A 449,713-nucleotide genomic window follows, 5' to 3' on the forward strand; every position below is an offset into this window, starting at 1 on the left:
CACACGGCGGGTGCTAACGTCCGTCGTGAAAAGGGAAACAACCCAGACCCACAGCTAAGGTCCCAAATTTTGTGCTAAGTGGAAAACCATGTGGAAAGGCACAGACAGCCAGGAGGTTGGCTTAGAAGCAGCCACCCTTTAAAGAAAGCGTAATAGCTCACTGGTCGAGTCGGTCTGCGGGGAAGATTTAACGGGGCTAAGCACAGAACCGAAGCTTGGGGTGCATAACTTTGTTATGCGCGGTAGAGGAGCGTTCCGTAAGCCGTTGAAGGTGGATTGAGAAGTCTGCTGGAGGTATCGGAAGTGCGAATGCTGACATGAGTAACGATAATGCGGGTGAAAAACCCGCACGCCGAAAGCCCAAGGTTTCCTTGCGCAACGTTAATCGGCGCAGGGTGAGTCGGCCCCTAAGGCGAGGACGAAAGTCGTAGTCGATGGGAAGCAGGTTAATATTCCTGCACCTCGCGTAAGTGCGATGGAGGGACGGAGAAGGTTAGGTGTACCAGGCGTTGGTTGTCCTGGGGAAAGGCGGTAGGTTTGGATCTTTGGCAAATCCGGGATCCTTTAAGACCGAGCACCGAGACGAGCCTTTATGGCAAAGTCACTGATACCACGCTTCCAGGAAAAGCTCCTAAGCTTCAGCTTACGCAGACCGTACCGTAAACCGACACAGGTGGGTAGGATGAGAATTCTCAGGCGCTTGAGAGAACTCGGGTGAAGGAACTAGGCAACATGGCACCGTAACTTCGGGAGAAGGTGCACCCTTTTTGGTGGCTCATGCGAGCTATAGCTGAAGAGGGTCGCAGTAACCAGGCCGCTGCGACTGTTTATCAAAAACACAGCACTCTGCAAACACGAAAGTGGACGTATAGGGTGTGACGCCTGCCCGGTGCTGGAAGGTTAATTGATGGGGTCAGCCGCAAGGCGAAGCTCTTGATCGAAGCCCCAGTAAACGGCGGCCGTAACTATAACGGTCCTAAGGTAGCGAAATTCCTTGTCGGGTAAGTTCCGACCTGCACGAATGGCGTAACGACAGCGGCGCTGTCTCCACCCGAGACTCAGTGAAATTGAAATCGCTGTGAAGATGCAGCGTTCCCGTGGCAAGACGGAAAGACCCCGTGAACCTTTACTATAGCTTTACACTGAACGTTGAGTTCGTCTGTGTAGGATAGGTGGGAGGCTATGAAACCATGGCGCTAGCTGTGGTGGAGCCATCCTTGAAATACCACCCTGTCGTGCTTGACGTTCTAACCTGGGCCCATTATCTGGGTCGGGGACCGTGTATGGTGGGTAGTTTGACTGGGGCGGTCTCCTCCTAAAGAGTAACGGAGGAGCTCGAAGGTACGCTCAGCGCGGTCGGACATCGCGCACTGTGTGCAAAGGCATAAGCGTGCTTGACTGCAAGATCGACGGATCAAGCAGGTAGGAAACTAGGACTTAGTGATCCGGTGGTTCTGTATGGAAGGGCCATCGCTCAACGGATAAAAGGTACTCCGGGGATAACAGGCTGATACCGCCCAAGAGTTCATATCGACGGCGGTGTTTGGCACCTCGATGTCGGCTCATCACATCCTGGGGCTGTAGTCGGTCCCAAGGGTATGGCTGTTCGCCATTTAAAGTGGTACGCGAGCTGGGTTCAGAACGTCGTGAGACAGTTCGGTCCCTATCTGCCATGGGCGTTGGAGATTTGAGAGGGGCTGCTCCTAGTACGAGAGGACCGGAGTGGACGAACCTCTGGTGTTCCGGTTGTCACGCCAGTGGCATTGCCGGGTAGCTATGTTCGGAAGCGATAACCGCTGAAAGCATCTAAGCGGGAAGCGCGCCTCAAGATGAGATCTCCCGGGGCACAAGCCCCCTGAAGGAACCATGTAGACTACGTGGTTGATAGGTCAGGTGTGTAAGTACAGCAATGTATTGAGCTAACTGATACTAATGATCCGTGCGGCTTGACCATATAACCTCAAGTTGCCTTGGCTTTACGACAGCGTCGTAAGAGCATCCAAGTGCACGCTACGTCACAAGAACTATGCGAGGCTGGCGCCTTGTCCCCCGGGACGAGTGCGACTCTCCAAAAGCCTCCCTGGTGAAATTAGCGCTGTGGAACCACCCGATCCCATCCCGAACTCGGAAGTGAAACGCAGCTGCGCCGATGGTAGTGTGGCTCAAGCCATGCGAGAGTAGGTCATCGCCAGGGTTTATACCCAAAACCCCCGCTGCTGACGCAGCGGGGTTTTTCTTATTAAGTGAAGGCATTGCTTTTCTGGATACCTTCCGCCCAAGGGCAAGATCGCGAAGCTGGCGCTGCAAGCGCTGCTGCAACCGTCTCCCTGGTGAAATTAGCGCTGTGGAACCACCCGATCCCATCCCGAACTCGGAAGTGAAACGCAGCTGCGCCGATGGTAGTGTGGCTCAAGCCATGCGAGAGTAGGTCATCGCCAGGGTTTACACCCCAAACCCCGCTGCTCGCGCAGCGGGGTTTTTCTTTGGGCGCAGTAATACAGGTAGTGCCAGCCGCTGGCCTGCAACCCGATGGCGTTACATCGCCCGGTAGATCCACGCCATGCGTGGATGCCGTCCACGAGGAAGCATTGCGCCAACCAAGGTTGGCCGCTACCAATCGATTGCCGGCCAGCGGCCGGCACTACCGGCAGATCCACACCAGTCATGGATCTGCCGCCGACGGTACGCAAAAGAAAAGCGGCGCCCCGTGGGGCGCCGCTCTGCTCTCAAGTGCTCAGTCGAGCATGGCCCGACTTTACTTGGCCGAAGCCTTGTCCTTCATCATCGCGTCGCGGGCCGCCTTGAACGGGTTGCCTGCATACCAGTTCGGCCAACGATCACCACCGGCCAGTTCCTTGCCCACGCCGTACATCAGCTGCAGGTCTTCAACGGTGCCGTCCAGTTTCCAGGTGGCCGCGTCGAACTCGTCCTTCGGGCCATGGTAGCGGTTGGCGCCGTAGTCCGCCGCGGCCTTGCGGCCCGCTTCCACGCCACCCTCGCGCAGGTCCTCGCCGCCATCGGCGTACAGGGCCGGCACACCGGCCTTGGCGAAGTTGAAGTGATCCGAGCGGAAGTAGAAGCCGCTTTGCACCGAGGTCTCACCGTGCAGCGTACGGTCCTGGGCGGCGGCCAACGGCTTGAGGATGTCCTCCAGCTCCGAGCTGCCGAAGCCGGTGACGGTCACGTCCTTGGCACGGCCGGCCACCGACATCGCATCGATGTTGATCACACCGGCGATCTTGTCCAGCGGGAAGGTCGGATGGGCGACGTAGTACTTCGAACCCAGCAGGCCGGATTCTTCCAGGGTCACCGCCAGGAACACCACCGAACGCTCCGGCTTCGGGTCCTGGTGCGCCATGGCTTCGGCCACTTCGAGAATGCCGGCCACGCCGGTCGCGTTGTCGACCGCGCCGTTGTAGATGTTGTCGCCGGTTTCACCCTCATGCTTGCCCAGGTGGTCCCAGTGCGCCATGTACAGCACGGCTTCGTCGGCACGCTTGCTGCCCGGCAGCACGCCGACCACATTGCGGGACTGCTTCTGTGCGATCTGGCTTTTCAGGTCGACCGCTGCGGTGGCCTTCAGCGGTACCGGCTTGAAGCCGCGCTTGCTGGCATCCTTGTAGGCCTGCGCCAGGTCCAGTCCGGCACCGGCAAACAGGGCCTTGGCCGCCTCGGCGCTCAGCCAGCCCTGCACTGGAATGCGGGCTTCCGGGTCATCCTTGGCCGGTAGGTCGTATTGCGGGCCCGCCCAGGAGTTCTTCACCACGTCCCAGCCGTAGGATGCGCCGGCCGTGTCGTGCACGATCAGTGCAGCAGCGGCGCCCTTGCGCGCGGCCTCCTCGAACTTGTAGGTCCAGCGCCCGTAGTAGGTCATGCGCTTGCCGTCGAACAGCTTCTCGTCGTCGACATGGAAGCCCGGGTCGTTGACGAACATGACGACCGTCTTGCCCTTCCAGTCCTGGCCGGCGTAATCGTTCCACTTCTGCTCCGGTGCATCGACGCCGTAGCCGACGAACACCAGGTCGCTGGCATCGACCTTCACCTCGGCCTGGCCGGTACGGGTACCCACCACCATGTCGGTGCCGAACTTCAGCTCGGTGGTCTTGCCGCCCTGGGTGATCTTCAGCACGGTCGATTCGTCGGCCGTGGTCTCGGTCATCGGCACATCCTGGAACCAGCTGTCGCCGTTGCCGGGCTGCAGGCCGATGCGCTGCATCTGGTCGCGGATGTAGTTGACCGTCAGCTCTTCACCCTTGCTGCCCGGGGCGCGGCCTTCGAACTCATCCGAGGCCAGCGTCTTGACCATCTCGGCGAAGTCGCCGGCATTGATCTCCGGGGAGAACGAATGGGCGGCCGGCTTCGCCGCAGCGGTGTCGGTGGCCGGCGCGGCGGCGGGCGTGTTTTCGCCTTTGCAGGCACTGAGCGCGGCCGCGGCGGCCAGGCACAGGAGGAGTTTGCGGGGCATCGTCGATTCCTGGAGAACAAAGGGCGGCCGCGCCTGATGCGCGACCGGTAACAGTGAGTATCACCGAACCGGCAGGTCCGGCGGGTTCAGTCCGCCGGGGCGGTTTCGGTGTCGAACGGAATTGGCTCGGCGCCGGTCACCGGGCCGATGCGAGCGGAGCGATGCACGTACAGCACCACTTCGCGCTCGAACTGCAGGGGGCCGTTGACCACCGCATTCGGGCCGATGATCACGCGCGGCTTGCGGCTGGCGGTCAGCGAGACACTGAAGTTCGGCTTGCGCACATGCACACCGCCGTTGACCTGCGAACCGATACCGACGGTGATGTCACCATTGACGGTCTCCACGTCCTTGCCGACGCGGCTCTCGACCAGGCCGATGCCGCCGTTGACGGTCTCGACGCCGCCTTCGATCTGGCTGCCGCGATCAGTGAAGATGCTGCCGTTGACGGTGCTGACGCCGCCACTGGCGATCACTTCACGACCCAGGCGCACACCGCCGTTGACCGTTTCGATCTTGCCGGTGCGCGCGCGGTCGGCGACCTTCACCCCGCCGTTGACGGTGTCGATGCTGCCGGTCTCGACGCCTTCGCCGACGCGGATACCGCCGTTGACGGTGTCGAGCTTGCCGTAGCGTTGACCGGGTTCGGCGCTGATGCTGCCGTTGACCTTGCTGATGTTCTCCTGCGCACAGACCGGCCCGGTGGCCAGCAGTACGCCCAACAGCAGCGGAATGGAAAGAGTTTTCATGGCGACCTCGATGGATGTGCGGCTGGCAGGCCGCGTGCGGAGATGTCACCATTCCCCGGTAGCCCCCGCAACTGCCTGAAGTCACTGGAAAGCCCTTGCGCGACAACGCCTTCCCATCACGCCGACATCACATCGCCGCTGTCCGCGGCGGTCGCTGCCTGCTGCTGGGGCTGGCGTTGGCGCTGGCCCTGCCGCTGCCCAGCGGTGCGCAGACCACCCGCGAGACCGAGCGCAAGCTGCAGAAACTGCGAACCGAACTGAAGGGCGTGGCGCAGGAGCGACGGCAGATCGAGGGCCAGCGCGGGCAGGCATCGCAACAACTGCGCGAGGCCGACGAGAAGGTAGCCCGCACAGGCCGTGCCCTTGCGCAGACGGAAGCCGCGCTGCGCGAGCAGGGCCGCGCCCTTGCCGAAGCCGAGCAGCGCCGCAGCACGCTGCAGGGCAACCTGGCCCAGCAGCACCGCGAACTGGCCGGGCTGTTGCGTGCGGCGTATCAGCTGGGCAACCACGCACCGCTGAAGCTGCTGCTGTCGCAAGACACGGTGGCCGATGCCAACCGCGCCCTGGCCTACCATCGCTACCTGCAGCGCGAGCGTGCGCAGCGGATCACCACGCTGACCGCCGACCTGAAGGAACTGGAAGCACTGCAGGCGCAGATCGCCGAGCGCAAGCAGAAGCTGCAGGGGACGCAGCAGGACCAGAAACAGCAGGCAGCCGCCCTGGAAGCGGACCGCCGCGATCGCGCAAAGACCGTAGCCTCGCTGGAAGAGCGCTTCAAGGACCAGCGTGAGAAGGAACAGGCACTGGGCCAGGACGCCAAGGCACTGGAAACGCTGCTGGCCAACCTGCGTGCCGCTGCCGCGCGGGCCGAAGCCGAGCGGCGCGCCGCTGCACGCCGGGCCGCCGCCGAGAAAGCCGCTGCCGAGCGCGCCGCACGCCAGGCCGCCGCGCAGGGCCGTCCACCGCCGCCCACCAAGGTTCCACCTGCGGTGGCGTCGGCACCGGCGCCGAAGGTCGGCGGCCTGGGGTGGCCGTTGTCCGGCAACCTGCTGGCCCGCTATGGCGGCAAGCTGCCCGATGGGCGCACCAGCAGCGGTGTGCTGATCGGCGCGCCAGCCGGCAGCACGGTCACGGCCGTGGCCGATGGCACCGTGGTGTTCTCCGACTGGATGACCGGCTACGGCATGATCCTGATCGTCGACCACGGCAACGGCTACATGAGCCTTTACGCGCATAACGACACCCTGCTGAAGGATGCTGGCGCGCGGGTCAGCCGCGGCGATGCGGTGGCCAAGGTCGGCAATTCCGGCGGCCAGGGCGTCACCGCGCTGTACTTCGAGCTGCGCCGTGGCGGGCAGCCGGTCAACCCGGACAGCTGGCTGCAGCGGCGCTGAATCCTGGCCCGCCGGATGCGGGCCGGATTCAACGGGAATTTAGCTGTGCTTCGCGCATAATCGGTGCATGTGCCTTGGGCACCATGCCACCGTCGACAGGAGTGATCCATGCGCGCAGCCCGTACCGCCACCCTCTTGCTGGCCCTGTTGCCAGCGCTGACCTGGGCGCAGCAGACCGCGCCCGCCCCCAGCCCGGAAACCAGCGGGCAGGCAGCGAACAGCGAGGAGGCGGTGACTTCGAAGGTGCCGCTGGAGGAAATCCGCCGTTTCGTGGCCGTGTACAACGCGGTGCGCGCCGCCTATGTCGACCCGGTCGATGACAAGAAGCTGATGCAGTCAGCCGTGCGTGGCCTGCTGATCGACCTTGATCCGCACAGCACCTACTTCAACAAGGAAGACGCGCAGGCCTTCGACGAGCAGGCCAACGGTGCCTACGAGGGCATCGGCGTGGAGCTGCAGCAGCAGCCGGACAATGCCAGCATGAAGGTGATCGCGCCGATCGACGACACGCCGGCAGCCAAGGCCGGCATCCTTGCCGGCGATTTGATCATCGCCATCGACGGCAAGCCGATCAGCGCGATCGATGCCAGCGAACCGCTGCGTGGCCCGGCCGGCAGCAAGGTGGTGCTGACCATCGTGCGTGATGGCAAGCCGAAGCCGTTCGATGTCAGCCTGACCCGCCAGACCATCCGTGTGACCAGCGTGCGCAGCCGCCTGCTCGAGCCGGGCTATGGCTATATCCGCCTGAGCACCTTCCAGGCCGATACCGGCTCGGACTTCCAGAAGCATGTGCAGCAGCTGCAGAAGCAGTCCGGTGGCCAGCTCAAGGGCCTGGTGCTGGATCTGCGCAGCAACCCGGGTGGCCTGCTGACGGCCGCCGTGCAGGTCGCCGACGATCTGCTCGACAAGGGCAACATCGTCAGCACCCGTGGCCGCATCAGCATCAGCGATGCCCGATTCGACGCGACCCCGGGCGACCTGCTGAAGGGCGCACCGGTGGTGGTGCTGGCCGATGCCGGTTCGGCCAGCGCCTCGGAAGTGCTGGCTGGCGCGCTGCGCGACAACAAGCGCGCCCGCGTGGTGGGCAGCCGCACCTTCGGCAAGGGCTCGGTGCAGACCGTGCTGCCGCTGGACAACGGCGATTCGGTGAAGCTGACCACCGCGCGCTATTACACGCCCAGCGGCAAGTCGATCCAGGCCACCGGCATCGTGCCGGATGTTGAGTTGAAGCCCGCCGCTACGTCGGCGGAGGATGCCCTGCCGGCCAGCCTGAGCGATTACAGCGAAGCCACCCTGCCAGGCCATCTGCGCGGCGACGACGAAGGCACCGAGGGCTACCACGCCGGTGCGGTGCTGCCGGGCGACGGCCCGATCAACGACGCGCTGGCCGAGCTGAAGAACCCCGGTTCGGTGGCTGCACGGTTGAAGGCCGAGGCCGAGAAGGCGGATGCCGCCAAGACCGCGAAGGCCGCTGCGGCGAAGCCGGAAGCGAAGGTCGAACCTAAGCCGGAAGCAAAGCCGGAAGCAAAGCCCGCACCGGCCCCGGCCAAGCCCTGACGGTAGCGCCGGGCCGTGCCCGGCGGACGCCCCGTTCATCCGGAAGGCGGCGCAGCCGAGGTGTCGCCCGATAGAATCGGTCCATGGATGATTCGAACCTCGCGACCACGATCAGCCAACTGCTTGGTCGCGATCCGCTGCCGATTGACCGTGCCACTGGCTTGCTGGAATCCTTGGCGAGTCGCCATGGAATTGATCCGTGCCTCGTCTATTGGTGGACCGGCAAAGCGTCGGCTGATCAGACGATCCTATACGACGGCAGCGATGAAGGCCTTTCCTGCTTGGCGAAACTGCTGGCGGAAGTGAACGGCGAAATCTGCTTGGTAGCGTCAGATGAGCGCGCATTGCCGTGGCCGATCTGGACTCTGCAGGCAAGTGAACTGATTCCTTTGCTCGGCGAGTTGCCGTTCTTTGAGTACTTCGTGGTGCTGGATGACGGCGCTACGCTGCTGTTCGATACCCACCACAACACGTTGGTGGTCAGTCGCGAGTGACGCATTCAGCATCATCGCGGACGGAGCAGATCCATATCGATGAAGGAGTCGAGCACGCTCGACGCTACGAACCGGCCGGTGAGCGTGGAGCCGGCCAGCGGCCGGCACTACCCGGCGTCAGAAGCCGTGGCGCTTGCGCAGTCGGCGGGCGATGGCCGCCCGCACGTAGACCCCGTACACGACGCCGAACACGAAGCCACCGATGTGCGCCCACCAGGCCACCATGCCGAAGCTTGGGCCGATGTAGGCGAACACCACTTGCAGCGCCGCCCAGACGCCGATCAGCAGGTAGGCCGGGGCACGCACGAACTCCAGGAACAGGCCGAGCGGGATCACCACGCCCAGCCGCGCGCCCGGGAACAGGGCCAGATACGCACCGATCAGGGCCGACACCGCGCCACTGGCGCCGATGATGATCTGGTCCGGGCTGCCCATGGTGTAGATCGCCACCAGGTTCGACACTGCGCCGCCGACCAGGAACAGCAGCAGCAGCCGCCACGGCCCCAGCACCCGCTCGGCGGGCAGGCCGAAGATCAACAGGAACACCAGGTTGCCCAGCAGGTGCGACCAGTCCGCGTGCAGGAACAGGGCGGTGAACAGGCGCAGCACGCTGCCGTCCTGCAGCGTCGCCCACCAGTCCAGCGGGCGGGTCAGGCCGGTGGACAGGGCGCCCCAGTCCAGCCAGAGGCTGCCGCGGGCATCGTCCGGACGCGAGATCGACCACAGGAACGCCAGCCACAATGACGCGAACAGCACGGGCGTGGCCCAGCGCAGGGCCGCCTTCTTGCGGGACGGGAGCGAGACGAACATGCCAATAGCCTAGCGTGCGGCCACTTTCAGTGGGGACGGTCCTGTTCAGCTTTTGAGACGAAAAAACCGCCTGCGCTGTTATTGTTTCATTAACAGCTCTGGGTAATACTCGCATACGGCGTCGTATGTCGGGAGGGGAATCCGGCGCGCTCCGATGGGTCCCAGGACCCGGCGGGCGCAGGCGCACTCAGAGCACCATCACCGCTTACCGGAGAGAGAACTACGATGCAAACCGCTTCCACCATTGCCCGACTGACCCTGCTGGCCGTCGGCGTTGCCGGTGCGCTGGCCGCCGCCGATGCCAATGCTGCCGCCTTCCAGCTTAAGGAAAACAGCGCCAAGGGCCTGGGCCGCGCGTTCGCCGGCTCCACCTCGACCGAAGGTGACGCCTCGGTCATCGCCACCAACCCGGCCTCCATGCGCCTGCTCGACGGCACCCTGGTTCAGGGCGACATCAGCGCCATCAGCTTCGGCGCCAAGTTCCGCGGCCAGGGCCAGTACGGCAACGGCGCGCCGATTTCCGGTGGCAACGGCGGCGACGCCGGCATGATCGCCCCGGTTCCGGCCGCGTACTTCCACGTGCCGTTCGGCGAGAACGACAACATGCACTTCGGTGCTTCGCTGACCGTGCCGTTCGGCTTCAAGACCGAATACGACCGCGACTGGGTCGGCCGCTACAACGGCGTCAAGACCGAGCTGCAGGCCATCGACCTGGGCGTGGCGTTCTCCTACGACGTCAACCCGTACCTGTCGTTCGGTGCTTCGGTGTTCGCCGAGCGCCTGAACGTCGACCTGACCAGCGCTGTCGATACCGGCACCGCGATCAACGCCACGGCCCAGCGCACCGCTGCGGCGCGTGTGCTGGCTGCAGGCGGCACCGCAGCCCAGGCTGCGGCGGCGTCGCAGGCCGCTGCACGCCAGGCCGCCCAGCTCGGCTTCTCGCCGGGCACCGCCGATGGCTACCTGCGCATCAAGGGCGACGAAGTGTCGGTCGGCTACACCCTGGGCATGACGGTCACCCCGGTGGAAGGCACCAACATCGCCTTCAGCTACCGCTCGAAGGTCGAGCACAAGATCACCGACGGCAAGGCCGACTTCACCATCCCGCAGAACGCTGCCGCCTTCCTGGCCACTGCCGCCCCGGGTACCTTCATCGACAGCAACGGCCGCGCCACCATCACCCTGCCGGCCAGCGCCACCGTGGGCTTCACCCACCGCGTGAACGACCAGTGGCAGATCATGGCCGAGGTGACGCGCACGGCGTGGAGCAAGTTCGACCAGGTCACCGTCGACTATGACTCCAACCAGCCGGACAGCGTGCTGCCGTTCCACTACCGCGACACCACCTTCGCGTCGATCGGTACCGATTTCCGCGTGAACGACAAGCTGACCCTGCGTGGCGGCCTGGCCTACGACCAGACCCCGACCACCGACGCCCACCGTGACGTGCGCGTGCCGGACACCACCCGCAAGTGGCTGTCGCTGGGCCTGACCTACGCCGCTTCGGACAAGATGGAATACAGCGTGGGTTACACCCACCTGTTCACCAAGGATCCGAACATCACCTCGACCTCGGCCACTGCCAACACCGTGACCGGCAAGTACAAGGTGAGCGGCGACGTGCTGGCGGCGTCGATGCAGTACAAGTTCTGATTCGGGCGATTGCCTGAAGCAGGACACGGAGGGCCCCGCGCAGGCGGGGCCTTTTTTTTATGCATGGATGACGCTTCCGGCTCGTGACTTTATTGGGAGTGCCTGCCACCTTGCCGGGATTTACGCAGTGCAGGCGAATACAAAATGGTTGATCGTCGCTACCAGAAGCGGATGATCCGATACTGGGCTCGGGAAGAGGCCAAGGCGAACGCGACTCTGGATCGCGTGTTGGAGTCGGAATGGTTCGACTACTGGCACACGCATCTTGACTGGATGGGGCGCGGCAATCGCCATATCAGTGATCGCATCGCCGTTGCCGCAGGGCTCCTACGGCTGCTTGAACGGGTTGCGTCGAGCGGGCGGGAGCATGTGCAGTGTTGGGTGACGCTGGCGCCGGATACCGGTCAGAGTGCGTTGTTCCTGCATTCGCCGAATCCTCAGGGAACGCCATGGCCGCATCCGTTCGATGGCGTGATCTGGGACATCGTTCCGCCTGACTGGCTTGCGCCGTTGCTCTCTTCAACCGGCCTGCAGCCAGGACGCTGGGGAAGCGGAGAAAGCCAGCGATTGCTGGTGCGCGTGCGGCCTTGATTTCCATCCACGCATGGCGAGGATCTACCGGGTTGTCTACGCAGCGCGTGGATCCACGACAATAGCGCCATGAACCTGTCCGACCCGAACTTCCAGCTGGAGCTGGCCGCCAACATCGCCGTCGCCGGCTCGATCCTGCTGGCCGGCCGCAACAACGTGCACACCTGGTGGCTGGGCATCGTCGGCTGTGCATTGTTTGCTGCCGTGTTCGAACGCTCGCACCTGTACGCGGACATGGTGCTGCAGTTCTTCTTCATCGCGATCAGCGTGCTGGGCTGGTGGCAGTGGCTGCGCGGCGATCATGGTGCGCCGTTGCCGATTACTTCATTGCGGCCGCGTGCCTGGGCCTGGCTGGCGCCGCTGGCGGTAGTGGCCACCTTCGGCTACGGCTGGATGCTGACCCGACTGACCAATGCCTATGCGCCGTACATCGATTCGGCGGTACTGGTGCTGAGCGTGATCGCGCAGATCCTGATGATGCGGCGCAAGCTGGAGTCGTGGTGGGTCTGGCTGCTGGTAAACACCGTTGCAGTGCCGCTGTACTACAGCCGTGGCCTGCACCTGACCTCGATCCTGTACATCGGTTTCTGGGTCAATGCACTTGTTGCTCTCGGGCACTGGCGCAATCTGATGCGGGCCGAGGCCACGACGGCACCTGAATTCCTGTAGAGCCGAGCCCACGCTCGGCTGCGCCGGAAAAGCCGAGCATGGGCCCGGCGCTACAGGAAGCAAAACACAAGAAACCCCGCATTCGCGGGGTTTCTTGTTTACCGCACCAAGCAGGCGATCAGTCGCCCAGGGTCAGCAGCGAGGCGTTGCCGCCGGCGGCGGTGGTGTTCACCGTCACCGTCTTTTCGGTGGCAAAGCGCAGCAGGTAGTGCGGGCCGCCGGCCTTCGGGCCGGTGCCGGACAGGCCCTGGCCGCCGAACGGCTGCACGCCGACCACTGCACCGATCTGGTTGCGGTTGACGTACACGTTGCCGACGTGGACGCCGTTGCTGATGCGGTCAACGGTTTCGTCGATGCGCGAATGCACGCCCAGGGTCAGGCCGTAGCCGGTAGCGTTGATCTGGTCGATCACCGCGTCGAGCTGGTCGCCCTTCCAGCGGATCACGTGCAGGACCGGCCCGAACACTTCCTTCTGCAGCTGGCCCAGATCCTTCAGTTCGTATGCGCGCGGCGCGAAGAAGGTGCCGTGCGCCGTTTCGGCGGACAGCTCGGCGGCGGCGATCAGGCGCGCTTCGCGGTCCATGCGCTCAGCGTGGTCCTGCAGGATCTTCAGCGCATCGGCGTCGATCACCGGGCCGACGTCGGTGGACAGCAGGCCGGGGTTGCCGACCTTCAGTTCCTTCATCGCGCCGGCCAGCATGGTCATCACCTTGTCGGCGATGTCGTCCTGCACGAACAGCACGCGCGCGGCCGAGCAGCGCTGGCCGGCGGAGGTGAAGGCCGAACCGATCGCGTCCTTGACCAGCTGTTCCGGCAGTGCCGAGGAGTCGGCGATGAAGGCGTTCTGGCCACCGGTCTCGGCGATCAGCACGCCGATGGCGGCGTCACGCGCGGCCATCGCACGGTTGATCGCACGGGCGGTCTCGGTGGAGCCGGTGAAGGCCACGCCGGCCACGCGCGGGTCGGCGGTCAGCGCTGCACCCACGGTGGCGCCGTCGCCCGGCAGGAACTGCACCACCTCGGCCGGCACGCCGGCATCGTGCAGCAGCTTCACCGCGTAGTAGCCGATCAGGTTGGTCTGCTCGGCCGGCTTGGCGATGACGCTGTTGCCGGCGGCCAGTGCGGCGGCGACCTGGCCCAGGAAGATCGCCAGCGGGAAGTTCCACGGGCTGATGCAGACGAACACGCCGCGGCCGTGCAGCTGCAGCTCGTTGGATTCACCGGTCGGGCTGGGCAGCTTCTCGGCGTGGCTGAACTGCTCGCGCGCCTGCTTGGCGTAGTAGCGCAGGAAATCCACGGCTTCGCGCACTTCGGCGATGCTGTCGGGCAGGCTCTTGCCGGCTTCCTTCACGCACAGCGCCATGAACTCCGGCATGCGCGCTTCCAGCTGGTCAGCGGCGTGTTCGAGGATGGCGGCGCGGCTGGCGGCCGGGGTGCGGTTCCAGGCCGGTTGTGCGGCCACGGCGTTGGCCAGGGCCTTCTGCACGGTGGCGGCATCGGCGGCCAGCCACTGGCCGACCACTTCGCGGGTGTCGGCCGGGTTGGTCACCGGCAGCGCGGCGCCGGCCGGGTTGGCACCCGGTACCAGCGGCGAGGCCTGCCACGGCTTCACGGCGGCGTTGAGCTGCTCGGCCAGGGCGCGCAGTTCGTTGTCGTTGGCGAGGTTGGCGCCCATGGAGTTCTTCCTGTCGTGGTTCTGGCTGCGCAGCAGGTCAACCGGCAGCGGGATCTTGGGATGCGGAATCGATTCGAACGAGGCGACCATCTCGACCGGATCGCGGATCAGGTCGGCGATCGGCACGCGCTCGTCGGTGATGCGGTTGACGAAGCTGGAGTTGGCACCGTTTTCCAGCAGGCGGCGCACCAGGTACGGCAGCAGGTCTTCGTGCGAACCGACCGGGGCGTACACGCGGCAGGGCAGGTTCAAGCGGTCGGCCGGCACCACTTCGGCGTACAGGTCGTCGCCCATGCCGTGCAGCTTCTGGTGCTCGTACACGCCGCCGTTGGCGATGCTGCGCACGGCCGCGATGGTGTGCGCGTTGTGCGTGGCGAACATCGGGTAGATCGCGTCCGCATGGGTGAACAGCCGCTTGGCGCAGGCCAGGTAGGACACATCGGTGTTCTGCTTGCGGGTGAACACCGGGTAGCCCGGGTAGCCTTCGATCTGCGCGCGCTTGATCTCGGCATCCCAGTAGGCGCCCTTGACCAGGCGCACCTGCAGGCGGCGACCGGCACGGCGTGCCATGTCGGCCAGGTGGTCGATCGTGTACGGCGTGCGCTTCTGGTAGGCCTGCACGACCACGCCGAAGCCATCCCAGCCAGCCAGCGAGGCGTCGGAGAACACCTGCTCGATGATGTCCAGCGACAGTTCCAGGCGGTCGGACTCTTCGGCGTCGACGGTGCAGCCGATGCCGTAGCTCTTGGCCAGCTGTGCCAGTTCCAGCACGCCCGGCACCAGGTCCTTCAGCACGCGCTCGCGCTTGGCGTGCTCGTAGCGCGGGTACAGCGCCGACAGCTTGATCGAGATGCCCGGCGCGTTGTTGACGTCGCCGTCCGGACGGCCACCGCGGGCCTTGTGATCGCCGCCGATGGCGTGGATCGCACGACGGTAGTCTTCCAGGTAGCGCAGCGCGTCCTTCATGGTCAGCGCGCCTTCGCCGAGCATGTCGAACGAGTAGCGGTAGCTGGCGTTGTCGCTCTTGTGCGAGCGCGCCAGCGCTTCGCTGATGGTGCGGCCCATGACGAACTGGTGGCCCATGATCTTCATCGCCTGGCGCACGGCCAGGCGCACCACCGGCTCACCGACGCGGCCGACCAGGCGCTTGAATGCGCTGGGCGCATCGGCGCGCGTGGCGTCGTTCATCTGCACCAGCTTGCCGGTCAGCATCAGGCCCCAGGTGGAGGCATTGACCAGCACCGAGTCGCTGCCGCCCAGGTGCTTTTCCCAGTCGGCATCGGCCAGCTTGTCGCGGATCAGCTTGTCGGCGGTGTCCTGGTCCGGAATACGCAGCAGCGCTTCGGCCACGCACATCAGCAGCACGCCTTCCTCGCTGCCCAGGTCGTACTGGCGCATGAAGGCTTCGATCGCGCCCTGGTCCTTGGCACGCACGCGCACGCGGCCGACCAGGTCGGCGGCCAGCGCCTGCACCCTGGCCTGTTCCTCGGCGGGCAGGCGCGCCTGCGCCAGCAGCTCGCGGACGTGGCTGGCCTCGTCCTTCAACCAGGCATCGGTGATGGCCTGGCGGAACGGGTTGGGGGCCGCCGGCAGTTCCGGCGACAGCAGCGCGCCCGGACGCGGGGCGTCGTGGGCGGCAGGGGAGGAGGAAGGTGCGTTCATGCCGGTCCGGCCAGTGGAAAACTTGGCGATTTTAATCATTTTTGCGGCCTTCGGAAGTGCCACGCAGACACCTTCATGAAGGGCTGATAGCCACTAACGGTGGTGGATTCGGCGTGTTCAGCAAACCCGGCGATATTTGTGCTGAATTCGTCATCCGTGCCGCCGACCGCATGCTGTGTTGCAGCATCGGAAAAAGTGTGAATGCACCCTTGCTACCGGCGAGAGGGCGGGGCTACCATCGAGACGTTTCCCGCGGCAGGAACGCGGTTGCGACATGATCGAGGTGCTTCCAGCTCCGGATGGGTCAGGTACGCAGCTGCGGCTGCGTCCCCCACGGGCGCTCGATGCCCGGCAGTTCGTCCTGTTGTTCACCGTGTTGTCGGGTGCGATGTGGCTGGTGTCCGCCCTCGGGTGGTGGGCCGGCAATGCATTCGCCCCCCTGTTCGCGCTGCTGTACAGCCTGGTGCTGGCGGCGGCGCTGCGTGCCTTGTGGCGCAGCGGTGAACGGCAGGAGGAGATCCGGGTAGTGCCGGCGTACGTGGAGGTCATTCCCGTACCCGGTGGATCGCCGGTGTTCCGGGCCCACCCGCATTGGGTGCGCCTGCTCACCGACGATGAGAGGGTCCGGCTGGCATCCAGCGGCCGGCAGGTGGAGGTGGGGAGTTTCCTCGCGCCGGCCGAACGTCAGACGCTCGCAGAGACACTTGAAAGCTTGCTCGCCGCCAGCGATGGCGGCAACCGACGACGCTAAGGGTCTAGGCAATGAAGCAAAGCAGCAGGTGGGGCACGAAGTGCGTGAACGCGGTTGCCGCAGTGCTGGCGACCGGGGGACTGATGCCGGCGTTGGCCTGGGCCCAGGCGGCCGATCCCAAGCCGTGGCAGCTGAACATGGGCAAGGGGGTGACCCAGACCTCGCGCCTGGCCTGGGAATCGAACAACCTTTCGTTGATCATCTGCACGGTGATCGGCGTCATCGTGTTCGGCGCGATGGCCTACGCCATCTTCAAGTTCCGCAAATCCAAGGGCGCGGTCGCCGCCACCTTCAGCCATAACACCAAGGCCGAGATCATCTGGACGGTGATCCCGGTGATCATCCTGATCGTGATGGCGTGGCCGGCCACGGCCAACCTGATCAAGATGTACGACACCCGCGATGCCGAGATGACGGTCAAGGTCACCGGCTACCAGTGGATGTGGAAGTACGAATACCTCGGGGAGAACGTCACCTTCACCAGTCGCCTGGACCGGGAATCCGACCGCGTGCGGCAAAGTGGCATCGTGCCGACCCGCGAAAGTCATCCGCACTACCTGCTGGACGTCGACAACCGGCTGGTGTTGCCGGTCGATACCAAGGTCCGCTTCGTCATCACTTCCGATGATGTGATCCACGCCTGGTGGGTGCCGGCGCTGGGCTGGAAGCAGGACGCGATCCCCGGTTTCATCAATGAAGCCTGGACCAGCATCGAGCAGCCCGGGGTGTATCGCGGCCAGTGCGCCGAGCTGTGCGGCAAGGACCACGGCTTCATGCCGATCGTGGTCGAGGCGGTGTCCAAGGAGGACTTCAAGCAGTGGCTGGCGCAGCGCAAGCCTGCACCGCCGGCCGAGCCCGCCCCCCCTGCGGCACCTGCAGAACCAGCTGCCCCTGCGGGCGAAGCACCGGCGGCACCTGCTGCTGCCGAAGCCGGCAATGCACCTGCGGTTGCGGCCAGCGGCGCGTGATGTAAAGCCCGCGGCCGCTCGCGGCCGTGGTGACAACCGATTCTGAGAGGTGTTTTGCAATGGCGCACTCGGCAGTTGGGCACGACGATCACCATCACCACCAGAGTTTCTTCGAGCGTTGGTTCTTCTCGACCAACCACAAGGACATCGGCACGCTGTACCTGGGTTTCAGCTTCATCATGTTCATCATCGGCGCGGCGATGAGCGTGGTAATCCGCGCCGAGCTGGCGCAGCCGGGCCTGCAGTTCGTCAAGCCCGAGTTCTTCAACCAGATGACGACCGTGCATGCGCTGGTGATGATCTTCGGCGGCGTGATGCCGGCGTTTGTCGGGCTTGCCAACTGGATGATCCCGCTGCAGATCGGTGCGCCGGACATGGCGCTGCCGCGCATGAACAACTGGTCGTTCTGGCTGCTGCCGGTGGCCTTCAGCCTGCTGCTGCTGACGCTGTTCCTGCCCGGTGGTGCACCGGCCGGTGGCTGGACGCTGTATCCGCCGCTGTCGCTGCAGGGCGGATACAACGTGGCCTTCAGCGTGTTCGCCATCCACGTGGCCGGCATCAGTTCGATCATGGGTGCGATCAACATCATCGCCACCGTGCTCAACATGCGCGCGCCGGGCATCGACCTGCTGAAGATGCCGATCTTCTGCTGGGCGTGGCTGATCACCGCCTTCCTGCTGATCGCGGTGATGCCGGTGCTGGCCGGTGCGGTGACCATGCTGCTGACCGACAAGTTCTTCGGCACCAGCTTCTTCAATGCCGCCGGTGGCGGTGACCCGGTGATGTACCAGCACATCTTCTGGTTCTTCGGCCATCCCGAGGTCTACATCATGATTCTGCCCGCCTTCGGCGTGGTCAGCGAGATCATCCCGACCTTCAGCCGCAAGCCGCTGTTCGGCTACCAGGCGATGGTGTACGCCACCGCCGCGATCGCGTTCCTGTCGTTCATCGTCTGGGCCCACCACATGTTCACCGTGGGCATGCCGCTGGGCGGCGAGATCTACTTCATGTTCGCCACCATGCTGATCTCGATCCCGACCGGGGTGAAGGTGTTCAACTGGGTCAGCACCATGTGGCGGGGCTCGCTGACGTTCGAGGCGCCGATGCTGTGGTCGGTGGCCTTCGTCATCCTGTTCACCATCGGTGGCTTCTCCGGCCTGATGCTGGCCATCGTGGCGGCCGACTTCCAGTACCACGACACCTACTTCGTGGTCGCCCACTTCCACTACGTGCTGGTGACCGGCGCGGTGTTCGCGCTGATTGCAGCGGTGTACTACTGGTGGCCGAAGTGGACGGGGCGGATGTACAGCGAGAAGTGGGCCAAGGTGCACTTCTGGTGGTCGATCGTGTTCGTCAACCTGCTGTTCTTCCCGCAGCACTTCCTCGGCCTGGCCGGCATGCCGCGCCGCATTCCGGACTACAGCGTAGCGTTTGCCGACTGGAACCTGATCAGCTCGATCGGTGCGTTCGGCATGTTCGTCACGCCGTTCATGATGGCCGCGATCCTGCTGTCCTCGCTGCGCAATGGTGAGAAGGCCGAGGCCCGTAGCTGGGAAGGCGCGCGCGGGCTGGAGTGGACGCTGCCGTCGCCGGCACCGGCGCATACCTTCACCACGCCGCCGACCATCCGCCCGGGCGATCTGGCGCATGACGACATCACGCATTGAGGTGGGGCATGCATAACGAGAGCCCACTGCAGACCTGTAGAGCCGAGCCATGCTCGGCTGACGGCGTGCTGGCCAACGGTAGAGTCGACTGTCAGTCGACTCGCGAAGTGCAGCCGGCTAGCAGTCGGCTCTACCAGAACCAAAGCCAGAGCGAAGCCCAACACCACGGCATCGAACAGCAACGCCAGCGTGCCCGGCGCACGGCGATGTGGGTCGGCGCCATCGCGGTGCTGGTCTACGTCGGCTTCATCCTCAGCGGGGTGATCGGCCGATGAGCGAGGCACCGGCCAGCACGCGGTCACCCAGTGCCGGGCTGCCGCGCCTGATCGGCGTGGCAGTGGCGGTGTTCCTGCTGACCTTCTCGCTGGTGCCGCTGTACCGCATTGCCTGCGAGAAGGTATTCGGCGTGCGCCTGGAACGCGGCCCGGGTGGTGAAGCCAGTACGGGTGCTGCAGCTGGCAAGCGCACCGTGCGGGTGGAGTTCGATGGCGGCGTCAATTCGCGCCTGCCGTGGTCGTTCCATCCCGAGCAGCTGACCATGGATGTGGTGCCCGGCGAACTCAACGAGGCGCTGTACTTCGCCCGCAACGACAGCCAGCAGGCGGTGGTCGGCAGTGCGGTGCCTTCGGTGGCGCCGGCGCGTGCCTCGGGCTTCTTCAGCAAGACCGAATGTTTCTGTTTCACCGCGCAGACGCTGCAGGCCGGCGAGAAGCGCGACATGCCGGTGCGTTTCATCGTCGATCCGGACCTGCCGCCGGAGATCAAGACGATCACCTTGTCCTACACCTTCTACCGCAACGACGCGCTGTCCGATCGGCTGGCCCCGGCCGCCACCTCGGACGGCGCGCACGCCGCACCCTGACCCGGATACCGACATGGCCCAGACACCGACCGACGCCAACGTGTACTTCGTCCCGGCCCAGAGCAAATGGCCCTTCGTGGGCTCCATCGCGATGATGGTGACCATGGTGGGCGTGGCCAGCTGGCTCAACGATGCCAGCTGGGGGCGCTGGACGTTCTACATCGGCATCGCGATGCTGGTGTTGACCCTGTTCTGGTGGTTCAGCGACGTGGTGCGCGAATCGCAGGCCGGCAGCTACAACCACCAGGTCGATGGCTCGTTCCGGATGGGGATGATCTGGTTCATCTTCTCCGAGGTGATGTTCTTCGGCGCCTTCTTCGGCGCGCTGTTCTACACCCGCAACCTGGGCCTGTCGTGGCTCAGTGGCGAAGGCCGCGGGGTGATGACCAACGAGCTGCTCTGGCAGGGCTACTCCGCCGGATGGCCGACCAATGGCCCGGCGGCGATCGGTGGTGCCTTCCAGACCATCCCGGCGTGGGGCCTGCCGCTGATCAATACGCTGATCCTGCTCACCTCAGGCGTGACCCTGACCATCGCCCATCACGCGTTGAAGGCCGGCAACCGCCGCCAGCTGCTGATCTGGCTGGGCCTGACCGTGGTGCTCGGCCTCGGTTTCCTGACCCTGCAGGCGGAAGAGTACATCCACGCCTACAAGGAGCTGAACCTGACGCTGGGCTCGGGCATCTACGGTTCGACGTTCTTCATGCTGACCGGCTTCCACGGTGCGCACGTGCTGCTGGGCACGATCATGTTGATCGTGATGTGGCTGCGTTCGGCCAAGGGACACTTCACCCGCGACAACCATTTCGGTTTTGAAGCGGCTGCGTGGTACTGGCACTTCGTCGACGTGGTGTGGCTGATGCTGTTCCTGTTCGTCTACGTGCTTTGACCACGCACGCATCGGTGGCCTCAGCCGCCGACGCCGTGCGGCTTGATCCAGCCCATGTAGATGCTCACGATCACCAGCAGGATCAACGCGACCGACACCGCGATGCGGCGTGTCAGTGCGTTGACCGTGCGCTTGGTCTGGCCGCGGTCGACCAGCAGGTAATACAGGCCGGCGCCCAGATTCCAGACGATGACGATCAGAAACGCGATTACCAGCAGGGTCTTCAGCGAATCACTCATGCGCGGCTCGAGGGCAGGGTGGATGTGCCTATCTGACCGCGTTTGCGCGGACTTGTCATGATGCGCCAGCACACGCGCGTGCTCGGATGGCTGCTGGCCGTGCTGGCCATGGCCGGTTTCACCGCATTGGGGCTGTGGCAGCTGCAGCGCATGCATGCCAAACAGGCAATGTTGGATGCACAGGGTCCAGCCGTGGCTCAGACGCTGTCGCTGGCCCAGGCGCTGGCAGCGCCCGGTGCGTTGCACGGCGTGGCCGACCACGGTCGCTTCCTTCCCGGCGTGGTGCTGCTGGACAACCAGATCCGGCATGGCCGCGCCGGCGTGAAGATCTATCGCCCGTTCCGCAGTGACGAGGGCAGCGTGCTGCTGGTCGATCTGGGCTGGCGCGCGCTGCCGCCGGATCGCACGCTTCCTGAGGTGCCGTCGCCGCCTTCGCCGGTGGCCGTGCGCGGGTTGCTGGCGCCACCGCCTTCGGCGGGGCTGGTACTGGGTCCGCCGTTCTCCGCCACCGGTGAGGCGGGGCGCTGGCTGGCCAGCCGCTTGCCGGCCGAGGGCCTCGCCGCAGCGCTGGGCCTGCCAGCACTGCCCGAGCGGGTCCTGCGACTGGACCCGGCGCTGCCCTTCGGCGACGAGCGTGACATGGACCTGCTGCCAAATACGCTGCCACCGCAGCGACACCTGGGCTACGCCGTGCAGTGGTTCGGCCTGGCCCTGACCGTGCTGGTGGTGGCGCTGGTGCTGGAGCGGCGCAGGAGACGGCCCATCGCCGGGTAGTGTCGGCCGCTGGCCGGCACGCACTCGGATTCCTGGATGCCGGCCAGCGGCCGGCACTACCGGCATCGTTTACCCAACCATGAGAAAATGCCCCACATGAACACTGCTACGTCCCCGCAGGCGCGCGGCTCCGGCCGCCGGACCCTGGTGCTGCTGTTTGCCGTGTTCTTCGGGGCGATGGCGCTGGCCGCGGTATTGCGCTTCTCCGGCTGGCAGCCCACCGGCCACCGCAATGCGGGACAGCTGCTGAAGCCGCCGGTCGATCTGCGCCAGCAGACGCCGACCCTGGCCAGTGGCCAGCCCTATCCTTGGAACCCCGAGGCCCGCACCTGGCGCCTGCTGGTGGCACCGGCCGGTGCCTGCGACGCGCAGTGCGTCACTTTGTCGCAGGGACTGGGCAAGGTGTGGCAGCTGTTCGGCCATAACGCCGATAATGTCGAGATCCTGTGGCTGGGTACGCCACCGGCGTCGATCGCCTCGCTGCCCGCGCTGCGGCCGCTGGCTCCGTCGCCAGCCCTGCGCGCGGCGTTGCCGGGCGTCGATGATCCGGCGGGACTGCCGGTCTACGTGATCGATCCGAACGGCTTCGTGATCATGCGCCATGCCCCGGGTTCCGACCTGGGTGGCCTGCGCAAGGACATGGCCACGTTGCTGAAACTGAAGTGAGTCCCGTTTGATGAGCCTTTCCGCGCGTCCGGCGCTGCACCGCAATTTCCACCGCCTGGCGTGGTTCGCCATGATCATGACCGCGAGCACGATCATGTTCGGCGCGTTCGTACGCCTGTCCGATGCCGGCCTGAGCTGTCCGGACTGGCCGACCTGCTATGGCCAGGCCACCTGGCCGCAGCACGTGGAAGAGACCATCGGCCACCCGGCGGCGGAGATTCGCCCGCTTGAGACCCACAAGGCCTGGCGTGAGCAGGTGCACCGCTTCCTGGCCGGCGCGCTGGGCATCGAGATCCTGACCCTGGCCCTGCTGGCCACGCGCAAGCGCCGCTTTGGAACCACGGCAGTGGTGACCGCCTGCGTGCTGGTGGCCGCTGGCATACCGCTGTACATGATGGGCTGGCATGGCACCGCCAGCGCATTGGCTCTGGTCGGCGAGGCGATCCTGCTGATCGCCGCGCTGCGCTGGAGCAACATCGACCTGGCACGCGCTGCACTGCTGACCCTGGCGGTGGTGATCTTCCAGGCCCTGCTGGGCATGTGGACGGTGACCCTGCTGCTCAAGCCCATCGTGGTGATGGGGCACCTGCTGGGCGGCATGCTGATGTTCGCGCTGCTGGCTTGGATGGCGTGGCGTGCCACGCACATGCCGATCACCCTGGCCGAGGCGCCGAAGCTGAAGTGGCTGCTGCGCATCGGCCTGGCCGTGCTGGTCACCCAGATCGCCCTGGGCGGCTGGGTCAGCGCCAACTACGCGGCGCTGGCCTGCGGCGGTGGCAGCGCCTCGCTGGACAACTTCCCGCGCTGCGCCAACCAGTGGTGGCCGCAGCACAACTTCGTCGAAGGCTTCACGCTGTGGCGTGGCATCGGCGTGGATTACGAAGGCGGCGTGCTCGATGGCGCCTCGCGTATCGCCATCCAGATGGCCCATCGCCTGTTCGCCGTGGTGGTGGCCGTCTACCTGCTGTGGCTGGGCGTGCGCCTGTTCCGTTTGCCGAGCATGCGCGGCTGGGCCAGCGCGCTGATCGCGCTGCTGGTGCTGCAGGTCACCCTCGGCATCCTCAATGTGAAGCTGGCGCTGCCACTGGAAGTGGCCGTGGCCCACAACGGCGTGGCCGTTGCCCTGTTGTTCGTGCTGGTCAGCCTGCTGGCCCGCCTGCGCGCCCCGGACTGATTCCATGTTTTCCAACTACCGCCAGTACTGGGACCTGACCAAGCCCAAGGTCGTCGCCCTCATTGTCTTCACTGCCCTGGTCGGCATGGTCCTGGCTGTCCCGGGCGTGCCCAGCTGGGAGCAGGTGCGCGCCGGCCTGCTCGGCTTCCTCGGCATCTGGCTGGCCGCTTCGGCGGCCGCTGCGATCAACCAGTTGCTGGATGCGCACATCGATGCGCAGATGGCACGCACGTCGTGGCGCCCGCTGGTGGTCGGCAAGGTCAAGCCATGGCAGGTGCTGGTGTTCGCCGGCGTGCTGATCGTGCTGTCGATGACCATCCTGGTGCTGTGGGTGAACCTGATCACTGCAGTGCTGACCTTCGCCTCGCTGATCGGCTACGCGGTGATCTACACCGTGTACCTGAAGCGCGCGACCTCGCAGAACATCGTCATCGGTGGCCTGGCCGGCGCGATGCCGCCGATGCTGGGCTGGGCTGCGGTGACCGGCATGCAGGGCTCGTCGGACTGGGCGTACTCGTCGCTGCTGGTGCTGATCATCTTCATCTGGACGCCGCCGCATTTCTGGGCGCTGGCGATCTTCCGCCGCGAGGACTATGCCAAGGCGGAGATCCCGATGCTGCCGGTGACCCACGGCGTGGCGCACACCCGCAAGCAGATCATGGTGTATTCGGTGGTGCTGGCGCTGGTCTGCCTGCTGCCGTACCTGGTGGGCATGAGTGGTGCGTTCTACCTTGGCGGCGCGATCGTGCTCAATGCCGTGTTCCTCTGGTACGCCTGGCGCATGCTCGACCCACCGGATGAGCTGTTCTCGATGAAGATGTTCTATTACTCCATCGTGTACCTGATGGCGCTGTTCGCCTTCCTGCTGGTCGACCACTGGATCCTGCCCTGGTTGTGAAGCACCACCTGTAGAGACGAGCCCATGCTCGGCTGAGGGGGGATTGGAAGAGCAGCCGAGCGTGGGCTCGGCTCTGCACTTGATGTCTTCCAGCGGCGTCGCCATTGCTGTTCCTGACCCCAAGGAAAGGAGCGAGCAGGGATGCATACGATCTTCCGTTGGACCACCGCGCTGATTCTGGCGCTGGGCATGGCCGTGACCGCGCATGCCGACGACACCGCCGCGCAGATCCGCCAGCACGCCGGTGATCACCGCCTGCTGGTGCTGGGCGAATTCCATGGAACCCGCGAGACGCCGCTGCTGGTGCGGCAGCTGGTGGATGACTACAGCCGCGCCGGGCCGGTCCTGCTGGCGCTGGAACTGCCACGCGGGGAAACCTCCACGCTGCGCGACTACCTGGCTTCCGATGGCGGGGAGAAGGCACGCCAGCATCTGCGCGGGCGTGCGTTCTGGACCGTGCGCGATGACCAGCATGATGGCCGTCGCAGCCGCGACATGCTGGCAATGATCGAAAGCCTACGCGTGCTGAAGTCGCAGGGACGTGTGATCGACGTGGTTGGCTATGACGTCAACGCCAGCAAAGGCGGCAACCAGGTACGCGATGACCTCATGGCAGCCGAGTTGCGGCGGCTCAATCGAGGCCTACCGGCCAGTGCGCGCATGCTGGTGCTGACTGGCAATGTCCACGCCATGCTGCGGCGGCCGGAAGGTATGCCGCCGGAAATGCAGAGGCGGCCGATGGCCTCCCAGCTGCGGGACCTGGATATCTACAGCGTGCGGTTGGGTGCGCAACGTGGTCAGACGTGGGGATGCGCGGGCGGTTGCATGGCGCGGCCACTTCGAGAGCAGGTTGCCACGGGGCCGCGGGTCGCTGCAGGGGCGGAACGGCCGTACGACCTGTGGGTATGGATGCCGGAACTGAGCGTCGGGACGCTGGTGGATCCGTAGCGTCAGGCAAGCCATCCACGCATGGCGTGGATCTACTCCGGATCACAGGTGTCAGCCGAGCGTGGGCTCGGCTCTACAGTAGATCCACGCCATGCGTGGATGTTCTCCCCTCGGGTCAGGGCTTGCGTCGCGCGTAGCGCTGCGCGATCACGCCGCAGACGATCAGCTGGATCTGGTGGTAGATCATCACCGGCAGCACGATGGCGCCGAGGCTGCCGCCGGCGAACAGCACCTTGGCGATCGGCACGCCCGTGGCCAGGCTCTTCTTCGAGCCGCAGAACACGATGGCGATCTCGTCCTCGCGGTTGAAACGCAGGCGGCGGGCGATGAAGGTGATCAGCGGCATGGCGATGCCCAGCAGCACGGCGGCCACGACCGCCACGGCCAGCAGCGACAGCAGCGGCGTTTTGCTCCACAGGCCTTCAGTCACCGCTTCACCGAACGCTGAATACACCACCAGCAGGATCGTGCCCTGGTCGGTGTAACGCAGCAGCGCGCGCTGCTTTTCCACCCAACCGGCAATCCACGGCCGCAGCAGGTGGCCGGCCACGAACGGCACCAGCAGCTGCAGCATGATGCCGGCGATCGCATGCAGCGGGTCGTGCACGCCACCGGAGGTGCCCGCCAGCGCGGTCAGCAGCAGCGGCGTCAGGAATACGCCGAGGATGCTCGACAACGAAGCACTGCACACCGCTGCGGGCACATTGCCATGCGCCATCGAGGTGAACGCGATGGACGACTGCACGGTGGAGGGCAGGGTGCACAGGAACAGCACGCCCAGGTACAGCTCCGGGGTCAGCAGCCAGCCCGATAGCGGCTTGAACATCAGCCCCAGCAGCGGGAACAGGAGGAAGGTGCAGGCCAGGATGGTCAGGTGCAGCCGCCAGTGCAGCATGCCGCCAATGATCGACTCGCGCGGCAGGCGCGCGCCGTGCAGGAAGAACAGCGCGGCGATGGCGACGGTGGTGACGTCATCAAGGACGATGGCGGCGGCGCCCTTCATCGGCAGCAGCGAGGCCAGGCCAACCGTGCACAGCAGGGCGAGGGTGAAGTTGTCCGGTCGCAGGCGCGACCACCAGCGGGTCATGGTGGGCAGAGTCCTTGGTGCGGAGAGTTCAGGGCGAGGTGACCGGCGTGGCCAGGCGTTGGCGGGTGGCGGCTTCCAGCGAGGTCAGGCCAGCACGCTGGCCCAGCTGAAGGGCCTGTTCGGGGCTGGCATGTTCGTAGCGTGCGTTGACCAGGCCGAGCACGGCGCCGGCGCGGTTGCCGGACGCACAGTGCAGCAGCACCGGCCCCTGGCTCTGCCGCAGGGCCTGGTGCACGGCGCGCACGTTGGCGGCATCGAGCCCCTCGGCACCGGCCACCGGAATGCGCACGTAGCGCAGGCCCAATGATTCGGCAACGCGGGTTTCGTCGAAACCCCGGTCCTCGCCGGGCTGGCGCAGGTCGATCACGGTGCGCACGCCCTGCGCGGCAAGTTCGCGCAGTTGTGCGGCGGAGGGCTGGCCGCCGGCATACAGGCCCGGGCGGACTTCATTGAGCGGGCCATCTGCGGCCAGGGCCGCCAGTGGCAGGCAGAGCGACAACAACAGCAGGCAGGTCAGGCGCAGCAGCATGGTCCTCTCCGTGAAAACGTTCTGCCGCTACAGGCGCAGCCCGGCGCGGGCCTTCAGCAGCTCGCGCAGTTCGTATTTGTCAGTATCGTCCAGGCCCTGCTGGCGCTGCTTTGCCAACAACTCCTCCAGACGTTGCACCAGCAGCTGTTTCTCCAGCTGTGCCACCGCGTCGTGCAGTTCCTGGGTCCAGCTGGCCTCGGTGCCGGGCAGCGTCTGAGCGGCCAGCGTATGCAGCGACGCCTGTTCCTCGCGGCCGTCGAAGTGTTCCAGCAGGGCGCCGGTGCTGATGTCCGGGCGCTGTTCGACCAGCCCCAGCAGTTCCAGCAGCAGCTCCACGCCCGGCAGTCGCAGGCCCTGGAAGTGATGCTTTCCGCCCAGGGTCAGCGCCAGCGACGGCTGCTGCAGCAGCACGGCGATCGCGCCGCGCACCAGGCTGCGCTTGGCCACCGGCTGGATCGTCCGCTGTGGCTGGCGTTGCGGCATCGGCGCGCGCGTGGCCTGGGCAGTGCCACCGAGGCCGGTCAGCTGCGCCAGCTGCTGCTTCATCAGGTCGCCGAAGGCACCGTCGGGAATCTGCGCCAGCATCGGCTTTGCGCGTTCGGCCAGGCGCGCCTTGCCGTCCAGCGTGCCCAGGTTGATCTCGCGGGTCAGTTCATCGAAGAAGAACTGCGACAGCGGCGTGGCCTGCTTCAGGCGCTCGTTGAAGGCCTCGGCGCCTTCCTTGCGCACGATGCTGTCCGGGTCCTCGCCATCGGGCAGGAACAGGAAGAACGCCTGGCGGCCATCCTTCATGCGCGGCAGCACCGACTCCAGGGCCTTCCAGCCGGCGCGGCGGCCGGCGGCATCGCCGTCGAAGCAGAAGAACACGTCCGGCGCGTTGCGGAACAGCAGCTCGGCATGGTCCGGCGTGGTCGCCGTGCCCAGCGTCGCCACCGCCTGGGTGACCCCGAACTGGAACAGCGAGACCACGTCCATGTAGCCTTCGACCACGATCAACCGCTCGATCTTCTGGTTGGCCTGGCGCACCTGCCACAGGCCGTACAGCTCGCGGCCCTTGTGGAACAGCGCGGTTTCGGGCGAGTTGAGGTACTTGGGGCCGTCGTCCTTCTCGAACACGCGGCCACCGAAGGCGATCACCCGGCCACGGCGGTCGAAGATCGGGAACATCACCCGGTCGCGGAACTTGTCGTAGACGTGGCCGCGGTCGTTCTTCGAGAAAAGGCCGGCGCGGTCGAGCAGCTTCATGCGCCGCTCGTCCTTGCCGAGCGCGTCGCGCAGGCCGCTGTAGCCGTCCGGCGCGTAGCCGATCTGGAAGCGCGCGCGGTTCTCTTCGTCCACGCCACGGCCATCGAGGTAACTGCGTGCCTTGTCGCTGCTTTCCAGGTTCTTCTGGAAGAACCGGGCGGCGGCATCCAGTGCCGAATACAGCTCGCGGCTGTCGTCCTGCTGCTGCGGGCTGCGCGGATTCTCGTTGCGCGGCACTTCCATGCCGGCGCGCTTGGCCAGCTCATCCACCGCGTCGAGGAACTCGAGGCGGTCGTAGTTCATCAGGAAGCTGATCGCGGTGCCGTGCGCGCCGCAGCCGAAGCAGTGATAGAACTGCTTGGTGGGCGAAACCGTGAACGAGGCCGAGCGCTCGTCATGGAACGGGCAGCGTGCGGCGTATTCCTTGCCTTGGCGCTTCAACGGCACGCGGCTGCCCACCACCTCGACGATGTCGGTGCGGGCCAGCAGGTCGTCGATGAAAGCGTCGGGGATACGGGCCATGGGCAACAGGGCAGGGCGCGGTACAGGACCACGCGACGGAACCGGGGGCGGTCGGCCTAGTTTACCCCCTGTCGGGCACCTGGCTGGCGGTGGCCGGATCGATGCCGGCGGCGGCCAGGTGATGGCGCGCGCGCAGGCGCTCATCGATCACCGCAGTCATCAGCGCGCCAACGAAGAAGACCACGGTCGCGTAATAGATCCAGACCAGCGAGATCACCAGCGCGCCCATCGAGCCGTAGGCACTGCCGGGGGCCACGGTGGCGATGTAGACGCCGATGCCGTAGCGGCCCAGTGCGAACAGTGCCGAGGTGATGACGCCGCCGATGAAGGCCTGGCGCCACGCCACGCGGCGGTCGGGCAGGTAGTGGTACATGAAGGCGAACCCCACCGCGTACAGCAGCAGGCTGGTGACGTACCCCAGCGCGGGGAGGATCGAGGGCAATTGCGCGAAGGCCACCTGCAGTACCGTGGTGGCAGTCATCGACAGGATCAGCAGGAAGCCCAGGGCCAGCACCACGCCGAACGAGAACACACGCTTGCGCAGCCAGGCCTTGAGGCCCTCCAGGCGCTCGCCACTGGTGCGGAAGATAAGGTTGAGCGCGTTCTGCAGCTGCGCGAACACGGCCGTGGCGCCGACGAACAGCAGCAGCGTGCTCCACAGCCCCGCCAACGAGCCGACGTCGGGCTGGTTGTCGGCGTTCTTCAGGACGGTTTCGGCCACCGTAGCGGCGCTGCTGCCAGCCACCGAGCTGATCTGGTCGATCAGCGCCTGCTGTGCCGGCGGGTACAGCGAAGCGGTCAACCACAGCAGCAGCACCAGCAGCGGGGCCATCGACAGCAGGGCGTAGAAGGAAACGGAGGCGGCCTGGGTCAGCACGTCGACGTCGATGAAGCGCTTGGCCACCGCCATCGGAAAGCTGTCCTGCAGGCGCTTGAGGTACTTGTGCAGGGACACGGGAACGTTGGGCTCGGGTTCAACCATGGGTGTGGTTGTAGCAGGCGACCGACGAAGGTGCGGTGAAGCGGGTGCATCAATGGGGTCAGAGCCCTTTCGCGTTGCGAAAGGGATCCGACTCCGTGTACCGGATTACGCCAGCTGCTGCTTGACCAGCTTGGACACCAGGCCCATGTCGGCCTGGCCAGCGAGCTTGGGCTTCAGTGCGCCCATCAGCTTGCCCATGTCGGCCGGGCCGGAGGCGCCGGTCTCGGCGATGGCGGCCTGGATGGCGGCCACGATCTCGGCTTCGCCCATCTTGGCCGGCAGATAGGCTTCGATGACCACGATCTCGGCGCGCTCGATCTCGGCCAGGTCTTCGCGGTTGGCCGCTTCGTACTGGCTGACCGAGTCCTTGCGCTGCTTGACCATCTTGTCGAGCACGGCGATCACGGCGGTGTCATCCAGCTCGATGCGCTCGTCCACTTCGCGCTGCTTGATGGCGGCATTGATCAGGCGGATCACGCCCAGCTTGTGCTTCTCGCCCGCCTTCATGGCGGCCTTCATGTCTTCGGTGAGCTGCTGCTTCATGCTCATGAGGAACCTCGTGGTGGTAGGTGGGGCGGGGCGGATGCCCGAACCCGGAAACGCAAAAAGCCGGCGACGCTCGCGCGTGCCGGCTTCGGCTCCATCGCGACGGGCAGGCCCGCCGCAATGAAGATGCGTCCGATCAGTACAGGCGCTGACGCTTGGTGACGTCGCGCGACGAGCGGCGCAGCTGACGCTTCACAGCAGCGGCGGCCTTGCGCTTGCGCTCCTGGGTCGGCTTTTCGTAGAACTCGCGCTTGCGGGTTTCGGCCAGCACACCGGCCTTTTCGCAAGTGCGCTTGAAGCGGCGAAGAGCAAACTCGAAGGGCTCGTTCTCGCGGACTTTGACGCTGGGCATGGAATCTCCGGGACACAGTAGAACCGGGTCACGCCCGGCGAGCCGCACATTATAGCGGCGAATCGACAAACTGCAAGCGGCCAACCCTGAATACGGGCCGGCGGTTCGAAAGCAGTGAGATCTGCACGTCCCCCGAGGGGGCGGCAGGGGCGTCATAATAGCAGGCATGCGAGTCCTTGGCATCGAATCTTCCTGTGATGAGACCGGCGTGGCGGTGTATGACACCGACCTGGCCGGCAGCGCGGCCCTGCGCGCCCATGCGGTCTACAGCCAGATAGCCCTGCACGCCGAATACGGTGGCGTGGTGCCCGAACTGGCCAGCCGCGACCACGTCCGCAAGCTGCTGCCACTGGTACGCCAGACCCTGGCCGACGCCGGTCTGGGTGTAGGCGATATCGATGGCGTCGCCTATACGGCCGGTCCCGGTCTGGTCGGCGCGTTGCTGGTCGGCGCCGGCGTGGCCCGATCGCTGGCCTGGGCGCTGGAGGTACCGGCCGTCGGCGTACACCATATGGAAGGCCACCTGCTGGCTCCGCTGATGGAAGACGACCCGCCGGAAGCGCCGTTCGTGGCGCTGCTGGTGTCCGGTGGCCATACCCAGCTGGTGGCGGTGGACGCGATCGGCCAGTACCGCCTGCTGGGCGAAACCCTGGACGATGCGGCTGGCGAGGCCTTCGACAAGACCGCCAAGCTGATGGGCCTGCCGTACCCGGGCGGCCCGCAGCTGGCCAGGCTGGCCGAGCAGGGCACGCCGGGCGCGTACCGCTTCGCGCGGCCGATGACCGACCGCCCGGGGCTGGATTTCAGCTTCTCCGGCCTGAAGACCCAGGTCCTGATGGCCTGGCGCGACAGCGACCAGAGCGAGCAGACCCGCGCCAACATTGCCCGGGGCTTTGAGGACGCGGTGGTCGAGACCCTGTCAATCAAGTGCGAGCGCGCGCTGGAAGCGGCCGGGACCAACGTGATCGTGGTTGCCGGCGGTGTAGGTGCCAACAAGCGCCTGCGCGCCCGCCTGCAGCAGATGGCCGAGCGCCTCGGCGGCCGCGCCTGCTTCCCGCGGCCTGCACTGTGCACCGACAACGGCGCGATGATCGCCTTCGCTGGCGCACTGCGGCTGCAGGCTGGCCAGCACAGCCCGCCGAAGGTGGATGTGACCCCGCGCTGGGACATGGCGACCCTGCCGGCGGTCTGAGCCGGTAGCGCCGGGCCACGCCCGGCGGACGCTTTACGGACGCCCGGCCAACGGCGACGCCGCCCATACCGTCGTCGCCCGCTCATGGCGCTGCAGCCACCCCAGGGTGTGCGGGCAGCGCGCATGGATCAGCCGCCCGATCGCGGCCAGATCGGCGCCGATGTCGCGCTCGAGGATGGGCTCGTGATGGGCGATGCGGTTGCGCAGGTGGCGGATGCGTCCGATATCCGCATGGATGGCTTTCCTGACGGCACTGGGATGAGCAGAGGGAGCATGCTGCAGAACCCTGCTGAGTGCGGGTATCCAAAGCGTGGAGTCGAAGCGACAGGTGAAGAGCTGCTGCCAGAACACCATCGGCAGGTTGGCGACGATCCCAGGTGTATCGGTTACGCGGCTGGCAAGTTGTTCCAGTACCGTGCGCGGAGAAGTACTGGATGAGGTTGGCAGCCTCCGTCGGAAGGCACCATTCCAGGGCCAACGCGGGCCATGCTGCCTGGCGAGCACAGCTGCAGCGGCGTTACGGGTGACCACTTCGCACAGATGGACCGGCATCATCAGTGCACTGCACATCCGCATGTTCCACAGGTACAGGGATTCGGCTGTGACGTCGGGGCTGCAGGTCGATGCGATTCTCTCGTAAGTAGACAGACGCTCCGCTGACAACGCGCGCCGCAGTACATCGTATGGAGCCATCGTCATGTGCGGTGGTGAAGGAGGGATCGATGTTCGCGAGAGTGGGCGGCGGCGACCATCAGGGAACGTCGTTGTCCGCGCGGCTGATTTTCTGCGTTTTGCCTCGGACGAATACCTGACCTGCCCTGTCGGAATTGGCCTTGACCGGCGATCTGGTCCTTGCCTACTCTGCGTGCCTGCGCCACCGGGACTCGCGGCTGGATTCCAGCTCCCCCCGGGGACAAACGGTAGTACCAAAGGGCCCTGCTAGTGGGGCCCTTTGTTTTTTCCGGCGCCGTCTCCCTGTCGGCCGCTCACCGCCCGTTCCGGGCAGGGTCACCGCCGTGCCGTTACCATGGCCGCCTGTATTGGCGCTGGTAACCGCAATGGACAAGGTTTTCATCGAGGGGCTGACGATCGACGCCCTGATCGGTATCTACGATTGGGAGCGACGGATCCGCCAGGACCTGGTGTTCGACCTGGAAATGGGCTTCGACAACCGTCGCCCTGCGGCCACCGACGACATCGCCCACACCCTGAACTACAAGGCGGTGAGCAAGCGCCTGGAGCAGTTCGTGCGCGAGTCGGAGTTCGGCCTGGTCGAGACGCTGGCCGAGCGCTGCGCGCAGATCGTGCTGGACGAATTCGACGTGAAGTGGCTGCGCCTGAAGCTGAGCAAGCCGGGCGCGGTGCGCGGCGCGCGCGCGGTGGGCGTGATCATCGAACGCTCGCGGGACTGATCCGGTAAATCCGGCCGCCGGCCGGCAACCCCGGTAGTGCCGGCCGCTGGCCGGCAACCTTGGCAACAACGAAACAGACAGGAGACAACTGATGGTGGACGCGGTGGTGGCGGTACAGTGGCTGGAACGGCTGCAGAACACACTGGAACCCTATCCCGGCGCCTACCTGGCGTTGATGATCTCGGCGCTGCTGATCGCCGCCGGCCTGGCCAACTGGGTGACCAAGCGTATCCTGCTGCGTGGCCTGCGGCGCCTGTTGCAGCGCCTGCCAGGTGCCGAGTCCGGCCGTGGCAGCCATTTGATGCGGGTGATCTCGCGCCTGTCCAACGTGGTGCCCAGCCAGGTGATCGCCTCGGGCATCACCCTCATCCCCGACCTGCCGCCCAGCCTGGTCAACGTCATCATCAAGCTGTGCATCGTGTGGGCCGTACTGACGGTGTCGATGGCGTTCTCGCATGCGCTGGACGCGGCCAACAGCCTGTACGAGCGCAAGCCCGATGCGCGCAACAAGCCGATCAAGGGCTACCTGCAGGTGGTCAAGATCGTGGTGTTCGTGGCCGCCGGCCTGTCCATCGTCGCCACCCTGCTTGGGGTGAAGCTGGGCCCGCTGGTGACCGGCCTGGGCGCGGCCACGGCGGTGCTGATGCTGATCTTCCAGGACACCATCCTGTCGCTGGTGGCCAGCGTGCAGATCAGTGGCGATGGCCGCGTGCGCATCGGCGACTGGATCGAGATGCCCAGCCAGAACGCCGACGGTGACGTCATCGACATCGCCCTGCACACCATCACCGTGCAGAACTTCGACAAGACCATCACCACCATCCCGACCAAGAAGCTGGTGACCGAGTCGTTCAAGAACTGGCGCGGCATGCAGGAGGCCGGTGGCCGCCGGATCAAGCGCGCGCTGTACCTGGACCAGCACAGCGTCGGCTTCCTCGACGACGGCGACCTGGCCTTCCTCGGCGAATTCGCGCTGCTGCGTGACTACCTGCGTGAAAAGGAGCAGGAACTGGGGCAGTGGAACGGGCGCCTGCGCGAGCAGGGCGTGGCCGAGGTCAACAGCCGCCGGGTGACCAACCTGGGTACCTTCCGTGCCTATGTGGAGCGCTACCTGCGCAGTCACCCGGGCATCCATACCGACATGACCCTGCTGGTGCGGCAGCTGCAGCCCACCACCGAAGGCCTGCCGCTGGAGCTGTACTGCTTCACCCGCAGCACCGCCTGGAGCGAGTACGAGGCCGTGCAGTCGGACATCTTCGACCACCTGCTGGCGATTCTGCCGGCGTTCGGCTTGCGGGTGTTCCAGGCCTCCAGCGATGCCATGTTGATGGCCGGGCAGCGCCAGATGGCCGGCTCGGAGTAAGCTGCGGTGCTCCCGGTGGGACCATACGGGCCCCGCTGTTGGCTGAAACTGAACGAAGAAACCTCTCGCCAAATGGCTCGGGATCGCTAGAATGCCGGGCTTGTAAACGTTTTCATCAAGGACTGCCGGTGGCCTCCGATCGCATCGAATCCCTCATTGCCCAGATGACCGTCGAGGAAAAGGTCGGCCAGCTGGGTGTCTTCGCGGACATGGTCCGCCCGTTCGCCCCGGACGTGAACCCGGAAGCCAACGTGCGCAATGCCGACCAGGTGCTGCAGCAGGTGCGCGAGGGCAAGGTCGGCTCGCTGTTCAATGGCGTGGGCGCCGAGCTGGGCCGCCGCATCCAGCAGGTCGCCACCGAGGAGAGCCGCCTGGGCATCCCGGTGATCCTGGCCGCCGACGTCATCCACGGCATGCGTACCGTGTTCCCGATTCCGTTGGGCGAGGCCGCCAGCTTCGAGCCGGACCTGGCCGAGCGCACCGCGCGCGCCACCGCCATCGAAGCCACCGCTGCCGGCCTGCACTGGACCTATGCCCCGGCCGTGGACATCGCCCGCGACCAGCGCTGGGGCCGGGGTGCCGAAGGTGCCGGTGAGGACGTGGTGCTGGGTTGTGCATTCGCCGCCGCCCGCGTGCGTGGCTTCCAGGGCAGCGACCTGCGCGCCGCCGATTCGCTGCTGGCCACGCCGAAGCACTTCGCCGCCTACGGCGCGGTGATGGCCGGCATGGAATACAACATGGTGGACATCTCGCCGCAGACCCTGCGCGATGTGCACCTGCCGCCGTTCAAGGCCGCCTTCGAGGCCGGCGCGATCACCGTGATGTCCTCGTTCAATGACATCAACGGCGTGCCGGCCAGTGCCAACGCTGAACTGCTGACCGACATCCTGCGCGGCGAATGGAAGTTCCCGGGCGTGGTGATCTCCGACTACACCGCCGACATGGAGCTGGTCGCCCACGGCTATGCCGCCGACGACCGCGATGCCACCGCCAAGGCGTTCACCGCCGGCCTGGACCTGAGCATGCAGAGCGGCTTCTACGCCGAGCACCTGCCGGGCCTGGTCGAGAGCGGCGAAGTGCCGATGGCGGTGCTGGATGAAGGCGTGCGCCGCATCCTGTGGCTGAAGGAAACCATCGGCCTGTTCGACGACCCGTACCGTTCGCTGGACCCGGCGCGCGAAGCGGATACCTCGCATATCGCTGCGCATGATGAACTGTCGCGCGATGCCGCGCGCCGTTCGATCGTGCTGCTGAACAACCGCGACAACGTGCTGCCGCTGCAGAAGACCGGGCAGAAGATCGCGCTGATCGGCCCGTTCGTGCAGGACCGCGAAAACATCGAAGGCTGCTGGACGCTGTTCGGCGACAAGCAGCGTTACGTCGACCTGGAAACCGGCGTGCGTGCCGCCATCGGCGACGAAGCGCTGCTGGAAATCGTGCCGGGCTGCGAACTGGAAGCGGCCATTCCGGGCGGTACCGAAGCGGCGGTGGCTGCCGCGCTGCGCGCCGATGTGGTGGTGCTGGCGCTGGGCGAACCGCAGCGTTACAGCGGTGAAGCGCAATCGCGCGTGGAGATCACCCTGCCGCCGGCACAGCAGGCACTGGCCGAGGCCGTGGCGATGACCGGCAAGCCGCTGGTGGTGCTGCTGCGCAATGGCCGCGCGCTGGCGCTGCAGGGCGCGGTGCGCAATGCGCAGGCCGTGGCGGTGACCTGGTACCTGGGTACGCAGACCGGCCATGCCGTGGCCGATGTGCTGTTCGGTGACTACAGCCCGTCCGGCCGCCTGCCGGTCAGCTTCCCGCAGGTGTCCGGCCAGCAGCCGTACTTCTACAACCACCCGCGCACCGGCCGTCCGGAGCTGCCGACCATGTCGGAGTTCAAGGCCCGCTGGCGCGAGATTCCGAACGAGCCGCTGTACCCGTTCGGCCACGGCATCGGCTACACCACCTTCGCCTACGGCGTGCCGCAGCTGAGTGCTGTGCAGCTTGGCTGGGACGACACCCTGACCATCACCACCACGCTGACCAACAGCGGTGATGTGGCCGGGGAGGAAGTGGTGCAGTTGTACATCCACGACCGCGTGGCCAGCCGTGTACGTCCGGTGCGTGAGCTGAAGGACTTCCGCAAGGTGGCGCTGCAGCCGGGGGAGTCCGCCGACGTGGTGTTCACCCTGACCCGCGAGCAGTTGGCGTTCACCGGCCGCGATGGCGTGCTGCGTGCCGAGCCGGGCCAGTTCGACCTGTGGGTCTGCGCCTCGTCGGCCGCCGGCGAAGCCGTGCAGTTCGAACTGCTGAAGGCCTGATCAGAAAAAGGGGACGGAGGGGATTAAGTCGTTTGTGCCACTAACGACTTAATCCCCTCCGTCCCCTTTTTGTTGCCGTCACTGTGGCGGCGCTACCATCGGGCTTCCTGTTTCGATGGAGTGCGCGTATGCGCCGGATGGCCTACCTGATTCCCGCTCTGCTGCTGGCGGCCTGTTCGCAGCCTGAGCCGCCGGCGCAGCCTGCGGCGGATGCGCCGCCGCCGATGGAAGCGAACGCGGCAGCGACGCCTGCCGCTGAACCGGCGGCGCCGGCTGCCGAACCTGCCGCCGCCGCACCGGCCGCACCGGCCGCACCGGCCGCGGAGGCGCCCGCCGAGGACGCGCGTGCGCGCATCGAATCGCTGCTCGGCGATGCCGCGCAGTTCGAGAAGGTCTTCAACGCGTTCAAGACCGCCGTGGTCGGCGGTGATCGTGCTGCGGTGGTCGAGCAAGTGCGCTTCCCGTTGAACATCAGCGACGGAAAGAAGATCACTGGCCCCGGTGAGTTCCAGCGGAACTACGAGAAGATCATCACCCCGGCGGTGGTCAAGGCAGTGTCCGGGCAGGACTTCGGCAAGGTCTTCGTCAACCAGCAGGGCGTGATGATTGGCGATGGACAGGTGTGGTTGAACGGAACGTGCCTGGACAAGGCCTGCACGCAGACCGAGGTGAAGGTCATCACCATCCAGTGAACGCAGACGGCCCCGCACGCGGGGCCGTTGCGGAGAAACGTGCCGGCCAGCGGCCGGCGGCACCTCATGCCTTCGGCGTGAGCTTCAGCAGGCGCGCCTTGCTGCCGTCTTCCAGCAGCCACAGGGCGCCATCCGGGCCCTGTTCCACTTCGCGGATGCGCTCGCCCATGTTGAAGCGTTCGGCTTCGCGCGCGCTGTCGCCATCAAAGGCCACGCGCACCAGCGAGGTAGACGACAGGCCGCCGATGAAGCCGCTGCCCTTCCACTGCGGGAACAGGCTGCCGCTGTAGATCACGAAGCCGGCCGGCGAGATCACCGGCGTCCAGGTCACCTTCGGCGCGGCGAATTCCGGGCGGGTGTCGTGGTCGGGAATCGGGCGGCCGTCGTAATGGTCACCGTTGGAAACGATCGGGTAGCCGTAGTTGGCGCCACGCACGATCAGGTTCAACTCGTCGCCACCGGCGGGTCCCATCTCATGCGCCCACAGCTTGCCGTTGGCGTCGAAGGCCATGCCCAGGATGTTGCGATGGCCCAGCGACCACACCTGTGCGGCAACCCCGCCCTGTGAGGCGAACGGGTTGTCGGCGGGCAGGCTGCCATCGTCGTTGAGGCGGATGATCTTGCCGAGGTTGCCGCCCATGTCCTGGGCCGGATCGAACTTCTGGCGCTCGCTGGAACTGATCCACAGCTTCCCGTCCGGGCCGAACGCGAGGCGATGCCCGTAGTGGCCCTCGCCGCTGACCTTGGGGCTCTGCCGCCAGATCACTTTCAGGTTCTTCAGCTGGCCACCCCCGTCGGCATCCAGTGCCAGCGTGGCCCGGGCCACCGCGGCACCGCGGGTGTCGAGCGTGCCTTCCTCGGCGTAGCTGACGTAAACAACATGATTCTGGGCGAAGTCCGGGTGCAGGATGATGTCGCCGAAGCCACCCTGGCCACCATAGGCGACCTTGGGAACGCCGGTGATTTCGTGCTTCTGCCCGTTGGCCGGGTCCAGGTGCTGCAGCGTGCCGCGCTTTTCGGTGACCAGCAGGCTGCCGTCGGGCAGGAAGGTCATCGCCCAGGGCTGGTCGAAGCGGCTGACTTCGGTGGCGGTGAACGGCCGCTGGTCGGTGGCGGTGGCTGCAGGCGCTGTGGCCTGGGCGGTACCCGAAGCCGGATCGGCGGCGTTGCAGGCGGAGGTGGCGAGGATCGGCACGAGGCCGAGGGCGAGCAGCAGGGGCGTACGGGTCATGGGTATCTCCAGGGCGGGGATGCGGATGGCCGGGCTGCCCCTTGTATACCACCGCAGCCGTTACCGTCGTGGCCCGAAGGTCCTGCGCCCCCCTGTGCGGCAGCGGCGGGATCGTCTAGGGTGGGCACGCCCGGGCAAAGCATGCCCGTCTGCCTGCCAAGGACCTGCAATGAATACTGCCATGCCTCACAAGCCCTCCACCGCCTTCATCGCCGCCTCGTGGGTGGCCCTGCTGCTGGGTGCGGCGGCGTACCTGATCGGCCTGTTCAATGCCACGATGGCGCTCAACGAGAAGGGCTACTACCTGACCCTGCTGCTGTTCGGCCTGTTCGCGGCGGTGTCGCTGCAGAAGAGCGTGCGCGACCGCGTCGAAGGCATTCCGGTCAGCGGCCTGTATTACGCGCTGTGCTGGTTCGCGTTGTTGTCGGCGCTGATGCTGCTGCTGGTCGGCCTGTGGAACGCCACGCTGGCACCCAGCGAGAAGGGCTTCTACGGCATGGCGTATGCGTTGTCGTTGTTCGGTGCGGTGGCTGTGCAGAAGAACACCCGCGACCTGATCGCCGCCGGTGGTGGCGAGAGCAAGCGCAGCGCGATCGTGCCGCCGCTGCCGGAACAGGAATGATTCGGTAGCGCCGAACCCAGGCTCGGCTCAGCCGAGCATGGCTCGACCTAAACGTGGGGCGAGAGCCGAGCGTAGGCTCGGCTCTACAGCAGCCTGGTGCTATCGCTTCAAGCGCGGATCCGCCAGCTGCGCTTCGTCCCAGCCACGGCGCACGGCGTTGCGTGCCTGCGCCCAGTCCAGGCGACTGCGGCCACGTTCGCTGGCCCAGCGCGATTCCAGTTCGCGCTCCACTTCCTCGTAGGCGCGGATCATGTCCTGGGCGCGCGCGGCATGGCCGATCCGGTAGGCCGGCTCGTAGTCCTCGAAGAACAGTTGGTCGTCGTAGTACGGCTCGGCGGTGTAGCGCTCGCGCCAATAGTCGCTGACCGCGTCGCGCGGCGTGCTGTCGTCCGGTACGCGGCCGGGAATCTGGTACTCGGTCAGGAAAAGGCTCCGTTGTGGACGAAGCCTGATCGTGCCTGCGTGGCGGTTAACGGTCCGGTCCGACAGCGTGATCGCCAGATCAATCCGCCGGGCATGGCCCGGCGCTCCGTTCACCCGGCGTCCGCATCCTTGCGCGGCAGCGTGTAGATCACCGCGCCAATGACGAACGCGACCAGTGCAGCGGCGATGTTCTGCCAGCTGGCACTGGCGAACAGGGCCAGGCACAGCAGCAGCGCCAGTATCGGAATCAGCGGGCCACCGGGCAGCTTCAACGCGCCTGGGCGATCCGCGTAGCGCTTGGCCAGCACCAGGACGGCGGCAGCGGTGCCGATGTAGGCGAACAGGCGCGTGGTCATCGACAGCAGGGCGAGCTGCACGAACGAACCGGACAGCGCCAGTCCGAGCGCGATCAGGCCCTGGCACATGATCGATGCGGCCGGCGTATGGAAGCGCGGATGCACCTGCGCCAGGATCTTCGGGCCGTAACCATCGCGGGCCAGTGCGAACAGGAATCGCGGGCCCATCATCATCGTGTTGCTGTTGGTACCCAGGATGGAGATGGTCGCGCCGATGGTGAGGATCAGCGCCAGGGCCTCGCCGCCGAAACCGGCTGCGGCGTCGGCCAGCGGCGTGGCCGAGCTGGCCAGGCCGGCCAGCGTACCCTGCGCCACCACCTGCACCGCGCCATAGATGACGGTGACAGTGATGATCATGGTGATCAGCGCGAACGGAATATCGCGGCGTGGATTGCGGTACTCGCCGGCCGCGGCCGGGATGTTCTCGAAGCCGGCGTAGGCGTACAGCAGCAGCAGGGCGGCCTCGCCCATCCGTTGCAGGTCATGCGGGTCCGGGCGCTGGCCGGAGAAGGCCAGCTGTGGATCGATATAGAACGCGCCGATGGCCACGAACAGCAGCAGCGGCAGCATCTTGCCGATCACCAGCACCACGCCGGTGCGCGCGGCCGAGCGCACGCCGATGATGTTGACGCCGGTCAGGAAGCCCAGCGACACCACGATCACCGCGATGCGACCCATGCCGGCGCCGGCCCACGGCCAGAAGCGCGCGACCGCATCGGCCAGCGCGTTGCTCAATGCGGCCGCCGAGCTGATGCGGGTCAGCCAGATCATCCAGCCGATCTCGAACCCTGCGAAGCGGCCGAAGGCCTCGCGTGCGTAGAGGTAGCTGCCACCGGGTTCATCGAAGTAGCTGGCGGCCTGCGCGTAGCACAGCACCAGCAGCGCGACGACGATGCCAGCGGCGACCACGCCCCACAGGCTGAAGGGGCCGAGCAGGGCAACGGTGGCGGCCGGCAGCAGGTAGATACCGCTACCGATCACATCGTTGATCGACAGGCCGACGATCTGCCAGCGGCTGACCGCGCGCTGCAGCTGTGGTTCGTCCGGCGCGCTCAACGGGCGTCTCCGCTCAGCGCGGGCAGCTGCCACTGCACCTGCAGTCGCTGGTACTCGGTGCGCGGCAGCAGCACGAAGCGCGGCGTATCCTGCGGCCGCAGCCAGTCCAGCAGCGCCTGCATGCGCGCTTGTGGCATGGCGGTACAGCCGGCGGTGGCCTCCCCGGGCGTGCGCCACAGATGGGCGAAGATGCAGCTGCCCTTGCCGGGCTGGTTGTCCGGGTTGTGGGCGATGACGAAGCCCTCCCGGTAGCGCACGTCGCCCTTGTTGTGCAGATCCAGCCGCATCGGCTCGGTGGAGCCCTTGATCGCTGCACTGCCGACTTTCTTCTCATCGACGATGCGGTTGTAGAACGGCGAACCGGGCACGTCCATGCAGTAGCTGCTGTCCAGCATCGGCTGGTAAGGCATTGCGGTGCCGGGGCGTGTGACGGCATAGCCGAACGCACTGCCGAGCGCGAATATGCCGGCCGGGCTGCGACCGTCTCCTTCCTGCTTCTGCGGGCCATCGGCCTGTGCCGGATGCAGGCCCAGGCCCCAGGCGCTGCCGGTACGGCCGAGCGCCACCGGGAACGCCTGTCCGTGCGTGTGCCAGCCCTTGCCATCGCGCACATAGGCCTGCAGCTGCCCTTGGGTACTGTCCCAGCCATCGCTGGTGACCACGATCAGCTGGCGCGCGCCATCCAGCGGCGCCGCGTGAACGGACACCGTCGCAGCAAGCAGCAGCGCAGCGGTAGCGAGGCGAACCAGCGATTTCATCAACAGGTGCTCCGGTCAGGAATCCAGCAGGTGGTCGATCCGCTCCAGGTTCACCGCCAGCTGCTGCTGGCGGTCCGGATTGGTGTGGCAGAGCAGCACGAACAGGAAATCGAGCAGGGCGTGCATGGCGCTACGGTACAGCAGCTGCGCGACCTGCGGCGTGCGGTCGTGCGCGCAGACCGCCAGTGCCGCATCAGCATGCGCGCGCAGCGGGTTGGCAGTGTGGCGGGTAATGGAAATCACCTTGCCACCCATGTCCTGGAACTGCCGCGACAGCTGCGAAAGCTGCGGCAGGTTGCCGAATTCGGAGAACACCAGCAGCACATCGCCGGGGCGTGCGGCCGACAGGTTGGCCAGCATCAGGATCGGGTCGGTGTGCGGCACGACCAGCAGGCCGAGCAGCGACAGCCGCATGGCGAACTCGCGGGCGAACAGGCCGTCGTCACCCAGGCCATGGACGAACAGCTTGGGTGCGCCGTCGAGCAGCTGCACGATGCGCTCGATCTCCTCGCGTGGATTGGCCTGGCGTGTTTCCTCCTCGGCCTGCGCCTTGCTGCGGCGCAGGGCCTCGCCCAGGCGCAGGTAGTCATCGCCGCTGTCGGGTTCGCTGGGCACCTGTTGTGGATCGGCACCGGCGCGGGCCACGTCCTGGCCGATCGAGTACTTCAGGTCCGGGTAGCCCTTGAAGCCGAGCTTCTGGCTGAACTTCACCACGCTGGACTGGCTGATGCCCAGCGCACTGGCCAGCTGCTGCGATGAGTAGTCGCGCAGCAGGTGGGCGTTGTCGAGGATGAAGTCGGCGATGCGGCGCTCGATGGCAGACATCTGCCCGCGCTCGGTGCGGATCTTCAGCAGGGGCGGCATGCGGGGCGTCCGGGCATGTGTAGGCGCGTTGCGGTTGGCAGCGTAGAGCAGATTATGTGGTGGGTCGGGCGGGTGGGGTTTGCGGGGGGCGCCGTGAATCCGTCCATGGAGGCCTTGCCGCGCTTGCTCGTTTGCGCTGTCCTGCGCAAACGGCAAGACCGGGGTTGGGCGTCCTGCCCAACCCGCCCGAGGCATGCCTCGGGCCCATGGCGCGGACACCCCCGCAAGCCCCACCCGCCCGACCCCGGACAGATCGCGCGCGTGCCAGCCGCGAGGGGGATATAGGGTAGGGCAAGAGCAAGAGCACCCACGAATGGCGTGGACCCACGGCATGCAGTTGTTGCCTTTGACGTTGAGTCCGCCTTCAAGCGAGCCGAGCACCGCAGGTCCGGCGAGGGCGAAGAGGCGCGGGTGTCTGAGCGTAGCGAGTTCCCGCGCCGTCCCTCGACGGGCCGAGGAGCGCAGGGAACCGGTGCGTAGCACCGGCTCGCGGTCGGCGGAGTGTTTCTTTGGGTTACTTTTCTTTTCGCGAAAAGAAAAGTAACGCCCGACCCAACGTCAGTGGCACGCCAGGCCAACCGCAAGGCAGAAATCACCCCAGCATCTCCAGCCCACGCACTTCGGTGATACCCAGCCCCGGCACGTCGCTGATGCTGATCTCCGATTCGTTGAAATGCACGCCGCCGCTGACCGGATCGAACTGGCCCAGCGAGGGACCGTCGAGGTCGACCTTGGTGATCACATCGCTCTTGGCCACGGCCAGGTGCACGGCCGCGGCCACGCTGATGCTCGATTCGATCATGCAGCCGATCATGCACGGCACGCCGTAGATGCCGGCGATGTCGGCGATGCGGATCGCGTTGGACAGGCCGCCGGTCTTCATCAGCTTGATGTTGATGATGTCGGCCGCGCGCTGCTGGATCAGGTCCATCACCTGGCTCGGGCTGAACACGCTTTCGTCGGCCATCACCGGCGTGTTGACGCGGTCGGTGACGTACTTCAGGCCGCTGATGTCGGCGGCCTTCACCGGCTGCTCCAGCAGCTCCAGTACCACGCCGGCGTCCTCCAGCGTGCGCATCGCATGCACCGCCTGCTTGGCGGTCCAGCCCTGGTTGGCATCCAGGCGCAGCAGGGCGCGGCCTTCCACGGCGGCATGGATTGCCTTGACCCGTTCGATGTCCAGTCCGATGTCCTTGCCGACCTTGATCTTCAACGACTCGAAGCCGCGTTCGATCGCCGACAACGAATCGGCCACCATCTTGTCGATGTAGTCCACGCTGATGGTGATGTCAGTGGTGATCACCGGGTCGCCGCCACCGAGCATCTGGTACAGCGGGGCACCGTGCAGCTGCGCCCACAGGTCGTACAGCGCGATCTCCACCGCGGCCTTGGCGCTGGTGTTGCGCTCCATCGCGGTCTGCACCAGCGTGCACAGGTGGTTGAGGTTGACCACGTCCTGGCCGATCAGGCGTGGGGCGATGAAGTGGCGGATCGCTTCGATGATCGAGCCGTGGGTATCACCGGTGATCACCGCTGTAGCCGGTGCCTCGCCGTAACCGGTGTGACCGGTGTCGGTGCGGATCAGCACCACCACGTCTTCCACGGTCTCCACCGTGCGCAGCGCGGTCTTGAACGGTGTCTTCAACGGCACGCGCAGCATGCCCAGTTCGATGGCGGTGATCTTCATTCAGGAGTCTTGGCCCGCAGGCGCTGGATGTTGGTGATGCGGTCGATGTAGCGGACGGTGTCGCTGGCCATCATCGGCTCCAGCGGCGTGACCGAAACACCATTGAGATGGGCCTGCACGCGTTTGCCGTCGGTACCGAACCAGCTGCCGCCCGCCGTATCGTGGATGACCCAGGTGCGGCCGTCGACGTGGCCGATGGCCATCATCACATGACCGGGAATGTAGACCAGGTCGCCCACCTTCAGGCTGGCGACGGCACGGTCGCGCACCGCCTTGCCGTCCTTGCCGGTGAACGGCAGGCGGTCCAGCGCCGGACTGACCGCCTGCGCGCTGGTATTGCGCGGCAGCAGCACGCCAAAGCTGCGGTAGATCTCGGAGACGAAACCGCTGCAGTCGCGGGTGTCGTAGTCGTGGCCCCAGCCGTAGCGTTCGCCGAGGAACTTGAAGCCCTGCTGCAGCAACAGGCGCGGGGTCAGCGGCAGGTAATCGGCGGCGGTGTCCTGCGAGCGCGGCAGCAGCGCCGGCACCAGCTTCAATCGGCCATCGGCCTCGCGTACCGGCAACTGCACCACCCACGAGGCGTGGGCCTGCTGGCCGTTCACCGGCTCTGACGCGGGCCAGTCGGCCAGCACCGGCAGGCGCACGCCCATGTCCAGCTGCAGGCGCGAGACGCGCGGCTCCTCCGGGGTATGGGCGGTCTGCGCGGTGGCGCCGGTGACGATCCGGTACGGTCCCTTCGCGCCGTAGCCGAGCACCGTGGCCTTGTCGCCGCTGGCGATGGCGTCGGCTTCGATCCACGCGCTGTAGCGCTCGCTGTGCACGAACAGCCAACGGCCATCGGTACTGCGATGGACCACGGCCACCTTGTCGCCGGGGAACAGTGCCGATTCCTGGAAGCGGTCGATGTCGGTGTCACCGACGGTGCTGAAGACGCGCTCGCGGGTGGGGAAGGTGCGCAGCGCGGCACGCTTCACCACCAGCCCATACTGCGGTGCCACCTGTGTGGGAATCGCATCGAGGCCGAGGTTGGCTTCGATAGTGCTGCGCAGCGCGGGTGCGATCGCCTGGCCCTTGTCGTTATAGAGGGCGCGGGTGGGCCAGCTCGACAGCGCGGTGATGCTGGCGCGAACCGTCGCCGCATCAAGCTGGGCGGGCAGTGTGGCGATGTCCTGGATGTGGCTGTCCTGCGCCCGCATGCGCGCGTTCTGTGCTTCGATCTGCGCGCGATCCAGAATCGGCGCGTCGGCGTTGTCCAAGCGCGCGGCCCAGTACTGCGGGGTCAGATAGGCCTCGTGCAGGCCGATCACATAGGGCAGCGGCGCACCCGGGTCGGGCGGTGGGGCCGCCTGTGCAAAGGCCGGGGCGGCCAGCAGGCACAGGGCCAGGGTCAAGCGGCGCGGCCAATGCCGGTGCCGTTCGCGGAAAGCCAGGCTCATGCGGTGCACACCCTCCTCGAATGCCTGTTGGAATATTTATTCCTTTTGGCCCCGAAAGCAAGAATAAATTATTGACCAACATCCCGGCCCGTGTTACACAGCCGTTACCACCCGCGCTGGGGAAGTGTCGCTGTGGATCCTGCCGTTCGCAAACCGCGTCTGACTGCCGCCGCCGGCCTGGGTGCCGTGTTGCTGCTGTGGGTGTCGGCCACGCACGCAGCAGGCGAGCGCAGCAGCCAGCAGCAGGAGCGTCAGGCGCAGGTGATCGACCTGATCGACAGCGGCCGTTTCCGCGACGCCGACGCGCTGCTGGCCACTACACCCGCCGCCACTGACGAAGCGTTCCAGCGCGAGCGCATGCGCCGCATTCGCCTGGATTTCGCCCTCGACGAAAACGCCGCCAAGGACGCCGTACGGCGCGGCATTCCCGATCTGACCGACGAGGAATTTGCGCGCTGGGACCAACTCGGCCTGATCGAGCATCTCGATATCGATGGCGAGCGTTGGTACTTCAAGCGCGCACCCTCGAACCTGTTCCTGCTCAGCGACGAAGCACGCGCGCGTCGCCGCGCGGATGAACCGATGCCGCCTCCGGGCCCCAACGAAGTGCTCAATGCCCACCACGCAGGCGTGGTTGCTGCGGCCGAACAGAGTGGCCAGGCGTCGGTTCTGCCGCAGCGCTATGAATTCACCCAGTCGCTCACGGTGAAAGCCGATGTGGTGCCCGCCGGTGAAACGATCCGCGCGTGGATTCCGTACCCGCGCGAGATCCCCGGCCAGCAGGAGCAGGTGCAATGGCTGGGCAGCACCCCGGGCAAGGCGCGCGTGGCTCCGGCCCATACCCAGCAACGCACCGCCTACCTCGAAGCCAAAGCGGTTGCCGGGCGGCCAACCCGCTTCGAGATCCGCTACGCGGTCACGACCTTCGCCCGGCATACCGCGATCAACCCGGCCGTAGTGCAACCGACCCCGGCCGATCCGGCCCTGAAGCCCTACCTGGCCGAGCAGCTGCCGCATGTGCGCTTCACCCCGGCGCTGAAGCTGTTCTCCGACCAGGTGCTGCAGGGCGAGACGCGCCCGTATGAAGTGGTGCGCAAGCTGTTTGCCGCGGTCGACCGCATTCCGTGGGCCGGTGCGCGCGAATATTCCACGCTCAGCAACATCAGCGACTACGCACTGCGTGCCGGCCATGCCGACTGCGGGCAGCAGACCCTGCTGCTGATCGCGCTGCTGCGCCTGAACGGTATTCCTGCACGCTGGCAGTCGGGCATGGTGTTCTCCGGCGACGGCAGCGGCTACAACAACCTGCATGATTGGGGGCAGGTCTACCTGGCGCCGTATGGCTGGCTGCCGATGGACGTGACCACCGGCGCACTGGCCAGTGATGTGCCGGCCCTCCGTGACTTCTACCTGGGTGGCCTCGATGGCTACCGCATCGCCTTCAACGACGATTTCGGCCAGCCCTTCGTGCCGGCCAAGCAGCACTTCCGCTCGGAAACGGTCGACTCGCAGCGCGGCGAGGCCGAGTGGGCAGGCGGCAACCTGTACTTCGACCAATGGAGCTACGACTTCCAGTGGCGGGTACTGCCAGCCAGGCAACGCTAGCGCGACACATCGCATTCCACACCATTCAATTCTTGCAGGAGAGAGCAGGGGATGAAGGCTTACAGCATCAAGCGGGCGGCGTTGTGCGTCGCCCTTGGGGCGTGTCTGGGTGTAGTGCTGCCCGGCATCGCGATGGCACAGAACGTGAGCGGCGCAGTTGCCGGCCGTGCAACCGCTGGTGACCAGGTGACCGTGGTCAGCAACAGTACGGGTCTGACTCGTACCGTTACCGTCGGCGCCGACGGCAGCTACCGCCTCGGCCAGCTGCCGGTAGGTGACTACCAGCTGCAGCTCAGCCGCGATGGCCAGAAGCTGGGCGATCAGGTTGCTGTCAGTGTGGCGGTAGGTGGTACCACCACGGTCAACCTGGCCAGTGGCGGCGGCGTCACCAATCTTGATGCCCTGCAGGTGGTCGGCACCCGAGTGGTCAACCGCGTGGACGTCTACTCCACCGAGACATCGTTCAACATCAACCGTCAGGAAATCTCGCGGTTGCCGGTGGCGCAGGACCTGTCTGCGGTCGCGCTGATGGCGCCGGGCGTGGTCGGCGGCAACTCGTCATTCGGCGGCCTGTCGTTCGCCGGTTCATCGGTGGCCGAGAATGCGGTCTTCATCAACGGCCTGAATGTCACCGACATGTACACCCGTCGCGGCTTCAGCACCGCGCCGTTCGCTTTCTTCAAGGAATTCCAGGTCAAGACGGGTGGCTACTCGGTCGAGTTCGGCCGCTCCACCGGTGGCGTGATCAATGCCGTGACCCGTTCGGGCAGCAACGAATTCGAGGGCGGCGTCGAAGTCACCGCCGAGCCCAGTGCGTGGCGCGCCAGTGGCGGCGACCACTTCCATCGTGATGGAACCCCGCATTCGTATGGCAGCCGCGACAACAACTCGTTCCTGAAGACGAACGTCTGGGGCTCGGGGCCGATCGTCAAGGACAAGCTGTTCCTGTTCGCGATGTACGAAGACCGCAACGACAAGGGACACAACACCTCGTCCGACGGCAGCACTTGGTTCAAGAATGATTCCGGCAACGGCTTCTGGGGCACCAAGCTGGACTGGAACATCAACGACAACCACAGCCTGGCGCTGCTGGCGTTCTCCGACGAGGGAGACGTCACTAATGCCTCCTATGGCTACAACTGGAACGCAGACGAGCTCGGTGCATGGGGCGGTGATTCGGTCACCGAGACGGGGGGACGCAACTGGTCGGCAACGTATACCGGCCACTTCGGGCAGAACTTCACCGCGCGCGCCATGGTCGGCCAGAACAACCAGCGTGCCTTCACCAATTCATCGCTGGATCAGGCCTGCAGCCCGGTGTTCACCGACAGTACCTACGGCCCGCGCCTGAGTAAGCTGCAGGGCCTGCGCGCAGGCTGCCACCCCACGGGCACGGCAGTGGCCGAGCGTGACGATACCCGTGACGTGGCGCGACTGGACTTCGAATGGCAGCTGGGTGACCACCTGCTGCGCTTCGGTGTCGACCGTGAGCTGATGACCACAAAGCAGTCCACCCGCTACCCCGGCCCGACCGAACTGAGCTACACCGCCTACGTGGCGCGCCCCGGCGATGAAGTCTGGGACGGTGCCAATGCCTACGTACCGGCTGGCGTTACCGAAATGCTGCGTGCGCGAAACCGCAAATCGGGCGGCACGTTCGAGACTGAAGCCAATGCCTTCTACGTGGAGGACATCTGGAACATCACGCCGAACCTGATGCTCAACCTCGGCGTGCGCTGGGACCGTTTCGAAAACCGCACCGCCGCCGGCAAGGCGTTCATCAAGATGGATGACCTGATCGCACCCCGCGTCGGCTTCTCGTGGGACATGCGTGGTGATGGCAGCACCAAGCTGTTCGGCAACGCCGGCCGCTACTACCTTCCGGTTACCAACAACATCAACGTGAACTTCGCCGGTGGCCTCACTGACGAATACAGCTACTACGTGCTCAACGGCTGGGAGCGGAAGACCTCGCCGACAGGCTCACCGTACATGGCACCGATCGTCGGCCAGCAGATCGGCCCGACCGACACCCGCATGAACACCGGCGGTGCCGACCTGCGCCAGAGTGTGGATCGCGACCTCAAGGCGGTCTACCAGGACGAGTACATCCTGGGCTTCCAGAACATGATCAACCAGGCATGGTCGTGGGGCGTCAACGCCACCTATCGACGGATGACCCGTGCGCTGGACGACATCCGTATCAATTACACCCCGTGCGGCCCGACCCCGAGCACGCTGTGGCCGATCGCCAACCCGGGCGAGAGCCTGACGATCTGGGGTGATAAGAGCATCGGCTGCGCCAACGAGGGCTGGATCACCATCGATACCGCCAACAGCGGTTATCGCAAGGGTGGCAGCGGTGAGGTGATCGGTTACTCCAAGCCCAAGCGCACCTACAAGGCACTGGAGTTCCAGATCGACCGTGCATGGGACGAGAAGTGGATGTTCAACGCGTCCTACCTGTGGTCGAAAAGCGAGGGCAATTTCGAAGGCCCTGTGAATTCCGATACCAACTACGGCGACACGGGCATGGTTCAGTTCTGGGACCATCCGGCCACCAACGAGCGCTATGGCGTGCTGTTCAACGACTTCCGCCACCAGTTCAAGCTGCGTGCCGCTTACGCGCTGAACAAGCAATGGTCGTTCGGAACTACGCTGCAGGTGCAGTCCGGTGGTCCCATCACGGCCTACGGCGTGATGTGGCCAAACGATTCCATCGCCGGTGGTAGTACCTCCAGCGAAGGTAGCGGTGGTGGCACCGGCTGGCTGTGCGTGGCCAGCTGTTCCGGTCCGTACAACCAGCGGCAGTTCGAGTACAGCCCACGCGGTGCGTTCGGTCGCCTGCCGTGGACCTGGAATATGGGCGCCAATGTGACCTGGCGTTTGCCGGTGGAGGGCATCGACCTCAGTGCACGGCTGTCGGTGTACAACCTGTTCAACAACCAGAAGACCATCAACGTGCACCAGCGCTATGAAGCGCAGCCCGGCCAGTACCGCGAGGCGACGTTCGCCACCGGGACGCGCTGGCAGGCCCCGCGCTACACCCAGCTGGTGGTGACCTGGAACTTCTGAGGCCACGATCCGCGCCGTCCACCGTGACGGCGCGGCAATGGAGGGGCTGCGCGCATGTACCACCTGCTGATCGCCGCGGCGGCACTGGCCGCACCGTCCGCTTCGGCGACCGACATCGCCTCCCTCGATGCCGACGTCGCCGCCGTGGTCCAGCACGAGCACCTGCCCGGGCTGGCCATGGCGGTGGTCGAGCAGGGGCGTGTGGTGTACCAGCATGCCGAGGGCGCGCGCGGCGACGGCGGCCGCATCGACCAGGACACGCTGTTCAAGATCGCCTCCAACAGCAAGGCGATGACCGCCGCGCTGCTGGCGCGGCTGGTGCAGCAGGGCAAGCTGCGCTGGGAGGATCCGGTGCGGCGGCATCTACCGGGCTTCCGCATGCACGATGCGTGGGTGGGCGAGCAGATGCAGGTGCGCGACCTGCTGATCCACAACAGCGGTCTCGGCCTGGGCGCCGGTGACCTGATGCTGTGGCCGGAGCCGAACGCGTTCACCCGTGCCGACATCATCGCGGGGCTGGCGCACCTGAAGCCGGTCAGCAGTTTCCGCAGCCGCTACGCCTACGACAACCTGATGTACGTGGTGGCCGGCGAACTGGCCGCTGCGACGGGTGGCAAACCGTATGACCAGTTGATGCGCGAGCAGGTGTTCGAGCCGCTGGGCATGACCCGCTGCCAAGTGGGGACGTGGTCGGTGAAGCGGGTCGGCAACGTGGCGCAGCCACATGCCTGGCGTGGCGACCACAATACGGTGGTGAACGCCGATGGTGCGATCAGCCCGGACCTGCCGTCGATGGCCGCCGGCGGCATCCGTTGTTCGCTGCGGGACATGACGCGCTGGATGCAGGTGCTGCTCGATCCCGCCCTGGCACCTGGCTGGTTGGATGCTGAGCAGCGCCGTACGCTGTGGACCCTGCACATGCCGATGCCGCTGGGTGAACGCCAGCGGCGTTGGGACAACGCGCATTTCTACGGCTACGGCTATGGCTGGCGGGTGTCGGACATGGATGGGCAGTGGAAGGTGGCGCACACCGGCACACTGTCGGGCATGTACTCGTCGCTGGCGCTGCTGCCTGAGCGCAAGGTGGGTGTGGTAATGCTGATCAACGGTGAAGGCGAGGATGCGCGCATCGCATTGATGCAGACCGCACTGAAGCGCTTCACCGCCCCCGATGAGGCGCGTCCGGCGCTGGCGTACCTGGCCGAACTGAAGGCTGACCAGGCCATGCGAGCGGCAGGCGGCCATCAGCGGCCGGCGACGTCGGAGGCACGGCCGACATCGGACGCCGATCTGCCGCGTTGGCAGGGCCGCTACACCGATCCGTGGCTGGGGCCGGCCTCGCTGTGCCCGGGCAAGGACGGCCTGCGCTTCAGCGTGGACAAGTCGCCCCGGCTGGAAGGGGCTGTGCTGCAGCTGCAGGGGCGCTGGCTGCTGCGCTGGGATACGCTGGGCGAAGACGCGCAGGCGTGGCTGCAGCCGGGTGAAGGCCTGGCACCGACACTGGACCTGCGCGCCATCGATCCGGACATCGACTTCAGCTATGACTTCCAGGACCTGCATTTCACTCGTACTGGCGATTGCCCTGACAGCGACCACCAGCGCCGCTGAGCCACCGCGCGTTTCACCGGCCACCGACGCGGCCAGCGCCGGGCTGGTGGAGATCCGTACGTTGTCGCCGCGCATCGACCTGGACATCCGCTATGCGGGCGCCAACAACTTCACCGGCGCGCGCGTGCCCGGCTACGAGGCGCCTTCGTGCTACCTGCTGGCGCCGGTGGCGAAGGCGCTGGCCGAGGTGGAACAGGACCTGCGCGCCGATGGCTTCGGCCTGCGCCTCTACGACTGCTACCGGCCGGTGCGTTCGGTGCAGGCCTTCATGGCCTGGGTGAACGATCCGCGCGAGCTCTCGCGCAAGGCACAGCAGTATCCGGACCTGGACAAGCCGCGCCTGCTGGCCGATGGCTACATCGCCGAACGCTCCGGCCACAGCCGCGGTGCCACGGTGGATCTGGGCCTGCTGGATTGCCGAAGCGGTGCATGTGCGCCGTTGGACATGGGCACTGACTTCGACTTCTTCGGGACACGTGCGCATACGCAGACGAGCGGGCTGAGTGAGACGCAGCAGGCGAACCGGCGGCAACTGGTGCAGGCAATGGCACGGCGTGGTTTCGTGAACTATCCGCAGGAGTGGTGGCACTACACGTTCCAGCCGGAACCGGATCCCGGCTCCGCGTACGACGTCCCGGTACGGTAGGGGTATCGGCAGGGCTGCGCCCTGCACCCGCGGTAGTGCCGGCCGCTGGCCGGCAACATCAGACGCAACAGCAACAGCGTGCGTTCCGTGGGTTGGCTGGGCGGTGCCGGAGTGCGGGGACGCCGTAAATCCGTCCATGGAGGCTTGGCAGCCGCATCCATGCGGCTGACACCCCGCATTCCGGCACCGCCCCGCCTCTGACAGTTTCCCGCGTGGTCCGTTGTAGAGCCGAGCCCATGCTCGGCTGCTCTTTGTTCAATCGTCGAATTATTCGATCTCGATGGAGACTCATCCACGCATGGCGTGGATCTACTGTGGCTGCCGATTGGGTCCGAAGCAGATCCCTTACACTGGCCGCCATCCCACCGTTGCCCATCCGATGAACCTTCCCCTGCACTTCGGCCTGCTCGGCACCCTCGAAGCCGGCGCCATCGCCATGCTGGTCGGGCTGCTGGTGTACTTCCTGTGGTCGCAGCTGTGCCGCCTGCTGCGGTGGTCGATGGGGCACGCGATCGGCTGGTCCTGCGTCATCGCCGTGATCATCGCCGCCGGCATCGATGCGTGGAAGCTGTTCTACATGGGCATCGTGCGGCTGGAATCGCCGCTGTACGCGCGCATCTTCCTGGCCACCATCCACGATCCGAACGAACTTGGCAGCCGTGTGGTGCTGGAAACCGCCGGTGCGCTCGCCGGTGTTGCTCTTGCATGGGTATTGTTCAGTTCGCGGTCATCGGAAAAAACCGTCGACTGACGCAGGTTTTTCGTTGCCTGCCGGTTAAATGCAGAGGCGCTGAATGCGCATCTTATGAGCCACTCACTTCACCCTAACCACCGCGCTAAAGCATGCGTGGAGGCGAGTGGTTAATCGCATGTGTGCGGGCCGGTCGTGGCGCAAAATCGATTCAGAAACGCGGTGGCAGGGTAGGTGCCGTGCGGAATCAACACGCCGCGCAACACCACCCAATTGGCAGGAGACACCCCTGATGACTATTCGCAACCGCAAGCCCCTGATCGCCCTGATCGTCGCCGCTGGCAGCGTGCTGGCCATCCCGGCGATGGCCCAGTCGGCCAAGCAGCAGGCCGCGCATGCACAGAACGAGGCCGCTCAGGCCCAGCAGGCGGCTGCACAGGCCGGCCAGGCCGCCGACCAGGCGACCAATGCGGCCGCAGCGGCATCGGCACAGGCCAATGGCGGTGGTCAGACCTGGGCCAGCATCGATACCGATGGCAACGGCACCATCAGCAAGACCGAGGCGCAGGTGAACGCCGGCCTTGCCCAGGTGTTCGACCAGGCCGATACCAACAAGGACGGCGAGCTGAGCGCCGATGAGTACAAGGCCTACGTGGCCGCCCAGCAGGCCGGCGCCGGTGGCGCAGCGCAGGGTGCACAGGGCAGGTAAGTCCTGCGTCGGGGCGTATGGGAACCCGGGCGGCTTCGGCCGCCCGGGTTTTTTTCGTCACCATGGCCCCTGTATCCTTGCGCGATGAACACCCCCACGCCTGCGCCGTCGCGCGCCATCGGCCTGGTCGGTTTTGACGGTGACGATACGCTGTGGAAGAGCGAGGACTACTACCGCAAGGCCGAGCAGGATTACCTTGACCTGCTGTCGCGCTATGTCGACGTGCATGACACCCAGACCGCCCGCCACCTGCTGGAAGTGCAGCAGCGCCACCTGGGCACCTTCGGCTACGGCGTCAAGAGCATGACCCTGTCGATGATCGAAGCGGCCATCGACATCACCGGCCAGCGCATCGAGGCCAAGGACATCCAGCGCATCCTGGAGATCGGCCACGACACCCTGCGCCACCCGGTCGAGCTGATCGATGGTGTACGCGAAGCGGTGGCGGCCATCGCCGAGCACTACCCGGTGGTGCTGATCACCAAGGGTGACCTGTTCCACCAGGAAGCGAAGATCAAGGTCGCCAACCTGGCCGAGCTCTTCCCGCGCATCGAGATCGTTTCCGAGAAGGACCCGGAGACCTACGCCCGCGTGCTGGCCGAATTCGACCTGCCGATGCAGCGCTTCGTGATGGTCGGCAACTCGCTGCGCTCGGACATCGAGCCGGTGGTGACCCTGGGTGGCTGGGGCGTGCATACCCCGTACGCAGTGACCTGGGCGCACGAGACCCAGCATGGCGTGGCCGACGACGAGCCGCGCATGGTCACCGCCGATACCGCCCACGACTGGCCGGCCGCACTGGCGGCGATCGAGGCAAAGGCCGCTGCGGCCTGACAGGGCCCGTCGGCTGCGGCAGAATCGGGGCATGAACCACCGACTGCGCGCGCTGATGTTGTTCCTGTTGCTGGCGCCGGCCACCGTGCTGGCCCAGCAGACCGCCGAGCGCTCAAGCGCCTACGACGTGGACACCGGCGACAGCTGGGTCGATGCCCAGCTGCAGGACATCAACCATTACGCCGAACGCTACCCCGACGCCTTCCTCGACGAAGTGTCGCGCTATGCCGACGTGCCGCGCGGCTACATCAGCGCGCTGTTCACCACCCACGGCTGGCAGGCCGGAGACATCTATTTCGCCTGCTTCTGGGCCAAGGCCAGTGGCCAGACCTGCCGCGACAGCGTGCGTGCCTTCAGCCAGGACCCGGAGGGCGGCTGGGAGGCGGTGGTCAAGCGCATGCCCACCAAGCCGGACAATCTGCACTACCGGGCTGTGCGCCATGCCATCGTGGCCAGCTACCAGCACTGGGACCGGCCGATCACGCTGGATGCCACCCTGAAGCGCCAGCTCAAGCGGTAGTGCCGGCCGCTGGCCGGCACCTGCACCATTCCAGGCATCCGGGGTTGCCGGCCAGCGGCCGGCACTACCCGGTCATGTTGCTCTGCGTATCGCCGCCGCCGGGCGCTCCGGCGACAATACGGGTCCGAGCTGTTCCCCGTTCCCGTAATCGAGTGACTGATGAGCGCCTCTTTCGTTTCGCCTGATGTGATCCGCCGCCTGTTCGCGCAGGCCATGTCCCGCATGTACCGCACCGAAGTGCCGCTGTACGGCACGCTGGTGGAACTGGTGGAGCGGATCAACGCGCAGGTGCTTGCCCAGGACCCGGCGCTGGCCGCGCAGCTGCAGCGCAACGACGAGCGTGCGCGGCTGGATGAAGAGCGTCATGGCGCGATCCGCGTCGGTACCGTGCAGGAACTGGCGACGCTGCGCCGGCTGTTCGCGGTGATGGGCATGTACCCGGTCGGCTACTACGACCTGTCGGTGGCCGGCGTGCCGGTGCACTCCACCGCGTTCCGCCCGCTGACCGGCGCGGCGCTGGCGCAGAATCCGTTCCGCGTGTTCACCTCGCTGCTGCGCCTGGAGCTGATCGAAGACGAAGCCCTGCGTGCCGAGTCGGCGAAGATCCTGGCGCGCCGCCGCATCTTCACCGACGGCGCGCTGGCACTGATCGACCAGGCCGAGCGCGACGGTGGCCTGTCGCAGGCCGATGCCGAGCGCTTCGTCGATGAAGCACTGGAAACCTTCCGCTGGCATGGTGACGCCACGGTCGACCTGCCGACCTACCGCGCGCTGCACAACGCGCACCGGCTGGTGGCCGACGTGGTCAGTTTCCGCGGCCCACACATCAACCACCTGACCCCGCGCACGCTGGACATCGACGCTGCACAGGCGGCAATGATCGAGCACGGCATGGCGGCCAAGGCCGTGATCGAAGGCCCGCCGCGCCGTGCCTGCCCGATCCTGCTGCGCCAGACCAGCTTCAAGGCGCTGGAAGAAGCCGTGCATTTCCCGGATGCCGAAGGTGGCGATGCCGGCACCCATACCGCGCGCTTCGGCGAGATCGAACAACGCGGCCTGGCGCTGACCCCGAAGGGCCGCGCGCTGTACGACCAGCTGTTGTCGCAGGCCCGCGACGCCGGTGGTGAAGGCAGCACCGGCGGCGACTACGGCCAGCGCCTGCAGGCGGTGTTCGCCAGCTTCCCGGATGACCATGACACCCTGCGCCAGGAAGGCCTGGGGTATTACCGCTACCAGCTGACCGACGCTGGCCGCGCCGCGCCGGAGCGCGTGGCCGATCTGCCCGCTGAAGTGCTGGTGGCCGCCGGCCTGGCCACGGCTGACCCGATCGTCTACGAGGATTTCCTGCCGGTCAGTGCCGCGGGCATCTTCCAGTCGAACCTGGGCGGCGAAGAACAGCGCGCCTATGCCGCGCATGCCAACCGCGAAGCCTTCGAGCAGGCCTTGGGCGTGGCGGTGAACGACGAGTTCGAGATCTACGAGCGGCTGCAGGCCGAATCGCTGGCGGCGCTGCGCGGGTAAACCGCTTGCCGTGGAGCCGAGCGTGGGCTCGGCTCTACAGGGATTCTGCGGAGCGGCCCCTTTGTAGAGCCGGCCGCTGGCCGGCTGTTGGGGAAGCCGGCCAGCGGCCGGCTCTACCCGAGGTCCGTAGCGGGCCTCAGCCCTTCATCGTGCCGGTATCCAGCCAGCGCTGGTGCCACGACAACGCTTCCGGCAGCAGGTGCGGGGTGTGCTTGCCGTAGCTCTCACGGCTGGCACGGTCGAAGTAATCCTGCAGCTGCGGGCGGAAGTCCGGGTGCGCGCAGCTGTCGATCAGCACCTGCGCGCGCTTGCGCGGGGTCAGGCCGCGCAGATCGGCCAGGCCCTGTTCGGTGACGATCACCGACACGTCGTGCTCGGTGTGGTCGACATGGCTGGCCATCGGCACGATCGCCGAGATGGTGCCGTTCTTGGCGGTGGACGGGCTCAGGAACGCCGACAGGAAACCGTTGCGGGCAAAGTCACCGGAACCGCCGATGCCGTTCATGATCCGCGTGCCCATCACGTGCGTCGAATTGACGTTGCCGTAGATGTCCACCTCGATCATGCCGTTCATGCCGATGCAGCCCAGGCGGCGCACCAGTTCCGGGTGGTTGGAGATTTCCTGCGTGCGCATGATGATGCGCTCGCGGTAGAAATCGATGTTCTCCTTGAACGTCTCATTCGCCTGCGGGCTCAGCGCGAAGCCGGTGCACGAGGCGTAGCTCAGCACGCCGTCGCGCAGCAGGTCGAGCATGCCGTCCTGGATCACTTCGGTGAACGCGGCCAGGTCGCGGAAACCGCTCTTTGCCAGGCCAGCCAGCACGGCGTTGGGGATGTTGCCCACGCCCGACTGCAACGGCAGCAGGTTCGGCGGCAGGCGGCCCTTCTTCACCTCGTGCTTGAGGAACTCGATCAGGTGCGAGGCGATCTGTTCGCTGGTCGCATCGATCGGGCTGAACGGGCTGTTGCGGTCCGGGCCGTTGGTACGCACCACGGCCACGATCTTGTCCGGGTCGCAGCGCAGCGCGGTATCGCCGATGCGGTCGTTGGCGTTCACCAGCGGAATCGGCTTGCGGTGCGGCGGCAGGGCGGTGCCGTAGTAGATGTCATGCATGCCGTCGACGCCGGCCGGCTGCCATTCGTTGACCTCGACGATCACCTTCCTGGCCAGGTCCAGCCAGGTCTTGTTGTTGCCGACCGAGGTGGAGGGCACCAGCGAACCATCTTCGCGGATGGCCGAGACTTCGATGACAGCGGTATCGATCTCGCCATAGAAGCCGAACCACACGTGCTGGGCGACGTGGCTGAGGTGGATGTCGATGTAATCCAGCTTGCCCTCGTTGATGCGGTTGCGCGCATCCGGGTCGCTCTGGAACGGCATGCGCATGGCGATGCCATCGGCCTTGGCCAGCGCGCCATCGAGTTCCGGCGCGGTCGAGGCGCCGGTCATCAGCTTGATCTGGAAGGGATTGCCCTGGGCATGCACCGCTTCGATGCGGCGGGCCAGTTCGACGGGAACGGCCTTGGGATACCCGGAGCCGGTAAAGCCGCTCATGGCCACGGTTTCACCGGGCTGGATCAGCGCGGCTGCGGCCTCGGCGGAGACCACGCGGTCACGGAGACGCGCGTTGGCGATGCGATCAACAGACATGACGACAGTGTTTCTGGGGGGAATCCCGATTATCGGCCATCCTCATCCGTACGGGGGGTTCTACCTTCGTGGAATGGCTTTTCCCCCAGGGGCTCACCCATACCCACCGGTTCTGTTTTGCAGTGCAGCGTGCAAAGTGCTTTCGCAGCCCGCACGATGGCCCTGCATCCCGACGTGGGGGAGGGAGCAGAGCCCGCTGGCAGTTCGCTGCAAGCGGGCTTTTTTATTGCCTGTGGCCCAGTGTGAATACGCGGCTCCCCTTCAGGGTCGGATCCTTTTGCCAAGGGCAAAAGGCTCTGACCCCACCAGCGGCATCAAGCGGCGGCATCTCGGGGGCAGAGCCCTTCGCCGTTGGCAAAGGGATCCGACCCCGCGAGAATCAGGGCATGACCCTCGCCCCCGCTGACCTGCCCGCCCCACTGCAGCCCCTTGTCGACCGCGCCCTGGCGCGCCTGGCCCAGGTCCTGCCCGAGCCCGTTCCTGCTGAACTGCTGCCGCTGCTGACCCGACTGGCGGTGGCCAGCGACTTCGCGCTGGACACCCTGGTGCGGCAACCGGCGCTGCTGGCGCAGCTGGCTACCCCCGGCTGCCCGCCGATCCCGCCACCGGTGCTCGATCCGCTGCAGCCCAGCGACTGGCCGGCGCAGATCCGGCGCTGGCGTACTGCCATGTCGACGCGGCTGATCTGGCGCGACCTGACCGGCCTGGACGACGTGGCACAGACCCTGGCCGGCGCCACCACCCTGGCCGAGGACTGCCTGCGGCTGGCGCTGGACGCGCTGCAGCAGGAATTCGCCCAGCGCCACGGTGTGGTCCGCGATGGCGAAGGCGCCGCGCAGCAGCTGGTGGTGTTCGGCCTCGGCAAGCTTGGCGGCGGCGAGCTCAACTTCAGTTCCGATATCGACCTGGTCTACGCCTATCCGCACGGCGGCGAATCCGACGGCCCGCGCGCGCTGGCCGCCGAAGAGTATTTCGCCCGCCTTGGCCAGCGCCTGGCCAAGCTGCTGGACGAAACCACCGTCGATGGCTTCAGCCACCGCGTCGACCTGCGCCTGCGCCCGTTCGGCAGCGCCGGCCGCGTCGCACTGTCGTTCGCGGCGATGGACCAGTACTTCCAGCGCGAAGGCCGCGACTGGGAGCGCTATGCGTGGCTGAAGGCGCGCGCGGTCGCCGGTGATATCGAGGCCGGCGAAGCGTGGCTGCAGACCCTGCGCCCGTTCGTGTACCGCCGCTACCTGGATTTCACTGCGCTCGATGGCCTGCGCGAGATGAAGGCGGCGATCACCGCCGAAGTCGCGCGCCGCGAGCTGCACGAAGACATCAAGCGCGGCGCCGGTGGCATCCGCGAGATCGAGTTCCTGTGCCAGGCGCTGCAGCTGATCCGCGGTGGCCGCGAGCCTGCGCTGCGCGAGCGCCGCCTGCTGGTGGCGCTGGACGCGCTGGTGGCTGCGGGGCAGATCGCGCCCGGGGACGGCAGTGCGCTGCGCGAGGCCTACCTGTTCCTGCGCCGCCTGGAGAACCGCCTGCAGATGCTGCGCGATGCGCAGACCCACGTGCTGCCCAGCGATGCACTGGACCGGCAGCGCATCGCCGTCGGCCTCGGCTACCCGGACTGGGACGTGCTGCGCGCGGCGCTGGCCGAACAGCAGCAGCGGGTCAGTACCGAATTCGCCGCGCTGCTGGCACCGCGCAAGGGCCAGGCCGCGCCCGACGCGCTGGCCAATTACTGGCGTAGCCTGCCCGAGGCCAGCAACGCGCCGTTGCTGGCCGAAGCCGGTTTCCTCGATGCCAATGGCGCCGACCAGTCATTGCGTGACTTCGCGCAGGGCACCGGCGTGAAGTCATTATCCGATGCGGCGCGTGCGCGGCTGGATCGCGTACTGCCCGCGTTGCTGCATGCGGCTACGCGTTCGCCGCAACCCGACGCTGCGCTCAAGCGTGTGCTCGGCCTGTTGCAGGCCGTGCTGCGCCGGACCAGCTATCTCGCGCTGCTGGACGAACAACCGAGCGCGTTGGCGCGTCTGGTCGATGTGCTGGCGCGCAGCGCGCTGCTGGCCGAGCGGCTGGCCGCGTACCCGCTGCTGCTGGACGAACTGCTGGACGTGCGCGTGTCCGGGCCGATGCCCGATGCGGCCGGCATGCTGGCCGAGTGCCAGCAGGTGCTGGCGGTGGAAGATCCCGAATCCGCACTGCGCTGGCTCAACGAGACGCGGCTGGCGCTCAGCTTCCGCATGGCGATGGCCACGCTGGATGGCCGCCAGGGTGCGGTGGACAGCACGCGGCAACTGGCCGAGCTGGCGCAGGCGGTGGTCACCACCGTGCTGGCGATGGCCGAGGCGGACATGCGCGCCGCGCACGGCGGGATTCCCGGTGGACGTTTCGCGATCATCGGCTACGGCAGCCTCGGCGGGCTTGAGCTGGGCTTCGGTTCCGACCTGGACCTGGTGTTCCTGCACGACAATCCGGCCGGCGTGGAGGCCAGCGATGGCGCACGTCCGCTGGAACCGGGGCGCTGGTATGCGCGGCTGGCACAGAAGGTGATGGCGCTGCTTGGTGCGGTCACCGCCGCCGGGCGCCTGTACGACATCGACGTGCGCCTGCGCCCGGACGGTGGCAAGGGTTCGCTGGTGTCTTCGTTGGCCAGCTACACCGAATACCAGCGCGAACGCGCATGGACCTGGGAACACCAGGCCCTGGTGCGCGCACGCGGCGTGGCCGGTGATGCCAGCCTGCTGGCCGATTTCGAACAGGTGCGTGCACAGACACTGGGTCGTGAGCGCGATCCGGCCACGCTGTATGCCGATGTGCTGAAGATGCGCGGCCGCATGCGCACTGAACTGGACCGCAGCGATGCCGCGCGGCTGGACCTGAAACAGGGTGCCGGTGGCGTGGTGGACCTGGAGTTCCTGCTGCAGACCGGCGTGCTGGCGCGTAGTGCGCAGCATGCGGCGTTGCTGCAGCCACGCGACACGCCGTCGCTGATCGATGCGTTGGCGGTTGCCGGTTTCCTTCCGGAAGACACTGCGCAAGCACTGCATGGCGCGCATGCCACGCTGCTGGATGTTGGCCTGGCCTGCACGCTGGACCGGCGCCCGCGACTGGCACCGACCACGCCCGCGATTGAAGACGCGTGTGCGGCGATTACGGCGGCGTGCAGAGCGGCGGAGCTGCCGTTCGGGTGAGTGGGTGCACCCATTAGAGCAATTGCCCGGGGATGATCCGCTGTTGGTAGGTGCCGACCGTTGGTCGGCACAATCTGTCAGCGGTGATGAACTCTGATGGAGCGTGCCGACCAACGGTCGGCACCTACCGTGCTCATGTGCCATCCAAGGTTGGCACCTACCAGAGCATGTGCGTTCAGCTGGTGGCGCGCAGCGGCGCCATCTTCCACAGCAGCGCGCGGAACGGGGCCAGCAGGCAGACGCCGATCGCCAGCTTCACTGCCAGGTCGCCGGCGGCCCAGCTCACCCACGGCAGGGTGGAACCGGCAAACGCGATCGACCAGAAAATGGTGGTATCCACCGTCGCACTGCAGGTCGTGGCCACCATCGGCGCGCGCCACCAGCTGCCACGGCGCAGGCGGTCGAACACGGTGATGTCCAGCAACTGCGCCACGATGAAGGCCGAGCACGAGGCAACGGCGATGCGCGGCGTGGCCACCCAGATCGACAGCAGCACCGCCACCGCGAAGCCGATCCACGCTACGCGGCGCGCCGGGCCCGGGCCGAAGCGGCGGTTGATCAGATTGCTGACCAGGAACGCGACCGGATAGCTGAAGGCGCCCCAGGTCAGCCAGTCATTGATCGGGTACTGCACCAGCACGTTGGACAGCAGCACCACCGCGCCCATCGCCAATACCGCCAGCACCAGGGCGCGGGCGGTCAGCGGGGCAAACACAGGGGCAGGACGCACGGACATGGCGAGCCAGGGGGACAAAGGGGATCGCCCATTATCCGCCCGGCCCGCGGCAAAGCCAAAACCGCTTGTTCAGCTTTACAACGCTTCGCTCATCACATCGCCCGCGGCGTAGGCGGTGGGGACGTAAGCCAGCGCTTGGCCCTGTGCGCTCTTCACGGTCCAGCCGGCACCGGCCTCGGTGGGGTCGAAATGCACCTGCTGGCCGACCACGAAGGCCGCCGTCTGGTCTTCATGCACGCGCGCCGGCCAGCGCAGGGTGGCGGTCTGATCGGCCTTGCCGGGTACCTGCAGCTGCACCTGGCGCTCGCCCGCCGCCGTGGTCTCCACCTTCTTCACGTCCATCGGTGGCAGCGGCACCGCCTTGGTGCGGGCAGCCCTGGCATTGCGTTCGCTGGCCTTGAACGGCGCCTTGGACAGTTCGGACAGGCCCGCCGACGCAGCGAGCGGCACCGAGACCACGATCAGCGAGGTGATCAGCACGCTGGCTTCGCTGCTGTTCAACTGCGGCGCGGCGCCGGCATGGACGGTGGGCACCAGCAGCGCGGAGAGCAGCAGGGCAGAAGCGGGAACGCGCAGGCAACGGAACATGGAGACCTCCTGGTCAGCGTGGGGACGGCGGCTCAGCGCCGGGTATCGAAGATATCGCGCGGGCCGGTGGCCTCGGGCAGGTATTCCAGCGGGCGGCCCTGGTTGTCCTTCAGCTGCCAGCCCTGGTCGGCGCCGGTTGGCTCGAAGTTCACGGTCTGGCCCACGGTGAACTGCACGGCCGGGTCGCCGACGCCGCGCGGATACTGCATCGATGCGGTGTTCTGCGGATCGTTGGCATCACGCAGCAGCACTTCGCGGCGGCCATCGACGGTGGTGGCGATTGCGCTCACCTCCATCTGCGGCAGCTTGATCTGCTGCGGGCGGGCCAGCGGCTGGCCGGCATCGGCCGCATCCTGGGCTTCCTTCGCTGCTGCGGCGCGGGCCGAGGCCACCATCTGCGTGGACATTTCCAGGCTCGGTCCCTGCGGGCCCGGGTCATGGATGATCACGATGCGGCGTTCGGCGTGGGCGGCCGTCGACCACGCCAGGCCGGTGACGATCACCATCGACAACACAGAGGTAAGCAGCGGACGCATGTCGTTCTCCTTGCGGGATTCAGGGCGTGGCGGCGGTGGCACCGGCCACCGGCACATGGGGGATCACCAGTTCCTGCTGCAGCTGGCTGCGCTGGTGCAGGAAGTCGAACACCGATTCCACCGTCACCACCGAATAGTTGCCGGAGATGCGTTCGCCGGCTGGATGGTCGGTGGTGGTGGCGTTGGCTACGAACAGGCGCGCACCCACGCGCTTGCCGAGGCCGATATGCAGCACGCTGGGCTGGTACTTCTGCTGGCGCAGCCACTGCTGTGCCTGTTCGCGCTTGACGATGGCCGGCGCGCCTTCGGTCTGCGCCATCGCCGCCGCCAGCACTTCCAGCACCCACTGGTTGGAGTTCTGGTAGTCGGTGGCGAACGGGTAGGCGACCACGTTGTACCTTGTTTCGTGCAGCGCCTTGGGCTGGATCGAGGGCGGCACCAGCATCGCGCGCAGCGCCGCACGCAAGGGGGCCGACGGCACGCCGATGCGCAGGTCGGTATGGCCGCCGCTCTCGCCGACGAAGTTGCCGAGGCCCTCGTGGTACAGCTGCGAGCTGTCGGTCTTGCAGCGGTTGAGCAGGTGCATCGCGCGCCAGCGGCCGTCGTCCTCGCGCAGCAGGAAGGCCAGGTGGCTGTGGCGCAGGCCGTAGCGGCGCAGGTCCTGGCCACCGCGCGCGGCCACCACCACGTCCACATCGGGCAGCGCGTCCAGGCGTTCGGCGGTGGTCCAGGCCACGTCCAGCATCGCCGCCTGCGACGCCACGCTCGGGTAGCGCTCGCGGCAGGCGGTGCTGTCGGCCCAGGCCGGTGCGGTCGCCAGCAGGCTGGCGATCAGCAGCGCGGCGCGGCGCAGGCGGGAAAAACGATCCATGTCGGTACCTTCAACGGCGGGCAGGCCCGCGCGCCGATCATACGCTGCTCAGCGCAGCGGGCGATCCACGCCCTTGCGCTGGAGTTCCCTGTCGCAGGCATCGCTGATCGGGGCGATCGGCAGCGGCGGGCGCTCGCCCGTCTTCGGATCGCGCAGCGCCGGCTGTTCGCGGTACGCATCCAGCTGCTGCTGGCATTGATAGGAGATCGGGTCCAGCTCGGTGGGCGCGGTCGAACACGCGGCGAGCAGGGCCAGGGGCAGCAGGAGCAGGGTACGCATGAAGGCATTCGGTCCGATGGGGGACACCGGACTCTAACGATATGGGCGGATTGAAATGTTCAGAAATCGCTGCGCATCCCGGTAGTGCCGGCCGCTGGCCGGCATCGGCAGGGTGTTCGGTAATGCGTGCAGCATTGCCGGCCAGCGGCCGGCACTACCCCAGGGCCAGGCGCTGCTTTACTTCCGCCGCCACGCGCGCGGTTTCGCGCAATGGCTCGATGCGGTCGTACTGCCAGTCCAGCCAGTGCGGCTGCAAGCGCCCGCGTTCGCGCAGCTGCTGCTGGAACCGGGCCAGCCGGCCCTGCGCGGTATCGGCCAGCGCCACCATCACCGGCATGCGCGTGGCGCAGGCTTCAGAGAGCAGGTTCACCGAATCGGGCGAGACCACCACCCGGTTGGCCCAGCCGAGCAGGCCGCCATAGGGATTGGTACCGTCGCCACCGTCGCCCCAGATCACGTGCGGCAGGTCGGCGAATTTCGCGCGCAGGATCTCGGCCAGGGCCGGCGGCGTGCGTCGCGAGGTGGTGGCCAGCAGGCTGCCGCCTTCGCTGCGGATCTGCTCGGCCAGCGCCTGGAACACACCGACCATCGCCGTCTCGTCCCACGGCGCCAGCGGCGTCGGCCCGCCCACCAGCAGTGCCGTGCGCGGACCGGGCAGGGTGCTGAAGCCGGCGAACGCGGCGCGACCCCAGGCCAGCCAGTCGTCGTCCACCGGGTTGAGGCTGCCGAGCAGGGTCAGCACATTGCTGCCGCGCAGGGCGTCGTGTTCGGGCACCACCACCACGTCCCAATGGCGGGCGCCGATGCGCGGGTCGAGGATCTGCACCACCTGGCTGCCGCGTGCACGCAGCACGCGCAGGGCACCGGCCGCCTGGCGACCACAGCCGATCGCCAGTGCCGGCGCCTCGGCCGCCAGCGTCGCCAAGGCCTCGCCGTAGCCATTCACATCGCCGGGCAGGCGCCGCGGCGACAGCCAGCGCCAGGGTGCGCGCGGTTGCAGGAGCAGCGGTCGGTGGGTGCCCTGGCGCAGTGCCGAGGCCAGCGCGACCGCCTGGCGGACATTGCCCGCACGGCCGTCAGTGACCGTCCATGGCGCGCTCGATCGTTTCACCATTGGCATTAATTCGTTTCAGCCCTGCTGGGTGTTGCAACAGTCGCGACACTCTACACTGCGGCTCGTCGTTTCGCCCCGCGCCGCCCGCGGGCACTGACTTCCTTTCGCCGCCCTGGAGATCCACCGATGTCCCACGCGCTCGACGCCGCCGCCCTTGACCAGCTGTTCCGTACGGCCCGCACCCAGAACGCCTTCCTCGACAAGCCGGTCCCCGAGAGCCTGCTGAAGGAACTGTACGACCTGGTGAAGTGGGGCCCCACCGCGGCCAACACCACGCCGGCGCGATTCGTCTTCGTCACCTCGAAGGAGGCCAAGGACAAGCTGGCCCCGGCGCTGTCCGAAGGCAACCTGGCCAAGACCATGGCTGCGCCGGTCACCGTCATCATCGGTTTCGACCTGGACTTCCACGAGAAGCTGCCGTACCTGTTCCCGCACACCGATGCCAAGGCCTGGTTCGATGGCCCGCAGGAAGGCCGCCACGAAGCCGCCATCCGCAACGGCAGCCTGCAGGGCGCCTACCTGATCCTGGCTGCGCGCGCGCTGGGCCTGGATGCCGGCCCGATGTCCGGTTTCGACCCGGCCAAGGTCGACGAAGCCTTCTTCGCCGGCACCTCCATCAAGTCGAATTTCCTGGTCAACCTGGGTTACGGTGACCCGGCGGGCCTGTTCCCGCGCCTGCCGCGCCTGTCGTTCGACGAAGCGGCGCGCATCGCGTAAGTCGCTGTATCGGTTTCGGGCCCGCCGTCCCGCGGCGGGCTCTTGCTGCACCGTGTACCCACCCTACGATCCGGAGAGTTCCTCAGATGAGCGCCACCCGTAAACTGCTGCTGCCGCTGGCCCTGACCCTGGCCATCGCCGCCTGCTCCAAGCCGGCCGACACCGCTGCCCCGGCTGCCGATGCCGCCGCCCCGGCCACCACCGAGCAGGCTGCCACCCCGGCGGCTGATGCCGCCGCTGCTGCGCCGGCTGCCGAAGCGATCAAGATCGCCTCGGGCACCTACAAGCTGGACCCGAGCCACACCGACGTGCTGGCGCAGTGGAGCCACTTCGGCTTCTCCAACCCCAGCGCGCACTTCGGCAACGTCGAAGGCACCCTGGTGTACAACGCCGAAGACGTGACCAAGTCCACCGTGGAAGTGAAGCTGCCGCTGAGCGGCCTGAACAGCTTCACCGCCAAGTTCGACGAGCACCTGAAGAGCGCCGACTTCTTCGACGCCGCCAAGTTCGCCGATGCCACCTTCAAGAGCACCAAGGTGGAAGCGGCCGGCACCAACAAGCTGACCGTCACCGGCGACCTGACCATCAAGGGCATCACCAAGCCGGTCACCCTGGACGTCACCGTCAACGGCGGCGGCGAGCACCCGATGGCCAAGGTTCCGGCGGCTGGCTTCGATGCCACCACCACCCTGAAGCGCAGCGATTTCGGCGTCGGCGCCTACGCCCCGAACGTCAGCGATGAAGTGAAGATCCGCATCACCACCGAAGCCACCGGCGAAAAGCCGGCGGCTTGATGCACCCAGCTCACTCGTCGTGAGAAGGCAGAAGGCCCGCTGAAAAGCGGGCCTTCTTTTTGGGTTCTGCATGCGAGGCACCCGATGCCGACGGGGTTGCCGGCCAGCGGCCGGCACTACCCGGCAGGTGCCAACCTGCATCTGGTGGGTGCGGACCGTTGGTCCGCACGATCCTTCAGCGCAGCGCGCCCAACCACACGCCACACGCTTCGCTCGGGCTCTGCTTGGCCTTCACCACCAGCCCGCTTACGCGCACGAAGGTCTGCGCGGCCTGTGCCACGACCTGGCGTGCGATCAGCGCCGCCTGCTTGGTGGCCGCCTGCTGCTTGCGCAGCTGCACGATGTTGATCGAAGGCCGACCCACCGGCGCGTACTTCTGGTCGCGGCGCAGCACGTCGGCCACCTGCGCCACTTCGAATTCGGCCTGCACGTAGCGGTGCTGTGCTTCCACCAGCTCGCGCAGCGGCGCGCGCAGTGCAGCGGTATCGGCGAAGGCGGCCAGGGCCGCGTCGCAGGCAGCGTCATCAGCGAAGCGGGTACGCAGCGCGTCCACGCTGGCCAGGGTCAGTTTGGCCATGTGGGCCTCGTTGCTGCAGGAAAGGAGCGCGATTGTCGCATTGCCAGCTCGGTAGTGCCGGCCGCTGGCCGGCAATTGCATGGGAGTGTGCGGACCAACGGTCCGCACCCACCAGTCGATGGCGGTCCGCACCCACCGACGGCGGCGCAGCCGAGCGTGGGCTCGGTTCTACAATGGCTGCTGTATCACCCACGGAAGGAAGACCCATGCAGGACGCGCAGTACTGGTTGAACGAATTCTGGTCGGGCCTGAGCGTGCTCGATCTGGTGGGCGGCAGCGTGCTCGGTACGCTGCTCGGCCTGGTGCTGGGCATCGCCGGCTGGCGCTGGCTGCATCGCCGTGGTTGGTTGCAGCGGCGCAAGCGCTGGCATCACTGGCTGCTGGCCAGCTACGTGGTGCTGCTGCCGCTGGCCACTGCCTTCTTCGGCCTGCAGCTGGGCTTAACCGCCGGTGCGCACCGCGCGCTGTTCAAGCAGCTCGATCATTTCCAGCCGCACCTGCAGACCCTGGTGGAAGGCTGGAGCGAAGGCTTCACCGATTCGCTGGACGACCCACGCATGCGCGAGGCATTGCGCAGCCAGGGCACGGTGGGCGACGTCGCCGACACCATCGCCTCGGCCTACCTCAGCGAGCATCCGCTGCCCGGCCTGGACCGTCTTGGCAACGGCCCGTTGGCACGTGGTACCGGCTGGGTGATCGGCAGGGTGCGTGAGGGCCTGCTGCGCAGCATGGTGGAAGACACGCTGGTGGACAGGGCCGGTACCCTCGGCCTGGAACCCAAGGTGGTGCGCGAGGCGCTGACCATGCACGTCGATGAGCTGCTGCACACCCGTGGCGTGCTGCGGCTGGTGAAGGCGCAGATCAACGGCATGATGCCGGGCGTGTACTTCGGGCTGCTGTTGCCGTTGTTGATCATCGCGCTGCTGGTGGCGCTGGAGATCTGGGCCGCGCAGCGGTTCGGGTGGACGCCGCAGAGGGTAGTGCCGGCCGTTGGCCGGCAATTGCAGGTTCCTGCCGAAGGTTCATGAGGTTGCCGGTGCATGGGGTCAGATCCCTTTTCCACAGGAAAAGGGATCTGACCCCGAGCCGGTCAATCGCCGTCGGTTTCGTCCGGGTGGGCCTTCCAGTAGCCGGTGGAACGAATCCAATCGCGCGGCACGCCCAGGTGGCCTTCGATGAACTTGCGCATCATCCGCGCGCGGCGCGATTCGGTGGCGATCCAGTAGAAGACATCGCCGTCCGGGGCCTCGAAGTCGGTCAGCATGTCTTCCAGCAGCGTACTGCTGGCCGCCGGGAAGCCGTTGCGCTCCAGCCAGTGGATGCGCACGTTCTCGTACTGCGGCAGGTCCTGGCGCTCGGCCTCGTCGCGCACTTCGATGAAGGCCTGCACCTCGGCGCCGTCCGGCAGCACGTCCAGCCAACGGGCGATGGCCGGCAGTGCGGTCTCGTCGCCGATCAGCACGTAGGCGTCGTAGGTGTCGGCCACCACGAACGAGCCGCGCGGACCGCCGATCACCAGCACGTCGCCCGGCTGTGCGCGTTCGGCCCACGGCCCGGCCACGCCCTGGTCGTGCAGCACGAAGTCGATGGCCAGCTCGCCGGTCTCGTGGTCCCACCAGCGCGGGGTGTAGTCGCGCGAGGGCGAAGGCACCTTGCCTTCCGGGTAGCTGCGGCCTTCGGCGGTCAGCACCGGCAGCACCATCTCGCCCGCAGCGTTGGGGAAGAACAGCTTGATATGGTCGTCGGCGCCGGGCGAATCGAAGCCGGCCAGGTCGTCGCCACCCAGCACGATGCGGCGCATGTGCGGGGTGACCTCTTCAGTGCGCAGCACGGTCAGTTCACGGAAGCGCACATCCAGGCGCAGGCGCGTGTTGTTGTGTTCGGTCATGGGGGTTACCTGTAAAGGTGTCGCGCGGGGGCGCGCGGCGTAGGGGAGACCTGGCTGGCGTCAGTCTGGCTGGGTCGTTGAAATCGGTGGTTGCTCGCTACCGGCCGTACCGTTGAGCAGGGCCGAGGCCCGCGTCAGCAGTGCCGCCACTTCATCCGCCTCACCCTCGGCCCAGCGGCCGTGGTGGTGCACCAGCGCCCGCTTGAACTCGCGCAGGGCCGCGGCCAGCGGCGGCGGCAGCGAGGCCTTGGTGATCTCGCGGGCACGGTCGAAGGCACGCCGCTGCGCCAGGCGCACCTGGGTGCGCTGCACCTTCAGCTCGAACTCGCCGGCGGCGGTGATGCGGAAGATCCGCTTGCCATCCACTTCCTCGGCTTCGATCCAGCCGGCCTGCTCGAAGCTGGCCAGCAGCGGGTACATGGTGCCGGCGCTGGGCGTGTAGGCCTGCATGAACTGGTTGCTGATCAGCTGCATCAGCTCGTAGCCATGGCGCGGCTGCTCGCCGATCAGGGCCAGCACCAGCAGGCGCAGGTCGCCGCGGCTGAGGACGCGCGGCTGGCCGTTGCGGCGCGGCACCGCCGAATCGGTGGAACGGGTTCTGGGAGAGGAGGCACGGCTCATTTCGATATATCGGTAAACGAGTGTGCAAACGATATATCGATATGTCGAAAGCGACAACATCTGATCCGGCCACAAGCAGGTGCAATTTGGGCCACGGACCTTCGTGCGCACAGCAAAAGGGGCGCCCCCTGCGAGGCGCCCCGGCGATGCTGTGGAAGGGAGCAGGGCCATCGGACCCATCACTCGCGACCCACCCTGGGCCCGCGACTGGCAGCGATCCAGAGGCAGGTGCGACATGTTGTCGCCGGTTCAGAACCGCTGCCCGGCACCCACCTACGGCGGTGCCGGAGTTGCCCTACAACCGTCATCGGCAGCGGTAACACTGCGTCCTGCACATGGGCGCAGCGGCCCGCAAGCGACAGCCCGCGCCGCCGCCAAGGCCCGCCGCAGGGCCATCAGCGGGCCCGGCAAGCCCCTTGCGGACACTGGCCGGTTGCATCCATACGCCAGCGTAGCCAAGTGACGAAAGCCCTTGGTGCGCTACACTTTGCGGTCTAGAAATCTATACAACAGTCGCGCGCGTGCGTGCGGTTATGGGAGCGCTAATGAACTGGTTGAACGAGGTGCTGAACAACGACCCGAATCCTGTGGAAACCCAGGAGTGGATCGAGTCGTTGAAGGCCGTTATTGATGTCGAGGGCTCCGAGCGCGCGCATCAGCTGCTGGAAGGCATGGTGGAACTGACCCGTCGTTCGGGCGCCTACCTGCCGTTCTCTCCCACCACCGAATACGTCAATACCATCGAACCGCAGTTCGAGGCCAAGAGCCCGGGCAACGCCGAGCTGGAATGGCGCATCCGTTCGATCATCCGCTGGAACGCGATGGCCACCGTGGTGCGCGCCAACCGCAAGCCGGGTGACCTGGGCGGCCACATCGCCTCGTTCGCCTCCGGCGCCACCCTGTACGACGTGGGCTTCAACCACTTCTGGCGCGCCCCCAGCGAGAACCACCCGGGCGACCTGCTGTTCATCCAGGGCCACAGCGCCCCGGGCATCTACGCGCGTTCCTTCCTGGAAGGCCGCATCAGCGAAGAGCAGCTGGACAAGTTCCGCATGGAAGTGGACGGCGGTGGCCTGTCCTCGTACCCGCACCCGTGGCTGATGCCGGACTATTGGCAGACCCCGACCGTGTCGATGGGCCTGGGCCCGCTGGCCGCCATCTACCAGGCGCAGTTCATGCGCTACCTGGAAAACCGTGGCCTGATCGAGAAGTCCGACCGCAAGGTGTGGTGCTTCATCGGCGACGGCGAGAGCGACGAGCCGGAAACCCTGGGTGCCATCGCCCTGGCCGGCCGTGAAGGCCTGGACAACCTGATCTTCGTGGTGAACTGCAACCTGCAGCGCCTGGATGGCCCGGTGCGCGGCAACGGCAAGATCATCCAGGAACTGGAAGGCGTGTTCCGTGGCGGCGGCTGGAACGTGATCAAGCTGCTGTGGGGCGGTTACTGGGATGCCCTGCTGGCCAAGGACACCAACGGCGTCCTGAAGAAGCTGATGATGGAAACCGTCGACGGCGAATACCAGAACTGCAAGGCCTTCGGCGGCGCGTATACGCGCGAGCATTTCTTCGGCAAGTACCCGGAAACCGCTGCGATGGTCGCCGGCCTTTCCGACGACGACATCTGGCGCCTGAACCGTGGTGGCCACGACCCGCACAAGGTGTACGCCGCCTACCACCAGGCCGTGAACACCAAGGGCATGCCGACCGTCATCCTGGCCAAGACCGTGAAGGGTTACGGCATGGGCAGCGCCGGTGAAGCACTGAACCCGACCCACCAGACCAAGAAGCTGGACGACGAAGCGGTGCGCCACTTCCGCGACCGCTTCAACATTCCGGTGACCGACGCGCAGCTGGCCGACGGCCAGGTGCCGTTCTACCACCCGGGCCCGGATTCGCCGGAAGTGCAGTACCTGCAGGAACGCCGTGCCGCGCTGGGCGGTTACCTGCCGCAGCGCCGCCGCAAGGCCGACAAGACCTTCGTGGCGCCGAAGCTGGAAGCCTACGAGCGCCTGCTGAAGAGCAGCGGCGAGCGCAGCTACTCCACCACCATGGCGTTCGTGCAGAGCCTGAACATCACCCTGCGTGACAAGGAACTGGGCCCGCACATCGTGCCGATCGTGGCCGACGAAGCCCGTACCTTCGGCATGGAAGGCCTGTTCCGCCAGATCGGCATCTACGCGCCGTTCGGCCAGAAGTACAAGCCGGTCGACGCCGACCAGCTGATGTTCTACCGCGAAGACCAGAGCGGCCAGGTGCTGCAGCAGGGCATCAGCGAGCCGGGTGCGATCAGCTCGTGGATGGCCGCCGGTACCAGCTACTCGGTCAGCAACGTGCCGATGCTGCCGTTCTACATCTACTACTCGATGTTCGGCTTCCAGCGCGTGGGCGACATCGCCTGGCAGGCGGCGGACATGCGTACCCGCGGCTTCCTGCTGGGCGGCACCGCCGGCCGCACCACGCTGAACGGTGAAGGCCTGCAGCACGAAGATGGCTTCAGCCATCTGGTGGCCGGTGGCATTCCGAACGTGCGCAGCTACGACCCGACCTTCGGCTTCGAAGTGACGGTGATCCTGCAGCACGGCACCAAGCGCATGATGGAAGATCAGGTGGACGAGTATTACTACGTCACCCTGATGAACGAGAACTACACCCACCCGGAAATGCCGGAAGGCGCGGCCGAAGGCATCGTCAAGGGCATGTACCTGCTGACCGACGCCGGCAAGCCGAAGAAGGGCGAGCTGCGCGTGCAGCTGCTGGGTTCGGGCACCATCCTGCGCGAAGCCATTGCTGCGGCCGAGCTGCTGGACAAGGACTTCGGCGTGACCGCCGATATCTGGAGCTGCCCGAGCTTCAACGAACTGCGTCGCGATGGTTTCGACGTGGAGCGTGCCAACCGCCTGCATCCGGAAGGTGAGCAGCGCAAGGCCTACGTGACCGAGCTGCTGGAAGGCCGCCAGGGCCCGGCGATTGCCGCCACCGACTACGTGCGTGCGTATGCGGATCAGATCCGTGCGTTCGTGCCGATGTCGTACACCGTGCTGGGTACCGATGGCTTCGGCCGTTCGGATACGCGTGCGAACCTGCGCCGGTTCTTTGAGGTTGACCGGTACTACATCGCGCATGCCGCGATTGCGGCGCTGGCGAAGGAAGGGAAGATGACCGCGAAGGATGTGGCCCGGGCGATCAAGCAGTACAAGATTGATCCGGAGAAGGCTAATCCTGTTGGGGTTTGATTTCTCTTAAGGGATTTGAAAAGGGCAGCTTAGGCTGCCCTTTTTTCTGACAGGATGATGGGGGTGAAAATGGAATTCTTGGAGCTTTCTGATCTCTATCTTGCGTATAAGAAGGCAAAATCAGATGCTTTCTTTGAGGCGATTCATTTTGACGCACTTGCCTTTTCTCGATATGAGGCTGATCTACATAAGAACCTGACGCGCCTACTCAAGAGGCTAAAATCAGGATCGTGGTGGGCCGACAAGTCTCGAGTAGGCGGCTATCTCTTCGCCCCAAAGGGAATTCTGCAACCTAAATCTTGGAAGAGCCAATCAGCGCATTTTTCGAGTCTTGATCCTTGTGAGGAGTGGCGCCAGAAGGCATTAACTACAGGGGATAACGCCGAGGCCGATTTCCGTCTGGTAATGTCTGCCTCAGTTGAATTTCAGGTGGTCAGTGCGCTCTGGATCCTCAAGGCTGGGCATGTTTTCGAAGAAAGTCTGAATAAAGATCTAAGCTATGGAAATAGACTTAGGCGTAGGCTTTCTTGGAGGGATGCTGTCGGAGAGGGAGGGCTGAACACAGACTCGCTGGGTCTGTTCACTCCGTACTTTAGTGCCTATAAAGCGTGGCGAGAAAATGGGCTAAAGGCAATCCGAGGAGCGGTCGAGAAGGGTAAGTCGGTGATCGCAGCTACGATGGATGCGAAGCGGTTCTATCACAGGATATCGCCAGAGTTTCTACTTCGTGATGACTACTTGCGAGCCGTCGACGTCTCTCTGAATGATGATCAGTTAAAATTCACAAGGCTTTTTATTGACAGCCTGAATGGATGGTATGAGCAGACCCCTGATTATTATTCAAGGAAAGCTGGTGCGCTTCCAGTAGGACTATCGGCGTCGAAGGTTATTGCGAACGTAGCTCTTTCAGAGTTCGATCAGCGGCTAAGTTCTGCAATAGCTCCTGAGTACTACGGTAGATATGTGGATGACATATTCATCGTGGTTGAAAAGCCGGAGGGGGTCTCGTCATCGAGCGAATTCTTCACCTGGATTGCGGAGAAATTTGGTGATGGGCTGATTTTTGACTGTAAGAGTTCGACCACTCGATTCGAGCCTAGCTACCTCAGTGACAGCCAGATAGAATTCTCGCAAGAAAAGCAAAAGGTTTTTGATGTTTCGGGGAAGTACGGTCTGGATCTGATTGGTCAGATTGAACAGCAGATACGTCAGCGATCAAGCGAGTATAGATTGCTTCCGTTGATTCCTGAGACAACAGAAGGGATGCTGTCTAGAGCGCTTCTGACTTCATCTGATGCCAGTCTTGAGGCGGATGCGCTAAGAAAAGCAGAGGCAGTTTCTGTGCGGCGACTGGGCTTTGCAATGTTACTTAGTGACGTTGAAGCATACGCCAGGGATCTAAATTCCGGAAGCTGGAAGCGCACTAGGACCACATTCTACGAAATGGTGGAACGGTACGTTATAACTCCAAGCGGAATATTTGATTATTTTAGCTATATCGTTCGTGTTTTTGGCGTGGCTGTTAGTTGTCGCGATTTTGAACAAGCGAATAGTTTGCTGGGAAAGTTCGGTTTCGTAATTGATCTCATCAGGCATACTGTTAATTTTAGCGATGAAAAGCTAAATGGAATGCTGAGGCTGTATGCTAGGAACATTTTCCAGGTCTCCTTGCAATCGTCAACTGTTAGGGGGTTTAAGTTTTCCCCTTCTTATCTGAAGTTGATGAGGCGCATTAAGAAGATAAGCGAAATTCAAACGCCATCAATATCTTTGACTCCGCTCAAGGATGCATCAAGAAGGTTGCTGTTTTCCGACATGGGGCGTAGGCCCTACAAGGAAATGTGGATAAATGAGCCTGGCCTTAAAGCCCCCCGATCTCCGCGCGCACCTTCGGACCTCTCCGTACAAAGAGCGTTGCGTCTCGGAGGGTTGAGGCGCTTCACGGAAGTCGCGGATCGTGATTACAGAAAGATATATTGGCCAGGAGTTGCCTTTGCTACGAGACCATTGACGGTTTACGAGATGACAGCTGTGGCTCCCGATCTACTATCTTCACCAACGCTGCTGCGGAGCTCCATTTTTGCTTTGAGAGGTGCGAGGGCGAAAGAGAACGGCGCTCCATCACTATCTCTGGTAGACGGTCGAGAAAGTCAGATAATTCTGAACGTCCCTTCATTGTTGGGGAAAGGCAAGATCCGTGTTGCGATAGTTAGTTACCTGACTAGAAACGAAGATTGGATATCGGCTCTAGGTGGGCAGCCCAATAGAAGCGTTGAACGCTACAAAAGATTCAATGGAATAATTAACCAAATACTTCTAAATGATAAGCGCGTTGACTACGTCGTCTTCCCTGAGTCTTCTGTTCCACGGCGCTGGGCCTTTAGCGCTTCCTCGAAATTGGCGCGGTCCGGGGTGTCCTTCATGGCAGGGCTCGAGAATGAGGCCCGTAGCGGTCCCTACTATAATGACGCGCTTATAACGCTGCATACCCGATGGCCAGGGTATGACTCACACGTAATGTACATCCAGCCTAAGATGCTTCCCGCGCACGAGGAGCGACGCGCATTAGCTGCGGCGAAAAGGTCATTGAGGCAGGCTGATGTCATAAAGGCTCGCCCAATTTATCGTCACGGCGACCATTTCTTTGGAGTTTTGATCTGCAGTGATTTTACAAATATCGATAATAGAAGGTCATTCCAAGGGCATGTGGATACAATTTTTGCTCTTGAATGGAATAAGGATATAAATTCATTCTCATCTCTGGTTGAGGCCGCTGCACAGGATCTTCATGCCTACGTTGTTCAGGTTAATAGTCGGCAATATGGTGACAGCAGAGTTCGCGCACCCGCTAGCGAGAGCTACTTAAGAGATGTGGTTCAAGTCAGGGGCGGAGATGAGGATTACTTTGTGATCGCGCCACTGGATGTTAAGGGGATCAGGGAATTTCACAGCTCGAAGGGTAAGAAGAAGAGCTCTTGGAAGCCACTACCTATTGGCTTCGAGGTCTCAAAGGAGCGGAAGTCTTCGGTGACTAGGAGGCACGCTAGGAAGTAGTCGAGAAGTGCGCAATAATATATGTGGAAATACCAAGTTGATTCCTTGTTTTTCATCTCATTATTCGTGATTAATCTATGTTGGCGAATGGGTGAAAAGCTAGTTGAAGGAGTGGGCGTAGTGGTGAGCGAAAGATTTGGCCCAGGCTTAGTTCGGCAAGGCCTCTCTCAGGCCGGCATAAAGGCCTGTGTTCACCGGTTACTTTGTAAAATGTGATCGCTGTACTGGACGTCCATTGTGTGTCGGCGTCGGTTGAGTTTTTAAGTATGCGAGCCTTGATGCATACAAAAAACAACATCACGGTGGAACTCGAGGAAGCGATGCTGCCGGTGTGAGAAGGCGCCGCGTCGAACCGATTCGTCTAGGTTTAGGCCCAGGCAAGCTTGTACATGGGAGGGGAGGCGATTCGAAACGAGTAAGAGACCGCTCGCCGAAAAGCTAATCCAACCCCGATCAAACAGCAGGTCCGCATGCGGAGCCAGCAGAAGACCATTCTCTCCATCAACACGCTCATCATGAGTGCTATTTGCCCATGGCTTGATGTGGCTCGCACGGAGAAATCTAAGGTCCTCAATGCCGGTCAGTCGGCAACCCTTTTCAACGCCGATCAGGCGCTCGCGAAACAGGCGTTGCTTCGTCCGCACTTCGGTTTCGCGTCTTGTAGTGGTCGTGCCGACGTCATCGATCTCAGCTTGATCCGTCTCACTTGCCGCGAGGCCCAGCGAAGCTTCCAGTGATCTCAAGCGGAACACGATCGCAGATCTAGGCTGCCCTTCTCGATCTGGCGTGCCAGGTTGAACGTAGGAGGACAGGCACATGAACCTACCAAGGTACCGGTAGGGTCGCCCCTTGCCCATCATCTGAAACACTACGAGCGTCTTGCCATCCTTGGCGTGCTCACCAATCGCTCGGTTGCCCGCCACATACTTCATGTCTCCGACTTGACCCTCGCCGAAGTAATGAAAGACTTCGTCGTCGTCCCAAAAGTCATGGTAGCCGTGAGACGCGCCGGCCTCGCCAGTGAACGCGATGACTAGCGGATGCTCCTTTGGTGTCGAAATGCCGCCCTGCTGTTGCCCGCCCAATACACCGTGGATCTGCTTTTGACGGTTGTAGAGCGCGCCCACCTCGAATGGGAGTTCCATCCTAGATCCCTGTCCCAGAAGCTAAGTGCCCAGGATTCTAGCCAGAACCACGTTGCTTGTGTCATTGGTTGACGCATTCGGCAGTCGGGGCAGGGTGCAAATGGGGGCTATTTGGACGAGAGTGGAGGGCAGCTGTTCTCAGGTGGGCTCAAGTTCCCCCTGCGTCTCTCTGGTGAGCCCCAACCATCCTTCCAGCGCTCTAGCTCTATTTCATCGCTTGCGACCGCAGGCATGGTGACTATCAGAAGACTCGGCCCAGAGTTGTCCACAAACAGCACGGCATCGCCGCGTACGCTGATATTAAAGAAGCGTCTACTGGAATCATGTTTTCCGATGGTGACGCCTTGGCAAGCCAACGCTTCGGCAAAGTTCTCGGCGTCGGCCTGGAACAAGGCAAACTCCGAGTCGGTGAGTCTTGGGTAGTTCTCAAAACTCATTGCGGTGGCCGGCGCGTACGTCCCTGCAATGATCAATCCCAATAGCGCTGCCGTTGTCAGGGCAAGCAAAGTCCGGCTCGGCATAGTGAGGCCAGTGTTGGAGGCTAAATGCTCAGACAGCGGAGAATGCTTCGGACCTTGCATATGATTCGGCGCGTTGCATTCGTTGTACGTAGCGAAGCGCGGTTACTCCCGCACGTGCAACCGCTCAGCCACCTGCGCAGTCAACGCCACACACGCCATCTTCAACCCTTCCATCACCCGGTCCCCCAAGTATTCCTCGGGCGCACCGTTCTGCCGAGTCCGCTCCGCAGCCAGCATCAGCTCCGCCACCACGCGCAGTCCAGCCAGCGCGCAATCCGCATCCGCCAACTGAAGACACCGCCCAGGTAGTTGATGCCGCTCCGGCCAAGGCTGGCCGTCCGCCGCCGCACCAGTGCCGATACGGCGCAGCGTGGCGACGAAGGCGTTTGGATCGACGGACGGTTCGCGCTCGGGTTCGGCGTTGTCCGGATCGTACTGCGCGTGCAGGGAACGGAAGTCCGATGTGTTCATGGCAATGCTCCGTACAGGACAGATAGCAGCGCCACCAATAAAGGTGGCGGACGGTGCGGGCTCGAAAACCGGTAAATGCCAGACCGGCGGGCCCGAAGGCCCCCACGCACCGCCCGCCATGGAACGCGAACGGATTGCCAGCCGACGCCACATAAAAGGTGACGTCGGCTGGCAAGCGCATACAGCTGGCATAAACACGGGTTTTCGAGTCCCGCGCCACCCTTTTCCGGTGGCACGCCAAGGTGTACTCGCATGATTGCGAGATGCCAAGAAACCGTAGGCCGCAGAGGCCGCAAATGCTGACGCTTACGGCATTGTTGCATGGCGCACGCGTGGCGGAACCCTTGCGGTGCGGTGGTTTCGGCCGGTGTTAAGTTACCGCCCGAATGCGCATTGAAAAGCACGGTTTGCAGAGGGTCGGGGTCTCAAAAGCGACAATCCGCCCGCATGGCTGAGGTCCGAAGTTGGCCAATTGCGACACGGCTTAACTTTGCAGCGCCACGCCCGGCCGTGGCCACAGCGCATCGTCGCGCTCCAGGTCGTAGTCGCTGCCGAACGCCAGCGCCGCCTCGCGTGGTGGAAGGTCTGCATAGCAGCCCAGCAGGTACTCATCCATGCCGGCATCGCGATGGTCGATGGCGAACAGGCAGAGTAGCTCCCTGTCGAAGGCCTCCAGCCATGTGGCATCGATCTTAGTCATGGTCATCCTCCCGAAGCAGGTGAGGATGACCTGGGGAGGTCTCAGAGGCTGCGATCTTTGGCCTCGAGAGAGGCCGCCTCAATCTCGACGGTCAGCCCATGCGCATTGCGTGGCTCTGCTGTTCCTGCGTACGTGCATCCAGCGCCTGCTGCTCATTCTGGCGGGCGAGCTCGCGCTGATCGCCCACCACAGCCAGTTGCTGCACCGATTCAGCCACCGGCGTTTGTGCAGCCACGGCAGTGGGCATTCCTGCACGCAGGTGGGCGGGGTCAGATAGGTCGCCTTGTACAACAAAGATCGTGTGACCCGCCGGCAGATTGGCCGTGGCGTTGCTCAGCACCACATGGTCCACCTGTTCCAGACCCTGCTCGCGTGCCTTCACTGTCAGGCTGGCGGCGAGGTTCTCACTGGTCGCGTCGAAGGGGCGGCCGTGCTTCTCGTCCAGTGCAGCGACGCCCTGGCGAATCTGCTGATGGAGCGCGTAGTCCGGGCTGCCTGGCTCTATCGCCGCGATGCGGCGTCCTTCCGTAAAGAGAGGCTCGGGCTCCTGCGTAGACACCACGCGCGGGCTCTTGGCGATCTCTCTGTAGGGATCTTCAGGATGAAACTGCTTCGCCTTGGCCTCGCGTTCCAAGCGAACCTCGCGGGTCTCGTTCAACGCGGAGATCTCGGCGGGATCGGTCTCTTTGGTTGTTCTATCGAGTGGGGGAACGCCCACTGTGCGGTTCCAGCTGCCGTCCTTGGGGTCGTAGCTGTGATAGTCGAACCTGGTACCAATCACGTTCGGATCGACGGCGTCGCGCTGGAGGAGGGCCGCGCCCTCGAACTTGCTCAGCTCAACGAAGTAGAAATGCCCAGCGGGCTGCGGCATATCCAGGTGCACGCTGACGGCCGTCTTGCCGGCACGGAATGCGCCGGCAGCGCTGTTGTCCAGCATGTTCTGCCAGACCTTTTCGGCTGCCTGCTCGCCGCGTTTGTGCTCCGTGGACACCAGCAGCAAGCGTGGCGTCCAGCAGTTCACATTGAGGTCGTTCTTTTCGAACGAAACATCGTGGGATTTGAGCGTGCTGGTGTAGGGCAGGTTGAGTGCCAGATCAGGCCTGCCGGCCTCCATCCAACTTTTGCGCTCCGCCAGGTCGTTCCTGATCAGATCCTGGCCGAAGGTTTCTTGCCTGCGTTCGGTGAACGCTACGTTCTTCTCGTTGCCGAACAGCGTGGCCTGCTGCTCGGCAACGGCGGTTGCGAAGCTGTTGGCCACCCGTCCGGGGAGGCTGTCGTTGCGCACAACACCCAACGCCAGCAGGCCGTAGCCATCATTGTTGGGAAGCTGCGCGAGATAGTTCCAATACAGCTCGCGGTTTCCCTCCTTCGCGTAGGAGGACAGGACACGAATGTCCTTATCGGTAAGTCCGCTCATGATTCATCCTTGAGATGCGGTTTACGGCTGAACGCGATAGCGGCTCAGAAGATCACGAACGCTGGTTTCCAGTCGCTGCCAGTCGCTCAGCATGACGCGTGCATAGTTCATCTCGATCGCGATGCTGTCGCCCACGTCCACGATGGAATGGCGGCACATTGCGATCTGGCCTTCGCCAGCGCGTTCAAGTGTCTTGCCCTGAATCGTGAGCCCGTCAGGAATGCGATCTGCCGGGTCGCAGCTGATGAACGTTGTCAGTTGCCCCTCCGCCGAGCGGGCCACATACCAGTCTGGTTCCATCCCTGGGTTGTGCACGTAAGGCCTGCCCAGCGCAGCCTCCGAATCCTTTGCATAGGCTGCCATCAACGATGGGTCGATCGCATACGGCGTCAGACCCCAGCGTTCGGGTTGTGCAACGCGCAGCGCGAGGTTCTCTACCGGGTCCCTCCGCTCCAGTGATCCCGGCGCGCTGGTGGCTTCACTACTGGACCGACGCGCCAGATAGTTCTGGATGGGAACGCGATCGATGTATCTAAGCTCGACCAGCACCTGCCGCCGGCTGTCCTGCGTGCTGCGCACCGGGCGATCACCGGGGGGCGCTGCATCGAAATCCGGCCAGAACACCGTGAGCATGACGCCTCCATCGGCCAGGGGGCCCGTCTGGTTGTAGTAGAGGTTGGCCGGGAACATGAAGCGGTGCGGGCCAAGCCGAGCCTCTACCGGCTGCGTCGTGTAGGTCTGTCCGCCCACCGTACGTGGGCTGGTTGCGGTTTCGGACATGGGGGTTCCGTTCGGGTCCTTTTCCTTGGATGGGGCCTTCGCGCAGGCGGTGGTGCTGAGCACGGCCACCAGGGCGAAGTAGGCAAGCCGGCAAGCCGGTGCTCTGCTCATGGGCGATTCCCTTGCATGACCGGAACGACTATAGATCGGTGGAATGGCAAGCTCCAGTCGTTGCCGGGACCTTGCTCACGCCCGGGTCCAGTACTGCACGCTGGCTCACATATTCAGCAAATCGCGATCGGCGTCCTCAATTCCTCCACCTGCCCCCTATCCCACCTATGCCATCATCCGCCCAGGACCGCAGCATCCATCAAGGCTGAACAGGCATGGAGCAGGCAACACGCTACACCGTAACCGTTTATCTGGCCGCGCCCGGCACCCCGCTGAAAAGTGGGGGCATCTCGCCGCGCGGCCATATGTACCTGCAGGTGGCCGCGGGCGACGAGGCCCACAGTTACGGCTTCGCGCCGCCGCGCCAGGCGCCGGGCGAAACCCCCACCGGCGTGCAGTACGCGCAGGTGCGCCACGATGATGCCGACGAGCATCTGGACCCGTACTACAGCCGCACCCTGGAAATCACCGAGGAGCACTACGGCTGCCTGCGTGATTTCGCCGAGGAACCGGCCGAGTTCGAATTCGATGTGGATCGCCCGGCCACCATCAATCGCTGCAGCGATTTCGTCTGGGCGGCCCTGCACTACGCCGGCCTGCATCCGCTGCCGGCGCCGCTGGATGGGGGCAGCAACCTGGGCGAGTTCGCGGTGCTGTTCAACCTGCCTGAGATCCAGTGCATCGCCGCGCCGTTCCCGGGCAGCGACCTGAATGACGAAACCCATCATGCGATGCCCGAGCGCGAGGCCGAGCATCATCGCCAGAGCGACCGCGCCAGCGATGAGCCGCCGCCGACGCCGATTGAAGTGGCCGGCACGCTGCTGGACCCTTCGCATCCGGACCATCGCCTGTTCTCGCAGCTGATCCAGAAGGTAGCTGAACTGGATGCCGCGCATGGCCGCCCGTTCGATGCGGCCAGCCAGCGCATCAGCGCCAGCCTGCTGGTGCTGGCCAAGCAGAACAACCTCTCGCGCGTGGACCACGTGCTGCTCAGTCGGCCGACCCAAAACAGCCATGCCGCCGAGAGCATCTTCATCGTGCAGGGGGACCGCAACGACCCGGGGCACCGTCGCGCCAGCATTGCCACCGAAGTGGCTGCCAAGACCGATGTGGCCGATTCGCTGCGGTTGAAGGAGCAATGACGCGGCCACTGCGGCGGGGGCTGGTGGTACTGGCGGTGCTGGGCGCGCTGGCGGCATGCCGTGCGTCACCAGCGCCTGAGGTTGCGCCGTCCCTGCTGACGCGCGCACAGGCCGAGGCCCGCACGGTTGTGCCGCTCACGCGGGCCGTGCAGTTGCAGAAGGCCGGTCGGATTGCCGAGGTCACGTTTGATTTGCCGGCGCCCCAGAAGCCGGCCATTCCGATCCTGAACATCGGGTTGCGGCTGCAGGATACCGATGCGCGACGGCTGCTGGATGCTTCGGAGAAGATCACTCACGGACGGCTGCCAACGCGGCTGCGCCTGGAGCGTATTGATGGCGGTGCACCTGGTCCTGTGCAGCTCTGGCAGCGTACTCGCGATGGACGCGATTCTCAGAAAATCGGGGAGGATGGCGTGGTAACAGACCTGACGACGGGGAGCGTGGACATCAACAGCTTGGCCGAGGCCGGGTTGTACTCTGAAGAGGTGCTCTATCGCACGTTGCAGTTGGCGCAGGTCGGAGGCATTGCACCCGGGCGCTACGTTCTGCGGGTGGACCTTGTGGAGGATCGGCCCCGGTTGGAAGGCCTGAAAGCAGAACTGATCGTTGGCTACCAATCACTAGGAAAGTAGACATGCACAAGGACGATGCCGAACGCTACAGCGTAACCATTCATCTGGCGGCCCCCGGCACGCCGCGCTACGGCCGTGATGCTGAGGGAAACAGGTTTCTGCTGGAGCCATCGTTCGCGGGGCACATGTTCCTGTCGCTGCGCCGTTCGGGTGAACCCTTCCCGGAGAGCATGGGTTTCACCCACGCAGGCACCAAGGACGAGCCGAACAGGGGCAAAGTCGATGACATGGATGTGTTGGTCTACGACAAGCCCCGCTTCGAGCGCACGATCGAGATCAGCAAGGAGCAGTACGACCGCATCCTCGAGTTCTCGGCAGACCCGAAGAAGCACGGCTTCGACATGGAGTACGACTTCTTCTCCAACGCCTGCACCGATTTCGCTTGGGGTGCCCTGAACCACGCTGGGCTGCGCCCGGTCGGGCTGGCCGGGGAGATCACCAACTACGAGGGCGCTACCAGGGTCCTGGACAACATCCGCGCGGTCAACGCCATTCCGCAGCAGGTGAAGGGCAGCGAGCTGGACAAGGTGCAGTGGAACCCGATGCCGAAGCAGACCTTCCGCGAGCGGATGTTCACCGAGAACGGCGAGCAGTGGCGCGGCAACAGTACGCTCGCGGCAAGCGGCACGCCCGCAGACCCGGCGCACGACGATCATGCCCGCCTCAACCAGATCCACCAGCAGGTGGCCGACCTCGGCGCTTTCGGGGCGCGCAACGGCAATGTCAGTGCCAGCCTGCTCGCGCTATCGAAGGAGCAGCAGTTCTCGCGCGTGGACGAGGTGGTGCTGGGCGAGCAGCGCGGTGATACCGCACCGCAGCTGTTCATCGTGCAGGGGGACCGCAGTGACCCGGCACACCATCGCGCCAGCATGCCGGCGGAGGTGGCTGCGCAGGCACCGGTGGAGGCCTCGTTCGATCGGGTCGCGCAGTTGCAGCAGAATCAGCGGCAGGGAGACGCGCAGCGCCTGCAGGAGGAGCAGCAGCTTCAGCAGAGCCACGGCCCACGGATGGGATAGCGGCGGGCGCAGCATCGAGGTCGAGCGTTGGCCATGCCCGCGCCGGCGCACGCCACGCCCCCCACCTGCTACCATTCCCCCCGCAACCCCAGCCAGCCCACCCCGCGCAGACAGATGCGGGGCGGGCCGTCGCAGTACGGCCCAGCGAGCCAGGACACCTTCCCGTGCCCATTCAAGGACGCTCGCATGTTCCGTACTCCTCTCTTCCGCTCGGCCGCGCTGGCCGTTGCCGTTTCGCTCAGCCTCGGCGTGCCCTCCGCGTTCGCCGACAACGCACCCGCCGCCAGTGCCACCGCCGCTGTACAGCGCCAGGCCGTGGCCAAGGGCCTGTACGAGCTGGCCTACAGCCTGAAGCAGAACGCCGTGTTCGTGGCCTCCTCTGGCGGTTTCGGCGATGACGCCGGCCCGGCCCAGGTGCTGCGCCTGAACCCGGCCACGCTGGCGGTGGAAACCCGCATCCCGCTGGAGCGCAAAGCCTTCGGCGTGGTGCTGGATGACGCCCACAACCGCCTGTACGTGGGCAACACCGTGGACCTGTCGGTGACCGTGGTCGACACCGCGCAGAACAAGGCCGTCGGCACCATCCAGCTGATGGAGAAGAAGACCGGCAAGGACGGCAAGGCCGCCTACACCCATGACCTGCGCGAGCTGGTGGTCGACAGCGCGGCCAACCGCCTGTACGTGACCGGCCACAGCAGCCAGCCGGAGGTGAGCAGCGTGCTGTTCGTGATCGATACGAACACGCTGAAGGTGATCAACACCATCGACGGCCTGGGCAATGCCAAGGCGCCGGGCCTGGCACTGGATGCGGCCAACAAGCGCGTCTACACCAGCAACCTGCTGGCCGACTTGGTGGTGGTGGGTACCGATTCGAACAAGGTGGTGGCGCAGCACAGGATCGCCGCCGAGCAGCCGATGAACATCGCGCTGGATCCGGCCGGCAAGCGCCTGTTCGTGACCGACCAGGGCTCGGAATTCCTGCGTGGTTACCAGGCCAAGAGCAGCGGCCTGGTCAGCAAGCATCCGGGCCAGCGCGTGCTGGTGCTCGACCGCAGCACCGGCAAGGAACTGGCCAGCATCCCGACCGATGCCGGCCCGCTGGGTATCCTGCTGGATGCACCGCGCAAGCGCCTGTACGTGACCAACCGCGAGGCGGGCACGGTGACGGCCTACAACAGTGACAGCTACCAGAAGGTGGCGACCTACACGGTGCCGACCCACCCGAACAGCCTGGCGCTGGATGCGAAGAACAACGTGTTGTTCGTGAGCATCAAGAACGGCGAGAAGGATGACAAGGGCGCTGACGAGAGCGTGGCGCGGATCCAGCTGTAACAGCGGTGCACAGGCTGTAAACGCAGGGGCAGGGCGCAACGCGCTGCCCCTATTTCATGTCGCAGCGTTTACCCCAGCCGCGGCGCGGGGTTCTGCATTTCCTGCGCCTGCGCCTCAACCTGCTGCTGCACATCCAACCCCAACTTCTGCATCGACTGCTCCACTGGCGTCTGCGCCGCTACCGCGGTCGGCATCATCGCGCGCAGGTGCGCCGGATTGGCCGGGTCGCCCTGCACCACGAAGATGTTGTGCCCGGCCGGGTGCTGGGCCGTGGCGTTGCTGACCAGCACGTGGTCGACCTGCTGCAGGCCCTGTTCGCGGGCGAGCACGGTCAGGCTGGCGGTCAGGCGTTCGCTGGTCTGGTCGAACGCACGGCCATGCTGCGCGTCCAGTGCGGCCACGCCCTGGCGGACCTGCTGGTTGAGGCCGTAGTCGGGGTGGTTGGGGGTGATTTCTGCCATGGCGATCGAACGGTAGCGGTGGGTCGGGGTGAACCCCGCCAGTATAGATCCGGCCGGTGAAGGGCGCCGGAAAGGTCAGTCCGCCGGCCGATGGTCATAGCTGATCACCCGTTCGGCCAGCCAGTGCCCGTCCACGCGGCGCCAGACCTGGATGAAGCGGGCCTGGCCGGTCCAGCGTTCCACGCCGTCCTTGCCGCGCTCGTAAAAGCGGTGGTCGCCGATTTCCAGGGCCCGCTCATCGTGCAGCGGAAACACCTGCAGCGAAGATTCCACGAGCTCGCGGCGCAGCTGCCAGCCACCCTCGCGCGCGCTGCTGCACAGGTTGGCCACGCTGTGGCGGAAGTCCTCGCGGCTGCTGGCCGACTTGCCGTCCTTGTCATGGAAGAACTCCATGTCGTCGGTCGTCATCGCCGCGGCCTTGTCGGCATCGCAGGCCTCGAAGGCCGCAGCGAAGAGCTGGGTATCGGCCTGGCGGATCTGCACGCGCAGGGTGTCGGCGGGCGCTGGCATGGCAACGAGCCCGGCGGCCAGCAAGGGTAGGGTGAGCGGCAGCATGGTGAGGCTCCAGGGAGGGTTCACGCGGGCTCGCATGGCGTTTGGGCCACTGCAGCCGGCTTCCGACGAAACGGCCCTGCCACGGAATGAATGCCCATATTGGCGGCCCGGTTCCAGCTTTGAGGCCGTTGCCTGTGCAGGGGATGTCATGAGCGGCCGGGATTCCCTCACAGCCGCCACAGGTGACGGCCACTAGCCTGCACTCCTTCCCTTCCACAGGAGCGCCCATGCCTGCTTCCATCCGCCTGCACGTTGAAGACACGGGTGGCGATGGCCGCCCGGTCATCCTGATCCACGGCTGGCCGCTGTCCGCCGATGCCTGGAAGACGCAGGTGGCGATCCTGCGCGACGCCCAGTATCGGGTGATCAGCTACGACCGGCGTGGCTTTGGCCGCTCTGACAAGCCGGCCGAAGGTTATGACTACGACACGCTGGCGGCGGACCTGGCGGGGTTGATCGAGGAACGTGACCTGCGCGACGCCACCCTGGTCGGTTTCTCGATGGGTGGCGGCGAGGTGGCGCGCTACGTGGCCAACCATGGCCAGGATCGCCTGCACAGTGTGGTGTTCGCGGCCGCTGTGCCGCCGTTCCTGCTGCGCAGCGACGACAATCCGCAGGGGCCACTGACCCAGGCCAAGGCCGATGAAATGCGCAGCGGATTGGAGAAGGACCGCGAAGCGTTCTTCGATGGCTTCACCCGCGACTTCTTCAGCGCCAACGGCCAGTTGATGGTCACCGAGGAGACGCGCCAGGCGGCGATCGCGCTGTGCCATCAATCCGACCAGGCGGCGGCGCTGGGCTGCATGAAGGCGTTCGCCACGACCGATTTCCGGGATGACCTGAAGAAGATCACGGTGCCGACCTTGATCCTGCACGGCGACAGTGACGCCATCGTGCCGTTCGAGGGCTCTGGGCAGCGTACCCACAAGGCCATCAAGGGCAGCGAAGTGGTGATCCTGGAAGGCGCGCCACATGGCTGCAACACCAGCCACGCCGACCGCTTCAATCTGGCCCTGCTGAACTTCCTGAAGCGCTAAGCTGCGGCCATGCGCCAGACCAGAACACCCCCGTGGAAGAAGCCCAACCCCAAGGGCCAGACGTCGCAACCGCTGTCGGATGCGCAGAAGGCCGCGGCGCGGCAGCGGGCGGAGGAGAACGGGCGGCGCTATCCGAACCTGGTGGACAACATGTGGGCGGCGAAGCTGCCGCGTGGGTCGTGATTCACAGGTTGGGTGTGGGCTTGATGTAGAGCCGAGCCGATGCTCGGCTGGCGCGCGCAGCGCGTGCCTTCCGGGGAAGGGGCAAAGGGCCGCCGAGCATGGTCTCGGCGCTACGGGCCGGGCAGTGGCCGCCAGCCCGACTCCCGCCATGGCGCTACGTCGCGCCTCTGCACGTTGATCGCCTCGACCGGCAATCCTGCCTGTCGCGCCAGTTCGGCACGCAGTACGTCGCTGTCCACCGGCAGCGCGATGGCCACCTGCAGCTGGTCGCCCTGCTGACGGATCTGGGTGGGCACCACCGCATGGGCTTCATGCTCGCCGCCGGTGCGAGCAATCGGATAGCGCATCGCCACGGGCCTTCCCAGGTGTGCCAGTACAGGGCGCCATGCCTGCAGCACGACAGGCTGTGCTGCTGCGGGAACCCGCACCTCGATGATCGTTCCCGGGTAGCCAATGACATTGCCCACCAACACCTGGAAGCGCGCGCCATCGGGGATGGCGACCACAGTGGCGGCCAGCACGCCTATCGACAGGACAGCTGCGGCGAAGCGCCAACTGCGCGGCGCGGCGGCGGCGCGGGTCGCCGTGCGCAGCCCCGGCTTGCGCCGCAGCTTGCGCGCGTAGATGCGCCGATCCTTCCTGCGCGGGCTGCTGCTGTGCGCCGGCAGGTTCAACGGGACGCGTGGCAGCCGGGCGACGCGCGCGTCGATCAGGCGCGCGAGCAGGTACCACGCGAGCACGAATGCCAGCAGGGGCAGCAGCGTTCGTACGATCAGGTACAGCATCACCATCGGGAACACCAACGAAAATTCGCATTCAAACAACTGTGCCATCGTAACGGCGCTGCGTAGTGTGTGTCGCATCCGCCAGCCGACACGTGCGAACTGCTTGGTTAGGATGGCTCTTTGCTGTCATGGATGAACCGATGAGCGCTGCCACCTCCCGAATCCGCCGCATCTGTGGGCAGGGGCCGATCCTGCTGATGCTGCAGCTGGTCGCGTTGCTGTCCGTTGCACTGGCTTCCGGATTCTTCCATTGCCGCGTCGACCTGCTGCTGGAGCCGATCACCGCGGCGTGCGGTGGCCCGGATGAGCAGGCGCGGTTGCAGATGGCCGAACAGGTGATGGCGCGCGCCGGTGCATTGGACGACTGGCAGCCATTGAGCTGGATTCCATTGGCGGGCATCGTGCTGGCGCTGCTGGGTGCGATGGCGGTGTGCGCGAGCCGCGCGCTGTGGCTGCGCGATGGGCTGCGCACGGCGAACGTGGCGCTGCTGCTGCTGCATGGCGGCGCACTGTGCTTGGCCGGGTGGACGCTGCACCTGTACGAGAACGCATGGAACAGCGTGGCGCGCTTGTCACCCACGGCATGCCTGATGGACCTGGGGGCGGAGGGCGATACCCCGCTGGTGCAGGCGCAGTCCGTGGTGTTCCACATCCTGACGCGTGAGAACGCAACGCTGATGCGCAATCCGGACGACCTGGCGCTGGTGCTGGTGGCGTTGTTGATGGCGACGATGGTGGGCGGCATCTCCCTGTGGCGGGCGATCGTGCGGGCCCGGGTGGCACGATCGGCAGTGGCCTGACGGGCCTCCGCGGCTGACCGGATCCGAGACATGCAGGGCACACGCTCGGCGGCGCGCGGCAATCGCGCTACAGTCGACGCCTCGCCACTCCAGGGAAGACCCGATGCGCTTGTTGCTGCGTGCGTTGCCGTTGTTGCTGTGTTCGCTGGCCGTACACGCCGCCGAGGTGGACCGTCGTATCGCGGTGACCATCGATGATCTGCCATGGGCACGGCTGGACCAGATCGTGCCGCCGGATCTGCAGGCGTGGCACGAAGCGTTGATGGCCCAGCTGCGCGAGGCCGGCGTGCCGGTGGTGGGCTTCGTCAATGAGAACAAGCTTGAGGTGAATGGACAGGTGCAGCCGGCGCGGGTGCAGATGCTGCGCGACTGGCGCGATGCGGGTTATGTGCTGGGCAACCACACGTACTCGCACATGGATCTGAATGCGAAGGGCGTGGCGGCGTTCCAGCAGGATTTCCTGCGCGGCGAAACGGTGCTGCGGCCGCTGCTGGCCGAGAAGGGGCAGGCGCCACAGTGGATGCGCCACCCCTACCTGCGCGCCGGGCGCACCGCAGATGAGCGCGTGCAGATGGAGGCGTTCTTCAAGCAGCATGGCTATCGCGTGGCACCGGTGACGGTGGACAACGGGGAATGGGTGTGGGCGTTCGCCTATGCCAACGTGATGAACGAGCAGGCGGATTCGCCGGCGCGTGACGCGACGCTGGCGCAGCTGCGCAAGGGCTACGTGCCGTACATGCTGAACAAGCTGGATTACTACGAGAAGCAGTCGCAGGCGCTGCTGGGGTACGCGCTGCCGCAGGTGTGGCTGATGCACGCCAACGAGCTCAATGCGGCCACCTTTGCCGAACTGGTGGCGGCCACGAAGCGCCGCGGCTATCGCTTCATTTCACTGGACGAAGCGATGCGTGACCCGGCGTATGCGCGGGGTGCGGAAGGCTACAACGGCCGCTATGGCCCGAGCTGGCTGCATCGCTGGGCGATGGCGGAGAACAAGCCGAAGGACTTCTACGCCGGCGAACCGGAGGTGCCGGCGTGGGTGATGAAGCTGGCCAAGGTTGATTCGGAGTGAGGCTCAGCGCTTGACGGCCAGCACGCCGTCGAGCGCCAGTTCCGCCTTGAAACCAGCCTTTTCCAGGCGTTTGGCCACTTCACGCGGCACGTCGCGGCCGCTGGTCAGCTTGTTCGGCGCGCCGGTGTAATGGAACAGGCGACCGCCCTTGCGGATGACGCGGGCGAGGTGGTCGTAGAACACCTGCGAGTACAGCTCGCCGGCGATGCCGAAGCGCGGTGGGTCGTGCAGGATTGCGTCGACACTGTTGCTGGCCACCCGTTCGATCTGCTGCGAGACGTCACCGTGGCTGAACTGCAGGCGACCACCGGCGGCAGCCGAGTCTGGATCCGGCGACCACGGGTTGAGCGTGCGCAGCCACATCACATCGGCGTTCTTCTCGAATGAACGGATCTGGCCGACACCGGCCTCCAGCGCGCAGGCGGCGAAGTAGCCCAGGCCACCGCAGGTATCGAGGATGACCTTGCCGGGCGGGGCGACCAGCTCCACCTTGCGGCGTGCATCCTCGAACGGCGACAGCTTCGAGGTCGGCAGCATCTTGATGCCGTCGATCTCGAAGGTCGGTGCGCCCCATTCGGTGGGCACCAGCTTGATCAGCGAGCCGCTGTAGCGCGAGATCGGCGCGAATTCCTCGCCATCCCAGTAGTACAGCGTGCGGTCCTTCAGCTTGCCCGGCCAAGGGTAGGGCTGGCCCCGGAAGTGGAAGCCGTCCGCATCCAGCGCCACGCTGTCCTGGCTGCGGCCGAGGTCAAGCGATCCCTGCCAGTCGGCGGCGCCCTTGTCATGGGCACGGCGCAGGGTATCGGCGCTGTCGCGGGTCAGCAGGGGGCCGGTGTAATGGGGCACGGCGGGTACCGGGGCGGTTCGGGGGAGGGCATGGTACCGCAGCTGTTGTAGAGCCAAGCCGATGTCAAAGCAGGTCCACGCCATGCGTGGATGCAGGCAGGGAGGCGTCGGGCGTGGGCCCGACGCTAGCGCTGGTGCAGCTGTAACCGTGTGTGGTCCCTTCCCCCGCGATCATGCCGACGCCACGCGACGGCTGCATGCCCTGCCGCGCGCACGATCGACGATGGGCCTCCTGGGTTTGCGGTGGCTGCCGATCGAAGTCGTAGCGCATGCGGCCGTCCTCCTGCAGCAGCCAATGCACGGTAACGCGCTCATGGCGACCATCACCGAGATCCCAGTCCAGGGTGCGCATGATCAGAGTCTGGCCATCGGGCAGCTGCCGGACTTCGTCATAGGCCCCCTGAGACTGTATTGCACCGGCCATCAGCAGGAGGGGCAGCATGTTCCAATATCCAAGACTGAATGTCATTTCGTCAGTCCTTTGCCAGTGAGTAGATGGCGTTGATGCATGGACGAGAAATGCCCTGCCTTTGGGCATGGGCATCTCCCTCTAGGAGCTATTGAGCGAAGATCGTCCCTCTATTGGTGGCACATTGCTTGGGGATGCAGGTCTCCATCATGGTGTTTGCAAACTTGGACTGCGAAAAATAGCAATTGACGCCAAACTGGGTTCTGCCTCTGAACGGCCCAGCGTAGTGGTCGATTTCCTGTGCAATACAGCGTCCATTGTCCACGCTGAGGGTTGAACGTCTCATGCCGCCAATAGAGCTCTCCCAACTCCCGCTCCCAATGGGAAAGATATTCTGACCAACGGGTACCCGACCACTTGGTGCAGTCGCCGTTGCCCAATCAATACTTTTCACAGGGTCGGCAGGGGCGCGGGATCATCGCTGTAGCAAGACCAGCCGGTGGAGGGACCCGACAACGTCATGGTCCCGCTTGAGGGTGTCATTTCCACCGACTCGCAATAGGCTTGGTGATAGAGCTGCGTGGCTCTACTCTGGTCTTCATAGCGATAGCTAAGTCTCCCAAAATCATCTTGTTTCAGGCGCTGTGTCACGTCCAGGATGCCGCCATTGAAGTCTGGCCAGCTGCTTGTCCTATCTACGCTGACACTTCCGTCTGGATTCGCGACTACGACATCTATGCTTAGGCGCTCGCTAGCGCCAATGGCGGTCGCGGGCAGAAAGGCCGCTATCAAAAAGGCGAATTGCTTCAACTTCATGTCTCAGCTCCTCTTTTGGGATGGAGAGCTGATGCTGAACTGAGTTCTGGTCGCCCGACGAGATACCTATCCAGTTATCGTTGTTTTGAAAATTTTCTTATGTTTCATACTGTTAACCACGAAAGAAGCTGTCGCAAACGTCTGCTCAAATGCACTTCACCGCATACACCGGCCCAGCACCGATCAGCATCAACGCCATGTAGTCACTATCGCTGGCCTTGCCCTTCAACGTCGCGTCCTTGTTGAAGTGGAAGATGCCGAAGCCGCCGGCCATGCGGATAAGCGCACTGTCGATCTGGTCGGCGTCGTCGCGGAAGTAGCGGCTGATCTCGCTGGACGTGGCCTTGTGCAGGGCATTGGGTTCGCGCTGCCACTGCTCGCCACGGCTGAAGGAAACGAAGTACTGGCCACCTTCCTTGTCGATGCGGAAGTCGGCGGGTTTGCGCGCGCTGGTGGCGAAGCAGCCCTGCAGCGGGTCGGTGGAAAACGGAAGCCCGGCGTCACCGCTGCAGGCGGCGGTCAGCAGCAGGAGGGCACCGGGCAGCAGCAGGCGGAGCGTGCGCATGGGATGTCCCTACAGGGCAGGTGCGGCTAGTGTAGGCGGCATGCGGGCGTGGCCCGTACAGAAATTCGGCAAGGACACAGGGGTTTTCGGATGGCGCAGGGCAAGGCACCGTGGTGCGGCGTGGCCAGTTGGCTGGGTATTGCAGTGGGGTGGGGGGCAGGCACCGTGGCGGCACAGGCAGCGGTCGCTGCGGGTGGCAATGGCATGGCCGCAGGGCTGGGCGTGGGCGTGCTGGGTGCGGCGCTGGTGGGCGGCGGCCTGGCCGTAGCCTCGCGCGTGCGCGGTGAGCGCTGGCCGTGGATCGGCATCGGCGGTGCAGTGCTGAGTGCGCTGCCGCTGCTGATGTACCTGCTGCGGATGATGCTGAAGCTGTAGCGGTAGTGCCGGCCGCTGGCCGGCACCTGCAGGTTGCGTGCGGTGCTCATGGGGTGCCGGCCAGCGGCCGGCACTACCGGACGCGGGTCATGCGCTGCGATGGATCTCCACCGTCACGTGCACCAGCTCTTCATGGATCGCCAGCGCGTTGCGCACGGTATCGGCATCCAGCGTGGCGTCACTGGTGACCACGCTGGCGCTGACCGCGTACTTGCCGCGACCCACCTGCCAGACGTGCAGGTCGGCCAGGCGCGCCGGCCACGGGCCCTGTTCGATCACCTCGCGTACTTCGGCCACCACCGGCGCGTCCATCTGCGCGTCGAGCAGGATGCGGCCGCTGTCGCGCAGCAGGCCGATCGCCCACACCGTGACCAGCACGGCGCCGACCAGGCCCATCACCGGGTCCAGCCAGGTCAGGCCCAGCAGCTTGCCGCCGAGCAGGGCGATGATGGCCAGCACCGAGGTGGCGGCGTCGGCCAGCACGTGCACATACGCCGAGCGCAGGTTGAGGTCGTGACCGTGCGCATGGGTGTGATCGTGGTTGTGGCCGTGGTGATGGCCATGGTCATGCCCGTGGTGGTGATGCACGTGGCCCGGGCTGTCGTGCAGCCACCAGGCGCACAGCAGGTTCACGCCCAGCCCGACCGCAGCAATGGCGATGGCTTCGTTGTAGTGGATCGGTGCCGGTACCCACAGCCGCTCCAGCGATTGCACCGCCATCAGCGCGGCGACGCCAAGCAGGGCGATGGCGCTGGTATAGCCGGCCAGGATCTCGATCTTCCAGGTACCGAAGGCGAAGCGCGGGTCGTGCGCGTAGCGGCGCGCGCAGCGGTAGGCGAACACTGCCAGGCCCAGCGCGAGTGCGTGCGAACTCATGTGCCAGCCGTCGGCGAGCACGGCCATGGAGTTGAACCACCAGCCGCCGATAATTTCCACCAGCATCATGCTGACGGTGAGCCACAGAGCGCGGCGGGTATTGCGCTCGGCCAGCGGGTTGCCGTCGTCGAAGCGGTGTTCGTGGCGACGGGCGGCGGCGAGGGCGTCCAGATGCATGGGAAGACCAGAGGGTGGAAGGATACCCCCATAGGGTATACGATCCATCCATGGCCCATGTACACAAGAATCGAAAGCAGCTGTTGACCCGGGTACGCCGTATCGGCGGCCAGGTGGCAGCGTTGGAGCAGGCGCTGGACAAGCCCGAGGGTGAAGCAGGTGACTGTGCGGACGTGCTGGTGCAGGTTGCTGCGGTGCGCGGCGCCGCCCACAGCCTGCTGATGGAGCTGCTGCACGAGCACCTGCAGGAACATGTGGTCGGCGCCGACGACCCGCAGCAGCGGGCGGCCGAGGCCGAAGTGCTGGTCGAACTGCTGCGCCGCTACGGTAAATAGCAAGGGTAGTGCCGGCCGCTGGCCGGCACCTGCAGGTTGCGTGCGGCGTTCATGGGGTTGCCGGCCAGCGGCCGGCACTACCCGTGCCGGTGCCGCGCGTTCCAGATGTGCGTGGCAGCCAGCAGCAGGCTGCCGGTGACGGTCATCGGTGTTTCCCAGTCGTGCGAGGGCAACGCCAGCGCGCCGGCCAGCAGCAGGCCGAGCCCGGCGCCGGCGGTGGCCCAGGCCAGCACCGGCAACGGATGGCGGCGCTCGGCCCGCCATAGTGCATACCCGGTCAGCGGCAGGGCGATGGCCACGAACAGCAGGTGGACCCATTCCGCTTCGGCCCAGCTGCCGAACAGCGGCAGCGCGGCGGCAAGCAGGGGCAGCGCCAGGCAGTGCAGCAGGCACAGGCTGGACAGGGCAACCGCGCCGGCATCAAGCAGGGCGGCAGACGGCGACTTCATCGGGGGAGGTTCCTTGCGCAGCAATTGTTATACAGTAACATTTCCGTTCCGCAGCCAACCCGCTCCGACATGAACACTGTTTCCCGCGCCGACCGTCGCCTTCCGGTCACCGTGCTGTCCGGCTTCCTCGGAGCCGGCAAGACCACCCTGCTCAACCAGATCCTGCGCAATCGCCAGGGCCTGCGCGTGGCGGTCATCGTCAACGACATGAGCGAGGTCAACATCGATGCGCAGCTGGTGCGCGAGGGCGGCGCCGAGCTGCGCCGAACCGAAGAGACGCTGGTGGAATTCAGCAATGGCTGCATCTGCTGCACCCTGCGCGATGACCTGCTGCAGGAAGTGCGGCGCCTGGCCGACGCCGGTCGCTATGACTACCTGTTGATCGAGTCGACCGGCATCGGTGAGCCGATGCCGGTGGCGGCCACGTTCGCGGTGCGCGACGAGAAGGGCTTCAGCCTGAGTGACATCGCGCGCCTGGACACAATGGTGACGGTGGTGGATGGCGGCGCATTCCTTGCCGACTTCGGCTCGACGTTGCGCCTGGCCGAGCGCGACCAGCAGGCCGGGCCGGATGACGACCGCGGCGTGGTCGACCTGCTGTGCGAGCAGGTCGAGTTCGCCGATGTGATCGTGGTCAGCAAGGTCGACCAGGTGGATGACGACGTGCTGCAGGACACGCTGGCCGTGCTGCGCGGCCTGAACCGCGACGCGAAGCTGCTGCTGTCCCGCTTCGGTGATGTTCCCCTGGCGGAGCTGCTGGACACCGGCCGCTTCGACTACGAGCGTGCGCAACGTGCGCCGGGTTGGGTGAAGGAACTGCGTGGCGAACACACGCCCGAAACCGAGGAGTACGGCATCGCCAGCTTCGTCTATCGCTCGCGGCGACCGTTCCATCCCGCGCGTTTCGCCCGCGCGCTGCAGTCGGGGATGCCCGGTGTGATCCGCAGCAAGGGCTGGTTCTGGCTGGCCAATCGCATGGACTGGGTGGGTGAGCTGAATACCGTGGGTGCCGCGACGCGGACGCAGGCGGCGGGGTTCTGGTACGCCGCGCGTGATCGCGTGCGGGCTGGGCTGGAGGACACCGCGCCATTGCTGCCGCCCACGCCACTGCCATACAGCGACCTGGGCTGGGCGCGGCAGCAGGCCGACTGCTGGAGCGCACCGTTGCCGGGTCTGGAAGACTTCCCGGATGCGGCCGCGCATTCGGCGATGCAGCGGCTGTGGCACCCGCTGTGGGGCGACCGCCGCCAGGAGCTGGTGGTGATTGGCGTGCACATGGATGAGCGCGCGGTGCGTGCGGAGCTGGACGCGTGCCTGCTCAACGATCAGGAACTGCGTGCGGGGCCGCTGCTGTGGCAACAGCTGCCGCAGGCATTCCCGGTGTGGAAGCGGTGACGGTGCACTGAGGATCCATGGGTTGCCGGCCAACGGCCGGCACTACCCGTGGTCGATAGGCCACGCGTGGATGGATGCATGGCGGAGTCGAGCATGGCTCGACTCTACAGTGCGATCCGTTGCGGACAATCCTGTAGAGCCGAGCCGACGCTCGGCTGCTGCAGCAGGTCCACGCTTGGCGTGGATCTACAAGGCATCGCGCCACTGCCAGCCATCGGCGCCTACCTGTAACACCCGCGTCGGTTGCAACGCCTGCAGCAGGTGCCGGTCGTGGCTGACCATCATCAGGGCACCCGGCCATGCCGCCAGCAGTTCTTCCAGTGCCTGCAGTGCGCTCAGGTCCAGTGCGTTGCCGGGCTCGTCCAGCAGCAACAGCTGCGGTGCGGGGTCGGCATACAGCACGCTGGCCAGGGCGCCCTTCACCCGTTCGCCATCGCTGAGGCTATGGGCTGCCCGCTGGATGCGCTGCGCGTCCAGCCCGAGCAGGGCCAGCCGTGTGCGCAGTTCACCCGCATCCGCCACCGGGTTGGCGGCCTGCACGGTGTCGAGAATGCTGCGTTCGCCGGACAATCCCAGCAGCTGCTGGTCGAGCAGCGCCAGTGGTGCATGGCGCTGCACGATGCCGCTGCGTGCAGGCAGCTGGCCGGCCAGCACGCGCAGGAGCGTGGACTTGCCACTGCCATTGTCACCGACCACGGCGATGCGCTGGCCGCGGCGGATCTCCAATTGCAACGGTGCACTGCAACCCTGCGGCAGCACCAGCGACTCCGCCTGCAGCAGACGTGCGTTGCCGCGTTCACCGTCACCGGCGAACAGCGCCAGCTCCGGCGCGGCGTGAACTGCCGAAGCCGCTGCGCGCAGCTGGTCGGCGCTGGCCTGAAGACGATCGGCCTGTACCTGTTGCGCGCGCCCGTGGCTGGCCTCGGCACGCTGTTTCTGCCGGCCAAGCAGGATCGGTGCCTGGTTGGCCTGCTTCGCATCGCGATTGCCACGTGCCTGGCGCTGCTGCTGGCGTTCGTGCTGCTCGCGCGCGCTGCGCTGTTGCTGCCGGTGCTGGGCGCGGGCGTGGTCGAGCTGTGCGGCGGCCGCTTCGCGTTCGGCGGCCCGCGCGTCGGCGTAGTGCTGCCACGGCCCGCCATAGCGATGCAGCCCGCGCGCGTCGAGCTCGACGATCTGCTGCATCTGCGCCAGCAGCTCGCGATCATGGCTGATCACCAGCAGGCCGCCGCGCCACTGCTGCAACCGTTCGTACAACTGTTGGCGATGGCGGCCATCGAGGTGGTTGCTGGGTTCGTCCAGGATCAGCCAATCGGCGCCGCTGGCCCAGGCGCCGGACAGCGCCACCTGCATGGCCTGGCCGCCACTGAGACGCGCGGCGGGTTGGGCGGGATCGAGATCGTCGGGCAGGCGGAGCGCCTGCCATTGCTGCTGCAGGCGCTCGCGCAGATCCCAATGGTCGCCGACGCAGGCGAAGTCGGCCTCATCCACGCTGCCGGCTTCGATGCGTTGCAGCGCGGCCAGTTCCGCGCCGACGCCGGCCAGTTCACCGACCGTGCCGGCGGGGGGATAGCCGGGCGTCGGCAACAGGAACACGCGGCCGCTGCTGCGCACCTGCCCGTTCTCTGGCCGCACCCGACCCGCGAGCAGGCGTGCGAGCACGCTCTTGCCGGTGCCATTGGCACCGACCAGGCCGGTGGCGACCGGATCGAAGGAAAACGACAGATCGGAAAACAGCGGGCGGCCGTCGGCCAGCCGATACGACACGCGATCGAGCGTGAGGGAATGTGTGGTCATGCGACCTCCATGGATGCCGGTTCTCCCCTGCGCGCAGGGGCGGGAAGAGTCAGGCCGTCTGTTGGGAAGACGGCGGCATCAATGGCGCATTGGTCGCGAGCCTCTGGGAGGAATGAGCGGCCAGTATAGCGGGGTTGGCTGAATGGTTTGATGGCTCTGCACTACAAGAGCATCCACGCATGGCGTGGATCTACTGTGGGCCGGGCATGGGTGGATTTCTCGCGGCTACGGCACGGTGTCCAGGCGGGCGCCGACGAAGTCGATGAACACCCGCAGCTTCGGCAATACGTGTCGGCCCGACGGCCACAGCAGGTGGAAGGTGCCGCAGGAGTGCACATGATCCTCCAGTACGGTGACCAGGCGGCCGTCGGCCAGCGCATCGCGTACCGAGTGCACCGGCACGAAGGCCAGGCCGGTATCGCGCAGCGCCAGCGCCACCCGCGCCTCGATGGTGTTGGCCACCATGTGCACCGGCAGCTCCTGCGGTGTTTCGTGGTCGGGCCAGTGGATCGGCCACGGCTCCAGCTTGCCGGTGCTGGGGAAGCGGTAGTGCAGCAACGTGTGCTGCAGCAGGTCGGCCGGCGTGCGTGGAACGCCGCGACGCTGCAGGTAGCCCGGCGAGGCGACGACACGCCGCGGGAATACCCCCAGCCGGCGTGCGTTCATCCGCGAGTCGCTGGGTTCGCCAACGCGCAGCACCGCATCGAAACCTTCCTCAATGACATCGACCAGCCGGTCGCTGAAATCCAGGTCGAGGCGGATGTCCGGATACGCGGCCATGAATTCGGCCATCAACGGCAGGGTGAGGTCGCCTACCAGTGGCAGGCTGATCCGCAGCGTGCCGCTCGGCGCAGCGTGCGGTTGCGCCAGTTCGGTGCGCGCGGCGTCGCGTTCGTCGAGGATGCGCCGGCAGCGCGCCAGGAACAGCTGGCCCTCGGCGGTGAGGGTGATGCTGCGCGTGCTGCGGTGGAACAGGCGCACGCCCAGTGCGTGCTCCAGCCGCGCAACGCACTTGCCGGCGGCCGATGCGGAGATGCCCTGCAGGCGCCCGGTCTCGACGAAGCTGCGGGTGTCGGCGGCGTGGACGAAGGTCTGCAGGTTGGCGAGGTTGTCCAGGACTGACATGGGCGTACCGGCAATGAAAACGGCAGGGTAGGGGCGGGTGATCGCGGCACGCGGCGCGGCCATCGCAACACTGTGGTGCGGGGCCTCGGGCAGCCCTTGCGGCGTTGCAGTTCCGGGCATGATGCCGATTGCGGACTGCACGGTCCATGATGCCCGGAGCGGCAACCGGCTTTTTGCAGCGCCGCGCGCTGCCTAACGTGGCGGGCCTCTCCCCACGGATCACCATGATGAATGCCGCTCTTTCCCTTGAACCTGCACCGACGCTGCCTTCGGTGCAGCGGCTGCTGCAGCAGGTCCATCCGTTGCGCCTGGTTGGTGCGGTGGTGCTGGTGCGCGAGCACGGCGTGCTGCGCCATGCCAGCGCGAGCGGGCTGGCCGATCGCGAGTCGGCCAGGCCGATGCAGCGCGATCAGCTGTTCCGGCTGGCATCGGTCAGCAAGCCGTTGCTGGCCACGGTGATCCTGCGCCTGGTGGCTGAAGGCGTGCTCGACCTCGACGCGCCGGTGCAGCGCTGGCTGCCGGACTTCCGCCCGGCGCTGGCCGATGGCAGCACGCCGCCGATCAGCCTGCGCCAGCTGCTCAGCCACAGCAGCGGACTGGGCTATCGCTTCCTGGAGGCGGATGCGGAGGGACCCTACGCGCGCGCTGGCGTCAGCGATGGCATGGACGCCAACCCGTTGACCCTGGCCGAGAACGTGCGCCGCATCGCGCAGGTGCCACTGCTGTTCGCACCGGGCAGCCAGTGGTTTTACTCGTTGGGCGTGGACGTGGCCGGTGCGGTGGCCGAAGCCGCGACCGGTGAAACGCTGCAGGCGCTGTTCCAGCGTCTGCTGGCTGCCCCGTTGCGCCTGCGCGACACCGCGTTCGTTACGCGCGATGCAGAGCGGCTGGCCACGCCGTATGTGAGCGACACGCCGCAACCGCATCGCCTGCAGGAAGGCGAGGTGGTCGCACCTTTCGAGGGAACGCTGGGCATCGAGTTCAGTCCCGCGCGTGCCACCGACGCCAGTCGGTTCGCTTCGGCCGGCGCCGGCCTGGTCGGTACCGCCGATGAGGTGATGGCGGTGCTGGAGGCTTTGCGCGACGTGCAACGCTCTGGCCTGTTGCCGCCCGCGCTGGCGGCAGAGATGGCCAGCCCGCAGGTGGGCGAGCAGGGGCCGCCGGAACCGGCCGGCTGGGGCTTCGGGCTGGGCTTTGCGGTACTGCGCGATGCCGCCGCCAGCGGCACACCACAGCGCGAAGGCAGCTGGCGCTGGGGCGGTGCCTACGGGCACAGCTGGTTTGTCGACCCGTCGCGTGGGCTGAGCGTGGTGGCGCTGACCAACACCCTGTACGAAGGGATGGATGGCGTTTTTGTCGATGCACTGCGCGACGCGGTCTATGCCGACCTGGAGACTACGCGATGAGCGGCCATGCCATCGATGCCGCCAGTCCGGCCGGCGAGGCCACGCGCCTGCCGTGGGCGGGCCTGCTTGCCTTGGCCGGTGGCGGCTTCATCACCCTGTTGACCGAGACCCTGCCGGCGGGTGTGCTGCGGCCGATGGGCGAAAGCCTGGGCGTGAGTGATGCGGCGGTCGGCCAGCTGGTGAGCGTGTATGCGCTGGGTTCGGTGATGGCCGCACTGCCGATGACCGCGCTGACCCAGCGCCTGCCACGGCGTCCGCTGCTGCTGGCGGCCATCGCCGGCTTCGTGGTGGTCAATACGCTGACCGCGTTGAGCAGCAGTTACGCGCTGATCCTGGCTGCGCGCTTCCTGGCCGGTGTGAGCGGTGGATTGCTGTGGTCGCTGGTGGCTGGCTACGCCGCACGCATGGTGGTGCCGTCGCTGCAGGGACGGGCCATCGCAGTGGCGATGGTCGGTTCGCCGCTGGCGCTGTCGCTGGGGGTGCCGGCCGGAACGCTGCTTGGCCAGCAGATCGGCTGGCGCTGGGCGTTCGCGTTGATGAGCGTGCTGGGTCTGCTGCTGCTGGCCTACGCGCGCTGGGCGTTGCCTGCGCTGCCGGCCGCTGGGGCCGGGCAACGCACTTCGCTGGCGACCGTGTGGCGCCTGCCCGGTGTACGCAGTGCACTGCTGGTGATGGCGCTGTACGTGCTGGCGCACAACGTGCTGTACACCTACATCGAGCCGCTGGCCGTCGACGCGGGTGCCGGTGCGTGGCTGGACCGGCTGCTGCTTGCTTTCGGCATGGCGGCGATTGCTGGCATCGCGATGGCCGGCTGGGGCGTGGATCGCTACCTGCATGCGCTGGTGTGGGCGGCGGTGATCGGCTTCATCGTGCCGGTGCTGGCCTTGCTGGTGTGGCCTGGCGTGGCGAGCGCACTGCTGCTGGCGACGATCCTGTGGGGCGTGGCGTTCGGCGCCGTGCCGACCCTGTTCCAGACCGCCTTGGCACGGCGCGCCGGGGCCGCTGCGGACCTGGCGCAATCGATGCTGGTGACCGGCTGGAACCTGGCCATTGCGGCCGGCGGCGTGGCAGGCGGCGTGCTGCTGCAGGCCAGCGGCCCACGCCAGCTGGGATGGCTGCCGTTGCTGTTGCTGGCGGTGACCGCCGCGTGGTTGCTGGCACGGCCGAGGGCGTGGGCGTAGCTATTGATCAGTGATGACGCGGTGCCGGCGAGCGGCCGGCACTACCGTGGGCCTTGCTTTTGCCTTGCTAATCCAGCGGTACCTGCTCGATCGGCACGCTGCGCGGGTTCTGCATGTGTTCGCGTGCAGCGCCGTACTGCTGTTGCCGCTTCTGATGGAAGGCGACGAACTCATCGCGCGGCAACGGCCGCGAGAACAGCCAGCCCTGTCCGAATTCCACATGCCGGCTGTGCAGGTAGGCCAGCTGCGCTTCGGTTTCCACGCCCTCGGCCACCACCCACAGGCCCAGCTCCTTGGCCATGTCGATGATGTGCGGCGTGACCGGGCTGGTGGCGCTTTCGGTACCGATCGCATCGATGAATGATTTGTCGATCTTCAGCGCATCCAGTGGCAGCTGCTGCAGGTATTGCAGGCTGGAGAAGCCAACCCCGAAATCATCGATGGCCACGCTGTGGCCGGCGCGGCGGGCGGCGGCGAGCATGGTGCGCGCGCGGTCCAGATCGAGGAAGCCACGTTCGGTGGCCTCCATCCAGATCTGCTGCGGCAGGATGCCGCTGCCGGCCATGTGCCGGGAGATCATCTTCAGGGCGCGACCGCTGCTGATGTCTTCGGCGGCGAGGTTGATCGCGATGTGCGCGCTGCGGTCGGCGACCAGCAGCTCGCGCATGTCGCGCACCACGTTCTCGATCACCAGGTCGGTGACGTCGGCGATCATGCCGGCCTCTTCGGCCAGTGGAATGAACAGGTCAGGGCGCACCTGGGTGCCATCCGGGCGTTGCCAGCGCACCAGCGCCTCGGCGCCGACGCAGATGCCGGTGTCCAGTTCGATGATCGGCTGGTAATGCAGGTACAGCTCGCGGCGACGGATGGCGGTGGCCAGTTCGCCGCGCAGGGAAAGGCGGCGCCGCGACAGCCAGATCACCAGGCCGGCCCCGGCGGCGGCCAGCAGCAGGCCCGCCGGCACGTACAGCCAGGCCTGTTGGCGGAAGGCCGCGGCAAGCGCGGTGCGCGGCGTAGTGGCGACGGCCAGCCATTCCTCGTTGCGCGCGGTAGCGAACAGCGTGGTGTGGTCCAGGCCTTCGCCCGGGTCGCGCAGCAGTGCCTGCAGCAGGTCCGGATCCAGGCCGGGCTGTTTGGCCAGCAGGCGTCCATCGGGGCTGGCCAGTGCCAGCCGCACATTCGGGTCGGCGATGACATCGACGAAGCGGCGTGGGTCCACCAGAGCGTCGTAGGACCCATACAGGATCGCCAGCACCTGGCGTCGCCCGCTGATTTCCGGGCGCACGTCCACTGCGATGCCGGCGCCGTCGCTGGTGACGTGGTCCGGCCTGGGCTGATCCACATCCGACAGGAACGGCCCCCAGGAGGTGCAGCGCAGCTTGCCTCCTTCGAAGTAGCCCATCTGGTCAATCGATGGGGTGGTCATTACCAGGGTCTGCATGCGCCGGATGTGCTCGGGGCTGCAGGACACGTAGGCACCGGCTTCGGCGGATTTCAGCGCCGCCAGCGCCTCCTGGTAGGACAGGTCGGAGCGGCGCAGGGTGCGATCGGCGATGTCGCGCAGGCGCTGCTGTTCGACGCTGACCGCGCGGTCCCAGGTGGCGTAGGCCATGACCGCGATCGGCACCGCAGCGGCCAGCAGGGCCAGTGCGGTACCGCCGATGATGACGCGCAGGCGGCTCATGGCCGGGGCTCCAGCAGGGCGGGCGGGGCAGGGCGCATGGTCGGGCCGGTCCTTGGGCAGGTGCGGCTATCTGAGCATGGCACCGGGCCGGGCGGAATGGGATCAATACGGTATTCGGTCACATTGTGGTGAAAGCGGCCTGCTTTGACGCAATGGGGCCGTCTGGCGCTGGCGCTCGGCGCCGCGGAGGACTACCGTCGAACGCTTCGCCCGCCCCTTCCCGCGCCCATGACCGAGCCCGCCACGCCCCCCGAGCACCTGCGCCGCAGCCTGTCCAACCGCCACCTGCAACTGATCGCCATCGGCGGTGCCATCGGCACCGGCCTGTTCATGGGCTCGGGCAAGACCATCAGCCTGGCCGGCCCGTCCATCGTCTTCGTCTACCTGATCATCGGCGCGATGCTGTTCTTCGTGATGCGTGCGATGGGCGAGCTGCTGCTGTCCAACCTGCAGTACAAATCCTTCATCGACTTCTCCACCGACCTGCTCGGCCCGTGGGCCGGGTTCTTCTGTGGATGGACCTACTGGTTCTGCTGGATCGTCACCGCGATTGCCGACGTGATCGCGATTGCCGCCTACGCACAGTTCTGGTTCCCCGGGCTTGAGGCCTGGAAACCGGCGCTGGCCTGCGTGATGCTGCTGCTGGCGTTGAACCTGGTGACGGTGAAGCTGTTCGGTGAAATGGAATTCTGGTTCGCGCTGATCAAGATCGTGGCGATCTGTGCGCTGATCATCACCGGCGCCGGGCTGGTGGCGTGGGGCTTCACCTCACCCAGCGGCCACACCGCGTCGCTGTCGAACCTGTGGAATGACGGTGGCATGTTCCCGATGGGCCTGGTCGGCTTCTTCGCCGGGTTCCAGATTGCGGTGTTCGCCTTCGTCGGCATCGAGCTGGTCGGCACCACCGCCGCCGAAACCGCCGATCCCGAGCGCAACCTGCCCAAGGCAATCAACTCGATCCCGGTGCGCATCATCATCTTCTATGTGCTGGCGCTGATCGCGATCATGGCGGTCACCCCGTGGCGCCAGGTGGTGCCGGACAAGAGCCCGTTCGTGCAGCTGTTCGTGCTGGCCGGCATTCCCGCCGCCGCCAGCCTGATCAATTTCGTGGTGCTGACCTCGGCCACGTCCTCGGCCAACAGTGGCATCTTCTCCACCAGCCGCATGCTGTACGGCCTGGCCGAAGAGGGGCACGCCCCGCGCGGGCTGTCGAAGTTGTCACGCGCTGCCGTGCCCGCCCGAGGCCTGCTGTTCTCGTGCCTGTGCCTGCTGGGCGGCACGCTGCTGATCTACCTGATTCCGAACCTGGTGACCGCCTTCACCCTGGTGACGACGCTGGCCACGGTGCTGTTCATCTTCGTCTGGTCGCTGATCCTGGTGGCCTACATGGCCTATCGCCGCCGCTACCCGGAGCGCCACGCTGCCTCGATCTTCAAGATGCCCGGCGGCGTTGCCATGTGCTGGGCCTGCCTGGTGTTCTTCGCCGCCGTGCTGGTGCTGCTGAGCCTGCAGGGCGACACCCGCCAGGCGCTGATCGCCAGCCCAGTGTGGTTCGTGCTGCTGGGCGCGGGGTATTGGGTGCGCCGGAGGGCCGCGAAGTGATCCAACGTCTCCGTTCCATCGATTGATCCATCGTCTCCAGAGAGTTTCATCCACGCATGGCGTGGATCTACTGTCAGCCGCAGGAAATCGGCCGCTGCCGTTGCCGTTGAGGTTGCTGGCCAGCGGCCGGCACTACCGCGGGTGCAGGGCGTAGCCCTGCCGTCCCCCATTCACCCAACATTCGCGGGCGCGGCCGGATCATCCGGCCGCCATGTCCCATCGACCTCTCCTGCTTGCACTGGTGCTGCTGCCCATCCTGTGGCCCGGGATGGCTGCCGCGCGCACGGTCTATCGCTGCGTGCAGGGCAACACCGTCAGCCTGGCCACCGCACCGGAGCCGGGATCGCGGTGCACGCCGAAGGAGATCGACGACAACGCCATCCAGGCCCCGAACCTGTGGGGCAACATGGGCGTGTTCAGTGGTGTGCTGTACGAGCGCGAGCAGGACGGCGTGCTGGTCTATTCCACCCGCAACCTGCCCGGCTCGCGGGTATTCCTGAAGTTCACCGTGGCCACGCCGCCGGGCGAGCCGGCGCACGAGGGCCTGGGCAAGGTCGGCAAGCCGCAGCTCGCGCAGCACGCCAGGCAGTTCAAGGCCGCGGCCAAAGCCACCGGCGTCGATGATGCCTGGCTGCGCGCGATCGCCCATGCCGAAAGCAATTTCGATCCGCTGGCGGTCTCGACCAAGGGCGCACAGGGCGTGATGCAGTTGATGCCGGAGACCGCACAGGAATATGGCGTGCGCGATCCGTTCTCGCCACAGCAGTCGATCGAGGGCGGCGCACGCTACATGCGCGCGCTGCTGCGCCGTTACAACGGCGATCGCCCGTTGGCGGCGGCTGCCTACAACGCGGGCATCGGTGCGGTCACCCGCTACAAGGGCGTGCCGCCCTACGCCGAAACCCTGGCCTATGTGGACAAGGTGATGGCGCTGTACGCGCGCTACCGCGAAGCGATGGGCATCCGCACCGAAGTGCCAGCCCGCTAGCAGGGACTCAGCGCGAGGTGGAAGTGCTGACCAGGTCGTAGCGCTCGATGCGGCCGACGCGTGCCACCTCCGCCTGCACGTCGGCACGCTGCTTGAGTGCACGCCACGCGGCATCGATGCGCACATCGCCCGGCAATGACGGATAGGTGCGCATGTCCTGCAGGCTGGCCAGGGTTTCACCGCGTTCAACCGGCGAGCGCAGCTGTTCGATCAGCACGGCAGCGGCACCGTCCAGGTCGCCTTCCTCCAGCAGCATTTCGCGATGGAACAGGCGGGCATCGTCGCGCTGGGCCAGGATCACCGCGCGTGCTGCATCGCGCGCCTTGGCATCGCCGCGCTCGCGGGCGGCGGCGAACTGCAGCAGCGCCTGTGCGGCCTTGCCGTAACCGGCGAGGCCCGGCATGTCATTCACTGCCTGCGCAGCGTCCTGCATGCGCCCCAGCGAACTGAACACGAAGCCGACATTCATCTGGTGCTCGACACCATCCGGGCCGAGCGCGCCGATGCGGGCGGCCTGTTTCGCCGTGGCCAGTGCCTCATCGGTGCGGCCCAGCCGGCGCAGTGCGGTGAGCCGGCTGTTGAGCAGCCAGGCCACCCATTCCGCCTCCGCAGCGGCAGGCGATTCGCCGTTGCTGGCGGCACCGGCCATGCCCTCGGTCAACGACAGCACTTCCTCGTTGCGGTCCAGCATCAGCAAGGTGGTGCTGAACTCGGCCATGCGCGCGTCCAGTGCGCGGTCGAGCAGGCCGGAAACACGCAGTTCATCGAGGTGGCGCTGTGCCGCCTGCACCGGATCGAAACGCGCGTCACCGCGATCGACATAGCGATCAAAGCGCCTGTCGCTGCGCAGGCGGATGATCTCGGCCGGGCTGTCGATCCGCGCCAGCGTGGCCGGAATGCTGTCGCCACGGCCGTTGTCGGCCTGCAGCGTGGCCAGCGCCAGCCACAGCCCGGTGGGTTCCAGGCCGCCACTCTTCCAGCCGTTGTCAAACAGCGCCTGCAGCAGGTCCATGCGCTTCTGCGGCTGCTCACGCAGGCGGTACTGCAGGTAGTTGATGGCGTGGTGATCGATCGGCAGCGGTGCGTCGGCGTGCTGCAGTGCCTTCACCAGGAAAGTGGTGGCTGCGGCCGGCTGGTTGTCCGATAGTTCCACCGACACCTGGGTGAGCAGGATCTGTGCATCCTCCGGCAGGGCCTCCTGCGCCCGCTGCAGGTAGCGGCGGGCCTGGTCCGGCTTCTTCTGCATCAGCGCGGTCCAGCCGGCGACCTGCGAGGCGCGGCCGCGATGCTCGGCATCGAAGTCGTCCAGCAACGGATCTTCCATCAGCCGCTCCATGCTGATCAGCGCACCCAGCGTGTTGCCGTCGCGTGCCTGCTGGATGGCCTCATCCCAACGCGTGGCGTACGCCGCGTGTACTGCATCGGCGGTGGCCGATGGCTTCTGCGGGGCCACCGTGATCGAAGCGGAGGCGGGCGCGCTGGCCAACGCGGCCAGCAGCAGGGCGGTGAGGGGGAGAACGCGGGGCATGGAGAATCTCCATCCGTGGGAACCGCATTGAACCTGCTACGGCCAGCGAGGACAAGCACGACGAAGCGAATCCTGGCGTTCAGCCGCATGATCGGCCGTGGCGGATCGCACGCGCAGCGTCTATTGTCGGTGCCTCTTCAAGCAGCAGGCAGAGGCAGCGCAACACGATGGCACGGTGGCAATGGATGGCGGCAGGGGTGGCGTTGGCAACGGCGGTGGGCTTGGCTGCAACCTGGTGGGATACCCCGCTGAAAACGCTGGCCGGCCCTGCCGGCCCGGTGCCCACGCCGCTGGCCTGGACCGCGCAGATCGAGCCGCTGGCCGGCGATGGTCACCCCGGCGACCGCGACGGTGCGTCCGCGCAGGCGCGCTTCGCCGACCCGTATGCACTGCTGCGCGGCACCGATGGCAGTGTCTATTTCACCGATGCCGGTGACAACAACCGGATCCGCCGCCGCCTGCCCGATGGCCGCGTTGAAACCGTGGCCGGGCAGGGCGAGGGCCGTGTCGATGGCCCTGCGCTGCAGGCCAGCTTCAATACGCCTTCGGGCATTGCCGGCGATGCGCAGGGCAACCTGTACGTGGCCGACACCGGCAACCATGCGATCCGCCGCATCGGCACCGATGGCCAGGTGACCACGTTGGCCGGTGGCGAACAGGGCCACGCCGACGGCCCGGCCACGCAGGCGCGCTTCGATGCACCGATGGGCGTTGCGGTGGACGCGCAGGGCCAGGTCTACGTGGCGGACACGTTCAATGACCGCATCCGGGTGATCGGTACCGATGGCAGTGTGCGCACCCTGGCTGGTGGTGATCGGCCAGGCTTTGCCGATGGCGTGGGCGCCGCTGCGCGTTTCGATACGCCAGTGGCGCTGGCCTTCGACGCGCAGGGTGCGTTGCTGGTGGCCGATCTGTTCAACAACGCCGTGCGCCGGGTGGGGACCGATGGCACGGTCAGCACCGTGGTCGCCGCCGGTGGCGTGATCAATGGGCCGCTGTCGCTGGCCACCACCCACGACGGCGTGCTGTACGTGGGTGATCTGGATGGCCGCATCGTGCAGGTGACGCCGCAGGGCCACCAGATCGCGCTGGTCGGCAATGGCCGCCTGCCGCGCCTGGCCCGCCCGAGCGGGTTGGCGCTGGATGCCGATGGCAGCGTGCTGGTGGCCGACGCCGCAGGCTACCGCCTGCATCGCCTGCGTCCGCTGCCGGTGGGCGAACTGCCGGCGCCGGCACGGGTCGGCCCGGCCGCCGACGCCGCGCTGCCGAAGACGGGCGGCCGTTGGCCGCTCGCACCGCAGGACGGCTGGCACGAAGTGGTCGGCACCCTGGGTGAAGTGCGCGGCAACTTCAGCGGTGAGAGCCGCCACCACCTGCATGGCGGCTTCGACGTGCGCGGTGATGTGGGCCAGACCGTGCTGGCGATTGCCGAAGGCAAGATCAGCAGTCCGGTGGCGGCCTGGAACCTGGGCGAGCAGGCCGAGGGCCTGGCGGTGGACCGCCTCAAGTACATCCACATGCGCGTCGGCCGCACCCCGCGCGATGTGCCGTTCGACGCGCGCTGGCAGGCGTTGTACGACGAGCAGGGCAAGCTGCAGCGGATGCGCGTGCGGCGTGGCATGCGCATCCATGTGGGTGACCGCCTGGGCAGCATCAACAACCAGGCGCACGTGCACCTGGCGGTGGGTACCGGTGGTTTCGAGACCAATGCGGTGGCGCTTGGCTTCCATAACTACGCCGATCACTTCGCACCGCGCATCACTGATGTCGCACTGCTGGACGACAACGACCAGCCGATGGCCGCAGGCAGCGATGGCGTGGTAATGGTCGCGCGGCAGGGGCGTGGCGTGCAGATCGTGGTGGAGGCCTGGGACCAGGTCGACAACAATCTGCCACGACGCCGCCTGGGCATGTACCAGGTGGGTTACCAGATCCTCGATGCTACGGGACAACCGCTGCAGGGCTACGAGCAGCCGCGCTGGAACATCGTGTTCAACCGCATGCCGCCGCAGCGGGAAGCGGTGCGCGTGGCCTACGCACCGGACAGCGGCATCACCGTGCATGGCAGCGCGGTGACCCGGTTCCGCTACCTGGCCACCAACACCGTGCGTGATGGCCTGATGGAAACCGGACGCTGGCAGCCGGCGGCGTTGCCGCCGGGCGAGTACATCGTGCGTGCCAGCGTGCGCGACTACAGCGGCAACGAAGGCGTCGGCCCGCGCGAGATCAGAGTACGGCTGCTGCCATAGCCACAGCCGGGGCGCCGCAGCGTTCGCGCTCGGCGTCCATGTCTTCCAGCGGCCGCACTTCGATGCTGCCGAAGCGTGCCCACGGGAAGTCGCGGGCGATGCGCATGGCGTCGTCGCGGTCGCGCGCCACGATCAGGTTGAAGCCGGCCAGCAGCTCGCGGGTTTCGGCAAACGGGCCATCGAGCACGCGGCTGTGTCCATCGCGCACGCGCAGGGTCTGTGCGGTATCGACCGGCTGTAGCTTCTGGGCGGCCAGCAGCGTGCCTTCGGCCTGCAGCTTGTCGGCATGGGCCAGGCAGTCGCGCATCAGCGCGTTGAATTCTTCGGTGGGCAGGGCCTGCAGCAGGGCAGGCTCGATGTAGATCAGAAGCAGGTACTGCTGCATGGCGCGGTCCTGGCGGGGGCGGGTGCCCATGATGGCGCAGGATTGCGCACGGGCATGTTGCAGCGCAGAAGCGCGCCTTCGGCGGGGATCGGCGAACGGCGGAGCCCCTCCGTGGTGGGGTGGGGTTGGTCGCTGAAAGCGGGTTTCCTGAGGGTGGGCCGTGCGGGTGGGATTGGCGGGGACGCCGTGAATCCGTCCCTGGAGGCTTAGCCGCGCCATCCATGGCGCGGATACCCCGCCAACCCCACCCGCCCGGCCCCAGACAGATTCCGGCGGCCGATCCACCACGGGAAATCAACAACAAGAGCAAAAGCGGGTCGCTTCGCTCGCAAAGCCGAGCCCGCCAGCCAACCGCCTTTGCTTTTGCTGTTGCTGTTGCCTTTTCTCTTGATCTTCCCGTGGTGGGTACCGGAGGCAGGAAACTGTTCAGGGCCGGGTGGGTAGGCGGGGCGGGGGTGTCCGCGGCATGGGCCCGAGGCATGCCTCGGGCGGGTTGGGCACGATGCCCAACCCAGGTCTTGCCGTGTGCGCAGGACAGCGCACACGAGCAAGCCGCGGCCAAGCCCCCATGGATGGGTTTACGGCGTCCCCCGACCCGCCTACCCACCCGGCCAAAGCCATGAACCCGCGCTTTCAGCGACCACCCAAACCCACCACGGAGGGGCTCCGCCGTTCGCCGACCTTCGCCGAAGGCGCGCTTTCCACGGAAGAAATAATTTTCAGAGGACGTGTCGATTCCCAGCCCCCTGGTTCGTTGTACCCAGTGAAGGGCACGCACCACGCGTCCCACGGGAGACCGAAATGAAAGTGATGGTGATCGTGAAGGCCAACGCCGACTCCGAAGCCGGCCGCATGCCCAGCGAACAGGAACTGTCCGAAATGGGCGCCTTCAACGAACAACTGGTGGCCGCCGGCATCATGCTGGCCGGTGAAGGCCTGCACGCCACCCAGCGCGGCCGTCGCATTCATTTCGGCGGCGGGGCACCCAAGGTCGAGGCCGGTCCGTTCGGTCCTGCCAGCGAACAGATCGCCGGCTTCTGGCTGTGGGAGGTGCGGTCGCTGGACGAGGCCGTTGAATGGGCCAGCCGTGCGCCGTTCGGCGAGGGCGGCACGCTGGAACTGCGTCCGCTGATCTCCGCAGAAGACTTTGGTGAAGCCTTCACCCCCGAATTACAGCAGCAGGAACAGCGTCTGCGTGCACAGCTGGAAGGCTGATCCGATTCCTCTCCCTGCCGGGCACGCCCCGGCACTATCGCCCTGAACCGCACAACGGAGTATTGCCATGAGACTGATTCCCTTCCTCGGCTTCAGCGGCCAGGCCCACGAGGCAATGGCGTTCTATGCCAAGGCACTCGGTGGCCAGGTCACCTCGGAAATGAAGTACCGCGACATGCCGCCCTCCGATGGCTCGCCGGGCTGCAACGAAATGCCGCCGGAAACCCTCGACCACGTTGCGCACAGCCAGCTGGAAATCGGCAGCGCCATCGTGATGGCGGCCGACGGTCCCGGCGGTGGCGAGGGCGGCTCGACCACCATCAATGTCGACGTCGACAGCATCGAAGAAGCCGAACGCGTGTTCGCTGCGCTGGCCGAAGGTGGCCAGGTGCAGATGCCGATCGCCGAAACGTTCTGGGCACATCGCTGGGGCATGCTGATCGACCGTTACGGCAAGCCGTGGATGGTCAATTGCATGAAGCAGCCCTGATCCCTCCCTCTTTCCTCTTCATCCGCAAGGAGCGTTACCAATGAGTGCACCACAACCGCAGATGATCTTCGTCAACCTGCCCGTGCAGGATCTGGAGAAGTCCAAGGCATTCTTCACCGCGCTGGGCTACAGCTTCAATCCAACCTATACCAATGACGATGCGGCTGGCATGGTCATAAGCGAGAGCATCTATGTGATGCTGCTGACCCAACCTTTTTTCCAGCAGTTCACCAACAAGCCGATTGCCGACGCGCACACCCACACCGAAGTGATCAATGCGCTCTCGGCACCCAGTCGCAAGGCCGTTGACGAGCTGGTGGACAAGGCACTGGCCGCCGGCGCCAGCGAGCCGCAGCCGGCGCGCGACCTGGGCTTCATGTACCAGCGCGGCTTCCAGGACCTGGATGGCCATCTCTGGGAAATCGCACACATGGATGGCGAGCCGGGCTGACGGCCGCCGCAAGGGAGGACCCTCATGGCTTACGTGGATGCGTACGTGCTGCCGTGCCCGCAGGACAAGGTGGCGGCCTACCGCCGCCTTGCCCGCAAGGCCGGCGTGGTGTGGAAGGACCATGGCGCGCTGCAGTACATGGAATGCGTGGCCGACGATGTGGAACCGGGCAAGAGCACCTCGTTCCCGCGCGCGGTCAAGGCGAAACCGGGCGAGACGGTGATCGTCGCCTTCGTGGTGTTCCGCTCGCGCGCGGCACGCGACCGCATCAACGCAAAGGTGATGGCCGACCCGCGGCTGGCGTCGCTGGGCCCGAAGGACATGCCGTTCGATACCCGGCGCATGTTCTGGGGTGGCTTCAAGCCGATTGTTGAAGCGTGAGCTGCGGCGCTTGTGCGGGCCGGGCGTGCGTGCTGTGATCGGCGCATGCTCGAGCCCGCACTGACGCAGCGTCTGGAAACCCTCTGGCGGATGGAGTCGCCAGTGCTGATCGCGCGCCTGGCGCGGCTGCTCGGTGGCGATGTCGGCCGTGCCGAGGAACTGGCCCAGGACACCTGGCTGGCCGCGCTGGAGCGTTGGCCGGAGCAGGGCATCCCGGACAACCCCGGAGCCTGGCTGATGACCACCGCGCGCAACCGTGCCATCGATGTGCTGCGCCAGCACCAGCGCGTGGCGCAGCAGCACGCGCAATGGGGCGAGGAACTGCATCCGGCGGCGCTGCCGGCACCCGATGACAACCAGGCGCTGGAGGATGACCTGGGCGATGACCTGCTGCGGCTGATGTTCGTGGCCTGCCATCCCGTGCTGCCGGCCGATGCGCGCGTGGCACTCACCCTGCGCCTGCTCGGTGGCCTGACCACCGTGGAGATCGCACGCGCGTTCCTGCAGCCGGAACCGACCATCGCCCAGCGCATCGTGCGCGCCAAGCGCACCCTGGCGCAGAAGCAGGTGCCCTATGAAGTGCCGCGCGCGGAGGCGATGCCGGAGCGCCTGGCTTCGGTGCTGGAGGCGATCTACCTGGTGTTCAACGAAGGCTATGCGGCCAGCGCCGGCGATGACTGGATGCGCCCGGCACTGTGCGAGGAAGCGCTGCGCCTGGCCCGCATCCTGGCCCATCGGTTGCCGGTGCCGCCGGTACTGGGCCTGCTGGCGCTGATGGAGCTGCAGGCCTCGCGTGCAGCGGCGCGGGTGGACGCGCAGGGCGCGCCGGTGCTGCTGGACCAGCAGAACCGCGCGCGCTGGGATTGGCTGCAGATCGAACGTGGTCAGCAGGCACTGGCACGTGCGCTGGCCGCAGGCGGCGGGCAGGATCCCTACGTGCTGCAGGCGCGCATCGCGGCCTGCCATGCGGCTGCGCGTCGCGCTGACGCCACTGATTGGCCGCGCATTGCTGCGCTCTATGCACAGCTTCTGCAGGTGCAGCCTTCGCCAGTGGTGGCATTGAACCGGGTGGTGGCGATCCTGCGCAGCGACGGTCCCTTTGCCGCCTGGGCGCAGCTGCAGCCCTTGCTGGTCGACGCGCGCCTGCGTGACTACGCGCCGCTGCAGGTGGTGCGTGGCGAGCTGTTGCAGGCACTGGGGCGCGAGCAGGATGCGCGTGACGCTTTTGGCGAGGCGGCTCGGCTCAGCCACAACCAGGCCGAGCGCAGACTGCTGCGGCAACGGGCCGGCCTGCCCCCCACGGACTGAGCCGACAAGGACAGCACTTGTCGCCGCGCGCCTGAGCGGCTATGTTTCGCGCCCAGCGGACGCATCAGCGCCCGCATTCCGTGCGTATTGACCGAGGAGCGGTTGGATGTATTCAAGGACGAAGAGCGCATCGCGCGCTTTTGCGCGCCTGCTTGCCTGTGCCCTGTGCCTGGCCGTATGGCCGACGGCCGTGCAGGCCGCGGACAAATCGCAACAGGCCTATTGGGCCGGTTTTGCCTATACCGCTGACGCCGCCGCCGTGCAGGCGACCACGCCGCATGCGCATGCGGTGCTGGAACGGCGTGGCCTGGTCCCGCTGAACCAGACGCTGGCGCAGTCGCTCAAGCGCCGCGCACCGGCCCACCTGGAGCTGATCGACCAGCCGGTGGCGATGCTCGACGGCACCACCAGCGCCACCGTGCTGGCCGCCGCGCTGGACCGCGAACTGGTCTCGGTCGAGCCGATCGGTGACCAGTACAAGGTGCTGGTGGAAGTGGCGCTGCAGGCGTTGTTCTTCGACTTCCGCGAGCGCCAGGTGATCGCGTCCTATCCGCTTACGCTGCAGCGCATCGACGTGCAGGATTACCGACCGGACAACGACGATATCGACGCGATCGTCGCCGATCTGCTGTATGGCGGCGCCGATACCAGCCTGTCGCAGGTGCTGGCGGCCAGCCTTGCCCAGGCCAGGTTGCCCGACGCGGCGGTGCGCCGTCTGCAGGTCGGTGGTGTAACCCTGTCCGACGCGGTCCGCGCCAAGCTGCCCGACCCGAAGTGGGAAGCGCCGCTGCGCGCCACGCTGGCCCATGAACTGTCCAAGACACTGTCGTCCAACACCGGCGTCGGGCTGCTGCCGCCGGCCTCGGGCCAGGCGATCGGTGGCGCGATGGCTGCCCGCTTTGCCGACGGCAAGGTCTACCAGCTGAAGATTCCCGAACCCGACTACGTCATCAACCTGCAGGTCGATGCACTGAAGAACGGCGTGATCGAGGAAACCCCGGCGATGAAGACGATGCTGTTCGGCGCCTTCTTCACCGCCAAGGTGACCGAACCGTTCTCGGGGAAGGTCTATTTCGAACAGCCGCTGCGCAAGGGGGCCACCAAGGTGGTTCCGGCCACGCAGTGGCAGGTCGACCAGTGGTCGGCCAGCTACGAAACCCTGCTGGCCGGGCTCGATGCCTTCGCCGGCGCCGCCGCCAAGCGTGCCGATTCGCGCGCCTGGCTGGACGAACAGAAGCCGGGCGGCCGCCCGTTGCAGCAGCAGACCCAAGCCCTCCAGGAGTTGATCAAGTCATGTCGTTGATGCGTACCATCCTGCTCATCCTCATCGCGCTGGTGGTGGCCTCGCCGGTCGCTGCGCAGACCGCGAGTTCGCGCGGCACCGGTTCGGCCAGCTACGGCCTGCGCCTGAGTGCCGATACCCGTGCCCAGGCCCTGAACAAGGCCAAGGTCAACGCCCTGGAGGCATACATCGCCGAAACCGGTGCGGCCAAGCTGCGCCTGTTCGAAGCGCGCCGCGCCGAGTTCATCGGCGAGATCGACCGCTACGTGCTCAGCGCGGTGCAGCTGTCGGACACCGAAGACAAGAAGGCCAAGACCTACACCGTCACCGTCCGTGCCGAGATCAACACCACCCTGCTGCAGACCAAGCTGGATGCGGGTTCGGCCGTGGCCGGTGCCACCGCCGCGCAGCGCTCGCTGCTGACCTTCCTGTTCATGGCGCGCTCGCAGGACACCGTGCAGTCGTTCCAGGACAAGGAATACCGCCGCGTCGACGCCAGCAGCAGCTACAGCGAGAACACCCGTGAGGGCGACAGCTTCCGCGGCAACTCGGTCAGCACCAACGGCAGCATCAACCAGAATGGTTCGGTGTCGGTCACCAGCGGCGGCAGCACCACCGCGCGCGCCGACAACATCACCTGGAAGGTGGCCAACGCCGCCGAGGTCAACACCGCGATGACCGGGGCCTTCAGCGCCGCGGGCTACGAAGTGGTTGAAGCCGAATACGTGGAAGGCGAATCGCGTGGCCTGCTCAGCATCGAGCGCATCCGCAAGGACTTCAGCACCGGCAACGACCTGGCCCCGGCCACCCTGCGTGACACCGCCAACGGCATCCGTGCGGCCAACATTCCGTACATCGCCGTCGGCACCCTCGACATCGGCATGCGCGACCGTGATCCGGCCAGTGGCAACACCCGCGTGTTCGTCACCGTCACCGGCAAGGTGCTGGATGTGACCGGTCGTTTCCCGCGCACCGTGTCGTCGGTCGGCCCGGTGCAGTTCTCCGGCACCGGCCCGAATGAAACCGTGGCCCGTACCAATGCCCTGCAGCTGGCTGCCGAAAAGGCCGCCCAGCAGATGATCAACGAACTGAACGTCAAGGCGGTCCGCTGATCCGCCGCCCCGGTGGGTGCCGAGCGCGCTCGGCATCGCCCCGGGGCTCACCGATTCCCCACGTGCCGCACCGCGGCCGTCTCTCCCAAAGGACTCTCACATGATCCGCAATACCGCTCTTGTCCTGGCCATCGCGGCCGCCACCCTGTCGATGCCGGCGCACGCTGGCCTGGGCAAGCTGAAGGACCTGGCCGGCGCCGCCACCGGTACCTCCAGCAGCAGCGCCTCCAGCGCCGCCGCACCGGATGAAGCCGCGCAGGAAGCACTGGTGCGTCGTTTCGTCAGCTCGCAGTCGCACTCGCTGCAGGCCCAGACCTCGTTCGCCCGTGCCTTCGGCCTGGCCGAGCAGGTGCAGCTGCTGGAAGCCGAGCGCCAGGCGCTGTCGTCGGGTTCGGTCAGCGTCGATGCGATGAAGAAGTCGGTGTCGGTCAGCGAAGCCGCCCAGGCCGCGATCGACGAGCGCCAGGCCGCGCAGCCGGAGCTGAACGCTGAATCCAAGCAGCACTATGCCGAAGGCCTGGTCTCGCTGCTGGCGTCGGCTGCCGAAGCGCAGAAGCTGGGCGGCGAAGCCAGCAACTTCACCGCCGGCATGAAGAACCTGGGCGCCACCCAGATGGCCACCGTCGGCCGCAAACTGGCTGCCGGTGCATGGGTGGCCAAGGAATCGCCGGGCTTCATCCAGGGCCTGTACGGCTCGACCAAGTCGGCCGTGACCTTCGCCAAGAAGAGCAAGGTGAAGGTGCCGTCGAACGCCGATTCGATGCTCGACTCGATCTGATCCGAGGATCAACCCCATGCGTACGACCTCCCGTTTGATCGGCCTGGGCCTGGCCGCCGTGCTGCTTGCAGCCTGCGGCAAGCAGGACACCCCGGCCGCCGATGCGCCCACACCCGCCAAGGACAAGGCAACCAGTGCACTGGCCAGCAATGCGCCAGTGGAAGCAGCGCCCCTGCGTGGCACGCCGGATTTCGGCGGCACCACCCAGGTCGCGCGCGAGGCCGACGGCATCGGCAGCACCCCGGAACTGGCGGTGCTGGCGGCGCTGCAGTCGGCGGTGGCGCAGGTCAACGGTGTACGCGTGGCCAGCCAGATGCAGGGCCTGCGTGCAGGCCTGCATGTGGATGTGGATGACGAACACGTCGGCGATATCCGCGCCGACGCGTTCACCCAGCAGATGATCGCCGGCTCGCAGGGCGCGGTGCTGGGCTATGAAATCCTGTCGCAGGACGAAGTGCGGCAGCTGGACGAGGAAACCATCGCGCGCGTGCGCGCCAGCGATGAAGGCTGGAGCTTCAAGGGTTCGGCCTCTGCCAGCGCCTCTGGCGAAGCCACGGCCAAGGGCGGCGGTGCCTCGGCCAGTGTCAAGGAGCGCTACGACGAGAAGGTCAGCGTCGATGCCAAGCGTGGCGCAAGCTCGTTCGATTCCGACGTGACCCACCGCAGCATGCGCAGCTACTGGAAGGTACGCGTGCGTGCCCAGATCGCCCAGTACCGCGCACCGGACGAGCAGGGCAAGCCGAAGATCGTGGTCGCGCTGCCGCGTACGAAGGCCGGCAGCTATGCCGTGGGCGATGGCCGCGTGAGCGCCGATGAAGTGGCCGACGCGATCCGCGCACGCCTGTCCGACACGCTGACCCAGACCCAGCGCTTCATCGTGCTGGATCGCGAGTTCGGCGACGAACTGCAGGCCGAGATCGACCACATCAACAGCGGCAACGTGCGTTTGCAGGACACTGCCCGCGTCGGCCAGCAGCTGGCGACCGACCTGATCCTGATCCCGACCATCGAACGCTTCGAGTACCCGCGCAGCGTGCGCAACCTGCGCATGTCCGACCGTCAGGTGACCTCATACTCCGGTGGCGGCCGCATCACCCTGCGCCTGGTCAACGCCACCACCGGCCAGGTGGTGATGTCCGACAGCTTCGATCACCAGTTGGCCTCGACCGGCCCGAGCACCCTGCCGCGTGTGGTCAACGGCCGCAACATGGCTGCGGCGATGATGGAATCGCTGTCCGGCCAGATCGGCACCAGCATCGTCACCACGCTGTTCCCGGTGTCGGTGGTGTCGGTGGACGGTGACCAGGTGGTGCTGAGCCAGGGCGGTGACACCGTGCAGGCCGGCCAGCGCTGGCAGGCTGTGCGCCTGGGCGAGGAACTGAAGGACCCGCAGACCGGCCGTTCGCTGGGCCGCAGCGAACACCCATGCTGCACCATCCGCATCGACCGCGTGGCTGCACAGACCTCGTACGGCACCATCGAAGACGGCGTTGACGCGATGCGCGGCGGCTTCCGTCCGGGCCAGATCGAACTGCGCCAGAAGCTGGGCAGCAAGCCGGCTGCCGCCGCTGCTGCGGGCGCGACCGCCCCGGCTGCAGCCGCCGCCCGCCCGGCCGCCAAGCCGAAGCCCAAGCCTGCTGCCGCCCCGGCCGAAGACCCGAACTGGTAACACGCCCAAGCAACACACAGATGGGGTCAGAGCCCTTTCCCGCCGGGAAAGGGCTCTGACCCCTTCGTGTTTCCGTCCGTGTCGACCAAGGTCGACACCCACCAACAGCAGCAGAGATCTGTCGAAGGCGGGGTGGGTCCGGTTGCGGGGGTGTCCGCGGCATGAATGCCGCGGCCAAGCCCCCAAGGACGGGTTTACGGCGTCCCCCGCAACCGGACCCACCCCGCCATCCCACCGAATGCCTGCTTCTGCTGTTGCTGTTGCTCCAGCTGTTGCTGCTGCCCTGGCTTCGGCGGGTGCAGGGCGCAGCCCTGCCGAATCCCATTACACTCCAGAGAGATTTCCCTGCTGGAGAGAGCAATGAAGCGAGTAGCACTGGGCCTGCTGGCCTTGTCAGTGTCGAGCGCACTGATGGCGGCCACCCCGAAATTCGATGGCGCGCGGATCTCCGCCGACGTCAAGGAACTGGCCTCCGACGCCTACGAAGGCCGCTCGCCGGCCACCGCCGGCGAAGAGAAGACCATCGCCTACCTCAGCAAGCAATTTGCCGACGCCGGTCTGCAGCCGGGCGGCGACCTCAAGGACGGCAAGCGCCTTTGGACCCAGGCCGTGCCGCTGCGCAAGGGCGACATCGTCGGCACACCGCAGCTGGCGCTGCACCAGGGCGGCAAGACCGTTGCGCTGGAGCAGGGCAAGCAGATTGCCGTGCGCGCCGCCATGAACGGCGCCAGCAACGTTGACATCAGCAAGGCCCCGCTGGTGTTCCTCGGCTATGGCGTGAAAGCGCCGGAGCGCAACTGGGACGACTTCAAGGGCGTGGACCTGAAGGGCAAGATTGCCGTCGTACTGATCAACGATCCGGACTTCGAAACCGGCCAGGGTGATTTCGACGGCAAGGGCATGACCTATTACGGCCGCTGGACCTACAAGTACGAGGAAGGCGCGCGCCAGGGTGCACTGGGTGTGCTGATCGTGCACGAGACCGCACCGGCCTCCTATGGCTGGGCCACCGTGGCCGGTTCCAACACCAACACCATGTTCGACGTGGTGCGCGACAACCCGGCCGAAAGCCACCCGCTGCTGGAAGGCTGGATCCAGCGCGACCTGGCGGTGGAGCTGTTCCGCTCCGCCGGGCAGGACTTCGAGGCGCTGAAGAAGAAGGCGCAGCAGCGCGACTTCACCCCGGTGCCGCTGACCGGCGCCAGCCTGGACGCGAAGTACGCGGTGAAGACCGAAGTGATCACCTCGCACAACGTGGCCGCACGCCTGGAAGGCAGCCGCCATCCGGATGAGACGATCATCTACAGCGCGCACTGGGACCACATCGGCGTGGGCGAGCCGGACGCGCGCGGTGACCGCATCTTCAACGGTGCGCTGGACAATGCCAGCGGTACTGCCTCGCTGATCGAGCTGGCCCGTGGTTTCGCCAAGGCCAAGCGCCCGGAGAGGTCAGTGCTGTTCCTGGCAGTCACCGCCGAGGAAAAGGGCCTGCTGGGTTCGGAGTACTACGCCACCCATCCGCTGTACCCGCTGGAAAAGACCGTGGCGGTGATCAACATGGACGGCATGGCGCCGTTCGGCCCGTCGCGTGACTTCGGCATCTACGGTGCCGCGCGTTTCGAGCTGCTGGACCAGCTGAAGGACGTGGCCAAGGGCTGGGACATCCGCTACACGCCGGACCCGAAGCCGGAAGCGGGCCTGTTCTTCCGCTCCGACCACTTCCCGTTCGCCAAGCGTGGCGTGCCGGCGCTGTCCTGGTCGGCCGGCCAGGACTGGGTGGACGGTGGCGTGGCTGCGGGCAAGAAGGCCTCCGAGGACTACACCGCCAAGCGTTACCACCAGCAGGGCGACGAATGGCAGCCGGACTGGGTGTTCGCCGGTGCCGCCCGCGACCTGGAAGTGCTGTACACGCTGGGCAACCAGCTGGCCAACTCCCGTGCCTGGCCGAACTGGAGCAAGGACGAGTCGTTCCGCGCCGTGCGTGACGCCAGCGCCGGCCAGCGCAAGTAAGGGCGTTCGGTAGTGCCGGCCGCTGGCCGGCAACCGCACTCGGTCCGGGCAACCGTCCCCTGAGTCAGGGGGCGGCGCCATAGGCGCGGGGGTGTGGGTGCTGGTGAGATGGGGCCCACGGCTTGCGCAGGCGAGCCGTGGGAGCGCCAGCGCGAATGCGCAGGCGCGTTCCCGGCATTTCCATAGCGGCTTCCATCCGCACTTTCCGGCCCTTCGTCGCAGGGCGCTTGCTTGCCCGGCCGGCCGCCCTATGCTCGGCTCACCCCCTTCCTCCAAGGCGCCGCCGTGTTCGCCAGCCTTTCACTCCTGTTCCGTCACCTGCTGGCCTGGGCTGCGGCGCTGTTCGTCGCTGGCATGGTCTGGAGCGGCATCTTCAGTGGCATGAACGATGGCCCGGGCTGGATTTTCGGCCTGCTGGCGATGTTCCTGATCATTTCCGCGCTGGGCAGTGCCATCACCCACATCCGCCGGGTCTGGCTGGTGGCCGGTCGCCTGGATGCCACCACCCTGTCCGGTCGCCAGCGCCGCCAGATCGAACTGCCGATGGACGCCGGCCACGCCTTCTCGGTGGTGGAGGCGGCAATCTCCGAACTACCCCGCGTGGAAGACGTGGAAAGCTCGGCCGGCAGCCTGCAGGTGCGCGCCTATGTTCGCCGCGTGGATCTCTGGAATGGGCGTCAGCCCTCGCGCTGGAACCTGCCGGCGCGGCTGGCGATCAAGCGCAACAGCGTGCTGGCAACGGTCACGCCGGGGCAGGGCACCAGCACCGTTACCCTGCTGTTCGAACCCGATGCTGGCTGGTGGGCCGACCTGCTGGCGCTGGACGAGGGCAGCAACTTCGAGAACGCCGAAGCAGTCACCCGTGCGATCAGTCGCCGCGTCGCCGACCAGCGCCGCGACGAACAGGCTGCGGCCGAACAGACCCAGGTGGAAAAGGAACTGTCGGTGGCGCGCTTGAACCTGTTGCATGCGCAGGTGGAACCGCACTTCCTCTACAACACGCTGGCCAATGCGCAGGTGCTGACCCGCACCGACCCGGCACGGGCCGAGCAGATGCTCGGCCACCTGATCCAGTACCTGCGCAGCTCGTTGCCACAGGTGGACGAATCGGTGTCCACGCTGGGCGTGGAGCTGGAACGCACCCGCGCCTACCTGGAGATACTGCGCATCCGTATGGGCGCACGGCTGGCGGTGGAAGTGCAGGTGCCCAACGAACTGCATGGCGTGCACCTGCCGGCGATGGCGCTGCAGACGCTGGTGGAAAACGCGATCAAGCATGGCCTTGAACCCAAGCCCGGCGGCGGCACGATCTGGATCCTGGCGCGCGGCTTCGACGACCACGTGACGGTGACCGTGGCCGACGATGGGCTCGGCTTCGGCCAGGGCACCAGTGGTACCGGCATCGGCCTGAAGAACCTGCGCGAGCGCCTGCGCCTGACCTGTGGCGAGCAGGCCGGCGTGGCGATCGTCGCCAACTTCCCCAGCGGCGTGGCAGCGACCATGACCCTGCCGCAGTCGCACAAGGAGCGCAGCCATGCCGCTTGAAGCCCTGATCGCCGAAGACGAGGACCTGCTGCGGCAGTCACTGGTGGAGCAGCTGGGCCGGCTGTGGCCGGACCTCGCGCTAGTGGCCGAGTGCGAGGATAGTGCCAGCGCACTGGAGCAGCTGGCCGAGAAGCAGCCGGACATCGCCTTTCTCGATATCCGCATGCCTGGCATCAGCGGCATCGAGGTGGCACGCTCGCTGTCCGAGCTGAGCCCGCGCACCCAGGTAGTGTTCGTCACCGCCTACGACCAGTACGCCATCGATGCGTTCGAGCAGGGCGCGATGGATTACCTGTTGAAGCCGGTCAGCGACGAGCGCCTGCTGGCCACCCGCGAGCGCATCCTGTCGCGGCTGCCATCGACGCGCCAGGACGATGCCGTGCTGGAGCGCCTGCTGCAGCGGCTGGGCCCATCGCAGGGCGCTGCCGAGCGCCCGCCACTGGCCTGGATCACCGCCAGCAACGGGCGCGAGACGCAGCTGATCATGCTGGAAGACGTGGCCTACTTCCGCGCGGACAACAAGTACACGACCGTGGTCACCGCCAGCGGCGAAAGCCTGCTGCGCACGCCATTGCGCGAGCTGCTGGAAGTGCTCGATGCGCAGCACTTCCGCCAGATCCATCGTTCGACCATCGTCAACATGAAGGCAGTGGCGGCGGTCAGCCGCGACGATACCGGGCGCGGCGTGCTGCGCCTGCGCGGGCGCACGGAGACGCTGGTGGTCAGCCAGCCGTTCATGAGCCTGTTCCGCGGCATGTAGCCGCAGCCGCATCCCCCTGCACCGAGGAATGAACATGTCCCGTCTGCTGATTGCGTGCATTGTCGTGCTGGCGTTGGCCGGCTGCGAAAAATCCCGCAACACCTCGATCACGCGCACCCACGCCAACGGCGTGGACACGCTGTACAGCAAGGCTACCGTCGTCGATGGCGAGGCTCGTTTCCAGTGCATGGCCAGCAGCAGTGGTGCCTGCCACTACCTGGTGCTCGATCCGGGCTGCAGCCCCGATGCGGCGTGTACCACACCGCCGCTGCGCCGGTTCGCAGTTGCAGCAGGCAAGACCGAGGCCATGCGTGGCCTGCCCGACGGCTTCCGCCAGTGCGTCAGCCAGGACCCGATAGAACACTGCCACCGTGAGTGATCACGGTGGCAGTGTGGGTCCCCCCGCTTCCCTGAAGGCTCAGTAGGCAGGTTGCAGTGTCAGGTCGTGATGGTGCTCGGTCTCGCCCACATGGTTGAGGCGGCCGACCAGTTCGGAGTGCTGCTTCATCCGGCCGATCTCGGTCATGATGCGGATGTCCTCGTGGCGCAGTTCGCGCTTGGCGGTGACCGCCTGCTTGTAGTCCAGCACTTCCGGGTAGTGCTCGGCCAGGTCCAGCGCCTCGGCCACGTGCTCGACGCTGTCGGCCTTGGAACTGATGCGGGCGCGGCTGTTGAAGGCCTTCATCCAGCGCTCGAAGCCGGCCTGCTGATCGAACATGTTGGCCATGAACCAGATCACGAACAGGATCGAGACCCAGGAGCCGAACACGATCACCACGCGGGTGAAGGTGATATGGAAATCGTCGCGCCACAGGTAGTTGGCAATCAGGCCCAGGATCAGCAGCGAGGCCGCCTGCCAGCCAACGATCGACGCGATCAGCCACTGGCACTTGGCCTGGGCCAGCACCGCCACTTCATCGCGGATCTGCTGCTCGCTCAGGTTGCGCCAGTGCGCCACCTGTTTGTCGAACGGGCTGCTGTAGAGCTCGTTGTCGCGAAGCAGAATTCCCAAACCCTTGAACAAGGCAATCATGGCTGGCTCCTTGTGGAACGTGCGTCGATCAGCATTGGACGGTGTGGCGGATCCAGTTCTAGCACTTCCAGCGAGCCGTGCAATGGGGGCAATGCCAAGCGGCGCAAGGCTTTGACCGGCGGGAGTGAAAATTGGCGCGATGCAGCATCGCAGTCGCGGCCTGCGACAGGATGTCGCAGGGTGAAACGTGCTGCGGCCGCACATGAAACCGTCGCTGAGCGGGGAGGCTCGCCGCAGGAGGCGTGATCGCCGAGAATCGGAGCCAACCGCGCAAGACGCGACTGTTCTTCCGCCTTTCCTGGACCTGTGATGCCGGCTTTGCTGCAGCGACTCTCCCGCCCCGTCACGGCGCCGATCCGACGCTGGGTACTGGACGCCTTCCCGCGCGGCCAGAGTGGTATCGACTACGACCATCCGCAGGGCGACCCGGGCTGGTTCGGGCCGGACAGCGTCACCTGGCGGCTGCACGCCGAATTTCCCTCGATGCTCGCCGGTGGCCTGTGCGCGCTGATGCTGCAGACACTGCACCCACGCGCGCTGGCCGGGGTCTATGACCACTCCAATTTCCGCCAGGACCTGGTGGGTCGGCTGCGCCGCACCACGGCCTTCGTTGCCGGCACCAGCTATGCGCCCAGCGGCGAGGTGGAGGCGCTGGTGGCCAAGGTGCGCCGCATCCATGCGCAGATCCGCGGGCAGACCGCGCAGGGCGAGCCCTACGCCGCCGACGATCCGCAACTGCTGACCTGGGTGCACGTGACCGAAGCCTTCGGTTTCCTGCAGGGTTTCCGACGCTACGGGCGCGAGGTGCCGGCGCACATCGCCGATCGCTATTACGACGAGTACCGTTGCGTGGCCGAGGCACTGGGCGCGGTGGATGTGCCGCGCAGCGAAGCGGAAGTGGCGGCGTACTTCTGTGCACGTCAGCCGGAGCTGCGTGTGGATGAGCGCTCGCGCGAGGTGCTGGAGGTGCTGTCCGGCGTGCGCCTGCCGGTACCGGTGCCGGGGCTGTCGCGCGAGGTGTTCCTCGGTGCGGGCGCGGCGCTGCTGCCGGACTGGGCCGAAGGCATGCTTGAACGCAGTGGCCGCCAGCGCGCGCAGGCGGCGGCGTCTGCGAAGCTGATGCAGGGCATGGCGCCGCTGTTCCGCCGCGCACTGCCCGATGGCCTGGCCAGTCGCGCCTCTGCACGCATGGGCGCGCCGGTGGAGATCCTGCGCGAGTGGCCCGCGGTTGCCTGGTAGGTGCCAAACTTGGTTGGCACGCCTTTCACGCGGTGCCGCGGAAGCGCCAACCAAGGTTGGCAGCTACCCGCAAGTGAAACGGGCGCCTTGCGGCGCCCGTTCCGGTTACATCACCACACCTTGACCCGCTTGTCCGGGGCCAGGTACAGCTTCTGGCCTTCCTTCACCTCGAACGCCGGGTACCAAGCGTCGATGTTGCGCACGGTCAGTGCGCGGAACTGGCCCGGTGCATGCACATCGGTCAGCAGCGAGTTGCGCAGCGCCTGCTCGCGGCTCTTGCTGCGCCACGCCTGGGCGAAGCCGAGGAAGAAGCGCTGGTCCGGGGTGAAGCCTTCCAGGGTCTGGCCCGGCTTGCCCTGCAGCGACAGCTGGTAGGCATCGTAGGCGGTGCCCAGGCCGGCCACGTCGGCGATGTTCTCGCCCAGGGTCAGCTTGCCGTTCACATGCACGCCCGGGAACGGCTCGTAGCTGCTGAACTGCGCGGCCAGCGCATCACCGGCGGCGTTGAACTGCTTCAGGTCCTCGGCGGTCCACCAGTTGTGCAGCTTGCCGGTTTCATCGAACAGCGCACCGGCGTTGTCGAAGCCATGGCTGATCTCGTGGCCGATCACCGCGCCGATCGCACCGTAGTTCACCGCGTCGTCGGCGGCGCCGTCGAAGAACGGCGGCTGCAGGATCGCCGCCGGGAACACCAGGCGGTTTTCCAGCGGTACGTTCATCGCATTGATGGTCTGCGGCAGCATCGCCCACTCGCTGTGGTCGACCGGCTTGCCCAGCTTGGCGATGTTGCGCTGGTACTCGAACAGCTCGGCGCGCTGCGCATTGCCCAGCGGGTCATCACGGCGAATCTCAAGGCCGGTGTAGTCGCGCCACTTTTCCGGATAGCCCATGCCCACGGTCAGGCCGGCCACCTTCGCCTTGGCGCTCGCCTTGGTCTGCGGCGACATCCACGCCAGCGCGTCGATGCGCTTGGCGAAGGCGGCAATGATGTTCTTGGCCATCTCGTCCGCGCGTTCCTTGGTCTTGGCGTCGAAGTGCTTTTCGACGTAACGCTTGCCGATCGCTTCGCCCACTGCGTGGTTGGCATCATCCACGGCGCGCTTCCAGCGGTCGCTCTGCTGCGGCGTGCCGCTCAGCGCGGTGCCATGGAAGGCGAAGCGGGCATCGGCGAACTTCTTCGGCAGGTAGGCGGCGGCACGGTCCAGCGCGTGGAAGGCCAGGTAGTCCTTCCAGGCGTCCAGCGGCTCGGTGGCGACCAGCCTGGACAGGCCGGCCACGGCCTTGGGCTGCCACACGATGAAGTCCTGCTGCTTGCCCAGCGCGGCCGCGTCGAGGAAGGCGTTCCAGTCCATGCCGGGCGCCTTGGCATTGAAGTCGGCCTGGGTCCACGGATTGGCACCCTTGGTCACATCATTGGTTTCTTCCTGGGTGGCATGCGCCTGCGCGATCTTCGTTTCCAGTGCCAGGATGCGCTGCGCCTTGCCGGCCGGGTCGGCCACACCGGCCAGCTGCAGCATCTGCGCGATGTAGGCCTGGTACTGCTTGCGCAGCTCGGCCATGCGGCCGCCGCCCAGGTAGAAATCGCGGTCGGGCATGCCCAGCCCGCCCTGCACCAGGTACGGCGCGGTGCGGTCCGGCTGCAGCAGGTCCACCGACACCCACAGGCCGAACAGGCGGTCGGTGTAGAAGTTGGTGGCATTGAGCAGGTCGACGTCGGCGCGCAGGTCGCCGCCCAGGGCACGGGCCAGCCCGGCCTTGTCGGCGATCGCATCGATCGCCTTCAGCTGCGGCTGCACCGGCGCCAGACCGCGCTGCTCGATGCCAGCCTCATCCATGTAGGCGGCGTAGTAATCGCCGATCAGCTTGTCGTCACCGCTGGCCTTGGTGTTGCCGGCCGCCCCTTCAAGGATGGCGCGGGTATCGGCCAGGGTCTTCTCGGCAATGACGTTGAAGCTGCCGAAGCGCGAGCGGTCGGCCGGAATCTCGGTGTTCTTCACCCAGGTGCCATTGGCGAAGCCGAAGAAGTCGTCGCCGGCGGCGATGCTGCGATCCATGCCGCTGGCATCGAAGCCGAAACTGCCCAGCATCGGCTTGGCCGCAGCGGGGGCGGCATCGGCCGGCGCGGTGGCACCGGCGGCCGGTTCGGCCGGGCGGTCACAGGCGGCCAGGGACAGGCTGGCAACGATGGCCAGCGCCAGGGTGGGACGGCGCAGCTTGGACATGGACTTCTCTTGCAGCGGAAAACCCCAAGTCTAATCCGCTCCGGCGCCACTGGCCGCGTCCTTGCGCCGCCCGTCCTGTGCAGGATCTGGCTGAACGCGCAGACGCGATCTTCACGCCGTCACCGGGGTGGTGCATGCTGGACCCTGGAGCCCTGCGCGGACACGGGGAGGTGGCCATGCGGGGGCGGGTCAGGCGTCAAGAATGGCGTCCACCGGCCGTTGAGGTCGGGGACGTGGAGGATTCGTTCGCGCATGAAGCCAGCCGACTGCACAAGGAACACCCGCCGATGCCCGCGCTGAAACGCGCGTTGGCCCGCCCGCTGCGCGCCATTACCTGGGGCGGAGTGCTGCTGGGCGTGCTGCTGGTAACCGGCCTGACCCTCATGCTGGTCAATGACTACCACCGCCGCCTGGAAGCGGCACAGCGGCAGAGCCGGGCGCTGGCGGTGGGCAGCGAGCGCCTGCTGGCGCTGGAACTGCGCAACCTGGAGCGCGCCATGTCCGGCATCGCCGCCGACGCCGCCGAGCTGTTCCGCAGCGTGCCGGCGCAGGCGCCGGCCTTGATGGATGCCTCCATCGGCGGCGTGCTGCGCCGGCATGCCGAGCTGCACAGCATCGTCGTGCTCGACAGCCATGGCCGACCGCTGACGGCCGGCACGGGCGACCTGCAGCTGCCGCTGTGGACCGATCCGCAGCGCCGTGGCCTGGGCAGCGCGCTGTACATCGGCCCGCCGCAGCGGGCCAGCGATGGCGGCTGGGTGGTGCCGCTGGCGCTGGCGATGGCCGACGGGCGCTGGCTGCTGGCGCGGCTGCGCTGTGGCGAACTGCAACGCATCGTCGGCGGCCTCGATGTCGGCCCCAACGGACTGGTCTCGATCAGCGATGCCGAGGGTTACATGCTGGCCCGCGTGCCTGATCCGCACGGCACGGTGGGCCGCCGCTACGACCTGCCGCGCCGTGACCTGCTCGGCACGCAGGCGGTGGTCGAGCTGGGAAGCGTGCCGGGTGTGGTCGACGGCGTACCGCGCATCATCACCATCAGCACGCTGGAACACAGCCCGCTGGCGGTGCAGGTCGGCCTGGCCGACGAAGACGTACTGGCGCCGTGGTGGCCGTACCTGCAGGCGTCGGTGGCGATCGTACTGGCTTACATCGCGGTGTTGCTGGTGCTGCTGTACGCCGTGCGGCGCAGCACCCGCAGCCAGCAGGCCATGGCCGAGGAGCTGAAAACAGGCCACGCCGAGCTGCGTCTTGCGCACCAGGTCGGTCGTGTCTGTACCTGGTACGTGGATGAGGACGCCGCACTGCTGCGCTGGTCGCCGCTGGCGCGCGAGATCTTTGGCGTGCAGACCGATGCGCTGCCGGTTGCCGATTTCTTCGCACGCGTGCACCGCGACGATGCCGCGCGCCTGCAGCATGCCTTTGACCAGGCATTCGCCGGCAGCGCCGTGCTCGACCAGGTGTTCCGCCTGGTATTGCCCGGGGGCGAGGTGCGCTGGGTGGGCGCACGTGGGCAGCGGGTGGAAGTGGCCGACAGCGAGCGGCGCATGATCGGGGCGCTGACCGACCTGAGTGAGCGTTACCAGGCGCGCGAGCAGGTGAGCGAGGTCGAGCGCCGCTTCCGGCTGCTGTTCGACCGCAATCCTGCACCGTTCTGGGTGTTCGACCCGGATACGCTGCGCTTCATCGAGGTCAACGACGCTGCGGTGCGCCAGTACGGCTACAGCCGCGACGAGTTTCTGTCGATGAGCATCCTCGACATCCGCCCGCGCGAAGGCTGGGACGAAGTGCGTGGTGCCATCCAGCGCGCACAGGTGGGCGATCCTCCGGACGCGACCGTACGCCTGCACCGGCGCAAGGACGGTAGTGTGTTCGAGGTGCGCGCACACCTGTCCAGGCTCGATTTCGACGGACAACCCGCGTGCCTCGTGCTGGCCGAGGATGTCAGCGAACGGCTGGCCTACGAGCGCGACCTGGCCTATCGGGCACGGCACAACCCGGCCACTGGCCTGCTCAACGTGCGCGCCCTGACCGAACAGCTGGACGAGCAGCAGCAGGGCTACACCATCGCCTTCGTGCAGTTGCGTGGCCTGCAGCTTGTGGCCGATACGCTGGGCCGTGAGATCGGCGATGCGGTGCTGCAGTCGATGGCGACCCGGCTCGGTGGACTGGGGGCGCGTTGCGGCACGCTGGCATTCCAGCCGGCGGAAGACTTCGTGTTCGCGATCGGGGCCGAGCACGATACCCAGCGCGTGCTGGATGACCTGCTGCAGATCGTGTCAGCGCCGATGCGTGGCAAGGATTCACTGCACCAGTTCGAACCGCGCATCGGTGTGGCCGTGCACACTGCCGGTGACGGCCACAGCGCCGAGCAGGTGATCGGCATGGCCGCGCAGGCCGCGCACGCGGCGCGTGCCGAGGGCAACGTGGTGGTCTGGTTCGATGCGGCAGTGACCACGCGGCTGGCCGACCGCCTGCGCCTGGCCGGGCGCATCCATGCCGCCATCGACAACGAGTTCCAGCTGTACTTCCAGCCGATCCGGCACGCCAGCGATGGCAGCCCGGCCGCGCTGGAGGCCCTGCTGCGCTGGCCGCAGGCCGATGGCAGCTTCATCCCGCCCAACGAGTTCATCCAGCTGTGCGAGGACACCGGGTTGATCCTGGCACTGGGCCGCTGGGTGATCCGCGCCGCGGCGAAGGCACAGCGGCGGCTGGTCGAGGCCGGTTGGGGCGAGCTGCCGATTGCAGTCAACGTGTCGGCAGTGCAGTTCTTCAACAGCGACCTGGTGGCCGAGTTCACCCGCGTCCAGCAGGAGTTCGGACTGGCCCGCGGCGCACTGCACGTGGAGCTGACCGAGAGCAGCCTGATGCGCAAGCCGGCGCAGGCGATGCAGACCATGCAACGCCTGCACGAGCAGGGCATCAGCGTGTCGCTGGACGATTTCGGCACCGGCTATTCCAGCATGTCCTACCTGCAGCACCTGCCGCTGGACATCCTGAAGATCGATCGCAGTTTCGTCGCCGACGTGGAAACCAATCCGCGCAACGCCTCGATCTGCCGCGCATTGCTGTCGCTCGGCCACAGCATGGGCCTGACCATCATCGCCGAGGGCGTTGAAACGCCGGGGCAGCTGGACTGGCTGGCCGCGCACGGCTGCGACCAGGTGCAGGGCTACCTGCTGGGGCGGCCGGCGCCGCTGGAGCGGATCATCGACGCGCTGGATGAAGTCCCTGCCTGATCGGGGCTTCGTATTTGCCGGCCAGCGGCCGGCACTACCCGACTGAAGCATGACGGTAGTGCCGGTCGCTGGCCGGCAAGCGCGAGACTCGGCTACACCCCGGCCTCCACCAGGTGGTCGATGAAACTGCGCACCTTCGGCGCCAGGTGGCTACGGCTGGCATACACCGCGAAGATGCCGATCGGCGAGGCCTCCCATTCCGGTAGCACGCGTACCAGGCGGCCATCGGCCAGCGCGTCTTCCAGCAGGAAGTCGGGTTGCAGGATCACACCCATGCCGGCGATCGCCGCTTCGCGCAGCACGTCGCCGTTGTTGGCGTGCAGCAGGCTGTTCACCGCCACCTTCACTTCACCGCGGGGTCCCTGCAGCGGCCAGTGGTCGCCAGCGGCCCAGTAGCTGTAGCTCAGGCATGCGTGATCCTGCAGGTCCTGCGGCGTCTGTGGGGTACCGCGTGCAGCCAGGTAGGCCGGCGCCGCGCACGGGCTCACCCGCGATTCGCCCAGCCGGCGCGCGATCAGCGCCGGGCTCGGCTCGCGGGTGATGCGGATGGCCACGTCGTAGCCTTCCTCGACCATGTCCACCAGGCGGTCGGACAGGGCCAGGTCCAGTTCCACCTGCGGGAAGCGCTCGCGGTAGCTGGCCAGCAACGGGCCAAGGCGGGCGATGCCCCAGCTGACCGGTGCGTTGATGCGCAGCGTGCCCGAGGGTTCCAGCGCCTGCGCGCCGATGCTGGCCTCCAGCGCGTCGAACTCGGCCAGCAGGCGCACGCACTGGGCGTAATAGGCGGCGCCGGTGCTGGTGGGGCTGACCCGCCGCGTGGTGCGGTGGAGCAGGCGGGTGGACAGGCGCTTTTCCAGTGCCGCGACCTGGCGGGTGACGCCGGCGGTCGACATGCCCAGGGCCTGTGCCGCGGCACTGAAGCCGTTGCGCTCGACCACCGCTACGAACACGCGCATCGCCTCGAGGGTGTCCATTGTTGCGCCTTATGAAATAAATACCGTCAGACGATCGTATTTATCGGCTCGTGAAGTAGCAATAACCTGTATCCACTCCCTTCAAGGTGCTTCCCATGCACACCGCCCCCCCTCCCGTTTCGCCGCTGGCCCCTTACGGCGCCACCCTGCTGCGCCTGGCCCTGGGCGTGCTGTTCCTGGTCCATGCGCTGATCAAGCTGCTGGTGTTCACCCCGGCGGGCACGGCGGCATTCTTCGAATCGTTGGGCCTGCCCGGCGTGCTGGCTTACCTCACCATCGGCGCCGAGCTGGTGATCACCACTGCGCTGCTGCTGGGCATCTACGCGCGCTGGGTCGGCCTGGCCGGCGTGCCGCTGCTGCTGGGCACCATCGTCACCGTGCACGGCGCCAACGGCTTCGGTTTCGCCAATGCCGGCGGCGGCTGGGAATACCCGGCGTTCTGGGCACTGGCGCTGGTGGTGCTGTTCCTGGTCGGCGACGGCAAGTGGACCCTGCGTTCGCGCTGATCGCCGCCTGATCCTGCAACTGGAGCATTCCATGTCCCGCCTGCCTTCGTTGTACATCTCCCACGGCTCGCCGATGACCGCCCTGCATCCGGGCCAGGTCGGCGTGCGCCTGGCCGAGCTGGCGCGCGACCTGCCGACGCCGCGCGCCATCGTGATGGCCTCGGCGCACTGGCTGGGTCGGCAGCCGCGGGTCGGCGCGCATCCGCAGCCGCCGACGATCCATGACTTCGGCGGCTTCCCGCGCGCGCTGTTCGAACTGCAGTACCCGGCGCCCGGCGATCCGGCGCTGGCCGAAGAAGTGGCCCGCCGCATCGCCGCTGCCGGCCTGCCGGTGGCGCTCGACCCTCAGCGTGGCCTCGACCATGGCGCGTGGGTGCCGCTGCGGCTGCTGCGCCCGCAAGCCGACATCCCCGTGGTGCCGCTGTCGATCCAGCCGCTGCTCGGCCCCGGGCACCAGTTCGCGCTGGGCCGCGCGCTGGCGCCACTGCGTGAGCAGGGCGTGCTGCTGGTCGGCTCGGGCAGCATCACCCACAACCTGCACGACTGGGGCGACTACCAGGACGGCAAGGAAGCGCCGTACGTGCGGCCCTTCATCGAGTGGGTCGAGCAGCGCCTGGCCGCCGATGATCGCCAGGCCCTGTTCGACTACCGCCGGCAGGCACCGTTCGCCGAACGCGCGCACCCGACCGACGAGCACCTGCTGCCGCTGTTCTTCGCGATGGGCGCAGCCGGCGAGGACGGCTTCGGTGCACGCCGCATCGATGCCGGCATCGATGCCGGCTTCCTCGCCATGGACCTGTACCGCTTCGACGGGGCATGAGCCGGGGCTGACGCGCGACCGCCCCGGCCGTCGCGCTCATGGCCGCATGTGGTAGTTTTTTCCGGGTTTCCGGCGCTGGCCTTCGAGCCTCCCCGCGCGCCGCTTCCTGGAAGAAGCATGCATACCATTGAAGTCGTCCTGGCGATGCTGGTGGCCGTTGTCGCCAGCGGCTACCTGGTTCGCGTCCTCCCGTTCTCGTTGCCGCTGCCGCTGGTGCAGATCGGCCTGGGCGCGGTCATCGCCGGGGTGTTCAACCGCGGCCACGCGCTGGAGCCGGAGGTGTTCTTCCTGCTGTTCCTGCCGCCGCTGCTGTTCCTTGATGGCTGGCGCATCCCCAAGCAGGGTCTGTTCCGCGACAAGGGCGCGATCCTCGAACTGGCGTTCGGCCTGGTGGTGTTCACCGTCATCGGTGCCGGCCTGCTGATCCACTGGATGATTCCGGTGATGCCGCTGGCGGTGTGCTTTGCGCTGGCGGCCATCGTCTCGCCGACCGACCCGGTGGCGGTCGGCGCGATCGCCTCCAAGGCACCGATTCCCAAGCGACTGATGCACATCCTGGAAGGCGAATCGCTGCTCAACGATGCGTCCGGCCTGGTCTGCTTCCGTTTCGCGGTGGCGGCGGTGATGACCGGCTCCTTCTCGCTGGCCACGGCCTCGCTGACCTTCCTGTGGGTGGCGGTGGCCGGCCTTGCGGTGGGCGTGGCGGTCACCCTCGGTGTCTCCACCTTCCAGCGCTGGTTGTGGCGCCGCTTCGGCGAGGAACCGGGTGCGGCGATGCTGGTCAACCTGCTGATTCCGTTCGCGGCCTACCTGCTGGCCGAAGAAATCCATGCCTCGGGTATCCTCGCTGCCGTAGCGGCCGGTATCGCGATGAGCTACGTCGAGCTGACCGGCCGTGTCTCCGGCAGCATGCGCGTACAGCGTGCGGGCGTCTGGAACATGCTGCAGTTCAGCTTCAACGGCATCATGTTCGTGCTGCTGGGCGAGCAGCTGCCCGGCATCGTCGAGCGTGCCACCACCACCATGAACGAGTCCGGCCACCAGAGTGCATGGTGGCTGCTGGTGTACGTGGTGGTGATCAACCTGGCGCTGATCCTGTTGCGCCTGCTGTGGGTATGGTTGTCGCTGCGCTGGAACCTGCTGCGTGCACGCCGCCGAGGCCTGGAACGCGGCGAGGCACCGAACTGGCGCATCGTGGTGGCGACCTCGGTGGCCGGCGTGCGCGGCGCGATCACCCTGGCCGGCGTGCTGACCCTGCCGTTGTTCCTGCCTGATGGCAGCGCGTTCCCGGCGCGCGACCTGGTGATCTTCCTGGCCGCGGCGGTGATCCTGTTCTCGCTGGTCGGCGCCAGCGTGGCGCTGCCGCAGCTGCTGAAGGGCCTGCAGCTGCCGGCCGATTCGGGCGAGCGCAAGGAAGAGGACCTGGCACGCCGGCTGTCGTCCAAGGCTGCGCTGGCCGGGGTCGAGCGCATGCGCCAGCAGCTGGTGATGAACCAGAACACCGAGAACGTGCAGCTGTACAACGACGCTGCCTCGCGGGTGAGCCTGCTGTATCAGCGGCACCTGGAGAAGGACAACGACGGGCCCGACGTGGACCCGGAGAAAGTCCGGCGCATGGAGCTGGGTTACCGCCAGCTGCGCAGCGCCGGCCTCAATGCCGAGCGTGAGGAGCTGTTCCGGTTGACCCGGCGCGGGGTGATCTCCGATGAGATCTCGCGGCGCCTGATCCGCAACCTGGACCTGCTGGAATCGCGCAAGCGCGAGTGACTCGGCGGCCATGCGCCGTCGAGCGGGGTCAGATCCCTTTCCGCAGGAAAGGGATCTGACGCCAGCTCGGAACAGCCGGTTATTCCGGCTTCTGGTCCAGGAAATACACCTCGACCTTGCCCTTGACCTTGATCGTCATCGGGTTGCCGCGGCGGTCGCGGGCCTTGCCGGCCTGCACGCGGATCCAGCCTTCGCTGACCGAGTATTCCTCGACGTTGTCGCGCTCGACGTCGTTGAAACGCACGCCGACGCCGCGCTCCAGCGCCTGCGCATCATGGAAGGGGCTGGCCGGGTTGATCGCCAGGTGGTCGGGAGGGGTATCGCTCATCGCTTCATTCACAGTGACGGCCACCAAGGCCGGCTTCAGCGGCACAGGATAAACCGTAGAATGCCGGCCTGCCCCAGAGGACGTTCCGCCATGCCCGACAACAGCGACTATTTCGACTTCGAGGAAGACATCCACGACTTCGACGAGGATGGATTCGAGGCGCGGGTCTGGAACCTGCTGGTGCTGATCAACCCGGGCGACGAAGAGTTGGCCCTGCAGCAGTTCAACCGCTGGCGCGAGCACCTGTCCGAGGACGGGCAGCCGCTGGAAGCGGACAGCGACTGGTTGCCGGCGCTGTTCACTGCCATCGCCTGGCAGTCCGGTTTCGAGGTGGAGCGCGACGACCTGGAATCGCTGCAGTCGGCGGTCAACGAGCTGTCGGCGCGCTTCAACCTGCAGCTGGACTGGGGCGGCGACCTGGATGACGAGGACTTCGCCGAGGACCTAGACGGTGTGCAGCTGATGTCCACCGCCTTCGACCGCCTGCGCGAGCACAACTACACGCTGTGGAGCGTGGATACCGGCAGCGACGGCTTCACCGGCGTGATGGCGCTGACCCGTGACGACGACGCGATGCTGGCGCTGTGCTCGCTGCTGAACGTGGAGATCCGACTGGGCAGCGACCCGTTCTGAGCGATGGGCCGATCCGCCGGGCACGACCCGGCGGGGACGATCTGCTGGTCGCGGCCTGACGGGTTGATCCGCTGAGGACGACCCGACGGGGTAGTGTCGACTGTTAGTTGTGATCTCTCGGTAGGTTGTTCATCCGGGGCATCTTTGGAAAATGGTGGTTACCACACCTATCCAGTCCCCAAAGAGCCCGGATGAACCATCATAAAAATGCCCGTTTGACGCCGTTTAGTCGAGAACTTCTTGTCCGCCGCATCACTGAGCAAGGCCTTCGGCCAGAAGAGGCCGCCCAGGCTTGCGGGGTGAGTGTACGCACGGCTTACAAGTGGCTGGCCCGATATCGAGCCGAGGGCCTGATTGGGCTGCAGAACCGCAGCTCTCGGCCCAGCCGCAGCCCCCATGGCACCCCCGAGGCACTGGTAGAGCAGATCGTCCAGCGTCGACGTCAACGGCAAACCTACCTGACCATTTCCAAGGCACTGGGTGTGGCTCACAGCACCATTTCACGACTGATGCGCCGACGAGGACTCAATCGCCTGTGCCTTCTGGACCCACCGAAGAAGGCGGTCCGGTATGAGTACGACAGCCCGGGCGGCTTGCTGCACTTGGATATCAAGAAACTCGGCAACTTCCACCGGCCCGGACACCGGGTCGATCCGAATCGGCGTGGCAATGCTGGCGGCGGTGGCTGGGGCTATGTCCATGTGGCCATTGATGACCACTCCCGAGTCGCCTTCAGCAGCGTTCACACCGATGAGAAGGGCCCAACGGCCTGCCAAGCGCTGCTGGCCGCTTTGGCGTACTACAAGACGCTGGGGGTCACCTTCCAGCGTGTCCTGACTGACAACGGCGCCTGCTATCGCTCCGGCGTCTTCGCTCGACTCGTCGCCTCGTTGGGCATGAAGCACTATCGGACCAAGCCCTACACCCCGCGAACCAACGGCAAGGCCGAGCGCTTCATCCAGACCAGCTTGCGCGAATGGGCCTACGCCTGCGAGTACGCTTCGTCAGAGCAACGCGATGCCGTGCTACCTGAATGGCTGCATCACTACAACTGGCACCGACCCCACATGGGGATCGGCAGCCAGCCGCCTATTTCCAGAATCCCGCTGAACAACGTGGTGGGTTTACACAGTTAGTCGACTATCGCGCGCAGCGCGGGTTTCTCGCGGCCGGATGGGAGAGCAGTCGACTAACAGTCGACTCTACCCGGTCGGTGCCGGTTGGTGTCCGGCGAACCCGCGACGCGGCCTATGGCCGGTATTGCGCCCGGGCGTTGGCGATCACCGCCTTGACCAGTTCGCGCTCGGTGTGCCGGGAAATCGCTCGCGCGCCAAGCGCGATCGCCTGCGTACGCAGCTCGGCCGTGACATCGTAGTGGGCACCGCTGGCCTTGTTCTGGAAGGCCCGCGGTGGGATGCCGAGCTGCGCCGCCATCGCGTGCAGCTCGGCCAGGGTGTCGGCCATCAGGTGCGCCCAGCGCTGTCCGCGCCAGGGATGCACCGCGTCATCGACGTAGACCGTCACCGCCGCGGCCGGTTCAGGCCTGCGGCTTGCTGTCGCTGTCAGCGGCCGGGCTGGCCTCGGCGTCGGCAGCAGCTTCAACCACATCGCCTTCGGCGGCCTCAGTGGCTTCTTCGCCTTCTTCGGCTTCCACGGTCTCGAACTCGGACACCAGCTTGTCCAGGTACTCGTCAGCGGTCTGGCCGGATTCGGCGGCCAGGGTGTCCAGCAGCTTCTGCAGCAGCTCGGAATACTCCAGGTTGACCTTGCGGCCTTCCTTTTCCTGCACGTTGGACAGGTGCTTGAGCATGGCCAGCATCGGCACCGGGTTCTCGGCGTTGCCCATGGTCTGACCACCGATGGCCAGCAGCCATTCGCGGCCCTGCAGGCCGATGGCGGCGACCACCTGGCCGTCTTCGTTGGTCAGCACGGCATGGTTCTGCACCTGCTGCTGGGCATTCAGGCGCAGGAACGGGCGCTTGCCCTGCTGCTTCTTGCGCTTGTCGCGCTTGGCCTTGGAGTTCTGGGACATGGGGTGGGGTCACCTGGAAACGGAAAGACCGCCATTGTAGCGGCCGCACGCAGGTGGGGTCAGATCCCTTTCCAGGGGAAAGGGATCTGACCCCGGTTCAGTGCGCCTCACCCTGCGCGGCCTGCACGTCGGGGTCAGCGGCAGGTGCCGACAGCCCGACCTGCGGGCCGGCGCCGGCCAGAGCGGCCGCTTCGGCGGCCTGGGTCATCACCACGATGCTGATGCGGCGGTTGATCGGGTTCTGCGGGTCGGCCTTGTCGAACAGCACCGATGAAGACAGGCCGACCACGCGGGTGATCTTGTTGTCCTCCAGGCCGCCGTCCACCAGCGCGCGGCGGGCGGCATTGGCACGATCGGCGCTCAGTTCCCAGTTGCCGTAGCCACGTGCAGCCGAATAGGCGGTGATGTCGGTGTGGCCGGTCAGGCTGATCCGGTTCGGCACGTGGTTCAGGTAGTTGGCCAGCTCGTGCAGGATCTGCTGCGTGTACGGTTTCAGCGTGGCGCTGCCGAGGTCGAACATCGGCCGGTTCTGCTTGTCCACGATCTGGATGCGCAGGCCCTCCGGGGTCAGGTCCAGCAGCAGCTGGTCCTTGAACGGCTCCAGGGCCTGGCTCCTGCTGATCGCTTCCTGCAGCTCCTTCATCAGTGCTTCCAGCTGCTGCTTGTCGCGCTGCTGCTGGTCCACCGGCTGCGGTACCGCTTCCTTCTGGTTCTGGAAGGGGTCGTTGCTGTTGCCACGCGAAATGTCGGTGGCACCGCCCAGCTTGATCATCGAGGTGCTGGCGCCGCCCGGGCCGGCCATGCCGGGCGCCGGCGTGGCGCTCTGACCGCTCAACGGGCTGGGGTTGCGGAAGTACTCGGAAATGGCCGCACGGTCGTTCTTGTTGGTGGTGGCCATCAGCCACAGCACCAGGAAGAACGCCATCATCGCGGTCACGAAGTCGGCATAGGCCACCTTCCACGAACCACCATGATGGGCGGCGTGGCCGGCCTTCTTGACCCGGCGGACGATGACGGTGGGCTTGTTCTCGGCCATGGCTTACTTGACCGTCTTCAGGTGCTGCTCGAAATCGGAGAAGGCCGGGCGCACGTTCGACGGCAGGGTCTTGCGGGCGAACTCCAGCGCGATCTTCGGGTTGTAACCGCGCAGGCAGGCCAGCAGGGCGGTCTTGACCGATTCGTAGATGCGGCTGTCCTGCTCGGCGCGGGCCTCCATCGCGGCGGCCATCGGGCCGACGAAGCCGTAGCCCAGCAGGATGCCCAGGAACGTACCGACCAGCGCGCCGGCCACGTGGCCACCGACCTCGACGATGTCGCCACCGATCGAGCCCATGGTGATGACGATGCCCAGCACCGCGGCGACGATGCCGAAACCGGGCAGCCCGTCGGCGACCTTGGTCAGCACCTGTGAGGGGGCCATGGCCTCGGCGTGGTGCTTTTCCAGCTCCAGTTCCAGCAGCGGTTCCAGCTCATGCGGCTCGATGTTGCTGCCGATCATCAGGCGCAGGCAGTCGGTGATGAAATCGATCAGGTGGTGGTCGGCCTGCACCTTGGGGTAGTTGCCGAACAGCGCGCTTTCGGCCGGGCGCTCGACATGGTCTTCCAACGCCATGAAGCCTTCGCGGCGGGCCTTGTTGAGCAGTTCATAGAGCAGGCTGAGCACATCGATGTAGTCCTGCTGCTTGTAGCGCGGGCCCTTGAACACACCCACCATGGCCTGCAGGGTCTGCTTGACCGTCTTGGCCGGGGTACCGACCAGGAAGGCGCCGAGCGCGGCGCCGCCGATGATGACCAGCTCATAGGGCTGCCAGAGGGCACCCAGGCGGCCGTGGGCACCGAGGTAGCCCCCGATCACGCTGATGATGACGACCAGGAATCCAACGATGATGAGCATGGGGCGACGCAAGGAGAGGGGATATCTCCTTGTCGGCCCGTCGCCCGGTTTTCTGAAGAGGGAATTCTGTGAAATCGGTCAGCGGGGTGTTTCAGCCCGCCACGCCGCTTTCGGCGCCGCCACGCTGCAAGGGATCGGGCCAGGGCTCGCCATTGCCGGTGAACGAAAGTGAGACGGAGTTCAGGCAGTGGCGCTCGTAGGTGGGCGGCGGACCATCCGGGAACACGTGGCCCAGGTGGCTGCCGCAGCGCGCGCAGGTGATCTCGGTGCGCACCATGCCGTGGCTGGTATCACGGATCTCTCGCACGTGCGCCGGGTCGAACGGGGCAAAGAAGCTGGGCCAGCCGGTGCCGGAATCGAACTTGGTGCTGGAGCGGAACAGTGGCAGCGCGCACAGCCTGCAGCAGTAGACCCCCTCGCGCTTGTTGTCGAGGAACACGCCGCAGAACGGCGCCTCGGTGCCGTGCTGCAGCAGCACGCGGCGCTCCTCGCTGCTGAGGCCAGCGATCAGCGCCTCGGTCTGGGTGGCAGTGGGGGGCGTCAGGTCGAAGGCGGTCATGGCGGCGCTCCGTGGGGTCGATGGCCTGGGGATGGCGGAAAACGTGGGGGTGAAGACGCGACCTTGCAAGTGTGATGGCCGTTCATGGGCGGCACACAGGGGCGGGCGCAAGGTGAACGCGATCCACGCCGGAGCGTGCCATGAAACCAATCCTTCCCCTGCTGCTGGCCCTGTTGCCCATCGTCGCGCTGGCGCAGGTGCCGACCGCCGACCCGACTGCGACCCGCAGCGCGACCACCGTGGCCCCGCAGCCCGTGGCACCACCGCCACAGGCCGCTCGCCCGCAACCGCAGGTGCTGCCGTCGCCGCAGCCGGCGCAGCCGATCAGATCCACCGGGCCGGCCCGGGTCGCGCCGACGCCGGTGCCGAAGCCGGCCGACAAGGTCTATGACCGCAATGGCCGCATCGTTCCGGGCGTGCGCCCGGCCGGCCCGAACCGCGTGTTCGATTCGCGCACCGGCCGCTATTACGACAGCGTGCCGGCCGGCGATGGGCAGCAGATCAAGCGCTGAGTCCTGGCGCCACCAAGGTTGGCTGCTGGCTGACGCTGAGCGGGCTGAACGCACGAAAACAGCATCCAGCCGATCACTGCTTTTTCGCCTGCGATTAACCGTTGCGGGACCACCGTGGCCCTGCGCCGGCATTCCGCCGCCGCATGTCCTTCGTCCACTGGATCGCGACCATGAAAAACCAGCAGAACCGTCATCCCGGCAAGGAACCGCAGGGCCGTAACTCGCACCAGCAACAGCAACAACAGCAGATGGAGCCGCAGCCGGCGCACAAGGGCGGCAAGCAGCAGGAACAGCGCACGCAGAAGCATCCGCAGCAGCGCTGACTGTCGCCATGACCGGGGTCAGAGCCCGCTGCGCGGGATCCGACCCCTTGCCAGATGCCGACCGGGGTCGGATCCCGCGCAGCGGGATCTGACCCCAACCGGTTCCCAGCTTCAATCCGGAATCGGCAGGCTCAGCGTCTCCTTCACCTCTTCCATCACGATGTAGCTCTTCGACTCACGTACATGCGGCAGTGTAAGCAACGTGCTGCCGAGCAGCTTGCGGTAGGAAGCCATTTCACTGATCCGTGCTTTCAGCAGGTAATCGAAGTCGCCCGACACCAGGTGGCACTCCAGCACGTTGGGCAGCTTCAGCGCGGCGCGCCGGAACTCCTCGAAGATGTCGCCGGACTTGTAGGCCAGGCTGATCTCCACGAACACCAGCAGGCTGGCCTTTACCGCGGCCGGGTCGAGGTGGGCGTGATAGCCGGTGATTACCCCTTCGCGTTCCAGGCGGCGCACCCGCTCGGTGCACGGGGTGGTCGACAGGCCGACCCGCTCGCCCAGCTCGGTGAAGGAGATGCGGCCTTCGGCCTGCAGGATGCGCAGGATCTTGCGGTCGATCTTGTCCAGTTCGCGGGTACGGGTGGCCATGGCCGTCAACCTTGGGGAATGAATTGCAGGAGAACATCCTGCCGGTTGATTTCAATTCAGGCAAATCAACTGGTATTGGCTGTCTATACTTCCCCAATTATGGCCCCGGCACGCTCCAGTGCAGGGAATGATCGGGTTGGAGAAGTCCCATGCGAGTCCTAGTTCTCGGCAGCGGCGTGATCGGCACTACCAGTGCCTGGTACCTGCGACAGGCCGGGTTTGAAGTCACGGTCATCGACCGCCAGCCCGGCCCGGCGCTGGAGACCAGCTTCGCCAATGCCGGCCAGCTGTCATTCGGCTACACCTCGCCGTGGGCGGCGCCGGGCGTGCCGAAGAAGGCGATCGGCTGGCTGTTCGAGAAGCACGCGCCGCTGGCGATCAAGCCGGGCATGGACCTGGCCCAGTACCGCTGGCTGTGGCAGATGTTGCGCAACTGTACCCACGAGCGTTATGCGATCAACAAGGCGCGCATGGTGCGCATGTCCGAGTACAGCCGCGACTGCCTGAACGAGCTGCGCGCGCAGATCGGCATTGAATTCGAAGGCCGCGACCTGGGCACCACCCAGTTGTTCCGCACCCAGCAGCAGCTGGATGCCTCGGCGCAGGACATCGAGATCCTGGCCCAGTACGGCGTGCCGTACGAGGTGCTGGACCGGGCCGGCATCATCCAGGCCGAACCGGCCCTGGCCCACGTCGATGGCCTGGTCGGCGCGCTGCGCCTGCCGCGTGACCAGACCGGCGACTGCCAGCTGTTCACCCGCCGCCTGGCGCAGATGTGCGTGGATGCCGGCGTTGAATTCCGCTTCGACCAGGACATTACCGGCCTGGAGTTCGATGGCGACCGCATCACCGGCGTGCGCATCGACGGCAAGCTGGAAACCGCCGACCGCTTCGTGGTTGCGCTCGGCAGCTACTCACCGGCGCTGGTCGCACCGCTGGGCATGCGCCTGCCGGTGTACCCGCTGAAGGGTTACTCGCTGACCCTGCCGATCACCGACCCGGCGATGGCGCCGACCTCGACCATCCTCGATGAGAGCTACAAGGTGGCGGTGACCCGCTTCGACGACCGCATCCGTGTCGGCGGCATGGCCGAGGTGGCCGGCTTCGACCTGTCGCTGTCGCAGCGCCGCCGCGAGACCCTGGAACTGGTGGTCCGTGACCTCTACCCGAAGGGCGGCGACCTGTCGCGCGCGCAGTTCTGGACCGGCCTGCGCCCGGCTACGCCGGACGGTACGCCGGTGATCGGCGCCACGCCGTTCCGCAACCTGTACCTCAACACCGGCCACGGCACGCTGGGCTGGACCATGGCCTGCGGCTCGGGCCGCTACCTGGCCGACCTGATGAGCGCGCGACAGCCGCAGATCAGCACCGAAGGCCTGGATATTTTCCGCTACGGCCAGTACGGTCACGCGCCGCAACACGAGAACCGCACATGCGTCCTGCCCGCGCGCTGATCGATCTGGGCGCCCTGCGCAGCAACTACCGGCTCGCGCGTGAACTGGGCGGTGGCAAGGCCCTGGCGATCATCAAGGCCGATGCCTATGGGCACGGCGCGGTGCGCTGTGCGCAGGCGCTGGAAGGCGAGGCCGATGGATTCGGCGTGGCCACCATCGAAGAGGCACTGGAGCTGCGCCAGGCCGGCATCCGTGCGCCGATCCTGCTGCTGGAAGGCATCTTCGAGCCCAGCGACATGGCGCTGGTGGCCGAGCACGACTTCTGGTTCGCCGTCGGTTCGCCGTGGCAAGTGGAGGCACTGGCGGCGTTCGACAGCCCGCGCCCGTTGACGGTGTGGCTGAAGCTGGACAGCGGCATGCACCGCCTCGGCCTGGACGTGGACAGCTTCCGCGCGGCGCATGCACGCCTGTCGGCGCTGCCGCAGGTCGAGCGCATCGTGCTGATGACTCACCTGGCACGTGCCGACGAACTGGACAGCGAGCGCACCCGCGAGCAGGCGGCGACCTTCGCGCGCGCCATTGACGGGTTGGAGGGCGAGACCAGCGTGTGCAACTCGCCCGCACTGCTGGGCTGGCCGGAGGTGCGCAGCGATTGGGCGCGCCCGGGCCTGATGCTGTACGGCGCCAACCCGCTGCCGGACAGCACCGCGCTGACCGAGCGACTGCGCCCGGTGATGACGATGCAGTCCAAGGTGATCGCCGAGCGCTGGATCGAAGCCGGTGAACCGGTGGGATATGGCGCACGCTTCGTGGCCAAGGCACGCACCCGCGTAGGCGTGGTCGCGCTTGGCTATGCCGACGGTTACCCGCAGTTCGCCCCGAACGGCACCCCGGTGCTGATCGACGGGCAGCCCGGCGGCCTGATCGGGCGCGTGTCGATGGACATGTTGACGGTGGACCTGACCGCGCATCCGCAGGCCGGCATCGGCAGCGTGGTGGAGCTGTGGGGCTCCGCGCCGACGCTGTCGGAGCTGGCGCCGCGCTGTGGCGTGAGTGCCTACCAGCTGCCGTGCGCGGTCAAGCGCGTGGCGAAGCTGTACGTGTAGAGCCGAGCCCACGCTCGGCTTCAGTAGCAGCCTATCTTGGTTGGCGCTGTGAATGCGTGTCGACCAAGGTCGACACCTACCAATGGACCTACCGTGCTGCGGTGGCCTGCGCTGTCAGCTGCCGCTTCACCCAGTCGTCGATCAGGCGCTTCTCGTAGCGCAGTGGATCGCTGTCGCTCTTCAGGCCGATGTTGTGCAGGTAGCCGGTATCGCTCAGGCGCGCGTCGCCCTCGCTGACGATGCGGCCGCTGGCGTCCTTCAGCGTGTACTGCAGGCTGATCCGCGGTGGGTAGATGTCGCGCATGATCCGGATGTCGCGGCCGCGCGGGCCGTGCCACGGCTCGTAGTCACCGGCGCGCTTGATGTCGACCAGGGTCACATCAAGCGTCTGTCCCGGTTGCAGCGGTTTGGCGGCAGCGGTCTGCAGGTAGCGTGCCAGCTGCTGCACCCAGTCGCCACGCTCGGCCTCGAAGCGGTTGGTACTCTGGCGGATCTCGGTGAATTTGGCCGGATCGTCCCACTTCACGCTGACCGGGCCATCGGCCTGCAATGCGCGGGGAGCTTCCGGGTCGGTCACGGTGCGCGGTGCCGCACTGGCGCCGCCCGCCGCCAGGGCGCCTGCCAACAGGGCAATCGCGAGTGAGCGTTTCATCACGGTCTCCTGCGTCCCCTCGATGGGGGCGATGTTGATCACAGATCGAGTGTGATCCTGCTTCCCGGTATCGGCAATGGCCGCATGCGTCGTCTGCAAGAGCGGTTGCCGCCAATTCATCGACGTCAACCATGACTGACGGCGCTTGACGCTGTGAATACGCCCTTTGGAAGATGCTGTGCCTCCAACCTGGCCTGCACAGACACCCTTGTCCACACTGCCGCCCCTCGTGGAGCGCCCACCGATGACGGTGCCGGCGCCCGAACCCGACCTGCATCATGGCGTGCTTGAGCGCATCAACGCCGGTTTCTGCGTGATCCAGGTGCTGTTCGAGGGTGATCGTGCGGTCGACTACCGCTTCATCGAGGTCAACGATGCCTTCGAGCGCCACACAGGGCTGAAGGATGCGCGTGGAAAGCGCATGACGGCGCTGGAGCCCGGCCATGAGCAGGACTGGTTCCGCATCTATGGCGAGGTCGCACGCAGCGGCCGCCCGGCCCAGTTCGAGATGGAGGCGCGTGCGCTGGGCCGCTCGTTCGCGGTGGATGCGGTGCGCGTGGGCCGGCCGGGCGAGGACAAGGTCGGCATCCTGTTCTTCGACATCACCGCACGCAAGCAGATGGAAGTGGAGCTGGGCGAAAGCGAAGCCCGCTTCAGCGCGCTGGCCGATGGCCTGCCGATGCCGGTGTGGGTGCTGGACGAGCGCGGCCATGCCCGTTTCGTCAACAGTGCCTTCAGCGAGTTCTTCGGCGGTGACGAGACGCGCGTGCCGGAGGACGTCTGGCGCGGCCTGGTGCATCCGGACGACGCATCGGTCTTCGAGTACGAACTGCAGGAAGCATTGAAGGCGCAGCGCTCGATGCACGCGCTGGTGCGCGCACGCCGTGCCGATGGCCAGTGGCGCTGGCTGGAGATGAACGCCCGCCCGCGCTTCTCGCGCATGGGCCGCTTCATCGGCCTGGCCGGCAGCAGCCCGGACGTGACCGAACGCCGCGAGATCGAGCTGGCCCGCGAGGAACTGCTGCAGTCCGAGCGTGCCGCGCGCAGTGCTGCGGAAAACATGGCGCGGCTGAAGGATGAATTCCTGGCCACGCTGTCGCATGAGCTGCGTACGCCGTTGACCACCATCCTCGGCTGGAGCGAACTGCTGCTGCAGCGCGTGGACAACACCAGTCCGCTGTACAAGGGCCTGAACGTGATCGCCAACAGCGCCGGTGCTCAGAAGCGGCTGATCTCGGACATGCTCGACCTCAGCAGCATGCTGCTGGGCAAGGTGCAGCTGGAGGTGGAAGTGCTGGACCTGTGCGCGGTGCTGGGTGAGGCGATCGGCGCGCAGGAACTGGTGGCCGAAGGCAAGGCGCTGGACGTGCACCTGCAGCTGCCCACGCAACCCAGCCTGGTGCTGGGCGACGCCACGCGCCTGCAGCAGGTGTTCTGGAACCTGCTCTCGAACGCGATCAAGTTCACCCCGGCTGAAGGCCGCATCGACCTGCAGCTGCGGGCCGACGGCAACTACTGGGAGATCACCGTGCGTGACAGCGGTGATGGCATCGCACCCGAATTCCTCAATCATCTGTTCAGCCGCTTCCGCCAGGCCGACGGCACCACCACCCGCCGCCATGGCGGCCTGGGCCTGGGCCTTGCGATCGTGCAGCAGCTGGTCGAATTGCATGGTGGCACGGTCACTGCGGCCAGCGAGGGCCACGGCCACGGCGCGACCTTCACCGTGCGCCTGCCCCAGCATGTTCCCGATGCCGAACGGCGGCCGCTGCGCGAAGTGATCAGCGGGCCGATCCTGGAGCCGGTGATCGTCGAGCCGTATCCGCTGCGCGGCATGCATGTGCTGGCGGTGGAAGACCAGCCGGAAGTGCTGGAGTACCTGCGGCGCATGCTGGAAGAGCAGGGCGCCAGCGTGTCTGCGGCCAGCTCGGCCGGCGAAGCGCTGGCATTGCTGGCCGACACCGGCCACCTGCAATACCACGTGCTGCTGACCGACATCGGCATGCCGGGCATGGATGGCTATGGGCTGGTGCGCACCTTGCGCGAGGACATGGGCGTGGATGCGGCGACCTTGCCTGCGGTGGCGGTGACTGCACTCGCGCGTGCCGACGACCGTCGCCGCGCGCTGGCCTCGGGCTTCCAAGAGCATGTGGCCAAGCCGTACTCGGTAGCGCAGCTGGTGGCTGCCGTGCGCAAGGTGCAGGTGCCGCGCGCGGACAGTGCGCTGCACTGAACATTCACGGCCGATCGGCGACCCTGCAGTCAGGAGGTCGCCGATGTCCCGTATAGCTCCACGTATCCACACCGATCCGGCGCAGATCGCGCGCCTGGAAGCCCTGCTGCCGCAGCTGGATGGCGAAACGCAGGTGGAACTGATTCTGCACGATGGCCGCCGCCTGCTCGGCACGGTGGCGGTGAGGCCAACTGTGCAGCAATACCGCAACGCCGCTGGTGATGAAGGCAGCAACGGCCAGTTGCGCCTGGATGACTACGACACGCCGGTGCAGCAGCACCATGTGTGGCTGGATGAAATCGCCAGTATCAACCGCCTGCCACCCAAGGCGCCTTGATCCGAGGTAGAGCCGAGCCCACGCTCGGCTCTGCCGCCACCCGAGCGTGGGCTCGGGCGCTACAGATGTGTCAGTGCTCGAACAACGTCGGCGTCGCCTCGAATCGGCGTGCGTACGCCCGCTCCTCTGCAACCCTCGCCACCTCGTCATCGGCCAGGTCCGGTGCCCCATAGACGGCGTAGGCAACGCTGCCGTCGGCACCATGACCGATCTGATGCAGCCGGTAGCGCGAGTGGCCGCCGCCGGTGTCCTCGGGGTAGTGCACGGGCGGATGGCTGCCTTCCAGGTCCATTTCACTGTTGTCGACCACGCCACCGACGAACAAGGCTCGCATGCAGGTTCTCCTGGGTTTCCGGGGGGAGCCTCTACCCTGAACGTTTCAATGTTTCTGGCGGATCAAGGCCCCGTTCGGGTTTCGCAAAGCGGGCCGCCGGGGCCGGCCCGGCCAAGCCGGTACAATGGACGGCCCTCACGCTTGAAGTACCCGCGCCGATGGCCTCCAGCGACGACGCCCCCCTGCAGACCCTGCTCCTGCCGTTCTCCCAAGGCGCCCTGCGCTGGCCGGAGGGCCCGGTGGCCTTCCTGCGTGCCCGCGATGGCTGGCCATTGCGCGAAGTGGCCGGCGATCGCGAGGTGCATTGCGAACAGAGCTTCGCCCCGTTCGCGCAACCGCTGCAGCAGGCTGCCGGCTGGACCGTCAGCGGGCAGCTGGATGACGCGGCCGGCAAGGGCCGCTACCCGTTGGTGCTGGTGCTGCCGCCGCGCCAGCGCGAAGAAGCCCGTGCGCTGTTCGCCCGTGCGCTGGCGCTGGTCGCCGACGGCGGCCGCATCGTTGCCTGCCAGTCCAACAACGAAGGTGCGCGTTCGGGCGAGGGCGACCTCAAGCAGTTGGCCGGCCTCGGTGGCTGCCTGACCAAGAACCACTGCCGCGTGTACTGGACCGCCCCGCTGCAGGGCCAGCACGACGTTGACCTGGCCAAGCGCTGGTCGGCGCTGGATGCGGTGCGCCCGATCGTGGGCGGTCGCTTCCTCAGCCGCCCGGGCGTGTTCGCCTGGGATCGCATCGATCCGGCGTCGGCGCTGCTGGCCGAGCACCTGCCGGCCGACCTGGCCGGACGCGCCGCCGACCTCGGCGCCGGCTACGGCTACCTGTCGCGCGAACTCCTGGAACGCTGCCCGAAGATCACCGCGCTGGACCTGTACGAGGCCGAGCAGCGCGCACTGGCGCTGGCCGAGCTCAATCTGGCGCCGCCGCCGCGCCCGCTGCCGCTGCGCTTCCTGTGGCAGGACGTCACCGCCGGCATCGAGCCGGGCTACGACGTCATCATCAGCAACCCGCCGTTCCACACGCCGTCGCGCGCTGACCGCCCGGACATCGGCCAGCGCTTCATCGCCGTGGCTGCGCAGGCATTGCGCCCGGGCGGGCGCCTGTACGTGGTGGCCAACCGCCACCTGCCTTACGAGCACACCCTCAACGACAGCTTCGGCGCGGTGCGCGTGGTCGCCGAACGCGACGGTTTCAAGCTGGTGGAAGCAGTGAAGGGGAAGGGCAAGTGAAGCTGGTCAAGCACATCGCCAACCTGGGCTATGGCAGCCGCAAGCAGGTGCAATGGATGTTCCGCGAAGGCCGCGTCACCGACGCCGATGGCGAGGTGCTGTATGCCGACGACCAGGTGCCGCATGACGCCATCCGGGTCGATGGCGAGCCGCTGGACCCACCGCCGGGGCTGTCGATCGCGCTGCACAAGCCGGCCGGCTACACCTGTTCGACCAAGGACACCGGGCGCCTGATCTACGACCTGCTGCCGCCGCGCTTCCGCGACCGCGATCCGGTGCTGTCCACGGTCGGCCGCCTCGACCGCGAGACCAGTGGCCTGCTGTTGCTGACCGACGATGGTGGCCTGCTGCACCGGATCATCTCGCCGAAGTCGAAGCTGCCGAAAGTCTATGAGGTCGAGTTGAGCGAGGACCTGCGCGGCGACGAGGTGGCGCTGTTCGCCAGCGGCACGCTGATGCTGGAATCGGAGAAGACGCCCCTGCTGCCGGCTGAACTGGAGGTGCTGGATGCGCGCCGTGCGCGGCTGGTGCTGCACGAAGGCCGCTACCATCAGGTACGCCGCATGTTCGCCGCCACCGGCAACCACGTGCAGGCCCTGCATCGCAGCCGCGTCGGCGGGCTGGACCTGCAGGGGCTGGACGAGGGGCAATGGCGGCAGCTCACTTCCACCGACCTGGATACGCTGTTCGCTTCATGACCAACATTGCTGCGCTGCCGTTCCTCCCCGACGCCGTCATCTTCGACATGGACGGCCTGATGATCGACAGCGAGCGCGTTTCGCTGGCCTGCTGGAGCGAGGCGGCCGACGCATTCGGGCTGGGCCTGGACGAGGCGGTGTTCCTGCGCATGGTCGGCCTCGGCGACCGCGATTCGCACGCGCTGCTGCGTGCGCAGGGGATCGAGGACAGCATGATCGAGGCGGTGGCTGCACGCTGCCATGAGCTGTACGAAGCACGCACCCAGACCGGCCTGCCGCTGCGGCCGGGCATCCTGGAACTGCTGGAGCTGTTGAAGGCGCACGCGGTACCGCGTGCGGTGGCCACCACCACGCGGCAGCCGCGGGCCAACCGCAAGCTGACGGCCGCTGGCCTGCTGCCGTACTTCGATGCGGTGATCACCAGTGGCGACGTGGCGCGGCCGAAACCGGCGCCGGATATCTACCTGCTGGCCGCGCAGCGGCTGGGCCAGGCCCCGGAACGCTGCCTGGCGCTGGAAGACTCACCGGCCGGTACGCGCGCAGCATTGGCGGCCGGCATGACCGTGATCCAGGTGCCGGACCTGGTGCATCCTGATGAAGAGCTGCGCGCACTGGGCCACCGCATCGTTGGGTCCCTGGTGGACGCGCACGCGCTGCTGCTGCCGTTGCTGCCGAAGTAAGGTGGGTGCCGACCGTTGGCCGGCACTGAGCCGAGCATGGTTCGGCTCTACATCTATTGGTGGGTGCCGACCGTTGGTCGGCACACCTGCCCCCATCACACCCGTCCGAACACCAACGCGGCGTTTGTGCCACCGAAGCCGAAGCTGTTGGACATCACCGTATCCAGTTTCTGCTCGCGGCTCTCGCGCAGGATCGGGAAGCTCTCCACCTTCGGGTCCAGCTCGCCGATGTTGGCCGAACCGGCAACGAAGCCATCGCGCATCATCAGCAGGCAGTAGATCGCCTCGTGCACGCTGGCTGCACCGAGCGAGTGCCCGGACAACGCCTTGGTCGAAGACAGCGGCGGCACTGCATCGCCGAACACTTCGCGGATCGCGTTGAGCTCGGTGACATCGCCCAGCGGGGTCGAGGTGCCGTGGGTGTTCAGGTAGTCCAGTGGGCGATCGACACCCTGCAGCGCCATCTTCATGCAGCGCACCGCACCTTCGCCGGAGGGCGCCACCATGTCGGCACCGTCGGAGGTGACGCCATAGCCGATCAGCTCGGCATGGATGTGGGCACCGCGTGCGACGGCGTGGTCGTAATCCTCCAGCACCAGCATGCCGCCACCACCGGCAATGACGAAGCCGTCGCGGTCCTTGTCGTACGGGCGCGAGGCGCTGGCCGGGGTTTCGTTGAAGCTGGTCGACAGGGCACCCATCGCATCGAACATCACACTCATCGACCAGTGCAGGTCTTCGCCACCGCCGGCGAACATGATGTCCTGCGCACCGTGCCGGATCATGTCCGCAGCGGCGCCGATGCAATGCGCCGAGGTCGCGCAGGCAGCCGACAGCGAGTAGCTGACGCCCTTGATCTGGTAGGCCGTGGCCAGGCAGGCCGAGACCGTCGAGCACATCGTGCGCGGCACCATGTATGGGCCGACCTTGCGCACGCCACGTTCGCGCAGCAGGTCGACGGCACCGATCTGCCATTCGCTGGAGCCGCCACCGGAACCGGCGATCAGGCCGGTGCGCAGGCTGCTGACCTGCTCGGGGCTGAGCCCGGCATCGGCGATGGCATCGCGCATGGCCAGGTAGGCGAAGGCCGCCGCGTCGCTCATGAAGCGCTTCTGCTTGCGGTCGATCAAGGCGTCCAGGTCGAGGTCGACGCGGCCTCCGACCTGGCTGCGCAGGCCTGCTTCGGCGTGGTCGGCCAGGGCGGTGATGCCCGAGCGTCCTTCACGCAGCGCGGCCGAAACGGTATCCAGATCATTGCCGAGGCAGGACGTGATGCCCATGCCGGTGATGACGACGCGACGCATCAGAAGCTCCCGGTTTCGGTGAACAGGCCGACGCGCAGGTCGCGCGCGCTGTAGATTTCGCGGTCGTCCACGTACATGCGGGCGTCCGACTGGGCCATCACCAGCTTGCGGTTGATGACCCGGCTGATGTCGATCTCGTAGCGTACGAGCTTGGCGTCCGGCAATACCTGGCCGGTGAACTTCACCTCGCCACAGCCCAGCGCGCGGCCCTTGCCGGGTGCACCCAGCCAGGTCAGGAAGAAGCCGGTCAGCTGCCACATGGCATCCAGGCCCAGGCAGCCTGGCATCACCGGGTCGCCGATGAAGTGGCAGCCGAAGAACCACAGGTCCGGGCGGATATCCAGTTCGGCGCGTACCATGCCCTTGCCATGCGGTCCGCCGTCCTCGCGGATGTCGGTGATGCGGTCGAACATCAGCATCGGGTCGTTGGGCAAACGGCCGGCGGCGGTGCCGAACAGTTCACCGCGTGCGCTGGCCAGCAGCTGTTCGCGGTTGAACGCGTGGAGACGGGTCATGAAGCACAATCCTGGAAGCGGAGAACAGGGAAACAAGCGCCCGAGAATGCCCGTGGAAACTGTCCCGATCAAACATTTCAACCGTACGCAACCGTAGTGTTTTCAAGGGAATACGCGCATCCTGTTGATGTGCAACGACCATACTTCGGCGTGTGGCCCACCCGGCCCGGCCCCGCCTTTTCCACCTGACATGACCCGACTGCGCAAGATCATCCACGTTGACATGGACGCGTTCTACGCGTCGGTGGAGCAGCGCGACGATCCGTCACTGCGCGGCAAGCCGGTGGTTGTGGCATGGCGCGGCGCACGCTCGGTGGTGTGCGCGGCATCGTACGAAGCACGCGTGTTCGGCGTGCGTTCGGCCATGCCGGCAGTGCGGGCCGAACGCCTGTGCCCGGATGCGATCTTCGTGCCGCCCGACTTCGCACGTTACAAGGCGGTGTCACGCCAGGTGCGCGAGATCTTCCTGCGCCACACCGACCTGGTTGAGCCGTTGTCGCTGGATGAAGCCTACCTGGACGTGACCGAGCCGAAGAGCGGCATCGAACTGGCGACCGACATCGCCCGTACCATCCGCATGCAGATCCGTGAGGAGACCAACCTGACTGCTTCAGCTGGGATCGCGCCGAACAAGTTCCTGGCCAAGATCGCCTCGGACTGGCGCAAGCCCGATGGCCAGTTCGTGATTCCGCCGCAGCGGGTGGACGCCTTCCTGCTGCCGTTGCCGGTGAGCCGGGTGCCTGGCGTCGGCAAGGTGATGGAAGGCAAGCTGGCCGCGCGCGGCATCGCCACCTGCGGCGACCTGCGGCAGTGGGCACTGATCGATCTGGAAGAAGCGTTCGGCAGTTTCGGCCGCAGCCTGTACAACCGCGCACGCGGCATCGACGAGCGGCCGGTGGAGCCGGACCAGCAGGTGCAGTCGATTTCCTCAGAGGACACGTTCGCCGAAGACCTGCTGCTGGAAGACCTGACCGAGGCCATCGTGCAGCTGGCGGAGAAGACCTGGAAGGCGACCCGCAAGACCGAGCGTGTCGGTCATACCGTGGTGTTGAAGCTGAAGACCGCGCAGTTCCGCATCCTCACCCGCAGCTTCACCCCGGAGCGCCCGCCGGAATCGATGGAAGAACTGCGCGACATCGCACTGGCCCTGCGCGCCCGCGTCGACCTGCCGGCCGAGACGCGCTACCGCCTGGTCGGCGTCGGGCTGGGTGGCTTCCGCGAAAAGGAACCGGTGGTGCAGGGGGAGTTGTTCGAGCACGGACCAAACGAGTCCACATCCCTCTGATCGGCAAAGGCGGGGTCAGAGCCCGTTGCGCAGCAACGGGATCCGACCCCGGCAGATTGCCGAGATCTGTCGAAGGCGGGGCGGGTCAACCGGACCCACCTCGCCATCCCACGGATAGCCAGCTGTTGCTGTTGCTTCGGCTGTTGCCGTTGCATTGGGCAGGTGCAGGGCGCAGCCCTGCAGAAGAACCCCTACCTCATGGCCACTGCATCTCGCCCTTGGCCACCTTCGCACTCAGCTCCAGCGACGCCACGCCGTCCAGCTTCGGATAGCGCGCCTGCATCGCCTGCACCAGCGCCGCACTGTCCTTCGCCTTTGCCGCCTCGGCGTCGAACGCGCGGATGTAGTCCGCGGTGAAGCGCAACGCACTGGCATCCAGCGCCGCACCCGGCGCGTAATGCCCCGGCACCACCACCTTCGGCTTCAGTGCCTGCAATCGCTGCAGGGTCTGCAGCCAGTCAGTGTGCGACTTCGGCGTCTGTGTGTCGGCCATCCACACGTGCTCACCGGCCACCACCGGAATGCCACCGACGATCGCACGCAGCGACGGCACCCACAGCACCGTGCGGTCCGGGGTCGGGCCGTCCAGGCCGATCAGCAGCAGGCGCTGACCTTCCAGCTGCAGGGCATCACCGTCCAGCACCTGCGGCACCACGATGCGCGCGGGCACGTCGGCACCCATCTTCGGTCCCCAGTAGGCCAGCTTGCCGGCCCGGGTCTGCTGGATGTGGGCGACGGTCTGCGCAGTGGCGACGATGCGTGCCTGCGGGAAGGCATCCTGCAGGGTGGCCAGGCCGAAGTAGTAGTCCGGATCGCCGTGGCTGATGTAGATCGTGGTTAGCTGCTTGCCACTGGCGCGGATCAGTTCGACCAGCTTGCGTGCGTCGCTGGCGCCGAACTGCGCGTTGACCAGGATCGCGTCATGGCGGCCTTCGATCAGTACCGAGGATACCGAGAACATCGCCTGCGGGCCGGGATGGAAGGTCTGCAGGTGCAGTTGTGATTTCGTCGCGGTGGCCGGCGCCGCGGTGGCCGGTGCGGCCAGCAGCGGCGCACTGGTGAACGTGGCGGCCAGGGCGAGGGGAAGCAGCAGGGCAGCGGCGCGCATGGGGAATTCCTTGTGTAGAGCCGGGCCAATGCCCGGCTGCATGTTCGCGTAGAGCCGAGCGCGGGCTTGGCTCTACAAGGGGCGTAGCTGGATCAGTACGCGGCGGTGATGATCTGCTTCGGGTAAGCGTGCGCTTCCAGCTCGGCGACGAACGCGGCGCCGTAGTCGGCATAGCTGATGCGGCTGTGGCCACTGGCGTCGGCCAGGAAGGCCTTGGGCTGCACGCGATACCGGCCACGCTCATCGCCCGGGCCGATTTCGGCGGCCGGCGAGAAGAAGGTCCAGTCCAGGTCGTCCACTGCCTGCAGGCGGTTGAACGCCTCGCGGTGGGCCAGCGCGTACGGCTTGTAGGCTTCCGGGAAGTTGGGGGTATCGACCAGCTGCACGCCCGGCGCGACTTCCAGGCTGCCAGCGCCACCCACCACCACCAGGCGCGGTACGCCGGCTTTGCGCGCGGCGGCCGCCAGCTGCGCGGCGATCTCGCCCACGCGGCCGATGTCGTCGCCCGGGCGCGGGCCGTAGGCGCTGGCCAGTACGTCGTGGCCCGCGATGGCGGCGACCAGCGCGTCCTGGTCATCCAGCGAGGCGATCACCGGATGGGCGCCGGCCAGTTCGGCCGGGAGGTCCTGCGCGCTGCGCACGATGACGGTGAGTTCGTGGCCGTGGGCCAGCGCGTGGCGGGCGATCTGGCGGCCGATGTTGCCGGTGGAACCAACGAGGGCAATCTTCATGGCAGGACTCCGTGGGGCGATGTGGGCTGGGAATGGGGCCACTCTAGGCTGCTGCAGTCGCTCGAAAAACAGCGTATAACGCGCTTGTTTGTTGCGTGGATCGAGCATATGGACCGATTGACCGCCATGACCGTGTTTGTCGAGGTGGCCGAGCGCGGCAGCCTCACCGCCGCCGCGGAAGTGCTGGACATGTCGCGGGCGATGGTCAGCCGCTACCTGGCCGAGGTCGAGGGCTGGCTGGGCGCACGCCTGCTGCACCGGACCACACGCCGGGTCAGCCTGACCGGCCCGGGTGAGGCGGCGCTGGCGCGCTTCCGGCAGATGCTGGCGATCGGCGAAGAACTGCAGGGCGAGCTGGCCAGTGATGATCCCGAGCCGCACGGCACGCTGCGGGTGACCGCCAGCGTGTCGTTCGGGCAGAGCCACCTGGCACGGGCGGTGGCCGGTTTCGTCGCGCGCCATCCAGCGGCGCGCATCGAGCTGCTGCTGGTCGACCGTACGGTGAACCTGGTCGAGGAGCGCGTGGACCTGGCCGTGCGCATCGCGCGCCAGATCGACCCCAGCCTGATCGCGCGGCGGCTGGCCACCTGCCGCTCGGTACTGTGCGCGACGCCGTCGTACCTGCAGGCGCGTGGCACGCCGACCGCGCCGGAGCACCTGGCCGCGCACAACTGCCTGACCCACCACTACGTCGGCAAGAGCCTGTGGCAGCTGCACCGCGATGGCCGTTCGCTGTCGGTGGCGGTGGGCGGCAACATCAGCGCCAACGAGGCCTCGCTGCTGCTGGAGGCGGTACGCGCCGGTGCCGGGATCGCCATGCTGCCGACCTACCAGGTGGCGCCACTGCTGCGCAGCGGCGAGCTGATCGAACTGCTGCCCGGATTCAGTCTGGACGAGCTCGGCATTCATGCCGTGTACGCGTCACGGCGCCAGCAGCCCGCTATCATGCGGCGATTCCTGGATTACCTGGCCGAGTGTTTCGCCAGCCCGGCCTTCCAGGATCTGGATTGGCGCCCACCGGGCAAGGAGAACACATGAACCATGGACAGGCCTTGATCGACCACAACCGTGCTGCCTGGGACCGCCAGGCCAGCGAAGTGCGCGAATGGTCGCGCCCGGTGGAGAGTTCAACCATTGCCGCCGCGCGCGAAGGCCGCTGGCAGGTGCACCTGACCCCACGCGCGCTGCCACTGGACTGGCTGGGCGACGTGCGCGGCCGTCGCATCCTGTGCCTGGCTTCGGGCGGCGGCCAGCAGGCACCCGTGCTGGCCGCTGCGGGCGCCGACGTCACCGTGTTCGACCTGTCCGACGGGCAGCTGGAACAGGACCGCAGGGTCGCTGCGCGCGACGGCCTGCAGCTGCGCACGGTGCAGGGCGACATGCGCGACCTGCACGTATTCGCCAATGACAGCTTCGACGTGGTGTTCCATCCGATCTCCAACCTGTACGTACCCGACGTGCGCCCGGTGTGGACCGAATGCCGCCGCGTGCTGGCGCGCGATGGCATGTTGATGGCCAGCTTCTACAACCCGGTGCTGTTCGTCGGTGCACGTGATCCGCAGCTGGATGCACAGGGTTTGATCCGGCCGCAGTACGCCATTCCCTATTCGGACCTGGAAGACCTGCCCGCCGCAGAGCGTGAGGCGAAACTCGCGCGCGGTGATGCGCTGACCTTTGGCCACAGCCTGACCGAACTGATCGGCGGGCAGCTGGATGCAGGCTTCGTGATTGATCGGTTCATGGAAGACTGGCAGCCGAAGCCACGCTTCCTGATCGACCGTTACCTGCCCACCTTTCTGGCCACCCGCGCACGCAGGATCGGCTGAGGCGGATCCCGGGGGAAAAGCGCGGCGTACAATGGACGGCCCCACGTTGTACAGGCGTCGTCCCTTGTCGTATCCCTATCCGCTGGTCGTATTCGATCTCGATGGCACGCTGGTCGACAGCGCATCTGACATCGCCGAAGCGCTGAACCGCACGCTGGAAGCCATCGGCATGGCACGGGTGCCGGAAGCCACCGTGCTCGGCTGGATCGGCGACGGTGTGCGCCGCCTGGTCGAACAGGCCGTGCACGCCGCCGGTCGTGAGGTCGACCTGGCCGAGGTCATGCCGGTGTTCATGGTGCACTACCGTGAATGCCTGCTGCGCAGCCCGCGCCTGTTCGATGGCGTGGCCGACGCACTGGCGCAGCTGCGCGCGCGCGCCGTGCCACTGGCGATCTGCACCAACAAGCCCGAAGCACTGGTGCCGCCGCTGCTGCAGCACCTGGGCATCGGTGATGCGTTCGCGCTGGTACTGGGCGGCGATTCACTGCCGCAGCGCAAGCCCAGCGGTGAGCCGCTGCGGCATATCGCTGCGCACTTCGGGCTGCCGGTCGATGCCTGCCTGATGGTGGGTGATTCGCTGACCGACTACCGCGCCGCCGAAGATGCGGGCATGCCGATCGCGCTGGTCCGCTACGGCTACCCGCGCGGTCTGGACCTGGCCACCGCGCATGCGGTGGCGGTGATCGATGACCTGCGTGAACTGCCGGGGTTGCAGGGCTGACGCAGGGGTAGTGCCGGCCGCCGGCCGGCAACCCGGAATGCGTTGCCGAAGGTCATGATGTTGCCGGCCAGCGGCCGGCACTACCATGACCGTCGCGATCATTTCGGCTGGTAACGCACGCTCACCTGGTACTCACGACCGGGCTGGTTGAACCACGCCACGGTCTCGTATCGTCGGTCGAACACGTTGGCGGCACGCGCCAGCAGCGACCACGACGGCGTCAGCGCGTACTCGGCGCGCAGATCCAGCGTGCCGTAACCCGCCACCTTCACCGCGTTGGCGGCATCGTCATAGCGCTTGCCCGCTCCCTGAACCGTCAGGCCTGCGCGGAAGGCCCCGAAACGTCGATCGAGGTCCAGGCGCGCGGTCTGCTGTGCACGACGCGGCAGCCAGTTGTCGAACTGGGTGCTGCCGCCGGTGCGGTTGCGTGGGTCGGTGTAGCTCAGCTGGGCGTTGATGTCGAAGCCGGCCAGCAGCACGCCACCGGTCAGTTCGGCACCGCGGATGCGCGCCTTCTCCACCTGCTGCATCCTGAAGGTCGCCGCATCGTAGGTGATCAGATCATCGATGCGGGTTTCATAGACGTCCAGGCCCCAGTGCCAGCCCTGTCCCTGCTGCGAAACGCCCAGGTTGGTGCTCTTGGACTTCTCCGGGTTCAACGTCGGCACACCGCTCCACGGGTCGTACAGGTCGCTGAAGGTCGGCGCCTTGAACGCAGTGCCGTAACTGGCATTGACACGCAGGCCGTGGCCGAGCTCCATCGCCCAGCCGAGGCTGCCGGTGGCGTGGTTGCCGAACTGCTGGTTGTCGTCGTTGCGCGCGCTGGCCTGCAGCTGGTGGCGGCCGAAGCGTCCCTGGTACTGCACGAACACGCCGGTGTTGCGGCGGCTGTCGACCCGATATCCGGCACTGCTGCCATCCAGGTTGTCTTCGCTCCAGTCCACGCCGGTGCTCAGCAGCTGGCCTTCGGCCAAGGCGAAGTCACCCTGCAGCGAGGCACTGTCGCGGTGGGTCTGAGCGCTGCCACGGGCACCGAAGTCACCAAAGTTGTCCGACTCGTTGTCACTGCGCCCGACATTGGCGGTGAACGCCAGGCGTTCGGACGGGGTGTAGCGCACCTTGCCGGCCAGCACCTGCTGGCGGGTTTCCGAATAGTTGTAGTAGCCGTCGTAATGGTTCTTTCCGTCGGCACGCAATGCACTGCCTTCTACGTTCCATTGGTCGTTGAAGGTGTAGCCACCGCGCAGGCTCTTGGACAGGTTGCGGTAGCCATCGCGGTCATGTTCGTCGGCAAAGCAGCCGGTGAACAGCGTTGCCGAGCCGCGGCAGGTATCGATGCCATCGGAATGCTGGTAGGCGATGTCGGCGCCGAACCAGCCGCGTTCGGTCCCGCCGCCGATCCCGCCGCTGGCTTCGCGCAGGCCGTTGCTGCCGCCACCGAGCTGGAAGTGCGGGGCGAAATCACCCTGGTTGCGGCGGGTGAAGATCTGGATCACGCCGCCAATGGCATCGGCGCCGTACAGGCTCGACTGCGGGCCACGCACGATTTCCACGCGCTCGATCTGCGCCAGCGGCAGGTCCTGGTACATCGCCAGGCCGAGGTCGGCACTGTTGATGCGCACGCCGTCGACCAGCACCACGGTGTGGCCCGAGTTGGTGCCGCGCAGGAACAGCGAGCTCTGCTTGCCGAGCCCGCCGGCATTGGTCAGGTTGATGCCGGCGCGGCCGCGCAGCAGTTCCTGCAGCGAGGTGGCCTGGCTGGATTCGATCTGCGCGCGGTCGATCACCTGAGCCGGCGCGATGCTGTCCTGCAGGGCGATCGGGGTGCGCGTGGCGGTGACCAGGATCTGGTCGAGCGCGGTGGTGTCATCGGCGGCCTGTGCCAGCGCGGGCAGGGCGGCCAGTACGGCCAGGGACAGCATTCGGGACTGCAGCTTCATGGGGGGACTCCAGGTGCCACGCACGCCCGCGTGGCGAAGGGGAGGAGCCGCGAAGGCAGGCACGCGCCGATGCCGCAGCGCACGCCACGGTCATCCAGCGCCATGCCCACCGCATCGCGACCTGAGGCTTCCGGGCCGGTCTCCGGGCTTGCCGCCGGGTGGCGCGAGGCCACCGTCCAGGCGCCTTCCCATGCCTGCGGCACAGTGGCGGTGTTGCCTGGAACTGACGTGCTTACCGTTGCGGGGGCAGCGCCGGCCTGGCGTGGAATCACGCGTCACCGGCTTCCCGTTTCAACCTGCCGGCCACGGCCGCAGGTCACCTGGAAGTGCGCGCAGTCTACGGCATCGCAGGCCGTCCCGTTGCGTCGCGCCTGCGCGGCTGCCTTTGCTGTGCCTTTAGAATGGTTGCTCGATCCCGTGGTGCCGTTACCGATGTCTGCCCGTTCTCCGTTGTACCTGCGTCGCCCGTCCGGGACGCACGCATGATCCTCGACCTCGTCCGCCATGCCGGCAACGGTCGCGATGAGTTCCTTGATGGCCGCAGCGATCCACCGCAGCTGGCCGGCCTGCCGCAGGAGCTGGTCGAGGCCTATGCCGAGCAACGCTGGGAGCGGGTGATCAGTTCACCGCGGTTGCGCGCCCTGCACACGGCGATGGCGCTGGCCACCCCACGCGGGCTGGACGTCGAAGCGGACGAGGAATGGGAAGAACTGGATTTCGGCGATTGGGACGGGCAGTCGCTGTTCGACCTGCCGGAAGATGCGCTGGCCGCCTTCCACGCCGATCCGCATGCGTTCCCGCCGCCGAACGGCGAGAGCTGGGGGCATTTCGAGCGGCGTATCGCGCGCGCGCTGGATCGCCTGCTCGATGATGATGATCCGGTGCCGACGCTGGTGGTCAGCCATGGTGGCCCGCTGCGCATGGTGTTGTCGCAGGTCTGCGGCCTGCCGATGTCGCTGTGCTGGGCCCTGCGCATCGACCACGGCACGCGCCTGCGGGTGTGGCTGGAGCGGGGCGAGGTCGGGCTGGTGGGCGAGCTGCTGGAACTGCAGCAGCCGTAGTCCATCGGTAGTGCCGGCCGCTGGCCGGCAGCCTCAGGAACGTTGCAAGGATCACGCAGTTGCCGGCCAGCGGCCGGCACTACCGGTGCAGTCAATCCTCGTCCGCGCGCTCGGCCACGTTGTCCTCGGCCTCATCGTCGGCATCGAAGCGCTGCTCATGCACCGGGCCCGACGCCGGGCCGGCCGCCTTCAGCGGATGCGCGGCGATGCGCGCTTCGTAGTCCTGCACCAGCGCTTCACGCTGCGGCTCGCTCAGCTCCTGCCAGTGGCAGTCCAGCAATGCGCCTTCCAGCGAGTACAGCAGGTTCAGGCTGGGCTTGAAGCCGGCCCGCTTGACCTTGACGAAGGCGCCAACTGCGCCGATCGCAACCAGGTCCTCGCGGCTGCGCAGCCCGACCTGGCGCAGCCACGCTGCACTCTTCGGGCCGATGTTGCGCAGCTTCGGTGCGCTCATCCCAGTGCCTCGACGAACACGCGGGCGATGGCTTCCAGGCCGGCCTGATCGTCGGCGTCGAAGCGGCCGACCTTCGGGCTGTCGATATCGAACACGCCGATCAGTTCATCGCCGCGCAGCAGCGGCACCACCAGCTCCGAACGCGAGGCCGAATCGCAGGCGATGTGGCCGGGGAAGGCATCGACGTCGTCCACGCGCTGGGTTACGCGCTGGCTGGCGGCGGCACCGCACACACCCTTGTCCAGCGGGATGCGCACGCAGGCCGGCAGGCCCTGGAACGGGCCGACCACCAGTTCCTTGCCGTCATACAGGTAGAAGCCCACCCAGTTCAGGTCGGGCAGGGCGTGATAGACCAGTGCGGAGAGGTTGGCCGCGTTGGCGATGCGGTCGGACTCGGCGTAGACCAGGCCACGGGCCTGTTCCAGCAGCTGGGCGTATTGTTCCGGCTTGCTGCCGGTGAGCGAGGCATTGGCGAACATGCCTGCAGTCTAGCAAGTGCACCGGGCCGGCGATAATGCACACACTGTTGCCCTGTTGGAGCCCATCGATGCCGTTGCCCGCTACGCTGCCGCCCGCCCTGTTCGTTACCGGCACCGACACCGAAATCGGCAAGACCGCGGCCAGCACCGCGCTGCTGCATGCACTGCGCCAGCGTGGCCTGCGCGCGGTGGGCATGAAGCCGGTGGCCAGCGGCAGCGAGGACCTGGGGCAGGGCCTGCGCAACGAGGACGCGCTGGCGCTGCAGGCGGCCAGCTGGCCGGTGCCTGACTATGCCGACCTGAATCCCTATGCGCTGCGGCAGCCACTGGCACCGGAGCTGGCCGCTGCCGAGGACGGCGTGCAGGTGGAGCTGGCGCCGATCGTGGCCGCGTTCGAACGCCTGCGCGCGAAGGCCGATATCGTCGTGGTGGAGGGCGTGGGCGGTTGGCTGGCGCCGGTCTCGGCCACGCTGGACCAGCTCGACCTGGTGCGTGCGCTGCAGCTGCCGGTGCTGCTGGTGGTGGGCATGCGGCTGGGCTGCGTCAATCACGCGCGGTTGACTGCGCAATCACTGCAGGCCAGCGGCGTGGACTGCCTGGGCTGGATCGGCAACCACATCGACCCGGCGATGCAGCGCCAGGACGAGAACATCGCCACGCTGCAGCAGCGCCTGCCGATGCCGTGCTGGGGACGGCTGCCGCATCTGCCGAATGCCAGTGGTGAAGTGCTGGCGGCGCACCTGCTCGACGACCTGGGGTAGTGCCGGCCGCTGGCCGGCAACCTCGATGAATTACGTCCGTGCAGTTGCCGGCCAGCGGCCGGCACTACCGTGCTGCAGCTGCCAGCTCCCGCGCGATCGCACCCAGCCGTTCCATCGCACCGATGAAGCGCGCATCCAGGCTCTGGCAGCACGACAGCCGCAGGCAGTGGCGATAGCGCGCACCACGCGAATAGACCTGGCCGGGCATGAACACGATGTCCTCCTGCAACGCTCGCTCGAACAGCTCGCGCGTGTCCACGCCCGGCAGTTCCAGCCACAGCAGGAATCCGCCCTGTGGTTCGGTGGCGCGGGTGCCTGCCGGGAAATGCTCGGCTACCAGCTGGCGCAGCCGTCCCACCTGTTCGCGGTACAGGCGGCGCATGCGATGCAGATGGTGCTCGTAGCTGCCTGCTTCCAGATACGCGGCCACCGCATCGCCGAGCAGCTGCGGCTCGCCGCCGGTGGACTGGAACTTCAGCAGCGCGATGCGCTCTGCGAAGCGACCGCCATCCAGCCAGCCGATGCGGTAATCCGGCGCCAGTGTCTTTGAGAAGCCACCGACCACCATCACCCAGCCATCGCGATCGAAGGCTTTCAGCAAGGGTGCCGGCGGCTCGCAGAACTGCAGCTCGGCGTACACCGCATCCTCGATCAGGGGCAGCTGCCGTGCGTTGACCAGCTCGGCCAAGCGTTGTTTGGCGGCGGTCGGCATGGTGCAGCCGAGTGGGTTGTGCACGGTCGGCATCACCACCAGTGCGGCCAGCGGCGTGTGCTCCAGCAGCGCATCCAGTGCATCCACATCCAGTCCGTGCTGCGGGTGGGTGGGCAACTCGATGGCCTGCAGGCCGAGGTTGGCCAGCAACGGATACAGGTTGAAGTAGGACGGCGCCTCGATGCCCACCGCATCACCGGGCTGGGTGACCGCGCGCAATGCCAGCTGCAGGGCTTCCATCGCACCATGGGTCAGCAGGAGTCGCTCGGCGTGGGTGTGCAGGCCCATGCGCGGACTGCGGCGCACGATCTGCGCCAGCAGCCGCGGTGAACCATTCGGGCGCGCGTAGGTCTCCACCGTCTGTTGGCCATGGCGCAGTACCTGCGCGGTGTGCTTGGCCAACTGCGCGCCGGGGTAGAACTGGCGACCACGCGGGCCGGCGAAGGCCAGGTCGACCACACCCGGCCGGCGCTGCGCTTCCAGCACGCGCGCCATCAGCACCTGCTGCAGCGGTGCGGTGGGTGCCGAGGGCGCATCGCGCAATGATCGTTCCGGCACCGACAGCCGCGGCGCCACCTCGAAGCCGGCCTTGGGCCGCGGAATGACCAGGCCGGCATCTTCCAGCTGGCGATAGGCGGCGATCACCGTGTTGAGGCTGAGCCTGCGCTGCGACGCCATCTGCCGCAGCGAGGGCAGGCGGCTGCCGACCGGAAGGCGACCGCCGTGGATGGCCTCGGCCAGTTCGTCGGAGAGCCGCTGGTAGCGTGGAGGGATCATCGTGGCCTGGTCATCTGTATCCATCGAACATCCCGCCATCTGGTTCTGTACCCATGATGATGGCGAGCCTAGCATGTCGTCGTCGGCCGGGCCTGATCGGGGCGTGGCCGGCGCATTCCAAGCGCACGGCGGGACCGCCGTGCGTCTTTTTTTGTGTGTAGAGCCGAGCCCACGCTCGGCTGCTTTTCCGCCAACAGCAGCCGAGCGAGGGCTCGGCTCTACAGAAGCGCAGCGCCGAGCACCGATCAGCCCCAGGGCAAATGCCGTCAGCGCATCGGCACCAGCACCGCCTCGCGCCGGTACAGCGCCGGGAACTGCCTGGCCAGGGCCGCCAGCTTCGGTGCGTCGTAGTAGCGGATGTAGGCGGCCTGCGGGTAGTTGGTCATGTAGTTCTGGTGGTAGCTCTCGGCCGGATAGAAGCGCTGGCCGCTGACCAGCTGGGTGACGATCGGTGCGCGGTAGCTGCCGGCCTGGCCGAGCTGGGCGATGTAGGCACGGCTGGCCGCCTGCTGGCGGGCGTCATCACTGAAGATCGCCGAGCGATACTGGCTGCCGTGGTCCGGACCCTGGCGGTTGAGCTGGGTCGGGTCGTGCGCGACCGAGAAGAACACCTGCATCAGCTGTCCATAGCTGACCTGGCGCGGGTCGTAGTCAATCTTTACAGCTTCGGCATGGCCGCTCTGTCCACCGCTGACGCGCTCATAGCGCGCATTGGCTGCACTGCCACCGATATAGCCGGACACCGCATTGCTCACGCCCTTGACGTGCTGGAACACGCCCTGCACGCCCCAGAAGCAACCGCCGGCAAACACCACGCTGGCGTGGGTGGCGTCATCGCGGAACGCCGCATCGCCGGTGGGGGCCGGTAGTGCCTGGATCTGCGCGCTGGCTTCGACCGGCGCCGCAGCCGCACCGTGATCGACCAGCAGCACCCCGGCAATCAATGCCATGGCCACCAGGCCGGCCACACCGGCGGCGATGCCCTGTTCAAAGGAGAGTTTCATCATGTGCTCCCGGTTCAACCGAAGGTGAAGGCATAGGCCTGCACGCCCGCATCGAGGAATTCGATCTCGAAGCGATGCGGACCGACCGTGCCGCGCTGGCGTACCAGCTGGTACAGGCGATGCTCGTCGACCACGCCACTGCCATCGGCGCCGACATCACTACCGGCATCGGCGGCGGGCAGCGCCTTGCCATCCAGCCAGACGCGGAAGCGCACCGGCCTGCCGTCGCGGCTGGGCGCCAGCACCAGGTGCAGGTCGCGCGCATGGAACTGGAAGGCAATGCGGCCACCGGCCTGCTGCAGCTGTGCGGCTTCATCGGTGACGGTCCAGCGCCCCGACAGTCCCCACTGGTTCAGCGCCAGGGTCGTCGGCAAGGAGTAGTCGGACGCGGCATCACTGCGCTGCCCGCCGGGCGAGGCGAACTGTTCGGCGCGGGCGTGGCCCAGATACGTTTCCGGCGAGCGCAGGTTGCCCATGTCGGCCTGCACGGCCACGCCTTTCAGGTCGGCGGCCGCAGGATCGGCAGGCGGCGGCAGGTTGGCCTGCCCGGCTTCGGTCAGCAGGCGACGGATCATCTGTTCCGAACGCGCGTAGCTGCCTTCGCCGAACTGGTGGCCGCGGATGTTGCCCTGCGCATCAACGAAGTACTGCGCCGGCCAGTAGCGGTTGTTGAACGCGCGCCAGATCGTGTACTGGTTGTCGAGCGCCACCGGGTACTCGACCTTCAGCTGCTGCACCGCCTTCATCACGTTGCGCGGGTCACGCTCGAAGGCGAACTCCGGCGTGTGCACGCCGATCACCACCAGGCCGTGGTCGCGGTAGCGGCGCTCCCATTCGTGAACGAACGGCATCGCACGCAGGCAGTTGATGCAGGAGTAGGTCCAGAAATCGACCAGTACCACCTTGCCGCGCAGCTGCTGGACCGTCAGCGGTGGGCTGTTGAGCCAGCCGGTGGCCCCGTCCAGCGTGGGCAGGGTGCCTTCGACCGGCAGCGGTGCATCGCCAGCGGCGTCGGCACCGGCCATCATCATCATCGGTGGTACCGCCGGCTGCGCGCCGGGTACCGCGTCCAGCAGGCCCTGCTCGATACGCGCGGTGCTGAGCGTGGAAAGACGGGTCAGCAGGCCGGTATCCCAGCCCAGGCCGATCGCTACCACCGCCAGCAGGGCGGCCACGCCCAGCACCTTGCGCAGTGCATCGCCGAGTCCAAGCCGCGCCTGCAGCGCACGGAACACCCGGCCGCCCACCCACACCGCCAATGCCAGCGCGGTGATCGCGCCCAGCGCATACGCCAGCAGCAGTGCACTGGTACCCACGCTGGCACCATGCAGGGCGGCACCGGTCAGCACCAGGCCGAGGATCGGACCGGCGCATGGCGCCCACAGCAGGCCGGTGGCGATGCCGATCAGCAGCGAGGTCCACGCGCCGCCGCGCCCAGCGGCATCCGCGGCATCGGCGCGCGCGCTCAGACGGGCACCCACGCGCTGGAACGGCGCCAGCAAATGGTCGGCCAGTCGTGGCCACAGCAGGGCGACCGCGAACAGTGCCATCAGCAGCAGGGCGATCCAGCGCCCGACCTGGTTGGCCTGTGCCACCCATTGGCTGCCCACTGCGGCCAGGCTGGCAACCACGGTGAAGGTGAGCGCCATGCCCAGCAGCAATGGCAGCGTGCTGCGCAGGAACGGACGATCGGCACGCGCGAACACGAACGGAAGCACCGGCAGGATGCAGGGACTGAGCAGGGTCAGCGCGCCCCCCAGATAGGCAAGCAGCAACAGCAGCATCGTCAGGCTCCGGAAACAGGGGAAGAACCGACCGGCACCCGCCAGCCGTCGGCAGTGCCATCCGTGGCGCCGGGAACGAACACCATCGCTGCACCGTTCATGCAGTAGCGCAGCCCGGTCGGGCGTGGGCCATCGTTGAACACATGGCCGAGGTGGCCGCCACAGCGACGGCAGTGCACCTCCACCCGCAGCATCCCGAAGGTAACGTCGCGGTCTTCGCCGATGGCGTTGTGCAGCGGCGCCCAGAAGCTGGGCCAGCCGGTGCCGCTCTCGAACTTGGTGGAGGAGGAAAACAGCGGCAGCGCACAGCCGGCACACGCGAAGGTGCCCTGGCGGTGTTCCTTGTTGAGCGGGCTGCTCCACGGCCGTTCGGTGGCCTGCTGGCGCAGCACCGCGTACTGCGCCGGGGTCAGGCGCTGGCGCCAGTCGGCATCGCTGTGCATGACCTCGAACTGTCGCGACGGGCGCGCTTCGGCGGCGGCTGGGGCGGCGCGGCTGCAGGCCCCCAGGCCGAGCAGGCCGGCGGCGGTGGCAACACCTCCGAGGCCCAGCAGATGGCGGCGGGACAAGGACATGGCGGACTCCGGGAAGGGGGTGACGGGGCCATGCTGCGCCCGCCCGGGTCAACGAATCCTCACGCAGGATTCAATTTTTCGTGAGGTATCGGCGGCCGTCCCGCGCCACAATGCAACCCGCCTCCCCACTGGCCTTGAGCTGACGATGTCGACCAAACGCGTGCTGATCGTTGAAGACGATGCCCACATCGCCGACCTGCTGCGCATGCACCTGGGCGATGAGGGCTACGATGTCGCCCATGCTGCCAGCGGCGATGCCGGCCTGCGCCTGCTCGAGCAGGAAGGTCCCTGGGATGCGCTGGTGCTGGACGTGATGCTGCCCGGCGTGGACGGCCTGCAGGTGTGCCAGCGCGCACGCGCGATGGCGCGGTATGTGCCGATCATCATCATCAGTGCGCGCGGCAGCGAAACCCAGCGCATCGTCGGCCTGGAACTGGGCGCGGACGATTACCTGGCAAAACCCTTCTCGATGCCGGAACTGGTGGCACGCGTGCGCGCGCTGCTGCGCCGCGCCGAGGCGATGGCGCAGAGCGCACGCATCGATGCCGGCGCGATCGAGCTGGGGGGACTGCAGCTGGACCCGGTCGCGCGTACCGCCTCGGTGGATGGCAATCCATTGGAGCTGACCCCGCGCGAGTTCGACCTGCTGTTGTTCTTCGCCCGTCACCCGGACCAGGTGTTCGCGCGCATGGAACTGCTCAACCAGGTCTGGGGCTACCAGCACGATGGCTACGAGCATACGGTCAACACCCATATCAACCGCCTGCGCAGCAAGATCGAGCCCGATCCGGCCAATCCGCGGCGGCTGCTGACGGTGTGGGGCCGTGGCTACAAGCTGGTCGACCCGGCCGGAGCAGCGGCATGATCAAGCCGAACCTGTGGCAGAAGCTGGCAGTGGTGACCGCTGCGCTGATGCTGACGTGCTGCATGGCGCTGCTGGCACTGCAGATGCGTGCCAATACCCGCCACGAGCAGGAGGTGGTACAGCGGTTGTCGCTGGGTCTGGCCGAGCACATCGCCCAGCGCAGCGAGCTGATGGATACCAGCGGCATGCGTGATGCGGCGGTGCGGGCGTTGTTCGGCCAGTTGATGGCGGTCAATCCCAGCGTCGAGGTCTACCTGCTGGATGACCAGGGCCGCATCCTCGGCCACGATGCACCCAGTGGGCACCTGGTGCGAAACCGGGTGGACGTGGCGCCGCTGCGCCGCTTGCTGGCCGGTGCGCCGTTGCCGATCCTCGGCGATGACCCGCGCAGCGCGAATGGCCGCAAGGTGTTCAGCGCGGCACCTCTGATCGTGCAGGGCCGGCCGGCGGGCTACGTGTACGTGGTGCTGGTCGGCGAGCACCGGCAGATGCTGGCCGACGATCTTGCCGCCGGCAGCCAGTGGAACACCACGCTGTGGTCGGTGGTGCTGGTCGGTGGCCTCGGCCTGCTGGCCGGGCTGGTGGCGTTCTACTGGGTGACCCGTCCGCTGCGGCGGCTGACCCGACGCATCCAGGCCTTCGACATCGACGCACCCACGCCGTTGCCACCGCCGGAGCCGCTGCGCCCCGGTGAGCGCGACGAGCTGGTGATCCTCGAACATGCGCACGCGCAGATGGCGCAGCGGCTGGGCGAGCAGTGGCAGCAGCTGCGCCATCAGGACCTGCAGCGCCGCGAACTGGTTGCCAATATCTCGCACGACCTGCGCACGCCGCTGTCGTCGCTGCATGGCTACCTGGAAACGCTGGCATTGAAGGACGCCACGCTGTCAGCGGACGAGCGCCGCCGCTATCTCGGTATCGCGCTGGCGCAGAGCGCCAAGGTCGGCCGGCTGGCGCGCGCGCTGTTCGAGCTGGCGCGGCTGGAGCATGGCGAAGTGCGGTTGGAGTGGGAGGTGTTCGCGCTGCCGGAGCTGCTGCAGGACGTGCTGCAGAAGTTCGAACTGGCGGCACAGGCGCGCGGCCAGCAGCTGCACGCAGCGTTCCCCCCCGGCCTGCCGCTGGTGCGCGCCGACCTGGGCCTGGTCGAACGGGTGTTGACCAACCTGCTCGACAACGCGCTGCGCCATGCACCCGACGGTGGACAGATCGAGGTGCGCCTTTGCGCGACTCCCGACAGCGTGGAGGTCAGCGTGGCTGATGACGGCCCAGGGGTGGCGCCGGCGCTGCGCACCCAGCTGTTCCAGGCACCGGCCGCGCTGGGCGCGCGGCGCGGCGAGAACGGCGGATTGGGGCTGTTGATCGTGCAGCGCATCGTGCAGCTGCACGGCCGCCGCATCGAACTGCGCAACAGCGAGCGTGGCGCGCTGTTCGTGTTTGCCTTGCCGCGTGCGGAACCGGCGGCCTAGCAGGCCGCTTCGCATTCGACGATGCCGCCGCCGTTTTCCAGCGGCAGGTGCAGGCGGATGCAGGCACCGCCCAGCGCCGAATCGGTCACTTCGACGTGGCCGCCATGCTTGTCGGCCACCACCTGCACCAGTGCCAGGCCGAGGCCGAAGCCGGGACTGCCCGGGTCCAGCCGGACGTAGGGCTGCAGTACCTGGCCGCGCAGTTCGGGTGCAATGCCGGGGCCGTCGTCCTCCACCTGCAGGCATAGCCAGCCGTCAGTGACGCTGCTGGCAATACGGATCTGCCGGCGCGCGTAGCGCAGTGCATTGCCGAGCAGGTTGCGCAGTGCCAGCTCCAGCATATGCCGGTTGACGTTGACCAGGCCCACCGGCGACAGCGCCTGCTGCACCGGCATCGGCAGCGGCGCGAACTGGGCGACCACGCCGCGCACCAGCGCCGCCAGCTGCAGGCGCTGGCGGGTCAGCTGATGGCAGCGGCCCAGTGCGGCGTACTCGACGCCTGCATCGGTCAGGTGCTGCAGCCGATCCACATCGGTGCGCAATCCGCCCAGTGCATCGCGCTGCCCATCATCGAGCGCGGTGTCCTCCAGGTCGGCCAGGCCGAAACGCATCCGCGCCAATGGCGTGCGCACTTCGTGCGCCACCGCCTGCGCCAGCACACGCTGGCTTTCCAGCAGCTGCTGCAGCTGCTCGGCCATGTGGTTGAAGGCATTGGCCAGTGGCCGCACCAGCGCGGTGCCCGCACGCGGCGCACGCGTGTCCAACTGGCCATCGCGCATCTGCCTGGCCGCCTGCGCCAGCTGCGAGACGTCGCGCCACAACCGATAGACCATCACGTACATCGGCAATGCCACCGCCACCATCAGGATCAGCAGCAGGATCGCCACGCCGGACACTTCGCTGTCCTGCCAGCCCTCGTCCGGCAGCGCTTCATCCAGCGGCCCCAGCATCACCGCGTAGTCGCTGTCACCGATGCGCTGCAGGCTGCGCATGTGCTCCAGGTCGATCTGCACGCGGCCGTTGTTGAACGGCGGACGTTGGCTGGCCGGCAACGCCTTCACTGCCTCAGCCAGCGGCACCATGCGCAGCGCGTAGGCGAAATCGGCGTCGAGTTCGCGTGCCAGCACGGGCCACTGGTCGCGCGGGGTTTCGGCGAAGCGGTGCTGCAGCAGGGCATGGGTGCCGCGCATTTCGGCCTGCAGCCCGGCTTCGGTGCGGTCCTCCAGCAGGGCATCCCAGGCCCACAGGCCAAGCACGATCAGCAACAGGTGGGCAACCAGGAAGCCGATGCCGTAGCGCAGGAAGTGGAAGGCGTGGCCGCGCATCGCCGAGGGCGTGCGCTTCATCCCCATGCCGAGCGGCTGAACAGGTAGCCGCGGCCACGGACGGTCTTGATCCGTTCCGGCTGCTCGGGGTTGTCGCCCAGTTTGCGGCGCAGGCGCGAGATGCGGGCATCGATCGAACGGTCCAGGCCGTCGAAGGCGATGCCACGCAGGCCGCGCAGCAGCGCGTCGCGGTCCAGGATCTGGCCGGCATTGCTGGCCAGCAGGAACAGCAGGTCGAACTCGGCGGTGGTCAGCTCCAGCAGGCTGCCCTGCAGGTGCACGTTGCGGGTGGACGGGTCGATGCTCAGCTCGCCGAAGCGCAGGCTGCCGTCACGCGGTTCGACCCGGCGGTGGCGGCGCAGGTGGGCGCGCAGCCGCGCCAGCAGCACCCGCGGTTCGATCGGTTTGCCGATGTAGTCGTCGGCCCCCAGCTCCAGCCCCAGAACCTGGTCGATGTTGTCGGTGCGGGCGGTCAGCACGCAGATGATGCCGTCATAGAGGGGCCGGATCTGCCGACACACTTCGAAACCATCCTGGTCGGGCAGGCCGACATCGAGCAGCACCAGGGCTGGTTTCTCGGCCAGGATGCGGGCCACTGCGCGCTCGCCGCTGCGCTCGTGGGCCACCTGGTAGCCATGCCGTTGCAGGTAGTCGCTGACCATCGTTCCCAGGCGGGCATCGTCTTCGACCAGTACGATATCCAGCATTTCCAAGGCCTCCGTAGGCGCAAACGTACCGCCACGGCACGAGCGCGGCGATGCTATCCCAGCCATCGTGCCGCCCGGGTCCCGGGGGCGGGCGCCATTCAGCCGGGGTTGCTGGCGCACGGGCCGGGTCTCAGTCCCGGCAACAACTTGGCGTTCAGCATAGCCCGAGGCTGTTACAAAACGTTACCTTTGTGATACGACGGGTGACGATCGCTGACAGCAAAGCGACTGACGCCGCGCGGCCCGGCGCCGAGCATGGAGTCTCCTCCGCTCCGCGTGCCGTCCCCCATGTCGCCCGCCGCCCTCTGCCTGCTGAACCCGTCCCGCCGCCGCCAGTGCGGAGGCTCCCGATGAGCGGCGTGGTCGGGGCCTGGTTGCCGCCCGCCGAGGACGAGCAGTTGCTGCAGCAGCTGGCGCCGATGCTGCGGGCGCTGCAGCAGCGCGGGCGTGGCCGCATCGGCTACTGGACCGACGCCGAGGCCGGCCTCGCGCTGGGCCACTGCCGGGCGCCGACCGATACGCCGTTGCAGCCGCTGAGCTCGGACTGCGGTCGCTACGTGCTGTGCCTGGACGGCCGCCTGTACAACCGCGCTGACCTGCAGGCGCAGTTGCGCGATCTGCCACGCAGCTGCAGCGATGCACGGCTGCTGCTGCAGGCGATCGTCGAATGGGGCGTGCAGCGGGCGCTGTCGCGTATCGAGGGCGCCTTCGGTTTCAGCGTCTGGGACCGCGAGTCGCGCGTGCTGTGGCTGGCCCGTGATCCGGTGGGCGAGAGGCCGCTGTACTACGGCTGGTACCAGGGCCAGTTCCTGTTCGCCTCGGAGTTGAAGGCGCTGCAGGCCTTCGCCGGGTTCGCACCGAGCATCGACCAGGATGCGCTGAGCCTTCTGCTGCGTCACGACTATGTGCCGGCGCCGCACACCATCTACCGCGGCATCCACAAGCTGGTGGCGGGCGCGATGCTGCGCATCGATCTCAGCGACCATGCCGCGGGTTGCTCCAGCCAGGCCGAGCAGGGGGGCGCGCGTTACTGGTGCGCACGCGAAGCAATGCAGCGTGCACTGCAGGAGCCGCTGCAACCGGCGCCGAGCCTGGAACAGGCCACCGACCAGCTTGAGGCGGTACTTCAGAAAGCCATCGCTTCACGCATGCACTCGCCGCTGGCCTGTGGCGCGTTCCTGTCCGGAGGCACCGACTCCTCGCTGGTGACGGCGATGATGCAGGCCCAATCCACGCTGCCGATCGAAGCATGGACGGTCGGCTTCGACGATCCGGGACATGACGAGAGCGACTGGGCGTCGCAGGTCGCGCGCCATCTGGGTGTGCAGCACCACCTGCACCGCATGGACGCGCGCCAGGGCCTGGATCTGCTGCAGCGCCTGCCGCAGGTCTGGTGCGAACCGTTCGCCGACGCCTCGCAGCTGCCGACGCTGCTGGCCAGTGAACTGCTGGGGGCACGCAAGCCGGTGGCGCTGACCGGTGACGGTGGCGATGAACTGTTCTTCGGCCACCCCAGCTATGGCCGCGCGCTGCGCAATGCGCGCCTGTGCGGTGGCTTGCCGGACTGGGTACGCGACCTGGCGCGGCGCAGCGGCAACCGCATGAACGCCGAGCGTGGTCGTCTCGGTGGATGGCGTGCCTTGGTGGCCGAAGTTGCTGCCAACGATGTGGAAGGCCACTACCTGCAGCGGGTGACCCGCTGGCGGCAGCCGGCGCAGGTGGTGCTGGGCGCGCGTGAACCGGTGACGATCTTCCAGCAGCAGGACTCGGCGCTGCCGGCCGAAGCGCGCATCCAGCTGCTGGATTTCCGCATGGATCTGGCCGAGGGCATCCTGGCCAAGGTCGACCGCGCGGGCATGGCGGCGGGCGTTGAAACCCGTGCGCCACTGCTGGACATGGAGGTGGTGCGACTGGCCTGGCGCCTGCCGCAGCACCTGAAGTACCACGACGGCGAACACAAACTGATCCTGAAGCACCTGTTGGCACGCTACCTGCCCGAGCCGCTGGTGTACCGTCCCAAGCGCGGCTTTGGCCCGCCGATGGCGCGCTGGCTGGCCGGTCCGTTGCGCGATTGGGCGGAGGCGCTGCTGGACCCGCAGCTGCTTCGCAATCAGGGCTGTTTCGATCCGGCACGCGTGCGCGGCATCTGGGAAGCGTTCCTGCGCGGCGAGCGCAAGTGGCACACGCACCTGTGGAACGTGCTGATGTTCCAGGCGTGGCACCAGCACTGGCACGGTGGTCGCGGGCGCTGAGGTTCCTTCGCGGTGTGTTCTGCGTGGCGCGTGGCGGATTCGTTCTGCGCGGCGCAGGGCGGAGGCCCTTGCGTACGAATGTCCTCCGGCGCCGGCCGTTGGCCGTCACCTCCCCCTTTACTTCGTACGCAAGGGTCTCCGCCCTGCGTTCGAAATCTATCGGCGCTTTATTGAAGGCAGCCTGCTCGGTGCTTTGGCCGCCGTAAGCCGAACCTCGTCGGGACGGGCAGGGGTCTGGGCAAAGTAAAGGAGGAGGTGACGGCCAACGGCCGACGCCGGGGGACATTTGCCCAGACCCCTGCCTGCCCCGGCGGGGCCCTTCAATTCGCGGCGAATCGAAACGAAGGCACAATTCGCGGCGAATCGAAACGAAGGCACGCGTGCGGTGGGTTCATTCTGCGTGGCGCAGGGCGGAGACCCTTGCGTACGAATGTCCTCCGGCGCCGGCCGTTGGCCGTCACCTCCCCCTTTACTTCGTACGCAAGGGCCTCCGCCCTGCGTTCGAAATCTATCGGCGCTTTATTGGAGACAGCCTGCTCGATGCCTTGGCCGCCGCAAGCCGAGCCTCGTCGGGGCGGGCAGGGGTCTGGGCAAAGTAAAGGAGGAGGTGACGGCCAACGGCCGACGCCGGGGGACATTTGCCCAGACCCCTGCCTGCCCCGGCGGGGCCCATCAGTTCGCGGGGAATCGAGACGAAGACACGCTTGTGGCGGGCTCATTCTGCGTGGAGCAGGGCGGAGGCCCTCGCGTACGAATGTCCTCCGGCGCGTCATTGAAAGGTTGCCGCGAGCACTGCGCTCTACCCACCGCACGCCGAGCCTCGTCGGGGCGGGCAGGGGTCTGGGCAAAGTAAAGGAGGAGGTGACGGCCAACGGCCGGCGCCGGGGGACATTTGCCCAGGCCCCTGCCTGTCCCGGCGGGGCCCCTCAGCTCGCAGAGACATCGGACGAAGACGCACTTCGGAATCCGAACACCAGGCAAAAAAAGACCCGGCAGAGGGAGGGATCTGCCGGGTCCGGATTGCATGGGGGGAGGGACCCATGCAATGAGCGTTGCGTCGCGTCAGTGGTTGCTCGCGTCCGCCGTTGATTCGTTGCAGCCCTGCACCAGTTCGGACCACGCCTTGCTGGCCTGCAGGCCGAGACCGACCACATCCTGCTGGGCCTGGCCCAGCCGCTGCAGGTTGTCCTGCCACAGCTGTGCACCCTTGTTGAGCATCCCGGCCGTGTCGTCGCTGCGGGCCAGTTCACCCAGCCAGCCGCCGGTCGCGGTCAGGTTGCGCTCCATCACCTTCAACTGCACGCCGAACATGCTCTCCGCGTTCTCCAACGCCAGCCGGTTCGCACGCGTGGCTGCGGCGGCGAGCTGGCGGGTGGCATCACTGAAGCGATCGCTGAAGGCGGCGGCCATGGGGCATCAGGGAGTGGCTTGATGCAGTGCAGCATACGCTCTTGATGTGGCAATGCAACAAAAATAACAAAGGCGCCTAGGGCGCCTTTGAAACACCTTTCAGATCAATGGGTTGATCAAGCCGTCGGACCGCGGTAGCGGCAGCCGGAGGTGCAGGTTTCGTGCACGGTGATCTCGCTCAGCGCCGGCAGGCTGGGCTTGAGTTCGTTCCAGATCCACACCGCCAGATTCTCGCTGGTCGGGTTCTCCAGGCCGGGGATGTCGTTGAGGTAGTGATGGTCCAGGCGGTCATAGATCGGCTGGAAAGCCGCCTTCACGTCGCCGAAGTCCATGATCCAGCCAGTCTGCGCGCCGGGCTCGCCCTCGACCTTCAGTTCCACCCGGAACGAGTGGCCGTGCAGGCGCGCGCACTTGTGCCCCGGCGGCACGTTGGGAAGGCGGTGCGCCGCCTCGAGCATGAAGACTTTGAAGATTTCCATGGCGCAATTGTACGCCGCAGGCGGCCCGGCAGCCTGAGCGGACGCCGGGCTTTCGTGAAGTGACTCTTTCCATCCGGATGAAGAGATGATAGTTTCTCTTATATCCGTATGAAGAGATGTTATTGGCCGGGCGCCGGCCAGGCATGGACTACTGCGGAACTTCGTCGTCCTTACCACCTCCCCACATCGTCATGCCCAAGCACACCCTGCTCGTGGCGGCCCTGGCCGTCGCTCTGGCCGCGCCTTTGTCCGCCGCCGCCGAAACCTCCGCCGACGCCGTTGGTGACGCCAATACCCTCGCCGCCGTGCGTGTCACCGGTTCCAACATCAAGCGCACCGATACCGAGGCCTCCAACCCGGTGCAGGTGATCGGTCGCCAGCAGCTGGAACAGACCGGCAAGGCCACCGTGGCCGACGTGCTGCGTTCGATCTCGGCCAACACCGGCAACGCCGCCAACGAAACCACCAACAACGGCTGGGCCTCCGGCTCGGCCGGCATCGGCCTGCGCGGCCTGTCGCAGAAGAACACGCTGGTGCTGCTCAACGGCCGCCGTCTGGCCAACTACGGCTTCCCGGCCGGCGGCCTGTCCGATACGTTCGTTGATCTCAACGCGCTGCCGCTGGTCGCAGTCGAGCGCATCGAAGTGCTCAAGGACGGCGCCTCGGCGGTGTACGGCTCCGACGCCGTGGCCGGCGTGGTCAACATCATCACCCGGCAGAACTTCGAAGGCGCCGAGATCGGCGGCAGCTTCGGCGGTGCCGACCAGGGCGGCCTGCACGAGCAGAACCTGAAGTTCGTCGGCGGCCTCGGTGATCTGGACACCGATGGCTACAACATCCTCTTCAGCCTGCAGGGTTACAACCGCGAGCGCCTGGACCAGGACGAGCGCAACCTGACCCGCAGTGGCATCTACACCGACAAGCCCGGTGGCCGCTGGAACGGCTGGTCGGCCAAGGGCGCACGCTACCTGGTCAACGGCGTGTCGGTGCCGATGCTCGATGCCAACGGCAACTGCCCGGCCGGCACCACCCGCGTTGCCAGCGCGCCGATCGATGGCCTGTCCGGTGATACCTGCGGCTTCAACCAGGCACCGTTCACCACGCTGATCCCTTCGACCAAGCGTTACCAGGCCTATGCCAACGGCACCTTCCGCCTGAACGACAATGTCGAAGCCTTCGGCGAAGTGCTGTACAGCCAGATCAAGAGCGCTGCCTGGTTTGGCAGCAGCCCCTTCTTCACCCTGGAGAGCGGCCGCTTCGCACTGAACGCGGACAGCGGCCTGGCCGAGCCGGTGTCGTCGCTGCTGCCGGCCAGCAATCCGTACAACCCGTACGGGCGTGCGATCCCGATCGAGTACACCTTCTTCGACCTCGGCGGCACGATCAAGACCAACCGCTCCACCGCCTATCGCGGCGTGTTCGGCCTGCGTGGCACCACCGCCAACTGGGATTGGGAAGTGGCCGCATTCGGTGCGCGCAGCAGCGAGCGCGAGAGCGTGTCCGGCGGCTTCGCCAACCGCTGGGCGCTGGCCAACGCACTGTCCACGGGCAGCTACAACCTGCTTGACCCGGCAGCCACGCCGCAGTCGGTGCGTGATTCGATCAACATCGCCACGCTGCGTCCGGCCGAGTCCAAGCTGCAGGGCGTCGACGCGAAGATCTCCGGCAGTCTGGGCCACACCTGGGCCGGCGAGATCGGCTTCGCCGCCGGTGCCGAGTGGCGCCGCGAGAAGCTCGATTCCAACAACCCGTGGCAGATCGATGCCGGCCTGCAGGTGCGCCCGGCCATTGCCGAAGTGCACGGCCAGCGCCAGGTCAGTGCCGCCTACGCCGAAGTGAACGTGCCGCTGGCCTCGACCCTGGAACTGTCCGCCGCCGCGCGTGCCGATCACTATGATGATTTCGGCGATGCGTTCTCGCCGAAGATCGGCCTGCGCTGGCAGCCGCTGGATTTCCTGCTGGTGCGTGCGTCGGCGTCGAAGGGCTTCCGTGCGCCGTCGCTGTCGGAAAACTCCAACAGCACCAGCATCGCCTATGGCAGCGTGGTCGATCCGCGTGATCCGGACGTGCCGGGTTCGCGGCAGAACCCGACCTTCTTCACCGTCGGCAACAACGAACTGAAGCCCGAGCGCACCAGGAGCGTGAACTTCGGTGTGGTGCTGTCACCGTGGGCCAACACCAACCTGAGCGTGGACTACTACCGCATCCAGCTGGACAACCTGGTCGGCACCAACAACACCCAGACCCTGGTCAACGACAACGTGGCTGGCGCGGTGCAGCGCGATGAGCGCGGCAAGCTGCAGGCGGTCTACAACCGCTACCAGAACCTGAGCGAGCTGAAGACCTCGGGCATCGACGTCGAACTGCGCCAGCGCATCCCGACCGCGGCGCTGGGTGACTTCACCGTGTCCTCGGCTTACACCCACGTGCGCGACTACCGTCGCCCGACCGTGGTCGGTGGCCCGCTGGTCGACTACGCCGGCAGCAACCTGGGCGCGACCCTGCCCAAGGACAAGGCCACCACCACGCTGGACTGGAAGTACGGAGATTTCAACGCAGCCGTGACCTGGTACTACACCAGCAGCTACCGCCAGGAAGCCAGCACCGCCGCCAAGGCCGTGCAGCAGCGCGTCGGCAGCTACAGCCAGTACGACCTGTACCTGGCCTACACCGGCATCGACAAGCTGACGCTGTATGCCAAGGTGCAGAACCTGGCCGACAAGACGCCGCCGTACGACGCCTCGTTCCCGGGCATCCGCGCGCCATACGACTTCAGCCAGTACGACCTGCGCGGCCGCTACTTCACGCTGGGCTTCGATTACCGCTTCTGATCCATCCGCCGCGGCCGGCCACCTGAAGGGACCGGCCGCGCAACTGTCTGCCGTTGTGTTCCTGGGGAGTCACCGTGTCCTTGCATCGCCGTGCCGTTCTTCCGTTGCTGCTTGCCGCCGCCACTGTACTGTCCTGCCCGCAGCCGGCGCAGGCACAGAGTGCCTATTTCTTCCCGCAGGCCACGGATGCGGCAGCCTTCGATGCAGCGGTGCCGACGCCGGAGCAGTTCCTCGGCTACCCGATCGGTAGCCGCTACACCCGGCACGACCAACTGGTGGCGTATTTCCAGGAGCTGGCCAGACGCTCGGACAAGATCAGCGTGCGCGAGATCGGACGAAGCTACGAGGGCCGCCCGCTGCTGATCGCCACCGTCACCGCCGCCGGCAATCACGCGCGGCTGGAACAGCTGCGCCAACAGCACGCGACCCTGGCCGATCCGGCGCAACCGCGCAGCGCGGCCGGTGACAGCCCGGTGGTGGTGTGGCTGGGTTACAGCGTGCATGGCAACGAGACGTCCAGTGCCGAGGCGGCGATGCTGACTGCTTACTACCTGGTGGCCAACCGCAGTGCCGAAACCCAGCAGTGGCTGCAGCACGCGGTGGTGCTGTTCGATCCGGCACAGAACCCGGATGGCCGCGATCGTGCGGCCAACTGGCACAACGCCTGGGCCTCCGATCCGGCCTCGGCCGACCCGGCCGACAAGGAACACGTCGAACCGTTCCCGCAGGGCCGCACCAACCACTACTTCACCGATCTCAACCGCGACTGGCTTGCCCTCACCCAGCAGGACTCGCGGCCGAAGGTGGAGGTGTTCCACCAGTGGTACCCGAACGTGCAGATCGACTTCCACGAAATGGGCAAGGACAGCACCTACTACTTCGAGCCCTCGCCGAAGAGCATGCACAGCCCGCTGATTCCGGCGGCGTCGTATGAATTCAACAAGACCCTGGCCAAGTACCACGCGCAGGCGCTGGATGCCTTGGGTTCGCTGTACTACACCGGCGAGAACTTCGACAACTTCTCGCCGGTGTACGGTTCCACCTACCCGGACTTCCATGGTGCCGTCGGCGTTACCGTCGAGCAGGCCAGTTCGCGTGGCCGCGTGCAGGAATCGGTGAACGGCCTGCTGACCTTCCCGTTCACCATCCGCAACCAGGTCGCCACCGGTCTGGGCACGGTGCGCGGCGCGGTGACCGAACGCAACGGCCTGTTCGACCTGCAGAAGCAGTTCTTCCAGAGCGCGTTGAAGCAGGCTGCGCAGCAGCCGGTGAAGAGCTTCGTGTTCGGCGACGCGCATGACCCGGCACTGACCCGTCGCCTGCTGGAGCTGTTGCTGTTGCATCGCATCGAGGTGCGCGCGCTGGATCGTGCAGTTACTGTCGATGGGCAGCGCTTCGATGCCGGCAGCGCCTACGTGGTGCCGGTGCAGCAGGCGCAGTTCCGCCTGGTGCATTCGATCTTTGCCGAGACACCGCCGATCAAGGGGGATGTGTTCTACGGCAGCACCAGCTATGCGATCGCACCGGCCTACGGTGTGGCCTTCGCCGGCAGCCGCAGTCGTATCGAAGGTGGCGCCCGCGTGGCCGCGCTGCCGGAGGAGCAGGGCGCGGTCTTGGGTGGCCAGGCCGGCTTCGCCTATGTCATCGACTGGCGCGACTACAACGCCGGGCGCGCGCTGGCCGCGCTGCAGGGCAAGGGCGTGAGCGCACGTGCGGCATTCCAGCCGTTCACCACCGCGACCGCGCAGGGCGACGTCAGCTTCGCCGCCGGCAGCCTGGTGATTCCGGTTGCCGGGCAAACGCTGCAGGGCGCGGCGCTGCTTGAGGCAGTGACATCGGCCGCGCGCGAGGCAGGTGTGCAGGTGCACGCGCTGTCCACTGGCCGCAGCCGCGGAGGCATCGATCTGGGCAGTGACGGCGTCAAGGCGCTGCGCAAACCCGAGGTTGCGCTGGTGATGGGGGAGGGCGTGGCCGCCACCGAGATCGGCTCGGCCTGGTTCCTGCTCAACCAGCAGTTGCACTTGCCTGCCAGCAAGTTGGACCCGCAGCAGCTGGGCAAAGTGTCCCTGGACCGCTACACCACGATCGTGCTGTCCGGTGGCACCTATACCGGCGTCGATGCCGCGGCGGTGGCTGCACTGAAGCGCTGGGTGCAGGCCGGTGGTTCATTGGTGACCTATGGCAGTGCCTCGAAGTGGGCGATCGAACAGAAGCTCGCCGACGGCGAGAAGCTCGGCAAGGACGAAGAGACTGCCGACGAGAGCCGCCGTGCATTCGGCGACCAGCGCGACATCGCCGCGATCGAGCGGGTCAGCGGCAACATCCTCAGCGCCGATGTGGACACCAGTCATCCGCTGGCGTTCGGCGTGCCGCGCCGGCAACTGGCGATCAACAAGGAGAACACGGTGACGCTGCAGCCGAGTGCGAACCCATTCTCGACGGTGGTACGCATCGACACGCCGCCGCGGGTGAATGGCTATCTTTCCGAGCGCAACCGTGCGCGGGTGGCGGGCAGCGCGTGGCTGCTGGTGTCGGCGCAGGGGCAGGGCAACGTGGTGCTGTTTGCCGATGACCCGGCGCACCGCAAGTACTGGCACGGGACGGATCGGCTGCTGATCAACGCGATCTTCTTCGGGAATCTGGTGAATCCGAGTAAAGCGCGGGGTTGAGGCTTTGTGATCTGGCCCCCCGTCAGCGGACGCCAAGAAGCGATACTTTGATCGCACTTGGAGGTCCCTTATGTCCCGTATCACCCGTCGTAGCTATACCGATGAGTTCAAGCACCAAGCCGTGGAGTTGGCCGAGTCGCTCGGGCCTGCCGCAGCAGCCCGTCAGCTGGAGATGTCGGTCAAGACGCTGGCAAATTGGCTTGACGCGGTCCGTGCTGGCCGGTCGTTGACCTCTGAGGCTCGCAGGCCAACCACCGACCTGGAAAGCGAGATCAGCCGCCTTCGGGCCGAGAACGCCAGTCTGAAGATGGAGCGGGAAATCCTAAAAAAAGCGGCGGCGTTCTTTGCCAGAGAGTCCAAGTGAGGTACGCCTTCGTCGCCAGTCAAAGGACTCACTACCCGACCAGGTTGTTGTGTCGGGTTCTTGGGGTTTCTGTCTCTGGATTCCATGATTACCTGCGTCGGCAATGTGCCCAAGCGTGCGATGCCGATTCGGCCCTGCGTACCGAGCTTCGGGCCATTCATGTGACCAGCAAGCGCAGTTATGGGCGACGTCGGCTGGTCAGGGCCTTACGAGCCAGGAATCATCCAGTCGGCCACAAGCGCGTGGCACGGTTAATGGCCGAGGAGCGAATCCAGGGCAAGACCAAAGGCCGATTCCGACCCAAGTCCTCCGGCGGCTCATCTCAGCTCGCCCCCAACCTGCTGGATCGGCAATTTGCCCCCGGAACCGGACCGACGGCGTGGGTCGGGGATATCACGTATGTCCCCACCCGCCAGGGATGGCTGCATCTGGCCGTGGTCATCAGCGTCCAAACCCGGCAGGTGCTGGGCTACAGCGTTTCCAAGCGTCTGACTGAAGAGCTGGTGGTGAAAGCATTTGCCAATGCCTGGGCTCTGCATCCACAACGACCCGGCCTGATCTTCCATTCAGATCGTGGTGGGCAGTACTGGGGGAACGAGTTTCGCCAGCTGCTGCAGTCCCATGACGTGGTCCAAAGCATGAGCCGGCCTGGCAATTGCTGGGACAACGCGGTGGCCGAGAGCTTCTTTGCGACGCTCAAGACAGAAGAGGCTGCCGAGCCTTACGCCAGTAGGGAACAAGCCAGCCAGTCCATCGCTGCTTACATCCACGGCTTCTACAATCCAGCCCGGCTACACTCGGCGCTGGGCTACCACTCGCCTAACAACTACGCCCGGCCGCCCCTCGACGGTTTCCTGCGGGCGCGGACGCATCAGACCCCAAGGCGGGAGCAAGGGCAAAGGCAAAGGCAAAGGCAAAGCCAGGAATTGCGGCTTCGGCTTTTGACTTTGAATTTGAATTTGAATTTGATCTTTCTTCTCCCGGCTACCCGGCGGGAGAAGAAGGCGCAGGCAATGCTTGAAGCGGATGGGCATGGGGGCAGCGCAGAACCGTTGGCGCCATGGATGGCGCCATCGAGCTTACATGGACGTATTTACAGCGTGTTCTGCGCTGCCCCCATGCCCATCCGCCCTCGGTACTGCCACCGCGTGCTTTGTCACCCGGTAGCCAGCAAAAAAAAGGACGGCGCGTCAGCGCCGTCCCTCGATAGCCCCCGCGCAGCGGGAAGCACCCTCCCTGGCAGCTGGGATCAGCCGGCGCGACCGCCGCCGCCGCCCTGGCCGCGGCCACGGCCGCCACCATTACCGCCACCGCCACGACGCTGGCCCTGACCGGCGCCTGCACCCGCACGCTGCTGGCCGTTGCCACCGCCCTCGCGACGGCCACCGCCGGCCTTCTTCGGGCCGGCATGCGCATGGCGCGGTGCATCACCGTGCGGACGGCGTGCGTGGCTCTTGCGCGGTGCGCGCTCGCCGGTATCGTGCTCGGCCTTGCCCGGCGCACTGTTGCCCCAGCGGATCGGAACCTGCAGTTCGAAGCCCGGCACATCGCGGATGTCCATGTCGCGGCCCAGCAGGCGCACGATCGCGCGCAGCAGCTTCACTTCATCCTGCGCCACCAGCGAAATCGCCTGGCCGGTCGCGCCGTTGCGGCCGGTACGACCGATGCGGTGCACGTAGTCCTCGGCCACCATCGGCAGGTCGAAGTTGATCACCTTCGGCAGCTCGTTGATGTCGATGCCGCGCGCAGCGATGTCGGTGGCCACCAGCACGGTCACGCGGCCGGCCTTGAAGTCGCCCAGCGCACGCAGGCGCTGGCCCTGGCTCTTGTTGCCATGGATCGCCGCGGTCTTGATGCCTGACTTTTCCAGGAACGTGGCCAGCTTGTCGCTGCCGTGCTTGGTGCGTGCGAACACCAGGGTCTGCTCGCGGCTGTCCTGCGCCAGCAGGTGCAGCAGCAGGTCGCGCTTGCGGCCGGCATCGACCGGATGCACGCGATGGGTGATGGTTTCGGCCACGGTGTTCTTCGGCGTCACCTGGATCTGTTCCGGGTTGCGCATGAACTCCAGCGCCAGCTGGCGGATGTTGTCCTCGAAGGTGGCCGAGAACAGCAGGGTCTGGCGGTTCTGCTTCGGCAGCTTGGCCAGGATGCGCTTGATCGACGGCAGGAAGCCCATGTCGAGCATGCGGTCGGCTTCGTCCAGCACCAGCAGTTCAATGCCGGACAGGTCGACACTGCGACGCTCCAGATGGTCGATCAGGCGGCCCGGGCAGGCCACCAGCAGGTCCACGCCACGGCGCAGGATGTCCAGCTGGTTGCCCATGCCGACACCGCCGTAGATGCAGGCGCTGGGAATGCGCAGGTACTTGCTGTAGCCGCGCAGGCTGTCATGCACCTGGGTGGCCAGTTCGCGGGTCGGGGCCAGGATCAGCGCACGCGGCTTGCGCGGGCCGGCACGCACTTCCTGCGAGGCGGTGCCCAGGTGCTGCAGCAACGGCAGGCCGAACGCAGCAGTCTTGCCGGTACCGGTCTGTGCGCCGGCCAGCAGGTCGCGACCGGCCAGCGCCAGCGGGATCGCCTGCTGCTGGATTGGGGTCGGGGTTTCGTAGCCCTGCTCGGCAAGCGCACGCAGCAGGAAGGGCGCCAGGCCCAGCGATTCAAAAGACATTGAGATTGCTCCAGGTACAAGAAACGCCTGTCCGAGCGGACAGACGGGGGCAGATCAAAGTGATCGGCTGACTCGGAGCGTTCCCGTGAACCGCGCTGCGAGAAGTTGGGTGCAGCCGGCACGAAGCGCAGGCTGGAATGCGTGACGAACGGCGTCGGAGTGGGGGCGGGCGAAGAGGGCGGACCCTGGTCGCCGGCGATCCCGGAGGGAAACGGACGGCCGCTGCAGACCTGCCTAGTCTAACCGATGGCTGAGACCTCGCGCAAAAAGCCCCGTTCAGGTAAGGGGGGCTCTCTGCAGGGCTGCGTCCTGCACCCGCAGAGGCCAAAGCGACGCCAACGTCAAAAGCGGGTTTCTTGAGGGATGGCGGGGTGGGTCCGGTGGTGGGAGACGCCGTAAACCCGTCCATGGGGGCTTGGCCGCGGCATCCATGCCGCGGACACTCCCGCCACCGGACCCACCCCGCCTTCGACAGTTTCCCGCGATCTGTCGGAATGGCATGGGGTCAGATCCGTTTTCCGCAGGAAAACGGATCTGACCCCGGAATTTCATTCGATATCTGACAGATTTCATCCACGCATAGCGTGGATCTATTGGCCACCGGTCTACTGTCGAAGGCGGGGTACTGTGGGTTTGCGGGGTGTGAGCGGCATGGATGCCGCGACCAAGCCCCCATGGATGGGTTTACCGCGTCCCCGCAAACCCACAGTGCCTCGCCATCCCACGGAATGTCCGCTGTTGCTGTTGCATCGGCTGTTGCCTTGGCTTGAAGCGGGTGCAGGGTGCAACCCTGCCGAACCCTCACTGCGGTAGGGTGGGCCGATGCCGCGCTGCAGCTTGGCGCCGCCGCAGATTTGATTACACTTGAAACTTGTTTGCCCACGACTCCGGACACCCACCCATGAAGCTTGGTTCTTTGAAGGAAGGCGGCCGCGACGGCACCCTGATCGTCGTCTCGCGTGACCTGCGCCACGGCGTGCGCGCCACCGGCATCGCCGCCACCCTGCAGCAGGCCCTGGAGGACTGGAGCCACATCGCACCGCGCCTGAACGCCCTGTACGAATCGCTCAACGCTGGCGACGCCGATGGCGTGTTCGACCTCGATGCGCAGGCGCTGGCCGCACCGATGCCGCGTGCCTATGAGTTCGTCGATGGCAGCGCCTACCTGCCGCACGTCGAGCGCGTGCGCCGCGCCCGCGGTGCCGAGGTGCCGGAGAGCTTCTATACCGACCCGCTGATGTACCAGGCCACCAGCGCAGGCTTCTACGGCCCGCGCGATGCGGTCAAGGTGGTCAGCGAGGACTACGGCATCGACCTGGAAGCGGAGATCGTGGTGATCACCGACGACGTGCCGATGGCGGCCACCCCGGAACAGGCCGCCAGCCACATCCAGCTGGTCGGCCTGGTCAACGATGTCTCGCTGCGCAACCTGATCCCGGGCGAGCTGGCCAAGGGCTTCGGCTTCCTGCAGTCCAAGCCGCGTTCGGCGCTGTCGCCGGTGTTCGTCACCCCCGATGAGCTGGGCGCTGCGTGGCAGGACAGCAAGGTGCACCTGCCGTTGCTGACCCACATCAACGGCCAATGGTTCGGTGCGCCGGAGGCGGGCGTGGACATGCAGTTCAACTTCGCCCAGCTGGTCGCGCATGCGGCCAAGACCCGCCCGCTGGGTGCCGGCACCATTGTCGGCTCGGGCACCATCGCCAACGAAGACACCAGCAAGGGTGCCTCGTGCTTCGCCGAGCAGCGCGTGGTCGAGACCCTGCGTGACGGCAAGCCGAGCACGCCGTTCATGTCCTTCGGCGACGTGGTCCGCATCGAGATGCTCGATGCTGCCGGCAACAGCATCTTCGGTGCGATCGAGCAGCGCATCGAACAGGCGGCCAAGCCCTGAGCATGGAGGCGGCGATGGGGATCCCGGTCGACGACGGCATCGTGCTGTACACCTACTGGCGATCCAGCGCCGCCTACCGCGTGCGCATCGGCCTGGAGCTGAAGGGCCTGGCCTGGGAGGCGCGGCCGGTGCATCTCGTGCGCGACGGTGGCGAGCAGCACCATGAGGCTTATCGCGCGCTCAATCCGCAGCAGCTGGTGCCGACCCTGCTGCATGATGGGCACACGCTGACCCAGTCGCTGGCGATCATCGAGTACCTGGAAGAGCGCTTCCCACAGGTGCCGCTGCTGCCGGCCGACGCTGCGGGCCGCGCACGGGTGCGGGCGCTGGCGCAGCTTGTGGCCTGCGATATCCATCCGATCAACAACCTGCGGGTGATGCAGTACCTGGAACGCGACCTGCAGCTGCCTGCCGAAACCCGCACGCAGTGGACCCTGCACTGGATCGCCGAAGGCTTTGACGCGATGGAAGCGATGCTGGCCAACAGCCGCGACACCGGCACCTTCTGCCACGGCGACCGCCCTGGCCTGGCCGACATCTGCCTGTTGCCGCAGCTGTACAACGCCCACCGCTTCGGCCTGGACCTGGCACCGTACCCGACCCTGCGCCGCATCGAAGCGGCCTGCCAGGCACTGGATGCCTTCGACCGCGCCCGCCCGGAACACCAGCTCGACGCCGCCTGAAAAAAGGGGACGGAGGGGATTAAGTCGTATATGCACTTACGACTTAATCCCCTCCGTCCCCTTTCTGTTGCAATCGGGCCAGGTCATCGCGGAACAACCGGTAGGCCTCCTCGCGGCGGGCATCGTCGGTCTGTCGCAGCACCCATGCCGGGTGCACCGTGGCGTAGCCGCGCGTGCCGTCCTCGAGGGTGTGCCAGCGCCCGCGGTCACGCGAGAGGTCGAAATCATGGCCGAACACCGAGGCTGCCGCTGTCGCGCCGAGGCACACGATCACCTGGGGCCGCACGCGCGCGATCTCACCCATCAGCCAGGGCCGGCAGGCCTGGATGTGACGGCTCTCCGGCCGCTTGTGCAGCCGCACCTTGCCGCGCCGTTCATGGTGGAAGTGCTTCATCGCGTTGGTGAGGTACAGCGTGGCGCGATCGATCCCCAGTTCCGCCAATGCGCGGTCCAGCACCTGGCCGGCAGGTCCTGCAAATGGCTGCCCACGCAGATCTTCGGTGTCACCGGGTTGCTCTCCGACCAGCATCACCCCGGCCCCTGCCGGCCCCTGTCCGAATACGGTCTGCGTGGCCTGCTCCCACAACGGGCACTGGCGGCAGGCGCTGGCCTGCCCGCGCAGATTGTCCAGGCTGCTGGCTTCGGCTGCCGATGCCGGAGGGTTCGCTCGCAGCGGAATCCTGCGTTGCGGTGCCTGCGCGGGACGGTCATGCATTTCCTGCACGCGGTCGGCGGCGTCGCGTACCAGGCGAGGCAGCAATCGGGCTTCAGGCAGGTGGCGCCAGTACTTGGCCGGCATCTCCTGCATCATCATCCGCGTGTTGAGCCGGGCCGGATTGAAAATGCTGGCGTAATAGGTCTGCCACAGCGACTCGCGTGCATCCTCGGCCGGGGCATCCTCGCGTCGTGCACCGGGGCCGAAAGCAAGCGCCTGCCCATCCCAGGAGGCACTGCGCGAAGGCGTGAGGATGGCCCAGCGCATGCCGGTGAAGCGGCGCGCGAAGAACGGCGCGACCCGGTCGACGATGTGGTGCTGTGGCTCGAACCAGGCGATGAACGCATCAGGCTGGCCAGGCACTTCGCGGAAGCGCACGAATGCCTTCATCTTGTGCGTGTCGCGGCGGACCGCCTGGGCCATGGCCATCGCCCTCAGTACGTCGGCATCGGCAGGGTTTGACAGTACCCAGCGTTCGCCATGGGCGATGCGCCACAGCAACCGGTACAGGAGGGCCATGCGTTGTCCGTCGCGATGGCACAGGCAGGTGTCCGCCAGCTCCAGGAAGTCGCGAGGTACCGTCGGTGCGCCAGCGTCGGCCTGTGCGGGCGCCGAGGTGACCGCTGGCGCGTCCAGCAGTGATGCGTCGCTGCCCTCGAGCCAGTCCAGCTGCTCCGGCGCGACGCCGCGCAGCAGGGCTTCGCGCGCACCGCTGCGCCAGGCCTCCAGCGACCATGGCGGATCCACCCGCAGCGACCAGCGCTGCGCGTCAGGCCGCGGACGGGGCATCGAACAGCGAACCCTGTCGCGGCGGCGGGGCCAGCTGCGCGCGCAGCGCCGCCGGATCGTCCAGTGCTTTGCGCGGGTGATGGTCGGCCAGCAGCACGAACGGCAGCAGCTTGCTCATCGGTGCCTTCAGGCGTGCGATGTCGGCCACGCGCAGCCGCCCGTGACGGCGTGCCATCAGCACGCGCTTGACGTTGCGCACGCCAAGGCCGGGTACGCGCAGCAGCATCTCCTTCGGTGCCCGGTTCAGATCGACCGGAAAGCGCTCGGGATGGCGGATTGCCCAGGCCATCTTCGGGTCGATATCCAGGTCGAGCATGCCGTCCTGGGTGGTATCGGTAATCTCATCCACGCCGTACCCGTAGAAGCGCAGCAGCCAGTCAGCCTGGTAAAGGCGATGTTCGCGCTGCAGCGGTGGCGGCTGCAGTGGCAGCTGCCGGCTGGCGTCCGGAATCGGGCTGAACGCGGAGTAGTAGACCCGGCGCATGCGGTAGTTGCCGTACAGGCTGTCGGCGCTGGCCAGGATCTGCTGGTCGTTTGCCCCGTCCGCGCCGACGATCATCTGGGTGCTCTGCCCGGCCGGTGCGAAACGGGGAGGGCTCGGGCGAGTGCTGCGGCTGGCCGTCGGTGCCACCGCTGCAGGGGCCTTGCGAGCTTCCTTGGCTTCCTCGATGCGCCAGCGCAGTTCCCCCATCGCGCCACGGATGGAATGAACCGTCTTCTCCGGCGCCAAGGCGCTCAGGCCGGCTTCGGTGGGCAGTTCCACGTTGATGGACAGGCGGTCGGCATAGCGCCCGGCACTGGCCAGCAGTTCCGGCGAGGCCTCGGGAATGGTCTTGAGGTGGATGTAGCCGGCGTAGCGGTGTTCTTCGCGCAGTTGCCGGGCGACTTCCACCATCTGTTCCATGGTGTAGTCCGCATTGCGGATGATGCCGCTGGACAGGAACAGGCCCTCGATGTAGTTGCGCTTGTAGAAGTCCAGGGTGAGCGTGACCACCTCATCCACGCTGAAACGTGCACGGGGCACGTTGCTGGAAACCCGGTTCACGCAATAGGCGCAGTCGTAGACGCAGAAGTTGGTCAGCAGGATCTTCAGCAACGAAACACAGCGGCCATCGGGCGTGTAGCTGTGGCAGATGCCCATGCCCTCGGTGCTGCCGATACCGCCGCTGGCGCGCGAATCGCGCTTGCCCGAGCCGCTGGAGGCGCAGGAGGCATCGTACTTGGCGGCATCAGCCAGAATGGCCAGCTTGCGGATAGTTTCCATTGAGGAAACCTACGGATGAGGGGTCTCATTGGATGAGACCGCCCCTGAATTCTTCAGAAAAAGGGGACGGGGGATCAAGTCGCAAGTGCACAAACGACTTAATCCCCTCCGTCCCCTTTTTCGTGGGATCAGAAGCCGTGAGTGATGCTGGGTGCGCCTGCCGAGAAATCGGCGTACGGGTCGTGCTCGCCGCTACTGCCTTCGGACAGGCGGAACTTCAGGGCCAGGCCATCGCGCGAGTCGGCCGCGCGCAGCGCTTCCTCCTGCTCGATGGTGCCGGCCTTGGCCAGCCGGAACAGGCACTGGTCGAAGCTCTCCATGCCTTCTTCCAGCGAGGCTTCCATCGCCGCCTTGATCTCGTGCACCTGGCCGCGGCGCAGCAGGTCGCGGATCATCGGCGTGTTGATCAGTACCTCGGTGGCCGGCAGGCGACGGCCCTCCTTGTTCTTCACCAGGCGCTGGCTGATCACCGCACGCAGGTTCAGCGCCAGGTTCATCAGCACGTTCTTGTGCGCGCTTTCCGGGAAGAAGTTGAGGATGCGCTCGATGGTCTGGTCGGCGTTGTTGGAGTGCAGGGTGGCCAGGCACAGGTGGCCGGTCTCGGCGAAGGCGATCGCCGCCTCCATCGTTTCCGCATCCAGGATCTCGCCGATCAGGATCACGTCCGGCGCTTCACGCATCGCGTTCTTCAGCGCGTTGTGGAAGGCGTGGGTGTCCAGGCCGACCTCGCGCTGGTTGACGATCGACATCTTGTGCTTGTGCAGGTACTCGATCGGATCCTCGATGGTGAGGATGTGACCGGTGGTGGTGCTGTTGCGGTGGTCGATCATCGACGCCAGCGAGGTGGACTTGCCGGAACCGGTGGACCCCACCACCAGCACCAGCCCGCGCGGGGTCATGATGACGTCCTTCAGCACCTGCGGCAGGTTCAGCTCCTCGATGCTCGGAATCCGGCTGCGGATGGCGCGGATGACCATGCCGACCTCGCCCCGCTGCTTGAACACGTTGACGCGGAAGCGCCCGGCATCGGGCAGCGCGATGGCCATGTTGAGCTCCAGCTCGCGCTCGAACTGCGGCACCTGGCCTTCGTCCATCAGCGAGTAAGCGATCTTCTTGACCATGCCCGGCGGCAGGCCGGTGTTGCCCAGCGGATAGAGCTTCCCTTCGATCTTGATGTAGACCGGTGCCCCGGTGGTCAGAAACATGTCCGAAGCGTTCTTTTCGGTCATCAGCTTCAGGAAGTAGCCGATATCCATTGCGAATTTTCCCCAACGAAACGGCCGACGCCCGTTGCCAGCACGGTGTCGGCTTGACGACAATGGCCGTGAACCGACAACCGGTACGGCCTCCCCAATGAAACGACTTAGCTTCGCACGAATGCGCCATGGCCTGTATGTGATGGCGTTTGCATTCGCACTGTCTGCCCCCGCCTGGGCGCAGGACGCTGCCCTGGAACTGGCGCAGGCCCGGCAGGCGGTCGACAAGGCCACCCAGGCCGATGCCGACCAGTACGCCCCGGACCTGATCGGGCTGGCCCGGCAGGGGCTGGAGCAGGCCCAGCGCGCCGCCGGCGACCGCCGCGAGCGCAAGAACGCCCCGGCGATGGCCCTGCGCGCCGCCGCCGATGCCGACCTGGCCCGCGTCCGCAGTGAGGAAGCCACCGTCACCGCGCAGCTGCAGCTGCGCCGCAACGAGGTCAACCAGCTGCAGCGCCAGCTGTCGACCGGGGAGGACCGCCGGTGAAGCCGATTACCGCCGCAACCCTGGCCGCGCTGCTGGCGCTGCCGACCCTGGCCACGGCCGCCGACAACCCGATGGTGGCGCAGCTGAGCCAGCGCCTGATGGCCATCCAGGCCAACCCCGATACCGCTGAGCTGGGCGCCTTCGAGCGCATGCAGGCGCAGCAGGCCATCGCCACCCTGGACAAGGCCAAGCGCCGCGACCAGGAGCTGGCCACGTACCTGGCCGAGCGCCGGGTGGAGATTGCCGAGACCGCCGTGCGCACCGCGCTGGCCGCGCGCGAGGTCGACCGCCTGGAGCGTACCCGCAGCGACCTGCTGATTGAGGCCAGCCGCCGCGATGCCGCCCGTGCCCGCCAGGAAGCCGAGCAGCTGCGCATGCAGGCGCAGATGCAGGCCGAGGAGGCCGAACGCCTGCGCCAGGCGGCCGAGGCCGAGACCCTGGCCCGCCAGGACGCCGAGAATGCCCTGACCAGCGTGGCCGGCAAGCAGCAGCAGCGTCTGAGCGCTGCCCAGCAGAACGCTGCCAGGCTGGCCCGGGAGGAAGCCGAGCTGGTGTCCGGGCAGAAGCTGCCCGGTTCGAAGTTCGACGCTCGCGGTGAGGTCTTCACCTTCGGTGGTGACGCGTTCGCCGCAGGCGCCTCCAGCCTGTCGGGTGGCGCCCGCAACCAGGCCAAGGCCCTGGCCGAGTACCTGAACATCGGCAAGAAGGGGCGCCTGCGCATCGAGGCCTACGACAGCGCCAACGGCGTGGGCCAGAAGCGTGCCGAAGCGCTGCGCGACGCCCTGGTCGCGGGTGGTGTCGCCAGCAACCGGATCCAGGTCAGCGGCAAGAAGGCAGCGTCCACCCGGGTGCGCTCGGCCGAGGTCATCATCGCGCCGTAATGCATTGATATTGTTTGTTTTTCGTTGCGATGAGCATTCAGCCTGAACCCCGCCCCGGCGGGGTTCGGTCTTTTTGACGCAGGGGTCTTGTACCCCGCCTTGAGCAGGCGTAGGGTCAATCGTCCGGGACGCAATGCCGCGGACCGGACGATGGGAGGGCCGGGCCGATGCAAGCAGGGCGCGAACCGCAGCAGATCGACGTGCGCAGGCCAGTGCCGCAGGTCGTTGCAGGCGTCCAGGTGGCCATCGGCCGGCACTCCTCCATGAACAACGCCCCGTGCCTTGCGGCCGGGGCGTTCGTGTATCTGTCGAAGGAGGTCCATCATGTTTGAAGATCAGCCCCAGAGCGAGATCGACGCACGTCGCGCGCGTGATCCGGAGTTCAGGGCACTCCATGACCAGCACCGCAAGTTGAACAAGAAGTGCATGGACGCGGAGTTGGGTGTACTCCCGATCGATGATGTCACCCTGGGTCGCATGAAGCGCGAGAAGCTGCTGGCCAAGCAACGACTTCTGCGAATGTACGAAACACCGCTCCCAACGACGTCCCCCACGCTTTGACGCACCCCGTCACGCCCGGAACGGCGTGACCCGGCCATCGATGGCCCGGCCGGGCGCTCCTGCCCCGGCATCGCGGCACCGCCGATGAGGCGGCCGCGCCAAGGCACCACAGGCGGTGGTGCCTTGGCCTGCAGGCACAACTCACCGATGCGGGCGGTACCGGTCTCCTCGTCGACCCGGGGCCGTCCGCATCCCTCTACGGGACGGCGGGCGGCATGCCCGCGCCGACCTGACATTCAGCGCCATCCGTCGGATAATCATCGGTCCGGCCCTGCGTGGCGCGAATCGAAAGTCCTCCGAATGCCCATCCATTCTTCCGTCCTCGAACTCATCGGCCAGACCCCGATCGTCAAGGCCCAGCGCCTGGACACCGGCGTCTGCGAGCTTTACCTGAAGCTCGAGAGCGCCAACCCGGGCGGTTCGATCAAGGATCGCATCGGCCTGTCGATGATCGAGGCGGCGGAGCAGCGGGGTGACCTGAAGCCGGGCGCGACCCTGGTCGAGGGTACCGCTGGCAATACCGGCCTGGGCCTGGCACTGGTGGCCCAGCAGAAGGGCTACAAGCTGATCCTTGTCGTTCCCGACAAGATGAGCCGCGAGAAGATCTTCAACCTGAAGGCGATGGGCGCCGAAGTGCGCCTGACCCGTTCGGACGTCGCCAAGGGCCACCCGGAGTACTACCAGGATCTGGCCAAGACCATCGCCGAGCAGACCCCGGGCGCCTACTTCATCAACCAGTTCGGCAACCCGGACAACCCGGCCGCGCATGAGTTCGGCACCGGCCCGGAGATCCTCGAGCAGATGGGCGGTGACCTCGACGCCATCGTGTTCGGCTGCGGCAGCTCCGGCACCATGACCGGCCTGTCGCGTGCGTTCGCCAGGCTGTCGCCCAAGACCGAGCTGGTGCTGGCCGATCCGGTCGGCTCGATCCTGGCCGAGTACATCAACGACGGCGTGCTCAACGACAAGTCGGGCAGCTGGCTGGTGGAGGGCATCGGCGAGGACTTCCTGCCGTCGATCTCCGACTTCAGCCGCGTCAAGAAGGCCTATGCCATCAGCGACGCCGAGAGCTTCCACACCGCGCGCGAGCTGCTGGGCAAGGAAGGCATCCTCGGCGGTTCGTCCACCGGCACCCTGCTGGCCGCGGCACTGAAGTACTGCAAGGAGCAGACCACGCCGAAGAAGGTGCTGGTGCTGGTCTGCGATACCGGCAACAAGTACCTGTCGAAGATGTACAACGACTACTGGATGCTGGACAACGGCTTCCTGGAGCGCCCGCAGCACGGTGACCTGCGCGACCTGATCCTGCGTCCGTACGGCCAGCGCGACACGGTGGTGATCGGTCCGAACGACCTGTTGACCACCGCCTACCAGCGCATGAAGCTGTATGACGTGTCGCAGCTGCCGGTGATGGACGGTGAGCAGCTGGTCGGCATCGTCGATGAAAGCGACGTGCTGCTGCATGTCTATGGTGACGAAGCGCGCTTCCGCGACACCGTGTCCACCGCGATGGTCAGCAAGCTGGACCGGCTGGACGTGAAGTCGCCGATCGAGGCCCTGCTGCCGGTGTTCGACCGCGGGCAGGTGGCGATCGTGATGGACGGTGACGCCTTCCTCGGCCTGATCACCCGCATCGACCTGCTGAACTATCTGCGCCGTCGCGTGCAGTAGACCGCTGATCGCTGCCGTTCACCGCTGAATTCCGGTTTATTCGCGTCAAAGCTCGTTAAGGCTGCGCTGATAGACTCCCGATCCTTTGACGGCGCCGCACGTCGGCGCCATTCAGGAAACGACATGTCCAACTCCTCTTCGCCCGACCGCGCGCTGGCCCTGGCCACGCTGGCCATCCATGGCGGCCAGTCGCCCGATCCCAGCACCGGCGCGGTGATGCCGCCGATCTACGCCACCTCGACCTATGCCCAGTCCAGCCCGGGCGAGCATCAGGGCTTTGAGTACTCGCGTACCCACAACCCGACGCGCTTTGCCTATGAGCGCTGCGTGGCCTCGCTGGAAGGCGGCACCCGTGGCTTCGCCTTCGCCTCGGGCATGGCGGCCAGCTCGACGGTGATCGAGCTGCTGGACGCCGGCAGCCACGTGGTGGCGATGGACGACATCTACGGTGGCAGCTTCCGCCTGTTCGAGCGCGTGCGCCGCCGCACCGCCGGGCTGGATTTCAGCTTCGTCGACCTGACCGATCTGGCGGCCTTTGAAGCCTCGATCACGCCGAAGACGAAGATGGTCTGGATTGAAACCCCGACCAACCCGATGCTGAAGATCGTGGACATCGCCGCGGTCGCTGCCATCGCCAAGCGCCATGGCCTGATCGTGGTGGTGGACAACACCTTCGCCTCGCCGATGCTGCAGCGCCCGCTGCTGCTGGGCGCCGATCTTGTGCTGCACTCGGCCACCAAATACCTCAATGGCCACTCGGACATGGTCGGTGGCATGGTCGTGGTCGGCGACAACGCGCCGCTGGCCGAGCAGATGGCGTTCCTGCAGAACTCGGTGGGTGGCGTGCAGGGCCCGTTCGACAGCTTCCTGGCCCTGCGCGGCCTGAAGACCCTGCCGCTGCGCATGAAGGCGCATTGTGCCAACGCGCTGGCGCTGGCGCAGTGGCTGGAAAAGCACCCGGCGGTGGAGAAGGTGATCTACCCGGGCCTGCCGTCTCACCCGCAGCATGAGCTGGCCGGCAAGCAGATGGCCGGCTACGGCGGCATCGTCTCGATCGTGCTCAAGGGCGGGTTCGAGGCGGCCAAGCGCTTCTGCGAGAAGACCGAACTGTTCACCCTGGCCGAGTCGCTGGGCGGTGTGGAAAGCCTGGTCAACCATCCGGCGGTGATGACGCATGCCTCGATCCCGGTGGCGCGTCGGGAGCAGCTGGGGATCAGTGATGCACTGGTGCGGCTGAGCGTGGGGGTGGAGGAACTGGGGGATCTGCAGGTGGATCTGGAAAGGGCGCTGGAGGCCGCCGGGGCATGATGGGGCAGCGCGTCGAGTTGATGCTCAGCCTGACCGGGCGCGACATCAAGAAGAAGTACAAGGATTCACTGCTGGGTGCGCTGTGGGGCGTGCTTGTGCCCCTGATCATGCTGGCCATTTACACGGTCATCTTTGCCACCATCTTCAGTGCGAAATGGAAAGGCATCGAAACGCACAGCAGGGTGGACTATGCCGTTCTGCTGTTCATCGGACTGATCGTCTACAACTTCTTCGCCGAGTCGTTGACGCGTGCACCTAGTGCGGTGCTCAGCAATCCGAATCTGGTAAAGAAGGTGGTATTCCCACTGGAAGTCCTGCCTCCCGTGGTCGTGCTGTCCTCGCTTTACAATGCGGGCGTCGCCAGTGTTGCATTGGTCGGGTTCCTGATCTTCAGCAGTTTTGGCCTGCACTGGCAGATTGTGCTGTTGCCGCTGCTCGTGCTGCCGCTGCTGGCTCTGACCCTCGGAGTGTCCTATCTGTTTGCTTCGCTGGGAGTGTTCTTCCGCGACGTGGACCAGATTGCAGGCCTGCTGGCTCGTGTGCTCCAGTACCTTACGCCAGTGCTGTACCCGTCGATCATTTTCCCGGAGAAGATCGGCACCTGGATGCGGCTGAGCCCTCTTGCGGTGTACGTTGAGCAGATCCGCGCGCTCATCGTCAGCGGTACCTTGCCGGACTGGGGGCGCTACGCATGGGCCCTGGGCTGGTCGCTGGCCATCCTGTTCTTTGGATACTGGTGGTTCCAGCGTACTCGGAGGGCCTTCGCCGATGTCGTCTGATGATCTCGTCATTGATATCGAAAATGTCAGCAAAGTCTTCAACATTTTCGAGAAGCCATCTGATCGGTTGCTGCAGATGTTGCTGCCCAGGTTGGGGCGGATCGTGCCTGGCGCGGGCGAATGGTCGTCGCGGCAGCGCGGACGTGAATTCTGGGCCCTGCGCGATGTCAGCCTGAGGGTGAAGCGGGGTGACGCCGTGGGCATCATCGGGCGTAACGGTTCCGGCAAGTCGACCCTGCTGCAGATCATTGCCGGAACACTCGCGCCGACGACCGGCCGGGCACAGGTCAACGGACGCATTGCTGCCCTTCTGGAGCTCGGTAGCGGTTTCAATCCAGATTTCACCGGGCGCGAAAATGTGCTGCTGAACGGCATGATCCTGGGCCTGACCGAGCGCGAGGTGCTACAGCGTTTCGATGCCATTGCGGCGTTTGCCGACATCGGAGACTTCATCGACCAGCCCGTGCGGACCTACTCCAGCGGCATGATGTTGCGTCTGGCCTTTGCCGTGCAGACGCAGGTCGAGCCGGACATTCTCATCGTCGATGAGGCTCTGGCGGTCGGTGACGCACTGTTCCAGAAGCGCTGCTTCCAGCAGATGGAAGCCCTGCGAGCCAATGGCTGCACGCTACTGCTGGTGTCGCACGACCAGGAGTCCATTCGTACTCTGACCGATCATGCGATTCTTTTGCGAGACGGCGTCGCGCGCGCCGCTGGTCCGTCTTCCGACGTCGTGCTGGAGTATCGCAAGCAGTTGCATGAGGACGAGCGTGATTACTATGCGTCCATCAGTGCGCAGCATCTGCAGCACGCGCAGAAGATCGTGGAGGCGCAGGCCGCTGCTGATGCGCCTGTCGAGGGAGGTCCGCATGAAGGATCCCCCGTTCTGGGGGCGCGCAGCGACAAGCTTTCTTTCGGTGACTACGATTGCGTGGTCGAGCGGGTTCGGGTGCTGGATGGTCAGGGCGAAGAATGCGCCTACTTCCTGCCGCGCGAGAGGCTGGTCATCGAGGTGACCGCACGCCCGGTGCGTGACATGGACAAGCTGAATGTGAATGTCCGCTTGCGCAACAAGGAGGGCGTCAAGCTCTACTCGTGGGGAACACTCAACCAAGACGTGCGCCTGTGGACGGAGGAAGGTCGGCAGGATCCGGGGGTGTGGGGCACCATCTTCCGGGCCGATACGCCGTTTACCGTGCGCTTTGAGTTCGATTGCTCGCTGGGCGTGAACTTCTACGAAGTGCAGGTCTCAGTGTCGGAAGAGCTTGAGCGCTTTGGTGGAGCACAACGCATGCTGCATTGGCGCGACGAAGCTGCTTTCTTCCAAGTTGGAATGCGTCAGAAGGAATACACCTTTGGCGGCGTCTGCGACCTCCGCATGCATGCGGAAGTTGTGGGTGCACAATGATCGAGGCGCCTGTGATGGAAACGACCCCCCCCCTGCGTCAAGCGGCGATGACGCCCGCAATCCTGCGCGTGACAGTCGCCCGTCTGCTCAACTGGCTGCCGTTACGGCCCGTGTCGCTGCTGGGAGATGAAGTGCCGGCTCTCGCACGCGCACTGCGGCGGGCGGGAGTCAACGTCACTACGGACGGCGACGGCAGCGCCGCAGCCGCCACTGTGCTTGTGATGGCGCACGCAAGCGCTTCCCCGGCTGCGGAGGTGCAACGGTTGCTCACAGGCGTTGCTGGACCGGTTTGTCTGGTAGTGCTGGGTGACGCAGCTGCCCAGATTGATCGCGCGACCTGGGAGCACGCGCTCATCAAGGCGGAGTGGCGCAAGCACCCGCTCAACGAGCGCGTCGCGCCTTACGGCGAACTCGACCGCGTTACCGGACTGTTGATGGTGTCGTTCGAGCGTGTTCCGGCACCGGCACTGGCTGTGTATCCGCTGAAAGCGCTTGAGGAAGAACGCGACCTGCACACCGATATGACGCGCGAGCCGGGCCGGCGATCGGATGCCCACATGACCCGCTACGCACAGGCGGCCCAGTTCATCAGACCGGGTGATCGTGTCATCGACGTGGCCTGCGGCCTTGGCTACGGTTCCTATCAGTTGGCCCACAACAGCGACGCTGCCTCGTTTACGGGTCTCGATGCCAGCGACTACGCGGTGGAGTATGCCAATCTGAATTTTGCGCCGGTGTCACCGACGCCGATGACGTTCGTCGTCGGTGATGCGCAGAACCTGTCGGGCATGGCCGACGCATCAGCTGATTTCGCCGTGTCTGTTGAGACGTTGGAACATCTTCCCGAACCCGACCGCCTGCTGGCCGAACTGCACCGCGTGCTGTCGCCACACGGACGAGTCTACGCAAGCGTTCCCAACGACTGGTCGGACGAAACCGGCGAAGACCCCAATCCGTTCCATTTCCATGTCTACGATTGGCCGCGTCTGATCGCCCAGTTTCAACGCAACGGATTTGTAATCGAGAAAGCCTGGCTGCAGGATGCAGGCGGTGGCCAGAAGCGGCATCTTTCGGCGCGCTCCATGCTGGAGATTGATCCGGCAGTGGGGCCGACCGGCGACGGCGAGTGGCTGCTGGTGCTGGCGCGAAAGGCCAGCGCCGCCGACCAGCCCTCAACGGATCCGCTTGCGCAGGCCAGGACATTGCTGGCCGACGGCCACCCCGAAGCGGCCCTGGCACTGCTCGATGCCGACTTGGATGGATCGGACTCCCTGCGCGATGCGCGAAAGCAGGCGCTTGCTGCTGTCATCCTGATGCTGCAGGGCCAGCGCGACGGTGCCCAGCAGCGCTGGCAACGCGTGCAGGCTGCCGCCCGTCAGGCGCTATCGTGTGCCGGGTCGGAGGCGGCGGCTGCCGGATTGCTTCATCTGGCCGCTACTCAGTGTGATGGAAGCCGAGGTGACCGGCCTGGTCATGCCTACCTGGTGCTGCGCCAACATGCCAGCGTGCTATCCGACCTGCTGGGCGCAGGCGATACGATGCTGGGCGACGGCGAGGATCGCGCGGTCGTGTCTGGACCTGCTGATGGTGCCGAGCAGATCAACATGGGCGCGCGCGAGGTACGTCAGCTGATCGATGCGAAGGCATGGCTGGACGGCAAGTACCACGAGCACATGCAACGCATCAGCGAGTTGGAGAGTCATACGGCAGAGTTGGAACTGGCCCGCCATTGGCTGGACGGGCAGTATCACGCGCTGAACGCAGAGATCCAACGGTTGAATCAGGCCCGCGGGCCGGACGTCGACGGCATTACGTGAGGCCTTGATGACCACGACTGACTTGCAAGAGGTCATGCGTCCAGCACTTCCGTCCCTGCTGGCAGGCGAGCTTGCCGAGTACTACCTGCAGGCAGTAGGGCCGTCGGACTGCGCACTGGTCGGCTCAGCCTTACAGCATCTGCTGCCGCCACTGCGTGCGGCGGGCTGCGCGGTCGCGCACCGGGACATGGCCCTTGCATTCGAGCGTCCAGAACGCGGCGTCATCGCCTGGGGCGAGACACTGGAACAGCGCCAGCAAGCACTGGCACTGGACGCGGCTGTTTTGATGCTAGTCGCACCTGGAGAGCTTCTCAATGAAGCCGCGTTATGGGTGGGTGAGGCAGCGGCTTCCGGCTGGCAGCGGCATACCGCTCAGTTTGCGTTACGAAGTGTCAGCCAAGAGCTCTGCGTGCTGTTGCTCGCCCGCGTCGGTGTCGATCAAGAATCAGACCAAACGCTGTTGCGCGCGTGTTACCACGGGCTGGCCTCCGCCTTGGTCCGCCCTGGCGACAGGGTGCTTGCCGCAGACGCGGCAGACCACAATCTCTGGCGAATCCTGCATCAGCAGGCGCGCTGCGGCTGGCTTGGCGTTGTCACTGACCAACCTGAGCCGTCGGACCTCGGGCCAGACGTTGCCTGGCTGCCGCGTGCGACATGGCAGCCTCAAGCTGCAGAAGCGGACGTGGTCGTCACTTGTCTTGGACACGACGGATCGGACTGGGCGCAGGAGCTCCACGACGTGCAGACAGCACTCGTGCGCAGTGGCCGTCTCGTAATCGCCGTGCCGCTGGAAGACGGACGTCATATTGGTGAGCGTGCCTTGATGCAGGCGCTGACCCAGCATGGGCTCCAGATTGACCGTGCTTGGTGGCAGAGCCTGTCTCGCCCGGTAGGCGTCAATCAGTTTCTGGAGGTGCTGCGTGATGACAGTGGACAGCTCCTGATCGATCCCGACTGCAAGGCGGTCGCCGATGCGCTGGTGCTGCTGGCGGTGAAGACCAAAGGGCCCGGCGTAACTCGCAGGTCGGACTGCCAGTTGCCAAATATCATCGCGTTTCAGCGTGACTACGTGGATGCTAGTGTGGTCAGGCTGATCGTGGCTGATGGTCTACGCATTCATTCGGCTCCCCTGCGCAGACAGTTGGCCCGACAGATCCTGGCCGACGCCCCAAGCGGGTCGGCGGACCATGGAGCCGCGCTGTGCGTTCTTCTGTACGATCCGGTGGCAGTTCAGAGCGATGACCGCAGACCCTTGCTTGACGCTGCTGCGCGCTACATCGAAGTCCCGGCGGATAACCCAACCGTACTCCGCTGGCAGGTTTCGCTCACATATGCGGCAGCCTCCGTGCATCACGCTGCGGGGGAGCTTGAGCAGGCTGCCGCGCTTTATCAGCGAGTGCTCGGTTTCGATGTGCTGGCTTTCAGTCCTTTGCTGGGAACCAAAACAACCGCGGCCGCTACGAGGCTGGGGTGGATTCGTTTCGGCCACGGCGATCTCGTCGGTGCCAAAAATGCCTGGGCACATGGGCTGAACGAAGTTCGCAGGTTGTCTGCGCAGCCAGACTGGAGTGCGGTCGTCGGTGATCCGCAGGCACCGGAAACATTCGCCATGCCTGAGTTTGCCGCTGTCATGGACGAGGCCGCCTGTCTTGCCGCGGCCTTGCGGTTGACCGCGGAGACACCGCTTCGACCTGGTCTGGCCTGGCAATGGGCGAATCGGTCATGGCGTGCGCAGTTGGTCGAACTACGAACCGAGCAGCAGCGCAGGCAGAAATGGCAAGAGCGTCTACAGGACGCGAAGGACTGGCTGGACGGGCAGTATCACAATCTAACCTCTGAGCTGGATCGAGTTACCGAAGAGAACAATAGGTACAGCCAGGATCTTGCAGGAGCAAAAGCGGCCTTCAGGTTGGCATCGCGGCGTGCCACAGTTGAGAAGATGGAGCTTCTGAACAGGATCGAGAGGCTTGAGGACGAGGTCAGACAATTGGATCTTGCTTACGGTCGTGTTGTGGACGCTGCACGCCGGCTCACCAACGCTGGCCAGTTCTTTGTGAGCATTAATCATCAGGCGCCCCTTCCTGGTGATGTCGCTGCAGAGGAAATGAACCGTCTGGCAACAGCGCTGGACCAAGTTCCGTTCAGAAGAATTGTGAGGATGTCTCTGCGTATGTTGTCGTACGTATTCGGTAGGAGATCGGTCAAGTGAGCTGCCAGTTGTCGGCGATCATTACGTTTCATCGAGAGGGCATCCTGGCTCACGCCACGCTGCGCAGCTACCTGCTCTCCAAAGAGCGGGCGCGCGAGGCTGGTGTGAACATGGAGCTTGTGCTGGTGCTAGACAATGCGGACGCCGAAACGACGCGTATCGTCTGTGGACATCCTGCTTTGGCGGGAAATGAACTGATAATTGAAACGACTGTCGGAGACTCTGCACTGGCGCGCAACGTGGGAGTCGACCGGTGCAGCGGTGCTTTTGTGTGCACTCTGGATGGAGATGACCTGATTAGTCGAGACTACTTCCAGCGGCACGTGGAATACTCCGCTGGTATGGCAGAGAACGCTGTCCTGCATCCGGAGATGGTTGTCAGTTTCGGGATGTACAACGCGTTTAATTGGCAGATCGATCAGCGTGGTCAGTATTACTCGCGTGAATCTTTGCTGCTGATCAATCCATGGATTAGTGCTGTTTTTGCACGGCGCAATGTGTTTAGTGAGATCCCTTATCTTGCCTGCTACCCGGGTACCACCGGTTTCGGCTATGAAGATTGGTACTGGAACTGCGAAACGACGGCGGCTGGCTATGAGCATCTGGTTGTTCCTGGAACTGCGTATTTCTACCGTCGGAAATTCTCCGGTTCCGTCAACGAGACGAGCAAAGCCCTGCAGGTCGTAATGCCGCCTAGCAAGCTCTTTGATTTCGAGGGGCTGTCGTGATCCGCCGTCTTATCCAGCTGATAGGCAAAGTCAGCTTTCGCCAGCTGTTGAGCAATCCTCGCTATGAGCTGGGGCGCATTCTCGGTTGGTTTGCGCGGCGCATGGGACGTGTGGCCGATGTGGCGACGCATGGAAATCCTCAGATGCCATCCTGGTTGGTTGAGGAAGCCGTGGCGTTGGCGCAGATCGAGCCTGAGTTGCTGAGTCCGCATGGAGACACCCTTCACTATCAGCACTACGGCATTCCTGTGATCCCCCGGCCGGGCGAGGTCTACAAGGAAGTAATGCAGGAGATCGGTCGAAAGGCCTACTCTCATGTGATGATAATTCCTTGGTTGGTGCCGGGAGGGGCGGATCGTGGCGCGCTCTACCATCTCAAGGCGTGGAGCGAATCGGTTTCTCCCGCGCAGATTCTGGTAATCACCACCGAGCCAAATCCCTCTCCTTGGGCAGATAAGCTCCCGTCCGGTGTCCGATTGGTTGAGTTCGGCCGCCTTGTGGGAGAGTTGAACTTCGACGTTCAAGTCCAGTTGATGATTCGATTGCTGATTCAGCTTAAGCCGGCTGTTATTCATAACATCAATTCACGCGTTGCTTGGCAGTCGATCAAGTTGGCTGGATTGGCGTTGCGCCAGCGATCAATGCTGTTTGCGTCGCTCTTCTGCGACGACTACAACTCAAGCATGGTGCCTGTTGGATACGCGAGAGCGTATCTTCGCGAGTGCTACAAGCACATCGAGACTGTCTTCTGTGACAACAGCGTATATCCGTCCATTTGGTCGCGTGAGCTCGGTGTGCCAATCAACTCCTTCACGGTTTTACCCTTCCCTTATGATCGTGAGTGGAGTGAGTCGAGCGCCACTCTTCAGTCGGTAGACCGCCCACGTGTTCTATGGGCAGGTCGTTTGGATCGACAGAAGAGGCCTGACGTGCTCGCCGCGATTGCATTGAGGTTGCCCAGTTTCCATTTCGATGTGCATGGCGTTGCGGTCATATCTGCGGGAGACCCAGCTGAGGAGCAGCTCAGAAAGCTCCCAAACGTCACCATGCATGGACCATTCAAAAGACTGGAAGATGTTGTTCGTCCAGATCACGTGGCATATCTACACACGTCGGCATGGGAGGGGGTGCCCACGATCCTCTTCGATGTGGCGGCTGCGGGGTTGCCAATCGTGGCCCCGGACGTCGGGGGGATACGCGATTTCGTCGATCGATCCTGGCTGGTCGAGGATTTCGAGGACGTCGCTACCTTCTCACGCAAGTTGACGGAACTGGCAACTTCGACAGAGCTGCGAGCTCAGCTGAGGCGTAGTCAGTATATGAGTCTTGCGCGGGACAGAAGCTGGATTGCGTTCACCTCCAGCCTTCATGGAATCAAGAATTACATGGGTGTTGCGTAGGGCGGGTTGCCCTACGCATCTGCGGATGGATAGTATTTTGCGATGAGGTTTCGCAGATAGGAGTCATTGAACTGAATGCCCAATTCACGTGCAACTGCTTGGCACAGTTCGCTTTCGATCGGGAACGCGAGGTGCTTTTCCATTGGGGCGTAAGATGCCTTCTTGCCTAGCACGTCCTCAAACACGTTCACGATTTCCTGCATTGTCACAGAGCGCGGTGCGGCAATTGATTCGGTCGCTCCAGGAGTTACCAAGCCACGACGAATGAGGGTAGTGGCAATGATTGCCACATCGTCGATGTCGATGAGATTCCTTTCCACCCCGATCCAAAGGTCAAACGGCTCTCCGGTGCGAATGCGATCAAACAGAAAGTTTGTCAGTGTGTTGGGATTGGTCGATTTTCCCACCACTTGGGGAAGTCTGAAGACAATGCCGTTGCTCTTGATGACGAGCCGTTCCATCTCTCGCTTGTGGGAAAAGTAGGGCGTAGCTGGTTGGTTTGGGTTGGCAACTGCGCAACTGCTGAAGTACACAGTTTGATGGCTGCCATTGAGCGCGGCGCGCAGCATGTCGCGCTCCCTTGCAAACTCGAACCCCCGATGCTCCGAGGAGTTCGAAACGCCAGACGCGAATACAAGGATGCTATCGTCAAGGGCAAAAGATGACGAGAATGCTTTGGCGAGAAGTCCGCTTCCGACGATCATGGATTCTGGCGCTTTTGCATGGAGGTGGCTGCTCGAGCGGTCAAAGGCATACGACAACCTCACCGTCAATATCAATCATGGAGTCCCTTGCCGGGAACGGTTGGCGATTCTCGCAGATCGCAGCGCGGTCTGGAGCGTTTCGGACATGAAGATCTAGGCCGGTCGCTTCATCAAACAGAGCGTCAACTGCCCATCCTACGGCCAAGGCGGATGTATTCATGTCCCCTTGAGCGATACCAGGTGCGAGCGGGTGATACCAATTGGCACCTGAGAGGGCGATTCTTCCAGATGCCTCCGGGAACTGTGCGGTTGACCGGAGGGCGATGGCCTGGGCCTGCGCCATATCCCATCGGTTCAAGCGTTGTTGATTGAGTAAAACAGTATTGCTGTGTGCGGCGAAAAGAAGTGCACTTACAGTAAAAAGCGCTCCCGCCAGGATTGAACGCCTCCTTCTGCCGTCCGCGCTGATGATCGAGGCAGTGCCTACGAGAACAAAAGCAAGCGAAACCAATGTACGGGGAACGGGCCACCACGTGCTGGAGAGACTCACAGGAACGAGCGTGATTGCAGTGCCAATTGAGAAAAAGTAAATCGCGAGAAAAGAGTTGCGGAGTTCCTTGCGCCCGAGTGGAATGACGAGCGCTGCAATTCCTGCAAGCAGCGTGAGCTTTGCCAATGGAGACGCAACTGTCTCCGAACGATAGAGCATCTGCGGAATCAGCGAAAGGATCTGAGCGCCGCGCTCAGGCACTTGAGCAATGCCAAGTAGTGACGCGCGGGCATCAGTCGAGAGGCTCAGTGCTTCCCGCAGCAAGGCTGATAATGCAGTATTCGCAACAATGAGGAGTGCTCCAGTTCCAGCTGCGGCAACCGTTCCCCAGGCTGCTGCCTTGAGGCAGGCGCCTGCTTCTATCTGAGAGCTTGCTGTCTCCTTCAGATGCATGTAAAGAATGGCGGACGCGCAGTAGCACACTGCCAGCTGGTTGAAGCCCATAGCGCCGGTGGCAGCGAGAAGTGCAATAGCCGCGTGCTTGAGCTGATTGCTACATCTGAACTGACGATAAGCGACTGATGAAAGCCACATCAATCCAAACATCATCCCCATCGGCAGTGCGGATTGCCGGAACGTCACGTACTCGCTGTAGTACGAGTGGGCGCCAAGCACCGCAGCCGCAGCTGCGGTAGTGAAGGCGCTGGTTCTGGCGTCTGGTGACAGAACGGAGGCGAAAAACAATCCGCTGAATACCATGGACGCGATCAAGGACACAACTGAGAAGCTCGCCATGTTGAGGCCACTTCCACGTAGCGCTGCTTCTATCAAAGCAGAGCCATAGCGTCCCTGGGAAATGAAGAATGAAATGTTCTCGCCGTCTTGCTGTGCACTGATGATGTGGTAATCGTCAAGAGCATAGCCGGGTGAAAACCCCAGGTACTTTGATACTACAAAAGCCACGACGTACGAAATTACGAACAGCGCGCGTCGATCCAAGCGAAATCGAGTGCCTTCTTCGAAATGCCCCCATGGAACCTGACTGCTCACGAGAATGCCTCATCCAGCGCCCCGTTGGCAGCTGCAAGTACATCATCCATCTCGTCTTCCAGGCCCAGCCACAACGGCATGCGTACAAGCCGCTCTGAAGTTTCGTCGGTTACCGTAAGGGTGCCATGGGTTCGGCCACATTCCATGCCGGCTGGAGAGGAGTGCAGCGGAATATAGTGGAAGACAGCCTGCACGCCACGCGATCGCAATCCATCAATAAAGCGAGTGCGGTGATGGAGACTGGGCAGCAGCATGTAATACATATGTGCGTTGTGAGTGCAGTGCTCAGGAACGACCGGGCGTCTTACTCGGCCAGAGGCTTCGTGTTTCTTTGCCCATTGATCGTAGGTGTCCCAGATCGCCAGCCGACGTTGGGTGATCTCCGTTGCGTCCTCCATCTGGCATGCCAGGAATGCCGCAGTGATCTCGCCAGGCAGGTATGAGGATCCCACCTCCACCCATGTGTATTTGTCTACCTGTCCGCGGAAAAAGCGGCTTCGGTTTGTCCCTTTTTCGCGAATGATCTCTGCCTCTTCAGCGAATCGATCATCGCGACAAAGCAGCGCGCCGCCTTCGCCCGAAATGATGTTCTTTGTCTCGTGGAAGCTGAATGCGCCGAGGTCACCGATGGTGCCAAGCGGGCGGCCCTTGTACATCGACATGATGGCCTGCGCAGCGTCCTCAACAACCGCCAGTCCGTGCCGCTGGGCAATATCCAGGATTTCATCCATCTCGCATGAAACACCCGCGTAATGGACGACGCAGATCGCTTTCGTACGAGGGGTGATGGCAGCCTCGATCAGGCTTTCGTCAATGTTCAAAGTGTCGGCGCGGATATCCACGAATACGGGAACGGCACCCCTCAGCGCAAATGCGCTTGCAGTCGAAACGAAAGTGAAGGAAGGTAGAATGACTTCGTCGCCCGGACGCAGTCGCAGAAGAAGGGCCGCCATTTCGAGGGCTGCAGTGCAGGAATGAGTCAGAAGCGCCGACTGCGCTCCAGTCTTCTCGCGCAGCCATGCATGACAGATTTTCGTGAACGGGCCGTCGCCGGACAGGTGCCCATTGGTATGGGCCTGCTCAATGGCACCAAGCTCCTTGCCCGTCATGAAGGGTCGATTGAAACGAATCATGGAAACACCTTGTAGCTGGGTGGATGGGCTTTCTAGCCTTGGCTGAGAATCAGCAGGCCGACGACAACTGTAGCCAAGCCCAGTGCCTTGGCAATTCCAAAGGATTCGCCAAAAAGAGGGACGGCCATGACACATACAAGTATGAAGTTCAGCGCCATGAATGGGTAAGCTTTGCTCAGCTCAAGTCGGGACACTGCCAGCATCCAGCAAAGCGAGGCCCCAAACGCCGCCACGAATGCAGATAGAACCCAAGGCTTCAGCAGCAACTGGATAACCGATGGAAGCTTGGCGAGTAGTCCGTTCGAAGCAGGTTGGAACAGGGCGGCTTGCCACTTGATGATCAGCTGGCCGTAGCTGGTCAGTATGACCGTCATCGCTACCATCAGCCATGGAAAGACCTGGCTCACTTCTGAATTCCTGAAACTGTGAGGCGTCGATCCACATGGTAGGTATCGTAGGCCTTGAACAACTGAAGGCCAGCCTTGATCCACTGGCGTTGCACGGTGTAATTCCAGATCTGAGTGGACACCGTCAACCTCGGGACACTGGCTTCAGAACAATGACGAATGATGGCCTGCAGCAAATTCCCGTACAGCCCCCGCCGCTCGAAATCCGGTCGAACCGCATTTAGGATGATTTCCATCTCATCCACCTTCGAATCGCAGCTGGCGAAACCAGCGACGACGCCTTCAGATTCTGCGACCCACGTAGCGCTGCCTTCGCGCGATCCGTCCAGAAGGTTCATCGCCCACTCGACATATCCGGAATGGACCAGTTCGGCCGGCAGAAGGGGATTTGCGGCATAGTGGGACCGATAGCCGTTGAAGCCATTTCTGGCGATCAGGGCAACCGCCTCGCTATCGTCCTCGCGTGCTCGCCGGACGTTAGCCGTCGTCGCCGGCTGTGTCAGCGCAGGCACGTCGATGCCGTAATAGACCAATGTGTCGGCGTGAATGACTGCATGCCCTTGGCGCGTCAGTGAAGTGGGGATGAGAGACTGGCCAGCAGGGACTCTGAAGATGATGAGGTCAGCGTCGCTTCGCGCAATCTCAAAGATGACATCTTCGGCAGCGTCGGTTGCGTCGAACAATCCTCGCGCCACTTTCACGCCGAAGCGCTTCGAGTCAAAGGCAGACTCGGTCAATGTTGAGGATGGAGTCATTTCTTCTGCTTCCGAGTGTCTTCCCACACGAGATATTGAGGACGTCCCTTGGACTCACTATGGACCTTCCCCAGGTAAAGGCCAAGCACGCCAATGCTGGCCATGATCAAGCCCCCTACCAGCCAGATCGATGCAACGACACTGGTAAAGCCAGCGACCCGGATGTCACCTGCGGTGTACCTATAAACGCTGAATGCGGCAATCGCAGCTGCCCCTGCGGCGATGATCAGCGCTGCGGTCATGACAAGCCTGAGTGGCTTGTCCGAAAAAGACAACGCAATCCTGGCCGCCATTTTGAGCAGTGCCCCGAACGTATAACCACTCTTGCCTTCGGTTCTCCGACCGTGGGAAACGACGATTTTCCGTGTGTTGAATCCCGTCCAGCGAACCAGCAATGGAAGGAAGCGGTCCGCTTCTGGCATGCGGTTCAAGGCATCAACAACCTTGCGGCTATAAACTCCAAAGTTAGCGGTGCTAGGGTCGTATTCTGTATCCGTCAACCAGCCCAGCGTGCGATAAAAGGCCAAGGAACCCTTGCGTTTCAGCCAGCCGTCCTGTCGCTCAGCGCGCTGCCCCAGTACGACCTCCACGTCACCCTGCAACGCGGCCAGCAACGGGGCAATCTCCTCCGGGATATCCTGAAGGTCACAGTCCATTACTACGACGTGGTGGCCGACGGCGTTGGCCAGGCCTGCGCTGATTGCTGCGTGTTGTCCGAAGTTTCTGGACAGGCGCAATCCGCGCACTTCCGAGCGAAGATTGGCAAGTTCCTCGATTCTAGGCCAGGCTTGATCGGGACTCTGGTCATCAACAAGGATGATTTCATAGGTGCGACCCTCCCGGTCGAGGGTCGCACCTACTCGGTCCACGAGTTCTTCAAGGCATCCCTTGCAGCCATATACGGGAACGACGACAGAAACGTCGAGAATAGTGTCGCTGACGAGATCCCTGCCGGATTCCATGTGCACTTTTGTCCAAGAGAGTTTGAAAATGATGCGATAAGGGTTAAAGCGCCGCTTCCAGCTCCGGCAGGATCGCAAACAGATCCCCCACCAACCCAATATCGGCAATCTCAAAGATCGGCGAATCCGGATCCTTGTTGATCGCCACGATCGTGCCGGCGTCCTTGATGCCGGTCAGGTGCTGGATCGCACCGCTGATGCCCACCGCCACATACAGCTCCGGGGCGATGATCTTGCCGGTCTGGCCCACCTGCAGGTCGCTGGGCACGTAGCCGGCATCGACCGCGGCACGCGAGGCACCGACGGCGGCACCGAGCTTGTCGGCCAGCTGGAAGATCACCTTGAAGTTCTCTTCCGAACCGACGCCGCGGCCACCGGAGACCACGCGCTTGGCGCTCTGCAGGTCCGGGCGGTCGCTGGCACCCGCGGCGAGGCCGACGAAGCGGGTGTGGGTCGGCAGGGCAGCATCGACGTTGGCTGCTTCGATGGCGGCGCTACCGCCCTGGGCGGCTTCCGGCCACGAGGCGGCACGCACGGTGGCGACCACGATCTGGTCGGCCGGAACTTCCACGGTGATGATCGCGTTGCCGGCGTAGATCGGGCGCTTGAAGGTGTGGCTGCCTTCAACGCTCATCAGGTCGGAGACCTGGTTGACGCCGAGCAGGGCGGCCACGCACGGCATCAGGTCCTTGCCGAAGGTGGTCGACGGGCCGAACACGTGGGTGTAGCCCTTGGCCAGCTGCGCGATCTGCGGCGCCAGCACCTGCGCGATGGGCTGCGCGTTGGCAGCGTTGGCCACGGTCAGGACCTTGGCGACGCCGGTGATCTTCGCGGCCTCGGCGGCAACGGCGGCCGGGTCGGCGGCCAGCACCAGCACGTCGATGCTGGCACCGCCGATGGCGGCAGCAGCGCTGACGGTCTTGGCGGTGGCGGCGTTGAGCTTGCCGTCGTGGTGTTCGGCGATGACGAGAATCTTGCTCATTACAGCAGCCCCTTCTGCTTGAGTGCGGCCACCAGTTCGGCCGCGTCCTTGACCATCACACCCTTGCTGCGCTTGGACGGTGCGGCGTACTGGGTGGTCTTGAAGGTGTCGGCGGCTTCAACGCCGAGGTCGGCCAGCTGCAGGGTCTCCAGCGGCTTGGCCTTGGCCTTCATGATGTCCGGCAGCTTGATGAAGCGCGGCTCGTTCAGGCGCAGGTCGGTGGTGACCACCGCCGGCAGATCGACTTCCAGCGTTTCCAGGCCGGCGTCGACTTCGCGGGTCACCGTGGCCTTGCCGTCGGCAATGTCCAGCTTGCTGGCGAAGGTCGCCTGCGGGCGGCCCCACAGCGTGGCCAGCATCTGGCCGGTCTGGTTGGCGTCGTCGTCGATGGCCTGCTTGCCGAGGATCACCAGGTCCGGCTGTTCCTTCTCGATCAGCTTGAGCAGGGTCCGTGCGGCGGTCAGCGGCTGGATGGCCTGGTCGGTGACCACATGGATGGCGCGGTTGGCGCCCATGGCCAGGCCGTTGCGCAGGTGCGCCTGGGCATCGGCCGGAGCAATGGTGGCGACCACGACTTCGCTGGCGATGCCCTTGTCGCGCAGGCGCAGCGCTTCTTCCAGGGCGATTTCATCGAAGGGGTTGGGGGACAGCTTGACGCCGTCGGTGACCACGCCGGAACCGTCCGGCTTGACCTGAATGCGGACGTTGTAGTCCACCACGCGCTTGTACGCGACGAGGATTTTCATCTGGTACGGGGTCCTTCAATAACGGGGAGAACGTCCGGTCCTCGCACAGCAACCGGTTCGGGGGTGGGATCCCGATTCTAGCTGGCTTGAGGGGACCATGCGAATGCGTATGGTTATGCTGCGCTGCGGCATGGCTCGCGTGAATCCAGTGCGTCGTTCACGTCACGCAGGCAGTCGTGAAGACGAACCACATGTATCCTGTGCTGCTGTGCTGGGGTGCTTCATGGCGCCCCTTGGATGAATTTCGATCAGGAGAACAGGTAGTGCCCACATGGCTTGTCACCGGCGGTGCCGGATTCATTGGCGGTAACTTCGTTCTCGAGGCTGTCGCACGTGGCGTCAAGGTCATCAATCTCGACGCCCTGACCTATGCCGGCAACCTGAAGACCCTGTCCAGCCTGGACGGCAACCCGAACCATGTGTTCGTGCAGGGTGACATCGGCGACAGCGCCCTGGTCACCCGCCTGCTGGCCGAACACCAGCCGGACGCGGTGCTCAATTTCGCCGCCGAGAGCCACGTCGACCGTTCCATCGATGGCCCGGGTGCGTTCATCCAGACCAATGTAGTGGGGACCTTGGGCCTGCTGGAAGCCGTGCGTGATTACTGGAAGGCGTTGCCGGCCGAGCAGGGCGCGGCCTTCCGCTTCCTGCACGTGTCCACCGACGAGGTGTACGGCACCCTGGGCGAGACCGGCAAGTTCAGCGAAACCACGCCGTACGCCCCGAATTCCCCGTATTCGGCGTCGAAGGCCGCTTCGGACCACCTGGTGCGTGCCTTCCACCACACCTACGGGCTGCCGGTGCTGACCACCAACTGCTCCAACAACTACGGCCCGTATCACTTCCCGGAGAAGCTGATCCCGCTGGTGATCGCCAAGGCGCTGGCCGGCGAGCCGCTGCCGGTGTACGGCGATGGCAAGCAGGTGCGCGACTGGCTGTTCGTTTCCGACCACTGTGAGGCGATCCGCACCGTGCTGGCCAAGGGCAAGGTCGGCGAGACCTACAACGTCGGCGGCAATTCGGAAAAGCAGAACATCGAAGTGGTGCAGGCGATCTGCGCCCTGCTGGACCAGCGCCGCCCGCGCGCGGATGGCCAGCCGCGCAGCAGCCAGATCACCTATGTCACCGACCGCCCCGGCCATGATCGCCGCTATGCGATCGATGCGTCCAAGCTGAAGAACGATCTGGGCTGGGAACCGGCCTACACCTTCGAGCAGGGCATCGCCTTTACCGTCGACTGGTACCTGGACAACCAGGACTGGGTCAACGGCGTGCTGGACGGCAGCTACCGTCTGCAGCGCATCGGCACTGCGGCCTGAACCCTGGAGACGACATGACGCAGCGTAAAGGCATCATCCTCGCCGGCGGCTCCGGCACCCGGCTGTATCCGATCACCAAGGGCGTCAGCAAGCAGCTGCTGCCGGTGTACGACAAGCCGATGATCTACTACCCGCTCAGCGTGCTGATGCTGGCGGGCATCCGCGAAGTTCTGATCATCAACACCCCGCACGAGCAGGCGCTGTTCCAGCAGCTGCTGGGCGACGGCTCGCAGTGGGGTATGGACATCCAGTACGCGGTGCAGCCGAGTCCGGACGGCCTGGCCCAGGCCTACCTGATCGGCCGCGACTTCGTCGCCGGCAAGCCGAGCTGCCTGGTGCTGGGCGACAACATCTTCCACGGCCACGGCCTGCGCGAAGTGCTCAAGCGCGCCGATGAGCGCGTGGAAGGCTCCACGGTGTTCGGTTACTGGGTCAATGACCCGGAGCGCTATGGCGTGGCCGAGTTCGACAAGAGTGGCAAGGTCATCGACCTGGTCGAGAAGCCGGAGAAACCGCGCTCGAACTACGCAGTGACCGGCCTGTACTTCTACGACGGCAATGCCAGCGCGCATGCGGCCGAGCTCAAGCCGTCGCCGCGTGGTGAGCTGGAAATCACCGATCTCAACAAGCGCTACCTGGCCGAAGGCAACCTGCATCTGGAAGCGCTGGGCCGTGGCTACGCCTGGCTGGACACCGGTACCCATCAGTCGCTGCTGGAGGCGTCCAACTTCATCGAGACCATCCAGACCCGCCAGGGCCTGCAGGTCTGCTGCCCGGAAGAAATCGCGTTCGGCAAGGGCTGGATCAGTGCCGAGCAGCTGGAAGCACTGGCTGCGCCGCTGATCAAGAATGGCTACGGCCAGTATTTGCACACGCTGGCCCAGCGCGGAGTGGTTCCGTGAGAGTGATCGAGACGTCACTGCCGGGGTGCCGGGTCATCGAGCCGGCGGTGTTCGGCGATGAACGCGGTTTTTTCTTTGAAACCTGGAATGCGGAGCGCTTCCAGGAACAGGGATTGCCAGGCAATTTCGTACAGAGCAATGTCTCATCCTCCGCGCGCGGCGTATTACGAGGGCTGCATTACCAGTGGCCGCATCCGCAGGGCAAGCTGGTGACCGTGCTGGAGGGCGAGGTCTACGACGTCGCCGTGGATATCCGCCGCGGCTCGCCGACCTTCGGGCGTTGGGAAGCGGTGGTACTGAGCGCTGAGAACAGGCGGCAGTTCTGGATTCCGGAAGGCTTCGCCCACGGATTCGCCGTGCTGTCCGAGCGCGCTCTGTTCAGCTATCTGTGCACGGATGTCTACGTCAAGGAAGCCGATGCGGGTATCCGCTGGAACGACGCTGACATCGCCGTGGACTGGCCGGTCAGTGCACCGACCTTGTCGGCCAAGGACGAGAACGCGCCATTCCTGAAGGACGTTGCTGAAGACCGCCTGCCGGTCTACGTGCCATGACCGTGCTGGTGTTCGGTGGCAACGGCCAGGTCGGCCAGGAGCTGCTGCGCGCGCTGGCCCCGCTGGGGGCAGTGGTTGCCACCACCCGTAGCGGCCAGCTGCCCGACGGCAGCGCCTGCGAAACCGCCGATTTCGGCCAGCCCGACAACCTGCCGGCACTGCTGGACCGCGTGCAGCCCTCGCTGGTGGTCAATGCGGCCGCTTACACCGCCGTTGACCGCGCAGAGCAGGACGCTGATGCGGCCTTCGCCGCCAACGCGCAGGCGCCGGGCATGATCGCGCGCTGGTGCGCGGCCCACGGCGTGCCGTTCGTGCACTATTCGACCGACTACGTGTTCGATGGCCAGGGCAGCGCGCCCTACCGCGAGGACGAGCCGACTGCACCGTTGGGCGTGTATGGCACCAGCAAGCGCGACGGCGAGGATGCCGTGCGTGCCGCAGGCGGGCGCCACCTGATCTTCCGCACGGCATGGGTGTATGCATCGCATGGCGCGAACTTCCTGCGCACCATGCTGCGCGTGGGCGCCGAGCGCGATGCGTTGCGGGTGGTGGCCGACCAGGTCGGTACGCCGACGCCGGCCGCGCTGATCGCCGATGTCACCTTGCAGGCGTTGCAGCATCCAGGGCAGCTGTCCGGGACCTGGCACCTGACCGCCAGCGGCCAGACCAGCTGGCATGGGTTTGCCGAGGCGATCTTCGCCGAAGCGTTGGCCACTGGCGTGTTGGCCAAGGTGCCGACGGTCGAGGCGATTCCCAGCTCCGAGTATCCGACCCCGGCCAAGCGTCCGGCCTGGTCGGTGCTGGACAACCGCAAGCTGCAGCAGGATTTCGGCATCGTGCTGCCAACCTGGCAGGACGGCCTGAAGCGGGTGATGGCGGAGCTGGCCTTATGGCCGTAGCGCCGGGCCATGCCCGGCGACGCAGCGCGGCCGGGCCGATCAGGAACGGGTCAGAGCCCGCTGTGCAGCAACCGGATCCGACCCCGGGCAAACCTCAACTGCGCCCGTAGGTATCCTCGAAGCGCACGATGTCATCCTCGCCGAGGTAGCTGCCGGACTGCACTTCGATCAGTTGCAGCGGCAGCTTGCCCGGGTTGCGCAGGCGGTGGGTCACGCCCAGCGGAATGTAGGTGCTCTGGTTCTCGCTGAGCAGGATCACTTCATCGCCACGGGTCACCTCGGCGGTGCCGCTGACCACGATCCAGTGCTCGGCGCGATGGTGGTGCATCTGCAGGCTGAGCGTGCCACCGGGCTTGACCGTGATGCGCTTTACCTGGAAGCGCTCGCCGTTGTCGATCGAATCGTAGGCGCCCCACGGGCGATAGACCTTGCGGTGCCAGGTGGCCTCGCTGCGGCCTTCGGCCTTCAGCTGCGCAACCACGGTCTTGACCTCCTGCATGCGGTCGGCCTTGCCCACCAGCACCGCATCGTCGGTCTCGACCACGATCACGTCATCGAGGCCGACCATGGCCACCAGGCGCTGGCCGTAGGCATAGGTATTGCGGCAGTCGATGGCGATCACGTCGCCCTGGTGGGCATTGCCATCGCCGTCCTGCTGCGAGACATCGCGCAGCGCAGTCCACGAACCGACATCGTTCCAGCCCGCATCCAGTGGAATCACCACCGCATCGGCGGTCTTCTCCATCACCGCGTAGTCGATCGAATCGGACGGAACGGCAGTGAAGGCGTCCTTGTCCAGGCGGGTGAAGTCGGCGTCGCGGCGGGCCTGCTGCCAGGCCTGGCGGCTGCCAGCCAGCATCGCGGGCTGGAAGCGTTCCAGCTCCTGCAGGTAGCGCGAGGCCTTGAACAGGAACATGCCACTGTTCCAGTAATACTGGCCGCTGCTGACATAGCCGGTCGCGGTATCCAGGTCGGGCTTCTCGACGAAGCGCTCGACCGCACGCAGGCCCTGGCCATCGGCGGCCTTGATGTAGCCGTAGCCGGTTTCCGGTCCGGTCGGCACGATGCCGAAGGTGACCAGCTTGCCGGCCTCGGCAGCGCCGGCTGCCGCCTGCACGGCGCTGCGAAATGCGGTCTCGTTGGTGATCACGTGGTCGGACGGCAGCACCAGCAGCAGGGCGTCGGCACCGTCGCGGGTGGCTTCCAGCGCGGCCACTGCGATCGCAGGGGCCGTGTTGCGACCGATCGGCTCGAGGATGATCGCGGCCGGCTCGGCCCCAACCTGCTGCAGCTGCTCGGCGGCGACGAAGCGATGCTCTTCGTTGGCGATCACCAGCGGTCCGCGCGCGGCGATCGGCGCCACGCGCTTCCAGGTGGCCTGCAGCATCGTCAGTTCGCCCGCCAAGGGCAGGAACTGCTTCGGATACGCCTCGCGCGAAAGCGGCCACAGGCGGGTACCGGATCCACCGGACAGGATGACGGGCTGGATGCTGCTCATGCGTTCCTCGGTTACTGCTGGATGAGGCGGGAGATGTCGTCGGTGCGCGCCTGCATCAGCGCGGCATCGCCCCGGGCTTCAACATTCAGGCGCAGCAGCGGCTCGGTGTTGGAGCTGCGCAGGTTGAAGCGCCAGTCGCCGAAGTCGGCGCTGATGCCATCGGTGTGGTCCAGCGTGGGCGACTGCGCCGCGAAGTGCTCCATCACGCGCGCGACGGCGGCCTTTGCATCGCTGACCTTGAAATTGATTTCGCCGCTGCAGGGGTAGGCAGCCATGCGGTCTTCGACCCAATCGGCCAGCGAGCGCCCGCTTTCGGAAACCAGCTGGGCGATCAGCAGCCACGGGATCATGCCCGAGTCGGCATAGGCGAACTCGCGGAAATAGTGGTGGGCGCTCATCTCGCCGCCGTACACTGCGTCTTCGGCGCGCATCTTTTCCTTGATGAAGGCGTGGCCGCTCTTGCACTGCACCGGTACGCCGCCGGCCTGTTCGACCATGTCCACGGTGTTCCAGACCAGGCGCGGGTCGTGCACGACCTTGCCGCCGGGGTTGCGCGCCAGGATTGCCTTGGCCAGCAGGCCGACCAGGTAGTAGCCCTCGATGAAGCGGCCGGTGTGGTCGAAGAAGAAGCAACGGTCGAAGTCACCATCCCAGGCAATGCCGAAATCGGCGCCGTGTTCGCGCACCGCGTCGGCAGTGGCGGCGCGGTTCTCCGGCAGCAGCGGGTTGGGAATGCCGTTGGGGAAGCTGCCGTCCGGTTCGTGGCAGATGCGGATGAATTCGAACGGCAGGTGCGGTGCCAGCAGGTCGACGATGGCACCGGCGCCGCCGTTGCCGGCGTTGACCACCAGCTTCAGTGGGCGCAGCTTGCCAGCATCGACATAGCTCAGCAGATGCTGGATATACGCGCTCTTGTCGTGCCGGGCGCTCTGCGCGGCACGCGGCGGTTGCGCCTCGGACGTGTCGGCGGCGACCGCATCGGAAATCGCGAACAGGCCGGTATCGGAGCTGATCGGCCGCGCGTTCTCCTTGACCAGCTTCATGCCGTTGTAGTCCATCGGGTTGTGGCTGGCGGTGACCATCACGCCGCCGGCCGCGCCCAGATGGTCGGTCTGGAAATAGACTTCTTCCGTGCCGCACAGGCCGATGTCGATCACCTCGCGCCCGGTACCGCGCAGGCCTGCGGCCAATGCATCCTGCAGCGCGGGGCTGGTCAGGCGCACGTCGTGGCCCAGTACCACCGGGCCCGGCGCAAGCTGCGCCGCCAGCGCCACGCCGATGCGGCGGGCCAGATCTTCGTTCAGTTCTTCCGGCACGCGGCCGCGGATGTCATAGGCCTTGAAGGCGGGCAGGGGCATTGATCGGATCCTGGATGAGGTCAGCGCCGTAGTTTACGGCCACGGATGTGTGGGAACCGTTTTCCGGAAACGACGCCCCGGGAGCAGTCATCGGAACGACAGGTACTTGTGGCCGAAGTAGCTGGACACCACCGGCACCGCCACACCTACCACGTGGGCGATTTCCAGGCGCAGCAGGTCCACGCCCAGCCATGGCAGCAGGTGGTAGGCCAGGACGATGGAAACCAGCCAGGTCTGGGCCACCGCGAACAGGTTGACCAGCACGAAGTAGAACGCCGAGTGGTGCAGGGGGCGTGTGCTGCCGGAAAACACCAACCAGCGGGTCAGCACGAAGGCGGTAACCATGCCGGTGAGGTAGGCGGCGATGATCGCCGGGGTGAACGGCATCCAGTGGCTGTACAGCATGCGCGACAGGATGTTGGCCAGCGCAGCGATGCCGCCGGCCAGCAGGAACAGCAGGAACGGGCGGGACAGGGTCACGCCACCGCCTCGCGGGCCATGGCGCGTCCGAAGCCGATGCTCTCGGAGATGCCGCGGTCTTCGGGGTAGTAGTGCGAGGTATCGGCCACCCACAGTCCTTCCACCGGCAGCCGGCGCGGCGGCAGCCGGTCCAGGAAGCCCGGTTCGCAGATTGGCTGCGCGTGGCGGTAGCGGCTGACTCGCACGTCGATGAAGTCATCTGAGCCCAGCTGGGGATTGATCATGCACAGGTAGCGGCGCACCTTGTCGGCGAACACCTCGTCGCTGTCGCCATAGCGCTCGTGCTCGCCGGGCATGTAGAACGGCACGTAGACGATATGCGCATCCATCGGGCGCAGGTTGGTGTATTCGACGATGCCGGGGATGTCCATGTCCGGGTCGTTGGTGTTGACCCAGAAATTGGCCGAAACCGGCCTGCGCAGCTTGGCGATCACGCAGACCACGGCGATGTTGTTCAGTGCGCGGAACTTCGCCAGGATGGCTTCGGGCAGGTCCGGTGCCAGGCGTGGCACGAACGGCAGCGGCACCGTGGAAATGACCTTGTCGAAGGCCAGGTGCTCGCCGCCGACCTGGACGCCGCGCGCGCGGCCTTCCTCGATCACGATGCGTTGCACCGGGCAGGACAGCCGTACCTCACCACCATGGCGCTGGATGTCTGCATGCAGGGCATCGAGCAGAGTGGATGAACCGCCTTCCAGATACCCGAGCTTTTCGCGCATCAGGCTGTAACGGGAGCGCCCGATGCGTCGGATCCGGCTCCAGATCCAGGCCGCGGACAGGTTGCCGGCATAGTCGTAGAACTTGTAGTCGAACAACCGGCGCCATAGCGTTTCATAGGCTTCGGCGCCGACCCAGCGGCGGATCCAGGAAGAAGCTTCAACGTGGTCCAGCGGGCGCCAGTCGTTGCGACGCGTGCACAGGAAAGCGTGTAGTCCGTAACGGATCTTGGCCATCAGCCCCAGGCCTCTGAAGCGCAGCAGGGCGATCGGGTTGCCCCAGGCCTGCAGGCGCTTGCCGAACCAGTAGCCCATGCGGGTCTCGGTCCAGCGCATGCGTTCACTCAGCCCCAACTCGTCGAGTACGGCCAGGAAATCGTGATCGGAGGTGCAATGGAAGTGGTAGTAGCGTTCGATCGGAATGCCGTCGAAGTCGAAGCTCGCGGTCATTCCGCCAACGCGGTCATCGGCTTCGAACACCACGGGCTGATGGCCGTCGCGGGCCAGCTGGTAGGCCACGGCAAGGCCCATCGGGCCGGCGCCGAGAACGGCGATGCGCTCGTTCATGATCAGAACTCCAGGGCGATGTCGCCGTACTCGGGGTCGTTGAAGGTGGCGTCGATGGCCTGCGCGAAGGGCGTCGGCCGTACGTTGAAGATCGAAGGCCAGTCGATGACTTCGAACTCATCATGGGCCACCAGCGCCTGCAGCTGCGCCGCGGTGAACGGTGGGTCGCGGTCGAACAGCGCCCAGGTCCTCAGCAGCAGGTGGAACAGGCAATAGGGGATGTGCAGCAGCAGGGTGCGGGCACGCGTGCTGCGCTTGATCTGGCGGATGATATCGATGTAATCGACCTTCTCCAGGCCGGTGATGTTGTAGCGCTGACCCGCAATGCGCGAGCGCAGGCAGCTGGCGATGATGGTGGCGAAATCGCCGGCATACAGTGGCTGGCGCATGTAGCGACCATCGCCGGGAATCGGGAATACCGGAACCCTGCGCATGAAGCGCGACAGCCATCCCAGGTGCTTGCGGTCGAACCAGCCGAACATCAGGGTCGGGCGCAGGATGACCGATGGAATGCCGCGCGCGGCGACCCGTTGCTCCTGCTCACGCTTGGTGCGGGTGTAGTCGTCATCGGCCACCGAACAGACCACCGAGGAGCTGACGTGCACCGTGTAGGGGACGGCGTGGCGCTCGATGGCATCCAGGATGAGGTCGGTGGCCGTGATGTTGTTGCGCACGAATGGCAGAGGATCGGTGCCGCCGATCTGCGCCTGCAGCATCACCACGGCGTCGGCACCGGCGAAATGGCGCTCCCAGGCGCCCGGCTCTGCCAGGTCGGCGTGTTCGGTCACCACGTCTGGATGCATGCGTGCCAGCACCTCGAGATTGGCGGCGTGCTTGTCGATCACCACCAGCCGGCGGTAGCCCTGGCGCCTGAGGATGGCGACCAGGTTCTGGCCGACCAGGCCGGCACCACCGGGAATGATGATCTTCTGCTCCAGCTCGGAGCCCATTGCAGCGCTCACAGCGAGATCCTGTTGAAGAGGGTCTGCGGTAGCAGGCGGATCACCGTCATGATCAATCGCCAGAAGCCCGGGGCATACAGCACCGGGGTGCCGCGGCCGATGCCGGCGACGATGCGGCGCGCGATCTGGTCCGGCGTTGCCCACAATGGGCCCTTGCGCAGGTGGGCCGTCATCGGCGTGTCGACGAACCCCGGACGGATGTCGACCACCGCCACGCCCTGCTTCGCCAGGCGCTGGCGCAGGCCACTAAGGTAGGTGCTGACCGCGGCCTTGGCGGCGCCGTAGACGTAGTTGCTCTGGCGGCCGCGGTCACCGGCCACCGAAGTGATCACCGCCAGCGCACCGCTGCCAGCGTCAGCCAGGCGATTGGCAACAGGCCCCAGCAGGGCCAGGGTGGAGGTGCCATTGGTGGCGAACTCGGTCATGCAGGTCTCCACCGAGGCTTCGCAGGCTGCCTGGTCGGGCAGCGTACCATGTGCAATCAGCACCACATCCACCCGTCCCAGCGCCTGCCAAGCCTGCGCCAGCAGCTCGGCGTGAGCGGCCAGATCGTTGATGTCCATCGAATAAGTGTGCGTGGCGCGTGCACCACGCACGCGCAGGTCGTCGGCGATGGCGGCCAGCCTGTCGGCGCGGCGCCCAGCCAGGAACAGCCCCGCGCCGCGTGCGGCATAGCGCCGGGCAACGGCTTCGGCAATCGCGGACGTGGCGCCGACGATGAGGACGTTCTGCATGCTTACTCCGTGACCCGGCGCCAGAAGCCGGACGAGAAACGTGGATCGATGAATCGGCTGAAGTCCTGCCAGCGCGGGTACGCCTGCTGGAACGAGGCGGCAGTCATCCGCGCATCCTTGGCCGGGTACTGGGCACCGCCGGCGGCATCGACGATCTGGTCCAGGCGCCGCAGCAGGGCCCACAGTGCCTCGCCGGTATTGGGGAAGTCCAGGGCCAGGGTGGTACCCGGCCGCGGAAAGGACAACATGCCAAGGGACGGCCGCGTGCCGAACTGCTTGAGCACCGCCAGGAACGAACCCTGGCCACTGCGGGCGATTTCCTGCAGCAGGGCGGGAACTCCATCCGCGGCCGCGTGCGGTGGCAGCACGCACTGGTACTGCACGAAGCCAGCCGGACCATACATCCGGTTCCACTGGCTGATGCCATCAAGCGGATAGAAAAAGGGCAACAGGTGTGAGACGTGGCGCCGGCGTTGCGCCGGCTGGCGCCAGTAATAGAGCGTATTGAACGGGCGCAGAGTGAGCCGGTTGACCAGTGATATCGGTGGTATCAGCGGCATCGACCACTGCCGCCGGGGCGTGGCTGGACGTTCGTCGGCCGGCTGCGCGGCATGGTTGGCACGGGTGAAATGCCCGCGGCCGAGGGCGCGGGCACGTGCCAGGCAGTCGATCCAGGCCACGCTGTACTCGTGGCTTTCGCTGCTGTCCTGTGACAGCGCGAAGAAGTCGGCCAGGCCGGAGAACCGGATGTTCTCCACCTCCAGGCTGCTGCCCGGCACGCGGCGCAGCTGCAGCTCGGCATGCGTGATCAGCCCGGTCAGGCCGAGCCCACCGAGGGTGGCTTCGAACCAGCCGTCGCCATTGCCAGGACGGCACACGTGGCGTTCGCCGTCGCTGCGCAGCAGCTCGAAGGACAGCACGTGGTGACCGAAGCTGCCGGCCAGATGATGATTCTTGCCATGCACATCATTGCTGATCGCACCGCCCACGGTGACGTGACGCGTGCCTGGGGTAACCGGAAGGAACCAGCCTTGCGGCAGAACGAGCGCGATGATCTCACCCAGGGTGACGCCAGCTTCGCACTGCAGCCGTCCGCTGGCCGGGTCAAAGGCGATGAAGCGGTCCAGATCGCGACATTCCAGCAGGGTGGCTCCCGGATTCTGGCAGCTGTCGCCATAGCTGCGTCCGTTACCATGCGGCAACGCAGTGCCCTCGAAGGTTGGCAGCGTGGCGAGCCGATCGTGCACCCTGATCAGCGACTGTGGCGCGCGCGGATACCGCCCCCAGGAATGCGCGTCGGCCCGCATCAGATCGCCACCAGGGCAAACCCGGCGCACAGCACGGCCACCACCTGGCTGGGCCGATCCGTGGCGGCAAACACGATCGGGTCATCGTGCATGTTGCCGCGATGGGCGATCACCCAGGCGCGGCTTACCCAGTACAGCAGGACCGGGCAGATGAACCACAGCAGCTTCGGGTTGCGGTACAGCTCCACGCTATCGGGGCTGTTGATGTACAGCGCCATCACCAGGACGGCGCAGTAGCCGGCGGCAGCGCCCAGCGACTGCAGCAGCGGCAGGTCTTCCACGCCGTAGCCACGGCCGTTGGCGCGGGTCTTGCCACGTGCCAGCACCGCGTGCAGTTCGGTATAGCGCTTGAGCAGGGCCAGCGAGAGGAAAATGAACATGCTGAAGGCCAGCAGCCAGAACGACAGTTCTGCCCCGATGGCCACCGTGCCGCCGATGATGCGCAGGGTGTAGAGGCTGGCCAGCAGCACCACGTCGAGCATGACGATGCGCTTCAGGCGCAGCGAATAGGCGACGGTCAGCACGTAGTAGCCTGCCAGCACTGCGGCGAATGCCGGGCCGCAGGCAAGTGCTACGGCCAGCCCGCACAGCGTCAGCAGCGGGCCCGCAACCAGGCCGTGCAGCAGCGGCAAGCGGCCGGCAGCAAAAGGGCGATGGCGCTTGCGCGGATGGCGGCGATCTGCATCAAGGTCGAGCAGGTCGTTGAGTACATAGACGCCGGAGGCGCACAGGCTGAAGGCCGCAAAGGCCAGCAGCGCATCGGCCACTGCCGGTGCTTCCAGGAAGCGGTGGGCGGTCAACAGGGGAACGAACACCAGCAGGTTCTTCAGCCACTGGTGCGGACGCAGCGCCTTCAACCACGCCTGCGGCCTGGACGGTGCAGGCCAGTGCCCCAGTACCCGCGTGCATTGCGCTGCGGCGCCCGCCAGTGCACTGCCGTTGTTGACCACCCAGGCGCCTGCGGCGCGGGCCCAGACCGCCAGGTCGACCGTGCCATTGCCGGCGTAGTCGAAACCGCGCTCGCCAAACGCATCCACCAAGGCCTGCGCCTTGTGCGGGCCGGACAGGTTGCGCTGGCCGTCGCTGGCAATGACCTGTTCAAACAGGCCCAGATATGCGGTGATCGGCGCAACCAGCAACTGGTCGGAGGCGGTGCACAGCACCCGAGGGCGCTGCGGTGTGTCGCGCAACAGTTGCAGTACCTTTGGGTTGTACGGCAGGTGGCATGGATCGACGGTGGCGCGTGCAGCGATCTGCCGCTTCAGTGCGGCCTTGCCCTGCAGCAGCCAGAACGGCAGCAGGAACAGGTACAGCGGATTGCGCGCCAACAGCACCAGCAGCGATTCATACAGAAGGTCCGTGTCCAGCAGCGTGCCATCCAGGTCCACGCACAGGGCGCGGTCGTGGGCTGCAGGAGAGGGGGCAGGAGGCGCTGGGGGCATCGTTCGCGGGCTGACGCGGCGGGATCGTCCATTGTATCCGCGTTGGGGCATGGGCCAGAAAGCGGCATCCCGGCCCCGGGCCGCTGCATCCGCGCGGTTTGCTGCGCCGCAAACCCGTCGGGTGCAGGCCTGCGGCTAGAATGCGCTTATCCATTCGCAGGTACTACAGCAATGCAGCAATCGACTTCCGGCGGAAAGCGCGGCAAGCGCTTCGCCAGTGCGGCGGAGGCCCTGCAGGGGGTGGTCGCCGATGGGCAGACCCTGGCCGTGGGCGGCTTTGGCCTGTGTGGCATTCCCGAGGCGCTGATCGCTGCGCTGCGCGACAGCGGCGTCAAGGGCCTGACCGTGATCTCCAACAATGCCGGCGTCGATGGCTTCGGCCTCGGCCAGCTGCTGGAAACGCGGCAGATCAAGAAGATGATTTCGTCCTACGTGGGCGAGAACAAGGAATTCGAGCGGCAGTTCCTGGCCGGCGAGCTGGAGCTGGAATTCAACCCGCAGGGCACCCTGGCCGAGCGCCTGCGTGCCGGCGGCGCGGGCATCCCCGCGTTCTTCACTGCCACCGGCTACGGCACGGTGGTGGCCGAGGGCAAGGAAACCCGCGAATTCGACGGCAAGCACTACGTGATGGAGACCGCGTTGCGCGCCGACGTGGCGCTGGTCAAGGCCTGGAAGGCCGACGAGGCTGGCAACCTGGTGTTCCGCAAGACCGCGCGCAACTTCAACCCGGCCTGCGCGATGGCCGGCAAGGTCTGCATCGTGGAAGTGGAAGAGGTGGTGCCGGTCGGCGCCATCGACCCGGACCAGGTGCACCTGCCGGGCATCTATGTGCACCGCATCGTGCACAACGCGCATCCTGAAAAGCGAATCGAACAGCGCACCATCCGCGCGGAGGGCAACTGACATGGCGTGGACCCGTGACGAGATGGCGGCACGCGCTGCCCAGGAGCTGACCGACGGCGCCTACGTGAACCTGGGCATCGGCCTGCCGACGCTGGTTGCCAACCACATTCCCGAAGGCGTGGACGTATGGCTGCAATCGGAGAACGGCCTGCTCGGCATCGGCCCGTTCCCGACCGACGCTGAAGTTGACGCCGACCTGATCAATGCCGGCAAGCAGACCGTCACCGCGCGTGCCGGTGCCAGCTACTTCGGCAGCCACGACAGCTTCGCGATGATCCGCGGTGGCCATGTGAACCTGGCCATCCTTGGTGCCATGCAGGTGACCGACAAGGGCGACCTGGCCAACTGGATGGTGCCCGGCAAGATGGTCAAGGGCATGGGCGGCGCCATGGACCTGGTGGCTGGCGTGCAGCGTGTGGTGGTGCTGATGGAGCACACGGCCAAGAACGGCGAGCACAAGATCCTGGCCGAATGCACGCTGCCGTTGACGGGTGTTGGTGTGGTCGACCGCATCATCACCGATCTGGCCGTGTTCGACGTGACTGACAAGGGCCTGCTGCTGGTGGAGGCCGCGCCGGGTGTCAGCGATCAAGAACTGGAGGAAAAGACCGGCGTCGCGTTCCAGCGCGGCTGAGGCTGCAAGGGCGGCCAAGCGTGCCGCCCTGTTTCTTGAGGTGCCGCCATGCTGTTCCCCCACGACCTGCCCGATGCCGATGTCCTGCACCTGCCGGGATGGCTGGCTGCTGCCGACGCCGACCGGCTCATGGGGGCGCTGCAGGCCGACGTGCGGTGGGACGTCCACCGCATCCGCATGTTCGGCAACTGGGTGGACTCGCCACGGCTGAGCTGCTGGATCGGCGACCCGCAGGCGCGCTACCGCTACTCCGGTGCCGAGTTCGTGCCGCATCCGTGGCCGCCCGTGTTGCAGGCCGTGCGCGAGCGCCTGCAGGCCGAAGGCCACGGCCGCTTCAACAGCGTGCTGCTGAATCGCTATCGCAGCGGGGGTGACTCCATGGGCTGGCACAGCGATGACGAGCCGGAGCTGGGACCGGCCCCGGTGATCGCGTCGCTGAGCCTGGGTGCCGCGCGCCGTTTCCTGCTGCGCCGACGCGACGATCCGGCGCGCAAGGCTGAATTCGTGCTTGGCCACGGTGACCTGCTGCTGATGGCCGGACAGACCCAGCGCTTCTACCAGCACGCGCTGCCGAAGATGGCGCGGGTGCAGGGAGAGCGGATCAACCTTACGTTCCGGTGGATCCAGCCCGGCTGAAAGAAATCACGCGCGTACCAGATCGACGCAGGCTGACAGCAGGCCGCGACCGAAATTGCTGTAGTTTCCGGAGAGCAATTGCCCCATCACGACCGGCAAACGCCGTATGCGGGAGGTGGGCAGTGTCGCTCGTACCGAAACGTGATGCTGCTTGCGCTCCACCCACGCCAGCAATGGCTGGGGCAGGCTCAGTTCGCGTCCGCGCGCCAGCAACAAGCCCGATTGCGCACACTCGGTCTCCAGTTGCCGCTTGCGTCGCACCGCGCGTGGCGCCGTGTCATTGCCGCCCAGGCCCAACTGGTTGCCGCTGTGCAGGCGATAGCCGATGAGTGCCTCGGGAAGGCTGTCGATGTCCCCACGCATGGCTGCCAGCGTGCCGATCCAGGCATCGTGCACCCAGTCCTTGTCCGGTAGTGGCAGAGCATCGGCCAGCACCGAATGACGGAACGCCATCGCCGCGCCCGTCATCAGGTTTCGCTTGAGCATCAGATGGAAGCCGCCGCCGGCATGCATGCGCGCCAGATCCTCGGGCAGGTAACGCAGCGCATCGAACAATGTCTGCTGCAGCGGCTGCCCGGCCTCATCGATCAACTGAGCATTGCAGTGCAGGGCAAGCAAGCCAGGCCGCGCACCGAACTCGGTGCAGAAGCGCGCTATCTTGTTGGCATGCCATACATCATCCTGGTCGCACAGGAAGATGATCTCGCCAGTGCAGGCACGCAGCGCCCCATCGAAGTTCCGTCGATAGCCGACGTTCTGTGGGTTCACCTGCAGGTCCACGGTAATGCCCGCAGCTTCGGCACGTGGCACGAAGGCCTGCAGCAACGCCAAGGTGCCATCAGTTGATAGATCGTCCCGGATCACGATCTGGTTGGGGCGGCGTGTCTGTGCCAGCAGACTGTCGAGCTGCTCCTGCAGGAAGCGCTCACCGTTGTACGTGCAGACGGCGATGGAGACGGATGCGGGCATCAGTGTGGCAAGAGACCGTGATTCGTCATTATCGCACGTACCCACTGCGGCCTCGCCGGGCGTGCCTGGCGAGGCTGCCATCAGCGCGCAACAGTTGGCTGATCGGCCTGCCCGCTCACCAGCGTCCAGCCAACCACATCCTGTGCCAGCTGCTGCAGGCCACGCTCGAACGCCGCGGTCACCGCCGGTACGTCGGTACTGCCGACCGGCTGCGCCTGGCGGAAGGTGCGGTCGGCCACCACGCGCTGGTCGGCGACATGGATCAGCTTGGCGTTGACCTCGATCACCACGGTCGGCGTGGCCTGGCCCTGGTAATCCGATTCGAAGCGGCGCACGTCGGTGGAAAGCTTGTAGTCGGCGCGGATGCCGGCAGTGCTGCGGGCCACGCCGCGGATGCGGCCGGAATCCTCGAAGCCACGCAGCAGGGTGTCCTCGATCATGTCGGTGGCCGGCTGCGCCCAGCTGGCCCCCTTGTAGATCTCAAGCTGGGAGGGTGTCGGCCGCACATTGATGCGCGGGCTGTCGACCATGCGCGCGGCGCTGGGCTTGGCCAGCACCAGCTGCCAGCTGGCCTGCGGCCACGCCGGGTCCGCCTTGACCTGCACGGACGGCGAGTACAGCGTCACCGCGGTTTTCTCGCTGCTGCCGAGGATGGAGCAGCCGCCCAGCAGGGTGACCATCGAAGCGGCCAGCAGCAGGCGCGGAAGGGTGGTCGGGCTCATTTGGGTTCGAACTCCTTCGGTGCGTCGCGGCCCAGCAGGTAGCGCGCGGGGTTGTTCTCGAGGCGGTCGCTGACCCGGCGCAGGTCGCGGATCAGGCCGCGCAGTTCGGTCAGCGTCGGGCCCAGCTGGCCAAGGCCATCGTTGGCAAAGCTGTTGATCGCGGCGCGGTTCTCGCCAAGGATCGAATCGGCGTTGCCGGCGGCCGAATCGAGCTTGGCCAGGGTCGTGTCGAGCTTGTCGATGATGCCGGGCAGCTGCTGCACCAGGTTCCTGTCCAGGCGCTCGATGGTGCCGTTGGTGGTCTTCAGCGTGGTGTCCAGGCTGCGGGCGGCATCGCGCGCGCTGAGCAGCAGCGCCTGCGTACCCTGGTCACGGTCGGCCAGGCCACCACTGATCGTCTCCAGGTTGGCCAGCGTCGCGTTGATCGAGGCCACGTTGCGGTCGCTGAGGATCTGGTCCATGCGCTCGACGATGCGGTTGGCCACGTCGGTGATGTTCTGCAGCGCCGAGGGCGTGGTCGGGATGATCGGTGCCGGATCCTTGTTGACCGTGGTCAGCGCCGGCGACTGCGGCGTGCCGCCGCTGAGCTGGATGATCGACGGGCCGGTCAGGCTGGTGATCGCCAGCTTGGCGCGGGTATCGGTCTTGACCGGCGTGTTGGAGTTCAGGCGGATGCGCGCGACCACCTGGCGCGGGTCGTCCGGCACCAGGTTCAGTTCGGTGATCGAGCCCACCGCGATGCCGTTGTACTGCACCGGGCTGCCCACCGACAGGCCGGTCACCGCTTCGCGGAACACCACGCGGTACTCCTGCCAGGTGCGGTCGGAGGAGTACTTGGCCGCCCACAGGCCGAAGGCCAGCAGGGCCAGGCCGGTGATCAGGGTGAACGCGCCGATCAGCACGTAGTTGGCTTTGGTTTCCATGGCTCAGGCACTCTCGATCTGTTCGCCACGCGCGGCGCGCGCGCGGGGTCCGTGGAAGTATTCCTGGATCCACGGATGATCCAGTTTCTCGATGTCGGGCAAGGCGGCGTTGGCCACCACCTTGCGGTCGGCGATCACCGCTACCCGGTCGCAGATCGCATACAGCGTGTCCAGGTCGTGGGTGATCAGGAACACGGTCAGCCCCAGCGCTTCCTGCAGCGTCTTGATCAGGCGGTCGAACGCCGCCGCGCCGATCGGGTCGAGGCCGGCGGTGGGTTCGTCCAGGAACAGCAACGGCGGATCCAGCGCCAGCGCCCGGGCCAGGCCGGCGCGCTTGCGCATGCCGCCGGACAGCTGCGAAGGCAGCTTGTTGATCGCGTCGGCGGGCAGGCCGGCCAGTTTCACTTTCAGCAGCGCCAGTTCGTAGTGCCAGCGCTCGGGCAGTTCGCGGTGGTGTTCCTTCAATGGAACCTGGACGTTCTCACCCACGGTCAGCGACGAGAACAGGGCACCGTCCTGGAACAGCACGCCGGTATTGCGTTCGATGTGCAGGCGGCTCTCGGCGTCGTCGGCACGCGCATCGCGGCCGAGGACTTCGATCTGCCCAGCATCCGGCACACGCAGGCCGAGGATCGAGCGCATCAGCACCGACTTGCCGGTGCCGGAGCCGCCGACCACGCCCAGGATTTCGCCGCGGCGTACGTCCAGATCCAGGTCTTCGTGCACGGTCTGGCTGCCGAACCGGTTGACCAGGCCACGCACGCGGATGGCCAGTTCGTGGCCGTCGTCGTCGCGCATGTCGAGGGTTTCAAGGGGGGCGGATGTGCTCATGTCACCAGTCCATGTGCATGAACCACAACGCCGCGAAGGCGTCGATGATGATCACCAGCGAGATCGTCTGCACCACGCTGGAGGTGGTGCGCTCGCCGACCGACTGCGCGGTGCCCTCGACCTTCAGGCCCTCCAGGCAGCCGATCAGGCCGATCACCAGGGCGAATACCGGCGCCTTCGACAGGCCCACCAGCAGGTGCCGCACTTCCATCGTCTCGTGCATGCGCGCGATGTACATCTGCGGCGGGATGTCGAGGTCGAACGCACCGACGGTGATGCCGCCGGCCAGGCCGGCGATCATCGCGATGAAGGTCAGCAAGGGCAGGGTGACCAGCAGCGCCAGCAAGCGTGGCAGCACCAGCAGGTCGACCGGGTCCAGGCCCAGCGTACGCATCGCATCGATCTCCTCGCGTGCCTTCATCGCACCGATCTGCGCGGTGAAGGCGCTGGCGGTACGGCCGGCCAGCACGATCGCGGTCAGCAGCACGGCGAACTCGCGCAGGAAAGCGATGTTGACCAGCTCGACCACGTAGATCTCGGCGCCGAAGTCGCGCAGGATGGTCGAGCCGAGGAACGCGATCACCGCACCCACCAGGTAGGACAACAGCGCCACCAGCGGCACCGCATCCAGCCCGACCTGCTCCATCTGATGCACGGTGGCGGTCAGCCGGAAGCGGCGGGGTTCCTTGACCAGCCGCGCCGCCTTGACCAGGTTCTCGCCGAGGAAACTGCACAGGGCCTTGATGTTGTGGCCGGTGGCGTGGACGCTGACACCCAGCCGCTCAAGCGCGGCCAGCACGCCGAAATCGCGCTTGGCCTTGGGCCGGTCATCGGCCACTTCCTCGATGGTGCACACCAGCGCCTGGTGGTCCGGCCGGAACTGCAGCGCGTCTTCGTGGAGATCGGCGCGATGGGCCACGCGCAGCACCTGCAGCACGCCGGCCGAATCGAGCTGCTCGATGCCGGTGGCATCGATGCCGGTCAGCTTGTCGGGAACGCCGTGCAGGACCTCGGCCGCGGCCAGCGCGGTCTTCAAGGTCCAGGTGCCGGACAGGCGGATCAGGCCCGGGTCGTGGGCATCCTGTTCGAGCTGGGGGGCGAGGTTCGGGGTGACGTGGGCCATTCGGGTCGCAGCATAACCGTTCTGTATCGGGCTTCGCGTCGAACTTGGATGAATTTCTCCGGTGGGCCCCAGCGTAGGTAATACTACGGCGCATGTCCGCAGATGCTCACACGATCCCCACGCCCCAGGCCACCTACGCACAGCGCGTGGCCTTCGTTTCCGAGATCGCCGGACGCCTGCACAGCTATGGCACCACGGCCCAGCGCCTGGAAACGGCGGTGGTTGCACTGGCCCGCCAGCTCGATCTGGATTGTGAACCGTGGTCGAATCCCACCGGCATCATCCTCAGCTTCAGCGATCCGGCCCAGGCGATCGGCTCCAGCGACATCACCCGCGTGATCCGCCTGGCACCGGGTGAGAACGACCTGCACAAGCTCAGCGTTGCCGACCACATCGCCGAAGAAGTGTCCAACGGGCGGATGAGCATCGCCCAGGGCCACACTGCGCTGCGCCAGCTGGACAAGGATCCGGGCCGGCGCGGCAAGCTGCGCACCATCCTGTCGTTCACCCTCGGCGCGGCGGGCGTGGCGGGCATGTGGAAGCTGCCGTGGCTGGACATCGCCACCGCCGGTGTCATCGGCCTGATGATCGGCCTGCTCGGCATGGTCACCGATCGCCGCCCGGCCACCCGCGAAGCCGCCGAGGCACTGGCCGCGCTGCTGGCCGGCATGGTCGCCACCCTGGTCGCGTCGTTCATTGGTGCGCTCAACCTCAATACGGTGATCATCGCCTCGCTGGTGGTGCTGCTGCCCGGCATGTCGCTGACCAATGCGGTCAATGAGCTGGCCAGCCAGCACTGGGTATCGGGTACCGCGCGCTTTGCCGGCGCGCTGACCACCATCATGAAGCTCAGCGTCGGCGCGATGATCGCGGTGACCCTGGCCGATGTGCTCGGCCTGGATCCGGTGATCCGGGCCGCGCGGCCGCAGGGGCCGTGGGTGGAATGGGGCTCGCTGCTGACCGCCGCATTTGCCTTCGCGATGCTGTTCAAGGCCAATCGCCGCGATTATCCGTGGGTGATTGCCGCCTCGGTGGCCGGTTATGCGATCTCCAAGTTCGGCGGCCACGCCTGGGGCGCACCGGCCGGTATCTTCCTGTCGGCAATGCTGCTGACCGCCGGTGGCAACCTGTTCGGACGCCTGGTCGGGCGTCCGGGCGCGATCATCCGCCTGCCGGGCATCATCATGATGGTGCCCGGCAGCACCAGCCTGCGTGGCGTGCTGACCCTGGTCCAGCAGCAGGACGTGGGCGCCGGCCAAAGCGTGTTCCTCACCGTTCTGAACGTGGTGATGGCGCTGGTGGCGGGCCTGCTGTTCGGCAACCTGCTGATGCCGGCGCGCAAGACACTGTAGAGCCGAGCCCATGTTCGGCTTTGCATATGGATAGCCGAGCGTGGGCTCGGCTCAACATACAGGAAACGCCGGCTTTCGCCGGCGTTTTTCATTGCTCCCCGATCCGGCCTCAGGCCTTCTTGATCAGGAAATCTTCCGGCTTCTTGTTGCCCTTGGCGGTCAGTTCAGCCATCCAGCGCGGCTGCTTGCCACGGCCGGTCCAGGTTTCCTTGGGGTTGGCCGGGTTGCGGTACTTCGGGGCAACCTTGCCCAGCTTGCGGCCGGCGGTCTTCGACGGTGCCTTGGCGACCTTGGCCACCTTGCGCGCGCGCGGGGCCGGGGCGTCGCCGAACAGTTCCTCGATGGTGTAGCCCTCGGTCTTGGCCAGCTTGGTCAGCTGGGCGCGCACCTTGGTGATCGGCCGGCGCTTGGCGACGATGGTCTGCTGCTTCTTGGCGGTACGGATCAGGGCGCCCAGCTCGCGTGCTGACAGGCCGGTCAGGTCAATGCTCATTTACGGTTACTCCGGAAACTAATGTGTGGACGGGACAAGCCAGTCCATGGCGTCGGCGGACAGAATAGAGATGAATTAATCACAGCACAAATGCAGGCAGGACATGCCGTGGCGGCATACCAGCGCCGTGGCGGCGATTTTGACCGGATTATGTCCGCTGCAATATCGGCGAAGGCCGCGGGCAGAAAAAAAAGACCGGGGCAGGCCCGGTCTTTCCACGTCAGCCCTGCAGTCGCTGCAGCAGGGTGGCCTTGTCCAGGCTCTCCGCCTCGCTGGCGCGGCGCGCGCGGTACTCGTAGGTGCCGGCGGCCAGGCCGCGTTCGCTGACCACCACGCGGTGCGGGATGCCGATCAGTTCCATGTCGGCGAACATCGCGCCCGGGCGCAGGCCGCGATCGTCGAGCGCGGCGTCCAGGCCGGCGTCGCGCAGCTCCTGCAGCAGGTTGGCTGCAGCGTCGGCCACGGCGGCATCGCCCTTCGGGTTGATCACGCACACCACGACCTGCCACGGCGCCATCGCGTCCGGCCAGATGATGCCGGCATCGTCATGGTTCTGTTCGATCGCGGCAGCCACCACGCGCGAGATACCGATACCGTAGCAGCCCATCGCCATCACCGCCGCCTTGCCGTTTTCATCCAGCACGGTGGCATCCAGCGCTTCGGCGTACTTGCGGCCGAGCTGGAACACGTGGCCGACTTCGATGCCACGGGCGATCTTCAGTTCACCGCCGTCCACAGCACGATCACCGGCACGCACGTTGCGGATGTCGGCCACTTCCGGTTCCGGCAGGTCGCGGCCCCAGTTGACGCCGGCCAGGTGGAAACCGGCCTCGTTGGCGCCGACGACGAAGTCGGCCATTGCCGCCACTTCGCGATCGGCGACCACGCGGATGGCCTTGGCCGGCGCGACCGGGCCGAGGAAGCCTGGCACGCTGCCCAGGTACTCGGCGATTTCCGCCTCGCTGGCGAAGCGTTGCTCGTCCAGCCCGGCCACCTTGGCCAGCTTGATCTCATTGACCTCATGGTCGCCACGCACCAGCACCAGCACGAACTGCTGTGCCTCGCCTTCGCCGGCGATCAGTGCCACCGACTTCACCGTGCGCTGCAGGTCGATGCCGAGCAGGGCCGCGACGTCCTCGCAGGTCTTCTGGGTGGGGGTATCCACCTTGCGCATTGTTTCGGTGGCGGCCGCACGCGGTGCCGGATCGGCGGCGATCGCCGCCTCCATGTTCGCCGCGTAGTCCGAACCGGTGGAGAACACCAGCGCGTCTTCGCCGGAATCGGCGATCACGTGGAATTCCTGCGAGGCATCGCCGCCGATCGCGCCGGAGTCCGCCTGCACCATGCGGAAGTCCAGGCCGAGGCGGGTGAAGATGCGGCTGTAGGCCGACTTCATGTTCTCGTATTCGCGCACCAGGCACTCATCGTGCAGGTGGAACGAATAGGCGTCCTTCATCAGGAACTCGCGCGCGCGCATCACGCCGAAGCGCGGGCGGATCTCGTCGCGGAACTTGGTCTGCACCTGATAGAAGTTCACCGGCAGCTGCTTGTAGCTGGAAAGCTCGCTGCGCGCGAAGTCGCAGGCGGCTTCTTCGGCGGTCGGGCTGTAGCAGAACACCTGGTCCTTGCGGTCCTTGATCTTCAGCAGCTGCGGGCCGAACTTCTGCCAGCGGCCGGTCTGCTCCCACAGTTCCTTCGGCTGGATGGTCGGGATCTGGAATTCCACGGCACCGGCCCGGTCCATTTCCTCGCGCACGATGCGCTCGACCTTGCGCAGCACGCGCAGGCCCAGCGGCGACCAGGTGTACAGGCCCGATGCCAGCTTGCGGATCATGCCCGCGCGCAGCATCAGCCGGTGGCTGGTCAGCTCGGCGTCGCTGGGGGTTTCCTTGGTGGTGTGCAGGTGGAACTGGGAGAGGCGCATCGTCGGCTTCGGATAACGGCAGAGACGTCTATTCTGCCAGCCCGGCCGGGGGGAGGGGTATCGGCAGGGCTGCGCCTTGCACCCGCAGTAGTGCCGGCCGCTGGCCGGCAACCTCAGAAGCAACAGCCGAAGCAACAGCGGGTTTCCCGTGGGATGGCGGGGTGGGTCCGGTTGCGGGAGACGCCGTAAACCCATCCATGGGGGCTTGGCCGCGGCATCCATGCCGCGGACACTCCCGCAACCGGACCCACCCCGCCTTCGACAGTTTCCTGCGAGCTGTCGGAATGGCTCCCGGGGTCAGATCCGTTTTCCGCAGGAAAACGGATCTGACCCCGGATTCAATTCGAGATCCGACAGATTTCATCCACGCATGGCGTGGATCTACTGGCCACCGGAAATCTGTCGGGGGGGGGGGGCGGTGTCGGATTGCGGGGTGTCAGCCGCATGGATGCGGCTGCCAAGCCTTATCTGATGGAAATCTGTCAGCGTAGGTGTCGAGAGCCGGCGTGGGCCGCCGTACGAGCCTGGATCTCGACGATCGCCATGTAGCTTGGCGCCCACACCGGATTCTCCCTTGATCCGCCCGAACAGTTGCTGGAGCTGACACTCGAAGCGATAAGACTGGGCAAGCGGGGGAGCTCTCGACCCTTCCAGACTATACGGAGTCGGGCAATGAACGGGATCGGGATCGATGTGAGCAAGCGCCGACTGGATATCGGCACGACAGACGGCGAGACTGTGCAGGTCAGCAATAGCCCCTCTGGCTATGCTGAATTGAGCACTTGGTTGAGCACGCGGCCGGCCATTCAGATCGTTCTGGAAGCCACTGGCGGCTATGAGCAGACTGTCCTGGACTTTCTTCACAAGGCCGGCCATCCGGTGATCCGCGCCAACGCCCTGCGGGCGCGTAGACTGGCTCAGGGGCTGGGTAAAGTGGCCAAGACGGACCGCTTGGATGCTCTTGTATTGGCGCAGATGGCCGCACTGGTGGAACTGCCTTCCTATCAGCCACTGGAGCCCTGGCAGCGGAAACTGCGCGAGTTTGTGCGGGCGCGTCGACAAACGATGCAGGCACTGACCGTAGCCCGCCAACAGCAGGAAATGGTGACTGACCGCGAGCTACGCCGGCAGATGCAAGGCAACATCATTCGCCTGCAGACACTGGTCGAGCGACTGGGGAAGCAGATCTCTGAACAGGTCGCGCAGCAGCCCCAACTGGCAGTGCTGAAGTCGATGAAAGGGGTTGGCCCGGCATTGCAGGCGGTGCTGGCCAGCTACCTGCCTGAGCTGGGTCAGATCAGCGGAAAAGCCATTGCCAGCCTGGTCGGCGTGGCGCCGATCTCCCACGACAGCGGGGCCATGCGAGGGAGGCGAAGCATCCACGGTGGCAGGGCCGAGATCCGCCAGGTGCTCTACATGTCGGCCATGTCGGCCATGCGACATGAGCCACGATTGCGGGACTTTTACCGGTCGCTGCGGGCCCGCGGCAAGGAAGGGAAAGTGGCCATCGTGGCGGTGATGCGGAAGATGCTGGTGATTCTCAACGCCCGCGTGCGTGACGCTCAAGGCGGATCGATCCCCGCCTGAAGCCAGCCTGCGCGTGCCCCAAAAGGCTGCCGGCCAGCGGCCGGCACTACCGTGCCCGTCTCATGGAGGGGCCAGGCCCCTCCGTCAACACAGTTGCTACATGGACGTACTTGCGGCGTCCCCGCAATCCGACACCGCCCCGCCATTCCACGGAATGCCCGCTTTTGACGTTGCCGTTGCTTGCAGCCTCGGCAGGTGCAGGGCGCAGCCCTGCCGATACCCTTAACCGGCCGGTGGGCAGTAAGCCTTGATGGCCGCCTCCGCCAATCCCTTCTGCGCGGTGTGCTGCTCCGGGGTCAACGGGGTATCGGCCTTGCCATCACCATCGGTGTCCTGCATCACCTGGCCACCGCCGTCCAGCAGGGCCAGGTTGGCCCGGGCCGTGCTGCACTGCTCGGGAACCGGCGCGGCCGGGGTCTCGGTGCTGGCCGCGGCCTGCGGGGTGCGGGCCTGCTCGCGGGTCTCGTACTTCTTGCCCGCCGGTGGGGTCTCCGAGTACTGGGTCACGCCATGGGCGTCCTTCCATTTGTAGACGGGACCGGCCACGGCGTTGGCACTGGCCAACAGCAGCAGGCATCCAAGGCAGGACAGGGCACGCATGGCAAACTCCACGGAATGGGCGTAGAACGCCGATTGCAGCATTGGCGCCGAGCACTGGCAAGTCGATTAAACTGGATTCCATGGACCCGATCACACCGCCGCCGCGCTCGCGCACGATTTACCTGCTGCCCAACCTGTTCACCACCGCCGGCCTGTTCGCCGGTTTCTACGCGATCATCGCCGCGGCCAACGGGGATTTCGTCAATGCCAGCATCGCCGTGTTCGTGGCGGCGGTGATGGATGGCCTGGACGGGCGCGTGGCGCGCCTGACCGGTACCAGCAGCGAATTCGGCGTGCAGTACGACTCGCTGGCCGACCTGGTCAGCTTCGGCATGGCCCCGGCGCTGGTGATGTACCACTGGTCGCTGTCGTGGCTGAAGTTCGATGATCCGCTGCTCGGCCGCGTCGGCTGGGCCGTGGCCTTCCTGTATGCGGCCTGCGCGGCACTGCGCCTGGCCCGCTTCAACACGCAGGTGGCGGTGGTCGACAAGCGCTGGTTCGTTGGCCTGGCCAGCCCGGCCGCAGCGGGCCTGATGATGTCCTTCGTCTGGGCGTTCGCCGACGGCAACCTGGGCTGGGATGGCAACCAGCTGCGCTACGTGGCGCTGGCGGTGACGATCATCGCTGCGCTGCTGATGGTCAGCCGTATCCGTTTCTGGAGCTTCAAGGGCGGCGCGGCCAAGGGCACCCGTTCGGATCGCGTGCCGTTCCTGGTGCTGGCGCTGGTGCCGGTCGCCATTGCCATCGCGGTGATCGACCTGCCGCGCGTGCTGTTCGCGGTCGGCATCCTGTACGCCCTGTCCGGCCCGGTGATGTGGGCCGTGCAGCGCCTGCGCAAGAAGCCCGAGGCCGCGTGAGCCAGGACCTGCCCGTGCTGTGGTCGCCGGCCCAGCAGGCCTGGCTGCAGGCCATGGGCTATACCGTCTATCACGACGGCCAGCTGGCTGCCGAGCTGGATGCCGCATTGCAGTTGAGCGTGGCCGAAGCCGAGGCCAGTGTTGCCCCGCCGGAACCGGAGCCGGTGCGGGCCGCTGTGCCGCCGCGCGACGCCCGCGCCGCGACCGCGACCGCAGTACGCGCGGAACGCCCGGCTCCGCCGCGCCGCGAAACGCCGGTCAGTGCCCCGGATACCGTGCCGGCGGCTGAGCGCCCGCTGCCCAGCGGCAACGCACGACAGCCGGTGGTACGCCTGCCCGATCGCCTGCAGATCGCGCTGCTGCGCGCGTCCGGCTGCAACCCGAACGACCCGGCGACGCAGGTGCTGATGGACAGCTGGCCGCTGGACCAGCTGCGCCGTGACCCGGCCGCCAAGCGTGCGCTGTGGCCGCAGCTGCGTGCCCTGCGCAAGCGGGGTGCGCGGTGAGCGCGGTGACCCGGCCCGGCCCGGTCAGCCTGCGTGCGCTGCGCGAGAGCGACCTCAATGCTGTGATGGCGATCGAGCTGCGGGGCTATCCTTTTCCCTGGACCCGCGGCATCTTCATCGACTGCCTGCGCGCCGGCTATCCCGGCCTGGCGATGGAGCGCGATGGCCTGCTGGTCGGCTATGGCGTGCTCAGCATCGCCGCGGATGAAGCGCACGTGCTCAACATCTGCATCGACCCGCTGGCACAGTCGCGCGGGCTGGGCCGCCAGCTGCTGCGCGCGATGGTGCAACTGGCCGCCGACCGTGGTGCCCAGCGCGTCTTCCTGGAGGTGCGTCCGTCCAACACGCCGGCGCTGGCGCTGTACCACAGCGAAGGCTTCAACGAGATCGGCCGCCGCCCGCGTTACTATCCGGCCGCACAGGGCCGCGAGGACGCGGTGGTGATGGCCATCGAGCTGGTCGACGGCGACCTGCAGGTGATGCCGCCGCTGTGACGCAGACGGGTTGCCGGCCAGCGGCCGGCACTACCAACGCGCCCATCACGCCAGGCGCAACGCCAGCACGCCACCGACGATGAGCGACGCTGCCAGCCAGCGCGCGCGTGGTATCCGTTCGCGCAGCAGGAACACCGAGATCAGCAGCGCGAACAGGATCGAGGATTCGCGCAGCGCCGAGATCATCGCCACCGGCGCCTGGGTCATGGCCCACAACGCCATCGCATAGGAGGCGGTGGTGCCGACGCCACCGGCCAGTCCCAGCGGCCAATGCTGCCGCGCATAGTCCAGTACCGCGCCGCCGCGCGTGTACAACGCCCACAGCGGCAGCGGAACGCCCGACAGCAGGAACAACCACAGCGTGTAGCTGAGCGCGCTGCCGGACTGGCGCGCACCCTGCGCATCGACCAGCGTGTAGGTGGCGATCATCGCTGCGGTCAGCAGCGGCAGGCGCAGTTGGCCGCCACGCGCACCCACTGCCATGCACAGGATGCCGGTGCTCACCAGCACCACACCCAGCCACGCTGCGGCGGGCAATGGTTCACCGAGCAGGGTGCCCGCCAGTGCGACCAGGATCGGCGCGCTGCCACGCATCAGCGGGTAGGCCAGGCTCATGTCGACCTGCTGGTAACAGCGTGCGACCAGCCCGTAATAGATCACCTGCAACAGCACCGATGCGCCCAGCCAGGGCCAGCTGTGCGCGGCGGGAAAAGGCAGGAAGGGCAGGGCGGCGGCCGACAGCAGCGCGGCGCTGCCGGTGACCAGCACGGTGCCGAGGAACTTGTCCGGCCCGCGCTTGACGATCGCATTCCAGCTGGCATGCAGTGCCGCAGCGGCGAGAACCAGCAGGAAGATCGAAAGAGGCATCCGGCGATGATGCCATGCGGCGGAAATGGAAACGCCGGGCATCGCCCGGCGTTTCCGATTCCGCTTGGGTGGGTGCCAACCTCTCCCGGCGTGGTAGGTGCCAACCTTGGTTGGCACGCACCAGAGCGCGGCGTTACAGCTTCGCGCGCTGTTCGCGCAGGCCGGCCAGCTGGGTGTTCCAGTCGGCCAGGCGCACGCGTTCCTGCTCGACCACGGCCGGCGGCACCTTGTCGGTGAACTTGGCCAGCTTGGTCTCGCTCTTCTCCTTTTCGGCTTCGACGCGAGCGATTTCCTTGTCCAGGCGCACGCGCTCGGCATCGAGATCGACCAGGCCTTCCAGCGGCACCAGCAGCTTCAGCTCGCCTACGATCGCGGCGGCCGCCGGCGGTGCGCTTTCGCCTTCGGCCAGCCACTGGATGCTGTCCAGCTTCAGCAGGAACGACAGCGAAGCGCTGAAGCGTTCAATACGCACGCGGTCCTGTGCCAGGCCGGCCTGCAGGCGCAGCGGCACCAGCTTGGACGGTGCGACGTTCAGCTCACTGCGCACGCGGCGCACGGCACTGATCACCGCCTTCAGCCATTCCACGTCGGCCTCGGCCTGGGCGAAATCACCGGCGAATTCGGCGGCGGTCGGGTAAGGGCGCAGCGACAGCGTGGTTTCGACCAGGCCCAGGCGCGGGGCCAGCTGCTGCCACAGCTGTTCGGTGATGAACGGCGTGAGCGGGTGCAGCAGGCGCAGCAGTGCTTCCAGCACGTACAGCAAGGTGTGGCGGGTGCTTTCGGCATCAGCCGCGTCGGCACCGTTCAAGGCCGGCTTGCTCAGCTCCAGGAACCAGTCGCAGAACGCGTTCCAGGCGAACTCGTACAGGCACTGCGCCAGCAGGTCGAAGCGATACGCGGCGAAATGGCCCTGAGCTTCGGCGGTGGTGGCGGCCAGGCGCGCGAGGATCCAGCGCTCGGCATCGGTGCGCGGCTTGGGCACGCCGGTGAACGCAGCGCCTTCGGTGTTCATCAGGGCGAAGCGGCTGGCGTTCCACAGCTTGTTGCAGAAGTTCTTGTAGCCCTCGGCGCGGTTCATGTCGAACTTGATGTCGCGGCCGTGGGTGGCCAGCGCGGCGATGGTGAAGCGCAGCGCGTCGGCACCGTGGGCGGCGATGCCGTCCGGGAATTCCTTGCGGGTGGCCTTCTCGATCTTCTCGACCATCTTCGGCTGCATCAGGCCGCCGGTGCGCTTGGCGACCAGGTCGTCGATGGTGATGCCGTCGATGATGTCCAGCGGGTCGAGCACGTTGCCCTTGCTCTTGGACATCTTCTGGCCCTGGCCGTCGCGGATCAGGCCGGTGAAGTAGACGTCCTTGAACGGGATCTTCCCGACCAGGTTGTCGGTGGCCATGATCATGCGCGCCACCCAGAAGAAGATGATGTCAAAGCCGGTGATCAGCACCGACGATGGCAGGTAGCGGTCGAAGCCGCGCTCGGCCATGGCCTGCTCATTCGGCCAGCCCAGGGTGGAGAACGGCCACAGCTGCGAGGAGAACCAGGTCTCCAGCACGTCGCTTTCCTGGTTCAGCACCACGTCGCTGCCCAGGTTGTGCTTCGCGCGCACGTCCTCTTCGCTGCGACCGACGTAGCAGTTGCCGGTGGCGGCATCGAACCACGCCGGGATACGGTGGCCCCACCACAGCTGGCGGCTGATGCACCAGTCCTGGATGTTGTTCATCCAGTGGCGGTAGGTGTTGATCCAGTTCGGCGGCACGAAGGAAATGCTTCCGTCCTCGACCAGTTCCAGGCCACGCTTGGCCAGGTCGTCCATCTTCACGAACCACTGGTCGGTCAGGTACGGCTCGATCACCTGGCCGGTACGGTCGCCGCGCGGCACCTGCAGCTTGTGCGCCTTGGTCTCGACCAGGATGCCCAGGTCTTCCAGTTCGGCCAGCACGGCCTTGCGCGCTTCATAGCGGTCCAGGCCCTGGAAGCGTTCCGGCGCGTTTTCGTTCAGCGCCGCCACCGGGGTGAACAGGTTGATCATCGGCAGGCTGTGGCGCACGCCCACTTCGTAGTCGTTGAAATCATGCGCCGGGGTGACCTTGACCACGCCGGTGCCGAACGCGCGGTCCACGTAGTCGTCGGCGATCACCGGCACGCGGCGGCCAGTCAGCGGCAGCACCACGCTCTTGCCGATCAGGTGCGCATAGCGCTCGTCCTCCGGATGCACCATTACCGCGGTATCGCCCAGCAGGGTTTCCGGGCGGGTGGTGGCGACGACCAGATAGTCGCGGGTTTCGCGCAGGGTTTCCACGCCGTCGGCATCGCGCTCGACGTGCTCGTAGCTCAGGCCTTCGTCCAGCGTGTAGGCGATCGACCACAGGAAGCCGTCTTCCTCGGCGCTCTCCACTTCCAGGTCGGAAATGGCGGTCTTCAGCACCGGGTCCCAGTTCACCAGGCGCTGGCCGCGGTAGATCAGGCCCTGCTCGTACCAGCGCACGAAGGCTTCATTGACTGCCGCCGACGGCTGCGGGTCCATGGTGAAGGTGCTGCGCGACCAGTCGGCGGAGGTGCCAAGGCGACGCATCTGGCGTTCGATGGTGTCGCCGGACTGCTGCTTCCACTCCCAGACCTTGCCGATGAAGCCCTCGCGGCCCAGCGAATCGCGGGTCTCGCCCTTGCCTTCCAGCGCCAGGTTGCGGCTGACCACCATTTCGGTGGCGATGCCGGCGTGGTCGGTACCGACCTGCCACAGCGTGTCGTAGCCGCGCATGCGGTGGTAGCGCACCAGCGCGTCCATCAGGGTCTGCTGGAAGGCGTGGCCCATGTGCAGGGTGCCGGTCACGTTCGGCGGCGGCAGCAGGATGGTGTACGGCTCGCCCGTGCCGGACGGCTTGAAGTGGCCGGCCTTCTCCCAGGCCTCGTAGAGGTCGGTCTCGAAGGACTTCGGGTCGTAGCTGGAGGCGAGTTGGGTCATGCGGGGGAACCAGGAGGTAATCGTTGAAGGATCAGGGCGCGGCGGCGGCCCATCAAGGGGGCCGGCGCGCGCTCACATGTCGTGCTTGTTCAGGTCGTAACCGGCGGCCTTGTACTGGCGCCAGCGCTCGCGCAGCGGTTCGCGCGCTTCCGGATCGGCCGGCACCACTTCCAGCACGCGCTCGCACTGGCCCAGCCAGGGCTCGTCGCGCAGGTTGATCACCAGCGGACGCGCCGGTGCCTCGGTGCCGGGTACCGCGATCAGTACCAGGGCCTCTTCCTCGTCCATGTCTTCGCCGGCGATCTGGTGCGGGATGTAGGCGTCGTTGTCGAACGCCCACAGCAGCTCGTCCAGCTCCTCGGCCTGGGCCTGGTCACGGGCCAGCACCAGGGTGAACAACCCGGCGTCGTTGGCCTTGCGCGCCAGCTCACAGACCAGGCGCAGCGGCTCGGTCAGGAAGCGGGGCTTGGCGATCAGGTAGAAGTCGGCGCGGGGCATGGCAGGGTCCGGGTCAGGCAGGGGCCCGGCAGTGCCGGGCGAGGCCCCGGCCGGCGTCTGCCGGCCAGGGTCGGGTACGGCATCAGGCGCGGGCGGCCTGGTCCAGCAGCCACTGGCTCAGCAGGCCGACCGGGCGGCCGGTGGCCATGCCACGCTTGCCTTCATCGCTGGCCACGCCGGCGATGTCCAGATGGGCCCAGCGCTGGCCTTCGGCGAAGCGCGACAGGAAGCAGCCGGCGGTGATCGCGCCGGCCCAGCGGCCACCGATGTTGTAGACGTCGGCGAAGCTCGAATCCAGCATCGGCTGATACTCGTCCCACAGCGGCAGGCGCCAGGCGCGGTCGAACACGTGCTCGCCGGCGGCCAGCAGCTCGTTGGCCAGGTCGTCGTGCTTGCTCATCAGGCCGGCGGTCTGGTGGCCCAGGGCGACCATGCAGGCACCGGTCAGGGTGGCGACGTCGACCAGCGCGGCCGGCTCGAAGCGCTGCGCGTAGGTCAGCGCGTCGCACAGGATCAGGCGGCCTTCGGCGTCAGTGTTGCCCACTTCGATGGTCTTGCCCGACATCGAGGTGATCACGTCCGACGGACGATAGGCGTTGCCATCAATGGCGTTTTCCACCGCCGGGACCACCACGACGAGGTTCAGCGGCAGCTTGGCCCTGACCGCAGCGACGAAGGTGCCGATGACGTTGGCGCCACCGCACATGTCGTACTTCATTTCCTCGATGCCGCCCTGGGTCTTCAGGTTGACGCCACCGGTATCGAAGGTGATGCCCTTGCCGACCAGCACGTACGGCTTGGCGTCACCGCCATTGTTCCACTTCAGCACGACCAGGCGCGGGCGGTTGGCCGAGCCACGGGCCACGGCCAGCAGCGAACCCATGCCCAGCGCTTCCATCTGGTGCTCGTCGAGGATCTCGGCTTCGGCACCGTCGTGCTCGCCGGCGAACTTCACGCCCACGTCGGCCAGATAGGCCGGGGTGCAGTAGTTCGGCGGCAGGTTGCCCAGCTCACGGGCGAACTCGACACCGGCGGCGATGGCCTGGCCCTGTGTCAGGGCCTGGCTGTCGTCACCGGCGATGGCCAGCTGGGTCAGGCCGGCGTCGTCGGCCTTCTTCTTGCCCAGGGTGGCGGTGTAGCGGTAGGCGGCGTGATCGGCGGCGATCACCGCCTGACGGATCGCCCAGGCCGCGTCGCGGTCCTTCACCGCCACCTCGGACAGGGTGAACAGTGCGCTGCGGGCAGCACCGGCCTTCAGCGCGCGCACGGCGTCGCCCACGGCCTTCAGGTACTGCGGCACGCCGAAACGGGCGGCTTCACCGAGGCCGACCACCAGCACGCGCGGGGCGGTTACGCCCGGCAGGTCGTGCAGCAGGGTGGTTGCGCCGGTCTTGCCGGACAGGTCGCCACGCTCGGCCAGGGCCGCCAGGCGGCCACCGCTGGCGGCATCCAGGGCCTGCGCGGCCGGGGTCAGGGTATGGTCGGCATACGCGCCGACCACCAGGCAATCAACGGTGGCGGCGGCCGGAGCAACGTGGTTCAGGGTGAATTCGAGGGCCATTGAGCAGATTCCATTGGCGAGTCCGTACAATCGCAGGCCGTTTACGCCCAGACAGTAGACTGGGCGGCACCGCGAACGAACCCCAGAGTTTAAACCACCGCCCCATGCTGAAGCTCGACCGATACCTGCTGGGCGATTTCGTCCAGAGTTTCCTGGCTACCCTGATCGTCCTGCTGGTGGTCAGCGTGGGCGGCGTGCTGGTGGACATCCTCGGCAACATCGCCGACGGACGCCTGCCGGCCAAGCTGCTGTTCTCCCAGCTGGGCCTGCAGTTCATCGCCTACCTGCCGCTGATCCTGCCGCTGGCACTGACGCTGGGCCTGCTGCTGGCCGTGGCGCGGCTGTACCGCGACTCGGAAATGGCGGTCATCACCGCCATTGGTGTCGGCCCCAAGCGACTGCTGCGGCCGCTGCTGATGCTGGTGGTGCCGGTGGTGCTGCTGGTCGGCGCCTGCTCGCTGTGGCTGGGCCCGTGGGCAGGCCGGGTGGCCGAGCAGATGATCATCGAGGCCAACCGCAGCGTGCTGATGGCCGGCCTGGAGCCGGGCCGGTTCACGCCGCTGCCCAATGGCGGCGTGGTCTACCTGTCCTCGATCTCGCCTGACGGCACCGAGCTGGGCAAGGTGTTCATGCAGCGGCAGAAGGACGATCGCCTGGAAGTGGTGTCGGCCAACAGTGGCCGCATGTACTTCGAGGGCACCCGCCAGCGTTTCCTGGAGCTGGATGATGGCCACCAGGTGGAAGGCCCGGTGGCCGCTGGGCTGGATTACCGGCTGGCGACCTTCGCCCGCAACGACGTGGCCCTGCCCGATGGCGCACAGACCCGCACCGAGGATGATCCCGAACTGATGCCGACCCTGCAGTTGATCGGAGATGCGCGGCCGCAGGCGCAGGCGCAGCTGCATCGCCGGCTGGCACCGCCGCTGATCGCGCTGGCATTCGCCCTGCTGACCGTGCCGTTGGGCCGCAGCTCGCCGCGCCAGCAGCGCTACGGCCGCATGATGCTGGCCCTGCTGGCCTACATGGTGGGCACCAACCTGATGTTCATCGGCAGCGGCTGGATCGCCAACGGCAAGATCCCGGCCGCGCTCGGCCTGTGGTGGCTGACCCTGCCGCTGCTGGCGCTGGCGATCTGGATGTATGTACGTGATGGCCGCCTGGCCCGCCCGAAGGGAGCCCGCGCATGAGGCTGCGCCCGATGCGTTTCGACCTGTACCTGGGCCGGTCGGTGTTCACCACCGTGCTGCTGACCTGGGCGGTGCTGGTGGGCCTGGACGTGGTGATGGCCTTCTCCGGCGAATTCAAGGACATCGGCAAGAACGGCTACACCCTGGGCCATGCCGCCGCGTGGGTGCTGTACACGGTGCCGCGCCGTGCCTACACCTTCTTCCCGACCGCTGCGGTGATCGGCGCACTGATGGGCCTGGGGCAGCTGGCGGCGACCTCGGAGCTGACCGCGCTGCGTGCCCTGGGCCTGTCGCGCAAGCGCCTGAGCGTCTCGGTGGCGATCGCCCTGTCGCTGTTGACCGCCGTGATGGTGCTCAGCGCCGAGACGCTGGGGCCGTGGGGCCAGGACCGCGCCGATGCGCTGAAGACCAGCGCCAAGTGGGGGCTGGATATCTCGACCACCCGCTATTCCGGGCTGTGGGCACGCGAAGGCGATACCTTCCTCAATGCGCAGAGCGGCGAGGAGCAGCTGGTCGGTGACAAGGGAACTCGGTTGATCCTGCGCGACGTGCGCCTGTACCGGGTCGCCGAGGATGGCCAGATCGCCTCGTTGACCCATGCCGCCACCGCCGAGCACGACAAGGACGGCTGGGTGCTGACCGGCGTGCGCCGCGACACCTTTGGCGAGCGCTCGGCAACCCGTCAGGAAGTGGCACGTGAACCCTGGAACTCGAAGTTGGACCCGGCCGCGCTGGCGACCGGCATCGCCAAGCCGCGTAACCTCAGCGTGTCCGAGCTGAGCACCAGCATTGCCTACCGCCAGCGCAACGGGCTGGATGCGCGCGACTTCGAGGATGTGTACTGGAGCCGCTGGTTCTACCCGGTGAATGTGCTGGCCCTGTGCCTGGCGGCGGTGCCGTTCGCGTTCGGGTCGCTGCGCAGCGGCGGCATGGGCAAGCGCCTGTTCCTGGGCATCCTGTTCGCATTGGGCTTCTGGCTGCTGCAGCTGTTCTTCGGCCGCATGGCCGGCGCGCTGAAGTTCGATTACCGCATTGCCTACGCGTTGCCGCCGATCGTGATGCTGGCGGTGTCCGGACTGCTGTTCCGGCGCAAGTCGGGCTGATCCTCGTTGTTGTTGTAGAGCCGAGCCTGTGCTCGGCTGTCACGTACAGTGCGGAAAGCAGCCGAGCACGGGCTCGGCGCTACAGACAGCGCCTTACCGTTTCGGCATCCGCACCAGGCGGGTACCGCTGGCGCGGTCGTGCCAGGTCAGGCGTTGGCGGTCGACCCACGCCCACCAGAATCCCAGTCCGCCCAGCAGCAGGGACAGCGTGCCCACCGCAAAGCGCAGCCACAACTGGCCGCGCCGCAACGGCGTGCCATCGATTGATCGCACTGTCAGCCGCCACGGGCGCATGCCCAGGGTCTGTCCACCGCGGCGCCAGCTGGCCGTCGCGTACCAGCCCGTGATCGCCCAGCACACCGCCCACAGCAGCCACTGCCAGGCACTGAACGGCGCGATGTTCTCGCGTTGCGCGTGGCCGCTGAAGGTGTAGGCGAGGGTGAACAGCGTGCCGGCCAGCATCCACAGCGCCAGCACCGGCAGTGCGTCGTAGACCATCGCCAGCACGCGCCAGGCCAACAAGGCACGTGGGCGGGGCATTTCGGTAGCGGCCGCAGGGGCCGTGTCGGTGGCAGGGCGGGACATGCGCCGAGCATACGCAAAGCTGGCCGTGCCCGCAGTGGCCCTCGTATCCTGCACGCATGGCCCTTGTCTCCACCCCCGCAGAACGCCGCCAGCTGGTCCAGCAACTACCCGAGCTTCGCGCCGACGACGGCGTGCGCATCCAGCGCTTCCTCGATGCGATCTGGGCCGAGAACGGCCTGGCCCGTGCCACCCTCGACAGTTACCGGCGTGACCTGGAAGGGCTGGCGCGCTGGATGGATGGGCGCGACGGTGGCCTGGCCGGCATCGAGCGTCCTGGGCTGTTCGATTATCTGGCCTGGCGCACCCGGCATGGCTGGTCACCGCGCAGCAACGCGCGCCTGCTGTCGGCGTTGCGGGCGTTCTTCGCCGATGGCGTGCGCCGCGGCGAACGCAGCGAGGACCCGAGTGCGCTGCTGGATCCGCCGAAGCTGCCACGATTGCTGCCCAAGGCGCTGGCCGAGAGCCAGATCGACGCGCTGTTGGCAGCACCGGATGTCGACAGCCCACTGGGCCTGCGCGATCGCGCCATGCTGGAACTGATGTATGCCGCCGGCCTGCGCGTGAGCGAGCTGGTGTTGCTGCCGGCCACGGCGGTCAACCTTCGCCAGGGCGTGCTGCGGGTCACCGGCAAGGGCAGCAAGGAACGGCTGGTGCCGCTGGGCGAGGAATCCCAGCACTGGCTGGAGCGTTACCTGCAGCAGTCGCGCCCGCAGCTGGTCGGCAAGGGCAAGGTGCATGCCCTGGCGGATGGGCAGGCCCCGTTGTTCATTGAACCGACGCTGCATGCGCTGACCCGGCAGGCGTTCTGGCATCTGGTCAAGCGCCACGCACAGGTGGCCGGCATCGACCCGGCGCGGATCAGCCCGCATGGGCTGCGGCACAGCTTCGCCACCCATCTGCTCAACCGCGGTGCCGACCTGCGCGCGCTGCAGATGCTGCTCGGCCACAGTTCATTGTCGACCACCCAGATCTACACCCTGGTAGCGCGCGAGCACCTGCAGAAGTTGCACGCCCGCCACCATCCGCGTGGCTGAGTGCCGGGCTGAATCGCTGCCCGGGGCGCTGCCGGGCGTCGCCGCCCGGTACCGGCGGCTGTGTCAGAATCCGGGGTCTTCTTCTGTCGCGGACCGCTCCATGCTCCGATTTGCCATCGCCGCCGTGTTCGGTGCGCTCAGCCTGACCGCCTGCGCCCAGCCGGCTCCGCCGGCCGCCAAGGCACCCGCCGCCGCTGCGGCCAAGGCCAGTCCGGCCGCGAATGCGCCAGCCGACCAGGCGGTACGCGCCGCACTGACCGCGTTGAACCCCGGTTTCCAGGTGGACTACATTGGCGCCGCGCCTTTCCCTGGCTTCCGCGAGGTCGTCGTTTCAGGCCAGCTTCTGTATGTGTCCGATGACGGCCGCTATCTGTTCCAGTCTCAGCCCTACGACACCCGCGCCAAGGGCCCGGCCAACAGCGAAGGCCTGCTCGGCTATCGCCGCGGCCTGCTGGCCAAGGCCAACCACGGCGATCGCATCGTGTTCGCCGCGCCGAACGCCAAGTACACCATCAGCGTGTTCACCGACATCGAGTGTGGTTACTGCCGCAAGCTGCACCAGGACATCGCCGAGCTCAACCGCAACGGCATCACCGTCGAGTACCTGGCGTTCCCGCGCATGGGCCTGGGCAGCAAGGACTACACCGACATGATTTCGGTCTGGTGTGCAGCGGATCGTCGCCAGGCGCTGACCAACGCCAAGCGCGGCGGCAACGTTCCCGCCAGGAACTGCACCAATCCGGTGGCGATGCAGTACGCGCTGGGCCAGCAGCTGGGCGTGAATGGTACGCCGGCGATCTTCGCGCCGGACGGCACCCAGCTGGGCGGCTACCTGCCGCCGGCACAGCTGCGTGCGGCGTTGGAGAAGCTGTCGGCCAAGCGCTGACGCAGAATTGTGGAGTCGAGCCATGCTCGACTGCGGAAACATCAGCCGAGCATGGGCTCGGCTCTACAGATCAGAGGCCGGGGGCGCAAAATGCGCCCCCGGCTTTTCCCTTATTTCAGGCCATCACTGACTGCCTTGGTCAGCGTGCCCTGCGCATCGTCACCGCTGAACTCCCAGACGAACGCGCCGCCCAGGCCCTGGGTCTTCACGTAACCCATCTTGCGGGTGATGTTGGCCGGGGTGTCGAAGCTCCACAGCGTGCTGCCGTTGTAGATCCAGGTGGCACCGGCGGTGTTGTCGGTGTAGCCCGGCCACGCCAGGTTCTTCAGCACCTTCCAGTCCTCGATGCCGGCTTCATACGTGCCCGGGGCAGCACCGCTGGCGGTCTGGTACAGGCCGTTGTTGGCATTGGCCACGCCGGTCCAGCCACGCCCGTAGTAGCCGATGCCCAGGTTGAGCTTGGCGGCGGGCACGCCACGGCTGATGAAGGCCTCGATGGCGTCGTTGCTGTTGTACAGCTTCTGGTCGCCGGTGGACGGATCATTCGGCGAATCGAACAGCGCCGACTGGTGATTGGTCTTCGCATCCCACGCGCCGTGGAAGTCATAGGTCATCACGTTGATGTAGTCCAGGTAAGGGTGGTACGCCGCCGGATCTGTGACGCGGATCTTGTCGATGCCGGCACCCACCGCCACCGTCAGCAACAGGCCCGGACGCACCGCATCGAGCTGGCGGCGGAACTCGGCCATCAGCGCGGTGAAGTTGGCGTTGTCTTCCGGCTTGCCGCATTCGATGCCGCAGGCCACCGGGTATTCCCAGTCGATGTCGATGCCGTCGAACACGCCCAGCGCCGCACCGGCGCCGCCGGCACCGTCGGTCACCGGCAGGTTGCCCTTGATGTAGGCGTCGATGCACGAGGCAACGAAGGCCTGACGGTTTTCCGGGCGCGCCGCGCTGGAGAAGCCGCGCGACCAGGTCCAGCCACCCAGCGAGATCAGTACCTTCAGGTTCGGGTACTTGGCCTTGAGCTGCTTGAGCTGGTTCCAGTTGCCGCGCAGCGGCTGGTCCCAGGTATCGGCGCTGCCGCTGACACTCTCGGCGGCACTGAAGGCCTTGGTGTAGTCGGCGAAGGCATCGCCACCGGCACCGCTGTTCGGATCCGACGGCTGGGTGATGCCGACTTCGCAGCGGTTGTTGCGCACGTTGCCGAACGCGTAATTGATGTGGGTCAGGCGCGCGGCCGAGCCGCTGCTGTCGATGTTCTTGACCCGGTAGTTGCGGCCGTAGATGCCCCACTGGGTGAAGTAACCGATGACCCGCTTGCCGGTGGTGCCACCGTCACCGGCCAGCGTGGTGGCGCTGATCTCGGTGCCCTGCGCCGACGCGTTGCCGGCGTTGTCGCGCGCCCGCACGCGGTAACGGTAGGTGGTCGATGCGGTCAGCCCCCCATCCACATAGCTGGCACTGGACGGCGAACCGACCAGGCTTCCGTTACGGTACACGTCATAGCCGGCCAGGCCACTGCCACCGGTGTTGTCGGTGGATGGGCTCCAGCTGAGCGCGATGCTGTTGGCAGTGCGCGTTCCGGCCGCCAGCCCGCCGGGCACGCTCGGCGCGGTGGTGTCGCCGCTGGCGGCGTTGACGGTGATGGTGACCGTCGCCGTGCTGGCGGTGGCATTGTTGTTGTCAGTGGCCACCGCGCGCACGGTATGGCTGCCGGCGCTGGCGTTGGTCCAGCTGGCTGCATACGGCGCACTGGTGGCCACGCCGAGCGTGCTGCCGTCGCGGAAGAATTCGACCTTGGCGACGCTGCCGTCCGGATCGCTGGCGGTGGCGGTCACGTTGACCGTGCTGCCGGCGCTGAAGGTGGCGCCGTTGGCCGGCGAGGTCAGGCTGACCACCGGCGGCTGGTTGGTGCCGCTGCCATCGCAGGCACCGAGGTTGGTGTAGTAGGGCGCGCCGGCCGGATGGTCCGGCGGCGCGTTCCAGATGTCCTGGTTCGCCCGATAGAGGACGCCTCCTTTCTGCAGGGTATCGCCGGCCCGGTAGATCTTGGCCTGGTCCCATTCGGCCACCCCGGCACAGCTGGCGGCCTGCGCCAGGCCGGGCAGGACGGCGGCACCGGCGGCCAAGGCAAGCAGCCAGGCCAGGCGGCGGGGACGACAGCTTCGGGTCGAACGTTCGGCACTGCGCACAATCGGGTCGTACATGGGTGAGTCTCCGATCAAAGGGCGCGCGGGCCCCGATGGCGCCGCGCGTGACGCAGGTCCGGGCATCGCCCGGGAAGGCGACGGAGGGGCCGGACGGAGGCACCTGGGAGGCCGGGGAGAGAGTCCGGCACCAGGTGGGGACAACGTTGTCATCAATTGCGTGGTCAATCCGTGAGCAAGCGCATGGTTCGGCGATTTGGGCGGAAAGCGGCGCTGGCGCGCAGTCGGCGGCCATCGGCGGAGCCCCCTCGTGGCTGGGGCTTGCCGCGAACAGCGGATTTCTGGGGGTTGGCCGGGCGGGTGGGCTGCGCAGGGGGCGCTGCAAGTACGTCCATGTAAGCTCGGTCGCCGCATCCATGCGGCTCACGCCCCTGCGCAGCCCACCCGCCCGGCCACGGACAGGTTCCTGCGCGGCCAGCCACGAAAGACAGAAGAAAAAAACAAGGGCAAAAGCCGGTCGCTGCGCTCTTCAATGCCTGATTTCTGACATTTCCTGGTTGCCGGCCAGCGGCCGGCACTACCGGGAAGCGTCCACGCATGGCCGCAGATCGCGGGAAACTGTCGGGGCGGGGTGGTGGGAGCCAGCAGGACCGTTGGCGCCATGGATGGCGCCATCGAGCCCCCATGGATGGGTTTACGGCGTGTCCTGCTGGCTCCCACCGCCCCGCAAGCTCACAGAAGCCAGCTCTTGCTGTTGCTTTGGCCGTTGCCGTTGCTTCGGCCGTGGCCTCGGCGGGTGCCGGGCGCCGCCCGGCCAAAGCCCACCCCCCGCTTCCGGTACAATGTCGGGCCCGTTTCCCAACTACGGTTCCCCGGACATGATGGTCCTCGAGGGCGCGCCCGCCCTGTCGCCGTTCCGCCGCGAACGTCTTGAATCCCGCCTGCAGTCCATCGCTCCCTCCCTGCGCATCAGCGGCGCCTGGCACGTCTACTTCGTGCAGCCCGAAGGCAGCGCCGCCCCCGACCTGACCACGCTGTGCCGCATCCTCGAAGCGGCGCCGCAGGCCGAAGCCGTGGCCGAAGGCGCAGTCAGCCGCATCGTGGTGCCGCGCCTGGGCACGCTGTCGCCGTGGTCGAGCAAGGCCACCGAACTGGTCCGCGGTGCCGGCCAGCCGGTCAGCCGGGTCGAACGTGGCCTGCGCATCGACGTGCAGGGCTGGCCGGCCGATGCCGACGCTCAGCAGGCGCTGGTCAAGGCGCTGCACGACCCGATGACGCAGTCGGTGCTGGAGACCGTGGAGCAGGGCCAGGCGCTGTTCTCGGCGCCAGCGCGTGGCGAGCTGGAACGCGTGCCGGTGGACCAGCTGGAGGCCGCCAACCAGCGCCTCGGCCTGGCCATGGCCCAGGACGAGATCGACTACCTGCGTGAACGCTTCACCGCGCTGGGCCGCTCGCCGTCGGACGTGGAACTGATGATGTTCGCGCAGGCCAATTCCGAGCACTGCCGCCACAAGATCTTCAACGCCAGCTGGACCATCGACGGCCAGGAGCAGGACCGCTCGCTGTTCCGGATGATCAAGAACACCCACCAGCAGACCCCGCAGCACACGCTCAGCGCGTACAGCGACAACGCTGCAGTGATCGAAGGCCATCCGGCGTCGCGCTACCGTCCCGATCCGGCCAGTGGCGAATACCGCCGCGAAGCGCAGGTGCCCAGTGCCTTCCAGATCAAGGTGGAAACCCACAACCACCCGACCGCGATCGCACCGTTCCCGGGCGCTTCGACCGGCGCGGGTGGCGAGATCCGCGACGAAGGCGCGACCGGCCGTGGCGGCAAGCCCAAGGCAGGCCTGACCGGCTTCTCGGTCTCGCACCTGCGCATTCCGGAATTACCGCAGCCGTGGGAGGCGCCGCGCGCGCTGAACCCGCGCATGGCACCGGCGCTGGAAATCATGACCGACGGCCCGCTCGGCGGCGCCGCGTTCAACAACGAGTTCGGCCGCCCGAACCTGCTCGGCTACTTCCGCAGCTTCGAGCTGCCGGAAGGCGCCGACCTGGTGCGCGCGTACGACAAGCCGATCATGCTGGCCGGTGGCCTCGGCGCGATCGACCGCGTCCAGGTCGACAAGATCCCGCTGCAGGCCGGTGATGCGGTGATCGTGCTGGGTGGCCCGGCGATGCTGATCGGCCTGGGCGGCGGTGCGGCCAGTTCGGTGGCCTCCGGTGAAAGCGCCGAGGACCTGGACTTCGCCAGCGTGCAGCGCGACAACCCGGAAATGGAGCGCCGCTGCCAGGAGGTCATCGACCGCTGCGTGGCGATGGGCGCCAACAACCCGATCAAGTTCTTCCACGACGTCGGCGCCGGTGGCCTGTCCAACGCCATCCCCGAACTGCTGCACGACTCGAACGTCGGTGGTGTCATCGACCTGGGCAAGGTGCCCACCGATGATCCGTCGCTGTCGCCGATGCAGCTGTGGTGCAACGAGTCGCAGGAACGCTACGTGCTGGGCGTGGCCCAGGAACGCCTGGCCGAGTTCGCCGCGCTGTGCGCCCGCGAGCGCTGCCCGTTCGCTGCGGTCGGTGTGGCCACCGCCGAGGAACATCTGGTGGTGGCCTACGGTGCCGTGCCGGGCCACACCCCGGCCGATGCACCGATCGACCTGCCGATGGACGTGCTGTTCGGCAAGCCGCCGAAGATGCACCGCGATACCGCGCACCCGCCGGCACCGCGCTGGCCGGCGCTGAAGACCGGTGGCCTGGACCTGCAGGAAGCCGGCCTGCGCGTGCTCGCGCACCCGACCGTGGCCTCGAAGAACTTCCTGGTCACCATCGGTGATCGCAGCGTCGGCGGCCTGACCGCGCGCGAGCAGATGGTCGGCCCGTGGCAGCTGCCGGTGGCCGACGTGGCAATCACCCTGGCCGACTTCGACGGCGTAGCCGGTGAGGCGATGTCGATCGGCGAGCGCACCCCGCTGGCCCTGCTCGATGCCGCTGCTTCGGCACGCATGGCGGTGGGCGAAGCGCTGACCAACCTGTGCGCGGCCCCGGTCGATGCGCTGGATGAGATCAAGCTGTCGGCGAACTGGATGGCCGCGGCCGGTCACCCGGGCGAAGACGCGCTGCTGTACGACGCGGTGAAGGCGGTGGGCATGGAACTCTGCCCGCAGCTGGACATCAGCATCCCGGTGGGCAAGGACTCGCTGTCGATGCAGGCGCAGTGGCACGACCAGGGCGAAGCGCACAAGAGCGTGTCGCCGGTGTCGCTGGTGATCTCGGCGTTCGCGCCGGTCGCCGACGTGCGCCAGCAGTTGACCCCGCTGCTCGACCGGGAGGTGGACAGCGAGCTGTGGCTGATCGGCCTCGGTGCCGGCAAGCAGCGCCTGGGGGGTTCGATCCTGGCCCAGGTGCATGCCGACCACGGCGACCTGCCGGCCTTCGCCGGTGCCGCCCCGGACCTGGACGATCCGCAGCGCCTGCGGGGTTTCTTCGAGCTGATCCGCGATGCACGCCAGTCCGGCCTGCTGCTGGCCTATCACGATCGCAGCGACGGCGGTGCTTTCGCCGCGCTGTGCGAAATGGCCTTCACCTCGCGCCTGGGCCTGGACATCGCCCTCGATGCCTGGGGTGACGATCCGTTCCGCAGCCTGTTCAACGAAGAACTGGGCGCGGTGGTGCAGATCGCGCGCGAAGACCGTGCAGCGTTTGCCGACCTGGTTGAACGCCATGCATTGACCGAATGCGCGCAGCGCATCGCCAAGCCAACCACCGCACCGGTGGTGCGCGTGTCGCTGGGCGGCGAGAACCTGGCCGAGTGGCGCTGGGAGGCCTTGTTCGATGCCTGGTGGTCGGTCACCCACGCGATGCAGAAGCGCCGCGACAACCCGGCCAATGCCGATGCCGAGCGCGAGATCGCGCGTGCCTTCAACGCACCGGGCCTGAAGCCGAAGCTCAGCTTCGACCTCAACGAGGATGTGGCGGCACCGTTCATCAGCAGTGGTGCGCGTCCGCGCGTGGCGGTGCTGCGCGAGCAGGGCGTCAACGGCCAGATCGAAATGGCCAACGCCTTCGAGCGTGCCGGCTTCCGTGCCTTCGACGTGCACATGAGCGACCTGATTGAAGGCCGCGTGGCCCTGCAGGATTTCACCGGCCTGGTGGCCTGTGGTGGCTTCAGCTATGGCGACGTGCTCGGTGCCGGCCGTGGCTGGGCCACCTCGATCCTGGAGCGCAGCGCACTGCGTGATGCCTTCGCCGCGTTCTTCGCGCGCGAAGACAGCTTCGCGCTGGGCGTATGCAACGGCTGCCAGATGATGAGCCAGCTGAAGAACATCATTCCGGGTGCCGAGCACTGGCCGCAGTTCCGTCGCAACGCCAGCGAGCAGTTCGAAGCCCGCACCGCGCTGCTGGAAGTGGTGGAATCGCCGTCGATCCTGCTGCGTGGCATGGCCGGCTCGCGCCTGCAGGTGGCGGTGGCGCATGGTGAAGGCCAGGCCGTGTTCGACAATGCCGTCGACCAGGCTGCTGCACGTGTCTCGCTGCGCTACATCGATGGCAATGGCAAGGTGGCCAGCCAGTACCCGCTGAACCCGAACGGTTCGCCGGACGGCATCACCGGCCTGACCAGCAGCGACGGCCGCGTCACCATCATGATGCCGCACCCGGAACGTACCCCGCGCGCGCTCAACCTGAGCTGGGCACCGGCGGAATGGCAGGGTGATTCGCCGTGGATGCGCATGTTCCGCAACGCGCGGGTGTGGTGCGGCTGATCGCATCGTTCCGCGCAGGCCGCAATGCCACCGCGTATGGAAAAACCCGCCGCTTCGTCGGCGGGTTTTTCTTTGCACGCGTGAAACCCTTGTCGCGCCCGCTAGTTACATCGGTTTTCATGCGCCAGCGGTCCGTCACGTGTACCTAACAAAATACTTTTATAAACACGTGAAATGGTGAACTGCTTCACGGCAATAGCATTTGCCGTGTCAAAGTCTTGACGATCTGCAAAGTTGCCGTTAACACTTGAACCCCGTTTCAGAACCATTCATTCCGCAGTAACCGCTCGGCGCACGCGCTCGGTTTTCTGTCGCTGCGCGCCGTTCGGCAATACCCCGCAGTAAATCACGCGAATAAACGCCCCCAGGGGACGTTGGGCCACAAGGCCCGGCGGTGGCGTTGCTTTGCCCAAAACCAGTCCAATCAGGAGCCGTACCGATGAATCGGATTTATCGCAAGGTCTGGAACAAAGCATTGGGTCAGTTGGTGGTGGCCTCGGAACTGGCCTCCTCCGACAGCAGCGGTGGTGTTGTCGACCAGCGCCGTGATACGACACAGGCCACGCCCGCGCTGTTGGCGGTGGCACTGGGCCTGGTATTGGGATTGGGCATGAGCGGTTCCGCCATTGCACAGTCAGTGCAGATCGGCGGCAGCGCTACCTGCGTCGCATTCAGCGGCAAGCTGCTGGAAAAGTGCCTGATCGAAGGCTCGGCCACGGCCAAGGGCAGCAACGCGGTGGCGATCGGCAGCAACAGCAATGCCAGCGCCGCCAACAGCGTGGCGCTGGGCGCTGGCTCCAAAGCAGCGCGGGCCAATACCGTGTCCGTCGGCGACGCCGGCAAGGAACGGCAGATCACCAACGTGGCCGCTGGTACCCAGGCCACCGATGCGGTGAACAAGTCACAGCTGGATGCGCAGGCGCGCGCCACGCAGGCCGCGCTGGCGGATGTCGCCGCAGATGGAAACCGCTATTTCAAGGCCGATGGCGCAGGTGATGACAGCGACGCGGCGAAGATCGACGGGCAGGGCGCGGTTGCAGCGGGCGCCGGTGCGCAGTCGTTGGCCAATGCCACCACCGCCATCGGTACCCAGGCGATTGCCGCCGGCCTGGGCGCCAGCGCGTTCGGCCAGGGCGCATTGGCAATCGGTGACGCCAGCGTGGTGGTCGGGCAGAGTGCTGCCGCGTTCGGTCTTGGTGACACCGCCGTCGGCGCCAGTGCCTACGCTGCAAGCGAGAATGGCGCGGCCACCGCCCTGGGTGCGCTGTCCGAAGCCACCGCCGATGGCGCCACTGCCGTGGGTGGCGGTGCCGTGGCGATGGGCCCGGGCAGTACCGCACTGGGCCGCGGCGCCACTGCCGCCAATGAAGCATCAATCGCGGTGGGTGCGTTCAGCACCGCCGTCGGTGAGTACAGCACCGCGCTGGGGTCCAACTCGGCGGCGGTTGCCACCGGCAGCGTGGCGCTGGGCGCCGGCTCGCTGGCCGACCGCGTCGATACCGTCTCTGTCGGCGCCGCCGAATATGGCCTGACCCGGCAGATCACCAGCGTCGCTGCGGGCACTGAAGATACCGACGCGGTCAATGTCGGCCAGTTGAAGAACGTGGCCGCCGTGGCCGATGCCACGGCCAAGCGTTTCCAGGCCACTGGCAGCAGCAACAGCGACGCCGGCGCGCTGGCCGAAGGTGACGAGGCGCTGGCGGCCGGCGAGGCGGCCAACGCCATCGGCAACGGCACCACCGCCGTGGGTGCCGGCGCCACGGCCGTTGCGCAGAACGCCACCGCCGTCGGCAACAACGCGCTGGCGTCGGGCCAGAACAGCGCCGCGTTCGGCAACAACGCACAGGCCAACGGCCCGGGCAGTGTCGCCGTCGGTGGTGCTGCGGTGGATGCCGATGGCAATCCGCTGATCACCAGTGGCGGCGTGCCGGTGGAAACCGGCGCGACCAGCGCAGGTGTCGGTGGCACCGCAGTGGGCGCCAGTGCCGAAGCCAGTGGATTTGCGGCGTCGTCCTACGGCGTTGGCGCGTATGCCGCCGGTGCGCAGTCGTCCGCATTCGGTGCGGTCGCCAATGCCATCGGCGACTACTCCACCGCAATGGGTACGCAGAGTACCGCCACTGGTAGCAGCAGCGTCGCCATCGGCGGCCCGGCCGACCTGATTCCGGGCCTGGGCTTCTTCGTGCAGACCCAGGCCAGCGGCGAAGCCGCCACCGCGGTCGGCGCCGGCGCTATCGCCAGCGGTGATCGTGCGGTGGCCAACGGCAGCCTGACCGAAGCATCCGGCGTGGAATCCACCGCCGTGGGCTACTTCGCCTATGCCCCGGGTGAGAATGCCAGCGCGCTCGGTGCGCAGACCTGGGCCAGCGGTGCGCAGAGCACCGCGGTGGGCTACTACGCCACTGCACGTGGTGCCAACAGCGTCGCGCTCGGCGCGAATTCCGAAGCGGTGCGCGCCAACAGCGTGGCCGTGGGCAGTGCCGGCAACGAGCGGCAGATCACCAGCGTTGCCGCGGGCAGTGAAGCCACCGATGCGGTCAACAAAGCCCAACTCGACGCGGTGGCCAGCACCGCCGACGGCACCGCGCGCTTCTTCCAGGCACAGCCCGAAGCGGGCAGTGATGCCGGTGCGTTCGCCGAGGGCGAAGGTGCGGTCGCGGCCGGCTCCTCGAGCAACGCGATCGGTGCTGGTGCAGTTGCACATGGCGCTGCCGCGTCAGCGATCGGTGATGACAGCGTGGCGGTGGGTCGCAACAGCAGCGCCACCGGCAACGGTGGTGTTGCCATCGGTGGCCTCGGACAGGCCTACGACGAGTACAACCAGCCGATCATCGGCGCCGACGGAAAGGCGCAGCAGGTGGGCACCACGGCGGTTGCCGATGCCACGGCGGTCGGCAGCGGTGCGCAGGCCACCGGTGCCGTGAGCAGCGCGTTCGGCAATGCCGCCAAGGCCAGCGGCGACAACAGCTTCGCGGCCGGCGGCAAGTCGCGTGCGACCGGCAGCTATGCCGTTGCGGTCGGTGACAGCGCCTTCGCCAGCAGCGATGACAGCACCGCTGTCGGTGGCTACAGCTGGGCCACGGCCAGTGGTGCGAGCGCCTTCGGTTCCGGTGCATGGGCCACCGCCACCAACGCCTCGGCGTTCGGCAACGCGGCATGGGCCAGCGGCAGTGGCGCAACCTCCATCGGCTACAACAGCTGGGCCAATGGTGCCAGCTCAACCGCAGTCGGCCGTGGTGCCTTCGGCTATGGCGACAACAGCGTGGCGCTGGGCTTCCAGGCGCTGGGTAACAGCCTCAACAGCATTGCCATCGGCACCAACACGGTGGCCGGTGGTGAAAGCGCGATCGCGCTCGGGGCCGGCAGCAACGCCAGCGCCAGCAACGCTGTCGCGCTCGGCGCCGGCTCGGTTGCCAACCGCGCCCGCAGCGTGTCGGTCGGCAGCACCGGCAACGAGCGCCAGATCACCAACGTCGCCGCTGGCACCCAGGCCACCGATGCGGTGAACAAGGCGCAGCTGGATGCGGTGGCGAGTACCGCCACCACCACCAGCCGCTTCTTCCAGGCCAGTGGCAGCGGCGGTGACGTGGCCGGTGCGCTGGTGGACGGTGACAACGCGCTGGCCGCCGGTGATGCGGCCAACGCCATCGGCAACGGCGCCACCGCACTCGGCAGTGGTGCCAATGCGCTGGCCAACAACGCGCAGGCGATCGGTCTCAACGCGCTGGCCAGCGCCGCCAACGCCAGCGCCGTCGGTGCCAACGCACAGGCGACCGGTGAGTACGCCACCGCGCAGGGTGCGGAAAGCGAAGCCAGCGGCGAGCAGAGCGCGGCGTTCGGTGCCGCCAGCATCGCCAGTGGTGCCGGCAGTACCGCCAACGGTGTGTTGTCCGAAGCCTCCGGCGAGGAAGCCGTGGCGGTGGGCTACTTCAGCAATGCCAGCGGCAGCGGCGCCACCGCGGTCGGCAGCGAGAGCGTCGCCAGCGGCACCGCGTCGGCAGCGTTCGGCATCGGCGCCGAAGCGACCGGTGGCTACAGCACCGCCATCGGTGGCTATTCCCAGGCATCGGCGTTCAACGCCACCGCCTTCGGCAACTTCGCCAGTGCCACCGGTTCCAACAGCGTGGCGCTGGGCGGCGACTCCGAGGCGTCGGGTGCCTACAGCACCGCCACCGGCCAGGGTAGCCTGGCCACCGGCACCAACAGCGTCGCCGTCGGTGGTTCGCTGTTTGGCGTGCTGGCCACCGAAGCATCGGGCAATTACTCCACCGCCGTCGGTGGCGGCGCCTGGTCCGGCGGCATCAACAGCACCGCACTGGGCAACGCCGCCGAATCGCGCGCTGCCAACAGCGTGGCGCTGGGTGCCGATTCGATCGCGGACCGTGACAACACCGTGTCGGTAGGCGGTGCTGGCAACACCCGCCAGATCACCAACGTGGCCGATGGCACGCAGGGCAATGATGCGGTCAACAAGAACCAGCTTGACGCCGTAGCCGCAGCAGCGGAGAAAACCAGCAGGCAGTTCCAGGCCAGTGGCAACGCCGAGGGTGAAACCGGCGCCCTGGTCGAGGGTAACAACGCGCTGGCGGCCGGTGATGCGGCCAACGCCATCGGCAACGGTGCCACCGCACTCGGCAGCGGCGCCAATGCACTGGCCGCCAACGCCACGGCGGTCGGCATCGATGCGCTGGCCACCGGCAACAACGCCGCAGCACTGGGCAGTACCGCACAGGCCACCGGCGAAGACAGCCTTGCGCTCGGTACCGGCGCCAGCGCCAGCGAGCTCGGCGCCAGCGCGGTAGGGGCGCGTGCGCAGGCCAGTGGTGCGTACAGCACCGCGACCGGCACCGAATCCAACGCCAGTGGCACGCAGGCACTGGCCAGTGGCTTCCGCAGTGCCGCCTCTGCCGATGGCACCACCGCCGTCGGTGGCTATGCCGAAGCGAGCGGACGCCTCGGCACCGCGTTGGGCTACGGCTCGGCCGCCAGCGGGGCCAACACCACCGCGGTCGGCTTCGGTGCCGCCGCAGCCGGTACCGGTGCCGTGGCCGTGGGCCAGTCCAGCGAGGCCAGTGGCGAGGAGAGCGTGGCCATTGGTGGCAGCACCTTCTTCGGCTTGATCCCGTCGCGTGCCAGCGGCACCGGCGCGGCGGCCTTCGGTGCCGGCGCCTGGGCGACCGAAGATTACGCCACCGCGATCGGCTGGAATTCGTGGGCGGATGCCGCAGATGGCACGGCACTGGGCGCCAGTGCCACCGCCAGTGGGTTGAACAGCGTGGCGCTGGGCGCCGGCTCCAAGGCCGAGCGCGACAATACCGTGGCCGTGGGCACCGCGGGCGGTGAGCGCCAGGTGACGCATGTGGCAGCCGGCACCGAGGCCACCGACGCGGTGAACAAGGGCCAGCTGGACGCGGTTGCCAGCGTTGCCGATAGGACTGGCCGGCAGTTCCAGGCCAGCGGCAACGCCGATGGCGAAGCCGGTGCACGGGTGGAGGGCGACGACGCGCTCGCCGCTGGCAATGCGGCCAATGCGATTGGCAACGGCACCACCGCATTGGGCAGCGGCGCAACGGTGGTCGCGGCCAATGCCACGGCGGTCGGCGTTGACGCACTGGCCACGGCCGAGCAGGGTGTGGCGATCGGCAGCGGTGCCAGCAGCACCGCAGGCGGTGCCGTAGCGCTGGGTGCACAGAGCAGCAGCGGCGGCGCCGCCAGCATTGCGATCGGCGCGCAGTCGCAGTCGCAGGGCATCGGGGCGACCGCTGTCGGCGGCATGGCCGAGGCCGCCGGCCTGGCGGCCACCGCAGTGGGCTACGGCGCGATCGCCGATGGTCGCGAAACTACTGCAGTCGGCAACTTCGCACAGGCCAATGGCTGGCGTGCCACGGCGTTTGGTGCAGGCGCCAGCGCCGGCTTCTTCGGCACCGCGATAGGCAGTGCCGCGCAGGCCGCCGACGTGTCCACGGCGGTGGGCCAGGGCACCATTGCGCAGATCGCCGGCGCCGGCTTCGGCGTGCAGGCCAAGGCTGGCGAGTACGGCACCGCTCTGGGCAACAACGCCGCGACCGGATTGAACGGCGTGGCGGTCGGCTTCAATGCACTGGCCGGACAGGATGCCGCCAGCGTCAGTGCTGGCCGGTTCACCACCGCCATCGGCAGTGAGGCGTGGGCTACCGAAGACGGCGCCACCGTGGTCGGTTACAACAGCTACGCGCAGGCCAGCAACGCGACGGTGCTCGGCAGCAATACCTGGACCACCAAGGACGCCGGCAACAGCGTCGCGTTGGGTGCGGGCTCGCTGGCCGACCGTGCCAACACAGTGTCGGTGGGTGCCGCACAGGAGTGGGTCGATGCTGCCGGAGTCACCCACAGCGCGATCAACCGCCAGCTCACCAATGTCGCGGCCGGTACGCAGGCCACCGATGCGGTGAACAAGGGCCAGCTGGATGCAGTGGCCGCCACCGCCGATGCGGTCGGCCAACGCTTCAAGGCCAACGGTTCGGGTACCGCCAGTGCCACCGGCACGGATGCCGTGGCCATCGGCGGCAACGCCAACGCCAGTGGAAGCCGCAGCAATGCGCTGGGCAGTGGTGCCACGGCCATCGGCAACGCGGCGCTGGCACTGGGCGCCAACAGCGGCGCCAGCGGCAACAACTCAGTGGCATTGGGTGCCGGTTCGCGTGCGCTGGAGGCCAACGTGGTCTCGGTCGGCGGTGGCAACGGCACCGCCGGCCCGGCCACGCGGCGGATCGTCAATGTGGCCGACGGCCGCATCGCCGCCGGCAGCACCGATGCGGTCACCGGCTCCCAGCTCAACGTCACCAACCAGCGCGTGGGCGCAGTGGAAACCCGCGTGGGTGATTTCGATTCGCGTATCGCGACGGTCGAGACCACGGCGGCCAGCGCAGTCGGCTATGACGACGCCAGCCGTGATCGCCTGACCCTGTCCGGCTTCCAGGGCACCACCATCGACAACGTCGGTGCCGGCAGCATCGCCGCCGGCAGCCGCCAGGCGATCAATGGCGGGCAGTTGTTCCAGTCGCTCAGTGATGCCGCCAGCTTCCTCGGCGGTGGCGCCAGCGTCGGCATGCAGGGTGTGTTCGTGGCGCCGAACTACGTGATCCAGGGCGCCACCTACAGCAACGTCGGCGATGCGCTCGGTGCGCTGGACCGCAAGGTCAGCGAGATCGATCGCCGCACCGCCGGAGGCACGCGTTCGGGAACGGCAAGCCTGCGTTCGATGAGTGCCTCGCTGGATGAAAGCCTGCTGGCCAGCGTCGCCGACGCACCGGCCACCGCCGATGCAGCACCGGCCAGCACCGCACGCGTGCAGGGCACGCCGACTGCCGCCGCCGCCGGTGCCGGGATTCCGGTTGGCACCCCGGCCACGGGCTTCAATGCCGTCGCCATGGGTGAGGGCGCAGTGGCCAGTGGCGCCTCGTCCACCGCCATCGGCCAGGGTGCCAGTGCCACGGCTGCCAACGCGGTGGCTTTGGGCCAGGGCTCGGTCGCCGATCGTGCCAATACGGTGTCGGTGGGCAGCGAAGGCAACGAACGCCAGGTCACCAACGTCGCCGCCGGCACCACCGCCACCGACGCTGTCAACAAGGGCCAGCTGGATCGTGGCATGGCCACCGCCAACAGCTACACCGACAGCCGCGTGCAGGCCGTCGCCGACAGCTTCGATGTGTTCAAGGGCGAGATCGACGGGCGCCTGCGCCACATGGATCGTCGCATCGACCGCCAGGGCGCGATGAGTGCGGCGATGCTCAACATGGCCACCAGTGCCGCCGGTATCCGCACCCAGAACCGGGTCGGCGTCGGCATCGGTTTCCAGGGCGGCGAGTCGGCGTTGTCGCTGGGCTACCAGCGTGCGATCAGCGATCGCGCCACGGTCACCTTCGGCGGTGCCTTCAGCAGTGACGACAGCTCGGTCGGCGTTGGTGCCGGCTTCGGCTGGTAAGCCAAACCACTGCGCCGGCGGCCACCCACGCCGGCGCCAAACCTGCAATCAGGGCCTGGGGGGAGGTCACGGCAATCCCGGCTGGGCCGGCCGGGAGTCGTCAAGGAATGATGGCCGCAGTGTTGGTTCGATCCATGACCCAGAAGAGGAATTTCGACGTGATCAAGAAGCAGAACCTTCGCATCAATGTGCTTGCCGCCGCCGTGCTGTCGATGACCGCGGTGGGTGCCGTCCACGCCGCCGGGTTGCCGACCCGTGAACCGGTGCGCCAGGCCAGCACCGCCGAGCCGGGCGCCGAGCGCATCATCGTCAAGTATCGTGCCGGCACCGCTGCGGCGGGCGACCGTTCGGCCAAGCTGTCCACCGTGCAGTCCGCGCTGACCCGCGCCAGCCTGTCCGGTGGCACCGCCCGCGCCAGCACGCTGGGCCCGCAGGTCGTGCGCAGGCTCGGCGTCGGTGCCGACCTGATCCGCCTGCAGGGGCGCCTGGCGCCTGCGGAACTGCAGCGCGTGCTGAAGGAACTGAAGGCCGACCCGGCCGTGCAGTACGCCGAAGCCGACGTGAAGCTGCGCCGCACCGAGCTGCGCGCCGGTGACGTGCAGCCGGCGCTGGCGCCGAACGATCCGTACTACCAGCAGTACCAGTGGCACCTGCACAACGCCACCGGTGGCATCAACGCACCGTCGGCGTGGGATGTATCGCAGGGCGAGGGCGTGGTGGTGGCCGTGCTCGACACCGGCATCCTGCCGCAGCACCCGGACCTGGTCGGCAACCTGCTGGAAGGCTACGACTTCATCAGCGATGCCGAGACGTCGCGCCGTGCCACCAACGATCGCGTGCCGGGCGCGCAGGACTATGGCGACTGGGTCGAGAACGACAATGAGTGCTACACCGGCTCCGTCGCGGAGGACAGCTCCTGGCACGGTACCCATGTGGCCGGCACCGTGGCCGAGCAGACCAACAACGGCGTCGGCATGGCCGGTGTCGCGCACAAGGCGAAGGTGCTGCCGGTCCGCGTGCTCGGCAAGTGCGGTGGCTACCTCTCCGATATCGCCGACGCCATCACCTGGGCCTCCGGCGGCACCGTGGCGGGCGTGCCCGCCAATGCCAACCCGGCCGAGATCATCAACATGAGCCTGGGTGGAAGCGGCAGCTGTGACGGAACCTACCAGGATGCGATCAATGGCGCGATCTCGCGTGGCACCACCGTGGTCGTGGCGGCCGGCAACGAGACCGACAACGCTTCCAAGTACCGTCCGGCCAGTTGCGACGGCGTGGTGACCGTCGGTGCCACCCGCATCACCGGCGGCATCACCTACTACTCCAACTACGGCACCCGCGTGGACCTGTCCGGTCCGGGTGGTGGTGGCAGCGTCGATGGCAATCCCGGCGGCTACGTCTGGCAGTCCGGTTCCGATGCGGCCACCACGCCGGAGTCGGGCAGCTACAGCTACATGGGCATGGGCGGCACGTCGATGGCCTCGCCTCACGTGGCTGCCGTCGCTGCACTGGTGCAGAGCGCGCTGATCGCCAAGGGCAAGGATCCGCTGGCCCCCGCCGCGATGCGCACGCTGCTGAAGGAAACCGCGCGCCCGTTCCCGGTCAGCATTCCGGCCGCCACCCCGATCGGCACCGGCATCGTCGATGCCAAGGCGGCGCTGGCCAAGGCACTGGAAGAGCCGTGCACCGAGAACTGCGGGCCGGTGGCGACGCCGCTGACCAACAAGGCCGCGGTGGGGGGCCTGAACGGTACGGCCGGCAGCAGCCGCCTGTACAGCTTCGAGGCAGCCGCTGGCAAGCAGTTCAGCGTGATCACCTACGGTGGCACCGGCAACGTGTCGGTCTACATCGCCCAGGGACGCGAGCCGAGCGCCAGCGACAACGATGGCAAGTCGACCCGTCCCGGCACGTCCGAAACGGTACGGGTGAACAAGCCGGTGGCAGGCACCTACTACATCAAGGTGGTGGGCGAAGCGGCCTACAACGGCGTCAGCATCCTCGCCACGCAGTAAACCTGTCGTGTCGTAGTTGAACGGCCGAGGCCCGTCATCCTGTGTGACGGGCTTCGTCTTTTTACGAAAGCTGGCGGCAGGGCGGCGGAAATCATGGCTTAACTGCTAAAGTCGGTCCGATTGACAGGAGAGTCACGTGAACGCGCTCGCTGCAACCGTTACCGACGATGCCGAAGGCCGCATCCTGGATGCGCTGCTGGCACGCGGCCGGCTCAAGGAAGGAGACCTGGCGCGCGCGCGGCCGCTGCACGCCGAGGCCGGCGGCAGCCTGCTGGGCCTGCTGGTGCGCCTGGGCCTGGTGTCTGAACGCGACCAGGCACAGGCCAGCGCCGAGGTGCTGGGCCTGCCGCTGCTGGAGGGCAAGCAGGTGCCGGAGGCCCCGCCGCAGGCGCTGGCCGAAGGGCTACCGCTGTCGCTGCGTTTCCTGAAGCAGTTCCATGTGTGCCCGCTGGAGTTGAATGAACACGGGGTGCGTCTGTGGCTGGCCGATGCCCACGATGCCTATCCGCAGCAGGCCGTGCAGTTGGCGCTGGGGGTTCCGGTGACACCGGTGCTGGGCATGCGCGCGGAGATCGATGACCTGGTCGAGCGCTGGTTCGGCCAGGGCCGCAGCGCGATGGGCGCGATCGTGGAAACCGCCGATGGCGAAGGCGGCGCGGTCGACGATATCGAGCACCTGCGCGACCTCGCTTCGGAAGCGCCGGTGATCCGTCTGGTCAACCTGGTGATCCAGCGTGCGGTGGAACTGCGCGCTTCGGATATCCATGTCGAACCGTTCGAGAGCCGGTTGAAAGTCCGCTACCGGGTTGATGGCGTGCTGGTGGAGGGCGAGAGCCCGCCGGCCAATCTCACCGCCGCGGTGATCAGCCGCATCAAGATCATGGCCCGGCTCAACATCGCCGAGCGCCGCCTGCCGCAGGACGGCCGCATCATGCTGCGCGTGCAGGGCAAGGAGCTGGACCTGCGCGTGAGTACCGTGCCTACCGCGCATGGCGAAAGCGTGGTGATGCGCCTGCTGGACCGCGAAACGGTGGTCTTCGATTTCCACCGGCTCGGCTTCACCGACGCCTTCCTGCCGCAGTTCCGCAAGGTGCTGGAACAGCCGCACGGCATCCTGCTGGTGACCGGGCCGACCGGCTCGGGCAAGACCACCACGCTGTACACCGCGCTGAGCCAGCTCAACACCGCCGACGTCAAGATCATCACGGTGGAAGATCCGGTCGAGTACCAGATCGAGGGCATCAACCAGATCCAGGCCAAGCCGCAGATCGGCCTGGATTTCGCCAACGCGCTGCGCAGCATCGTCCGCCAGGATCCGGACATCATCATGATCGGTGAAATGCGCGACCTGGAAACCGCGCGCATCGCCATCCAGTCGGCACTGACCGGCCACCTGGTGCTGTCCACCCTGCACACCAACAATGCGGCCGGTGGCATCACCCGCCTGCTCGACATGGGCGTGGAGGATTACCTGCTCACCTCGACCATCAACGGCATCCTGGCCCAGCGCCTGGTGCGCCGGCTGGAGCCCACCCATGCCGAACGCTACGCAGCCTCGCCAGAGGAGATCGAACGCTTCGAGCTGCGCCGCCTGCAGCCGGAGGGACCGATCCACCTTTACCGCCCGAAGCCCTCGGCGCTGGCGCCGACGGGCTACCTGGGGCGTACCACCATCATGGAATTCCTGGTGATGAACGATGCGCTGCGGCGTGCGGTGATGCGTCGCGATGGCATGGGCGAGATCGAGCGCATCGCCCGCGAAGCCGGCATGCGCACCATGTACGAGGATGGCCTGTCCAAGGCGCTGAGCGGACAGACCACCATCGAGGAAGTGCTGCGCGTGACCGAGGAAAGCTGATGCGCGCAGGACGCAGGGGCTGACATGCCGAACTACCGCTACAAGGCGCTCAATCCGCACGGTGAGGTCTTCGACGGGCAGATGGAAGCGGCCAGCGAGGCCGAGCTGATCGCGCGCCTGCAGGACCAGGGCCACCTGCCGATGGAGACGCAGCTGGCCGACGCCGGCGCGATCGGCGGCCGCAGCTGGCGCAACCTGCTGCAGCAGCGCCCCCTGCAGGGCGCCGCCCTGCTGCAGTTCACCCAGCAGCTGGCGACCCTGCTCGGTGCCGGCCAGCCGCTGGATCGCGCGCTGTCGATCCTGCTGGGGTTGCCCGAGGACGAACGATCGCGCCGCGCGATCACCGACATCCGCGACGTGGTGCGCGGCGGTGCACCGCTGTCCACCGCGCTGGAACGCCAGCATGGGCTGTTCTCGCGCCTTTACGTGAACATGGTGCGCGCCGGCGAAGCCGGCGGCAGCCTGCATGAAACCCTGCAACGCCTGGCCGACTACCTGGAGCGCAGCCGCGCGCTGCAGGGCAAGGTCATCAACGCGCTGGTCTACCCGGCGATCCTGCTGGTGGTGGTGGGCGGTGCGCTGCTGTTCCTGCTTGGCTACGTGGTGCCGCAGTTCGCGCAGATGTACGAGAGCCTGGACGTGGCGCTGCCGTGGTTCACCAATGCGGTGCTGCAGCTGGGCCTGTTCGTGCGCGACTGGTGGGTGCTGCTGCTGGTGGTGCCGGCGCTGCTGGCGCTGTTCTTCGAGCGCAAGGCGCGGCAACCGGCGTTCCGGCTGGCGCTGGATGGCTGGCTGCTGCAGCGCCGTGGCATCGGCCGTCTCGTCGGTGAACTGGAGACCGCGCGCCTGGCGCGCACGCTGGGCACCCTGCTGCGCAACGGCGTACCCCTGCTGGGCGCACTGGGCATCGCGCGCAACGTACTGGGCAACCGCGCGCTGGCCGCCGATGTGGAAGCGGCCGCCGATGAAGTGAAAAATGGTGCCGGCCTGTCGCTGGCACTGTCGCGCGGCAAGCGCTTCCCGCGCCTGGCCCTGCAGATGATCCAGGTCGGCGAGGAATCCGGCGCCCTCGATACCATGCTGCTGAAGGCCGCCGACACCTTCGAACAGGATAGTGCCCGGCGCATCGACCGCCTGCTGGCGGCGATGGTGCCGGCGATCACCCTGGTGCTGGCCTCGGTGGTGGGCGCGGTGATCGTGGCCGTGCTGGTGCCGCTGTACGACCTGACCAATGCCATCGGTTGACGATGGCACTCCCTGCAACCCCGACACTCCGCAACTGAAAGGACCGTCCATGATTGCCCGTCGCCGACCGATCCGCCTTTCCTTCACCGCCGCGCGCAACCAGTCGGGCATGAGCCTGCTGGAAATCATCATCGTCATCGTGCTGATCGGCGCGGTGCTGACCCTGGTCGCCAGCCGCGTACTGGGCGGTGCCGACCGTGGCAAGGCCAACATCGCCAAGGCGCAGGTGCAGACCGTGGCGTCCAAGATCGACAACTACCAGATCGACACCGGCAAGCTGCCCGGCTCGCTCAATGACCTGGTGACCGCACCGGCCGGTGTTGGCGGCTGGCTCGGCCCGTACGCCAAGCCGGCCGACCTGAACGACCCGTGGGGCCACGCCCTGGAATACCGCGCACCGGGCGAAGGCCAGCCGTATGAGCTGGTCAGCCTGGGCAAGGATGGCAAGGCCGGCGGTAGCAGCGTCGACGCTGACATCCGCTACCAGCCGTAACCGCGCATGACGTATTTCCTGCCGCGCCGGTTGCCCCACCCGCGCCTGCACGGCAGGCGCGCGGCGGGACTGTCGCTGCTGGAAATGCTGCTGGTGATCGCACTGATCGCGGCGATCGGCCTGATCACCTCCGCTGGCCTGTCGCGCGGTTTCGCCGGCATGCAGCTGCGCAGCGCCGGCAAGGACATCGCCAACCAGCTGCGCATGGTGCGCGCGCAGGCAATCGCCCGCGGCGAACCGCAGCGCTTCGTCATCGAGCCGGCGCGGCGGCGCTGGGAGGGCGCCAACCAGCGCCACGGTGAGGTGCCCGCACAGCTGCAGGTGCAGTTCGAAGGCGCCGCGCAGCTGGCCACCGCGCCGGGGCAGGGCGTGATCGAATTTCATCCCGATGGTGGCTCCAGCGGCGGCCGCATCCGGTTGCAGCGCGACGGCGCCGAATGGCGCGTCGACGTCGGCTGGCTCACCGGTGAGGTCCGCTCCGGCCCCTGGCGGGCGCAATGAAGCGGCGCGCGCGTGGCTTCACCCTGCTGGAAGTGATCATCGCCTTCGCCCTGCTGGGCCTGGCGTTGACCCTGCTGCTGGGCAGCCTGTCCGGCGGCGCAAAACAGGTGCGCGATGCCGAGCTGCGCACGCGCGCGGTGCTGCATGCACAGTCGTTGCTGGCCGAGGCCGGCGTTGACGCACCGCTGCAGGTGGGCAGCCAGCAGGGTGACTGGGAACAGGGGCGCTATCACTGGGAACTGCAGGTTCAGCCGTGGGTGGAACCACGCGCTGGCAATGTCGTGCAGGCCACGTCACCGGGGACCCCATGGCTGGCAGAGCTGCAATTGCAGGTGCGTTGGGGTGACAGCGAGCGCGAGCAGCTGCGCTGGCGCAGCCTGCGCCTGTTGCCGCCCGACCTGGAGAATGCGCGGTGAGGCGCCGCGCCGCAGGTTTCACCCTGGTCGAAGTGATGCTGGCCACCGTGCTGCTGGCCGGCGGCCTGGCGTTGGCCTTTGCCAGCGTGCGCTCGGCGATGGCGGTCAGCCAGCGTGGCGAGCAGATCGCCGCCGAGAGCGAACGCATGCGCGCGGTCGAGTCCTTGCTTCGCAGGCAGCTGGCGGGCGCGTTGCGCACCCCGCTTGAGGTTCCGGACCCCACCCGCGAACCGATCTTCTTCCAGGGGGAGGAGCAACGCATGTTGTTCGCCGCCGACCTGCCCGGATACCTCGGCCGTGGCGGCCCCTACCTGCACGCGCTGCAGGTCGACGGACGCGATGGCCAACAGCGCCTGCTGCTGGACCTGGTGCTGCTGCAGGAAGGCGAGCGCATCGCCGAGAATCCACCGCGCCCGCCCGAGGTGCTGGTGGAGAACCTGAAGTCGGTGCAGCTGCGCTATCGGGGTATCGATGCCAGCACGGGGCAGGTGACCGACTGGATGCCGCGCTGGGACGACACCCGCCGCCTGCCGATGCTGGTGGAGATCCAGATCGTGCCGGCCCGTGGAGCGCCGTGGCCACCGCTGGTGGTGGCGCTGCGCGCCGGTGGCAGCGGAGGCGCGCGATGAGGCGTCAGGGTGGGGCGGCACTGGTGCTGGTGCTGTGGCTGATCGCGTTGATGACCGCGCTGGTCGGCGCATTCGCGTTGAGCGCACGGGTCGAACACCTGCAGCAGCGCGTGCTGGATGACGATGCACGCGGGCAGGAACGTGCGCGTGCCGGCCTCGAGTATGCACTGCTGCGCCTGTCGGCCGATCCGCAGCGCGCGCCCTGGCGTGCCGACGGTCGGACCTATCGCTGGCAGTTCGACGACGCCAGCATCGAGATCAAGGTGCTGGACGAGAACGGCAAGATCAACCTGAACCTGGCCGATGCCGCGCTGCTGGCCGCCTTCCTCAAGGCGCTGGGTGAAGACGATGCCCAGGCCCGGCAGCTGGCCGGGGCCATCATCGACTGGCGTGACGAGGACAGCCTGCTGCAGCCGGGCGGTGGTGCTGAAGCGCAGGACTACGCCGCAGCCGGGTTGACCTATGGCCCACGCAACAAGCGCTTCGAGACCCTGGGCGAGCTGCAGCGCGTGCTGGGCATGCGCGGCACGCTGTACCGGGCGATGTTGCCGCACCTGACCCTGTACAGCCGCCAGGCCCGGCCGGATCCGCAGTTCGCCAGTGCGCCGGTGCTGAGCGCGCTGGGGCTGGATGCGGACAGGGTGATGGCGCAGCGCGCACAGCAGGAGCGTGATGCAGATTCCGCTGGTGGTACGACAACGCTTGCCAGCAGCAGCGGCACCTATAGTATCGAGTCCGCTGCCATCGACAGCAGTGGACGCAGGTCGGTGTTGCAGGCAGTGGTACGCAGTGGCTCGGGCGGGGTTCCCGGGCGGACCTACACAGTGCTTCGCTGGGAGCAGGGAATGACAGCAAGATGACGGCGTGGCAGGACAGTCTGCGGCAGGTGCAGGGCCGGATCGGCCCGGGCGCTGGCCGTTTCCTGCGCTGGTGGCGGCAGTCGCTGCTGGCCTGGGTACCGGTGCGCTGGCAATGGGCGTTGGGCTGGGGCCAGGCCCGCCTGTTGCTGCAGCCTGAGAGCGACCAGCTGCAGGTCTGGCGTGAGGCCGGTGAACGCCGCGAAGTGGTGGCGCGCCTGCCGTGGCCGCTGTCGCCGGTGGAACTGGACCGGGTACTCGAGCCGCGCCTGCGCAGCCTGCCCCGGGTGTGGCTGCTGCCCGCGGCGGATGTGCTGCGGCGCACGCTGCGCCTGCCCGCCGCGGCGGCCGACCGCCTGCGTGCCGTGGTCGGTTTCGAAATCGACCGGCAGACCCCGTTCGAAGCGTCCCAGGTCAGCTATGACGTGCGTGAACTCGGCGCGGGCGGCGAAGGGCAGTTGCAGGTCGAACTGGTGGCGTGGCCACTGCGGCAGCTGGAAGCATGGCGCACGCGGGTGGGCCAATGGGCCGATGCGCTGGCCGGCGTCGATGCCATCGATGCGCAGGGCAACGTGTTGCAGGTGAACCTGCTGCCGCCCGCGCAGCGCCAATTGCGGCCAGACCCGATGCGGCGCTGGAACCTGCTGTTGGCAGTGGCGGCCGTCGTGATGCTGGTATTGGCCGCGGCGCAGCTGTTGGACAACCGCCAGGCCGCTGCCGACGAACTGCGTGCGCAGGTCGAGCGCAGCGCGCGCAGTGCACGGGGCGTGGCCAGCGAACGCGCGCAGCTGCAGGCGCTGATCGATGGCGCCGCATTCCTGGAGAAGCAGCGCAGCCAGCGCGCCGGTACGGTGGAGATCTGGAACGAACTGACCCGGCGCCTGCCGGAAGGCACTTACCTGGAAAAGCTGGCGATCGAGAACAACAACCTGCAGCTGATCGGCCTGAGCCGCGAAGCATCGCAGCTGGTGCAGCTGCTGCAGGACGCACCGCAGTGGCGCAAGGTCAACCTGACCGGGGTGCTGCAGGCCGATGGCGCGGCCAGTGGCCGCGACCGCTTCACCATGACCGCCGAACTGCAGCCGTTGCCGGCCGCAGCACCGACCCCGGAGGCGGCCGATGCCGATGCCAAGCGCACGCCGTGATCGCTGGCTGGCGCTGGCACTGCTGCTGGCAGTGCTGGGCCTGGCTTATCTGCTGCTGGTGCACCCCTGGTTCACCCAGCCGCTGCGTGCGATCGATGCCGATGTCGCCGCCCTGCGCGAACGCGAGTCGCGCGTGCAGGCGCAGCTGCAGCAGCAGCCGCAGATCGAACAGCGCCTTCGCGCTACCCGCGAGGCACTGCAGCAGCAGCCAGGCTTCCTGCGCGAAGCCACTGCCGAAGCTGCCGCCGCTGCATTGGGCGCCCGGCTGCAGGATGCGGTGGCGATGGCCAGCCCGGGCAACCGCAGCTGCACCATCAGCAACCGCACGCCGCTGACCGACAACCGGCGCGATGCCGAGTTCGTGCGCGTCGCCATGCAGGTGCGCCTGCGCTGCGGCGTGGCCGAACTGGCCACCGTGCTGCACAGCCTCGAAACCGGCAGCCCCCGCCTGTTCGTCGACAACCTCAATCTGATCGCGCAGCGCTTCCAGCAATCGCCGAACGAATCCGGGCTGGGCCTGGATGTGTCCTTCGAGCTGGCCGGCTATCTGCTGCCAGGCGCCGCCGCCGACGGCACGGTACCGGCACCCGCTGCGGCACCGTCCACGTCGCCGGCCGAGGCCACGCCTGCGCCCCAGCCGGCGCCCCCGTCCGAAGGGCCGGAGGTGGCCGATGAAGCTTGAGCAGATCAGCCTGCGTACCGGCTTGCTGCTGGCACTGGCCGGCTGGGCGGCGGCGGTCTGGCTGTCAACCGTGTTCGGGCTGGGCAGCCAGCTGCCGGGCGCCGACGGTGATGCCGACGCCGCGCCATCGCTGCCATCGCTGCCGCCGCTGGCTGCAGAGCGCATGGCCAGCGCCGGCAGCTACAGCGCGATCGGTGAGCGCCCGCTGTTCGCCGAAGACCGCAGGCCGCGGCCCTATCTGCTGGGGGGCAGCGAACCGGCGGCCAGTGCCGCGTTGCGCCTGACCGGCGTGCTGCTGACCGGCGATTTCGGCATGGCCACCTTCACCACCGAACAGAACCGCTCGCTGCGCCTGCGCCTGAACGGCGAAGCCGTGGATGGCTGGCAGCTGGTCGCGCTGCAGCCGCGCCAGGCGACGGTGATCGGCCCCGGTGGCAACCAGGTCCTGGAACTGGCGGTGTTCAACGGCCAGGGCGGTGAGCCGCCGACGGTGCTGCGCGGTGCCAACGGTGTACCGCCTGCAGGCGCGATCGTCGTGCCGCCTTCGGCGGGTGCTCCGCCGGCGCCGCCACCGGTCGCGGCAACCCCATCGACGCCGCCCGCCGGCAATGCCCCCACGCCTGCGGCGTCAGCTGCAAAAACACCACCGGCCAACAACAACGGTCCCAGCGAAGCGCAGATGCAGGCCATCCGCGAACGCATCCAGGCCCGTCGCCGCCAGCTGCAACAACAGCAGCAACAACCGTCGCCGCCCCCGGGCGATGGCACCAACCGATAGAGTGAATGCATGAACCTGCGTTTTCTTCCCTGGTCCTTTGCCCTCGCGCTGCTGGTCGGCTGCAGTACGGTGTCCGCGCCGCACGTGCAGCGCAACGGCAACCTGTCGCCCAGTGCCGATGCCGGCCAGGCAGCCGACGTCGCCGCCGATGCCGCCCGCGAGAGCCAGGGCGCACCGCAGGCGGTGATCCGCCGCGGCACCGGCACCATGATCAACCGTGAGGCCGCGCGCGCACCGGCACCGGCGCTGCATGGCGCCAGCACCGGCGAGGCCACCTTCAACTTCGAAGGCGAATCGCTGCATGCGGTGGTCAAGGCCATCCTTGGTGACATGCTTGGCCAGAACTACGTGATCGCACCGGGCGTGCAGGGCACGGTCACCCTGGCCACGCCCAAGCCGGTCTCGCCGGCGCAGGCGCTGAACCTGCTGGAGATGGTGCTGGGCTGGAACAACGCACGCATGGTCTACAGCGGTGGGCGCTACAACATCGTCGCCGCCGACCAGGCGCTGGCCGGCACGGTCGCGCCGAGCACCGCGCCGGCGGCCAGCGCACGCGGCTTCGAGGTCCGCGTGGTCCCCCTGCAGTTCATCTCGGCCACCGAGATGAAGAAGGTGCTGGAGCCGTATGCGCGTCCCAACGCCATCGTCAATGTGGACAGCGGCCGCAACGTGATCACCCTCGGTGGTACCCGCGCAGAACTGGAAAACTACCTGCGCACCGTCGAGATCTTCGACGTCGACTGGTTGTCGGGCATGTCGGTGGGCGTGTTCCCGATCCAGTCGGGCAAGGCTGAGCAGGTCGCGGCCGACCTGGAAAAGGTGTTTGGCGAAGAGAGCAAGACGCCCAGTGCTGGCATGTTCCGTTTCCTGCCGCTGGAGAACGCCAACGCCGTGCTCGTGATCACGCCGCAGGTACGCTACCTGGACCAGATCCAGCAGTGGCTGGATCGCATCGACACCGCAGGTGGCAGCGCCCGCCTGTTCTCCTACGAGCTGCGCTACATCAAGGCACGCGATCTGGCCGAGCGCCTCAGCGAGGCCTTCGCCAGCAGTGGCAACCGCGGCGCCTCCAGCCCGGCCTCGCTGGCGCCAGGCGCCATCCCGTCGCAGCTGGGCGGTGACGGCGATCGTGGCATGGACAACAACAGCAGCACCCTCGGCTCGACGCTGGGCGGGAGCAGTGGCAGTGGCAGCAGCAACGGCAGCCTGAACCTGCCGCAGCGCCAGCCCGGCAACGTCAGCGTCAGCCTGGAAGTGGAGGGCGACCGCGTCGGCGTGTCGGCGGTGGAGGAGACCAACACCCTGCTGGTGCGCTCGACCCCGCAGGCCTGGCGCTCGATCCGCGAGGTGATCGAGAAGCTGGACGTGATGCCGCTGCAGGTGCACATCGAGGCACAGGTGGCCGAAGTCGCGCTGACCGGTGACCTGAAGTATGGCGTGAACTGGTTCTTCGACAACGCCGTGGCTGGTCGCGCGCTGACCGGCGCACTGGCAGGCCTGACCCTGCCGCCGGCAGCGGGCGGTTCGTGGAATACCTTCGCCGGCGGTGTCACCGGCAACGACGGCGTGGGCTGGGCGTTCACCGGCCACAACGCGGCCGCCGTGGTCAGCGCGCTGGACAAGGTCACCGACCTGCGCCTGCTGCAGACACCGTCGGTGTTCGTGCGCAACAACGCCGAGGCCACGCTCAACGTTGGCGACAAGGTGCCGATCAACACCACCACGGTGAATACCGGCGTGGGCACCAGCACCTACAGCTCGGTGCAGTACATCGACACGGGCGTGATCCTCAAGGTACGCCCGCGCGTGACCCGCGATGGCACTGTGTTCCTGGATATCGTGCAGGAGGTCAGCAGCGCCTCCGACGTGCCGGACGCCTGCAACCCGAACGAGCGCAACTGCAACCCGCGCATCTCGACCAAGAAGCTGTCCACCGAAGCGGCGGTACAGAGCGGCGACACCATCATGCTGGCGGGCCTGATCACCGACTCGGCCACCGATGGCAGCAGCGGCATTCCGGGCCTGAGCAGGATCCCGGTGGTCGGTGCGTTGTTCGGGCAGAAGACCCGCACCAGCCGTCGTTCGGAGGTGATCGTGCTGCTGACCCCGACCATCGTCCGCAACAACCAGGAATCGCGCAACCTGACCGATGAGTACAGCAAGCGCTTCCGCGCGATGGAGCCGCTGAACCAGCCGCGCGCGAAGAAGTAAGGGGTTTACGGCCGGGCGGCGCCCGGCACCCGCAGAGGCCAGAGCAACGGCAACAGCCGAAGCAACAGCGGGTTTACTGAGGGATGGCGGGGCACTGTGGGTTTGCGGGGACGCCGTAAACCCATCCATGGGGGCTTGGTCGCCGCATCCATGCGGCTCACACCCCGCAAACCCACAGTGCCCGCCTTCGACAGTGTGCTGCTGTTGGTAGGTGTCGACCTTGGTCGACACGGTAGATCCACGCCGTGCGTGGATGACTGTCTGTCAGATTTCGAAATCAGGAAATGGGGTCAGATCCGTTTTCCTGTGGAAAACGGATCTGACCCCAGGCTTTGCTGGCAGGGCGAAGAAATCTGTCGAAGGCGGGGTGGGTCCGGTTGCGGGGGGCCAGATCAGTCCGCGGCATGGATGCCGCGGCCAAGCCCCCAAGGACGGGTTTACGGCGTCCCCCGCAACCGGACCCACCCCGCCATCCCGCAGGAACCCAGCTTCTGCTTCGGCTGCTGCCGGCCAGCGGCCGGCACTACCGCGGGTGCCGGGTGCAACCCGGCCGATACCCTCCCGGTGCTACGCTGTGGCCACCGACAACCACGGAGGCGGGATGGGGGCGATCGTGTTGTTGCCGCTGTGCGTGGACGATGCCGCGCTCGACCGCTGCCTGGCCGCACTGGATGCCGGCACCGCGCCGGGCACCGCGGTCTGGCTGGCCGATGACGCGCAGGCAGGGCCGCGTGCGCAGGCCGTGGTCGAGCACTGGTTGGCGCATACGCCGCTGCAGGCCGAGTACACCCGGCGCGCGCGCCCACTGGGCGAGGTTGCCCATCTGGACGAGATGCTGCGCGCCTGCGATGGCCTGGACGTGGCCGTGCTGGCGCCGGACAGCGTGCCGTCGCCCGGTTGGTTGCAGCAGTTGCAGGATGCATTCGCCCGCGATGCCGCCATTGCCACCGCGACCCCCTGGTGCAATGCCGGCGAGACCGCGGCGTGGCCACGGCTGGGCGAGATCAATCCCGAACCCCATGACCCGGCCTTGCTGGCGCATACCTGCGCTACATTGCCGACGCTGCACCCGGAGCTGCCATCGGCGGTCACCCACGCGGTGCTGGTACGTGGCAACGCGCGCCGCCGTGCCGGTGGCCTGGACGTGGACAGCTATGCCGGCTGGAATGCCGCGCTGGTCGACCTGAGCCTGCGCATGGCGGGCCTGGGGTGGCGCAATGTGTTGTGCGAGACCGCGTTCGTCAGCCGGGCAGGGGAGGCGGTCAGCCGCGATGGCGACCTGGAGGCCCTGGCGGCACGCTGGCCGGCCTGGGTGCCGCGGCTGGCCGATTTCCTGATGCACGATCCACTGCACGGTCTGCGTGACGACCTGCAGCAGCGCATGCGGCAGGCGATAATGCCGAAGGAACAGGGCGACCTGTTTGTCCCGCCCGCGCCGGAGCCTCCCGTTTGAATGCAACCATTGCCGCCATCGTCGTCACCTACCAGAGTGGCAGCACCATCGATGCCTGCCTGTCGCGCCTGCGCCAGGCGCAGGACATCGCCGAGATCCGGGTGATCGACAATGGTTCGCTGGATGGCACGCTGGACATCGTGCAGCGGCATGCCAGCCATGACCCGCGCGTGCGCTTCGTCGGCAATCCGGACAATCCCGGCTTTGCCGCCGCCAACAACCAGGGCGTGGCCGACTCGCACAGCCCGTGGCTGGCCTTCATCAACCCGGACCTGATGATTGAGCCGGACACCCTGACCGAATTGCGCAGCCGTGGCGAGGTGCTGGGCGATTGCCTGCTGGGCGTGGAGCAGGTGGACGAGCACGGCCACGCCGATGAAGCGGTGCGCCGTCGCGATCCGGATTTCCTGCTGATGCTGCGCTCGCCGGGCAAGGGCTCGAAGCTGGCGGTTCCGCGCGATCCACACCAGGCCGTGCAGTCCGTGCCGGCGTTGTCCGGTGCGCTGCTGATGATGCCGCGTACCCTGTTCGAGCGCATCGGTGGTTGGGATGCGGGTTACCGCCTGCATGCCGAGGACCTGGATCTGTGCCGCCGCGCACGCGAGGCCGGCGCGGTGGTGGCGATCGCCAACGACCTGCAGGTTACCCATGTGCGCGGCGTCTCCAGCCGCTCGCGGCCATTCTTCGTGGAATGGCACAAGCACAGGGGGCTGTGGCGCTACTTCCAGAAGTTCGAGGCGAAGCAGCGGTCGCTGCCGGTACGCGTTGCGGTGTGGGCCGCGATCTGGGCGCATGCGGCGATGCTGGTGCCGAGGCTGCTGCGCAGGTCGCTGTAGCGCCGCAGGAGCATCCACGTATGGCGTGGATCTACCAATGCTGTTCCCCGTGAGCCGAGCGTGGCCGCAGGCACCCCGGTTCACCCTGCCGGGCGCATAATCCGCTCCATGCCTATCATCCAGTCCCTGCTCGACACCGACCTGTACAAGTTCACCATGATGCAGGCGGTGCTGCACCAGCACCCCGGCGCCCAGGTGCAGTACCGGTTCAAGTGCCGTACGCCCGGCATTGACCTGGCCCGCTACATCGACCAGATCGACGAAGAAATCGACCACCTGTGCAGCCTGCGCTTCAGCGACGCGGAGCTGGACTACATGCGTGGCCTGCGCTTCGTGAAGCCGGATTTCGCCGATTTCCTCGGCCTGTTCCACCTCGACCGCAAGTACATCCAACTGCGTGCGTCGACGGCCGTGCCCGGCGAGATCGAACTGGACATCACCGGCCCGTGGCTGCACACCATCCTGTTTGAAGTGCCGCTGCTGGCGATCATCAACGAAGTCTGGTTCCGCAACACCACCACGGCCGACTTCGCCGAAGGCGAGCGCCGGCTGCAGGCCAAGGCCGCGCTGCTGCGCGATACCCCCGGCTTCGAACAATGCCGCATCGCCGACTATGGCAGCCGTCGCCGCTACTCGCGTGACTGGCATGCCCGGCTGCTGCCGCTGCTGCGTGACGCGCTCGGCCCGCAGCTGGTCGGCACCAGCAACGTCCACTTCGCGCGCCTGTACGGCATGACCCCGCACGGCACCATGGCCCACGAGTACCTGCAGGCGTTCCAGGCGCTCGGCCCGCGCCTGCGTGATTCGCAGGTGGCGGCACTGGAATCCTGGGCGCGCGAGTACCGCGGCGACCTCGGCATCGCGTTGTCCGATGTGGTCGGCCTGGACGCGTTCCTGCGCGACTTCGACATGTATTTCTGCAAGCTGTTCGACGGTGTGCGCCATGACTCAGGCGATCCGTTCGACTGGGGTGACCGCATGCTGGCGCACTTCCAGCAGCGCCGGGTCGATCCGCGCAGCAAGGTGCTGGTGTTCAGCGATGGGCTCGACATCGCCAAGGTCATGCGCCTGTACGACTACTTCCGCGGTCGCTGCCAGGTCGCGTTCGGTGTCGGCACCCACCTGACCAATGACCTGGGCCCGACACCGCTCAACATCGTCATCAAGATGGTCCGCTGCAACGGCCAGCCGGTGGCCAAGCTCAGCGATTCGCCGGGCAAGAGCATGTGCGACGACCCGGGTTACCTGGCCTACCTGCGCCAGGTCTTCGAGCTGCCGCCGGCGTAAATACGTCGGCTTACAGGTAGTCGACCACCACCAGGTAGGCGCCCTGCAGCGGCTGCTGCTTCGAAGCCTGCACGCTGTAACGCTCGGAGAAGGCGATATCGCCGGCGCGCATCGCGCTGGCCGACACCGACAGCTTCTGGCCCTGGCGCTTGCCATCGCGCAGCGTCGCCGCCTGGCCATCGGCCAGTGCCGTCACTTCCACCGTCGAGCCCTTGGCCGACGGCGGGCAGGCCGCCAGGCTCAGCTCACCCTGGGACAGGTTCGTCGTGCAGCCCGGCTCGGCGATGCGGCCGCTGAAACGGATGCTGCCGCTGCTGGCCTGGGCCAGCGCACTGACGGACATCAGGGCCACACACAGCAGAATGGAATTCCTCATGACACGTTCTCTGGTTCGGTGTGTCCTAGTTAGCGACAGGTTCGATCCGCCTTTAATAGGACAAATCCGAATCTGCTAGGGCCATCACCAAGAAAGAGTGATGCGCATCAAATAAGGCGATTTCCGGCTGAAAAAGGCCTGTTTCCGCGCCTGCCGAACGCGCCTCTCAATGCGTCATCCACGGTCGGCCGCGACCTGGCGGCCCCGTCGTCAAATCTTTCACGCCTCCCAGGCGCAGATTTCGCCTATCACGTCACATTTAGAGCGTCAATGAATTGGCGTTCAGAAAAATAATGAGACTTTCATCACATTTGTGCATATACTTGCGTCACGGATTCAGGGGAAGGTATGTCCGAGTCCGGCCACAGGTGAGACGCAAGGATGGGTCTTGTTAGCCCGGCAGTGCTCCTTGCTTCCTCCTCTACTTCTCATCTCTTCAGTAGGGTTAGGTAAAAGCGAATGCACAAGATCAACCTCATTGCCGCTCTGATGCTGGCCGCCGCTCCGCTGGCCGCCAACGCCGCCGACGGCACCATCACCTTCAATGGCAAGGTGACCGACAAGACCTGCACCATCTCGACCCCGGGCGGCAAGGACTTCGCCGTGACCCTGCCGACCGTGTCGAAGAACACTCTGGCTACCGCCGGTGCCGTTGCGGGCCGTACCCCGTTCGCCATCAACCTGACCAAGTGCAGCGCCGGCAACGTCGCCACCTACTTCGAGCCGGGTTCGACCGTCGACTTCAACAGCGGCCGCCTGGTCAACCAGGCCTCGGCCAACGCTGCCACCAACGTGCAGCTGCAGCTGCTGGGCTCGAACAACCAGTTCCTGCCGATCAAGGCGGCTGGCGCTGGCCTGGCCCAGACCAACTCGCAGTGGGTCACCGTCGGCACCGACGGCTCGGCCGACCTGAACTACTACGCTGAGTACTACGCCACTGCCGCCGCCACCCCGGGCGACGTCACCAGCAGCGTCAAGTACACGATCATCTACAACTGATCGTAGCTGTACCCGCATTGGCCGGCGTACGCGCCGGCCAGTGCTCCGCGGCCCCTGGCCACACCCCTCGAGCGTAGTACTTCCGATGAAAGCACTCTTTCCCCGGGCGCTGCTGCTGGCAGCGTTCACGCTGCCCCTCTGCCAGAACGCACTGGCCGGCGTGGTGGTCAATGGCACGCGGGTGATCTACCCGGCACAGGCGCGCGAAGTCACCGTGCAGGTCGACAACGTGGGCGACTCGCCCGCACTGGTCCAGGCCTGGATCGACAGTGGCGACGCCAACCAGACCGCCGATACCAGCGATGCTCCGTTCGTGCTGACGCCGCCGATCGCGCGCGTCGAGCCGGGCCGCAGCCAGGCGCTGCGCCTGATCTTCTCCGGCGCACAGCTGCCGACCGATCGCGAGACGGTGTTCTGGCTCAACGTGCTGGATGTACCGCCGTCGCCGGACAACGCCGACAGCGGTGACCAGAATTACCTGCAGGTGGCGTTCCGTTCGCGCCTGAAGCTTTTCTACCGGCCGCAGGGCCTGAAGGGCGTCGCCAACGACGCACCGGCAGCGCTGCGCTGGACCCGCAATGGCGACCGCCTGCGGGTGGAAAACCCGAGCCCCTTCCACGTCACTCTGGCCGAAGTGCATGCCGTGACCGGCAGCAGCGAAAAGGCCGTCGAGGACAAGGGCGCGATGGTCGCGCCGAAGCAGAGCCTGGAGTTCGCCGCGCCGGCGGGCACCAACCAGGTGCGCTTCATCACCATCAACGATTACGGCGGCCGGGTCGAGCACACCGTCCGCCTCGACAGCACCGGGAGCTGAACGCGCCGCGCCGGCCATGGGCCTGCGCATCCCGCCACCGCCGCCGTGCGGCGAATTGAAGGAATGTCAGTGTGATCGGAAACAGATTGACATTGTCGATCCATCAGGCGCTTTGCCTGCTGGTTGTTGGCGCGGCCTGCCCAGGATGGGCGCTGGCTGCACCGGCCAATCTCGGCGAACAGGCGCTGATGGCGCAGAGTGGTGCGGCCAATGCGCGTGCACCGGAATCGGCCCAGTTCAATTCCAGCTTCCTGTCCGGCCAGGCCAAGCAGGTCGACCTGGCGGCCTTCAGCAATGGCAACCCGATGGTTGCCGGCAACTACCGTGTCGACGTCTACGTCAACGGTGCCTGGCAGGGCCGTCGTGACCTGCAGTTCAAGGCCGATGCACAGGGCCGTGTCGACGCCTGCCTGCCGCTGCCGATACTGGAAGAAATGGGCGTGGACAGCGAGGCCGTGCTGCTGCAGCAGGACCCGACGCTGCCGACCGACACGACCAGCTGCGTGCCGGTGCAGCAGCGCATGGCCAACGCCTACGGTGTCTACGACAGCGGCAACCTGCGCTACGACCTCAGCATCCCGCAGGTGTTCCTGCGCCGTGAGGCACGCGGCTACGTCAACCCGGCGCTGTGGGACCGCGGCATCAATGCCGGTTTCGTCGGCTACAGCTTCAATGCCATCGACAGCAACAGCCGTGTCGAAGGTGGCCAGCGCAACCGCAGTGCCTATCTCGGCCTCAATGCCGGCCTGAACCTGGGTGGCTGGCAGTTCCGCCACGACTCCAACCTGACCTGGTCCGAGGGTGACGGCCGCCATTGGCAGAGCATCGCCACCTACGCACAGCGCGGCATCCCGCAGGTGCGCGGCATGCTCACCATCGGTGAGGCCTATACCACCGGCGAGCTGTTCGACTCGATCGGCTACCGCGGTGCCAGCCTGGCCAGCGACGACCGCATGCTGCCCGATTCGCTGCGCGGCTACGCGCCGGTGGTGCGCGGCATCGCCGAGACCAATGCGCGCATCGAAGTGCGCCAGAACCAGCAGCTGATCTACTCCTCCACCGTTTCGCCGGGCAACTTCGTCATCGATGACCTGTACCCGACCGGCTACGGCGGCGACCTGGAAGTGAGCGTGATCGAGGCCGATGGCCGCCGCCGCGAATTCAAGGTGCCGTTCGGCTCGGTGCCGCAGATGCTGCGCGAAGGCGTGTCGCGTTACTCGCTGACCGCCGGCCAGGTGCGCAACAAGCTGCTGGCCGACGAACCCTGGCTGGTGCAGGGCACCTACCAGCGCGGCATCGGCAACCAGCTGACCCTGTACGGCGGCAGCGCGCTGAGCGATGGCTACCTGTCGCTGCTGTACGGTGTCGGCCTGTCCACGCGGGTCGGTGCCTTCGCGGCAGACGTCACCCATGCACGCACCTCGTTCGACCACTACGGCAGCCACACCGGCGCCAGCGTGCGCTTGAGCTACAGCAACATGATCGGTGAGACCGGCACCAACCTGACCCTGGCCGCCTACCGTTACTCGACCGAAGGTTTCTACAGCCTGCAGGACGCGCTGTATGGCCGTGACTCGGACAAGCGCGGCATCGATCCGACCACCCGTGGTCGCCAGCGCAGCCAGTTCCAGGTGACCTTGAACCAGCCGCTGGGCCGTCGTGGCGGTGCGCTGTACGTGACCGGTTCGGTGCGTGACTTCTATGACCGCTCCGGCACCTCCAAGCAGTACCAGGTGGGCTACAACAACGCCTGGCGTTCGGTGAACTACGGCTTCTCGGCGCTGCGCACCGAAGAAGGCGTGCTCGGCCGTTCCGACACCCAGTACCTGCTGTCGATGAGCGTGCCGCTGGGCCGTGGTACCCACCCGGTGTCATTCAGTGCCGATCTGGGCGTGCGCGACCGCGGTGGCTACGACAACAGCCGCGTCGGCATCACCGGTTCGGCCGGCGTCGACAACAACTTCAGCTACGGCGTGGCCCTGTCCGATTCCCGCGAGGGTGGCACCACGGCGGTCGGCAATGCCGAATACCGCAGCCGCTACTCCGCGTTGAATGCCACCTACAGCCACTCGCGTGATTTCCGCCAGGCTTCCGTCGGTGCCAACGGCAGCGTGGTGGTGCATCCGGGCGGCTTCACTTTCACCCCGCAGCGTGGCGACACCATGGTGCTGGTCGAGGCACCGGGCGCGCGCGATGCGATCGTCAGCAACGCCCCGGGCCTGCGCGTCGATGGCCGCGGCTACGCCGTGGTGCCGTACGTGTCGCCGTACCGCCTCAACACCGTCACCCTCGATCCGCAGGGCATGGCCCACGACGTCGAGCTGGAAAGCACCAGCCAGTCGATCGCACCGTTCGCCGGTGCCATCAGCTACCTGCGCTTCGATACCCGCAAGGGCAACGCGTTGCTGATCCAGGTACGCAACCCGGATGGCCGCAGCATGCCGTTCGGTGCACAGGTCAAGGATGAGCAGGGCCAGCCGGTCGGCATGGTCAGCCAGGGCGGCCGCCTGTACGTGCGCAGTGAAAAGAACCAGGGCCGCCTGCTGGTGGAGTGGGGCGCCGGTGCCGACCAGCGCTGCACCATCGATTACCAGGTTCCGGCGGGCGCCGATGCGTCCAAGACCGGCTTCATTCCGCTGGAGGCAGCATGCCGATGATTTCTTCCCGTGGCCGCAAGGCGCTGACGGCCCTTGTACTGCTGGGTGGCGCACTGCTGGCACAGCAGGCCAGCGCGTCGTGCCGCATCCAGTCCAGCTGGTTCACCGCGCAGGACGTGACCATGGACATGGGCCAGATCGTGATCCTGCCCAGCACGCCGGTCGGTGGCGTGATCAAGGAGATCAGCGAACCGATCAACCAGCAGAACAGCGTGGCACGCTGCGACTGGTCCGGTGGCCGTTCCATCGGCGAGTACGTCAACGCCGCGCAGAAGCGTCCGGTGGCCGGCTTCTCGAACGTCTATGAAACCGATGTGGCGGGCGTGGGCATCCGCCTGTACCGCGACTCCGGCGCGATCCAGACCTACTATCCGCACACCATCAACTTCGCCAGCAACAGCACCATCTCGCTGGTCGGCGGCACCTTCCGCATCCAGCTGATCAAGACCGCTGCGCAGACCGGCTCGGGCGTGATCGCGCCGAACGGCCGCTTCACCACGTACTACTTCGACGGTGATGGCGCCGGCCGACCGGTGCTGACCTCCACCTTCAAGGGCTCGGGCACCACCGTGGTCAGCCCGACTTGCGAAGTGCAGGCCGGCAGCCGCAACATCGCCGTCGACTTCGGCAGCGTGCCCAACACCACCTTCACCGGTGTCGGTTCGCGCGCGGTCGATCGTGATTTCGAGATCCGCCTGAACTGCCAGGGCAGCAATGTTGCCGCCTACCAGAGCAAGATCGGCATCCGCCTCGATGCCGACCAGGACAGCTCGAACATGCCGGGTGTGCTGAAGCTCAGCGCAGCCAGCAACAGCGCCACCCGCATCGGCATCCAGATGGTCCAGCGCGTTGGCACCACCGAGCGCGAAGTGCGCTTCGGCCAGACCATCAACGTCGGCACCACCGCGCCGGGGACCAGCGTCATGGCGCTGCCGCTGCGCGCGCGCTATGTGCAGACCCAGGCCGGTACGGTGGGTGCGGGTGTCGCGAACGGCCAGGCCACCTTCACCATCCAGTACGAGTAGGCCGCCCGGGCGGCTGTCCCTGCTGCGTTCCGCCGCAACGTCGCCCGTCCCACGGGCGGCGTTGACTGCGTCTTGATCTTCCAACGATGAAGATCAGTGCCACGACGCACGTACCATCAATCTAATGTGATGGGCGTCGCGAATTTGGAGTTTCCTCATGAGGTGACCGTCTCCTGCCTGCGGGCATTGGGCGGGAACGCCGAAAGGATCCAGACGTGGCTACAGCTACTGGCATTCTCCAGCACGGTCCTTCCGGAGCACCCCGGTGAAGGTCCTGTCGGTGTTCGGCACCCGACCGGAAGCGATCAAGATGGGGCCGCTGGTGCGCGCCCTGGCCGAGGCTGCGGACATCGAATCGGTGGTCTGCATCACCGGCCAGCACCGGGCGATGCTCGACCAGGTGATGTCGCTGTTCGAGATCACCGCCGACCATGACCTGGATGTCATGGTGCCCAACCAGACCCTCAATGGCCTGTGCTCCAGGCTGTTCGAGCGGCTTGACGCGCTCTACACGCAGGTCCGCCCGGATCGCGTGCTGGTGCACGGCGATACCACCACGGCGATGACCGCCGCCCTGGCCGCGTTCCACCACCGCATTCCGATCGGCCATGTCGAGGCCGGCCTGCGCACCGGCGACATCAACCGGCCATGGCCGGAGGAGATGAACCGGCGGGTGATCGACGTGGTCGGTCATCAGCTGTATGCACCCACTCCCGGCTCGCGCGCCAACCTGGCCCGTGAGCATCTGGGCGGTCAGATCCTGGTCACCGGCAACACCGTCATCGATGCCCTGCAGCAGACCGTGCAGCGCCTGGATGCCGATCCGGCACTGCGTGCCCAGGCTGACGAACCCTTCCACATGCTCGACCCCGGGCGCCGCCTGCTGCTGGTCACCGGCCATCGCCGCGAGAGCTTCGGCCAGGGCTTCGAGGACATCTGCCGTGCGCTGGCCGAACTGGCCCAGCGGCCGGACCTGCAGGTGCTGTACCCGGTGCACCTCAATCCGAACGTGCAGGCACCGGTCAACGCACACCTGGGCAACCTCGACAACGTGCACCTGGTGCCGCCGCAGGACTACCTGCGCTTCGTGCGCCTGATGCAGCGCGCCGACGTCATCCTCACTGACTCCGGTGGCGTGCAGGAAGAAGCGCCGGCATTGGCCAAGCCGGTGCTGGTGATGCGCGACGTCACCGAGCGCCCGGAGGCGGTCGAGGCCGGTGTGGTGACGCTGGTCGGGACCACGCCCTCGCGCATCGTCGAGGGGGTCAATGCGGCCCTGGCACAGCCACCGCAGCCGACCCGTTTCGACCCCGATGGCAGTCCCTATGGCGACGGCCGCGCCAGCGCCCGCATCGTCGCCGCCTTGCGTGGCGCCCCGCTTCCCGAATTCTCGCCCGGTCTCCGCAGCGACGGTGCCGCCTACCACCCTCTCCATGAAGTGACGCCATGAGCCACACCGGCCGCTGTCCCCTGTTTGTTTCCGCCGCCGCGTTCGTCCTGTCGTGCGCGGTTGGCAGTGCCCACGCCGCCGACAGCGTCGCCGGCCAGTTCGCAGAATGGAGCGGCGACAGCACGGTGAGCCGGCAGATGACCCTGCGCGAACTCGGCTTCCGCCAACCGCTGGTACTCAGTGGGCAGGAGAGCCAGCGCGAGGTCTACCTGCCGGTGCCGGCCGGCGTTGCCACCCGCGATGCGCAGCTGCAGCTCGATGGGCGCTATGTGCGTGGCCACGCCGGGCGCACTTCAGGCCTGTGGTCGGTGGATGGCGATCCGGTCGCCGCGCGTTCGATCACCGATGCCCAGGGCGATGCCAGCCAGCTGCTGGCCATCGATGGCGAACCCCGCCAGAACGGCTTCGTGCGGGTCGGTGTCGGCTGGTGGTCGATCGTGTCCGACTATCAATGTGCCGACCAGAGCGCGCCGGCCAATGTGCTGCGGTTGTCGCCGGATTCGCGCTTCAGCTACCGCTTCGATGGGCGTGCCGTGGATACCGTCGCCAAGGCCTGGGGCGCGCTGCCACCGCGGGTGCGCCTGCTGGTGGAGGGCAAGGCGCTGCAGGCGCCAACCTATGATGCCGCCTGGCGCATTGGTACCGCGTTGCAGGCCGGCGGCAAGCAGGTGCAGGTGGTGGCGCTGCCCAAGGTCGGCGACAGCGTCGACCTGGCCGGCATCAGCGTCCCGGCCAGCCTGCAGGGCGTGCCGGCCTATGCAGCGCTGGCTACGGGCGAACGCGTGCACGCGATCAAGGATCTGGCCGAAGTGGGGGCGCTGCTGTCGTTGCGTGACAGCGGGCCGCTTGCCGCCGATGTGATGATCGGCAGCGAGGCATTGCGCGCCGGCGTACGCGCGGCGCTGGATGCGCTGGCCGCACAGGTCGGCGCGGCTGGCACCGATGCGGGCGCAGCGTTTGCTGCGTGGCGCGGTACTGACATGAGCGGCCTGGAGAAGCCCGCCGCCAACGCTTCGGTCAGCGTGGTGGCCGTTGCGGGTCGTCCGACGCTGGTGGTCGACCCGGCGGCAGCGGGCAAGGTGGCCGGACTGTTCGCCGAACAGTGGCGCAGCTATGCGCTGGGCCGCAGCCTGCAGGTCAGCGCAGCAGGAACGCCCAAACTGGACGGTGACCAGGTACTGCTGAGCCGGCTCGGAAACATCGCCGGAACCATGGATGTGGTGACCCGCGCCGACCGCAGCGCCAGCTTCGATCTGGGCACGCTGTCGGCCGATGGCCGCCTGCCCGAGCAAGTGGTGATCGATGTCTCGGCGGCCCCCAATGCGGCGGGTCAGGGCGCGGTGGCCACGATCTACCTCAACGACTACCTGCTGGGCGGCAAGGTGCTGTCGGCCAACGGCCAACCGCAACGGCTGGTGGCCAAGGTACCGGCCTACGCGCTGTCGGCGCGCAACGAGATCCGTGTCAGCTTCCTGCGCCAACCGGCACGCCCCTACTGCCACGATCCGGCGACCGGCTATCCAGTCTCGATCCTGCCCAGCAGCCACCTGACCCTGGCCAGGCGCTCGCTGGGCAGTGATTTCGTCGGTGCCAGCAGCCAGCTGTCACGCGGCAACCAGGTGTTCGTGCCCGGCGCCTGGCTGCAGGATGCACCGGCCTCGCTGGGCAAGGTCATCGCGGTGGCCAGTGCAGTGGGCGCCTCGCCGGAGGCGTCGGAACTGAAGGTGGTCGATGCCGGTGCCGCGGTCAGCCCGGGCGCGCCATGGCTGGCCTTCGGCGTTGCACCGGCCGGTGTCGATGTGGCCGGCCAGAAGGACGGCCACCTGCGGGTCGGTGGCACGTCGCAACCGCTGCTGGATGTCAGCGGCCTGGATCACGCCGCGGTGGTGCAGGTGGGATCGTCCGGCGGCCAGTTGGGCGTTCTCTACAGCGACCTCGGTGCACAGGCACCGTCGTTCAGCGCACCGTTCCGGTTGCTGCGCGGCGATCTTGCCGTGCTTGACGGCACTGACGTCGTGCGCGAATTCGACCGCCAGGATCCCTATGGCACGCGCCTCGCGCACGATGGCAATCCGCAATCGAAGTGGGAACGGCACATGGTCTGGTTGCTGCTGCTGGTCGGCGTGATCGTATTCGCGCTGCTGGCCGCCCGCGTCACCCAGGTGCGCCGCCGCAAGTCCGCCAACGCAGGACATTGATCCACCGTGGACGGTCTGTTCTGGAACATCCAGCTGGCCAACTACTACGCCGCCCTCGAAACCACGGCGGCGGCGGTGGCCGTGCTGATCCTGATCTCCAGCCTCGATGATCTGTTCATCGATGTCTGGTACTGGGTGCGCGAGAGCTGGCGCGCGCTGACCGTCAAGCGCCGCGACGCGTACCGGCCGCTGACCCAGGAAGACCTGCTGCAGCGGCCGGAACAGCCGCTGGCGATCATGGTGCCGGCGTGGATGGAGTACGACGTCATCGCGCAGATGGTCGAGAACATGATCAACGTGCTCGACTACCGCGAGTACGTCGTGTTCGTCGGCACCTATCCCAACGACCAGCAGACCATCGACGAAGTCGAGCGCATGCGCCGTCGCTACAAGCGCCTGCGCCGCGTGGAGGTGCCGCATGACGGACCGACCAGCAAGGCCGACTGCCTGAACTGGCTGATCCTGGCGATCTTCGACTACGAGAAGCGCCACGACATCGAGTTCGCCGGGGTGATCCTGCACGACAGCGAAGACGTGCTGCACCCGATGGAACTGCGCTTCTACAACTACCTGCTGCCGCGCAAGGACATGATCCAGCTGCCGGTCACCTCGCTGGACCGCGAATGGTACGAACTGGTGGCCGGTGTCTACATGGACGAGTTCGCCGAATGGCACGCCAAGGACCTGGTGGTGCGCGAGAGCGTGTCCGGCATGGTGCCGTCGGCCGGCGTCGGCACCTGCTTTTCGCGGCGTGCGCTGCTGGCGTTGAGCGCGCAGACCGACAACCAGCCTTTCAACACCGACAGCCTCACCGAAGATTACGACGTCGGTGCGCGGCTGGCAGCCATGGGCATGCAGTCGATCTTCGCCCGCTTCCCGGTGCAGTTCCGCGTGCGCCGGCCGTCTTGGTTCGGCTGGGGGCCGGTGCGCGAGCGCACCCAGCAGATGGCACTGTGCGTGCGTGAGTACTTCCCCGACAACTTCCGCGCCTCGTACCGGCAGAAGGCGCGCTGGGTGCTGGGCATCGGCCTGCAGAGCTGGGAGTCGCTGGGCTGGCGCGGTTCGCTGGCTACCAAGTACCTGTTGGCGCGCGATCGCAAGGGCATCATCACCTCGTTCGTCAGCATCATCGCCTACCTCATCTTCCTGCAGTTGCTGCTGTTCTGGCTGTTGAAGGCGACCGGGGTGTGGACGATGCAGTTCCCCAGCGTGTTCCAGGCCGGTACCTGGCAGATGAATGTCGCGCTGCTGACCACAGCAGCGCTGGCGACCCGCGTCGTGCAGCGCTTCTACTTCGTCAACCGCTTGTACGGCTGGGAGCATGCGCTGATGTCGATCCCGCGCATGGTGGTCGGCAACATGATCAACTTCATGGCCACCGCCCGCGCATGGAAGGTGTTCCTGGCCTACCTGCTGTTCGGCAAGCGCATGGTCTGGGACAAGACCATGCACGACTTCCCCGATGCGGCACAGCTGGTGCAGACCCGCAAGCAGCTCGGTGAGCTGTTGACCACCTGGCAGGCGGTGGAACCGGAGCGGCTGCAGCAGGCGCTGGCGCAGCAGCATGCCGGCCGGCGGCAGCCGCTGGGCCGCATCCTGCTAACCCAGGGCTGGCTGGATGATGAAACCCTGGCCGAAGCCATCGCCTTCCAGGGCGACCTGCCGCGTGCGGTCATCGACGTCGACTACCTGCGCGCGGGCTCATTCCCGGTCAGCGCCGATGCCTGCGTGCAGTGGCGCATGCTGCCGCTACCGCCGCGGCAGCAGCAGACACTGCGGCTGGCCGTGGCCAGCCCATTGCCCGAAGACGCGCTGGCGTTGCTGAAGCAGGAAACCCGCAGCGCGCACATCGAACAGAGCATCGCCCGCGAAAGCGAAATCAACGCAGGCCTGCGCCTGATCGGCGGCGACCAGCACTGGCAGCTGGACAACGTGCCCTTGCTGGGCGACCTGCTGGTGGAGATGCGCCTGATCGACCACGCGCGCTTCGAGATCGCACTGGATGCGTACAAGCCGCAGCGCGATGGCCGCATTGGCGATTACCTGGTCAAGCAGGGCATCACTACCGAAGAGGCCGTGGCCCAGGCCATGCAGGAGCAGCGCCGGCGTGCGGCCGCGCTGCAGTCGCCGCCTCCCGGAGCCTTGCCCGCATGAAGACCACGCTGCTGTCCACCGTCATTGCCATGGCACTGGCCACGGCCGCCGCGCCGGTGCTGGCGCAGGCCGATGCGCCGCTGCCGTTGTCCGGCGCTGCATACCGCATCGCCGAGCAGGCCTTCGCCGCTTACGAGCGCGGCGACTATCAAGCGGCTTACCAGCAGTCCAGCGAAGCTGTCCGGTTGCGCCCGGACGTGGTGCGGCTGCGCCTGCTGCAGATCTATGCGTTGCAGAAACTGGGCCGGTCGGCGGAGGCGCAGCAGCAGGCGCGCCGTGCACTGGATGCCGGGTTGAAGGATCCGGCCTTGCCGGCACTGGCCGCTGCCACCGCTGCGCGCAGCACGCCCCCGGATGCCAGGGGCGGGCGCGCGCCCTCCCCACCGCGCGCGGCCGGCAGCGGCGCAGACCGCGCCAGGCAGCAGGCCTACACGCTGGCCACCGAGGCCTATGCTGCCTATGACGCCGGGCGCATGCGGGAAGCAGCCAGCAAGGCCGAGCAGGCCTTCCGCCAGCAGCCGAAGCAGGGCGCCTGGGCGATGCTGTGGGTGGCGGCGCTGGAGGCACAGCAACAGGCCGAACTGGCCGACGCGGCCATCAGCACGGCGCTGCAGCTGGGCGCACCGAACGTCGAGGAACTGCACGCGCGGCGCGTGGCGCTGGCCCGCCAGCGCGCGCTGCTGCAGGCCCAGCAGGCCTACCAGTCGCTGTCCACGCAGAACGATGCGGCGGCCGTCGCGCAGGCGCGGGCCGCCGTTGAGCTTGCGCCGGATGTTGCTTCGTACCGGTTGCTGTTGATCACCGCGCAGCTGCAGCAGGGGCAGCTGGCCGACGCCGAGCGCAGCGCCGACCAGGCACTGCAGGCCGACGGCGGCGATCTCAATGCCCGGGTGATGCGCGGTTATCTGCGCCAGCGCCAGGGCAAGACCGTGCTTGCCAATGAGGACTTCGACACCGCGCTTGCCATGCCGGGGTCCACAACGCAACAGCGCAACGTGCGCCTGCTGGCCGTGGATGCGGCATTGGCCGCTGGGGACCGCATACGTGCGGCTGCACTGCTGGCGCCGCTGCAGGCGGCGTTGCCCACGGATGTGGGCGATGCTCGCGCGCAGCAGTTGCTGCAGCAGGGCATCGAGCAGCGCGCCAGGGCGACCGGATCCAGTCGCGAGCGTCCGCGCATGAGTGCGCAGGCCTATCCGGCGCCGTTCCAGCATTGCCAGTCGGATGGCACCGGCAATGTCTGCGAGCTGATGCCGGCTGACCTGCAGGGCGACGGTGGTGCCGCACAGCGCGCATATGCAGCCTACGCGCGGCAGGACTTTGCCGAGGCCATCGGTGAGGCAAGGCAGGCCGTGCAACTCGCACCGGACGATGCAGACCTGCAAGGCCTGCTGACCACCACGCTGGCGGCAGGCAACCGCAGCCAGCAGGACGAAGCGCGGCTGCGCCTGGATGCGACGCTGGCACAACACCCTGATGACGCGGTGGCGCTGATGCAACGCGGCTACCTCAACCAGAAGGCCCGTGAACCGGCGCGCGCACTGGCCGACTTCCGTGCCGCTGAGGCCACCGGCAAGGCACCCAAGAGCGTGGTGATCGACCAGGCGTACGCGAGTGCGGCCAACGGCGATCATCCGCAGGCGGTGTCGCTGCTGCGCAGTGCCATTGATCGCGCCGACGCCGGTGAGCTGCCTCTGGATGCGCATCAGCGCTACAACGTGCGCAATGCCATCGCCAACTATTCGCGCGAGTGGGGCGTGATCGCCTCGGCCGGCTTCCGCGGCGCGCGCCAGGCCGCGACCAATGTCGGCGGCGCGGCGATCAGTACGCCGGGCGATTCGGTGTTCAGCACGCTGGAAGCGTTCTGGCGGCCCCCGGCGTTCAATGACCAGCATGGCACGCTGGAGCTGTACACCCGGCTGCTCAACACGCTGTACGACGAGGGCGGCACCTACGAATCGATTCGCGCAGTGGACCCGTGCACCGGCGAATCGACACCCGACGCACGTGCTCGCGCCGACCGTCTCAGCCGCTCGCGTTCCACCACCGGCTGGCCGTCCACCATCGCCTCGTTCGGCATGCGCTACGCCTTCGGCCAGACCGGCCTGAGCGCCGGCATCGAGCGCCGCCAGTTTCTCGGTAGCGCCACCCGCACGGGCGATGTCTATCCCGCGTCCGCGGCCGTGCAGTGTAGCCTGCAGCTGGCCCTGAACCCGCCACTGGAAGCCAGCACGCTGGCCCGCTACCGCCTGGCCAGCGGTTCCGGTGGCTGGATGTCCTACCTGACCTACGGCTATTACCACGGTACCGACCTGCGCACCGACGTGAACCAGTGGTGGATGGTCAGCGGCTACGCGCAGGGCGGTTACACATGGGATGACAACAGCGCGCATTTCACGCTGGATGCACTCGATGCCAACGGCATACCGGTGCGGCGGATCGGCGATGCCAGCGGGCGCCTGCATCGCGAACAGTGGTTCGCAGCCGGTGAACTGCGCGCCGGACGCAGCTTCCGCTTTGGCGCCGGGCAGACCCACTGGGTGGTCACGCCGTATCTGGTGGTGGGGGCGGACTGGCTGGACCAGCGCTCGCGCGTGCGCGACATCCGTTACCCGCTGTTCCCGTCGCAGTCGTTCGCGCTCAACGATACGCAGCGCAGCTGGTCACTTGGCGCGGGGCCGGGCCTGGGCGTGCGCTACTGGTTCCGCGAGGACCGCTACAACACGCCGCGTTCCTACCTCGACCTGACCGTGCAGTACCGCTTTGCGATCGGTGGCGGTGATACGCAGCGCGCCAAGGGCCTGTTCGCCACCGCCATCCTCTATTACTGAGGCAACCCCCCACCGCCGCCGCAGCGCCGCCGCCTGCGGCGTGTCCTGGGTCAGCCACGGCTCCAGCGCATAGACCAGCACGTGCTGTGCGCCGCTGTCGCGTGCCCACGCCAGCTGCCGTCGGATCCGCGCGGCATCGGCAGTCTCGCCCTTGAACCCGCTGCCATCAGCGGCGCTGCCGGGCAGTTCGCGGAACAGCTCGACGATCGCATCGAAGCCGATGTCGTGCGCGTGGAAGTGATCGAGCAACGGCTGAAGCTGCTGCACGTTGCCGGCGCCGGCAACGCCCACGCCGTCCTGCACCATCGGCCGCAGCGTGGCCTGTGCCAGCACCGCCTGCCACAGCGTGACCAGGTTGCCGTCGGTCTGCAGGCGGCTGAAGTAGCAGGAGATCGCGCAGTCACCGCCGCGCGCGCGGGCGGCGTCTGCCAGCCCGTGCAGCCATTGCGCCAGCCACTGCTGGCGGGCCGGATCGGCCCAGTGGTACTGCTCCAGCTCGTAGGGCAGGTACCAGCCCTCGAAGGCGGGTACCTGCGCCCAGGGCGCCTGTGCCAACCAGCGGCGTGCATGCGCCAGGCTGTCGGCGAGGAACGCCTGCAGCGTGGCATCGTCGGCCCCGATCGCCTGCCACCAGCGTTGCTGGAAGGGCAGTCCGACGCGGATGCGGATGTCGTTCTCGCTGGCGGCGGTGAACAGCTGCTGCAGGCTGCCGTCGGGCAGTGACCAGTCGCCGTCACTGCCGCCGACGATGCCGGTCCATTGCAGCACCAGCTGACGGCAGCCCAGCGTATGTGCAAGCTTCAACGAGCGCTGCCAGTCGGCCAGTCCCCACTGCAGGTGGCTGCGCCAGGGCTGCAGGAAGGTGCCGTCGACCTGCACCGGCAGCGAGCAGCCGGGCAGGGTGGCGAGCGTACCGGCCAACGGCGCCAGCACGGCCGCGCGCAGCAGGCGGCGGCGCAACGGCGAAGACGGATCTGCGGGAAGGACGGGCGCAACCATGCCCGCATCATCCCAGAGCACCGTGCGCAGCAGGTGAACCCAGCGACCGGTGGTGCTGGCCGCTGGCCGGCACCACCGTGTGCTTACTCCAACGCGTAGCGCAGGGTGAACAGCACCGCCACCAGCCATACCGCCGGATGCACTTCGCGCCAGCGGCCGGTGCCGGCCTTCAGTGCCGCATACGCGATGAAGCCAAACGCCAGGCCATTCGCGATGGAGTAGGTGAACGGCATCGCCAGCGCGCACAGTGCGGCCGGCACCGATTCGGTCAGGTCGCTCCAGTCCACTTCCACCAGTTCGCGCAGCATCAGGCCGGCCACGAACAGCAGCGCCGGTGCGGTGGCATAGCTGGGCACCATCGCCGCCAGCGGCGAGAACAGCAGCGCGGCCACGAACAGCGCCGATACGACCAGCGCAGTCAGGCCCGTACGGCCACCCACCTGCACGCCCGAGGCGCTTTCCGCGAAAGCGGTGGTGCTGCTGGTGCCGAGCACCGAACCGGCCACGATGGCGGTGCTGTCGGCCAGCAACGCGCGGCCGAAGCGCTTCTGCGCGCCCGGCAGCTTCAGCAGTCCGGCGCGACCGACCACGCCATACAGGGTGCCGGTGGCATCGAACACTTCCACCAGCACGAACACCAGCACTACCTGCAGCAACACCGCGATCGGCGCACCGCCGTCATGGTGCAGCAGGCCCGGCAGGTCCAGCTGCAGGAAGGTGGGGGCCAGGCTCGGCGGCAGCGAGACCAGGCCCTGGTACTGCACGTCGCCCAATGCCCAGCCCGCACCGGTCACCGCCAGGATGCCGATCAGGATCGCGCCGCGGATCCGGCGTGCTTCCAGCACTGCGATCAACAGGAAACCGGCCAGCGCCAGCAGTGGCGGCGCCGTGTTCAACGGGCCCAGCGCCACCAGCGTGTCTTCGTTGCCGACGATCACGCCGGATTTCTGCAATGCGATGATCGCCAGGAACAGGCCGATGCCGGCCACGATCGCCGAGCGCAGCGACGAAGGAATGCCCGACACCAGCCATGCCCGCACACCGGTCAGCGACAGCACCAGGAACACCAGGCCGGAAATGAACACCGCCCCTAGCGCCTGCTGCCACGGCAGGCCGGCAGCGCCGACCACGGTGAACGCGAAGAACGCGTTCAGGCCCATCCCCGGTGCCATGCCGACCGGGAAGTTGGCCGCCAGCGCCATTACCGCCGAACCCAGCGCGGCGGCCAGGCAGGTGGCCACGAACACCGCACCCGCGTCCATGCCGGTGGTGCCGAGGATCTCCGGGTTGACGAAGACGATGTAGGACATCGTCAGGAAGGTGGTGATGCCGGCCAGCAGCTCGGTACGCACGGTGGTGCCGTGCTGCTGCAGCTGGAACATGCGCTCGAACAGGGACATGGAGATTCTCGCGACGATAAGGTGTCACGACCAACGGTCGTGACCTACCCGAATGCAGAACGTGGGTACCGACCGTTGGTGGTGGGTACCGACCGTTGGTCGGTACGCTTCAAAGCGTCACCACCAACGGTGGTGACCTGCCGAAAGGAGAAAGGCCGCGCGAGCGCGGCCTTTCCGGTTGCCTTACTTCAGCGCCTTGAAGCGCAGGCGCTTCGGCGCAGCGTCATCGCCCATCCGGCGCTTCTTGTCTTCCTCGTACTCGCGGTAGTTGCCCTGGAAGAACTCCACGTGCGAGTCGCCTTCGAAAGCGATGATGTGCGTGGCGATGCGGTCCAGGAACCAGCGGTCGTGCGAGATCACGAAGGTGTTGCCCGGGAACTCCAGCAGCGCGTCTTCCAGTGCACGCAGGGTTTCGATGTCCAGGTCGTTGGACGGTTCGTCGAGCAGCAGCACGTTGCCACCCTGCAGCAGGGTCTTGGCCATGTGCAGGCGGCCACGCTCACCACCGGACAGCGAACCGACCATCTTCTGCTGGTCCTGGCCCTTGAAGTTGAAGCGGCCGATGTAGGCGCGCGACTGGATCTCGATGCCGTTGATGTTGAGGATGTCCAGGCCGCCGGCGATTTCCTGGAAGACGTTGTGGTTGCCTTCCAGCTTGTCGCGGCTCTGGTCCACGTAGGACAGCTGCACGGTCGGACCGATCACGATCTCGCCCGAATCCGGCTTTTCCTGGCCGGTGATCATCTTGAACAGGGTCGACTTGCCGGCGCCGTTCGGGCCGATGATGCCGACGATCGCGCCCGGCGGAATCAGCATCGACAGGTTGTCGATCAGCAGGCGGTCGCCGAACTTCTTGGAGACGTTCTTGAACTCCATCACCATGTTGCCCAAGCGCTCGCCCGGCGGGATGAAGATTTCGTTGGTCTCGTTGCGCTTCTGGTAATCCTGCGACTGCAGCTCTTCCAGGCGGGCCAGACGGGCCTTGCCCTTGGAACGGCCGCCCTTGGCGTTCTGGCGCGACCACTCCAGTTCCTTCTGGATCGCCTTCTGGCGGGCCTTTTCCTGGTTCTCTTCCTGCTTCAGGCGCTCATCCTTCTGCACCAGCCATTCAGTGTAGTTGCCCTTCCACGGAATGCCGCGGCCGCGGTCCAGTTCCAGGATCCACTCGGCGGCGTTGTCCAGGAAGTAGCGATCGTGGGTGACGGCCACCACGGTGCCGGTGTAGCGCGCCAGGAACTGTTCCAGCCATTCCACCGACTCGGCGTCGAGGTGGTTGGTCGGTTCGTCCAGCAGCAGCATGTCCGGCTTCTGCAGCAGCAGGCGACACAGTGCCACGCGGCGCTTTTCACCGCCGGACAGGTTGGCGATCTTGGCATCCCAGGGCGGCAGGCGCAGCGCATCGGCAGCCACGTCCAGCTGGTTTTCCAGGGTGTGCGCATCACCGGCGGCCAGGATCGCCTCCAGGCGCTCCTGCTCCTTGGCCAATGCGTCGAAGTCGGCACCTTCTTCGGCGTAGGCGGCGTACACCGCCTCCAGCGCGGCCTGGGCCTGCAGCACTTCACCCACGCCTTCCTCGACCGACTCGCGCACGGTCTTGTTCGGGTCCAGTTCCGGTTCCTGGGCCAGGTAGCCGACCTTGATGCCCGGCTGCGGGCGGGCTTCACCCTCGAAATCGGTGTCCACGCCGGCCATGATCTTCAGCACGGTGGACTTGCCGGCGCCGTTCAGGCCCAGCAGGCCGATCTTGGCGCCCGGGAAGAAGGACAGCGAGATGTCCTTGATGATCTGCCGCTTGGGCGGGACCACCTTGGACACGCGGTTCATGGTGTAGATGTATTGCGAGGACATGAGGTCTCCGTAGGCGCGGCCCTGCGCCCGGCCCATCACGGGAACATCCCGTTGTGGCAGCGGGCACAGACTGGAAAGGAATACCGCCAATTATAGCCGGAACCGGTTCCGGGCCGCGCCGGGCAGGCGCCGTCGGGCTGGCCGTGGGCTGAATACTGCGTCACAGTCCTGCAGCGGGAAGCGTTTCCAGCCGGAAACGGTTCAGATCGGTTGCGCAATATGGGCTCACCACCACCCAAGCAGAGGTCTGACATGCGCATCAATCGAGTAATGGCCGGCGCCGTGGCCTCTGTGCTGGCGTTCGGCGCGGTGGCCCCGGCCTTTGCCGACAACGACCACCGTCGCGGCCATGACCGCCGCGAGTGGCGCGAGGACCGCCGCGAATGGCGACAGGACCGCCGTGACTGGGAACGCGACCGCCGCGAGGCACGCCGCGACTGGGAGCGCGACCGCCGCGACTGGCACCGCGACCACGACCGCTACTACCGCCCGGCCCCGCCGCCGCCGCGCGTGGTCTACCGCCCGGCCTACGGCCCGGGCTACGGCTGGAAGGTCGGCCACCGCTACCGCGATTACTACCGCGGCCCGATCTATGTGGTGAACGACTACCCGCGCTACCACCTGCGCCGCCCGCCGTATGGGCACCACTGGATCCGCGACGACCGCGGCAACATGCTGCTGGTGGCGGTGGCGACCGGCATCATCGCCGACTACATCATCAACAGTCGCTGAGGATCGCGGCCGGGGTCGGATCCCTTTCCAACGGAAAGGGCCCTGATCCCACAACATCCCTGGAAACCATACGGGGCCGGATTCCTTCGGGAGTGCCGGCCCCGGCCTTTTCGGCCCCGGCAGGCCGGTGCGGGGCTACAATCAGGGGCTGAGCCGTACCCCTTTCCCTGCCTGCTGGAGTACCCGATGTTCCCGCGTGACGTCCGCATCGAAACCTACGATCCCGAACTGGCCAAGGCCATTGCCGCTGAGACCCAGCGCCAGGAAGACCACGTCGAGCTGATCGCCAGCGAGAACTACACCAGCCCGGCGGTGATGGAAGCCCAGGGCAGCCAGCTGACCAACAAGTACGCCGAAGGCTACCCGGGCAAGCGCTACTACGGTGGCTGCGAATACGTGGACATCGCCGAGCAGCTGGCGATCGACCGCCTCAAGCAGCTGTTCGGCGCGGACTACGCCAACGTGCAGCCGCACAGCGGCTCGCAGGCCAACCAGGCCGTGTACTTCGCCCTGCTGCAGCCGGGTGACACCATCCTCGGCATGAGCCTGGCCCACGGCGGCCACCTCACCCACGGTGCCAAGGTCAATGCCTCGGGCAAGCTGTTCAACGCCGTGCAGTACGGCGTCAACGACCAGGGCCTGATCGATTACGACGAAGTCGAGCGCCTGGCCCTGGAGCACAAGCCGAAGATGGTCGTCGCCGGCTTCTCGGCGTACTCGCAGGTGATCGACTGGGCGCGCTTCCGCGCCATCGCCGACAAGGTCGGTGCCTACCTGTTCGTGGACATGGCCCACGTGGCCGGCCTGGTCGCCGCTGGCGTCTACCCGAGCCCGCTGGAGCATGCCCACGTCGTTACCTCCACCACCCACAAGACCCTGCGCGGCCCGCGTGGCGGCATCATCATCGCCAAGGGCGCCGACGAAGACCTGGTCAAGAAGCTGCAGTCGATCGTGTTCCCGGGCATCCAGGGCGGTCCGCTGATGCACGTCATCGCCGGCAAGGCCGTGGCCTTCAAGGAAGCGCTGGAACCGGGCTTCAAGGCCTACCAGCAGCAGGTGGTGAAGAACGCCCAGGCGATGGCCAACACGCTGATCTCGCGCGGCTACAAGATCGTTTCCGGTGGCACCCAGAACCACTTGATGCTGGTCGACATGATCGGCAAGGACGTGTCCGGCAAGGATGCGGAAGCTGCGCTGGGCAAGGCTCACATCACCGTCAACAAGAACTCGGTGCCGAACGATCCGCGTTCTCCGTTCGTGACCTCGGGCCTGCGCCTGGGCACCCCGGCCGTGACCACCCGTGGCTACGTCGAGCAGGACTGCGTGGACCTGGCCAACTGGATCGCCGACGTGCTGGACGCGCCGAACGATGATGCCGTCATCGCCCGCGTGCGTGATGCCGTCAGCGCGCAGTGCCGCAAGTACCCGGTTTACGGCTGATCGCCGCCTCAAGTACCTGTATGCCGTCCTGGCGGTGGCATTTGGCCTGCCCAGCCTGGCAGTGGGCGGTGTCGCGGCGACGATGCTGCTGCTGACGGGGCTGGGCCAGTTCGGCCATGGCACGCTGGCCGCGGTGACGGTGATGCCGCTGTGGGGCCTGGCCGGCATTGCCGGCTGCCTGGCCTGGTTGTGGCTCAGCGCCGGGTATCTGCTGCAGGGGCGTGCCGGGCTGCAGGTGCATCGCCTCTGGTGGTGGATGCTGCTGGCCGGCGGTCTTGCCGCTGTGCCCCCGCTGGGGCTGGCGCTGTGGTGGAGCATCACGGTCCACGCCGAAGGCATCGCCCTGTTGCTGTTGGGCCCATCGATGCTGGTGCCGGCGGCGATGCTGGTGTGGATCAAGCGCCGCGCATGACGTGGCCCATGGAAGGACATCGAACGCATGGATGAGCGCCTGCACAAGCGCGGGATGGCCATTGCCGGCCTGCTGGTGGGCCTGCCCACCGTGGCAGCAGGCGGTACGGGTGCCGTGCTGGGGCTGATGGTCGTATGGGACGGCAAGTACCTGACGGGCGACGAGCACACGCTGTTGCTGCTGTGGTCGTCGGCCGGGATCATCGGCCTGCTGTCGTGGTTGTGGCTGAGCGGGCTGTTCCTGTGGCGCGGTGTTGCCGGCCTGCGCCAATCACCGGTTGCCGCCTGGGCCGGCCTGGCGCTGGGCGTGCTGGCTGCGTTGGGCGTGATCGCCGCCGCGTTGTACTTCACCTTCAAGTACGGGGAGATCTCGACATTGGCCTTCCTCGGCTTTGGCCCACCGCTGTTGGTGATGGCCGGGCACCTGGCGTGGCTGCGCTGGTCACGCGTGGCATCGCCGCCGCCCGCACCGGGTTGAGCCGGACATCACGAACTCGCCGCACACCTTGGGTGGCCAGAATGCAGGCGCTTCCGCGCAGGCAGCATTTGCTGCGGCGCCCTTTCTCAGGTACCTTTGCGACGCTGCCATGATCGTGGCAATTGCTCCCTGAGCCAGGCGTTCCATGCATTGCCCCTTCTGCCAACATGCCGATACCCGGGTCATCGACTCGCGCGTCTCTGAAGACGGCGCGACGATTCGCCGTCGGCGGGAATGCGAAGCCTGCGGCGAGCGCTTCAGCACTCTGGAAACGGTCGAGCTGAAGCTGCCGGCCATCGTCAAGAGCGATGGCACCCGCGAAGCGTTCGACCAGCGCAAGGTCCGCGCGGGGTTCGACCGCGCGCTGCAGAAGCGCGCGGTGCCCGAAGACAAGATCGAAGCGGCGGTACGCGCGGTGGTGCACCAGCTGCGCATCAGCGGCGAGCGCGAAGTGCCCTCGATCAAGGTTGGCGAGTTCGTCATGAACGAACTGCGCAAGCTCGACCACGTGGGCTACGTGCGCTTCGCTTCGGTGTACCGCAGCTTCGAGGACGTGGCCGATTTCCGCGAGGAGATCGAGAAGCTCGAGCGCGACCTGCCGTCCAGCACCGAACAGCTGCAGCTGCTGGGCGATGTGATCGCCCTGACCAAGAAGAAGAAGGGCTGACCGCCTCTGCCTGGGTGGGTGCCAACCTGGATTGGCACCGATGGCATGGATCAACACCGGCAGCGTTACCATGGTCGCATGACACCCTCGTTCTCCGTCCTCGACCACCTGCACATGGCCAACGCGCTGCGCCTGGCCGAGCGCGCTGCCTATACCACCCGGCCCAACCCGATGGTCGGCTGCGTGATCGCCCACGGCGAACGCGTGGTCGGGCAGGGCTGGCACCAGCGCGCAGGGGGGCCGCACGCTGAAGTATTCGCACTGCGCGAAGCCGGCAGCGAGGCCCGCGGTGCCACCGCTTATGTCACCCTGGAGCCCTGCGCCCATTACGGGCGCACGCCGCCGTGCGCACTGGCGCTGATCGAAGCGGGCGTGACGCGCGTGGTGGCGGCGATGCGCGATCCCTTCCCGAAGGTTGATGGCGGTGGCTTCGATCTGCTGCGCAATGCAGGTATCGAGGTTGCCGAAGGACTGATGGCGGCGCCGGCGCGCGAGCTCAACAAGGGCTTCCTGTCACGCGTGGAGCGCAACCGCCCGTGGCTGCGGGTGAAGCTGGCCGCCAGCCTCGATGGCCGCACCGCGATGGCCGACGGCAGCTCCAAGTGGATCACCGGGCCGGCTGCGCGCGAGGACGTGCAGCACTGGCGCGCTCGCGCCGGTGCGATCCTGACTGGCGCCGATACCGTGCTGGCCGACGACCCGATGTTGACCGTGCGCCTGGCCGGTGCCGAAGTGATGCCGCCACTGCGCGTGGTGCTCGATTCGCGCCTGCGTTCGCTCGAATGCAGCCGTGTGCGCGAGGGCGGTGCGCCGACGCTGTACCTGCACGATGCGGCGGTGAGCGCACCGGATGCGGCCGACGCCGAATTTGCCAGCGTGCCCTGCGTTGAAGGGCGGCTGGACCTGGGCGCGGTGCTGGCGCTGCTGGCCGAGCGCGGCATCAACGAAGTGCATACCGAAGCCGGCGCGACACTGGCCGGTGCGCTGCTGCGCGCTGGCTGGGTGGACGAACTGCTGCTGTACCAGGCGCCCACGCTGCTGGGCGACAACGGTCGTCCGTTGCTGGCGGGCCTGGGCATCGAGGCAATGGGCCAGCAGCGCCGCCTGCGCGTGGTTGACCAGCGCCAGGTCGGCGAGGACATCCGGCTGCTGTTGCGCCCGTGAGTCAATCGCGGGGCACTGGCCCCGTTCCGGCGCTGTCAGGTGCCCTCGTCCTCGTGGGCGGGGCACTGCTCTTTCCATTGCTGCTTCCACAGCAGATGCAGGTCACGGCAGTAGGCACCGAGTGCTTCTCCCGTCAGTTGCGTTGACTTCCACCGCAGCCTGCGCCGGCTGATGCCCTGGTCGTACTCGTCCGGCAGTACCGACGGTGCGCACTGATCGTGGTACTGCAGGAACGCCCGGCAATCGTCGTTCTCGCTCAGTTGCGCGTCGATGTCGCGGTCGCGCAGCTGGGTCGACTCGAACGCAACCGAAGGTTGCACGAAGAAGGTCCTGGGTCTGGACGCTTCGGCGTGCCAGCACGCCATCAGCGCGACAAGCAGGGCCGTGGTCGAGGTTGTGCGGTGTTTCATGCTGTTGCCCTCGTGGAAGAGGACAACAGCATTGATCACGCAGTGTGCGCACGGCCATGCAACGGTTCTGAAAATGCAGTCGCCCTGGTCGTCGGTGACGATGCGCCGGGCACGGATGAGCTGCACGTTTCGCCGCCCTATCCGGCCAGCACGTCACACCAGGAGGATGCTATGTGAGATCGCACAGCTCGATGGCCCAGTGCTGGAACAGTGTTTCGATACGCGCTTGACGCTCGATGCCCGGCGCGGCGCATCCCAGAGCGGCAGGCCCAGCAGCGGGATCACCAGATGCCGGATCATGACGCCCCGACCTCAGTCGGTCTTCTCGCTGTTCCACAGCTCCCGGTTGCGCTCATGGACGATCTGGCAGTCGCGCGTCGCCTCCGCATCGCTCATTCCCTCCACGCGCTTGAGCAGATTGCGTTGCAGTACGCCGTTGCTCAGAAAGGGACTCTGCGGGTGATGCCGGGCAAAGAACCTCAGCTGGTCGGCCATCATCAGGTCGCAGGTGGGAATGCTGGTAACCACAGGTACGGATTCCGCTGCGACCCGCGTGTTCCATGCGTCGAAGGGCAGTACCTGCTGCAGCAGCGTGTTACCCAGCGACGGCAGGTCGAGGGCCATCCAGTGACCTTTGCCTCGGGCCTGCAGGAACACGGCGCTGCCCTCATGTGAGCGATCCGGCGCGTCGCGCAGGGCGTTGGCGAATGCCACGAAGAGGGCCTTGGCGTGTTCGGGATCATCACGGCCGACGTCGGCACGTCGCTTCTGCGCGTCGCGGTAGGTCGGAAAGAAGCCCGAGAGGTCGGGGAAAGCGCAGCGATACGCCACGGTTGCCTGTGGCGTTAAATGCACCGTCTCCCGGGTGATGTCAGTGATGGTGCAGGACAGGGCCTTCTGCCGCATCTCCAGAGCGCTGGCAACCGGTTCCATTGCCGTACCGTTGAAGGCGGCCTTGGGCAGCTGAAGCGCATCGATGGCGTTGACGGTCACATCAATGCTGTCGCTGTTCGCGAATGCGAGCAGATGGTGCCGCAGCTTCTCTTTCGACGGCGTGTCGCCGCGAACGATGACCTGCACATAGGTCTCGAAGGTCTCTTCCAGTGAGAGCACAGCAGGGGGCGCGGCGGCAGCGGTGAGCGGCGCTCCCAGCAGGAGGATGGGTTTCAGCATGGGGCACACGGGCGATCCGGGACGGCCATGAGGATCAGGGGAACTTCATGCAGGGTCCATGCAACGTGTCTGAAAATGTGCGGCGTTGGGAAAGGTGCCGCGCTTGACCCGGCGCTACAGAATCGCGCGAGCCTGGCGGTCGGCACCAGTGTTGTCATGGCTCGCGGAATCGGACCGAAGCGGCCATGGCATCAACCGCGTCTTCCACTGCCTTGGAACTGTCTGCCGGCAGGATGGCGACCAACCGCACGAATCGCTCACCCGGCCAGAGGGCGAGATAGTGGCGGTAGCGGCGTCCGTCCGGTGTTATCCCATCAACCCGATGCCCGGTGATACCACCGAACGGCATGTCCTTTCTTGAGGTAATCGTTCCGCCCTGAATCCTGACAGTTCCTGCAATCAGCTGATCGGACACCTTCTGTAGATCGTTCGAGGCAAACGGGAGAGAAAGCTGGGATGCGACAATCACCGAGGGTTGGCGGCCTTCGGGATCCGTATCCAGTTCGCCAGCCGTGAGCAGCATTGCCGAGCTTGAGAGCGTATCGATCAGCCGGAACGGCGGCTCCGGCGTGAGGGTGAAAGGCAAAGCCGCAATCTTCTGTTCGCGTGTGGCCTGTGCGCCGATCGTTACCGAGGAAAGGGCCTGCATCGCTTGGCTGTGCGTCAGTGCATGGTCGCGTGGAGCTTGCACCGTGATCATGACAGTGGGGGAGCCGCGGAAAAGCGCCATCCACTTCTCGAAGCTGTAACCGTGCGCCACCTGGCTGCCAATGACTACGGGAACCGTTCGCCCTTCGATGCTGAGCGATTCCAGTCGATCGACGTGGACGCCCTGGCTGGCAAAGCGGTTTCGCGCAGCGGGCTCATCCACGAAGAGTGCTCCGACTGCGCTGCTGGCCTCGGCGGGCAGTTCGGCGATCAGGATACTGGCTCGTCCATCTTCACTGACAAAGCCGGAGAAGTTGGGGGCGAGGGTGAACCCGGGAGGTGGCGACAGGCTGACGACCGAGCCGGGTACGGCCATTGGCGGTTGTGAGGCCTGTGAGCAGCCCGCGAGCAGCACGGCCTGCAGGAAAAGCAGGGCCGAGCGCGCGATACTGTGGAAGTGGGTGAGCATCTCGAAAGCCCTCTATTCTGCCCGGACCTGATCAGTGTCTTCCTCAGCTTCAATACGCTCGTTCCAAGCGGAGAACGGCATCAGCTCCTTCAGTAGATTCACGCCAAGGAACAGCATGTCCGCACTGCTCCATGGACCCTTGTCGCCAATACGCGAGAACTCCGCCCTCGCCATGTACGTGGTGTCAGGCGCGTCGCGCAGGGTTCTCGCATAGGTCCCAAGAAAATCCCTGAACGCATCGCCATCCGGGTCCCCGGCGCGTGAGCGAGCCAGATTCTCCCGATAGGCGTCAAAGGCGCCAGAAACATCGGGGAGCGTGCACTGATAGTCCACAACGCCGCGACGGGAGGAACTGTCCTCTTCGATCGTGACTGCACGGCAGTGGATGGTTTTCCGGCGCGCGGTGATGGCACTGGCCGTGGGTTCTTCGAACCCAGCGGCAAGATTTCCGAAGGCATACAGCGCATCAACGATGTCTCCGATGTCCGGGTAGTCGTCCGTGCCTGCCGTGCGTAGGCTGTTGCGCAAGGCGGCCTTGGCGTCCTCGTCATTCTGGGTGATGACGCGCGCATAGGCATCGAAGGTGTCTTCCAGTGACAGCGCTGCAGCATCTGCGGCCAGCGGCGCGCACAGCAGCAGGGCGAAAAGAGCTCTCAACATGGCGTGGGCGGAAGCGGGAAGAGTCGCTGAGGATCAGCGGCGTTCCATGCATCGGTCCATGCAACTTCTCTGAAAATCTACGGATTGCTGTCTGTGGCAGCAACCTCGGGAGAATTTGAAACTTTCTTCATAGCTGCCTTCGTGACGCGAATGCAGAGTGCTGGGTTTCCCACAGCGGTGACCATCGTGGCGCAATCCTTCCGGATCCGTATGCTTCCTGCGCTCGTTGCGCTTGGGATGGTTGTTTCACCTGCCGCATTCGCAGATGGCGATGAGCCCGGTGCCGTGCGTACCATCACAAGCGAACAGGCGCTGCAGGATCTGACCGCCGTCATTGAGTGCCGGGCTCCTGCTTCGGTGCAGAAACCGTTGTCGCGCCACCTGTGGGCGGTCGCGCTGGGCGACGAGGTTGCGCATCCGTTCGATTCGTGGGTCGTCGCCGAGCAGCCCAACGCGTCCCTGCGCGAAGTCGTTCTACCGTCGTCAATCACGGTGTTCGGCCATCCGACGCAGCGCATTGCAGTGCTTTCCGAAACGGTGATGGCGATCATCGACGGTGTATCGCTGGACGAGATTTCGAGTCAGTTGCATATGCGGCCATTGAGTGAAACGGTCGCCCCTCATATCCACGTTCGGGAGCTTTCACTTCGAAACAGGGGAGCCTTCGGTTTCCAGGTGCGCTCGCTGACTGCATCGCGTATCTCCAGCCATACCGGTGCCGTGCTGATAGGTTGCGAGGATCGCTATGGCGACCGGATGTCGCAGCTGCGCAGGCGTGGCAAAGAGCCAGATACCATGTTCGCGCCAGGCATTGATGTCGCTGCAGAGCTGGACGATGTGCTGAGCTGCAGGGCCGATGCGCTCCGCGCCTATACGGCGGGTTGGGCGGTGGGCATGTCAGCCCACACGGCTGACCCGCGCTTCAGGGATTGGAAGACTGGGGAGGACGAAGAGGGCTATTCCTGGTGGGCGCCGCCGTCGCCGCTGATGATCGCCGGCAAGCCCGTTTCGCGTTTCGTGAAGCTCGGTCAGACCCTCTATGCCGAGCTCGATGGAGACATCGCGCAGGCCCTGGCTGAAGACTGGGATCTTCCTCCCTACGACGGCTGGGACGACGTCGCCTACGTCGGCTTCCACGACACCGACACGGCGGCCGATGGCTGGCTGGAAGATCGCGCGCGCATCGTACGCGCGTGGGCGCCCGGCAAGACCCTGCACGGCTGCGAATACCAGCAGAACCGTCCGGAGTTCGGTGAACATCCGGACGATGATGACGACGGCTGAGGGCCGCAGGGAATCGCTGGGCACGCCCCGGCGCTACATCGTGCTCATGTGCACTCGTCGGTCCACATCATCTCGGCGATCGGGCGCAGCGCCTTGCACTCCTGCGTCATCTCATCGGCCGACTTCACCTGTGCCTTGGCCTTCAGTTCCTCGGCCATCGCATCCACGCCGCTGATCTGGTCGGGTGCGATCTTCGCCACGCAGCTGCGGTGCTGCTGCAGCAGCAGGTCGCAGCCGGGTACGCCGGTCACCTTCGGTGCGCTGGCCGCCTGCACGTCCTGCATCCATTCCTCGAACGGTGCCAGCGCCCCGGTCACGGTGCCCACCAGATCATCGAAGTTGCCGCTGTACCAGTAGCCGTTGTCCTTGGCCGGGTACAGGGTGAAGGTGCCGCTGACCGGCACGCGCGCGCCGCTCTGCAGCGCCTGGGTGTAGGCGTCGGTGAACTGCTTGCGCGAGGCCGGGCGGGCGTCGGCGGCAAGGCTGGCGGCGAACAGCGGACGTACCTTGCCCAGGTCGGGCACCTGGCAGCTGAAGGTGATGCGCGCCAGCTTCTGGTCGTCCACGTACTCGTTGTCTTCAATCACGCTCTTGCTGGCACGGCACTTCGAGTCACGCAGGGCCTTGACATACATCGCCTCGCTGGCGGCCGCATCGGCCTTGGCACCGGTGCTGGCAAGCACGACCTGCCACGGTTCGGCCAGCGCCTTGGCCAATGCGCCCGGGTTCGGGGTTACCGCATCCTGGCCGTCGAAGGCAGGCTTCAGTGCATCGTTGAGGGTGCGGGTCGCGGCGGCATCGTCTTCCAGCAGCACGCGGGCATACAGATCGAAGGCCTGTTCGGGCGTCAGCGTGGCCGGGGCGGCGCTGGCCAGCAGCGGGGCAGCCAGCAGGGCGCTGGCCAGCAGGGTACGCAAGGGGGTCTTCATGACGGTGTTTCCTGTTCCAGAGGCGCGCAAGCCTAGCGCATCTTTGCGCAGGCCCGACGGCGCCCTGTGATCACGTGCCGACGCGCGGGGCAAAAAAACGGGCCCCTTGCGGGGCCCGTTCGATCGCACGACGAGGAGCGACCGTTGGATCAGAAGCTGGCGCGGACGCCGGCCGAGTACTGGGTGACGTCGCGGTAGCCGGAGATCTCGCCCACCAGACCCCAGGTCTTGGTGAAGTTGATCTGGCCGCCAACAGTGCCGACCCAGGTGCCCTTGTAGTTGTTGCCGCCATCCATGTAGCCGGCCTTGGCCCAGGCTTCGGTCATGCGCGACGGCTTGCCGCGGATGCCCATGGTGACGCGGCCCAGGTTGGTGTGGTCCTTGCCGTGGTAACGCACACCGTCATAACGCAGGGTCGATTCGGCGTTCTGGCGCACCCAGGCGGCATCGGCGGTGAAGTCCAGGCGGTCGGTCCACGGCATGTGGTAGCCGATACCCAGCTCCGGCTGGTTCAGTTCCAGCTTCAGCGAATCTTCGCCGTAGTGGCGGGTCTTGCTGGTGCGCGACCAGCCACCGAACACGTAGACCTGCTCGGCCAGCGCGACCGAACCGCGCAGATAGCCACCGTCGACCTTCGGGTCGTCCAGCAGGTTGTCGTCAACCTGGACCTGGGTCCAGCCGCCTTCAACGTAGGTGTAGCTCAGGGCCTCGGCCGAAGCCGAGAACGGGGCGGCGGCCAGCAGGGCGGCCACGATCAGGATCTTGCGCATGGGAATTCCTGTGAGTTTCAGTCCATTGGCGGGCCTGCCCTCGCGGCTGCCCGTGGCGACCTCATGTCGTCCGCTGCGGATTTTAATGAAAGTTTTACAAAATGCGAGAGACGGCCGTCACAGGCTGGGGCGGACCGGGGTTGGGGGTCGGATCCGTTTCCCATCGGGAAACGGCCCTGACCCCAGTGCTGCTGCGCCACCGGTCCATGGGGTCAGAGCCCTTTCCTGCGGAAAGGGATCCGACCCCGTTCAGCACGGGCTGGTACACTGCGCGGGCCGGTTCGCCGGTACACAAACGTCTTCAGGGCGGGGTGCAATTCCCCACCGGCGGTAGGTGCGCAAGCACGAGCCCGCGAGCGCCCCGGCCCACGGCCGGGGGTCAGCAGATCCGGTCCAATGCCGGAGCCGACGGTCATAGTCCGGATGAAAGAAGACGGTGCCACAGGGCTCTTGCCCTGCGTGCACCTGTTTGCCTTGCGGCGTTTTTCGCTCACTTTTCGCGGAGAACGTTACTTGTTTACTGGAATCATCGAAGGCGTCGGCCGTCTGGCCGCACGCGAATCCATCGGCGGCGATGTCCGCTTCACCTTCAATGTCGGGAATCTGCCGTTCGACAACGTGCAGATGGGCGAGAGCATTGCCATCAACGGCGTCTGCCTCACCGTCATCGCGTTCGACGCCCGCAGCTTCCAGGCCGACGCGTCCACCGAGACTCTGGGCCTGACCACGCTGGGCCAGCTGGGCGAGGGTGCGGTCATCAACCTGGAGCGCGCCATGCGCCCGACCGACCGCCTCGGCGGCCATCTGGTCAGCGGCCACGTCGACGGCCTCGGCCAGGTGCTGTCCATCCATGAAGATGCACGTGCCCAGCGCTGGCGCTTCGCCGCGCCGGCCTCGCTGCGCCGCTACATCGCCAGGAAGGGTTCGATCTGCGTGGACGGCGTCAGCCTCACCGTCAACGAAGTGGACGATGAAGGCTTTGAAGTCGCCCTCATTCCGCACACCGTGGCCAACACCGCCTTCTCCGCCACGGGCGTGGGCAGTCCGGTCAATCTGGAAATCGATCTGGTCGCCCGTTATGTGGAGCGGTTGATCAGTGTGCCGACCAACGGTCAGCACCCACACGGAGATGCCGCATGAATTTCGCCCCGATTCCGGAAATCCTGGAAGACATCCGCCTGGGCCGCATGGTGGTCATCGTCGATGACGAAGACCGAGAGAACGAAGGCGACCTGATCATGGCCGCCGAGCTGGTCAAGCCGTCGGACATCAACTTCATGGTCACCCATGGCCGTGGCCTGGTGTGCCTGCCGCTGACCCGCACCCGCGCCGCCGACCTCGGCCTGGCGCCGATGGTGCAGGCCAATACCGCGCAGTTCCAGACCAACTTCACGGTCAGCATCGAGGCCGCCGAGGGCGTTACCACCGGCATCTCGGCTCACGACCGCGCCCACACCATCCGCACCGCAGTGAAGCCCAACGCCAAGCCGTCGGACCTGCACCAGCCGGGCCACATCTTCCCGCTGATCGCCCAGCCGGGCGGCGTGCTGACCCGCGCCGGCCATACCGAAGCCGGCGTCGACCTGGCCATGCTGGCCGGGCTGGAACCGGCCGGCGTGCTGGTGGAGATCCTGAACCCGGATGGCAGCATGGCGCGCCGCCCGGAACTGGAAGTGTTCGCCCGCGAGCACGGCCTGAAGATGGGCTCCATCGCCGACCTGATCGCCTACCGCCTGGCCACCGAAAAGACTGTTGAACGTGTGGACGAGCGCGACATCGACACCGAATTCGGCCCGTTCAAGCTGGTGACCTACCGCGACCGCATCGCCCACGACCTGCATTTCGCCCTGGTCCGCGGCACGCCGGATGCGGAAACACCGACCCTGGTGCGCGTGCAGGTGGAAAACCCGCTGGCCGACCTGCTGCACTGGCGCCGTGACGACTTCGGCGTGGCGGCCACCGACGCCCTGCGTGCAATCGATGCCGAGGGCGCAGGCGTGATGGTGGTGCTGTCGGCCCCGCGCGATGGCGAAGCCCTGCTGGCCCGCCTGCGCCAGCAGCCGGCGCCGGTGGTGCCGGGCAAGGACAAGGACGTGGGCCAGTGGCGCCGCAACGGTGCCGGCGCACAGATCCTGTCCGACCTGGGCCTGGGCAAGCTGCGCGTGCTGGGCACCCCGCGCCGCCAGATCGGCCTGGCCGGGTACGGCCTGGAAGTGGTGGAGACGGTCACCCTGTAATGAGTAGTGCCGGCCGCTGGCCGGCAACCGCATCCCCGGGATTGCCGGCCAGCGGCCGGCACTACCGGTGGGTGCCGACCGTTGGTCGGCACACCCTGAAGGCCCCCGCCAGCCACGGCCGGGGCCCATCCACGCTAGAATTACCCCCTTATCGAGTCCCCCAAGCCGCATATGAGCCACTACGAAGGCGATCTTCGCACTCCCGAGTCGGCGCGCTTCGCCATCCTGGCCAGCCGCTGGAACGCCCGCATCACCGACGCGCTGGTCGCAGGCGCCCGCCTGAGCCTGGCCGGCAACGGCATCACCGAAGCCAACATCGACGTGATCCGCGTGCCGGGTGCCTGGGAACTGCCGCTGGTGGCTGCACGCCTGGCCGCCGCGCATGAACACGCCGCCATCCTCACCCTGGGCTGCGTGATCCGTGGCGACACCCGCCACTACGAACACGTGGCCGACCGCTGCGCCGAAGGCCTGATGCGCGTGCAGCTGGATTTCGGCGTGCCGGTGCTGAACGGCGTGCTGGCGGTGGAACGCGTTGAAGACGCCGAGGCCCGCGCAGGCGGCAGCCACGGCAACAAGGGCGAGGAAGTCGCACTCGCCGCACTGGAAATGGTCAATCTGCTGGAGCAACTGCCATGAACAAGAACACCCAGGGCAAGCCCTCCGGTAAACCCGTCCGCCGCGATGGCGTCGATCCGGTGCTGCGCTCGCGCGCCCGTCGTCGTGCCGTGCAGGCCATCTACGCCTGGCAGATCTCCGGCGGCAACGCGCAGTCGCTGATCGCCCAGTTCGCCCACGAGCAGGCCCGCGAAATCGCCGACCTGGCGTACTTCGAGGCGCTGGTGCACGGCGTGCTCGACAACCGTCGCGACATCGACGAAGCGCTCGGCCCGTACCTGGACCGTGGCATCGAGGAAGTGGATGCGATCGAACGCGCGGTGCTGCGCCTGGCCGCCTACGAGCTTCGCTACCGCCTGGACGTGCCGTACCGCGTGGTGATCAACGAGGCCATCGAATCGGCCAAGCGCTTCGGTTCCGAACATGGCCATACCTACGTCAACGGCGTGCTGGATCGTGCCGCCGTGGAATGGCGCAAGGTCGAATCGGGTCACTGACCCGCCTGTGGTAGTGCCGGCCGCTGGCCGGCAGCTGCAGGGATCCTGAGGTTGCCGGCCAGCGGCCGGCACTACCGCCCACCGCGCCTTGCGCGGCACGTACAACAGCGGGAACGCCCCATGTCCCTGGCCGAATTCGCCCTCATCGACCGCATCCGCGCCCGCACCCTCGAGCGCGACGACATCCTGCTCGGCATCGGTGACGACGCCGCGTTGCTGCAGCCGCGTGCCAACGAACAGCTGGTGGTCACCGCCGATACGCTCAACAGCGGCGTGCACTTCCCGGTTGAGACGCCTGCCTTCGACATCGGCTGGAAGACCCTGGCGGTCAACCTGTCGGACTTGGCCGCGATGGGCGCGCGCCCGGCGTGGTGCACGCTGGCACTGTCGCTGCCGGAAGCATCTGAAGATTGGATCGAGGCCTTTGCCGATGGCTTTTTCGCCCTGGCCGACCAGCACGACATCGCGCTGATCGGTGGCGACACCACGCGCGGTCCGCTGTCGCTGTCGGTGACCGCGATGGGCCAGGTCGGGCGCGGCCAGGCCCTGCGGCGCGACCGCGCACAGGCAGGCGATGACATTTGGGTCAGTGGCACGCTCGGCGATGCCGCCGGTGCGCTGCGCCTGTGGCAACAAGGTGCGTTGAGCATCGCCACCGCCACGCTGCTGGCCGACTACGAAAGCCTGCGCCTGCGCCTGCTGCGGCCGACGCCGCGCGTGACCCTCGGCCTGCGCCTGCGGGCCTTCGCGCACGCGGCGGTGGATGTGTCTGACGGCCTGCTGGCCGACCTCGGTCATATCGCCACGCGCAGCAACCTGGCCGCGCACGTGGATGCCGATTTGCTGCCGATCTCGCACGCACTGCGGGAACTGCTCGGTCGTGAGGCCGCACGCGACTGCGCACTGCGCGGGGGCGACGACTACGAGCTGTGCTTTACCGCCGCCGCCGACCAGCGCGACGCACTGCACTACCTGGCCGAATCGCTGGACGTGCCGCTCACCCGCATCGGCCGTATTGCCGAAGGGCAGGGCGTGCACGTGGACGGCGAAGCCGCCGGCGGCGGTTACCAGCACTTCGCGTAGCAGCAACGGTACTGCCCTGCTGGGTCAACCTTCGGGGTGGGGTCAGATCCCTTTGCGCCGCAAAGGGATCTGACCCCAAGTGAAGCACATCGATGTTGCTCTGGTAGGTGCCAACCTTGGTTGGCACGGATGTGTCAGCATCCGGTGGCACATCCGTGCCGACCAAGGTCGACACCTACCAACGCGGGCTGGTTACACGTGCGGAACCGGCGCACCGAAGCGGTTGCCCCCCGGCGTGCCGGGCAGCAGCAGGAACACCAGCAGCACCAGGCTGACGAACGGCACGAACCCCAGCAACAACCACCAGCCCGAACGATCGGTATCGTGCAGGCGGCGGATGGTGGCCGCGATGGACGGCAACACGAATGCCAGCCACATCACTACGCCCAGGCCGGTGGCGACCAGCGCCAAGCCCTGCGAACCGCTGTAGCCGGCGTAGAAGCTCAGCAGATACAGCGGGATCGAAATGATCATGATGAACAACTGGAACCACCAGAATTCGCTGCGGCCTGCGCGGCCAGTGAACTGCGCATAGCGGGTGAGCGGAACCATCATCTTGTGCATCGATACACTCCCTGGAAAGAAGTGCGCACTATTGGTGCTGCCGTGACGATGAGCCATCGGAATCATTGCAATCGCCAGTGGCAGGCGACTGAACTGAGCGCTCCTCCGCAGTTCAGGACGCGAGCTGCTCACGCTGCCCGCAACTGCACATCCACATACTCGGCCAGCCCGCGACACGCCAGCAGCAGGCCCTCGCGCGCGCCATCACCCATCTGCTGATCGATATCACCGTCCACGCGTACGCGTTCGGTGGCGTGCAGCAGTTCCAGCAGGAAACTCAGCCCCGCATTGGCGCGGTCGATGCGCGCCATGGCCAGGCGCTGCCCGGGTGTGCGGTTGGTGCCGGGCCACGGCTGCCCATCGGCGGCATCGCCCTGGCGGATGTGCTGCAGGCAGGCCTGCAGGGTAATGGCCCCGGCACTGTTGCCGGTCTGCAGCGCAACGAAGGTATCTTCCAGCGTGCGGGCCAGGTCATCGGGCAGGCGCGTGGCGGCCTCGCCCAGGGTGGCGAACAGGTGCGGGTAGGGGGAAGCGGTCATGGCGGCGTCCTTGTGCAAGCGGCAAGGGACCACCCTGCTTAACAGCGAGGGTGGCGGACGGTGCGTGGTTGCAATACCGGTGGCTAATGTCGTCAAACGCCGGCGGGCACGAGGCCCCCACGCACCGCCCGCCATAGGTGCGCGGACAGAATGCCTGCCGACGCCACCCAACAAGGAAAGGGCGACGCCGGCAGGCAAGCGTAAACGACATTAACCAAACGGGATTGCAAGCCCGTGCCACCCGTTGTCGGTGGCGGTCCATCATTTGCACGCAGCGCCAATGCTGCCAATGAGAAAAATTGGAAAGTAGAAAAAATACGAATGTTTGCAGCGATCTGGCGAAAGCCGTCAATGCATGCAGATCGCGACATCATTTGTAGTGCCGAGCCGATGCTCGGCTTATCACGTGCAGCCGCGCGCTCGGTATCTACAAAATGCGAAATTGGATCTAGCGTGGCGCAGGTCCATAGAGGTTATCGCCCTCCTGGCCAGGGCGAAGCATCTGCAGCAGTACAAAGGCGGGTCCAACTGCAGGGACCATGAACGTAAGGCACATCCAGCCAGACTGCCCCAGATCTCGAAATCTACGAGCGACGAGCGCGTAGAACGGGACGAGGCTGAGCATGATGTAGCCAAACCAGATGTACGCAAACAGATCGCTCAATCGCATGCCCTCCCCAAGGACATCAGGCGGAAATCGGCGGGAGGTGTATGCGGCGATACCGACGATCAATAGGCTCACCACGACCTGCAGGAGGGAGAACAGCCAGAACTCGCGTCTTGATGATCGCCCTTTGAAACAGGCGAAAAGACGAAAGGGGCGTAGTGCAAGACTGATCATGTTGAAGATGGATGATGGGCTGGTCGCCGAGCGTACCGGCCTTGTCCGGAGCATGCGATACAACAAGTTGCAGATTGATCGGTTTTCAACGCCGCCCCGTCGATTGATGAATCGGCCCTAGTGATGGGTGGGATCTCGCGTCGTGAGCTGGATCTGCTCTGATTTCGCAAAGGCGTCTTGGGCGTCACTCAGCCTCTGGAGGTCTGTATCCATGCGCTCGATGGCGGGTTCCAAGCGAGCCAGAAGCGATGCGGATTGCTCAGGGGTGTAGCCATCTGGAAGCTCTGCCAGGGCCACCATGATGGAGAACATGTCTTCGACGCTTTGCAGTGATATGAGGAGATGCCGGTGCAGATCCGCTGCCTCAGAGCGATGTGTCATGCGTTCTGCAGCTGCTCGCCGCTCGACGGCATTCTTGTGCGCCACCTGTAGTCGATACTGAAACTTTGAGAGGTCATCCCCATTATTGATCGCACCATAGAATTCATCTGCCCATGGGCCGTCGTTCCACGTATTGATCGTTTCGACCATGCTGTTCCACTTCGCTACGTTCTCCTCCAGGTAGCGGTCATTCGGATATGTGTAGCCCCGCGCATGTGGGAGAGCATCACATGCCGCAAGAAGGCCAATAGCCAGGAGCAGCAGAAGACGGGTCGCGCATTTCATATGAGTTATCAACGGCTGGGAGGAAGGGCCTAAGCTGGCGTGGTCAGATGGACCAGAAGCAGCTGCGACGCTCGACTCGGTGCTCGGGCATCCAGTGGATGGTGAGTCTAGGAGCGCAGATGTGAGGCGCTCAAGGTCAAAGGCGACAAGGGGGTGTCGTCGTGGTTGAGTCGTAGGTACTCCCGGTGAGTGATCCAACCGTCATGACGCCTTTCTGACGACGCGTGGGCATATCGATGATCCGCGTGTGCGAGTCGATTGCACCCATCGTGCTCGGAGCGGGTCGCTCTTTGTCAGGTGGACTGGAACAACAACTGAGGCTCATGGCGCGGGGTAGCGATGCGATAGACGATGGACTGGTTCGTATGACCTGCGATGTCGTCCGCCAGAGGCGACCTGCTCGCCGCAGTCGCCGGTAGAATGGACGCCTTCGGCGCTGCGGACGAGCGGCCGAGCATGGCCCGGCTCTACAGAACGCAGTACGGCGCCGGAATCATCCGGCGCCGTGCGTGTTTCTACATTACCAGCGGTACGACATGCTCAGATTGGCGGTGGCTTCGCGGTACCCATGGTCACCGCGCATCACACCAAATCCACCCCAGGCACTCAGTCCAGAACGGAAGTCCACACGTGCACCGGCATTGAGCTCGTAGCGGTTGCGCGGCACGCTGGCCTTCAGCGCTTCATCATCGAACGCCATGCCGTTGCTGGCGCCATCGCGGTACCAATTGGCCACCACATACGGGCTGACCGAGGCACCCGCTGCCGAGCGGGATTCGCCCTGCAGGCGCAGGCCCACGCGACCGGACAGGCCGCTGTCGCCCAGGCTGCGCACCACGGTGCCGTTGGTTTCCTCGTGGCGATCGGTGCTGGCGTCGGTGTAGACCAACTGCAGTTCCGGCTGCAGGCTCAGCGCGGTGCGGCCGATCTGGCCGATGCCGAAACGGTAGCCTGCTTCCAGCGACGACTGCCAGATGTCCGAGTCGTAGCGTTCCTCGGCCAGGCCTTCGCCCTGCACGCGGTTGCGGAACTGGCCGCGCTGAACGCTGGCATCCACATACAGTGCATCGTTGCTCCAGTTGCCGTACACGCCCAGCGCGCCGCCGTTGACCTTGCCGCGTGCGCTGTAGCCGGTCAGCTGCGAACGCGAGGTGGCATCGGACTTGGCCAGCGTACCCATCACGCCCACGCGGCCCTGGCCGTTGTCGAACACGCCGATGTCTGCACCCAGCTGCAGGCGCGAGCGGTCCACGCGCAGGTCCAGCTGGTCTTCCACCGCCGACAGCTTGCTCTGCGTGGCATCCACGCGAGCCCAGCCACGCACGCCCTCAACGGCGGAGGTGCTGCCGCCCTGGCGGTCGCGCCAGCCGTGGCGCAGCAGTTGGTCCATTGCGAACTGGTTGGCCAGGTACGCACCCGCTTCCGGGCGCAGCACCGGGGTGGGGTCGACGGGATCGATCGGGTCAATCGGATCGATGGGTGTGCACTCAGGGAGTGTCGGGTCTACCGCGCATGGGTCTGGGTCGGCGCCGGCCTGCGAACGCAGGTACCAGTTGCCATTGGCATCCTTCACCAGGAAATACTCGTACTGCCCGCCTACCGCGCGACCAATCAGGTCGAACTGCGCGTTGGATGTACCACCGATGTCGATCAGCTCGATGCCGCGGTTGGTCTTCGCACCAACACCACCGGCATTGAGCACACGTACATTGGCTTGACCGTTGGCATCGCCGTTAATCACCAACTTGTCGGTCGCCGAAGTGTCGTCGCCCAACGCCGTGTTGAAGACCACCAATGTGCCATCGGCGTTGAACTCATCGACGGTCAAGGTGTTGAAGGTGCTGCCATCGCCCAGTTCGAGAATGGTCGAGCCGCGCATTGACAGGCGTCCCGTCGCGCTGTCTCCGGTCATTCTCCAGCGGGAATCGTTGATCCTGATATCGTCGATGTTGCTGGCTGCTCCAACCAATGCACTGTTGTTCTCGAGCAGCACGGAAACGTTCGTCCTCTGCTCAGCAACGAGGTTGCCGATGAGATGGGACTCGGAGGCCGTCAGCGCAACGGTGCCGCCGCCAAGCGCGTTCAGCGCAACCGCACCGGTGACGAGTGAACCATCGGCCAGGTCGATGAATGCGGTTGTTCCAGGATTGCCGCCCGCAAAGAGGCCCGGCCCTGTCCCCGCGCTGACGGAAGAACCTTGTAACTGCAGGGTGCTGTCCGATGATGCTGCGATAACAGCGACGCCTTCCTCAGCGCCGGACAGTGATGATCCACGAACCGCTGCGGCGGCGTCGTTGATCTGCAGGGCGCTGCTTTTGGAGGACGTGCCTCCAACAAGGGTCGAGTTGGATATCTCCAGCGTCGCACCGTACACCGCTGCCGCCAGACGCCCGGCGGAGATCGTACTGTCGGATAGCTGGATGACGCCGCCGGGGGCACTTCCAGGTCCGGTTCCTATGCGAAGTCCTGTCCCATCACTGTTGATCGTCGATCGACGCATTTGTGCATCACCCGCACGGATGTCGACGCCGATGTCGGCAGACGTCACGCGTAGATCCTCGGCGGAGAGGTTGCCGCCGATCTGCAGGATTCCCTGCACGCCGCCGGCCGTGCCGCCCCGCCCTTGGGCGATCACATCCACGTTGCGCAGTTCGAGCGTGCCGCCCTCCTTGCTGAACGCTCGGGTTGCCACAGTGATAGTACTGTCGGCCATATCCACGTGCGTGTCGTACTGGCGGAAGCCTGTGTAGTCCGACTCAACCGTCATGTTCTGCATCGAAAGGCTACTGCCTGACCGAATGACGCCCGCATACGGATCGAACCCCCCTGTCGCGATGATGCTGCTGTTTGCCAGCGTGGCCTGGGAGGAATCCTGGAGCCAGAGACCATCGGCGATGCTTGCACCATCGGCAATCAGTGTCGCGCCTCTTGCGGTCACACTTCCACTTGTTGCCCCCCGTGCCAGAGTGAGCGTGGCACCTGTTTCCACACTCCAGTTCTCAGTGGCATCACCTTCTTTGACGGTGTGCGAGGTGCCCGGCGCAACCGTGCCGGCCAACGCCGCCACGGGTGACATGGAAAGGGTAATGAGGATAGGCAATAGGCCCTGCACAAGCGTGCGCCGCGTCAGAGGGCGTGGTTGGAAGTGAACGGTCATGGTCTTGTCCTTCATGGTTGGAAGTCGCGAGACTCCGCATGACGTCAGAAGATCCCTATTCACGCATGCGCGTATTATGTTGACGCGACGTGAAGAGGGCGTGGTTCAGTGTCGTTTGCGTCAGTACTTGTCTGGAATGAAGTCAGTCTCGCGAAACCGCCCCCCAACGACCATGCAAATAGTTGCAAAGCCAGCTCTCGCCAGACCACTTGGCCTCGTGTGTTCAGTGTCTGTCAGTCGCTATTGGGTCTGTGGCAGCCTGCACGCAGTTTGAGATTCCCGGCACGGACCTGTGCGTTGGCTACATGCCGGGCCATCTCGTTAAATGGGGACGATTGGATAAGCCGGGATGCAGCGCAGCCGAGCATGGCTCGGCTCTACAGAAAGCAGCACGGCGCCGGAAACATCCGGCGCCGTCCTTTCAATTACATCACCAGTTGTACGACATGCTCAGATTTGCCGTCGCTTCGCGGTAGCCGTGGTCACCGCGCATCACGCCAAATCCACCCCAGGCACTCAGCCCGGAACGGAAATCCACACGTGCACCGGCATTGAGCTCGTAGCGGTTGCGCGGCACGCTGGCCTTCAGCGCTTCATCATCGAACGCCATGCCGTTGCTGGCGCCATCGCGGTACCAATTGGTCACCACATACGGGCTGACCGAGGCACCCGCTGCCGAGTGGGATTCGCCCTGCAGACGCAGGCCCACGCGACCGGACAGACCGCTGTCGCCCAGGCTGCGCACCACGGTGCCGTTGGCTTCTTCGTGGCGGTCGGTGTTGGCGTCGGTGTAGACCAGCTGCAGTTCCGGCTGCAGGCTCAGCGCGGTACTGCCGATCTGGCCGACGCCAAAGCGGTAGCCGGCTTCCAGCGAGCTCTGCCAGATGTCCGAGTCGTAGCGTTCCTCGGCCAGGCCTTCGCCCTGCACGCGGTTGCGGAACTGGCCGCGCTGAACGCTGGCATCCACATACAGGGCGTCGTTGCTCCAGTTGCCATACACGCCCAGCGCGCCACCGTTGACCTTGCCGCGTGCGCTGTAGCCGGTCGGCTGCGAACGCGAGGTGGCGTCGGACTTGGCCAGCGTGCCCATCAGGCCGACGCGGCCCTGGCCGTTGTCGAATACGCCGATGTCCGCGCCCAGCTGCAGGCGCGAGCGGTCCACGCGCAGGTCCAGCTGGTCTTCCACCGCCGACAGCTTGCTCTGCGTGGCATCCACGCGAGCCCAGCCACGCACGCCCTCAACGGCGGAGGTGTTGCCGCCCTGGCGGTCGCGCCAGCCATGGCGCAGCAGTTGGCCCATCGCGAACTGGTTGGCCAGGTAGGCGCCGGCTTCCGGGCGCAGCACCGGTGTGGGGTCGACTGGGTCAATGGGATCGACCGGGTCTACCGGTTCAACAGGATCAACAGGATCAACCGGTTGGCACTGCGGTAGTGCGGGGTCGGCATCACACGGATCCGAGCGCAGGTACCAGTCGCCGTTGGTGGCGTCCTTGAACAGGAAGTACTCGTACTGCCCGCCCACCGCGCGGCCCTGCAGGTCGAACTGCGCGTTGGACGCACCGCCGACGCGGATCAGCTCGATGCCCTTGTCGGTCTTGGCGCCTGCGCCGCCGGCATTGAGCACGCGCACGTTGGCCTGGCCGTTGGCATCGCCCTTGATGATCAGCTTGTCGGTGGCCGAGGCATCGTCGCCCAGTTGGGTGTTGAACAGCAGGGTGCCGCCAGCGCCATCGAAGGTATCCATGCTGAGCGTGTTGAACGTGCTGCCGTTGCCCAGCGCCACGGTGCCGGTGCTGCCCAGGGCGAGGTGGCCGACGTTGCTGCCGCCGGTCATCAGCCAGGTGCTGCCGCTTTCGATGCTGGCCGAGGTGACGTTGATAAAGCGGCCATCGATCTGTGCCTTGTTGCGCAAGCGAACATCCAGTCCGCCATGGCTGACACCTGCCGTGTCCAGAACAATGTCGCCGGCCACGCGCGAATCATCCACGGCAAACCTGATCGATGCAGGACCAGGGTTGCCAGGACGATATGCAGCCACCTGTAGCAGCGTCCCGTTTCCTGCGTGAACACGTGTGCCGTTTGCGAGGGTGATCTCGAAGCGATCCTGTGCGCCCATCGTGGCAACCCGTATGGCAGGCCCCCGGCCGGAGCTCAGCGTCGAGGCGTCGACTGTCAGTCGCACCGGAGCTGTAGCGTAATCGTCACCGTAGAGCAGCGCGCCGACGTTGGCCGCCTCGATGCGGGAACCATTCCGGATCGAAGTCCGGCCATGACCCAAGCGCAACCCGAGACCGTCCTGATTGTCCCAAGGTGTAGATCCTCCGTCATCGACCTGGATGAGGGTTGAATCAATGACCGCGACGCCATCGACAGCCTGGAGGACTGCCGAACTCAGATCCACACCGATGGACTGTATCGCGGAAGGGTCCAGGCCTTCGCTGCGTGTCACCAGGATGCGGCTGCCGGTCAGGTGCACAGAGGCGGAGCCCGCCACGATCAGGCCCTTGCCGCGGAAGGTTGAGTCGCGTGCGGTCAATGACGAGGTGTCGCCCAGCAGCACGGAGCCTGGTTCCCAGGAGGAAGGATCGCTGATCGTGGCACCATCAAGTTCGACCACGCTGTCATCGAATGCCTCGATGCCGAGCGCTTCCGCGTTCTGTACGTGCAGGCTTGAGCCTGCGTACAGCGTCCAGGTCTCTACGGGGTCTCCGGCGGAGACAAGTGCGGACTCACCGACCAGTTCACGGGAGAATGCCGCGTTGCTATGCATGGCAAGTAACGCCAGCAACAGGCCAGAACCTAGTGGGTGCAAGCGGAGATTCGTCGGAAGGACGAGGGCGTTCGGATTGAGCATGGCGTTATCGAGAGGCTGGAGAAAGGAGAGGCCCACCCCGTCGCTCTGCGATAGGGCGGGCAAGACGACTACCAGCGATTGGCCACCACGTGCGGCCTGACCGACGCACCGGCGGCACTGCGGCCCTCGCCCTGCAGGCGCAGGCCCACGCGGCCGGACAGGCCGCTGTCGCCCAGGCTACGCAGCCCTACCGCGCGGTCCTGCAGGTCGAACTGTGCATTCGATGCACCGCCCACGCGGATCAGCTCGATACCCTTTTCGGTCTTGGCGCCTGCGCCACCGGCATTGAGCACGCGCACGTTGGCCTGCCCGTTGGCGTCGCCCTTGACGATCAACTTGTCGGTGGCCGAGCTGTCGTCACCCAGCTGGGTGTTGAACAGCAGGGTGCCACCGGCGCCATCGAAGGTATCCACGCTGAGCGTGTTGAACGTGCTGCCATTGCCCAGTGCCAGGTGGCCGACGTTGCTGTCGCCGGTCATCAGCCAGGTGCTGTCGCTGTCGATGCTGGCCGAAGTAGCGTTGATGGCTTCTGCACCCTGCAGGTCAAGCCAGGCGCCATTGCGAATCGTCCACTCTTCAATGGGGGTGCCCGCTTCGATCGTGGCTTCTGTGCCGTCCAGCGTACCGGCAAAGGCATTGGATGCCGGCAGCAGGGCCAGCGCTGCCGGCAGGCAATGCGCCAGCGACTGCATCGGCAGGGGTACCAGTCGGCAACGATCTTGCATGATCATCTCCATAGGCGAGAAAAACGTTCAGCTCGGCACTGACTGCAATCCGGCTTAGGGGCGATTCAGGCAGTAGGCTTATAAGTCAATACTTCGTGAAGGTGACGTCATTTCGTGGCACTAGCGTCAGTCTGTGCTGCGAGGGGCCCAGTTTCTCCGTGGCGCCGCACCGCGACCATGCAACTAGTTGCAAAGGACGCTTACCCGCTGTCGCGCCCCAGATTGTGTTCAGTTACATGTGGTAGCCGGCTGCGGCCACCCGGAATTGCAAGAGATTCGATGTCTGTGGCTGCAGCAATCTTCAACCATGCCTCCCACTTTTCCGGAGGCATGCCATGCACTTCCCCATTTCCCAACCATCCGCTCTGGCGCTGTCGTTGGCCGCCGCACTGGCCTCAACTGCACCCGCGCTGGCGCAGCAGATCATTGCCGACGGCGACGAGCAGACTCCAGCGGCGGGTGACTACGCCACCACAGAACCCGTCGAGCCGGGCAACCCTGCGGGCTACGCGTTCCATGCCATCAATGGCGGCAGCATCGTTCCCGCAGGTGAGGTCAATCTTCGCACCGAGGGTATGTATGCTGCCGCCGCGCGTGCCGAAGGCACGGGGAGCCGTGTCGAGCTCCAGCAAGGGAGTGCGACCACTACCGGCTATGGTGCTGCAGGTCTCTCCGCCGCCAATGACGGGCTGGTGCAGGCCACCGGTACGCGTATACAGACCTTTGGCACGGCATCCAATGGCGCCGAGGCAATGGGTGGCCAGCTGGTACTGGATCAGGTTCATATCACCACGCACGCGGCGCTGTCACACGGTGTCTCGGTGAAGGGTGGCAATGCGCATGTGGTGGATAGCGTGATCGAGGTCAATGCCAGCCAATCCAATGGACTGGATGCGGATGCCGGCAACGTGGTCGCAGAGCGGACCCGCATCGAGATTGGTGGGAGTGGCTACGGTGTGTCGGTCAAGAACGGCGGGGACGTGCACCTGCGCTCGGTCCAGATCAATGGGCGTGGCGCGGGTGCTACGGGGGTATTGGCCGCATTGGGAAGAACGATACTGGAGGATGTGGACATCAACCTCAGCCATGAGCGCTCCGGCGCCGGTTTGATGATTGGTGGTGACGTCGAAATGCGCGGGGGCAGCATCCATGCCGGCGGAACCAATGCCAGTGTGATCAGTTTTGCCACTGGCAGCAGCGGAACGTTGCTGTTGGAGGGTGTTGAGATGTCCGGGCATCACGGCATTCACATGACTGCAGGCACCGAGGTGACGATGCGCAACAGCCGCCTCGAAACCAATTCGGTGGGCATCAACATCAACCAACGCGACGGCGTGGCCAGCGTGCTCGGCTCATCCATCACCACGCGCGATGGTGTTGGCATCCTGATGATGGGCAAGGGTGAGCTGGATGTGGACGGCTCGGAGATCACCGCGGACGGTGAGTTCTGGCAGGCCATCTCGGTGCTGGATGGAACCGCCCGGGTGGCGTCCAGCCGATTGCGCACGCTCGGCCAGAACGGCCACGGCCTGTATGCGGAGGGTTCCGGCGGGAAAAATCCGCAGGTGAGCGCAGGCATGACCGACATCCTGACCGAAGGACACGGCGCCATCGGCGCGATCGCGCGCTTGGGCGGTACCGTGCACTTGTCCGACAGTGTGGTGCGCACCACCGGCATCAACTCGCACGGTGTGTTGTCGGGCGGTACAGGCGAAATGACCCTGACCAATACCCATGTGCGCACCGAAGGCGAGGGCGCGTGGGCGGCGGTGATCAACGACAACGGTCGGATGCGCATCGACGGCGGCTCGCTGGTGAGTGCGCAGCACGGCGGCGTGTGGCTGCGCAGCAGCCGCGACCCGGGCCTGACGTTGTCCAATGGTGCCTTGGTGTCGGGTGGCAACGGCATCGGGTTGGCGTTGGACGCCGCTGTGGCCGGGCGCTTCGATCTGGTGCTGGACGGTCGCTCGCAGCTGGTGGGTGACATCGTCATCACTCCCGAAGATGAAGACGCCGGGCTGGTGCCGCAATCCGAAGTGCATGCGCGCCTGGCCGACGGTTCGCTGTGGCAGGGTTCATCCGATCTGGTGCAGACGCTGGCGATCGAGGGTGGCAGCCAGTGGACGCTCACGGGCGATGCCACGGTTGGTGGACTGCAGGTGCTTGGCAGCGGGCTGGCGTTGTCCGATGGCACCGGTCGCTTCAACACGCTCACCGTGGACGGCGACCTGCACAGCGAGAACGCCATCTTCCTGTTCCAGGGCGCGCTGGCAGGCGATGACAGCGCGATCGACCGCCTGCATGTGCGCGGCGACAGCTCGGGCGATGCAAGCATCCTGGTGAAGAACATGGGCGGTGTGGGGGCGCCCACGGTGGATGGCATCCGGTTGATCGAAATCGACGGTGCGTCCCTGGCGAGCTACACGCTGGCCGGGCGTGCGGTCGGTGGGTCGTACGAGTACTTCCTGTTCAAGGGCGGTGTGACCGATCCTTCCGATGGCAACTGGTACCTGCGTTCGCAGTGGTTTGATGCCTGCAAGGACAACCCGGCCGGGCCAGGATGCGTGGTCGATCCTGGCCCGGATCCGATCGATCCGACCGACCCTGTGGACCCGGTGGATCCAGTCGATCCGATCCTGCCGCCGCCGGTACTGCGCCCGGAGGCCGGTGCCTACCTGGCCAACCAGTCTGCAGCGATCAACCTGTTTGCACACCGCATGCATGAGCGCATCGGCACCCGTTCGTGGGGCACTGAGCGCCAGGCCTGGGCACGGGTGGGCCGGCAGCAGGCCGATTCCAGCGCGGTCGGCAGTCAGCTGTCGGTGGACGGCGCCGCCTCGGTGCTGCAGATCGGCAGCGATCTGCTGCAGCGTGGCAATGCCGCGTTCGGCGTCATGCTCGGCAGCGGCCGCGCCGACAATCGTGCCGTCTCGCGGCTGACCGGCTACAGCGCCACCGGCCGGGTGCGTGGCAACGCAGTGGGTGTATACGGCACCTGGCTGCAGGATGCTGGAGGCGCGCAAGGTGCCTACGTGGACGCAGCGCTGCAGTACGGCCGCTTCGACAACCGGGTGCAGGGCATCGGCCTGGAACCGGAGCGCTATGACTCAGGCATGGCCAGTGCGTCGCTGGAGACCGGCTACACCTTCACCGTGTGGCAGGGCCCCACCAGCGCGCTGTACGTGCAGCCGCAGCTGCAGCTGAGCCATGTCGACTTCCGCGCCGATCGGCACGTGGAGAGCAATGGCACGGTGGTCGACCAAGCCGATGCCGGTGGCCTGAGCGGGCGCCTGGGCGTGCGCGTGTTCGGTCACGGCACTGCAGCCGGCAACACGGTGCAGCCGTACCTGGGCGTGAACTGGTTGCGTGGCAGCGGCAGCAGCACGTTGCAGTTCAACGGTGAGACGCTGGGCGCGGACGTGCCACGCAACCGTTACGAGGTGCAGGCTGGTGCCGAGCTGAAGCTGGGCCAGCGCTGGGGGGCGTGGGGTGGCGTGAGCGTGCAGCGCGGCGAAGGCGGCTATCGCAACGTGGGTGCCCAGGTGGGCTTGCGCATGGCCTGGTAAGCGGGCGTGCAGCGGGGTCGGATCCCATTGCCATGGCAGTGGGCTCTGACCCCTGGCTGCTGCCGTAGAGCCGAGCCTATGCTCGGCTCACCGCGATCTGAACGAAGAGCAGCCGAGCATGGCTCGGCTCTACAACCGCGTCGAGCGGGGGCGGGACCTGAACGATGTCCATGTCTGTCGCGATCGTCCATTGAATGACTACGCAAACGGTGGCGATGCTGCCGGATCGCTCGCTGCCGGTCACCCGCATGTCTGCTCCCGAACGTTCCCACAACGCTGCCATTGACGGCCTGCGTGCATTGGCGGTGCTGGCCGTCATCCTGTTTCACACCAACGCAGCCTGGTTACCGGGTGGCTTCACCGGTGTGGACCTGTTCTTCGTGGTGTCCGGCTTCGTGATCAGCCAGTCGTTGGCTTCGCGCGCCCATGCGTCGCTGGGCGCGATGCTGCTCGATTTCTACCGGCGCCGCGTGCTGCGCCTGTTGCCGGCGCTGCTGGTGATGCTGGTGACCACTTTCATACTGTCTGCGCTGTTCATTCCCCGCGCGTGGCGCAATGAGCAGTTCGACCAGACCGGCTGGGCCGCGCTGGTCGGCTTCAGCAACATCGTGCTGGCTGGCCAGCAGGACGACTACTTCTCACCCGGCGCGGAACTGAACCCTTTCCTGCACACGTGGACGCTGGGCGTGGAGGAACAGTTCTACCTGGTCTTCCCGCTGCTGTTCTTCGTCTGGCTGCGCGGGCGTGAGCGCTGGCCGTGGTCGCGCTGGTTGTTGCCGGTGCTCACCCTGCTGTCGCTGGCGTGGGCAGGCTGGCAGGCGCAGACGGCACCGGCGGCAGCGTTCTACCTGCTGCCGGCGCGATTCTGGGAGCTGGCTGCGGGCGCGCTGCTGTACCAGTGGATGCGCACGCGCACGCCGGGCCAGAACGGTGATGCGGTTGCAGTGGTCGGTCTGGCACTGCTGGGTGCAGGCGTGGTGATCGCACCGCAGCTGGCGATGCCGGTTCCAGGCGTGCTGGCCACCGTGGCCGGTACCCTGCTGCTGTTGGCAAGCGTGTCGATGCCGGGGACATCACGCCTCGCCCGCGCGCTGGGCTGCGCACCGCTCGCCTACCTGGGGCGCCTGTCCTATTCGCTGTACCTGTGGCATTGGCCGCTGCTGGTGCTGCTGCGCTGGACCTACGGCCTGCACGGCGCCGCGCTGTGGCTGTATCCGGTACTGCTGCTGGCGCTATCGGCTGTGTCGTATCACTTCATCGAGCGTCCGCTGCGCAGTGCGTTGCCGCTGCTGCGCCTGGCACCGGCCAAGGTGCTGGCGATGGCGGTACCGCTGGTGGCGCTGTGTGGCGCGGGTGCCTGGGCCACGGTGGAGTACCATGAGCAGGTCTCGCTGAGCGTGACCCGCGACGGCTATGCATGGCAGGCGCGTCGCTACCCCGCGTGGCGCCCATTGGAGCCGGTGAGTGCGCCGGCGCTTGAAGGGCGGCGCCTGTTCGTGTCCGGCGATTCGCACGCGGCGGCGTATCGCACCATGACCAGCATGGTCGCGCGCCAGACCGGCATGGAGGTGCGCCAGCAGGATCGCGGCGGCTGCAGCTTCGTCAACCTGCTGCGCGCCAGCCCGTCCGACTGCCAGAGCTTCATTGAGGACGCGTTGTCGACCATCGAGCGCCAGGCACGCCCCGGTGACATCGTGCTGTTGGCGGCCTTGCGCATGCCGGAGCTGCGTGGATTCGACTGGCAGCGTCAGGATGCGCAGGAAATCTACCGTCAACTGCTCGCCGAGCGCACCCCGACCGATGCGCAGGCCGCGCGTGATGAGGCTGATCATGTTCTTGGACGTCTGCAGAAGCTGGGCGTGCATGTGGTACTGGATGCACCGCTGCCGTTGTTCAAGGCCGGTGCGTACCGCTGTTCGGACTGGTTCAACCGCCGCAACCCGGCGTGTGCCGGTGGCCTGAGCATGCCGCGCGATGATCTGGAGAGGCTGCGTGCGCCGCAGATGGCGTTGCTGGCCGAGTTGGCAGCGCGCTATCCATCGCTCACGGTGTGGGATCCGCTGCCGCTGCTGTGCGGGCCAACAACCTGTTCGGCGGTGGAAGACGGGGAGCCGCTGTTCTTCGACAACGACCACCTGAGCGGGCATGGCAACCGCGTGCTGTTGCCCAGTTTCCGGCAGACCCTGATCGATATTGCAGGCGACACGCCGGTGTAGAACCGAGCTCACGCTCGGCTTGCCACGCGGTGCGGGCTTCATCGCGATCTGGTCGAAGCGCAGCCGAGCATGGGCTCGGCTCTACAGGAGTGCGAAGGAGTGTGCGCGGTCTATGCCGGCGGCAGTACCTTGCCCGGGTTGAGGATACCGTCCGGGTCAAGCGCGGCTTTGATCGCGCGCATCGTCGCCAGCGTAGCCGGTGTGAACGCCCGCGCCATGAAATCGCGCTTGGCCAGGCCGATGCCGTGTTCGCCCGACAACGTGCCACCCAGTGCCAGCGTCAGCTCGAAGATCTTCGGCAGCGCGGCATGCGCGCGCGTGTTTTCATCTGCATCCTCCGGGTGATAGAGGATGTTGACGTGCAGGTTGCCGTTGCCGGCGTGGCCGAAGGTGACGATGGTGAGCGCGTAGTCCCGTGCCAGGGCCTGCACGCCGGCCACCAGTTCCGGAATGCGCGACACCGGCACCACCACATCTTCGTTGATCTTGCCCGGCGCGACGCTGCGCAGCGCAGGCGACAGCGCCTTGCGCGCCGCCCACAGCTGGTCGCGCGCGCGGCCTTCCATCGCCACGTCCAGCTCGATCATGCCGTCGCCTTCGGCGGCGCTGGCCAATGCCTGCAACAGATAGGGCAGGGTGTCGTGGTCACCATCGGCCTCGACCAGCAGCATCGCCCCTGCTTCCGGCACATCGGCACCATTCAGCCGCAGCAGTTCCAGGCTGCGCGCATCCATGAATTCCAGGCGGGTGGGTACCACCGGCTGCGACATCAACCGCGACACGGCGGCCGCAGCAGCATCGGCATCGCGGTACAGCACGCGCAGGCCGGCCTGGCTGACCGGCAGCGGGGTCAGTTTCAGCGTGGCTTCCACGATCAGTGCCAGCGTGCCTTCGCTGCCTACCAGCAGGTGGGTGAGGTCGTAGCCGGTGGCATCCTTGGTGTAGGCGCCACCGCAACGGATCACGTCGCCGGTTCCGGTCACCGCCACCAGGCCCAGCACGTTGTCGCGGCTGGTGCCGTACTTCACCGCGCGCGGGCCGCCCGCATTGCAGGCCAGGTTGCCGCCGATGCTGCAGATTTCGGCGCTGGACGGGTCCGGCGCCCAGAACAGGCCGTGCGACGCCAGCGCCTGCTGCAGCGTGCCGTTCAACACGCCCGGCTGCACGACCGCGCAGCGATCACCGGCGCGGATCTCGACGATGCGGTCCATGCGGGTGAACGAGAGTACGATGCTGCCCGGCTGCGGGACCGCGGCACCGGTGGTACCGGTGCCGGCACCGCGCGCGACCAGCGCCACGCCATGCGCGCGGCATGCACGCACTAGCGCCTGCACCTGCTCGATGTCCGCCGGAAACGCCACTGCAGCCGGCCGCTGATGGCGCCATGAGTTGTCCTGTGCGTTGGCCTCCAGCGCGCCGTCATCCATGCGCCAGCCCTCCGCGCCCAGCAGGGTGGACAGTTCAGTAACCAATGCGGTGGGCAGGGCAGGACTCATGACGGATCTCGTGGGGCAGCAGGAGCGGGTTGGATCAGTTTCCAGGCGACAACGGCGCCGGCCAGTGGCAGCCACACCCAGCGCAGTTCGGAGAGCAGGGTAGCCACGCCGCGTGCGCTGAAGAACTGTGGCGCGAACGGTGACACGCGGATGGGGCGCCACGGCGCGAAGAAGCGGTGTTCGCTCCACGGCCAGGCCAGCGCAACGCCCAGGCCACCGGAGGTCATTGCATCCAGCAGCGGATGGCTGGCGGCGCAGACGAAGACAAATACCGCCGCTTGCACGGTAGATGCCAACCTTGGTTGGCACACACCCGCCGACCAAGGTCGGCGACTACCAAAGAACGCCAAGACCGCAGCCAATGCTGCCAGCACGCCGGCAAACAGCAGTGAATGACTGGCGCCACGATGGCCGAACGCATCGGCGTAGGGAATATGCAGCGCAAAGGCCAGTACATCGGCATCGGGCAGCATGGCGGCGATCACGCCGGCGGCCAGCAGGCGCGGCGGGATGCGGCCACGATCCGCGGCGCACCACAGCGCCAGCGGCACAGCGGCATGGGTGATGATCGAAGGCATCAGTCACGCACCGTGGTCGTGCCGGCCGCGGGCCGGCTGCAGGTCCGACGGGTAGTGCCGGCCGCTGGCCGGCAAAGAGTAGCCATCAACAGTCATCCAATCGGAACGCATCCCGCAGCCAGTGCAGCTGCGGCGGTTCGCCACTGGCTTCCACCACATCGAAGCGGCAGGGTGCATTGGCCAGCGCCGGGTTGTCCTGCAGGTACAGTTGCGCGGCATGGGCCAGGCGCCGGCACTTGCGCGCATCCACTGACGCGGCGCCGCCACCGAAATCGGATCGCGCGCGGTAGCGCACTTCCACGAACACCACGGTGCCGGCATCGTCCATCACCAGGTCCAGTTCACCGCCGCGATAGCGCACATTGCGCGCACGCGGCTGCAGTCCGGCCCGTTGCAGGTGCTTCTCGGCGGCGGCTTCCACCGCCGAGCCCCGTTGGCTGCGCTCAGCGACCACCGACGATCGGCATCGGCCGGCCGCCATTGAAGGTGGACCAGGCCGGCTGGCGCAGGATGTTGCCGTTGCTGTCCAGGAACAGGGTGCCGGTGGCACCGTCCAGGCCGCCTTCGTTGGACAGTTTGTCCAGGTAGGCGGTGATCTTCCAGGCGTCGGCACCGAAGGCGAACAGGCGGCCGGCCGCACCGCGTGCGCTCGGCAGGGTGCTGGCCACCTGGCTGGCCGACGGCAGGCCGGACACACTGCGCACGTTCCAGGCTTCGTTCGGATAGACGATGCCGTCCAGCGCGACGTCTTCTTCCACCTTGCCGCTGCCAACGGTCAGCTGCGAGGTGCCAACGCGGGTCGCGCCGCCTGCACCGGCCAGCGCCAGCTGCGGCGCCAGCAGGCGCGCCTGCGGCGCACGCACGGCGAGGAACACGGCATCGACCTGGCCGGCGTTGCGCACCTGCGCGCCGACATCGCCGACGGCATCGGTGACGCCGATCGTGGCCACCACCTGGCCACCGCGCTGCGCGAAGCGCTGGGCAAAGGCGGCGGCGGCACGGCGGCCGGTGTCGTCAGCGCTGTTGATCACCAGCGCCTTGCCGCGCTCGCGGCCACGCAGGTACTCGGCGGCGACGATGCCATCGTCTTCCGGCGCCAGCGAGAAGCCGGCACTGCCGGCCGGCGGTGCGTCCTTGCCGCGGTTCAGGGCCAGCACCGGCACCTGCAGCTGCTGGCGGCCGTACACCGCGTCCACTTCGTCGCGGCCCAGCGGGCCGACCACGAAGTCGGCGCCGGAGGCGACGGCCTTGTCATAGGCGGCCAGGGCACCGGCCGGGGTGCCGGCGGTGTCGAAGAAGTTGATGTCCGGGCGGCGCCGGCTTTCACCGTAGTAGGCGCTCAACAGGCCATCGCGCACCGGCTGTGCGGCAGTGGCCAGGCGGCCGCTGAGCGGCAGCAGCACGGCCAGCTTGGCCGGCGGGCGGTAACCGTCGCTCATCGCCGGCGGGCGCTTGCTGGTGTCGAACTGGGCCGCGCCATCGCGGTCGAACGGGCGCGGCAGCGGCAGGCCGCGCGCGATCAGTGCACGGCCGGCGAAGTTGTAGAGCGGGTCGTTGGCCGGCAGGGCAGCGGCACGGCTGCGGAGGGTGGCGTCGTCGAGGGTGCCGAGCAGGCCGGCAATGGCGGCCTGGTTCTCGCTGCGCGCGCTGCCGGTCAGGCTGGAATGGGCGCGGGCCCGTTCGGTGGCGGCACCGAAGGCATCGCCGGTGCCCTGCAGGGCACTGGCGCGGGCCAGGTACCAGCGCGTACGCAGCGCCGGCAGCACGTTATCGCCGTGGTCCTTCAGCAGGGCCAGTGCCTGCGCCGGCTGCTTGTCGGCCAAGGCGAGCTCGGCACCGGTCAGCTGGTAGCGCTGCAGGCTGGCGCCGGACAGCTGGCGCGCGGTGAGCTGGCCGAGCAGGCTGCGCGCGCGGGCACTGTCGCCGGCGAGGTGCCAGGCCCAGGCCGCATCGGCCAGTGCGTTGCTGCGGGCGCCGCCGCGCAGGGTGGAGGCCAGGCCTTCCAGCTGCAGCGCGGCATCGCGCGGCTTGCCCTGTTCGATCAGCGCCAGCGCCTGGCTCTGGGCCGGCGAATCGGGCGTGCTGGTCAGGCTGGTGGTGGCACAACCGGCCAGCAGCATCAGCGACAACGACAGGGCGGAGATCCGTGCGGCGGGCTTGTTCATGATCGGGTCCATGCGATGGGGGCAGCGGCCTTGGCCGGGTACACGCTACGATTCTACCCTTGCCCCGTGAGTACCGCTGAAATGAGTGTGCCAACCCTGTACGTCGTCGCCACGCCGATCGGCAACCTGGCCGATCTGAGCCCGCGCGCGCAGGAGGTGCTGCGTTCGGTGGCGGCCATCTGTGCCGAGGACACCCGCCGCAGCGGCCAGCTGCTGTCCCATTTCGGCATCCAGCAACCGCTGGTGGCCCTGCACGAACACAATGAAGAGGCCCTGGCGCAGCGCCTGGTTTCGCGATTGCAGGCCGGCGAGTCGCTGGCGCTGGTCAGCGATGCCGGTACCCCGCTGGTCAGTGACCCCGGTTTCCGCCTGGTGCGTGCTGCGCGCGCGGCGGGCATCAAGGTCAGCCCGGTGCCCGGTGCCTGCGCCGCCATCGCCGCGCTGAGCGTGGCCGGCCTGCCCAGCGACCGTTTCAGCTTCGAGGGTTTCCTGCCGGCCAAGGCCAGCGGCCGCCGCGACCGCCTGCAGGCGCTGGCCGGCGAAGTGCGCACGATGGTGTTCTACGAATCCTCGCACCGTATCGCCGAGTCGCTGGCCGACATGGCGGCGATCTTCGGCGGCGAGCGCCCGGCGGTACTGGCCCGCGAGCTGACCAAGCTGTTCGAGACCGTCCTTGATGGTGACCTGGCCGGCCTGCTGGCCAGGGTCGAGGCCGACGAGAACCAGCGCAAGGGCGAGTTCGTGGTGATGGTGCAGGGCGCCGGCGATGACGAGGAAGCGCAGCTGGCACACGGCCGCCGCGTTTACGCGAAGCTGAGCGAGCACCTGCCGCCGTCGACCGCCGCCAAGCTGGCCGCGGAACTGACCGGTGCGCCGCGCAAGGCGTTGTACGGCAGTTGATCGCTCGCTCCGGGCCATGCCCGGGCAGCGCGCGGCGCGAAATGCAAAACGGTTCGGATCCGCCGGAGGGTCGCCGATCTCTGGCGCGTGAATGTGCTCACGTGCGCGGCTGAGGGACGAATCCGGGGCTAGGGAATGTCGTGATGAGCATCAATGACCGACCCACTGATGATCGTACGAACCCAGCAGCTTTGGGTATTGCGGGACGTCCTGCAGGGCGACATTGAGATCAGTCGAGCCCGCGCGGATACTCCCGATGCGGAAGGGTGTCCGTAGTGTGACCCCATTTCCGAGGCCTCTGACGCGTGAGGACCGGTGCTCGGGATGTCTTCAAATGCCTGTCCTGGGCGAAGACGCTCCGGCACACGCCTCTTCATTCCCCACTTGGGAGCAATTGTTCGAGATGGCATTGACAGCCTACCTTCAGGCTCATTTCCTGCCAAAGGATGTGTTCGCCGCATTCTGCAATGTGTCAGAAGAATGGCTAAGTCGCCTGATTGCAGTGCGCGCGGTGCCGGAGCCCACCTGCACCTGCGAGGAAGGCACCATCTATGCGCGTGCGTCGATGCCGTTCTCGCCGACCGAGTATGACCGTAGCAGTAGAAAGCGGTTGGTCGACGATCCTCGCCGGGAGCTGGGCGAAAAGTCCTGAAAGGCGTGCAGACCTGCATGGCTCGTTCACAGACTGGGACGCTGGAACACGGCAGCGGCCGAATTCCGGGGGGGCTAAGGGGCGAAGCTCTCAAATTTCCTTCAGGGAGGAAAGACAGATGTTTGAAAAGGGACTGTTCCTGCTGTTCGCACTGGCCGATGTGCCAGCTCCTGCAGCTGAAGCGCCGCCACCCGCAGCCATTACCGAAGCCGATCTGGGCCCGGACTATGTCGGCTACCTGCTGTTCGATCCGGGGTTGGTCGAGTTCAATCGGCTGCAGTCGGTTCGCGATTACGGCAATTACCTGACCTACCGCGCGGCACGTGACGCGTTGGAGAGCTACGAGGCATGTCTGCAGGTGGGGGCCGACAACCACGCACAGATCGAGGCGGCCTACCAGCAGTTGGTGAACAGCCAGCAGCGGTACGTCAGCGCGGCGCAATGGCGCGACCTGCGGCAGGCCCTGCGTGCGAGGCGCGAGCCGGTGCCCGAGCGCGCGTCGTGGCAATGCGCCGCATTCGTGGACAACGCGCCCTATTTCGATGCGGGGTTGGACGATGCACTGCTGGGCGCCACCGAATTGGCGCGCGAGCAGGCCGGGGAAGGGGATTCGCGTAGCGACGCGCTGCGCCCGGTCCTCGGCGTTCAGATGGGGGGCGCGACCGTGATCGAATCCGAGCCTGACGAGGGTCCGGCCCATCGCGCCGGCCTGCGCAAGGGGGATGAGGTGCTGGCCGTGGCGGGTACCCGAGTGAAGACCGTCTTCGGTGTCGGCCAAGCGTTGAAAGCCTACGCGCCGGGCGATCGCGTGGACGTGCGCGTCCGCCGCATTGAATGGGACGGTTCGCAACCGCAGGTGCGGGAATTGATCGTAGGTGTGGTGCTGGAGTCGCGGGCGGTGGTGATGGCGAGGGCGAAGGGCCGCTAGAGCCACGCCACGCGTGGATGAACCGGCCGCCGCGATCGGCACGGCAGGAAGGGCGTGCGTACGCTAGAATACGCGCTGGCGGAGCCGGCCAGACAGTCGCGTCATCCCTTCGGGGGTGCCGAGGAAAGTCCGGGCTCCATAGGGCAAGGTGCCAGGTAACGCCTGGGCGGCGCAAGCCGACGGAAAGTGCAACAGAAAGATACCGCCTACGTCTTCTTCGGAAGGCCGGTAAGGGTGAAATGGTGCGGTAAGAGCGCACCGCGAGTCTGGCAACAGACCGGCACGGCAAACCCCACCTGGAGCAAGACCAAATAGGGATCCTTTGGCGCGGCCCGCGTTGGATCCGGGTAGGTTGCTTGAGCGTTGCGGTGACGTAACGCCTAGAGGAATGACTGTCCACGACAGAACCCGGCTTATCGGCCGGCTCCGCCTCTTTTTCCGGTAAGCCGAGCACGGCTCGGCTCTACAGTACAGCCGAGCCATGCTCGGCTGCTTTCCGTCCAGACGCTCGGGATGTTGTTCAGCCCGGCGTGCGGTACTGCCCGGCGGAAATGAACTGCGAGAAGCGCTCGCACCACACCACCACCGTGGTGTAGTCGTCCACGTCCACGTTCGCGGGCACCTCGACCAGGAAGCGGTTGAAGGTCTTTACCTCGCCGATGCGCTGGGCCTGCGCCTTGATCTTCAGGAAGTCGGCCTTGTTGTCGACGAAATCGCGAACCAGATAGACCTTGTAATCCGGGCCCGGTCCCATCTTCCCGTCGAAGGCGACCTGGGTGGCGCTGACGCTGACCTTGCCTTCGGCCCAGTGCACCGCATCGCTGCCTTTGAGGTCGCGGCGGAAGGTGGTGCGGTAGGTGGCGTCTTTCATTGCGGCCTGTACCTGGGCGACCGGCGGGTCATCGGGGGCGATCAGGATCGGCAGCAGATAGACGCCCAGGCCGAAGCCCAGGCCGAGGGTGAGCAGATGGGTGGCGAGCAGGATGAGGATGCGGCGCATGGGGCCTCCTTGTGGTTGCGGTCGATCGCGCGGCGTGCTGCCGGGCGCGACCACCCTGGGAGGTCAGGGCCGACATTTATAGACACAGTGCCGATTGCGAAAAGGGCACAGTCGGGTGGCGGCGATGCTGAAACCCCTGGGGTGCGGACGGATCGTGGTCGCGGCTGGAAGCTGAATGACGTTTCAGGCCCGCTGCGATGGCGACGGCCGTCACGTGGATCGCGACAGCAAGCTGCGGGTAGTGCCGGCCGCTGGCCGGCAGCTTCATGGCGAATCCGAGCATCCAAAGGCTGCCGGCCAGCGGCCGGCACTACCCTCGCCAAGAGCATCCGGCCAGGGGCCGTCATGACCGGGTCAGAAAATGACGTGGCTTTGTCCGCTCGGTGCACCCTGCGGGCCGAAACGGCGTTCGTGGATCTCGCCGTGGCCGTCGGCGTCGATCAGCAGTACGGTGCTGGCGCGGGTGCCGTAGTCGTCGCCGCGGATGAAGGCCGGGCTCAACCAGCGCTCGCGTTCCAGGCCAATGCCGGTGTCGGGCAGGTCGCTGTCGGCGGGGCGGTGTTCATCGGCCAAGGCATTCCAGAGCGGGGTCAGGTCCGGGGTCAGATCCCTTTCGCGCTGCGAAAGGGATCTGACCCCGTCTGCTTCCAGCCATGCCGACAGCGCGGCCATCAGCCGTCGGGTCTTCGGCCAGGGCGCGTCCAGCGCGCCGTTGGACATGCCGTGGACGCCCGGGCCAAGCGTCTGCCGTTCGGCGGGATGGTTGCCCAGGTACTCCAGGCTGTCGCCATCGGCCAGCAACAGATTGAATGGGGCGTAGGCACCCGCCACGGTTGCCAGCCGCTCGATATGCACGGCGGCCGGGTCGCGGCCGCGCAGGAAGTCGGCCACCAGCGCGCCCCGCGACGGTCCGGTCTGGGCCGCCAGCGGGTCGCGGACGTTGGTGACCACCGCCATCCGGCCCGAGGCGCCGACCCCGGCCCAGCCACCGCCGGAGCGCAGGTCGCGTCCCCCGATGACGGAGGTCTCATCCTGCCAGGGGGCCAGCGCCGCGGTGGGGCGGGCGTGGAACTCATCACGGTTGCCGGTCATTACCAGCCGCCAGCGCGGGTGGTGCATCCAGCCAAGAGCGAGCAGGCACATGGCCTCATTGTGCACCGTTTGCGCATTACGGCGCCGTTTCCGGCCAGGCCGGGATGAATGCGCGGTCGATGTTTCACGCCCCGTCCACGCCCCTGAACTTCCGTTCAATCTCAAAAATTGAGACGGATCAGCAACTTGTGGATAAGCCTTGAACAATTCTCTAAAGGTTGTTGCAAGCCATTGATGCGGCTGGCGATTTCCCTGCTGAAAAGTTGTTGACAACCCTCGGCCCGCTGCTAAGGTGGGCATCAGAGGGAAATCCGGGTGTTTTGTGGGTTTTCGTGGTTCAATGTTTCACCGGGCGAAGGACAAGGTGCAGGCGTCGTGTTCCAGGGCGAGACGGCCATCACAGTTGACGACAAGGGGCGCATGGCGGTTCCCACCGCTTACCGCGACCTCGTCGCGCGCGCCAGTAACAACCGTCTCGTGCTGACCTACAACCCGTTCGAAGCCGGCTGCCTGTGGCTGTACGCAGAGTCGGAATGGGAACGGGTCCGCGACGATGTGATGTCCAAGCCCAACACCCAGCGCGTCGTGCGCCTGTTGCAGCAGAAGCTGGTCGGCTCGGCCGCCCATCTGGAACTGGACGGCAACGGTCGCATCAGCATCCCCGCCAGCCACCGCGGTGCGGTGGGCATTGAGAAGAAGGCGGTATTGCTCGGCATGGGCGACAAGTTCGAATTGTGGAGCGAGCAGGCACATCGGGCCCTGATCCAGCAGACGTTGTCTGACGAGGATCTGGGTGATGGGTTGCTCGACCTGAAGTTGTGAGCCGGGGTGCCCGGATGCGCCCAGAAGCGCAGACCGGTCACCTTCCGGTGTCGCAGTCGCCGGCGGTGCACCTGCCGGTCCTGTACACCCAGGTCCTTGAAGGCCTGAGGGTGATCGAAAACGGACGTTATCTGGATGGCACGTTCGGTCGTGGCGGTCATGCACGTGGCGTGCTTACCCAGCTCGGTCCCGAGGGGCGCCTGCTGGTCATGGACAAGGATCCGGAAGCCATCGCCGTTGCCGAGCGCGATTTCGCGCCGGATCCGCGCGTGTCCATCTTCCGTGGCAGCTTCGCCCAGCTGCTGCAGTGGGATGCCACGGCCGAAGGCCTGGACGGCGTGCTGTTCGACCTGGGCGTGTCGTCGCCGCAGCTGGATGTGGCCGAACGTGGCTTCAGCTTCGGCAAGGACGGCCCGCTGGACATGCGCATGGACCCGGACAGCGGTGAAAGCGCCGCGCAGTGGATCAACCGCGTGGAAGAGCGCGAGATCGCCGATGTGCTGTGGACCTACGGCGAAGAGCGGCAGAGCCGGCGCATCGCCCGCGCCATCGTGGCCCGCCGCGAGAAGCAGCCGTTCTCCCGCACCGCCGAACTGGCCGAGCTTATCGCCTCGGTGATGCCGCGTGGCAAGGACAAGATCCACCCGGCCACGCGCAGCTTCCAGGCCATCCGCATCCACATCAACCGCGAGCTGGCAGACCTGGAAGCGGGGCTCGATGCGGCGGTGGAAAGGCTCAAGCCCGGTGGCCGTCTGGCGGTGATCAGCTTCCATTCGCTGGAAGACCGCATCGTCAAGCAGTACATGAACCGCCTGGCCAAGGCGCCACCGGCCAACCGCCGCCTGCCCGAGGCCGTTGCGTTCGTGCCGACGCTGGACCTGATCGGTGGGGCCATCAAGGCCACCGACGAAGAGCTGGCCGCCAACCCGCGCGCCCGCAGCGCGGTGCTGCGCGTGGCCCAGAAGCGGGAGGCCGACGCATGAGCCGGTTGCTGCTGATCATCCTGTTGGCCTGCACCGTGGCCTCGGCGATCGGCGTCGTGTTCGTGCGTCACCGTCATCGGCAGACGTTCATCGAGCTGTCGCGCGCCGAGCGCAAGCGCGATGACATCAACCTGGAATTCGGCCGCCTGCAGCTGGAGCAGGCCACGTTGGCCGAAGCCAACCGTGTCGATCGCATCGCCCGCGAAAAGCTCGGCATGAAGTTCCCCGAGGCCGCCGACATCGTGGTGGTGCGCCCATGAGCAAGGCCGGTCGCAATCGTCCACGCAATGCCTTCAACCTGCGCCAGCGCCTGCGCTGGGTCGCGCTGGCGCTCGGCCTGTGCTCGGTGTCGCTGGTCGGCCGCGCGGCCTACGTGCAGATCATCAACAGCGACTTCTACCAGCGCCAGGGCGAGGCCCGCTATCTGCGCGAGCTGCCGATCAAGACTTCGCGCGGCATGATCACCGACCGCAACGGCGAGCCGCTGGCGGTGTCCACGCCGGTTGCCTCGATCTGGGTCAACCCGCAGGACCTGCTGCGTTCGCCCGAACGCATCCCCGAGCTGGCCCAGGCGGTCGGCATGTCGGTGGATGAGCTGAGCAGCCGCCTGTCGCAGAAGTCGGACAAGGAATTCATGTACCTGCGTCGCCGGATCAATCCGGACGAGGCAGAGAAGGTGGTCGCGCTGAAGATTCCGGGCGTGGCCGCGCAGCGCGAGTTCCGCCGCTTCTACCCGCAGGGTGAGGCGATGGCGCACGTGCTGGGCTTCACCAACATCGATGATCGCGGCCAGGAAGGCTTGGAACTGGCCTTCGACGAATGGCTGCGCGGCAAGCCCGGTGCGAAGCGGGTGATCCGCAACCGCAAGGGGGAAACCGTCGAAAGCGATCTGCTGCGTGCCGCTGAGCCGGGCAAGGACCTGACCCTCAGCATCGACCGCCGCATCCAGTACCTGGCTTTCAAGGAGCTGCGCAACGCGCTGGTGGCCAACAAGGCGGCCGGTGGTTCGATGGTGATCATGGACGTGACCACCGGCGAGATCCTGGCCATGGTCAACCTGCCGACCTACAACCCGAATTCGTTGACCGGCGCGATCCCTGATACGCGCCGCAACCGTGCGGTGACCGACCTGGTCGAGCCGGGTTCGACGATGAAGCCGCTGACCATCGCCACCGCGCTGCAGGCCGGTGCGGTGACCAAGGACACCATCATCGACACCAACCCGGGCTACATGACGCTGGGTCGCTTCACCATCCGCGACGTGCCACGCAACAACGGCGTGCTGAACGTGACCGGCGTGATCACCCGCAGTTCGAACGTGGGTGCAGCCAAGGTTGCGGCGAAGATGCCGGACCAGACCTTCTATGACGGCGTGCGCCGCTTCGGCTATGGCTCGGCGCCGCACAGCGGCTTCCCGGGTGAATCGGCTGGTGTGGTGATGCGTCCGGCGCGCTGGTCGGGGACCACCAAGACCACCATGTCCTACGGCTACGGCCTGTCGGTCACGCCACTGCAGATTGCCACCGCCTACTCGGCGCTGGCCAATGGCGGGCGCCTGATCGCGCCGACCTTCGTCAAGGGCCAGCGCAACGAAGGCCAGCAGATCATCGATGAAAACGTCGCCAGGCAGGTGGTGGCGATGATGGAAACGGTGGTCACCCAGGGCGGCGCCAAGCAGGCGGCGGTGCTGGGCTACCGCGTGGCCGGCAAGACCGGCACTGCACGCAAGGCTGGCCCGGGCGGTTACGAGCGCGGGCATTACAACGCGCTGTTCGCCGGCGTGGTGCCGGCCACCAACCCGCGCTTCGCCACCGTCATCGTCATCAACGATCCGCAGGCCGGCAAGTTCTACGGCGGCCTGGTGTCGGCGCCGGTCTATCACAACGTGATGGAAGGCACCCTGCGCCTGATGGACGTGCCGCTGGATGACCTGCAGTCGTGGCTGGCCGCACAGCAGTCGGGCAAGGTCGGCCATTCGGCCTCGATCCTGCCCGCACCGCCGGCCGAGACCGCGCTGCCGGTCGATGCCGCCGCTGAATTCGATGCTGCGCTGCCGAGCGCGCAAGCCCAGACGCCGCCCGTTACGGGAGGCACGCAATGAGTCCTTCGATGTTGCTTTCGCAGTTGCTTCCGGACGTGGCCCTGGCGGGCCATGATCCCGTTCTGACCGGCCTGGTGCTGGACAGCCGTGCCGTGCGCCCCGGCAATGCCTTCGTCGCGATCGCCGGCTTCGGCGCGCATGGGCTGGGCTTTGTCGAGCAGGCCCGTGCGGCCGGTGCCAGCGTCATCCTGTTCGAGCCACCGGCACCGGCCGAGCTGCCGGCGCCGGCCGATGCGATCGCCGTGCCGGGCCTGCGGGCGCGCATGGGGGCGATGGCCGACCAGTTCCATGGCGCGCCGTCGCGGGCGATGGCGATGGTCGGCGTGACCGGTACCAACGGCAAAACCTCCACCGTGCAGCTGCTGGCCCAGGCCTGGCACCTGCTCGGAACGCCCAGTGGCAGTATCGGCACGTTGGGCGCCGGACTTTATGGTGCGGTCGAGCCGACTGGTTTCACCACGCCGCTGGTGCTGCAGATGCATGCGCTGCTGGCACAGCTGCGCGACGCCGGTGCGCGCGCCGTGGCGATGGAAGTCAGCTCGCACGCGCTGGACCAGGGCCGCGTGGATGCCGTGCACTACGACGTGGCGGTGTTCACCAACCTCACCCGCGATCATCTGGACTACCACGGTGACATGGCCAGCTACGGCGCGGCCAAGGCGCGGCTGTTCCATCGCCCGGGCCTGAAGGCGGCGGTGGTCAACCTGGACGACGCCTTCGGTCGCCAGCTGTACGCTGGCCTGCCTGCTGGCGTGCAACCGATCGGCCTGAGCTCGCGCGCTGCCGCTGACGCCAGCGTGCGCGCCGAGGCGCTGCAACTGGATGGACGCGGCATTGCCTTCGAGCTGGTCATCGACGGCCAGCGTGCTGCGGTGCAGTCGCCGCTGCTGGGCCGCTTCAACGTGGACAACCTGCTGGCCGTGGCCGGTACTCTGCATGCGCAGGGCCAGCCGCTGCCGCGCATCGCCGAAGTGCTGTCGGCGCTGCAGCCGATCCGTGGCCGCATGAACCGCCTGGGTGGTGAAGACGGTCTGCCGACCGTGGTGGTCGATTACGCCCATACCCCGGACGCGCTGGAGCAGGCGCTGGACAGCCTGCACGGCCATCTGCAGGGCACGCTGTTCTGCGTGTTCGGCTGCGGTGGCGAGCGCGATACCGGCAAGCGTCCGCAGATGGCGGCGATTGCCGAGCGCCTGGCCAACCAGGTCATCGTCACCGACGACAACCCGCGCGGCGAGGATGGCGACGTGATCGTGGCCGACATCCTGGCCGGCTTCCAGCACGCCGATGCCGTGACCGTGCAGCGCAACCGCGCGCGTGCGATCGGCCTGGCGGTGAAGCGTGCCGGTGCCGGCGACATCATCCTGATTGCCGGCAAGGGCCATGAGCCGTACCAGGAAGTGAATGGCGTGCGCCATGACTTCGACGACACCGAAGTGGCTGCGGCTGCACTGGCGGCCAAGGCCGGTGTTCTGCAGGCAAAGGCCGGGGAGGGCGCCGCATGAAGCGCACCCTGCTTTCGCTGATCGCGCACTGGGCCGGCGGCGAGATCCATGGCGACGACGTGGCCATCGATGCAGTCAGCAATGACACACGCAGCCTGGGCCCGGGCAGCCTGTATGTGGCGCTGCGCGGCGAGCGTTTCGACGGCCATGACTTCGCTGCCGACGCGCAGGCGCGCGGTGCCAGTGCGCTGCTGGTCGAGCGGCTGCTGCCGATCGAGCTGCCGCAGGTACTGGTGGCCGACAGCGAGCTGGCACTGGCGAAGATCGCCACCGGCATGCAGCGTGACCGTGGCACCGAGGTGTTCGCGATCACCGGCAGCAATGGCAAGACCAGCGTGAAGAGCCTGCTGCTGTCGATCCTGCAGCAGGTGGCCCAGCACGCACACAAGGTGGTCTACGCCAACCCGGGTAACCGCAACAACGAGATCGGCCTGCCGCTGGCGGTGATCGACGCGCCGGAAGATGCCGACTACGCCGTCTACGAGATGGGCGCTGGCAAGCCTGGCGATATCGCCTACCTGACCGACATCGCCCGCCCGCGCTATGCGCTGGTCAACAACATTGCCCCGGCACACCTGGAACGCATGGGCAGCCTGCTCGGCGTGGCGGTGACCAAGGGCGCGATCTATGCCGCGCTGCCGGCCGATGGCGTGGCGGTGATCAACGCCGACGATGCCTACGGCCGCTGGTTCGAGCAGCACTTTGTCGGTCGCCCGCAGCGTTGCCGCGTGCTGCGCTATGGGCTGGAACACTCGGCGGACGTGACCGCGCGCGACATCCGCGCCGGTGCACAGGGCAGCCAGTTCACTCTGGTCGCCCCGACCGGCGAAGCCCGCGTGGTGCTGGGCCTGCCGGGTCGCCACAACGTCAGCAATGCGCTGGCCGCCGCCAGCCTGGCGCTGGCGGCCGGTGTCGATCTGGCGCTGATTGCGGCCGGTCTGGCCGAGGCGCAGCCGGTACCGGGACGCCAGATTGCCCATCAGCTGCGCAACGGCGCGGTGCTGGTGGACGACAGCTACAACGCCAATCCCGGCTCGCTGGCTGCGGCCATCGATGCCCTGGCCGCTGCCCCGGAAGAGGGCTGGCTGGTGCTGGGTGACATGCGCGAGCTGGGCCCGGACGCCGAGGCGCTGCATGCGCAGGCCGGCATCCGCGCACGCGCCGCCGGCCTGAAGCGCCTGTACGCGCTGGGCCCGCTCAGTGCCGCCGCCGCCACCGCCTTCGGCGACGGCGGCCGTCATTTCGCCACCCACGACGCGCTGTCGCAGGCGCTGAAGGACGAGCTGCACGCCGGCGTGCGCTGCCTGGTCAAGGGTTCCCGTGGCAGCGCCATGGACACGATTGTCAAAGCGCTGCTGGCGCAAGGAGAGGAATCCCCGCATGTTGTATGAACTGGCTCGATGGTTGCAGCAGTTGGAGAGCCTGTTCGGGCTGTTCAACTACCAGACGTTCCGCGCCATCCTTGCCGCGCTGACGGCCCTGTTCCTGTCGCTGTGGCTTGGCCCGGCGATGATCCGCAAGCTCGCCCAGTTCAAGGGCGGCCAGCCGATCCGCCAGGACGGCCCGCAGACCCATTTCTCCAAGGCCGGCACGCCGACCATGGGCGGTTCGCTGATCCTGCTCACCATCACCCTGTCGGTGCTGATGTGGGCCGACCTGCGCAACCGCTACGTGTGGCTGGTGCTGGCGGTGATGCTGTGCTTCGGCGCCATCGGCTGGTATGACGATTGGATCAAGATCGTCCGCCGTGACCCGAACGGCCTGAAGTCGCGCTGGAAGTACCTGCTGCAGTCGATCTTCGGCCTGGCCGCGGGCCTGTTCCTGTTCTACACGGCCGACGTGCCGGCAGCGCTGACCTTCTACATCCCGATGTTCAAGTCGGTCGCGCTGCCGCTGGCCGGCATCGGCTTCGTGGCCATCGCCTACTTCTGGATCGTCGGCTTCTCCAACGCGGTGAACCTGACCGACGGCCTGGACGGCCTGGCAATCATGCCGACCGTGCTGGTGGCCTGCGCGCTGGGCGTGTTCGCCTATGCCTCGGGCAACGTGGTGTTCGCCAACTACCTGCAGATCCCGCAGATCCCGGGCGCCGGCGAGCTGGTCATCATCTGCGCGGCCATCGCCGGAGCCGGCCTGGGCTTCCTGTGGTTCAACACCTATCCGGCCATGGTCTTCATGGGCGACATCGGCGCGCTGGCGCTGGGTGCGGTGCTGGGCACCATCGCGGTGATCACCCGCCAGGAACTGGTGCTGGTGATCATGGGCGGCGTGTTCGTCATCGAAACCCTGTCGGTGATGATCCAGGTCGCCTCGTTCAAGCTGACCGGCAAGCGCGTGTTCCGCATGGCGCCGATCCACCACCATTTCGAACTGAAGGGCTGGCCGGAGCCGCGCGTGATCGTGCGCTTCTGGATCATCTCCGTCGTGCTCGTGCTGATCGGCCTGGCCACGTTGAAGGTGCGCTGAGATGAACGACCTGTCCCGCCAGGCAACACGCCTTGAAGCCATCGAAGGCAGCTACGACAAGTGGCTGCTGGGCGCGATCATCGCGCTCACCGGCGTGGGCGTGGTGATGGTGGCGTCCAGCTCGATCGCCTTGATGAGCAGCCCGTTCTACTACCTCAACCGCCACCTGATCTTCCTGGCGGTGGGTATCGTGCTGGCGGTCATCGCCGCCCGCACCGAGCTGAAGTCCATCGAGCAGTACAACCAGATGCTGCTGCTGGGCTGCTTCGTGCTGCTGCTGGCGGTGTTCGCGCCGGGCCTGGGCAGCACGGTCAACGGCGCACGCCGCTGGATCAACCTGGGCATCTCCAAGTTCCAGACGGTCGAGGCGGTGAAGGTGCTGTACATCGTCTGGCTGTCCAGCTACCTGGTGCGCTTCCGCGACGAGGTCAATGCGACCTGGCCGGCGATGCTCAAGCCGCTGGGCGTGGCCGGTGCGCTGGTGGTGCTGCTGCTGCTGCAGCCGGACTTTGGTTCTTCGACCCTGCTGCTGGCGATCACCGCCGGCATGCTGGTGCTGGGCGGGGTGAACATGCCGCGCATGTCGATGCCGGTGGTCATCGGCCTGGTCGGCATGAGCGCGCTGGCGATCATCGAGCCGTACCGCATGCGCCGCATCACCTCGTTCCTGGACCCGTGGGCCGACCAGCAGGGCGACGGCTACCAGCTGTCCAACGCGCTGATGGCGGTGGGCCGTGGCGAATGGACCGGCGTCGGCCTGGGCAATTCGGTGCAGAAGCTCTACTACCTGCCGGAAGCGCATACCGACTTCATCTTCTCGGTCACCGCTGAGGAATTCGGTTTCCTGGGTACCTGCGTGATCGTGGCGCTGTACGCGCTGCTGGTCGGCCGTACCTTCTGGCTGGGCATGCGCTGCGTGGAAATGAAGCGCCACTTCTCCGGCTACATCGCCTTCGGCATCGGCCTGTGGATCAGCATGCAGACCTTCGTTTCGATCGGCGTGAACCTGGGTATCCTGCCGACCAAGGGCCTGACTCTGCCGCTGATCTCCTCCGGCGGCTCGTCGGTGCTGATGACCTGCGTGGCGATGGGCCTGCTGCTGCGCGTGTCCTATGAGCTCAAGCGCGCCGAGCGTCGCCAGGCCGTGCGCATCGGTGGCGCCGAAGAAACGGCTGCCGAGCCGATGGACGCCGCCGCCACGCCGGTGGCCGCCAGCGTGCCGGCGAGCGCCGAGCCGACGGCTGCCGCTGCGGCGAACGCAGCGCGCGGCACCAGCCGCCTGCAGTCGCGCATCGAACCGACCTTCGGGAGGCTGTCATGAGTGCAGCCAACGAGAAGGTGCGCCCGGTGATGATCCTGGCCGGTGGTACCGGCGGTCACATCTTCCCCGGCCTGGCCGTGGCCCGCGTGCTGCGCGAGCGTGGCGTGCCGGTCACCTGGATGGGCGCCGAAGGCGCGATGGAAACCCGCCTGGTGCCGCAGCACGACATCGCCATCGACACGCTGGCGATAACCGGCCTGCGCGGCAAGGGCAAGCTGGCGCTGCTGGCGGCGCCATGGCGGCTGATGCGCGCGCTGCGCGCGGCCGGCATGATCATCCGCAAGCGCCAGCCGTGTGCGGTGGTGGCCTTCGGTGGCTTCGCCTCCGGCCCGGGTGGCATGGCCACGCGCCTGCATGGCCTGCCGCTGATCGTGCATGAGCAGAACCGTGCACCGGGCCTGACCAACCGCATCCTGTCGCGCTATGCGCGCCGGCTGCTGACCGGCTTCCCGGGCACCTTCGCCCAGCGCGAGGAGTTCGTCGGCAACCCGGTGCGTGCGGAGATCGCCGCCATCGCTCCGCCGGAACAGCGCTTCGCCGACCGCAACGGCCCGCTGCGCGTGCTGGTGGTGGGCGGCAGCCAGGGTGCGCGCGCACTCAATGCCGGCGTGCCGCAGGCGATTGCCGCGCTGGGTGCCGGCGTGCCGGTCCAGGTGCGCCACCAGAGCGGCGAGAAAATGCATGCCGAGGCGGTCGAGGCGTATGCCAAGGCCGGCGTGCAGGCTGAAATCACCCCGTTCATCGCGGACATGGCCGAGGCCTTCGCCTGGGCCGATCTGGTCGTGTGCCGCTCCGGTGCGTCGACCCTGGCCGAGCTGTGCGCGGCCGGCGTCGGCAGCGTGCTGGTGCCATTCCCTGCTGCCGTCGACGATCACCAGACCCGCAATGCGGAGTACCTGGTCGAGCGCGGCGCGGCGGTGTTGCTGAAGCAGGACGGAACGCTGGCCGACGGCATTGCCGCACTGCTGCGCGATCTGTCCGAAAATCCCGCCCGCCGCATGCAGATGGCGCAAGCCGCGCGTGCCCTGGCCAAGGTCGATGCCGCCGAGCGCATCGCCGATATCATTCTCGAGGAAGCTGTATGAAGAAGGCATGCCACCGCGCCTGCCCTGCGCGAGGCCGCGCATGATCCGTCGCCTGCACGACACCAACGACCTGGTGCGCGCGTTCCCGCGCGTGCATTTCGTCGGCATCGGTGGCACCGGCATGAGTGGCATCGCCGAAGTGATGCTGACGCTGGGCTACGAAGTGTCCGGCTCGGACAACGCCGACAACGTAGCGACCCGCCGCCTGGCCAGCCTGGGTGCGCGCATCATGCGCGGCCACTCGGCAGCCAATGTGCTGGGCACCGATTGCGTGGTGGTCTCCAGCGCCATCCGCGAGGACAACCCGGAGCTGATGGAAGCGCGCAGCCAGCGCATTCCGATCATGCCGCGCGCGGCGATGCTGGCCGAGCTGATGCGCTTCCGCCGCGGCATCGCCGTGGCCGGTACCCATGGCAAGACCACCACCACCAGCCTGACCGCGGCGGTGCTGAGCGAAGGTGGCCTGGACCCGACGTTCGTGATCGGTGGCCAGCTGCTGGCTGCCGGTGCCAACGCCAAGCTGGGCGGTGGGCAGTGGCTGGTGGCCGAGGCCGACGAAAGCGATGGCAGCTTCCTGCGCCTGAACCCGCTGATGTCGATCATCACCAACATCGATGCGGACCACCTGGAGAACTACGGCAACGACTTTGCCCGCGTGCAGGCGGCGTTCGCCGAATTCCTGCAGCGCCTGCCGTTCTACGGCCTGGCGGTGCTGTGCATCGACGATCCGGAAGTGGCCGCGCTGGCTGCCAGGACCCCGCGCCACGTGATGAGCTACGGCATGAGCCCGCAGGCCGACGTGCGCGCCGAGAACGTGGTGCAGGAAGGATCGCGCATGCGCTTCACGCTGCGCCTGCCGCAGGGCACCAGCCAGGAAGTGGTGCTGGCGCTGCCGGGCAGGCACAACGTACTCAACGCGCTGGCCGCCGCCGCGGTGGGCTGGCAGCTGGGCGTGGCACCGGACGCCATCGCGCGCGCGCTGGAAGGCTTCGCCGGTGTCGGCCGCCGCTTCAATGACCTGGGCGAAGTGACCACCGCCAGCGGTGCCAAGGTGCGCATCATCGACGACTACGGCCATCACCCGAGCGAGCTGGAGGCGGTGTTCGCCGCCGCCCGCGGCGGCTGGGCTGACAAGCGCCTGGTGGTGGCCTTCCAGCCGCACCGCTACAGCCGCACCCGTGACCAGTTCGACAAGTTTGCCGCGGTGCTGTCCAGCGTCGACGCGCTGGTGCTGAGCGAGGTCTATCCGGCCGGTGAGGAACCCATTGCCGGTGCCGACTCGCATGCGCTGGCCCGCGCCATCCGCGCGCGTGGCCGCAGCGAGCCGGTGGTGGTGGGCAAGGCCGCCGAGCTGGCAAGCGTGCTGCCGGACGTGCTGCAGGACGGTGACCTGCTGCTGATGATGGGGGCCGGCGATATCGGTGCCGTGGCCGCCCATATCGCGGTGGAAGGCTTCCAGGGGGAGGGCCAGGCGTGAGCGCGCTGACTTTCCCGCCGCTGCGCGTGACCGACCCGGCCGTGTTCGGCCGCGTCGCCGTGCTGCTCGGCGGCAGTTCCAGCGAACGCGAGGTGTCGCTGGATTCGGGCCGCAACGTGCTCGAAGCCCTGCAGTCGCGCGGCGTCGATGCGTTCGCCGTCGATGGCATTCCGGCGCTGGCCAGCGCGCTCGCCGCCGGTGGCATCGACCGCGTGTTCAACATCCTGCATGGCCACAACGGTGGCGGTGAGGACGGCATCGTGCAGGGCCTGATGGACGCCTTCGGCGTGCCGTACACCGGCTCGGACGTGCTGGGTTCGGCGCTGAGCATGGACAAGATCCGCACCAAGCAGGTGTGGCTGTCGCTGGGCCTGCCAACGCCGCAGTACCGGAAGGTCGACGCGTCCACGGTGCATGCACTGGCGGCAGAGCTGGGCCTGCCGGTGGTGGTGAAGCCGGCCAACGAAGGCTCCAGCGTGGGCATCAGCCGGGTCACCGACGAGGCCGGCCTGGACGAGGCCGTGGCCCTGGCCGCGCGCTACGACGGCCAGTTGCTGATGGAACAGATGGTGGTGGGAGATGAGCTGACCGTGGCCATCCTTGGCGACGTTGCCCTGCCGTCGATCCGCATCGTGCCCAAGGGCCAGTGGTACGACTACAACGCCAAGTACATCGCCGAGGACACCCAGTACCTGTGCCCGGGCCTGGACGGTAGCGACGAAGACGAGATCCGCCGCATCGCGCTGGCCGCATTCCGCGCCGCCGGCTGCCGTGGCTGGGGCCGCGTGGACGTGATGCGTGACCGCGCCAGCGGCCGTTTCTTCCTGCTGGAAGTGAACACCGCGCCGGGCATGACCAGCCATTCGCTGGTACCCAAGGCGGCCCGCCAGGCCGGCATCGGTTTCGAGGAACTGGTGTGGCGCGTGCTGGAACAGACCCTGGAGGCCACGCACGCATGAACGCGCTGCTGCGCATCTTCGTCTGGCTGTTGGCACTGTCGGTGGTTGCACTGCCGGTGGTGGCCGTGGTCAATGGCTGGGTCGGCGCCGAGCGCTGGCCGCTGGCGAAGCTGCGCGTGCATGGCGAGTTCAAGCGGGTACCGGCCGAGCAGCTGCAGCAGGTGCTGCTGCCGTACGCGCGCGCCGGGTTCTTCGCGGTCAAGCTGCAGGATGCGCAGGACGCGCTGGAAAAGCTGCCGTGGGTGGAAAGCGCGCAGGTACGCAAGCAGTGGCCGGACGTGCTGGAAGTGACCCTGGTCGAGCACAAGCCGTTCGCACGCTGGGGCAACGACCGCCTGGTCTCCGAGCAGGGCAAGCTGTTCCCCACGCCGAAGAAGCTGTCCGACCTGGAACTGCCGGAGCTGGATGGCCCGGACAGCCAGACCCAGGAAGTGATGAAGCTGTACAGCGACTCGCGTGCCTTGTTCGCACCGGCCGGCGTCGACGTGCGCCGGGTGACGATGGATGCACGCGGCAGCTGGTCGCTGGTGCTGAGCAACGGCACCGAAGTGGTGGTCGGCCGTGACGACGCGCGCTCGCGCATGCAGCGCTTCGTCAAGGTGCTGCCGCAGCTCAACCGCCAGGACGCGCCGATCGAGCGCGCCGACCTCCGTTACACCAATGGTTTCACGCTGAGCTGGGGTACCCCGGCCACGCCGGCGAAAACGCCGGCGACCCCGGCCAGAAGCACGCAGGAAAGGACATGAATCGCAAGGGTGACAAATCGCTGATCGTTGGCCTGGACATCGGCACCTCCAAGGTGGTGGCGCTGGTGGGCGAGTATTCGCCGGGCAACCCGATCGAAGTGATCGGCATCGGCTCGCACGAATCGCGCGGGCTGAAGCGTGGCGTGGTGGTGGACATTGAATCGACCGTGCAGTCGATCCAGCGTGCGGTGGAAGAAGCCGAGCTGATGGCCGGCTGCGAGATCCGTTCGGTGTACGCCTCGATCTCCGGCAACCACGTGCAGTGCAAGAACTCGCCGGGCATCGTGCCGATCCGCGACGGTGAAGTGACCTGGGGCGACCTGGATCGCGTGCTCGACGCAGCCAAGGCGGTGGCGATCCCGGCCGATCAGAAGATCCTGCACGCGATTCCGCGCGAGTACGTGCTGGACGATTCGCAGGAAGGCATCCGCAACCCGGTCGGCATGACCGGCGTGCGCCTGGAGGTACATGCGCACCTGGTGGTGTGCGCGCAGTCGGCGGCGGCCAACATCAGCAAGTGCGTGCAGCGCTGCGGCCTGCAGGTGGACGACCTGGTGCTGTCCTCGCTGGCCTCCAGCGTGGCGGTGCTGACCGCCGACGAGCGCGAGCTGGGCGTGGTGCTGGTCGACATGGGCGCCGGTACCACCGACATCGCGGTGTTCGTGCAGGGCGCGATCTGCCACACCGCCTCGCTGCCGATCGCCGGCGACCACGTGACCAACGATATCGCGCACATGCTGCGCACGCCGACCCCGGAAGCCGAGCAGATCAAGGTGCGCTATGCCTGCGCTCTGGCCCAGCTGGCCACGGCCGAGGAGAGCATCCAGGTGCCGTCGGTCGGCGACCGCCCGCCGCGCCGCATGCCGCGCCATTCGCTGGCGCAGGCCGTGCAGGGTCGCTACGAGGAGATCTTCGAGATGGTGCAGGCCGAACTGCGCCGCTCCGGCTTCGAGGAACTGGTGCGCGCCGGCATGGTGCTGACCGGGGGCGCATCGAAGATGGAAGGCGTGGTCGAACTGGCCGAGGAAATGCTGCAGATGCCGGTGCGCGTGGGCATCCCGCAGCACGTCACCGGCCTGGGCGAAGTGGTCGGCAACCCGGTGCACGCCACCGGCGTGGGCCTGCTGCTGATGGGCAGCCAGATCGAGCACCCGCGGCGGCCGTCGCTGCCGACCGGGCGCGCTGGAAGCATGTTCAAGAAACTCAAGACCTGGTTCCGCGGCGAGTTCTGACGCGGAACCCGTAACTCCGGGCCCGGCCCGGCGCAACACCCGCAGTACCCGCATCACAACGCAACAACGCACTACACAACCCACACAGCCGCAACGGCAACATGACACGCGAAGGCAGGAGGCCCGACCGTCCATGCCACCGACAAGCGGATACAACGAGGACACGGACATGGCGCATTTTGAACTGATCGAAAAGATGGCACCCAATGCGGTGATCAAGGTGGTTGGCGTGGGCGGCGGCGGCGGCAATGCCGTGGCGCACATGGTCAACTCGGCGGTGGACGGCGTGGAGTTCATCACCGCCAACACCGACTCGCAGGCCATCAAGAATTGTGGTGCCAAGCTGCAGCTGCAGCTGGGTACCAACGTGACCAAGGGCCTGGGCGCAGGCGCGAATCCGGAAGTCGGCCGCCAGGCCGCGCTGGAAGACCGTGAGCGCATCATGGACGCGCTGCAGGGCGCGGACATGGTGTTCATCACCGCCGGCATGGGCGGCGGCACCGGCACCGGCGCTGCGCCGGTGGTGGCGCAGCTGGCCAAGGAAATGGGCATCCTGACCGTGGCCGTGGTCACCAAGCCGTTCCCGTTCGAAGGCCGTCGCCGCATGCAGGTGGCGCTGAAGGGCATCGAGGAACTGAGCCAGCACTGCGACTCGCTGATCACGATCCCGAACGAGAAGCTGATCACCGTGCTGGGTCGCAACGCGACCATGATCCAGGCCTTCCGCGCCGCCAACGACGTGCTGCAGGGCGCCGTGCAGGGCATCGCCGACCTGATCGTGCGTCCGGGCCTGATCAACGTCGACTTCGCCGACGTGCGCACCGTCATGTCCGAAATGGGCCTGGCGATGATGGGTACCGGCACCGCACGGGGCGATGACCGCGCCCAGGCCGCTGCCGAATCGGCGATCCAGAACCCGCTGCTGGACGATGTGAACCTGGCCGGTGCCAACGGCATCCTGGTCAACATCACCGCCGGCGCCGACTTCACCATGGCCGAGTTCGACGAGATCGGCCGCACCATCGACGGCTTCGCTTCGGAAGACGCCACCGTCGTGGTCGGCACCGTGCTGGACCCGGACATGCAGGACGAAGTGCGCGTGACCGTGGTGGCCACTGGCCTGAACCGCGTCTCGGCCAGCAAGACCCAGCGCCCGGGCGAGCGTGCACCGATCAAGCTGGTCCGCAACGCCACCACCGGCCAGCCGGAGTTCGGCGAGTTCGACAACGGCGGCGACGCCGTGTCCAAGGCCGTGGGCGGCATGGGCCTGGGCCTGCGTCGCGCCAGCAGCGATACCGCGGCGGCTTCCGCCCCGTCGGCCCCGTCGGCTTCGGCCCCGGCAGCGGCGGAACTGCCGAACGACTACCTGGACATCCCGGCCTTCCTGCGCCGCCAGGCGGACTAAGCGGGGCGGCCCGGGGTTGTCCTCCCCGGGTTGCGCCACCATGTCCTGAAAATGCGGGCGCCGGGCCAGGATGGGCCCGGCCGCCCTGCTTCACGCGCTTTCCCAGCGGCGTGCCGGTGTGTCCTGCCGGTGGCTGTCACTGGCGTTTCAGCCAGGGTAGGGGAGTGCGCGTGTTAATCTAATGTGTCACTTCCGGTCCATCCCCATGATCCAGCAACGCACCCTCAAGAACACGATCCGCGCCACCGGCGTTGGCCTGCATAGTGGTGACAAGGTCTACATGACCCTGCGCCCGGCACCGGTCAACCATGGCATCGTGTTCCGCCGCGTGGACCTGGACCCGGTGGTGGAAGTGCCGGCCAAGGCCGAACTGGTCACCGAAGTGACCCTGTGCACCGGCCTGACTTGCAACGACGCCAAGATCCAGACCGTCGAACACCTGATGTCGGCGCTGGCCGGCCTGGGTGTGGACAACATCATCGTCGAGCTGTCCTCGGCCGAGCTGCCGATCATGGACGGTTCGGCCGGCCCGTTCGTGTTCCTGCTGCAGTCGGCAGGCATCGTGGAACAGGATGCGCCCAAGCGCTTCATCCGCGTGCTGAAGACCGTGGAAGTGACCGAGGGCGACAAGGTGGCCCGCTTCACCCCGTACGAGGGTTACAAGCTGGGTTTCACCATCCAGTTCAACCACCCGATGATTCCGGCCAAGCAGTCGCGCCAGGAAATCGAGTTCTCGACGCTGGCCTACACCAAGGAAATCTCCCGCGCGCGCACCTTTGGTTTCATGCGCGACCTGGAGTACATGCGCGAGCGCAACCTGGGTCTGGGCGGTTCGATGGACAACGCCATCGTGCTGGACGAGTTCCGCGTGCTCAACGAAGACGGCTTGCGCTACGCCGACGAATTCGTGCGCCACAAGATCCTTGACGCCATCGGCGACCTCTATCTGGCCGGTGGCCAGGTGTTGGGTGCCTACGAAGGCTTCAAGTCCGGCCACGCGCTCAACAACAAGCTGGTGCGGGCCCTGATGGCCGATGCCAGTGCCTGGGAATGGGTCAGCTTCGACTCGCCGGCCACACCGGATCCGGTGGAATACGCCACCCCGGCGTATGCCTGATTCCATAGGCTGTTGAATTTAAAGATAAAAACGCCGCCTTCCTGGGCGGCGTTCTTGTTTCCGCCGTCGCCGACGCATTCAGCGTGCTTGAAAGACGTCAAGGCTGGTTCAAGGTCACGGTTTTGTGAACCTGTTGGATCAGAAGCCTGAATTTAACGCAGTTTTAACAACAATCTAACGACAGGCCCCCGGATGGCCGCTAGGATGCGACCCGGCCCCCGAAATGTTTCACGCCGTGGTGACACGCGCGACGGGGAGCGGAGCCGGATGCTCCGTTGCCATCAGGACCGTTTCTTCGGCTTCGAGGGAACGTCCTGCAGGCAAGCCAAGGCGTCGCGTAGCCCTTTGTGCGTGGCGGCTGAAACTGCGTGGGGTCCATTCCGGTTGTCGAGCGCTGGGGAGCGCGTGGGAGTGGGAGACGCAGTCTTGATGGTCACCCTGGTGGCCTTCAGCCCGATGGAACGGGCCGCGTCGAGCAGCTGGGCTTCGGCAAGCCGCAACTTGGCATGCCAGACCGGGGACTCGACGAGAAAAACGAGGTGTTCCCCGTCCACATTGGCCAGCCGGCAACGGCTGCGCAGAGGTGGCGGCAACTGGGGGCGCAACTGACGGTCCAGCGCGTCGAGCCACAGGGCACGCCGCAGCGGGTTCCCGCTTTTGTCCGCCATTACCGCATCCAGCGCCGGTTTCGGTGCCGACGCGGGGCGAACGCTGGATTTCGGCTCAGACATGAAAACTCACTGATGGCATTCAAAAAGATCGTAATCAAAACGCGTGAAGGACAGGCCAAATCGTCGCCGATCACGCGTTTGCGGTTCTATTTCGAGGACCGCCCCCGCGCCCTGCTGGGCAGCGTGCTCGGGGTAGGCTGCATTATCGGCCTTGCTGGCGGCATTGGCGCCAGCGCGCTGAATGATTCCCGGCTACAGGCCAAGGTCGAGCGCCAGGATGCGGAGCTGGCCAAGGTCAAGCGCGATGCGCAGACCCAGGTCAATGCGCTGGCGGCTCGCCTCGGCGAGCTGCAGGCCCAGGCGACCCGCCTCAACGCCCTCGGCGAACGGCTGACCCAGATGGGCAAGCTGGAGGACGGCGAGTTCGACTTCACCGAGACCCCCGGCCTCGGTGACGGTGACGCAGGCGGCCCGACCAGCGACATCCCGGTCAAGGACGTCAACGCCGACTTACAGGTGCTGGAGCAGCGCTTCGCTGCTTCAGGCCGCCAGCTGTCGGTGATGGAATCGCTGATGTTCGACCACCAGCTGCAGCAGAACGCCGTGCCGTCGCGCATGCCGATCCGCAACAGCTACGTGACCTCCGGCTTCGGCACCCGTGCCGACCCGTTCGGCCGCGGCGCCGCCACCCACAAGGGCATGGACTTCCACGCAAAGGTCGGTGACCCGGTGATGGCCGTGGCCGAGGGCGTGGTCAGCTTCGCCGGCGTGAAGGGCGGCTACGGAAATGTCGTCGATGTCGACCATGGCAATGGCTATGTCACCCGCTACGCGCACAATTCGCGCCTGGTGGTGAAGGCCGGCGACCTGGTCCGTGCCGGCCAGGAAGTGGCCAAGGCCGGTTCCACCGGCCGTTCGACCGGTGCCCACGTGCACTTCGAGGTGTGGGAGAACGGCAACGTGGTCAACCCGCGCAAGTTCCTCGGCGACGGCGGCAACACGCCGGTCGGGCGGGTCAGCCGCGGTTGATCCCCCGGTCGGATCCCTTCCGCGCCGCGCAAGGGCTCTGACCCGACTCGGTTGATCTGGTAGTGCCGGCCGCTGGCCGGCAACCTCATGGATTTCGGCAGCATCGCGGATTGCCGGCCAGCGGCCGGCACTACCGGGAATGTTCGGATGCCATTGCCGCCAAAGGGTTGAAACCCCTTGGGGCCGTCCCAAGCTACAATGGGTGTTGCCATCGACAGGGCGCCAGGCGCCCTGTTTCGTTTGCGGCGGACGGATCCCCAGGGGGAGGCCGGGCGTCGTGTCCATCCAACCCGGTTCCTTCAATGATCAACAGCCTGCTTACCCGCGTATTTGGCAGTCGTAACGAACGACAGCTGCGCCAGCTCAACCGCATCGTCGCCAAGATCAATGCGCTGGAGCCGGAGATCGAGAAGCTGTCCGACGAGCAGCTTCAGGCCAAGACGCCGGAGTTCAAGCAGCGCATTGCTGGCGGTGAAGCCCTGGACAAGGTGCTGCCGGAAGCCTTCGCGGTCTGCCGCGAAGCCGGTCGCCGCGTGCTGGGCATGCGCCACTACGACGTGCAGCTGATCGGCGGCATGGTGCTTCACCTGGGCAAGATCGCAGAAATGCGCACCGGTGAAGGCAAGACCCTGGTGGCGACCCTGCCGGTGTACCTCAACGCGCTGGAAGGCAAGGGCGTGCACGTGGTCACCGTGAACGACTACCTGGCCCGCCGCGACGCCGCGCAGATGGGCAAGCTGTACAACTGGCTGGGCCTGAGCGTGGGCGTGGTGTACCCGGGCATGCCGCACAGCGACAAGCGCGAAGCCTACGCTGCGGACATCACCTACGGCACCAACAACGAATTCGGTTTCGACTACCTGCGCGACAACATGGCGCTGTCCAAGGCCGACCGCTACCAGCGCGGCCTGCACTACGCCATCGTCGACGAAGTCGACTCCATCCTGATCGACGAAGCGCGCACCCCGCTGATCATCTCCGGTCCGGCCGATGATTCCCCGGAGCTGTACATCCGCGTCAACCGTGTCGTGCCGCACCTGGTCAAGCAGGAAGCGGAAGACGGCGAAGGCGATTTCTGGGTCGACGAGAAGGGCAAGCAGGTGCACCTGTCCGAAGCGGGCATGGAGCACGCCGAGCAGCTGCTGGTCGAGGCCGGCATCCTCGATGGCGAGACCGAAGGCCTGTACGCGGCGCAGAACCTGACCGTGGTGCACCACCTCAACGCCGCCCTGCGCGCGCACGCGATCTACCAGCGTGACGTGGACTACATCGTGCGCGATGGCGAAGTGGTCATCGTCGACGAATTCACCGGCCGTACCCTGGCCGGCCGCCGCTGGTCCGATGGCCTGCACCAGGCGGTGGAAGCGAAGGAAGGCGTGCCGGTGCAGCGCGAGAACCAGACGCTGGCGAGCATCACCTTCCAGAACCTGTTCCGCATGTACAAGAAGCTGTCCGGCATGACCGGTACGGCCGATACCGAAGCGTTCGAGTTCCAGAGCATCTATGGCCTGGAAGTGGTGGTGATCCCGACCAACCGCCCGACCATCCGCAAGGACAGCCCGGACCAGGTGTTCCTCAACCGCAAGGGCAAGTTCAATGCGGTGCTGGCCGACATCGAAGAGTGCGCCAAGCGCGGCCAGCCGGTGCTGGTGGGTACCACCTCGATCGAAACCTCGGAAATGCTGTCCGAGCACCTGAGCAAGGCCGGCGTGAAGCACGAAGTGCTCAACGCCAAGCAGCATGACCGCGAAGCGACCATCGTCGCCAACGCGGGCCGCCCGGCGGCGGTGACCATCGCCACCAACATGGCCGGTCGTGGTACCGACATCGTGCTGGGCGGCTCGCTGGAAGCCGAGATCCACGCTCTGGGCGAGGACGCAACCGACGAGCAGAAGGCGGCGGTCAAGGCCGAATGGCAGAAGCGCCACGACGCAGTGAAGGCCGCTGGCGGCCTGCATATCGTCGGCACCGAGCGCCACGAGTCGCGTCGTATCGACAACCAGCTGCGCGGCCGTTCGGGCCGCCAGGGTGACCCGGGTTCGTCCCGTTTCTACCTGTCGCTGGAAGACAACCTGATGCGCATCTTCGCCTCCGACTGGGTGCAGAAGGCCATGCGCATGATGGGCATGAAGGAAGACGACGTCATCGAGGACCGCCTGGTCAGCCGCCAGATCGAAAAGGCGCAGCGCAAGGTCGAGGCCCACAACTTCGACATCCGCAAGAACCTGCTGGACTTCGACGACGTCAACAACGATCAGCGCAAGGTGATCTACGCCCAGCGCGACGAGCTGCTGGACGCCGAATCGGTGAAGGACAACGTCGACGGCATCCGTGACGACGTGATCTTCGACATCGTTGCGCGCTTCGTGCCGCCGAACTCGATCGACGAGCAGTGGGACCTGCGTGGCCTGGAAGCGACCCTGGAGTCGGACTTCGGCCTGCAGATGTCGCTGACCGACCTGGTCAAGCAGCATGAGGAACTGGACGCCGAGGCCATCGCCAGCAAGGTCCAGGAGCGCGTCAACCAGCACTTCGCCGAGAAGGAAGCCAGCCTGGGCGAAGAGACCATGCGCGCGCTGGAGAAGCACGTGATGCTGACCGTGCTGGACCAGAGCTGGAAGGAGCACCTGGCGCGCATGGATTACCTGCGCCAGGGCATCTACCTGCGTGGTTACGCGCAGAAGCAGCCCAAGCAGGAATACAAGAAGGAAGCCTTCGAGCTGTTCTCGGACATGCTGGAGAACGTCAAGCGCGAAGTGGTGACCCTGCTGGCCCGCGTGCGTATCCGCAGCGACGAGGAAGTGCAGGCCCTGGAGGCCGCCGAGCGGCAGCAGGCGCAGGCTCGCCTGAGCCAGTCGCAGTTCCAGCACCAGGATGCGGGCGGCTACAGTGCCGACGAGGAAGCCGCGCAGGTGCAGGCTGCGCAGCAGGGCGTCGCGCAGATGCAGCGCGACGAGCCGAAGATCGGCCGCAACGATCCGTGCCCGTGCGGCAGTGGCAAGAAGTACAAGCACTGCCACGGCCAGCTGAGCTGATCCCGAAGAGCCCCGCGAAAGCGGGGCTTTTCGTTTGTTGCGGGGGAGTTGCACCGGTTCCGTGATTGCGCCGGCCGCACTGTTCTGGGCATGCTTCCCCCATGCCTTCCCCCACCCGATCGATCCACGTCGTGGCCGCCGTCATCACCGACGCCCGTGGCCGCGTGCTGCTCAACCGCCGTACCGAGAACCGCGACATGGCCGGCCTGTGGGAGTTCCCCGGCGGCAAGCGCGAAACCGGCGAGACCTCCGAACAGGCGCTGGCGCGTGAACTGCGCGAAGAGCTGGGCATCGAGGCCGATGTCGGGCCCTGGCTGATGGACGTGCCGCAGCGCTATCCGGACAAGCACCTGACCCTGGAAGTCCGCCATGTGCGCAGCTGGAAGGGCACCCCGCGCGGCCGCGAAGGCCAGGCGATCACCTGGGTGGCGCAGGACAAGCTGGGCCGCTATTCGATGCCGCCGGCCGACCTGCCGGTGGTGGCCGCACTGCGCCAACCGGACCGCTACCTGATCACGCCGGCGCCAGCTGACGATGCCAGCGGCGTGCAGCACTGGCATGACTGCCTGCAGCGCGCGGTCGCGGCGGGCCAGCAGCGCATCCAGCTGCGCCTGCCACCGGAACACCCGCAACGGCAGGCAATGATCGAACAGGCCGTGCGCGCGCATCGTCGCGGCGTGCAATGGCTGGTCAACCGCGATGTCGCGCTGGCACGCGCACTGGGCGTGGGTGTGCACCTGGGCAGCGAGCAGCTGCAGGACCTGCAGGAACGGCCCTTGCCGGAAGGGCAGCTTGTCGCCGCGTCCTGCCACGACCTGGAGCAGCTGCAGGCGGCGCAGCGGCTGGGCTGCGACTTCGTGGTGCTCGGCCCGGTGCAGGCCACGGCCAGCCACCCCGGGGCAGTGCCGCTGGGCTGGGAGGCCTTCGCCGCGCTGCGCGCGCAGGTGTCGCTGCCGATCTACGCGTTGGGTGGGATGGTCGCCGGCCATATCGCCGAAGCCCGTCGCCACGGTGGGCAGGGTATCGCTGCGATTGGCGGGTTGTGGCCGGCGTGAGCCGGCATGCGGGGCCCGATCCCTGCGCAGCGGGGCTCTGACCCCATCGCGGCAATCCGGGGTCGGAGCCCTTTCCGCTGGAAAGGGATCCGACCCGTCCGGTCACAACGTGATCCAGAAACACCCGTATTGACGCCGCAACCCCAGCACCGTCGAAGCGCGCGACACGCTGCCGGGCAGGGTCTGTTCCAGGCGCAGGCCGACCGGATGCCGCACGGCCGACGGCTCCGGGTCGGATACCTGCGCCGCAGGGCTCTGATCCTCATCCTGCGATTGCGGCAGCGCCTGCGAGGGATACACCGGTACCACGTCTACCAGCGGCCGCCGCGCCAGCGATTCCAGTTGACCGAGGATGCGCTGCGCACCGGCATCGGAGACCGCGCCCCACAGGTACAGCGACGACAACCGGTTCACATCGTTGCTGAGGATGCCGATGCGCAGCGCGTCCACCAGCTCGCTAAGGCGCCGTGGGCAGCGCGCCCCCAGGGTGTCGCGCCGCAGGGTGCTGCCGGTGGGCGCGGGCGGTGGCAATCGTGATCGGGCTCCGACGCTGTCGCAGGGCCGGTCGGTATACACGCTCTGGCCCTGCGCATCGGTGCAGCGGTTCAAGCGCGTGGACTGCGCATGGACAACGCTCGATGCCGAGCACAATGACAGCAGCAACAGCAGGAAGGAAAGCCGGTTCATCGACGCAGGGTAGCGCCGATCGCGGTGGCATGGCGTGCTTTCAGCCGTGCAGCAGCTTCAGCACCGACGTGGTCGGCTTGGCCAGGTTCAGGGTGTAGAAGTGCAGGCCCGGCGCGCCGCCCTCGACCAGGCGCTGGCACAGCCTGGCGACCACTTCGGTACCGAACGCCCGCACCGATTCGGCGTCATCGCCATAGGCCTGCATCTTGCGGCTGATCCAGCGCGGGATCTCCGCACCGCACTGCTCGGAGAAACGGCGCAGCTGGCTGAAGTTGGCGATCGGCATGATGCCGGGCGTGATCGGTACCTGTACGCCGAGCCGGCGCACGGCATCGACGAAGTGGAAGTACGCATCCGGGTTGTAGAAATACTGGGTGATCGCCGCGTCGGCGCCGGCATCGATCTTGGCCTTGAAGTGCTTCAGGTCGGCCAATGCATCGGAGGCCTGTGGATGGGTCTCCGGGTAGGCACCTACCTCGATGCGGAACGCATCGCCGTGTTCGGCGCGGATGAACTCGATCAGCTCGGCGGCATAGCGCATGTCGCCGGGGAAGCCCATGCCGGAGGGCAAGTCGCCGCGCAGCGCGACCAGGCGATGGCAGCCGATGGCGCGGTACAGCTTGAGCAGTTCGCGGATTTCCTGGCGGGTGCCGCCGACACACGACAGATGCGGTGCGGCCTCGAAGCCATGGTGCTGGTTGAGATGGCGCACGGTCTCGGAGGTATAGCTCAGCGTCGAGCCACCAGCGCCGAAGGTACAGGACACGTACTCGGGGCTGTAGTCCTTCAGCTTGGCTGCGGCGCGATCCAGCTGGCTGCGCTGTTCGTCGGTCTTGGGCGGATAGAACTCGAAGCTGATGGCAGTCATGGCACGGGCGGCGGCGGCGGGTGCGGATCAGTATATCGCTTCATCAAGATGGATGTGCGCGAATATGTGGAAGCGTGGCCGCTGCCGGGCGCTCGCGCGGGACAGGCTGCTACAGCTCAGCGCTGACCGGGCTGGTGATGAAGCCCCACAGCAGGCGCGCCATCACCGCCGGCGAGCGTGCCTGTGCACGGGCGTACGCCCACAGTGCGTCCAGGCGCGGGCGGTCGTACAAGTGCCCGGCCAGCAGCACGGCGTGGATGCGGCGCGTGTTGCCGGTGTCCAGCAGCGGATCGCCATCGAGCAACACCAGGTCGGCGGCCCGGCCGACCTCGACGCTGCCATGCGATGCCTGCAGCTGCAGATGACGCGCGGCCTGCAGCGTGGCCGCACGCAGCACGTCGGCCTGGCTCAGCCCCGCCTGCCGCAGCCACTGCAGTTCGTCGTGGTAACGCAGTCCACCCAGTCCGGTATCGGTGCCGACCAGTACGGTCACGCCAGCCCGATGGGCGGCGCCGGTGAGCGCCAGGCCATGGGTGAAGTAGGCCTTCAGCGCCTGTTCGCCGCGCGCGCCGGGATAGCGCGCCACGGTGGCCTTCAGATCGTCGCGCCATGCCCAGCGCGAGAGCGGATCCAGGTAGGCCAGGCGCGGGTCGTCGACGAACGCCGGATCGCGCGCGCGTGCATCCTCTTCGCGGGTGACATGGGTCGGTACGAACGCCGCACCGCTGGCCTGCATCAGGTCGAACGCCTGGGCGCAGAGGGCGGGCTGGTAGTCACCCACCATGGCTTCGGCGAGCGCGGTCGGGTTCCCGTCATCGAGCGAGCCTTCGCGCCAGGCGGCGGCACTGTCCACGCAATGGCGCACGAACAGATGGCCGTGCTCGAAGCTGCGCTGGCCCGCGTGCAATGCGGCTTCCAGCGGGACCGCCCTGGGCAGGTGTCCGACCAGGGGCAGATGCAGCTGCCGCGCTTCGCTGGCCAGCCGCTGGTAGGTCTCCGCGCGAAGGCGGTTGTAGACCTTGAACGCATCGACGCCGCGTGCGCGGTACGCGTGTGCACGTTCGCCCGCTGCATCCGGCGTCAGCGCCGGGTCTTCAAAATAGAAGCTGGCGATCTGTACGAAGCGCGGTGCAACCTGCTGCCCGGCAATGGCCTGTGCGGTCCAGCGGCGCTTGTCGGCCACGCAGGCGATCAGCGGATCGGTGGCCTGTGGGCAGTCCATCATGTCGCGGGTACCGGTGATGCCGTTGGCCAGCATCAACGGAAACTGCAGTTGCGGTGACAGCTGCAGTGCATGGGTGTGCATGTCCCAGAAACCGGGCAGCAGCCAGCGTCCGCCCGCATCGAGAACCGGCAACGTGGTCTCCGGCGGGTCTTCACCGATGGCGGTGATGGTGCCGTTGCGCACGGTCACCGTGGTGGGTTCGCTGGCCTGGCCGCGGGCGATGTCCACCACGCGTGCGTTGACGATCACGTGACTGTTGCCGGGGTGGGGCAGCGGTGGTGCAGACAGCGGCCAGAGCAGGGCGGCGGTGAACAACAGGGGGGGGACCAGCAGGAGCACGGCCAGCACGCGCGGCCAGCGGCGACGACGGACGGAGCGGGGTAGTGCATCCATGAACCGGCAATCCTTGCATGGGGTCGCCTGCAGGGTGCGCCAACATGGGTGCCGATGCCAGTGACCATCGGCATCCCGCCCTCCATGCCGCGTGGGCAGGTACCCTGTGCAGCGGATTCCCTGATCACGCCGCGCCATGTCCATCGTTCTCACCGATTTCGCCCGTCCCCGCCTGTTCCCGCGCGTACCGCGTGGCAACACGATCCAGGACTGCACTGCCGAACAGTTCGAAGCGCACCTCAACGCGCACGCGCCGATGAAGGTACTGGACGGCTATGCGCCGTTCTGCAAACTGTTCGTCTACGAGAACTGGACCAGCACGCGCTGCCTGACCGTGCCGATCACCGAGGCCAACCGCCATCTGCTGCGCAGTGGTTACGAGGCACGCAATCGCGACGAACTGCCGGTGCTGGTGCGCTGGTTCGAGGGCGTGGAGTCGCCGCGTGCGAACTATCTGGTGGTGATCCTGTACAGCGCCGAGCAGCTGGCGAAGGAAGGCTCGCCGATCGAGGCCGACTGGGGCATCGTCGGCTGTATCTATACCGCCGAGCCGGAAGAGGTGCCGATGGCGCCGATCACGATGATGCGCAATGCGCTGGGCGTGGAAGAGGGCGGTTCCGGCGTGCCGTTGGACCGCGAGGCCTACCGGCGTTCTGTCGAGTTCTGGGAGAGCAACGCGAACTGGCGGCCGTGAGCGATATTGGTCATCCACGCATCGCGTGAGTGTACGGACCGCAGTAGAGCCACGCCATGCTTGGCTGCCTGGCCTTCAGGCAGCTTTCCATTCCCACCACGGGTAGTGGTACTCGCGGTCGATGGCCTGCCAATGCTGGCCGCAGTGCATGCAGGCAACGTTGTGGCAATCGCCCCAACCATCCTCGGCCTCCTGCAACGCGAGCAGCTGCATCTGCCCTTGTTCGATCAGGCGGCGCGGATCGAAGAACGGGTAGCCGGGATTGAGCGCGCACAGGCAGCCTGCGTGCGCCTGCCAGTGACGCAGCCGTTTCAGGGCCGCCTCCAGATGCGCCTGGTTGCTGATCAGCATGCCGCCGAGGGTGATGCCGTGGCAGCTGCGTTCAATCAGGTCCACATGCGCGGCCAATGCGTCCAGCGACGGTGCACTGAACAGTCGTGCGACGATGCGGGCGGCGTCGGTGATGCGCGTCGCGTCGCGCGACAGCAGGTCCTGCAGCAGCACATCGGCCTGCGCGTCTTCCAGCCTGGGCGGCGGTGCTGCAGACCACGGCCAGCGCATCAGCGTGCCTTGCCGACGGCAGCGTAGTGGCCGGCGGTCAGGCGCAGCAGGTCGGCCGGCGCCAGTTCCACTTCCAGGCCACGGCGGCCGGCGCTGACGTGCAGCGTGGGCAACACCTGCGCGCTGGCATCCAGGAACGTGCGCAGGCGCTTCTTCTGCCCCAGCGGGCTGATGCCGCCGACCAGGTAGCCGGTCGCACGCTGCGCGGCGTCGGCGGCGGCCATCTCGCACTTCTTGCAGCCGGCCGCTTCGGCCAGCGCCTTCAGGTCCAGGTGGCCGGCCACCGGCACGATCGCCACCAGCAGTTCATGTGCTTCAGTGCTGGCCAGCAGGGTCTTGAAGACCTGGGCCGGGTCGAGGCCGAGCTTGTCGACGGCTTCGCCGCCATACGATTCGGCGTGGGCGTCGTGCACATAGCTGCGCACGGTGTGGGCGATCTTCTCGCGCTTGAGCAGGTTGATGGCCGGGGTCATGGACGCATCCTAGCGCGGGGCTGGGGCGTTGCCTTGACCGAGACTCGCGCGTCAACGCAGAACGGGCGCCCGAAGGCGCCCGTCCCGGCTGCGATCGGCTGCATCCAGCATCAGCGCGACATCGACTGCTGCGTCTGCATCTGTTCCTGGGTCTGCCGCTGCGATAGTTCGTTGTCCAGGGCCTGGCTCTGCCGCGTGCTGTCCTGCAGATTGTGGTTCACCGCCTGCGACAGGTCCACGTAGGTGCGATGCATGGCGGGATCGCCGAGCTGGCCCTGCACCGCGAACACGCCCTGGTTGTCCGGCCGCGCCAGCACGGTATCGACCTGGCTCATGCCGGCCAACTTTGACTCGTAAGCCACCTGGCCTGCGGCGTTCTCGAGCTGGCTGCGGTCATTGAACAGCGGCGACAGGCCGCCCTGGCGCCGCTGTTCTTCCAGTGCTTCCAGCTTTTCCACGACCTGCTGGTAACGCGGGTTGTCGGCGTGGCCCGGGGTGGCCATGGTCGGTTCGGCAGCCGGTGCGCGCTGCTGCGTGGCCGCATCCAGTGCGGCCAGGGTAGTGCCGCCAGCCTTGCCGTCTACGGTGAGGTGGTGATCCCGCTGGAACTGCTTGACCGCTTCCAGGGTGCCGGGGCCGAAATCGCCATCGGCCACCAGCGGCTTGCCGTCCTTGCCCAGATAGCCCAGGTCGGACAGCTTCTGCTGCATGGCCTGCACCTCATCGCCCTTGCTGCCGTTGACCAGCACGCCGTTGCCCGCAGGCGTGCCCGGTGACCCGTGCGAGGGAGCATGGGTTGGGGTGATGCCGATCTGGACCATGGCCCGGTCGAAGCGCTCATCGCGGCTGGCTACGGCGGCCTGCGACTGGATGCCGTATTTGGTGGCATCGACGAAGTTCTGCACGTCGCCGCGCGTCGGCGGATTGCCGGCCTGGACCGTGCCGCCCTGCAGCTTTTCCGCATTGCCGGCCAGATAGCTGATGAACTGCGGGCCCATGCTGCCGAACTGGTTGTCATAGTCCGCCATGGCCAACTGCAACTCCGGGTTGGCGGCGATGGCATCGGCCGCGGCCGGATTGGTTGCACGCACCTTGGCGATGGCCTGATCGACACGCTCGATGGCGCTGTCCAGCTTGGCGTTGGTGAGCTCGTCCATCCTGGCCTGCGGAATGGCCTGCAACTTGGCGTCGAGCGCCGCCAGCTGCTGGGTGCTCAATCCGCCCTGCTGGGACAACAGTGCGATGTCACCATCGGTGAAGCCGTTGTCGCGCAGGAAGCGCCTGGCCTGCGGATTGCCGCCGACATCGAACTGCACCAGCCCGAACGAATAGGTGCTTGCGCCTTTCTGTGCGTATGAGAAGTGGTCCAGGTGGCGGGTGTCGCCGCCCAGCTCGGTGTTGAGGAACAGCGTGGACAGCTGTTCGCGCGTAAGGGTGGAATCCGTTGCCATGGTCATCGTCCTTCAATGAGAGAAAAGCGCCGGGCGTGCCCGGCGATTGTCAGCCGGCGCAGTGCTGCTGGGTGAAGCCGAGCAGCTGGCGGATAGCCTGGGTGCCGTAAGCAGCCGGCGCCGGTTCGAGGGCGAACTGGCCAACCATCTGGTTGCTGCACAGCTGTACGGTGCGCCTGCCGGCGGAGGTTTCCTGGGTGCAGTTGGCTGCGAGCAGGGCGTTGGCACCGCCGCCCATGTTCGTGGCGGCCGTGCAGCCCAGCAGGCGGCCTTCCTGGCCGTTCTCACCCAGCAGCGTGTTGAAGTTAGCCAGCTGGCTGTTGGGATCGCGCAACACCAGCAGGTCCACGCACTGCTGCTGGCCGTCAGGGGCTTCGCATGCATCCTGATCGACCAGGCCGTCACGCGTAGCGGACAGCACCTTGAGGCGATCGGCGTACACCTGCCGCAGGCACTGTGCATCGGTGCACAGGTCGCGGGTGTGCGCCTGCCAGCGCTGCTGTTCGGCGTGCAGCTTGCTCTGCCCTGCTGCATCGAGCGTGGCCTGTGCGGCAGTGACCGCCTTGCCCATGTCCGCATCCAGGCCGGTCAGGGTCGGGTCCTTGCAGACCAGGGTCTGTGCCGGCGACGCTGCATCGGCGCAACCAGCGCTCGTGTCGGCAACCGTGGCGGGCGCGTCGGCGGCCCTGCCTGCGGGGCTGGCCTGTCCGCTGGCCGCAGCCGGAGCCGTAGCGCCGGCGTCGGCGGCAGGTGGGGTGCAGGCGGCCAGCAGGGCCACCCAGCACAGGGTCATCAGGGGCTTCATGGCCCGGTTCAGTCGTTCACGGTTGCGCGGCATGTCCTGTCCTTTGGTGTCTGCGTCCCGGCGCATGGCCTGCCGTTGGCAGCCCACGCGGGCGTAAAGCCTAGCAAGCAGCTTCTTAGTGCTCCGTGACAGGGTGCGCGGATCGGTTGCCGGGTGCCGCAACGCAGAACGGGCGCCCGAAGGCGCCCGTCCTGTCTGCATCCGTTGCCGGGGTCAGAGCCCTTTCATGCGGAAAGGGATCCGACCCCGCGTACGCCGGTAGTGCCGGCCGCTGGCCGGCACCCCACAGGCATCAGTAGCGGTAGTGGTCCGGCTTGAACGGGCCTTCCACCGGCACGCCGATGTAGTCGGCCTGTTCCTGGCTCAGGGTGGTCAGCTTCACGCCGATCTTCTCCAGGTGCAGGCGGGCCACTTCTTCGTCCAGCTTCTTCGGCAGCAGGTAGACCTTCTTCTCGTAGCTGTCCTTGTTCGCCCACAGGTCGATCTGTGCCAGGGTCTGGTTGGCGAAGCTGTTGGACATCACGAAGCTCGGGTGGCCGGTGGCGCAGCCCAGGTTCACCAGGCGGCCTTCGGCCAGCAGGAAGATCGCGTTGCCGTTCGGGAAGATGTACTTGTCCACCTGCGGCTTGATGTTGACGTGCTTGATGCCCGGGTAGGACACCAGTGCGTCGACCTGGATCTCGTTGTCGAAGTGGCCGATGTTGCAGACGATGGCCTGGTCCTTCATCGCGCTCAGGTGCTCGATGCGGATGATGTCGCGGTTGCCGGTGGTGGTGACGTACAGGTCGGCACGGCCCAGGGTCGATTCGATGGTGTTGACTTCATAGCCTTCCATCGCCGCCTGCAGGGCGCAGATCGGGTCGATCTCGGTGACGATCACGCGCGCGCCGTAGGCACGCAGCGAGGCCGCGCAGCCCTTGCCGACGTCGCCGTAGCCGCAGACCACGGCCACCTTGCCGGCCAGCATCACGTCCATCGCGCGCTTCAGGCCGTCGGCCAGCGACTCGCGGCAGCCGTACAGGTTGTCGAACTTGCTCTTGGTGACCGAGTCGTTGACGTTGATCGCCGGGATCAGCAGGGTGCCGGCCTGGGCCAGCTGGTACAGGCGGTGCACGCCAGTGGTGGTCTCTTCGGAGACGCCCTTCCAGTCCTTGACCACGCGGCCCCAGTAACCCGGGCGCTCCTTGGCCACGCGCTTGAGCAGGTTCTTGATGACCTGTTCTTCGTGCGAGGCGGACGCGGTGTTGACCCAGTCGCTGCCGTTTTCCAGCTCGTAGCCCTTGTGGATCAGCAGGGTCACGTCACCGCCGTCGTCGACCACCAGTTCCGGGCCGGTCAGGGTGCCGTCGGCCAGGGTGAAGGTCAGCGCGTCCAGGGTGCAGTCCCAGTACTCTTCCAGGGTCTCGCCCTTCCAGGCGAACACCGGGGTGCCGGTGGCGGCGATGGCGGCAGCCGCGTGGTCCTGGGTCGAGAAGATGTTGCACGAGGCCCAGCGCACATCGGCGCCGATGTCCTTCAGGGTCTCGATCAGCACTGCGGTCTGGATGGTCATGTGCAGCGAGCCGGTCACGCGCACGCCCTTCAGCGGCAGCTCGGCCTGGTACTTGCGGCGGATCGACATCAGGCCCGGCATTTCGTGCTCGGCGATGTCCAGTTCCTTGCGGCCCCAGTCGGCCAGCGTGATATCGCGGATCTTGTAATCACCTTCGGTGGAGAAGGTCTTGGCAACAGCGTTCATTCGTGTGCTCCGGTTGTGGGCGAGCGGATGCTCGCATCTAGCCGGGCGCCGTTGTTACAAAGCCACCTTACCGAGCCTGGCCGGGCCTCGTGGGATCCGGTCGCAGCGCCCCTCGGCAGGGGAGAACCCCCATTATATCGCGGCCCCAGCGTGACATCGGCATGACCCAACCATCGGCAGATGGGGCCACGTGCACGGCCTGTTAAGGTCGGAGTTTTCACGCATCACACAGGTGGAACGATGAGCATGCACGCGCGCCGCACACGGCGCTGGACCGGCCTGGTCCTGTCGATGGGGCTGCTGGCGGTGGCCCCGCTGGCCTGGGCGGCCGCCTCGCAGCCAGCTCCGGCGCAGGCGCAGGGTGTCAACGGCTACGAACTGCCATCGGCCGCACTGCAGGCAGTGGTCGACGCCCCGCGCGCGCCGTCGCTGTTCCTGTCGCCGCGCCGCGACGTGGCCGCGATGATGCAGATGCCGTCGCTGCCGTCGATCCAGGTGGTGGCGCAGCCGGAACTGAAGCTGGCCGGCCTGCGCATCAACCCGCGCACGTTCTCCGACAGCCGCTTCAGCTTCGGTGAGAAGCTGTGGCTGATGAACGTGGCCGATGGCAAGGAGCGGCAGATCAGTGGCCTGCCGGCCACGCTGTCGATCGCCAGTGTGATGTGGTCGCCGGACCAGAAGTGGCTGGCCTTCAACCAGGTCGACGCCGCCAGCGGCGCCAATGAACTGTGGCTGGTGGATGTGGCCGGTGGCAGCGCCCGCCGCCTGGTTGCCGGCTTGAACACGGTGATCGGCAGCGGCTACCAGTGGCTGCCGGACAGCCGCGGGCTGGTGGTGTTCACCCGCCCGGCCAACCTGGGGCCGGCCCCGGCCGCCGACGGCGTCCCGACCGGCCCTGCCGTGCAGCAGACCAGCCAGGGTGGCGGCGTGGTGTCGATCCGTACCTACCAGGACCTGCTGAAGAACGAAGCCGACGCCCGCCAGTTCGATTACTACGCGACTACCCAGCCGATGGAAGTCGGCCTGGATGGCAGTACCCGCGCGATCGGTGCGGCCGGCATCTTCATGGGCTTCTCGGTGTCGCCTGACGGCCGCTTCGTGCTGCGCCAGCCGGTGCAGCGTCCGTACTCCTACGTGGTGCCGGTAAGCAGTTTTCCGCGCCGCATTGAAGTGATCGAGCGTGCCACCGGCAAGCTGGTGCATACCGTGGCGGTGCGCCCGCTGGTGGAAGGCCTGCCGACCGGCAACGATGCCGAAGTGACCGGCGTGCGCGACATCAGCTGGCGCGGTGATGCCGATGCCACCCTGGTCTGGGCCGAAGCGCAGGACGGTGGTGATCCGAACCGGGAAGCCAAGGTGCGCGATGCGGTGCTGATGCAGGCTGCGCCGTTCGACAAGCCGCCGGTGACCCTGGCCCAGCTTGGCAGCCGCCTGAGCGGCATCAACTGGGGCCGTGGCGACCTGGCCCTGCTGACCGAGTCGTGGTGGAAGACCCGCAGGACCAGGACCTGGCTGATCGCCCCGGACAACGCCGGTGCCGAGCCGCGCCTGCTGTGGGATCGTGACGCGCAGGACCGTTATGCCGATCCGGGGCGGCCGCTGCTGGCCAGCGATGAACGTGGTCGCTCGCTGCTGCAGACCAGCCCGGAAGGCAGCAGCCTGTACCTGGCCGGTGCCGGCGCTTCGCCGGAAGGCGACCGCCCGTTCGTGGACCGCTTCGACATCGCCACGGGCAAGGCGACGCGCCTGTTCCATTCGCAGGCGCCGAGCTATTCGCTGCCGGTGGCATTGCTGGACAACCAGGGCAATTCGCTGCTGCTGAGCCGCGAGAGCCCGGACGAACCGGCCAACTTCTACGTGCAGTCGCTGGCCGATGCCGGTGCCGCACCGCGCGCGCTGACCCGTTTCGCCCATCCGCTGCCGCAGCTGAAGGGCGTGCAGAAGGAGCAGATCCGTTACCAGCGCAAGGATGGCGTCGACCTGACCGCGACACTGCTGCTGCCGCCGGGCTACGATCCCAAGCGCGACGGCCCGCGCCCGCTGCTGATGTGGGCCTACCCGGGCGAGTTCAAGAGCGCGGCCGCGGCCAGCCAGGTGACCGATTCGCCGTACCGCTTCAATGCGGTCAGCTACTGGGGCCCGCAGGCGTTCCTGGCCAAGGGGTACGTAGTGCTGGCCAGCCCGTCGATGCCGATCATCGGCGAGGGTGACAAGGAGCCGAACGACACCTACATCGAACAGCTGGTGGCCAATGCGCAGGCGGCGGTGGATGAAGTGGTGCGCCGAGGCGTGACCGATCGCGATCACATCGCCATCGGTGGCCACTCCTATGGTGCGTTCATGACGGCCAACCTGCTGGCACACACCCGCCTGTTCAAGGCCGGCATCGCGCGCAGCGGTGCCTACAACCGCACGCTTACTCCGTTCGGTTTCCAGGCCGAGGAGCGCAACTACTGGCAGGCGCAGGACGTCTACCAGAAGATGGCGCCGTTCAATTACGCCGACAGGATCAAGGATCCGATCCTGTTCATCCACGGCGTGGACGACAACAACTCCGGCACGTTCCCGATCCAGAGCGAGCGCATGTTCGCCGCGGTGAAGGGCCTGGGTGGCACCGCGCGGCTGGTGATGCTGCCCAACGAATCGCATGCCTACCGGGCACGCGAATCGATCATGACCATGCTGGCCGAAAGCGAGCGCTGGCTGGAGCAGACCATCGGCCCGGCCGAGCAGGGCAAGGCGAAGAAGAAGCGCTGATACCTGCATGAGGGCGGCCGCTGCAACAGCGGCCGCCTGTGCGGCTGCGCCGCCGCCCGAGCGTGGGCTCGGGCGCTACACGGTGTCACGCGCCACGACGCTTGTAGAGCCGAGCCCATGCTCGGCTGCGTCCGCCAGGGATGCGTGCAGATGAAACCATTTTTGCATCGCAGCACGCTGCCCGTTCTGGTTTAGGCTTGGGGTCTGGATCCGTTGACCGAGGCCTGTGCGTCGCCGATGAACGAGTACCGCAGCAGCATCGAGTTTGCTTCCCCCGATCTTCCGCTTCGCGATGACGTGCGCCGGCTCGGCGCACTGGTCGGTGACCTGCTGGTCGAGCAGGTATCGGCGGCCTTCCTCGACGAGGTCGAGGACGTGCGCACCCGCGCCATCGCCCGCCGTGAGAACCAGGCGCCGCTGTCGGAGCTGGCCGAAGGCCTGGCCGGGCGCACGCCGCAGCAGGCCGAAACCATGGTGCGGGCGTTCAGCACCTACTTCCAGGTGGTCAACATCGCCGAGCGTGTGCATCGCATCCGCCGCCGCCGCGATTACCAGCGCGCCGGCACCGCCGCGCCGCAGCCCGACGGCCTGCAGGATGCGCTGCAGCACCTGAAGGCGCAGGGCGTGGGCCTGGACGAGCTGGCGCAGTGGCTGCCGCGCATCGACATCGAACCGGTGTTTACCGCGCACCCGACCGAAGCGGTGCGCCGTGCGCTGCTGGAGAAAGAGCAGCTGATGGTGGCCAGCCTGGTCGACAACCTCGACGGCCAGCGCACGCCGGGGGAAGCGGCCGCCGATGCTGCGCGCTTCCGCATGGCGCTGACCGCGTCGTGGCAGACCACTGATTCCTCGCCGGTGCGGCCCACCGTCGATGACGAGCGCGAGCACGTCGGCTTCTATCTGGTGCAGGTGCTGTACCGCGTGATTCCGGTGCTGTACGAATCGCTGCAGCAGGCGCTGCGCGATACCTATGGTGAAGAGCTGCCACTGCCGCGCCTGCTGCGCTTCGGTACGTGGGTGGGCGGGGACATGGACGGCAACCCGAACGTGGATGCCCACACCATCCGCACTACGCTGGATGCGCAGCGGCAGGCGGTACTGGCGCGCTATCAGAAGGAACTGCTGCAGCTGGCCAGCCTGCTCAGCCAGTCCACCGAGCGGGTGGGCGTGAGCGATGCGCTGCAGGCGCGCGTGGCGCACTACCAGCAGCTGCTGCCGCAGGTACAGTCGCGCCCGCGCCATGCCGACATGCCCTACCGCCTGCTCAACGATCGCATGCGCGCGCGCCTGCAGGCCACGCTGGAAGACGGCGAGGGCGCTTACGCCGGTCCGGATGAACTGATCGACGACCTGCAGCTGATCCTCGACAGTTTGCGCGCCAATCGCGGCGAACACGCTGGCGGCTTTGCCGTGCAGCGGCTGTTGTGGCGGGTGAAGACGTTCGGCTTCCATCTGGCGCGGTTGGACGTGCGTCAGGAATCGAGCGTGCATGCGCGCGCGCTGGCGGCGGTGCTGGGCGGCGACCCGGCGTGGGAGGGCCTGGATGCCTTGGGCCGCGCGCGCCTGCTGGCACCGCATGCCAGTGGCGAGGTGCCGTTGCCGAAAGGCGACGACGAAGGCAACCGGCGGCTGGACGCCGTGTTCGCTGCATTGGCCGATGCCCGTGCGCGGCATGGCGGCGATGCACTGGGCAGTTACATCATTTCGATGGCGCACGACCGCAGCGACGTGCTGGCGGTGCTGGCGCTGGCGCGGCGTGGTGGCCTGGTCGATACCGATGGCGGCGTGCCGCTCGATATCGCGCCGCTGTTTGAAACTGTGGACGACCTCAAGCGCGGCACCGCCACGCTGCGCGACCTGCTGGAGGATCCGGTGTACCGCGCGCACCTGCGTGCACGCGATGATGTTCAGATGGTGATGCTGGGCTATTCGGACAGCAGCAAGGATGGTGGCATTGCTGCTTCGCGTTGGGGCCTTCAGCGCGCGCAGGTGGAACTGCTGGAGGTGGCGGCCGAGGCCGGCATCCGCCTGACCTTCTTCCATGGCCGGGGCGGCTCGATCAGCCGTGGTGGTGGCAAGACCACCCACGCCGTGGATGCGTCGCCACGCGGCAGCATCGATGGCCGCCTGCGGGTGACCGAGCAGGGCGAGGTGATCCATCGCAAGTACGGCATCCGCGCGCTGGCCCTGCGCTCGCTGGAGCAGGCTACCGGTGCAGTGCTGCGCGCCAGCCTGCGCCCGCGTGCCGCCGAACCGCGCGAGGATGCGTGGCGGCCGGTGATGGATGCGGTGGCTGCGGCCAGCAGCGAGGTGTATCGCGGGTTCGTTGGCCAGGCCGGTTTCATGGATTATTTCCGTACCGCCACGCCGATCGACGTGATCGAGCGGATGACGCTGGGCTCGCGGCCGTCGCGCCGGCTCGGCCAGGACGCAGCGCTGGGCAACCTGCGTGCGATTCCCTGGGTGTTCGCCTGGAGCCAGGCGCGTGCGGTGATTCCCGGCTGGTACGGCGTGGGCAGTGGCCTGCAGGCCGCGGTCGATGCCGGCCACGAACAGACCCTGCGCGATATGGCGCGGGACTGGCCGTTCTTCCGTACCTTCCTGGATGACATCGCGATGGTGCTGTCCAAGGGCGATATCACCATCGCCGAGCAGTTCTCGCTGTTGTCGGGTGAACTGCATGAGCGCTTCTTCCCGCAGGTGCAGCGCGAACTGGAGCTCACCCGGCGCTGGCTGCTGGCGTTGATGGACCAGAAGACGCTGCTGGACCACGACGCGCGGCTGGCGCTGTCGATCCGCCTGCGCAATCCCTACGTCGATCCGATCAGCGTGCTGCAGGTGGAACTGCTGCAGCGCTGGCGGGCCAGCGGGCGCGAGGATGACGATCTGCTGCGCGCGCTGGTGGCGTGCGTGAACGGCGTTTCGCAGGGTGTGCAGAACACCGGTTGATCCGCACCCACCGGGCATGGCCCGGCGAATTCGAAAGGGTAGTGCCGGCCGCTGGCCGGCAACCTCATGATGTTTGGCAGCACGCGCGAGGTTGCCGGCCAGCGGCCGGCACTACCTCATTCCTCCGGCGACGGCGGGTTCGACGCGAGCAGTTCCAGGTGGCGCTGCTCCATTTCCTGGCGCAACTGGCGGCGGATCTGTGCTGCGGCCTGGCGGCGCTTTTCGTCGGACGTTGCCGGCTGCAAGGGCGGGACAGGCGTCGGCCGGCCTTCTTCATCCACTGCGACCATCGTGAAGAAGCAGCTGTTGGCGTGGCGCACGCTGCGCTTGAGGATGTCCTCGGCCACCACCTTGATGCCGATCTCCATCGATGAGGTGCCGGTGTAGTTCACCGAGGCCAGGAAGGTGACCAGCTCGCCCACCGCGATGGGCTGGCGGAACATCACCTGGTCCACCGACAGGGTGACCACGTAGCTGCCGGCATAGCGGCTGGCGCAGGCGTAGGCCACCTGGTCAAGCAGGCGCAGGATGGCTCCACCATGGACCTTGCCGGAGAAATTGGCCATTTCCGGCGACATCAGCACGGTCATGGACAGCTGGTGGGTTTTCAGTTCGGTCGACATGCGGCGATTGTATCGGCAACCGGTAGTGCCGGCCGCTGGCCGGCAACCACGCGGTTGTTTCCGGAGGCCATGAAAAAGCCGGCCAGCGGCCGGCTCTACCAGAAGCAGAAGGGTCGCTTGCGCGGCCCTTCGTGTTGCTTACTTCAGCTTCGCATCGGCGCGCAGGGCGGCGGCGCGGTCGGTCTTCTCCCAGGAGAAGGCCGTGGCGTTGACGGTCTCGCCTTCGCCGTTGAGGTAGCTGAACTCCTTCGGCTTGCGGCCGAAGTGGCCATAGGCCGCGGTCTGCTGGTACATCGGGTGGATCAGGTCCAGCATCTTGATGATGCCGTACGGGCGCAGGTCGAAGTGCTTGCGGATCAGCTTCTCGATCTTGTCGTCGCTGATCTTGCCGGTGCCGAAGGTGGTGACCGAGATCGAGGTCGGCTCAGCCACGCCGATGGCGTAGGAGACCTGCACTTCGCAACGGTCGGCCAGGCCGGCGGCAACCACGTTCTTGGCGACGTAGCGGGCCGCGTAGGCGGCCGAACGGTCGACCTTGGACGGGTCCTTGCCGGAGAACGCGCCACCACCGTGACGGGCCCAGCCGCCGTAGGTGTCGACGATGATCTTGCGGCCGGTCAGGCCGCAGTCGCCCACCGGGCCGCCGATCTCGAACTTGCCGGTCGGGTTGATGTGGAACTTGGTGCCCTTGTGCAGCCACTTGGCCGGCAGCACCGGCTTGATGATCTCTTCGCGGACGGCCTCGATGAGGTCCTTCTGCTTGATGCCCGGGGCGTGCTGGGTCGACAGGACCACGGCGTCGATGGCCGAGACCACGCCGTTTTCATAGCGCAGGGTGACCTGGCTCTTGGCGTCCGGGCGCAGCCACGACAGCGGCGAGTTCTTCTTCTTGCGGATCTTTGCCTGCTGCTCGACCAGGCGGTGCGACAGGTGGATCGCGGCCGGCATGTAGCTGTCGGTCTCGTTGGTGGCATAGCCGAACATCAGGCCCTGGTCGCCAGCGCCCATTTCTTCCGGCTTCTTGCGGTCCACGCCCTGGGCGATGTGCGGCGACTGCTTGCCGATCAGGTTCAGCACGCCGCAGGTGGCGCCGTCGAAGCCGACGTCGGAGCTGTCGTAGCCGATGTCCGTGATGACCTTGCGGGTCAGCGCTTCCAGGTCGATCCAGGCGCTGGTGGTGATTTCACCGGCCACGATGGCAACGCCGGTCTTGACCATGGTCTCGCAGGCCACGCGGGCGCGCTGGTCCTGGGTCAGGATCGCGTCCAGCACCGCATCGGAGATCTGGTCGGCAACCTTGTCCGGATGGCCTTCGGAGACCGACTCGGAGGTGAAGAGATAGCTGGACATCAGGCGTAATATCCCTTGATTCGGATGGAAAGATGGGCGCGCATGATACACGGGGTGCGCCGCCTGTGCATTGTGAACCGGTACCGGTTGCCGGTGGTTAAGCCCGCGTAGGCCCGGCAGGGGCCGTCACGACGGGATTGGGGGCCAGCCTCGAGGCCCAGTGTTCCACCAGCGTGACAACAACAGACGGGGCTGCCCAACCCCCGACCGCGCAGGCCGCGACCCGGCCGTCAAGGGGGCCGGCCGTCATCGTTCTGCCCCGAAACCGCCATCTGGCTGCCGCCTGCCGGGCGCAGGCTGTCGGCCAATCCGGCCGCCGGGCATCAGTGGATCCGCCATGCAGGAACTCGAACAGCGTCTCCAGCAACGTTTCCCCGATTGGTTCCATGGCCGTCGCGGCCAATTGGCGCGGCCGTTGCTGCGCAGCGTCGGCCGCTGGTCGCGCCTGGACCAGATCGAAGCCTTCCTGCAGCGCAGCTCAGGCCTGCGCGGCTTCGGTTTCGTCGCCGCCGGCCTGGAGTTCATCGGCGGCCAGTACCAGGTGGATCCGGCCGCGCTGGCGAAGATTCCGGCCACCGGCCGCCTGCTGATCGTCGCCAACCACCCTTCCGGGGCTCTGGACGCACTGGCCCTGCTGGACGCGGTCGGCCGTATCCGCCGCGATGTGCGGATCGTGGCCAACGACCTGCTGGGGGCGATCGCGCCGCTGCAGGATCTGCTGTTGCCGGTGCGCATCCTGGGCGGCAAGGCGCAGCGCGGCAGCCTGCATGCGGTGGAGCAGGCATTGGCCGCCGAGCAGTGCGTGATCGTGTTCCCGGCTGGCGAGGTCTCGCGCCTGTCGCTGCGCGGCATCCGCGATGGCCGCTGGCAGCGGGGATTTGTCCGCTTTGCCCGCGCCGCCGGTGCGCCGGTGCTGCCGGTGCGGGTGGAAGCGCGCAACTCGGCACTGTTCTATGGCGCCTCGACCCTGTTCAAGCCGGCCGGTACCGCGCTGCTGGCGCGCGAGATGTTCACCCGTCGTGGCCGCCCACTGCGGCTGAGCATCGGCGAGCCGATGCGGCTGGGCGACGGCGGCGATCCGGGTGCCCAACTGCTGGCGGTACGCCGCGCACTCTATGCGCTGGGCCGCAATGGCGCGGCCGGCAATGCCGCTGCCTGCGCAGGCCCTGAGCCGCTGGCCGCCCCGCTGCCACCTTCGCAGGTCGCCGCTGGCATCGCAGCCGCCACCCAGCTGGGCCAGACCGCCGACGGCAAGCAGATCCTGCTGGCCACCTGCACTGCCGATTCGCCACTGCTGCTGGAACTGGGCCGCCTGCGCGAACTGACCTTCCGCCAGGTGGGTGAGGGCACCGGCCGCAGCCGTGACCTCGACAACTACGACCCGCAGTACGAGCACATCGTGATCTGGGACGCCGCCACGCAGCGCATCGCTGGCGCGTACCGGATCATGCGTGGTGCCCACGCGTTGGCCCGGCACGGCCTGTCCGGCCTCTACAGTGCGTCGTTGTTCCGCTATTCCGACGACGCCATCAGCCACATCGCCGAAGGCCTGGAACTGGGCCGCAGCTTCGTGGTGCCCGACTACTGGGGCAGCCGCAGCCTGGATTACCTGTGGCAGGGCATCGGTGCCTACCTGCAGTGCCGGCCGGGGATCCGCTACCTGTTCGGCGCGGTGTCGATCAGTGCGGCGCTGCCGCGCGAGGCGCGCGAGCAGCTGGTGGCGTACTACCAGCGCTATTACAGCGGCACCGCCGGCATGGCCGAATCGAACCGGCCGTTCCAGTACTTTGCCGCACCGCCCAGTTTCGGTGAGCTGGATGCAGGCGCCGCGTTCGACGTGCTCAAGGCCAACCTGGCTGCACTCGGTACCGGCGTACCCACGCTGTATCGCCAGTACACCGATCTGTGCGAACCGGGCGGCGCGCGCTTCCTCGCCTTCGGGGTGGATCCGGACTTCAGCGACTCGATCGACGGCCTGATCGAGGTGGACCTGTGTGCGATCCGGCCGAACAAGCGCAAACGTTACCTGCGCGACGCGGGGACGCCGGCATGAGCACGCTGGCGAACCTGTCGCCGCACCGGCGCGCAGTGTTCGTCTCCGACGTGCACCTGGGATCACGTCACTGCCATGCCACCGAGCTGGCGCGCTTTCTCTCGCAACTGCGCTGTGAACGGCTGTACCTGGTCGGCGACATCATCGACCTGTGGTGGATGGCGCACCGCCGTGCCAACTGGCGGCAGTCGCACAGCGAGGTCATCCAGGCGCTGCACGCATTGCGTCGCGCTGGCACCGAGATCATCTACATCCCCGGCAACCACGATGCATCGCTGCGCCAGGTGTGCGGGCTGATGCTGCCGGCGATGCAGGTGCGCCGCCGCGCCATCCACGTGACCGCCGATGGCCGCCGGCTGCTGGTCGCGCACGGCGACGACTACGACGGCGTGACCCACTTCGGCGGCCTGCAGGAAAAGTTCGGTGACTGGCTGTATTACCGCATCCTCACCGGCAACCAGGCATTGAACGCGGTGCGCCGCCAGCTTGGCATGCGCTACTGGTCGCTATCGGAGTTCCTGAAGAAGCGCAGTGGTGCGGCTGAACGCTACATCGAGCGCTTCGTGCAGGCCGGCCTGGACGACGTGCGCCGGCGCGGCCTGGACGGTATCGTCTGCGGGCATATCCACCGCGCCGCGCTGGTCGAACGCGATGGCCTGGTCTATGCCAACGATGGGGATTGGGTGGAAAGCCTGACCGCGCTGGTCGAAGACCACGACGGCGCGCTGCGCCTGCTGGACCACAACGGCCAGACGCTGGTGGAGCTGCCGGGCGCGCGGTTGTCGCAGGCGGCATAGCCCGCGTGTGTCCCCTTGTAGAGCCGAGCCCATGCTCGGCTGCTCTTCATTGCGTGTAACGGCAGCCGAGCATGGGCTCGGCTCTACATACACCGCGCGCAAGCCGCTAGCATCGGCCCATGGATTCATTGACCCAGATCGTGCTCGGTGGCGCCGTCGCTGCTGCCATCGCTCCGCCCGGCCATCGCCGCGCGGCCCTGCTGGCCGGTGCCGCGCTCGGCACCCTGCCGGACCTCGACGCCCTGTGGCTTGGCTTCACTGCGGCCGACCCGTTGGCGAACATGACCGAACACCGCAGCTTCAGCCATTCGCTGCTGGTGCTGCCCTGGGTGGCCGCACTGATCTGGTGGTTGCTCAAGCGCTTCGGCAATGGTCGCGTCGCGCAGTCACCGCTGCGCTGGTTCTGGGCGATCCAGCTGGCGCTGGTTACCCATCCCGTGCTGGATGCGTTCACCGTCTACGGTACCCAGTTGTGGTGGCCGCTGCGGCCACACCCAACCATGGGCTCCAGCGTCTTCATCATCGACCCTGGCTACACGGTGTGGCTGCTGCTGGGCTGCGTGCTGGCCTGGTTTGGTCGTGCGCGGCCTTGGGCGGGCAAGGTGCTGGGCGCGGCGTTGCTGTTCAGCAGTGGCTACCTGGGCTGGGGGCTGATCGCCAAGGCGCAGGTCGATCGGGCCGCCCAGCAGAGCCTGGCGGCGATGGGCCTGGGTGACGCGCCGCGCTTCTCGGTGCCGATGCCGTTCAATACGCTGCTGTGGCGGGTGGTAGCGATGACGCCCAATGGCTACGTGGTGGGTGATCGCTCACTGGTGGCCGACCATGGGCCGATGCGGTTCGAAGGCCATGCGTCCAACGTGCAGGCCTTGCGCGAAGCGCGGGCCATCCCGGCGGTGCAGCAGCTGCAATGGTTCAACCGTGGCTTCATGCGTGCGCAGGTCGTGGACGGAAGGCTTGTGCTGAGCGATCTGCGCATGGGGCTGGAACCGGACTACACCTTCAACTTCGTCGTCGCCGAGCAGGCCGACGGGCAGTGGCGGCCGATAACGCCCGAGCAGGTGCGGGCGGACTACAGCAGCCCGGCCGCGCGCGCCGACGCAAGTCGCCGGCTGGCGGCCATGTGGCAGCGGATCTGGCATGCGCCCGAGTAGATCCACGCCCTGCGTGGATGAAGGGACATCGGCGGTGGCAGCCACGCGTGGCGTGGCTCAACTGCGTCGATCAGCGCCCGCAGCCGGTGCCGTTGAGTAGATCCACGTCATGCGTGGATGAAGGGACATCGGCGGTGGCAGCCACGCATGGCGTGGCTCTACTGCGTCGATCAGCGCCCGCAGCCGGTGCCGTTGAGTAGATCCACGCCATGCGTGGATGAAGGGACATCGGCGGTGGCAGCCACGCATGGCGTGGCTCTACTGCGTCGATCAGCGCCCGCAGCCGGTGCCGTTGAGTAGATCCACGCCATGCGTGGATGAAGGGACATCGGCGCTGGCAGCCACGCATGGCGTGGCTCCACTGCGTCGATCAGCGCCCGCAGCCGGTGCCGTTGAGTAGATCCACGCCATGCGTGGATGAAGGGACATCGGCGGTGGCAGCCACGCATGGCGTGGCTCCACTGCGTCGATCAGCGCCCGCAGCCGGTGCCGTTGAGTAGATCCACGCCATACGCGGATGAAGGGACATCGGCGGTGGCAGCCACGCATGGCGTGGCTCTACTGCGTCGATCAGCGCCCGCAGCCGGTGCCGTTGAGTAGATCCACGCCATGCGCGGATGAAGGGACATCGGCGGTGGCAGCCACGCATGGCGTGGCTCTACTGCGTCGATCAGCGCCCGCAGCCGGTGCCGTTGAGTAGATCCACGCCCTGCGTGGATGGCGGGACATCGGCGGTGGCAGCCACGCATGGCGTGGCTCTACTGCGTCGATCAGCGCCCGCAGCCGGTGCCGTTGAGTAGATCCACGCCCTGCGTGGATGGCGGGACATCGGCGGTGGCAGCCACGCATGGCGTGGCTCCACTGCGTCGATCAGCGCCCGCAGCCGGCGCCGTTGAGTAGATCCACGCCATGCGTGGATGCGGGAGCATTAGTGCCGCGTCGGCTCAATACACCGTCGCACGGCCCTGCACGAACGAGTAGAAGAACACCGCATTCGGGTCGTTCTGCACCAGGCGGAACTCGCGGCGCATGCCTTCCACGGTGTCCTCGTCCACCGAGCCGGCCTGCAGCAGCTGGTCGGCCGCCGACAGCAGCAGCTGCTCCCAGAACGCGATCATGGTCTTGCGACGCGCCGGTTCGCGGTTGTCCAGGTGGATGGTCTTGATCTCGGTATGCACGTCGCGGAAGCCGCCGGCCAGCAGCAGGTTGCCCAGCTTGGCGCCGACGAACGGGTCGCCGCCGTGGTCGTACTGGAAGTCGTTGAAGGCCATCCAGTAGCGCCAGATGTGCGGCGAGTACGGGTCGAGCAGGAACGAGGCATTCATCACTTCGGTGATGTAGACCGGCGAACCCGGTGCCAGCACGCGGCGCACTTCGCTCAGCACGCGGGCAGGGGAGGGGACGTGTTCCAGCACCCAGCACAGGAACGCCGCATCGAAGCTGCGGGCCTCGAACGGCAGTTCGCCGGCATCGGCCTGCTGCAGGGTGTAGCGGTCGCTGCACCACGGCGTGCGCGCCAGGTTCTCGCGCGCCGTGGCCAGCTGCGTTTCGCTCAGGTCCACGCCGGTCACGTGCAGCTCGGGGAAGCGGCGCAGCAGGATCTCGGTCTGCGCACCGACGCCGCTGCCGACTTCCAGCAGGCGCCGTGCACCGCTGTAGTCGATCTGGCCGAAGATGCTCGATTCCAGCAGGCGCGCCTGGGTCATCAGGCGCTGCTGTTCGGTGCCGGAAAACCCGTGCAGGTAGGTCGGAGAGGAGATCGGCGGGGTCATGGAGGCGGGCTCTGGGAGTTCAATTCGGTCGAGCAGGCTCGACGTTGTGACGCGGCAGTGCGGTCAGGCCGCCGAAGGCAGCGCCGGTTCCCCGGCAATCAGGCGGTCGAAGTACTCGGTGGTCAGCGCGATCTGGCTCTGCGGGTCTTCGGCAGGGTTGACCACCGCACGGAAGGCGGCGTTCTCCGGCCGGTCCCTGGCATACCAGCCCAGGTGCTTGCGCGCGATGCGCACGCCCTGCGGTTCACCGTAGAACGCGTGCAGCGCATGCAGGTGGCCGAGCAGGATGTCGCGCACTTCGGCCAGCGATGGCGGCGGCAGTTCCTGCCCGGTGGCCAGGTAATGCGCCACTTCGCGGAAGATCCACGGCCGGCCCTGCGCCGAGCGGCCGATCATCACCGCATCCACGCCGGTCTGCTGCAGCACGTAGGCGGCCTTCTGCGGCGAATCGATATCGCCATTGGCGATCACCGGAATGCGCAGCGCGGCCTTGATCTCGCCGATGGTGGCGTACTCGGCCTGGCCGGTGTAATGCTGGTCGCGGGTGCGGCCGTGCACGGCCAGCGCGGCGATGCCGCTGTTTTCGGCAATCCGGGCAATGACGGGCCCATTGCGGTGGTCACAGTCCCAACCGGTGCGGATCTTCAGGGTGACCGGCACGTCCACCGCGTTGACCACGGCTTCGAGGATGCGCGCCACCAGCTGCTCGTCGCGCATCAGCGCCGAGCCGGCCCAGGCGTTGCACACCTTCTTGGCCGGGCAGCCCATGTTGATGTCGATGATCTGCGCGCCGTGGTCGACGTTGTAGCGCGCGGCTTCGGCCAGCTGCTGCGGCTCGGTGCCGGCGATCTGTACGCTGATCGGTGCCGGTTCGCCGTCATGGTCCATGCGGTGGATCGACTTGCGCGTGTTCCAGAAGCGCGGGTCGCTGATGGTCATTTCCGAGGCGGCCAGTCCCGCGCCCAGCCGTTTGCACAGCAGGCGGAAGGGCTTGTCGGTGACGCCGGCCATGGGCGCCAGCACGACGTTGGGGGCAATGGTGTACGGGCCGATCTGCATGCGCCCATTGTAGAGCGCGGGCGCAGCCTGGGCGGTGTCGGCGGGCCCCGGGTTCAGGCCGATCGGCACCGACCTCATGCCGTACCGGCATCAGCAGATGCTTGACGGTTGCTTCCGTCGCCCCCAAGGGCGGGCGATGGTAGGTGGCTAACCCAGGCTCTGCCAGGCCTGGCGGGTACCCAGGGCGAAGGCCAGCCCCAGGCCCAGGCAGGCCAGCGAACTGACCACCCAGAAGCGCCGGCCGTTGTACCCCGGCCGGAACAGCGCCAGGCCGAAGCCCATCGCGGCGCGCAGCAGCAGCAAGGCAGCGATGGCGGGCAGGACCAGGCGGCTGGCCGGCAGTGGCGAATGCCAGCCCGCGGCGGCCAGTGCGTACAGGGTCCAGGCCACCAGCAAGGCAGTGATGCCGGCGGTCATCAGCGGTGGCCACCAGTGCCCCGCATGCGCGAGCCGGACCACGCGCTGTCCGGCACCGAAGTATCTGTACCACGCGGCGCCGAAGGCGATGCAGCCGATATGCAGCAGCGCCGCAGCGGCACTGCCTGCGGCCGCGACCAGCAACCAGGGGAATCCGTCCATGTCCTGCCCGTGCAAGGAAGCTGCGCGGATCGTGAGCGAGGGGCAGGATGTGGGCAATGCGACAGGCGGTCGCAGGGGCTGGGCAATGGGCAAAAGAAAGGCCCAGGTGCCTGTGCACCCGGGCCTTGTCATCCACGCCTGGCGTGGAATTACTTGGCTTCGGCGTCGGCCGGGGTGAAGCGCGGCATCGCCGCTGCAGCGCCTTCCTTCTCGGTCGAGCGACCGGCGAACTGGTTGGCAAAGCGCACGTGGCGGGCGAACGGAGCGTCGGCCACCTGCGCCAGCGACGCGGCCAGCGCACCGTTGAAGGCATCACCGGCACCGGTGGTGTCGATGGCCTGCACCTGCTCGGCGCCGACGCGGTAGTACGGCTGGGTATCGCCGCGCAGGTTCTCGTCGGCATGCGAGACGAACACGCCCACCGAACCCAGGGTCACCACCACGGTACCGTTGCCGACCAGCTTGCGGCAGAGCGCATGCAGGCTGGCGCCATCCAGCGCGGCGACATCGTTGGCATCCACGCGCTCACCGACATGGCGGCCGAGCAGCGCGGCGAACTCGGTCTCGTTCGGGGTGATCACATCGGCCAGCTTGAGCAGGCCGATGGTCGAGGGCGCGTCGGCAGGTGCGGTGTTGAGCACGGTGGTGACACCGGCCTCGCGGGCCGTGGCCAGCGCCGCTTCGATGGTCTGCACCGGCGATTCCAGCTGCACCAGCACCACCTTGGCGCTGGTGAGCAATGCCTGCTGCTGTTGCAGGAAGTCGGTGCTGAGCGCGGCGTTGGCGCCCGGGCCGATCACGATGGTGTTGCGGCCACGCGCGTCCACGTAGATGCCCGCAGTGCCGGTCGGCTCGCTGCTGGCTTCGGCAATCAGGCCGAAGCCATCCTGCGCGGCCAGTTCACGTGCGGTGGCGCCGCCGGCGTCATCGCCCAGCGCGCACACGAAGTGCGTCTCGGCGCCGGCGCGGCAGGCGGCCACGGCCTGGTTGAAGCCCTTGCCTCCCGGGCCGGTGCTGTAGCGGCCGGCAATGGTCGCACCCGGTGCCGGCAGCGACTCGCACCGCCACACGTGATCGACATTGAAGGAACCGACGACAACGACACTGCTGCTCATAGGAAATCTTTTCTCAACCAGGGGTTCAACTGAAGTGCGTCAGCACGCCGGCGATGGTCGCCGTCATGAAGGTGGCAATGGTACCGCCCAACACCGCGCGCAGGCCGAACTTGGCCAGATCGTGGCGACGTTCCGGCGCCAGGCCGCCGATGCCGCCGATCTGGATCGCGATCGAGCTGAAGTTGGCAAAGCCGCACAGCGCGTAGGTGGCGATCAGGCGGCCTTCGTCGGACAGGCTCACGCCCGCCACCTGGCCGTTCACGATCTGCGACAGCTCGGTGTAGGCCACGAACTCGTTGATCACGACCTTCTGGCCGATCAGCGAACCGACGGTGGTGGCATCAGCCCACGGGGTACCGATCACCCAGGCGATCGGGGCCAGCACGTAACCGAAGATGGTCGACAGGTTGGTCGGCTTGCCGATGGCAGCGGCCAGGCCGGTCACTTCGCCGAACCAGGTGAGCGGTGCATTCAGCAGCGCGATCAGGGCGATGAAGGCCAGCAGCATCGCGCCGATGTTCAGCGCCAGCTTCAGGCCGTCACCGGCACCGGCAGCGGCCGCGTCGATGATGTTGCTGGAGGTCTTCTCCACTTCCATCTTCACCGTGCCGCGGGTCAGCGGGGTGCCGGTTTCCGGAATCAGCAGCTTGGCCACGACCAGGGTGGCCGGTGCGGCCATGATGCTCGCTGCCAGCAGGTGCTTGGCGTAGAAGGCCTGCTGCGCCGGGTCGCCACCGCCGAGCATGCCCACGTAGGCCGCCAGCACGCCGCCGGCGATGTGCGCCATGCCGCCGATCATCATGGTCAGCAGCTCGGACTGGGTCATCCTGGCGATGTACGGGCGCACGGTCAGCGGCGCCTCGGTCTGGCCGATGAAGACGCTGGCGCAGACGCTGGTGGTTTCCGCGCCGGACACGCGCATCACCTTGGTGATCGACCAGGCCATCACGCGCACGATCGCCTGCATGACGTTGAGGTGGTACATGACCCCCATCAGCGCCGAGAAGAAGATGATGGTCGGCAGCACCTGGAAGGCGAAGATGAAGCCGTAGTTCTTGGTGTCCATCAACGAGCCGAAGATGAAGCCCGAGCCCTCGTTGACGAAGCTCAGGACCTTGACGAAGCCCTTGCCCAGCGCATCGAACACGTCGCGCCCGCCCGGCACCAGGATCACCAGCGCCGCGAAGGCGATCTGCAGGGTGATACCGGTGGCAACCAGCTTCCAGTCAACCGCACGCTTGTTGTTGGAAAACAACCAGGTGATGCCGATCAGCACCGCCAACCCGAACAGGCCGAAGCCGATCCTGCCCAAACCTTCGACCATGTGAGTGACTCCCCTGGGGCGTCGCGAAAAACGGGAAGCCTAGTGCAGGGCAGGGGCCGGGGCAAGAAAAAGCAGCGTGCGCGCGCCCATCGGTACCGATCAGGCCAGCAACGGCAAGGGCTTGCGGCCGGCGGCGGCAGGTAGAATGGGGCTCGATCCCGGCCCGGATGCGGGCCCGCAGCAGGAGATTCGCATGCAATACCGCCGCCTGGGCTCCACCGGCCTGCCGATTTCCGCCCTGTCCTTCGGCGCCTGGGTGACCTTCGGTGACCAGATCCCGCGCGACGAGGCCCGCAACCTGGTGGCTGCCGCCTGGGACCACGGCGTCAACTTCTTCGACAACGCCGAGGGCTATGCCAACGGCCGCGCCGAACAGGTGATGGGCGATGTGATCGCCGACCTGCGCCTGCCGCGCGATGGCATCTGCGTCTCCAGCAAGGTGTTCTTCGGCAGCGCCAAGGACCCACGGCCGACCCAGCGCGGCCTGTCGCGCAAGCATGTGACCGACGCCTGCCATGCCGCGCTCAAGCGCCTGCGGGTGGACTACCTGGACCTTTATTACTGCCATCGCCCGGATCCGGACGCGCCGATCGCCGAGACCGTGCATGCCATGGATACCCTGGTGCGGCAGGGCAAGATCCTCTACTGGGGCACCTCGGAGTGGTCGGCGGTGCAGATCCAGCAGGCGCTGGACATCGCCGAAGCACGCAACCTGCAGGGCCCGTCGATGGAGCAGCCGCAGTACAACCTGCTGCACCGCGAACGCGTCGAGGTCGAGTATGCGCCGCTGTATGCCGGTGCCGGCCTGGGCACCACCATCTTCTCGCCGCTGGCCTCGGGCCTGCTGACCGGCAAGTACGACCAGGGCATTCCGGCCGATGCGCGGCTGGGCCGCGAGGGCATGGAATGGCTGCAGGCGCTGGTGCTGGGTGACGACGCCGAGGCCCGCCTGGCCCAGGTGCGCCGCTTCAGCGAAGCAGCGCGTGAGCTGGGCCACGCCCCGGCCGCGCTGGCGATTGCCTGGTGCCTGCGCAACCCGAACGTCTCCAGCGTGATTCTCGGCGCCAGCCGGGTCAGCCAGCTGCTGCAGAACCTGCAGGCGCTGGAGGTGCTGGAGCAGGTCGATGCGGCTGGCTGGGCGCAGGTCGAAGCCGCCTTCGCCTGAAACCCGGGGCCGACCGGGCCTGGGCCTCGGTCGGGCCGGCCCGGCCGAGGGAACGGGAACGGTAGAGTCGACTGTTGGTCGACTGCTTCGAATAACCGACTGCTTCGAGCAACAGCAGTCGACCAACAGTCGACGCTACACGGCTGCGCCGCCATTTGATTGACGGGATCTATCGAATTGAAGAATTCGATCATTAATCCCATCAATCAAATTGAGAATGGTTGTTGATTGTCAACTGAGAATCATTATCATTTGACTCGTCCCTCGCACGAGTCCAGATGCTCATGAATGCTCAACCTGTACTGCTGCGCCCCGAAACGCTGACCCTCCGCGATCGTCCGGTCCGTGTCGTTCCGCCGGAAGAGGTCATCGACAGCGAAGCCCTGCTCAAGGGCCGTCGTGAAATCCTGATCCAGCACGGCGACCGCTTCTACCGCCTGCGGCACACCAGCAACGACAAGCTGATCCTGACCAAGTAATCGCGGCCTGGTCGCCCGCCTCCCTCCCTCCTGCCGGCAGCGCCGGCAGGGTGGGCGACCCGTCCGCGCCCGCTCTCTCCCCCTCGGTCTACCGCGTGCACCTCCCGGGTGTGCCGGTAACCGGGGGTTCCCCTGCCTGACCGAACGAACCCGATGACCCGCCCTACCGCCCTTTGCCTCGCCGTCTGGATGGCCCTGCCGCTGTCCGCCCATGCTGCTGCCGCGGCCACCGCCGCGCCTGATGCGCGCGACTTCGACCGCGTGCAGGTCACCGCCACCCGCACCGAGCGGGCAGTGAGTGACGTGGCGGCCACCGTGGATGTCATCGACCGCGAGCAGATGGACCGGCACCTGGTGCAGGACATCAAGGATCTGCTGCGCTACGAGCCGGGCCTGTCGGTCAGCCGCAGCGCCGCGCGCTTCGGCTTTGGCAGCATCCGCATCCGTGGCCTGGACGGCAACCGCGTGCGCGTGCAGACCGATGGCATCGCCATGCCCACCAGCTTCAACATCGGCTCGTTCTCCAACGCCAACCGCAACTTCACCGATCTGGACACGCTCAAGCGCGTGGAGATCGTGCGTGGCCCGGCCAGCTCGCTGTACGGTTCCGACGCGCTCGGGGGCGTGGTGGCCTTCGTCACCAAGGATCCGGCCGATTACCTGAAGGATGGCAAGGACAGCTACGTCGGCCTGAAGTTCGGCTACGACGGTGAGTGGAAGGGCCTGCTCGGCGGCGTGACCAGCGCGTTCGGCGGCCAACACTGGAGCGGCATGGTCAACATCAACCATCGCCAGGGCCAGGAAACCGGTAACAAGGGCGATGTTCGCAGCCTCGACAACACCCGTACCGCGCCCAACCCGCAGGACCGCGACGGTCGCAGCGGCCTGGCCAAGCTGGTCTATGCACCGAGCGAGGACCAGCGCTTCCGCCTGACCGTGGAAGGCAACGAAGACAACACCGATACCAGCGTGCTGTCCTCGATCGACCGCACCACCACCACCGGCATGAAGGCGCGCGACACGCAGAACCGCACCCGCGTGTCGTTCGCCCATGAAATGGATGCGCTGGACAAGGGCTTCGCCGACAACCTGCATTGGCAGCTGTATACCCAGCACAGCGAGACCAACCAGATCACCGACGAAGACCGCGCCAACCGCAGCCGCCGCCACCGCGAGTTCAACTTCGACCAGCGCGTGTACGGCCTGCAGGCACAATTCAACAAGGCGTTCAGCACCGGCAGTGTCGAACACGCGCTGACCTACGGCTTCGAAGGTGCGCGTACCGAGATCCGCCAGAAGCGCGACGGCTATCAGGTTCTGGCCAATGGCCAGACCAGCACCACCATCCTGCCCGACGCCTTCCCGGTACGCGATTTCCCGATCAGCAAGACCACCGAGCTGGGCCTGTACGCGCAGGACGAAATGCGCATGGCCGGCGGCAAGCTGTCGCTGGTGCCGGGCGTGCGCGTGGATCGCTACGAGCTGAAGCCGGAAGTGGACAGCATCTTCGCCGACGACAATCCCGGCGTTGCGGTGGCCAGGCTGACCAAGACCAGCGTCTCGCCGAAGCTGGGCGTGGTCTATCGCTTCACCGACGAATGGTCGCTGTTCGCCGGCTACTCGCATGGTTTCCGCTCGCCGCCGTACAACGACGTCAACCTGGGCTTCACCAACTTCGCCTTCGGTTACACCGCCATCCCCAATCCGGACCTGAAGCCGGAAACCAGTGATGGCATGGAGCTGGGCCTGCGCTTCCTGTCACCGGCCGCCTACGTCAGCGTCAGCGGCTACTACAACGAATACAAGGATTTCATCGAGTCGCAGTCGCTGGTCGGCACCAACGCCCAGGGCCTGATGGTGTTCCAGTCGCGCAACATCGCCGATGCGCGCATTTACGGTGCCGAACTGAAGGCTGGCGTTGACTTCGGCCAGATCAACCCGGCGCTGCAGGGCTGGGCGCTACGCAGCTCGGTGGCCTGGTCGCGCGGCGACAACAAGACCGAGGACACTCCGCTGGATTCGGTCGACCCGCTGCGCGGCACCGTCGGCCTGATGTACGACACCGACGCCTGGGGCGTCGAACTGGCCGGTACCTTCGTCAAGCGCAAGGACCGCGTCACTGCAGCGACGGTGTACCGCCCGGCCGGCTACGGCGTGGCCGACCTGATGGCGCACTGGAACTTCGCCCCGGGCGCGACCTTCAACGTCGGCGTGTTCAACCTGGGCGACAAGCGCTACATCGATTGGTCCAACGTGGGTTCGACGCTGTCTGCGACCAGCCGCGTGCTGGATCGCTACACCAGCCCGGGCCGCACCCTTTCCGCCAGCCTTGCCGTTTCCTGGTGACCTCATGAGCCGCGCCTTGTCCGCACGCAGGAATGAAGCCATCGCCGTGCAGGGCAGCGCGGCCTGGCCGACTCCGGCACAGCTGGCCACGCTCGGCACCGTGTTGTGCCTGTACCACGCCGACGGCAACGAGCTGGGTGGCTGGCGCCAGGCGGTGCGCGTGCACGCCTGCCAGGGCGTGGACAGCGAGGGCATACGCGAAAGCCTGTGTTTCCTTGATACCCGCGGCCGCTGCGTGTGGCGCCTGTACCTGCTGCCCGACAGCGATTTCCTGGCCTGGGACCGGCTGGTCGCGGCGCTGCCGCCGGGCCCGGAGCACGACAGAGATGGCAGTGTCGGCGAACGCCTGTGGCGTCGCCTGGCCGGGCACCTCGGCGGCCAGCGCTGGCGCCTGTGCACGCTGCGCTTGCATGCCGCGGACGAGGGCCGCACGCTGGCAGCCAGCCTGTCGACCCTGTCCTCGCTGGGCGCGGCCACCGCGCGTCGCATCGCTCGGTTGGAAGGTGCCGAAGGCGAGCTGGCGATCGACGATTGCTGCTGCGCCGACGCCGCGCGCCGGCCGACACCCCGTATTCCCGGCGACCTGCCGCTGATCCGCCTGTGATCCTTTCCTGATGGAACGCCCGCCGGCCCTGGAAGGCCTCTCAACGAACCTGCAACCCCGAAGGAAGACCCGATGAAGTTCCAGACAGCCAGCGTCATGCTGTTGCTCGCTGCCAGCGGCGTGGCCAGCGCGCAGCCCTCCGACATCGCCCGCGACCACGACAGCATCCTCGCCATGCAGGGCGAGTACACCGTCGACTTCGCGTTCGACGAGACCGTGCTGCTCAAGCCCGGCTACGAGCGTGCGCCGGCGATGCGCAGCGGCGGCAGCGAAGTGGTCATCGTGGTCGAGGACACCCCGCAGCGCATCGTGCTGCAGCACCTGTTGCTCGATGAGAAGAGCGGCCACATCACCAAGCACTGGCGCCAGGACTGGGTCTACGAAGCGCCCAGCCGTTTCGAGTTCAGCGCCGACCAGACCTGGCAGGTACGCCGCATTCCCGCAGCGGTGAACCAGGGCGCCTGGACCCAGTGCGTGTATGAAGTGAGCGATGCACCGCGCTACTGTGGCACCGGCAAATGGACGTACACCAACAACGTGCCGAGCTGGACCAGCGACCTGAGCTGGCGCCCGCTGCCGCGTCGTGAATACACAAAGCGCAGCGACTACAACGCGCTGGCCGTGGTCAACCGCCACACGCTCACGCCCAATGGCTGGACCCACGAGCAGTTCAATACCAAGGTGCAGCGCAACGCCGACGGCAGCCAGGTGGAGATCGCCCGCGAGTTCGGCTTCAACGACTACGTCAAGACAACCGAGGTCGACTTCACCCCGGCCCGCGCCTACTGGAAGGCCACCGCCGGCTACTGGGCCAAAGTGCGCCAGCGCTGGGACGGCTTCCTCGGCCAGGCCCCGGGCGTGCACCTGAAGACCAAGCTCGATGGCATGGCGATGATCATCCCGCTGTTCACCCAGGCCGAAGAGATCCAGTCCGGCAAGAAGGTGAAGGACGCGCAGATCGACGAGGTGTTCGCCAAGTACGTGGAAAAGGCGCCGAACTGAGGCCACGTGTGGAGTCGAGCTGTGCTCGACTCCACAACCGCATCCACTCACGGCGTGGCTCTGTCGGGCCGTCCATGTGCTCTTGGTAGGTGCCGAGCTTGCTCGGCACGCTTTCGGTGGTGATGCGATTCGGTGTCTGCGCGCGTCGCCGAACGGATTGGTGCCTTGTGCGCATAAACATGACGCATTTCGCTGGATTTTGTCCGAGTCCGCTTTCCGGCTTCTGCGCATGGGGTAGGGTGGCCGCCCACGCAGTCATTGAACGTCGCCGCAGATGAAGCTTTCCGCCTTGTGCAGTCAAATGTTGTCCGGCGAAGCCTGCGATGATATCGACAGCTTCTTTCTCGAAATCGATGACTTCGGGGAAGCCGCACTTGTTTCGCGAACCCAGCGGATAGACGGGCTGCTCGCGCGTCTTGGGCCTCGATGGACATCGGCTTATCTGTTCAGTCTCTGCATGCATGTTCTGGCGACCGTTCGTATTGCCGGCAGCGCACGCGATCCAGCCGGAGCGAAGATGTTTCTGGCATTGAGCTTCACGGATTTCGAGCTGTATGCGGAAGAGGGCGTGCTGCTCCCCAATGTTTTCTACTATCCAGGTTCGGAGGGGGGCGCATTTGGAGCCCGGCGCTGGCACGAAAGTGGCAGCAACACCTCGACGGAAATCGACGCCGTGCGCTCCGTTGTCGAAGATGCTGGCCTGCTCGCGGGTTTTCGCTTCTGCGAAAGCCGCACTGATGGCCCTCCCGGTTACGAAGTTGTTCGTGTCTTTGCGATTCCAATGCATGGAAATGAGGCTTGCTGATGGTCGTTCCAGAACGCCAGATGTTCGATACCTATCTGTCCGATCCGCAGGTCTACGATCGTCTTGAACAGCATATCCACGACCACTTCATGACGGGAATCAACGCGGCAAGCCTGCGCATTGAAGACTTCCGCAGCCCGCACTACAACACGTTCTTCGTCGATGGCACTAAGGATCGCGGTGCCAACCCGATCTTCTCCGCCAAGCACCTGCCCAGCGGCAACATCATCCGGGTCGTCATTTTCGACAGCCCGCCTGAATACAGCGAAGTCCGTAAGCGGGTAGGGGATAATGAGGAGAAGGACGAGCTCTGCCTGTTCATAACGCTTCTGGGCGTGCAGCGCGCGATGAGCGCGACCGTGGCCTGGGCGCAGCAACAGGCGTCCGTCATCCCGGCCACTCGTCAGTAGACCCACGCCATGTGTGGATGCGCTTAGGTGGGGCGCGCAGCGTACAGCCGGCCCCACCCGCAGCGTGTCACGGTCGCCTCAGGCCTCGCGCAGCGCCAATGCCGGCGGCGTATGCAGGATCGCCCGCGTGCCCCACCAGCCCGCCAGCAGGCTCAAGCCGATGCCGACTACGCCGCCAATCAGCAGCCCCGGCCACGGCGGCAGCAATGGCAGCTCGAACACCTTCTGCGAGACCGCCACGCCGATCGCAGCGGCCGCGCCCACCGCCAGCATCGCCGCCAGCGTGCCCAGCGCGCCGAACTCCACCAGTACCGCGCCACGCAACTGGCGCCGGGTCGCACCCAGGGTGCGTAGTACCGCGCTGTCGTAGCGGCGCTCGCCGGCTGTGGCCTGCAGCGCGGCCAGCAGCACCAGCACGCCGGCCAGCAGGCTGAACACCATCACCAGCTGCACCGCCTGCGCCACGCGCTCCATCACATCGCGCACCTGCGAAATCACCGCATCCACGTCCAGCAGCGACAGGTTCGGCTGCGCGCGCACCAGTTCGCCCAGGCCCGCCGCCTTGCCGGCCGGCAGATGGAAGGCCGACAGCAGGTTGTGCGGGGTTTCGCCCACCGCATTCGGGTTCAGCAACACGAAGAAGTTCGGCCGGAAGGTGTTCCAGTCCGCCTTGCGCACGCTGGTGACGGTGAACTCGCGTTCCTGCTCGCCCACTGCAATGGTGATGCGGTCGCCCGGGTACAGGCCGTAACGCTTGGCCCAGCCGATCTCCACTGATGCCTCCGGCGCCGTGCTGTCGTTCTTCCAGAAGGTGCCGTTGACCAGCGTGTTGGCGGGGGGGAAGGTGCTGCGCCAGCTGAAGTTCAACGGCCGGTTCTCGTCGTCGTCATCGCGCTGACCTTCGCCTTGTGCCGCTTGTCCGTCCTGACCGGGCTCGCGGTCCACGCGCAGCGGTGGCTTGCCATTGATCGCGATCAGGCGGCCGGTGGCCATCGGTTCGATGCTGGCGTCACCGGCGCCCAGTCCACGCAGCGTGGCCAGCACGCTGTCGCGCTGTTCGGGCTGGATGTTGATCAGGAAGTAGTTGGGCGTGTCCGCCGGCAGGCGCTCGCGCCATTGCTGCAGCAGGCCGGGGCCGGTCACGGCCAGCAACAGCAGCGCGCACAGCGACAGCGACAGCCCGACCAGCTGCATTACCGCCAGCATCCGGCGCCGGGTCAGCGCGGCCAGGCCCAGCCGCCAGTGGCCGTGCAGGCGGTGCTGCAGGCCGCGCAGCAGTTGCAGCAGCACGAAGCCGACCACCCCGGCGGCCAGTGCCAGCGTGGCCAGGCCGCCCAGCACCCACAACGCCAGCTTCAGGTCGCCGGTGACTTGTACCGCCAGCAGCAGGCTGGCCGCCAGCGCTGCCACATAGGCCAGCAGTGACGCCGGCGGCAGGGCAGCGAAGGAACGGTTGAGCACCCGCATCGGCGGCACCCCGCGCAGGCGCAGCAGCGGTGGCAGGCCGAAGCCGAACAGCAGCAACAGGCCGATGCCGGCGCCGGTCAGCGCAGGCATCGCCTCGGGCAACGGCAGGCGCTGCGGCACCAGGCTGCCCAGTACCTGCACCAGGCCTTCCTGCGCGGCCATGCCCAGGCCGATGCCGAGCGCACAGGCCGGCACCGCCAGCATCAGCAGCTGCAGTGCCAGGCCAAGCAGGATGTCGCGCTGGCGCGCACCCAGGCAGCGCAGGATCGCCACCTGGTCGATGCGGCGCAGCGCGAAGCGGTTGGCCGCCAATGCGGTGGCCACGCCCGCCAGCAGCACCGCCAGCAGCGCGCTCAGGCCGAGGAAGCGCCCGGCCAGATCGAAGGCCTGGCGCACGCCGCGCTGGGTGTCATCCACGCTCAGCAGGCGCAGGCCCTTCACCTGTGGCAGCAGCCACTCACGCAGGGACGCGACCAGCCCGGGCGGTCCTGCAAACATCAGCCGGTAGTTGATGCGGCTGCCGGGGCCAAGCAGTCCCGTGCCTTCCACATCGGCGCGGTTGACCAGCAGGGTGGGGGACAGCGTCAGCAGGTCGCCACCGGTGTCCGGCTCGGCCTCGATGATGCCGGCGATGCGCAGCGTGCCGGCGCCGAACTCGAGATCATCGCCGGCCTTCAGCCCGAGCCCCTGCAGCAGGCGTGGGTCGGCATAGGCCTGGCCCTTGGGTGGCATGCCGGCATCGGTGATCAGCGCCCCGCCGGGCGTGGCCCGTACCCGCAGCGTGCCGCGCAGTGGATAGCCCGCCTGCACCGCCTTGATGCTCGCCATCTGGCTGGCCTCGCCATGGAACAGCACGCTGCCGAAGCTGGCGATGCGGGTGTAGGCCAGTCCACGCCGTTGTGCCTCGTCGGCGAATGCCTGCGGCGGGTCATCACGCCCGGCGATGCCGAGATCGCCACCGAGCATTTCCGCCGCGCTGCCGGTCAGCGCCAGGTTGACCCGGTTCACCAGCGTGCCCACCGCGGTCATCACCGCCACGCCCAGCACCAGTGCGGCGAACACGGTGAGCAGGTCGCCGGCCAGCGCCTCGCGACGCAGCGCGCGCCACGCGTGCCGCAGCAGGTTCATGCCTGGGCTCCGCGCTCAACCGGCAGCAGGCGACCGTCGTCGATACGATGGATGTACTGGCAACGCTGCGCAAGGCGCATGTCGTGGGTGACCAGTACCAGGGTAGTGCCGCTGCCGGCGTTGAGTTCGAACAGCAGGTCGCTGACGTGCTGGCCGGTGGCATGGTCCAGCGATCCCGTCGGTTCGTCGGCGAACAGGATGCGCGGCCGGGTGACGAAGGCACGCGACAGTGCCACGCGCTGCTGCTCGCCACCGGACAGCTGGCGCGGGTAGTGGCGGGCGCGATGGGAGAGGCCGACCTGCGCCAGCACTTCATCGACCCGCGTGCGATCCTCGCGCCCGGCGAGTTCCAGTGGCAACGCGACGTTCTCGGCGGCGGTCAGCGCCGGCAGTAGGTGGAAGCTCTGGAACACGAAGCCAACCTCGCGCGCGCGCAGCTGGGCCCGCGCTTCTTCATCGAGGTCGCCCAGGTCCTGGCCCGACAGCGCAATGCGGCCCCGACTGGGCAGGTCCAGCCCGGCCAGCAGGCCGAGCAGGGTGGTCTTGCCCGAACCGGAGGCGCCGACGATGGCCGCGCTGGTGCCTTCATGGACGGTCAGGGTGATGTTGTCCAGTATGTGGACTTCACCCTCCGGGCCCTGCACGGATTTGCCGACCTGGTCGACGGCGATGGCGACGGGCGCGCTGCGGGGGGACAGGCTGTCGATGAGGAGACTCCAATGCGCAAGACGGGATGGAGCCGGCGAGCCGGCGCGATGATGGTGCTGTTGCTAGGGTTCCTGCTGTTGCCGGGGCTGGCCTGTGCCAAAGGTCCGGCTGGCACCGTGCTGGTGCTCGGCGACAGCCTCAGTGCCGCCCACAATATCCCTGCCGACGCCGGCTGGGTCAGCTTGCTGCAACAGCGGGTCAGGCAGCAGTCGAAAACCCCGGCGCGCATCGTCAACGCCAGCATGAGCGGGGAAACCACCGCCGGCGCGCTGACCCGCCTGCCGGGCCTGCTGGCCAAGGAGAAGCCGACCGTGGTGGTGATCGCGCTGGGCGGCAATGACGCGCTGCGTGGGTTGACCCCGGCGCAGGTGCAGGGCAACCTGGAAAAAATGGTGCAGGCCAGCCAGAAGGCCGGTGCCAAGGTGCTGCTGCTGGGCATCGACGTGCCGCCCAACTACGGACCGGCCTACCGCCAGCGCCTGGCCGCGGCCTACAAGGCGCTGGCCACGCAGTACAAGGTGCCGCTGCTGCCGTTCCTGCTGGAGGGCGTGGCCCTGCAGCCGGGCATGATGCAGGGCGACGGCCTGCACCCCACGGCGCAGGCGCAGCCGAAGGTGCTGGACAACGTCTGGCCGCTGCTCAGGCCGCTGCTCTGAACCGTTTGTGTACCTCTTGACGGAACTTCACATCGCGTCCACCGTCGATCCGGCATGTTTCACAAAGCTGAAGTTAGAGGGAATCACATGCGTCAGACGAAGGAGACCTCCGGCTTGGTGCTGGTGGTCGAAGACAACCGCAACATCTCCGAGATGATCGGGGAATACCTGGAAGGTCGCGGCTTCGAAGTCGACTATGCACAGGACGGCCTGGATGGCTACCGCCTCGCGGCGGAGAACAGCTATGACGTCGTGGTGCTCGATCTCATGTTGCCGCGCCTGGATGGCATCGAAGTGTGCCGTCGCCTGCGCAACGATGCGCGCAAGTCCACGCCGGTGCTGATGCTCACGGCACGCGACACGCTGGACGACAAGCTCACCGGCCTCGGGTTTGGTGCCGATGACTACCTGACCAAGCCGTTCGCGATCCAGGAGCTGGAAGCCCGCCTGCGCGCGCTGATCCGTCGCGAACGCCGCCAGGTCGGTTCGGAGGTGCTGAAGGTCGCCGACCTGGTGCTCGATCCGGTCAGCATGCGGGCTACCCGTGCCGGTACCGAGCTGCAGCTGTCGCCGATCGGCCTGCGCCTGCTGACGATCCTGATGCGCGAATCGCCGCGCGTGGTCACCCGCCAGGAGATCGAACGCGAGATCTGGGGCAATGGCCTGCCGGATTCGGACACCCTGCGCAGCCATCTGTACAACCTGCGCAAGATCATCGACAAGCCGTTCGACCGTCCGCTGCTGCACACCGTGCAGAGCGCCGGCTATCGCATTGCCGATATTGCCCAGCCGATGGCCTGATCGGGGCCCGGCCTGTGCAGCATCAGGCCCGGCCGGGCAACGACCCCGCACCGGGCACGGATGACCGGCCGGCGCTGCCGCCGGTCAGCGTCCGTGCACGACTACGGCGCAGCGCGCTGCCTATAATCGCAGCGCTCTGACCGGGACCCCGCAATGCCGCACGGCCTGCCGCGCAAGATCCGTATCGCCTTCATCCTGCAGGCAGTCCTGGCCAGCCTGGGCATCCTGCTCGGTGCCTGGCTGGTCTCGCTGGTGATCAAGCACAGCCTGGTCGGCGCCGCCCTGCGCGAGGAAGCGGCCTATTACTGGACGCTGCACGAGGCGTCGCCGGTGCAGCCGCCGCCCAACACCCACAACATCCGCGGCTACCTGCTGGAAAGCGGGCAGTCGGCACTGTCATTGCCGGCCAACCTGCGCACCCTGGAGCCTGGCTTCCACGAGCTGCCCCAGGACGACCAGCTGGTGCTGGTCGACGTGCGCCCTGCCGGTCGCCTGTACCTGGTGTTCCTGCGCTCGCGCGCGGAGATGCTGGCGTTCTGGTTCGGCATCGTGCCGGTGCTGCTGACCCTGTTGGCGGTGTATGGCGCCAGCTGGGTCACCTACCGTGCCTCCAAGCGACTGGTGTCGCCGGTGAACTGGCTGGCGCGGCGCGTCTCGCGCTGGGACCCGGGCCACCCCGAAGCGGCCGATCTGGAGCCGAACAAGCTGCCGGCGGACATGCAGGGCGAGACCCGCCAGCTGGCGGCCGCACTGCATTCGCTGGCCAACCGGGTCAGCGCGCACGTGGCGCGCGAGCGCAACTTCACCCGTGATGCCAGCCATGAGCTGCGCACGCCGTTGACCGTCATCCGCGTGGCCAGCGACATGGCCCTTGGCGATGAAACCCTGCAGCCGCGCCTGCGCCGCAGCCTGCAGCGCATCCAGCGTGCAGGCCGTGACATGGAGGCGGTGATCGATGCGTTCCTGATCCTGGCCCGCGAGGCCGATGTCGAACCGCAGATCGAGCTGTTCGACGTCAACGACATCGTCCGCTACGAGGTGGACAACGCCAACGAGCTGCTGGGCAACCGGCCCGTATCGGTGCACCTGCACGGCGAAGGCCCGGTACAGCTGCACGCACCGCCGCGGGTGCTGCAGGTGGTGGTCAGCAACCTGGTGCGCAATGCCTGCAGCTACACCGACGAAGGGCGTATCGACGTGCACGTGCTCAATGACCGGGTGGTGGTGCGCGATACCGGCATCGGCATGTCCGCCGAGGCGCTGTCGCGCGCGTTTGAACCGTTCTACCGCGCCGAGCCGAGCCGTCCGCAGGGCACCGGCCTGGGCCTGTCGATCGTGCGCCGGCTGTGCGACCGCTTCGGCTGGAAGGTCAGCCTGGCCAGCGAGCCGGGCAAGGGCACCGAGGCTACGGTGATCTTCCGGTAGAGGGATTTTGCCGGGCTGCGCCCGGCACCCGCCGAGGCAACATCAACATCAGAAGCGGGCATTCCGTGGAATGGCGGGGCGGTGTGGGTTTGCAGGACACGCCGTAAACCCGTCCATGGGGGCTCGATGGCGCCATCCATGGCGCCAACGGTCCTGCAAACCCACACCGCCCCGCCTTCGACAGTTTCCCGCGATCCGCAGTAGATCCACGCCATGCGTGGATGGGGTTGCTCAGTTGCAGTTGACCTTCGGCGCCAGCGCCCTGGTCCAGATCGCATAGCCGGCCGGGGTCATGTGCAGCATGTCCTCGCGGAACAGCGTCGCATCCGGCTGGCCGTCGGCGCCGAGCATCGGCGTGTAGATGTCGGTGAAACCGGTGTTGGGCAGCTTGGCCAGCGCGGCCTTGATCAGCGTGTTGGCCTCGTTGATCGCCGGCAGCAGGTGCGCGCGCGACGGGCTCGGCTTGATCGACAGGTACTCCACCTTGGTCTTCGGCAGGTCGCGGTGCACGCGCTGCACGAAGGCAACCACGTCGTCGCGCACCTGCACGGCGCTGCGGCCACTGTTGAGGTCGTTGTCGCCCGCGTAGAAGAACACTTTGCATGGCGCATACGGCACCACGATGCGGTCGGCGTACCAGGTGCTGTCGCGCACTTCCGAGCCGCCGAAGCCGCGGTTGAACACTGGCTGGCCAGGGAAGTCGGTGGCCAGGCTCTCCCAGAAGCGGATCGAGGAGCTGCCAATGAACTCGATGCCACCGCGCGGCGGCGGGGTGGACTGGTCGGCGCTGGCGAAGCGGGCCATGTCGCCGGCCCAGGCTACGTTGGAGACCTGTTCTGGCACACGGGGCGACTCGGCCGGGCTCAGCGCCTGGGCCAGCGGTGCGGCAGTCAGCAGGCCCAGCATCAACAGGCAGGTACGGCGACGGGACATCAGGCGCTCCAGCAGGCAAGGGGCATCCATCATAGGAGCATGCCCGGGCCGTTGCTTGCCCCTGGCAGGCCGTTCAGCGGGCCGGCGCGGGCTGCGGTTGGCGGCCTTGTGGCAAAATGGCCGCCATCTGCCTATTCCTGTGCACCCATGATTCCCTGCCGTGCGTCTGAGCGGTCGCTGCGCCGCGCCCCCGTTGCTGGATGTTCCACCCGTGGCTGATCAGTTCGGCCACCTGCCGCGCGGCCCGCGCCGCATCTTCCAGGCCGCCCGCTGGTCCTGGCAGGGCCTGCGCGCTGCCTGGCTGCACGAGTCCTCGTTCCGGCTTGAGGTCTACCTGCTGATCCTGCTGACGCCGATTGCGATCTGGCTGGGCCAGACGCCGGTCGAACGCGCGCTGCTGATCGGCTCGATGCTGCTGGTGCTGGCGATGGAGCTGGCCAACTCGGCCATCGAAGCGGTGATCGAACGCTACGGCAGTGAGATTCACGAGCTGGCCGGCCGCGCCAAGGACATGGGCTCGGCGGCGGTGTTCGTGCTGATGATGAACGTGTTGCTGTGCTGGGCGCTGGTCGTGGTTCCGCACGCGCTGGCCGGCAACTACGGCTGAAACCCCATTCCCCCACTGCCTTGAAGAGTTTCCATGTCCTTTGAGTTCCTCGCCGACCCCAATGCCTGGGTGACCCTGTTCACGCTCAGCGCGCTGGAAATCGTGCTCGGCATCGACAACCTGGTGTTCATTTCCATTGCTGTCAGCAAGCTGCCGGAAGAGCGCCGCCCGTTCGCCCGCAAGCTCGGCATCGCGGTGGCCTGCATTACCCGCATCGGCCTGCTGGTATCGCTGGCCTACCTGGCGCACATGGCGGCAAACCTGTTCACCGTGGCCGGCATGGGCATCTCCATCCGCGACCTGGTGCTGATCGTTGGCGGCCTGTTCCTGATCATCAAGGGCTGCATGGAGATCAAGGAACTGATCAGCGGTGGCGAGGATGAAGATCCCAGCACCACCAAGGCCTCGGCCGTGTTCGGCTACGTGATCGCGCAGATCGCGGTGATCGACATCGTGTTTTCGCTGGACTCGGTGATCACCGCCGTCGGCATCGCCGACCACATTCCGGTGATGGTCGCCGCGATCCTGCTGTCGGTGATGGTGATGCTGCTGGCCGCCAACCCGCTGGGCCGCTTCATCGATGCCAACCCGACCGTGAAGATGCTGGCGCTCGCCTTCATCCTGATGATCGGCGCGGTGCTGATCCTGGACGGCCTGGACGTGCACGTGCCCAAGCCCTACATCTACGCCGCGATGGGCTTCTCGGTGCTGGTGGAGTGGCTGAACCTGCTGATGCGCCGCCGCGCCCGCGAGCACAACGTGCCGGGCGCCGGCAACTGGTAAGCGCGCCACTGGCGTGTGAGTCCCTCAGAACCCCCGGCATTCCGGGGGTTCTGCGTTGTGGGGGCGAGGTCGGTTCTGCAACGGCATTGTGGTTTTTGCACTTGTGGCTGCGTTCCGGCTTCCACTTGTGAACCAGGATCAACAGTGTTTTCCCGGGGCGAGGCTTAATCCGGCGCAGCAAAGCGCGCAGGCTACGCACTCCCGATTCCCGCCCCCAGGACCCCCCCATGAATTCCAGAGCCGCCTTGCTGGCGCTTGCCGTTGGCGCCTTCGCCATCGGAACCACCGAGTTTGCCCCGATGGGCCTGTTGCCGGTCATCGCCGACGGCGTCGGCGTTGGCATCCCCACTGCGGGCATGCTGATCACCGCCTATGCCGTGGGCGTGATGCTGGGCGCGCCGGTGATGACCCTGCTGATGGGGCGTTTTGGCAAGCGCACCGCGCTGATGCTGCTGATGTCGATCTTCGTCGCCGGCAATCTGTTGTCTGCGCTGGCGCCGAACTACGGGATGCTGCTGCTGTCGCGCCTGGTCACCAGCCTCAACCACGGTGCCTTCTTCGGCATCGGTGCGGTGGTCGCTGCGAGCCTGGTGCCGAAGGAAAAGCAGGCCGCTGCCGTGGCCACCATGTTCATGGGCCTGACCATCGCCAACATCGGCGGCGTGCCGCTGGCGACCTGGGTGGGGCAGCAGCTGGGCTGGCGCCTGTCCTTCGCCGGTACCGCAGTGCTGGGCCTGGTTGCGATCACTGCGCTGGGTTTCGCGCTGCCGGCATCTGCACCGGGGCCGCGCCCGGACGTGCGCCGCGAACTGAAGGCGATCCTGCAGCCGCAGGTGCTGCTGGCGATGGCCACCACCGTGCTTGGTGCGGGTGCGATGTTCACCCTCTATACCTACGTCGCACCGGTGCTGACCGAATTGACCGGCGCCTCCAATGCCTTCATCGCAATGTCGCTGGCCCTGATCGGCATCGGCTTCACCTTCGGCAACGGCATCGGTGGACGCATGGCTGACTGGTCGCTCGATGGCGCCACACGGATCCTGCTGGCCGTCCTGGCGGTGCTGATGTTCGTGCTGCCGCTGGCCTTCATGAGCCACGCCACCGCGGCGCTGGGTGTACTGCTGTTCGGTGCGGCGACCTTCGCCCTCGTGCCGCCGCTGCAGATCCGGGTGATGCAGGTGGCCAGCGAGGCGCCGGGCCTGGCGTCGTCGATCAACGTGGGTGCATTCAACCTGGGCAATGCGGTAGGTGCTGCGCTGGGGGGGGCGGTGATCAGCTCGGGACTGGGCTACGCCGCGATTCCGGTGGCCGGTGGCCTGCTGGCCGCGTCGGGCCTGCTGCTGGCATGGCTGGGGCGTCCGCGCACTGCGGTGGCTGAGGCCTGCTGAGGGGTGTTGGATTCCGGCAGGGCTTGCAGCCCTGCACCCGCAGAGGCAACGTCAAAAGCTGGGCTACTGAGGGATGGCGGGGCGGGTCCGGTGGCGGGGGACGCCGTAAACCCTTCCCTGGGGGCTTGGCCGCGGCATCCATGCCGCGGACTGATCTGGCCCCCCGCCACCGGACCCACCCCGCCTTCGACAGTCTTCCGCGATCTGTCGGAACGCGTTCTGCGCTGCTGTTGGTAGGTGTCGATCTTGATCGACACGGTAGATCCACGCCATGCGTGGATGGCAGACACCAGGAATGTCTGAAGGGTCGGCTTTTGCCTTTGATTTTTCTTTTGATCTTCCCGCGGTGCGCAGAAAACTGTCCATGGCCGGGAGGGTGGGTCGGCTGGGGGCGTGAGCCGCATGGATGCGGCGACCGAGCTTACATGGACGTACTTGCAGCGGCCCCCAGCCGACCCACCCTCCCGGCCCATCCCCGAGCTGGCTGGACCACACCGCGGAGGGGGCGGCGCCCGATGGCCGGTCTTTCACCCGAACCATGGCATGCTCGGCGCCAAGCCCACCCGGAACCCCCGCCATGCGCCTGTTCACCCGTGTCCTGCCCCTGATGCTGCTGGCCTCCCTGTTGTCCGGCTGCGGCTACAACGCCATCCAGCAGAAGGATGAGGCGGTCAAGGCCAGCTGGTCCGAAGTGCTCAACCAGTACAAGCGCCGCGCCGACCTGGTGCCCAACCTGGTGCAGACCGTCAAAGGTTTCGCCAGCCAGGAAGAGCGCGTGCTGACCGAAGTCACCAACGCCCGCTCGCGTGTCGGCCAGATCAACGTCAACGCCGATGACGAAGCCTCGCTCAAGCAGTTCCAGCAGGCCCAGGGTGAACTCGGCAGCGCGCTGTCGCGGCTGCTGGTGGTGACCGAGAACTATCCGGTGCTGAAGTCCGACCAGAACTTCCGCGACCTGCAGGCCCAGCTGGAAGGCACCGAGAACCGCATCACCGTTGCCCGCGGCCGCTACATCCAGCAGGTGCAGGACTACAACACCTACATCCGCTCGTTCCCGCAGGTGATCACCGCCAAGATCTTCGGCTACAAGACCAAGCCGAACTTCACCGTTGACAACGAAGCGCAGATCTCCAACGCACCGGCGGTGGATTTCGGCAACGCGCCGCAGCAGCAGCCGGCACCGCAGCCGGGCCACTGACCGATGCGCCTGGCCACTGCGCTGCTGGCCCTGCTGCTGTGGCTGCCGCTGGCGGCGCAGGCCCAGCAGCTGGCGCCGATTCCGGCGCTGGATTCGCCGGTGGTCGACACCACCGGCACGCTGGAGGCTGCGCAGAAGCAGGCACTGGTGCAGCAGGCGCTGGACCTGCAACAGCGCAAGGGCAGCCAGCTGCAGGTGCTGGTGGTACCCACCACCCAGCCGGAGGACATCGCGCAGTACACCACGCGGGTCTTCGACCAGTGGCAGATCGGCCGCAAGGGCGTCGATGACGGCGTGCTGCTGGTGGTGGCCAAGGACGACCGGCGCGTGCGGATCGAGCCGGGTTACGGCCTGGAAGGCGCGATTCCCGATGCCATCGCCAACCGGGTCATCCAGGAATACCTGGTGCCGCGTTTCCGCGCCGGCGACTACGCCGGGGGCATCACCGATGCCACCGCCGTGCTGGTCAAGCTGATCGATGGCGAAACGCTGCCGGCACCGGTCAGTGGCCATCGTGGGCGCGAGCCGGGTGGCGGCGGCGATGCCTGGTTTCTGGCGCTGTTCATCGGTGTGTTCGCCGGCAGCATCCTGCGCGGCGTGTTCGCGCGCGTGCCGCGCCCGCTGCGTGGCCTGCTCGGCGGCGCTGGCGCAGCCGTGGCGGCGTTCCTGTTCACCTCCACCCTGCTGGCCAGTGGCCTGGCCGGCGTGGTTGGCCTGATCGTGGCGATGCTGTCCGGCCATCCGGGGCGCTTTGCCGGCGGTGGTGGCTGGGGCGGTGGCAGCTGGGGCGGGGGAGGCGGCTTCGGCGGTGGTGGTGGATTCGGCGGCGGAGGCGGCTGGGGCGGCGGCGGTGGCCGTTCCGGTGGCGGTGGCGCTTCGGGAGGCTGGTGATGATCCAACGTCTGTTCCGCCATGTATGTTCGCCGTCGGTACGGCGCGCGTTCCCGCCAGCCACGCTGCAGGCGATCACCGAGGCCATCGCGGCCGGTGAGCAGCGCCACGGCGGTCAGGTGATGTTCGCGGTGGAGGCCGATCTGCCGCTGGCCGCGTTGTGGCACAAGGTCACCCCGAGGCAGGCCGCCGAGCATGCCTTCGCACGCCTGCGCACCTGGGACACCGCCCACAACAACGGCGTGCTGATCTACCTGCTGCTGGCCGACCATGCCATCGAGATCGTCGCCGACCGCGGCCTGCATGGCCGGGTCAGCCCGGCGCAGTGGCAGCGGGTCTGCACCCATCTGCGCGAGGGCCTGCGCGGTTCCAATCCGGTGGAAGCGCTGCAGGATGCCATCGACGAGGTCTCCAGCCTGATCGAAGGGCACTTTCCGGCCTCGACCCGGTCGAACGATGACGCGTTGCCGAACTCGCCCCAGCTCCTTGGTTGAGCCGGGGCGGCACTGGCCCGAGAATAGGCGTTCAACCGCAAGGCACCTTCCATGATCTATTTCCACGACATCGACCCCATCGCCCTCTCGCTGGGGCCGATCAAGGTGCACTGGTACGGCATCATGTACCTGCTCGGCTTCACTGCGGCCTGGCTGCTGGGCCGCACGCGCATCGCCGCCGGGCGCCTGCCGGGCGTCGATGCCAACGGCTTCTCCGACCTGTTGTTCTACGCCATGCTCGGCGTGGTGCTGGGCGGCCGCATCGGCTACATGCTGTTCTACGCGCTGGGCGATTTCCTGCACAACCCGCTGCTGCTGTTCAAGGTGTGGGACGGCGGCATGAGTTTCCATGGCGGCCTGCTGGGCGTGCTGGGTGCCTGCTGGTGGTGGTCGCGCAAGCACGCGCTGCACTTCTTCGACACCATGGATTTCATGGCGCCGCTGGTACCGCTGGGCCTGGGCTTTGGTCGCATCGGCAACTTCATCGGCGCCGAGCTGTGGGGCAAGTACACCGACGGCACGTGGGGCGTGGTGTTCCCGTCGGGCCTGCCGGCGCCGCTGAACCAGTTGGACCATGCGACCCTGCAGGCGCAGTTCGCCACCGGCGCGCTGAACCAGTTCGCCCGCCATCCCTCGCAGCTGTATGAAGCGTTCCTGGAAGGCCTGGTGATGTTCGTGGTGCTGTGGACGGTGTCGGCCAAGCCGCGCCACCGTTACCTGGTCGGCGGCCTGTTCGCGCTGATGTACGGCCTGTTCCGCTTCGCCGTCGAATTCGTACGCATGCCCGACAACGGCGTCTATGTGGCCTTCGACTGGCTGACCCGTGGCCAGATCCTCAGCCTGCCGCTCATCGCCTTCGGCCTGGTGCTGCTGGCGATGTCGCGCCGCGCGCCGGTGCTGCAGCCGCAACCGGTGATGGCTGCGGAGGGCAAGGCATGAAGGCCTACCTGGATCTGCTCGCGCATGTGCTGGAACATGGCGCGGAGAAGAGCGACCGCACCGGCACCGGCACCCGCAGCGTGTTCGGCTGGCAGATGCGCTTCGACCTCAATGAAGGTTTCCCGCTGGTCACCACCAAGAAGCTGCACCTGCGCTCGATCATCCACGAGCTGCTGTGGTTCCTGAAGGGCGATACCAACATCGGCTACCTGAAGGACAACCAGGTACGCATCTGGGACGAGTGGGCCGACGAGAACGGCGATCTCGGCCCGGTCTACGGCAAGCAGTGGCGCAGCTGGGCCACCGCCGATGGCCGCGAGATCGACCAGATGCAGTGGCTGGTGGACGAGATCAAGCGCAACCCCGATTCGCGCCGGCTGGTGGTCAGCGCCTGGAACGTGGGCGAGCTTTCGCAGATGGCGCTGATGCCGTGCCACAACCTGTTCCAGTTCTACGTGGTGGACGGCAAGCTCAGCTGCCAGCTGTACCAGCGCAGCGGCGACATCTTCCTCGGCGTGCCGTTCAACATCGCCAGCTATGCGCTGCTGACCCACATGGTGGCGCAGGCCACGGGCCTGGGCGTGGGCGACTTCGTGCATACGCTGGGCGACGCGCACCTGTATTCGAACCACTTCGAGCAGGCGCGCGAGCAGCTTTCGCGTGAACCGCGCGCGCTGCCGAAGCTGTGGTTGAACCCGGAGGTGAGCGACCTGTTCGGCTTCCGGTTCGACGACATCCGCATCGACGGCTATGACCCGCACCCGGCGATCAAGGCGCCGGTGGCGGTGTGAGTGCCATGAAGCTCTCGATGATCGTGGCGCTGGACCGCAACCGTGGCATCGGCCAGGGCAATGCCATGCCCTGGCACCTGCCGGATGATTTCAAGCACTTCAAGGCGCTCACCCTGGGCAAGCCGATCCTGATGGGGCGCAAGACGGCCGAGTCGATCGGCCGCGTACTGCCGGGGCGCACCAACCTGGTGCTGACCCGCAGCGGCCAGGTGCCGTTCGCGGGCATGCGCGCGGTGGCGTCGCTGGACGAGGCGAAGGCGATTGCCGAAGGCGAGGGCGCCAGCGAGCTGTGCATCATCGGCGGCGGCGAGATCTTCCACCAACTGCTGGACCAGGCCAGCGACCTGTACCTGACCTGGGTCGATGCCGAAGTCCCCGCCGACACCCATTTCCCCGATGTGGCCGTGCAGGACTGGCGGGAAGTGAGCAGCGAGCCGCATCCGGCCGATGACCGCCACGCCTATGCGTTCCGCTTCGTGCATTACGTGCGCCGCTGAGGATGGTTTTCTGTAGAGCCGAGCCATGCTCGGCTGCTGTTGCCTGATACCTCCCGTAGCCGAGCATGGCCCGGCTCTGCAGGTGCCTACGGCATCCGGTAATGCCCGATGATCGCGTGCTGGAACAGCAGGTTCTCTTCACGCGTGCCGCGCGCGATGTTGTGCAGCACCAGCGGTGTGCCATTGGCCAGCCTCCGGTCGGAGACGATGCCGACATGCAGCAGACCGTTGCCGTTGAGCTTCCAGGCCACGATGTCACCGGCCGCATAGTCGGTGGCGAGGGCGGTGATCGGTTGCTGCCAGCCCTGCCGTTCGAACCAGCGCATCAGGTTCGGCACACGCCGATGATCAATGTTGCGGTCCGGCCGTGACAGGCCCCAGATCGCGGGATACGCGCTGAAGTTGCCGCGCATGTCTTCATGCACGCGCGCCTGCAGGTCCAGTCCCTGGCTGCGCAGGGCGCGCACCACCACGTCGGTGCACACGCCGCGATCAAGCGGGACGTCGCCGCCGGGATAGGACAGGACCTGGTAGGCGGGATCGTAACGGGTGGTGACGCCGATCTGTGCGCGCGCTGCGGCCACCAGTGGCGGTGAAGGGGCCTGCGGCTGCGATGGCGTGGGGGCGGCGTTTCCGCCGCCGGTGGGAGCCGGCGGCGAAGCAGGCTGGCAGCCGCTGGCCAGGGCCAGCGTCAGCAGCAGCACCCTCCATGGTGCCCAGCCGCGTCGCGTCATGCCTGCGGCGCGGCGCCGTTGTTGTGGGGTCCACCGGAGCCTCCACCGCCACCACCTCGACGGCGACGACGGCGCGGACCACGGTTGCCCGGGTTGGCAGCAGCGGCGTTGCCGCCGCCCTGTTCCTTGCCCTGCACCGCAGCGGCGGGGCGCTCGTGCGCCGGTCGCGCCGGCGGGCGGGCGTGGGGTACGGGTGCCGGTACATCACGGCCCGGCACCTGCACCACGCGCAGCTCGTCGGTATCGAGCTGGATCGCGGTCAGCTTGCCGCCCCAGACTGCGCCGGTGTCGATGGCGTGCACGCCCTGGGTGATGGTCAGGCCCAGCGCCGACCAGTGGCCGCAGACGATCTTGAGGTCGCGCTCGACCCGTCCAGGTACTTCGAACCAGGGGTAGAGTCCCTGTTCCTGCGTGCCAGGGGTGCCCTTGTCCTCGATGCCGATGCGCCCGCGCGGGGTGCAGTAGCGCATGCGGGTGAGCACGTTGATGATCGCACGCGAACGGTCGTAGCCGGACAGGTTCGGCGCCCAGCTTGGCTTGTCGCCGTACATGTTGCGGAACAGCTTGCGGTAGCCGGCGCCGTGCAGCTGCACCTCGACTTCGGCGGCGTGCTTCTCTGCCATCTGCGTGGTCCACTTCGGCGCCAGGCCGGCGTGCACCATCATCCAGCCCAGCTCGCGATCCACATGCACCAGCTTCTGCAGGCGCAGCCAGTCCAGCAGTTCGTCGCGGTCCTCGGCCTGCACGATGCGCAGCAGGTCCGGGTTGACCTTGCGCTGCTCCTCTTCGGTGCGTGCACCGACGGCCAGCAGCGAAAGATCATGGTTGCCCAGCACCACCACGCTGTGCTCGCGCAGCGAATGCACCAGCCGCAGCGTTTCCAGCGACTGGCCGCCACGGTTGACCAGGTCGCCGCAGAACCACAGGGTGTCCTGAGCCGGGTCGAAGCGGATCTTCTCCAGCAACCGCTGGGTAACGTCGTAGCAGCCCTGCAGGTCGCCGATCGCCCACACACTCATCGTTCGGCCTCCGTGTCAGTGCAGGGTACGCGGGACGGCCAGCACGAACGGTGCGACCGGCGCGGCAAATTCGGTGCCATCGTCGGCGACCATGTCGTAGTGCCCCTGCATGGTCCCGTGATCGGTCCCCAGCATGACACCGGACGTGTAACGGAAGTCTTCACCGGGGCGCAGCCGCGGCTGCTCGCCGATCACCCCGTCGCCATCGACATGCTCGACACGGCCATTGGCATCGGTGATGCGCCAGTGGCGTGCGACCAGGCGTGCGGCGACCCGCCCCTGGTTGTGGATGCGGATCGTGTAGGCGAACGCATAGCGCCCGTCTTCCGGCGCGGATTGATCGTCGAGGAAGCGCGGTGCGACTTCGACGGAGATGGCGTAAACGTCAGCGTCTTCCATACCGGCAGTGTAATCAGGAGGCATTGGCCAAAGCGATGAATTCGGCCACGTCCAGCTGTTCGGCGCGGGCATCGGGACGCACGCCGGCGGCAACGAACTGTTCGGCGGACACCACGTTGTTCAGGGCGTTGCGCAGGGTCTTGCGGCGCTGCCCGAAGGCGGCCTTGACCACCTCGGCGAAGCGCGTGTGGTCGTTGATGCTGATCGAGGCCGGGTCACGCGGCACCAGCCGCACCACGGCCGAATCGACCTTCGGCGGCGGCCGGAACGCGCCCGGCGGCACCACGAACAGGGAGGTCACCTGGCAGTAGGCCTGCAGCATCACGCTGAGGCGGCCATACACCTTGCTGCCGGGGCCGGCGGCCATGCGGTCGACCACCTCCTTCTGCAGCATGAAGTGCATGTCGCGGATCACTGCGGCATGCTCCAGCGCATGGAACAGGATCGGCGAGGAGATGTTGTAGGGCAGGTTGCCGACCAGGCGGATCGGCTGGCCATCAGCCAGTTCGGTGAAGTCCACGCGCAGCACGTCGCGGTGGACGATGGTCAGCTCGCCCAGCGGCTCGGCGGCGGCGGTCAGCGGCGCGATCAGGTCGCGGTCGAACTCGATCACCGTCAGCTTCGGGTGCACGCGCAGCAGCGGCAGGGTGATGGCGCCCTGGCCTGGACCAATTTCAACCAGGCGGTCACCATCTTTCGGATTGACCGCCATCACGATCTTGTCGATGTAGTGGCGATCGGCCAGGAAATGCTGGCCAAGCTGCTTCTTGGCCGGTGCGGTGAACACCGGGCCGGAGGGGGAATGCGGGGAATTCATGCGCTCAGTGTACGTTGCCGCGCCAGCTGCGCACACAGCGTCGTTGCCGCCTGCAGGCTGGAAGGATCGGCGATGCCGCGGCCGGCCAGGTCCAGCGCGGTGCCATGGTCGACCGCCACGCGCGGGTAGGGCAGGCCGAGGGTCAGGTTCACCGCCTGTTCGAAGCCGGAATACTTCAGCACCGGCAGGCCCTGGTCGTGGTACATCGCCAGCACGGTGTCGAAACCGGCCAGCTTGGCCGGCAGGAAGGCGGTGTCGGCCGGCAGCGGGCCGACCAGGTCCATGCCCTCCGCGCGCAGGCGCTGCAGCAGGGGGATGACCAGATCCAGTTCCTCGCGTCCCAGATGACCGTCTTCGCCGGCATGCGGGTTCAGCCCGAGCACCGCGATGCGCGGCGCAGGCAGGCCGAACTCGCGGCGCAGCGCGGCATGCACCGTGCGCAGGGTGTGTTCCAGGCTGGGCGCGGTGATCGCATCGGCCACCTCGCGCAGCGGCAGGTGGGTGGTGGCCAGGGCCACGCGGACAATGTGATTGGCCAGCATCATCACCACCTTCACTCCGGCCTGGTCGGCCAGCAGTTCAGTGGTGCCGCTGTAGGCGATGCCGCCCTCGTTGATGACCGCCTTGTGCACCGGGCCGGTCACCACACCGTGCAGCTCACCGGACAGGCAGGCCTGGCCGGCGCCGAGCAGGGCGCCGATGACCGCGCTGGCATTGGCCGGATCGGCCTGGCCGAAGTGGCTGGGCGCCGCGTTGCGGACGGCGCGCAGGCGCAGATCGCCGGGGACGCGTGCTTCGGCGTGCTCGGGCAGCAGTTGCAGGGGCAGGTTCAGGGCGGCCGCAGCCGCGCGCAGGGTGTCCGGGTCGGCGAAGGCCAGCAGCCGGCAATCTTCACGCGGCTGCTGGACGAGGCGGACACACAGCTCCGGGCCGATCCCGGCGGGCTCGCCCGGTACCAGAGCGAGCTCGGGGCGCATCGGTCAGGACTGCGGCGGCGTGGCGGTGTTTTCCGCGCGGTCGCCGCTGCGGAAACTGACGTAGGCTTCGCCACGCAGTTCCTGCAGGAAGCGGTTGTACTCGTCTTCCAGCTTGCGACGGCCGATGGTCTCGCGGACCTGGGCACGCTGGTTGTCGGTGGTCACGTCGGTCTGGCGGGTCGCCACGCGCTGCACGATGTGCCAACCGGCGTCGGTGCGGAACGGCTGGCTGACGCCACCATCCTGCAGGCCACTCACCTGCTGGCCGAAGGCCGGACCGAACGCGTCAGCCGGGAACCAGCCGAGATCACCGCCCTGGCCCTTGCTGTTGTTGTCCTCGGAGGACTCCCTGGCAACGGTCTGGAAGTCGGCGCCGCCAGCAATGCGGGCGCGCAGGGTATCGATCTTGGCCTTGGCAGCGGCATCGGTCTGGTTGTCGTCCACGCGGACCAGGATGTGGCGGCCGTGGTACTCGGTGACCGTCTGCTCACCGGCGGCGGAACTGCTGTCACGCACTTCCACCAGCTTCAGCAGCTGGAAGCCGCTCGGGCCGCGGATCGGGCCGACCACCTCGCCCGGCTTCATCTTTTCCATCAACTGGGCAAAGGCCTGCGGGATTTCATCCAGGCTGCGCCAGCCCAGATCGCCGCCTTCCAGTGCGTTCGGGCTGTCCGAATAGCGCACGGCCGCCGCGTTGAAGTCCAGCTCGCCCTTGTCCAGCAGGGCCTTCACGCCATCGGCCTTCTTCTGGCCGGTGGCGATCTGGTCGGCGTTGGCACCGTCGGGCAGGGCGATCAGGATGTGCGCCAGGTGGTACTGGTTGCCTACCGTGGCCTGCTGCTTCAGCGCGGCGTCGACTTCACCCTCGCTGACGCTGATGCGGCTCTGCGCGAAGCTCTGGCGCAGGCGCTGCACGGTGATCTCGTCACGCACCGACGCACGGAAATCGTTGAAATCGATACCGTCATGGGCCAGGCGCTGGCGAAGGGCATCCAGGTTCGAACCGTTCTGCTGGGCGATGGCGTTCATCGCCTGGTTCAGCTCCTGGTCGCTGACACGGATGCCGCTGCCCTGGGCGCGGGCCACCTGCAGCTTGACCAGCACCAGGCGTTCGAGCACCTGGCGGCTGAGCACGTCTTCCGGCGGCAGCTGGTTTTCGCGGCCGGCATACTGCGCCTTGATGTTGGCGATCGCACGCTGGAGCTCGCTCTGCAGGATCACGTCCTCATCGACGACGGCAGCGATGCGGTCAAGCGGCTGCGCCTCCTGGGCAAGTACCTGCAGGGGGGCGGACACGCTGGACACCGCCAGCAGCGAGGCGAGAAGAACGGGGAAGCGCTTGGTCATGGGATCAGGTTCGGATCGTAGTCATCCCGGGTCGCCCCGGTGTTGCTCGGCGGCACGAGATAGAGGTCGTCGCGGTTGTAGCCGAGGATAGCACGGCGCAGGGTACGGTCCGTGTCCTGCCCCAGGGAGCTCAGGCCCTTGAGCACGAACTCCACCTGGATGGAGTTGTTCATCTCGCCTTCGCGGTTGCGTACATAGCGGCGGCCGACCACACGCACGGCCAGGCAGCAGCTGTCCCACTGGACACCGCCGATGATTTCCAGCGGCTCCTTGTCCTGCAGCGAGTAGTAGTAGCGACCGACCAGGCTCCAGCGCGCATTCAGCGGGTACAGGAACGACAGGTCGGCCTGTTCCAGCAGGGTACGGTCGTGCTTGTTGGCGTTGGCCGGGGCGCCCGAGTTGATGCGGTAGCGGTAGCTGAGGTTGATCACGCCATCGTTGGGCATCAGATAGCGGGCACGGACGCTGGCCAGATCCTCACGCTTGTACTTCGGGTCCCACTGGTAGGTGGCACCCAGGGTCCAGCGGTCGTTGATCATGTAGTTGCCGTCGGCGATCCACGCCGACTTGCCCTTTTCCACCGGCGCGCCGCCCGGGGTGACGGTCACCCGCGACTCGTCGAAATACTGGATCTGGCCGATGGCCGCCGAGAAGCGTTCCTTGCCGGTGGTCTGGTCGATGAAGCGGGTGCCCAATGCCAGGGTCAGCTGGTTGGCATCGTTCTGGCGGTCGGCGCCGGTGTAGCGCGAGTCGCGGAACAGCTGGCCCCAGCTGAACGTGAAGTCACGGGTGTCGAAGATCGGAAGGTCGTCCTGGTTGCGGTACGGCGTGCGCAGGTAGAACAGGCGCGGTTCCAGCGTGTGCAGGAATGACTTGCCGCCGATCGTGGTCTCGCGATCGAAGAACAGGCCGGCGTCGATGCTGCCGATCGGCAGGCTGCGGCTGGGCGATTTGTTGCCGCGCAGCTGCTCCGGCGTGGCGGTGTTCGGGTCGATGCCCTGCGAGGCCAGCACGTTGCGGCGGACGCTGTCAGCCAGGCCCTGGTCCAGGTCGTAGCCGGTGTAGCGGTAGGCCAGGGTCGGGGTGACGTACCACGCCGCGCCACTGATCGGGAACGACACGTACGGCTTCACGTCCAGGCGCGAGCCGCCATACATGCGTTGGGTCTGGCCGTTGCGCGTGTACTGCAGGTCGGGTCCCGCATCGGCGCCGTACTTGAAGTTGATGTCGTCGTGGGTGAAGCGCACGGCTTCGGCATAGATGCCGGTTTCTAGCCACGGCAGGACCGGCTTGTCCCAGTTGAAGTACAGGCGCGGCTGGCGGTTGTACGGCAGCGCGCTTTCATTGAGCGTGTAGTCGGTCAGCTGCCAGCGGTCGGCCATGATGCCGGCCGTCCAGTTCCTGCCGGTGCCGTACAGGCCCACGGTGCTCTGCAGGTTCGAGGCAGTCACCCCGACCAGGCGGTTGGCGAAGTCCTCGACATAGCGCTCGTCGCTGACCCAGGCCAGGTTCGCACGGGCCTGCCAGTGGCTGTCCACGTTGTGGTAACCGCTGAACATCACCCGGCCGCGGTCGCGGTCGCGCAGCTTGTCGTTGGGCATGAACGCGGTCAGCAGTTCGCCGCGGCCGCCGTTGTAGAGATAGCGGAACTCGTTGTCGAGCATCAGGCCGCGCCGGCTCATGTAGCGCGGGGTCAACGTGTCGTCGTAGTTCGGCGCCAGGTTGAAGTAGATCGGCTGTGCGTAGTCGAATCCGTTGCGCCCGGACATGCCCAGCTGCGGGAACAGCAGGCCGGTCTTGCGGCGGTCATCGATCGGGAACTTGAAGTACGGCGCCCACAGCACCGGCACCTTGCCGATCCGCAGCACGGCGTTGCGGGCGGTGCCGAAACCCTCGTCGTTGTCCACTTCGATCTGCGGCGCCGACAGCTTCCACACCGGCTGTGACGGGTCGCAGGTGGTGTAGGTGGAGCGGTGCATCTGGCCGACCGCGCCCTGCAGGTCGACCGACTCGGCATCGCCGTTGCCGCGGCGCGACACCAGCTGGTACTTGATGTCGGTGATCTTGTGGGTGTCGCTTTCCTGGTTGCCCTCGGCGCGCTTGGCGACCATGCGGATCGAGGAGTCCTGGTAGCGGACATTGCCGTCGGCGATGTAGTTGCCGCTCTCGGTATCGAAGCTGAGCTTGTCGGTGCCGACGAACTGGTCGCCGCGGCGCAGGGCCACGTTGCCTTCGTACTGCGGCACGGTGGTCGTGCCCAGCAGCTGGTCACCCTCGATGTCGGTCGGCTGCTGCTCGCGCGCAGCGCTGGCGGCGGCCTTGTCCTGCCCCGGGACCGGGGTGGGCGCATCGGTGAACGCGGGAATCACGTCGGTAGCCGGGCACAGGCCCCAGTTGAGCGGCTTTTCATCGGCCATTGCCGGCAGGCAGATGGCGATGCTCAGAGGCAGGGGAAGCAGGCGGAGGGCTCGGCGCACGCGGTTCGGATTCGGGCGAAAACGGACGGTAGCTTGCCCCATCCCTTGCATAGGGGCAATGAAGGACGCGGGAGCCTGCCGGCTCGGGTTCATCCGGAGACGCTGCCGGGAGGGGGCAGCAGCAGGGCCCGGACATGGGCCACGCTGCACTCGGCAAGGGCCTGCAGGTCATAGCCGCCTTCCAGCATCGAGACCACCCGGCCGGCCGCATGGCGGCGCGCCAGCGCATGCAGTTCCCGGGTGATCCAGGCGAAATCGTCGGTTTCCAGCATGAGGTCGGCCTGCGGGTCGCGCAGGTGGGCATCGAAGCCGGCCGAGATCAGCAGCAGCTGCGGACGGAAGTCGTCGATGGCCGGCAGCATTTCGTCGGCCCACACGTTGCGGAAGCGGAAACCGCCACTGCCCGGGGGCAGCAGGATGTTCATCAGGTTGCCGGCACCGCGGTCGCGGCGCAGGCCGGAATTGGGGAACAGGCCGGCCTGGTGGGTGCTGTAGTACGAGACCCGGGCGTCGTGCTGGAAGATGTCCTGGGTGCCGTTGCCATGGTGGACATCGAAATCGACCACCGCGATCCGCTCCAGCCCATGGCGGTCGCGGGCATGGGCCGCGGCAATGGCAATGTTGTTGAGCAGGCAGAAGCCCATCGCGGTGCTGCTGGTGGCGTGGTGGCCCGGGGGCCGCACCGCGCAGAACGCCAGCGGATCCTCGCCCAGCATCACTGCATCGACCGCGGCCACCCCGGCGCCGGCGGCGTGCACGGCGGCACTGGCCGAGCCCGGCGAGGTCCAGGTGTCCATGTCCAGCTGGCGCAGCGGCGCGGTCTGCGGCTGCAGCACGAAGTCGAGCAGGGCACTGTCGTGGACCCGGGTCAGTTCGCCGAACTTGGCCGGCGGCGCCTCGCGCCAGTCCAGCTGGCCGGGGAACGCGGCGTGCAGGGCATCGAGTACTTGCTGCAGGCGTTGCGGGCACTCCGGATGGCCGGGGCCGGGGTCATGCAGCAGGCAGGACGGATGGGTGAAGACCAGCATCGTGCCGACTCAGCGCTGGCGCTGCTGTGGCTGCCACAGCGCTTCGCCATGGCCGTCGGCGCGGGCCAGTACGCGCGCCAGCACGAACAACAGGTCCGACAGCCGGTTGAGGTACTGCAGCGCCTCGCTGCGCACGGGCTCAAGGCGGGCCAGGGTGACGGTCTCGCGCTCGGCGCGGCGGACGATGGTGCGGGCCAGGTGGCAGCGTGCGGCGGCCTCGCCACCAGCCGGCAGGATGAACTCCTTCAACATCGGCAGGTTGGCGTTGTAGTGGTCCAGCTGCTGTTCCAGTGCCGAGACATCGGCGGCGTGGATGGCGGCGTGGCCCGGGATGCACAGCTCGGCACCCAGGTCGAACAGCTGGTGCTGCAGATGCACCACCAGCGCGCGGACATCCCCGGGCAGCGCGGTGGCAAGCAGCAGGCCGAGCGCAGCGTTGGCTTCATCGACGGTGCCGTAGGACGCCACCCGGGCGTCGTCCTTGGCCACGCGCTGGCCGTCGCCGAGGCCGGTACTGCCGTCGTCGCCGGTGCGGGTATAGATGCGCGAGAGGCGATGACCCATGGCGCGGCTCAGTGCCGGATGTCGCGGCGGGCCTGCTGAAGCTTCAGTACCTGCTCCACCGCCAGCTGCAATGCCGCCGCCAGCGCCACGTAGATCGCGGTGGTGCGCAGGTAGGGGCCGAACCATTGTGCGTAGTTCTGCGCCCAACCGGCCAGCGTCGGCTCGGCCACGTTGCGGGTGGTCCAGTAGAAACCGCCCTGCGCCAGCAGGTGGCAGACCGCCACCGAGGCCACCAGCAGCAGTGCACCCTTGGCCAGCACCGGCCAGCGTGCGCCCTGGTAGTTGCGGCCCAGCAGCATGCCGCCGGCCCACAGCGAGAAATACGCCGGCAGCAGCAGCCAGTAACCCGGCGACACGCAGTAGTGCTGCCAGAAATCCAGGCCGCTGCTGCGGATCACGATCCAGTCCACCAGCACGGCGAACACCATCAGCAGCGGAAACGCCCAGCGTGTCCACGTGGCCAGGTAGAAGCCACCGATGAAGAACACCGCCCAGGAGGCATCGGGGATCGCCGCGAAGTGGTTGACCCGGGTCGCCGCCAGCAACAGCACGAGGACGGACAGGACGAAGGCGCGGTTGGCGGTGGCGGACATGGCAGCGGGCCCGGAGCGGATTCAGGTTTCATTCTAGCCCGCCGCGCCGGTTGGCGCAGGTCGGGTGGTGTTGGGCGTTTGGGCAGGGCGAGCGCGTATCATGAACATCATGAGTGAACGACATGACGTGCTGATCGTCGGTGGTGGCCTGGTCGGTGCCAGCCTGGCCATCGCCCTGGACCGCCTGGGCCGCGATGTGGGCCTGCTCGAGGCCAGCCCGGCCGGCGAGCTGCCGGCGGTGTTCGACCAGCGCAACCTCAGTTTTGCCGCTGCCACGGTCAATGCGCTGACCGCGCTGGGGGTCATGCAGAAGCTGGCGATGGCGCCGGGCCCGATCCGCCGCATCCACGTCAGCCGCGCCGGCGATTTCGGCCGGGTGCAGCTGGAGGCTTCCGACTACGACCGGCCGTGGTTCGGCCAGGTGGTGGTGGCGCGGGACTTCGGCCAGGCGCTGGAAGCGCGCCTGCAGGAGCTGCCGCGGCTGCGGCGCTACCGGCCGATGCGTTTCCTGGGCTTGAGCGAGGTGGTCGACGGCTACCGCCAGGTGCGGGTGGCCGACGAGACCGGCGAGCGCGTGCTGCTGGCCCGGCTGGTAGTAGGGGCCGATGGCACGACCAGTGGCGTGCGCGGCGCGCTCGGCATCGAGGTCGACCGCCATGATTTCCAGCAGACCCTGTTCGTGGCCCGCGTGCGCAGCCAGCGCACGCCAGACGGCACCGCCTGGGAGCGCTTCACCGATACCGGCCCGACCGCCCTGCTGCCGCGTGGTGATCGCCACTTCGGCACCGTGCACGGTGTGGCGCGCGACCAGGCCGATGCGGTGATGGCGCTGGACGATGCGGCTTGGCTGCAACGCCTGCAGAACGCGATCGGCTGGCGCGCAGGCCGGCTGCTCGAATCCGGCCCGCGCAGTGCGTATCCGCTCATCCAGGTGCTGGCGCGCGCGCTGGCCGGAGAGCGCGCGGTGCTGCTCGGCAATGCCGCGCAGACCATCCATCCGCTGGGTGCACAGGGCTTCAACCTGGGCCTGCGCGATGCGCTGACCCTGGCTGAACTGCTGGAGGATGCGCATGAGGATGCCGGCAGCGATGCACTGCTGCAGGCCTATGTCGCGCGCCGCGAAGAGGACCGCCGGCAGACGGTGGCGTTCTCCGGCGGGCTTGCGCGCCTGACCAGCAATCCGGCGCCGTTGATGCGGCCGCTGCGCAGCCTCGGCCTGGTGGCCGCGCAGCGCGCCTCGGTGCAATCGATGCTGGTCGGTGGTGCGATGGGCTTCCGCGGCGAGGTGCCGCGGCTGTGCCGTGGAGAAGCGGCATGAGCCGGCGCGCGCGTCTTGATGTGGCCATCATCGGCGGTGGCGTGGTCGGTGCCGCGTGTGCGCTGGCGCTGGCTGATGCTGGCCTGTCGGTGGCGCTGGTGGAAGGTCGCGAACCGGCGCCGTGGCAGGCCGCACAGCCGGACCTGCGCGTGTTCGCCTTCGCTGCCGACAACGTACAGCTGCTGAATCGTCTTGGTGTGTGGCCGGCGATCGCGCAGGCCCGTGCATGGCCCTACCGGCGCATGCAGGTGTGGGACGCGGCCGGTGGCGAGGATCTGCTGTTCGACGCCGATCGCTTCGGCCGTCGCGAACTGGGCTACATCGTCGAGAACGGGCTGCTGCAGGACCGCCTGTGGTCGGCGCTGCCGGCGGCGGGTGTGCAGCTGCACTGCCCGGCACGGGTGGACGCGCTGGAGCAGGACGAGGATGGCGTGCGCCTGCGCCTGGATGACGGGCGTCGCCTGGAAGCGGCGTTGGCGGTGGCCGCCGACGGCGCCGAATCGACCCTCCGCCAGCTGGCCGGGATCGAGGTGGAACGCCATGACTACCACCAGCGTGGCGTGGTGGCCTACGTGGACAGCGATCTTCCCAACCAGGCCACGGCCTGGCAGCGCTTCCTGCCAAGCGGGCCGCTGGCGTTGCTGCCGGTGGCCGAGCGCCGCAGCTCGATCGTCTGGACCCTGCCCGAGGACGAGGCGGCGCGTGTTCTGGCGCTGGACGAGGACAGCTTCAACCGCGAACTGACCCGCGCCTTCGCGGCACGCCTGGGTGAGCTGCGGTTGGCCTCCCCGCGAGCGGCATTCCCGCTGCGCCGCCAGCTGGCCCGTCACTACGTGGCCGGTCGTGTACTGGCGTTGGGTGACGCGGCGCATGTGGTGCATCCGCTGGCCGGGCAGGGCGTGAACCTGGGGCTGCGTGATGTCGCCGCCCTGCAGCAGTGGCTGGCACCCTCGGCAGAGCGCCGCGGCCAACCGCGGCTGTCGCCGCAGCGCCTGCAGCGCTGGGCACGCGAACGGCGGAGCGACAACCACATCGCCGCCTACAGCTTCGATGCGATCAACCGCCTGTTCTCCAACGACGAAATGCACCTGACCCTGGCCCGGGGCCGTGCGCTGGGCTGCGTCGGCCGATGGCCGCCGCTGGTGCAGGCGTTCTGGAAGCGCGCCGCTGGGGTCTGACCAACGGCTCATCCACGCATGGCGTGGATCTACTGGAATCGAGTCAGTAGATCCACGCCATGCGTGGATGAAGATCGCGACGGCGGATCAGTCGATCAGCCAGCCGGCCAGGTCGGTGCGGTCCAGCTTGCCGCGATGCCTGCGGTCCAGCGAATTGAATTCGTCGGCCAGCGCCGGGTTGGCCTGCGCTTCCTCGCGGCTGATGAAACCGTCGCCGTTCACATCCAGCGCGGCGAAGTGGATGCGGTACTGGCCAACCACGCTGCTGGGCTCCAGCGAACGCACCGTCACCTGTGCCTCGCCGGCCGGCTGTGCAATCTCGACGCTGCCGCTGACCCGACCGGCATCCAGTGGCTGCTGGCGGATCGCGCCGCCGGTGGGGCCCAGCGGCTGGCTCTGCGCAGGGGTGTGCGGCAGTTGCTGGGCCATGGCCGGTGCGACTGACAGCAAAGTGATCAGCAGGGTGAGCGAGTGGTAGCGCATGGTTCCGTTCCCCGGTAGCGCCGGGCCATGCCCGGCGGATGCAATGGGATCAGCGCAGCGGCGAGGCCAGCACGGTGATCTCTTCACGATCGTGATAGAGCTGCTTGGCGCGCACCACCAGCGGCTTCCCGGCCTGGTCCTGGAACAGGTCCAGGCACAGCCGGGTCTCGTCCCAGCGCTTCTTCATCGGCAGCTTCAGATTGAAGATCGCATGCCTGCACCAGCCTTCGCGGAACCAGGTGGCCATGCGTTCGGCGACGCGGCGCGGCTGCTCGACCATGTCGCAGACCATCCAGTCCAGCGGTTGTTCCGGGTGCCAGTGGAAGCCATCGGCGCGCAGGTGCTCGACCAGGCCGGTGTCCAGCACGTGCTGGCGCAGCGGGCCATTGTCGATGCTCAGCACGTGCATGTGCTGCCGGGTGAGCACCCAGGTCCAGCCACCGGGGGCGGCGCCAAGGTCGGCCGCGCGCATGCCGGGCTTGGCCAGCGCCTCGCGTTCTTCAGGCGTCAGTAGGGTCAACAGCGCCTCGTCCAGCTTCAGCGCCGAACGCGAAGGCGCTTCGGGCAGCAGCTTCAGGCGCGGAATGCCCAATGCCCACGGCGCGCTGTCGCCCGGGTCGGCCACGCAGACGAAGGCATGGGTACCGTCGACGAACACCACATGCAGGCGCGGCAGGCGGGTGTTCGGCTTGTCGCTGAGCTTGCCGGCCTTGCGCAGCGCCGGGCGCAGTGCATTGCCAAAGGATCGCGCCAGGCCGGACAACGGCTTGCCAGCGTCGGAATCGGGATGCTCCACCCACAGGTCGCCGAAGCGCGGCGCATCAGCCAGCACCTCCAGCATCGGCGTAATGCGGTCGGCCGGATCCAGCTGTGGCAGCTCGGCCAGCACAACCAGCTTCTGCCGCGCGAAGATCAGTTCGCGCCAGCGCAGGCGCGGTGCCAGCGCCGCGGCCTCGTCGCACATGAAAAGCACGTAGCCGTCATTGCGCTGGGTGCGTGCATAACCGGCGAAACCGGCTTCGCCGGCACGGAACTGCAGTTCGCCGGCCAGCTCGGGCTCGAAACCCTGCCGGCACAGGCACAGCAGGCCGATGCCGGTTTCAGTAACGGGCGCCATCGCTTTCCCCATAGGCACGCAGCACGCTGCGCGCGGCGTCGCGGTTCAGGCCCTGCACCACTTCGATGCCACGCTTGTTGAGCTCGCCGACCCAGTCGGCCGGCAGCGGGCCTTCGTCAAACGGAGTCAGTTCTTCGACGTCGGCTGCACTGGCACCGATCAGCAGGCGGTCGATGCCGGCCCACACGGTGGCGCCGTAGCACTGGCAGCACGGCTGCGAGCTGGTGGCCAGGGTGACCGGCGACAGCACCGCGTTCAGGCGCGGGGTCTGCAGGCGTTGCTGGGCCAGCATGTAGGCCATGTTCTCGGCGTGCGCCAGCGAGGTCGCGTGTGGCATCACCCGGTTCACGCCGGCAGCGATCACCTTGTCGTCCGGGCCGAACACCACGGCGCCGAACGGGCCGCCACTGGCGTGCTCGACGTTCAGCCGCGACAGCTCGATCGCCAGCGCGACCTTGGCCTCATCGCCCGGATATCGACGATCCAGGTCGATCTGGTCGTGGATCCAGGCGGGAAGGGTCAGGTGGACTTGCGCGTACAGCATCGCGGGGGTGCCTCGTAGGGATGGAAGAAAGTGCGGTTGCTTGGGAAACCGGCGCGCAGTGTAGCCGCACCGGCCTGTATCGGGTGTGGCGGTGGGTCAGCCGGGCGAGCCGGTGCGGATCACCACGTATTGCTTGCGGAACTCCAGCCCGGCCTGCGGCCAGCTGGCCGCATAGGCACGCAGCAGGGGCAGGGCGGCGGCGAAATCGTGGCCGTTGACCCGGCAATCGGCCTCGCACAGGCCATCGGCATCGCGCGAGGCGAACAGGCGGATGGCCAGGAACGGGCGCGCCTTCAGCAGCTCGTCGAAGGCGTCCATGCTCCTGGTGAACAGGCAGCACGGACAGGACCCATGGTCGTCCTCGCTGCAGGTGCTGGCGTCCACCTCGTGCTCGCGGTAATGCGCCAGCGGACCCAGCACCACGGTGCGTTCGTGTTCCCGGCCCTCATCGCCGGCCGGATAGGTCAGGCCCATCATTGGCAGGGCCTGTGCGTCTTCGGCGCCGATCGCGGTCTGCAGGGTCACCAGGTCCACCCGTGCCCAGGCCTGGAAGCCGGCCAGCAGCGATGTCTGTTCATCGGTACCGTTGGCGTGCTGGTACTCGAACAGGCCATCAGCGAACAGCAGCGGATGCTGGCTTTCGATGACGGTGGAGGTCTGCCAGCCCCCGTTGTCGCGCGCGTGTGCGGCCATCGCATGCGGGGTCAGGCGCAGTCCGCTGTCCAGCAGCAGCGCGTTGCCGTCGATGCGGCTGGCGACGCTGGCGTCCTGCAGGGCCTGCTGCAGCAGTGGGAGGAGTGGAGAAGCACTGTCGGTCATAAAGGCAGGTCGGTAAGAGGAATGCCGTCAATGGGCATGGCCTGGTGTCTCAAAAATGCATGAGGTGTCGGTCCAGCCCGAACTAACCAAGGTAGCTTGTTCCGGGAGTCGCTTTGTCTTGCTTGACAAGCTTCACCTTCAGCTCCCAGCCCCCGTCGCACGCTTGTCTGCCGCTGAACAGATAAAGAACCTCACCTGCCGAAGCGTTGTTCCTCATTGTCGCGTTGTCTTCAAGATCTATCTGGCTGACAAAGACCATGGGGTTGTCATCAATGAAGCGCCAGCTGGGTTCACGTACCCAACGAGGTGCTTTGTCCATCGAGAGGAAGTACCTGTCGATCGTTTCGATCATCCATGCTTGGATTGCGCCAGGGACAGAGTCGATCCACTTGATGTCGGGTTTTGGATGTGAAGTCGAGAGATACTCGCTGTACACCTTCAGCATGAAGGGCTCCGACTCGCTTCCTTGTATGCCGACACACTTCTTTCCTTCAGCGATCCCTGAGAACGCGGCGCAGAAAATCATGAAATCGCGATCAATCTTCATGCGTGATTCCTCTCAACCGATCTGTCAATCGGATTCTCGTACCGTAAGAAGCAACCCCAGCTTCACAGCGCGTCAAGTTCGGCGCGATATCGCTGCGCGTCGGGCTGCTGCTGCGGGTCGTTGCCGTGGTCGCGCAGCCAGCTTTCCAGTTCGCGGCGATACTCCGCGCGGAAATCGGCATTGCCCGGGCTGAAATGCAGCTTGCGTGCTGCCACCTCCACGCGCTCGCGCGCGCTGGACCGGGCCTGGGCGATGCCGTGGGGTGATTCGTTGGTGAGGATGACGAAGTTGCGCGGGAAACCCGGCGTGTACTTGACCACGAACGGCTGGTCGCGCGCCGGGATGCGGATGGCGTTTTCCAGCGGCCACAGCGAGGCGGTGTTGGTGTGGAACACCGCCTCCACATCGCGCCCTTCGGCAGTGCGCAGCACCGCTTCGTAGCGCCAGATGTACTGTTCGTTGAGCGTCGAGCTGGTTCGCTCGGCCTTGACGATCACCGCTTCGCCGCGCTCGCCCACCAGGTTGAGGAAGGTGGCGTTGAGGAAGTGGCCGAGGAACATGTTGAGCATCGCCAGCGGGAATACCACGATGGCGTAGCCTGGAAAGCGTCGCCACCACGAGACCAGCCCGGCCAGCACCATCGCCGCAAAGAACGTCAGCAGCGGATGCTGCGAGATGAACCAGAGCAGGACGGACAGGGCGGTGATCATCGTCGGGGGCGTGCGGGCGCCGTGTGGGCGCCCGCGCAGGTGCTCAGGCCGACCAGGTGTCGCGCAGGGTCACGCTGCGGTTGAACACCGGCTTGGCTTCGGTGTGATCGCGGCGGTCGGCGACGAAATAGCCGGTGCGCTCGAACTGGAACGACTGCTCCGGTGCGGCGCTGGCTGCGGCCGGCTCGACATAGCCGGTGACGGTACGGCGCGATTCCGGGTTCAGGTAGTCGCGGTAGGTCTTGCCTTCCGATTCGTCGTCAGGGTTCGGCACCGAGAACAGGCGGTCGTACAGGCGGATCTCGGCCGGCACGCCGTGCACGGCGCTCACCCAGTGGATGGTGCCCTTGACCTTGCGGTTGGCGCCTTCCATGCCCGGGCGCGATTCCGGATCCAGCCAGCCGCGCAGCTCGGTGATGGTGCCGTCGGCATCCTTGATCACTTCGTCGCAGCGGATGATGCCGGCGCCACGCAGGCGCACTTCGCCGCCCGGCACCAGGCGCTTCCAGCCCTTCGGCGGCACTTCGGCGAAGTCCTCGCGATCGATCCACACTTCGCGGGCGAACGGAACTTCGCGGCTGCCGAAGCTTTCGTCCTTCGGGTGGTTGCTGAAGGTCAGCAGTTCTTCGTGGCCTTCCGGAAGGTTGGTCAGCACCAGCTTGAGCGGGTCGACCACGGCCATGCGGCGCGGCGCGGCGCTGTCGAGGTCCTCGCGCAGTGCGCCTTCGAGCACGCTGAAGTCGATCAGCGAATTCTGCTTGCTGATGCCCACGCGCTCGGCGAACAGGCGCATCGCGGCCGGGGTGTAGCCACGGCGTCGCAGGCCCTGCAGGGTCGGCATGCGCGGGTCTTCCCAGCCGTCCACCAGCTGTTCAGTGACCAGCGCCATCAGCTTGCGCTTGCTCATCACCGTGTAGTTGATGTTCAGGCGCGAGAACTCGATCTGGCGCGGCTTGGCCGCTTCGCGTGGCAGCCCGGCATCGACCAGGGGCTGGGTCAGCGCGTCGTCATGGGCGAAATCGACGTTGTCCACGCACCAGTCGTACAGCGGGCGGTGGTCTTCGAATTCCAGCGTGCACAGCGAGTGCGTGATGCCTTCGATCGAATCACCCAGCGCATGGGCGAAGTCGTACATCGGGTAGATCGGCCACGCGTTGCCGGTGTTCTGGTGCTCGACGTGCTTGATGCGGTACAGCGCCGGATCGCGCAGGTTGATGTTGCCGCTGGCCATGTCGATCTTCGCGCGCAGGGTGCGCGCGCCATCGGGGAACTCACCGGCGCGCATGCGGCGGAACAGGTCGAGGTTTTCCTCGACGCTGCGGTCGCGCCACGGCGACGGGCGACCCGGCTCGGTCAGGGTGCCGCGGTAGGCACGCACTTCTTCGGCTGACAGGTCGCAGACATAGGCCTTGCCCTGTTCGATCAGCTTCTCGGCGGCCAGGTAGTAGGCCTGGAAGTAGTCCGAGGCGTGGCGCAGCTCGTTCCAGCTGAAGCCCAGCCAGCGCACGTCGTCCTGGATCGCGGCCACGTATTCCGGATCTTCCTTGGCCGGGTTGGTGTCATCGAAGCGCAGGTTGCAGACGCCGCTGAATTCACCGGCGATGCCGAAGTTCAGGCAGATCGACTTGGCGTGACCGATGTGCAGGTAGCCGTTCGGCTCCGGCGGGAAGCGGGTCTTGATCGCCTGGTGCTTTCCGCTGGCCAGGTCCTCGCGCACGATCTGGCGGATGAAATCGCGCTTCTCGTGGCTGTCGGCGGGGGTCTCGGGGCTGGCGGGGGTGTGCTCGGACATGAGTCTGGGGCGAAAAAGGGCAGAAAGACCAACAGTCTAGCGCGTACGGGGCAGGGCTGCCGGGGTTGCCGGCCTCTCCACCATTCAGCCCCCAGGCGTATGCTGGACCCTTGTCCCGAGGAGCCGCCGCATGCACATCGTGTACAAGGCCGACAATCTGTTCGACGCCCATCTGGTCAAGCACGCGCTGGAAGACGCCGGTATCCCCGCGTTCGTGTTCGGAGAGCAGCTGCTGGGCGGGATGGGCGAGCTGCCGCTGTTTGGCGTGCTGCGGGTCGGCATCCCCGATGCGGCGCGGCCGCAGGCCGAGGACATCGTAGCGGCGCTGGACTTGGGCCAGGCCCCGTCCGACCCCATTTCCGATGCAGACGACATTGCCGGCCTTCCGGCGTAGGAGCGCATCATGTTGGGAATTGGCCAGGGCATCCTCGGCATCGGCGCCTTCAAGCAGCGCCTGCCGCGCCCGGAAGAGGCGCTACCGGGGCGTGACCAACCACTGCCGCTGCACAGCAACCAGCACTTCGTGAACAGCCATCCGCTGAAGGACCGTTTCGCCGGCCTGCAGCAGATACGCTTTGCGCTGGGCTGTTTCTGGGGCGCCGAGCGCAAGTTCTGGACCGAGCCGGGCGTGTACAGCACGTCGGTCGGCTATGCAGGTGGCATCACGCCGAACCCGACCTATGAAGAGGTCTGCTCGGGCCTGACCGGCCACACCGAAGTGGTACAGGTGGTGTTCGACCCGGCGGTGGTGAGCCTGGAGCGGCTGCTGCAGCTGTTCTGGGAAAGCCACGACCCGACCCAGGGCATGCGTCAGGGCAACGACACCGGCACCCAGTACCGCTCGGCGATCCATGCCACCGACGAGGCCCAGTACAAGGCCGCGCTGGCCAGCCGCGAGGCCTACCAGGCGCAGCTGGCTGCGGCCGGCTACGGCCCGATCACCACCGAGATCGTGTACCCGGCACCGGCGTACTACTACGCCGAGGACTACCACCAGCAGTACCTGGCGAAGAATCCGAACGGCTACTGCGGCATCGGCGGCACCGGCGTGAGCTGCCCGATCGGGTTGGATGTGGAGGCGCCGCGCTGACGCGCGGTGGTCCGCCTGCGGCGGGCTGAAGCCAAAGCCAGAGCCAAAGCCAAAGCGGCTCTGGGTTGCTGATGGTTGGGCGGGACGGGGGCGGCTGGCAGGACACGCCGTGAACCCGTCCATGGGGGCTCGATGGCGCCATCCATGGCGCCAACGGTCCTGCCAGCCGCCCCCGTCCCACCTTCGACAGTTTCCCGGTGACGGTGGGCAAGAGCATGGGTTACTGACGAACTGAAGAAAAACAAAAAGGACGCGGCGTTTGCCGCGTCCTTTTTGTTTGATCCTGCAGTGCTTTCTGTAGAGCGGAGCCATGCTCCGCTCCAAGCAAGCGAAGCGCGCGACCCGCTGTTGCTCTTCTTTCTTTCTTCCGTGGCGGGCCGCCGCAGGAAACTGTCAGAGGGCGGGCGGGTTGGGTTCGCGGGAGTGTCCGCCGCATGGGCCCGAGGCATGCCTCGGGCGGGTTGGGCAGGACGCCCAACCCCGGTCTTGCCGTGTGCGCAGGACAGCGCACACGAGCAAGCGGCGGCCAAGCCTCCGGGGATGGATTCACGGCGTCTCCCGCGAACCCAACCCGCCCGACCCAGCGCGGCTTTTTGCTCTTCGCGACCAACCGACCCGCCACGAGGGGCTCAGCCGTTGGCCGGAATCCTCACAGTGCCGCGCGGATCCGCTCGCGCAGTGCTTCCAGATCCTTGGCAAACGCCTCGATGCCGGTCGCCAGCTTCTCGGTGGCCATCGGATCGGCCGCCAGATCCGCCGCGAACTTCGCCGCATCGATCGGCGTCACCGCCGTGCCATCGGCTGCACCGGCTACCAGCTTGCGCGGCAGCTCGCCGTGGTCGGCGTCCAGCTTCTCCAGCAGGTCCGGCGAGATCGTCAGGCGGTCGCAGCCGGCCAGTGCTTCGATCTGCGCGGTCGAACGGAACGAGGCGCCCATCACCACTGTCGGCGAACCGCGACGCTTGAATTCGGCATACACGCCGCGCACGAACTTCACGCCCGGGTCTTCATCGATGGTGGCCGGGGCCTGGCCGTTGGCCACGTACCAGTCCAGGATGCGGCCGACGAACGGCGAGATCAGGAACGCCCCGGCTTCGCTGCAGGCCAGCGCCTGGGTCGGGTTGAAGATCAGGGTCAGGTTGCAGTCGATACCCTCGGCCTGCAGGATGCGCGCGGCTTCCACGCCTTCCCAGGTCGCGGCGATCTTGATCAGGATCTTCTCGCGCGGCACGCCGGCATCGGCGTACATCTGGATGAACTGGCGGGCCTTGGCCACGGTGGCAGCGGTGTCGTGAGCCAGGTCGGCATCCACCTCGGTGGACACCCGGCCCGGCACCAGCGTGCTCAGCAGCGCGCCGACGCCGATGGTCAGGCGGTCGGCCACGGCGTGCACCACGGCTTCGCGGTCGCCACTCTGCTGGCGGCCCCAGGCCAGTTCGCGTTCGATCAGCTCGGCGTAGACCGGCAGGTCCAGCGCCTTCTTCACCAGGGTCGGATTGGTGGTGCAGTCCACCGGCTGCAGGCGCTTGATCGCCTCGTAGTCACCGGTATCGGCAACGACCACGGACAGTTCGCGCAGCTGGGACAGTTTGGACGGGGTACTCATTACGGCTCCTGGGGCAGGGGGATCGAATCGCGCGCGGTGCGCAGCGGTAATCAGGGGCGGTCGTTGTGGACCGCGGTCACGCGCAGGCGCAGCTTGCGGCCACCGGGCGCGTTCCAGTCGATGCTCTGGCCGATCGAAAGGCCGAGCAGGGCACTGCCGACCGGGGCCAGCACGGAAACCTTGCCTTCATCGACGTTGGCTTCGCGGGGGAAGACCAGGGTCAGGACGTGCTTCTCGCCCGACACTTCATCTTCGCACTCCACGCGCGAATGCATCATGACGATGCCTTCGGGAATCTGGTCCGGTGCCAGCACGGTGGCCCGGTTGAGTTCTTCAGCAAGCGCGAGCGCGGCAGGCGTCTGGCTCAGCGCAGGGGATTCGAGCATGGCGTCCAGGCGGTCCATGTCGAAGGTGGAAACGGTGATCGACGGCGGCAGGCCGCTGGCGGTACTCATGGTGAAGCTCCTTGGTTGAAAGCCATGCAAAAGGCGGCACCTGCTGGCGCCGCCTGTCTGTATTGTGGGGACAAATGCGGCCGGAATCGACTCCTGCCGATTCCAGGCCGGTACTGCGGGGGGCTCAGCCGTTCAGCGCGGGGCCGGGCAGGGCCGGTGCATCGCTGCCGGCATCGAGCGCCTCCAGCGTGAACAGCGCCTGCGGCAGACGCTTGAACTGGTCGGCCAGGTCCATCAGGAAGTCGTTCATGGCCGAGCTGCGGCGCCAGATCATGGCGATGCGGCGGCTGGGACGGCCTTCGCCGGTGAAGTCGAGCAGGCGGATGTTGTTCGAGCGCGGCACTGGCGGCTGCACCGACAGGCTCGGCAGCAGGGTGATGCCGACGTCGGCGGCGACCATCTGCCGCAGCGTTTCCAGGCTGGTGGCGCGGAACTCGGACTTCTCGTTGGCGCCGAACAGGCGGCAGACTTCCAGCGCCTGGTCGCGCAGGCAATGGCCGTCCTCCAGCAGCAGCAGCTTCTGCGTGGCCAGTTCCTGCACGTCCAGGTGCTCGCGACGTGCCAGCGGGTGGCGACCGGAGACGGCCAGCAGGAACGGTTCCTCGAACAGGAACTCGGCATGCAGCTGGTCGTCGATCACCGGCAGCGCCAGCAATGCAGCGTCGAGCTTGCCTTCGCGCAGGCGGTCCAGCAGCACATCGCTCTTTTCCTCGACCAGCAGCAGTTCCAGCTCCGGGAAGCGCTCGCGGATGCGCGGGATCACATGCGGCAGCAGGTACGGGCCGAGGGTCGGGAAGATCCCCAGGCGCACCGTACCGGCTTCCGGATCGCGGCTGCGTCGCGCCGCTTCCTTCAGCTGTTCCACTTCGGACACGATCACCCGCGCCCGTGCGGCCGCTTCCTGGCCGGCCGGGGTCAGCATCACCTTGCGCGGTGCGCGTTCCACCAGCGGCAGGCCGAGCTCTTCCTCCAGCTTGCGGATCTGCGTGGACAACGTCGGCTGGCTGACAAAGCAGGAAGCGGCCGCCCGGCCGAAATGCTTGTGGTCGGCCAGGGCTACCAGGTACTTCAGATCACGTAGGTTCATCCTTACACCCCAGGGGTAACGGACCGGCTGACGGCGTGGTTACCCGACAGGCAGACAATGTTCCCGGTGATCTGGGAACGGTGGATCAGGCCGCTTCAGCAACGGCACCGCTGCTGTTGCTCACCGACGAGCGGATCAGGTGGTCGAACGCGCTCAGTGCGGCGGTGGAACCGGCGCCCATGGCGATGATGATCTGCTTGTAGGGCACCGTCGTGCAATCGCCAGCAGCAAACACACCCGGCAGGTTGGTCTGGCCGCGATCGTCGATGACGATCTCGCCACGCGGCGACAGCGCCACCACATCCTTCAGCCACTCGGTGTTGGGCAGCAGGCCGATCTGCACGAAGATGCCTTCCAGCTCGACGCGGTGGGCATCGCCGCCGATGCGGTCCTTGTAGACCAGGCCGGTGACCTTGCTGCCGTCGCCGAGCACTTCGGTGGTCTGTGCGCTGGTCAGCACGGTGACGTTGCCCAGGCTGCGCAGCTTCTTCTGCAGCACTTCGTCGGCACGCAGGCTGGAATCGAACTCCAGCAGGGTTACATGCGACACGATGCCGGCCAGGTCGATGGCCGCTTCCACACCGGAGTTGCCGCCGCCGATCACCGCCACGCGCTTGCCCTTGAACAGCGGACCATCGCAGTGCGGGCAGTAGGCCACGCCCTTGTTGCGGTACTGGTCCTCGCCCGGCACGTTCATCTGCCGCCAGCGCGCGCCGGTGGACAGGATCACCGAACGCGACTTCAGCACCGCGCCGTTCTCCAGCTGCACCTGCACCAGGCCGTCTTCGCCGGCCGGCACCAGCGCACTGGCGCGCTGCAGGTTCATGATGTCCACGTCGTACTCGCGCACATGCTGCTCCAGCGCCGTGGCCAGCTTCGGGCCTTCGGTTTCCTTCACCGAGATGAAGTTCTCGATCGCCATGGTGTCCAGCACCTGGCCACCGAAGCGCTCGGCAGCGATGCCGGTACGGATGCCCTTGCGCGCGGCATAGATCGCCGCTGCGGCGCCAGCCGGGCCACCACCGACCACCAGTACGTCGAAAGCATCCTTGGCGGCGATCTTCTCGGCATCGCGCTTGCTGGCATTGGTGTCCAGCTTGGCCACGATCTGCTCCAGGGTCATGCGGCCCTGGTCGAACACTTTACCGTTGAGGTACACGGTCGGCACCGACATGATCTCGCGCTTCTCGACTTCGTCCTGGAACAGCGCACCATCGATGGCCACGTGCTGGATGCGTGGGTTGAGTACCGCGGCCAGGTTCAGCGCCTGCACCACGTCCGGGCAGTTCTGGCAGGACAGCGAGAAGTAGGTTTCGAACTTGTATTCACCTTCCAGGTTCTGCACCTGCTCGATCAGCTCGGCGGTGGCCTTGGACGGGTGGCCGCCGACCTGCAGCAGGGCCAGCACCAGCGAGGTGAACTCGTGACCCATCGGCAGGCCGGCGAAGGTCAGGTGGATGTCCTGGCCCGGCGTGCCCAGGTCGAAGGACGGCACGCGGCCCTGGCCATCGCGCAGGACCTGCAGCGTGATCTTGTCCGACAGGTTTTCCAGGGTCTGCAGCAGTTCCAGCATTTCCTGCGACTTGGCGCCGTCGTCGGCGTGCGCGGTGATCTGGATCGGGCGGGTCACGCGCTCCAGATAGGTCTTCAGCTGCGACTGCAGGTTGGCGTCCAACATCGGGTCATCTCCTGGCTTCAGGCAAACAGGGGGCGTGGCACCGCTGTAGAAGGTAGCGGACCAGCAGGGGGTAGGGGTGAACCCAAGACAGCGACCGTGGAAGGGGCTGGCTGGCCAAGGCGGGCGAGCGTTGGCTGTCTTGGGTTCACCCCCACGCCGGCGGGGGGACCGGCACGGGGATGAAGGGCGCGCCGTGGCGTGGGGCCACGGCAGGCCGGTACTGCTTTAGATCTTGCCGACCAGGTCCAGCGACGGGGTCAGGGTCTTCTCGCCTTCCTTCCACTTGGCCGGGCAGACCTGGTTCGGGTTGGCGGCGGTGAACTGGGCAGCCTTCAGCTTGCGCAGGGTCTCGGACACGTCACGGGCGATCTCGTTGGAGTGGATCTCCAGGGTCTTGATCACGCCTTCCGGGTTGATGATGAAGGTGCCGCGCAGGGCCAGGCCTTCTTCTTCAATGTGCACGCCGAAGGCGCGGGTCAGCTGGTGGGTCGGGTCGCCGACCAGCGGGAACTGGGCCTTGCCGACGGCCGGCGAGGTCTCGTGCCACACCTTGTGCGAGAAGTGGGTGTCGGTGGTGACGATGTAGACCTCGGCGCCGGCCTTCTTGAACTCGGCGTAGTGGTCAGCGGCGTCTTCGATCTCGGTCGGGCAGTTGAAGGTGAAGGCGGCCGGCATGAAGATCAGGACGGACCACTGGCCCTTCAGGCTGGCGTCGGAAACCTTGATGAACTCGCCGTTGTGGTAGGCGTTGGCTTCGAACGGCTGGATCTGGGTATTGATGAGGGACATCATTTTTCCTCTTGGTGAAGGGGAGTGGGTGAATCGACAGGAGCTAGGTTACCCATTCGCTCGCGATAAGAACAATCCATTGATTGCATCTATTTGATAGATGAAGTCTATCAAATGGCCATGAGCAGGCACTGAACCCTGCCGCTCCCATCCTGCAACTGCTTGTGTGACAAGGAAAATCGATCGGGACGTGTGAAGAGGGCTGATAGCCCCTCCTTATACCCTCTGGCGAAACCTGAACGGATTCCAGCTTTTTGTAGCGTCGAGCCATGCTCGACGGTGGATCTGTAGAGCCGAGCCGATGCTCGGCTGTTCCAGCAGCAGCCGAGCATCGGCTCGGCCCTACAATTGAGGCATGTCTTTCCAACCCGAACCCACCCTGCGTCAGGTCGTAGCTGACGCCAGTGCCCGCTTGGGCGGTGTCGATGCCCGCCACGAAGCCGAACTGCTGCTGCTGCATGTACTGGAGCGCCCGCGCAGCTGGCTGTTCGCCCATGCCACCGATCCGCTGGCCGCCAATGACCAGGCCGCCTTCGAAGCTTTGCTGGCCCGCCGTGTGGCCGGTGAGCCGGTTGCCTACCTGACCGGGCGCCGCGGTTTCTGGACGCTGGACCTGGAGGTCGACCCGGCCACGCTGATCCCGCGCCCGGAAACCGAGCTGCTGGTCGAGTTGGCGCTGGAGCGACTGCCGCCGGACCAGGCGTTGCAGCTGGCCGACCTCGGTACCGGCAGCGGTGCGATCGCACTGGCACTGGCCAGCGAACGGCCCCGGGCACAGGTGCTGGCCACCGATGCCAGCCCGGGCGCGCTGGCCGTGGCCGCGCGCAATGCGGCCCGCCATGAACTGGACAACGTCCGTTTCGCCGAGGGCGGGCACGACTGGTATGCGCCGCTGCAGGGCGTGCGCTTCGACCTGATCGCCAGCAATCCGCCGTACATCGCCAGCAACGACCCGCACCTGGAACAGGGCGACCTGCGCTTCGAACCGTCTACCGCGCTGGCCTCGGGCATGGACGGCCTGGATGACATCCGCCGCATCGTCGATGGTGGCCAAGCCCACCTGCGGCCCGGCGGTTGGTTGCTGATCGAGCACGGTTGGGACCAGGGCGCGGCGATCCGGGCACTGTTCGAGGCGACGGGATTTGCCGAGGTGCAGACCGTGCAGGACCTGGAGCAGCGCGACCGCATCACCCTGGGCCGGCGTCCGGCCTAGAATGGAGGTTCTCCTGCCCCGGCAGGGCATCACCCTGGAGCTGCAAGCATGCGTACGCTGTACCCCGCCATCACCCCCTACGACGTCGGCACCCTGAAGGTCGACGACCGCCACACGCTGTACTTCGAACAGTGCGGCAACCCGGAAGGCAAGCCGGTGGTGATGCTGCATGGTGGCCCGGGTGGCGGCTGCAGCGACAAGATGCGCCAGTTCCACGATCCGTCCAAGTACCGCATCATCCTGTTCGATCAGCGCGGTGCCGGCCGTTCCACCCCGCACGCGGACCTGGTGGACAACACCACCTGGGACCTCGTCGCCGATATCGAGAAGCTGCGCGAGCACCTGAAGGTCGATCGCTGGCAGGTGTTCGGTGGCAGCTGGGGCTCGACCCTGGCGCTGGCCTATGCCGAGACCCATCCGCAGCGCGTGACCGAACTGGTCCTGCGCGGCATCTTCATGCTGCGTCGCTGGGAGCTGGAATGGTTCTACCAGGAAGGCGCCAACCGCCTGTTCCCGGATGCGTGGGAGCACTACCTCAAGCCGATTCCGCTGGTGGAGCGTCATGACCTTATCTCGGCCTTCCACCGCCGCCTGACCAGCGAAGACGAGACCACCCGCCTGGAAGCGGCCAAGGCGTGGGCGGTTTGGGAAGGCGCGACCAGCTTCCTGCACGTCGATGATGACTTCATCAACAGCCACGAAGACCCGCATTTCGCGCTGGCGTTTGCCCGCATCGAGAACCACTACTTCGTCAACGGCGGCTTCTTCGAGGTGGAAGATCAGCTGCTGCGCGACGCACACCGCATCACCGACATTCCGGGCGTGATCGTGCACGGCCGCTACGACGTGGTCTGCCCGCTGGCCAACGCCTGGGACCTGACCAAGGTGTGGCCGAAGGCGAAGCTGGAAATCACCCCGGCCTCGGGCCATTCGGCGTTCGAGGCCGAGAACGTGGACGCGCTGGTGCGCGCCACCGATAGCTTCGCGTAATGCCCCGGGGTCAGATCCCTTTCCCACGGAAAGGGCTCTGACCCCAGCCAGGAATCCATCCACGCATGGCGTGGATCTACTGCACCCGGTAGTGCCGGCCGCTGGCCGGCAACGCCTCACCGGTAGCGCCGGGCCATGCCCGGCGGCGATTCTCTCCCTTGTTCAAGGCTGTCGCTATTGGCCTTGAACCGGGGCGAGGCGCGCTGGCACCGTGGACGTCCGTGCAGTTTTCGGCGACCCCACCATGTACACCCGCCTGCTGTTGACCAAGGAAAAGGCCTCTCCAACCGATGCATACGTTGGCGGCGGTGCGTTTCTTCCAGAGAACATACCTTGGCCAGCCTGTGTTGAAGGCCGTGCGCTCTTTCACCTGATGGCACTCCCTGCACATTGGTTCTATCCGCAGGGCGTTGCTGAGGATTTCTGGTTCTCAGTCTTCATCCCCACCGATACGCGGGATCATTCCCACTTCCGTCGGCTGCGCGCGGTGCAGGGAACTAGCGACGCAGTTGTGCTCGCATACAGGCGTGGCGGCGCATCCAGAAGCCGATGCATGAGCGACTCGCTTGAGCGCGGCCGTATCGAGCGTGTGGAGTGTTTGGAACCTGACGATGATGAGAACCTGGATTCCAAGCTGGATGGAGTCGATGCATGGCTGCAATCACCTTTGACGTGGAATGGCGGTCGCCGTCGCTTGATGCTCTACGGCGCGGACATCGACGGCATTCTGCCTTCGCAAAAAGGCGTACTGTCCGACGGCATGGCGTATCTGTTCCTCCGGGATAAGCCTGATTTTTCTCCGGTAGGACGCACCGGGGCGTTCTTTCTCCAATTGGGCTGAATCAGTTTTTGCTGCGTCGCGCGCTGGCTCTGCACCGAAGTCCACATCCACGCGCGGCGTGGATCTACTGCACCCGGTAGTGCCGGCCGCTGGCCGGCAACGCCCTACCGGTAGCGCCGGGCCGTGCCCGGCGGCATTCCGTTCCGTCGCCGCGATGCGGCTCGCCGGGCATGGCCCGGCGCTACCGCGAAGCCGAACTCCATCCACGCATGGCGTGGATCTACCAGTCCCCAGCCAGCAACGCGTCGGCCAGTACCTGCAGTTTCGGCGAATGCTGGCGCGACGGCGGGTAGATCAGTGACAGCGCGCGGCTGCGGCCCTCAAACGGCTGCAGCACGCGCTGCAGGCGGCCATCGGCCAAGGCGTCGGCCACCGCGAAATCCATCACCTGCACGATGCCGATGCCGGCGATCGCCGCTTCCACCAGCGGATCGCCGCTGTCGAACACCATCCGCGCCGGTGGCGTGAAATCATGAAGCTGGCCGTCCTGCAGGAACTGCCAGTCCACCAGCCGGCCACTGCGCAGGTTGCGCACCGCCAGGCAGGCGTGATCCCGCAAGGCGGCCACATCGTCGGGCGCGCCACAGCGGTCGAGGTAGTCCGGGCTGGCCACCGTCACCCAGCGCAGCGGCCGCAGTGGCCGCGCGACGATGCGCTGGTCGGCGATGACGCCGGTGCGCAGCGCGGCATCGAAACCTTCCTCGACCAGATCGACCAGGCGGTCGTTGAGCACGGCTTCCACCTGCAGTTGCGGGTGCTGCTGCAGCATCGGCCCCAGCAGCGGTACCAGCACCTTGCGCCCGAACATCGAGGGCGCACTGATCTTCAGGGTGCCCGAGGGCGTGCACGGACGGTCGGCCAACTGGCGTTCGGCATCCTCGAGACCGCACAGCAGGGGCGCGACCTGATCGACGAACTGGCGACCATCCGGGGTCAGTGCCACGTTGCGGGTGTTTCGCTGCAGCAGCTTCACCCCCAGCGTGGCCTCCAGCCGACTGATCGCGCGCGACAGGCCTGACTGGCTCAGGCCCAGTTGCCCGGCGGCGACGGTGAAACTGCGCGCTTCGGCCACCTGCACCAGCATGCGCACGGCATTGAGGTCCATCGAGGTTCCATTCATGCTGAAAATCATGACAGATATGGACGGAAAGGGGTTTATTGATAGCTCTGCATCAATGAGACTGCGCTCCCCCACAGCACCGGAGCGTCGATGCCTCCCCTCAAGTACCCGCGCTGGGCGCTGGCCCTGCTGGCCACCGCCCAGCTGATCATCGCCCTGGACGCCACCATCATCTTCGTCGCCCTGCATGACATGGGGCGCGCGCTGGAGATCAACGCACAGCAGCTGCAATGGGTGGTCAGTGCCTACACCGTGGCCTTTGGCGGCAGCCTGCTGCTGGGGGGCCGTGCCGCCGACCTGATCGGCCGCCGCCGCTTCTACCGGCTGGGCATGCTGCTGTTCGCACTGGCGTCGCTGCTCGGCGCGCTGGCGCCGAACGCCACCCTGCTGATCATCGCGCGTGCGGCGCAGGGCATCGGCGCGGCATTGCTGTTCCCGGCCACGCTGGCGCTGATCAACACGTTGTATGCGGAAGGTCCGGTGCGCAACCGTGCACTGGCGATCTGGAGCATGGCCAGCGCGGTGGGCCTGGCGCTGGGCACGCTGCTCGGCGGCGTGCTGACCCAGGCGTTCGGCTGGCCGGCGGTGCTGGCGGTGATCGTGCCACTGGCCACCACCTGCGCGGTGGCTGCGGGTGCGTGGTTGCCGGCCGATGGCCCGCGTGCGCAGGGCCGCTCGTTCGATCTGGCCGGCTGCATCACCGTCACTGCCGGCGGCAGCCTGCTGGTCACTACCCTCGTGCAAGGGCCGGAGTGGGGCTGGACTGCGCCGGCCACGCTGGGCTGCCTGCTGCTGTCGGTGCTGCTGCTGGTGGCGTTCGTGCAGATCGAACAGCGCAGCCGCGATCCGCTGATGCAGTTCGCGTTGCTGCGGCTGCCCGGACTGCGCGCGGCACTGGGCCTGACCTTCGCCTTCATGAGCAGCTATGGGGTGCAGTACTACTTCATGGCGCTGTACTTCCAGGACGGCTACGGCTGGAGCCCGCTGCAGGCCGGCCTGGCATTCCTGCCCGCCACCGCGGTGTGCACGGTCGGCATCCAGCTGGCCGAGTGGATGCTGCAGCGCTGGAGCGCGCGCAAGGTGCTGGTGGTCGGGCAGCTGGCCGGCGCCATCGGTATCGCCTGGGTGGCCGCGACGCTGCCGCACGGCGCGAACTTCTGGCCGCTGCTGCCCGGCGTGGTAGTGCTGAGCATCGGCCAGGGCATGACCTGGACCTCGATGTGGATCGTGGCCGGGCAGGGCGTGCCGTCCGCACAGCAGGGTGTTGCATCTGGCATGGCGGCGACCGCGCAGCAGATCGGTGGTGCGCTGGGCCTGGCGGTGCTGGTGATGGTGGCCAATGCCGATGCGGGTGCAGCCGGGTCGCTGAGTGCACTGGCCGGGCTGGTGCGCGCCGAATACGGTGCCGCCTTGTTTTCACTGTTCGGCGTGGTGATCGCGCTGGGCCTGCGCCCGGCGCCGGCCGAATCGGCCGCCACCGTCTGCCCGGCCAACGAGGCATGATTGAAGGCGCTGCCGTGGGTGGATGTGCCGACCAGCGGCCGGCACTACCGGTTCGGCATGGATGCGCGCGCGTTCAACCCAGCGCCAGCAACTCCGGTTGCAGCGCGCTGAAGATCCGCGCCAACCGCTCGGCCCACGCCTGCTGCCCTGCCATATCGGCAATGAGGTCCTGGCGGATCTCCAGTTCCACGTGCACCAGCCCACGGCCTTCGCCATGCACCGGCACCGCGTAGTCGCTGGTGCTGCTGACCGAATACGGTTCGTTGTCCCCCACCACCAGGTCGCCTTCGTCGCGCAATGCCTGCAGCAGGGCATGGGCAAAACGCATGTCCTGGTGGTACAGCACGCCGGCGTGCCAGGGCCGCTGCGTGCCGTTCATCACGGGGGTGAAGCTGTGCATCATCACCAGCAGGGTGGGCTGGCCGGCATCACGGCGCGCATCAAGCTCGGTCTCGATGCGTGTATGGTACGGCGCGTGGATCGCATCGATGCGCTGCTGTCGCTGCGCCGCCGACAGCCCGGCATTGCCCGGCACCACGGTGTGGTCGCTCACCTCCGGAATCAGCGTCGGTGAGGCCAGTGGGCGGTTGCAGTCGATCAGCAGCCGCGAGTACGTCTGTTCGATCGCCCAGGCATCGAGCCGTTCGGCCAGTGCACGGGTGGTGCCGGCGATGCCGATGTCCCAGCCGATGTGGCGGTCCAGCTCGGCCTGGGGCAGGCCGAGCCCGGTCAACGCACGCGGCACCTGCTGGCCGGCGTGGTCGGCCAGCAGGAGGTAGGGCGAGACGCCCTGCGCCCGGTGGATCGTGTAGATCGCCGGGTCGTCGGCGCCGAGCAACGCAGGCAGCCTGTGCAGGTCCGCGTCAGCCACGTGGGCGTCCGTCCAGGTGGTGCTCGATCATCCACAGCCCGGCCCAGAGCTTGGCGTCCAGCTCGTAGCCTTCGCCCATCTTCTGCACCAGCCAGGCCGCAGCCTCGCTGCGTGGAATCTCGTGCACGGTGATGTCCTCGCTGTCATCACCGCCCCCTTCGCCGATGCGGCGCAGGCCGGTGGCGCGCACGAAGGCGATCTTCTCGCTGCTGGCGCCGGAAGACGTCGGGCCGATCATCAGCACTTCGGCGTGATCAGCGGTCCAACCTGTTTCTTCTTCCAGTTCGCGCACGGCCGAGACTTCGATCGATTCGCCGGCGTGGATGTCGCCGACCAGGCCGGCCGGCATTTCGATGGTGGGTGCCTGCAGCGGCACGCGGAACTGCTCGACGAACAGCACCTTGTCCTCCGGGGTGACGGCGATGATGATCGCCGCCAGGCCACCGGCATGGGTACGTTCGCTGTATTCCCAGGTGCCGCGCACCAGCATGCGCTGGTACTTGCCTTCGTAGACGACGCGCGGGGCTTCGGTATTGCGCTTGCTCATGCGGGCTCGCTGTGGGAGGGAAGAGGATCGGCCACGCCGGCGGCGTCGAACAGCCGGCGGCGGGTCATCGGGCCGAAGCGCAGGGTCTGGCACAGGCCACCGAGCAGCTCTGGATCGGCCGATTGGCGCAGCAGTCCGGGCTGGCTGCCCTCCAACGGCGCATCCAGCGCGATGGTGGTCAGCTGGCGCCAGAGCTGGGCGTGCTCGCGCTGCTCGCGCAGCCGCACTGCCATCTGTGCAGCGCCACGCAGGCGCAGGAACGGCACTTCGTCCAGTCGTTCGAACAGCGCATCCATGCTGCCGAAATGGGCCAGCAGCACGGCGGCCGATTTGCTGCCGACGCCACTGACACCGGGAATGTTGTCCACCGCATCGCCACACAGCGCCAGGTAGTCGGCGATCTGGTGCGCGTGCACGCCGTGCCGCGCCTTCACCCCGGCCACGTTCCAGCGCTGGTTGCGGGCGTAGTCCCACTGCTCGTCATGGTCGACCAGCAGCTGCGACAGGTCCTTGTCGGCGGAGATGATCACCCCGCGATGGCTGCTCCGGTGTACGTGCAGGGCGCTGCCGATCAGGTCGTCGGCCTCGTATTCGTGGTGGGCCAGGACGGCAAGGCCCAGCGCCGCGCATAGCGCCTTGCAGTGCACGAACTGGCGCTTGAGCGCTTCCGGTGCTGGCTCGCGGTTGGCCTTGTAGGCCGGATACAGCCGGTGGCGGAAACCACTGTCAAGCGCTTCATCGAAGGCGATGGCGATGTGCCGCGGGCGCTCGCGCTCGAGCAGGTCCAGCAGGAAGCGGGCGAAGCCGTGCACCGCATTGGTGGGCCAGCCCTGTGCGTCCTGGAACTGGTCTGGCAGTGAATGCCAGGCACGGAACACGTAGATGCTGGCATCAACCAGGTACAGCGACGGCGGGGCAGCCGGCAGGGTCATGCCGGGGGCGTCCAGTCGCGCAGCAGGGCCGCCGGGTCGGGGCGCTCGCGCTCGGGTACGTCGGCCTTGGGCGTACCGATGTGGATGAAGCCGGCGATGCGTTCGCCGTCGACCAGGCCCAGGTGGGCCTGAACAGCCGGATCGAAGGCCATCCAGGCGGTCAGCCACTGCGCGCCGAAACCCAGCGCCTGCGCGGCCTGCAGCAGGGCGAAACAGACGCAGCCGGCGGTCATCAGCTGTTCCTGCTCGGGCACCTTCGGGTCCGGCCGCGGGCTGGCCACCACCACGATCACCAGCGGTGCGTGGCTGAAACGCTGGCGGTCCTTCTCGAACACGGCCTCGCCCGCATGTGGGTCGCGCTGGCGGCTGCGTTCAGCCAGGAAGTCGCCCAGAGTGTGACGTGCATCGCCTGCGATTTTCAGGAAGCGGAACGGCACGCGCTTGCCGTGGTCGGGCACGCGCACCGCTGAGGCCAGCATCCGCTGCAGGGTGGCCGGGTCCGGCCCGGGCTCGCCCAGTTGCCGCGAGGGCACCGAGCGGCGGGCATCCAGGGCGAGCAGGGCGGCAGGATCGGGCATGGAGGCTGAACCGGTCATCACGGGCGTTTGATTATAGTCGGGGTGGTCAATGACGCCGTCTGTGTCGCGTCCGGCCCCTGAATACCAAACTGTGATGAACATCATGCCACTGGCGGGAAACGGACAGCCGCTTCCCCTCGCCTCGTGGGCCTTGCACGGCTTACGATATCTGTCTTGCCGGGCCGCCGGTCATGAGGTTTGAAGTGAGGACTGTTTCACTGTCCGTGACGGGCTGGCCGGCCTACCATCGACGTTCCGGTACATGGGGTGTGCCGGAAGCCGCGATGTCCATGCTGTCTGTCGTACCAGAGAAGGTGGGGAGCCTTCCCGAATGATGAGCGTGCCCACACCGATGGGATCGCCGGGCCGTGACCCGGCCCAGCTCCAGCGTGCCCGGGACATGGTCCTGCCCGCGTTGTGCCAGGCCTTCGGGGCGGCACTGGCGCGTTTCGACGATGCCCTGTTCGACCGCGCCGGCAATGCCGGCTCGTCACAGCTGCTGTTCCTGGACGCAATGCGCGAACTGCGCCGCCGCCGTGAGGACATCGCGGCCGCTTTCGCAGGCCACCTGCAGCAGGCCTGGGCCGCATTGGCGGCTGGTGAGCCGCTGTCAGCCGAGGCGACCCTGTCCGGGCCGGCCGAGGATGGGCTCAGCCTGCTGGCCGAGCATGTGCTGGAATCACGGTTGGCGGTGCGCAATTTCGCCACTGTCTTGCTGCGTGACTTCAAGCCGGTGCTGGCGCGGCTGGATCGCCGCCTGGGCCGGTTGATCGGCGGCGCGGAACTGGACGCCGACCACAATCCGATCAGCCCCGAACACCTGGGCGTGGCCATCCACGAAGCCTTTGCCGGCTGTGAACTGGCCCCGGAAGTGCATCTGGTGCTGATCAAGCTGTGCGAGCGCGACCTGCGTGCACCGGTCGGTCGCATCTACGAGAAGCTGGACGAGCAGCTGGCCGCAGCCGGCGTGATGTCGCAGATGGGGGCTCCGCAGCGCCCACAACCGCCGGCACCGGATCCGCGCATGGCCGGGATGCTGGATGACCTGGTCGAGCATCGCCACGGCGCGGGCGTCGATCCGGGGTTCAGCGATGACGAGCAGGCCGCACCGGCCTGGGCGCAGCGCTTCGCCGCCCGCTGGTCCGAGCGCCGCGGGCATATGCAGCAGCACCTCGGCGGCGATGACGGCGCCACCGGCGAGGCCTACGCTGGCCAGCAGGGCATGCTGCTGGAAGCGCTGCACGAACTGCTGCAGCAGACCCGCCACGTGCGTGAGGACGCCACGTCTGCGGCACAGGTGGCAGTTGGCCAGCAGCGCCCGCTCAGCCAGCGCGAAATGATGTCGGTGCTGTCGCTGCTGCAGGCCACGCCCAGCGCCACCCTGCGCGCGGCCATCGGCGAGGACGGCGAATCGCTGGCGCAGCGCCTGAAGAGCGAAGTGCTGTCCAGCGCCACCCAGCTTGGCGTCGATCCGGGCCAGACCCGGCTGGACCCGCAGGATGAGGATGCCATCGACCTGGTCGGCATGCTGTTCGACGTGATGCTGGACGAGCGTGAACTGGAAGGCCGCTCGCGCGAACTGATCGGCCGCCTGGTGGTGCCTTTCGTCAAGGTCGCCATGCTCGACCGCCGCATGTTCGTGCAGAAGACCCACCCGGCGCGCAAGCTGCTCAACTCGCTGGCCGAGGCCTGCGAGGGCAACACCGGCGAGAGCCAGGCCGAGCGCATGCTGATGGCCAAGGTCGAAGAGATCATCGAGCGCCTGGTGGCCGAGTTCAACGAGAACCTGGCGATCTTCCTGACCCTTGAAGAGGAATTCCGCGAGTTCCTGGTGCAGCATCGCCGCCGCGTGGAAATCGCCGAGCGCCGTGCCGCAGAAACGCAGCGCGGCCAGGAAAAGCTGGAAATGGCCCGCAGCCGGGCCGGTGCGGAACTGGACCGCCGCATCGGTGACGCCACGCTGCCGCCGGCCATTGCCGAGTTCCTGCGCCAGCCGTGGCAGCATCATCTCACCTTGGCGCTGCTGCGCGAGGGAGAAGAAGGCGCCTCGGTGGCCGAGGCATTGAGCCTGGGCGACGGCCTGCTGGAGGAAGTGGCCGAGGCCCGCCGCCAGATCGTCGGCAAGCCGTGGCTGCAGGCCTGGCAGCCGGTGCTGGCCAAGGTGTTTGCCAGCGTCGGCGTGCACGGCGATGCGGCAACCGCCGCCATCGATGCCCTGCATGACACCCTGCAGGGCATCGCCGAGTCGCGGCCGGAACTGCAGCGTGCGCTGCCGGAGCTGCCGCAGGTTGCCTTGCCGGCCCCGCCAGTGGCTGAATCGCCGGCGGTTGAGCTTGGCGGGCAGATCGACGCCGACGATTTCGACAACGCCGATGCCGACCGCTTCCGCCGCATGGAAATCGGCAACTGGCTGGACTTCGTCGACAAGGATGGCAAGGTGCAGGCGGGCAAGCTGTCCTGGGTCAGCCCGATTTCCTCGCGCCTGCTGTTCGTCAACCGTCGCGGCGTGCGCTTCTGCGTGGCCTCGCCGGAAGAACTGGCGGTGATGATGCGGCTGGGCCGCCTGCGTGCCCACGTTGATGATGGCGCCTTCGACAGCGCCATGCAGGGCGTGATCGATCGCCTCGACCCGGGCAGCGCCACGCTGCACTGAGCGGGTGCCGCCTGCTAGGATCGGGAAACTCACCGATCAGCGGGGACCTGCATGGCCGTGGCGTTGCTGGGGATCAAGGAGACCGCGCCGGGCGAACGGCGCGTGGCACTGACGCCGGAGACCGCGCGCAGGCTCGGGGCCTTGGGCATTGCCGTCTGGTATGAGGCGGGCGCGGGTTTGGCGGCTGGTTTCACCGACGCCGCCTATGACGATGCCGGTGCACGCGTCTTCGACGCGGGCCGCTGGGCCGAGATCGATATCCTGCTGTGCGTGCAGGCCCCCCCTGCGGCGGTGCTGGAACAGCTCAAGCCCGGCGCCAGCGTGGTCGGCCTGCTGGCCCCGGCCAGCGATCCGGCGCTGGCCGCGCTGGCGGCCGATGGTCGCCTGCAGCTGTTCCCGCTGCAGCAGCTGCCGCGCACCACCCGTGCGCAGGCGATGGATGTACTCAGTTCGCAGGCCGGCATGGCCGGCTACAAGGCGGCGCTGATCGCCGCCGAACGCGCGCCGCGCTTCTTCCCGATGCTGACCACTGCTGCCGGCACCGTGCGGCCGGCCAAGGTGCTGGTGATCGGTGCCGGCGTGGCGGGCCTGCAGGCCATCGCCACCGCGCGCCGCCTCGGTGCACAGGTGGAAGGCTTCGACGTGCGCCCGGAAACCCGCGAGCAGATCCAGTCACTGGGCGCACGCTTCCTCGACCTCGGGGTCAGCGCGGCGGGCGAGGGAGGCTATGCGCGGGCGCTGACCGATGACGAGCGCGCCGAGCAGCAGCGTCGGCTGGCCGACCACCTGCGCAGTGTGGACGTGGTGATCTGCACGGCTGCGGTACCGGGCCGCCCGGCACCGACCATCGTGACCGCCGCGATGGTGGAAGGCATGGCCACCGGCAGCGTCATTGTTGATCTGGCGGCGGAAAGTGGCGGCAACTGCGCACTGACCCTGCCGGGGCAGTGCATCGAACACCAGGGCGTGACCATCGACGGTCCGCTGGGCCTGGCCAGCCGCGGCGCGACCCAGGCCAGCGAGATGTATGCACGGAACCTGCTCAACTTCGTTGCGCTGTTCGTGCGCGACGGGCAGCTCGGTTTCGATTGGGACGACGAACTGCTGGCGAAGACGCGCTGGCAGGCGTGAGTGATACGGGGTCAGATCCCTTTGCCTCTGGCAAAGGGATCTGACCCTGGTATCCCGAAGGCTTACCGTGGCTTCGCCGGCGGCGGGTTCTCCCGCACCCAGTCCTTGCGTTGCTCCGGCGTCATCTGCGACCAGCGCTCGCGCAGTGCGTCGCGCTGCGCGGGCGGCAGATCCCGCATCTGACCGAACAGGGCCCGGGCCTGCTCACGCTGTTCCGGGCTCATGTGCTCGAAGCGGCGCAGGCCGCGGCGGGCCTTGTCGCGTTCCTCCGGGCTCATCGATTGCCAGCGCTGGCCATGCGAGAGCATCCGCTGGCGCTGGCCGGCATCGGCGCTGTTCCAGCGGTCGCGCAGCGGCGCCAGCAAGGATTCCCGCTGCGCTTCACTCAACTGTTCCCAGGCCGGCAGCGGTGGGGCTGGCGCGGGGCGTGCGGCAGGGGCGGGCGCGGCGTTCTGCGCCAATACCGGGAAGGCCGGCAGCAGCAACAGGGTCAGCAGCAGCGGCAGGGTATGCAG

At 66.6% G+C, this 449,713-nt stretch carries 397 protein-coding genes, 3 rRNA genes, 1 other RNA gene, 2 pseudogenes and 3 riboswitches (2 of these 406 cut by a window edge); of the genes and pseudogenes, 224 read left to right on the top strand and 179 right to left on the bottom strand.

Translation table 11 applies throughout. From position 1 onward, the window contains the following. The 3 genes from ACSYHF_RS01725 to rrf (ACSYHF_RS01735) form a co-directional block, all read left to right on the top strand. Positions 1-1,954: ribosomal RNA gene (locus ACSYHF_RS01725) — 23S ribosomal RNA — on the top strand; it begins 926 nt to the left of the window's first position. 125 nt (positions 1,955-2,079) lie between these two features. Next, a 5S ribosomal RNA gene (gene rrf, locus ACSYHF_RS01730) occupies positions 2,080-2,194 on the top strand. A 132-nt stretch (positions 2,195-2,326) separates the two neighbouring features. After that, positions 2,327-2,441 (top strand): 5S ribosomal RNA (gene rrf, locus ACSYHF_RS01735). A 314-nt stretch (positions 2,442-2,755) separates the two neighbouring features. Here the strand turns inward: rrf (ACSYHF_RS01735) and ACSYHF_RS01740 are convergent. Beyond that, on the bottom strand, positions 2,756-4,465 hold the full coding sequence (locus tag ACSYHF_RS01740; RefSeq protein WP_069140026.1) for a M28 family metallopeptidase: 1,710 nt from the start codon (positions 4,463-4,465) through the stop codon (positions 2,756-2,758). 86 nt (positions 4,466-4,551) lie between these two features. Then, positions 4,552-5,214 (bottom strand): hypothetical protein, encoded by a 663-nt coding sequence (locus tag ACSYHF_RS01745; RefSeq protein WP_005414989.1) that lies wholly within the window; start codon positions 5,212-5,214, stop codon positions 4,552-4,554. Between the two features lie 95 nt (positions 5,215-5,309). Between ACSYHF_RS01745 and ACSYHF_RS01750 the strand changes: the two genes are divergently transcribed. The 3 genes from ACSYHF_RS01750 to ACSYHF_RS01760 all read left to right on the top strand — a co-directional run bounded on the left by ACSYHF_RS01750 (position 5,310) and on the right by ACSYHF_RS01760 (position 8,659). Beyond that, a complete protein-coding gene (locus ACSYHF_RS01750) occupies positions 5,310-6,608 on the top strand; it encodes a murein hydrolase activator EnvC family protein (RefSeq protein WP_447576038.1) in 1,299 nt (432 codons plus the stop codon). 108 nt (positions 6,609-6,716) lie between these two features. After that, entirely contained in the window at positions 6,717-8,165 is a 1,449-nt protein-coding gene (locus ACSYHF_RS01755) for a S41 family peptidase (protein WP_005414992.1), read from the top strand. Between the two features lie 83 nt (positions 8,166-8,248). Then, the gene (locus ACSYHF_RS01760; RefSeq protein ID WP_005414993.1) at positions 8,249-8,659 is read left to right on the top strand and encodes a hypothetical protein; all 411 of its coding nucleotides are present in this window, start codon (positions 8,249-8,251) and stop codon (positions 8,657-8,659) included. Between the two features lie 117 nt (positions 8,660-8,776). On the opposite strand, the gene ACSYHF_RS01765 is transcribed toward ACSYHF_RS01760, so the two are convergent. Next, positions 8,777-9,469, bottom strand: a complete 693-nt coding sequence (locus tag ACSYHF_RS01765) for a rhomboid family intramembrane serine protease (RefSeq protein WP_134956268.1) — start codon at positions 9,467-9,469, stop codon at positions 8,777-8,779. A gap of 225 nt (positions 9,470-9,694) precedes the next feature. Here ACSYHF_RS01765 and ACSYHF_RS01770 point away from each other — a divergent pair, with 225 nt between their 5' ends. From ACSYHF_RS01770 to pnuC, 3 genes are all read left to right on the top strand, one after another. Then, the gene (locus ACSYHF_RS01770) at positions 9,695-11,122 is read left to right on the top strand and encodes an outer membrane protein transport protein (protein ID WP_447576039.1); all 1,428 of its coding nucleotides are present in this window, start codon (positions 9,695-9,697) and stop codon (positions 11,120-11,122) included. Positions 11,123-11,266: 144 nt separating this feature from the next. Beyond that, a complete protein-coding gene (locus tag ACSYHF_RS01775) occupies positions 11,267-11,713 on the top strand; it encodes a hypothetical protein (RefSeq protein WP_005414996.1) in 447 nt (148 codons plus the stop codon). Between the two features lie 69 nt (positions 11,714-11,782). Beyond that, positions 11,783-12,382 carry a nicotinamide riboside transporter PnuC gene (pnuC, locus tag ACSYHF_RS01780; RefSeq protein WP_005414997.1) on the top strand — a complete coding sequence of 200 codons (600 nt, stop codon included), beginning with the start codon at positions 11,783-11,785 and terminating at the stop codon, positions 12,380-12,382. A 118-nt stretch (positions 12,383-12,500) separates the two neighbouring features. Here pnuC and putA read toward each other — a convergent pair whose 3' ends face one another. After that, on the bottom strand, positions 12,501-15,719 hold the full coding sequence (gene putA, locus ACSYHF_RS01785; protein WP_447576040.1) for a bifunctional proline dehydrogenase/L-glutamate gamma-semialdehyde dehydrogenase PutA: 3,219 nt from the start codon (positions 15,717-15,719) through the stop codon (positions 12,501-12,503). A 274-nt stretch (positions 15,720-15,993) separates the two neighbouring features. On the opposite strand from putA, the gene ACSYHF_RS01790 reads away from it, so the two are divergent. Genes ACSYHF_RS01790 through ACSYHF_RS01815 form a run of 6 tightly spaced genes read left to right on the top strand, consistent with a single transcriptional unit; the run spans position 15,994 to position 20,856 of the window. Beyond that, a complete protein-coding gene (locus tag ACSYHF_RS01790; protein ID WP_021202927.1) occupies positions 15,994-16,470 on the top strand; it encodes a DUF2244 domain-containing protein in 477 nt (158 codons plus the stop codon). Positions 16,471-16,481: 11 nt separating this feature from the next. Then, positions 16,482-17,438 carry a cytochrome c oxidase subunit II gene (gene coxB, locus ACSYHF_RS01795; protein ID WP_053498721.1) on the top strand — a complete coding sequence of 319 codons (957 nt, stop codon included), beginning with the start codon at positions 16,482-16,484 and terminating at the stop codon, positions 17,436-17,438. 59 nt (positions 17,439-17,497) lie between these two features. Next, the gene (gene ctaD, locus ACSYHF_RS01800) at positions 17,498-19,105 is read left to right on the top strand and encodes a cytochrome c oxidase subunit I (protein WP_005407790.1); all 1,608 of its coding nucleotides are present in this window, start codon (positions 17,498-17,500) and stop codon (positions 19,103-19,105) included. Between the two features lie 8 nt (positions 19,106-19,113). Then, positions 19,114-19,380, top strand: coding sequence for a hypothetical protein (locus ACSYHF_RS01805; RefSeq protein WP_375366065.1), 267 nt, complete (start codon positions 19,114-19,116; stop codon positions 19,378-19,380). After that, the gene (locus ACSYHF_RS01810) at positions 19,377-19,967 is read left to right on the top strand and encodes a cytochrome c oxidase assembly protein (RefSeq protein WP_053498717.1); all 591 of its coding nucleotides are present in this window, start codon (positions 19,377-19,379) and stop codon (positions 19,965-19,967) included. Before ACSYHF_RS01805 ends, ACSYHF_RS01810 begins: the two co-directional genes overlap by 4 nt. Before the next feature lie 13 nt (positions 19,968-19,980). Then, positions 19,981-20,856, top strand: coding sequence for a cytochrome c oxidase subunit 3 (locus ACSYHF_RS01815; RefSeq protein ID WP_119706025.1), 876 nt, complete (start codon positions 19,981-19,983; stop codon positions 20,854-20,856). 20 nt (positions 20,857-20,876) lie between these two features. Here ACSYHF_RS01815 and ACSYHF_RS01820 read toward each other — a convergent pair whose 3' ends face one another. Then, the gene (locus ACSYHF_RS01820; protein WP_005415003.1) at positions 20,877-21,095 is read right to left on the bottom strand and encodes a twin transmembrane helix small protein; all 219 of its coding nucleotides are present in this window, start codon (positions 21,093-21,095) and stop codon (positions 20,877-20,879) included. A gap of 57 nt (positions 21,096-21,152) precedes the next feature. Here ACSYHF_RS01820 and ACSYHF_RS01825 point away from each other — a divergent pair, with 57 nt between their 5' ends. From ACSYHF_RS01825 to ACSYHF_RS01845, 5 genes are all read left to right on the top strand, one after another. Further along, positions 21,153-21,869: an SURF1 family protein gene (locus tag ACSYHF_RS01825; RefSeq protein ID WP_188248626.1), complete on the top strand. Its 717-nt coding sequence runs from the start codon at positions 21,153-21,155 to the stop codon at positions 21,867-21,869. 96 nt (positions 21,870-21,965) lie between these two features. Then, positions 21,966-22,535 (top strand): hypothetical protein, encoded by a 570-nt coding sequence (locus ACSYHF_RS01830; RefSeq protein ID WP_005415005.1) that lies wholly within the window; start codon positions 21,966-21,968, stop codon positions 22,533-22,535. A gap of 10 nt (positions 22,536-22,545) precedes the next feature. After that, entirely contained in the window at positions 22,546-23,709 is a 1,164-nt protein-coding gene (locus ACSYHF_RS01835; RefSeq protein ID WP_005415006.1) for a COX15/CtaA family protein, read from the top strand. A 4-nt stretch (positions 23,710-23,713) separates the two neighbouring features. Further along, a complete protein-coding gene (cyoE, locus tag ACSYHF_RS01840; protein WP_053498710.1) occupies positions 23,714-24,607 on the top strand; it encodes a heme o synthase in 894 nt (297 codons plus the stop codon). A 141-nt stretch (positions 24,608-24,748) separates the two neighbouring features. Further along, complete coding sequence (locus ACSYHF_RS01845; protein WP_262233430.1) at positions 24,749-25,555, top strand: calcium-binding protein; 807 nt, start codon at positions 24,749-24,751, stop codon at positions 25,553-25,555. A 115-nt stretch (positions 25,556-25,670) separates the two neighbouring features. Here ACSYHF_RS01845 and ACSYHF_RS01850 read toward each other — a convergent pair whose 3' ends face one another. The 6 genes from ACSYHF_RS01850 to rpsU all read right to left on the bottom strand — a co-directional run bounded on the left by ACSYHF_RS01850 (position 25,671) and on the right by rpsU (position 30,818). Continuing rightward, the gene (locus tag ACSYHF_RS01850; RefSeq protein WP_447576041.1) at positions 25,671-26,642 is read right to left on the bottom strand and encodes a bile acid:sodium symporter family protein; all 972 of its coding nucleotides are present in this window, start codon (positions 26,640-26,642) and stop codon (positions 25,671-25,673) included. 28 nt (positions 26,643-26,670) lie between these two features. Further along, positions 26,671-27,171: a fused DSP-PTPase phosphatase/NAD kinase-like protein gene (locus ACSYHF_RS01855; RefSeq protein ID WP_005415010.1), complete on the bottom strand. Its 501-nt coding sequence runs from the start codon at positions 27,169-27,171 to the stop codon at positions 26,671-26,673. Positions 27,172-27,198: 27 nt separating this feature from the next. Beyond that, positions 27,199-28,938: a DNA primase gene (gene dnaG, locus ACSYHF_RS01860; RefSeq protein WP_134731203.1), complete on the bottom strand. Its 1,740-nt coding sequence runs from the start codon at positions 28,936-28,938 to the stop codon at positions 27,199-27,201. 61 nt (positions 28,939-28,999) lie between these two features. Then, complete coding sequence (locus tag ACSYHF_RS01865; RefSeq protein WP_072169027.1) at positions 29,000-29,920, bottom strand: YihY/virulence factor BrkB family protein; 921 nt, start codon at positions 29,918-29,920, stop codon at positions 29,000-29,002. Positions 29,921-30,025: 105 nt separating this feature from the next. After that, complete coding sequence (locus ACSYHF_RS01870) at positions 30,026-30,469, bottom strand: GatB/YqeY domain-containing protein (protein ID WP_005415013.1); 444 nt, start codon at positions 30,467-30,469, stop codon at positions 30,026-30,028. Between the two features lie 133 nt (positions 30,470-30,602). Further along, the gene (rpsU, locus tag ACSYHF_RS01875; RefSeq protein WP_002808376.1) at positions 30,603-30,818 is read right to left on the bottom strand and encodes a 30S ribosomal protein S21; all 216 of its coding nucleotides are present in this window, start codon (positions 30,816-30,818) and stop codon (positions 30,603-30,605) included. Positions 30,819-30,984: 166 nt separating this feature from the next. Between rpsU and tsaD the strand changes: the two genes are divergently transcribed. Beyond that, positions 30,985-32,010 (top strand): tRNA (adenosine(37)-N6)-threonylcarbamoyltransferase complex transferase subunit TsaD, encoded by a 1,026-nt coding sequence (gene tsaD / locus ACSYHF_RS01880; RefSeq protein ID WP_005415014.1) that lies wholly within the window; start codon positions 30,985-30,987, stop codon positions 32,008-32,010. A 33-nt stretch (positions 32,011-32,043) separates the two neighbouring features. Here the strand turns inward: tsaD and ACSYHF_RS01885 are convergent, their stop codons facing one another. Beyond that, positions 32,044-32,709, bottom strand: coding sequence for a hypothetical protein (locus ACSYHF_RS01885; protein ID WP_080104275.1), 666 nt, complete (start codon positions 32,707-32,709; stop codon positions 32,044-32,046). A 359-nt stretch (positions 32,710-33,068) separates the two neighbouring features. Here ACSYHF_RS01885 and folB point away from each other — a divergent pair, with 359 nt between their 5' ends. The 4 genes from folB to ACSYHF_RS01905 all read left to right on the top strand — a co-directional run bounded on the left by folB (position 33,069) and on the right by ACSYHF_RS01905 (position 37,780). Beyond that, on the top strand, positions 33,069-33,422 hold the full coding sequence (gene folB / locus ACSYHF_RS01890) for a dihydroneopterin aldolase (RefSeq protein WP_005415016.1): 354 nt from the start codon (positions 33,069-33,071) through the stop codon (positions 33,420-33,422). A 91-nt stretch (positions 33,423-33,513) separates the two neighbouring features. Further along, positions 33,514-34,785 (top strand): mechanosensitive ion channel family protein, encoded by a 1,272-nt coding sequence (locus ACSYHF_RS01895; RefSeq protein ID WP_005415017.1) that lies wholly within the window; start codon positions 33,514-33,516, stop codon positions 34,783-34,785. 128 nt (positions 34,786-34,913) lie between these two features. Then, a complete protein-coding gene (locus tag ACSYHF_RS01900; RefSeq protein WP_005415018.1) occupies positions 34,914-37,088 on the top strand; it encodes a glycoside hydrolase family 3 N-terminal domain-containing protein in 2,175 nt (724 codons plus the stop codon). Positions 37,089-37,216: 128 nt separating this feature from the next. After that, the gene (locus ACSYHF_RS01905; protein WP_262221641.1) at positions 37,217-37,780 is read left to right on the top strand and encodes a hypothetical protein; all 564 of its coding nucleotides are present in this window, start codon (positions 37,217-37,219) and stop codon (positions 37,778-37,780) included. 64 nt (positions 37,781-37,844) lie between these two features. Here ACSYHF_RS01905 and ACSYHF_RS01910 read toward each other — a convergent pair whose 3' ends face one another. Beyond that, a complete protein-coding gene (locus tag ACSYHF_RS01910; RefSeq protein WP_005415021.1) occupies positions 37,845-39,011 on the bottom strand; it encodes a PQQ-dependent sugar dehydrogenase in 1,167 nt (388 codons plus the stop codon). 169 nt (positions 39,012-39,180) lie between these two features. Between ACSYHF_RS01910 and yiaA the strand changes: the two genes are divergently transcribed. Next, on the top strand, positions 39,181-39,633 hold the full coding sequence (yiaA, locus tag ACSYHF_RS01915) for an inner membrane protein YiaA (protein WP_014645710.1): 453 nt from the start codon (positions 39,181-39,183) through the stop codon (positions 39,631-39,633). Between the two features lie 99 nt (positions 39,634-39,732). On the opposite strand, the gene ACSYHF_RS01920 is transcribed toward yiaA, so the two are convergent. The 6 genes from ACSYHF_RS01920 to ACSYHF_RS01945 all read right to left on the bottom strand — a co-directional run bounded on the left by ACSYHF_RS01920 (position 39,733) and on the right by ACSYHF_RS01945 (position 46,213). Further along, the gene (locus tag ACSYHF_RS01920) at positions 39,733-40,056 is read right to left on the bottom strand and encodes a hypothetical protein (RefSeq protein WP_005415023.1); all 324 of its coding nucleotides are present in this window, start codon (positions 40,054-40,056) and stop codon (positions 39,733-39,735) included. A 110-nt stretch (positions 40,057-40,166) separates the two neighbouring features. Next, positions 40,167-41,468: an APC family permease gene (locus ACSYHF_RS01925; protein WP_262221640.1), complete on the bottom strand. Its 1,302-nt coding sequence runs from the start codon at positions 41,466-41,468 to the stop codon at positions 40,167-40,169. Continuing rightward, entirely contained in the window at positions 41,465-42,226 is a 762-nt protein-coding gene (locus ACSYHF_RS01930) for a L,D-transpeptidase family protein (protein WP_005415025.1), read from the bottom strand. Before ACSYHF_RS01930 ends, ACSYHF_RS01925 begins: the two co-directional genes overlap by 4 nt. 15 nt (positions 42,227-42,241) lie before the next feature. Next, entirely contained in the window at positions 42,242-43,090 is an 849-nt protein-coding gene (locus ACSYHF_RS01935) for a MurR/RpiR family transcriptional regulator (RefSeq protein WP_053498690.1), read from the bottom strand. Between the two features lie 592 nt (positions 43,091-43,682). Beyond that, positions 43,683-44,777, bottom strand: a complete 1,095-nt coding sequence (locus ACSYHF_RS01940) for a dipeptide epimerase (RefSeq protein WP_100477436.1) — start codon at positions 44,775-44,777, stop codon at positions 43,683-43,685. After that, positions 44,774-46,213 (bottom strand): SH3 domain-containing protein, encoded by a 1,440-nt coding sequence (locus ACSYHF_RS01945; RefSeq protein WP_134955692.1) that lies wholly within the window; start codon positions 46,211-46,213, stop codon positions 44,774-44,776. Before ACSYHF_RS01945 ends, ACSYHF_RS01940 begins: the two co-directional genes overlap by 4 nt. 132 nt (positions 46,214-46,345) lie before the next feature. On the opposite strand from ACSYHF_RS01945, the gene ACSYHF_RS01950 reads away from it, so the two are divergent. The 9 genes from ACSYHF_RS01950 to hglS all read left to right on the top strand — a co-directional run bounded on the left by ACSYHF_RS01950 (position 46,346) and on the right by hglS (position 57,422). After that, positions 46,346-47,818, top strand: a complete 1,473-nt coding sequence (locus ACSYHF_RS01950; protein ID WP_447576042.1) for a transglutaminase-like domain-containing protein — start codon at positions 46,346-46,348, stop codon at positions 47,816-47,818. Between the two features lie 51 nt (positions 47,819-47,869). Then, positions 47,870-50,893: a TonB-dependent receptor gene (locus ACSYHF_RS01955; protein ID WP_447576043.1), complete on the top strand. Its 3,024-nt coding sequence runs from the start codon at positions 47,870-47,872 to the stop codon at positions 50,891-50,893. Positions 50,894-50,947: 54 nt separating this feature from the next. Beyond that, on the top strand, positions 50,948-52,501 hold the full coding sequence (locus ACSYHF_RS01960; RefSeq protein ID WP_447576044.1) for a serine hydrolase domain-containing protein: 1,554 nt from the start codon (positions 50,948-50,950) through the stop codon (positions 52,499-52,501). Next, complete coding sequence (locus ACSYHF_RS01965; protein ID WP_242441395.1) at positions 52,434-53,147, top strand: M15 family metallopeptidase; 714 nt, start codon at positions 52,434-52,436, stop codon at positions 53,145-53,147. The genes ACSYHF_RS01960 and ACSYHF_RS01965 overlap by 68 nt, the downstream gene beginning before the upstream one ends. Positions 53,148-53,526: 379 nt before the next feature. Next, entirely contained in the window at positions 53,527-53,898 is a 372-nt protein-coding gene (locus ACSYHF_RS01970; RefSeq protein ID WP_262221635.1) for a hypothetical protein, read from the top strand. 232 nt (positions 53,899-54,130) lie between these two features. Next, on the top strand, positions 54,131-54,547 hold the full coding sequence (locus tag ACSYHF_RS01975) for an EF-hand domain-containing protein (RefSeq protein WP_005407824.1): 417 nt from the start codon (positions 54,131-54,133) through the stop codon (positions 54,545-54,547). A gap of 84 nt (positions 54,548-54,631) precedes the next feature. Further along, complete coding sequence (locus tag ACSYHF_RS01980) at positions 54,632-55,381, top strand: HAD family hydrolase (protein WP_049413265.1); 750 nt, start codon at positions 54,632-54,634, stop codon at positions 55,379-55,381. A gap of 31 nt (positions 55,382-55,412) precedes the next feature. After that, on the top strand, positions 55,413-55,901 hold the full coding sequence (locus tag ACSYHF_RS01985; RefSeq protein WP_065197237.1) for a hypothetical protein: 489 nt from the start codon (positions 55,413-55,415) through the stop codon (positions 55,899-55,901). Positions 55,902-56,060: 159 nt separating this feature from the next. Further along, complete coding sequence (hglS, locus tag ACSYHF_RS01990) at positions 56,061-57,422, top strand: 2-oxoadipate dioxygenase/decarboxylase HglS (RefSeq protein WP_164262202.1); 1,362 nt, start codon at positions 56,061-56,063, stop codon at positions 57,420-57,422. 136 nt (positions 57,423-57,558) lie between these two features. Here hglS and ACSYHF_RS01995 read toward each other — a convergent pair whose 3' ends face one another. Beyond that, positions 57,559-59,073, bottom strand: a complete 1,515-nt coding sequence (locus ACSYHF_RS01995) for an acetyl-CoA hydrolase/transferase family protein (protein ID WP_005415038.1) — start codon at positions 59,071-59,073, stop codon at positions 57,559-57,561. Between the two features lie 386 nt (positions 59,074-59,459). Between ACSYHF_RS01995 and glnE the strand changes: the two genes are divergently transcribed. Then, complete coding sequence (gene glnE, locus ACSYHF_RS02000) at positions 59,460-62,255, top strand: bifunctional [glutamate--ammonia ligase]-adenylyl-L-tyrosine phosphorylase/[glutamate--ammonia-ligase] adenylyltransferase (RefSeq protein ID WP_447576045.1); 2,796 nt, start codon at positions 59,460-59,462, stop codon at positions 62,253-62,255. Positions 62,256-62,430: 175 nt separating this feature from the next. Here the strand turns inward: glnE and ACSYHF_RS02005 are convergent, their stop codons facing one another. The 6 genes from ACSYHF_RS02005 to ACSYHF_RS02030 all read right to left on the bottom strand — a co-directional run bounded on the left by ACSYHF_RS02005 (position 62,431) and on the right by ACSYHF_RS02030 (position 66,379). Then, positions 62,431-62,991: a queuosine precursor transporter gene (locus ACSYHF_RS02005; RefSeq protein ID WP_005415040.1), complete on the bottom strand. Its 561-nt coding sequence runs from the start codon at positions 62,989-62,991 to the stop codon at positions 62,431-62,433. A 75-nt stretch (positions 62,992-63,066) separates the two neighbouring features. Next, positions 63,067-63,579, bottom strand: coding sequence for a hypothetical protein (locus tag ACSYHF_RS02010; protein ID WP_005415041.1), 513 nt, complete (start codon positions 63,577-63,579; stop codon positions 63,067-63,069). A gap of 32 nt (positions 63,580-63,611) precedes the next feature. Continuing rightward, the gene (locus ACSYHF_RS02015; protein ID WP_032953871.1) at positions 63,612-64,115 is read right to left on the bottom strand and encodes a hypothetical protein; all 504 of its coding nucleotides are present in this window, start codon (positions 64,113-64,115) and stop codon (positions 63,612-63,614) included. Between the two features lie 19 nt (positions 64,116-64,134). After that, the gene (locus ACSYHF_RS02020) at positions 64,135-64,986 is read right to left on the bottom strand and encodes a DUF2145 domain-containing protein (protein ID WP_065179556.1); all 852 of its coding nucleotides are present in this window, start codon (positions 64,984-64,986) and stop codon (positions 64,135-64,137) included. 48 nt (positions 64,987-65,034) lie between these two features. Then, positions 65,035-65,265, bottom strand: coding sequence for a hypothetical protein (locus ACSYHF_RS02025; RefSeq protein ID WP_005415044.1), 231 nt, complete (start codon positions 65,263-65,265; stop codon positions 65,035-65,037). Positions 65,266-65,419: 154 nt separating this feature from the next. Beyond that, positions 65,420-66,379, bottom strand: coding sequence for a mitochondrial fission ELM1 family protein (locus ACSYHF_RS02030; protein ID WP_072169051.1), 960 nt, complete (start codon positions 66,377-66,379; stop codon positions 65,420-65,422). A 126-nt stretch (positions 66,380-66,505) separates the two neighbouring features. Here ACSYHF_RS02030 and ACSYHF_RS02035 point away from each other — a divergent pair, with 126 nt between their 5' ends. Next, positions 66,506-67,096 carry a malonic semialdehyde reductase gene (locus ACSYHF_RS02035; protein WP_005415046.1) on the top strand — a complete coding sequence of 197 codons (591 nt, stop codon included), beginning with the start codon at positions 66,506-66,508 and terminating at the stop codon, positions 67,094-67,096. 86 nt (positions 67,097-67,182) lie between these two features. Continuing rightward, the gene (locus ACSYHF_RS02040; RefSeq protein ID WP_005415047.1) at positions 67,183-67,890 is read left to right on the top strand and encodes a YceI family protein; all 708 of its coding nucleotides are present in this window, start codon (positions 67,183-67,185) and stop codon (positions 67,888-67,890) included. Positions 67,891-68,065: 175 nt separating this feature from the next. Here the strand turns inward: ACSYHF_RS02040 and ACSYHF_RS02045 are convergent, their stop codons facing one another. After that, complete coding sequence (locus tag ACSYHF_RS02045) at positions 68,066-68,467, bottom strand: hypothetical protein (protein ID WP_164093205.1); 402 nt, start codon at positions 68,465-68,467, stop codon at positions 68,066-68,068. A 206-nt stretch (positions 68,468-68,673) separates the two neighbouring features. Between ACSYHF_RS02045 and ACSYHF_RS02050 the strand changes: the two genes are divergently transcribed. Further along, complete coding sequence (locus ACSYHF_RS02050; protein ID WP_447576046.1) at positions 68,674-69,495, top strand: hypothetical protein; 822 nt, start codon at positions 68,674-68,676, stop codon at positions 69,493-69,495. A gap of 62 nt (positions 69,496-69,557) precedes the next feature. Here the strand turns inward: ACSYHF_RS02050 and ACSYHF_RS02055 are convergent, their stop codons facing one another. Both ACSYHF_RS02055 and ACSYHF_RS02060 read right to left on the bottom strand, forming a co-directional pair. After that, on the bottom strand, positions 69,558-70,355 hold the full coding sequence (locus ACSYHF_RS02055; protein ID WP_447576047.1) for a siderophore-interacting protein: 798 nt from the start codon (positions 70,353-70,355) through the stop codon (positions 69,558-69,560). A gap of 60 nt (positions 70,356-70,415) precedes the next feature. Then, a complete protein-coding gene (locus ACSYHF_RS02060; protein ID WP_032953866.1) occupies positions 70,416-70,976 on the bottom strand; it encodes a PadR family transcriptional regulator in 561 nt (186 codons plus the stop codon). Positions 70,977-71,521: 545 nt separating this feature from the next. On the opposite strand from ACSYHF_RS02060, the gene aceE reads away from it, so the two are divergent. Next, positions 71,522-74,209, top strand: coding sequence for a pyruvate dehydrogenase (acetyl-transferring), homodimeric type (aceE, locus tag ACSYHF_RS02065; protein WP_012478970.1), 2,688 nt, complete (start codon positions 71,522-71,524; stop codon positions 74,207-74,209). Positions 74,210-74,278: 69 nt separating this feature from the next. Further along, the gene (locus ACSYHF_RS02070) at positions 74,279-77,263 is read left to right on the top strand and encodes an RNA-directed DNA polymerase (RefSeq protein ID WP_447576419.1); all 2,985 of its coding nucleotides are present in this window, start codon (positions 74,279-74,281) and stop codon (positions 77,261-77,263) included. 260 nt (positions 77,264-77,523) lie between these two features. On the opposite strand, the gene ACSYHF_RS02075 is transcribed toward ACSYHF_RS02070, so the two are convergent. From ACSYHF_RS02075 to ACSYHF_RS02095, 5 genes are all read right to left on the bottom strand, one after another. Continuing rightward, entirely contained in the window at positions 77,524-78,408 is an 885-nt protein-coding gene (locus ACSYHF_RS02075; RefSeq protein ID WP_171956373.1) for an HNH endonuclease, read from the bottom strand. A 623-nt stretch (positions 78,409-79,031) separates the two neighbouring features. Continuing rightward, positions 79,032-79,400: a hypothetical protein gene (locus ACSYHF_RS02080; protein ID WP_171956374.1), complete on the bottom strand. Its 369-nt coding sequence runs from the start codon at positions 79,398-79,400 to the stop codon at positions 79,032-79,034. A 484-nt stretch (positions 79,401-79,884) separates the two neighbouring features. Further along, complete coding sequence (locus ACSYHF_RS02085; RefSeq protein ID WP_171956375.1) at positions 79,885-80,100, bottom strand: hypothetical protein; 216 nt, start codon at positions 80,098-80,100, stop codon at positions 79,885-79,887. 91 nt (positions 80,101-80,191) lie between these two features. Next, on the bottom strand, positions 80,192-81,517 hold the full coding sequence (locus ACSYHF_RS02090; protein WP_164229685.1) for an XVIPCD domain-containing protein: 1,326 nt from the start codon (positions 81,515-81,517) through the stop codon (positions 80,192-80,194). 21 nt (positions 81,518-81,538) lie between these two features. Then, positions 81,539-82,408: a hypothetical protein gene (locus tag ACSYHF_RS02095; protein ID WP_447576048.1), complete on the bottom strand. Its 870-nt coding sequence runs from the start codon at positions 82,406-82,408 to the stop codon at positions 81,539-81,541. A 215-nt stretch (positions 82,409-82,623) separates the two neighbouring features. On the opposite strand from ACSYHF_RS02095, the gene ACSYHF_RS02100 reads away from it, so the two are divergent. The 4 genes from ACSYHF_RS02100 (at position 82,624) to ACSYHF_RS02115 (ending at position 86,530) form a co-directional block, all read left to right on the top strand. Continuing rightward, entirely contained in the window at positions 82,624-83,550 is a 927-nt protein-coding gene (locus ACSYHF_RS02100) for an XVIPCD domain-containing protein (RefSeq protein WP_447576049.1), read from the top strand. Next, entirely contained in the window at positions 83,547-84,182 is a 636-nt protein-coding gene (locus tag ACSYHF_RS02105) for a hypothetical protein (protein ID WP_262089972.1), read from the top strand. Before ACSYHF_RS02100 ends, ACSYHF_RS02105 begins: the two co-directional genes overlap by 4 nt. Positions 84,183-84,184: 2 nt before the next feature. Next, the gene (locus ACSYHF_RS02110; RefSeq protein WP_447576050.1) at positions 84,185-85,198 is read left to right on the top strand and encodes an XVIPCD domain-containing protein; all 1,014 of its coding nucleotides are present in this window, start codon (positions 84,185-84,187) and stop codon (positions 85,196-85,198) included. Between the two features lie 186 nt (positions 85,199-85,384). Further along, entirely contained in the window at positions 85,385-86,530 is a 1,146-nt protein-coding gene (locus tag ACSYHF_RS02115; RefSeq protein WP_447576051.1) for a YncE family protein, read from the top strand. Between the two features lie 68 nt (positions 86,531-86,598). Here ACSYHF_RS02115 and ACSYHF_RS02120 read toward each other — a convergent pair whose 3' ends face one another. Together ACSYHF_RS02120 and ACSYHF_RS02125 are read right to left on the bottom strand one after the other, a co-directional pair. Continuing rightward, complete coding sequence (locus ACSYHF_RS02120; RefSeq protein ID WP_111174677.1) at positions 86,599-86,991, bottom strand: XVIPCD domain-containing protein; 393 nt, start codon at positions 86,989-86,991, stop codon at positions 86,599-86,601. Positions 86,992-87,066: 75 nt separating this feature from the next. Continuing rightward, positions 87,067-87,546: a nuclear transport factor 2 family protein gene (locus tag ACSYHF_RS02125; RefSeq protein ID WP_065186644.1), complete on the bottom strand. Its 480-nt coding sequence runs from the start codon at positions 87,544-87,546 to the stop codon at positions 87,067-87,069. 227 nt (positions 87,547-87,773) lie between these two features. On the opposite strand from ACSYHF_RS02125, the gene ACSYHF_RS02130 reads away from it, so the two are divergent. Both ACSYHF_RS02130 and ACSYHF_RS02135 read left to right on the top strand, forming a co-directional pair. Then, positions 87,774-88,583 carry an alpha/beta fold hydrolase gene (locus ACSYHF_RS02130; protein ID WP_447576052.1) on the top strand — a complete coding sequence of 270 codons (810 nt, stop codon included), beginning with the start codon at positions 87,774-87,776 and terminating at the stop codon, positions 88,581-88,583. 9 nt (positions 88,584-88,592) lie between these two features. Beyond that, positions 88,593-88,766: a hypothetical protein gene (locus ACSYHF_RS02135; protein WP_005415066.1), complete on the top strand. Its 174-nt coding sequence runs from the start codon at positions 88,593-88,595 to the stop codon at positions 88,764-88,766. A gap of 110 nt (positions 88,767-88,876) precedes the next feature. Here the strand turns inward: ACSYHF_RS02135 and ACSYHF_RS02140 are convergent, their stop codons facing one another. Next, on the bottom strand, positions 88,877-89,557 hold the full coding sequence (locus tag ACSYHF_RS02140; protein WP_329845821.1) for a hypothetical protein: 681 nt from the start codon (positions 89,555-89,557) through the stop codon (positions 88,877-88,879). A gap of 134 nt (positions 89,558-89,691) precedes the next feature. Here ACSYHF_RS02140 and ACSYHF_RS02145 point away from each other — a divergent pair, with 134 nt between their 5' ends. Together ACSYHF_RS02145 and ACSYHF_RS02150 are read left to right on the top strand one after the other, a co-directional pair. Then, on the top strand, positions 89,692-90,351 hold the full coding sequence (locus tag ACSYHF_RS02145; protein ID WP_111174674.1) for a hypothetical protein: 660 nt from the start codon (positions 89,692-89,694) through the stop codon (positions 90,349-90,351). 103 nt (positions 90,352-90,454) lie between these two features. Continuing rightward, a complete protein-coding gene (locus tag ACSYHF_RS02150; protein ID WP_338167780.1) occupies positions 90,455-91,423 on the top strand; it encodes a polysaccharide deacetylase family protein in 969 nt (322 codons plus the stop codon). Positions 91,424-91,426: 3 nt separating this feature from the next. On the opposite strand, the gene ACSYHF_RS02155 is transcribed toward ACSYHF_RS02150, so the two are convergent. The 4 genes from ACSYHF_RS02155 to ACSYHF_RS02170 form a co-directional block, all read right to left on the bottom strand. Continuing rightward, positions 91,427-92,353, bottom strand: coding sequence for a class I SAM-dependent methyltransferase (locus tag ACSYHF_RS02155; RefSeq protein ID WP_425604418.1), 927 nt, complete (start codon positions 92,351-92,353; stop codon positions 91,427-91,429). Continuing rightward, positions 92,334-92,711: a hypothetical protein gene (locus ACSYHF_RS02160; RefSeq protein ID WP_111201467.1), complete on the bottom strand. Its 378-nt coding sequence runs from the start codon at positions 92,709-92,711 to the stop codon at positions 92,334-92,336. The genes ACSYHF_RS02155 and ACSYHF_RS02160 overlap by 20 nt, the downstream gene beginning before the upstream one ends. Positions 92,712-93,128: 417 nt before the next feature. Then, on the bottom strand, positions 93,129-93,494 hold the full coding sequence (locus ACSYHF_RS02165; RefSeq protein WP_111201457.1) for a hypothetical protein: 366 nt from the start codon (positions 93,492-93,494) through the stop codon (positions 93,129-93,131). A gap of 145 nt (positions 93,495-93,639) precedes the next feature. Beyond that, positions 93,640-94,059, bottom strand: a complete 420-nt coding sequence (locus tag ACSYHF_RS02170) for a hypothetical protein (protein ID WP_111127015.1) — start codon at positions 94,057-94,059, stop codon at positions 93,640-93,642. 90 nt (positions 94,060-94,149) lie between these two features. Between ACSYHF_RS02170 and ACSYHF_RS02175 the strand changes: the two genes are divergently transcribed. Continuing rightward, positions 94,150-94,434, top strand: coding sequence for a hypothetical protein (locus tag ACSYHF_RS02175; protein WP_005415073.1), 285 nt, complete (start codon positions 94,150-94,152; stop codon positions 94,432-94,434). A gap of 87 nt (positions 94,435-94,521) precedes the next feature. Here the strand turns inward: ACSYHF_RS02175 and dmeF are convergent, their stop codons facing one another. Next, on the bottom strand, positions 94,522-95,487 hold the full coding sequence (dmeF, locus tag ACSYHF_RS02180) for a CDF family Co(II)/Ni(II) efflux transporter DmeF (RefSeq protein ID WP_257244001.1): 966 nt from the start codon (positions 95,485-95,487) through the stop codon (positions 94,522-94,524). 50 nt (positions 95,488-95,537) lie between these two features. Here dmeF and ACSYHF_RS02185 point away from each other — a divergent pair, with 50 nt between their 5' ends. Continuing rightward, positions 95,538-95,822, top strand: coding sequence for a metal/formaldehyde-sensitive transcriptional repressor (locus ACSYHF_RS02185; RefSeq protein ID WP_095379406.1), 285 nt, complete (start codon positions 95,538-95,540; stop codon positions 95,820-95,822). A 77-nt stretch (positions 95,823-95,899) separates the two neighbouring features. Here the strand turns inward: ACSYHF_RS02185 and ACSYHF_RS02190 are convergent, their stop codons facing one another. Further along, positions 95,900-96,271, bottom strand: a complete 372-nt coding sequence (locus ACSYHF_RS02190; protein ID WP_053499005.1) for a MerC domain-containing protein — start codon at positions 96,269-96,271, stop codon at positions 95,900-95,902. 69 nt (positions 96,272-96,340) lie between these two features. Here ACSYHF_RS02190 and ACSYHF_RS02195 point away from each other — a divergent pair, with 69 nt between their 5' ends. Further along, entirely contained in the window at positions 96,341-97,666 is a 1,326-nt protein-coding gene (locus ACSYHF_RS02195; RefSeq protein ID WP_329889082.1) for a GTP-binding protein, read from the top strand. 186 nt (positions 97,667-97,852) lie between these two features. On the opposite strand, the gene ACSYHF_RS02200 is transcribed toward ACSYHF_RS02195, so the two are convergent. Beyond that, positions 97,853-99,460, bottom strand: coding sequence for an ATP-binding cassette domain-containing protein (locus ACSYHF_RS02200; protein WP_447576053.1), 1,608 nt, complete (start codon positions 99,458-99,460; stop codon positions 97,853-97,855). A 225-nt stretch (positions 99,461-99,685) separates the two neighbouring features. After that, positions 99,686-100,585, bottom strand: a complete 900-nt coding sequence (locus ACSYHF_RS02205; protein ID WP_032953875.1) for a LysR family transcriptional regulator — start codon at positions 100,583-100,585, stop codon at positions 99,686-99,688. 227 nt (positions 100,586-100,812) lie between these two features. Between ACSYHF_RS02205 and ACSYHF_RS02210 the strand changes: the two genes are divergently transcribed. Together ACSYHF_RS02210 and ACSYHF_RS02215 are read left to right on the top strand one after the other, a co-directional pair. Further along, positions 100,813-101,991: a serine hydrolase domain-containing protein gene (locus tag ACSYHF_RS02210; RefSeq protein ID WP_447576054.1), complete on the top strand. Its 1,179-nt coding sequence runs from the start codon at positions 100,813-100,815 to the stop codon at positions 101,989-101,991. Then, positions 101,988-103,172: an MFS transporter gene (locus ACSYHF_RS02215; RefSeq protein ID WP_197599095.1), complete on the top strand. Its 1,185-nt coding sequence runs from the start codon at positions 101,988-101,990 to the stop codon at positions 103,170-103,172. Before ACSYHF_RS02210 ends, ACSYHF_RS02215 begins: the two co-directional genes overlap by 4 nt. Positions 103,173-103,239: 67 nt before the next feature. Here ACSYHF_RS02215 and ACSYHF_RS02220 read toward each other — a convergent pair whose 3' ends face one another. Continuing rightward, positions 103,240-104,856, bottom strand: coding sequence for an EAL domain-containing protein (locus tag ACSYHF_RS02220; RefSeq protein WP_005415082.1), 1,617 nt, complete (start codon positions 104,854-104,856; stop codon positions 103,240-103,242). Positions 104,857-105,084: 228 nt separating this feature from the next. On the opposite strand from ACSYHF_RS02220, the gene cycA reads away from it, so the two are divergent. Both cycA and ACSYHF_RS02230 read left to right on the top strand, forming a co-directional pair. After that, complete coding sequence (gene cycA / locus ACSYHF_RS02225) at positions 105,085-106,458, top strand: D-serine/D-alanine/glycine transporter (protein ID WP_005415083.1); 1,374 nt, start codon at positions 105,085-105,087, stop codon at positions 106,456-106,458. Positions 106,459-106,669: 211 nt separating this feature from the next. Continuing rightward, complete coding sequence (locus ACSYHF_RS02230; RefSeq protein WP_005415084.1) at positions 106,670-107,446, top strand: lytic transglycosylase domain-containing protein; 777 nt, start codon at positions 106,670-106,672, stop codon at positions 107,444-107,446. Positions 107,447-107,453: 7 nt separating this feature from the next. Here ACSYHF_RS02230 and ACSYHF_RS02235 read toward each other — a convergent pair whose 3' ends face one another. Next, positions 107,454-108,974: a hypothetical protein gene (locus ACSYHF_RS02235; protein ID WP_447576055.1), complete on the bottom strand. Its 1,521-nt coding sequence runs from the start codon at positions 108,972-108,974 to the stop codon at positions 107,454-107,456. A 167-nt stretch (positions 108,975-109,141) separates the two neighbouring features. On the opposite strand from ACSYHF_RS02235, the gene ACSYHF_RS02240 reads away from it, so the two are divergent. Further along, a complete protein-coding gene (locus tag ACSYHF_RS02240; RefSeq protein ID WP_447576056.1) occupies positions 109,142-111,223 on the top strand; it encodes a gluconolaconase in 2,082 nt (693 codons plus the stop codon). Here ACSYHF_RS02240 and ACSYHF_RS02245 read toward each other — a convergent pair. Next, on the bottom strand, positions 111,201-111,608 hold the full coding sequence (locus ACSYHF_RS02245) for a YciI family protein (RefSeq protein WP_134955295.1): 408 nt from the start codon (positions 111,606-111,608) through the stop codon (positions 111,201-111,203). The two genes, ACSYHF_RS02240 and ACSYHF_RS02245, sit on opposite strands and share 23 nt — an antisense overlap. 801 nt (positions 111,609-112,409) lie before the next feature. On the opposite strand from ACSYHF_RS02245, the gene ACSYHF_RS02250 reads away from it, so the two are divergent. The 13 genes from ACSYHF_RS02250 (at position 112,410) to ACSYHF_RS02310 (ending at position 124,988) form a co-directional block, all read left to right on the top strand. Beyond that, positions 112,410-112,823, top strand: coding sequence for a YciI family protein (locus ACSYHF_RS02250; RefSeq protein WP_053500761.1), 414 nt, complete (start codon positions 112,410-112,412; stop codon positions 112,821-112,823). A 67-nt stretch (positions 112,824-112,890) separates the two neighbouring features. Then, entirely contained in the window at positions 112,891-113,313 is a 423-nt protein-coding gene (locus ACSYHF_RS02255) for a VOC family protein (protein WP_005415090.1), read from the top strand. A gap of 40 nt (positions 113,314-113,353) precedes the next feature. Next, positions 113,354-113,764 carry a VOC family protein gene (locus tag ACSYHF_RS02260; RefSeq protein WP_021202152.1) on the top strand — a complete coding sequence of 137 codons (411 nt, stop codon included), beginning with the start codon at positions 113,354-113,356 and terminating at the stop codon, positions 113,762-113,764. A 24-nt stretch (positions 113,765-113,788) separates the two neighbouring features. After that, entirely contained in the window at positions 113,789-114,145 is a 357-nt protein-coding gene (locus ACSYHF_RS02265) for a DUF1428 domain-containing protein (protein ID WP_005415092.1), read from the top strand. 45 nt (positions 114,146-114,190) lie between these two features. Continuing rightward, complete coding sequence (locus ACSYHF_RS02270; RefSeq protein WP_095379182.1) at positions 114,191-115,453, top strand: RNA polymerase sigma factor; 1,263 nt, start codon at positions 114,191-114,193, stop codon at positions 115,451-115,453. Positions 115,454-115,559: 106 nt separating this feature from the next. After that, positions 115,560-116,756 (top strand): hypothetical protein, encoded by a 1,197-nt coding sequence (locus ACSYHF_RS02275; RefSeq protein WP_005415094.1) that lies wholly within the window; start codon positions 115,560-115,562, stop codon positions 116,754-116,756. Next, a complete protein-coding gene (locus tag ACSYHF_RS02280) occupies positions 116,747-117,847 on the top strand; it encodes a hypothetical protein (protein ID WP_032953880.1) in 1,101 nt (366 codons plus the stop codon). The genes ACSYHF_RS02275 and ACSYHF_RS02280 overlap by 10 nt, the downstream gene beginning before the upstream one ends. Positions 117,848-117,947: 100 nt before the next feature. Next, entirely contained in the window at positions 117,948-118,625 is a 678-nt protein-coding gene (locus tag ACSYHF_RS02285; RefSeq protein WP_005415096.1) for a hypothetical protein, read from the top strand. Positions 118,626-118,641: 16 nt separating this feature from the next. Beyond that, positions 118,642-120,294 (top strand): CsgG/HfaB family protein, encoded by a 1,653-nt coding sequence (locus tag ACSYHF_RS02290; protein ID WP_111126875.1) that lies wholly within the window; start codon positions 118,642-118,644, stop codon positions 120,292-120,294. Between the two features lie 360 nt (positions 120,295-120,654). Further along, positions 120,655-122,304, top strand: a complete 1,650-nt coding sequence (locus tag ACSYHF_RS02295) for a M28 family metallopeptidase (protein ID WP_353075796.1) — start codon at positions 120,655-120,657, stop codon at positions 122,302-122,304. Positions 122,305-122,589: 285 nt separating this feature from the next. Further along, complete coding sequence (locus ACSYHF_RS02300) at positions 122,590-123,849, top strand: sensor histidine kinase (RefSeq protein ID WP_061478621.1); 1,260 nt, start codon at positions 122,590-122,592, stop codon at positions 123,847-123,849. After that, on the top strand, positions 123,839-124,609 hold the full coding sequence (locus ACSYHF_RS02305; protein WP_447576057.1) for a LytR/AlgR family response regulator transcription factor: 771 nt from the start codon (positions 123,839-123,841) through the stop codon (positions 124,607-124,609). Before ACSYHF_RS02300 ends, ACSYHF_RS02305 begins: the two co-directional genes overlap by 11 nt. A gap of 34 nt (positions 124,610-124,643) precedes the next feature. After that, positions 124,644-124,988 (top strand): hypothetical protein, encoded by a 345-nt coding sequence (locus tag ACSYHF_RS02310; protein ID WP_197599102.1) that lies wholly within the window; start codon positions 124,644-124,646, stop codon positions 124,986-124,988. A 39-nt stretch (positions 124,989-125,027) separates the two neighbouring features. Here the strand turns inward: ACSYHF_RS02310 and ACSYHF_RS02315 are convergent, their stop codons facing one another. Beyond that, on the bottom strand, positions 125,028-125,642 hold the full coding sequence (locus tag ACSYHF_RS02315) for a hypothetical protein (protein WP_005415104.1): 615 nt from the start codon (positions 125,640-125,642) through the stop codon (positions 125,028-125,030). Between the two features lie 309 nt (positions 125,643-125,951). Here ACSYHF_RS02315 and ACSYHF_RS02320 point away from each other — a divergent pair, with 309 nt between their 5' ends. After that, positions 125,952-126,881 (top strand): oxygenase MpaB family protein, encoded by a 930-nt coding sequence (locus ACSYHF_RS02320; protein ID WP_262220881.1) that lies wholly within the window; start codon positions 125,952-125,954, stop codon positions 126,879-126,881. Positions 126,882-126,991: 110 nt separating this feature from the next. Here the strand turns inward: ACSYHF_RS02320 and ACSYHF_RS02325 are convergent, their stop codons facing one another. After that, positions 126,992-129,103 carry a M13 family metallopeptidase gene (locus tag ACSYHF_RS02325; RefSeq protein ID WP_329916176.1) on the bottom strand — a complete coding sequence of 704 codons (2,112 nt, stop codon included), beginning with the start codon at positions 129,101-129,103 and terminating at the stop codon, positions 126,992-126,994. A 176-nt stretch (positions 129,104-129,279) separates the two neighbouring features. Here ACSYHF_RS02325 and ACSYHF_RS02330 point away from each other — a divergent pair, with 176 nt between their 5' ends. After that, entirely contained in the window at positions 129,280-132,342 is a 3,063-nt protein-coding gene (locus tag ACSYHF_RS02330; RefSeq protein ID WP_329916175.1) for a bifunctional diguanylate cyclase/phosphodiesterase, read from the top strand. A gap of 92 nt (positions 132,343-132,434) precedes the next feature. On the opposite strand, the gene ACSYHF_RS02335 is transcribed toward ACSYHF_RS02330, so the two are convergent. Next, on the bottom strand, positions 132,435-133,316 hold the full coding sequence (locus ACSYHF_RS02335; RefSeq protein WP_447576058.1) for a LysR family transcriptional regulator: 882 nt from the start codon (positions 133,314-133,316) through the stop codon (positions 132,435-132,437). 95 nt (positions 133,317-133,411) lie between these two features. Here ACSYHF_RS02335 and ACSYHF_RS02340 point away from each other — a divergent pair, with 95 nt between their 5' ends. The 3 genes from ACSYHF_RS02340 to ACSYHF_RS02350 all read left to right on the top strand — a co-directional run bounded on the left by ACSYHF_RS02340 (position 133,412) and on the right by ACSYHF_RS02350 (position 136,409). Beyond that, the gene (locus ACSYHF_RS02340) at positions 133,412-133,822 is read left to right on the top strand and encodes a DoxX family protein (protein ID WP_447576059.1); all 411 of its coding nucleotides are present in this window, start codon (positions 133,412-133,414) and stop codon (positions 133,820-133,822) included. 31 nt (positions 133,823-133,853) lie between these two features. Continuing rightward, a complete protein-coding gene (locus ACSYHF_RS02345; RefSeq protein WP_164262605.1) occupies positions 133,854-134,642 on the top strand; it encodes a dioxygenase family protein in 789 nt (262 codons plus the stop codon). A gap of 117 nt (positions 134,643-134,759) precedes the next feature. Beyond that, complete coding sequence (locus tag ACSYHF_RS02350; protein ID WP_005415111.1) at positions 134,760-136,409, top strand: Na+/H+ antiporter; 1,650 nt, start codon at positions 134,760-134,762, stop codon at positions 136,407-136,409. 79 nt (positions 136,410-136,488) lie between these two features. Here ACSYHF_RS02350 and ACSYHF_RS02355 read toward each other — a convergent pair whose 3' ends face one another. Further along, entirely contained in the window at positions 136,489-136,737 is a 249-nt protein-coding gene (locus ACSYHF_RS02355; protein ID WP_005415112.1) for a DUF3297 family protein, read from the bottom strand. 90 nt (positions 136,738-136,827) lie between these two features. On the opposite strand from ACSYHF_RS02355, the gene ACSYHF_RS02360 reads away from it, so the two are divergent. Both ACSYHF_RS02360 and ACSYHF_RS02365 read left to right on the top strand, forming a co-directional pair. Continuing rightward, positions 136,828-137,370 (top strand): DUF6630 family protein, encoded by a 543-nt coding sequence (locus ACSYHF_RS02360; RefSeq protein ID WP_053498070.1) that lies wholly within the window; start codon positions 136,828-136,830, stop codon positions 137,368-137,370. A gap of 191 nt (positions 137,371-137,561) precedes the next feature. Beyond that, the gene (locus tag ACSYHF_RS02365; RefSeq protein ID WP_111187533.1) at positions 137,562-138,506 is read left to right on the top strand and encodes an IS481-like element ISStma12 family transposase; all 945 of its coding nucleotides are present in this window, start codon (positions 137,562-137,564) and stop codon (positions 138,504-138,506) included. Positions 138,507-138,618: 112 nt separating this feature from the next. Here ACSYHF_RS02365 and ACSYHF_RS02370 read toward each other — a convergent pair whose 3' ends face one another. The 5 genes from ACSYHF_RS02370 to msrB (ACSYHF_RS02390) form a co-directional block, all read right to left on the bottom strand. Then, entirely contained in the window at positions 138,619-138,894 is a 276-nt protein-coding gene (locus ACSYHF_RS02370) for a DUF4031 domain-containing protein (protein WP_100477477.1), read from the bottom strand. A 13-nt stretch (positions 138,895-138,907) separates the two neighbouring features. Then, positions 138,908-139,402: a hypothetical protein gene (locus ACSYHF_RS02375; protein WP_065179270.1), complete on the bottom strand. Its 495-nt coding sequence runs from the start codon at positions 139,400-139,402 to the stop codon at positions 138,908-138,910. Positions 139,403-139,499: 97 nt separating this feature from the next. Then, positions 139,500-140,438: a flagellar motor protein MotB gene (gene motB / locus ACSYHF_RS02380; RefSeq protein WP_053498068.1), complete on the bottom strand. Its 939-nt coding sequence runs from the start codon at positions 140,436-140,438 to the stop codon at positions 139,500-139,502. A 3-nt stretch (positions 140,439-140,441) separates the two neighbouring features. Further along, the gene (gene motA, locus ACSYHF_RS02385) at positions 140,442-141,296 is read right to left on the bottom strand and encodes a flagellar motor stator protein MotA (RefSeq protein ID WP_005407915.1); all 855 of its coding nucleotides are present in this window, start codon (positions 141,294-141,296) and stop codon (positions 140,442-140,444) included. Between the two features lie 91 nt (positions 141,297-141,387). Next, positions 141,388-141,855, bottom strand: coding sequence for a peptide-methionine (R)-S-oxide reductase MsrB (msrB, locus tag ACSYHF_RS02390; protein ID WP_005415117.1), 468 nt, complete (start codon positions 141,853-141,855; stop codon positions 141,388-141,390). A 140-nt stretch (positions 141,856-141,995) separates the two neighbouring features. Between msrB (ACSYHF_RS02390) and ACSYHF_RS02395 the strand changes: the two genes are divergently transcribed. Together ACSYHF_RS02395 and ACSYHF_RS02400 are read left to right on the top strand one after the other, a co-directional pair. Beyond that, positions 141,996-142,367 (top strand): hypothetical protein, encoded by a 372-nt coding sequence (locus ACSYHF_RS02395; RefSeq protein WP_053498066.1) that lies wholly within the window; start codon positions 141,996-141,998, stop codon positions 142,365-142,367. Between the two features lie 143 nt (positions 142,368-142,510). Next, entirely contained in the window at positions 142,511-142,690 is a 180-nt protein-coding gene (locus tag ACSYHF_RS02400; RefSeq protein WP_338168168.1) for a lana protein, read from the top strand. Between the two features lie 111 nt (positions 142,691-142,801). On the opposite strand, the gene ACSYHF_RS02405 is transcribed toward ACSYHF_RS02400, so the two are convergent. Further along, positions 142,802-143,281 (bottom strand): winged helix-turn-helix transcriptional regulator, encoded by a 480-nt coding sequence (locus ACSYHF_RS02405; protein WP_005407919.1) that lies wholly within the window; start codon positions 143,279-143,281, stop codon positions 142,802-142,804. Positions 143,282-143,430: 149 nt separating this feature from the next. Between ACSYHF_RS02405 and ACSYHF_RS02410 the strand changes: the two genes are divergently transcribed. After that, on the top strand, positions 143,431-144,735 hold the full coding sequence (locus tag ACSYHF_RS02410) for a D-amino acid dehydrogenase (protein ID WP_005415120.1): 1,305 nt from the start codon (positions 143,431-143,433) through the stop codon (positions 144,733-144,735). Further along, a complete protein-coding gene (gene alr / locus ACSYHF_RS02415; protein WP_447576060.1) occupies positions 144,714-145,781 on the top strand; it encodes an alanine racemase in 1,068 nt (355 codons plus the stop codon). The genes ACSYHF_RS02410 and alr overlap by 22 nt, the downstream gene beginning before the upstream one ends. 88 nt (positions 145,782-145,869) lie before the next feature. On the opposite strand, the gene ACSYHF_RS02420 is transcribed toward alr, so the two are convergent. Then, a complete protein-coding gene (locus tag ACSYHF_RS02420) occupies positions 145,870-146,433 on the bottom strand; it encodes a DUF3016 domain-containing protein (RefSeq protein WP_049412742.1) in 564 nt (187 codons plus the stop codon). 244 nt (positions 146,434-146,677) lie between these two features. Between ACSYHF_RS02420 and ACSYHF_RS02425 the strand changes: the two genes are divergently transcribed. Both ACSYHF_RS02425 and ACSYHF_RS02430 read left to right on the top strand, forming a co-directional pair. Continuing rightward, the gene (locus ACSYHF_RS02425) at positions 146,678-148,666 is read left to right on the top strand and encodes a hybrid sensor histidine kinase/response regulator (RefSeq protein WP_005415123.1); all 1,989 of its coding nucleotides are present in this window, start codon (positions 146,678-146,680) and stop codon (positions 148,664-148,666) included. 43 nt (positions 148,667-148,709) lie between these two features. Further along, positions 148,710-149,003, top strand: coding sequence for a DUF3247 family protein (locus tag ACSYHF_RS02430; RefSeq protein ID WP_019660923.1), 294 nt, complete (start codon positions 148,710-148,712; stop codon positions 149,001-149,003). 70 nt (positions 149,004-149,073) lie between these two features. Here ACSYHF_RS02430 and ACSYHF_RS02435 read toward each other — a convergent pair whose 3' ends face one another. Continuing rightward, positions 149,074-149,337: a hypothetical protein gene (locus ACSYHF_RS02435; RefSeq protein WP_005415125.1), complete on the bottom strand. Its 264-nt coding sequence runs from the start codon at positions 149,335-149,337 to the stop codon at positions 149,074-149,076. A 158-nt stretch (positions 149,338-149,495) separates the two neighbouring features. On the opposite strand from ACSYHF_RS02435, the gene ACSYHF_RS02440 reads away from it, so the two are divergent. The 3 genes from ACSYHF_RS02440 to ACSYHF_RS02450 are packed head-to-tail and all read left to right on the top strand — an operon-like array spanning position 149,496 to position 151,938. After that, complete coding sequence (locus ACSYHF_RS02440; RefSeq protein ID WP_053498052.1) at positions 149,496-150,560, top strand: class I SAM-dependent methyltransferase; 1,065 nt, start codon at positions 149,496-149,498, stop codon at positions 150,558-150,560. Then, entirely contained in the window at positions 150,557-151,258 is a 702-nt protein-coding gene (locus tag ACSYHF_RS02445) for a pseudouridine synthase (protein WP_053498050.1), read from the top strand. The genes ACSYHF_RS02440 and ACSYHF_RS02445 overlap by 4 nt, the downstream gene beginning before the upstream one ends. Continuing rightward, a complete protein-coding gene (locus tag ACSYHF_RS02450; RefSeq protein ID WP_095379322.1) occupies positions 151,255-151,938 on the top strand; it encodes an HAD family hydrolase in 684 nt (227 codons plus the stop codon). The genes ACSYHF_RS02445 and ACSYHF_RS02450 overlap by 4 nt, the downstream gene beginning before the upstream one ends. Positions 151,939-152,033: 95 nt before the next feature. Here the strand turns inward: ACSYHF_RS02450 and fabB are convergent, their stop codons facing one another. Both fabB and fabA read right to left on the bottom strand, forming a co-directional pair. Further along, positions 152,034-153,242: a beta-ketoacyl-ACP synthase I gene (gene fabB / locus ACSYHF_RS02455; protein WP_005415129.1), complete on the bottom strand. Its 1,209-nt coding sequence runs from the start codon at positions 153,240-153,242 to the stop codon at positions 152,034-152,036. Next, the gene (gene fabA, locus ACSYHF_RS02460; protein WP_005415130.1) at positions 153,242-153,757 is read right to left on the bottom strand and encodes a 3-hydroxyacyl-[acyl-carrier-protein] dehydratase FabA; all 516 of its coding nucleotides are present in this window, start codon (positions 153,755-153,757) and stop codon (positions 153,242-153,244) included. Before fabA ends, fabB begins: the two co-directional genes overlap by 1 nt. Before the next feature lie 190 nt (positions 153,758-153,947). On the opposite strand from fabA, the gene dinB reads away from it, so the two are divergent. Then, positions 153,948-155,042 carry a DNA polymerase IV gene (dinB, locus tag ACSYHF_RS02465; protein WP_329848678.1) on the top strand — a complete coding sequence of 365 codons (1,095 nt, stop codon included), beginning with the start codon at positions 153,948-153,950 and terminating at the stop codon, positions 155,040-155,042. A 196-nt stretch (positions 155,043-155,238) separates the two neighbouring features. Here dinB and ACSYHF_RS02470 read toward each other — a convergent pair whose 3' ends face one another. Together ACSYHF_RS02470 and ACSYHF_RS02475 are read right to left on the bottom strand one after the other, a co-directional pair. After that, a complete protein-coding gene (locus ACSYHF_RS02470; protein ID WP_447576061.1) occupies positions 155,239-156,150 on the bottom strand; it encodes an MBL fold metallo-hydrolase in 912 nt (303 codons plus the stop codon). A gap of 92 nt (positions 156,151-156,242) precedes the next feature. Then, positions 156,243-156,881 carry an NAD(P)-dependent oxidoreductase gene (locus tag ACSYHF_RS02475; RefSeq protein WP_111178425.1) on the bottom strand — a complete coding sequence of 213 codons (639 nt, stop codon included), beginning with the start codon at positions 156,879-156,881 and terminating at the stop codon, positions 156,243-156,245. Positions 156,882-156,989: 108 nt separating this feature from the next. On the opposite strand from ACSYHF_RS02475, the gene ACSYHF_RS02480 reads away from it, so the two are divergent. The 3 genes from ACSYHF_RS02480 to gph all read left to right on the top strand — a co-directional run bounded on the left by ACSYHF_RS02480 (position 156,990) and on the right by gph (position 159,428). Then, positions 156,990-157,919 (top strand): LysR family transcriptional regulator, encoded by a 930-nt coding sequence (locus ACSYHF_RS02480; RefSeq protein ID WP_005415135.1) that lies wholly within the window; start codon positions 156,990-156,992, stop codon positions 157,917-157,919. Continuing rightward, the gene (locus tag ACSYHF_RS02485; protein ID WP_005415136.1) at positions 157,916-158,707 is read left to right on the top strand and encodes a class I SAM-dependent methyltransferase; all 792 of its coding nucleotides are present in this window, start codon (positions 157,916-157,918) and stop codon (positions 158,705-158,707) included. The genes ACSYHF_RS02480 and ACSYHF_RS02485 overlap by 4 nt, the downstream gene beginning before the upstream one ends. Positions 158,708-158,771: 64 nt before the next feature. After that, on the top strand, positions 158,772-159,428 hold the full coding sequence (gph, locus tag ACSYHF_RS02490) for a phosphoglycolate phosphatase (protein ID WP_447576062.1): 657 nt from the start codon (positions 158,772-158,774) through the stop codon (positions 159,426-159,428). Between the two features lie 98 nt (positions 159,429-159,526). Here the strand turns inward: gph and btuB are convergent, their stop codons facing one another. After that, positions 159,527-161,368, bottom strand: coding sequence for a TonB-dependent vitamin B12 receptor (gene btuB / locus ACSYHF_RS02495; RefSeq protein ID WP_111129498.1), 1,842 nt, complete (start codon positions 161,366-161,368; stop codon positions 159,527-159,529). A 116-nt stretch (positions 161,369-161,484) separates the two neighbouring features. Further along, positions 161,485-161,707: riboswitch (cobalamin riboswitch) on the bottom strand. Positions 161,708-161,850: 143 nt separating this feature from the next. Here btuB and ACSYHF_RS02500 point away from each other — a divergent pair. Then, positions 161,851-162,429 carry a histidine phosphatase family protein gene (locus ACSYHF_RS02500; protein ID WP_005415139.1) on the top strand — a complete coding sequence of 193 codons (579 nt, stop codon included), beginning with the start codon at positions 161,851-161,853 and terminating at the stop codon, positions 162,427-162,429. 91 nt (positions 162,430-162,520) lie between these two features. Here the strand turns inward: ACSYHF_RS02500 and ACSYHF_RS02505 are convergent, their stop codons facing one another. Next, positions 162,521-162,883 carry a TfoX/Sxy family protein gene (locus tag ACSYHF_RS02505; protein WP_005415140.1) on the bottom strand — a complete coding sequence of 121 codons (363 nt, stop codon included), beginning with the start codon at positions 162,881-162,883 and terminating at the stop codon, positions 162,521-162,523. Then, positions 162,880-163,362, bottom strand: a complete 483-nt coding sequence (locus ACSYHF_RS02510) for a GAF domain-containing protein (protein ID WP_004140850.1) — start codon at positions 163,360-163,362, stop codon at positions 162,880-162,882. Before ACSYHF_RS02510 ends, ACSYHF_RS02505 begins: the two co-directional genes overlap by 4 nt. Before the next feature lie 68 nt (positions 163,363-163,430). Between ACSYHF_RS02510 and bioD the strand changes: the two genes are divergently transcribed. Next, positions 163,431-164,123 carry a dethiobiotin synthase gene (bioD, locus tag ACSYHF_RS02515; RefSeq protein ID WP_095379311.1) on the top strand — a complete coding sequence of 231 codons (693 nt, stop codon included), beginning with the start codon at positions 163,431-163,433 and terminating at the stop codon, positions 164,121-164,123. A gap of 64 nt (positions 164,124-164,187) precedes the next feature. Here the strand turns inward: bioD and ACSYHF_RS02520 are convergent, their stop codons facing one another. The 4 genes from ACSYHF_RS02520 to msrB (ACSYHF_RS02535) form a co-directional block, all read right to left on the bottom strand. Next, positions 164,188-165,636: an aminotransferase-like domain-containing protein gene (locus ACSYHF_RS02520; protein WP_111129500.1), complete on the bottom strand. Its 1,449-nt coding sequence runs from the start codon at positions 165,634-165,636 to the stop codon at positions 164,188-164,190. A 242-nt stretch (positions 165,637-165,878) separates the two neighbouring features. Further along, positions 165,879-166,616, bottom strand: coding sequence for a peptide-methionine (S)-S-oxide reductase MsrA (gene msrA / locus ACSYHF_RS02525; protein WP_032953890.1), 738 nt, complete (start codon positions 166,614-166,616; stop codon positions 165,879-165,881). Between the two features lie 14 nt (positions 166,617-166,630). Next, the gene (locus ACSYHF_RS02530; RefSeq protein ID WP_111129627.1) at positions 166,631-168,400 is read right to left on the bottom strand and encodes a cytochrome c biogenesis protein DipZ; all 1,770 of its coding nucleotides are present in this window, start codon (positions 168,398-168,400) and stop codon (positions 166,631-166,633) included. A gap of 2 nt (positions 168,401-168,402) precedes the next feature. Continuing rightward, complete coding sequence (msrB, locus tag ACSYHF_RS02535) at positions 168,403-168,975, bottom strand: peptide-methionine (R)-S-oxide reductase MsrB (RefSeq protein WP_005415145.1); 573 nt, start codon at positions 168,973-168,975, stop codon at positions 168,403-168,405. A 145-nt stretch (positions 168,976-169,120) separates the two neighbouring features. Between msrB (ACSYHF_RS02535) and ACSYHF_RS02540 the strand changes: the two genes are divergently transcribed. Continuing rightward, positions 169,121-169,840 carry a response regulator transcription factor gene (locus tag ACSYHF_RS02540; protein ID WP_005415146.1) on the top strand — a complete coding sequence of 240 codons (720 nt, stop codon included), beginning with the start codon at positions 169,121-169,123 and terminating at the stop codon, positions 169,838-169,840. Continuing rightward, a complete protein-coding gene (locus ACSYHF_RS02545; RefSeq protein ID WP_111174790.1) occupies positions 169,837-171,306 on the top strand; it encodes a sensor histidine kinase in 1,470 nt (489 codons plus the stop codon). Before ACSYHF_RS02540 ends, ACSYHF_RS02545 begins: the two co-directional genes overlap by 4 nt. On the opposite strand, the gene ACSYHF_RS02550 is transcribed toward ACSYHF_RS02545, so the two are convergent. Together ACSYHF_RS02550 and ACSYHF_RS02555 are read right to left on the bottom strand one after the other, a co-directional pair. Beyond that, positions 171,303-172,652 (bottom strand): ATP-binding protein, encoded by a 1,350-nt coding sequence (locus ACSYHF_RS02550; protein WP_111126936.1) that lies wholly within the window; start codon positions 172,650-172,652, stop codon positions 171,303-171,305. The genes ACSYHF_RS02545 and ACSYHF_RS02550 overlap by 4 nt on opposite strands. Next, entirely contained in the window at positions 172,649-173,338 is a 690-nt protein-coding gene (locus ACSYHF_RS02555; RefSeq protein ID WP_005415149.1) for a winged helix-turn-helix domain-containing protein, read from the bottom strand. The genes ACSYHF_RS02550 and ACSYHF_RS02555 overlap by 4 nt, the downstream gene beginning before the upstream one ends. A 350-nt stretch (positions 173,339-173,688) precedes the next feature. Between ACSYHF_RS02555 and asnB the strand changes: the two genes are divergently transcribed. Next, the gene (gene asnB / locus ACSYHF_RS02560) at positions 173,689-175,590 is read left to right on the top strand and encodes an asparagine synthase (glutamine-hydrolyzing) (protein WP_053498027.1); all 1,902 of its coding nucleotides are present in this window, start codon (positions 173,689-173,691) and stop codon (positions 175,588-175,590) included. Between the two features lie 1,062 nt (positions 175,591-176,652). Here the strand turns inward: asnB and ACSYHF_RS02565 are convergent. Together ACSYHF_RS02565 and queD are read right to left on the bottom strand one after the other, a co-directional pair. Further along, a complete protein-coding gene (locus ACSYHF_RS02565; RefSeq protein WP_171957946.1) occupies positions 176,653-177,000 on the bottom strand; it encodes a phasin family protein in 348 nt (115 codons plus the stop codon). Between the two features lie 116 nt (positions 177,001-177,116). Beyond that, on the bottom strand, positions 177,117-177,479 hold the full coding sequence (gene queD / locus ACSYHF_RS02570) for a 6-carboxytetrahydropterin synthase QueD (protein ID WP_005407953.1): 363 nt from the start codon (positions 177,477-177,479) through the stop codon (positions 177,117-177,119). Positions 177,480-177,670: 191 nt separating this feature from the next. On the opposite strand from queD, the gene ACSYHF_RS02575 reads away from it, so the two are divergent. The 4 genes from ACSYHF_RS02575 (at position 177,671) to ACSYHF_RS02590 (ending at position 184,674) form a co-directional block, all read left to right on the top strand. Further along, positions 177,671-180,310 (top strand): TonB-dependent receptor plug domain-containing protein, encoded by a 2,640-nt coding sequence (locus ACSYHF_RS02575; RefSeq protein WP_262222065.1) that lies wholly within the window; start codon positions 177,671-177,673, stop codon positions 180,308-180,310. 74 nt (positions 180,311-180,384) lie between these two features. Continuing rightward, a complete protein-coding gene (locus ACSYHF_RS02580; protein WP_262222066.1) occupies positions 180,385-182,979 on the top strand; it encodes a M14 family zinc carboxypeptidase in 2,595 nt (864 codons plus the stop codon). A 70-nt stretch (positions 182,980-183,049) separates the two neighbouring features. After that, on the top strand, positions 183,050-183,343 hold the full coding sequence (locus tag ACSYHF_RS02585; protein WP_134956414.1) for a transposase: 294 nt from the start codon (positions 183,050-183,052) through the stop codon (positions 183,341-183,343). Then, complete coding sequence (locus ACSYHF_RS02590; protein ID WP_447576063.1) at positions 183,340-184,674, top strand: IS3 family transposase; 1,335 nt, start codon at positions 183,340-183,342, stop codon at positions 184,672-184,674. Before ACSYHF_RS02585 ends, ACSYHF_RS02590 begins: the two co-directional genes overlap by 4 nt. On the opposite strand, the gene ACSYHF_RS02595 is transcribed toward ACSYHF_RS02590, so the two are convergent. Next, complete coding sequence (locus ACSYHF_RS02595; RefSeq protein WP_005415154.1) at positions 184,593-186,011, bottom strand: DEAD/DEAH box helicase; 1,419 nt, start codon at positions 186,009-186,011, stop codon at positions 184,593-184,595. The two genes, ACSYHF_RS02590 and ACSYHF_RS02595, sit on opposite strands and share 82 nt — an antisense overlap. Before the next feature lie 901 nt (positions 186,012-186,912). Between ACSYHF_RS02595 and ACSYHF_RS02600 the strand changes: the two genes are divergently transcribed. Both ACSYHF_RS02600 and maiA read left to right on the top strand, forming a co-directional pair. After that, positions 186,913-187,902: a fumarylacetoacetate hydrolase family protein gene (locus ACSYHF_RS02600; RefSeq protein WP_262221679.1), complete on the top strand. Its 990-nt coding sequence runs from the start codon at positions 186,913-186,915 to the stop codon at positions 187,900-187,902. 14 nt (positions 187,903-187,916) lie between these two features. Beyond that, on the top strand, positions 187,917-188,585 hold the full coding sequence (maiA, locus tag ACSYHF_RS02605) for a maleylacetoacetate isomerase (RefSeq protein WP_134955719.1): 669 nt from the start codon (positions 187,917-187,919) through the stop codon (positions 188,583-188,585). Positions 188,586-188,628: 43 nt separating this feature from the next. Here the strand turns inward: maiA and ACSYHF_RS02610 are convergent, their stop codons facing one another. The 3 genes from ACSYHF_RS02610 to ACSYHF_RS02620 all read right to left on the bottom strand — a co-directional run bounded on the left by ACSYHF_RS02610 (position 188,629) and on the right by ACSYHF_RS02620 (position 192,609). Then, on the bottom strand, positions 188,629-190,089 hold the full coding sequence (locus tag ACSYHF_RS02610; protein WP_329916026.1) for a UdgX family uracil-DNA binding protein: 1,461 nt from the start codon (positions 190,087-190,089) through the stop codon (positions 188,629-188,631). Continuing rightward, entirely contained in the window at positions 190,070-191,353 is a 1,284-nt protein-coding gene (locus ACSYHF_RS02615; RefSeq protein ID WP_329916027.1) for a putative DNA modification/repair radical SAM protein, read from the bottom strand. Before ACSYHF_RS02615 ends, ACSYHF_RS02610 begins: the two co-directional genes overlap by 20 nt. Before the next feature lie 128 nt (positions 191,354-191,481). Beyond that, complete coding sequence (locus ACSYHF_RS02620; RefSeq protein ID WP_049416904.1) at positions 191,482-192,609, bottom strand: PilT/PilU family type 4a pilus ATPase; 1,128 nt, start codon at positions 192,607-192,609, stop codon at positions 191,482-191,484. A gap of 121 nt (positions 192,610-192,730) precedes the next feature. Here ACSYHF_RS02620 and ACSYHF_RS02625 point away from each other — a divergent pair, with 121 nt between their 5' ends. The 11 genes from ACSYHF_RS02625 (at position 192,731) to ACSYHF_RS02675 (ending at position 205,858) form a co-directional block, all read left to right on the top strand. Then, positions 192,731-193,096 (top strand): DUF4398 domain-containing protein, encoded by a 366-nt coding sequence (locus ACSYHF_RS02625; RefSeq protein WP_005415160.1) that lies wholly within the window; start codon positions 192,731-192,733, stop codon positions 193,094-193,096. Further along, the gene (locus tag ACSYHF_RS02630) at positions 193,093-193,977 is read left to right on the top strand and encodes a hypothetical protein (RefSeq protein ID WP_329916028.1); all 885 of its coding nucleotides are present in this window, start codon (positions 193,093-193,095) and stop codon (positions 193,975-193,977) included. The genes ACSYHF_RS02625 and ACSYHF_RS02630 overlap by 4 nt, the downstream gene beginning before the upstream one ends. Before the next feature lie 324 nt (positions 193,978-194,301). Further along, complete coding sequence (locus ACSYHF_RS02635; protein WP_005407964.1) at positions 194,302-194,538, top strand: YdcH family protein; 237 nt, start codon at positions 194,302-194,304, stop codon at positions 194,536-194,538. 300 nt (positions 194,539-194,838) lie between these two features. Further along, entirely contained in the window at positions 194,839-196,209 is a 1,371-nt protein-coding gene (locus ACSYHF_RS02640) for a pyridoxal-phosphate dependent enzyme (protein WP_053497943.1), read from the top strand. Between the two features lie 123 nt (positions 196,210-196,332). Continuing rightward, on the top strand, positions 196,333-197,517 hold the full coding sequence (locus tag ACSYHF_RS02645; RefSeq protein ID WP_329916030.1) for a cystathionine gamma-synthase: 1,185 nt from the start codon (positions 196,333-196,335) through the stop codon (positions 197,515-197,517). After that, complete coding sequence (locus ACSYHF_RS02650) at positions 197,514-198,296, top strand: ABC transporter permease (RefSeq protein ID WP_069139425.1); 783 nt, start codon at positions 197,514-197,516, stop codon at positions 198,294-198,296. The genes ACSYHF_RS02645 and ACSYHF_RS02650 overlap by 4 nt, the downstream gene beginning before the upstream one ends. After that, entirely contained in the window at positions 198,286-199,704 is a 1,419-nt protein-coding gene (locus ACSYHF_RS02655; protein ID WP_329916031.1) for an ABC transporter ATP-binding protein, read from the top strand. Before ACSYHF_RS02650 ends, ACSYHF_RS02655 begins: the two co-directional genes overlap by 11 nt. Before the next feature lie 14 nt (positions 199,705-199,718). After that, positions 199,719-201,521, top strand: a complete 1,803-nt coding sequence (locus ACSYHF_RS02660) for a class I SAM-dependent methyltransferase (RefSeq protein ID WP_447576064.1) — start codon at positions 199,719-199,721, stop codon at positions 201,519-201,521. A gap of 7 nt (positions 201,522-201,528) precedes the next feature. After that, positions 201,529-203,730, top strand: a complete 2,202-nt coding sequence (locus ACSYHF_RS02665; RefSeq protein ID WP_329916033.1) for a hypothetical protein — start codon at positions 201,529-201,531, stop codon at positions 203,728-203,730. A gap of 8 nt (positions 203,731-203,738) precedes the next feature. After that, a complete protein-coding gene (locus ACSYHF_RS02670; protein ID WP_329916034.1) occupies positions 203,739-204,458 on the top strand; it encodes a glycosyltransferase in 720 nt (239 codons plus the stop codon). Beyond that, a complete protein-coding gene (locus ACSYHF_RS02675) occupies positions 204,455-205,858 on the top strand; it encodes a glycosyltransferase family 4 protein (RefSeq protein WP_329916035.1) in 1,404 nt (467 codons plus the stop codon). Before ACSYHF_RS02670 ends, ACSYHF_RS02675 begins: the two co-directional genes overlap by 4 nt. Before the next feature lie 11 nt (positions 205,859-205,869). On the opposite strand, the gene ACSYHF_RS02680 is transcribed toward ACSYHF_RS02675, so the two are convergent. From ACSYHF_RS02680 to ACSYHF_RS02715, 8 genes are read right to left on the bottom strand one after another with little or no spacing between them, the layout of a single operon-like run. Further along, on the bottom strand, positions 205,870-206,625 hold the full coding sequence (locus ACSYHF_RS02680) for an NAD-dependent epimerase/dehydratase family protein (protein ID WP_329916036.1): 756 nt from the start codon (positions 206,623-206,625) through the stop codon (positions 205,870-205,872). Further along, a complete protein-coding gene (locus ACSYHF_RS02685) occupies positions 206,603-208,102 on the bottom strand; it encodes a hypothetical protein (RefSeq protein ID WP_329916037.1) in 1,500 nt (499 codons plus the stop codon). Before ACSYHF_RS02685 ends, ACSYHF_RS02680 begins: the two co-directional genes overlap by 23 nt. Beyond that, positions 208,099-209,235 carry a dTDP-4-amino-4,6-dideoxygalactose transaminase gene (gene rffA, locus ACSYHF_RS02690; protein ID WP_329916038.1) on the bottom strand — a complete coding sequence of 379 codons (1,137 nt, stop codon included), beginning with the start codon at positions 209,233-209,235 and terminating at the stop codon, positions 208,099-208,101. The genes ACSYHF_RS02685 and rffA overlap by 4 nt, the downstream gene beginning before the upstream one ends. Before the next feature lie 32 nt (positions 209,236-209,267). Continuing rightward, on the bottom strand, positions 209,268-209,642 hold the full coding sequence (locus ACSYHF_RS02695; protein ID WP_329916039.1) for a hypothetical protein: 375 nt from the start codon (positions 209,640-209,642) through the stop codon (positions 209,268-209,270). Beyond that, positions 209,639-210,397 carry a GNAT family N-acetyltransferase gene (locus tag ACSYHF_RS02700; protein ID WP_329916040.1) on the bottom strand — a complete coding sequence of 253 codons (759 nt, stop codon included), beginning with the start codon at positions 210,395-210,397 and terminating at the stop codon, positions 209,639-209,641. The genes ACSYHF_RS02695 and ACSYHF_RS02700 overlap by 4 nt, the downstream gene beginning before the upstream one ends. Continuing rightward, positions 210,394-211,359, bottom strand: coding sequence for a glycosyltransferase family 2 protein (locus ACSYHF_RS02705; protein ID WP_329916041.1), 966 nt, complete (start codon positions 211,357-211,359; stop codon positions 210,394-210,396). The genes ACSYHF_RS02700 and ACSYHF_RS02705 overlap by 4 nt, the downstream gene beginning before the upstream one ends. Before the next feature lie 43 nt (positions 211,360-211,402). Then, positions 211,403-212,341: an electron transfer flavoprotein subunit alpha/FixB family protein gene (locus ACSYHF_RS02710; protein WP_329916042.1), complete on the bottom strand. Its 939-nt coding sequence runs from the start codon at positions 212,339-212,341 to the stop codon at positions 211,403-211,405. Beyond that, positions 212,341-213,087 (bottom strand): electron transfer flavoprotein subunit beta/FixA family protein, encoded by a 747-nt coding sequence (locus tag ACSYHF_RS02715; protein ID WP_005415186.1) that lies wholly within the window; start codon positions 213,085-213,087, stop codon positions 212,341-212,343. Before ACSYHF_RS02715 ends, ACSYHF_RS02710 begins: the two co-directional genes overlap by 1 nt. Before the next feature lie 263 nt (positions 213,088-213,350). Here ACSYHF_RS02715 and rfbB point away from each other — a divergent pair, with 263 nt between their 5' ends. The 4 genes from rfbB to rfbD are packed head-to-tail and all read left to right on the top strand — an operon-like array spanning position 213,351 to position 216,761. Then, on the top strand, positions 213,351-214,406 hold the full coding sequence (rfbB, locus tag ACSYHF_RS02720) for a dTDP-glucose 4,6-dehydratase (protein WP_005415187.1): 1,056 nt from the start codon (positions 213,351-213,353) through the stop codon (positions 214,404-214,406). Between the two features lie 14 nt (positions 214,407-214,420). Further along, on the top strand, positions 214,421-215,308 hold the full coding sequence (gene rfbA / locus ACSYHF_RS02725; RefSeq protein ID WP_049416861.1) for a glucose-1-phosphate thymidylyltransferase RfbA: 888 nt from the start codon (positions 214,421-214,423) through the stop codon (positions 215,306-215,308). Beyond that, on the top strand, positions 215,305-215,862 hold the full coding sequence (gene rfbC, locus ACSYHF_RS02730; RefSeq protein ID WP_099486271.1) for a dTDP-4-dehydrorhamnose 3,5-epimerase: 558 nt from the start codon (positions 215,305-215,307) through the stop codon (positions 215,860-215,862). Before rfbA ends, rfbC begins: the two co-directional genes overlap by 4 nt. Then, positions 215,859-216,761 (top strand): dTDP-4-dehydrorhamnose reductase, encoded by a 903-nt coding sequence (rfbD, locus tag ACSYHF_RS02735; protein WP_447576065.1) that lies wholly within the window; start codon positions 215,859-215,861, stop codon positions 216,759-216,761. Before rfbC ends, rfbD begins: the two co-directional genes overlap by 4 nt. Positions 216,762-216,855: 94 nt before the next feature. On the opposite strand, the gene ACSYHF_RS02740 is transcribed toward rfbD, so the two are convergent. The 8 genes from ACSYHF_RS02740 to ACSYHF_RS02775 form a co-directional block, all read right to left on the bottom strand. After that, positions 216,856-218,259 (bottom strand): mannose-1-phosphate guanylyltransferase/mannose-6-phosphate isomerase, encoded by a 1,404-nt coding sequence (locus tag ACSYHF_RS02740; protein ID WP_329916044.1) that lies wholly within the window; start codon positions 218,257-218,259, stop codon positions 216,856-216,858. Between the two features lie 11 nt (positions 218,260-218,270). Next, a complete protein-coding gene (locus tag ACSYHF_RS02745) occupies positions 218,271-219,617 on the bottom strand; it encodes a phosphomannomutase/phosphoglucomutase (RefSeq protein WP_065196222.1) in 1,347 nt (448 codons plus the stop codon). Positions 219,618-219,704: 87 nt separating this feature from the next. Beyond that, positions 219,705-220,097: a GtrA family protein gene (locus ACSYHF_RS02750; RefSeq protein WP_111126830.1), complete on the bottom strand. Its 393-nt coding sequence runs from the start codon at positions 220,095-220,097 to the stop codon at positions 219,705-219,707. Next, complete coding sequence (locus ACSYHF_RS02755; RefSeq protein WP_329916045.1) at positions 220,094-221,380, bottom strand: NAD(P)/FAD-dependent oxidoreductase; 1,287 nt, start codon at positions 221,378-221,380, stop codon at positions 220,094-220,096. The genes ACSYHF_RS02750 and ACSYHF_RS02755 overlap by 4 nt, the downstream gene beginning before the upstream one ends. A gap of 2 nt (positions 221,381-221,382) precedes the next feature. Further along, positions 221,383-222,330 (bottom strand): NAD-dependent epimerase/dehydratase family protein, encoded by a 948-nt coding sequence (locus ACSYHF_RS02760; RefSeq protein ID WP_329916052.1) that lies wholly within the window; start codon positions 222,328-222,330, stop codon positions 221,383-221,385. Between the two features lie 8 nt (positions 222,331-222,338). Next, entirely contained in the window at positions 222,339-223,076 is a 738-nt protein-coding gene (locus ACSYHF_RS02765; protein ID WP_111126826.1) for an SDR family oxidoreductase, read from the bottom strand. A 2-nt stretch (positions 223,077-223,078) separates the two neighbouring features. Beyond that, the gene (locus ACSYHF_RS02770) at positions 223,079-224,383 is read right to left on the bottom strand and encodes an FAD-binding oxidoreductase (RefSeq protein ID WP_329916046.1); all 1,305 of its coding nucleotides are present in this window, start codon (positions 224,381-224,383) and stop codon (positions 223,079-223,081) included. Next, the gene (locus ACSYHF_RS02775; RefSeq protein WP_425604678.1) at positions 224,383-225,771 is read right to left on the bottom strand and encodes a UbiA family prenyltransferase; all 1,389 of its coding nucleotides are present in this window, start codon (positions 225,769-225,771) and stop codon (positions 224,383-224,385) included. The genes ACSYHF_RS02770 and ACSYHF_RS02775 overlap by 1 nt, the downstream gene beginning before the upstream one ends. 225 nt (positions 225,772-225,996) lie before the next feature. Between ACSYHF_RS02775 and ACSYHF_RS02780 the strand changes: the two genes are divergently transcribed. The 3 genes from ACSYHF_RS02780 to ACSYHF_RS02790 are packed head-to-tail and all read left to right on the top strand — an operon-like array spanning position 225,997 to position 227,998. After that, the gene (locus tag ACSYHF_RS02780) at positions 225,997-226,728 is read left to right on the top strand and encodes a CoA transferase subunit A (RefSeq protein WP_049465322.1); all 732 of its coding nucleotides are present in this window, start codon (positions 225,997-225,999) and stop codon (positions 226,726-226,728) included. Between the two features lies 1 nt (position 226,729). After that, entirely contained in the window at positions 226,730-227,362 is a 633-nt protein-coding gene (locus ACSYHF_RS02785; RefSeq protein WP_065186253.1) for a CoA transferase subunit B, read from the top strand. A gap of 48 nt (positions 227,363-227,410) precedes the next feature. Continuing rightward, positions 227,411-227,998, top strand: a complete 588-nt coding sequence (locus ACSYHF_RS02790) for an alpha-ketoglutarate-dependent dioxygenase AlkB family protein (protein WP_329916048.1) — start codon at positions 227,411-227,413, stop codon at positions 227,996-227,998. A gap of 6 nt (positions 227,999-228,004) precedes the next feature. Here the strand turns inward: ACSYHF_RS02790 and ACSYHF_RS02795 are convergent, their stop codons facing one another. The 5 genes from ACSYHF_RS02795 to ACSYHF_RS02815 are packed head-to-tail and all read right to left on the bottom strand — an operon-like array spanning position 228,005 to position 232,566. Further along, entirely contained in the window at positions 228,005-229,048 is a 1,044-nt protein-coding gene (locus ACSYHF_RS02795) for a glycosyltransferase family 2 protein (RefSeq protein ID WP_329916049.1), read from the bottom strand. Then, on the bottom strand, positions 229,048-229,689 hold the full coding sequence (locus ACSYHF_RS02800; RefSeq protein WP_125892546.1) for an ABC-type transport auxiliary lipoprotein family protein: 642 nt from the start codon (positions 229,687-229,689) through the stop codon (positions 229,048-229,050). Before ACSYHF_RS02800 ends, ACSYHF_RS02795 begins: the two co-directional genes overlap by 1 nt. Beyond that, on the bottom strand, positions 229,686-230,612 hold the full coding sequence (locus ACSYHF_RS02805; protein ID WP_005415199.1) for an MlaD family protein: 927 nt from the start codon (positions 230,610-230,612) through the stop codon (positions 229,686-229,688). The genes ACSYHF_RS02800 and ACSYHF_RS02805 overlap by 4 nt, the downstream gene beginning before the upstream one ends. A 3-nt stretch (positions 230,613-230,615) precedes the next feature. Continuing rightward, positions 230,616-231,443, bottom strand: coding sequence for an ABC transporter ATP-binding protein (locus ACSYHF_RS02810; RefSeq protein ID WP_188248436.1), 828 nt, complete (start codon positions 231,441-231,443; stop codon positions 230,616-230,618). Position 231,444: 1 nt separating this feature from the next. Next, complete coding sequence (locus ACSYHF_RS02815) at positions 231,445-232,566, bottom strand: MlaE family ABC transporter permease (RefSeq protein WP_134956104.1); 1,122 nt, start codon at positions 232,564-232,566, stop codon at positions 231,445-231,447. Between the two features lie 92 nt (positions 232,567-232,658). On the opposite strand from ACSYHF_RS02815, the gene ACSYHF_RS02820 reads away from it, so the two are divergent. Then, complete coding sequence (locus ACSYHF_RS02820; protein WP_046428410.1) at positions 232,659-233,918, top strand: threonine/serine exporter family protein; 1,260 nt, start codon at positions 232,659-232,661, stop codon at positions 233,916-233,918. 109 nt (positions 233,919-234,027) lie between these two features. Here ACSYHF_RS02820 and ACSYHF_RS02825 read toward each other — a convergent pair whose 3' ends face one another. Then, the gene (locus tag ACSYHF_RS02825; RefSeq protein ID WP_005415203.1) at positions 234,028-234,411 is read right to left on the bottom strand and encodes an H-NS histone family protein; all 384 of its coding nucleotides are present in this window, start codon (positions 234,409-234,411) and stop codon (positions 234,028-234,030) included. A 220-nt stretch (positions 234,412-234,631) separates the two neighbouring features. After that, positions 234,632-236,335, bottom strand: coding sequence for a proline--tRNA ligase (locus ACSYHF_RS02830; RefSeq protein WP_262221693.1), 1,704 nt, complete (start codon positions 236,333-236,335; stop codon positions 234,632-234,634). Between the two features lie 672 nt (positions 236,336-237,007). Between ACSYHF_RS02830 and ACSYHF_RS02835 the strand changes: the two genes are divergently transcribed. Continuing rightward, positions 237,008-237,922: an IS110 family transposase gene (locus tag ACSYHF_RS02835; protein ID WP_111126928.1), complete on the top strand. Its 915-nt coding sequence runs from the start codon at positions 237,008-237,010 to the stop codon at positions 237,920-237,922. A gap of 222 nt (positions 237,923-238,144) precedes the next feature. On the opposite strand, the gene ACSYHF_RS02840 is transcribed toward ACSYHF_RS02835, so the two are convergent. After that, positions 238,145-238,522, bottom strand: coding sequence for a DUF4124 domain-containing protein (locus tag ACSYHF_RS02840; protein WP_032953917.1), 378 nt, complete (start codon positions 238,520-238,522; stop codon positions 238,145-238,147). Between the two features lie 80 nt (positions 238,523-238,602). Between ACSYHF_RS02840 and pssA the strand changes: the two genes are divergently transcribed. Genes pssA through rimI form a run of 3 tightly spaced genes read left to right on the top strand, consistent with a single transcriptional unit; the run spans position 238,603 to position 240,379 of the window. After that, a complete protein-coding gene (gene pssA / locus ACSYHF_RS02845) occupies positions 238,603-239,379 on the top strand; it encodes a CDP-diacylglycerol--serine O-phosphatidyltransferase (protein ID WP_005415206.1) in 777 nt (258 codons plus the stop codon). Continuing rightward, positions 239,376-239,885: a hypothetical protein gene (locus tag ACSYHF_RS02850; RefSeq protein ID WP_005415207.1), complete on the top strand. Its 510-nt coding sequence runs from the start codon at positions 239,376-239,378 to the stop codon at positions 239,883-239,885. The genes pssA and ACSYHF_RS02850 overlap by 4 nt, the downstream gene beginning before the upstream one ends. Then, positions 239,882-240,379 carry a ribosomal protein S18-alanine N-acetyltransferase gene (gene rimI / locus ACSYHF_RS02855; RefSeq protein WP_005415208.1) on the top strand — a complete coding sequence of 166 codons (498 nt, stop codon included), beginning with the start codon at positions 239,882-239,884 and terminating at the stop codon, positions 240,377-240,379. The genes ACSYHF_RS02850 and rimI overlap by 4 nt, the downstream gene beginning before the upstream one ends. A 45-nt stretch (positions 240,380-240,424) precedes the next feature. Here the strand turns inward: rimI and ACSYHF_RS02860 are convergent, their stop codons facing one another. The 4 genes from ACSYHF_RS02860 to ACSYHF_RS02875 all read right to left on the bottom strand — a co-directional run bounded on the left by ACSYHF_RS02860 (position 240,425) and on the right by ACSYHF_RS02875 (position 246,267). Further along, positions 240,425-241,246, bottom strand: a complete 822-nt coding sequence (locus ACSYHF_RS02860; protein WP_111126810.1) for an EamA family transporter — start codon at positions 241,244-241,246, stop codon at positions 240,425-240,427. A 133-nt stretch (positions 241,247-241,379) separates the two neighbouring features. Beyond that, positions 241,380-244,208: a valine--tRNA ligase gene (locus ACSYHF_RS02865; protein WP_095378091.1), complete on the bottom strand. Its 2,829-nt coding sequence runs from the start codon at positions 244,206-244,208 to the stop codon at positions 241,380-241,382. A 72-nt stretch (positions 244,209-244,280) separates the two neighbouring features. Further along, on the bottom strand, positions 244,281-244,706 hold the full coding sequence (locus ACSYHF_RS02870) for a DNA polymerase III subunit chi (RefSeq protein WP_005415211.1): 426 nt from the start codon (positions 244,704-244,706) through the stop codon (positions 244,281-244,283). A gap of 82 nt (positions 244,707-244,788) precedes the next feature. After that, positions 244,789-246,267, bottom strand: a complete 1,479-nt coding sequence (locus ACSYHF_RS02875; RefSeq protein ID WP_447576066.1) for a leucyl aminopeptidase — start codon at positions 246,265-246,267, stop codon at positions 244,789-244,791. Between the two features lie 104 nt (positions 246,268-246,371). On the opposite strand from ACSYHF_RS02875, the gene lptF reads away from it, so the two are divergent. Then, positions 246,372-247,454 (top strand): LPS export ABC transporter permease LptF, encoded by a 1,083-nt coding sequence (gene lptF / locus ACSYHF_RS02880; protein ID WP_447576067.1) that lies wholly within the window; start codon positions 246,372-246,374, stop codon positions 247,452-247,454. Further along, positions 247,451-248,557, top strand: a complete 1,107-nt coding sequence (lptG, locus tag ACSYHF_RS02885; protein ID WP_005415214.1) for an LPS export ABC transporter permease LptG — start codon at positions 247,451-247,453, stop codon at positions 248,555-248,557. The genes lptF and lptG overlap by 4 nt, the downstream gene beginning before the upstream one ends. 93 nt (positions 248,558-248,650) lie before the next feature. Here the strand turns inward: lptG and ACSYHF_RS02890 are convergent, their stop codons facing one another. Continuing rightward, positions 248,651-249,142, bottom strand: a complete 492-nt coding sequence (locus tag ACSYHF_RS02890; protein WP_065179146.1) for an RDD family protein — start codon at positions 249,140-249,142, stop codon at positions 248,651-248,653. A gap of 56 nt (positions 249,143-249,198) precedes the next feature. On the opposite strand from ACSYHF_RS02890, the gene xerD reads away from it, so the two are divergent. Both xerD and ACSYHF_RS02900 read left to right on the top strand, forming a co-directional pair. Further along, positions 249,199-250,176, top strand: a complete 978-nt coding sequence (xerD, locus tag ACSYHF_RS02895; protein WP_005415216.1) for a site-specific tyrosine recombinase XerD — start codon at positions 249,199-249,201, stop codon at positions 250,174-250,176. Positions 250,177-250,276: 100 nt separating this feature from the next. Further along, entirely contained in the window at positions 250,277-251,062 is a 786-nt protein-coding gene (locus ACSYHF_RS02900) for a thioredoxin fold domain-containing protein (RefSeq protein WP_154350214.1), read from the top strand. 110 nt (positions 251,063-251,172) lie between these two features. Here the strand turns inward: ACSYHF_RS02900 and ACSYHF_RS02905 are convergent, their stop codons facing one another. Next, positions 251,173-253,272: a glycosyl hydrolase family 18 protein gene (locus ACSYHF_RS02905; protein WP_447576068.1), complete on the bottom strand. Its 2,100-nt coding sequence runs from the start codon at positions 253,270-253,272 to the stop codon at positions 251,173-251,175. Between the two features lie 818 nt (positions 253,273-254,090). Here ACSYHF_RS02905 and purL point away from each other — a divergent pair. The 17 genes from purL to pncB all read left to right on the top strand — a co-directional run bounded on the left by purL (position 254,091) and on the right by pncB (position 282,341). Then, entirely contained in the window at positions 254,091-257,975 is a 3,885-nt protein-coding gene (purL, locus tag ACSYHF_RS02910) for a phosphoribosylformylglycinamidine synthase (protein ID WP_138953198.1), read from the top strand. 439 nt (positions 257,976-258,414) lie between these two features. Further along, entirely contained in the window at positions 258,415-265,938 is a 7,524-nt protein-coding gene (locus ACSYHF_RS02915; RefSeq protein ID WP_447576069.1) for an ESPR-type extended signal peptide-containing protein, read from the top strand. Between the two features lie 158 nt (positions 265,939-266,096). Next, positions 266,097-267,950, top strand: a complete 1,854-nt coding sequence (locus ACSYHF_RS02920; protein WP_197599321.1) for a S8 family peptidase — start codon at positions 266,097-266,099, stop codon at positions 267,948-267,950. A 136-nt stretch (positions 267,951-268,086) separates the two neighbouring features. Continuing rightward, positions 268,087-269,808 carry a type II secretion system ATPase GspE gene (gene gspE / locus ACSYHF_RS02925; protein ID WP_053499707.1) on the top strand — a complete coding sequence of 574 codons (1,722 nt, stop codon included), beginning with the start codon at positions 268,087-268,089 and terminating at the stop codon, positions 269,806-269,808. Positions 269,809-269,832: 24 nt separating this feature from the next. Further along, positions 269,833-271,053 carry a type II secretion system protein XpsF gene (gene xpsF / locus ACSYHF_RS02930; RefSeq protein ID WP_005415224.1) on the top strand — a complete coding sequence of 407 codons (1,221 nt, stop codon included), beginning with the start codon at positions 269,833-269,835 and terminating at the stop codon, positions 271,051-271,053. Between the two features lie 49 nt (positions 271,054-271,102). Next, a complete protein-coding gene (gspG, locus tag ACSYHF_RS02935) occupies positions 271,103-271,546 on the top strand; it encodes a type II secretion system major pseudopilin GspG (RefSeq protein WP_005415225.1) in 444 nt (147 codons plus the stop codon). A gap of 6 nt (positions 271,547-271,552) precedes the next feature. Next, positions 271,553-272,047, top strand: a complete 495-nt coding sequence (xpsH, locus tag ACSYHF_RS02940) for a type II secretion system protein XpsH (protein WP_197599316.1) — start codon at positions 271,553-271,555, stop codon at positions 272,045-272,047. Further along, positions 272,044-272,463: a type II secretion system protein XpsI gene (xpsI, locus tag ACSYHF_RS02945; protein WP_005415227.1), complete on the top strand. Its 420-nt coding sequence runs from the start codon at positions 272,044-272,046 to the stop codon at positions 272,461-272,463. The genes xpsH and xpsI overlap by 4 nt, the downstream gene beginning before the upstream one ends. Further along, the gene (locus ACSYHF_RS02950; protein WP_053499709.1) at positions 272,460-273,092 is read left to right on the top strand and encodes a type II secretion system protein J; all 633 of its coding nucleotides are present in this window, start codon (positions 272,460-272,462) and stop codon (positions 273,090-273,092) included. Before xpsI ends, ACSYHF_RS02950 begins: the two co-directional genes overlap by 4 nt. After that, a complete protein-coding gene (locus ACSYHF_RS02955; RefSeq protein ID WP_197599315.1) occupies positions 273,089-273,952 on the top strand; it encodes a type II secretion system protein GspK in 864 nt (287 codons plus the stop codon). The genes ACSYHF_RS02950 and ACSYHF_RS02955 overlap by 4 nt, the downstream gene beginning before the upstream one ends. Further along, a complete protein-coding gene (locus ACSYHF_RS02960) occupies positions 273,949-275,094 on the top strand; it encodes a PilN domain-containing protein (protein WP_095378085.1) in 1,146 nt (381 codons plus the stop codon). The genes ACSYHF_RS02955 and ACSYHF_RS02960 overlap by 4 nt, the downstream gene beginning before the upstream one ends. After that, entirely contained in the window at positions 275,069-275,776 is a 708-nt protein-coding gene (gene gspM, locus ACSYHF_RS02965) for a type II secretion system protein GspM (protein ID WP_197599313.1), read from the top strand. Before ACSYHF_RS02960 ends, gspM begins: the two co-directional genes overlap by 26 nt. Beyond that, a complete protein-coding gene (locus ACSYHF_RS02970; RefSeq protein WP_197599312.1) occupies positions 275,766-276,554 on the top strand; it encodes a general secretion pathway protein GspN in 789 nt (262 codons plus the stop codon). The genes gspM and ACSYHF_RS02970 overlap by 11 nt, the downstream gene beginning before the upstream one ends. A gap of 9 nt (positions 276,555-276,563) precedes the next feature. Further along, positions 276,564-278,765, top strand: coding sequence for a type II secretion system secretin GspD (gspD, locus tag ACSYHF_RS02975; RefSeq protein ID WP_197599311.1), 2,202 nt, complete (start codon positions 276,564-276,566; stop codon positions 278,763-278,765). 601 nt (positions 278,766-279,366) lie between these two features. Beyond that, on the top strand, positions 279,367-280,218 hold the full coding sequence (locus ACSYHF_RS02980; RefSeq protein WP_197599310.1) for a glycosyltransferase: 852 nt from the start codon (positions 279,367-279,369) through the stop codon (positions 280,216-280,218). Then, positions 280,215-281,054 carry a glycosyltransferase gene (locus ACSYHF_RS02985; protein WP_197599309.1) on the top strand — a complete coding sequence of 280 codons (840 nt, stop codon included), beginning with the start codon at positions 280,215-280,217 and terminating at the stop codon, positions 281,052-281,054. The genes ACSYHF_RS02980 and ACSYHF_RS02985 overlap by 4 nt, the downstream gene beginning before the upstream one ends. Positions 281,055-281,162: 108 nt before the next feature. After that, complete coding sequence (gene pncB / locus ACSYHF_RS02990; RefSeq protein ID WP_005415236.1) at positions 281,163-282,341, top strand: nicotinate phosphoribosyltransferase; 1,179 nt, start codon at positions 281,163-281,165, stop codon at positions 282,339-282,341. Positions 282,342-282,351: 10 nt separating this feature from the next. On the opposite strand, the gene ACSYHF_RS02995 is transcribed toward pncB, so the two are convergent. Continuing rightward, on the bottom strand, positions 282,352-282,717 hold the full coding sequence (locus tag ACSYHF_RS02995) for a hypothetical protein (RefSeq protein ID WP_049414538.1): 366 nt from the start codon (positions 282,715-282,717) through the stop codon (positions 282,352-282,354). A 459-nt stretch (positions 282,718-283,176) separates the two neighbouring features. On the opposite strand from ACSYHF_RS02995, the gene ACSYHF_RS03000 reads away from it, so the two are divergent. From ACSYHF_RS03000 to ACSYHF_RS03035, 8 genes are all read left to right on the top strand, one after another. Then, complete coding sequence (locus ACSYHF_RS03000) at positions 283,177-283,716, top strand: fimbrial protein (RefSeq protein ID WP_005415238.1); 540 nt, start codon at positions 283,177-283,179, stop codon at positions 283,714-283,716. 85 nt (positions 283,717-283,801) lie between these two features. Next, positions 283,802-284,530 carry a fimbrial biogenesis chaperone gene (locus ACSYHF_RS03005; protein ID WP_005415239.1) on the top strand — a complete coding sequence of 243 codons (729 nt, stop codon included), beginning with the start codon at positions 283,802-283,804 and terminating at the stop codon, positions 284,528-284,530. Positions 284,531-284,622: 92 nt separating this feature from the next. Beyond that, complete coding sequence (locus tag ACSYHF_RS03010; RefSeq protein WP_447576420.1) at positions 284,623-287,187, top strand: fimbria/pilus outer membrane usher protein; 2,565 nt, start codon at positions 284,623-284,625, stop codon at positions 287,185-287,187. Beyond that, positions 287,178-288,212 (top strand): fimbrial protein, encoded by a 1,035-nt coding sequence (locus ACSYHF_RS03015; RefSeq protein ID WP_053498090.1) that lies wholly within the window; start codon positions 287,178-287,180, stop codon positions 288,210-288,212. Before ACSYHF_RS03010 ends, ACSYHF_RS03015 begins: the two co-directional genes overlap by 10 nt. A gap of 265 nt (positions 288,213-288,477) precedes the next feature. Beyond that, positions 288,478-289,662, top strand: a complete 1,185-nt coding sequence (gene wecB / locus ACSYHF_RS03020) for a non-hydrolyzing UDP-N-acetylglucosamine 2-epimerase (protein ID WP_134955704.1) — start codon at positions 288,478-288,480, stop codon at positions 289,660-289,662. Further along, positions 289,659-291,860: a hypothetical protein gene (locus ACSYHF_RS03025; RefSeq protein WP_447576070.1), complete on the top strand. Its 2,202-nt coding sequence runs from the start codon at positions 289,659-289,661 to the stop codon at positions 291,858-291,860. Before wecB ends, ACSYHF_RS03025 begins: the two co-directional genes overlap by 4 nt. Before the next feature lie 6 nt (positions 291,861-291,866). Further along, a complete protein-coding gene (locus ACSYHF_RS03030; RefSeq protein ID WP_053498095.1) occupies positions 291,867-294,014 on the top strand; it encodes a glycosyl transferase family protein in 2,148 nt (715 codons plus the stop codon). Next, positions 294,011-296,845, top strand: a complete 2,835-nt coding sequence (locus ACSYHF_RS03035; protein WP_447576071.1) for an NfrA family protein — start codon at positions 294,011-294,013, stop codon at positions 296,843-296,845. The genes ACSYHF_RS03030 and ACSYHF_RS03035 overlap by 4 nt, the downstream gene beginning before the upstream one ends. A gap of 3 nt (positions 296,846-296,848) precedes the next feature. Here the strand turns inward: ACSYHF_RS03035 and ACSYHF_RS03040 are convergent. The 3 genes and pseudogenes from ACSYHF_RS03040 to ettA form a co-directional block, all read right to left on the bottom strand. Further along, positions 296,849-297,844: pseudogene (locus ACSYHF_RS03040) on the bottom strand (DUF4434 domain-containing protein); the annotation flags it as partial. Positions 297,845-297,927: 83 nt separating this feature from the next. Continuing rightward, entirely contained in the window at positions 297,928-299,244 is a 1,317-nt protein-coding gene (locus tag ACSYHF_RS03045; RefSeq protein WP_005415248.1) for an NCS2 family permease, read from the bottom strand. Between the two features lie 183 nt (positions 299,245-299,427). Beyond that, complete coding sequence (gene ettA / locus ACSYHF_RS03050) at positions 299,428-301,092, bottom strand: energy-dependent translational throttle protein EttA (protein ID WP_005415249.1); 1,665 nt, start codon at positions 301,090-301,092, stop codon at positions 299,428-299,430. A gap of 252 nt (positions 301,093-301,344) precedes the next feature. On the opposite strand from ettA, the gene ACSYHF_RS03055 reads away from it, so the two are divergent. The 6 genes from ACSYHF_RS03055 to ribD all read left to right on the top strand — a co-directional run bounded on the left by ACSYHF_RS03055 (position 301,345) and on the right by ribD (position 305,984). Beyond that, complete coding sequence (locus tag ACSYHF_RS03055) at positions 301,345-301,824, top strand: RcnB family protein (protein ID WP_095378073.1); 480 nt, start codon at positions 301,345-301,347, stop codon at positions 301,822-301,824. 186 nt (positions 301,825-302,010) lie between these two features. Further along, positions 302,011-303,264, top strand: coding sequence for a serine hydroxymethyltransferase (gene glyA, locus ACSYHF_RS03060; protein ID WP_005415251.1), 1,254 nt, complete (start codon positions 302,011-302,013; stop codon positions 303,262-303,264). Continuing rightward, a complete protein-coding gene (locus tag ACSYHF_RS03065; protein ID WP_447576072.1) occupies positions 303,221-303,676 on the top strand; it encodes a hypothetical protein in 456 nt (151 codons plus the stop codon). The genes glyA and ACSYHF_RS03065 overlap by 44 nt, the downstream gene beginning before the upstream one ends. A gap of 27 nt (positions 303,677-303,703) precedes the next feature. Continuing rightward, complete coding sequence (locus ACSYHF_RS03070) at positions 303,704-304,153, top strand: hypothetical protein (RefSeq protein WP_447576073.1); 450 nt, start codon at positions 303,704-303,706, stop codon at positions 304,151-304,153. Positions 304,154-304,298: 145 nt separating this feature from the next. Continuing rightward, entirely contained in the window at positions 304,299-304,820 is a 522-nt protein-coding gene (nrdR, locus tag ACSYHF_RS03075) for a transcriptional regulator NrdR (RefSeq protein WP_005415256.1), read from the top strand. A gap of 78 nt (positions 304,821-304,898) precedes the next feature. After that, a complete protein-coding gene (ribD, locus tag ACSYHF_RS03080; protein WP_262222081.1) occupies positions 304,899-305,984 on the top strand; it encodes a bifunctional diaminohydroxyphosphoribosylaminopyrimidine deaminase/5-amino-6-(5-phosphoribosylamino)uracil reductase RibD in 1,086 nt (361 codons plus the stop codon). Positions 305,985-306,019: 35 nt separating this feature from the next. Here the strand turns inward: ribD and ACSYHF_RS03085 are convergent, their stop codons facing one another. The 4 genes from ACSYHF_RS03085 to ACSYHF_RS03100 all read right to left on the bottom strand — a co-directional run bounded on the left by ACSYHF_RS03085 (position 306,020) and on the right by ACSYHF_RS03100 (position 309,344). Further along, a complete protein-coding gene (locus tag ACSYHF_RS03085) occupies positions 306,020-306,520 on the bottom strand; it encodes a hypothetical protein (RefSeq protein ID WP_005415258.1) in 501 nt (166 codons plus the stop codon). Positions 306,521-306,706: 186 nt separating this feature from the next. Continuing rightward, the gene (locus ACSYHF_RS03090) at positions 306,707-307,567 is read right to left on the bottom strand and encodes a hypothetical protein (protein WP_447576074.1); all 861 of its coding nucleotides are present in this window, start codon (positions 307,565-307,567) and stop codon (positions 306,707-306,709) included. A 154-nt stretch (positions 307,568-307,721) separates the two neighbouring features. Beyond that, a complete protein-coding gene (locus ACSYHF_RS03095) occupies positions 307,722-308,684 on the bottom strand; it encodes a hypothetical protein (protein WP_069139489.1) in 963 nt (320 codons plus the stop codon). Positions 308,685-308,696: 12 nt separating this feature from the next. Next, entirely contained in the window at positions 308,697-309,344 is a 648-nt protein-coding gene (locus tag ACSYHF_RS03100) for a hypothetical protein (RefSeq protein WP_111128406.1), read from the bottom strand. 93 nt (positions 309,345-309,437) lie between these two features. On the opposite strand from ACSYHF_RS03100, the gene ACSYHF_RS03105 reads away from it, so the two are divergent. Beyond that, complete coding sequence (locus ACSYHF_RS03105; protein WP_447576075.1) at positions 309,438-310,628, top strand: hypothetical protein; 1,191 nt, start codon at positions 309,438-309,440, stop codon at positions 310,626-310,628. A gap of 44 nt (positions 310,629-310,672) precedes the next feature. Here the strand turns inward: ACSYHF_RS03105 and ACSYHF_RS03110 are convergent, their stop codons facing one another. Together ACSYHF_RS03110 and ACSYHF_RS03115 are read right to left on the bottom strand one after the other, a co-directional pair. Beyond that, a complete protein-coding gene (locus tag ACSYHF_RS03110; protein WP_005415263.1) occupies positions 310,673-311,557 on the bottom strand; it encodes a hypothetical protein in 885 nt (294 codons plus the stop codon). Between the two features lie 149 nt (positions 311,558-311,706). Beyond that, complete coding sequence (locus tag ACSYHF_RS03115; RefSeq protein WP_005415264.1) at positions 311,707-312,327, bottom strand: hypothetical protein; 621 nt, start codon at positions 312,325-312,327, stop codon at positions 311,707-311,709. A 293-nt stretch (positions 312,328-312,620) separates the two neighbouring features. Beyond that, positions 312,621-312,766, top strand: a riboswitch (FMN riboswitch). 74 nt (positions 312,767-312,840) lie between these two features. Here ACSYHF_RS03115 and ACSYHF_RS03120 point away from each other — a divergent pair. The 5 genes from ACSYHF_RS03120 (at position 312,841) to thiL (ending at position 316,762) form a co-directional block, all read left to right on the top strand. After that, entirely contained in the window at positions 312,841-313,467 is a 627-nt protein-coding gene (locus tag ACSYHF_RS03120; protein WP_111128400.1) for a riboflavin synthase, read from the top strand. Then, entirely contained in the window at positions 313,464-314,564 is a 1,101-nt protein-coding gene (gene ribB / locus ACSYHF_RS03125) for a 3,4-dihydroxy-2-butanone-4-phosphate synthase (RefSeq protein WP_005415266.1), read from the top strand. The genes ACSYHF_RS03120 and ribB overlap by 4 nt, the downstream gene beginning before the upstream one ends. A 171-nt stretch (positions 314,565-314,735) precedes the next feature. Further along, a complete protein-coding gene (gene ribH, locus ACSYHF_RS03130) occupies positions 314,736-315,203 on the top strand; it encodes a 6,7-dimethyl-8-ribityllumazine synthase (RefSeq protein ID WP_005415267.1) in 468 nt (155 codons plus the stop codon). Continuing rightward, positions 315,200-315,679, top strand: a complete 480-nt coding sequence (nusB, locus tag ACSYHF_RS03135; RefSeq protein ID WP_005415268.1) for a transcription antitermination factor NusB — start codon at positions 315,200-315,202, stop codon at positions 315,677-315,679. Before ribH ends, nusB begins: the two co-directional genes overlap by 4 nt. A gap of 120 nt (positions 315,680-315,799) precedes the next feature. Beyond that, positions 315,800-316,762, top strand: coding sequence for a thiamine-phosphate kinase (gene thiL, locus ACSYHF_RS03140; protein ID WP_005415269.1), 963 nt, complete (start codon positions 315,800-315,802; stop codon positions 316,760-316,762). Between the two features lie 192 nt (positions 316,763-316,954). On the opposite strand, the gene ACSYHF_RS03145 is transcribed toward thiL, so the two are convergent. The 7 genes from ACSYHF_RS03145 to ACSYHF_RS03175 form a co-directional block, all read right to left on the bottom strand. Next, positions 316,955-317,326 (bottom strand): DUF805 domain-containing protein, encoded by a 372-nt coding sequence (locus ACSYHF_RS03145; RefSeq protein WP_005415270.1) that lies wholly within the window; start codon positions 317,324-317,326, stop codon positions 316,955-316,957. Between the two features lie 128 nt (positions 317,327-317,454). Beyond that, positions 317,455-317,865 carry a hypothetical protein gene (locus ACSYHF_RS03150; protein ID WP_447576076.1) on the bottom strand — a complete coding sequence of 137 codons (411 nt, stop codon included), beginning with the start codon at positions 317,863-317,865 and terminating at the stop codon, positions 317,455-317,457. Between the two features lie 448 nt (positions 317,866-318,313). Beyond that, the gene (locus ACSYHF_RS03155) at positions 318,314-318,760 is read right to left on the bottom strand and encodes a DUF805 domain-containing protein (protein WP_447576421.1); all 447 of its coding nucleotides are present in this window, start codon (positions 318,758-318,760) and stop codon (positions 318,314-318,316) included. A gap of 63 nt (positions 318,761-318,823) precedes the next feature. After that, entirely contained in the window at positions 318,824-319,237 is a 414-nt protein-coding gene (locus tag ACSYHF_RS03160) for a hypothetical protein (protein WP_111174759.1), read from the bottom strand. A 655-nt stretch (positions 319,238-319,892) separates the two neighbouring features. Continuing rightward, positions 319,893-322,544 carry an autotransporter family protein gene (locus tag ACSYHF_RS03165; RefSeq protein WP_447576077.1) on the bottom strand — a complete coding sequence of 884 codons (2,652 nt, stop codon included), beginning with the start codon at positions 322,542-322,544 and terminating at the stop codon, positions 319,893-319,895. A 415-nt stretch (positions 322,545-322,959) separates the two neighbouring features. After that, positions 322,960-324,516: an autotransporter family protein gene (locus ACSYHF_RS03170; protein WP_447576078.1), complete on the bottom strand. Its 1,557-nt coding sequence runs from the start codon at positions 324,514-324,516 to the stop codon at positions 322,960-322,962. Between the two features lie 935 nt (positions 324,517-325,451). After that, positions 325,452-326,108 carry an autotransporter outer membrane beta-barrel domain-containing protein gene (locus tag ACSYHF_RS03175; RefSeq protein ID WP_329888427.1) on the bottom strand — a complete coding sequence of 219 codons (657 nt, stop codon included), beginning with the start codon at positions 326,106-326,108 and terminating at the stop codon, positions 325,452-325,454. A 335-nt stretch (positions 326,109-326,443) separates the two neighbouring features. Between ACSYHF_RS03175 and ACSYHF_RS03180 the strand changes: the two genes are divergently transcribed. Both ACSYHF_RS03180 and ACSYHF_RS03185 read left to right on the top strand, forming a co-directional pair. Continuing rightward, entirely contained in the window at positions 326,444-329,674 is a 3,231-nt protein-coding gene (locus ACSYHF_RS03180; RefSeq protein WP_447576079.1) for an autotransporter family protein, read from the top strand. Between the two features lie 194 nt (positions 329,675-329,868). Continuing rightward, positions 329,869-331,890, top strand: a complete 2,022-nt coding sequence (locus ACSYHF_RS03185) for an acyltransferase family protein (RefSeq protein WP_447576080.1) — start codon at positions 329,869-329,871, stop codon at positions 331,888-331,890. A 110-nt stretch (positions 331,891-332,000) separates the two neighbouring features. On the opposite strand, the gene ACSYHF_RS03190 is transcribed toward ACSYHF_RS03185, so the two are convergent. The 4 genes from ACSYHF_RS03190 to ACSYHF_RS03205 form a co-directional block, all read right to left on the bottom strand. Continuing rightward, positions 332,001-333,386: an FAD-binding oxidoreductase gene (locus tag ACSYHF_RS03190; RefSeq protein WP_262222090.1), complete on the bottom strand. Its 1,386-nt coding sequence runs from the start codon at positions 333,384-333,386 to the stop codon at positions 332,001-332,003. Further along, positions 333,383-333,964: a metal-dependent hydrolase gene (locus ACSYHF_RS03195; RefSeq protein WP_053498116.1), complete on the bottom strand. Its 582-nt coding sequence runs from the start codon at positions 333,962-333,964 to the stop codon at positions 333,383-333,385. The genes ACSYHF_RS03190 and ACSYHF_RS03195 overlap by 4 nt, the downstream gene beginning before the upstream one ends. Before the next feature lie 85 nt (positions 333,965-334,049). Then, positions 334,050-334,418, bottom strand: coding sequence for a YraN family protein (locus tag ACSYHF_RS03200; protein ID WP_375367817.1), 369 nt, complete (start codon positions 334,416-334,418; stop codon positions 334,050-334,052). After that, positions 334,408-336,129, bottom strand: coding sequence for a penicillin-binding protein activator (locus ACSYHF_RS03205; RefSeq protein WP_111128433.1), 1,722 nt, complete (start codon positions 336,127-336,129; stop codon positions 334,408-334,410). The genes ACSYHF_RS03200 and ACSYHF_RS03205 overlap by 11 nt, the downstream gene beginning before the upstream one ends. An 81-nt stretch (positions 336,130-336,210) precedes the next feature. Between ACSYHF_RS03205 and rsmI the strand changes: the two genes are divergently transcribed. The 4 genes from rsmI (at position 336,211) to rnpB (ending at position 339,041) form a co-directional block, all read left to right on the top strand. After that, positions 336,211-337,029, top strand: coding sequence for a 16S rRNA (cytidine(1402)-2'-O)-methyltransferase (gene rsmI / locus ACSYHF_RS03210; RefSeq protein ID WP_061478399.1), 819 nt, complete (start codon positions 336,211-336,213; stop codon positions 337,027-337,029). A gap of 334 nt (positions 337,030-337,363) precedes the next feature. Further along, entirely contained in the window at positions 337,364-337,681 is a 318-nt protein-coding gene (locus ACSYHF_RS03215) for a hypothetical protein (protein ID WP_070489890.1), read from the top strand. A 118-nt stretch (positions 337,682-337,799) separates the two neighbouring features. Continuing rightward, the gene (locus ACSYHF_RS03220) at positions 337,800-338,609 is read left to right on the top strand and encodes a PDZ domain-containing protein (RefSeq protein ID WP_005415282.1); all 810 of its coding nucleotides are present in this window, start codon (positions 337,800-337,802) and stop codon (positions 338,607-338,609) included. Between the two features lie 80 nt (positions 338,610-338,689). Continuing rightward, positions 338,690-339,041, top strand: an RNA gene (rnpB, locus tag ACSYHF_RS03225) — RNase P RNA component class A. Between the two features lie 88 nt (positions 339,042-339,129). On the opposite strand, the gene ACSYHF_RS03230 is transcribed toward rnpB, so the two are convergent. Together ACSYHF_RS03230 and ACSYHF_RS03235 are read right to left on the bottom strand one after the other, a co-directional pair. Further along, entirely contained in the window at positions 339,130-339,609 is a 480-nt protein-coding gene (locus tag ACSYHF_RS03230) for a DM13 domain-containing protein (protein ID WP_005415283.1), read from the bottom strand. A gap of 354 nt (positions 339,610-339,963) precedes the next feature. Continuing rightward, positions 339,964-340,752, bottom strand: a complete 789-nt coding sequence (locus tag ACSYHF_RS03235; protein WP_069139503.1) for an NRDE family protein — start codon at positions 340,750-340,752, stop codon at positions 339,964-339,966. 369 nt (positions 340,753-341,121) lie between these two features. Here ACSYHF_RS03235 and ACSYHF_RS03240 point away from each other — a divergent pair, with 369 nt between their 5' ends. The 15 genes and pseudogenes from ACSYHF_RS03240 (at position 341,122) to lpxC (ending at position 357,920) form a co-directional block, all read left to right on the top strand. Then, the gene (locus ACSYHF_RS03240) at positions 341,122-341,523 is read left to right on the top strand and encodes a division/cell wall cluster transcriptional repressor MraZ (RefSeq protein WP_008266948.1); all 402 of its coding nucleotides are present in this window, start codon (positions 341,122-341,124) and stop codon (positions 341,521-341,523) included. 14 nt (positions 341,524-341,537) lie between these two features. Continuing rightward, positions 341,538-342,506, top strand: coding sequence for a 16S rRNA (cytosine(1402)-N(4))-methyltransferase RsmH (gene rsmH, locus ACSYHF_RS03245; protein ID WP_012479154.1), 969 nt, complete (start codon positions 341,538-341,540; stop codon positions 342,504-342,506). Continuing rightward, positions 342,503-342,766, top strand: coding sequence for a cell division protein FtsL (gene ftsL, locus ACSYHF_RS03250; RefSeq protein WP_005415286.1), 264 nt, complete (start codon positions 342,503-342,505; stop codon positions 342,764-342,766). Before rsmH ends, ftsL begins: the two co-directional genes overlap by 4 nt. Continuing rightward, positions 342,763-344,607: a peptidoglycan D,D-transpeptidase FtsI family protein gene (locus tag ACSYHF_RS03255; protein ID WP_005415287.1), complete on the top strand. Its 1,845-nt coding sequence runs from the start codon at positions 342,763-342,765 to the stop codon at positions 344,605-344,607. Before ftsL ends, ACSYHF_RS03255 begins: the two co-directional genes overlap by 4 nt. After that, a complete protein-coding gene (locus tag ACSYHF_RS03260; protein ID WP_447576081.1) occupies positions 344,604-346,112 on the top strand; it encodes a UDP-N-acetylmuramoyl-L-alanyl-D-glutamate--2,6-diaminopimelate ligase in 1,509 nt (502 codons plus the stop codon). The genes ACSYHF_RS03255 and ACSYHF_RS03260 overlap by 4 nt, the downstream gene beginning before the upstream one ends. Then, positions 346,109-347,503 (top strand): UDP-N-acetylmuramoyl-tripeptide--D-alanyl-D-alanine ligase, encoded by a 1,395-nt coding sequence (locus tag ACSYHF_RS03265; RefSeq protein WP_005415290.1) that lies wholly within the window; start codon positions 346,109-346,111, stop codon positions 347,501-347,503. The genes ACSYHF_RS03260 and ACSYHF_RS03265 overlap by 4 nt, the downstream gene beginning before the upstream one ends. Beyond that, positions 347,493-348,578 (top strand): phospho-N-acetylmuramoyl-pentapeptide-transferase, encoded by a 1,086-nt coding sequence (mraY, locus tag ACSYHF_RS03270; protein WP_005415291.1) that lies wholly within the window; start codon positions 347,493-347,495, stop codon positions 348,576-348,578. Before ACSYHF_RS03265 ends, mraY begins: the two co-directional genes overlap by 11 nt. A gap of 1 nt (position 348,579) precedes the next feature. Further along, positions 348,580-349,899 carry a putative lipid II flippase FtsW gene (gene ftsW / locus ACSYHF_RS03275; protein WP_005415292.1) on the top strand — a complete coding sequence of 440 codons (1,320 nt, stop codon included), beginning with the start codon at positions 348,580-348,582 and terminating at the stop codon, positions 349,897-349,899. Further along, the gene (gene murG / locus ACSYHF_RS03280) at positions 349,896-350,984 is read left to right on the top strand and encodes an undecaprenyldiphospho-muramoylpentapeptide beta-N-acetylglucosaminyltransferase (RefSeq protein ID WP_447576082.1); all 1,089 of its coding nucleotides are present in this window, start codon (positions 349,896-349,898) and stop codon (positions 350,982-350,984) included. The genes ftsW and murG overlap by 4 nt, the downstream gene beginning before the upstream one ends. Positions 350,985-351,024: 40 nt before the next feature. Continuing rightward, entirely contained in the window at positions 351,025-352,461 is a 1,437-nt protein-coding gene (gene murC, locus ACSYHF_RS03285; protein WP_005415294.1) for a UDP-N-acetylmuramate--L-alanine ligase, read from the top strand. Further along, positions 352,458-353,420: a D-alanine--D-alanine ligase gene (locus ACSYHF_RS03290; protein ID WP_005415295.1), complete on the top strand. Its 963-nt coding sequence runs from the start codon at positions 352,458-352,460 to the stop codon at positions 353,418-353,420. The genes murC and ACSYHF_RS03290 overlap by 4 nt, the downstream gene beginning before the upstream one ends. After that, positions 353,417-354,094 (top strand): annotated as a pseudogene (locus tag ACSYHF_RS03295) (cell division protein FtsQ/DivIB); the annotation flags it as partial. The gene ACSYHF_RS03290 and the pseudogene ACSYHF_RS03295, both read left to right, overlap by 4 nt. 68 nt (positions 354,095-354,162) lie before the next feature. Further along, complete coding sequence (gene ftsA, locus ACSYHF_RS03300) at positions 354,163-355,398, top strand: cell division protein FtsA (RefSeq protein ID WP_005408083.1); 1,236 nt, start codon at positions 354,163-354,165, stop codon at positions 355,396-355,398. A gap of 169 nt (positions 355,399-355,567) precedes the next feature. Further along, entirely contained in the window at positions 355,568-356,803 is a 1,236-nt protein-coding gene (ftsZ, locus tag ACSYHF_RS03305) for a cell division protein FtsZ (protein ID WP_111096806.1), read from the top strand. Positions 356,804-357,008: 205 nt separating this feature from the next. Beyond that, the gene (lpxC, locus tag ACSYHF_RS03310) at positions 357,009-357,920 is read left to right on the top strand and encodes a UDP-3-O-acyl-N-acetylglucosamine deacetylase (RefSeq protein ID WP_005415298.1); all 912 of its coding nucleotides are present in this window, start codon (positions 357,009-357,011) and stop codon (positions 357,918-357,920) included. A gap of 281 nt (positions 357,921-358,201) precedes the next feature. On the opposite strand, the gene ACSYHF_RS03315 is transcribed toward lpxC, so the two are convergent. Further along, positions 358,202-358,651, bottom strand: a complete 450-nt coding sequence (locus ACSYHF_RS03315) for a DUF721 domain-containing protein (protein ID WP_049413132.1) — start codon at positions 358,649-358,651, stop codon at positions 358,202-358,204. 12 nt (positions 358,652-358,663) lie between these two features. Between ACSYHF_RS03315 and ACSYHF_RS03320 the strand changes: the two genes are divergently transcribed. From ACSYHF_RS03320 to ACSYHF_RS03330, 3 genes are all read left to right on the top strand, one after another. Further along, a complete protein-coding gene (locus tag ACSYHF_RS03320) occupies positions 358,664-359,620 on the top strand; it encodes a M23 family metallopeptidase (RefSeq protein WP_447576083.1) in 957 nt (318 codons plus the stop codon). A gap of 302 nt (positions 359,621-359,922) precedes the next feature. Further along, positions 359,923-362,655 (top strand): preprotein translocase subunit SecA, encoded by a 2,733-nt coding sequence (gene secA, locus ACSYHF_RS03325; RefSeq protein ID WP_005415301.1) that lies wholly within the window; start codon positions 359,923-359,925, stop codon positions 362,653-362,655. Between the two features lie 101 nt (positions 362,656-362,756). Continuing rightward, the gene (locus tag ACSYHF_RS03330; RefSeq protein WP_069139507.1) at positions 362,757-363,710 is read left to right on the top strand and encodes a Nudix family hydrolase; all 954 of its coding nucleotides are present in this window, start codon (positions 362,757-362,759) and stop codon (positions 363,708-363,710) included. 102 nt (positions 363,711-363,812) lie between these two features. Here ACSYHF_RS03330 and ACSYHF_RS03335 read toward each other — a convergent pair whose 3' ends face one another. From ACSYHF_RS03335 to ACSYHF_RS03345, 3 genes are all read right to left on the bottom strand, one after another. Beyond that, a complete protein-coding gene (locus tag ACSYHF_RS03335; RefSeq protein WP_053498830.1) occupies positions 363,813-364,397 on the bottom strand; it encodes a DUF4124 domain-containing protein in 585 nt (194 codons plus the stop codon). Between the two features lie 40 nt (positions 364,398-364,437). Further along, positions 364,438-365,265 carry a methylenetetrahydrofolate reductase [NAD(P)H] gene (gene metF, locus ACSYHF_RS03340; protein ID WP_262222096.1) on the bottom strand — a complete coding sequence of 276 codons (828 nt, stop codon included), beginning with the start codon at positions 365,263-365,265 and terminating at the stop codon, positions 364,438-364,440. Positions 365,266-365,374: 109 nt separating this feature from the next. Next, positions 365,375-366,883, bottom strand: a complete 1,509-nt coding sequence (locus ACSYHF_RS03345; RefSeq protein WP_262222097.1) for an amidohydrolase family protein — start codon at positions 366,881-366,883, stop codon at positions 365,375-365,377. A 136-nt stretch (positions 366,884-367,019) separates the two neighbouring features. On the opposite strand from ACSYHF_RS03345, the gene ACSYHF_RS03350 reads away from it, so the two are divergent. After that, a complete protein-coding gene (locus tag ACSYHF_RS03350; protein ID WP_053498826.1) occupies positions 367,020-367,577 on the top strand; it encodes a DUF3228 family protein in 558 nt (185 codons plus the stop codon). A gap of 75 nt (positions 367,578-367,652) precedes the next feature. Here the strand turns inward: ACSYHF_RS03350 and ACSYHF_RS03355 are convergent, their stop codons facing one another. From ACSYHF_RS03355 to ahcY, 5 genes are all read right to left on the bottom strand, one after another. After that, positions 367,653-368,138 (bottom strand): hypothetical protein, encoded by a 486-nt coding sequence (locus ACSYHF_RS03355; RefSeq protein ID WP_005415307.1) that lies wholly within the window; start codon positions 368,136-368,138, stop codon positions 367,653-367,655. Further along, positions 368,138-368,611, bottom strand: a complete 474-nt coding sequence (gene ybaK, locus ACSYHF_RS03360) for a Cys-tRNA(Pro) deacylase (RefSeq protein WP_111128372.1) — start codon at positions 368,609-368,611, stop codon at positions 368,138-368,140. The genes ACSYHF_RS03355 and ybaK overlap by 1 nt, the downstream gene beginning before the upstream one ends. Positions 368,612-368,721: 110 nt before the next feature. Further along, positions 368,722-370,062: a peptidoglycan-binding domain-containing protein gene (locus ACSYHF_RS03365; RefSeq protein ID WP_235649826.1), complete on the bottom strand. Its 1,341-nt coding sequence runs from the start codon at positions 370,060-370,062 to the stop codon at positions 368,722-368,724. Between the two features lie 49 nt (positions 370,063-370,111). Next, positions 370,112-370,900, bottom strand: a complete 789-nt coding sequence (locus tag ACSYHF_RS03370; RefSeq protein ID WP_069139511.1) for a lysozyme inhibitor LprI family protein — start codon at positions 370,898-370,900, stop codon at positions 370,112-370,114. Between the two features lie 259 nt (positions 370,901-371,159). Further along, positions 371,160-372,605, bottom strand: coding sequence for an adenosylhomocysteinase (gene ahcY, locus ACSYHF_RS03375; RefSeq protein ID WP_033834449.1), 1,446 nt, complete (start codon positions 372,603-372,605; stop codon positions 371,160-371,162). 36 nt (positions 372,606-372,641) lie between these two features. Beyond that, positions 372,642-372,725: riboswitch (S-adenosyl-L-homocysteine riboswitch) on the bottom strand. Positions 372,726-372,845: 120 nt separating this feature from the next. Between ahcY and ACSYHF_RS03380 the strand changes: the two genes are divergently transcribed. Continuing rightward, positions 372,846-375,362, top strand: coding sequence for a S9 family peptidase (locus ACSYHF_RS03380; protein WP_032953936.1), 2,517 nt, complete (start codon positions 372,846-372,848; stop codon positions 375,360-375,362). Positions 375,363-375,599: 237 nt separating this feature from the next. Beyond that, positions 375,600-378,311 carry a phosphoenolpyruvate carboxylase gene (ppc, locus tag ACSYHF_RS03385; protein ID WP_329845881.1) on the top strand — a complete coding sequence of 904 codons (2,712 nt, stop codon included), beginning with the start codon at positions 375,600-375,602 and terminating at the stop codon, positions 378,309-378,311. Between the two features lie 116 nt (positions 378,312-378,427). Here ppc and ACSYHF_RS03390 read toward each other — a convergent pair whose 3' ends face one another. Continuing rightward, entirely contained in the window at positions 378,428-378,934 is a 507-nt protein-coding gene (locus tag ACSYHF_RS03390) for an acyl-CoA thioesterase (protein WP_005415314.1), read from the bottom strand. Positions 378,935-379,072: 138 nt separating this feature from the next. Then, a complete protein-coding gene (gene metK, locus ACSYHF_RS03395; RefSeq protein WP_005408103.1) occupies positions 379,073-380,284 on the bottom strand; it encodes a methionine adenosyltransferase in 1,212 nt (403 codons plus the stop codon). A 337-nt stretch (positions 380,285-380,621) separates the two neighbouring features. On the opposite strand from metK, the gene ACSYHF_RS03400 reads away from it, so the two are divergent. The 3 genes from ACSYHF_RS03400 (at position 380,622) to ACSYHF_RS03410 (ending at position 384,285) form a co-directional block, all read left to right on the top strand. Continuing rightward, positions 380,622-382,337, top strand: a complete 1,716-nt coding sequence (locus tag ACSYHF_RS03400) for a lysophospholipid acyltransferase family protein (protein ID WP_447576084.1) — start codon at positions 380,622-380,624, stop codon at positions 382,335-382,337. Continuing rightward, on the top strand, positions 382,334-383,134 hold the full coding sequence (locus ACSYHF_RS03405; RefSeq protein ID WP_005415316.1) for a UDP-2,3-diacylglucosamine diphosphatase: 801 nt from the start codon (positions 382,334-382,336) through the stop codon (positions 383,132-383,134). Before ACSYHF_RS03400 ends, ACSYHF_RS03405 begins: the two co-directional genes overlap by 4 nt. A gap of 119 nt (positions 383,135-383,253) precedes the next feature. After that, entirely contained in the window at positions 383,254-384,285 is a 1,032-nt protein-coding gene (locus ACSYHF_RS03410) for a metal-dependent hydrolase (RefSeq protein WP_329845879.1), read from the top strand. Positions 384,286-385,229: 944 nt separating this feature from the next. Here the strand turns inward: ACSYHF_RS03410 and ACSYHF_RS03415 are convergent. The 5 genes from ACSYHF_RS03415 to ACSYHF_RS03435 form a co-directional block, all read right to left on the bottom strand. Beyond that, positions 385,230-386,057 carry a methyltransferase domain-containing protein gene (locus tag ACSYHF_RS03415; protein ID WP_061478371.1) on the bottom strand — a complete coding sequence of 276 codons (828 nt, stop codon included), beginning with the start codon at positions 386,055-386,057 and terminating at the stop codon, positions 385,230-385,232. 63 nt (positions 386,058-386,120) lie between these two features. Next, on the bottom strand, positions 386,121-387,116 hold the full coding sequence (gene dusB, locus ACSYHF_RS03420; RefSeq protein WP_447576422.1) for a tRNA dihydrouridine synthase DusB: 996 nt from the start codon (positions 387,114-387,116) through the stop codon (positions 386,121-386,123). 147 nt (positions 387,117-387,263) lie between these two features. Continuing rightward, entirely contained in the window at positions 387,264-387,695 is a 432-nt protein-coding gene (locus tag ACSYHF_RS03425; RefSeq protein ID WP_065178745.1) for a hypothetical protein, read from the bottom strand. Positions 387,696-387,844: 149 nt separating this feature from the next. Further along, complete coding sequence (locus ACSYHF_RS03430) at positions 387,845-388,810, bottom strand: ribokinase (protein ID WP_005415321.1); 966 nt, start codon at positions 388,808-388,810, stop codon at positions 387,845-387,847. Positions 388,811-388,835: 25 nt separating this feature from the next. Further along, a complete protein-coding gene (locus tag ACSYHF_RS03435) occupies positions 388,836-390,134 on the bottom strand; it encodes a NupC/NupG family nucleoside CNT transporter (RefSeq protein WP_005415322.1) in 1,299 nt (432 codons plus the stop codon). Positions 390,135-390,327: 193 nt separating this feature from the next. On the opposite strand from ACSYHF_RS03435, the gene ACSYHF_RS03440 reads away from it, so the two are divergent. The 7 genes from ACSYHF_RS03440 to ACSYHF_RS03470 all read left to right on the top strand — a co-directional run bounded on the left by ACSYHF_RS03440 (position 390,328) and on the right by ACSYHF_RS03470 (position 396,945). Continuing rightward, complete coding sequence (locus ACSYHF_RS03440) at positions 390,328-391,299, top strand: aldo/keto reductase (RefSeq protein ID WP_065178787.1); 972 nt, start codon at positions 390,328-390,330, stop codon at positions 391,297-391,299. A gap of 284 nt (positions 391,300-391,583) precedes the next feature. Beyond that, positions 391,584-391,778, top strand: a complete 195-nt coding sequence (gene hemP / locus ACSYHF_RS03445; protein WP_005412278.1) for a hemin uptake protein HemP — start codon at positions 391,584-391,586, stop codon at positions 391,776-391,778. Positions 391,779-391,931: 153 nt separating this feature from the next. Continuing rightward, the gene (locus tag ACSYHF_RS03450; RefSeq protein WP_447576085.1) at positions 391,932-394,124 is read left to right on the top strand and encodes a TonB-dependent hemoglobin/transferrin/lactoferrin family receptor; all 2,193 of its coding nucleotides are present in this window, start codon (positions 391,932-391,934) and stop codon (positions 394,122-394,124) included. Between the two features lie 4 nt (positions 394,125-394,128). Next, on the top strand, positions 394,129-394,728 hold the full coding sequence (locus tag ACSYHF_RS03455) for a Hemin transport protein (protein WP_447576086.1): 600 nt from the start codon (positions 394,129-394,131) through the stop codon (positions 394,726-394,728). Between the two features lie 72 nt (positions 394,729-394,800). Continuing rightward, the gene (locus ACSYHF_RS03460) at positions 394,801-395,730 is read left to right on the top strand and encodes a DUF6607 family protein (RefSeq protein ID WP_447576087.1); all 930 of its coding nucleotides are present in this window, start codon (positions 394,801-394,803) and stop codon (positions 395,728-395,730) included. Positions 395,731-396,004: 274 nt separating this feature from the next. Continuing rightward, positions 396,005-396,535: a hypothetical protein gene (locus tag ACSYHF_RS03465; RefSeq protein ID WP_447576088.1), complete on the top strand. Its 531-nt coding sequence runs from the start codon at positions 396,005-396,007 to the stop codon at positions 396,533-396,535. Beyond that, positions 396,529-396,945, top strand: a complete 417-nt coding sequence (locus ACSYHF_RS03470) for a hypothetical protein (RefSeq protein ID WP_141239400.1) — start codon at positions 396,529-396,531, stop codon at positions 396,943-396,945. Before ACSYHF_RS03465 ends, ACSYHF_RS03470 begins: the two co-directional genes overlap by 7 nt. 78 nt (positions 396,946-397,023) lie before the next feature. Here ACSYHF_RS03470 and ACSYHF_RS03475 read toward each other — a convergent pair whose 3' ends face one another. Beyond that, positions 397,024-399,540: an ABC transporter permease gene (locus tag ACSYHF_RS03475; protein WP_447576089.1), complete on the bottom strand. Its 2,517-nt coding sequence runs from the start codon at positions 399,538-399,540 to the stop codon at positions 397,024-397,026. Next, a complete protein-coding gene (locus ACSYHF_RS03480) occupies positions 399,537-400,184 on the bottom strand; it encodes an ABC transporter ATP-binding protein (protein ID WP_447576090.1) in 648 nt (215 codons plus the stop codon). Before ACSYHF_RS03480 ends, ACSYHF_RS03475 begins: the two co-directional genes overlap by 4 nt. 75 nt (positions 400,185-400,259) lie before the next feature. Between ACSYHF_RS03480 and ACSYHF_RS03485 the strand changes: the two genes are divergently transcribed. The 3 genes from ACSYHF_RS03485 (at position 400,260) to ACSYHF_RS03495 (ending at position 403,130) form a co-directional block, all read left to right on the top strand. Then, positions 400,260-400,904, top strand: a complete 645-nt coding sequence (locus ACSYHF_RS03485) for an arylesterase (RefSeq protein ID WP_447576091.1) — start codon at positions 400,260-400,262, stop codon at positions 400,902-400,904. 87 nt (positions 400,905-400,991) lie between these two features. Further along, a complete protein-coding gene (locus tag ACSYHF_RS03490; protein WP_002811889.1) occupies positions 400,992-401,705 on the top strand; it encodes a response regulator transcription factor in 714 nt (237 codons plus the stop codon). Positions 401,706-401,858: 153 nt separating this feature from the next. Beyond that, positions 401,859-403,130, top strand: coding sequence for a sensor histidine kinase (locus tag ACSYHF_RS03495; RefSeq protein WP_005415333.1), 1,272 nt, complete (start codon positions 401,859-401,861; stop codon positions 403,128-403,130). A 231-nt stretch (positions 403,131-403,361) separates the two neighbouring features. Here the strand turns inward: ACSYHF_RS03495 and ACSYHF_RS03500 are convergent, their stop codons facing one another. Then, complete coding sequence (locus ACSYHF_RS03500) at positions 403,362-404,063, bottom strand: SGNH/GDSL hydrolase family protein (RefSeq protein WP_053500094.1); 702 nt, start codon at positions 404,061-404,063, stop codon at positions 403,362-403,364. Between the two features lie 211 nt (positions 404,064-404,274). Between ACSYHF_RS03500 and ACSYHF_RS03505 the strand changes: the two genes are divergently transcribed. The 9 genes from ACSYHF_RS03505 (at position 404,275) to ACSYHF_RS03545 (ending at position 411,651) form a co-directional block, all read left to right on the top strand. After that, the gene (locus ACSYHF_RS03505; protein ID WP_005415335.1) at positions 404,275-404,670 is read left to right on the top strand and encodes a diacylglycerol kinase; all 396 of its coding nucleotides are present in this window, start codon (positions 404,275-404,277) and stop codon (positions 404,668-404,670) included. 33 nt (positions 404,671-404,703) lie between these two features. Next, entirely contained in the window at positions 404,704-405,453 is a 750-nt protein-coding gene (locus ACSYHF_RS03510) for a TerC family protein (RefSeq protein ID WP_005415336.1), read from the top strand. 227 nt (positions 405,454-405,680) lie between these two features. Beyond that, positions 405,681-406,841, top strand: coding sequence for an MFS transporter (locus ACSYHF_RS03515; protein WP_005415337.1), 1,161 nt, complete (start codon positions 405,681-405,683; stop codon positions 406,839-406,841). A gap of 577 nt (positions 406,842-407,418) precedes the next feature. Next, entirely contained in the window at positions 407,419-408,039 is a 621-nt protein-coding gene (locus ACSYHF_RS03520; RefSeq protein ID WP_005415338.1) for a LemA family protein, read from the top strand. A gap of 3 nt (positions 408,040-408,042) precedes the next feature. Beyond that, complete coding sequence (locus ACSYHF_RS03525) at positions 408,043-408,930, top strand: TPM domain-containing protein (RefSeq protein WP_005415339.1); 888 nt, start codon at positions 408,043-408,045, stop codon at positions 408,928-408,930. Beyond that, a complete protein-coding gene (locus ACSYHF_RS03530; protein WP_005415340.1) occupies positions 408,930-409,424 on the top strand; it encodes a TPM domain-containing protein in 495 nt (164 codons plus the stop codon). The genes ACSYHF_RS03525 and ACSYHF_RS03530 overlap by 1 nt, the downstream gene beginning before the upstream one ends. Before the next feature lie 51 nt (positions 409,425-409,475). Next, complete coding sequence (gene lgt / locus ACSYHF_RS03535) at positions 409,476-410,363, top strand: prolipoprotein diacylglyceryl transferase (RefSeq protein ID WP_005415341.1); 888 nt, start codon at positions 409,476-409,478, stop codon at positions 410,361-410,363. Next, positions 410,360-411,154, top strand: a complete 795-nt coding sequence (locus ACSYHF_RS03540; RefSeq protein WP_005415342.1) for a thymidylate synthase — start codon at positions 410,360-410,362, stop codon at positions 411,152-411,154. The genes lgt and ACSYHF_RS03540 overlap by 4 nt, the downstream gene beginning before the upstream one ends. Positions 411,155-411,159: 5 nt before the next feature. Next, positions 411,160-411,651 (top strand): dihydrofolate reductase, encoded by a 492-nt coding sequence (locus tag ACSYHF_RS03545; protein ID WP_032953943.1) that lies wholly within the window; start codon positions 411,160-411,162, stop codon positions 411,649-411,651. A gap of 86 nt (positions 411,652-411,737) precedes the next feature. Here the strand turns inward: ACSYHF_RS03545 and ACSYHF_RS03550 are convergent, their stop codons facing one another. The 10 genes from ACSYHF_RS03550 to ACSYHF_RS03595 form a co-directional block, all read right to left on the bottom strand. Continuing rightward, positions 411,738-412,385, bottom strand: a complete 648-nt coding sequence (locus ACSYHF_RS03550) for a DUF1287 domain-containing protein (protein WP_032953945.1) — start codon at positions 412,383-412,385, stop codon at positions 411,738-411,740. After that, positions 412,382-413,404 (bottom strand): symmetrical bis(5'-nucleosyl)-tetraphosphatase, encoded by a 1,023-nt coding sequence (locus tag ACSYHF_RS03555; protein WP_005415345.1) that lies wholly within the window; start codon positions 413,402-413,404, stop codon positions 412,382-412,384. The genes ACSYHF_RS03550 and ACSYHF_RS03555 overlap by 4 nt, the downstream gene beginning before the upstream one ends. Positions 413,405-413,419: 15 nt before the next feature. Continuing rightward, positions 413,420-413,803 (bottom strand): Co2+/Mg2+ efflux protein ApaG, encoded by a 384-nt coding sequence (apaG, locus tag ACSYHF_RS03560; protein WP_005415346.1) that lies wholly within the window; start codon positions 413,801-413,803, stop codon positions 413,420-413,422. A 13-nt stretch (positions 413,804-413,816) separates the two neighbouring features. Continuing rightward, complete coding sequence (gene rsmA, locus ACSYHF_RS03565; RefSeq protein ID WP_134956257.1) at positions 413,817-414,620, bottom strand: 16S rRNA (adenine(1518)-N(6)/adenine(1519)-N(6))-dimethyltransferase RsmA; 804 nt, start codon at positions 414,618-414,620, stop codon at positions 413,817-413,819. Further along, a complete protein-coding gene (gene pdxA, locus ACSYHF_RS03570; protein ID WP_065179685.1) occupies positions 414,617-415,597 on the bottom strand; it encodes a 4-hydroxythreonine-4-phosphate dehydrogenase PdxA in 981 nt (326 codons plus the stop codon). The genes rsmA and pdxA overlap by 4 nt, the downstream gene beginning before the upstream one ends. 3 nt (positions 415,598-415,600) lie before the next feature. Further along, positions 415,601-416,944 carry a peptidylprolyl isomerase gene (locus ACSYHF_RS03575; RefSeq protein WP_005415349.1) on the bottom strand — a complete coding sequence of 448 codons (1,344 nt, stop codon included), beginning with the start codon at positions 416,942-416,944 and terminating at the stop codon, positions 415,601-415,603. Beyond that, a complete protein-coding gene (lptD, locus tag ACSYHF_RS03580) occupies positions 416,941-419,421 on the bottom strand; it encodes an LPS-assembly protein LptD (RefSeq protein ID WP_111129210.1) in 2,481 nt (826 codons plus the stop codon). Before lptD ends, ACSYHF_RS03575 begins: the two co-directional genes overlap by 4 nt. Before the next feature lie 89 nt (positions 419,422-419,510). Next, on the bottom strand, positions 419,511-420,449 hold the full coding sequence (locus ACSYHF_RS03585; RefSeq protein ID WP_053500468.1) for a histone deacetylase family protein: 939 nt from the start codon (positions 420,447-420,449) through the stop codon (positions 419,511-419,513). Between the two features lie 9 nt (positions 420,450-420,458). After that, on the bottom strand, positions 420,459-421,013 hold the full coding sequence (locus tag ACSYHF_RS03590; protein WP_134956352.1) for a cob(I)yrinic acid a,c-diamide adenosyltransferase: 555 nt from the start codon (positions 421,011-421,013) through the stop codon (positions 420,459-420,461). An 8-nt stretch (positions 421,014-421,021) separates the two neighbouring features. After that, a complete protein-coding gene (locus ACSYHF_RS03595) occupies positions 421,022-421,606 on the bottom strand; it encodes a hypothetical protein (RefSeq protein ID WP_005415353.1) in 585 nt (194 codons plus the stop codon). A gap of 109 nt (positions 421,607-421,715) precedes the next feature. On the opposite strand from ACSYHF_RS03595, the gene ubiH reads away from it, so the two are divergent. Both ubiH and ACSYHF_RS03605 read left to right on the top strand, forming a co-directional pair. Then, entirely contained in the window at positions 421,716-422,924 is a 1,209-nt protein-coding gene (gene ubiH / locus ACSYHF_RS03600) for a 2-octaprenyl-6-methoxyphenyl hydroxylase (RefSeq protein ID WP_447576092.1), read from the top strand. After that, positions 422,921-424,102 carry a UbiH/UbiF family hydroxylase gene (locus ACSYHF_RS03605; RefSeq protein ID WP_053500461.1) on the top strand — a complete coding sequence of 394 codons (1,182 nt, stop codon included), beginning with the start codon at positions 422,921-422,923 and terminating at the stop codon, positions 424,100-424,102. The genes ubiH and ACSYHF_RS03605 overlap by 4 nt, the downstream gene beginning before the upstream one ends. An 87-nt stretch (positions 424,103-424,189) precedes the next feature. On the opposite strand, the gene ACSYHF_RS03610 is transcribed toward ACSYHF_RS03605, so the two are convergent. The 7 genes from ACSYHF_RS03610 to ACSYHF_RS03640 all read right to left on the bottom strand — a co-directional run bounded on the left by ACSYHF_RS03610 (position 424,190) and on the right by ACSYHF_RS03640 (position 430,114). Continuing rightward, positions 424,190-424,585 carry a hypothetical protein gene (locus ACSYHF_RS03610; RefSeq protein WP_095379348.1) on the bottom strand — a complete coding sequence of 132 codons (396 nt, stop codon included), beginning with the start codon at positions 424,583-424,585 and terminating at the stop codon, positions 424,190-424,192. Between the two features lie 49 nt (positions 424,586-424,634). After that, complete coding sequence (gene rlmM / locus ACSYHF_RS03615; protein ID WP_053501233.1) at positions 424,635-425,702, bottom strand: 23S rRNA (cytidine(2498)-2'-O)-methyltransferase RlmM; 1,068 nt, start codon at positions 425,700-425,702, stop codon at positions 424,635-424,637. Beyond that, complete coding sequence (locus tag ACSYHF_RS03620; RefSeq protein WP_005415358.1) at positions 425,686-426,246, bottom strand: nucleoside deaminase; 561 nt, start codon at positions 426,244-426,246, stop codon at positions 425,686-425,688. Before ACSYHF_RS03620 ends, rlmM begins: the two co-directional genes overlap by 17 nt. A gap of 96 nt (positions 426,247-426,342) precedes the next feature. Beyond that, positions 426,343-427,065 (bottom strand): DUF6348 family protein, encoded by a 723-nt coding sequence (locus tag ACSYHF_RS03625; protein WP_111174625.1) that lies wholly within the window; start codon positions 427,063-427,065, stop codon positions 426,343-426,345. A gap of 82 nt (positions 427,066-427,147) precedes the next feature. After that, positions 427,148-427,612: a hypothetical protein gene (locus ACSYHF_RS03630; RefSeq protein ID WP_111174626.1), complete on the bottom strand. Its 465-nt coding sequence runs from the start codon at positions 427,610-427,612 to the stop codon at positions 427,148-427,150. A 62-nt stretch (positions 427,613-427,674) separates the two neighbouring features. Continuing rightward, positions 427,675-428,322 (bottom strand): hypothetical protein, encoded by a 648-nt coding sequence (locus ACSYHF_RS03635; RefSeq protein ID WP_375367871.1) that lies wholly within the window; start codon positions 428,320-428,322, stop codon positions 427,675-427,677. 43 nt (positions 428,323-428,365) lie between these two features. Then, a complete protein-coding gene (locus ACSYHF_RS03640; RefSeq protein ID WP_111174628.1) occupies positions 428,366-430,114 on the bottom strand; it encodes a glutamine--tRNA ligase/YqeY domain fusion protein in 1,749 nt (582 codons plus the stop codon). Positions 430,115-430,244: 130 nt separating this feature from the next. Between ACSYHF_RS03640 and ACSYHF_RS03645 the strand changes: the two genes are divergently transcribed. Then, on the top strand, positions 430,245-430,508 hold the full coding sequence (locus ACSYHF_RS03645; protein ID WP_005415362.1) for a putative signal transducing protein: 264 nt from the start codon (positions 430,245-430,247) through the stop codon (positions 430,506-430,508). 30 nt (positions 430,509-430,538) lie between these two features. Further along, positions 430,539-431,204, top strand: coding sequence for a peptide-methionine (S)-S-oxide reductase MsrA (msrA, locus tag ACSYHF_RS03650; protein ID WP_032953954.1), 666 nt, complete (start codon positions 430,539-430,541; stop codon positions 431,202-431,204). A 649-nt stretch (positions 431,205-431,853) separates the two neighbouring features. Here msrA (ACSYHF_RS03650) and ACSYHF_RS03655 read toward each other — a convergent pair. From ACSYHF_RS03655 to ahpC, 5 genes are all read right to left on the bottom strand, one after another. Next, positions 431,854-432,810: a transaldolase gene (locus ACSYHF_RS03655; protein WP_447576093.1), complete on the bottom strand. Its 957-nt coding sequence runs from the start codon at positions 432,808-432,810 to the stop codon at positions 431,854-431,856. Positions 432,811-432,860: 50 nt separating this feature from the next. Continuing rightward, complete coding sequence (rnk, locus tag ACSYHF_RS03660) at positions 432,861-433,265, bottom strand: nucleoside diphosphate kinase regulator (protein WP_005408156.1); 405 nt, start codon at positions 433,263-433,265, stop codon at positions 432,861-432,863. Between the two features lie 124 nt (positions 433,266-433,389). Beyond that, positions 433,390-434,352, bottom strand: coding sequence for a LysR substrate-binding domain-containing protein (locus ACSYHF_RS03665; RefSeq protein WP_049414506.1), 963 nt, complete (start codon positions 434,350-434,352; stop codon positions 433,390-433,392). Between the two features lie 85 nt (positions 434,353-434,437). Further along, positions 434,438-436,030: an alkyl hydroperoxide reductase subunit F gene (gene ahpF, locus ACSYHF_RS03670; protein ID WP_329889731.1), complete on the bottom strand. Its 1,593-nt coding sequence runs from the start codon at positions 436,028-436,030 to the stop codon at positions 434,438-434,440. Between the two features lie 225 nt (positions 436,031-436,255). Beyond that, positions 436,256-436,819, bottom strand: a complete 564-nt coding sequence (gene ahpC, locus ACSYHF_RS03675) for an alkyl hydroperoxide reductase subunit C (protein ID WP_005415368.1) — start codon at positions 436,817-436,819, stop codon at positions 436,256-436,258. A 355-nt stretch (positions 436,820-437,174) separates the two neighbouring features. Here ahpC and prmC point away from each other — a divergent pair, with 355 nt between their 5' ends. From prmC to ACSYHF_RS03690, 3 genes are all read left to right on the top strand, one after another. After that, positions 437,175-438,032, top strand: a complete 858-nt coding sequence (prmC, locus tag ACSYHF_RS03680; protein ID WP_065196909.1) for a peptide chain release factor N(5)-glutamine methyltransferase — start codon at positions 437,175-437,177, stop codon at positions 438,030-438,032. A 48-nt stretch (positions 438,033-438,080) separates the two neighbouring features. Continuing rightward, entirely contained in the window at positions 438,081-439,022 is a 942-nt protein-coding gene (pip, locus tag ACSYHF_RS03685; RefSeq protein ID WP_188239693.1) for a prolyl aminopeptidase, read from the top strand. A 244-nt stretch (positions 439,023-439,266) separates the two neighbouring features. After that, entirely contained in the window at positions 439,267-439,863 is a 597-nt protein-coding gene (locus ACSYHF_RS03690; protein ID WP_134970568.1) for a hypothetical protein, read from the top strand. A 220-nt stretch (positions 439,864-440,083) separates the two neighbouring features. On the opposite strand, the gene ACSYHF_RS03695 is transcribed toward ACSYHF_RS03690, so the two are convergent. Next, the gene (locus ACSYHF_RS03695; RefSeq protein WP_088497420.1) at positions 440,084-440,968 is read right to left on the bottom strand and encodes a LysR family transcriptional regulator; all 885 of its coding nucleotides are present in this window, start codon (positions 440,966-440,968) and stop codon (positions 440,084-440,086) included. A 105-nt stretch (positions 440,969-441,073) separates the two neighbouring features. Here ACSYHF_RS03695 and ACSYHF_RS03700 point away from each other — a divergent pair, with 105 nt between their 5' ends. After that, positions 441,074-442,486, top strand: a complete 1,413-nt coding sequence (locus tag ACSYHF_RS03700; protein WP_329846128.1) for an MFS transporter — start codon at positions 441,074-441,076, stop codon at positions 442,484-442,486. 73 nt (positions 442,487-442,559) lie between these two features. Here the strand turns inward: ACSYHF_RS03700 and ACSYHF_RS03705 are convergent, their stop codons facing one another. The 4 genes from ACSYHF_RS03705 to ACSYHF_RS03720 are packed head-to-tail and all read right to left on the bottom strand — an operon-like array spanning position 442,560 to position 445,414. Beyond that, positions 442,560-443,357 carry an N-formylglutamate amidohydrolase gene (locus tag ACSYHF_RS03705; RefSeq protein WP_005415373.1) on the bottom strand — a complete coding sequence of 266 codons (798 nt, stop codon included), beginning with the start codon at positions 443,355-443,357 and terminating at the stop codon, positions 442,560-442,562. After that, positions 443,350-443,904 carry an NUDIX hydrolase gene (locus ACSYHF_RS03710; protein WP_065179592.1) on the bottom strand — a complete coding sequence of 185 codons (555 nt, stop codon included), beginning with the start codon at positions 443,902-443,904 and terminating at the stop codon, positions 443,350-443,352. Before ACSYHF_RS03710 ends, ACSYHF_RS03705 begins: the two co-directional genes overlap by 8 nt. Next, the gene (locus tag ACSYHF_RS03715) at positions 443,901-444,836 is read right to left on the bottom strand and encodes a 5'-3' exonuclease (protein WP_005415375.1); all 936 of its coding nucleotides are present in this window, start codon (positions 444,834-444,836) and stop codon (positions 443,901-443,903) included. Before ACSYHF_RS03715 ends, ACSYHF_RS03710 begins: the two co-directional genes overlap by 4 nt. Continuing rightward, positions 444,833-445,414: a nitroreductase family protein gene (locus ACSYHF_RS03720; protein ID WP_005415376.1), complete on the bottom strand. Its 582-nt coding sequence runs from the start codon at positions 445,412-445,414 to the stop codon at positions 444,833-444,835. Before ACSYHF_RS03720 ends, ACSYHF_RS03715 begins: the two co-directional genes overlap by 4 nt. Before the next feature lie 331 nt (positions 445,415-445,745). Between ACSYHF_RS03720 and ACSYHF_RS03725 the strand changes: the two genes are divergently transcribed. Then, the gene (locus ACSYHF_RS03725; RefSeq protein WP_053500494.1) at positions 445,746-448,067 is read left to right on the top strand and encodes a DUF1631 domain-containing protein; all 2,322 of its coding nucleotides are present in this window, start codon (positions 445,746-445,748) and stop codon (positions 448,065-448,067) included. A gap of 51 nt (positions 448,068-448,118) precedes the next feature. Continuing rightward, positions 448,119-449,198 carry an NAD(P) transhydrogenase subunit alpha gene (locus ACSYHF_RS03730; protein ID WP_005415378.1) on the top strand — a complete coding sequence of 360 codons (1,080 nt, stop codon included), beginning with the start codon at positions 448,119-448,121 and terminating at the stop codon, positions 449,196-449,198. A gap of 62 nt (positions 449,199-449,260) precedes the next feature. On the opposite strand, the gene ACSYHF_RS03735 is transcribed toward ACSYHF_RS03730, so the two are convergent. Beyond that, positions 449,261-449,713: the 3' portion of a DUF3106 domain-containing protein gene (locus ACSYHF_RS03735; RefSeq protein ID WP_053500492.1), read on the bottom strand. 9 nt of this gene lie beyond the right edge of the window; only the last 453 of its 462 coding nucleotides appear in the window; its start codon lies beyond the right edge, outside the window; its stop codon occupies positions 449,261-449,263.

The organism is Stenotrophomonas maltophilia group sp. P373 (assembly GCF_053295075.1).

What these genes read in the sequence shown, in the direction of transcription:
- ACSYHF_RS01740 (WP_069140026.1), bottom strand. Translation starts at nt 4,465, where the DNA reads ATGCCCCGCAAACTCCTCCTGTGCCTGGCCGCCGCGGCCGCGCTCAGT.
- ACSYHF_RS01745 (WP_005414989.1), bottom strand. Translation starts at nt 5,214, where the DNA reads ATGAAAACTCTTTCCATTCCGCTGCTGTTGGGCGTACTGCTGGCCACC.
- ACSYHF_RS01755 (WP_005414992.1), top strand. Translation starts at nt 6,717, where the DNA reads ATGCGCGCAGCCCGTACCGCCACCCTCTTGCTGGCCCTGTTGCCAGCG.
- ACSYHF_RS01760 (WP_005414993.1), top strand. Translation starts at nt 8,249, where the DNA reads ATGGATGATTCGAACCTCGCGACCACGATCAGCCAACTGCTTGGTCGC.
- ACSYHF_RS01765 (WP_134956268.1), bottom strand. Translation starts at nt 9,469, where the DNA reads ATGTTCGTCTCGCTCCCGTCCCGCAAGAAGGCGGCCCTGCGCTGGGCC.
- ACSYHF_RS01770 (WP_447576039.1), top strand. Translation starts at nt 9,695, where the DNA reads ATGCAAACCGCTTCCACCATTGCCCGACTGACCCTGCTGGCCGTCGGC.
- ACSYHF_RS01775 (WP_005414996.1), top strand. Translation starts at nt 11,267, where the DNA reads ATGGTTGATCGTCGCTACCAGAAGCGGATGATCCGATACTGGGCTCGG.
- pnuC (WP_005414997.1), top strand. Translation starts at nt 11,783, where the DNA reads ATGAACCTGTCCGACCCGAACTTCCAGCTGGAGCTGGCCGCCAACATC.
- putA (WP_447576040.1), bottom strand. Translation starts at nt 15,719, where the DNA reads ATGAACGCACCTTCCTCCTCCCCTGCCGCCCACGACGCCCCGCGTCCG.
- ACSYHF_RS01790 (WP_021202927.1), top strand. Translation starts at nt 15,994, where the DNA reads ATGATCGAGGTGCTTCCAGCTCCGGATGGGTCAGGTACGCAGCTGCGG.
- coxB (WP_053498721.1), top strand. Translation starts at nt 16,482, where the DNA reads ATGAAGCAAAGCAGCAGGTGGGGCACGAAGTGCGTGAACGCGGTTGCC.
- ctaD (WP_005407790.1), top strand. Translation starts at nt 17,498, where the DNA reads ATGGCGCACTCGGCAGTTGGGCACGACGATCACCATCACCACCAGAGT.
- ACSYHF_RS01805 (WP_375366065.1), top strand. Translation starts at nt 19,114, where the DNA reads ATGCATAACGAGAGCCCACTGCAGACCTGTAGAGCCGAGCCATGCTCG.
- ACSYHF_RS01810 (WP_053498717.1), top strand. Translation starts at nt 19,377, where the DNA reads ATGAGCGAGGCACCGGCCAGCACGCGGTCACCCAGTGCCGGGCTGCCG.
- ACSYHF_RS01815 (WP_119706025.1), top strand. Translation starts at nt 19,981, where the DNA reads ATGGCCCAGACACCGACCGACGCCAACGTGTACTTCGTCCCGGCCCAG.
- ACSYHF_RS01820 (WP_005415003.1), bottom strand. Translation starts at nt 21,095, where the DNA reads ATGAGTGATTCGCTGAAGACCCTGCTGGTAATCGCGTTTCTGATCGTC.
- ACSYHF_RS01825 (WP_188248626.1), top strand. Translation starts at nt 21,153, where the DNA reads ATGATGCGCCAGCACACGCGCGTGCTCGGATGGCTGCTGGCCGTGCTG.
- ACSYHF_RS01830 (WP_005415005.1), top strand. Translation starts at nt 21,966, where the DNA reads ATGAACACTGCTACGTCCCCGCAGGCGCGCGGCTCCGGCCGCCGGACC.
- ACSYHF_RS01835 (WP_005415006.1), top strand. Translation starts at nt 22,546, where the DNA reads ATGAGCCTTTCCGCGCGTCCGGCGCTGCACCGCAATTTCCACCGCCTG.
- cyoE (WP_053498710.1), top strand. Translation starts at nt 23,714, where the DNA reads ATGTTTTCCAACTACCGCCAGTACTGGGACCTGACCAAGCCCAAGGTC.
- ACSYHF_RS01845 (WP_262233430.1), top strand. Translation starts at nt 24,749, where the DNA reads ATGCATACGATCTTCCGTTGGACCACCGCGCTGATTCTGGCGCTGGGC.
- ACSYHF_RS01850 (WP_447576041.1), bottom strand. Translation starts at nt 26,642, where the DNA reads ATGACCCGCTGGTGGTCGCGCCTGCGACCGGACAACTTCACCCTCGCC.
- ACSYHF_RS01855 (WP_005415010.1), bottom strand. Translation starts at nt 27,171, where the DNA reads ATGCTGCTGCGCCTGACCTGCCTGCTGTTGTTGTCGCTCTGCCTGCCA.
- dnaG (WP_134731203.1), bottom strand. Translation starts at nt 28,938, where the DNA reads ATGGCCCGTATCCCCGACGCTTTCATCGACGACCTGCTGGCCCGCACC.
- ACSYHF_RS01865 (WP_072169027.1), bottom strand. Translation starts at nt 29,920, where the DNA reads ATGGTTGAACCCGAGCCCAACGTTCCCGTGTCCCTGCACAAGTACCTC.
- ACSYHF_RS01870 (WP_005415013.1), bottom strand. Translation starts at nt 30,469, where the DNA reads ATGAGCATGAAGCAGCAGCTCACCGAAGACATGAAGGCCGCCATGAAG.
- rpsU (WP_002808376.1), bottom strand. Translation starts at nt 30,818, where the DNA reads ATGCCCAGCGTCAAAGTCCGCGAGAACGAGCCCTTCGAGTTTGCTCTT.
- tsaD (WP_005415014.1), top strand. Translation starts at nt 30,985, where the DNA reads ATGCGAGTCCTTGGCATCGAATCTTCCTGTGATGAGACCGGCGTGGCG.
- ACSYHF_RS01885 (WP_080104275.1), bottom strand. Translation starts at nt 32,709, where the DNA reads ATGACGATGGCTCCATACGATGTACTGCGGCGCGCGTTGTCAGCGGAG.
- folB (WP_005415016.1), top strand. Translation starts at nt 33,069, where the DNA reads ATGGACAAGGTTTTCATCGAGGGGCTGACGATCGACGCCCTGATCGGT.
- ACSYHF_RS01895 (WP_005415017.1), top strand. Translation starts at nt 33,514, where the DNA reads ATGGTGGACGCGGTGGTGGCGGTACAGTGGCTGGAACGGCTGCAGAAC.
- ACSYHF_RS01905 (WP_262221641.1), top strand. Translation starts at nt 37,217, where the DNA reads ATGCGCCGGATGGCCTACCTGATTCCCGCTCTGCTGCTGGCGGCCTGT.
- ACSYHF_RS01910 (WP_005415021.1), bottom strand. Translation starts at nt 39,011, where the DNA reads ATGACCCGTACGCCCCTGCTGCTCGCCCTCGGCCTCGTGCCGATCCTC.
- yiaA (WP_014645710.1), top strand. Translation starts at nt 39,181, where the DNA reads ATGAATACTGCCATGCCTCACAAGCCCTCCACCGCCTTCATCGCCGCC.
- ACSYHF_RS01930 (WP_005415025.1), bottom strand. Translation starts at nt 42,226, where the DNA reads ATGAAATCGCTGGTTCGCCTCGCTACCGCTGCGCTGCTGCTTGCTGCG.
- ACSYHF_RS01935 (WP_053498690.1), bottom strand. Translation starts at nt 43,090, where the DNA reads ATGCCGCCCCTGCTGAAGATCCGCACCGAGCGCGGGCAGATGTCTGCC.
- ACSYHF_RS01940 (WP_100477436.1), bottom strand. Translation starts at nt 44,777, where the DNA reads ATGAAGATCACCGCCATCGAACTGGGCATGCTGCGCGTGCCGTTGAAG.
- ACSYHF_RS01945 (WP_134955692.1), bottom strand. Translation starts at nt 46,213, where the DNA reads ATGAGCCTGGCTTTCCGCGAACGGCACCGGCATTGGCCGCGCCGCTTG.
- ACSYHF_RS01955 (WP_447576043.1), top strand. Translation starts at nt 47,870, where the DNA reads ATGAAGGCTTACAGCATCAAGCGGGCGGCGTTGTGCGTCGCCCTTGGG.
- ACSYHF_RS01960 (WP_447576044.1), top strand. Translation starts at nt 50,948, where the DNA reads ATGTACCACCTGCTGATCGCCGCGGCGGCACTGGCCGCACCGTCCGCT.
- ACSYHF_RS01965 (WP_242441395.1), top strand. Translation starts at nt 52,434, where the DNA reads ATGACTTCCAGGACCTGCATTTCACTCGTACTGGCGATTGCCCTGACA.
- ACSYHF_RS01970 (WP_262221635.1), top strand. Translation starts at nt 53,527, where the DNA reads ATGAACCTTCCCCTGCACTTCGGCCTGCTCGGCACCCTCGAAGCCGGC.
- ACSYHF_RS01975 (WP_005407824.1), top strand. Translation starts at nt 54,131, where the DNA reads ATGACTATTCGCAACCGCAAGCCCCTGATCGCCCTGATCGTCGCCGCT.
- ACSYHF_RS01980 (WP_049413265.1), top strand. Translation starts at nt 54,632, where the DNA reads ATGAACACCCCCACGCCTGCGCCGTCGCGCGCCATCGGCCTGGTCGGT.
- ACSYHF_RS01985 (WP_065197237.1), top strand. Translation starts at nt 55,413, where the DNA reads ATGAACCACCGACTGCGCGCGCTGATGTTGTTCCTGTTGCTGGCGCCG.
- hglS (WP_164262202.1), top strand. Translation starts at nt 56,061, where the DNA reads ATGAGCGCCTCTTTCGTTTCGCCTGATGTGATCCGCCGCCTGTTCGCG.
- ACSYHF_RS01995 (WP_005415038.1), bottom strand. Translation starts at nt 59,073, where the DNA reads ATGTCTGTTGATCGCATCGCCAACGCGCGTCTCCGTGACCGCGTGGTC.
- glnE (WP_447576045.1), top strand. Translation starts at nt 59,460, where the DNA reads ATGACCCTCGCCCCCGCTGACCTGCCCGCCCCACTGCAGCCCCTTGTC.
- ACSYHF_RS02005 (WP_005415040.1), bottom strand. Translation starts at nt 62,991, where the DNA reads ATGTCCGTGCGTCCTGCCCCTGTGTTTGCCCCGCTGACCGCCCGCGCC.
- ACSYHF_RS02010 (WP_005415041.1), bottom strand. Translation starts at nt 63,579, where the DNA reads ATGTTCCGTTGCCTGCGCGTTCCCGCTTCTGCCCTGCTGCTCTCCGCG.
- ACSYHF_RS02015 (WP_032953871.1), bottom strand. Translation starts at nt 64,115, where the DNA reads ATGCGTCCGCTGCTTACCTCTGTGTTGTCGATGGTGATCGTCACCGGC.
- ACSYHF_RS02020 (WP_065179556.1), bottom strand. Translation starts at nt 64,986, where the DNA reads ATGGATCGTTTTTCCCGCCTGCGCCGCGCCGCGCTGCTGATCGCCAGC.
- ACSYHF_RS02025 (WP_005415044.1), bottom strand. Translation starts at nt 65,265, where the DNA reads ATGCGTACCCTGCTCCTGCTGCCCCTGGCCCTGCTCGCCGCGTGTTCG.
- ACSYHF_RS02030 (WP_072169051.1), bottom strand. Translation starts at nt 66,379, where the DNA reads ATGGTGAAACGATCGAGCGCGCCATGGACGGTCACTGACGGCCGTGCG.
- ACSYHF_RS02035 (WP_005415046.1), top strand. Translation starts at nt 66,506, where the DNA reads ATGTCCCACGCGCTCGACGCCGCCGCCCTTGACCAGCTGTTCCGTACG.
- ACSYHF_RS02040 (WP_005415047.1), top strand. Translation starts at nt 67,183, where the DNA reads ATGAGCGCCACCCGTAAACTGCTGCTGCCGCTGGCCCTGACCCTGGCC.
- ACSYHF_RS02045 (WP_164093205.1), bottom strand. Translation starts at nt 68,467, where the DNA reads ATGGCCAAACTGACCCTGGCCAGCGTGGACGCGCTGCGTACCCGCTTC.
- ACSYHF_RS02050 (WP_447576046.1), top strand. Translation starts at nt 68,674, where the DNA reads ATGCAGGACGCGCAGTACTGGTTGAACGAATTCTGGTCGGGCCTGAGC.
- ACSYHF_RS02055 (WP_447576047.1), bottom strand. Translation starts at nt 70,355, where the DNA reads ATGACCGAACACAACAACACGCGCCTGCGCCTGGATGTGCGCTTCCGT.
- ACSYHF_RS02060 (WP_032953866.1), bottom strand. Translation starts at nt 70,976, where the DNA reads ATGAGCCGTGCCTCCTCTCCCAGAACCCGTTCCACCGATTCGGCGGTG.
- aceE (WP_012478970.1), top strand. Translation starts at nt 71,522, where the DNA reads ATGAACTGGTTGAACGAGGTGCTGAACAACGACCCGAATCCTGTGGAA.
- ACSYHF_RS02070 (WP_447576419.1), top strand. Translation starts at nt 74,279, where the DNA reads ATGGAATTCTTGGAGCTTTCTGATCTCTATCTTGCGTATAAGAAGGCA.
- ACSYHF_RS02075 (WP_171956373.1), bottom strand. Translation starts at nt 78,408, where the DNA reads ATGGAACTCCCATTCGAGGTGGGCGCGCTCTACAACCGTCAAAAGCAG.
- ACSYHF_RS02080 (WP_171956374.1), bottom strand. Translation starts at nt 79,400, where the DNA reads ATGAACACATCGGACTTCCGTTCCCTGCACGCGCAGTACGATCCGGAC.
- ACSYHF_RS02085 (WP_171956375.1), bottom strand. Translation starts at nt 80,100, where the DNA reads ATGACTAAGATCGATGCCACATGGCTGGAGGCCTTCGACAGGGAGCTA.
- ACSYHF_RS02090 (WP_164229685.1), bottom strand. Translation starts at nt 81,517, where the DNA reads ATGAGCGGACTTACCGATAAGGACATTCGTGTCCTGTCCTCCTACGCG.
- ACSYHF_RS02095 (WP_447576048.1), bottom strand. Translation starts at nt 82,408, where the DNA reads ATGAGCAGAGCACCGGCTTGCCGGCTTGCCTACTTCGCCCTGGTGGCC.
- ACSYHF_RS02100 (WP_447576049.1), top strand. Translation starts at nt 82,624, where the DNA reads ATGGAGCAGGCAACACGCTACACCGTAACCGTTTATCTGGCCGCGCCC.
- ACSYHF_RS02105 (WP_262089972.1), top strand. Translation starts at nt 83,547, where the DNA reads ATGACGCGGCCACTGCGGCGGGGGCTGGTGGTACTGGCGGTGCTGGGC.
- ACSYHF_RS02110 (WP_447576050.1), top strand. Translation starts at nt 84,185, where the DNA reads ATGCACAAGGACGATGCCGAACGCTACAGCGTAACCATTCATCTGGCG.
- ACSYHF_RS02115 (WP_447576051.1), top strand. Translation starts at nt 85,385, where the DNA reads ATGTTCCGTACTCCTCTCTTCCGCTCGGCCGCGCTGGCCGTTGCCGTT.
- ACSYHF_RS02120 (WP_111174677.1), bottom strand. Translation starts at nt 86,991, where the DNA reads ATGGCAGAAATCACCCCCAACCACCCCGACTACGGCCTCAACCAGCAG.
- ACSYHF_RS02125 (WP_065186644.1), bottom strand. Translation starts at nt 87,546, where the DNA reads ATGCTGCCGCTCACCCTACCCTTGCTGGCCGCCGGGCTCGTTGCCATG.
- ACSYHF_RS02130 (WP_447576052.1), top strand. Translation starts at nt 87,774, where the DNA reads ATGCCTGCTTCCATCCGCCTGCACGTTGAAGACACGGGTGGCGATGGC.
- ACSYHF_RS02135 (WP_005415066.1), top strand. Translation starts at nt 88,593, where the DNA reads ATGCGCCAGACCAGAACACCCCCGTGGAAGAAGCCCAACCCCAAGGGC.
- ACSYHF_RS02140 (WP_329845821.1), bottom strand. Translation starts at nt 89,557, where the DNA reads ATGGTGATGCTGTACCTGATCGTACGAACGCTGCTGCCCCTGCTGGCA.
- ACSYHF_RS02145 (WP_111174674.1), top strand. Translation starts at nt 89,692, where the DNA reads ATGAGCGCTGCCACCTCCCGAATCCGCCGCATCTGTGGGCAGGGGCCG.
- ACSYHF_RS02150 (WP_338167780.1), top strand. Translation starts at nt 90,455, where the DNA reads ATGCGCTTGTTGCTGCGTGCGTTGCCGTTGTTGCTGTGTTCGCTGGCC.
- ACSYHF_RS02155 (WP_425604418.1), bottom strand. Translation starts at nt 92,353, where the DNA reads ATGGCGTGGACCTGCTTTGACATCGGCTTGGCTCTACAACAGCTGCGG.
- ACSYHF_RS02160 (WP_111201467.1), bottom strand. Translation starts at nt 92,711, where the DNA reads ATGCTGCCCCTCCTGCTGATGGCCGGTGCAATACAGTCTCAGGGGGCC.
- ACSYHF_RS02165 (WP_111201457.1), bottom strand. Translation starts at nt 93,494, where the DNA reads ATGAAGTTGAAGCAATTCGCCTTTTTGATAGCGGCCTTTCTGCCCGCG.
- ACSYHF_RS02170 (WP_111127015.1), bottom strand. Translation starts at nt 94,059, where the DNA reads ATGCGCACGCTCCGCCTGCTGCTGCCCGGTGCCCTCCTGCTGCTGACC.
- ACSYHF_RS02175 (WP_005415073.1), top strand. Translation starts at nt 94,150, where the DNA reads ATGGCGCAGGGCAAGGCACCGTGGTGCGGCGTGGCCAGTTGGCTGGGT.
- dmeF (WP_257244001.1), bottom strand. Translation starts at nt 95,487, where the DNA reads ATGCATCTGGACGCCCTCGCCGCCGCCCGTCGCCACGAACACCGCTTC.
- ACSYHF_RS02185 (WP_095379406.1), top strand. Translation starts at nt 95,538, where the DNA reads ATGGCCCATGTACACAAGAATCGAAAGCAGCTGTTGACCCGGGTACGC.
- ACSYHF_RS02190 (WP_053499005.1), bottom strand. Translation starts at nt 96,271, where the DNA reads ATGAAGTCGCCGTCTGCCGCCCTGCTTGATGCCGGCGCGGTTGCCCTG.
- ACSYHF_RS02195 (WP_329889082.1), top strand. Translation starts at nt 96,341, where the DNA reads ATGAACACTGTTTCCCGCGCCGACCGTCGCCTTCCGGTCACCGTGCTG.
- ACSYHF_RS02200 (WP_447576053.1), bottom strand. Translation starts at nt 99,460, where the DNA reads ATGACCACACATTCCCTCACGCTCGATCGCGTGTCGTATCGGCTGGCC.
- ACSYHF_RS02205 (WP_032953875.1), bottom strand. Translation starts at nt 100,585, where the DNA reads ATGTCAGTCCTGGACAACCTCGCCAACCTGCAGACCTTCGTCCACGCC.
- ACSYHF_RS02210 (WP_447576054.1), top strand. Translation starts at nt 100,813, where the DNA reads ATGAATGCCGCTCTTTCCCTTGAACCTGCACCGACGCTGCCTTCGGTG.
- ACSYHF_RS02215 (WP_197599095.1), top strand. Translation starts at nt 101,988, where the DNA reads ATGAGCGGCCATGCCATCGATGCCGCCAGTCCGGCCGGCGAGGCCACG.
- ACSYHF_RS02220 (WP_005415082.1), bottom strand. Translation starts at nt 104,856, where the DNA reads ATGAGCCGCCTGCGCGTCATCATCGGCGGTACCGCACTGGCCCTGCTG.
- cycA (WP_005415083.1), top strand. Translation starts at nt 105,085, where the DNA reads ATGACCGAGCCCGCCACGCCCCCCGAGCACCTGCGCCGCAGCCTGTCC.
- ACSYHF_RS02230 (WP_005415084.1), top strand. Translation starts at nt 106,670, where the DNA reads ATGTCCCATCGACCTCTCCTGCTTGCACTGGTGCTGCTGCCCATCCTG.
- ACSYHF_RS02235 (WP_447576055.1), bottom strand. Translation starts at nt 108,974, where the DNA reads ATGCCCCGCGTTCTCCCCCTCACCGCCCTGCTGCTGGCCGCGTTGGCC.
- ACSYHF_RS02240 (WP_447576056.1), top strand. Translation starts at nt 109,142, where the DNA reads ATGGCACGGTGGCAATGGATGGCGGCAGGGGTGGCGTTGGCAACGGCG.
- ACSYHF_RS02245 (WP_134955295.1), bottom strand. Translation starts at nt 111,608, where the DNA reads ATGCAGCAGTACCTGCTTCTGATCTACATCGAGCCTGCCCTGCTGCAG.
- ACSYHF_RS02250 (WP_053500761.1), top strand. Translation starts at nt 112,410, where the DNA reads ATGAAAGTGATGGTGATCGTGAAGGCCAACGCCGACTCCGAAGCCGGC.
- ACSYHF_RS02255 (WP_005415090.1), top strand. Translation starts at nt 112,891, where the DNA reads ATGAGACTGATTCCCTTCCTCGGCTTCAGCGGCCAGGCCCACGAGGCA.
- ACSYHF_RS02260 (WP_021202152.1), top strand. Translation starts at nt 113,354, where the DNA reads ATGAGTGCACCACAACCGCAGATGATCTTCGTCAACCTGCCCGTGCAG.
- ACSYHF_RS02265 (WP_005415092.1), top strand. Translation starts at nt 113,789, where the DNA reads ATGGCTTACGTGGATGCGTACGTGCTGCCGTGCCCGCAGGACAAGGTG.
- ACSYHF_RS02270 (WP_095379182.1), top strand. Translation starts at nt 114,191, where the DNA reads ATGCTCGAGCCCGCACTGACGCAGCGTCTGGAAACCCTCTGGCGGATG.
- ACSYHF_RS02275 (WP_005415094.1), top strand. Translation starts at nt 115,560, where the DNA reads ATGTATTCAAGGACGAAGAGCGCATCGCGCGCTTTTGCGCGCCTGCTT.
- ACSYHF_RS02280 (WP_032953880.1), top strand. Translation starts at nt 116,747, where the DNA reads ATGTCGTTGATGCGTACCATCCTGCTCATCCTCATCGCGCTGGTGGTG.
- ACSYHF_RS02285 (WP_005415096.1), top strand. Translation starts at nt 117,948, where the DNA reads ATGATCCGCAATACCGCTCTTGTCCTGGCCATCGCGGCCGCCACCCTG.
- ACSYHF_RS02290 (WP_111126875.1), top strand. Translation starts at nt 118,642, where the DNA reads ATGCGTACGACCTCCCGTTTGATCGGCCTGGGCCTGGCCGCCGTGCTG.
- ACSYHF_RS02295 (WP_353075796.1), top strand. Translation starts at nt 120,655, where the DNA reads ATGAAGCGAGTAGCACTGGGCCTGCTGGCCTTGTCAGTGTCGAGCGCA.
- ACSYHF_RS02305 (WP_447576057.1), top strand. Translation starts at nt 123,839, where the DNA reads ATGCCGCTTGAAGCCCTGATCGCCGAAGACGAGGACCTGCTGCGGCAG.
- ACSYHF_RS02310 (WP_197599102.1), top strand. Translation starts at nt 124,644, where the DNA reads ATGTCCCGTCTGCTGATTGCGTGCATTGTCGTGCTGGCGTTGGCCGGC.
- ACSYHF_RS02315 (WP_005415104.1), bottom strand. Translation starts at nt 125,642, where the DNA reads ATGATTGCCTTGTTCAAGGGTTTGGGAATTCTGCTTCGCGACAACGAG.
- ACSYHF_RS02320 (WP_262220881.1), top strand. Translation starts at nt 125,952, where the DNA reads ATGCCGGCTTTGCTGCAGCGACTCTCCCGCCCCGTCACGGCGCCGATC.
- ACSYHF_RS02325 (WP_329916176.1), bottom strand. Translation starts at nt 129,103, where the DNA reads ATGTCCAAGCTGCGCCGTCCCACCCTGGCGCTGGCCATCGTTGCCAGC.
- ACSYHF_RS02330 (WP_329916175.1), top strand. Translation starts at nt 129,280, where the DNA reads ATGCGGGGGCGGGTCAGGCGTCAAGAATGGCGTCCACCGGCCGTTGAG.
- ACSYHF_RS02335 (WP_447576058.1), bottom strand. Translation starts at nt 133,316, where the DNA reads ATGGACACCCTCGAGGCGATGCGCGTGTTCGTAGCGGTGGTCGAGCGC.
- ACSYHF_RS02340 (WP_447576059.1), top strand. Translation starts at nt 133,412, where the DNA reads ATGCACACCGCCCCCCCTCCCGTTTCGCCGCTGGCCCCTTACGGCGCC.
- ACSYHF_RS02345 (WP_164262605.1), top strand. Translation starts at nt 133,854, where the DNA reads ATGTCCCGCCTGCCTTCGTTGTACATCTCCCACGGCTCGCCGATGACC.
- ACSYHF_RS02350 (WP_005415111.1), top strand. Translation starts at nt 134,760, where the DNA reads ATGCATACCATTGAAGTCGTCCTGGCGATGCTGGTGGCCGTTGTCGCC.
- ACSYHF_RS02355 (WP_005415112.1), bottom strand. Translation starts at nt 136,737, where the DNA reads ATGAGCGATACCCCTCCCGACCACCTGGCGATCAACCCGGCCAGCCCC.
- ACSYHF_RS02360 (WP_053498070.1), top strand. Translation starts at nt 136,828, where the DNA reads ATGCCCGACAACAGCGACTATTTCGACTTCGAGGAAGACATCCACGAC.
- ACSYHF_RS02365 (WP_111187533.1), top strand. Translation starts at nt 137,562, where the DNA reads ATGAACCATCATAAAAATGCCCGTTTGACGCCGTTTAGTCGAGAACTT.
- ACSYHF_RS02375 (WP_065179270.1), bottom strand. Translation starts at nt 139,402, where the DNA reads ATGTCCCAGAACTCCAAGGCCAAGCGCGACAAGCGCAAGAAGCAGCAG.
- motB (WP_053498068.1), bottom strand. Translation starts at nt 140,438, where the DNA reads ATGGCCGAGAACAAGCCCACCGTCATCGTCCGCCGGGTCAAGAAGGCC.
- motA (WP_005407915.1), bottom strand. Translation starts at nt 141,296, where the DNA reads ATGCTCATCATCGTTGGATTCCTGGTCGTCATCATCAGCGTGATCGGG.
- msrB (WP_005415117.1), bottom strand. Translation starts at nt 141,855, where the DNA reads ATGACCGCCTTCGACCTGACGCCCCCCACTGCCACCCAGACCGAGGCG.
- ACSYHF_RS02395 (WP_053498066.1), top strand. Translation starts at nt 141,996, where the DNA reads ATGAAACCAATCCTTCCCCTGCTGCTGGCCCTGTTGCCCATCGTCGCG.
- ACSYHF_RS02400 (WP_338168168.1), top strand. Translation starts at nt 142,511, where the DNA reads ATGTCCTTCGTCCACTGGATCGCGACCATGAAAAACCAGCAGAACCGT.
- ACSYHF_RS02405 (WP_005407919.1), bottom strand. Translation starts at nt 143,281, where the DNA reads ATGGCCACCCGTACCCGCGAACTGGACAAGATCGACCGCAAGATCCTG.
- ACSYHF_RS02410 (WP_005415120.1), top strand. Translation starts at nt 143,431, where the DNA reads ATGCGAGTCCTAGTTCTCGGCAGCGGCGTGATCGGCACTACCAGTGCC.
- alr (WP_447576060.1), top strand. Translation starts at nt 144,714, where the DNA reads ATGCGTCCTGCCCGCGCGCTGATCGATCTGGGCGCCCTGCGCAGCAAC.
- ACSYHF_RS02420 (WP_049412742.1), bottom strand. Translation starts at nt 146,433, where the DNA reads ATGAAACGCTCACTCGCGATTGCCCTGTTGGCAGGCGCCCTGGCGGCG.
- ACSYHF_RS02425 (WP_005415123.1), top strand. Translation starts at nt 146,678, where the DNA reads ATGACGGTGCCGGCGCCCGAACCCGACCTGCATCATGGCGTGCTTGAG.
- ACSYHF_RS02430 (WP_019660923.1), top strand. Translation starts at nt 148,710, where the DNA reads ATGTCCCGTATAGCTCCACGTATCCACACCGATCCGGCGCAGATCGCG.
- ACSYHF_RS02435 (WP_005415125.1), bottom strand. Translation starts at nt 149,337, where the DNA reads ATGCGAGCCTTGTTCGTCGGTGGCGTGGTCGACAACAGTGAAATGGAC.
- ACSYHF_RS02440 (WP_053498052.1), top strand. Translation starts at nt 149,496, where the DNA reads ATGGCCTCCAGCGACGACGCCCCCCTGCAGACCCTGCTCCTGCCGTTC.
- ACSYHF_RS02450 (WP_095379322.1), top strand. Translation starts at nt 151,255, where the DNA reads ATGACCAACATTGCTGCGCTGCCGTTCCTCCCCGACGCCGTCATCTTC.
- fabB (WP_005415129.1), bottom strand. Translation starts at nt 153,242, where the DNA reads ATGCGTCGCGTCGTCATCACCGGCATGGGCATCACGTCCTGCCTCGGC.
- fabA (WP_005415130.1), bottom strand. Translation starts at nt 153,757, where the DNA reads ATGACCCGTCTCCACGCGTTCAACCGCGAACAGCTGCTGGCCAGCGCA.
- dinB (WP_329848678.1), top strand. Translation starts at nt 153,948, where the DNA reads ATGACCCGACTGCGCAAGATCATCCACGTTGACATGGACGCGTTCTAC.
- ACSYHF_RS02470 (WP_447576061.1), bottom strand. Translation starts at nt 156,150, where the DNA reads ATGCGCGCCGCTGCCCTGCTGCTTCCCCTCGCCCTGGCCGCCACGTTC.
- ACSYHF_RS02475 (WP_111178425.1), bottom strand. Translation starts at nt 156,881, where the DNA reads ATGAAGATTGCCCTCGTTGGTTCCACCGGCAACATCGGCCGCCAGATC.
- ACSYHF_RS02480 (WP_005415135.1), top strand. Translation starts at nt 156,990, where the DNA reads ATGGACCGATTGACCGCCATGACCGTGTTTGTCGAGGTGGCCGAGCGC.
- ACSYHF_RS02485 (WP_005415136.1), top strand. Translation starts at nt 157,916, where the DNA reads ATGAACCATGGACAGGCCTTGATCGACCACAACCGTGCTGCCTGGGAC.
- btuB (WP_111129498.1), bottom strand. Translation starts at nt 161,368, where the DNA reads ATGAAGCTGCAGTCCCGAATGCTGTCCCTGGCCGTACTGGCCGCCCTG.
- ACSYHF_RS02500 (WP_005415139.1), top strand. Translation starts at nt 161,851, where the DNA reads ATGATCCTCGACCTCGTCCGCCATGCCGGCAACGGTCGCGATGAGTTC.
- ACSYHF_RS02505 (WP_005415140.1), bottom strand. Translation starts at nt 162,883, where the DNA reads ATGAGCGCACCGAAGCTGCGCAACATCGGCCCGAAGAGTGCAGCGTGG.
- ACSYHF_RS02510 (WP_004140850.1), bottom strand. Translation starts at nt 163,362, where the DNA reads ATGTTCGCCAATGCCTCGCTCACCGGCAGCAAGCCGGAACAATACGCC.
- bioD (WP_095379311.1), top strand. Translation starts at nt 163,431, where the DNA reads ATGCCGTTGCCCGCTACGCTGCCGCCCGCCCTGTTCGTTACCGGCACC.
- ACSYHF_RS02520 (WP_111129500.1), bottom strand. Translation starts at nt 165,636, where the DNA reads ATGGATACAGATGACCAGGCCACGATGATCCCTCCACGCTACCAGCGG.
- msrA (WP_032953890.1), bottom strand. Translation starts at nt 166,616, where the DNA reads ATGAAACTCTCCTTTGAACAGGGCATCGCCGCCGGTGTGGCCGGCCTG.
- ACSYHF_RS02530 (WP_111129627.1), bottom strand. Translation starts at nt 168,400, where the DNA reads ATGCTGCTGTTGCTGCTTGCCTATCTGGGGGGCGCGCTGACCCTGCTC.
- msrB (WP_005415145.1), bottom strand. Translation starts at nt 168,975, where the DNA reads ATGTCCTTGTCCCGCCGCCATCTGCTGGGCCTCGGAGGTGTTGCCACC.
- ACSYHF_RS02540 (WP_005415146.1), top strand. Translation starts at nt 169,121, where the DNA reads ATGTCGACCAAACGCGTGCTGATCGTTGAAGACGATGCCCACATCGCC.
- ACSYHF_RS02545 (WP_111174790.1), top strand. Translation starts at nt 169,837, where the DNA reads ATGATCAAGCCGAACCTGTGGCAGAAGCTGGCAGTGGTGACCGCTGCG.
- ACSYHF_RS02550 (WP_111126936.1), bottom strand. Translation starts at nt 172,652, where the DNA reads ATGAAGCGCACGCCCTCGGCGATGCGCGGCCACGCCTTCCACTTCCTG.
- ACSYHF_RS02555 (WP_005415149.1), bottom strand. Translation starts at nt 173,338, where the DNA reads ATGCTGGATATCGTACTGGTCGAAGACGATGCCCGCCTGGGAACGATG.
- asnB (WP_053498027.1), top strand. Translation starts at nt 173,689, where the DNA reads ATGAGCGGCGTGGTCGGGGCCTGGTTGCCGCCCGCCGAGGACGAGCAG.
- ACSYHF_RS02565 (WP_171957946.1), bottom strand. Translation starts at nt 177,000, where the DNA reads ATGGCCGCCGCCTTCAGCGATCGCTTCAGTGATGCCACCCGCCAGCTC.
- queD (WP_005407953.1), bottom strand. Translation starts at nt 177,479, where the DNA reads ATGGAAATCTTCAAAGTCTTCATGCTCGAGGCGGCGCACCGCCTTCCC.
- ACSYHF_RS02575 (WP_262222065.1), top strand. Translation starts at nt 177,671, where the DNA reads ATGCCCAAGCACACCCTGCTCGTGGCGGCCCTGGCCGTCGCTCTGGCC.
- ACSYHF_RS02585 (WP_134956414.1), top strand. Translation starts at nt 183,050, where the DNA reads ATGTCCCGTATCACCCGTCGTAGCTATACCGATGAGTTCAAGCACCAA.
- ACSYHF_RS02595 (WP_005415154.1), bottom strand. Translation starts at nt 186,011, where the DNA reads ATGTCTTTTGAATCGCTGGGCCTGGCGCCCTTCCTGCTGCGTGCGCTT.
- ACSYHF_RS02600 (WP_262221679.1), top strand. Translation starts at nt 186,913, where the DNA reads ATGAAGCTTGGTTCTTTGAAGGAAGGCGGCCGCGACGGCACCCTGATC.
- maiA (WP_134955719.1), top strand. Translation starts at nt 187,917, where the DNA reads ATGGGGATCCCGGTCGACGACGGCATCGTGCTGTACACCTACTGGCGA.
- ACSYHF_RS02610 (WP_329916026.1), bottom strand. Translation starts at nt 190,089, where the DNA reads ATGCCCCGTCCGCGGCCTGACGCGCAGCGCTGGTCGCTGCGGGTGGAT.
- ACSYHF_RS02615 (WP_329916027.1), bottom strand. Translation starts at nt 191,353, where the DNA reads ATGGAAACTATCCGCAAGCTGGCCATTCTGGCTGATGCCGCCAAGTAC.
- ACSYHF_RS02620 (WP_049416904.1), bottom strand. Translation starts at nt 192,609, where the DNA reads ATGGATATCGGCTACTTCCTGAAGCTGATGACCGAAAAGAACGCTTCG.
- ACSYHF_RS02625 (WP_005415160.1), top strand. Translation starts at nt 192,731, where the DNA reads ATGCGCCATGGCCTGTATGTGATGGCGTTTGCATTCGCACTGTCTGCC.
- ACSYHF_RS02635 (WP_005407964.1), top strand. Translation starts at nt 194,302, where the DNA reads ATGTTTGAAGATCAGCCCCAGAGCGAGATCGACGCACGTCGCGCGCGT.
- ACSYHF_RS02640 (WP_053497943.1), top strand. Translation starts at nt 194,839, where the DNA reads ATGCCCATCCATTCTTCCGTCCTCGAACTCATCGGCCAGACCCCGATC.
- ACSYHF_RS02645 (WP_329916030.1), top strand. Translation starts at nt 196,333, where the DNA reads ATGTCCAACTCCTCTTCGCCCGACCGCGCGCTGGCCCTGGCCACGCTG.
- ACSYHF_RS02650 (WP_069139425.1), top strand. Translation starts at nt 197,514, where the DNA reads ATGATGGGGCAGCGCGTCGAGTTGATGCTCAGCCTGACCGGGCGCGAC.
- ACSYHF_RS02655 (WP_329916031.1), top strand. Translation starts at nt 198,286, where the DNA reads ATGTCGTCTGATGATCTCGTCATTGATATCGAAAATGTCAGCAAAGTC.
- ACSYHF_RS02660 (WP_447576064.1), top strand. Translation starts at nt 199,719, where the DNA reads ATGGAAACGACCCCCCCCCTGCGTCAAGCGGCGATGACGCCCGCAATC.
- ACSYHF_RS02665 (WP_329916033.1), top strand. Translation starts at nt 201,529, where the DNA reads ATGACCACGACTGACTTGCAAGAGGTCATGCGTCCAGCACTTCCGTCC.
- rffA (WP_329916038.1), bottom strand. Translation starts at nt 209,235, where the DNA reads ATGATTCGTTTCAATCGACCCTTCATGACGGGCAAGGAGCTTGGTGCC.
- ACSYHF_RS02700 (WP_329916040.1), bottom strand. Translation starts at nt 210,397, where the DNA reads ATGACTCCATCCTCAACATTGACCGAGTCTGCCTTTGACTCGAAGCGC.
- ACSYHF_RS02705 (WP_329916041.1), bottom strand. Translation starts at nt 211,359, where the DNA reads ATGGAATCCGGCAGGGATCTCGTCAGCGACACTATTCTCGACGTTTCT.
- ACSYHF_RS02710 (WP_329916042.1), bottom strand. Translation starts at nt 212,341, where the DNA reads ATGAGCAAGATTCTCGTCATCGCCGAACACCACGACGGCAAGCTCAAC.
- ACSYHF_RS02715 (WP_005415186.1), bottom strand. Translation starts at nt 213,087, where the DNA reads ATGAAAATCCTCGTCGCGTACAAGCGCGTGGTGGACTACAACGTCCGC.
- rfbA (WP_049416861.1), top strand. Translation starts at nt 214,421, where the DNA reads ATGACGCAGCGTAAAGGCATCATCCTCGCCGGCGGCTCCGGCACCCGG.
- rfbD (WP_447576065.1), top strand. Translation starts at nt 215,859, where the DNA reads ATGACCGTGCTGGTGTTCGGTGGCAACGGCCAGGTCGGCCAGGAGCTG.
- ACSYHF_RS02740 (WP_329916044.1), bottom strand. Translation starts at nt 218,259, where the DNA reads ATGAGCAGCATCCAGCCCGTCATCCTGTCCGGTGGATCCGGTACCCGC.
- ACSYHF_RS02745 (WP_065196222.1), bottom strand. Translation starts at nt 219,617, where the DNA reads ATGCCCCTGCCCGCCTTCAAGGCCTATGACATCCGCGGCCGCGTGCCG.
- ACSYHF_RS02755 (WP_329916045.1), bottom strand. Translation starts at nt 221,380, where the DNA reads ATGAACGAGCGCATCGCCGTTCTCGGCGCCGGCCCGATGGGCCTTGCC.
- ACSYHF_RS02760 (WP_329916052.1), bottom strand. Translation starts at nt 222,330, where the DNA reads ATGGGCTCCGAGCTGGAGCAGAAGATCATCATTCCCGGTGGTGCCGGC.
- ACSYHF_RS02765 (WP_111126826.1), bottom strand. Translation starts at nt 223,076, where the DNA reads ATGCAGAACGTCCTCATCGTCGGCGCCACGTCCGCGATTGCCGAAGCC.
- ACSYHF_RS02770 (WP_329916046.1), bottom strand. Translation starts at nt 224,383, where the DNA reads ATGCGGGCCGACGCGCATTCCTGGGGGCGGTATCCGCGCGCGCCACAG.
- ACSYHF_RS02780 (WP_049465322.1), top strand. Translation starts at nt 225,997, where the DNA reads ATGCAGCAATCGACTTCCGGCGGAAAGCGCGGCAAGCGCTTCGCCAGT.
- ACSYHF_RS02785 (WP_065186253.1), top strand. Translation starts at nt 226,730, where the DNA reads ATGGCGTGGACCCGTGACGAGATGGCGGCACGCGCTGCCCAGGAGCTG.
- ACSYHF_RS02790 (WP_329916048.1), top strand. Translation starts at nt 227,411, where the DNA reads ATGCTGTTCCCCCACGACCTGCCCGATGCCGATGTCCTGCACCTGCCG.
- ACSYHF_RS02795 (WP_329916049.1), bottom strand. Translation starts at nt 229,048, where the DNA reads ATGGCAGCCTCGCCAGGCACGCCCGGCGAGGCCGCAGTGGGTACGTGC.
- ACSYHF_RS02800 (WP_125892546.1), bottom strand. Translation starts at nt 229,689, where the DNA reads ATGAGCCCGACCACCCTTCCGCGCCTGCTGCTGGCCGCTTCGATGGTC.
- ACSYHF_RS02805 (WP_005415199.1), bottom strand. Translation starts at nt 230,612, where the DNA reads ATGGAAACCAAAGCCAACTACGTGCTGATCGGCGCGTTCACCCTGATC.
- ACSYHF_RS02810 (WP_188248436.1), bottom strand. Translation starts at nt 231,443, where the DNA reads ATGAGCACATCCGCCCCCCTTGAAACCCTCGACATGCGCGACGACGAC.
- ACSYHF_RS02815 (WP_134956104.1), bottom strand. Translation starts at nt 232,566, where the DNA reads ATGGCCCACGTCACCCCGAACCTCGCCCCCCAGCTCGAACAGGATGCC.
- ACSYHF_RS02820 (WP_046428410.1), top strand. Translation starts at nt 232,659, where the DNA reads ATGTCCGCAGATGCTCACACGATCCCCACGCCCCAGGCCACCTACGCA.
- ACSYHF_RS02825 (WP_005415203.1), bottom strand. Translation starts at nt 234,411, where the DNA reads ATGAGCATTGACCTGACCGGCCTGTCAGCACGCGAGCTGGGCGCCCTG.
- ACSYHF_RS02830 (WP_262221693.1), bottom strand. Translation starts at nt 236,335, where the DNA reads ATGCGCCTCTCCCAGTTCCACCTGCACACCACCAAGGAAACCCCCAGC.
- ACSYHF_RS02835 (WP_111126928.1), top strand. Translation starts at nt 237,008, where the DNA reads ATGAACGGGATCGGGATCGATGTGAGCAAGCGCCGACTGGATATCGGC.
- ACSYHF_RS02840 (WP_032953917.1), bottom strand. Translation starts at nt 238,522, where the DNA reads ATGCGTGCCCTGTCCTGCCTTGGATGCCTGCTGCTGTTGGCCAGTGCC.
- pssA (WP_005415206.1), top strand. Translation starts at nt 238,603, where the DNA reads ATGGACCCGATCACACCGCCGCCGCGCTCGCGCACGATTTACCTGCTG.
- ACSYHF_RS02860 (WP_111126810.1), bottom strand. Translation starts at nt 241,246, where the DNA reads ATGCCTCTTTCGATCTTCCTGCTGGTTCTCGCCGCTGCGGCACTGCAT.
- ACSYHF_RS02865 (WP_095378091.1), bottom strand. Translation starts at nt 244,208, where the DNA reads ATGACCCAACTCGCCTCCAGCTACGACCCGAAGTCCTTCGAGACCGAC.
- ACSYHF_RS02870 (WP_005415211.1), bottom strand. Translation starts at nt 244,706, where the DNA reads ATGCCCCGCGCCGACTTCTACCTGATCGCCAAGCCCCGCTTCCTGACC.
- ACSYHF_RS02875 (WP_447576066.1), bottom strand. Translation starts at nt 246,267, where the DNA reads ATGGCCCTCGAATTCACCCTGAACCACGTTGCTCCGGCCGCCGCCACC.
- lptF (WP_447576067.1), top strand. Translation starts at nt 246,372, where the DNA reads ATGCTGAAGCTCGACCGATACCTGCTGGGCGATTTCGTCCAGAGTTTC.
- lptG (WP_005415214.1), top strand. Translation starts at nt 247,451, where the DNA reads ATGAGGCTGCGCCCGATGCGTTTCGACCTGTACCTGGGCCGGTCGGTG.
- ACSYHF_RS02890 (WP_065179146.1), bottom strand. Translation starts at nt 249,142, where the DNA reads ATGTCCCGCCCTGCCACCGACACGGCCCCTGCGGCCGCTACCGAAATG.
- xerD (WP_005415216.1), top strand. Translation starts at nt 249,199, where the DNA reads ATGGCCCTTGTCTCCACCCCCGCAGAACGCCGCCAGCTGGTCCAGCAA.
- ACSYHF_RS02900 (WP_154350214.1), top strand. Translation starts at nt 250,277, where the DNA reads ATGCTCCGATTTGCCATCGCCGCCGTGTTCGGTGCGCTCAGCCTGACC.
- ACSYHF_RS02905 (WP_447576068.1), bottom strand. Translation starts at nt 253,272, where the DNA reads ATGTACGACCCGATTGTGCGCAGTGCCGAACGTTCGACCCGAAGCTGT.
- purL (WP_138953198.1), top strand. Translation starts at nt 254,091, where the DNA reads ATGATGGTCCTCGAGGGCGCGCCCGCCCTGTCGCCGTTCCGCCGCGAA.
- ACSYHF_RS02915 (WP_447576069.1), top strand. Translation starts at nt 258,415, where the DNA reads ATGAATCGGATTTATCGCAAGGTCTGGAACAAAGCATTGGGTCAGTTG.
- xpsF (WP_005415224.1), top strand. Translation starts at nt 269,833, where the DNA reads ATGCCGAACTACCGCTACAAGGCGCTCAATCCGCACGGTGAGGTCTTC.
- gspG (WP_005415225.1), top strand. Translation starts at nt 271,103, where the DNA reads ATGATTGCCCGTCGCCGACCGATCCGCCTTTCCTTCACCGCCGCGCGC.
- xpsH (WP_197599316.1), top strand. Translation starts at nt 271,553, where the DNA reads ATGACGTATTTCCTGCCGCGCCGGTTGCCCCACCCGCGCCTGCACGGC.
- xpsI (WP_005415227.1), top strand. Translation starts at nt 272,044, where the DNA reads ATGAAGCGGCGCGCGCGTGGCTTCACCCTGCTGGAAGTGATCATCGCC.
- ACSYHF_RS02955 (WP_197599315.1), top strand. Translation starts at nt 273,089, where the DNA reads ATGAGGCGTCAGGGTGGGGCGGCACTGGTGCTGGTGCTGTGGCTGATC.
- ACSYHF_RS02960 (WP_095378085.1), top strand. Translation starts at nt 273,949, where the DNA reads ATGACGGCGTGGCAGGACAGTCTGCGGCAGGTGCAGGGCCGGATCGGC.
- gspM (WP_197599313.1), top strand. Translation starts at nt 275,069, where the DNA reads ATGCCGATGCCAAGCGCACGCCGTGATCGCTGGCTGGCGCTGGCACTG.
- ACSYHF_RS02970 (WP_197599312.1), top strand. Translation starts at nt 275,766, where the DNA reads ATGAAGCTTGAGCAGATCAGCCTGCGTACCGGCTTGCTGCTGGCACTG.
- gspD (WP_197599311.1), top strand. Translation starts at nt 276,564, where the DNA reads ATGAACCTGCGTTTTCTTCCCTGGTCCTTTGCCCTCGCGCTGCTGGTC.
- ACSYHF_RS02980 (WP_197599310.1), top strand. Translation starts at nt 279,367, where the DNA reads ATGGGGGCGATCGTGTTGTTGCCGCTGTGCGTGGACGATGCCGCGCTC.
- pncB (WP_005415236.1), top strand. Translation starts at nt 281,163, where the DNA reads ATGCCTATCATCCAGTCCCTGCTCGACACCGACCTGTACAAGTTCACC.
- ACSYHF_RS02995 (WP_049414538.1), bottom strand. Translation starts at nt 282,717, where the DNA reads ATGAGGAATTCCATTCTGCTGTGTGTGGCCCTGATGTCCGTCAGTGCG.
- ACSYHF_RS03000 (WP_005415238.1), top strand. Translation starts at nt 283,177, where the DNA reads ATGCACAAGATCAACCTCATTGCCGCTCTGATGCTGGCCGCCGCTCCG.
- ACSYHF_RS03005 (WP_005415239.1), top strand. Translation starts at nt 283,802, where the DNA reads ATGAAAGCACTCTTTCCCCGGGCGCTGCTGCTGGCAGCGTTCACGCTG.
- ACSYHF_RS03015 (WP_053498090.1), top strand. Translation starts at nt 287,178, where the DNA reads ATGCCGATGATTTCTTCCCGTGGCCGCAAGGCGCTGACGGCCCTTGTA.
- ACSYHF_RS03025 (WP_447576070.1), top strand. Translation starts at nt 289,659, where the DNA reads ATGAGCCACACCGGCCGCTGTCCCCTGTTTGTTTCCGCCGCCGCGTTC.
- ACSYHF_RS03035 (WP_447576071.1), top strand. Translation starts at nt 294,011, where the DNA reads ATGAAGACCACGCTGCTGTCCACCGTCATTGCCATGGCACTGGCCACG.
- ACSYHF_RS03045 (WP_005415248.1), bottom strand. Translation starts at nt 299,244, where the DNA reads ATGTCCCTGTTCGAGCGCATGTTCCAGCTGCAGCAGCACGGCACCACC.
- ettA (WP_005415249.1), bottom strand. Translation starts at nt 301,092, where the DNA reads ATGTCCTCGCAATACATCTACACCATGAACCGCGTGTCCAAGGTGGTC.
- ACSYHF_RS03055 (WP_095378073.1), top strand. Translation starts at nt 301,345, where the DNA reads ATGCGCATCAATCGAGTAATGGCCGGCGCCGTGGCCTCTGTGCTGGCG.
- glyA (WP_005415251.1), top strand. Translation starts at nt 302,011, where the DNA reads ATGTTCCCGCGTGACGTCCGCATCGAAACCTACGATCCCGAACTGGCC.
- ACSYHF_RS03065 (WP_447576072.1), top strand. Translation starts at nt 303,221, where the DNA reads ATGCCGTCAGCGCGCAGTGCCGCAAGTACCCGGTTTACGGCTGATCGC.
- ACSYHF_RS03070 (WP_447576073.1), top strand. Translation starts at nt 303,704, where the DNA reads ATGGATGAGCGCCTGCACAAGCGCGGGATGGCCATTGCCGGCCTGCTG.
- nrdR (WP_005415256.1), top strand. Translation starts at nt 304,299, where the DNA reads ATGCATTGCCCCTTCTGCCAACATGCCGATACCCGGGTCATCGACTCG.
- ribD (WP_262222081.1), top strand. Translation starts at nt 304,899, where the DNA reads ATGACACCCTCGTTCTCCGTCCTCGACCACCTGCACATGGCCAACGCG.
- ACSYHF_RS03090 (WP_447576074.1), bottom strand. Translation starts at nt 307,567, where the DNA reads ATGCTGAAACCCATCCTCCTGCTGGGAGCGCCGCTCACCGCTGCCGCC.
- ACSYHF_RS03095 (WP_069139489.1), bottom strand. Translation starts at nt 308,684, where the DNA reads ATGCTCACCCACTTCCACAGTATCGCGCGCTCGGCCCTGCTTTTCCTG.
- ACSYHF_RS03100 (WP_111128406.1), bottom strand. Translation starts at nt 309,344, where the DNA reads ATGTTGAGAGCTCTTTTCGCCCTGCTGCTGTGCGCGCCGCTGGCCGCA.
- ACSYHF_RS03110 (WP_005415263.1), bottom strand. Translation starts at nt 311,557, where the DNA reads ATGAAGACCCCCTTGCGTACCCTGCTGGCCAGCGCCCTGCTGGCTGCC.
- ACSYHF_RS03115 (WP_005415264.1), bottom strand. Translation starts at nt 312,327, where the DNA reads ATGCGCAAGATCCTGATCGTGGCCGCCCTGCTGGCCGCCGCCCCGTTC.
- ribB (WP_005415266.1), top strand. Translation starts at nt 313,464, where the DNA reads ATGAATTTCGCCCCGATTCCGGAAATCCTGGAAGACATCCGCCTGGGC.
- ribH (WP_005415267.1), top strand. Translation starts at nt 314,736, where the DNA reads ATGAGCCACTACGAAGGCGATCTTCGCACTCCCGAGTCGGCGCGCTTC.
- nusB (WP_005415268.1), top strand. Translation starts at nt 315,200, where the DNA reads ATGAACAAGAACACCCAGGGCAAGCCCTCCGGTAAACCCGTCCGCCGC.
- thiL (WP_005415269.1), top strand. Translation starts at nt 315,800, where the DNA reads ATGTCCCTGGCCGAATTCGCCCTCATCGACCGCATCCGCGCCCGCACC.
- ACSYHF_RS03145 (WP_005415270.1), bottom strand. Translation starts at nt 317,326, where the DNA reads ATGCACAAGATGATGGTTCCGCTCACCCGCTATGCGCAGTTCACTGGC.
- ACSYHF_RS03150 (WP_447576076.1), bottom strand. Translation starts at nt 317,865, where the DNA reads ATGACCGCTTCCCCCTACCCGCACCTGTTCGCCACCCTGGGCGAGGCC.
- ACSYHF_RS03155 (WP_447576421.1), bottom strand. Translation starts at nt 318,760, where the DNA reads ATGCTCCGGACAAGGCCGGTACGCTCGGCGACCAGCCCATCATCCATC.
- ACSYHF_RS03160 (WP_111174759.1), bottom strand. Translation starts at nt 319,237, where the DNA reads ATGGTCGAAACGATCAATACGTGGAACGACGGCCCATGGGCAGATGAA.
- ACSYHF_RS03165 (WP_447576077.1), bottom strand. Translation starts at nt 322,544, where the DNA reads ATGAAGGACAAGACCATGACCGTTCACTTCCAACCACGCCCTCTGACG.
- ACSYHF_RS03175 (WP_329888427.1), bottom strand. Translation starts at nt 326,108, where the DNA reads ATGCAAGATCGTTGCCGACTGGTACCCCTGCCGATGCAGTCGCTGGCG.
- ACSYHF_RS03180 (WP_447576079.1), top strand. Translation starts at nt 326,444, where the DNA reads ATGCACTTCCCCATTTCCCAACCATCCGCTCTGGCGCTGTCGTTGGCC.
- ACSYHF_RS03185 (WP_447576080.1), top strand. Translation starts at nt 329,869, where the DNA reads ATGACTACGCAAACGGTGGCGATGCTGCCGGATCGCTCGCTGCCGGTC.
- ACSYHF_RS03190 (WP_262222090.1), bottom strand. Translation starts at nt 333,386, where the DNA reads ATGAGTCCTGCCCTGCCCACCGCATTGGTTACTGAACTGTCCACCCTG.
- ACSYHF_RS03195 (WP_053498116.1), bottom strand. Translation starts at nt 333,964, where the DNA reads ATGCCTTCGATCATCACCCATGCCGCTGTGCCGCTGGCGCTGTGGTGC.
- ACSYHF_RS03205 (WP_111128433.1), bottom strand. Translation starts at nt 336,129, where the DNA reads ATGAACAAGCCCGCCGCACGGATCTCCGCCCTGTCGTTGTCGCTGATG.
- rsmI (WP_061478399.1), top strand. Translation starts at nt 336,211, where the DNA reads ATGAGTGTGCCAACCCTGTACGTCGTCGCCACGCCGATCGGCAACCTG.
- ACSYHF_RS03215 (WP_070489890.1), top strand. Translation starts at nt 337,364, where the DNA reads ATGCCTGTCCTGGGCGAAGACGCTCCGGCACACGCCTCTTCATTCCCC.
- ACSYHF_RS03220 (WP_005415282.1), top strand. Translation starts at nt 337,800, where the DNA reads ATGTTTGAAAAGGGACTGTTCCTGCTGTTCGCACTGGCCGATGTGCCA.
- ACSYHF_RS03230 (WP_005415283.1), bottom strand. Translation starts at nt 339,609, where the DNA reads ATGCGCCGCATCCTCATCCTGCTCGCCACCCATCTGCTCACCCTCGGC.
- ACSYHF_RS03235 (WP_069139503.1), bottom strand. Translation starts at nt 340,752, where the DNA reads ATGTGCCTGCTCGCTCTTGGCTGGATGCACCACCCGCGCTGGCGGCTG.
- ACSYHF_RS03240 (WP_008266948.1), top strand. Translation starts at nt 341,122, where the DNA reads ATGGCGGTTCCCACCGCTTACCGCGACCTCGTCGCGCGCGCCAGTAAC.
- rsmH (WP_012479154.1), top strand. Translation starts at nt 341,538, where the DNA reads ATGCGCCCAGAAGCGCAGACCGGTCACCTTCCGGTGTCGCAGTCGCCG.
- ftsL (WP_005415286.1), top strand. Translation starts at nt 342,503, where the DNA reads ATGAGCCGGTTGCTGCTGATCATCCTGTTGGCCTGCACCGTGGCCTCG.
- ACSYHF_RS03255 (WP_005415287.1), top strand. Translation starts at nt 342,763, where the DNA reads ATGAGCAAGGCCGGTCGCAATCGTCCACGCAATGCCTTCAACCTGCGC.
- ACSYHF_RS03260 (WP_447576081.1), top strand. Translation starts at nt 344,604, where the DNA reads ATGAGTCCTTCGATGTTGCTTTCGCAGTTGCTTCCGGACGTGGCCCTG.
- ACSYHF_RS03265 (WP_005415290.1), top strand. Translation starts at nt 346,109, where the DNA reads ATGAAGCGCACCCTGCTTTCGCTGATCGCGCACTGGGCCGGCGGCGAG.
- mraY (WP_005415291.1), top strand. Translation starts at nt 347,493, where the DNA reads ATGTTGTATGAACTGGCTCGATGGTTGCAGCAGTTGGAGAGCCTGTTC.
- ftsW (WP_005415292.1), top strand. Translation starts at nt 348,580, where the DNA reads ATGAACGACCTGTCCCGCCAGGCAACACGCCTTGAAGCCATCGAAGGC.
- murG (WP_447576082.1), top strand. Translation starts at nt 349,896, where the DNA reads ATGAGTGCAGCCAACGAGAAGGTGCGCCCGGTGATGATCCTGGCCGGT.
- murC (WP_005415294.1), top strand. Translation starts at nt 351,025, where the DNA reads ATGATCCGTCGCCTGCACGACACCAACGACCTGGTGCGCGCGTTCCCG.
- ftsA (WP_005408083.1), top strand. Translation starts at nt 354,163, where the DNA reads ATGAATCGCAAGGGTGACAAATCGCTGATCGTTGGCCTGGACATCGGC.
- ftsZ (WP_111096806.1), top strand. Translation starts at nt 355,568, where the DNA reads ATGGCGCATTTTGAACTGATCGAAAAGATGGCACCCAATGCGGTGATC.
- lpxC (WP_005415298.1), top strand. Translation starts at nt 357,009, where the DNA reads ATGATCCAGCAACGCACCCTCAAGAACACGATCCGCGCCACCGGCGTT.
- ACSYHF_RS03315 (WP_049413132.1), bottom strand. Translation starts at nt 358,651, where the DNA reads ATGTCTGAGCCGAAATCCAGCGTTCGCCCCGCGTCGGCACCGAAACCG.
- ACSYHF_RS03320 (WP_447576083.1), top strand. Translation starts at nt 358,664, where the DNA reads ATGGCATTCAAAAAGATCGTAATCAAAACGCGTGAAGGACAGGCCAAA.
- secA (WP_005415301.1), top strand. Translation starts at nt 359,923, where the DNA reads ATGATCAACAGCCTGCTTACCCGCGTATTTGGCAGTCGTAACGAACGA.
- ACSYHF_RS03330 (WP_069139507.1), top strand. Translation starts at nt 362,757, where the DNA reads ATGCCTTCCCCCACCCGATCGATCCACGTCGTGGCCGCCGTCATCACC.
- ACSYHF_RS03335 (WP_053498830.1), bottom strand. Translation starts at nt 364,397, where the DNA reads ATGAACCGGCTTTCCTTCCTGCTGTTGCTGCTGTCATTGTGCTCGGCA.
- metF (WP_262222096.1), bottom strand. Translation starts at nt 365,265, where the DNA reads ATGACTGCCATCAGCTTCGAGTTCTATCCGCCCAAGACCGACGAACAG.
- ACSYHF_RS03345 (WP_262222097.1), bottom strand. Translation starts at nt 366,883, where the DNA reads ATGGATGCACTACCCCGCTCCGTCCGTCGTCGCCGCTGGCCGCGCGTG.
- ACSYHF_RS03350 (WP_053498826.1), top strand. Translation starts at nt 367,020, where the DNA reads ATGTCCATCGTTCTCACCGATTTCGCCCGTCCCCGCCTGTTCCCGCGC.
- ACSYHF_RS03355 (WP_005415307.1), bottom strand. Translation starts at nt 368,138, where the DNA reads ATGCGCTGGCCGTGGTCTGCAGCACCGCCGCCCAGGCTGGAAGACGCG.
- ybaK (WP_111128372.1), bottom strand. Translation starts at nt 368,611, where the DNA reads ATGACCCCGGCCATCAACCTGCTCAAGCGCGAGAAGATCGCCCACACC.
- ACSYHF_RS03365 (WP_235649826.1), bottom strand. Translation starts at nt 370,062, where the DNA reads ATGGCAACGGATTCCACCCTTACGCGCGAACAGCTGTCCACGCTGTTC.
- ACSYHF_RS03370 (WP_069139511.1), bottom strand. Translation starts at nt 370,900, where the DNA reads ATGCCGCGCAACCGTGAACGACTGAACCGGGCCATGAAGCCCCTGATG.
- ahcY (WP_033834449.1), bottom strand. Translation starts at nt 372,605, where the DNA reads ATGAACGCTGTTGCCAAGACCTTCTCCACCGAAGGTGATTACAAGATC.
- ACSYHF_RS03380 (WP_032953936.1), top strand. Translation starts at nt 372,846, where the DNA reads ATGAGCATGCACGCGCGCCGCACACGGCGCTGGACCGGCCTGGTCCTG.
- ppc (WP_329845881.1), top strand. Translation starts at nt 375,600, where the DNA reads ATGAACGAGTACCGCAGCAGCATCGAGTTTGCTTCCCCCGATCTTCCG.
- ACSYHF_RS03390 (WP_005415314.1), bottom strand. Translation starts at nt 378,934, where the DNA reads ATGTCGACCGAACTGAAAACCCACCAGCTGTCCATGACCGTGCTGATG.
- metK (WP_005408103.1), bottom strand. Translation starts at nt 380,284, where the DNA reads ATGTCCAGCTATCTCTTCACCTCCGAGTCGGTCTCCGAAGGCCATCCG.
- ACSYHF_RS03400 (WP_447576084.1), top strand. Translation starts at nt 380,622, where the DNA reads ATGCAGGAACTCGAACAGCGTCTCCAGCAACGTTTCCCCGATTGGTTC.
- ACSYHF_RS03405 (WP_005415316.1), top strand. Translation starts at nt 382,334, where the DNA reads ATGAGCACGCTGGCGAACCTGTCGCCGCACCGGCGCGCAGTGTTCGTC.
- ACSYHF_RS03410 (WP_329845879.1), top strand. Translation starts at nt 383,254, where the DNA reads ATGGATTCATTGACCCAGATCGTGCTCGGTGGCGCCGTCGCTGCTGCC.
- ACSYHF_RS03415 (WP_061478371.1), bottom strand. Translation starts at nt 386,057, where the DNA reads ATGACCCCGCCGATCTCCTCTCCGACCTACCTGCACGGGTTTTCCGGC.
- dusB (WP_447576422.1), bottom strand. Translation starts at nt 387,116, where the DNA reads ATGCAGATCGGCCCGTACACCATTGCCCCCAACGTCGTGCTGGCGCCC.
- ACSYHF_RS03425 (WP_065178745.1), bottom strand. Translation starts at nt 387,695, where the DNA reads ATGGACGGATTCCCCTGGTTGCTGGTCGCGGCCGCAGGCAGTGCCGCT.
- ACSYHF_RS03430 (WP_005415321.1), bottom strand. Translation starts at nt 388,810, where the DNA reads ATGAGCAGCAGTGTCGTTGTCGTCGGTTCCTTCAATGTCGATCACGTG.
- ACSYHF_RS03435 (WP_005415322.1), bottom strand. Translation starts at nt 390,134, where the DNA reads ATGGTCGAAGGTTTGGGCAGGATCGGCTTCGGCCTGTTCGGGTTGGCG.
- ACSYHF_RS03440 (WP_065178787.1), top strand. Translation starts at nt 390,328, where the DNA reads ATGCAATACCGCCGCCTGGGCTCCACCGGCCTGCCGATTTCCGCCCTG.
- hemP (WP_005412278.1), top strand. Translation starts at nt 391,584, where the DNA reads ATGAATGCTCAACCTGTACTGCTGCGCCCCGAAACGCTGACCCTCCGC.
- ACSYHF_RS03450 (WP_447576085.1), top strand. Translation starts at nt 391,932, where the DNA reads ATGACCCGCCCTACCGCCCTTTGCCTCGCCGTCTGGATGGCCCTGCCG.
- ACSYHF_RS03455 (WP_447576086.1), top strand. Translation starts at nt 394,129, where the DNA reads ATGAGCCGCGCCTTGTCCGCACGCAGGAATGAAGCCATCGCCGTGCAG.
- ACSYHF_RS03460 (WP_447576087.1), top strand. Translation starts at nt 394,801, where the DNA reads ATGAAGTTCCAGACAGCCAGCGTCATGCTGTTGCTCGCTGCCAGCGGC.
- ACSYHF_RS03465 (WP_447576088.1), top strand. Translation starts at nt 396,005, where the DNA reads ATGAAGCTTTCCGCCTTGTGCAGTCAAATGTTGTCCGGCGAAGCCTGC.
- ACSYHF_RS03475 (WP_447576089.1), bottom strand. Translation starts at nt 399,540, where the DNA reads ATGAACCTGCTGCGGCACGCGTGGCGCGCGCTGCGTCGCGAGGCGCTG.
- ACSYHF_RS03485 (WP_447576091.1), top strand. Translation starts at nt 400,260, where the DNA reads ATGCGCAAGACGGGATGGAGCCGGCGAGCCGGCGCGATGATGGTGCTG.
- ACSYHF_RS03490 (WP_002811889.1), top strand. Translation starts at nt 400,992, where the DNA reads ATGCGTCAGACGAAGGAGACCTCCGGCTTGGTGCTGGTGGTCGAAGAC.
- ACSYHF_RS03495 (WP_005415333.1), top strand. Translation starts at nt 401,859, where the DNA reads ATGCCGCACGGCCTGCCGCGCAAGATCCGTATCGCCTTCATCCTGCAG.
- ACSYHF_RS03500 (WP_053500094.1), bottom strand. Translation starts at nt 404,063, where the DNA reads ATGTCCCGTCGCCGTACCTGCCTGTTGATGCTGGGCCTGCTGACTGCC.
- ACSYHF_RS03510 (WP_005415336.1), top strand. Translation starts at nt 404,704, where the DNA reads ATGTCCTTTGAGTTCCTCGCCGACCCCAATGCCTGGGTGACCCTGTTC.
- ACSYHF_RS03515 (WP_005415337.1), top strand. Translation starts at nt 405,681, where the DNA reads ATGAATTCCAGAGCCGCCTTGCTGGCGCTTGCCGTTGGCGCCTTCGCC.
- ACSYHF_RS03520 (WP_005415338.1), top strand. Translation starts at nt 407,419, where the DNA reads ATGCGCCTGTTCACCCGTGTCCTGCCCCTGATGCTGCTGGCCTCCCTG.
- ACSYHF_RS03525 (WP_005415339.1), top strand. Translation starts at nt 408,043, where the DNA reads ATGCGCCTGGCCACTGCGCTGCTGGCCCTGCTGCTGTGGCTGCCGCTG.
- ACSYHF_RS03530 (WP_005415340.1), top strand. Translation starts at nt 408,930, where the DNA reads ATGATCCAACGTCTGTTCCGCCATGTATGTTCGCCGTCGGTACGGCGC.
- lgt (WP_005415341.1), top strand. Translation starts at nt 409,476, where the DNA reads ATGATCTATTTCCACGACATCGACCCCATCGCCCTCTCGCTGGGGCCG.
- ACSYHF_RS03540 (WP_005415342.1), top strand. Translation starts at nt 410,360, where the DNA reads ATGAAGGCCTACCTGGATCTGCTCGCGCATGTGCTGGAACATGGCGCG.
- ACSYHF_RS03545 (WP_032953943.1), top strand. Translation starts at nt 411,160, where the DNA reads ATGAAGCTCTCGATGATCGTGGCGCTGGACCGCAACCGTGGCATCGGC.
- ACSYHF_RS03550 (WP_032953945.1), bottom strand. Translation starts at nt 412,385, where the DNA reads ATGACGCGACGCGGCTGGGCACCATGGAGGGTGCTGCTGCTGACGCTG.
- ACSYHF_RS03555 (WP_005415345.1), bottom strand. Translation starts at nt 413,404, where the DNA reads ATGAGTGTGTGGGCGATCGGCGACCTGCAGGGCTGCTACGACGTTACC.
- apaG (WP_005415346.1), bottom strand. Translation starts at nt 413,803, where the DNA reads ATGGAAGACGCTGACGTTTACGCCATCTCCGTCGAAGTCGCACCGCGC.
- rsmA (WP_134956257.1), bottom strand. Translation starts at nt 414,620, where the DNA reads ATGAATTCCCCGCATTCCCCCTCCGGCCCGGTGTTCACCGCACCGGCC.
- pdxA (WP_065179685.1), bottom strand. Translation starts at nt 415,597, where the DNA reads ATGCGCCCCGAGCTCGCTCTGGTACCGGGCGAGCCCGCCGGGATCGGC.
- ACSYHF_RS03575 (WP_005415349.1), bottom strand. Translation starts at nt 416,944, where the DNA reads ATGACCAAGCGCTTCCCCGTTCTTCTCGCCTCGCTGCTGGCGGTGTCC.
- ACSYHF_RS03585 (WP_053500468.1), bottom strand. Translation starts at nt 420,449, where the DNA reads ATGCTGGTCTTCACCCATCCGTCCTGCCTGCTGCATGACCCCGGCCCC.
- ACSYHF_RS03590 (WP_134956352.1), bottom strand. Translation starts at nt 421,013, where the DNA reads ATGGGTCATCGCCTCTCGCGCATCTATACCCGCACCGGCGACGACGGC.
- ACSYHF_RS03595 (WP_005415353.1), bottom strand. Translation starts at nt 421,606, where the DNA reads ATGTCCGCCACCGCCAACCGCGCCTTCGTCCTGTCCGTCCTCGTGCTG.
- ubiH (WP_447576092.1), top strand. Translation starts at nt 421,716, where the DNA reads ATGAGTGAACGACATGACGTGCTGATCGTCGGTGGTGGCCTGGTCGGT.
- ACSYHF_RS03605 (WP_053500461.1), top strand. Translation starts at nt 422,921, where the DNA reads ATGAGCCGGCGCGCGCGTCTTGATGTGGCCATCATCGGCGGTGGCGTG.
- ACSYHF_RS03610 (WP_095379348.1), bottom strand. Translation starts at nt 424,585, where the DNA reads ATGCGCTACCACTCGCTCACCCTGCTGATCACTTTGCTGTCAGTCGCA.
- rlmM (WP_053501233.1), bottom strand. Translation starts at nt 425,702, where the DNA reads ATGGCGCCCGTTACTGAAACCGGCATCGGCCTGCTGTGCCTGTGCCGG.
- ACSYHF_RS03620 (WP_005415358.1), bottom strand. Translation starts at nt 426,246, where the DNA reads ATGCTGTACGCGCAAGTCCACCTGACCCTTCCCGCCTGGATCCACGAC.
- ACSYHF_RS03625 (WP_111174625.1), bottom strand. Translation starts at nt 427,065, where the DNA reads ATGACCGACAGTGCTTCTCCACTCCTCCCACTGCTGCAGCAGGCCCTG.
- ACSYHF_RS03630 (WP_111174626.1), bottom strand. Translation starts at nt 427,612, where the DNA reads ATGAAGATTGATCGCGATTTCATGATTTTCTGCGCCGCGTTCTCAGGG.
- ACSYHF_RS03635 (WP_375367871.1), bottom strand. Translation starts at nt 428,322, where the DNA reads ATGATCACCGCCCTGTCCGTCCTGCTCTGGTTCATCTCGCAGCATCCG.
- ACSYHF_RS03640 (WP_111174628.1), bottom strand. Translation starts at nt 430,114, where the DNA reads ATGTCCGAGCACACCCCCGCCAGCCCCGAGACCCCCGCCGACAGCCAC.
- ACSYHF_RS03645 (WP_005415362.1), top strand. Translation starts at nt 430,245, where the DNA reads ATGCACATCGTGTACAAGGCCGACAATCTGTTCGACGCCCATCTGGTC.
- ACSYHF_RS03655 (WP_447576093.1), bottom strand. Translation starts at nt 432,810, where the DNA reads ATGAGTACCCCGTCCAAACTGTCCCAGCTGCGCGAACTGTCCGTGGTC.
- rnk (WP_005408156.1), bottom strand. Translation starts at nt 433,265, where the DNA reads ATGAGTACCGCCAGCGGCCTGCCGCCGTCGATCACCGTTTCCACCTTC.
- ACSYHF_RS03665 (WP_049414506.1), bottom strand. Translation starts at nt 434,352, where the DNA reads ATGAACCTACGTGATCTGAAGTACCTGGTAGCCCTGGCCGACCACAAG.
- ahpF (WP_329889731.1), bottom strand. Translation starts at nt 436,030, where the DNA reads ATGTTGGACGCCAACCTGCAGTCGCAGCTGAAGACCTATCTGGAGCGC.
- ahpC (WP_005415368.1), bottom strand. Translation starts at nt 436,819, where the DNA reads ATGTCCCTCATCAATACCCAGATCCAGCCGTTCGAAGCCAACGCCTAC.
- prmC (WP_065196909.1), top strand. Translation starts at nt 437,175, where the DNA reads ATGTCTTTCCAACCCGAACCCACCCTGCGTCAGGTCGTAGCTGACGCC.
- pip (WP_188239693.1), top strand. Translation starts at nt 438,081, where the DNA reads ATGCGTACGCTGTACCCCGCCATCACCCCCTACGACGTCGGCACCCTG.
- ACSYHF_RS03690 (WP_134970568.1), top strand. Translation starts at nt 439,267, where the DNA reads ATGTACACCCGCCTGCTGTTGACCAAGGAAAAGGCCTCTCCAACCGAT.
- ACSYHF_RS03695 (WP_088497420.1), bottom strand. Translation starts at nt 440,968, where the DNA reads ATGGACCTCAATGCCGTGCGCATGCTGGTGCAGGTGGCCGAAGCGCGC.
- ACSYHF_RS03700 (WP_329846128.1), top strand. Translation starts at nt 441,074, where the DNA reads ATGCCTCCCCTCAAGTACCCGCGCTGGGCGCTGGCCCTGCTGGCCACC.
- ACSYHF_RS03710 (WP_065179592.1), bottom strand. Translation starts at nt 443,904, where the DNA reads ATGAGCAAGCGCAATACCGAAGCCCCGCGCGTCGTCTACGAAGGCAAG.
- ACSYHF_RS03715 (WP_005415375.1), bottom strand. Translation starts at nt 444,836, where the DNA reads ATGACCCTGCCGGCTGCCCCGCCGTCGCTGTACCTGGTTGATGCCAGC.
- ACSYHF_RS03720 (WP_005415376.1), bottom strand. Translation starts at nt 445,414, where the DNA reads ATGCCCGATCCTGCCGCCCTGCTCGCCCTGGATGCCCGCCGCTCGGTG.
- ACSYHF_RS03725 (WP_053500494.1), top strand. Translation starts at nt 445,746, where the DNA reads ATGATGAGCGTGCCCACACCGATGGGATCGCCGGGCCGTGACCCGGCC.
- ACSYHF_RS03730 (WP_005415378.1), top strand. Translation starts at nt 448,119, where the DNA reads ATGGCCGTGGCGTTGCTGGGGATCAAGGAGACCGCGCCGGGCGAACGG.